The sequence below is a fragment of the Brachybacterium sp. P6-10-X1 genome (genome assembly GCF_001969445.1).
Taxonomy (GTDB): Bacteria; Actinomycetota; Actinomycetes; order Actinomycetales; family Dermabacteraceae; genus Brachybacterium.
Genome location: NZ_CP017297.1, coordinates 3,374,743 through 3,836,115, shown reverse-complemented (window position 1 = coordinate 3,836,115; position 461,373 = coordinate 3,374,743). Strand labels below are relative to the sequence as shown.

General features: G+C 70.6%; 390 protein-coding genes, 1 tRNA gene, 3 rRNA genes, 3 pseudogenes and 1 riboswitch (1 of these 398 only partly in view). Of the genes and pseudogenes, 210 read left to right on the top strand and 187 right to left on the bottom strand.

The genetic code is table 11. From position 1 onward, the window contains the following. Positions 1–12: 12 nt before the first annotated feature. The gene (locus BH708_RS17075) at positions 13–1,098 is read right to left on the bottom strand and encodes a LacI family DNA-binding transcriptional regulator (protein WP_076810190.1); all 1,086 of its coding nucleotides are present in this window, start codon (positions 1,096–1,098) and stop codon (positions 13–15) included. A gap of 65 nt (positions 1,099–1,163) precedes the next feature. Between BH708_RS17075 and BH708_RS17070 the strand changes: the two genes are divergently transcribed. The 10 genes from BH708_RS17070 to BH708_RS17025 all read left to right on the top strand — a co-directional run bounded on the left by BH708_RS17070 (position 1,164) and on the right by BH708_RS17025 (position 16,809). Beyond that, positions 1,164–2,699 carry an ABC transporter substrate-binding protein gene (locus BH708_RS17070; protein ID WP_076810189.1) on the top strand — a complete coding sequence of 512 codons (1,536 nt, stop codon included), beginning with the start codon at positions 1,164–1,166 and terminating at the stop codon, positions 2,697–2,699. 2 nt (positions 2,700–2,701) lie between these two features. Next, positions 2,702–3,697 carry a carbohydrate ABC transporter permease gene (locus tag BH708_RS17065; RefSeq protein WP_083713752.1) on the top strand — a complete coding sequence of 332 codons (996 nt, stop codon included), beginning with the start codon at positions 2,702–2,704 and terminating at the stop codon, positions 3,695–3,697. Beyond that, on the top strand, positions 3,694–4,608 hold the full coding sequence (locus tag BH708_RS17060; RefSeq protein WP_216639488.1) for a carbohydrate ABC transporter permease: 915 nt from the start codon (positions 3,694–3,696) through the stop codon (positions 4,606–4,608). The genes BH708_RS17065 and BH708_RS17060 overlap by 4 nt, the downstream gene beginning before the upstream one ends. Before the next feature lie 7 nt (positions 4,609–4,615). Then, entirely contained in the window at positions 4,616–6,103 is a 1,488-nt protein-coding gene (locus BH708_RS17055) for an arylsulfatase (RefSeq protein WP_076810188.1), read from the top strand. Between the two features lie 205 nt (positions 6,104–6,308). Then, positions 6,309–7,409, top strand: a complete 1,101-nt coding sequence (locus BH708_RS17050) for a hypothetical protein (RefSeq protein ID WP_076810187.1) — start codon at positions 6,309–6,311, stop codon at positions 7,407–7,409. A 53-nt stretch (positions 7,410–7,462) separates the two neighbouring features. After that, positions 7,463–8,479 carry a glutaminase A gene (gene glsA / locus BH708_RS17045; RefSeq protein ID WP_076810186.1) on the top strand — a complete coding sequence of 339 codons (1,017 nt, stop codon included), beginning with the start codon at positions 7,463–7,465 and terminating at the stop codon, positions 8,477–8,479. Continuing rightward, positions 8,472–10,091: an MFS transporter gene (locus BH708_RS17040; RefSeq protein ID WP_253705375.1), complete on the top strand. Its 1,620-nt coding sequence runs from the start codon at positions 8,472–8,474 to the stop codon at positions 10,089–10,091. Before glsA ends, BH708_RS17040 begins: the two co-directional genes overlap by 8 nt. A gap of 112 nt (positions 10,092–10,203) precedes the next feature. Next, entirely contained in the window at positions 10,204–12,903 is a 2,700-nt protein-coding gene (locus BH708_RS17035) for a PD-(D/E)XK nuclease family protein (RefSeq protein WP_076810185.1), read from the top strand. Further along, entirely contained in the window at positions 12,900–16,157 is a 3,258-nt protein-coding gene (locus tag BH708_RS17030; RefSeq protein WP_076810184.1) for an exodeoxyribonuclease V subunit beta, read from the top strand. Before BH708_RS17035 ends, BH708_RS17030 begins: the two co-directional genes overlap by 4 nt. Beyond that, positions 16,141–16,809 (top strand): nucleoside/nucleotide kinase family protein, encoded by a 669-nt coding sequence (locus tag BH708_RS17025; protein WP_083713749.1) that lies wholly within the window; start codon positions 16,141–16,143, stop codon positions 16,807–16,809. The genes BH708_RS17030 and BH708_RS17025 overlap by 17 nt, the downstream gene beginning before the upstream one ends. A gap of 29 nt (positions 16,810–16,838) precedes the next feature. Here the strand turns inward: BH708_RS17025 and BH708_RS17020 are convergent, their stop codons facing one another. The 5 genes from BH708_RS17020 to BH708_RS17000 form a co-directional block, all read right to left on the bottom strand. Next, positions 16,839–17,336: an FBP domain-containing protein gene (locus tag BH708_RS17020; RefSeq protein ID WP_076810183.1), complete on the bottom strand. Its 498-nt coding sequence runs from the start codon at positions 17,334–17,336 to the stop codon at positions 16,839–16,841. Between the two features lie 260 nt (positions 17,337–17,596). Beyond that, on the bottom strand, positions 17,597–18,481 hold the full coding sequence (locus BH708_RS17015; protein WP_076810182.1) for an aldo/keto reductase: 885 nt from the start codon (positions 18,479–18,481) through the stop codon (positions 17,597–17,599). A gap of 70 nt (positions 18,482–18,551) precedes the next feature. Further along, positions 18,552–19,547, bottom strand: a complete 996-nt coding sequence (locus tag BH708_RS17010; RefSeq protein ID WP_076810181.1) for a LacI family DNA-binding transcriptional regulator — start codon at positions 19,545–19,547, stop codon at positions 18,552–18,554. A 35-nt stretch (positions 19,548–19,582) separates the two neighbouring features. Beyond that, positions 19,583–21,238, bottom strand: a complete 1,656-nt coding sequence (locus tag BH708_RS17005) for a fucose isomerase (protein ID WP_076810180.1) — start codon at positions 21,236–21,238, stop codon at positions 19,583–19,585. 32 nt (positions 21,239–21,270) lie between these two features. Beyond that, positions 21,271–22,395, bottom strand: a complete 1,125-nt coding sequence (locus tag BH708_RS17000; RefSeq protein ID WP_076810179.1) for a glycoside hydrolase family 172 protein — start codon at positions 22,393–22,395, stop codon at positions 21,271–21,273. Between the two features lie 247 nt (positions 22,396–22,642). Between BH708_RS17000 and BH708_RS16995 the strand changes: the two genes are divergently transcribed. From BH708_RS16995 to BH708_RS16985, 3 genes are read left to right on the top strand one after another with little or no spacing between them, the layout of a single operon-like run. Then, the gene (locus BH708_RS16995) at positions 22,643–24,040 is read left to right on the top strand and encodes a sugar ABC transporter substrate-binding protein (protein ID WP_083713747.1); all 1,398 of its coding nucleotides are present in this window, start codon (positions 22,643–22,645) and stop codon (positions 24,038–24,040) included. Then, the gene (locus BH708_RS16990) at positions 24,037–24,987 is read left to right on the top strand and encodes a carbohydrate ABC transporter permease (protein ID WP_253705374.1); all 951 of its coding nucleotides are present in this window, start codon (positions 24,037–24,039) and stop codon (positions 24,985–24,987) included. The genes BH708_RS16995 and BH708_RS16990 overlap by 4 nt, the downstream gene beginning before the upstream one ends. Next, the gene (locus BH708_RS16985; protein ID WP_076810178.1) at positions 24,984–25,823 is read left to right on the top strand and encodes a carbohydrate ABC transporter permease; all 840 of its coding nucleotides are present in this window, start codon (positions 24,984–24,986) and stop codon (positions 25,821–25,823) included. The genes BH708_RS16990 and BH708_RS16985 overlap by 4 nt, the downstream gene beginning before the upstream one ends. A 28-nt stretch (positions 25,824–25,851) precedes the next feature. Here the strand turns inward: BH708_RS16985 and BH708_RS16980 are convergent, their stop codons facing one another. Beyond that, complete coding sequence (locus BH708_RS16980; RefSeq protein WP_076810177.1) at positions 25,852–26,610, bottom strand: SDR family oxidoreductase; 759 nt, start codon at positions 26,608–26,610, stop codon at positions 25,852–25,854. Positions 26,611–26,955: 345 nt separating this feature from the next. Between BH708_RS16980 and BH708_RS16975 the strand changes: the two genes are divergently transcribed. From BH708_RS16975 to BH708_RS16960, 4 genes are read left to right on the top strand one after another with little or no spacing between them, the layout of a single operon-like run. After that, positions 26,956–28,311 carry an extracellular solute-binding protein gene (locus BH708_RS16975; protein WP_076810176.1) on the top strand — a complete coding sequence of 452 codons (1,356 nt, stop codon included), beginning with the start codon at positions 26,956–26,958 and terminating at the stop codon, positions 28,309–28,311. A gap of 36 nt (positions 28,312–28,347) precedes the next feature. Then, on the top strand, positions 28,348–29,262 hold the full coding sequence (locus BH708_RS16970) for a carbohydrate ABC transporter permease (protein WP_076810175.1): 915 nt from the start codon (positions 28,348–28,350) through the stop codon (positions 29,260–29,262). 1 nt (position 29,263) lies between these two features. Then, positions 29,264–30,190 carry a carbohydrate ABC transporter permease gene (locus BH708_RS16965; RefSeq protein WP_253705373.1) on the top strand — a complete coding sequence of 309 codons (927 nt, stop codon included), beginning with the start codon at positions 29,264–29,266 and terminating at the stop codon, positions 30,188–30,190. Then, positions 30,190–31,476, top strand: a complete 1,287-nt coding sequence (locus BH708_RS16960; protein ID WP_076810174.1) for a sulfatase-like hydrolase/transferase — start codon at positions 30,190–30,192, stop codon at positions 31,474–31,476. Before BH708_RS16965 ends, BH708_RS16960 begins: the two co-directional genes overlap by 1 nt. Here the strand turns inward: BH708_RS16960 and BH708_RS16955 are convergent. The 4 genes from BH708_RS16955 to BH708_RS16940 are packed head-to-tail and all read right to left on the bottom strand — an operon-like array spanning position 31,422 to position 35,956. After that, positions 31,422–31,829, bottom strand: a complete 408-nt coding sequence (locus BH708_RS16955; protein WP_076810173.1) for a GNAT family N-acetyltransferase — start codon at positions 31,827–31,829, stop codon at positions 31,422–31,424. The two genes, BH708_RS16960 and BH708_RS16955, sit on opposite strands and share 55 nt — an antisense overlap. A gap of 22 nt (positions 31,830–31,851) precedes the next feature. Continuing rightward, complete coding sequence (locus BH708_RS16950) at positions 31,852–32,937, bottom strand: mandelate racemase/muconate lactonizing enzyme family protein (protein WP_076810172.1); 1,086 nt, start codon at positions 32,935–32,937, stop codon at positions 31,852–31,854. Next, on the bottom strand, positions 32,934–35,051 hold the full coding sequence (locus BH708_RS16945) for a beta-galactosidase (protein ID WP_076811515.1): 2,118 nt from the start codon (positions 35,049–35,051) through the stop codon (positions 32,934–32,936). Before BH708_RS16945 ends, BH708_RS16950 begins: the two co-directional genes overlap by 4 nt. 5 nt (positions 35,052–35,056) lie before the next feature. Continuing rightward, positions 35,057–35,956, bottom strand: a complete 900-nt coding sequence (locus BH708_RS16940; RefSeq protein WP_157236032.1) for a family 43 glycosylhydrolase — start codon at positions 35,954–35,956, stop codon at positions 35,057–35,059. Positions 35,957–36,190: 234 nt separating this feature from the next. On the opposite strand from BH708_RS16940, the gene BH708_RS16935 reads away from it, so the two are divergent. Next, positions 36,191–37,429, top strand: coding sequence for a DUF4185 domain-containing protein (locus BH708_RS16935; RefSeq protein ID WP_083713742.1), 1,239 nt, complete (start codon positions 36,191–36,193; stop codon positions 37,427–37,429). Between the two features lie 7 nt (positions 37,430–37,436). On the opposite strand, the gene BH708_RS16930 is transcribed toward BH708_RS16935, so the two are convergent. Further along, entirely contained in the window at positions 37,437–38,051 is a 615-nt protein-coding gene (locus BH708_RS16930) for a helix-turn-helix domain-containing protein (protein WP_253705372.1), read from the bottom strand. Positions 38,052–38,198: 147 nt separating this feature from the next. Here BH708_RS16930 and BH708_RS16925 point away from each other — a divergent pair, with 147 nt between their 5' ends. Then, a complete protein-coding gene (locus BH708_RS16925; RefSeq protein WP_076810171.1) occupies positions 38,199–39,452 on the top strand; it encodes an MFS transporter in 1,254 nt (417 codons plus the stop codon). A 4-nt stretch (positions 39,453–39,456) separates the two neighbouring features. Here the strand turns inward: BH708_RS16925 and BH708_RS16920 are convergent, their stop codons facing one another. From BH708_RS16920 to BH708_RS16910, 3 genes are all read right to left on the bottom strand, one after another. Then, positions 39,457–41,250, bottom strand: a complete 1,794-nt coding sequence (locus tag BH708_RS16920) for a glycoside hydrolase family 3 protein (protein ID WP_076810170.1) — start codon at positions 41,248–41,250, stop codon at positions 39,457–39,459. Between the two features lie 10 nt (positions 41,251–41,260). After that, positions 41,261–42,649: an exo-beta-N-acetylmuramidase NamZ domain-containing protein gene (locus tag BH708_RS16915; RefSeq protein ID WP_253705371.1), complete on the bottom strand. Its 1,389-nt coding sequence runs from the start codon at positions 42,647–42,649 to the stop codon at positions 41,261–41,263. A 192-nt stretch (positions 42,650–42,841) separates the two neighbouring features. After that, positions 42,842–43,264: an RbsD/FucU family protein gene (locus BH708_RS16910; protein ID WP_076810168.1), complete on the bottom strand. Its 423-nt coding sequence runs from the start codon at positions 43,262–43,264 to the stop codon at positions 42,842–42,844. A 182-nt stretch (positions 43,265–43,446) separates the two neighbouring features. Between BH708_RS16910 and BH708_RS16905 the strand changes: the two genes are divergently transcribed. Beyond that, a complete protein-coding gene (locus tag BH708_RS16905; protein WP_076811507.1) occupies positions 43,447–44,466 on the top strand; it encodes a ribokinase in 1,020 nt (339 codons plus the stop codon). On the opposite strand, the gene BH708_RS16900 is transcribed toward BH708_RS16905, so the two are convergent. From BH708_RS16900 to BH708_RS16890, 3 genes are read right to left on the bottom strand one after another with little or no spacing between them, the layout of a single operon-like run. Further along, a complete protein-coding gene (locus BH708_RS16900) occupies positions 44,463–45,419 on the bottom strand; it encodes an ABC transporter substrate-binding protein (protein ID WP_076810167.1) in 957 nt (318 codons plus the stop codon). The two genes, BH708_RS16905 and BH708_RS16900, sit on opposite strands and share 4 nt — an antisense overlap. Continuing rightward, positions 45,416–46,426, bottom strand: coding sequence for an ABC transporter permease (locus BH708_RS16895; RefSeq protein ID WP_076810166.1), 1,011 nt, complete (start codon positions 46,424–46,426; stop codon positions 45,416–45,418). Before BH708_RS16895 ends, BH708_RS16900 begins: the two co-directional genes overlap by 4 nt. Next, a complete protein-coding gene (locus BH708_RS16890) occupies positions 46,423–48,012 on the bottom strand; it encodes a sugar ABC transporter ATP-binding protein (RefSeq protein ID WP_253705370.1) in 1,590 nt (529 codons plus the stop codon). The genes BH708_RS16895 and BH708_RS16890 overlap by 4 nt, the downstream gene beginning before the upstream one ends. Positions 48,013–48,399: 387 nt before the next feature. Here BH708_RS16890 and BH708_RS16885 point away from each other — a divergent pair, with 387 nt between their 5' ends. Further along, the gene (locus tag BH708_RS16885; protein ID WP_083713740.1) at positions 48,400–49,437 is read left to right on the top strand and encodes a formylglycine-generating enzyme family protein; all 1,038 of its coding nucleotides are present in this window, start codon (positions 48,400–48,402) and stop codon (positions 49,435–49,437) included. A 46-nt stretch (positions 49,438–49,483) separates the two neighbouring features. Here BH708_RS16885 and BH708_RS16880 read toward each other — a convergent pair whose 3' ends face one another. The 6 genes from BH708_RS16880 to BH708_RS16855 form a co-directional block, all read right to left on the bottom strand. Further along, complete coding sequence (locus BH708_RS16880) at positions 49,484–49,717, bottom strand: hypothetical protein (protein ID WP_076810163.1); 234 nt, start codon at positions 49,715–49,717, stop codon at positions 49,484–49,486. A gap of 230 nt (positions 49,718–49,947) precedes the next feature. After that, positions 49,948–50,469, bottom strand: a complete 522-nt coding sequence (locus BH708_RS16875) for an endonuclease domain-containing protein (RefSeq protein ID WP_157236030.1) — start codon at positions 50,467–50,469, stop codon at positions 49,948–49,950. A gap of 789 nt (positions 50,470–51,258) precedes the next feature. Next, the gene (locus BH708_RS16870; RefSeq protein WP_083713736.1) at positions 51,259–52,554 is read right to left on the bottom strand and encodes an alpha/beta fold hydrolase; all 1,296 of its coding nucleotides are present in this window, start codon (positions 52,552–52,554) and stop codon (positions 51,259–51,261) included. Further along, complete coding sequence (locus tag BH708_RS16865; protein WP_076810160.1) at positions 52,551–53,597, bottom strand: LacI family DNA-binding transcriptional regulator; 1,047 nt, start codon at positions 53,595–53,597, stop codon at positions 52,551–52,553. Before BH708_RS16865 ends, BH708_RS16870 begins: the two co-directional genes overlap by 4 nt. Positions 53,598–53,862: 265 nt before the next feature. Next, positions 53,863–54,792: an alpha/beta hydrolase gene (locus tag BH708_RS16860; protein ID WP_076810159.1), complete on the bottom strand. Its 930-nt coding sequence runs from the start codon at positions 54,790–54,792 to the stop codon at positions 53,863–53,865. A gap of 93 nt (positions 54,793–54,885) precedes the next feature. After that, positions 54,886–55,632 (bottom strand): GAP family protein, encoded by a 747-nt coding sequence (locus BH708_RS16855; protein ID WP_076810158.1) that lies wholly within the window; start codon positions 55,630–55,632, stop codon positions 54,886–54,888. 102 nt (positions 55,633–55,734) lie between these two features. On the opposite strand from BH708_RS16855, the gene BH708_RS16850 reads away from it, so the two are divergent. Together BH708_RS16850 and BH708_RS16845 are read left to right on the top strand one after the other, a co-directional pair. Further along, complete coding sequence (locus BH708_RS16850) at positions 55,735–57,033, top strand: sensor histidine kinase (protein WP_076810157.1); 1,299 nt, start codon at positions 55,735–55,737, stop codon at positions 57,031–57,033. After that, positions 57,030–57,794, top strand: coding sequence for a response regulator transcription factor (locus BH708_RS16845; protein WP_076810156.1), 765 nt, complete (start codon positions 57,030–57,032; stop codon positions 57,792–57,794). The genes BH708_RS16850 and BH708_RS16845 overlap by 4 nt, the downstream gene beginning before the upstream one ends. A 69-nt stretch (positions 57,795–57,863) precedes the next feature. Here BH708_RS16845 and BH708_RS16840 read toward each other — a convergent pair whose 3' ends face one another. Both BH708_RS16840 and BH708_RS16835 read right to left on the bottom strand, forming a co-directional pair. Continuing rightward, a complete protein-coding gene (locus BH708_RS16840) occupies positions 57,864–58,052 on the bottom strand; it encodes a hypothetical protein (protein WP_076810155.1) in 189 nt (62 codons plus the stop codon). Positions 58,053–58,063: 11 nt separating this feature from the next. Further along, positions 58,064–58,519 carry a hypothetical protein gene (locus BH708_RS16835; protein WP_076810154.1) on the bottom strand — a complete coding sequence of 152 codons (456 nt, stop codon included), beginning with the start codon at positions 58,517–58,519 and terminating at the stop codon, positions 58,064–58,066. A gap of 154 nt (positions 58,520–58,673) precedes the next feature. Here BH708_RS16835 and BH708_RS16830 point away from each other — a divergent pair, with 154 nt between their 5' ends. The 6 genes from BH708_RS16830 (at position 58,674) to BH708_RS16805 (ending at position 65,932) form a co-directional block, all read left to right on the top strand. Next, positions 58,674–60,101, top strand: coding sequence for a sensor histidine kinase (locus BH708_RS16830; protein WP_157236028.1), 1,428 nt, complete (start codon positions 58,674–58,676; stop codon positions 60,099–60,101). Next, entirely contained in the window at positions 60,098–60,763 is a 666-nt protein-coding gene (locus BH708_RS16825; RefSeq protein WP_076810152.1) for a response regulator transcription factor, read from the top strand. The genes BH708_RS16830 and BH708_RS16825 overlap by 4 nt, the downstream gene beginning before the upstream one ends. 196 nt (positions 60,764–60,959) lie before the next feature. Beyond that, positions 60,960–62,564, top strand: coding sequence for an MDR family MFS transporter (locus BH708_RS16820; protein ID WP_076810151.1), 1,605 nt, complete (start codon positions 60,960–60,962; stop codon positions 62,562–62,564). 77 nt (positions 62,565–62,641) lie between these two features. Further along, the gene (locus tag BH708_RS16815; RefSeq protein ID WP_076810150.1) at positions 62,642–63,229 is read left to right on the top strand and encodes a TetR/AcrR family transcriptional regulator; all 588 of its coding nucleotides are present in this window, start codon (positions 62,642–62,644) and stop codon (positions 63,227–63,229) included. A gap of 59 nt (positions 63,230–63,288) precedes the next feature. Beyond that, the gene (locus tag BH708_RS16810; RefSeq protein WP_076810149.1) at positions 63,289–65,289 is read left to right on the top strand and encodes a serine hydrolase domain-containing protein; all 2,001 of its coding nucleotides are present in this window, start codon (positions 63,289–63,291) and stop codon (positions 65,287–65,289) included. 88 nt (positions 65,290–65,377) lie between these two features. Then, positions 65,378–65,932, top strand: a complete 555-nt coding sequence (locus BH708_RS16805) for a hypothetical protein (protein ID WP_076810148.1) — start codon at positions 65,378–65,380, stop codon at positions 65,930–65,932. Between the two features lie 268 nt (positions 65,933–66,200). Here BH708_RS16805 and BH708_RS16800 read toward each other — a convergent pair whose 3' ends face one another. Continuing rightward, positions 66,201–66,569: a VOC family protein gene (locus BH708_RS16800; protein WP_076810147.1), complete on the bottom strand. Its 369-nt coding sequence runs from the start codon at positions 66,567–66,569 to the stop codon at positions 66,201–66,203. Between the two features lie 123 nt (positions 66,570–66,692). On the opposite strand from BH708_RS16800, the gene BH708_RS16795 reads away from it, so the two are divergent. Then, entirely contained in the window at positions 66,693–67,394 is a 702-nt protein-coding gene (locus BH708_RS16795; RefSeq protein ID WP_076810146.1) for a YafY family protein, read from the top strand. 42 nt (positions 67,395–67,436) lie between these two features. Here the strand turns inward: BH708_RS16795 and BH708_RS16790 are convergent, their stop codons facing one another. The 6 genes from BH708_RS16790 to BH708_RS20060 form a co-directional block, all read right to left on the bottom strand. After that, a complete protein-coding gene (locus BH708_RS16790; RefSeq protein ID WP_076810145.1) occupies positions 67,437–68,468 on the bottom strand; it encodes an aldo/keto reductase in 1,032 nt (343 codons plus the stop codon). A gap of 108 nt (positions 68,469–68,576) precedes the next feature. Further along, complete coding sequence (locus tag BH708_RS16785; protein ID WP_083713731.1) at positions 68,577–69,665, bottom strand: ArsA family ATPase; 1,089 nt, start codon at positions 69,663–69,665, stop codon at positions 68,577–68,579. Then, positions 69,656–70,081 carry a cory-CC-star protein gene (locus BH708_RS20630; RefSeq protein ID WP_371329883.1) on the bottom strand — a complete coding sequence of 142 codons (426 nt, stop codon included), beginning with the start codon at positions 70,079–70,081 and terminating at the stop codon, positions 69,656–69,658. Before BH708_RS20630 ends, BH708_RS16785 begins: the two co-directional genes overlap by 10 nt. After that, a complete protein-coding gene (locus tag BH708_RS16775; protein WP_076810144.1) occupies positions 70,078–71,790 on the bottom strand; it encodes a carbon starvation protein A in 1,713 nt (570 codons plus the stop codon). Before BH708_RS16775 ends, BH708_RS20630 begins: the two co-directional genes overlap by 4 nt. A 398-nt stretch (positions 71,791–72,188) precedes the next feature. Further along, a complete protein-coding gene (locus BH708_RS16770; RefSeq protein ID WP_076810143.1) occupies positions 72,189–72,833 on the bottom strand; it encodes a DUF5701 family protein in 645 nt (214 codons plus the stop codon). Between the two features lie 93 nt (positions 72,834–72,926). After that, positions 72,927–73,073, bottom strand: coding sequence for a hypothetical protein (locus BH708_RS20060; protein WP_172805775.1), 147 nt, complete (start codon positions 73,071–73,073; stop codon positions 72,927–72,929). Between the two features lie 153 nt (positions 73,074–73,226). Here BH708_RS20060 and BH708_RS16765 point away from each other — a divergent pair, with 153 nt between their 5' ends. Then, positions 73,227–74,123 carry a phosphotransferase family protein gene (locus tag BH708_RS16765; protein ID WP_076810142.1) on the top strand — a complete coding sequence of 299 codons (897 nt, stop codon included), beginning with the start codon at positions 73,227–73,229 and terminating at the stop codon, positions 74,121–74,123. Positions 74,124–74,245: 122 nt separating this feature from the next. Here BH708_RS16765 and BH708_RS16760 read toward each other — a convergent pair whose 3' ends face one another. Then, positions 74,246–75,469 carry a 3-deoxy-7-phosphoheptulonate synthase gene (locus tag BH708_RS16760; RefSeq protein ID WP_083713728.1) on the bottom strand — a complete coding sequence of 408 codons (1,224 nt, stop codon included), beginning with the start codon at positions 75,467–75,469 and terminating at the stop codon, positions 74,246–74,248. Positions 75,470–75,812: 343 nt separating this feature from the next. Here BH708_RS16760 and BH708_RS16755 point away from each other — a divergent pair, with 343 nt between their 5' ends. The 3 genes from BH708_RS16755 (at position 75,813) to BH708_RS16745 (ending at position 78,883) form a co-directional block, all read left to right on the top strand. After that, positions 75,813–77,756: an aconitate hydratase gene (locus BH708_RS16755; RefSeq protein WP_076810141.1), complete on the top strand. Its 1,944-nt coding sequence runs from the start codon at positions 75,813–75,815 to the stop codon at positions 77,754–77,756. A gap of 149 nt (positions 77,757–77,905) precedes the next feature. Further along, complete coding sequence (locus tag BH708_RS16750) at positions 77,906–78,118, top strand: CsbD family protein (RefSeq protein WP_076810140.1); 213 nt, start codon at positions 77,906–77,908, stop codon at positions 78,116–78,118. Positions 78,119–78,505: 387 nt separating this feature from the next. Then, on the top strand, positions 78,506–78,883 hold the full coding sequence (locus tag BH708_RS16745) for a hypothetical protein (protein WP_076810139.1): 378 nt from the start codon (positions 78,506–78,508) through the stop codon (positions 78,881–78,883). Positions 78,884–79,032: 149 nt separating this feature from the next. On the opposite strand, the gene BH708_RS16740 is transcribed toward BH708_RS16745, so the two are convergent. Continuing rightward, entirely contained in the window at positions 79,033–80,106 is a 1,074-nt protein-coding gene (locus tag BH708_RS16740; RefSeq protein ID WP_157236024.1) for a sorbosone dehydrogenase family protein, read from the bottom strand. A 303-nt stretch (positions 80,107–80,409) separates the two neighbouring features. On the opposite strand from BH708_RS16740, the gene BH708_RS16735 reads away from it, so the two are divergent. From BH708_RS16735 to BH708_RS16725, 3 genes are read left to right on the top strand one after another with little or no spacing between them, the layout of a single operon-like run. Next, positions 80,410–81,171 carry an SDR family NAD(P)-dependent oxidoreductase gene (locus BH708_RS16735; RefSeq protein ID WP_076810138.1) on the top strand — a complete coding sequence of 254 codons (762 nt, stop codon included), beginning with the start codon at positions 80,410–80,412 and terminating at the stop codon, positions 81,169–81,171. A gap of 29 nt (positions 81,172–81,200) precedes the next feature. Further along, on the top strand, positions 81,201–82,118 hold the full coding sequence (bla, locus tag BH708_RS16730) for a class A beta-lactamase (RefSeq protein WP_076810137.1): 918 nt from the start codon (positions 81,201–81,203) through the stop codon (positions 82,116–82,118). A gap of 36 nt (positions 82,119–82,154) precedes the next feature. Continuing rightward, positions 82,155–82,715, top strand: coding sequence for a DUF421 domain-containing protein (locus tag BH708_RS16725; RefSeq protein WP_076810136.1), 561 nt, complete (start codon positions 82,155–82,157; stop codon positions 82,713–82,715). A 59-nt stretch (positions 82,716–82,774) separates the two neighbouring features. Here the strand turns inward: BH708_RS16725 and BH708_RS16720 are convergent, their stop codons facing one another. The 4 genes from BH708_RS16720 to BH708_RS16705 form a co-directional block, all read right to left on the bottom strand. Further along, a complete protein-coding gene (locus BH708_RS16720; RefSeq protein ID WP_076810135.1) occupies positions 82,775–83,614 on the bottom strand; it encodes an arylamine N-acetyltransferase in 840 nt (279 codons plus the stop codon). After that, complete coding sequence (locus BH708_RS16715; RefSeq protein WP_076811498.1) at positions 83,611–84,522, bottom strand: SDR family oxidoreductase; 912 nt, start codon at positions 84,520–84,522, stop codon at positions 83,611–83,613. The genes BH708_RS16720 and BH708_RS16715 overlap by 4 nt, the downstream gene beginning before the upstream one ends. Before the next feature lie 61 nt (positions 84,523–84,583). Next, positions 84,584–85,762 carry a MalY/PatB family protein gene (locus BH708_RS16710; RefSeq protein WP_076810134.1) on the bottom strand — a complete coding sequence of 393 codons (1,179 nt, stop codon included), beginning with the start codon at positions 85,760–85,762 and terminating at the stop codon, positions 84,584–84,586. 206 nt (positions 85,763–85,968) lie between these two features. Beyond that, on the bottom strand, positions 85,969–86,760 hold the full coding sequence (locus BH708_RS16705) for an alpha/beta fold hydrolase (protein ID WP_076810133.1): 792 nt from the start codon (positions 86,758–86,760) through the stop codon (positions 85,969–85,971). Positions 86,761–86,923: 163 nt separating this feature from the next. Between BH708_RS16705 and BH708_RS20625 the strand changes: the two genes are divergently transcribed. Both BH708_RS20625 and BH708_RS20620 read left to right on the top strand, forming a co-directional pair. Further along, complete coding sequence (locus tag BH708_RS20625; RefSeq protein WP_371329882.1) at positions 86,924–87,250, top strand: hypothetical protein; 327 nt, start codon at positions 86,924–86,926, stop codon at positions 87,248–87,250. Then, a complete protein-coding gene (locus BH708_RS20620) occupies positions 87,238–87,561 on the top strand; it encodes a dihydrofolate reductase family protein (RefSeq protein WP_371329881.1) in 324 nt (107 codons plus the stop codon). Before BH708_RS20625 ends, BH708_RS20620 begins: the two co-directional genes overlap by 13 nt. A gap of 213 nt (positions 87,562–87,774) precedes the next feature. Here BH708_RS20620 and thpD read toward each other — a convergent pair whose 3' ends face one another. Continuing rightward, positions 87,775–88,671: an ectoine hydroxylase gene (gene thpD / locus BH708_RS16695; protein WP_076810132.1), complete on the bottom strand. Its 897-nt coding sequence runs from the start codon at positions 88,669–88,671 to the stop codon at positions 87,775–87,777. A 229-nt stretch (positions 88,672–88,900) separates the two neighbouring features. Here thpD and BH708_RS16690 point away from each other — a divergent pair, with 229 nt between their 5' ends. Then, complete coding sequence (locus BH708_RS16690; RefSeq protein WP_076810131.1) at positions 88,901–89,650, top strand: GntR family transcriptional regulator; 750 nt, start codon at positions 88,901–88,903, stop codon at positions 89,648–89,650. On the opposite strand, the gene BH708_RS16685 is transcribed toward BH708_RS16690, so the two are convergent. The 8 genes from BH708_RS16685 to BH708_RS16650 form a co-directional block, all read right to left on the bottom strand. Next, positions 89,601–90,296 carry a sugar isomerase domain-containing protein gene (locus tag BH708_RS16685; protein ID WP_076811496.1) on the bottom strand — a complete coding sequence of 232 codons (696 nt, stop codon included), beginning with the start codon at positions 90,294–90,296 and terminating at the stop codon, positions 89,601–89,603. The genes BH708_RS16690 and BH708_RS16685 overlap by 50 nt on opposite strands. After that, positions 90,293–92,155, bottom strand: a complete 1,863-nt coding sequence (locus tag BH708_RS16680; protein ID WP_076810130.1) for a PTS transporter subunit IIC — start codon at positions 92,153–92,155, stop codon at positions 90,293–90,295. Before BH708_RS16680 ends, BH708_RS16685 begins: the two co-directional genes overlap by 4 nt. 118 nt (positions 92,156–92,273) lie before the next feature. Beyond that, a complete protein-coding gene (locus tag BH708_RS16675) occupies positions 92,274–92,867 on the bottom strand; it encodes a TIGR03086 family metal-binding protein (protein WP_076810129.1) in 594 nt (197 codons plus the stop codon). Positions 92,868–93,131: 264 nt separating this feature from the next. Next, positions 93,132–94,565, bottom strand: coding sequence for a sulfatase-like hydrolase/transferase (locus BH708_RS16670; RefSeq protein ID WP_076810128.1), 1,434 nt, complete (start codon positions 94,563–94,565; stop codon positions 93,132–93,134). A 74-nt stretch (positions 94,566–94,639) separates the two neighbouring features. Continuing rightward, on the bottom strand, positions 94,640–96,343 hold the full coding sequence (locus BH708_RS16665) for an alpha-L-arabinofuranosidase C-terminal domain-containing protein (protein WP_083713722.1): 1,704 nt from the start codon (positions 96,341–96,343) through the stop codon (positions 94,640–94,642). Positions 96,344–96,363: 20 nt separating this feature from the next. Continuing rightward, the gene (locus BH708_RS16660; RefSeq protein WP_083713720.1) at positions 96,364–97,314 is read right to left on the bottom strand and encodes a carbohydrate ABC transporter permease; all 951 of its coding nucleotides are present in this window, start codon (positions 97,312–97,314) and stop codon (positions 96,364–96,366) included. Next, on the bottom strand, positions 97,311–98,312 hold the full coding sequence (locus tag BH708_RS16655; protein WP_083713719.1) for a carbohydrate ABC transporter permease: 1,002 nt from the start codon (positions 98,310–98,312) through the stop codon (positions 97,311–97,313). Before BH708_RS16655 ends, BH708_RS16660 begins: the two co-directional genes overlap by 4 nt. Beyond that, a complete protein-coding gene (locus BH708_RS16650) occupies positions 98,299–99,795 on the bottom strand; it encodes an ABC transporter substrate-binding protein (RefSeq protein WP_076810127.1) in 1,497 nt (498 codons plus the stop codon). The genes BH708_RS16655 and BH708_RS16650 overlap by 14 nt, the downstream gene beginning before the upstream one ends. A 373-nt stretch (positions 99,796–100,168) precedes the next feature. Between BH708_RS16650 and BH708_RS16645 the strand changes: the two genes are divergently transcribed. After that, a complete protein-coding gene (locus BH708_RS16645; protein ID WP_253705369.1) occupies positions 100,169–101,233 on the top strand; it encodes a LacI family DNA-binding transcriptional regulator in 1,065 nt (354 codons plus the stop codon). A gap of 63 nt (positions 101,234–101,296) precedes the next feature. On the opposite strand, the gene BH708_RS16640 is transcribed toward BH708_RS16645, so the two are convergent. The 12 genes from BH708_RS16640 to BH708_RS16585 form a co-directional block, all read right to left on the bottom strand. Continuing rightward, a complete protein-coding gene (locus tag BH708_RS16640; protein WP_253705368.1) occupies positions 101,297–102,847 on the bottom strand; it encodes a sulfatase-like hydrolase/transferase in 1,551 nt (516 codons plus the stop codon). Next, the gene (locus BH708_RS16635) at positions 102,844–103,830 is read right to left on the bottom strand and encodes an aliphatic sulfonate ABC transporter substrate-binding protein (protein WP_076810126.1); all 987 of its coding nucleotides are present in this window, start codon (positions 103,828–103,830) and stop codon (positions 102,844–102,846) included. The genes BH708_RS16640 and BH708_RS16635 overlap by 4 nt, the downstream gene beginning before the upstream one ends. A gap of 69 nt (positions 103,831–103,899) precedes the next feature. After that, complete coding sequence (locus tag BH708_RS16630) at positions 103,900–104,679, bottom strand: ABC transporter ATP-binding protein (protein WP_076810125.1); 780 nt, start codon at positions 104,677–104,679, stop codon at positions 103,900–103,902. Positions 104,680–104,696: 17 nt separating this feature from the next. Beyond that, on the bottom strand, positions 104,697–105,503 hold the full coding sequence (locus BH708_RS16625; RefSeq protein WP_076810124.1) for an ABC transporter permease: 807 nt from the start codon (positions 105,501–105,503) through the stop codon (positions 104,697–104,699). Next, the gene (locus BH708_RS16620) at positions 105,493–106,725 is read right to left on the bottom strand and encodes an ROK family transcriptional regulator (protein WP_172805774.1); all 1,233 of its coding nucleotides are present in this window, start codon (positions 106,723–106,725) and stop codon (positions 105,493–105,495) included. The genes BH708_RS16625 and BH708_RS16620 overlap by 11 nt, the downstream gene beginning before the upstream one ends. Before the next feature lie 324 nt (positions 106,726–107,049). Further along, positions 107,050–108,474, bottom strand: a complete 1,425-nt coding sequence (locus BH708_RS16615) for an Nramp family divalent metal transporter (protein ID WP_216639487.1) — start codon at positions 108,472–108,474, stop codon at positions 107,050–107,052. A gap of 394 nt (positions 108,475–108,868) precedes the next feature. After that, the gene (locus BH708_RS16610) at positions 108,869–109,069 is read right to left on the bottom strand and encodes a hypothetical protein (protein WP_076810122.1); all 201 of its coding nucleotides are present in this window, start codon (positions 109,067–109,069) and stop codon (positions 108,869–108,871) included. Between the two features lie 92 nt (positions 109,070–109,161). Next, positions 109,162–109,998 carry an SDR family oxidoreductase gene (locus tag BH708_RS16605; RefSeq protein WP_076810121.1) on the bottom strand — a complete coding sequence of 279 codons (837 nt, stop codon included), beginning with the start codon at positions 109,996–109,998 and terminating at the stop codon, positions 109,162–109,164. Positions 109,999–110,181: 183 nt separating this feature from the next. After that, positions 110,182–111,354, bottom strand: coding sequence for a mandelate racemase/muconate lactonizing enzyme family protein (locus BH708_RS16600; protein WP_076810120.1), 1,173 nt, complete (start codon positions 111,352–111,354; stop codon positions 110,182–110,184). Between the two features lie 206 nt (positions 111,355–111,560). After that, positions 111,561–112,211: a VOC family protein gene (locus BH708_RS16595; protein WP_076810119.1), complete on the bottom strand. Its 651-nt coding sequence runs from the start codon at positions 112,209–112,211 to the stop codon at positions 111,561–111,563. Between the two features lie 207 nt (positions 112,212–112,418). Next, a complete protein-coding gene (locus BH708_RS16590) occupies positions 112,419–112,949 on the bottom strand; it encodes a Dps family protein (protein ID WP_076810118.1) in 531 nt (176 codons plus the stop codon). Between the two features lie 176 nt (positions 112,950–113,125). Next, the gene (locus BH708_RS16585) at positions 113,126–114,835 is read right to left on the bottom strand and encodes an ABC-ATPase domain-containing protein (RefSeq protein ID WP_076810117.1); all 1,710 of its coding nucleotides are present in this window, start codon (positions 114,833–114,835) and stop codon (positions 113,126–113,128) included. A 217-nt stretch (positions 114,836–115,052) separates the two neighbouring features. Between BH708_RS16585 and BH708_RS16580 the strand changes: the two genes are divergently transcribed. From BH708_RS16580 to BH708_RS16540, 9 genes are all read left to right on the top strand, one after another. Next, entirely contained in the window at positions 115,053–115,817 is a 765-nt protein-coding gene (locus BH708_RS16580) for an SDR family oxidoreductase (RefSeq protein ID WP_076810116.1), read from the top strand. A gap of 579 nt (positions 115,818–116,396) precedes the next feature. Continuing rightward, complete coding sequence (locus BH708_RS16575; protein WP_076811482.1) at positions 116,397–117,731, top strand: dicarboxylate/amino acid:cation symporter; 1,335 nt, start codon at positions 116,397–116,399, stop codon at positions 117,729–117,731. A gap of 93 nt (positions 117,732–117,824) precedes the next feature. Continuing rightward, positions 117,825–118,838 (top strand): phosphotransferase family protein, encoded by a 1,014-nt coding sequence (locus tag BH708_RS16570; protein WP_216639485.1) that lies wholly within the window; start codon positions 117,825–117,827, stop codon positions 118,836–118,838. A gap of 163 nt (positions 118,839–119,001) precedes the next feature. Then, positions 119,002–120,060: a LacI family DNA-binding transcriptional regulator gene (locus BH708_RS16565; RefSeq protein ID WP_083713715.1), complete on the top strand. Its 1,059-nt coding sequence runs from the start codon at positions 119,002–119,004 to the stop codon at positions 120,058–120,060. A 179-nt stretch (positions 120,061–120,239) separates the two neighbouring features. Continuing rightward, positions 120,240–121,586, top strand: coding sequence for an ABC transporter substrate-binding protein (locus tag BH708_RS16560; RefSeq protein ID WP_216639484.1), 1,347 nt, complete (start codon positions 120,240–120,242; stop codon positions 121,584–121,586). 4 nt (positions 121,587–121,590) lie between these two features. Then, positions 121,591–122,574 carry a carbohydrate ABC transporter permease gene (locus BH708_RS16555; RefSeq protein ID WP_076810114.1) on the top strand — a complete coding sequence of 328 codons (984 nt, stop codon included), beginning with the start codon at positions 121,591–121,593 and terminating at the stop codon, positions 122,572–122,574. Then, positions 122,571–123,479, top strand: a complete 909-nt coding sequence (locus BH708_RS16550; protein WP_083713713.1) for a carbohydrate ABC transporter permease — start codon at positions 122,571–122,573, stop codon at positions 123,477–123,479. Before BH708_RS16555 ends, BH708_RS16550 begins: the two co-directional genes overlap by 4 nt. Before the next feature lie 127 nt (positions 123,480–123,606). Continuing rightward, positions 123,607–125,712: a beta-galactosidase gene (locus BH708_RS16545; RefSeq protein WP_076810113.1), complete on the top strand. Its 2,106-nt coding sequence runs from the start codon at positions 123,607–123,609 to the stop codon at positions 125,710–125,712. A gap of 126 nt (positions 125,713–125,838) precedes the next feature. After that, complete coding sequence (locus BH708_RS16540; protein WP_083713712.1) at positions 125,839–126,285, top strand: PD-(D/E)XK nuclease family protein; 447 nt, start codon at positions 125,839–125,841, stop codon at positions 126,283–126,285. On the opposite strand, the gene BH708_RS16535 is transcribed toward BH708_RS16540, so the two are convergent. Beyond that, entirely contained in the window at positions 126,254–127,564 is a 1,311-nt protein-coding gene (locus BH708_RS16535; RefSeq protein ID WP_076806357.1) for an ISL3 family transposase, read from the bottom strand. The genes BH708_RS16540 and BH708_RS16535 overlap by 32 nt on opposite strands. 222 nt (positions 127,565–127,786) lie before the next feature. On the opposite strand from BH708_RS16535, the gene BH708_RS19920 reads away from it, so the two are divergent. The 3 genes from BH708_RS19920 (at position 127,787) to BH708_RS19625 (ending at position 132,128) form a co-directional block, all read left to right on the top strand. Continuing rightward, on the top strand, positions 127,787–128,470 hold the full coding sequence (locus BH708_RS19920) for a hypothetical protein (protein WP_157236014.1): 684 nt from the start codon (positions 127,787–127,789) through the stop codon (positions 128,468–128,470). An 890-nt stretch (positions 128,471–129,360) separates the two neighbouring features. Next, positions 129,361–130,701: a M20/M25/M40 family metallo-hydrolase gene (locus tag BH708_RS16520; protein ID WP_076810110.1), complete on the top strand. Its 1,341-nt coding sequence runs from the start codon at positions 129,361–129,363 to the stop codon at positions 130,699–130,701. Then, complete coding sequence (locus tag BH708_RS19625; RefSeq protein ID WP_216639483.1) at positions 130,701–132,128, top strand: DUF3100 domain-containing protein; 1,428 nt, start codon at positions 130,701–130,703, stop codon at positions 132,126–132,128. Before BH708_RS16520 ends, BH708_RS19625 begins: the two co-directional genes overlap by 1 nt. A gap of 81 nt (positions 132,129–132,209) precedes the next feature. Here BH708_RS19625 and BH708_RS19910 read toward each other — a convergent pair whose 3' ends face one another. Further along, positions 132,210–132,374 carry a hypothetical protein gene (locus tag BH708_RS19910; protein WP_157236012.1) on the bottom strand — a complete coding sequence of 55 codons (165 nt, stop codon included), beginning with the start codon at positions 132,372–132,374 and terminating at the stop codon, positions 132,210–132,212. Between the two features lie 648 nt (positions 132,375–133,022). On the opposite strand from BH708_RS19910, the gene BH708_RS16510 reads away from it, so the two are divergent. From BH708_RS16510 to BH708_RS16495, 4 genes are read left to right on the top strand one after another with little or no spacing between them, the layout of a single operon-like run. After that, on the top strand, positions 133,023–134,312 hold the full coding sequence (locus tag BH708_RS16510) for an alpha-L-fucosidase (RefSeq protein WP_076810109.1): 1,290 nt from the start codon (positions 133,023–133,025) through the stop codon (positions 134,310–134,312). Positions 134,313–134,349: 37 nt separating this feature from the next. After that, positions 134,350–135,600, top strand: coding sequence for an ABC transporter substrate-binding protein (locus BH708_RS16505; RefSeq protein ID WP_076810108.1), 1,251 nt, complete (start codon positions 134,350–134,352; stop codon positions 135,598–135,600). Positions 135,601–135,654: 54 nt separating this feature from the next. Continuing rightward, positions 135,655–136,581 carry a carbohydrate ABC transporter permease gene (locus tag BH708_RS16500; RefSeq protein WP_076811474.1) on the top strand — a complete coding sequence of 309 codons (927 nt, stop codon included), beginning with the start codon at positions 135,655–135,657 and terminating at the stop codon, positions 136,579–136,581. Then, positions 136,571–137,482 carry a carbohydrate ABC transporter permease gene (locus BH708_RS16495; protein WP_076810107.1) on the top strand — a complete coding sequence of 304 codons (912 nt, stop codon included), beginning with the start codon at positions 136,571–136,573 and terminating at the stop codon, positions 137,480–137,482. The genes BH708_RS16500 and BH708_RS16495 overlap by 11 nt, the downstream gene beginning before the upstream one ends. Before the next feature lie 92 nt (positions 137,483–137,574). Here the strand turns inward: BH708_RS16495 and BH708_RS16490 are convergent, their stop codons facing one another. The 7 genes from BH708_RS16490 to BH708_RS16455 all read right to left on the bottom strand — a co-directional run bounded on the left by BH708_RS16490 (position 137,575) and on the right by BH708_RS16455 (position 157,344). After that, complete coding sequence (locus BH708_RS16490) at positions 137,575–137,940, bottom strand: DUF86 domain-containing protein (protein ID WP_076810106.1); 366 nt, start codon at positions 137,938–137,940, stop codon at positions 137,575–137,577. Beyond that, positions 137,940–138,383 carry a helix-turn-helix domain-containing protein gene (locus BH708_RS16485; RefSeq protein WP_076810105.1) on the bottom strand — a complete coding sequence of 148 codons (444 nt, stop codon included), beginning with the start codon at positions 138,381–138,383 and terminating at the stop codon, positions 137,940–137,942. Before BH708_RS16485 ends, BH708_RS16490 begins: the two co-directional genes overlap by 1 nt. 127 nt (positions 138,384–138,510) lie before the next feature. Further along, positions 138,511–141,066 (bottom strand): UvrD-helicase domain-containing protein, encoded by a 2,556-nt coding sequence (locus BH708_RS16480; RefSeq protein WP_076810104.1) that lies wholly within the window; start codon positions 141,064–141,066, stop codon positions 138,511–138,513. Continuing rightward, on the bottom strand, positions 141,063–147,701 hold the full coding sequence (locus tag BH708_RS16475; RefSeq protein WP_076810103.1) for a DEAD/DEAH box helicase: 6,639 nt from the start codon (positions 147,699–147,701) through the stop codon (positions 141,063–141,065). The genes BH708_RS16480 and BH708_RS16475 overlap by 4 nt, the downstream gene beginning before the upstream one ends. Further along, complete coding sequence (locus BH708_RS16470) at positions 147,698–152,644, bottom strand: restriction endonuclease (protein WP_076810102.1); 4,947 nt, start codon at positions 152,642–152,644, stop codon at positions 147,698–147,700. The genes BH708_RS16475 and BH708_RS16470 overlap by 4 nt, the downstream gene beginning before the upstream one ends. An 11-nt stretch (positions 152,645–152,655) precedes the next feature. Next, the gene (locus BH708_RS16465) at positions 152,656–155,568 is read right to left on the bottom strand and encodes a DEAD/DEAH box helicase (RefSeq protein WP_253705367.1); all 2,913 of its coding nucleotides are present in this window, start codon (positions 155,566–155,568) and stop codon (positions 152,656–152,658) included. Positions 155,569–156,729: 1,161 nt separating this feature from the next. Next, complete coding sequence (locus BH708_RS16455; protein ID WP_076810099.1) at positions 156,730–157,344, bottom strand: DUF6642 family protein; 615 nt, start codon at positions 157,342–157,344, stop codon at positions 156,730–156,732. A 216-nt stretch (positions 157,345–157,560) separates the two neighbouring features. Between BH708_RS16455 and BH708_RS16450 the strand changes: the two genes are divergently transcribed. From BH708_RS16450 to BH708_RS16435, 4 genes are read left to right on the top strand one after another with little or no spacing between them, the layout of a single operon-like run. Continuing rightward, on the top strand, positions 157,561–158,550 hold the full coding sequence (locus tag BH708_RS16450; protein ID WP_076811472.1) for an IS481 family transposase: 990 nt from the start codon (positions 157,561–157,563) through the stop codon (positions 158,548–158,550). 10 nt (positions 158,551–158,560) lie between these two features. Next, positions 158,561–159,889, top strand: coding sequence for a DUF262 domain-containing protein (locus BH708_RS16445; protein WP_076810098.1), 1,329 nt, complete (start codon positions 158,561–158,563; stop codon positions 159,887–159,889). A 1-nt stretch (position 159,890) separates the two neighbouring features. After that, the gene (locus BH708_RS16440) at positions 159,891–161,960 is read left to right on the top strand and encodes a DUF262 domain-containing protein (RefSeq protein ID WP_076810097.1); all 2,070 of its coding nucleotides are present in this window, start codon (positions 159,891–159,893) and stop codon (positions 161,958–161,960) included. 9 nt (positions 161,961–161,969) lie between these two features. After that, entirely contained in the window at positions 161,970–164,105 is a 2,136-nt protein-coding gene (locus BH708_RS16435) for a DUF262 domain-containing protein (RefSeq protein WP_076810096.1), read from the top strand. A 39-nt stretch (positions 164,106–164,144) separates the two neighbouring features. Here BH708_RS16435 and BH708_RS16430 read toward each other — a convergent pair whose 3' ends face one another. Next, entirely contained in the window at positions 164,145–165,173 is a 1,029-nt protein-coding gene (locus BH708_RS16430; RefSeq protein ID WP_076810095.1) for a hypothetical protein, read from the bottom strand. Positions 165,174–165,308: 135 nt separating this feature from the next. Here BH708_RS16430 and BH708_RS16425 point away from each other — a divergent pair, with 135 nt between their 5' ends. The 12 genes from BH708_RS16425 to BH708_RS16370 all read left to right on the top strand — a co-directional run bounded on the left by BH708_RS16425 (position 165,309) and on the right by BH708_RS16370 (position 179,146). Continuing rightward, complete coding sequence (locus BH708_RS16425) at positions 165,309–166,247, top strand: LysR family transcriptional regulator (protein WP_076810094.1); 939 nt, start codon at positions 165,309–165,311, stop codon at positions 166,245–166,247. Between the two features lie 138 nt (positions 166,248–166,385). Continuing rightward, complete coding sequence (locus tag BH708_RS16420) at positions 166,386–167,279, top strand: ribokinase (RefSeq protein ID WP_076810093.1); 894 nt, start codon at positions 166,386–166,388, stop codon at positions 167,277–167,279. Between the two features lie 27 nt (positions 167,280–167,306). Beyond that, on the top strand, positions 167,307–168,293 hold the full coding sequence (locus BH708_RS16415) for a nucleoside hydrolase (protein WP_076810092.1): 987 nt from the start codon (positions 167,307–167,309) through the stop codon (positions 168,291–168,293). Beyond that, on the top strand, positions 168,290–169,114 hold the full coding sequence (locus BH708_RS20050) for an ECF transporter S component (RefSeq protein ID WP_076810091.1): 825 nt from the start codon (positions 168,290–168,292) through the stop codon (positions 169,112–169,114). The genes BH708_RS16415 and BH708_RS20050 overlap by 4 nt, the downstream gene beginning before the upstream one ends. Further along, a complete protein-coding gene (locus BH708_RS20045; RefSeq protein WP_076810090.1) occupies positions 169,111–169,902 on the top strand; it encodes an energy-coupling factor transporter transmembrane component T in 792 nt (263 codons plus the stop codon). Before BH708_RS20050 ends, BH708_RS20045 begins: the two co-directional genes overlap by 4 nt. Continuing rightward, positions 169,890–170,768, top strand: coding sequence for an energy-coupling factor ABC transporter ATP-binding protein (locus BH708_RS20040; RefSeq protein ID WP_076810089.1), 879 nt, complete (start codon positions 169,890–169,892; stop codon positions 170,766–170,768). The genes BH708_RS20045 and BH708_RS20040 overlap by 13 nt, the downstream gene beginning before the upstream one ends. 1 nt (position 170,769) lies before the next feature. Further along, positions 170,770–171,591: an energy-coupling factor ABC transporter ATP-binding protein gene (locus BH708_RS16395; RefSeq protein ID WP_076810088.1), complete on the top strand. Its 822-nt coding sequence runs from the start codon at positions 170,770–170,772 to the stop codon at positions 171,589–171,591. Between the two features lie 29 nt (positions 171,592–171,620). Beyond that, positions 171,621–172,934 (top strand): NAD(P)/FAD-dependent oxidoreductase, encoded by a 1,314-nt coding sequence (locus BH708_RS16390; RefSeq protein WP_076810087.1) that lies wholly within the window; start codon positions 171,621–171,623, stop codon positions 172,932–172,934. After that, complete coding sequence (locus tag BH708_RS16385; protein ID WP_076810086.1) at positions 172,931–173,374, top strand: RidA family protein; 444 nt, start codon at positions 172,931–172,933, stop codon at positions 173,372–173,374. Before BH708_RS16390 ends, BH708_RS16385 begins: the two co-directional genes overlap by 4 nt. Next, positions 173,371–174,045 carry a DUF1028 domain-containing protein gene (locus tag BH708_RS16380; protein ID WP_076810085.1) on the top strand — a complete coding sequence of 225 codons (675 nt, stop codon included), beginning with the start codon at positions 173,371–173,373 and terminating at the stop codon, positions 174,043–174,045. Before BH708_RS16385 ends, BH708_RS16380 begins: the two co-directional genes overlap by 4 nt. Then, the gene (locus BH708_RS16375; protein WP_076810084.1) at positions 174,042–175,193 is read left to right on the top strand and encodes an amidohydrolase; all 1,152 of its coding nucleotides are present in this window, start codon (positions 174,042–174,044) and stop codon (positions 175,191–175,193) included. Before BH708_RS16380 ends, BH708_RS16375 begins: the two co-directional genes overlap by 4 nt. A 158-nt stretch (positions 175,194–175,351) precedes the next feature. Next, positions 175,352–179,146, top strand: a complete 3,795-nt coding sequence (locus BH708_RS16370) for a hypothetical protein (protein ID WP_157236008.1) — start codon at positions 175,352–175,354, stop codon at positions 179,144–179,146. 18 nt (positions 179,147–179,164) lie between these two features. On the opposite strand, the pseudogene BH708_RS16365 reads toward BH708_RS16370, so the two are convergent. From BH708_RS16365 to BH708_RS16360, 3 genes and pseudogenes are all read right to left on the bottom strand, one after another. Then, positions 179,165–179,932 (bottom strand): annotated as a pseudogene (locus tag BH708_RS16365) (SMP-30/gluconolactonase/LRE family protein); the annotation flags it as partial. A 24-nt stretch (positions 179,933–179,956) separates the two neighbouring features. Beyond that, entirely contained in the window at positions 179,957–180,097 is a 141-nt protein-coding gene (locus BH708_RS20615) for a hypothetical protein (protein ID WP_371329876.1), read from the bottom strand. 43 nt (positions 180,098–180,140) lie between these two features. Further along, entirely contained in the window at positions 180,141–180,698 is a 558-nt protein-coding gene (locus BH708_RS16360; protein WP_076810082.1) for an MFS transporter, read from the bottom strand. 173 nt (positions 180,699–180,871) lie between these two features. Here BH708_RS16360 and BH708_RS16355 point away from each other — a divergent pair, with 173 nt between their 5' ends. From BH708_RS16355 to BH708_RS16345, 3 genes are all read left to right on the top strand, one after another. Next, positions 180,872–183,367 carry an ATP-binding protein gene (locus tag BH708_RS16355; protein WP_076810081.1) on the top strand — a complete coding sequence of 832 codons (2,496 nt, stop codon included), beginning with the start codon at positions 180,872–180,874 and terminating at the stop codon, positions 183,365–183,367. A 120-nt stretch (positions 183,368–183,487) separates the two neighbouring features. After that, the gene (locus BH708_RS16350; protein WP_083713705.1) at positions 183,488–185,128 is read left to right on the top strand and encodes a hypothetical protein; all 1,641 of its coding nucleotides are present in this window, start codon (positions 183,488–183,490) and stop codon (positions 185,126–185,128) included. 232 nt (positions 185,129–185,360) lie between these two features. Then, complete coding sequence (locus BH708_RS16345; RefSeq protein ID WP_076810080.1) at positions 185,361–185,657, top strand: hypothetical protein; 297 nt, start codon at positions 185,361–185,363, stop codon at positions 185,655–185,657. A gap of 449 nt (positions 185,658–186,106) precedes the next feature. Here the strand turns inward: BH708_RS16345 and BH708_RS16340 are convergent, their stop codons facing one another. After that, positions 186,107–186,847, bottom strand: a complete 741-nt coding sequence (locus BH708_RS16340) for a GIY-YIG nuclease family protein (protein ID WP_076810079.1) — start codon at positions 186,845–186,847, stop codon at positions 186,107–186,109. Positions 186,848–187,484: 637 nt separating this feature from the next. Between BH708_RS16340 and BH708_RS16335 the strand changes: the two genes are divergently transcribed. Further along, on the top strand, positions 187,485–187,775 hold the full coding sequence (locus BH708_RS16335) for a hypothetical protein (protein WP_157236006.1): 291 nt from the start codon (positions 187,485–187,487) through the stop codon (positions 187,773–187,775). A gap of 377 nt (positions 187,776–188,152) precedes the next feature. Here the strand turns inward: BH708_RS16335 and BH708_RS16330 are convergent, their stop codons facing one another. The 6 genes from BH708_RS16330 to BH708_RS16305 are packed head-to-tail and all read right to left on the bottom strand — an operon-like array spanning position 188,153 to position 193,300. After that, a complete protein-coding gene (locus BH708_RS16330) occupies positions 188,153–188,995 on the bottom strand; it encodes an NAD(P)-dependent oxidoreductase (protein ID WP_083713704.1) in 843 nt (280 codons plus the stop codon). Between the two features lie 36 nt (positions 188,996–189,031). Next, positions 189,032–189,427 carry a universal stress protein gene (locus BH708_RS16325; RefSeq protein WP_076810077.1) on the bottom strand — a complete coding sequence of 132 codons (396 nt, stop codon included), beginning with the start codon at positions 189,425–189,427 and terminating at the stop codon, positions 189,032–189,034. Further along, positions 189,424–190,131: an RraA family protein gene (locus BH708_RS16320; RefSeq protein WP_076810076.1), complete on the bottom strand. Its 708-nt coding sequence runs from the start codon at positions 190,129–190,131 to the stop codon at positions 189,424–189,426. The genes BH708_RS16325 and BH708_RS16320 overlap by 4 nt, the downstream gene beginning before the upstream one ends. Further along, positions 190,131–191,177: a tripartite tricarboxylate transporter substrate binding protein gene (locus tag BH708_RS16315; RefSeq protein ID WP_076810075.1), complete on the bottom strand. Its 1,047-nt coding sequence runs from the start codon at positions 191,175–191,177 to the stop codon at positions 190,131–190,133. The genes BH708_RS16320 and BH708_RS16315 overlap by 1 nt, the downstream gene beginning before the upstream one ends. Before the next feature lie 43 nt (positions 191,178–191,220). Continuing rightward, positions 191,221–192,726, bottom strand: coding sequence for a tripartite tricarboxylate transporter permease (locus BH708_RS16310; RefSeq protein ID WP_076810074.1), 1,506 nt, complete (start codon positions 192,724–192,726; stop codon positions 191,221–191,223). 1 nt (position 192,727) lies between these two features. Then, positions 192,728–193,300: a tripartite tricarboxylate transporter TctB family protein gene (locus BH708_RS16305; RefSeq protein ID WP_256386317.1), complete on the bottom strand. Its 573-nt coding sequence runs from the start codon at positions 193,298–193,300 to the stop codon at positions 192,728–192,730. Positions 193,301–193,431: 131 nt separating this feature from the next. Here BH708_RS16305 and BH708_RS16300 point away from each other — a divergent pair, with 131 nt between their 5' ends. Next, positions 193,432–194,208, top strand: coding sequence for an IclR family transcriptional regulator (locus tag BH708_RS16300; RefSeq protein WP_076810072.1), 777 nt, complete (start codon positions 193,432–193,434; stop codon positions 194,206–194,208). 346 nt (positions 194,209–194,554) lie between these two features. After that, positions 194,555–195,553: a M20/M25/M40 family metallo-hydrolase gene (locus tag BH708_RS16295; protein ID WP_157236004.1), complete on the top strand. Its 999-nt coding sequence runs from the start codon at positions 194,555–194,557 to the stop codon at positions 195,551–195,553. Here the strand turns inward: BH708_RS16295 and BH708_RS16290 are convergent. Further along, positions 195,542–196,540, bottom strand: coding sequence for a LacI family DNA-binding transcriptional regulator (locus BH708_RS16290; protein ID WP_076810071.1), 999 nt, complete (start codon positions 196,538–196,540; stop codon positions 195,542–195,544). The two genes, BH708_RS16295 and BH708_RS16290, sit on opposite strands and share 12 nt — an antisense overlap. A gap of 143 nt (positions 196,541–196,683) precedes the next feature. Here BH708_RS16290 and BH708_RS16285 point away from each other — a divergent pair, with 143 nt between their 5' ends. The 5 genes from BH708_RS16285 (at position 196,684) to BH708_RS16265 (ending at position 202,359) form a co-directional block, all read left to right on the top strand. Further along, positions 196,684–197,448: a glutamine amidotransferase gene (locus tag BH708_RS16285; protein WP_076810070.1), complete on the top strand. Its 765-nt coding sequence runs from the start codon at positions 196,684–196,686 to the stop codon at positions 197,446–197,448. A gap of 1 nt (position 197,449) precedes the next feature. After that, positions 197,450–198,496, top strand: coding sequence for a DMT family transporter (locus BH708_RS16280; RefSeq protein ID WP_076810069.1), 1,047 nt, complete (start codon positions 197,450–197,452; stop codon positions 198,494–198,496). Further along, the gene (locus tag BH708_RS16275) at positions 198,493–199,545 is read left to right on the top strand and encodes a phosphotriesterase (RefSeq protein ID WP_076810068.1); all 1,053 of its coding nucleotides are present in this window, start codon (positions 198,493–198,495) and stop codon (positions 199,543–199,545) included. Before BH708_RS16280 ends, BH708_RS16275 begins: the two co-directional genes overlap by 4 nt. Beyond that, positions 199,542–200,483, top strand: a complete 942-nt coding sequence (locus BH708_RS16270) for a ribokinase (protein ID WP_076810067.1) — start codon at positions 199,542–199,544, stop codon at positions 200,481–200,483. Before BH708_RS16275 ends, BH708_RS16270 begins: the two co-directional genes overlap by 4 nt. 142 nt (positions 200,484–200,625) lie before the next feature. Continuing rightward, entirely contained in the window at positions 200,626–202,359 is a 1,734-nt protein-coding gene (locus BH708_RS16265; RefSeq protein ID WP_076810066.1) for a helicase, read from the top strand. 132 nt (positions 202,360–202,491) lie between these two features. Here BH708_RS16265 and BH708_RS16260 read toward each other — a convergent pair whose 3' ends face one another. Further along, positions 202,492–203,454, bottom strand: a complete 963-nt coding sequence (locus BH708_RS16260; RefSeq protein WP_083713699.1) for a sugar-binding transcriptional regulator — start codon at positions 203,452–203,454, stop codon at positions 202,492–202,494. A gap of 136 nt (positions 203,455–203,590) precedes the next feature. On the opposite strand from BH708_RS16260, the gene BH708_RS16255 reads away from it, so the two are divergent. Further along, complete coding sequence (locus BH708_RS16255) at positions 203,591–204,925, top strand: MFS transporter (protein WP_076810064.1); 1,335 nt, start codon at positions 203,591–203,593, stop codon at positions 204,923–204,925. Between the two features lies 1 nt (position 204,926). Continuing rightward, a complete protein-coding gene (locus BH708_RS16250; protein WP_076810063.1) occupies positions 204,927–206,372 on the top strand; it encodes a sulfatase in 1,446 nt (481 codons plus the stop codon). Between the two features lie 32 nt (positions 206,373–206,404). On the opposite strand, the gene BH708_RS16245 is transcribed toward BH708_RS16250, so the two are convergent. Continuing rightward, the gene (locus BH708_RS16245; RefSeq protein WP_076810062.1) at positions 206,405–207,565 is read right to left on the bottom strand and encodes an FAD-binding oxidoreductase; all 1,161 of its coding nucleotides are present in this window, start codon (positions 207,563–207,565) and stop codon (positions 206,405–206,407) included. Continuing rightward, complete coding sequence (locus tag BH708_RS16240; protein WP_076810061.1) at positions 207,562–208,422, bottom strand: MurR/RpiR family transcriptional regulator; 861 nt, start codon at positions 208,420–208,422, stop codon at positions 207,562–207,564. The genes BH708_RS16245 and BH708_RS16240 overlap by 4 nt, the downstream gene beginning before the upstream one ends. A 93-nt stretch (positions 208,423–208,515) precedes the next feature. On the opposite strand from BH708_RS16240, the gene BH708_RS16235 reads away from it, so the two are divergent. Both BH708_RS16235 and BH708_RS16230 read left to right on the top strand, forming a co-directional pair. Then, complete coding sequence (locus tag BH708_RS16235) at positions 208,516–209,643, top strand: FAD-binding oxidoreductase (protein WP_076810060.1); 1,128 nt, start codon at positions 208,516–208,518, stop codon at positions 209,641–209,643. A 29-nt stretch (positions 209,644–209,672) separates the two neighbouring features. After that, complete coding sequence (locus BH708_RS16230) at positions 209,673–211,061, top strand: sodium/glutamate symporter (RefSeq protein ID WP_076810059.1); 1,389 nt, start codon at positions 209,673–209,675, stop codon at positions 211,059–211,061. Positions 211,062–211,125: 64 nt separating this feature from the next. On the opposite strand, the gene BH708_RS16225 is transcribed toward BH708_RS16230, so the two are convergent. Genes BH708_RS16225 through BH708_RS16215 form a run of 3 tightly spaced genes read right to left on the bottom strand, consistent with a single transcriptional unit; the run spans position 211,126 to position 213,484 of the window. After that, positions 211,126–212,151 carry a LacI family DNA-binding transcriptional regulator gene (locus BH708_RS16225; protein WP_076810058.1) on the bottom strand — a complete coding sequence of 342 codons (1,026 nt, stop codon included), beginning with the start codon at positions 212,149–212,151 and terminating at the stop codon, positions 211,126–211,128. A 45-nt stretch (positions 212,152–212,196) separates the two neighbouring features. After that, positions 212,197–212,523 (bottom strand): hypothetical protein, encoded by a 327-nt coding sequence (locus BH708_RS16220; protein WP_076810057.1) that lies wholly within the window; start codon positions 212,521–212,523, stop codon positions 212,197–212,199. A 31-nt stretch (positions 212,524–212,554) separates the two neighbouring features. Continuing rightward, positions 212,555–213,484 carry a DUF6772 family protein gene (locus tag BH708_RS16215; protein ID WP_076810056.1) on the bottom strand — a complete coding sequence of 310 codons (930 nt, stop codon included), beginning with the start codon at positions 213,482–213,484 and terminating at the stop codon, positions 212,555–212,557. 164 nt (positions 213,485–213,648) lie between these two features. On the opposite strand from BH708_RS16215, the gene BH708_RS16210 reads away from it, so the two are divergent. The 6 genes from BH708_RS16210 to BH708_RS16185 all read left to right on the top strand — a co-directional run bounded on the left by BH708_RS16210 (position 213,649) and on the right by BH708_RS16185 (position 219,381). Further along, complete coding sequence (locus tag BH708_RS16210; protein WP_076810055.1) at positions 213,649–214,938, top strand: ABC transporter substrate-binding protein; 1,290 nt, start codon at positions 213,649–213,651, stop codon at positions 214,936–214,938. Further along, the gene (locus tag BH708_RS16205) at positions 214,935–215,876 is read left to right on the top strand and encodes a carbohydrate ABC transporter permease (RefSeq protein ID WP_076810054.1); all 942 of its coding nucleotides are present in this window, start codon (positions 214,935–214,937) and stop codon (positions 215,874–215,876) included. Before BH708_RS16210 ends, BH708_RS16205 begins: the two co-directional genes overlap by 4 nt. Next, entirely contained in the window at positions 215,863–216,711 is an 849-nt protein-coding gene (locus tag BH708_RS16200) for a carbohydrate ABC transporter permease (protein WP_076810053.1), read from the top strand. The genes BH708_RS16205 and BH708_RS16200 overlap by 14 nt, the downstream gene beginning before the upstream one ends. 33 nt (positions 216,712–216,744) lie before the next feature. After that, positions 216,745–217,527 (top strand): alpha/beta hydrolase, encoded by a 783-nt coding sequence (locus BH708_RS16195; protein WP_076810052.1) that lies wholly within the window; start codon positions 216,745–216,747, stop codon positions 217,525–217,527. A gap of 111 nt (positions 217,528–217,638) precedes the next feature. After that, positions 217,639–218,559, top strand: coding sequence for a phosphotransferase enzyme family protein (locus BH708_RS16190; RefSeq protein WP_253705581.1), 921 nt, complete (start codon positions 217,639–217,641; stop codon positions 218,557–218,559). A gap of 402 nt (positions 218,560–218,961) precedes the next feature. Continuing rightward, the gene (locus tag BH708_RS16185) at positions 218,962–219,381 is read left to right on the top strand and encodes a hypothetical protein (RefSeq protein ID WP_076810050.1); all 420 of its coding nucleotides are present in this window, start codon (positions 218,962–218,964) and stop codon (positions 219,379–219,381) included. A 246-nt stretch (positions 219,382–219,627) separates the two neighbouring features. Here the strand turns inward: BH708_RS16185 and BH708_RS16180 are convergent, their stop codons facing one another. Next, the gene (locus tag BH708_RS16180) at positions 219,628–221,109 is read right to left on the bottom strand and encodes an SPFH domain-containing protein (RefSeq protein WP_076810049.1); all 1,482 of its coding nucleotides are present in this window, start codon (positions 221,107–221,109) and stop codon (positions 219,628–219,630) included. Between the two features lie 193 nt (positions 221,110–221,302). Further along, positions 221,303–222,568 carry an ROK family transcriptional regulator gene (locus BH708_RS16175; RefSeq protein WP_172805772.1) on the bottom strand — a complete coding sequence of 422 codons (1,266 nt, stop codon included), beginning with the start codon at positions 222,566–222,568 and terminating at the stop codon, positions 221,303–221,305. A gap of 207 nt (positions 222,569–222,775) precedes the next feature. Between BH708_RS16175 and BH708_RS16170 the strand changes: the two genes are divergently transcribed. The 6 genes from BH708_RS16170 (at position 222,776) to BH708_RS16145 (ending at position 230,597) form a co-directional block, all read left to right on the top strand. Next, positions 222,776–224,803, top strand: a complete 2,028-nt coding sequence (locus BH708_RS16170) for a GxGYxYP domain-containing protein (protein WP_076810048.1) — start codon at positions 222,776–222,778, stop codon at positions 224,801–224,803. A 149-nt stretch (positions 224,804–224,952) separates the two neighbouring features. Beyond that, positions 224,953–226,290 carry an extracellular solute-binding protein gene (locus BH708_RS16165; protein ID WP_076810047.1) on the top strand — a complete coding sequence of 446 codons (1,338 nt, stop codon included), beginning with the start codon at positions 224,953–224,955 and terminating at the stop codon, positions 226,288–226,290. A gap of 66 nt (positions 226,291–226,356) precedes the next feature. Next, positions 226,357–227,325, top strand: a complete 969-nt coding sequence (locus BH708_RS16160) for a carbohydrate ABC transporter permease (protein ID WP_076810046.1) — start codon at positions 226,357–226,359, stop codon at positions 227,323–227,325. Then, positions 227,322–228,239: a carbohydrate ABC transporter permease gene (locus tag BH708_RS16155; protein WP_083713694.1), complete on the top strand. Its 918-nt coding sequence runs from the start codon at positions 227,322–227,324 to the stop codon at positions 228,237–228,239. Before BH708_RS16160 ends, BH708_RS16155 begins: the two co-directional genes overlap by 4 nt. Before the next feature lie 162 nt (positions 228,240–228,401). After that, on the top strand, positions 228,402–229,985 hold the full coding sequence (locus tag BH708_RS16150; protein ID WP_076810045.1) for a C69 family dipeptidase: 1,584 nt from the start codon (positions 228,402–228,404) through the stop codon (positions 229,983–229,985). Between the two features lie 156 nt (positions 229,986–230,141). Beyond that, on the top strand, positions 230,142–230,597 hold the full coding sequence (locus BH708_RS16145; protein ID WP_076810044.1) for a hypothetical protein: 456 nt from the start codon (positions 230,142–230,144) through the stop codon (positions 230,595–230,597). 25 nt (positions 230,598–230,622) lie between these two features. Here BH708_RS16145 and BH708_RS16140 read toward each other — a convergent pair whose 3' ends face one another. Next, positions 230,623–231,771, bottom strand: a complete 1,149-nt coding sequence (locus tag BH708_RS16140) for a Gfo/Idh/MocA family protein (protein WP_076810043.1) — start codon at positions 231,769–231,771, stop codon at positions 230,623–230,625. A 46-nt stretch (positions 231,772–231,817) separates the two neighbouring features. After that, positions 231,818–233,119 (bottom strand): ABC transporter substrate-binding protein, encoded by a 1,302-nt coding sequence (locus BH708_RS16135; RefSeq protein WP_076810042.1) that lies wholly within the window; start codon positions 233,117–233,119, stop codon positions 231,818–231,820. Positions 233,120–233,382: 263 nt separating this feature from the next. Between BH708_RS16135 and BH708_RS16130 the strand changes: the two genes are divergently transcribed. Further along, complete coding sequence (locus tag BH708_RS16130) at positions 233,383–234,393, top strand: LacI family DNA-binding transcriptional regulator (protein WP_076810041.1); 1,011 nt, start codon at positions 233,383–233,385, stop codon at positions 234,391–234,393. A gap of 271 nt (positions 234,394–234,664) precedes the next feature. Here BH708_RS16130 and BH708_RS16125 read toward each other — a convergent pair whose 3' ends face one another. The 5 genes from BH708_RS16125 to BH708_RS16105 form a co-directional block, all read right to left on the bottom strand. Further along, positions 234,665–235,945 carry a M24 family metallopeptidase gene (locus BH708_RS16125; RefSeq protein WP_076810040.1) on the bottom strand — a complete coding sequence of 427 codons (1,281 nt, stop codon included), beginning with the start codon at positions 235,943–235,945 and terminating at the stop codon, positions 234,665–234,667. 35 nt (positions 235,946–235,980) lie between these two features. Next, complete coding sequence (locus tag BH708_RS16120; RefSeq protein ID WP_076810039.1) at positions 235,981–236,739, bottom strand: SDR family NAD(P)-dependent oxidoreductase; 759 nt, start codon at positions 236,737–236,739, stop codon at positions 235,981–235,983. A gap of 254 nt (positions 236,740–236,993) precedes the next feature. Further along, a complete protein-coding gene (locus tag BH708_RS16115; protein WP_076811460.1) occupies positions 236,994–237,311 on the bottom strand; it encodes a hypothetical protein in 318 nt (105 codons plus the stop codon). A 138-nt stretch (positions 237,312–237,449) separates the two neighbouring features. Continuing rightward, positions 237,450–238,481, bottom strand: coding sequence for a serine hydrolase (locus BH708_RS16110; protein WP_216639482.1), 1,032 nt, complete (start codon positions 238,479–238,481; stop codon positions 237,450–237,452). Continuing rightward, positions 238,471–239,187 carry a helix-turn-helix domain-containing protein gene (locus BH708_RS16105; RefSeq protein ID WP_076810038.1) on the bottom strand — a complete coding sequence of 239 codons (717 nt, stop codon included), beginning with the start codon at positions 239,185–239,187 and terminating at the stop codon, positions 238,471–238,473. Before BH708_RS16105 ends, BH708_RS16110 begins: the two co-directional genes overlap by 11 nt. A 92-nt stretch (positions 239,188–239,279) precedes the next feature. Here BH708_RS16105 and BH708_RS16100 point away from each other — a divergent pair, with 92 nt between their 5' ends. From BH708_RS16100 to BH708_RS20440, 5 genes are read left to right on the top strand one after another with little or no spacing between them, the layout of a single operon-like run. Next, positions 239,280–240,815 carry an ABC transporter substrate-binding protein gene (locus BH708_RS16100; RefSeq protein ID WP_076810037.1) on the top strand — a complete coding sequence of 512 codons (1,536 nt, stop codon included), beginning with the start codon at positions 239,280–239,282 and terminating at the stop codon, positions 240,813–240,815. Further along, positions 240,812–241,882 (top strand): ABC transporter permease, encoded by a 1,071-nt coding sequence (locus tag BH708_RS16095; protein ID WP_083713691.1) that lies wholly within the window; start codon positions 240,812–240,814, stop codon positions 241,880–241,882. Before BH708_RS16100 ends, BH708_RS16095 begins: the two co-directional genes overlap by 4 nt. Continuing rightward, positions 241,879–242,790: an ABC transporter permease gene (locus BH708_RS16090; RefSeq protein ID WP_076810036.1), complete on the top strand. Its 912-nt coding sequence runs from the start codon at positions 241,879–241,881 to the stop codon at positions 242,788–242,790. The genes BH708_RS16095 and BH708_RS16090 overlap by 4 nt, the downstream gene beginning before the upstream one ends. Beyond that, positions 242,787–243,599, top strand: coding sequence for an ABC transporter ATP-binding protein (locus BH708_RS20445; RefSeq protein ID WP_076810035.1), 813 nt, complete (start codon positions 242,787–242,789; stop codon positions 243,597–243,599). The genes BH708_RS16090 and BH708_RS20445 overlap by 4 nt, the downstream gene beginning before the upstream one ends. Further along, positions 243,596–244,432 (top strand): ABC transporter ATP-binding protein, encoded by an 837-nt coding sequence (locus BH708_RS20440; RefSeq protein ID WP_076810034.1) that lies wholly within the window; start codon positions 243,596–243,598, stop codon positions 244,430–244,432. The genes BH708_RS20445 and BH708_RS20440 overlap by 4 nt, the downstream gene beginning before the upstream one ends. Before the next feature lie 80 nt (positions 244,433–244,512). Here BH708_RS20440 and BH708_RS16075 read toward each other — a convergent pair whose 3' ends face one another. Next, entirely contained in the window at positions 244,513–245,463 is a 951-nt protein-coding gene (locus BH708_RS16075; protein ID WP_076810033.1) for an ROK family protein, read from the bottom strand. 49 nt (positions 245,464–245,512) lie between these two features. On the opposite strand from BH708_RS16075, the gene BH708_RS16070 reads away from it, so the two are divergent. From BH708_RS16070 to BH708_RS16060, 3 genes are all read left to right on the top strand, one after another. Continuing rightward, positions 245,513–246,346 (top strand): creatininase family protein, encoded by an 834-nt coding sequence (locus tag BH708_RS16070; RefSeq protein WP_076810032.1) that lies wholly within the window; start codon positions 245,513–245,515, stop codon positions 246,344–246,346. Continuing rightward, positions 246,343–247,461 (top strand): mandelate racemase/muconate lactonizing enzyme family protein, encoded by a 1,119-nt coding sequence (locus BH708_RS16065; RefSeq protein ID WP_076810031.1) that lies wholly within the window; start codon positions 246,343–246,345, stop codon positions 247,459–247,461. Before BH708_RS16070 ends, BH708_RS16065 begins: the two co-directional genes overlap by 4 nt. Before the next feature lie 152 nt (positions 247,462–247,613). Next, positions 247,614–248,087, top strand: coding sequence for a CvpA family protein (locus BH708_RS16060; protein ID WP_076810030.1), 474 nt, complete (start codon positions 247,614–247,616; stop codon positions 248,085–248,087). Positions 248,088–248,096: 9 nt separating this feature from the next. Here BH708_RS16060 and BH708_RS16055 read toward each other — a convergent pair whose 3' ends face one another. Then, complete coding sequence (locus BH708_RS16055; protein ID WP_076810029.1) at positions 248,097–248,720, bottom strand: TetR/AcrR family transcriptional regulator; 624 nt, start codon at positions 248,718–248,720, stop codon at positions 248,097–248,099. A gap of 224 nt (positions 248,721–248,944) precedes the next feature. Here BH708_RS16055 and BH708_RS16050 point away from each other — a divergent pair, with 224 nt between their 5' ends. The 8 genes and pseudogenes from BH708_RS16050 to BH708_RS16020 all read left to right on the top strand — a co-directional run bounded on the left by BH708_RS16050 (position 248,945) and on the right by BH708_RS16020 (position 257,817). Then, a complete protein-coding gene (locus BH708_RS16050; RefSeq protein ID WP_076810028.1) occupies positions 248,945–250,255 on the top strand; it encodes an MFS transporter in 1,311 nt (436 codons plus the stop codon). Between the two features lie 177 nt (positions 250,256–250,432). Then, positions 250,433–251,692: an MFS transporter gene (locus BH708_RS16045; RefSeq protein WP_076810027.1), complete on the top strand. Its 1,260-nt coding sequence runs from the start codon at positions 250,433–250,435 to the stop codon at positions 251,690–251,692. Positions 251,693–251,845: 153 nt separating this feature from the next. Next, positions 251,846–254,086 carry a phosphatase PAP2 family protein gene (locus BH708_RS16040; RefSeq protein WP_076810026.1) on the top strand — a complete coding sequence of 747 codons (2,241 nt, stop codon included), beginning with the start codon at positions 251,846–251,848 and terminating at the stop codon, positions 254,084–254,086. 144 nt (positions 254,087–254,230) lie between these two features. Next, positions 254,231–254,941: a TetR/AcrR family transcriptional regulator gene (locus BH708_RS16035; RefSeq protein WP_076810025.1), complete on the top strand. Its 711-nt coding sequence runs from the start codon at positions 254,231–254,233 to the stop codon at positions 254,939–254,941. 33 nt (positions 254,942–254,974) lie between these two features. Next, positions 254,975–255,550, top strand: a pseudogene (locus BH708_RS20435) (acyl-CoA dehydrogenase family protein); the annotation flags it as partial. Positions 255,551–255,668: 118 nt separating this feature from the next. Continuing rightward, positions 255,669–256,118 (top strand): acyl-CoA dehydrogenase family protein, encoded by a 450-nt coding sequence (locus BH708_RS20430; protein ID WP_253705580.1) that lies wholly within the window; start codon positions 255,669–255,671, stop codon positions 256,116–256,118. 41 nt (positions 256,119–256,159) lie between these two features. After that, entirely contained in the window at positions 256,160–256,936 is a 777-nt protein-coding gene (locus BH708_RS16025; protein ID WP_076810024.1) for a glucose 1-dehydrogenase, read from the top strand. A gap of 83 nt (positions 256,937–257,019) precedes the next feature. Then, on the top strand, positions 257,020–257,817 hold the full coding sequence (locus tag BH708_RS16020) for an enoyl-CoA hydratase/isomerase family protein (protein ID WP_076810023.1): 798 nt from the start codon (positions 257,020–257,022) through the stop codon (positions 257,815–257,817). A 151-nt stretch (positions 257,818–257,968) separates the two neighbouring features. On the opposite strand, the gene BH708_RS16015 is transcribed toward BH708_RS16020, so the two are convergent. Further along, the gene (locus BH708_RS16015; protein WP_076810022.1) at positions 257,969–258,250 is read right to left on the bottom strand and encodes a DUF2277 domain-containing protein; all 282 of its coding nucleotides are present in this window, start codon (positions 258,248–258,250) and stop codon (positions 257,969–257,971) included. Positions 258,251–258,461: 211 nt separating this feature from the next. Between BH708_RS16015 and BH708_RS16010 the strand changes: the two genes are divergently transcribed. After that, positions 258,462–259,766: an ABC transporter substrate-binding protein gene (locus tag BH708_RS16010; protein ID WP_076810021.1), complete on the top strand. Its 1,305-nt coding sequence runs from the start codon at positions 258,462–258,464 to the stop codon at positions 259,764–259,766. After that, positions 259,763–261,037 (top strand): sulfatase, encoded by a 1,275-nt coding sequence (locus BH708_RS16005; RefSeq protein ID WP_076810020.1) that lies wholly within the window; start codon positions 259,763–259,765, stop codon positions 261,035–261,037. Before BH708_RS16010 ends, BH708_RS16005 begins: the two co-directional genes overlap by 4 nt. A 39-nt stretch (positions 261,038–261,076) precedes the next feature. Here BH708_RS16005 and BH708_RS16000 read toward each other — a convergent pair whose 3' ends face one another. From BH708_RS16000 to BH708_RS15955, 10 genes are all read right to left on the bottom strand, one after another. Further along, positions 261,077–262,279 carry an ROK family transcriptional regulator gene (locus tag BH708_RS16000; protein ID WP_157236002.1) on the bottom strand — a complete coding sequence of 401 codons (1,203 nt, stop codon included), beginning with the start codon at positions 262,277–262,279 and terminating at the stop codon, positions 261,077–261,079. A gap of 144 nt (positions 262,280–262,423) precedes the next feature. After that, positions 262,424–263,578, bottom strand: coding sequence for a serine hydrolase (locus tag BH708_RS15995; protein ID WP_083713687.1), 1,155 nt, complete (start codon positions 263,576–263,578; stop codon positions 262,424–262,426). 65 nt (positions 263,579–263,643) lie between these two features. Beyond that, a complete protein-coding gene (locus tag BH708_RS20555) occupies positions 263,644–264,180 on the bottom strand; it encodes a thioesterase family protein (protein ID WP_076810018.1) in 537 nt (178 codons plus the stop codon). Continuing rightward, complete coding sequence (locus BH708_RS15985) at positions 264,177–265,157, bottom strand: 3-hydroxyacyl-CoA dehydrogenase NAD-binding domain-containing protein (protein ID WP_076810017.1); 981 nt, start codon at positions 265,155–265,157, stop codon at positions 264,177–264,179. The genes BH708_RS20555 and BH708_RS15985 overlap by 4 nt, the downstream gene beginning before the upstream one ends. Beyond that, positions 265,154–266,050, bottom strand: a complete 897-nt coding sequence (locus BH708_RS15980) for a 3-keto-5-aminohexanoate cleavage protein (protein ID WP_076810016.1) — start codon at positions 266,048–266,050, stop codon at positions 265,154–265,156. Before BH708_RS15980 ends, BH708_RS15985 begins: the two co-directional genes overlap by 4 nt. An 81-nt stretch (positions 266,051–266,131) precedes the next feature. Continuing rightward, positions 266,132–267,247, bottom strand: a complete 1,116-nt coding sequence (locus BH708_RS15975; protein ID WP_253705366.1) for a TetR family transcriptional regulator C-terminal domain-containing protein — start codon at positions 267,245–267,247, stop codon at positions 266,132–266,134. Between the two features lie 71 nt (positions 267,248–267,318). Beyond that, a complete protein-coding gene (locus BH708_RS15970) occupies positions 267,319–269,211 on the bottom strand; it encodes an ABC transporter ATP-binding protein (protein WP_253705365.1) in 1,893 nt (630 codons plus the stop codon). Beyond that, positions 269,211–270,116 (bottom strand): ABC transporter permease, encoded by a 906-nt coding sequence (locus BH708_RS15965; RefSeq protein WP_083713685.1) that lies wholly within the window; start codon positions 270,114–270,116, stop codon positions 269,211–269,213. The genes BH708_RS15970 and BH708_RS15965 overlap by 1 nt, the downstream gene beginning before the upstream one ends. Then, positions 270,116–271,072, bottom strand: coding sequence for an ABC transporter permease (locus tag BH708_RS15960; protein WP_076811446.1), 957 nt, complete (start codon positions 271,070–271,072; stop codon positions 270,116–270,118). The genes BH708_RS15965 and BH708_RS15960 overlap by 1 nt, the downstream gene beginning before the upstream one ends. Beyond that, the gene (locus tag BH708_RS15955; RefSeq protein WP_083713973.1) at positions 271,072–272,694 is read right to left on the bottom strand and encodes an ABC transporter substrate-binding protein; all 1,623 of its coding nucleotides are present in this window, start codon (positions 272,692–272,694) and stop codon (positions 271,072–271,074) included. The genes BH708_RS15960 and BH708_RS15955 overlap by 1 nt, the downstream gene beginning before the upstream one ends. 178 nt (positions 272,695–272,872) lie before the next feature. Between BH708_RS15955 and BH708_RS15950 the strand changes: the two genes are divergently transcribed. Continuing rightward, a complete protein-coding gene (locus tag BH708_RS15950) occupies positions 272,873–273,109 on the top strand; it encodes a zinc ribbon domain-containing protein (RefSeq protein WP_216639481.1) in 237 nt (78 codons plus the stop codon). A 773-nt stretch (positions 273,110–273,882) separates the two neighbouring features. Here BH708_RS15950 and BH708_RS15945 read toward each other — a convergent pair. From BH708_RS15945 to BH708_RS15935, 3 genes are all read right to left on the bottom strand, one after another. Next, on the bottom strand, positions 273,883–274,914 hold the full coding sequence (locus BH708_RS15945; protein WP_076810015.1) for a proline racemase family protein: 1,032 nt from the start codon (positions 274,912–274,914) through the stop codon (positions 273,883–273,885). Then, positions 274,904–275,992, bottom strand: coding sequence for an alcohol dehydrogenase family protein (locus BH708_RS15940; protein ID WP_216639480.1), 1,089 nt, complete (start codon positions 275,990–275,992; stop codon positions 274,904–274,906). Before BH708_RS15940 ends, BH708_RS15945 begins: the two co-directional genes overlap by 11 nt. A gap of 177 nt (positions 275,993–276,169) precedes the next feature. After that, entirely contained in the window at positions 276,170–277,009 is an 840-nt protein-coding gene (locus tag BH708_RS15935) for a hypothetical protein (RefSeq protein WP_076810014.1), read from the bottom strand. A gap of 275 nt (positions 277,010–277,284) precedes the next feature. Here BH708_RS15935 and BH708_RS15930 point away from each other — a divergent pair, with 275 nt between their 5' ends. The 12 genes from BH708_RS15930 (at position 277,285) to BH708_RS15875 (ending at position 292,121) form a co-directional block, all read left to right on the top strand. Next, positions 277,285–278,685: an APC family permease gene (locus BH708_RS15930; protein ID WP_076810013.1), complete on the top strand. Its 1,401-nt coding sequence runs from the start codon at positions 277,285–277,287 to the stop codon at positions 278,683–278,685. After that, complete coding sequence (locus BH708_RS15925; RefSeq protein ID WP_076810012.1) at positions 278,678–278,914, top strand: hypothetical protein; 237 nt, start codon at positions 278,678–278,680, stop codon at positions 278,912–278,914. Before BH708_RS15930 ends, BH708_RS15925 begins: the two co-directional genes overlap by 8 nt. Beyond that, positions 278,911–280,377, top strand: a complete 1,467-nt coding sequence (locus BH708_RS15920) for an amidase (RefSeq protein ID WP_076810011.1) — start codon at positions 278,911–278,913, stop codon at positions 280,375–280,377. The genes BH708_RS15925 and BH708_RS15920 overlap by 4 nt, the downstream gene beginning before the upstream one ends. A gap of 193 nt (positions 280,378–280,570) precedes the next feature. Beyond that, on the top strand, positions 280,571–281,848 hold the full coding sequence (locus BH708_RS15915) for a type III polyketide synthase (RefSeq protein ID WP_083713684.1): 1,278 nt from the start codon (positions 280,571–280,573) through the stop codon (positions 281,846–281,848). Next, on the top strand, positions 281,845–282,549 hold the full coding sequence (locus BH708_RS15910; RefSeq protein WP_076810010.1) for a class I SAM-dependent methyltransferase: 705 nt from the start codon (positions 281,845–281,847) through the stop codon (positions 282,547–282,549). Before BH708_RS15915 ends, BH708_RS15910 begins: the two co-directional genes overlap by 4 nt. Then, positions 282,546–283,823: an FAD-dependent monooxygenase gene (locus BH708_RS15905; RefSeq protein ID WP_216639479.1), complete on the top strand. Its 1,278-nt coding sequence runs from the start codon at positions 282,546–282,548 to the stop codon at positions 283,821–283,823. Before BH708_RS15910 ends, BH708_RS15905 begins: the two co-directional genes overlap by 4 nt. A gap of 117 nt (positions 283,824–283,940) precedes the next feature. Then, positions 283,941–285,188 (top strand): ATP-binding protein, encoded by a 1,248-nt coding sequence (locus tag BH708_RS15900; protein WP_076810009.1) that lies wholly within the window; start codon positions 283,941–283,943, stop codon positions 285,186–285,188. 306 nt (positions 285,189–285,494) lie between these two features. Further along, entirely contained in the window at positions 285,495–285,914 is a 420-nt protein-coding gene (locus BH708_RS15895) for a Wadjet anti-phage system protein JetD domain-containing protein (RefSeq protein WP_253705364.1), read from the top strand. 223 nt (positions 285,915–286,137) lie between these two features. Continuing rightward, on the top strand, positions 286,138–288,450 hold the full coding sequence (locus BH708_RS15890) for an AAA family ATPase (protein WP_076811437.1): 2,313 nt from the start codon (positions 286,138–286,140) through the stop codon (positions 288,448–288,450). 409 nt (positions 288,451–288,859) lie between these two features. Continuing rightward, positions 288,860–289,522 carry a carbonic anhydrase gene (locus BH708_RS15885; RefSeq protein WP_076810007.1) on the top strand — a complete coding sequence of 221 codons (663 nt, stop codon included), beginning with the start codon at positions 288,860–288,862 and terminating at the stop codon, positions 289,520–289,522. Positions 289,523–289,626: 104 nt separating this feature from the next. Further along, positions 289,627–290,856, top strand: a complete 1,230-nt coding sequence (locus tag BH708_RS15880) for an alanine racemase (protein ID WP_076810006.1) — start codon at positions 289,627–289,629, stop codon at positions 290,854–290,856. Positions 290,857–290,927: 71 nt separating this feature from the next. Beyond that, on the top strand, positions 290,928–292,121 hold the full coding sequence (locus BH708_RS15875) for a phosphotransferase (RefSeq protein WP_157236000.1): 1,194 nt from the start codon (positions 290,928–290,930) through the stop codon (positions 292,119–292,121). Positions 292,122–292,235: 114 nt separating this feature from the next. Here the strand turns inward: BH708_RS15875 and BH708_RS15870 are convergent, their stop codons facing one another. Beyond that, positions 292,236–293,051, bottom strand: coding sequence for a transcriptional regulator (locus tag BH708_RS15870; RefSeq protein WP_172805771.1), 816 nt, complete (start codon positions 293,049–293,051; stop codon positions 292,236–292,238). A gap of 85 nt (positions 293,052–293,136) precedes the next feature. Here BH708_RS15870 and BH708_RS15865 point away from each other — a divergent pair, with 85 nt between their 5' ends. From BH708_RS15865 to BH708_RS15855, 3 genes are read left to right on the top strand one after another with little or no spacing between them, the layout of a single operon-like run. Then, positions 293,137–294,480 carry an MFS transporter gene (locus BH708_RS15865; RefSeq protein WP_076810004.1) on the top strand — a complete coding sequence of 448 codons (1,344 nt, stop codon included), beginning with the start codon at positions 293,137–293,139 and terminating at the stop codon, positions 294,478–294,480. 2 nt (positions 294,481–294,482) lie between these two features. Further along, positions 294,483–296,099, top strand: coding sequence for an amidohydrolase family protein (locus BH708_RS15860; protein WP_076810003.1), 1,617 nt, complete (start codon positions 294,483–294,485; stop codon positions 296,097–296,099). Next, on the top strand, positions 296,096–296,479 hold the full coding sequence (locus BH708_RS15855; RefSeq protein ID WP_076810002.1) for a RidA family protein: 384 nt from the start codon (positions 296,096–296,098) through the stop codon (positions 296,477–296,479). The genes BH708_RS15860 and BH708_RS15855 overlap by 4 nt, the downstream gene beginning before the upstream one ends. 146 nt (positions 296,480–296,625) lie before the next feature. Here the strand turns inward: BH708_RS15855 and BH708_RS15850 are convergent, their stop codons facing one another. Then, a complete protein-coding gene (locus tag BH708_RS15850; RefSeq protein ID WP_076810001.1) occupies positions 296,626–297,465 on the bottom strand; it encodes an SDR family oxidoreductase in 840 nt (279 codons plus the stop codon). 26 nt (positions 297,466–297,491) lie between these two features. Beyond that, positions 297,492–297,965: a MarR family winged helix-turn-helix transcriptional regulator gene (locus tag BH708_RS15845; protein WP_076810000.1), complete on the bottom strand. Its 474-nt coding sequence runs from the start codon at positions 297,963–297,965 to the stop codon at positions 297,492–297,494. 451 nt (positions 297,966–298,416) lie between these two features. On the opposite strand from BH708_RS15845, the gene BH708_RS15840 reads away from it, so the two are divergent. Further along, the gene (locus BH708_RS15840) at positions 298,417–299,859 is read left to right on the top strand and encodes an MFS transporter (protein ID WP_083713679.1); all 1,443 of its coding nucleotides are present in this window, start codon (positions 298,417–298,419) and stop codon (positions 299,857–299,859) included. Positions 299,860–299,990: 131 nt separating this feature from the next. Here BH708_RS15840 and BH708_RS15835 read toward each other — a convergent pair whose 3' ends face one another. Further along, positions 299,991–301,127, bottom strand: a complete 1,137-nt coding sequence (locus BH708_RS15835; RefSeq protein WP_076809998.1) for an aromatic acid exporter family protein — start codon at positions 301,125–301,127, stop codon at positions 299,991–299,993. A gap of 393 nt (positions 301,128–301,520) precedes the next feature. Between BH708_RS15835 and BH708_RS15830 the strand changes: the two genes are divergently transcribed. The 9 genes from BH708_RS15830 (at position 301,521) to BH708_RS15790 (ending at position 311,051) form a co-directional block, all read left to right on the top strand. Next, the gene (locus BH708_RS15830; protein WP_076809997.1) at positions 301,521–302,549 is read left to right on the top strand and encodes a LacI family DNA-binding transcriptional regulator; all 1,029 of its coding nucleotides are present in this window, start codon (positions 301,521–301,523) and stop codon (positions 302,547–302,549) included. A 376-nt stretch (positions 302,550–302,925) separates the two neighbouring features. Next, positions 302,926–304,227 (top strand): sugar ABC transporter substrate-binding protein, encoded by a 1,302-nt coding sequence (locus BH708_RS15825; protein ID WP_076809996.1) that lies wholly within the window; start codon positions 302,926–302,928, stop codon positions 304,225–304,227. Between the two features lie 100 nt (positions 304,228–304,327). Further along, positions 304,328–305,305 carry a carbohydrate ABC transporter permease gene (locus BH708_RS15820; RefSeq protein WP_083713676.1) on the top strand — a complete coding sequence of 326 codons (978 nt, stop codon included), beginning with the start codon at positions 304,328–304,330 and terminating at the stop codon, positions 305,303–305,305. Beyond that, on the top strand, positions 305,298–306,137 hold the full coding sequence (locus BH708_RS15815; RefSeq protein ID WP_076809995.1) for a carbohydrate ABC transporter permease: 840 nt from the start codon (positions 305,298–305,300) through the stop codon (positions 306,135–306,137). The genes BH708_RS15820 and BH708_RS15815 overlap by 8 nt, the downstream gene beginning before the upstream one ends. A gap of 122 nt (positions 306,138–306,259) precedes the next feature. Then, positions 306,260–307,003, top strand: coding sequence for a sugar phosphate isomerase/epimerase (locus tag BH708_RS15810; protein WP_076809994.1), 744 nt, complete (start codon positions 306,260–306,262; stop codon positions 307,001–307,003). Positions 307,004–307,089: 86 nt separating this feature from the next. Further along, positions 307,090–308,226: a Gfo/Idh/MocA family protein gene (locus tag BH708_RS15805; RefSeq protein ID WP_076809993.1), complete on the top strand. Its 1,137-nt coding sequence runs from the start codon at positions 307,090–307,092 to the stop codon at positions 308,224–308,226. A gap of 129 nt (positions 308,227–308,355) precedes the next feature. Continuing rightward, positions 308,356–309,402, top strand: a complete 1,047-nt coding sequence (locus BH708_RS15800; protein WP_076809992.1) for a homocysteine S-methyltransferase family protein — start codon at positions 308,356–308,358, stop codon at positions 309,400–309,402. A 56-nt stretch (positions 309,403–309,458) separates the two neighbouring features. Next, positions 309,459–309,551: riboswitch (TPP riboswitch) on the top strand. 133 nt (positions 309,552–309,684) lie between these two features. Then, on the top strand, positions 309,685–310,392 hold the full coding sequence (locus BH708_RS15795) for a TenA family protein (protein ID WP_076809991.1): 708 nt from the start codon (positions 309,685–309,687) through the stop codon (positions 310,390–310,392). Next, positions 310,389–311,051 carry a TenA family protein gene (locus BH708_RS15790; protein ID WP_076809990.1) on the top strand — a complete coding sequence of 221 codons (663 nt, stop codon included), beginning with the start codon at positions 310,389–310,391 and terminating at the stop codon, positions 311,049–311,051. Before BH708_RS15795 ends, BH708_RS15790 begins: the two co-directional genes overlap by 4 nt. Positions 311,052–311,062: 11 nt before the next feature. Here the strand turns inward: BH708_RS15790 and BH708_RS15785 are convergent, their stop codons facing one another. After that, positions 311,063–312,421: a NupC/NupG family nucleoside CNT transporter gene (locus BH708_RS15785; protein WP_076809989.1), complete on the bottom strand. Its 1,359-nt coding sequence runs from the start codon at positions 312,419–312,421 to the stop codon at positions 311,063–311,065. 168 nt (positions 312,422–312,589) lie between these two features. Here BH708_RS15785 and BH708_RS15780 point away from each other — a divergent pair, with 168 nt between their 5' ends. Continuing rightward, positions 312,590–312,994, top strand: a complete 405-nt coding sequence (locus BH708_RS15780; RefSeq protein ID WP_076809988.1) for a helix-turn-helix transcriptional regulator — start codon at positions 312,590–312,592, stop codon at positions 312,992–312,994. Here BH708_RS15780 and BH708_RS15775 read toward each other — a convergent pair. Next, the gene (locus BH708_RS15775; protein ID WP_076809987.1) at positions 312,979–313,701 is read right to left on the bottom strand and encodes a sulfite exporter TauE/SafE family protein; all 723 of its coding nucleotides are present in this window, start codon (positions 313,699–313,701) and stop codon (positions 312,979–312,981) included. The genes BH708_RS15780 and BH708_RS15775 overlap by 16 nt on opposite strands. A gap of 370 nt (positions 313,702–314,071) precedes the next feature. Here BH708_RS15775 and BH708_RS15770 point away from each other — a divergent pair, with 370 nt between their 5' ends. From BH708_RS15770 to BH708_RS15750, 5 genes are all read left to right on the top strand, one after another. Next, on the top strand, positions 314,072–315,076 hold the full coding sequence (locus BH708_RS15770; protein WP_253705363.1) for an iron ABC transporter permease: 1,005 nt from the start codon (positions 314,072–314,074) through the stop codon (positions 315,074–315,076). 32 nt (positions 315,077–315,108) lie between these two features. Beyond that, entirely contained in the window at positions 315,109–316,146 is a 1,038-nt protein-coding gene (locus BH708_RS15765; RefSeq protein WP_076809986.1) for an ABC transporter substrate-binding protein, read from the top strand. Next, positions 316,143–317,012 carry an ABC transporter ATP-binding protein gene (locus BH708_RS15760; protein WP_083713673.1) on the top strand — a complete coding sequence of 290 codons (870 nt, stop codon included), beginning with the start codon at positions 316,143–316,145 and terminating at the stop codon, positions 317,010–317,012. Before BH708_RS15765 ends, BH708_RS15760 begins: the two co-directional genes overlap by 4 nt. A 225-nt stretch (positions 317,013–317,237) precedes the next feature. Next, positions 317,238–317,606, top strand: coding sequence for a PadR family transcriptional regulator (locus tag BH708_RS15755; protein ID WP_076809985.1), 369 nt, complete (start codon positions 317,238–317,240; stop codon positions 317,604–317,606). Between the two features lies 1 nt (position 317,607). Beyond that, positions 317,608–318,561 carry a permease prefix domain 1-containing protein gene (locus BH708_RS15750; protein ID WP_076809984.1) on the top strand — a complete coding sequence of 318 codons (954 nt, stop codon included), beginning with the start codon at positions 317,608–317,610 and terminating at the stop codon, positions 318,559–318,561. A 23-nt stretch (positions 318,562–318,584) separates the two neighbouring features. Here the strand turns inward: BH708_RS15750 and BH708_RS15745 are convergent, their stop codons facing one another. Then, a complete protein-coding gene (locus tag BH708_RS15745; protein ID WP_076809983.1) occupies positions 318,585–319,541 on the bottom strand; it encodes an AraC family transcriptional regulator in 957 nt (318 codons plus the stop codon). Between the two features lie 153 nt (positions 319,542–319,694). Between BH708_RS15745 and BH708_RS15740 the strand changes: the two genes are divergently transcribed. Beyond that, positions 319,695–320,522: an NAD(P)H-dependent oxidoreductase gene (locus BH708_RS15740; protein WP_076809982.1), complete on the top strand. Its 828-nt coding sequence runs from the start codon at positions 319,695–319,697 to the stop codon at positions 320,520–320,522. A 135-nt stretch (positions 320,523–320,657) separates the two neighbouring features. Here BH708_RS15740 and BH708_RS15735 read toward each other — a convergent pair whose 3' ends face one another. After that, positions 320,658–321,590, bottom strand: a complete 933-nt coding sequence (locus BH708_RS15735; protein WP_076809981.1) for a helix-turn-helix domain-containing protein — start codon at positions 321,588–321,590, stop codon at positions 320,658–320,660. A 136-nt stretch (positions 321,591–321,726) separates the two neighbouring features. On the opposite strand from BH708_RS15735, the gene BH708_RS15730 reads away from it, so the two are divergent. Then, a complete protein-coding gene (locus BH708_RS15730) occupies positions 321,727–322,749 on the top strand; it encodes a zinc-dependent alcohol dehydrogenase family protein (protein ID WP_076809980.1) in 1,023 nt (340 codons plus the stop codon). A gap of 623 nt (positions 322,750–323,372) precedes the next feature. Beyond that, the gene (locus BH708_RS15720) at positions 323,373–323,624 is read left to right on the top strand and encodes a 50S ribosomal protein L31 (RefSeq protein WP_253705362.1); all 252 of its coding nucleotides are present in this window, start codon (positions 323,373–323,375) and stop codon (positions 323,622–323,624) included. Positions 323,625–323,798: 174 nt separating this feature from the next. On the opposite strand, the gene BH708_RS15715 is transcribed toward BH708_RS15720, so the two are convergent. After that, a complete protein-coding gene (locus tag BH708_RS15715) occupies positions 323,799–324,875 on the bottom strand; it encodes an NAD(P)/FAD-dependent oxidoreductase (RefSeq protein WP_083713670.1) in 1,077 nt (358 codons plus the stop codon). A gap of 87 nt (positions 324,876–324,962) precedes the next feature. Between BH708_RS15715 and BH708_RS15710 the strand changes: the two genes are divergently transcribed. After that, positions 324,963–325,538, top strand: a complete 576-nt coding sequence (locus BH708_RS15710) for a helix-turn-helix domain-containing protein (RefSeq protein WP_076809978.1) — start codon at positions 324,963–324,965, stop codon at positions 325,536–325,538. A gap of 127 nt (positions 325,539–325,665) precedes the next feature. Here the strand turns inward: BH708_RS15710 and BH708_RS15705 are convergent, their stop codons facing one another. Next, positions 325,666–326,325 carry a TetR/AcrR family transcriptional regulator gene (locus BH708_RS15705; protein WP_076809977.1) on the bottom strand — a complete coding sequence of 220 codons (660 nt, stop codon included), beginning with the start codon at positions 326,323–326,325 and terminating at the stop codon, positions 325,666–325,668. Positions 326,326–326,411: 86 nt separating this feature from the next. Here BH708_RS15705 and BH708_RS15700 point away from each other — a divergent pair, with 86 nt between their 5' ends. After that, complete coding sequence (locus BH708_RS15700) at positions 326,412–327,629, top strand: NAD(P)/FAD-dependent oxidoreductase (protein WP_076809976.1); 1,218 nt, start codon at positions 326,412–326,414, stop codon at positions 327,627–327,629. 31 nt (positions 327,630–327,660) lie between these two features. On the opposite strand, the gene BH708_RS15695 is transcribed toward BH708_RS15700, so the two are convergent. Further along, positions 327,661–328,725: a GTP-binding protein gene (locus tag BH708_RS15695; protein ID WP_157235998.1), complete on the bottom strand. Its 1,065-nt coding sequence runs from the start codon at positions 328,723–328,725 to the stop codon at positions 327,661–327,663. A gap of 207 nt (positions 328,726–328,932) precedes the next feature. Here BH708_RS15695 and rpmG point away from each other — a divergent pair, with 207 nt between their 5' ends. From rpmG to BH708_RS15680, 3 genes are read left to right on the top strand one after another with little or no spacing between them, the layout of a single operon-like run. After that, on the top strand, positions 328,933–329,100 hold the full coding sequence (gene rpmG / locus BH708_RS15690; RefSeq protein WP_076809974.1) for a 50S ribosomal protein L33: 168 nt from the start codon (positions 328,933–328,935) through the stop codon (positions 329,098–329,100). Next, positions 329,100–329,405, top strand: a complete 306-nt coding sequence (gene rpsN, locus BH708_RS15685; protein ID WP_076809973.1) for a 30S ribosomal protein S14 — start codon at positions 329,100–329,102, stop codon at positions 329,403–329,405. The genes rpmG and rpsN overlap by 1 nt, the downstream gene beginning before the upstream one ends. 44 nt (positions 329,406–329,449) lie before the next feature. After that, positions 329,450–329,707 carry a type B 50S ribosomal protein L31 gene (locus BH708_RS15680; protein WP_076809972.1) on the top strand — a complete coding sequence of 86 codons (258 nt, stop codon included), beginning with the start codon at positions 329,450–329,452 and terminating at the stop codon, positions 329,705–329,707. 115 nt (positions 329,708–329,822) lie between these two features. Here BH708_RS15680 and BH708_RS15675 read toward each other — a convergent pair whose 3' ends face one another. Further along, positions 329,823–330,890: a GDSL-type esterase/lipase family protein gene (locus BH708_RS15675; RefSeq protein ID WP_076809971.1), complete on the bottom strand. Its 1,068-nt coding sequence runs from the start codon at positions 330,888–330,890 to the stop codon at positions 329,823–329,825. Between the two features lie 181 nt (positions 330,891–331,071). Here BH708_RS15675 and BH708_RS15670 point away from each other — a divergent pair, with 181 nt between their 5' ends. Continuing rightward, the gene (locus BH708_RS15670) at positions 331,072–332,613 is read left to right on the top strand and encodes an FAD-dependent monooxygenase (RefSeq protein WP_076809970.1); all 1,542 of its coding nucleotides are present in this window, start codon (positions 331,072–331,074) and stop codon (positions 332,611–332,613) included. Here the strand turns inward: BH708_RS15670 and BH708_RS15665 are convergent. After that, a complete protein-coding gene (locus BH708_RS15665; RefSeq protein ID WP_076809969.1) occupies positions 332,589–332,771 on the bottom strand; it encodes a hypothetical protein in 183 nt (60 codons plus the stop codon). The two genes, BH708_RS15670 and BH708_RS15665, sit on opposite strands and share 25 nt — an antisense overlap. A 245-nt stretch (positions 332,772–333,016) precedes the next feature. Between BH708_RS15665 and BH708_RS15660 the strand changes: the two genes are divergently transcribed. Both BH708_RS15660 and BH708_RS15655 read left to right on the top strand, forming a co-directional pair. Then, entirely contained in the window at positions 333,017–333,397 is a 381-nt protein-coding gene (locus tag BH708_RS15660) for a MazG nucleotide pyrophosphohydrolase domain-containing protein (protein WP_076809968.1), read from the top strand. Positions 333,398–333,403: 6 nt separating this feature from the next. Beyond that, positions 333,404–333,781, top strand: a complete 378-nt coding sequence (locus BH708_RS15655) for an NUDIX domain-containing protein (RefSeq protein WP_076809967.1) — start codon at positions 333,404–333,406, stop codon at positions 333,779–333,781. Between the two features lie 317 nt (positions 333,782–334,098). On the opposite strand, the gene BH708_RS15650 is transcribed toward BH708_RS15655, so the two are convergent. Beyond that, a complete protein-coding gene (locus BH708_RS15650; RefSeq protein ID WP_076809966.1) occupies positions 334,099–335,517 on the bottom strand; it encodes a phosphoglucomutase/phosphomannomutase family protein in 1,419 nt (472 codons plus the stop codon). Between the two features lie 73 nt (positions 335,518–335,590). Beyond that, positions 335,591–336,784 (bottom strand): Gfo/Idh/MocA family protein, encoded by a 1,194-nt coding sequence (locus tag BH708_RS15645; protein WP_076809965.1) that lies wholly within the window; start codon positions 336,782–336,784, stop codon positions 335,591–335,593. Positions 336,785–337,031: 247 nt separating this feature from the next. Between BH708_RS15645 and BH708_RS15640 the strand changes: the two genes are divergently transcribed. From BH708_RS15640 to BH708_RS15630, 3 genes are all read left to right on the top strand, one after another. Further along, positions 337,032–337,994: an ABC transporter permease gene (locus BH708_RS15640; RefSeq protein WP_371329862.1), complete on the top strand. Its 963-nt coding sequence runs from the start codon at positions 337,032–337,034 to the stop codon at positions 337,992–337,994. 152 nt (positions 337,995–338,146) lie between these two features. Further along, entirely contained in the window at positions 338,147–339,007 is an 861-nt protein-coding gene (locus tag BH708_RS15635; protein WP_371330011.1) for a carbohydrate ABC transporter permease, read from the top strand. A 59-nt stretch (positions 339,008–339,066) separates the two neighbouring features. Beyond that, positions 339,067–340,710 (top strand): extracellular solute-binding protein, encoded by a 1,644-nt coding sequence (locus BH708_RS15630; protein WP_076809964.1) that lies wholly within the window; start codon positions 339,067–339,069, stop codon positions 340,708–340,710. An 87-nt stretch (positions 340,711–340,797) separates the two neighbouring features. Here the strand turns inward: BH708_RS15630 and BH708_RS15625 are convergent, their stop codons facing one another. The 7 genes from BH708_RS15625 to BH708_RS15595 all read right to left on the bottom strand — a co-directional run bounded on the left by BH708_RS15625 (position 340,798) and on the right by BH708_RS15595 (position 351,637). After that, the gene (locus tag BH708_RS15625) at positions 340,798–342,744 is read right to left on the bottom strand and encodes a beta-galactosidase family protein (protein WP_076809963.1); all 1,947 of its coding nucleotides are present in this window, start codon (positions 342,742–342,744) and stop codon (positions 340,798–340,800) included. A 71-nt stretch (positions 342,745–342,815) separates the two neighbouring features. Then, positions 342,816–344,825 carry a beta-galactosidase gene (locus BH708_RS15620; RefSeq protein ID WP_076809962.1) on the bottom strand — a complete coding sequence of 670 codons (2,010 nt, stop codon included), beginning with the start codon at positions 344,823–344,825 and terminating at the stop codon, positions 342,816–342,818. Between the two features lie 90 nt (positions 344,826–344,915). After that, complete coding sequence (locus BH708_RS15615; RefSeq protein WP_076809961.1) at positions 344,916–346,646, bottom strand: ABC transporter ATP-binding protein; 1,731 nt, start codon at positions 346,644–346,646, stop codon at positions 344,916–344,918. Between the two features lie 319 nt (positions 346,647–346,965). Beyond that, positions 346,966–348,318, bottom strand: coding sequence for a serpin family protein (locus tag BH708_RS15610; protein ID WP_083713667.1), 1,353 nt, complete (start codon positions 348,316–348,318; stop codon positions 346,966–346,968). A gap of 153 nt (positions 348,319–348,471) precedes the next feature. Then, positions 348,472–349,425 (bottom strand): carbohydrate ABC transporter permease, encoded by a 954-nt coding sequence (locus BH708_RS15605; protein ID WP_076809960.1) that lies wholly within the window; start codon positions 349,423–349,425, stop codon positions 348,472–348,474. Next, the gene (locus BH708_RS15600) at positions 349,422–350,306 is read right to left on the bottom strand and encodes a carbohydrate ABC transporter permease (protein WP_076809959.1); all 885 of its coding nucleotides are present in this window, start codon (positions 350,304–350,306) and stop codon (positions 349,422–349,424) included. Before BH708_RS15600 ends, BH708_RS15605 begins: the two co-directional genes overlap by 4 nt. Then, the gene (locus tag BH708_RS15595; protein ID WP_076809958.1) at positions 350,303–351,637 is read right to left on the bottom strand and encodes an ABC transporter substrate-binding protein; all 1,335 of its coding nucleotides are present in this window, start codon (positions 351,635–351,637) and stop codon (positions 350,303–350,305) included. Before BH708_RS15595 ends, BH708_RS15600 begins: the two co-directional genes overlap by 4 nt. 613 nt (positions 351,638–352,250) lie before the next feature. Between BH708_RS15595 and BH708_RS15590 the strand changes: the two genes are divergently transcribed. From BH708_RS15590 to BH708_RS15570, 5 genes are all read left to right on the top strand, one after another. Then, positions 352,251–353,948: a sodium:solute symporter family protein gene (locus BH708_RS15590; protein ID WP_076809957.1), complete on the top strand. Its 1,698-nt coding sequence runs from the start codon at positions 352,251–352,253 to the stop codon at positions 353,946–353,948. Positions 353,949–353,958: 10 nt separating this feature from the next. Next, positions 353,959–354,294 (top strand): hypothetical protein, encoded by a 336-nt coding sequence (locus BH708_RS15585; RefSeq protein WP_076809956.1) that lies wholly within the window; start codon positions 353,959–353,961, stop codon positions 354,292–354,294. Positions 354,295–354,764: 470 nt separating this feature from the next. Then, on the top strand, positions 354,765–356,303 hold the full coding sequence (locus BH708_RS15580) for a S10 family peptidase (RefSeq protein WP_083713665.1): 1,539 nt from the start codon (positions 354,765–354,767) through the stop codon (positions 356,301–356,303). A gap of 164 nt (positions 356,304–356,467) precedes the next feature. Further along, the gene (locus BH708_RS15575; RefSeq protein ID WP_172805769.1) at positions 356,468–357,190 is read left to right on the top strand and encodes a TetR/AcrR family transcriptional regulator; all 723 of its coding nucleotides are present in this window, start codon (positions 356,468–356,470) and stop codon (positions 357,188–357,190) included. Beyond that, positions 357,187–358,707, top strand: a complete 1,521-nt coding sequence (locus BH708_RS15570) for an FAD-dependent monooxygenase (RefSeq protein ID WP_076809954.1) — start codon at positions 357,187–357,189, stop codon at positions 358,705–358,707. Before BH708_RS15575 ends, BH708_RS15570 begins: the two co-directional genes overlap by 4 nt. Here BH708_RS15570 and BH708_RS15565 read toward each other — a convergent pair. Next, positions 358,667–360,073: an NAD(P)/FAD-dependent oxidoreductase gene (locus BH708_RS15565; protein WP_172805768.1), complete on the bottom strand. Its 1,407-nt coding sequence runs from the start codon at positions 360,071–360,073 to the stop codon at positions 358,667–358,669. The genes BH708_RS15570 and BH708_RS15565 overlap by 41 nt on opposite strands. A gap of 255 nt (positions 360,074–360,328) precedes the next feature. Between BH708_RS15565 and BH708_RS15560 the strand changes: the two are divergent. The 7 genes and pseudogenes from BH708_RS15560 to BH708_RS15530 all read left to right on the top strand — a co-directional run. After that, positions 360,329–362,296, top strand: a pseudogene (locus tag BH708_RS15560) (glycoside hydrolase family 15 protein); the annotation flags it as partial. Positions 362,297–362,492: 196 nt separating this feature from the next. Next, the gene (locus BH708_RS15555; protein ID WP_076809952.1) at positions 362,493–363,980 is read left to right on the top strand and encodes an NAD-dependent succinate-semialdehyde dehydrogenase; all 1,488 of its coding nucleotides are present in this window, start codon (positions 362,493–362,495) and stop codon (positions 363,978–363,980) included. A 75-nt stretch (positions 363,981–364,055) separates the two neighbouring features. Continuing rightward, the gene (locus BH708_RS15550) at positions 364,056–364,514 is read left to right on the top strand and encodes a hypothetical protein (RefSeq protein WP_076809951.1); all 459 of its coding nucleotides are present in this window, start codon (positions 364,056–364,058) and stop codon (positions 364,512–364,514) included. 9 nt (positions 364,515–364,523) lie between these two features. Continuing rightward, positions 364,524–364,844, top strand: coding sequence for a DUF3870 domain-containing protein (locus BH708_RS15545; RefSeq protein ID WP_076809950.1), 321 nt, complete (start codon positions 364,524–364,526; stop codon positions 364,842–364,844). A 150-nt stretch (positions 364,845–364,994) separates the two neighbouring features. Continuing rightward, positions 364,995–366,146, top strand: coding sequence for a DUF819 domain-containing protein (locus BH708_RS15540; protein WP_076809949.1), 1,152 nt, complete (start codon positions 364,995–364,997; stop codon positions 366,144–366,146). After that, a complete protein-coding gene (locus tag BH708_RS15535) occupies positions 366,143–367,312 on the top strand; it encodes a dipeptide epimerase (RefSeq protein WP_253705361.1) in 1,170 nt (389 codons plus the stop codon). The genes BH708_RS15540 and BH708_RS15535 overlap by 4 nt, the downstream gene beginning before the upstream one ends. A gap of 143 nt (positions 367,313–367,455) precedes the next feature. Next, a complete protein-coding gene (locus tag BH708_RS15530; RefSeq protein WP_076809947.1) occupies positions 367,456–368,577 on the top strand; it encodes a C40 family peptidase in 1,122 nt (373 codons plus the stop codon). Between the two features lie 67 nt (positions 368,578–368,644). On the opposite strand, the gene BH708_RS15525 is transcribed toward BH708_RS15530, so the two are convergent. Continuing rightward, positions 368,645–369,439, bottom strand: a complete 795-nt coding sequence (locus BH708_RS15525; protein ID WP_076809946.1) for a serine hydrolase — start codon at positions 369,437–369,439, stop codon at positions 368,645–368,647. Positions 369,440–369,667: 228 nt separating this feature from the next. Next, complete coding sequence (locus tag BH708_RS15520; RefSeq protein ID WP_253705360.1) at positions 369,668–370,663, bottom strand: NAD(P)-dependent alcohol dehydrogenase; 996 nt, start codon at positions 370,661–370,663, stop codon at positions 369,668–369,670. A gap of 111 nt (positions 370,664–370,774) precedes the next feature. On the opposite strand from BH708_RS15520, the gene BH708_RS15515 reads away from it, so the two are divergent. Next, positions 370,775–371,428, top strand: coding sequence for a TetR/AcrR family transcriptional regulator (locus BH708_RS15515; RefSeq protein ID WP_076809945.1), 654 nt, complete (start codon positions 370,775–370,777; stop codon positions 371,426–371,428). Between the two features lie 229 nt (positions 371,429–371,657). Here BH708_RS15515 and BH708_RS15510 read toward each other — a convergent pair whose 3' ends face one another. Next, the gene (locus BH708_RS15510; protein ID WP_076809944.1) at positions 371,658–372,506 is read right to left on the bottom strand and encodes an aldo/keto reductase; all 849 of its coding nucleotides are present in this window, start codon (positions 372,504–372,506) and stop codon (positions 371,658–371,660) included. 134 nt (positions 372,507–372,640) lie between these two features. Further along, positions 372,641–374,353 (bottom strand): IlvD/Edd family dehydratase, encoded by a 1,713-nt coding sequence (locus tag BH708_RS15505; protein ID WP_076809943.1) that lies wholly within the window; start codon positions 374,351–374,353, stop codon positions 372,641–372,643. 120 nt (positions 374,354–374,473) lie between these two features. Between BH708_RS15505 and BH708_RS15500 the strand changes: the two genes are divergently transcribed. Beyond that, positions 374,474–375,490 (top strand): zinc-binding dehydrogenase, encoded by a 1,017-nt coding sequence (locus tag BH708_RS15500; RefSeq protein WP_076809942.1) that lies wholly within the window; start codon positions 374,474–374,476, stop codon positions 375,488–375,490. 102 nt (positions 375,491–375,592) lie between these two features. Here the strand turns inward: BH708_RS15500 and BH708_RS15495 are convergent, their stop codons facing one another. From BH708_RS15495 to BH708_RS15440, 12 genes are all read right to left on the bottom strand, one after another. Continuing rightward, entirely contained in the window at positions 375,593–376,060 is a 468-nt protein-coding gene (locus BH708_RS15495; RefSeq protein ID WP_076809941.1) for an NUDIX domain-containing protein, read from the bottom strand. Continuing rightward, complete coding sequence (locus tag BH708_RS15490; RefSeq protein ID WP_076809940.1) at positions 376,057–376,617, bottom strand: PTS sugar transporter subunit IIA; 561 nt, start codon at positions 376,615–376,617, stop codon at positions 376,057–376,059. Before BH708_RS15490 ends, BH708_RS15495 begins: the two co-directional genes overlap by 4 nt. A 116-nt stretch (positions 376,618–376,733) precedes the next feature. Further along, entirely contained in the window at positions 376,734–377,630 is an 897-nt protein-coding gene (locus BH708_RS15485; RefSeq protein ID WP_076809939.1) for an aminodeoxychorismate lyase, read from the bottom strand. Between the two features lie 162 nt (positions 377,631–377,792). Continuing rightward, positions 377,793–378,875, bottom strand: coding sequence for a hypothetical protein (locus BH708_RS15480; RefSeq protein ID WP_076809938.1), 1,083 nt, complete (start codon positions 378,873–378,875; stop codon positions 377,793–377,795). A 202-nt stretch (positions 378,876–379,077) separates the two neighbouring features. After that, positions 379,078–379,914 carry a hypothetical protein gene (locus BH708_RS15475; protein WP_253705359.1) on the bottom strand — a complete coding sequence of 279 codons (837 nt, stop codon included), beginning with the start codon at positions 379,912–379,914 and terminating at the stop codon, positions 379,078–379,080. A gap of 30 nt (positions 379,915–379,944) precedes the next feature. Continuing rightward, entirely contained in the window at positions 379,945–381,198 is a 1,254-nt protein-coding gene (locus BH708_RS15470; RefSeq protein WP_076809937.1) for a galactokinase family protein, read from the bottom strand. Further along, a complete protein-coding gene (locus tag BH708_RS15465; RefSeq protein WP_253705358.1) occupies positions 381,195–382,076 on the bottom strand; it encodes a nucleotidyltransferase family protein in 882 nt (293 codons plus the stop codon). Before BH708_RS15465 ends, BH708_RS15470 begins: the two co-directional genes overlap by 4 nt. 138 nt (positions 382,077–382,214) lie before the next feature. Continuing rightward, entirely contained in the window at positions 382,215–383,348 is a 1,134-nt protein-coding gene (locus BH708_RS15460) for a cysteine desulfurase family protein (protein WP_076809936.1), read from the bottom strand. Positions 383,349–383,359: 11 nt separating this feature from the next. After that, positions 383,360–384,238 carry a carboxylating nicotinate-nucleotide diphosphorylase gene (nadC, locus tag BH708_RS15455; protein ID WP_076809935.1) on the bottom strand — a complete coding sequence of 293 codons (879 nt, stop codon included), beginning with the start codon at positions 384,236–384,238 and terminating at the stop codon, positions 383,360–383,362. After that, complete coding sequence (gene nadB / locus BH708_RS15450; protein ID WP_076809934.1) at positions 384,235–385,845, bottom strand: L-aspartate oxidase; 1,611 nt, start codon at positions 385,843–385,845, stop codon at positions 384,235–384,237. The genes nadC and nadB overlap by 4 nt, the downstream gene beginning before the upstream one ends. A 2-nt stretch (positions 385,846–385,847) precedes the next feature. Beyond that, entirely contained in the window at positions 385,848–387,197 is a 1,350-nt protein-coding gene (gene nadA, locus BH708_RS15445; RefSeq protein WP_076809933.1) for a quinolinate synthase NadA, read from the bottom strand. Positions 387,198–387,223: 26 nt separating this feature from the next. Continuing rightward, on the bottom strand, positions 387,224–387,910 hold the full coding sequence (locus BH708_RS15440; protein WP_076811405.1) for an NUDIX domain-containing protein: 687 nt from the start codon (positions 387,908–387,910) through the stop codon (positions 387,224–387,226). A 301-nt stretch (positions 387,911–388,211) separates the two neighbouring features. Here BH708_RS15440 and BH708_RS15435 point away from each other — a divergent pair, with 301 nt between their 5' ends. Then, positions 388,212–389,549, top strand: coding sequence for an MFS transporter (locus tag BH708_RS15435; RefSeq protein WP_076809932.1), 1,338 nt, complete (start codon positions 388,212–388,214; stop codon positions 389,547–389,549). On the opposite strand, the gene BH708_RS15430 is transcribed toward BH708_RS15435, so the two are convergent. Beyond that, on the bottom strand, positions 389,539–390,459 hold the full coding sequence (locus tag BH708_RS15430) for a DUF817 domain-containing protein (RefSeq protein WP_076809931.1): 921 nt from the start codon (positions 390,457–390,459) through the stop codon (positions 389,539–389,541). The two genes, BH708_RS15435 and BH708_RS15430, sit on opposite strands and share 11 nt — an antisense overlap. A gap of 286 nt (positions 390,460–390,745) precedes the next feature. Here BH708_RS15430 and BH708_RS15425 point away from each other — a divergent pair, with 286 nt between their 5' ends. Both BH708_RS15425 and BH708_RS15420 read left to right on the top strand, forming a co-directional pair. Then, positions 390,746–392,242, top strand: coding sequence for a glutamate--cysteine ligase (locus BH708_RS15425; protein ID WP_076809930.1), 1,497 nt, complete (start codon positions 390,746–390,748; stop codon positions 392,240–392,242). A gap of 235 nt (positions 392,243–392,477) precedes the next feature. Further along, positions 392,478–393,473, top strand: a complete 996-nt coding sequence (locus BH708_RS15420) for a bile acid:sodium symporter family protein (RefSeq protein ID WP_076809929.1) — start codon at positions 392,478–392,480, stop codon at positions 393,471–393,473. A gap of 100 nt (positions 393,474–393,573) precedes the next feature. On the opposite strand, the gene BH708_RS15415 is transcribed toward BH708_RS15420, so the two are convergent. Further along, positions 393,574–395,373 carry a BCCT family transporter gene (locus BH708_RS15415; RefSeq protein ID WP_076809928.1) on the bottom strand — a complete coding sequence of 600 codons (1,800 nt, stop codon included), beginning with the start codon at positions 395,371–395,373 and terminating at the stop codon, positions 393,574–393,576. A 304-nt stretch (positions 395,374–395,677) separates the two neighbouring features. Beyond that, positions 395,678–396,166: a DUF2306 domain-containing protein gene (locus BH708_RS15410; protein ID WP_076809927.1), complete on the bottom strand. Its 489-nt coding sequence runs from the start codon at positions 396,164–396,166 to the stop codon at positions 395,678–395,680. A 111-nt stretch (positions 396,167–396,277) separates the two neighbouring features. On the opposite strand from BH708_RS15410, the gene BH708_RS15405 reads away from it, so the two are divergent. Then, a complete protein-coding gene (locus BH708_RS15405; protein WP_076809926.1) occupies positions 396,278–396,949 on the top strand; it encodes a MerR family transcriptional regulator in 672 nt (223 codons plus the stop codon). Between the two features lie 236 nt (positions 396,950–397,185). On the opposite strand, the gene BH708_RS20420 is transcribed toward BH708_RS15405, so the two are convergent. Then, a complete protein-coding gene (locus BH708_RS20420) occupies positions 397,186–397,725 on the bottom strand; it encodes a type II toxin-antitoxin system HicA family toxin (protein ID WP_253705357.1) in 540 nt (179 codons plus the stop codon). A 430-nt stretch (positions 397,726–398,155) separates the two neighbouring features. Here BH708_RS20420 and BH708_RS15395 point away from each other — a divergent pair, with 430 nt between their 5' ends. Together BH708_RS15395 and hrpB are read left to right on the top strand one after the other, a co-directional pair. Further along, complete coding sequence (locus BH708_RS15395; RefSeq protein WP_076809925.1) at positions 398,156–398,701, top strand: hypothetical protein; 546 nt, start codon at positions 398,156–398,158, stop codon at positions 398,699–398,701. A 34-nt stretch (positions 398,702–398,735) separates the two neighbouring features. Then, entirely contained in the window at positions 398,736–401,327 is a 2,592-nt protein-coding gene (hrpB, locus tag BH708_RS15390; RefSeq protein WP_076809924.1) for an ATP-dependent helicase HrpB, read from the top strand. A 132-nt stretch (positions 401,328–401,459) separates the two neighbouring features. On the opposite strand, the gene BH708_RS15385 is transcribed toward hrpB, so the two are convergent. Further along, complete coding sequence (locus tag BH708_RS15385; RefSeq protein WP_076809923.1) at positions 401,460–402,122, bottom strand: GPP34 family phosphoprotein; 663 nt, start codon at positions 402,120–402,122, stop codon at positions 401,460–401,462. 102 nt (positions 402,123–402,224) lie between these two features. Between BH708_RS15385 and BH708_RS15380 the strand changes: the two genes are divergently transcribed. From BH708_RS15380 to BH708_RS15365, 4 genes are all read left to right on the top strand, one after another. Then, positions 402,225–402,692, top strand: coding sequence for a DUF3817 domain-containing protein (locus BH708_RS15380; protein ID WP_076809922.1), 468 nt, complete (start codon positions 402,225–402,227; stop codon positions 402,690–402,692). A 225-nt stretch (positions 402,693–402,917) separates the two neighbouring features. Beyond that, positions 402,918–404,096: a 23S rRNA (uracil(747)-C(5))-methyltransferase RlmC gene (rlmC, locus tag BH708_RS15375; RefSeq protein WP_076809921.1), complete on the top strand. Its 1,179-nt coding sequence runs from the start codon at positions 402,918–402,920 to the stop codon at positions 404,094–404,096. Between the two features lie 111 nt (positions 404,097–404,207). Further along, entirely contained in the window at positions 404,208–404,924 is a 717-nt protein-coding gene (locus BH708_RS15370) for an SRPBCC domain-containing protein (protein ID WP_076809920.1), read from the top strand. Further along, on the top strand, positions 404,921–405,928 hold the full coding sequence (locus tag BH708_RS15365) for an asparaginase (protein WP_076809919.1): 1,008 nt from the start codon (positions 404,921–404,923) through the stop codon (positions 405,926–405,928). Before BH708_RS15370 ends, BH708_RS15365 begins: the two co-directional genes overlap by 4 nt. A gap of 232 nt (positions 405,929–406,160) precedes the next feature. Here BH708_RS15365 and BH708_RS15360 read toward each other — a convergent pair whose 3' ends face one another. Further along, a complete protein-coding gene (locus BH708_RS15360; protein WP_076811402.1) occupies positions 406,161–406,583 on the bottom strand; it encodes a VOC family protein in 423 nt (140 codons plus the stop codon). Positions 406,584–406,794: 211 nt separating this feature from the next. Here BH708_RS15360 and BH708_RS15355 point away from each other — a divergent pair, with 211 nt between their 5' ends. Together BH708_RS15355 and BH708_RS15350 are read left to right on the top strand one after the other, a co-directional pair. Next, a complete protein-coding gene (locus BH708_RS15355) occupies positions 406,795–407,700 on the top strand; it encodes a sulfurtransferase (protein ID WP_076809918.1) in 906 nt (301 codons plus the stop codon). Beyond that, positions 407,697–408,167: a SufE family protein gene (locus tag BH708_RS15350; RefSeq protein ID WP_076809917.1), complete on the top strand. Its 471-nt coding sequence runs from the start codon at positions 407,697–407,699 to the stop codon at positions 408,165–408,167. Before BH708_RS15355 ends, BH708_RS15350 begins: the two co-directional genes overlap by 4 nt. Positions 408,168–408,355: 188 nt before the next feature. Here the strand turns inward: BH708_RS15350 and BH708_RS15345 are convergent, their stop codons facing one another. Then, entirely contained in the window at positions 408,356–409,219 is an 864-nt protein-coding gene (locus BH708_RS15345; protein ID WP_076809916.1) for a hypothetical protein, read from the bottom strand. A 169-nt stretch (positions 409,220–409,388) separates the two neighbouring features. Here BH708_RS15345 and dps point away from each other — a divergent pair, with 169 nt between their 5' ends. Both dps and BH708_RS15335 read left to right on the top strand, forming a co-directional pair. Next, positions 409,389–409,880 carry a DNA starvation/stationary phase protection protein Dps gene (gene dps / locus BH708_RS15340; protein WP_076809915.1) on the top strand — a complete coding sequence of 164 codons (492 nt, stop codon included), beginning with the start codon at positions 409,389–409,391 and terminating at the stop codon, positions 409,878–409,880. A gap of 65 nt (positions 409,881–409,945) precedes the next feature. Then, complete coding sequence (locus BH708_RS15335; RefSeq protein WP_076809914.1) at positions 409,946–411,307, top strand: M20/M25/M40 family metallo-hydrolase; 1,362 nt, start codon at positions 409,946–409,948, stop codon at positions 411,305–411,307. Between the two features lie 32 nt (positions 411,308–411,339). Here BH708_RS15335 and BH708_RS15330 read toward each other — a convergent pair whose 3' ends face one another. Next, positions 411,340–412,017: a TetR/AcrR family transcriptional regulator gene (locus tag BH708_RS15330; protein ID WP_076809913.1), complete on the bottom strand. Its 678-nt coding sequence runs from the start codon at positions 412,015–412,017 to the stop codon at positions 411,340–411,342. Positions 412,018–412,082: 65 nt separating this feature from the next. On the opposite strand from BH708_RS15330, the gene BH708_RS15325 reads away from it, so the two are divergent. Continuing rightward, on the top strand, positions 412,083–412,937 hold the full coding sequence (locus BH708_RS15325) for a hypothetical protein (protein ID WP_076809912.1): 855 nt from the start codon (positions 412,083–412,085) through the stop codon (positions 412,935–412,937). 229 nt (positions 412,938–413,166) lie between these two features. Then, a complete protein-coding gene (locus tag BH708_RS15320) occupies positions 413,167–413,439 on the top strand; it encodes an HPr family phosphocarrier protein (protein ID WP_076811401.1) in 273 nt (90 codons plus the stop codon). Between the two features lie 7 nt (positions 413,440–413,446). Here the strand turns inward: BH708_RS15320 and BH708_RS15315 are convergent, their stop codons facing one another. The 13 genes from BH708_RS15315 to BH708_RS15255 form a co-directional block, all read right to left on the bottom strand. Then, positions 413,447–414,649 (bottom strand): MFS transporter, encoded by a 1,203-nt coding sequence (locus tag BH708_RS15315; RefSeq protein ID WP_083713658.1) that lies wholly within the window; start codon positions 414,647–414,649, stop codon positions 413,447–413,449. A gap of 496 nt (positions 414,650–415,145) precedes the next feature. Continuing rightward, positions 415,146–415,262, bottom strand: a 5S ribosomal RNA gene (rrf, locus tag BH708_RS15310). A 109-nt stretch (positions 415,263–415,371) separates the two neighbouring features. Then, positions 415,372–418,442, bottom strand: a 23S ribosomal RNA gene (locus BH708_RS15305). 356 nt (positions 418,443–418,798) lie between these two features. Next, positions 418,799–420,317: ribosomal RNA gene (locus tag BH708_RS15300) — 16S ribosomal RNA — on the bottom strand. The 16S, 23S and 5S rRNA genes sit together here, the layout of an rRNA operon. Before the next feature lie 902 nt (positions 420,318–421,219). Beyond that, a tRNA-Ser gene (locus BH708_RS15295) sits at positions 421,220–421,307 on the bottom strand. Between the two features lie 82 nt (positions 421,308–421,389). Next, positions 421,390–422,247 (bottom strand): universal stress protein, encoded by an 858-nt coding sequence (locus BH708_RS15290; protein ID WP_076809911.1) that lies wholly within the window; start codon positions 422,245–422,247, stop codon positions 421,390–421,392. 75 nt (positions 422,248–422,322) lie between these two features. After that, complete coding sequence (locus BH708_RS15285) at positions 422,323–423,165, bottom strand: LacI family DNA-binding transcriptional regulator (RefSeq protein WP_083713656.1); 843 nt, start codon at positions 423,163–423,165, stop codon at positions 422,323–422,325. A gap of 24 nt (positions 423,166–423,189) precedes the next feature. Next, positions 423,190–425,769 (bottom strand): hypothetical protein, encoded by a 2,580-nt coding sequence (locus BH708_RS15280; RefSeq protein WP_083713655.1) that lies wholly within the window; start codon positions 425,767–425,769, stop codon positions 423,190–423,192. Continuing rightward, the gene (locus BH708_RS15275; protein ID WP_076809909.1) at positions 425,766–426,626 is read right to left on the bottom strand and encodes an ABC transporter ATP-binding protein; all 861 of its coding nucleotides are present in this window, start codon (positions 426,624–426,626) and stop codon (positions 425,766–425,768) included. The genes BH708_RS15280 and BH708_RS15275 overlap by 4 nt, the downstream gene beginning before the upstream one ends. Next, on the bottom strand, positions 426,623–427,477 hold the full coding sequence (locus tag BH708_RS15270) for an ABC transporter ATP-binding protein (RefSeq protein WP_076811394.1): 855 nt from the start codon (positions 427,475–427,477) through the stop codon (positions 426,623–426,625). The genes BH708_RS15275 and BH708_RS15270 overlap by 4 nt, the downstream gene beginning before the upstream one ends. A gap of 170 nt (positions 427,478–427,647) precedes the next feature. Further along, positions 427,648–428,562, bottom strand: a complete 915-nt coding sequence (locus BH708_RS15265) for an ABC transporter permease (protein ID WP_076809908.1) — start codon at positions 428,560–428,562, stop codon at positions 427,648–427,650. 9 nt (positions 428,563–428,571) lie between these two features. Continuing rightward, a complete protein-coding gene (locus BH708_RS15260) occupies positions 428,572–429,558 on the bottom strand; it encodes an ABC transporter permease (protein ID WP_076809907.1) in 987 nt (328 codons plus the stop codon). A gap of 33 nt (positions 429,559–429,591) precedes the next feature. Then, positions 429,592–431,286, bottom strand: a complete 1,695-nt coding sequence (locus BH708_RS15255) for an ABC transporter substrate-binding protein (RefSeq protein ID WP_076809906.1) — start codon at positions 431,284–431,286, stop codon at positions 429,592–429,594. Between the two features lie 196 nt (positions 431,287–431,482). Between BH708_RS15255 and BH708_RS15250 the strand changes: the two genes are divergently transcribed. Continuing rightward, a complete protein-coding gene (locus BH708_RS15250) occupies positions 431,483–432,544 on the top strand; it encodes an ROK family transcriptional regulator (protein ID WP_076809905.1) in 1,062 nt (353 codons plus the stop codon). Between the two features lie 80 nt (positions 432,545–432,624). Further along, complete coding sequence (locus BH708_RS15245; protein ID WP_076809904.1) at positions 432,625–433,515, top strand: dihydrodipicolinate synthase family protein; 891 nt, start codon at positions 432,625–432,627, stop codon at positions 433,513–433,515. Positions 433,516–433,614: 99 nt separating this feature from the next. On the opposite strand, the gene BH708_RS15240 is transcribed toward BH708_RS15245, so the two are convergent. After that, a complete protein-coding gene (locus tag BH708_RS15240) occupies positions 433,615–434,640 on the bottom strand; it encodes a helix-turn-helix domain-containing protein (RefSeq protein WP_157235994.1) in 1,026 nt (341 codons plus the stop codon). 760 nt (positions 434,641–435,400) lie between these two features. Between BH708_RS15240 and BH708_RS15235 the strand changes: the two genes are divergently transcribed. From BH708_RS15235 to BH708_RS15225, 3 genes are all read left to right on the top strand, one after another. Continuing rightward, positions 435,401–437,521 (top strand): prolyl oligopeptidase family serine peptidase, encoded by a 2,121-nt coding sequence (locus BH708_RS15235; protein WP_076809903.1) that lies wholly within the window; start codon positions 435,401–435,403, stop codon positions 437,519–437,521. 94 nt (positions 437,522–437,615) lie between these two features. Further along, positions 437,616–439,736: a S9 family peptidase gene (locus BH708_RS15230; RefSeq protein WP_076809902.1), complete on the top strand. Its 2,121-nt coding sequence runs from the start codon at positions 437,616–437,618 to the stop codon at positions 439,734–439,736. Between the two features lie 194 nt (positions 439,737–439,930). Next, positions 439,931–441,106: an endo-1,4-beta-xylanase gene (locus tag BH708_RS15225; RefSeq protein WP_076809901.1), complete on the top strand. Its 1,176-nt coding sequence runs from the start codon at positions 439,931–439,933 to the stop codon at positions 441,104–441,106. Between the two features lie 21 nt (positions 441,107–441,127). On the opposite strand, the gene BH708_RS15220 is transcribed toward BH708_RS15225, so the two are convergent. From BH708_RS15220 to BH708_RS20035, 7 genes are all read right to left on the bottom strand, one after another. Then, positions 441,128–441,916, bottom strand: coding sequence for an SDR family NAD(P)-dependent oxidoreductase (locus BH708_RS15220; protein ID WP_076809900.1), 789 nt, complete (start codon positions 441,914–441,916; stop codon positions 441,128–441,130). A 13-nt stretch (positions 441,917–441,929) separates the two neighbouring features. After that, positions 441,930–442,775: a MetQ/NlpA family ABC transporter substrate-binding protein gene (locus BH708_RS15215; RefSeq protein ID WP_076809899.1), complete on the bottom strand. Its 846-nt coding sequence runs from the start codon at positions 442,773–442,775 to the stop codon at positions 441,930–441,932. A gap of 54 nt (positions 442,776–442,829) precedes the next feature. Next, positions 442,830–443,525, bottom strand: coding sequence for a methionine ABC transporter permease (locus tag BH708_RS15210; protein ID WP_076809898.1), 696 nt, complete (start codon positions 443,523–443,525; stop codon positions 442,830–442,832). Continuing rightward, a complete protein-coding gene (locus BH708_RS15205) occupies positions 443,522–444,538 on the bottom strand; it encodes a methionine ABC transporter ATP-binding protein (protein WP_076809897.1) in 1,017 nt (338 codons plus the stop codon). The genes BH708_RS15210 and BH708_RS15205 overlap by 4 nt, the downstream gene beginning before the upstream one ends. A gap of 239 nt (positions 444,539–444,777) precedes the next feature. After that, positions 444,778–446,451 carry an ABC-F family ATP-binding cassette domain-containing protein gene (locus BH708_RS15195; protein ID WP_076809895.1) on the bottom strand — a complete coding sequence of 558 codons (1,674 nt, stop codon included), beginning with the start codon at positions 446,449–446,451 and terminating at the stop codon, positions 444,778–444,780. A 58-nt stretch (positions 446,452–446,509) separates the two neighbouring features. Beyond that, positions 446,510–447,016 (bottom strand): DUF4037 domain-containing protein, encoded by a 507-nt coding sequence (locus BH708_RS15190; RefSeq protein ID WP_253705356.1) that lies wholly within the window; start codon positions 447,014–447,016, stop codon positions 446,510–446,512. Between the two features lie 8 nt (positions 447,017–447,024). Further along, positions 447,025–447,357 (bottom strand): DUF4037 domain-containing protein, encoded by a 333-nt coding sequence (locus BH708_RS20035; RefSeq protein WP_172805767.1) that lies wholly within the window; start codon positions 447,355–447,357, stop codon positions 447,025–447,027. A 352-nt stretch (positions 447,358–447,709) separates the two neighbouring features. On the opposite strand from BH708_RS20035, the gene BH708_RS15175 reads away from it, so the two are divergent. The 3 genes from BH708_RS15175 (at position 447,710) to BH708_RS15165 (ending at position 450,065) form a co-directional block, all read left to right on the top strand. Beyond that, positions 447,710–448,204, top strand: coding sequence for a hypothetical protein (locus tag BH708_RS15175; RefSeq protein ID WP_076809891.1), 495 nt, complete (start codon positions 447,710–447,712; stop codon positions 448,202–448,204). Positions 448,205–448,266: 62 nt separating this feature from the next. Beyond that, complete coding sequence (locus tag BH708_RS15170; protein WP_076809890.1) at positions 448,267–449,433, top strand: sensor histidine kinase; 1,167 nt, start codon at positions 448,267–448,269, stop codon at positions 449,431–449,433. After that, complete coding sequence (locus BH708_RS15165) at positions 449,430–450,065, top strand: response regulator transcription factor (protein WP_076809889.1); 636 nt, start codon at positions 449,430–449,432, stop codon at positions 450,063–450,065. Before BH708_RS15170 ends, BH708_RS15165 begins: the two co-directional genes overlap by 4 nt. 40 nt (positions 450,066–450,105) lie before the next feature. Here BH708_RS15165 and BH708_RS15160 read toward each other — a convergent pair whose 3' ends face one another. The 7 genes from BH708_RS15160 to BH708_RS15130 all read right to left on the bottom strand — a co-directional run bounded on the left by BH708_RS15160 (position 450,106) and on the right by BH708_RS15130 (position 455,430). Beyond that, entirely contained in the window at positions 450,106–450,456 is a 351-nt protein-coding gene (locus BH708_RS15160; RefSeq protein ID WP_076809888.1) for a hypothetical protein, read from the bottom strand. Between the two features lie 24 nt (positions 450,457–450,480). Continuing rightward, positions 450,481–451,506, bottom strand: coding sequence for an ABC transporter substrate-binding protein (locus BH708_RS15155; RefSeq protein WP_076809887.1), 1,026 nt, complete (start codon positions 451,504–451,506; stop codon positions 450,481–450,483). Positions 451,507–451,547: 41 nt separating this feature from the next. Then, positions 451,548–452,405, bottom strand: a complete 858-nt coding sequence (locus BH708_RS15150) for an ABC transporter permease (protein WP_076809886.1) — start codon at positions 452,403–452,405, stop codon at positions 451,548–451,550. Then, complete coding sequence (locus BH708_RS15145) at positions 452,402–453,187, bottom strand: ABC transporter ATP-binding protein (protein WP_076809885.1); 786 nt, start codon at positions 453,185–453,187, stop codon at positions 452,402–452,404. The genes BH708_RS15150 and BH708_RS15145 overlap by 4 nt, the downstream gene beginning before the upstream one ends. A 221-nt stretch (positions 453,188–453,408) precedes the next feature. Beyond that, the gene (gene tadA / locus BH708_RS15140) at positions 453,409–453,900 is read right to left on the bottom strand and encodes a tRNA adenosine(34) deaminase TadA (protein ID WP_076809884.1); all 492 of its coding nucleotides are present in this window, start codon (positions 453,898–453,900) and stop codon (positions 453,409–453,411) included. A gap of 34 nt (positions 453,901–453,934) precedes the next feature. Beyond that, entirely contained in the window at positions 453,935–454,489 is a 555-nt protein-coding gene (locus BH708_RS15135) for a dihydrofolate reductase family protein (RefSeq protein ID WP_076809883.1), read from the bottom strand. Next, the gene (locus BH708_RS15130; protein WP_076809882.1) at positions 454,486–455,430 is read right to left on the bottom strand and encodes a helix-turn-helix domain-containing protein; all 945 of its coding nucleotides are present in this window, start codon (positions 455,428–455,430) and stop codon (positions 454,486–454,488) included. The genes BH708_RS15135 and BH708_RS15130 overlap by 4 nt, the downstream gene beginning before the upstream one ends. A 106-nt stretch (positions 455,431–455,536) precedes the next feature. Between BH708_RS15130 and upp the strand changes: the two genes are divergently transcribed. From upp to ureG, 7 genes are all read left to right on the top strand, one after another. Continuing rightward, complete coding sequence (upp, locus tag BH708_RS15125; RefSeq protein WP_076809881.1) at positions 455,537–456,175, top strand: uracil phosphoribosyltransferase; 639 nt, start codon at positions 455,537–455,539, stop codon at positions 456,173–456,175. Between the two features lie 534 nt (positions 456,176–456,709). Continuing rightward, positions 456,710–457,012: an urease subunit gamma gene (locus BH708_RS15120; protein ID WP_076809880.1), complete on the top strand. Its 303-nt coding sequence runs from the start codon at positions 456,710–456,712 to the stop codon at positions 457,010–457,012. A 10-nt stretch (positions 457,013–457,022) separates the two neighbouring features. Further along, positions 457,023–457,595, top strand: a complete 573-nt coding sequence (locus BH708_RS20415) for an urease subunit beta (protein ID WP_253705355.1) — start codon at positions 457,023–457,025, stop codon at positions 457,593–457,595. Further along, entirely contained in the window at positions 457,588–459,297 is a 1,710-nt protein-coding gene (locus tag BH708_RS15110) for an urease subunit alpha (RefSeq protein WP_076809879.1), read from the top strand. The genes BH708_RS20415 and BH708_RS15110 overlap by 8 nt, the downstream gene beginning before the upstream one ends. Before the next feature lie 2 nt (positions 459,298–459,299). Next, entirely contained in the window at positions 459,300–460,025 is a 726-nt protein-coding gene (locus tag BH708_RS15105) for an urease accessory protein UreF (RefSeq protein ID WP_076809878.1), read from the top strand. After that, positions 460,000–460,932 carry an urease accessory protein UreD gene (locus BH708_RS15100; RefSeq protein ID WP_083713648.1) on the top strand — a complete coding sequence of 311 codons (933 nt, stop codon included), beginning with the start codon at positions 460,000–460,002 and terminating at the stop codon, positions 460,930–460,932. The genes BH708_RS15105 and BH708_RS15100 overlap by 26 nt, the downstream gene beginning before the upstream one ends. A gap of 103 nt (positions 460,933–461,035) precedes the next feature. Next, on the top strand, positions 461,036–461,373 hold the 5' end (the start) of the coding sequence (ureG, locus tag BH708_RS15095; RefSeq protein ID WP_076809877.1) for an urease accessory protein UreG. 433 nt of this gene lie beyond the right edge of the window; only the first 338 of its 771 coding nucleotides appear in the window; its start codon is at positions 461,036–461,038; the stop codon falls past the right edge of the window.

Below are 461,373 nucleotides of genomic sequence, written 5' to 3'. Positions count from 1 at the left end.
GGAGGCGGGCCCTTAGTCCGTTCTGAGCAGCCTGGCCGTCGACTCCCGCTCGATGAACCGCCACGGGAAGGCCCAACCGTCCGCGATCTTCTCCCCGCTGCGTGCCGCGTCGGCGAGCGCCGCGAACACCTCGCCGTACTCCGCGCCCGAGGTCCCCAGCGTGCTCAGCGGGACAGGTCCCGTCGCCGCTTCGGAGATGTCACCGCGGCCGACGACACCGACCGTGCGCCCCACATCGATCCCCCGTCGTGCGCACTCGGCGCAGACCTGGATCGCCAGCCGGTCGCTCGAGCACATCAGCACGACGGGGTCCGCGGGTCCCGCAGTTTCCAGGGCCGCCCAGTCCAGCGCCGAGAGGTCCGCGCTGATCCCGTAGTCGACCTCGAGCGGCCGTGACGCCACCGCTCCTCCAGCGACCGCCTCGAGCCGGCGCCGGGCCGGATCCGCGAAGTCACGGTCGAGCGTGCCGCCCTCCGGCGAGGACTCCTTGAGCAGCACGAATCGTCGCACTCCCCGGCTCTGCAGCTCCCCGACCGCCTCAGCCGCGGCCGCGCCGTACCCGTGGCGCGCCGTGGGCACGCCGGCGAACCCCTCCTCCGCGAAGGCGACGACGGGGATCGGACATTGTACGAATCGGGTGGACAGCTGCTCGTCCTCGACATGGACGGTGAAGCACGCGTCGACGGCGCGGCGGTCAAGGAGGTCGACGAAGCGCCGGAGCACCTCGGGATCCGGGGCCCCGGGGAAGACGACGAGGTCGATGTCCTGCCGCGCCAGCTCTCGCTGCGCCATGTCGATCAGACCCTCGCGCCACGGATTGCTGGGAGCGGAGACCAGGGCGCCGATCAGCCCGGTCCGCTGTCGACGCAGAGCCCGGCCCGCCCAGTTCGGGCGGTATCCGAGCTGCTCCATCGCCGCTTCCACCGTGGCACGGGTCTCGGCGTTGCCCCGCCCGCTGCGATCGGCGCGCCCGCTGAGGACATGGGAGACGGTTGCGGTCGAGACACCGGCGAGACGCGCGACGTCCGCCTGCGTCGGCCGCCTCCGGCCTGCGCCGCGCGAACCACCTTTCACCGGGCTCTTGACAGGATCGCTCACGCCCTCCATCGTAGGCCATGGTTAATCGAAATACCACGGTACTTCGGCGATGCGAGGAGGCATCCATGTCCGACAACGATCCGCGTACCACCATCCCTCGACGCTCCGTCCTCGGCGCCACGGCCCTCGTGGCCGCAGGGCTCAGCGCCTGCTCCGTGGAGACGGGAACCGATTCCGGAGCGGACGAGAAGACGTCGAGCGACTACACCTTCGACTTCGATGCCGACGCCACGGAGTCCACCCAGCTGGCCTGGATGGACTCCGGCGACCTCAAAGCGCTGTTCATCGAGCCCGTGATCACGGCGTTCGGGAAGCAGTTCCCCGAGATCAGCACCACCTACGACGGGTCGGGATGGGAGCAGGTCAACCAGGTCGTCCCGCTCGGGATCCGCAACGGCTCCGCCCCGGACGTCTTCGCGCTCCCCCAGAACGTGCCGCCGGAGACGGCGATCGGCCAGAGCTGGGTACAGCCGCTGGAGGAGGTCATCCCCGATTTCGAGCAATGGCGGACCGGGTTCCCGGAGACCGCCCTGATCAACGGCATCCATATCTTCGACAGCGCGGTCTACAGCTTCCCGCTCAACTCGACCCGCCGCCTGAACATCACCCAGTACATCTCCCACGAGGCGGCCGCCGCGGCGGGCGTCGACGTCCCCGTCGAATCGGTCGCGAGCTGGGACGACCTGAGATCCCTGGCCGCGGAGATCACGGCATCGGGGACCCCGGGGATCCTCTCCACGGCGGACCACCTGTACTACGTGGTGGCGAACCTCGCGAACACCGCCGGGTGGCTCGGCAACTCCGAAGGCATGAACATGCGGACCGGGACCTTCGAGTACTCGGCACCGGAGTATCTGCAGGCCCTCGACTTCATCCGCTCGCTGATCGACGACGGCTCCTTCGTCCCCGGCTACCTGACGCTGAAGGACGCCGACGCCCGGGCCCAGTTCCCCACCGGCCTGGCAGGGATATCCCTGAACGGCCCGTGGGACATCATCCAGTGGGACGAGGACTACCCCGACTTCGAGTACTCGATCCTGCCGCTTCCCTCGCCGGACGGCTCGGAGTACACGATCCCGTATCGCGAGACCGGCTCCAACATGACCTGGCTGTACGCGGACTCCCCGAACACCGATGCCGCGGCCGCGGTCCTGAAGTTCATGGGGACGCCGGAGGGCCAACGAGCGATGGTCGAGCTCTCCGGCGGCTTCCTCGTCTCCACGATCGAGGAGGCGAACACGTCGGCCGACCCCTCCTTGCTGCACCCCAAGGCCAAACAGGTCACCGACATGGCGACCGATCTGATGCGCGCCTGTCCCCAGTTCGAGATCCGCAATCCGGACGCCGGCGCGGTCACGCTGCGGCTGCAGGCCGCGAACCCGGGGATCTCCGCGACCATCGAAGGCATCCTGACCGGTCAGCTGCCGGATGCCGAGGCCGCTCTCAGCGATCTCGACGCGCGGCTGACCGAGGCGATGGAGAAGGCCTTCGACGAGGCCCGGACGGACGGCGCGGAGGTCGACATCAGCGAGCTCCGGTTCCCGAACTGGGATCCCACCCGGGATTACACGGCCGACGACTACGCGGCGCTCGAGAGCTGACCATGAGCACCACTGAGCTGTCCGCGTCCCCGGCGCGCTCGGGGGGACGGACACCGCCCGCTCCCGCCCAGGGGACGCGGGCCCGCCGCCGGGACCTGGTGTGGATCTACGCGTTCATCCTGCCCGGCCTGATCCTCACCGCGATGTTCGTCTTCTATCCGATGGGGGCGTCCTGGTACTTCTCCTTCACGCAGTGGAACGGGTTCAGCGACGCCAAGCGGTTCGTGGGTCTGGCCAACTATCGCGAGCTGGTCGGAGACGGTCTGTTCTGGGGCTCGTTCGGCCGCTCGATGATCTTCGTCCTGATCGGTGTCCCGCTGCGCGTCGCGCTCGCACTGATCCTGGCCATCGTGCTGAACAACGTCGTCCGCGGCCGGTTGTCCACCTTCTTCCGCACGGTCTTCTTCCTGCCGGTCATGGCCGCGGCCTCCGTGATCGGCGTCGTGCTCACGTTCGTGCTCTCCCCCAGCAACGGCCCCATCGCGCTCTTCCTCGAGACCACGGGGATCACCGACGCACCGGTCGAGTTCCTCTCGGATCCGGGTCTCGCGCTGTGGAGCGCTCTGCTCCTGCACACCTGGAAGAACTTCGGGATGACGCTGATCTATTGGCTCGCCGCGCTGCAGACGGTGCCGGCCGAGTACTACGAGGCCGCCGAGATCGATGGCGCCGGAGCGGTCCAGCGCCTGGTGAGGATCACCCTGCCGATCCTGATCCCCTTCGCGGTGATCATCATCGTCCTCACGGCGAACGAGAACCTGCACGCCTTCGCCCTGATCCAGGCCCTGACCGGTGGCGGTCCGTACTACGCCTCCGAAGTGGTCGAGGTGTACATCTTCCGCACCGCCTTCGCCCCGGACGCCGCCGGCGGCGTGCCCCGACTGGGCTACGCCTCGGCCGCCGGATGCTTCTTCGGGCTGGCGACCCTGGTCATCGCCCTCCTGCAGGCCTGGGCTCTGAAGCTCGTCGCCGACCAGAGAGCGAGGCTCACGCGATGACCATGACTCGTTCGCCCCTCGGGACCGGGACGTCCACCACCGACCCGGACGGCCGGTCGACGCCGCCTCGCCGCCGACGCCTGAAACGCTCCGAGAAGACTGCGCTGATCGTCGCGACCGTCATCCTGCTGCCGATCGCGATCGTGTGGATCTATCCGTTCGTCTGGGTGTTCTCCAGTTCGCTGCAGTCCACGGCGGAGATCTTCGGGTCCCTGAACCCGTTCACCTCGACCCTTCGGCTGGACAACTACATCCGGGCGTGGAACGAAGCGAACATGGGGCGGTACTTCCTGAACACGATCTTCGTGACCGGGACGTCGATCGTCATCTCGGTCACCGTCAACGCCCTGCTGGGCTACGTGCTCGGCCGCTACGTCTTCCCCGGCAAGAAGCTCATCTACGTGCTCCTGGCCCTGGTGGTCTTCCTCCCCGAGGGATATACCGTGATCCCGATCTTCGACCTGATCGACAACCTCGGTCTGTCGGGGAGCCTGTGGGGCATCGCCCTGGCCGAGGCCGGCGGCGTGAGCGTGATCGTGGTGCTGCTGTTCACCGGGTACTTCGCACAGCTGCCGCGGGAGCTCGAGGAGGCCGCGAAGGTGGACGGCGCCGGATTCCTGCGCATCTTCGTCCGGGTCTATCTCCCCCTGGCGAAGCCCGTCCTCGCCACCGCGATCATCCTGCAGTTCATGCATGCCTGGAACGACTTCCTGCTGCCGCTGGTGCTCACCCTGTCCCAGCCGGACCTGCGCACACTCGCGGTCGGCATCTACAGCCTGCAGAACCAGTACTTCAGCGACTGGGGAATGATGTCCGCAGCCTCGACCATCGCCCTGCTGCCGATCATCATCGTGTTCATCGTCCTGCAGAAGTACTTCATCGAATCGTTCTCCGGCGCCGTGAAAGGATGAGCCGTCCATGATCTCCCCCCGTCCCCCACGACCGAACTTCATCCTGGTCTGCGTCGACGAGATGCGCGCTGACGCGATGGGCGCCGCCGGCAACGAGCACATCGACACCCCGAACCTCGACGACCTCGCGCGGGGCGGTTACCGCTTCCCCCGCGCCTACACGGCGACCCCCACGTGCGTCCCCGCCCGGGTCGCCCTGTTCACCGGGATGTCGCAGGAGCGGCATGGCCGCTACGGGTACCGGGAGGGCATCTCCTTCCCCGACGCCCATCCGGTCACGCTCCAGTCGACCCTGGGCGAAGCCGGGTACCAGACCTACGGCGTCGGCAAGATGCACGTCTTCCCCGACCGTGCCCGCTGCGGCTTCGACGAGGTGCTGCTGCACGACGGCTTCCTGCACACCTCCCGCCGGCTGAGCCGGGGTCCGTCGGCCGCGATCGACGACTACGTCGAGTTCCTGCGCCGGGAGACGGGCGACCCCCGCGCCGACTACCAGGAGACCGGGATCGGGTGCAATGCGATGACCGCGCGGCCCTGGGAGCGGGCGGAGCGGCTGCATCCCACGCGGTGGGTGGCCGATGAGTCCTTCCGCTTCCTCGAGCGCCGAGACCCCTCGCGCCCGTTCTTCCTGTACATGTCGTTCCACCGCCCGCACGCGCCGTTCGACCCTCCGGGGTGGCTGTGGGACAAGTACCGCGGCCGGGAGTTCCCGCCCAGGCCGCTCGGGGACTGGGTCTCCGACTTCGCCGAGCACCGCCGCGACCACGGCTCCGAGGCCGAGTTCGGCGCGCAGAAGGAGTCCACGCATCAGCAGGTGCGTGCGGGGTACTACGGCTCGATCGAGTTCATCGACCTGCAGCTGAACCGGCTGCGCGAGACGCTCTCGGACCACGACCTGACCCAGGACACGGTGATCATGTTCGTCTCCGACCACGGCGACATGATGGGCGACCACGACATGTACCGGAAGTCGGTGGGCTACGAGGGGTCCGCCCGCATCCCCCTGGTGCTGCACGTGCCGCCGCGGCTGCGCGAGGGCTGGGGAGAACCCGGTGAGGTGGAGGCGATCACCGAGCTCCGCGACGTGATGCCGACGCTGCTGGACCTGGCCGGCGTCGAGGCGCCCGACGGGGTGGACGGACAGAGCCTGCGGCCGGCCACCCACGGTGCCGCAGGGCGCGAGCACCTCCACGGCGAGCACCTGATCAGCTCGCTGGGGCGCCATTCGATGCAGTGGATCCGCTCGCGGCGGCACAAGTACCTGTGGTTCTCCGGCGACGGCCATGAGCAGCTGTTCGACCTCGAGGCCGATCCGCAGGAGCTGCACGACCTCGCCGGCTCCGCCGAGCATGCCGGCGAGCTCGCCCGGCACCGCGCGATCCTGATCGACCACCTCCGCGACCGCGAGGAAGGCTTCGTCGACGGCGAGGAGCTGGTGCCGGGACGCCCCCTGGTCTCCGAGGCCGCCCGGGTGCGCGAGCACGCGACGCTCTGACCGGCGGCGCCCGAGTGCTGTGCCGGGGTCGGCCGGGGGGCGGCCGGGGGTCGGAATGCCGTGGTCGGGAACTGGCGCCCTGGCGGGCGTCCTGGCGATATCGGCAGGACATGCGCTCCTGCGCCCGTACCCGACCATCGAAAGTCGGAGGCCGTGGCGCTCCAGGGCGGATGTGCCCGTCGGCGCGGTGCGCTGAGGTGGAGGCATGACTGGTTCCGAGGCCCCTCCTGCCCCCGACGGCGCCGCCGCCGAGGCCCCCGCGGTCGACGCCCCCGAGGCCGGCTCCTACGCCGCCGAGAAGCGGATCGGCCGGATCGCCGCCGTGACGCTCGGGTGGTGGGCGCACGGGGGCGTGCGCCTGCTGCTGGCGCTGGTGCTGATGTACTACGGCGGGGCGAAGCTGGTCCTCGGTCAGTTCGGGCTCGCTGGTCCCGGGGACGCCCTGATCACCCTGGGTGAGATGAGCCCGATGGGGCTGCTGTGGCGGATGGTGGCCTTCTCCCCGCTGTTCCAGGTCCTCGCAGGCCTGGCGGAGTTCGGGGCCGGCCTGGCGCTGCTGTGGCGGCGCACGGTGCCCCTCGGCGCCGCGATCGGCGCCGCCTCCATGTCGCTCGTGCTGGTGCTGAACATCGGCTACGACGTGATGGTCAAGACCCCCTCGCTGATCTACCTGATCCTCGCGCTGATCGTGCTGATCCCGTGGATGCCGCGGCTGGCCCGGGCGTTCCTCGGCCACGGGGAGATCCGCCGCGGGCCCGTCCCCGCCCTGATCCCCTGGCGCCCCGCCGCCCGGGTCACGAACATCCTCGGCCCGATCCTCGCCGCCGTCGTGGCGGCCGTGACCCTGTGGGCCGTCACCCAGCTGTATCCCCCGCGCAGCATCGACGAGTCGGTCCCGGCCGGGGTGTGGACCGTGCAGGAGGACACCGCGGACCCGGCCGCGCAGCTCGCCGAGGACACCCGGTGGAGAGCGATCGCCTTCGGCGACACGGTCTACGGCGAGACCTCCCCGGTGCAGCTGCGCCGGGCGAACGGCGAGCTCCTGACGGGGACCTATCAACGCACCGGGGAGGGCGCCGTCCAGCTCGAGGTGCACCCGCTGCGCGAGGAGGGCCAGGACATCCAGGAGTATCTCCAGCAGGAGACGAGCTCGCTCACGCTCTCCGTCGTCGAGCGCGAGGACGGGACCCTGCACGTGACCGGTGCGGGCCAGGACCTGGTGCTCGCCCCCGACGAGTCCGGATCGATGCTGTACGAGCGGGGCTTCAGCTGGCAGGTCCGGCCGGACGACCCGTTCAACCGCTGAGGCCGGATTCCCGGGACCTGGTGCGATCACGATGATCCAGGTAACGTTCCAGAGTGTTCGAATCCGATGTCCAGGGCGTTCCTCAACAGGCGCTGACCGGCGCGCTTCCTGCCGAGTCGCGGGTCACCGAGGTGCTCCAGGAGGCCTACGCACGCAGCGCCGGAGTCGGCGATGGACTGGTCGCCGACTACATCCCCGCCCTGGCCGAGGCCGATCCTGCCGTGTTCGGCCTGGCCCTGACCGAGGTCGACGGCACCGTGCATCGGGCCGGGGACACCGCCGCCGCCTTCACGATCCAGTCGATCTCCAAGGCCTTCGCCCTCGCGCTGGTGTGCGAGGCGATCGGGCACGAGGAGGTCCACCGAATCGTCGGGGTGAACAACACCGGACTCCCGTTCAACTCCGTCATCGCCCTCGAGCTGAACGACGGCAGTCCCATGAATCCGATGGTCAACGCCGGGGCCATCGCCACCACGGCGCTGGTGCCGGGTGACACCGCCGAGGAGCAGTGGTGGACGCTGCACGAGGGGCTCAGCCGGTTCGCGGGGCGCTCCCTCGAGCTCGACACGCGGGTGCTGGAATCCGAATCCGCCTCAAACCACCGCAATCAGGGGATCGCGGACCTGCTGACCTCCTACGACCGTCTGCACAAAGGTCCTGCGGAGATGGTCGACCTCTACACGCGCCAGTGCTCGCTGCTGGTGACGGCCGACGACCTCGCCGTCATGGGTGCCACCCTCGCCGACGGGGGCATCAACCCCGTGACCGGGGAGCGGGTCGTCTCCCCAGAGGTCTGCCGCGACACCCTGTCGGTCCTCGCCGCCTGCGGCATGTACGAACTGTCCGGGGAATGGCTGTTCGAGATCGGGCTGCCCGCCAAGTCCGGGGTCTCCGGCGGCATCGTCGCGATCGCCCCCGGCAAGGGGGCGCTCGGCGCCTTCTCCCCTCCTCTGGACCGGGCCGGGAACAGCGTGCGCGGCCAGCGCGCCTGCGCCCACCTCTCCCGCGCGCTCGGGCTGAACCTCTTCGCCTCCCGCCCCCACCCCACGAAGGACGCCGAGCATGAGTGAGCCCGCCCAGACCGCCCAGACCGCCCGATCCTCCTGGACTCCGATGATCGGCCTCTTCCTGGCCCAAGTGCTGATGTCGTTCAACGTCGCGGCGCTGCCCATCTCCCTGGGCGGGATGGTCGAGGACTTCTCGGTGCCGCCGACGGTCGCCAGCTCCACGATCGTCGTCTACGGCCTCGCGGTGGCCGCCCTGGTGATGACCGGCGCGAAGCTCGGCCAGCGCATCGGCTGGGCGCTCATCTTCCGCGCCGTCCTGGTCGTCTTCGCCGCCTCGTCGCTGGCGATGATCCTCTCGCCCACCGTGGCCTGGGTGATCGTCGGCCAGCTGCTCGCCGGAGCGGCCGCCGCGATCATCGTGCCCTCCCTCGTCGCGCTCATCGCGGAGAACTACCGCGGGGCGCAGCAGGCCACCGCCGTCGGCTCCCTGGGCTCGGCCCGTGCCTTCTCCGGCATGAGCGCCTTCCTGATCGGCGGCACCCTGGGCACCTTCGTCGGCTGGCGACCGATCTTCCTCATCACTCTGGCGCTGGCGATCGCGGTGTTCGTGCTCAGCTTCAGCCTGCGCTCCGACAAGGGGGACTCCTCGGTCCGCATCGACCTGGTCGCCTCGGTGCTGATCGGCGCCGCGGTCGTCTGTCTGACCCTGGGGTTCAACAACCTCAACGGCTGGGGCCCCCTGCGGGCGCAGGACGGCGCCCCGTTCTCGGTGCTGGGCCTCTCCCCGGCGCCGGTGCTGGTGGTGCTGGGGCTCGTGCTCGGGCAGCTGTTCTTCGTGTGGACCCGCCGCCGGATGCGGCTGGGGAAGGTACCGCTGGTGGACCTCAGCGTGCTGGGCAGCGGCCGGGAGCGCTCGGCGGTGTACGCGATGTTCATCATCGTCTCCATGGAGGCGGCCGTGAACTTCACGGTGCCGATCTACATCCAGGTGGTCCAGGGCCGCACCCCGCTGGACACCTCGCTGGCGATGCTGCCGTTCAACCTCACCGTGTTCGTCACCGCGACGCTGATCATCCGGTTCTACCCGCGGTTCGCGCCCCGGACGATCGCGCTGTTCTCCTTCGCGCTGACCACGGTGGCGCTGGTGTGGCTCTCGGCCGTGGTGACCAACAACTGGGAGACGCTGCCGACGATCCTCGGTCTGATCGTGTTCGGCATCGGACAGGGCTCCCTGGTCACCCTGGTGTTCAACGTGCTGGTCACGGCGGCTCCGAAGCACCTCGCGGGCGATGTCGGCTCGATCCGCGGCACCACCCAGAACCTGGCGTCGGCCGTCGGCACCGCGGTGATGGGCGCGGTGCTGGTGATGGTGCTCGGGGCGGGCGTCGGCCGCGCCGTCGTGGAGCACCCGGAGCTTCCCGACGAGCTGGTCGCCCAGGTGGACCTCGACCAGGTGAACTTCGTCAGCAACGACGAGCTGGACGAGGTCCTCAGCGCCACCACCGCCACGGAGGAGCAGGTCGAGGCCGCCGTGGCGCTGAACGAGGAGCAGCGCCTGCGCACCCTGAAGACGGGCTTCCTGATCCTCGCCGGGATCAGCGCGGTCGCGGCGCTGCCGGCCTCGCGGCTGCCGAAGTACGTCCCCGGCGAGATCCCCGACCCCGAGGACAGCTGAGCCGCGCTGAGCCGCGCTGAGCCGTCCGGACCGTCCCCGAACCGTCGGCCCCCTCCCCTACTGTGGTCCGTGACGTGCACGCAGGTGAGGGACAGGTGAGGGAGGAGCCGGGATGCAGATCGAGTTCGGCTGGTCGCTGGACGGGACCGCCTGGGCCGACGGCGCCGGCGCGACCGGTCGGGTGCGGATGGGTCCGCGCGCGCTGGTCCAGCTGCTGCAGACGCGGCTCGCCCTGACCCGACCGTCGGTGGACCCCGCGGTGCGCATCGCGCAGTACTCCCGTGCTGTCGCCGCCGCGGACCATCCGTGGGCGCGGGACTCTTTCGAGGCCGACCCGTGGTCCACCGCGACCACCCTGCTGGGCTGGCGTGACGCCGCGGTCGCGGCGGGGGCGCGGTGGCGGAGGGACGCGGCGCTGCCCGAGCGGATCGACGCCCTGTGCGCGATCGATGAGCAGCGCACCGTCGCGGCCCCGGCGCCCGGAGCGGCCGACGACCTGCGCGAGATCGTCGACCTGCTGGCCGACGACGTCTCCTGGCCGCTCGGCATCGAGGTGCTGCAGTGCCACGAGGACCCCGGCCACCTGCCCGGGCTGTGGCCGCGCCTGCTGACGCTGCTCGAGGACGCCGGGGTCCGCATCGAGCGGCTCATCCCCACCGCCTCCGGCCGGCCGGAGCTGACGGTGATCGAGGCGGAGGACGAATGGACCGCCGCCGAGACCGCCGCCCGTGTGCTCGCCGGACGGGAGGGAGCACCGCTGCAGGTGCTCGCCGGCACGGACACCGTGATCCTCGATCAGGAGCTGCACCGGCGCGGGCTGCCGGCCCTCGGCGTCGCCGAGGCGGCCGCCGACCGCACCGCCCTGCAGATCCTGCCGCTGTTCCTGTCGATCACGGTGGGCCCGGTGGACGTGCAGCAGTTGGCCTCCTTCCTCGACCTGCGGGTGATGGACGCGCCCGAGGACGGGCGCGACCACGTCGGCCTGGTGCCGGCGCGGGTGCGCACGCGGCTGCTGGATGCCCTCGCCGACGAGCCCGGGGTCGGCGGTCCCGCCTGGCGGCGAGCCCTGGCGGCGCTCGAGGACGACGAGAAGGTCTCCGAGGGCGGATCGGCGTTCGCCCGGACGCTGTCCGATCTGGTCACCGCCCCGATCCCGCCCGCCGCGCTGACCCCGTCCCGGCTCCGCGCCGCTGTCGAGCCGCTGGGGGTGCGGCTGCGCGCCCTCGGCCAGGGCGATCCCGGACTGACCCGGGCCGCCGCACATCTGCAGGTCCTCCTCGACGTGCTGGAGACCATGGACGAGGACCGGGCCCTGTCCCCGCGCGAGCTGTCGCAGATCGTCGAGGCCTCGGGCGGACGGGCCCCCTCGCCCTTCGCCCGGCCCGAGGCGACGACCGCCTGGCGCACCTGCAGCCGCCCTGCCCAGCTGCTGCCCCGCGGCGGCGACGTGCTGTGGTGGGGCGCAGACCGCGAGGACTCCCACGCCGGCGTGGTCTGGGACGCCGTCGAGACCGAGGCGCTCACCGCGCTCGGCGCGCATCTTCTCGAGCCCGCCCGCCTCGCGGCCCTGACCACCGACGCCGGACTGCGCGGCCTGCGCGGCGCGGAGCGGATCATCGTGGTGCGCACACGCCGTCGGGCGCAGAAGGCCACCGCGCCGAACGCCCTGCTGGCGCACCTGGCCGCCGAACGCGCTGCCCCCGGGGAAGGAGTCGCCGGCGTGCTCGCCCAGCTCACCCTCTCCCCCGAGCAGACGCTGGTCGACGGACGATTCGAGCTCGCCGGGTCCCGTCGGCCGCTGCGTCGGCCCACCCCGGCACGAATCCCCCGCCCGCCCGAGGACCTCACCCGGCAGGTCGACCCCGCCCCGCACCTGGTGCCGCGCTCGCTGTCCTATTCCCAGACCGAGGACCTGCTGGGCTGCCGGCAGAAGTGGACGTACCGCAACGGACTCCAGATCCGGGCGGCCTCGGTCGCGACCGTCCCCACCGGCAACCGGATGATCGGCAGCCTCGTGCACGCCGTGGTCGAGGAGCTGGTCGACACCGCGGAGTCCGAGGGTCGCAGCGGGCCTCCGTCCGGGGAGCGGATCCGGGAGGAGATCACGGCGCAGGTGCCGCGCCTCGCCTCCGAGCTGCAGCTGCCCGGCCGCGAGGTCGAGCTGGCCACCATGCGCGAGCAGACCGTACGCTCCCTGGTCGAGTTCTTCGACCGGCTCGGCGCCGCCGGGCTCGTGATCACCTCTGTCGAGTCGGAGTTCGCAGAGCCCCTGACCCTCCGCCTCCGCCGCGGCGACGTCACCGTGCCGTTCACGGGCTACCGCGACGTGCTCGCCGAGGACGCCGCCGGCGAGCCCACGGTGATCGACCTGAAATGGACCTACGCCGCGACGAAGTACCCCGACCTGTTCGACACCGGCGAGGCGCTGCAGCTGGCCTCCTACGCCTGGTCGCTGCACGGGGACCACGCCGACGTGGGGTACTACCTGCTCTCCCAGGGGGAGTTCGTCGCCGCGAACCCGGCGCTGGACCCGCACGGTCGCCCCACCCTGGACGTCGCCGACCTCTGGTCGCGCGGGAGACGCGGGATGACCGATGCGCTGGACGCGATCGGCGAGGGGCGGGTCGATGCGCGCAGCGGGCAGATCCTGCTCGACGCCGGCCAGGACCTCAGCACCCCCCGCCGCGACGCGAAGAAGACCTACGAGGCGGCGCGCGCGAGGGCCCGCGCCGAGGGCGCTCTGGTCGTCGACGCCCGCTGCGACGTCTGCGAGTTCGCCCTGCTATGCGGGATGAGAGGCGATGCGTCATGACGTTCACCCTGATCAACGCGTCCGCCGGATCCGGCAAGACGTACACCGTGACCCGCAAGCTCGCCGAGCGGATCGAGGCGGGCCTCGACCCCGCCCAGATCATCGCGACCACCTTCACGGTCAAGGCGGCCGAGGAGCTCACCGGCCGGATCCGCTCCACGCTGCTGGATCGGGCGCAGGTCACCGAGGCGCGCGGCATCGACTCCGCCGTCATCGGGACCGTGAACTCGGTGGCCGGCCGACTGGTCACCGACTACGCGCTGGACGCCGGGATCTCCCCCACGGTCGAGGTGCTCGACGCCGCTCCCCAGAAGGCGGCGTTCGGCGCCGCGATCGCTCGCTCCGCCGCGGCCGCCGGGGTGCGCTGGGCGGATCTGCTCGCACGCACCGAGCACGACGGGGACGAGAACGACACCGGTTTCCGCCCCAAGCAGGCCTGGCGGGCTCGGGTGAAGGACGTCGCCGATGCCGCGCGGACCAATCTCCTCGGTGCCGACGAGCTCAGGGCGTCGGTCGCCGCGTCCTGGGAGGAGTACCGGCGCACCGCGGAGCTGCCGGAACCGACCGAGGACCGGCGACCGCGCTGGCTGCACCTGCTGGACCAGCGCCTCGAGGACCTCGCCGGCGACCTGGAGGCATCGCGGACGGCCGACGGGGAACCGGTCCCGGGCGGGCCCATCAGATCGACGAGTCTGAACAAGACCACGAATGATCTGGAGAGCCTGCGCCGGTTGCGGCGGACCCTCGCCGACCATGACCGCGCGCCCTGGTCGACCTGGCTGCGGATCGCGAAGGGCGGCTTCGGCGCGGCGGCGAAGAAGGCGCTCGCGCCGCTGTCGGAGGAGATCGCCGCGGACCTGCCCGCCACCATCACCTGGCAGCAGGATCTGCGGGACCTGCTCGCCCTGATCCTGGAGACCGCCGCCGACTCGCTGGACTCGTACGAGACCTACAAGCGGGACCTGGGCCTGATCGACTTCATCGACCAGGAGGTGCGGGCGCTGCACCTGCTGCAGGACTCGCCGCGGGTGCGCGCCTCGGTCGCCTCCCGCTTCCGCCTGCTCGCCGTCGACGAGTTCCAGGACACCTCCCCGGTGCAGCTGGCGCTGTTCCTCGAGCTCTCCGGGCTGATCGAGGACAAGATCTGGGTGGGCGACCCGAAGCAGGCGATCTACGGGTTCCGCGACGCGGACCCCCGGCTGATGCAGGACATCATCGCCGCGCTCGAACGCGGCGACACCGTCTTCGGCCGGGGCGACGTCGAGAACCTCTCCCACTCCTGGCGCTCCGCCGAGCGCCTGGTCGAGCTGTCCAACGCGATCTTCACCCGGGTCTTCGCCCCGCACGGCGAGGGCACGGAGCGGATCACACTGTCGATCCCCCCGCAGCGCGCCGCGCAGGCCGCCGGCGGGGCGCTCGAGGTGTGGGAGGCGACCAAGCACGATCGTCGCGCGGTCTCGGCTGAGAAGCACGCCGCGATGATCGCGGAGCAGATCCGCGCCCGGATCGAGGAGGGGGCGTTCACGCCGGGCGGGACCGCCGTGCTGGTGAGGACGAACACCCAGCGCCAGCAGATCGTCGCTGCTCTGCAGGCGCGCGGCGTGCCGACGGCCGGGGCGGCGCATGCGCTGCTGGCCTCGCGGGAGGCCCAGATCGTGCGGGCGGCGCTCGCGGTGTCCCTGGACGGCACCGACACCCTGGCGCTGACGGAGCTGGTGACCCTGCTCGAGGACCACGGCGCGCACGAGACCTGGTTCGCGCAGCTGATGGCGGCACCGGATCACGCGTCGCGCACGCAGGTGTTCGCCGCCTGGTGGGAGGACGACGTGCTGGCGGGGCTGCGCGAGGTGCGACGGGCCTGCATCGCCTTCACCCCCGAGGAGATGATCAGCGCCCTGATCGACGCCCTGGACCTGCCGCAGCGCATCAAGCGCTGGAGCGACCAGGGGTCGCGTCGGCGGTCGCTCGATGCGCTGCGCTCCCTCGCCCGCGAGACCACGCAGCGGCGGCGCGCCGAGGGCTCCCCGGTCACGCTGACCGGTCTGCGCGCGGAGCTGGACGCCTGGGAGGAGGGCCCGGACCTGTCCGGGCTCCCCGATGCCGTGTGGGTGGGGACCGTCCACGGGGCGAAGGGCCTGGAGTGGGACCACGTGGTCACCTACCTGACCGCCAGGGCCAGGGAGTACGACAAGACCTGGGGCGTGCTGGTGCGCTCTCCGGAGCGGGTGGACGTCACCGCGCCGCTGGCCGGTCGCAGCCTCGTGTTCTGGCCGCAGATGCCGGTGCCCGAGGAGATCGGCGCACGGTTGGCCCGCTCGGACTTCGCCACCCGCCGTGCCCGGGGCGAGGCCGAGGAGGCCGGGCGCCTGTACTACGTCGCGCTCACCCGCGCGGCGACCACCGGGGTGCTGGCCGTCCCGGGGCCGGCGACCGTGCTCGACGCCTTGATCGAGGGCCCCGCCGAGGAGGAGCCGGCCGCGTCGTTGCTGGCATGGTCCCAGGACGAGATCAGCGTGGACGGAACGGCGGAGCCGCTGCCTGCGAGGGTCACCCGGACCAACGTCGACGACCTGCTGGAGGAGGCGCCGACACGGCTTCCGGCCGTGACCGATCCGCTGGCGGTGACCGATGTCCCGGTGCGGCCGACGGGGGTGGATGCCGAGCGCGCCGCCGCCCGTTTCCAGGCCTCGGCGGCGGTCTCCGCGGAGTCGCTCGGCACCGTCGGGGAGCCGCGGCCGATCGGCCGGCGCCTGGTTCCGGACGGCGGACCGCGATGGAAGCGGGTCGGCGAGGCCGTGCACGCCTATCTCGCGCTGCCGCTGGAGCAGTTGGATCTCCCGCAGCAGGAGGCCGCCGCCTCCCGGCTGGTCGAGCGGTGGGCGGTGGCCCGTGCGGTGGACCCCGGAGTGCTGCGGGAGGCGGGCGAGGCCTGGAGCGCCTTCCTCGCCGCCGAGTTCCCCGGCGCCGAGCAGCTCACCGAACAGCCGGTCACCTGGTGGAACGAGGACGCGCAGGTCATGGAGGGGTGGATCGACACCCTGCTGCGCCTGCCGGACGGCTCGGTGGTGCTGGTGGACCACAAGTCCTATCCCGGCGACGAACCGGTGACGACGGTGCGGGAGAGGTACCTGGGGCAGATGTCCACCTACTCCCGCGCCCTGGCCGCCGCCGGGTCACGGCCGGACCGGATCCTGATCCACCTGCCGTTGCGCGGCGAGGTGCTCGAGGTGACGCTGCATGAGCACGCCCGCTGACGGCGCCGCCGTCCCGCTGCTCAGTGCCGAGGGGGCCGTCGACGCCGCGCGGGTGCTGCTCGATGCGGCACTGCGCTCCGGGGCGCGCCGCCTGCTCGGGATCGCCGGCGCGCCCGGGGCCGGCAAATCCACGCTGACCGAGCTGCTGGCCGAGCGACTGCCGACCGGTTCCTGCGTGGTGGTGCCGATGGACGGCTTCCACCTGGCCGACGTGGCGCTGGATCGGCTGGGCCGCCGACACCGCAAGGGCGCTCCGGACACCTTCGACGCGGCCGGGTACGTGGCCCTGCTGCAGCGGCTCCGCACCGCCCGGGCGCCCGATCCGCCGGTATGGGCACCGATGTTCGAGCGCGACCTCGAACAGCCCCTCGCCGGCGCGATCGAGGTGACCGGCGAGGTGCCGCTGGTGATCACCGAGGGCAACTACCTGCTGTCCGGCGACGCCTTCGGCCAGGTGCCGACGATGCTCGATGCCCGCTGGTTCGTCGAGGTCCCCGAGGAGCTGCGCCACGAGCGCCTCATCGCCCGCCACGAGCACTTCGGCAAGTCGCCGCGGGCCGCCCGGGAGTGGGCGCTGGGACCGGACGAGGCCAATGCCCGCCTGGTCGCCGCCACCCGCTCCCGGGCCGATGCGGTGGTGCGGCTGGGCTGAGGCGCGGGGTCGGAACAGCGCGGGCCTCGTCAGCCGGCCATCACGGCGCGGGCGAAACCGGTGGACCGCTCGCGCAGACCGTCGATCCGCTCCTGGCGGTGGTACGCGAGCAGCGCCTCGTCCTCCGTCTGCATCTCGAACGCCGTCGGCGCCCGGCGCACGTTCTTCGAGCAGCGGAAGTCGGCGCACAGCGACGTGCCGATCGTGTTGCCGCGTCGGCCCTCGGCGCCGCCGCGCGGGGCGGCGAAGGACGCTGCGTGGAGGCCGTCGATGACGTCCTCGCACCAGGCGCACATCATCTTCCGCGGCGGTGCCGCGCCGGTGCCGCGCAGCAGCAGGCAGACGAGCTCGTCGTCGACCTCGAGGGCGACGTAGTGCAGCAGCGGCTTGCGGGCGTCCTGCCACCCGAGATAGTCGATCTCCTCCCACGCCACGGCGGCGAGGTCGGGCAGCTGGGCGCGCTTCGCGTCGCCCTTGCTGGCGTTGATGAAGGACGTGCGGATCTGGTGGTCGGTCAGGGGTCTCATGGGGGTGTCCTCACGACGGGCGCGCTGCGTCGCCCCGCTCAGGGCGGGGGGGGGTGAGCGCGCGGGAGAGTTCGGTAATCAGTCGTGACGGCGTGCAGGCACGCCGGGGTCACGCCGAGCAGGCCGGGTCGGCCGCCCCATTTCCTGCATGCGTCGCGAGCATGCTGATCTCCTCTCCCGTCATGGACGCGCTCACGCTACGCCCGTCCCGGAACGGCCCGCAAGGCGATATGGGACACCGAGGACGGAGCGAGGTGCCCTCAGGCGATGATCTGGTTCAGCTGCTCGAGGTCCTCGCGGCCGAGATCGAGGGCCATGGCCCCGGCGGAGTCGACGATCGACTCGGGGCGGCTGGCGCCGGGGATCGGCACGACGCGCTCGTCGAGCGACAGCTCCCAGGCGAGGACGACAAGCTGCGGGCTGACCCCGTGGGAGTCGGCGATGCGCTGGATCTGGGGGAACCTCTCCCCCACGGCGCTCGCCCCGCCGCCGGTGCCGCCCAACGGCGACCAGGGGACGAAGGCGATGTCGTGCTCGGCGCAGTGGCGCAGCTCGCGCAGGCTGGTGTGGAAGAACGTCGGCGAGAACTCGTTCTGGACCGCCGCGAGACCGCCCTCGCCCAGCACGTCCCGGGCCACGTCGATCTCCTCGACGTTGGCGTTGGAGATGCCGACCTCGCGGATCAGACCTTCCTGCTGGAAGGCGGCGAGCGCCTCGACGCCCTCGGCGTAGCGGATGCTGCGGTCCGGACGGTGCCAGTAGTACAGGTCGATGACGTCGGTGCCCAGCTCCCGCAGCGACTTCTCCAGCGCCGAGCGCAGGTAGGCGGTGGACCCGTCGCGGCCGCCGCCCTCCGCAGTGCGGGTGATGCCGCCCTTGGAGGCGATCACGACACCGGAGCGGCCCCCTTCCCAGGTGCGCACGGCCTCGGCGACGAGCTGTTCGTTGTGACCCATGGTGTCCCAGGTGGGCGCGTAGATGTCGGCGGTGTCGAGGAAGGTGACGCCGGCGTCGAGGGCGGCGTGGATCGTGGCCATCGACCGCTCGTGCGGGGCGGGCTCCCCGCGCCCCTGCGACAGCGGCATGGCACCGAGGCCGAGGGCGGAGACGATCAGGGAGCCGATGCGGCGGGTGGGTGCAGTCATGACAGGAGACCCTATGCCGGGGCGACCGTCCGGGTCACGAGGGGTCCGGCATCGGGACATCCGCTCCCGCTCACCGCGGCGCCGTGGACTCCCGTTCGATGATCCGTGAGCGCAGCAGCGTGGTGGAGGGTTCCTCGTCGGGATTCGCCATGCGCTGGCCGAGCATGCGGGCGGCGGCGCGGCTGGTGGCCCGCACCGGCTGGTGGACCACGGAGACCGAGGGCGTGACCAGGCGGGTCCACAGGTCGTCGTCGGTGGCCAGCAGCGCGGGCGCGTCCGCGACCCCGCGCATCGCCTCGAAGGCGCCGGCGGACATACGGTTGTTGGTGACGTAGACGCAGTCCGCCTTCCCCGCATCCAGGATCCGCCGCATCATCGCCCTGCCGGATTCCACGTGCAGGTCACCGCGGAGGATCGCCGAGTCCTCGATGCTCACCCCGGCCTCCCGCCATGCGCCGAGATACCCGCGGACGCGGTCCTCGGTGGTGCGCAGCTCCGCGGGCCCGGCGAGCACCGCCGGCGCGTGGAACCCGCGCTCGTGCAGGTGCTGGGCGGCCTGCCGTCCCGCGTCGAGGTTGTCCGTGGCGACCAGGTCCGTGGCGGCCCCCTCGATCCAGCGGTCCACGAGCACCACGGGGATGCCGGCCTCGGTGAGCAGGGACAGGTCCGTGTGGATGCTGTGGACCGGGACCAGCAGCACGCCGGAGACATGGCGACCCACCAGCTGGGCGAAGCAGTCCCGCTCGATGTCGAGGTCGTCCTCCGTGTGGGCGACGGTCACCGAGTAGTGGTCCCGGCGGGCGATCCGCTCGACCTCGCCGATGATCTGCGTGAAGTACGGGTTCTCCGCGTCGGGCGCGACCACCGCGACCTGGGAGGTCCCGCCCCGCCGCAGGGAGCGGCCCATCGCGTTGGGGACGTACCCCGTGGACCGCACGGCGGCCCGCACCCGCCGTGACAGCTGCTTGTCGACGGTCGACGCGCCGTTGATGACGCGGGAGACCGTCGCCGAGGAGACCCCCGCGGTGCGCGCCACGTCCATGATCGTGGGTCTCGGCGACACCATGGGCTCTCTCCTCGCTCCAGCTCGTTCCAGCGCGCTCAGTCTTCGACGATCACGGCGTCGCCGCACAGGTGCACGGTCACGCCGAGGCGGTGGAACAGCGCGGCCTTGGCCGTCAGCGCCCGGTCGGCCGCCCCCGCGTCGTCAGCGTAGACGAGCTGGGCGTGGTTGGCCTTGTGCCGGCCCATGAACTGGTCACGGCTCACCCCGTGCAGCACGACGTTGGCGATCGGCCACTCGGGGTTGGTGGACTGCTTGCGCCGGGCGACCTCCTCGTCCGGGAGCTCCACGACGCTGCCCCGGCCGATGTCCACGTGCAGGCCGCCGCCTTCGACGTAGACGCGCGACCAGACGATCTCGCCGGGCTTGGAGACGCCGTTGATGGTGGAGCCGCCGGCCGGGAAGAACTCCGGGCCCTGCCGCCAGCCCTCGGCGTCGGCGTACCCGCGGACGAAGTGGCTGGGCGGGACGGAGCCGGAGATCTCGTAGACCCACACGTACTGCCCGTCGAACTCCTCGCCCCAGCGCACGTCGTGCAGCGTGGTGGCGGGATCCATGCCCATGGCGGTCCAGATCCGGTTGGTGACCAGGGCGTCGACCGCGACGCCCTCATCGACCTCGTTGAAGTTCGGCAGGGCCTTGCCCTCCCACAGCACTCGGGAGCCGTCCCGGCTGGTCACCGGCGGGCGCTGGACGTTGTTCAGCAGGCCCTCGACGAGGTCGGAGGCGGCGGTGACGTCCTTGAGTCCCTGCTGGTACTGGACGCCGACGGCGTCGAGGCCGAAGTCGTCGCTGAGGCGCAGCGCGGCGATGTACATCGCGTACTGGCTGCGCAGCTGGGACTCGGTGAGTTCGGTGGCCTCGTCGGTGCCGAGGCGGAAGGTCATGCCCGCGTCCTTCAGCCAGGCGCCGATCGCCTCGGCCTCCTCGTCGGTGACGGTCTGCATCTCGGCCCACAGGGCGGACTGGCTCAGGCGCTCCTTGTAGATCCCCAGCGGGTTGAGCATCTCGTCGTCGATGATGGCGTTGTACATGCCCATGCAGCCCTCGTCGAAGACCCCGATGATGGCCTTGTCGGTCAGGAGCTGGTCGGCGAGCGCGCGGCCGAGCTCGACCTCGGCGGTGCCGGGCAGGTGCGGCAGCGGCCGGACGTGGGAGTCGTCGTGCGTGATCGCGCCGGTCTCGACCCAGGTGGCGATCCCGTCCCGGAAGAAGTCGTCGCTGCCGTCGACCGTCCACAGGGTCGAGTACTCCCGGTCCATCTTCGTCAGCCCGCCGTTGAGGTTCAGCAGCCCCACCAGACCGGGCCATTCGGGGGCGAAGTTCGCCACCGTCAGGATCGGGCCGCGGTGGGTGCGCAGCCCCGCCAGGACGTGGTGGCTGTACTGCCAGTTGGCGGTCGCCACGATCAGCGGCGCCTCGGCCGGGATGTGCCGGAAGACCTCCATGCCCATGCGCTGGGAGCGGATGAAGCCGTGGCCGAGCTCCTGATCGGGCTCGAAGCCGCGCCGGACCTGCCACCCGGTGGCGTCGACGGCGTCCGCGACGATCCGTTCGAGCTCCTGCTGGAAGGGCCAGGCGGGGACGTTGGCGCTCTCGCGGAGGTCGCCGCTGGGGATGAGGTAGACGGTCTTCGCCGGGGCCGGCGCGGCCTGGCGGACCGTGGGCATCTGGTACGGGGCGGTGGTGGTCATGGGTACTCCCTGGTGGTGGCGGAGGGCGGGGCTCAGCGGCGGGCGGGGCCGACGGGGCTGTGGGGGCCGGGGCCGGTGCCGAGATGGATCTCCATGGCGTCGAAGGTCGGCGCCGCGGGCCGGGTGGTGGCGGGCCGGTCGAGGTAGAAGATCGCGGTCGAGGCGATGTCATCGCGCAGGGGCAGGTAGCGTCCGGCGCTCTTCCAGCCCAGTGCCTGGATGTCCACGCGCGGCAGGCCGGTGGAGAAGTGGATCGGGTCGGCCACGTGCCAGCGGTACATCCCGAAGCGCTGCTGGGCGACGTAGAGCCCGTCGGGCCGGATCACCTGCGGCATCCCGAGGTAGGGGGTGGAGAAGGCGGTGTAGCCCTCGCCGGGGACGTCGAAGTTCCAGGCGCCGCCGAAGTAGTCCTCGGTGCCGGTGCCGGCGATCGTGGGGAACCCGCCGTCGGGGTCGTCGTCGTCCAGGTAGAACTTGATCTCGCCCTCGCCCCACCAGCCGTTGGAGTTGACGCCCCAGGCGATATAGGTGCCGACGTACTGCCCCTGGCCCTCGATGCCCTCGAGCAGGACGTGCTCGGTGGCTTCCGGCAGCGGGTTCGAACGGCGCCACTGGGCGTGGAAGTAGGCGTCCTCGTGGTGGTCGCCGCCGAGCTCGTAGGTCACCTGGTAGTAGACGCGGGCGTCGGTGTCCGAGGTGTTCTCGAGGGTGAGGCGGGCGCCCTCCCGGAACGGCATCGGCCAGTAGGAGTTGAAGCCGCCGTGCGGATTCGCGGCGATCATCTGCGAATCGACCTGCGCGAAGACGCCCCAACCGCTGGCGAAGAAGTCGCCGTAGGGCACCTCGACCGCGGGCTCCTCGGCCCCGTCCCAGTAGGCGCGCACCACGAGCTGGCGCCAGTGGTCGGTGTGGGTGGTGATCCAGAGGTGGGTGATCACGCCGGCGGAGTCGATGTCGGCGAGGGTGAAGGTCTCCCCGGCCTTCACGTCCACGCTGGGCGAGACCTTCCAGCCCTGACCGAGATCGCGGGCGGCCTCCGCGCCGGTGCCCTCGGTGGCGCGTCCGCCGCCGCCGACGGAGCCGTCGACGTTCTCGGGGCTGATCGAGCGGGTCTGGACGGCGCGCAGGGCGGCGAGAGAGCGGGCAGGAGACGTCACGAGGTACCCCCTGGGGTGGATCGACGATGATCAGGAAACGTTTACTGGCACCTTACGGAATCAGGGGTGGGCCGTCAATGCGTGCGAAGATCCGCGTCCGACGTGGGAACTTGCGCCGCTTCTCGAGGATGGTGACGCCGCCGGGAGCGTCGGATGGCGACGAATGGTTGACGACGCTCACCCGGCCCTCGTACCGTTCTGATAAATCGATTACTGACATCTGCCCTCGACGTCGCGGGAAGTGAGCATGAGAACCCACCCCTTCAGCGGATCCCCCGGACCAGGCGGACCTGCCAGTCCAGGCGGACCACGCAGACGAGACCTGCTGCGGGCCGGCGGCGCGACCCTCGGCGGCGTCGGCGCCGCCTCCGCCCTCGCCGCCTGCTCGTCGGGCGGCGCGGGCAGCTCCGACCCGATGCAGTTCTGGCAGTTCTACGCCCCGGTCGCGCAGCAGGACCCGAACCTGCAGGCGCAGAGCGAGTGGTTCCTGTCCAGGATCAAGAGCTGGGAGGAGGCGGGCGGCCATTCCATCGCGCCGGTCTACATCCCCGGCTACACCGATCCCACCAACACCCGGCTGATCACCGCCTTCGCCTCCGGGGCGGGCCCGGACATCTTCCTCATCTCCCCCGGCGACTTCCTGCGCTACTACAACGGAGGGGTCCTGGAGGACCTCACGCCGTACATGGAGCAGGAGGCGATCGAGGACTTCTACCCCCAGGCGCTGGCCACCCGCACGGTCGACGACCGCATCTACGGACTGCCGATGGAGCAGGAGCCGCTGGCGATCTTCTACGACGTCGCCGCCTTCGAGGAGCAGGGCCTGTCCGAGGCGGACCTGCCCACCACCTGGGAGCAGATGCTCGAGCTCGGGCAGACGATGACCGGGGGCGAGCGCGCCGGGCTGGTGCTGGAGACCCTGCCCGGGTACTACCAGAACTTCACTTTCTATCCCTGGCTGTGGCAGACCGGCGCGGACGTCATCGACGCTGCCAGCCAGCGCCCCGTCTTCGACAGCGACGGTGCGGTCCAGGCCCTGCAGCTGTTCCAGGACGCCATCCGCACCGGGGCCGCACCCCGCACACGCCCCGCCAACGGCGACATCGTCAGCGCCATGACCGGCGGTTACGCCGCCATGTGGCAGGGCGGGATCTTCGACGTGGCTGCCCTGACCCAGAACGCGCCGGACTACGAATACGGCGTGTTCACCCTGCCGGCCCCCTCCGGCGCCGACTCGGTGACCTGCCTGGGCGGCTGGGCGTGGTGCGTCAACGCCCGCGGCCGAGATCCCGAGGCCGCCGCCCGGTTCACGGTCGAGGTGATGGGCTCGATGAGCCAGGAGTCGATCGACGCCGGCGTCGAGTGGAACGGGGTCGCCAAGGGGAACATCGCCGCCCGCGCCTCGGTCACCGAGGCGATCGGGAACGACGGCGCCTTCGAGAACCCCATCCTCCAGCAGTTCCGCGACGAGATCCTGCCCACCGGGCGGGCCGAGCCGCGCTTCCCGCCCGTCATCTACAAGGCGGTCTCCAACGCGATCCAGGCCACGATGCTCGGTGGCGCGGACGCCGCGGAGCAGGCCGAGATCGCCCAGGGGGCCCTCGAGAGCTACCTGGAGACCTATGAAGGAGGGCCGCTGCTGTGAAAGGCATCGAACTCGCCCGCACCGCGGGCACGGCCAGCGGCGGCGGCTCCTCGCGGCCCGCCTCCGTCGGCATCACCCGGGCGCGCCGGGAGCGGCGCGCGGCCTTCTGGTTCCTGCTGCCGGACACCGTGGGGCTGCTGGTCTTCGTCGCCGTGCCGATGGTGCTCGCGATCGTCCTGGGCTTCTTCCGGGTCGACGGATTCGGCTCCTTCGACTTCATCGGCATCGACAACTACGTGCGCATGGCCGGGGATCCGCAGTTCTGGTCCAGCGTGCGCATCACGCTGATCTACCTGGTGGCGGTGGTCCCGCTGATCTTCGTGATCGGTCTGGGCCTGGCGCTGCTGGTGCAGCAGAAGCTCCCCTTCATCGGGCTGATCCGCTCCGCGCTGTTCGTCCCCTACGTGGTCAGCCTGGTGGTGGTGGCGATGGTCTGGCAGTTCATGCTGGCAGATCGCGTCGGCGTCCTCAGCCGGGTGCTCGGTCTGTTCGGCTTCGAGAACATCTCCCCGCTGGGCGAGCCGTCCCTCGCGCTGGCCACGGTGATCCTGGTGACCGTCTGGTTCCAGATGGGCTACTACATGATCATCTTCCTGGCCGGCCTGCAGGACATCCCCGGCGAGTACTACGAGGCGGCCCGCATCGACGGTGCGAGCGCCTGGCAGCGCCTGGTACGGATCACGCTGCCGCTGCTGCGGCCGACGAGCTTCTTCGTGCTGGTCACCGCGACCGTCGCGGTGATGACCGGCGGGCTGGACCTGATCTTCGTGCTCACCGGCGGCGGCCCCGCCGGTGCCACGTCCCTGCTGATCTTCTACATCTACGAGCAGGCGTTCCTGTTCGGCGAGCTCGGGTACGCCGCCGCCGTCGGCTCCGTGCTGGTCGTCGCGATGCTCGCCTGGTCCTTGGCGATGTTCGCCCTGACCAAGGGAGGCCGATTCGAATGACGACGCCGCACACATCTCGACGCACCCGCTGGAGCCCGCAGAAGATCGCGCTGATGGTGCTCGGCATCGTCCTGGCGCTGGCGACGATCTTCCCCCTGGTGTGGATGATCACCGGCGCCTTCAAGCCCGCCTCCGAGGTGAACGGCTCCGCGATCCTCCCCTCGGATCCGACGCTGGAGAACTTCATCTACGTGTTCACGCAGGTGCCGTTCCTGCGCTACATGGCCAACAGCTTCGTGGTCTCCGCGGCGGTCACGGTGCTGGCGCTGTGGTTCCACTCGATGGCCGCCTACGCCCTGGCCCGGCTGCGGTTCCCCGGGCGAGAGACGATCTTCCTGCTGATCTTCTCGACCATGCTGGTGAGCCTGCCGGTGATCCTGATCCCCACCTTCGTGGTCGTGCGCACCCTGGGCATGGTCGACTCCTACGCGGGGCTGATCATCCCGGCGATCTTCAACGCCTTCGGCATCTTCCTGCTGCGACAGTTCTACGTCTCGCTGCCGGCCGAGCTCGAGGAGGCGGCGCTGATGGACGGTGCGAGCTACTGGCGGATCTACCGCAGCATCATCCTGCCGCTGAGCCGACCGATCCTCTCGGCCTTGACGGTGTTCTTCTTCCTGACGAACTGGAACTCCTTCGTCTGGCCGCTGACGATCACCTCGAACCCGGATCTTCGGGTGGTCCAGCTGGGCATCGCCACGTTCCAGCAGCAGTACGCCGCGGACTGGAACTACGTGCTCGCGGCGGCCACCGTCGCGGCGATGCCGACGCTGCTGATCTTCTTCTTCTTCCAACGCCAGATCGTGGAGTCGATCAAGTCCGCGGGGTTCAAGTAGGGCGCTCCAGGCTGACGATCCCGGCCGGTCAGCGGCCCCGACCGGGACCCTCGACCTCGGCGAGCCACTGGTCGTAGGTCGGTCCCGCGAGGATCGCCTCCGGGCCCGGCAGCATCCCTCCGGCGCGCATGGAATCGCTGGCCGGGACGCCGACGACCTCGATGTCGTCCCCGCGCGCGGCGAGCAGTCGGCGCGCCTGGTCCAGGGTGTTCTCCGGGCGGGGACCCGCGATCTGGACCAGCGGCGCGGGGTCCGCGGCGAGCGCCTGGGCGAGCAGCAGCTCGGCGACGGCCCGGGTGTCCACGCTCTGGGAGGGCACCTCCATCACCTCGACGTGGTCGCCCGCCGGGCGCAGCTGCGAGCCGACGAAGTCGTGGAACTGGGTGGCGCGCACCAGCACCGGGCCCGGGCAGTGGGCGCGCACGGCCTGCTCGTGGACGCGCTGGGCGCGGTAGAAGCCGTAGTCCTGCATGTGGTCGATCCCGACGATGGAGATCGCCACGGTGCGAGGCACGCCCGCGGCGACGGCATGCTCCCCCAGGGTCCGCGCCGCGCCCTCGAACCACGGCCCGGCGGTGTCGTCCAGCTGCGGGGGCTTGAGGCACTCGATGATCGCGTCCGCGCCCTCCAGCGCTGCCGCGAGCCCCTGTCCGGTCATCACGTCGACGCCGCGGGAGCGGGCGACCTCGCGGCCCTCGTGCCCGTCACGTCGTGCCGCCGCGACCACGGAGCGCCCCAGCGTCCCCGTCGCGCCGAGGACCGCCAGTGCTCTGGTCCCGTCTCCCATGGTTCCTCGCCTCCTGGGCGCTCGGCGCGCCCGCTCCCGGCCACCGTAGACCTGCTCGCCCTCGCCGTCTCCCACACCGGATCGTGACCTCGTCCGGGTGCTGAGAGCGTTGACAGCCCGGCACCCCCGGGCTACCTTTGCGCGTAATCGATTACCGGCACGGACGAGGACGTCTTCGTGTCGGCGATCGACCGTTCCCCCTCAGCACCCTCGTCGGCGACGTCGCCGGCGGGGACCGATCCCGACCCCCGCGACCGCGAGTGGGTGCCGACGCCCACTTGCTCGCGCACAGTGAACTGACCCGCACGTTCTCAGTCCGGCACGACCGATCCCAGGAGCAGCATCATGAAGCGACGCACCCTCCTCTGCGCAGCAGGAGCCTCCGCGACCGCCGCCGGCCTCGCCGCCTGCGGCAGCGGCACCCCCGGCCAGCAGGCCGACGACCCGGCCGCGAAGGGCCGCACCCAGGTCGAGTTCTGGGGAAACGTGTTCACGACGCCGGAGAACGCCTGGTACGAGAAGATCGTCAAGGATTTCAACGCCGCCCAGGACGACGTGTACATCAACTACCAGGTGGTCCCCGGGGACGCCTGGGACCAGAAGCTCAAGGCCGCACAAGCCGCCGGGACGGCCCCGGACCTCTACATCCAGCCCGGCCGCCTCGACACCGCTGCCCGCACCGGGCTGCTGATGCCGCTGGACGATCTCTTCGCGGCCGATGTCCTGGCGGGAATCACGGATGCGGCGAAGGAGGTCTCCCAGTACCAGGGGCAGTTCTACGCGTTCCCCCTGCTGGTCGAGCCGCAGATGACGCTGTACTGGAACAAGGACCTGTTCGAGCAGGCGGGCCTGGACCCCGAGACGCCGCCGACCTCGTGGGACGAGATGTACGACGCCTGCGAGGCGCTCGCCCCCGTGATGGGCAACGGCGAGTTCCCCCTGAACACCGCCGTGGACTCGGGGACCTTCGGCTGGACCACCGTCGCCGCGCAGCTGCACGTGGCCGGCCACCTGCCGATCTCCGAGGACTGGTCCACGGCGGACGCGGAGGATGCGAAGTACGAGGAGCTCATCGGCTTCTACAAGACGCTGCAGGGCGAGGGCTGGATCCCGCGTCAGCCGCTGGGCGAGGGCAACTCCGCACAGGCGTTCGGCGAGAAGAAGGTGGCGATGCAGTCGCAGGGCTCGTGGGCCATGTCTGAGCTGGCCGCCGATTATCCCGACGTGGTGTCCGCGACAGGGGTGGCCCCGTGGGTGCAGAGCGACGGGGACCTCACGCATTCGATCTCCACCATCGGCAACATGAAGTGGGTGGTCGACGCGAAGGCCAAGGAGCCCGAGGCCACGGCGAGCTTCATCGAGTGGGCGCTGGGCGGGGATCCCGAGGTGCTGAAGCCCTTCTTCGTGGACACCCAGTTCACCAAGGCACCGGCGCGCGACGAGGTCACCGAGGTCGTGAACGCCGATCCCGCCGCCGAGGACGCCCCGTGGTCCGACGTCGTGTTCGAGGACATCGTCCCCCACTGCATCCCGGAGGCGCAGTACCCCTGGGACATCAACCTGGCGATGGGCGACGCCCTCCAGGCGGGGATGCTCGGCGAGGCCTCCCCCGCCGAAGCGCTCGGGACAGCGCAGAAGGAGATCCAGAAGGTCATCGACCGCGAGGGCTTGGCCGAGATCCGCGCCGAGATGGACGCCTGAGCCGCCGCGAGGAGGGAGAACGAGGAGGGGAGAACCATGGCGATCAGTCCACCGTCGACCCGCAGGAGAATGCACCCCAGCCGCCGCCAGGACACCTCGATGGCCTACATCATGCTGGCACCGGTGCTGGTGCTGCTGGGCATCTTCGTCATCTGGCCCGCGATCCAGGCGGTCTACCTGAGCTTCTTCGACTGGAGCTTCTACACCGAGTCCGAGTTCGTGGGCTGGAAGAACTTCCACGACGTGCTCGTGGACAACACGTTCTGGGAGGCCGTGCTGCGCGGGCTGCAGTTCGTGCTGATGACGGTGCCGGTGAGCATGGTCCTCTCCTTCCTCGTCGCCTCGCTGGCCACGTCCGTCTCGCGGCGCGTCTCCACGGTGCTGAAGGTCAGCATCTACATCCCCTCGGTGATCTCCGGGGTGATCGCCTCGATCACCTTCGTGATCATCTACGACTACTCCGGCGGGCTGCTGAACGCCCTGGTCAACGTCGTCGGGGCCCCGAACCAGGCCTGGCTGGGTGATCCGCGCTGGGCTCTCGCGGCGGTCGCGGTGCCGGCGGTGTGGCTGGGGCTGGGCATCTCGACCCTGATCATGATCGCCGCGATGCTCGACATCCCCGACTCCCTCTACGAGGCGGCACAGCTCGAGGGCGCGAACTGGTGGCAGACCGCCCGGTTCATCACGATCCCGCAGATGAAGAACGTCCTGCTGTTCCTGCTGGTGACCGGGTTCGTCGGCTCCATCCAACAGTTCGAGCTGCCGCTGGTGATGACCGGCGGCGGTCCCAACGGCGCCACGGAGCTGCCGAACCTCTTCATCTTCAACCATTTCCGGGGCGACGCGTACGTCGGCTATTCGATCGCCGCCGCCCTGCTGCTGTTCGTGGTGCTGGGCACGATCTCCTCGATCATCTTCCGCATCGTCAACTCCGAGAAGCTGGTGGATTGAGATGGCCGCCCCGACCCGGTCCCCGTCGGCCGCCCCCGCCGCCCCCGCCGCCCCGACGACCCTGGCCCCCGCCGACCGCAGAGCCGCGCGTCGGCGACGGATGCTGCAGCCGCGATGGATCCTGACCTTCGCGATGAAGGCCTTCTTCTCCCTGGTCATCGTGACGCTGGCTCTGTTCCCGCTGGCCTGGATGATCATCTCCGGGTTCAAGATCCGCACCGAGGTGGTCTCCACCCCGTTCCAGTTCTTCCCCGAGGTCTGGGAGTGGCAGAACTACGTCCAGATCCTCGGCGACGCGGCGTTCCTGCGGACCCTGGCGATCACCGGCGCCGGCGCGGTCGTCTTCACCGCCGGGTCGATCGCCGTGAACTCGATGGCGGCCTACGCCTTCGCCCGGCTGGAGTTCGCCGGCAAGCGCTTCGTGTGGCCCGCAGTGCTGATGACGATGTTCATCCCGGGCATGACCATCCTGCTGACCAGCTTCATCGTGGTCACCGATCTGCACATGCTCGACACCCTGGCGGTGCTGATCATTCCGGGCATGGCCGCGGCGGCGCACATCTTCTTCGTGCGCCAGTTCTACCTGAACATCCCCTCCAGCCTGGAAGAGGCCGCCGTGATGGACGGCTGCGGGCGCTGGGGCGTCTACCTGAGGATCTTCCTGCCGCTGTCGAAGGCTCCCTTCGTGGTCGTGGGCATCACGAGCTTCATGGCCTACTGGAACAACTTCGTGTGGCCGGTCATGACGATCACCAGCCCGGATCTCTACCAGGTCCAGCAGTACCTGGCGGCATTCCGCGGCGAGCGCGCCTCGGAGCTGGGGCTGCTGATGGCCGGCTCCGCCTGCGCAGCGCTGCCGATCATCATCCTGTTCCTCATCTTCCAGCGCCAGATCATCGCGAACATCAAGATGGCGGGGTTGAAGTGATGCCCGGGACCCTCCCGACCGGCGGACGCCCCAACATCGTGCAGATCGTGATGGATGATCTGGGCTGCGGGGACCTGGGCTGCACCGGCTCTCCGCTGATCGCCACCCCGCGGATGGACGCCGCAGCGGCCGAGGGGCTCCTGATCGAGCAGGCCTATTCCGCCGCCCCCACCTGCACGCCGTCACGGGCGGCGCTGCTGACGGGCCGCTACGCCCAGCGGGTGGGACTGCACCGCGTGGTGTTCCCCGAGGAGACCGAGGGGCTCAGCTCCTTCGAGCGGACGATCGCGGACGTGCTCGGGGACGTCGGATACCGGTGCGCGGCCTTCGGCAAGTGGCACCTGGGCGACGGACCGGAGCACAATCCGCTGCGGCACGGCTTCGAGGAGTTCTTCGGTCTCCCCTACAGCAACGACATGGATCCGCTGTATCTGGTCGACGGGGAGGACCCGGTCGCGGGCGAGGTCGATCAGACCCTGCTGACCAAGCAGTACACCGACCGCGCCATGGACTTCATCTCCCGGCAGGGGGACGCGCCCTTCTTCGTGCACCTGGCGCACACGTTCCCCCATATCCCCCTGCACGTGGAAGCTCCCTTCCGCGGGGTGTCCGAGGCCGGCACCTACGGCGATACCGTCGAGTGCGTGGACCACCACATCGGCCGGCTCCTGGACCATCTCGACGGCCTCGGGCTGCGGGAATCCACCCTGGTGGTCATCACCAGTGACAACGGCCCGTGGTTCGAGGGCAGCACCGCGGGACTGCGCGGCCGCAAGATCGACTGCTACGAGGGAGGCGTCCGGGCGCCGCTGATCGTGCGCTGGCCCGGGATCGTCCCCGCCGGGGCCCGGTCCGAGGACGTGGTCAGCCTGCTGGACCTGCCGGTGACGTATGCGGCGCTGACCGGTGCGACGATGCCCGCGGACCGCCCGATCGACGGCATCGATCGCACGGCCGTGCTGCTCGGGGCCGAGGCCCCGCCGCGGCCCCCGCTGTTCTTCTGCTCGCACTGGGACCTGCATGCGGTGCGCGACGGCCGCTGGAAGCTGCATCTGCAGCGCATCGGCCGGGACCGCCGGGAGCTGCCCCAGTTGTTCGACCTCTCCCGCGACCCGCAGGAGAGCTACGACGTGCAGACGCTGTTCCCGGACGTCATGGAGCGGCTGCTGGCCCTCGCCGCGGACTTCGATGACGAGATCCGGTCGCAGAAGGACGAGGCGATCGCCCGAGCTCAGACCCGCATGAGCCCCGCCGCGGTGGGGCGGAACAGCCCGGTGGCCAAGTAGAAGGGCCCGACGTCGGCCTCGAAGTCGACGTGCAGCCACTCGACGGGGCCGGATCGGCACTCCTCGATGGCCCGGATGACCAGCTCGCGCCCGATGCCGCCGCCCTGATGCTCGGGGTGGACGACGGTGTCGACGAGGAAGGCGTGGCGGCCGCCGTCGGTGACCACGTTGCAGAAGCCGATCAGCTCACCGTCCCGGCGTGCCGTCCCCCAGCCCAGCGAATGCCGCTGCAGCCGTGCGGTCCAGTCCTCGGCCGTCTCCTCGCGGTCGAAGGCGGCGGCGTGCAACGCGGACACCTCGTCGTCGGTGATCTCCTCCCGCCAGGCGTAGGAGGGCAGGTGCGCGGGTTCCATGCGAGTCAGTGTGCCGCAGTCGTCAAGGGGGCGGTTCGAGGCCGAAGCCGGGCGCCGCGGCCAGGAGGAGCCGGCCGTCCTCGAGGACATGGCCGGAGGCGTCGACACCGTCGGTGGTGCCCGGCACCCCTTCGACGACGGGGACGTTCCCGAGCCCGACCGCGAGCTGTGCGGCGTAGAGGGTCTTCAGCGGGTGCCCCCAGGCGTGCGGCGAGGCGGCGACCCCGATCTCCTCCAGCGCGGGCATCAGCTCCCGCCAGGCGGTGATCCCGAAGGACAGCACGTCCATCAGCAGCACGTCCAGCAGGCCCTCGCCGGCGAGGTCCAGCACCTGCTGGACGTCGGGCTCGAACTCGCCGTCGGCCACCAGGACCTGCGAGCCGGTGCGGCGGCGGTGATCTCGCACGACGCGCAGCCCCTCGGCGTGCTCGGCGAAGGGCTCCTCGACCCAGAAGAGGTCGCAGTCCGCGACGGCGTCGAGGTAGCGGATCGTGCGTTCCGGGCTGTAGCCGTCGTTCATGTCCACCAGCAGGCGCGCGTCCGGATGGGCGGCGCGGACGGCGCGGGTGACCTCCACGTCCCGGGCGAAGCCCTCCTCGGGCTCCATCCACCGGTTGCCGCGGCCGATCTTGAGCTTGAACCCGCGGTGGCCGGCCGCACGGTCCGCGGCGCAGTCGGCGAGCACGGCGTCGATGCCGCGCGGGGCGTCCTCGGGGTCGAGGTCGTCGAAGTAGATCGCCCCGGAGTAGCAGGAGACCGGGGCCGCCCCGTGCCCGCCGAGCAGCTCGTGCACGGGCACGCCGAGGAGCCGGGCCGCGAGGTCGTGGAGGGCGACGTCCAGCGGGAGCGCCGCGGGATCGATGACACCGATCCCCGGGTCGAAGACCTCCTCGAGCGGGCGGCCGACCGCCCGATTCATGTCGACCTGCGGCCCCTCGTACAGTCCCCAGCCGCTCGCCCCGGCGTCGGTGCGCACGGCGACCGCGAGGGCCGAGGGGCCGTCGCCGTGGGCCCCGAGGCGGGCGTTGCGTCCGATGGTGCGGGGGTAGCGGCTGCGGATCGGCGAGGTGGTGACCTCCGTGATGCGGTGCCCGGTCAGTGCCGTCATCCGGGATCCTCCTCGAGGATGGCCAGGTCCCAGGGGTCGAGGGCCAGCGGCGCGCCGGCGGCGACCGTCTGATCCGCCAGCAGGGAGCGTCCCGCGGCGGGTGCCGGCACGGTCGCCGGCTCGTGAGACCAGTTGGTCACGAACCACAGCCGCACACCGTCGGGTCGACGGGCGCGGGTGACGCGGACGGGCTCGGGCAGTCCTGTGCCGAGCACGTCGATCCCGGCGTCGTCCAGGGCCCAGCGCGCGACGGAGCGCGCCAGCTCCGCGTTCGGCACCGTGCCGAGGTAGGTGATGCGGCCGCGGCCGCGGGCGTGGGTGACGATCGCCGGATGGCGAGTGAAGGTGTGGTGCTCGTAGTGGGCGAGCGGTTCGGCGCCTTCGAGCTCGAGCTCGTCCATCCAGCCGACCGCGGCGGCGCCCTCCTCGAGATCGAGCGTGCCGTCGGCCGTCAGCGGCAGCGGGTTCTCCAGGGTCGAGTACAGCGAGTAGCCGGCGCCGACCCCCTCGCGCAGCGGGCCCGGCCCGCGCTCGGCACGAGCCCTGCCGAACTCGTCCATGTACCCCGAGCGGGGGCCGAGGACGAGATGGCCGCCGCCGGCCGCGTACTCCAGCAGCCGCGCGGCGGTGGCGTCGTCGGCGCTGTAGAGGGTGGGGGCGACGACGAGGGCGTATTCGGAGAGGTCTGCGAGGTCGACGCGGTCTGCCGGGCCGGCGTCGACGTCGCGCACCGTCAGCTGGGCGCGGGCGTCGAAGAAGCCTCGGTAGAAGGCATCGACCACGCGCTGGTAGGAACGGCGGTCGCCCTCGGCGGTGCCCGGCACGGCCAGGAACGGCTCGAACTCGAGCAGGTAGCGGGAGTCCTGGGAGTACAGCAGGCAGACGTCCGCCTCGGCGGACAGATCGGTGAGGTCATCGCCCACGCGGGAGAGCTCCTCGCCGGTGCGGGCGATCTCGGCGAGATTCCGGTTGGGCTGCAGATCGTGTCCGAGCACCCCGTGGGAGTAGGTCTCCGAGCCGTAGTGGAGGCTGTGCCAGTGCCAGTACGAGACCGCGTTCGCCCCGCGGGAGATGCAGGTGTAGGCGGCCAGTCGCCACTGCCCGTCGTAGCCGGGGAAGTTGTGGGCGCTGCCGCCGACGCTGAGCGGATTGATCTCGGTGACCAGGAAGTTCTGGTGGCCGCCGGCGCGAGCCATGTCCGCGCGCTGGAACAGCTGGATGGCGCCGTGGACGCCGGAGGGGTCGTGGTAGGTGGGCGGATGGGTGCCCCTGGGAGGATGGGCCAGGGCGTCCTGACTGTGGTGCGGGAAGTTCTCCGCGGGCACGTCGACCACCTGTCCGATGCGGTGCCGGTCCGCGTGCGGGAGCCCGTGCCCGCCCACGCAGTCGTGGGTGACGAACTGGTCCTCGCGCAGGTACTCGCGCACGATGCCGGCCTGCCAGTCGAGGAACTCGGCGACGAGATCTGCCTGGAAGCGGCGCCATTCGAGGTCGTAGCCGGGATTGGAGTTCCCGCCCCCGCCGGAGCGGTCCCCGGGCTCCCACAGCTGGGAGAGGTCGCTCAACCGGTGGGACCAGAAGGCCAGGCCCCAGACCTCGTTCAGGCGCTCCACGCTCCCGAACTTCTCCCCCAGGCGACGGCGGAACTCGGCGGTGGCGGCCGGGGAGTGGATCGCGCGCCCGCCGGTCTCGTTGTCGACCTGCACGCCGATCACCGCGGGGTGGTCGGCCCAGCGATCCATCAGCGCCCGGATGATGCGCTCGGCGTAGAAGCGGTAGCCGGGGTGGGTGATGTCGGCGTTCTGCCGGTCTCCGTAGGGCCAGGGGGTGCCGTCGGCCCGGCGGAGCATGATCTCGGGGTGCTCGGTCGCCATCCAGGCGGGGATCGCATAGGTGGGGGTGCACAGCACCACGCGGATCCCTGCCCCGTGGAGGGCGTCGAGGGTGGGGCCGAGCATCTCGACGTCGATGCGGCCGGGTGCGGGTTCGGCGAGCGCCCAGATCGAGTCCGCCAGGCGCACGTAGGTCAGGTGTGCCCCACGCATCATCGCGACGTCCTCGGCGAGGCGGTCGTGCGGCATGTATTCGGGGTAGTAGGAGACGCCGTAGAGCATCGCGGTCACTCCGTCCCGGTCGTGGACGCGGCGCGGAGGATCTCCAGCGGCCGGATCGTCAGCCCGCCGCGGCCCCAGCCGCCGCCGGTGATCCAGGTGCGGGATCCGTCCTGGACGATCTCGGCGCAGTGCTCGTCGAGGTCCACGTCGATCCGGCCGGCGTCGACGAAGCGCAGCGGGTCGCTGGAGCAGTAGGCCAGGGTGCGGTCGTACTCGCCGGATTCGCACAGGAACAGCAGCCAGCCCCCTCCCGCCCGCACCACGAAGGGGGATTCCGTCGGTCCGCCATCGGTGCCCGCGACCGTGGACTCGTAGGCGACCTGCGGCCGTGACCAGGTCAGCAGGTCCTCCGAGGTGCGGACCGCGACCTGGTGGAACCCTCCTGCAGGGGTGGAGGTACGGGTGTAGTACAGCAACCACCGTGTGCCGTCGCGGATCACCATCGGGTCGCGGGCGTCGAAGCCGTCCTCGAACAGCACCGGCTCGTGCGGGGTCCAGGTGAACAGGTCCTCGCTGGTCGCGAGGGTCATGCGGTAGGCGGTGCGGTCCGCGGTGCCGCCGGCGTAGACCATCCGGTAGAGCCCGTCGTCCTCGATCACGTGCGGGGCCCAGACGTGGGTCTCGCCGATCTCCGTGCGCGCAGGCAGCACGGGGTCGTGGATCGTCCAGGGGGCGCCGGTGAGGTCGTCGGCCGAGGCGTGCAGGAAGCGGTCCTCACCGAGGGGGTCGGCGGGCTCGGGGTGCCAGATCCCGAACACGTGCCAGCGTCCGCCCCGGTCCTGGATCAGAGTGTGGTCGTTGATGTACCAGGGCTCCGCGGCCGACGGAGAGGCGTCCAGCAGGCGGCGCTTCGTGCCGGGGAGCAGCCTCACGCCCTCGAGCGTCGATTCGTCCTGGGCAGGCATGGTCACGTCCCGTCGGTCGCAAATCGTTTTCTCGCTGGGGTCGAGACTAGGGCAGACGGCACGACGGGTAAACCCTGCCTCGCCTCGCGTCCTGTCGGATCCCGGGTGCCTGCGATGCCCTCCTCGAGTAGCTGCGGATCGAAGGCATCTGTGAGTAAACGATTGCTCTTCACCGGGTGCACCCCTACGCTGAGCACGTCAGACCGTGACCGTCGACACACCCAGGAGCCTTCGATGAGGTCGTCGAGATCCGACCGCGGCGAGCACGCCGCCCCCGGCCCGAGCGACGCGGGGCACGTGCCCCGCTCCGCCGTCCTGCGCGGCGGGGCGTTCGCCGTCGGCGCCGGGAGCTTCGGTGCCGCGGCGCTCGCCTCGGTCGTGGGTGCGCCGCCGGCCGCGGCCCACCCCGGCGAGGGCGGGCGCGGGGGGCAGGGACACGGCGTGGACCCGAACCCGCAGTACGACCGACCCCGGATCACCCGGCTGGCCACGCTCACCGGCCCCGGGATCACCACACGCTTCCGCATGGACGCCACCGACCTCGGCGCCCCGGCGGTCACCCCGGACGGGCGGATCCTGCTGATCTTCGGCGACACCTTCGAGGGGCCGAAGGTGGGCAGCGGCTGGTGGCGCTCCCCCGTCGGCCTCTTCGCCGATCCGGATCGGGCGCTGAAGCACGGCCTGGAATGGACCTCGGCGGTGGGCGGGGAGACCGCCGAGCAGCTCGTCGAATACACGCACGACAGCGACCCGGTCTCCACCATCCTGCCGGGTGACGTCCTGACCATCGGGGACACGATGTACCTGTGGACGATGGTCAACCACGGCTTCGGCACCGTCGCCTCCACGGAGATCTGGACCTCCACCGATTCCGGGGAGACCTGGGAGCGCACCGCGGAGATGTTCGCCGGGGACCACCTGGACGGCCTCAGCCAGCAGTGCACCTGGGCGCTGAACCCCGCCGACGGCCACGTCTACCTGCTGACCACGGGCTTCCAGCGGGACAAGGGGGCGATCCTGCAGCGCGTGCCGGCCGCCTCGATCCTGGACCCGGGCGCGTACGAGACCTGGGGTGCGACCGGGGAGGGTGAGGCGCAGCAGTGGGCGTGGGGGAATCCTCCGACGCCGGTCCTCGGCGGCCGGGTCGGAGAGATGTGCCTGCGCCTCGTCGAGGACACCTGGACACTGACCTGGTTCAACGCGGGTCTGTACCGCGTCGACGTGCTCTTCGCCGACGCCCCGACGCAGCTGACCGAGCCGCTGCTGACCGAGACCCTCCTGTGGGGCTGCGAGTGGGGGCAGGAGGATGACGAGCGGGTCGCCCAGCTCTACGGGCCGTTCGTCCTGCCCGGGTCGACGCTCGATGATCTGCACCTGGTGTGCTCGCAGTGGCACACGGGGCCGGACTGGCCCTATCACGTCCAGCAGTACCGGGTCGAAGGGCTCGGGACAGCCCTGCGCGAGCGCCGCTGACGGGGCCTCAGGGCGTCGAGCGCGGCTGCAGGGCGACGCTGAGGAAGACGGTCCCGGCCTCGTGCAGCGACCGGTAGCGGTACAGCTCGTCGGTGACCACGCGCCCGGACCCTCCTGCCTCGACGACCTCGACCCCGTCGCCGGTGGTGATCTCCAGCGCCCCTTCGATCACGTGGAGCATCCGTCCTGAGGAGAGGATCCCCGCGCCGCCCTCGTAGGCATCGGTGCCCACCAGCTTCCACTTCCAGGTCTCGACGGAGAGGCCGTCGGAATCCATCGCATCGAGGATCACCGCCCAGGAGCCGCCGTCGGTCGACCAGACCTCGACGCCGTCGGGATGGGCGTGGGCACCGATCCCCATCAGGGCGGCGAAGGTGGTGCCGAGGCCGACGGCCACCCGATCCAGGATCGCCACGGACGGGTTGGCCTGGCCGAGCTCGATCTGCGTGAGCATGCGGCGGCTGACGCCGCTGAGCTCGGCGAGCGCGCCGACGCTGAGGTCCAGCTCCTGGCGGGCCGCGCGGATGCGGTCGCCGATCTGCTCGACGACGGCTTGGCGCATGCCGCCGGAGCCGGGCGCGGAGGCGTCCGGGCCAGAGGTGCGTTCGCTCGGTTCGACCATGGTGATGCGCACTATATTGCACGATCTACCGATGGGCATTATGTTGCGCAGTACGGGGCTCTCCACGCCCCGGATCACCGCTGACGACATGCCGGACCCTCCGGCTCCGCACCAGCCGACCCTGCTCTCCCTGAAGGAGGTCGTTCCATGACGCCCCAGGTCACCGCCCCCGCTCGCCCCGCGCGGCGCGCCGACGGTCCGCTGCTGCGCTGGTACGTCTCCTACGGCTCGTTCACCGTGCCGCAGGCCGCGGCACCGATCGCCTTCGCGCTGATCGCGCTGCCGCTGACCGGTGACCCCGCCAGCGGCGCCGCCATGATGATGGCGATGACGATCGCGCAGGTCGTCGGCGCCGTGCCGGTCACCCGTCTGGGCCGGCGGTTCGACCCGATCCGGTTCCTGCGGGTGCTGATCGGACTGCGCACCCTCGCCCTGGTGGCGATCGCGGTGATGGCCGGGATCGGCACGCCTTTCGGCCTGCTGGTGGCGGCCGCGGCCGTGGCGGGCGTGGTCAACGGCGCCGCGTTCGGCCATCTGCGCGCCGTGCTCAACCATCTCGTGGCCGCAGGGCGGCTGCCGCGGGCCCTGGGGATCACCGCGACGCTCAACGAGGTGGTCTTCGCCGCCGCCCCCGTGATCGCCTCGGCCTTCGGCGCGCTGTCCCCGCAGGCAGCCATCTGGGCGATGGTGCTGCTGGGAGCGGGACCGGTGCTCCTGCTGCCGCGCGTCCCGGGGACCGGACCTCAGGCCTCGGACACCTCTCCCGACGCCTCGCGCCCGAAGAACCTGCGGGTGACCCCGATGATCGCCGTGTGGCTGTTCTGCGCGGCGGCGAGCTCCGCGGCGATCGCCGCGATCGAGATCGGCGCCGTGTCGATGGCGGTCTCCTTCGGCCTGGCCCCGTCGTGGGGCGTCGCCTTCCCGCTGGCGCTGTGCGTCACCTCCATCACCGGCGGGGTGTGGGTCAGCGTGCGCAATGCGATGCCGCGGCGCCGCACCGTGCTGCTCTGGCTGATCGTCATGGCACTGGGCGTGCTGTCGGTGATGGTGGGCCACTCGATCCTCGCCACCGTGATCGGCGCTCTGCTGGTGGGCCTGGTGCTGGCGCCGCTGGCCACCTACTACCAGCTGGTGCTGGACCGCCTGGTGCTGCCCGCGCAGCGGGCCGAGGTGTTCGCCCTGCTGCGCACCGCGAACGCCCTGGGGATCATCACCTCCAGCGCGCTCATCGCGCTGGTCTCCCTGGGGACGACCTTCGCCGTCGTGCTGACGATGATGAGCGCGGCGATCGTGGTCCTCACCGCGGTGTTCACCGCCGCCCACCTGCATGCGCGGCGGCTGCGGCGGGCATCGCACGCGGCGCGGCGGGGCCCGCGGCGCGAGCAGGTCGAGGCCCGCTGACGGGTCAGCGCAGCCCGTGGCCGATCGGGAAGGCCTCCCCGGTGCCGTCGGCCGTGGGGATCGCGACCGGGAGCCTCCCGCGCAGACGCACGGCACCGGCGACCACCCCCGCCACGGCCCGCAGGCTCCAGTCGGCGTCGCCGTAGGCGGCCAGGGAGGCGGCGACCTCGCCGACATGCACCACGTCGTAAGGATTGCGCAGCGAGGCGTGCACGACCGGGGTGCCGCCCGCGACGAGGTCCGCGACCATGGCCACCTGGGCCGCGGGAGTGGTGAACCCCGAGGACGAGGTGAACACGAGCACCGCGTCGACCCCCCGGGCAGCGGTCGTGGCCTGCGCGATCGCCGCGCGGTCGAGGTCCGGCATCACCAGGGCGTTCGCCTCGAGGCCGTGCTCGCGCAGCTCCCCGACCGCGACCCTCAGCTCCTCCGCCGTGCCCACGCCGGTGACCATCACATGCGCTCCGGCGGGGAGGGGCAGGAGGCCGTCGTCGTCGGCGATCAGGGTGATCGAGTCGTCGGCGATGGATTGCGCGGCCGTCACGGAGCGGCTCGTGCCGATCGCCCCGGGCGCCGCGGCGACGTCGACCTGGGCGTCCTCGAACAGCCCGCGGCGCAGCTTCTGGGCGAGGATCCGGCGCACCGACCGATCGAGCCGGCCCTCGGTGATCTCCCCGTCGGCCACCGCGTCGCGCACCCCGCCGATCGCGACCGTCAGGTCCGGCGGCATGAGCATCTGGTCGGCGCCGGCGAGGATCGCCTCGACCGGCACCCGGTCGTCGCCGAACATGGTGCGCACACCCTCCATCGCCAGGGAGTCGGTGACGACCACCCCGTCGAAGCCGAGCTCCTCGCGCAGCAGACCGGTCAGGATCGGCTGCGAGAGGGTCGCGGGCCGACCCGAGTCGTCGAGCGCGGGGACCACGATATGGCCGGTCATGATCGCGTCGATGCCCTCCTCGATCGCGGCGCGGAACGGGGGCAGGTCGATCTCGTCGAGCTCGGCACGGGTGTGGTCGATGACCGGCAGGCCGACGTGGGAGTCGGTGGCGGTGTCGCCGTGGCCGGGGAAGTGCTTCGCGGCGGCGGAGCAGTCCGCTCCCTGCAGGCCCTTGACCTGCGCCACCACCAGGCGCGCGACGGCATCGGGATCGGCGCCGAGGGAGCGCACCCCGATCACCGGGTTGCGCGCCTCGATGTTGACGTCGGCCACCGGGGCGAAGGCCTGGGCGAGACCGGAGGCGCGCAGCTCGGCGCCGACGATCTCCCCGGCCCGTCGGGCGTGCGCCCTCGCCCCCGTCGCGCCGAGGGCCATCGCCCCCGGCAGCGCTGTCGCCGGGTCCGGCAGTCGGGTCACGACGCCGCGCTCCTCGTCGGTGCTGATCATCAGCGGGATCCCGCTGGAGTCCAGCGCCGCGGCCTGGACGTCGTTCGACAGGGTCGCGACCTGCTCGACGTCCTGGAGGTTGTCGGACCAGACGAAGTAGATCAGCCCTCCCACGTGGTGGGTGCGCACGATCTGGGCGATGGTGTCGACCCCGGTGGTCGAGGTGTTCGAGGGGTTCGGGGCATCGGCCGTGGCGCCGTAGCCGACGGCCACGAACAGCTGGCCGATCTTCTGCTCGATGCTCATGCCGGACAGCAGCTGCTCGATCCGGGCCTCCCGCCCTCCGCCGTCGGCGCGGGCCGCGGCCGGCAGGGTCAGCGCACCGCCGGCGAGAGCCGCAGCGCCGAGGGCCCGGCGGCTCAGGAGGGTGCGGGCGAGGGCATCGGGGGATTCGGGGGTCGGGGTGGTCACGTCCTGCTCCTCAGTAGCGGCGGTAGCGCTCGGCGGTCAGCTGGAAGCGTCGGGACTCCCGCTGCCAGGCGGAGACGACGGCCTCGGCGCCGTCCCCGGCCTCGAGCATCGCCCGGGTGCGTTTGGTGCCCGAGAGCTTGTCGATCCAGCACACGTCGTCCTCGCTGCGGCAGTCCTCCCCCTCCCGCCAGTCCACCTCGTCGACGTTCTCGAACAGGGCGGCCAGCACGTGGATGCCGGTGCGCACCGGCTCGTACGCCCTCGGATCGGTGACGTGCAGCTGCACCCCGCCGCAGAACTCGCCGGCGTGCTTGGAGGTGGTGGGGGTGGCGAACATGGGGCGGTACAGCACGCCCGGCAGCTCGGCGTCCTCCAGATCCGCGATGATCGCCTCGACCTGCTCGAAGGTGATGAAGGGGGCGCCGAACCACAGGAACGGGGTGGTGGTGCCGCGGCCCTCGGAGACGTTGATCGCCTCGATCAGACCGGTGCCGGCGTAGACCACGGCGGTGTCCGGGGTGGGGATGTTCGGGGAGGGCAGCACCCAGGGCAGGTCCGCGTCCCGCGGCTGGGCGGGGTCGTAGCCGCTCATCTCGATCACCTCGAGGTCCACGGCCCCGTCGAGGAACTCGCCGTTGAACAGGGAGGCGAGCTCGCCGACGGTCAGGCCGTGGGTCTGCGGGATCTCCCTCAGCCCCACGAAGGAGGACAGCTCCGGCTCGAGCACGAAGCCTTCGGTGTCCGGGCCCAGCGGGTTGGGGCGGTCCAGGACCACGAAGCGCTTGTCGTTCTCGCCGGCCGCCTCCATCGCGTAGTAGAGGGTCCAGATGTAGGTGTAGAAGCGGGCGCCGATGTCCTGGATGTCGAAGATCAGGGTGTCGACGTCGGCGATCATTTCCGGGGTCGGCTTCTGCGTCTCGCCGTACAGGGAGCGCACCGGCAGGCCGGTCTTCTCGTCGATGCCATCGCCGACCGAGCCGCCGGCCGGCTCCGCGCCCCGCACGCCGTGCTCGGGGCCGTACAGGGCCACCAGGGTGTACCCGCCGTCCCCTTCCCCCGCGATGAGCAGGTCGACCGTGGAGGTCAGGGCGCTGTCGGTGCCGGTGGGATTGGTGATGAGGCCGACGGTCGCTCCCTCGAGGGTCCTCGCCAGCGCGCCGGGGTCCAGGAGGTTCTCGACGCCGAGCGCGAACGTCCGGTCCCCTGTGCCGCGGCCGCCGTCCGTGGGGCGTTCGGCGGGTGCGGCCACGGCGGTCGTCGCCGAGCTCAGCACCGCCCCGGCGGGCAGAGCGCCGAGCGAGGCGAGGACCCGCCGACGGCCGGGCCGAGCGCCGTCGCGCTGTCCGTCGTGATCCCTCGGCGTGGCGTGATCGTGCTGCTGCAGTGCTGGGTGCGTCACGGCGCATTCCTCCGTCGTCATCGTCGGATCGGGTGTGCGCGGGTCGACGGACCGAGGACGGCCGGAGCCGGGCGACGGGTCCGAGCAGGACCGGGAGACCGGGTGCCGAATCGTTCTTCAGGCGCGCACCGGGATCCGACGCTAGCAACGGGCCGGGCGCGTGGCAAGCGTCACATGCCTGAGCTCGCGTCGTCAGCCCTCGTCGTCGCCGACCACGCCCTTGCGCAGCATGATGCAGCCGTACTTGCGGATCTCCAGGGTGCGCACGACCGCGAAGACCTGGCGGCCGCGCTCGTAGAAGTCGAAGCGGTCGATCCATTCCAGACGGTCGGCGCGGACGGCCGTCGCCTCCTGCAACTGCGGCTGGACCTCCTCGCCGGTGCCGGGCTCGGGCGTCATGAGCGTGACCGAGGGCCCGGCGTACATGTCCACGGGCAGCACGGTGCGGATCGCCCGCACCGCCTGGGGCGAGGTGGTGGCCAGGTCGACGACCGGCACGCCCATGGCGTGAGCGGGGTAGTGGGCGTCGGTGACCAGCAGGGTGTCGTTGTGGCCCATGTGGTCCAGGATGCGCAGCAGGTCGCCGCCGAGCAGGGGGTCGATGCCGGTGAGCATGAAGGGCTCCTTCCGGGAGCGTGGTGGGACGGGTCGAGGCCGACGCTGTGGGAGCGCGGGCGTCGTCGGGCGGCGCGGTGTCCTCACCGACGCGCACCCCATGATCGCCCTCGTGTCGGGCGCGGTTACCGTTATGACAGGTTGGACGGCGTGTCGAGGACGGCACCAGAATGGAGAGCACCATGAGCACACAGACCCCCGGTCCGCCCCGGGATGCCGCCGGAGTGCTGGTCATCGGCTCGGTGACGATGGACGTCACCACCTTCTCCTCGCGTCTGCCGCGGCCCGGGGAGACCTTCCTGGGCGATGCCTTCACCCTCGTCCTCGGGGGCAAGGGCGCCAACCAGGCTGTGGCCGCGGGACGGGCCGGGGCTCCGATCCGCTTCGTCGGCTGCGTGGGCGATGACCTCTTCGCTCCCCTGGTGCGCCAGGCCCTGACCGAGGCCGATGTCGACGTCTCGCACCTGCGCGAGGTGTCCGGGCAGACCGGCGTGGCCCACATCCGGGTCGACGCCTCCGGGGAGAACGACATCGTCATGGTGCCGCTGGCCAACGCCGAGATCACCTCCGAACAGATCGATGCCGCCTTCGCGGAGTTCACCCCCACCAGCCGGGTGCTGCTCACGCAGCTGGAGATCCCTTTCGCCCGGACGATGCATGCGATCCGCCGCGGCCACGACGCCGGGCTCACGGTGGTGCTGGATCCGGCCCCGGCGCATGACCTCGACGAGTCGATCTGGCCGCTGGTGGATGTGGTCACCCCCAACGAGACCGAGGCGTCGCTGCTGACCGGCATCGAGGTCGACTCCCGCGAGGCGGCGGTCCGGGCGGGACAGTGGTTCGTCGACCGCGGGGTCGGCCACGCCCTGGTGACCATGGCGGCGGCCGGCAGCGTGCTGGTCGACGCCGGCGGGGTGCGGGACATCCCGGCCCACCCGGTCCAGGTCATCGACACCACCGCGGCCGGCGACGCCTTCGCCGGGTACCTGGCCGCCTCCCTGGCCGCGGGCGACGAGCTGCCGGCGGCGATCGACCGTGCCGCGGCCGCCGGGGCGGTGGCGGTCACGCGCCGCGGGGCCTCCCCCAGCATCCCTCAGGCGGACGAGGTCGCCGCTGCGCTCGCGGCGACCGCGCCGGGAGACTCCGGCCGGCGCCGAACCGAGGCTGACACGAACGAGGCTGACACGAAGGAGCCGCGCTAGAGGTAGATCGCCTCCTGGACCTCGTCCGAGTCCAGATTGTCGGCGTCGTACCAGAGGAAGCCGGTGTCGATCACCTCCTCGACCTCCTGACCCCGGATCGCGGCGAGCACGGTCTGCACGGTGATGCGCCCCATCGCGACGGGGTTCTGGGTGACGGCTCCGGACATCTCGCCGTCGCGGATCGCCTCGACCTGGGCGCGGCCGGAGTCGAAGCCGACCACGGCGAGATCGTCGCGCCCGGACTCCTGGACGCCTCGGAGGATGCCGATCGCGGAGCCCTCGTTGGTGCCGAACATCCCGGCCAGATCCGGGTTCGCCGTGATCATCGAGCGAGCGATGTTCGCGGTCACCGCCTGGTCCCCGCCGCCGTACTGGGTGGGCAGCAGCTCGATGCCCGGGGCGAACTCCTCGATACCCGCGATGAAGCCGTCGCGCCGGTCGGTGCCGGAGAGGGAGACCTGGTCGTGGGCGATCACGGCCACCTGGCCCTCTCCCCCGAGCAGCTCGGCCATGTGCTTGCCGGCCTCGCGGGCGGCGGCCGCGTTGTCCGTGGCGACCGTGGAGACCGGCAGATCGGACTCCACCCCGGAGTCGAAGGCGACGATCGGGATCCCCTTCTGCTCGGCCTCCGCGAGCGCACGGGCGGCGGCCCGCGAGTCCAGCGCCGCCAGCGCCAGGCCGTCGGGATTTCGGGTGACGGTGTTCTGCAGCATCGTGATCTGCGCTTCGATGTCGCTCTCGGTGGGCGGCCCCTCGAAGGTGAGCACCACGCCCTGCTTCTCGGCCTCGGCATCCGCACCTCGCTTGACGGCCTGCCAGAACTGCTGCTGGAAGCCCTTGGAGACGATCGCGACGTGCAGGACGTCATCGCGCGAGCGCCCGGTGCACGCGGACGCGGGCAGCAGCAGCGCGGTGGCCGCCGCGGTCAGGACGGTACGGCGGGAGGCGATCATGAGGTCCGCTCCCGGCGCTTGCGCAGGCGGTCGATGAAGACGGCCACCAGGATCACGGCGCCCAGCAGGACGTCCTGCCACTCCTGCGGAATGGAGAGGATCTGCAGCCCGTTGGTGAGGGTGGAGATGATCAGCGCGCCGATCATCGTGCCGGCGATGGTGCCGCGCCCGCCCGAGAGCGAGGTCCCGCCGATCACCACGGCGGCGATCGCGTCCAGCTCGTAGCCCATGCCGGTGGCGGGCTGGGCGGAGCCGAGCCGGGCGGAGATCATCACCCCGGCCAGCCCGGTGAACAGGCCTCCGACGGTGTACACGATGAGCAGCCACTTCCTGACGGCGACGCCGGCGAGCCCGGCGGCCTCCTGGTTCGCGCCGATGGCCATCGTGTAGCGCCCCAGCACCGTGCGGGACATGAGCACCGCGGCGATCACCGCGGCGGCCAGCAGCACCAGCACCGCGTTGGGGACGGAGGGGATGATGCTGCCGGTGGAGAGCCCCATGTACGAGGGCTGCTCGAAGTAGATCGGGGCGGCGCCGGAGAACACCAGCGCCAGTCCCCCGGCGACCATCATCATCGCCAGGGTCGCGATGAACGGAGGCAGGTCGAGGATCGCCACGTTGATGCCGTTGACGAGCCCGATGAGCCCGCCGAAGAGGATCGCCAGCAGGATCCCGAGTGGGACGGGAAGGCCCACGTTGACGATGAACAGCCCGCTCATCACGGCGCACAGAGCCATCGCGGTACCCACGGACAGGTCGATCCCGGCGGTGGTGATGACGAAGGTGGCGCCGAGGGCGAGCAGGCCGATCACGACGGTGGAGTACAGGATCGTGACGATGTTCCCCCAGGTCGGGAAGATCTCGGGGCTCGCGATGGAGAACGCGATGAAGATCAGCACCAGGGTGCCGGCGGCCAGCATCTGCTGCATCCGGCTGCGCCAGGACGGGCCGCTGCGGGTGCCCTGCCGCTGCGGTGCGGGGGCCTTCTCGGGGGTGGTCGTGGTCATCGGTCACCTGCTTCATCGGTGGGGAGATGGTCGGAGGCGTCGGCGCCGGGATCGGCGCCCGCGCCGGTCGCGGTGTCGGCGCCGACGCCGGGCTCGGCCGAGAGGTCCGCGCCGGACTCGGCGGTGGCGAGCGCCATGATCGATTCCTGATCGGCCTCGGCGGCATCGAGCACGCCGGTGACCCGGCCCTCGCTCATCACCGCCACCCTGTGGGACATGCGCAGCACCTCGGGCAGGTCGGAGGAGATCATGATGATCGACCGGCCGGCGGCGGCGAGCTCCTCGAGGAGGTCGTAGATCTCCTCCTTCGCACCGACATCGATCCCGCGCGTCGGCTCGTCGAAGATGAGCACGTCGCAGTCCTTGAGGAGCCAGCGGCCGATCACGACCTTCTGCTGGTTGCCGCCGGAGAGGTTCTTGACCCGCTGGGCGACGTCGGGCGTCTTCACGCGCAATCGTCGGGCCTGTTCGACGGCGGCTCGGTGGGACGCGCGGTCACGGGTGAAGCCGGCCGTCTGGAAGCGGTCCGACAGCGCGGACAGCTCCATGTTGCGCTGCACCGAGTGGTCCAGCAGCAGGCCCAGCTGCTTGCGGTCCTCCGAGAGGTAGCCGAAGCCGTGCTGCGCGGCGTGGGCGGGGCTGCGGAAGGAGACGGGGTGACCGCGGTATCTCACGCTCCCGGCCTGCCGGGGCAGCGAGCCGATGAGTGCCCGGGCGGTCTCGGTGCGGCCGGCCCCCATCAGGCCTGCGAAGCCGAGGATCTCGCCCTCGCGCAGGTCGAAGGTGGCGTCGGTGACGCGGGGTGCGCTGCGCAGCCCCTCGACCTCGAGGACCACCGAGCGGTCCCGTCGGACGCCCTGCGGACCGGTGCGGGTGTCCACGGCACGGCCGACCATCTTGGTGATGACGTCTTCGAGCGTGGCCTCGGCCATCGGGGTCGCGTCGACGTATTCCCCGTCGCGGATCACCTGCACCCGGTCGGCGATCCGGCGCAGCTCCTCCATGCGGTGCGAGATGTAGATGACCCCGGTCGAGGGCGTGACGAAGCGACGGATCAGCTCGTGCAGGGCGCCCGTCTCGCGCTCGTTCAGCGCGGCGGTCGGCTCGTCCATGATGAGCACGCGCGCGTCATAGGAGAGAGCCTTGGCGATCTCGACCATCTGCTGCTGGGCCACGGGCAGGGTTCCGACCTCGGTCGACGGGTCCAGATCCATCCCGAGACGGTCGAGCAGCTCCTGCGCGCGGGCGCGCAGCTGTGCTGGGCGGGTGAGGAGGCCGCCGAAAGTGGGCTCGCGTCCGATGTAGATGTTCTCCGCGACGGTCAGCGTGGACATCAGGTTCAGCTCCTGGTGGATGATCGCCAGCCCTTGCTGCGCCGCATCGCGCGGGCCGCTCACGCGCAGAGGTCGCCCGAGGTAGTGGAAGGTTCCGGCATCCGGGGTGTGCACGCCGGCGAGCAGCTTCATCAGGGTGGACTTGCCGGCGCCGTTCTCGCCGACGAGCGCGAGGACCTCCCCCGCGCGCAGGTCGAGGCGCATATCGGACAGCGCCCGCACTCCCGGGAACTCCTTGACCGCGCCACGCACGTCCAGCAGCAGCTCAGGGCTCGTGTCCTCCCCGGGTCCGACTTCCCCGGGTCCGTCCTTCGTGTGGTTCTCGTCGCGCTCGTCCAGCGTCCTCGCCTCCGCACTCCGTCGTCGCGGCTGCCACGATCGTCGCGATCGCGTCAGTAATCGATTACACGCTACAGGCGACGGTCACGGAGATGTCAAGCCCGCGGGTCGTCGGGTTGGTGGGCAGCCGGCGGGATGGTCGGCGGCCGGCGGGATCGTCGGCGGCCGGCGGGTTGGTCGGCGGCCGACAGTCGCTCCGTCGGCGCACCGACCGGCACTGGACCATCCCGCCCCACTGCAGCGGCCCGAGCGGACGGACCCGTCCGAGCAGACATGCTCGAGCAGACATACGGTGGGGGCATGACCGATGCTGGTGCCCCCGTTCCCCTGCCCCTCTCCTCGCGCGAGGACGACACCTCGTCGGTTTCCGCGCCGGCACCGTGCTGCGCCGCCGCACGGGAAGGCCTCGACGGGACAGTGGGCCCGTCCGGCCCGTCGACGTCGGCTGCACACACGGACCGAGCCCGCCCGCTCGCCGCTTGGGCGGCACCGGTCGAGCGGGTCCGTTCCCGGGCCGACCACGCCGTCTCCATCCCCGCCGGTCCCTTCCGCATGGGCTCCGAGGACAGCGACCGGAACCCCGGCGACGGCGAGTCCCCGGTGCGGGCGGTGGAGGTGCCGGCCTTCCGCATCGACCCGGCCTGCGTGACCAATGCGGAGTTCGCCGCCTTCGTGGCCGACACGGGCTACGTCACCGAGGCAGAGGATTTCGGCTGGTCCTTCGTGTTCGGCGCCCTGCTGGACAAGGACGTGCGCCGGGCGAGCCGGAAACCTCCGGGCACCCCGTGGTGGCGGGCCGTCGAGGGGGCCCGCTGGGACCGCCCCGAGGGCCCTGACTCCTCTGCGGCCGATCGTGCGGACCATCCCGTCGTGCACGTGTCCCTACGGGACGCGGAGGCCTTCGCGGCGTGGTGCGGGATGCGACTGCCGCGGGAGGCGGAGTGGGAGAAGGCCGCCCGCGGGGGACTCGACCAGGCCCGCTACGCCTGGGGTGACGAGCTCACGCCCGACGGCGAGCACCGCTGCAACATCTGGCAGGGCGCCTTCCCAGTGCGAAATACCCTCGAGGACGGATACCTCGCCACCGCGCCGGTGCGATCGTTCCCGCCCAACGGGCTCGGGATGTACGAGGTGGCCGGCAACGTCTGGGAATGGTGCAGCGATCTCTGGACCACCGGCGAAGCGTCCTCGTTGACCGGGGACGTGCGGGTGATGCGCGGCGGCTCGTACCTCTGCCACGACTCCTACTGCAACCGCTACCGGGTCGCCGCCCGCAGCGCGACCGCCGCCGAGGACGCCAGCGGGAACAAGGGCTTCCGCCTCGCGATCGACGCATGAGGGTGCGGCGAACCCCCTGGCGCCGGCCGACCTCGGCCGGACCCGCTCAGGTCGGCACGACGCCCCAGCGCTCCTTGAGCCCGTCGACATGGAACCGCATCTCGGCCTCCATGTCGATCGAGGGGTCCAGCAGCCATTGCACGTGCAGGCCGTCCATCAGAGCCACGGTGGTGCGGGCGATGTGACCGGCCGGAGCGTCCTCTCGCGCCCACCCCTGACGACGTCCGACGACGATGTCCCCTTCGAGCATCCCCCAGGCCAGTTCGACGTGGCGGATCATCCAGGCTCCACATCTCTCACGGCGGCGGGCGCCGCTCGGGTGGCGGGCGGCTGGGGTGCTGGGCGCGGCTCAGGTGGCGAGCGCGGCTGTGGTGCTGGGCAAGGCTGGGGCGGCGGGTGCGGCTTGGTGGCGGGCACGGCTGGGGTGGCGGGCACAGCACGAAGGGGACGTCAGCAGCACGGCGCGACGCATATCGACAGCTCGTGCCACGGGCGTCCCCTTCGTGCCGATCAAGAGGGCGGAGACCCGTTCCGGCGTCCGACCCGCGGCCCCCGATGCGTCTTCTGACGGATCAGGACTGTGAGCAGCTCCTGCGTCCGCTCCCAGTGGAGCCAGATGTCCTCCCAGGTCAGACGCAGCACGAGGTAACCGCCGCTCAGGGTGATCTGGTCGCGGCTACGATCCGCGAGATAGGCCTCGCGGTCCCCGTGGTACGACCAGCTGTCGCATTCGATGATCAACCGGTCCCCCACCAGCAGGTCCACCCTCGGCGCCCCGAACGGTCTCACCTGCTCCCGCACCTTCACCCCGCGTCGCTCGAAGAAGCGGCGCACCCGCGTCTCGGATCCGGATCCCGCCAACGGGCTGATGCGGCCGATCGCGCGGCGCCGCCGAGCCGACGTCTGCTCGAGGACCACCTCGACCTGCGACCGGGTGAGCCGACGTGTCTCCAGCGCGGATTCGAGGAGCACCGCCGCCGATTCCGCGTCAAGGCAGTGCACCGCGTGGAGCAGCGCGATCTCCAGCGGCATCACGGGCTCCTCGTCGGGCCATGCACGCAGGACCGGCAGATGCCGGAGCACGACACCGCGAGGGGCGTCCCCCGCGTTACGCCGGCTCACCTCATGGATCTGCCGCGCCGCCCCGCCGACGCGAGCCGGGGTCCACAGCCCGTGGATCACCGCAGCCGAGAGACAGGTGAGCCGGTGGCCTCGTGAGAGTGCCCCCGCCACCAGTTGCGGAGTCTCCGCATCTCCGAACCACCCCGGGCCGAGCGCGCGGAGGCGCCCTGCCCGCACCAGTTGATCGCGGCGATATCGGGACACTCCGGCTGCCCGGAGATCGTTCGGGGTCCAGACATGGAGGCGGCGCCGGCGGGGTGATCGGTTCTGCATCGCCCGAGCATGCGCGGCCTACCGGCCGGGGTGGCCTTCGAGCGGCCGGATGTGGATGAGGGGATGGTGGGGAGGGACAGCAGGTAAGGGACGCCAGCGGCACGGCGCGACGCATATCGACAGCCCGTGTCGCTGGAGTCCCGTTCATGTCGAATCCGCGGTGAGAGGCCGGCGGGGAGAGAATGCGGTGGGTGGGCAGGGCCGGCGGTGGGCAGGCAGGCCGGAGGCGGGGGGGCAGGCAGGGCTGGCGGCAAGCAGGGCCGACGGGTGGGCAGGGCCGGCGGCGGGTGGGCAGGGCCGGCGGCGGGCAGGCAGGCCGGAGGCGGGTGGGCAGGCAGGGCTGGCGGCAAGCAGGGCCGGCGGGCGGGCAGGGCCGGCGGCGGGTGGGCAGGGCTGGCGGCAGACAGGGCCGGTGGCCACCGGGGCTCAGGCGGCGCGGCGTCCGGCGGCGAGGTCGAGCAGGTGGTCGATGACGCCCTGGCCGCTCGCGCGCAGGCCGTTGTGCTCGTACTCGCTGGTCACCCACGGCATCACGCCGCTGAGCAGGTCCGCCGTGGCCAGGGAGTACTCACGCGGGACGTAGGCGTCGTCGAAGTAGACCGCTGCCGCGCCGGGGACGTCGGCCGCCCGAAGCGCCTCCTCGTCGTACAGGCGCGGCCAGTCGTGCTCGGCGAGCAGGTCGGCGGCCTCGGCCCAGGGGGCGAGCTCGCGGTCCTCGGCGAACAGGTCGCGGTGGATGTGCTCGCCGGCCAGCAGCGTCGGGTCCTCACGCACGGCCTGGGGCATGGTGCGGTCTCCGGCCCAGCGGGTGGCGGTCCCGTCGGCCCAACAGCTCTCGTGGATCACGGCGTACAGCGGATTGCGGCCGCCGAAGGGCAGAGCAGCGGCGAGGTCGTGGGCGAAGGCGGGGGCGGACGGATCGAGGCCCAGCAGGTAATGGAGGCGCTCGGCTCCCTGGGAGGCGCCCAGCAGATGGCCGAGGCGGCGCAGGCGCTCCACGCCCACGCGCTGCCCGTCGGCCAGTCGCAGCCGTCCGTCGGCGGCGAGGTCGGCCAGGCGGCGCATCCGGTCCCGGTCGCCGGGGAAGCGCGCCCAGTACCGTTCGCTGCGGGAGATCATGCCGTGCCAGGTGGTGGTGTAGACGGCGTCCAGGTCGGGGCCGAGCGCCGGCAGGCCGCCGGTGAACAGAGCGGTGTCCACACTCGCGGCATGGGCGCTGAGGTAGCGCAGCGTGGTGAAGCCGCCGAAGGACTGCCCCAGCAGGGACCAGCTCGGCACCCCGAGGTGTTCGCGCAGCAGCTCGGCGTCGCGGGCGATGGCGTCGGCCCGGAAGTGCGTGAGGTAGTGCGCCTGCTGGGCGGGGGTGGCCTCGCCCAGGGTGGTGGCGCCGTCGATCGCTCCGGCGGGCAGGGGCGCGTCAAGGCCGACGGGGGTGGAGCGTCCGGTGCCGCGCTGGTCCAGCATCACCACGCGGTAATCACGCAGCACGCGCGCGAGCCATCCCGGGGAGGACGCCTCCAACGGTCGCGGCGCCTCGGAGCCGGGACCGCCCTGGAGGTAGACCAGGAACGGGCGGTCCTCCCCGCCCGGCGCGGTGACGATGCGGGCGAACAGCTCCAGGCGCGCCGAGGTGGGATCGGCGTGGTCCAGGGGGACGGGGTGGGTGATGTCCTCGAGGTGCAGGCCGGGCAGGGTCCAGGTGGTGTGGGGCATCGGGCTCATTCGTCGTCGCGGGTGGTGGCGCCGGGGAAGAACTGCCAGTCGAAGGCGTGCAGCCGGCCCGGGCGCTCCTCGCGGTCGCGAGCGGCGTCGATCACCACGGAAGAGATCCGGGCGAACACGTCGTCGACGCCGTAGTAGCTGATCGGGTCGAAGTACTCGGATTCGGCCGGGACGTCCCCGATGGAGATGATCTCGAGGTCCCCGGGGACGTCCAGGCCCAGCCGCTCGGCGGCGAACTGGAGCGCCACGGCTTGGTAGCCGGTGAAGCAGATGACGGCACGAGGGCGGTCCGATCCGGAGAGCCAGTCGAGGCTGGAGCGATAGGTGTCCCGACTGCCCTCCGGGCTCATGCGGACGAGCTCCTCGGGACGGCTCTCCCCCAGCTCGCGCGCGACCTCGAGGAACGCCTGGGTGCGGGGGTGGGTCAGCGTGGAGCACACCCGGTCCTCCAGGTGCGGGGCCAGCAGCCGGACCCTCTCATGGCGGCTGCGCAGCCGCCGGTAGGCCTGGGCGACGGCCTGGTACGGCGTCGAGGAGATGACGTCGAACCCGTCGGGCTCCATCTGGGCGGTGAAGGCGACGATCCCGGTCTGGGTGGCGGCGTTCAACCGGCGCACCCGCTCGGGGCCGTCCTCGACGAAGTCGACGCTGGTGATGAAGGCGGCGTCGGCCGAGGCGCCGGAGAGGTACTCGAGCCAGCGCTCGTCGGCGAGCACCAGGGTGGACAGCTCGTGGGGCAGGGCATCGCGGCGCACCTGATTGGCCAGCTGCACACCCCAGGGATCCTCGAGCGTGCCCAGCGCGAGCACGATGCCGCCGCCGCGGCCGGTGCGCATGGCCTGGGCGTTGCGGTTGGGGACGTAGCCCAGCTCCTCCGCGGCGGCACGCACCTTCGCCTTGGTCGCGGGCGACCCTGCCGAACGGCTGCCGCCGCGCCCGGAGAGCACGAACGAGGCGGTCGCGATCGAGACCCCTGCCTGCTCGGCGACGTCCGCGAGCGTGACCGCGGCGCGATGTGCGGGACCGGCGACCTCGCTGCTCATGACGGCTGGACCTCCTGTTTCGTCGCGCTCGGCAGGTCAGCGCGGGGCCTCGTTCCCGGCATCCTACCGCCGGGTCTCCTCACGGTGACAGGAAAGGGACGGACCGGGGGGGACGGGTCGCCGGGCGACGTCGGCGCAGCGCCGGGCATCACTCGGCCTCGGCGCGCAACAGCTGATCGAGGTGACGGCCCGGTACCGACCGTCTCGTCACTGGGCGGCCCGACGAGCGGTTCCGCGCCGCCGGGCCCCGCGCGAACACTGCGCCTCACCCCGTGGTGCGTTCCTCCGCGAAGACGGCCCGCAGTTCGGCACCCAGCAGCCGGCGAGCGGTCCGGGCGGCCCCGATGAGCGCGGCGAGGTGCAGGAATCCGTGGACATGGCCGGCGAACCGCACGGAGGTCACCGGCGTCCCGGCCGCTGCCAGTGCCTCGGCGTAGTCCTCGCCCTCGTCGCGCAGCGGGTCGCAGCCGGCCGTCAGCACGGTGGCGGGCGGCAGACCGGTCAGGTCGCGCTCCCGGGCCGGGGACAGCCGGGTGTCCCCGGGGTCGGCCTCGGCCGCGTACGCCGCGGAGTAGTAGGCGAGATCCCGGGCGGTCGGGACGTACCCCTCGGCGAACTCGTCCCTGCTTCCGCCCCGTGCGGTGATCGGCTCGAGATACGGATACACGAGACCCTGGTGCACGAGACCGGGCGTGCTTCCGCGCAGCTGCTGGGCCACCACCGCGGCCAGATTGCCCCCGGAGCTCTCCCCCAGCACGGCGACGCGATGCGGGTCGAGGTCCGGCCCGCCGCGCCCCTCGAGCACGGCGCGGGTCACCGTCAGGGCATCCTCGACCGCTCCGGGGAACGGCGTCTCGGGCGCCCGTCGGAAGTCCGCGCTGATCGCGACCGCCCCGGCCTCGACGGCGACCTCGCGCACCGTCGCATCACCCATCTGCGGGGAGCCGACCACGAAGCCGCCGGCATGGAAGTACACGAACGCCGGCGGTCGTGCACCGAGTCCGTGAGGGACGTAGATCCGCACGGGCACGCCGTCGATCTCGTCCTCGCGCACCTCGGCGAGCTCCTGGACCGCTCCGCGCAGCGCTCCCGCCCGCGCATTGTTCTCCCGGTTCTGCGCGGGGGTGAGCGTGTCCAGCGGCGGAGCGTCCGCGATGAGGTCGAGAACGGCTCGCGAGTCGGGATGCAGATCCATGGGTGTCCTCCGGAGATCGTGGCGACGGTGGCACGAGCTGGGTGATGCGGGTTCGTGCGGCGCGCGAGCAGCGGCGCCGGCTCGTTCACGGCGTCAGGTCCCGCCGCCCGTCAGCAGCTCCAGGGCGGGCCCGATCGTGTTCAGGACGATGATCGCGCCGACGATGCCGACGGCCCAGGAGAAGGCGGTGGTCGCGTTCTTCACCGCCCAGTCGTGCGCGCGATCGAGGAAGGCATCGGCCCGCTCGCCGAGCGCGGCGCGCACCCCGGCCAGGACCACGCCGGGCAGGATCATCACCGCGCAGTAGCCGACGAGCACGAGCGCGCCCCGGCCCAGTCCGATCCCCATGTCGGCGATGATCCCCATCGCCGCCAGGTACGGGATCATCGAGGCCGCCTCGATGACGCCGGCCAGCAGGGCCAGGCCCACCAGCACGCCGGGTCGCCCGCTGGCACGGCGGGCGCGCTCGGTCCACCTCCGGGCGGAGGCCTCGGGGTCCCCGCCGCGCTTGGCGACCGCCTTGGGGTCGATGCGGAAGGAGTACAGCACCAACCCCACCCCGATCACGGCGAGCACCAGCATCACCACCGGCGAGGCCAGCAGGTGCCCGAAGGACTCGATCAGCGGCAGCAGACCGGCCAGCAGCGCGATGCCGAGGACCAGGTAGAAGGCCCCGATCACGGCGAGGTAGAGCAGAGTGCGCCCGGCGATGCGCAGCGCCCCACCCTGTCCCACCACCAGCAGGATGACGGGGATGACCAGGGTGCCCATCGAGGTGGAGTCGATGAGGGCGAGCACGAGCAGACCCAGCGGACCGGCGAACTCCGGGAGCGATTCCATGTCCCCATCCTCGTTGCCGAGGCCTCCTGCGGTCCTCCTCCCAAGGTGCGAAGTGCGACCACTCGGGCAGTGGCGTGCGCCACGGCCGCGTAGCCTCGAACCATGCCCTCCGACCCGGTCGACCACCGCCGGCGCCTCGCGATCGACCGTCGCGATGCGATGGCGGCGGCCGGTTACGCGACCGTGGTCGTGCTGCTGGCGGTCTCCGGGGCCACGAACTCCGGCTTCCTCGGCGAGGCTCTCCGCTGGCCCGCCGCCGTGTCGGTGACGCTGCTGCTGGTGGCCTGCGTGAGCTTGCTGTGGCGTCGTCGCGTGCCGGTGCTGGCGCTGGTGGTGGCCGGGACGCTGTCCGCCGCGGAGATCGTCGTCGGCGGACAGATCTCCGCCTATTTCCTGCTGTTCGAGGCGCTGTTCACGCCGATCATGCACGGCAGCCGGCGCCTGGCCCGCGTCACCACCGGTGTCGCCATCGGGGTGGCGGTCCTCGCCTTCGTCGTCGCGGTCGCGCTGGGGGCGGACGGGCCGATCCTGCTGGTGGTGCTGCTGGTCGCGACGCTGGTGGTCTCGACGCCGCTGCTGTGGGGCTGGGAGGTGCGCCATCACCGCGGCGCCCGCCTGGCCGCCGAGTCCCTCGCTGACGTCGAGCACGAACTCGCCGCCACCCGCGCCGCCCATGCGGTGGAGACGGAGCGCCGCACCATCGCCCACGACCTGCACGACGTGATCGCCGGGCACCTCAGCGCGGTCTCGCTGCACACCAATCTCGCGTCCTCCCTCGAGGACCAGGCGGCTCGCGACCGTTCCCTGACCACGGCCCGGGAGTCGGCGCACGCGGCCCTGCGGGACCTGCGCTCGATGATCGGCGTGCTGTCCACGGAGGAGTCCGGCACGCTGCCCGCGGTCACCCTGGACTGGCCCTCGCTGTCGGCGCGGCTGCGGGGGCGCGATGAGGGGGCCCGGATCCGGATCGACCCCGCGGCCACCGATCCCGCGCGGGTGGAGCCGTCGGTGCAGGCCGCGCTGCTGCGCATCGCCGCCGAGGCCTCCACCAACGCCGTCCGCCACGGGCAGGCGCCGATCTCGCTGACGGTGCAGGTGGCGAACGACGTCGTGTCCCTGGATCTGCGCAACCGCCGCACGGGCACGGCGCTGCCGGGCTCGGGCGTCGGCCGCGGGGCGATCGCCCACCGGGCGACAGCCGTCGGCGGCAGCGCGACCTCCGGACCTGCCCCCCGGGACTCCCCCGAGGCCGGGACCTGGCGGGTGCTCGCCCACCTGCCCGCACGGGCCCGCAGCGTCGAGCCCTGCCCCGATTCGGATCCGTCCGATTCGGACCCCGACGGTTCCGCCCACGACGCCGACAGCACCCCCGAGACCACCGCCCAGGAGGCCCGCCCGTGACCGATGCCCCCGCGCACGACCCGATCCGTGTGCTCGTCGCCGACGATCACTCCGCCGTCCGCTCCGGCTTGGTGGCCCTGCTGGACTCCGCCGAGGACATCACCGTGGTCGCCGAGGCCGCCGACGGGGCCGGCGCGATCGACGCCGCCCGGCAGCACCGCCCCGAGGTGGTCCTCACGGATGTGCGCATGCCGGGCGCGACCGGCATCGAGATCACCCCGCAGCTGCGCGCGACCGGCGCGCACGTGCTGGTGATCTCCGGTTTCGACCTCGATGACTACGTGCTGGGCGCGCTGGCCGCCGGGGCCGACGGGTACCTGGTGAAGTCCGAGGACCCGGCGCGGATCCTCGCGGCGGTGCGGGACGTGCACCGCGGGGACGCCGTGCTGTCTGCCGCGGCGACCCGCGCCGTGGTCGGAGCGCTGCGCGGGCGGGCGGCGCCCTCGAGCGCTGGGTCGGGGGCGGGGGTGCAGCACGCATCAGCAACGGCGGGGGCGCAGGACGCGAAGGGGCCGTCCGCTCCCTCGACCGCGGGCTCCACGTCGTCCCCGGCGGGGTCGGCCGGTCCCGTCCCGGCCCTCACGCGCCGGGAGGAGGACGTGCTCGAGCTGGTCGCACAGGGCCACTCGAACCAGCAGATCGCCTCGCAGCTGTACGTCGAGATCACCACGGTCAAGTCCCATCTCTCCCATGCGTTGGCGAAGCTGCAGCTGGGCTCCCGCGTGCAGGCCGCCCTGTGGTGGCAGCAGCACCGCGGGTGAGCGAGGCCGGCGCGCCGCGCCCTGCCGGTCCCACGTGCCGGATCCGCCTCGATCGTGCGATCCCCCGCCTCACGAGGAACGGACCAGGCTGAGCACCAGCGCGATGACCGCTCCGACCAGCGCGCTGACAGGGAGCAGCAGCGGCAGGACCACCAGGCCGGCCGCGGTGACCTCTCCCCCGCGCACCAGCACCGGCGCGAGCACGTCCTGCAGCACGACGCCGGCCAGCAGTCCGCCCAGCAGCCCGAGCAGAGCCATGCCCAGATGCCTCACGGGTGCCGTTCCCTGCCCACCGGGCGCACCCGCTGCAGCAGGAGGGCGAGCGCTCCGGCGAGCGCGCCCCACGCCACGTTCGTGACCAGCATCGGCACGATGGCCAGGGGGTTCGCGAGCGGTCCGGCGAGGTGCCCCAGCAGGAGCGGGGAGAGGATCCCGCTGAGGAGGATCGCGCCCACCGCGTAGACGACGCCGGCCAGGGTGAGGGTGAGGATCGGTCGGGGCGTGCGGGTCAGGCCCACAGCGCCGATCCAGAGCAGGGAGATGATCAGGGTCCATCCCAGCGGGACGGCGGCGCCGAGGTCGAGGCCGGCCAGGTCGAGGACGATGGTGGTCACGGGGCGGACCAGTCCGGCGAGACCGAGGCCGATGATGAGCGGCCATCGCAGGTCCTGCGGAGCGTTCAGCGCGGTGGGGTCGTGGGGACGGTGGACCGGGGGAGCATTCATGCCCTCGACGCTAGAGCTGCGTCGCTGACCTGGGCATCCACCCGCTGGCTCGACGGTGATCGCGTCCCGTCGGCTGCTGGGTACGTCCGGAGGCGACATCAGTGCCCGCCCCAGGGGGCGGGCGCGCGCGATCAGCAGCTCCTACGCTGAACCTGTGACTGCCCCGGCCTCTGCCTCTCCCGAGCGGGCCGCTCCGCGCGCGGCGGACGTGGTGCTCGCGCTCGGGGTCGCCCTCGCGCTGGCGGGCGTCATCACGATCCAGCAGGCGGCCTCGGGCGCCCCACCCAGTCCGCTGGCCTACCTGTTCGCGGCCGGCTTCGGGGCCCTGCAGCTGCTGCGCCGCAGCGTGCCGGTGGCGATGCTCGTGCTCAGCGTGCTGGCCACTTTCGCCTATTACACGCTCCAGCTGCCCACGATCGGGGTCGCCCTGCCGGTGGTCGCCGCGCTGTACTCGACCGCGGAGCGGGGGCTGCTGCGGTGGGCGATCGGCGCGGGCACCGTCGTGTTCACGGTCTCGCTGCTGTTCCGGCTCCGCGACGACCCGCAGCCCCTGGGATCCCTGCTGGGCACCGATGCGGTCACCAATCTCGCGCTGATCGCGGCGGCCCTCGCGCTCGGCAGCGCGGTGCGCTCGCACCGTCGGCAGATCACCCAGCGAGAGCTGATCTCTCAGCTGCGCGAGGAGCGGGCCCGCCGGGAGGCGCAGCTGCGGATCCGGCGCGAGCGGGAGCGGATCTCTCGGGACCTGCACGACACCGTCGGCCATGCGCTGTCGGTGATCTCCCTGCACACCGGGGTCGCGCGGGATGCTGTCGGCACCGACGACGACTCCGCGGCCCGAGCCCTGGACCACGTGCGCGGGCAGACCACCGAGTCGCTGCAGGAGCTGAGGTCGATGGTGCGCCTGCTGCGCGAGGGGCGGGCCGACGGCGAACGCTCGGCCGACGGGGCCGACAGAGCCGACAGAGCCGACGGAGCCGACGGGGCCGACAGGGCCGACGGAGCCGACGAAGCGGGCGGGGACGTGAGTGCCGAGGAGGCGGATGATGCGACGGCGTCGTCCACCTCGGACGGTTCCCCCCGCGCCGTGCGATCCCTGGCCGACGTGCCCTCCCTCCTGGCGCCGGCCCGCCGCGCCGGGCTCACGGTGCGGGACCGGGTGGAGGTGCCGAGCGGGTCGCTCTCCGGGGCGGTGGACTCCGCGGGGTACCGCGTGATCCAGGAAGCCGTGACCAACGCGCTGCGTCACGCGGCGGCGTCCACGCTGTGCGTCGACGTGCGGGTCGAGGACCGGCAGCTGCGGATCACCGTCGCCGACGACGGGCGCGGGGCCGACGGGACGGACGAGGTCGGCACGTCCTCCGCCGGCGGGGTGGGACTGCTCGGCATGCGCGAGCGTGTGCATCTTCTCGGCGGTACGTTCTCGGCCCGGACCGCCCCCGGGGAAGGCTTCACCGTCCGGGCGAGCCTGCCGGTACGGCTCGGTGCGGCGGCGGCAGCGACCACGGCAGGACGCCCGGTGGCGACCGAGGGGCCGACGACGATGGACGAGCCGGAGACGAGGGAGGGGCCGACGACATGATCCGCATCGTGCTGGTGGATGACCAGGAGCTGGTCCGCACCGGGCTGAGCACTCTCGCGCAGCGCGACGGCGACATCGAGGTGGTCGGCGAAGCCCCCGACGGCGCCGCCGGGGTGCGCCGGGTGCGGGAGCTGCGCCCGGACGTCGTGCTCATGGACATCCGCATGCCGAAGCTGGACGGCATCGCCGCCACCGCCCGGATCATCGCCGATCCGGAACTGGCCGACGTGCGCGTGGTGGTGCTGACCACCTTCGACGAGGACGAGGACATCCTCGCTGCGATCCGCGCCGGGGCCGCCGGGTACCTCCTCAAGGACGTCGGCCCGGACGAGCTGCGCAGCGCGATCCGTACCGTCGCGCGCGGTGACTCGCTGCTCTCCCCGTCGGTGACGACCACCGTGCTCGGCCAGCTCGGGGACCGCCTGGGCACCTCCGTGCGGCCCGAGCTGCTGGAGGGCGTCACGGCCCGCGAGCGGGAGGTGCTGGCGCTGGTGGGCCGCGGATTCACCAACGACGAGATCGGTGCGGAGCTGTTCCTCTCCCCCGCCACCGCCCGCACCTACGTGAGCCGACTGCTGGCCAAGCTGGCAGCCCGCGACCGCTCCCGCCTGGTGGTCATCGCCTACGAGTCGGGTCTGGTCGTCCCGGGGCGGGGAGCGTAGGGCCCCGCCCGCGGTGCAGAGGCACCCGAATGCGGCACTCCTCACAGCGCAGAAACCTGCACTCCGTGAAAGAATCTCCGTGGTCCCGGGTCACGGCCCGTCGGCCGCGCCGGATGGTGACCCGTCCGCTCCGCCCGCTCGCGGAGGGAAGGGTTCCGGCCTTCCGGTCCCTCGAGGCAGAAAGCACGCCACACCCATGACCTCCCCCCGTCAGCCCACGGGCGAGTTCCCCGCCGTCGAGACCCCCGGGATCGTCGCCGGCGGAGCCGTCTCCGCCGAGGCCGAGGCCGCCACCCGCAACGGTGCCGACGACCCCGGCACCACCGTCACCGACGGTCAGGCGCCCGCCTCCCACAAGGTCACCCCGATCATCGCCGTCCTGGTGGTCTCCGCGTTCGTGATGATCCTCAACGAGACCCTGCTGTCGGTCGCTCTGCCCACCCTGATGGATGACCTGTCCATCTCCGCGGTCACCGCGCAGTGGCTCTCGACCGGCTTCATGCTCACCATGGCCGTGGTCATCCCCACCACCGGCTTCCTCATGAAGCGCCTGTCGGTGCGCGCTGTCTTCCTCACCGCCATGGGACTGTTCCTGGTCGGCACGACGATCGCGATGCTGGCCCCGACCTTCGGGGTGCTGCTGGGAGCTCGCGTGATCCAGGCGGCCGGCACCGCGATGGTGCTGCCGCTGCTGATGACCACCGTCCTGGCCCTGGTCCCCATCTCGAAGCGCGGCCTGGTGATGGGCCTGGTGGGCGTGGTCATCTCGGCGGCCCCGGCGCTCGGCCCGTCCATCTCCGGGTTCATCCTGGAGCACTGGTCCTGGCACTCGCTGTTCGTGATGATGCTGCCGATCATCGTGGTCGCCCTGGTGATCGGGCTGCTGTTCATGCGCAACTACACCGAGCCGGAGAAGGTGCGACTGGACCTCGTCTCCGTCGCCCTCTCCGCGGTGGGCTTCGGCGGCGTCATCTACGCCCTGGCATCGATCAGCCAGATCGTGGAGGGCGAGGCCCGCCTGATCCCGCTGATCGCGGCCGGCGTCGGCGTGCTCGCGCTCGCGGTGTTCTCCACCCGCCAGGTGCGCATGCGCACCCGCGGCGAGGAGCCGCTGCTGGATCTGCGCCCCCTGCAGGTGCGCACCTTCACCGTCTCCGTGGTGGTGATCCTGATGGGCTTCGCCACCATGCTCGGCACCGTCGTGGCACTGCCGCTGTACATGACCGGATCGCTGGGCATGTCCACCCTCGATGTGGGCTTGACGATGCTGCCCGGTGCGGCCGCCTCCGGTGTGCTCGGCCCGTTCGTGGGCACCCTGTACGACCGTCTGGGCCCGCGGCCGATCGTGGTCCCGGGCATGGCGCTGATGGCGATCGTGTGCTGGCTCGAGGTGTTCCTGCTGGACGCCGATGCCGGCCAGGGCATGGTCATCGCGCTGAACGTCCCGCTCGGCATCGGCATGGCCATGGTCATGACCCCGCTGATGGCGCTGTCCCTGGGTGCCCTGCCGCGCGAGCTGTACGGACACGGGTCGGCGATCCTGAACACGCTCCAGCAGCTGGCCGGAGCACTGGGCACCGCCGTGTTCATCGCCCTGCTCACGCTCGGTGCGGTCGTCGCGTCGGAGTCCGGGGCCGCGGCGCAGGTCGCCCAGGCCAGCGGCGCCGGCTGGGCGTTCGCCTTCGGCGGCGTGATGACCACGATCGCCGTGGGCCTGGCGCTCACGCTGCGGGCGAATCCCGCCGAGCAGGGCTCCGCTGAGGACGAGTCGAGGCAGGTCCCGGCCGCCGACGCCGCCTGAGCACCGGCGCGGACGACGGACCGGTCGCAGCGCACCGGGACTTTGTGGTGGCACAGCCGTGTCGCTACGGTGAGCCCATGCCGAAGCTGATCGACCACGCACGCCGTCGCGAGGAGCTCGCCGAGGCCGCATGGCGGGTCCTGCTCCGGGACGGCGTCGGACGGGTCTCGGTGCGCAGCGTCGCCGCGGAGGCGGGGCTCACCGTGAGCTCGCTGCGCCACGTCTTCTCCAGCCAGGACGAGCTGCTGGCGTTCTCGCTGCAGCTGGTGCTGGATCGGGTGGGCCGCCGCGTCGAGCCGATGCTCCCCGTGTCCGATCGCCGCGGCGTCGAGACCGTCGCCGTCCAGTTCCTGCCGCTGGATCCGGAGCGCCGCGCCGAGATGGAGATCTACCTCAGCCTGTTCATGGCGGCCCGGACGAATCCCGAGCTCATGCCGCTGCGGGAGGAGGCCCACGCCGCTCTGCGGATGAGCTGCCGGCACCTCATCGGAGCCCTGGACAACGGGACCGACCTCGCCCCGGGCGCAGATCACGAGCTCGAGACCCGACGTCTGCACGCCCTGCTCGACGGGCTCGCGATGCACCTGGTGTTCGAGGGCTCCGGCGGTGATCCGGACGGAGCTCGGCGCCTGCTGCGCGCCCATCTGGACGCCCTGGCGGGCTGACTCCTCCGTCCGGAGGATATTGCTTGCCGCGGTGTCGGGGCGTTGGTACGTTCACGATCGTGAGAACACAGTCGTACCACCAACGCCGTCCGCGTTGCCGCCCCAGCGCCCTCGTCCTCGCCCTGGCTGCGCTGGTCATGCTGTCCGCCCCGGGGGTCGCCGCCGCCGACCCCGGGCCACGAGGGCCCGAGCTGGACGGCGTGGGCCCGCTGCTCGACGAGCTGGTCCCCGCACAGTTGGCCGAGGGACGGATCCCCGGCGCCGTGGTGACCGTGGTGGCCGACGGCGAGACCGTCGTCTCGAAGGGCTACGGCGAGGCCGACCCCACCGCGCACACGGCCATGGACCCCGACCGCACAGGCGTCTACACCGGGTCGATCGCGAAGCTCTTCACCGCGACCGCGGTCCTGCAGCTCGTCGAGCAGGGCGAGCTCGACCTCCACACGGACGTGAACGAGTACCTCACCGACCTCGAGATCCCCGAGACCTACCCCGGCAGGCCCGTGACCCTGCATCATCTGCTGACCTACTCCGCGGGCTTCGACGACGACATCTACGGCTGGTCGCAGTGGGACCGCCAGGACCTGCCGAGCCTGGAGGAGTTCACCGCGGGCGAGCTGCCCTCGCGGGTGCGTCCGCCCGGCGAGCTGGTCGCCTACAACAACTTCGCCTACGTGCTGGCCGGGCGCCTGGTCGAGGTCGCCTCGGGGCAGGACTTCTCCGAGTACGTCGCCGAGCACGTGCTCGAGCCCGCCGGCATGGTCGACACCTCCGTCGGCCAGCCGCATCCGGTGGGCGACCTGGCGATCGTGCCCGGATACCGCCCGACCGAGGACGAGCAGACCCGGACCGGTGGCCAGCTCAGTCCGGCCACCCCGGCCGGTCCCGACGTGATCACCACCGGCGCGGACATGGGACGCTTCATGATCGCCCAGCTGGAGGAGGACTCCCCGCTCGGGGCCGGCGTCCCGCGCGCGATGCAGCACCAGCAGTTCTCGGCCCACCCTGATCTGCCGGGCATGGGATATGCCTGGGAGCAGCGCGCGATGCAGGGCCAGCAGGTGGTGACCAAGGACGGTGATCAGCCGGGGACCCACCACAACATGGCGCTGCTGCCTCAGCACGATCTCGGCATCCACGTCGCCTACACCGGGGACGGGACGGATCAGGCCGCGTTCTGGGGCGGCAAGGAGCTGGTCCGCGCCGTGGTGGCGGAGGCCTTCGAGAACGGCGACGGGACGTCGTCCGGTGCCTCGACCCCTCACGGCGACCCCGCCCCGGGCACGTCGGAGCAGGAGGCGGCCGACGCCGTCGCCGGCACGTACCGCTCGGCGCGCACGGCGCACGCGAACTTCACCAAGGTCGCCTCCCTGACCGCACCGGTGACGGTGGAGGCCGACGGGACGGGGCGGATCACCACCGTCGGCCTCTCCGCCGACCCTGACGTGACCGAGCAGGTCTGGGTGGCGACCGCGCCGGACCGCTTCGTCCTCGAAGGCGGAGGGGCCGAGCTGGGAGTCACCGGTGCCGGCGACCTGGTGACCACCCAGATGCCGTCGAGCTCCTTCGAGCCGCTCGCCTGGTACCAGTCCCCGACGCTGCACCTGGTGGTGCTCGCCGTGGCCGCCGCGGTCCTGCTGGCGACGTTCGTCGTCCTGCCCGTACGGCTGGTCGTCGGGCGACGGGGAGGCCGCGTCGCTGCGCCCGCCGGAGCGCGCTCGCCCGTCGTGGCGCGGATCGCGCAGGGGCTGGCCTGGATGGCCGGACTGTGCACGGTGATCTTCGCGACCGGGTTCGTGATCGTCACGGCCGACGCGAACCTGCTGGCGCAGATCCCGCTGACCGGGAGCCCGGCGCTGTCGATCGCCCTGAACACGATGTCGGTCCTGGCCCTGGTGGCGCTGGTGATGCTCGTCCTCGCCGTCCTGGCGTGGGTGCGCGGATGGTGGACCCCGCGGGGCCGGGTGCTCTACGGCGTCGTGACCGTCTCGGCCTGCGCACTCGTGGCCGTCGCCGTGTTCTACCGCCTGATCGGGGTGCCGCTGACCCTCACCGTCTGAGCCCACCGACGGCCACCGTCCGCACCGCACCGCACCGCACCGCACCGCACCGCACCGCACCGCACCGCACCGCACCGAGGAGCGCACCATGTCATCTCCTGATCTCACCCCGCCCACCGCCGGCTCCACCGTCGGCCGGCACAGCCCTCCGCTGCGTGCGCCTGCCGCGCTGCGCTGGCTGGTGGTCGGCATCGGCGCCAGCATCCTGCTGCTCGTCGGCCTGCCCGTGCTGATGGTCATCAAGCGCACCGAGCTGGTGACGGCGATCGAGCGCGAGACCCCCGGCACCCTGAGCGAGGAGTGGATGAGCTGGATCGTCGTGTTCGTGCTCGCCTACGCGATCGTGCTGCACCTGGTGGACGTGATCCTGCTGCTGTGGCTGACGCCGAAGATCCTCCGCGGCAGGCAGTGGGCGCGGATCGCCCTGACCGTGTACCTGGTGGTCGCCACTGCCGCCAGCCTCTACTCCGCGACCATGGGCGGGATGTACCTTGCCGTCGTGATCCCCACCGACGTGCTGCACGTGCTCATGGCGACGCTGCTGTGGGCGCCGCCGAGCGTGCGGCGGTTCTTCGCGGAACATCGTGCGGACCGACGGGGTGCCGCCGCACAGAAGGGAGCCCAGCCGGATCCCTCGCGCTGAGCAGCACCTGCCGTTCCGCTCGCGGGTCGTCGGGTATCGACACGTCACCGACGCGTATCTCGCGGCCCTGGCAGCGAGCCGCGGGGCGCATCTGCCGACCGTCGACAAGGCTCTTGCTGCTGCTCATCCGGAGGCGACTCGTCTGATCCCGTGACGGCGGCGCTACCCCCGCATCCTGCCCAGGATCGAGGAGCCGGTCGAACGTGATGTGCTGGCCGCCGGCCCGCCCCGCCATACCGGTCACGGCGAGGCGGACGCCCCGCGTCCTTCAGTCCACGGGCGCGATCCGGATGCGGTTCCCGTCGGGGTCGGCGACGACGGTGGTGCGGCCGAAGACGGCGTCATGCGGTGGCTCGAGCACGGTGACGCCGAGAGCGGCCCAGGTGCTCAGCTGCGCCTCGATCGCCTCGGGCCCGCCGGGCAGGCACAGGCAGATCTCGCTGGTGCGCACGACGTCGCCGGCGAGCGCGACGTCGTGGGCGGACCACAGGGCGAGGTCGACCCCGCTGCCGAGGGCGAAGGTCGCGAATCCGGGGCTCGGGAAGAACGTGGGCTCGATCCCGAAGAGCTGTCGGTAGAAGTCGACGGTGCGCGCGACGTCGCTGACGTACACGATGAACATGTTCGGGCTGGTCATGAGGTATTCCTTCGCTATGCGGGAGTGATGAGACCTCAGGATCCGTCGGGCCCGCGACAACGGTGTGTCGGGGTTTTCGGGACCGATCTTCCCCCTCGGGCGCCGACTCCCTACGCTGGGTCGATGCGACGCAGCGAACGGCACCACGCCCTGCTCGACGTGCTGCGCGCGAATGCCGAGCGCCCGGTCTCCGTGCCCCGGCTGGCCGCTCGTTTCGAGGTCAGCACGCGCACGATCGAGCGAGATGTGCACGCCCTGCAGGAAGCAGGCGTCCCGCTGTACGCCGTGGCCGGGCGCACCGGCGGATACGCGATCCGTCGGGACTACTCGCTGCCGCCGCTGGCCCTCACCCCGCCCGAGGCGATGGCCGTCACGGCCGGACTCAGCGTCATGATGGGATCACCCTTCGCCGAGGACGCGTCCCGCGCGATGGACAAGGTGCTCGGGGCGATGCCGCCCGCACGTCGCCGGCGATCCCGCGCCCTGGCCGCTCGAGTCGCGGCGATGGCGCCGGAGGGCCCGACGGATCAGCACATCGCCGAGGTGCTGCGAGCTGTGCTGGAGCGTCCCCGCGTGGTGGAGCTCGACTACGCGCGGCCCGACACCGGCGAGCGCACCCGGCGGTCCGTCGAGCCGTTGGGGCTGATCACCGTGCGCGGCGGCTGGATCCTGGTGGGCTGGTGCCGACTGCGAGGCGGCGTGCGCGGCTTCCGCACCGACTGCATCCTCGAGATCGCCCGCACGGACGAGGTGCCGCCGCAGCGCGACCCCGATCCGCTGGAGGAGGACCTCTCCCGGTGGGATTTCCGGGGCGTGGATCGATGAGCGCAGGGGCGTCGTGGCCCGAGGCGTGATCCGGCGCAGCCCCTACTCGCCCTGCACCACCGAGCGGTGACGCTGCCGGATCCCGGCGGGCCCGTACGGATAGTCGTCCATCACCGGGGCGCTCACCTCGTCGAGACGCGCGAGCTCCTCGTCGGTCAGCTCGATCTCGGCGGCGCCCATGTTGTCGTGCAGCTGCTCGACGGTGCGGGCACCGATGATCACCGAGGTCACGGCGGGCTGCGCCGTCGCCCAGGCCAGCGCGATCTGCGAGGGCGAGGCACGGTGCGCATCGGCGACCGCCCGGACGACGTCCAGGGTGTCCCAGGTCCGCTCGTCGGCGTTGCGCTTCTCCCAGGCCTCCATGCCGCGCTGGGGGTTCTCGCCCAGCCGCGTCGCGCCGGTCGGCGGCACGTCCCGCTCGTACTTCCCGCTCAGCCAGCCGCCGGCGAGCGGCGACCAGGGCAGCAGGCCCATGCCGGCGTCGAGGCCGGCGGGTACGATCTCGTGTTCGATGTCGCGCACCAGCAGGTTGTACTGCGGCTGCACCGTCACCGGCGCCGGCCACCCGTGCGCCTGCGCGAGGTGCACCGCCTTGGTGAGCTGCCAGCCCAGATAGTTCGAGAACCCGTAGTAGGAGATCTTCCCGCTCGCGATCGCCTCGGCGAGGAAGCCCAGCGTCTCCTCGAGCGGGGTCAGCGCGTCGAAGGCGTGCATCTGGTAGAGGTCGATGTGCTCCACATCCAGGCGCCGCAGGGAGGCGTCGAGGGCTCGGCGCAGGTGGCGCCGGGACTGGCCGACGTCGTTGGGCCCCTCCCCCATCGCGGCCCGACCCTTGGTGGCGAGCACGACCTGCTCGGCCTCCGTGGGGTGCGCGGCGAGCCAGCGGCCGATGATCTCCTCGGAGACGCCGCGGCTGTACACGTCGGCCGTGTCCAGCATGTTCCCGCCGCCCTCGACGTAGGCGGTGATGATCTCGTGCGAGGCGGACTCGTCGGCCTCGGCGCCGAAGGTCATCGTGCCCAGCGTCTGTACCGAGACGGAGGTTCCGCTGCGTCCCAGCAGTCGGTGTTCCATGGTTGCTCTCCCGTGAGCGGATCGGAGTCGGTGGCCCGAGTATCCGTCCCGATGCGTGCGGCGTCCAGGGTGCTGACCGGTCGGCCGCGGGCGGGGCCCGGGCCATGATCAGCCGGCGGGCGCTGTTCCCCCGTCTGAGCGCGAGGTCGCCGTCGGCCTCCCGCCGTCACCGCGCGCCCCTGCCGTCGGGACGCCGTCTGCGGTGCCCAGCAGCCCGGCGAACCGTTCCAGGGCGGCGGGGCCGACGACGTCCTCCTCCCCCAGCGGGATCTGCTGCAGCGGAACCTCGGGCAGCGCCGCGCGGAGGGTTCCCAGGTGCTCCTCCTCGAGGGCGTGGCGGCGGGCGAGGAAGTCGCCGCGGTCGGCCGGGGAGCGCTTGTTGACCACGAGGCCGCCGACGTCGACGCCGGTGCGGGTCAGCTCCTCGTGCAGGGCGATGGTCTCCAGCACCGGCAGTCGCTCGGCGGCCAGCACGATCGCGAACGACGTTCTCGCGCGGTCGGTGAGCACCTCCCGCAGCCCGGCCAGGCGGTCGCGGCGGCGCAACAGGATCGATCGGATCTCCTCGTCGCGCTCCTCGACCGGGTCGCGCGGGGCCGTGCTGCCCAGCAGCTTCTTCCCGCGGTCCCCGTCGAGCCCGCGCATCGCCGCGCCGAGCTTCTGGGACTTCTCCCGCCGGGCCAGCAGTCCGTCGGTCCAGGCGGTCATCAGCTCGGGCAGCGCCATCAGCCGTGCGGTGTGCCCGGAGGGAGCGGTGTCGAAGACGACCAGGTCGAAGCGCTCCATGCCGCTCTCGACCAGCTCCGTCATCCGCTCCAGCACCGCGGCCTCGTGGGTGCCCGGGGAGCGGCGGGAGAGCTCCATATGCTTGTCGACCTCGCCCGCGAGGTTCTCGGGCATCAGCTTGCGCAGGGTCCGGGCCACGTCCTTCAGATGCTGATCGGTGGTCGCGTCGGGGTCGATCTCGATCCCGGACAGCCGCCCTCCCGCCCCGTCGCCGAGGCGGGCGAGGCGGTCGCCGACCTTCTGGTCCCAGAGGTGGCCGAGGTTGTGGGCGGGGTCGGTGGAGACCACCAGGGCCCGTCGGCCCTCGCGGGCGGCGGCGAGGGCGAGCGCGGAGGCGACCGTGGTCTTGCCGACCCCTCCCTTGCCGCCCAGGAACAGCACGCGGCGCTCGGCGGCGAGGTTCAGCAGCATCGGTAGTTCTCCAGGGGCGAGCGCTCCATGCCCATGCGTCGGTGCCAGTCGTGGAAGCCGTCGTAGAGCACCGGCAGCAACTCGATCGTGTAGTAGGACGCGGGGTTGGGCACCCCGAGCATCTCGGACATGACCAGCATCCGGAACAGGTCGTCCTCGTCCCGCTGGGCCTTGGCGAAGGTGCGCCGGTAGGGGCCGACGTAGTACTCGTGCAGGCCCGCGCTGAACGCCCGCCAGCGGTCGCGGAGGCCGGGACCGGGAGCCTCCGCACGGGGCGCTCCCCCGGGATGAGCCGCCCCGTCGGGAGCCACCCCGTCAGGAGCCACCCCGTCAGGAGCCACCGGGCGGGGAGCCGCCCCGTCGGTCGGGTCGTCCGGGAACCCGCCGGCGGGGCGGCGCTGAGGGGCGGGGCTCACTCCTGGGAGCTCCCGCCGGCAGCCACCGAGTCGCGCTCGTCCTCGTCGTCGGGCTCGGGGTCGGCGATGCGGGCGCGGTTCAGCGCGACCGCGGACTCGACGATCACCCAGACCGCGGCGATCAGGATGATCACGTCGAGGACCAGCAGCAGCCAGTTGCCGTCGGCGAGGAATCCGCCCAGCTGGATGATCAGCGCGTACACGCTGATGAACAGCACGAACACGAGCGGGATCATGATCGGCAGCACCGGGCGGCGCTTGCGCATCAGCATCACCGCGAGGATCGCCAGGGTCAGTCCCGCCATGATCTGGTTCGTGGTGCCGAACAGCGGCCAGATGAGCATGCCGCCGGAGCCGTCGGCGCCGGCGCTGAACGTGAGCGCCAGGCACACCACCAGCACGATGGCCGTGGCCACGATGGTGCCGAGCTTCACGCCGATCACGTCGCCGATCTCCTGGACGACGAAGCGCTGCAGGCGCACGCCGGTGTCCATGGTGGTGGCCGCGAACAGCACCGCCATGGTGGCCAGGATCGTCGCCGACAGCGAGGTGGGGATCCCCAGGCCCGCGTTGAGGATGGAGCCGCCGCCGGTGACGAACGCCGCGACGCCGCCCTCGTTGAAGGCGCTGTAGACCTCCTCCCAGTCCGCCAGGGTGCGGAACCCGGCCGTGGTGGCGATGATCGCGCCGAGAGCCAGCAGCCCCTCGCCGACGGCGCCGAAGTAGCCGACGAAGCGGGCGTCGGTCTCCTTGTCCAGCTGTTTGGCGGAGGTCCCGGAGGAGACGATGCCGTGGAAGCCGGAGATGGCGCCGCAGGCCACGGTGACGAACAGCAGCGGCATGATGCCCGGCGTCCCCTCGGGGACGTTCGCATTGACCGCGGGAGCCACGATCGTGGGGCTGAAGATCAGCACCGAGCCGTACAGCAGGCCCAGACCGATGAACAGCTGCAGGCCGTTGATGTAGTCGCGGGGCTGCAGCAGCACCCACACCGGCAGCGTCGAGGCGATCGCGGCGTAGATGAACAGCACGATGATCCAGAACGCCTCCGGCGACAGGCCCAGCACCGAGTCCGGCAGCACCACCGGGAGGCGGTCGCCCAGCAGGATCAGCCCGTACAGAGCCGCCACGCCGACGATCGAGACCAGCGGCAGATTCCACTTCAGGCGATAGATCGCCTGGCCGATGAGCACCGCCACCACGAGCGCACCCCAGGTGGGGATGACCGCCGTGGGGGTGGAGACCAGCAGGCCCGCGATGACCACCGCGAAGGCGGCATTGACCATGAGCAGCAGCAGGAAGATGACCACCAGGAACAGCCGGCTGCCGCGGGCGCCGATGTAGCGGGCCGACAGCGCGCCGATGGACTGCCCGCGGTTGCGCACCGACGCCCACAAGGCGCCGAGGTCGTGCATGCCGGCGAAGAAGACCGTGCCGAGCGTGACCCAGAGGAAGGCGGGCAGCCAGCCCCAGATCACCGCGACGGCGGGGCCGACGATGGGCGCGGCGCCGGCGACCGAGGTGAAGTGGTGGCCCCAGAGGATGAACTTGTTGGTGGGGACGTAGTCGACGCCGTCGGACAGCTCGTGGGACGGGGTGCGGAAGGCGGCGTCGAGCCGGTAGACGCGCCGGGCGAGGAAGCGGCTGTACAGCAGGTAGCCGGCGATCATCATGCCGACGCCGACCACTGCGAGGATCAGGGAGTTCACGGGGCTGTCCTGTCGGGGGTGGGGAAGGGTCCACGACGGGGCCACGAGCAGGGGCCGACGGGACGTGCCCCGCTGGTCGCCTTTCGCGTCCTCGTCGCGCGCGATTGAGGTCACCGTAACCGACGAGGGCGATGCGCGGGAGAGCGGGGACGACTTACAGGCCGCCGGCCCCGTGCGGGGTCAGCCCGGAAGCACCGGGGACGACCGAGATCTGCGTTGCCGTGCGCACAACCAGCCTTGGCAACGACCCCGCAGAGCTCGAAGCGGCGCACCCGGCCCTCAACGCCCCTGGGCAGACCGAGCTCTGCGGCGGGCTGGGGCGGGGTGGCCGAGCGGCGGTGCAGGCCAGGGCGCCGCGGTCCGTCACGCGGCGGTGCAGGCCAGGGCGCCGCGGTCCGTCACGCGGCGGTGCGTCCCGCGGTCGAGGCGATGCCGAGCCAGGTGTGGCGGTTGTTCCACCAGCACCATCCGAGCTTCGGGGCGTCCTTGCGGTCCTTCCCGTCGCGCCCGGTGCCGTTGGAGATCCACAGCGCCGGGGTGCGGGAGTCGAGCTTCCCGGTCGGCTTCGTCAGCCGCGAGCCGATGGTCATGAAGCAGTGATTGCGCTCGAGGATCTCCGGCTGCTGCAGCACCCAGTGGATGCCCTCGCTCAGCAGCAGCGGGGTGCGCTTGCGGGAGGCGATCTCGACGAGCGCCTCCGCGGGCGAGGTGTTCTCGAAGTCGTCCCCGCGCTCGAGCCCTTCGACGAGATAGATCGCCTCGCCGCCCAGCTCGATGCCGGTAGGGGCGAAGCGGTCCACGTCGGTCATGTCCTCGACCACGAAACCAGGCCTGTCGCCGCGCCGCAGCAGAGGAGCCAGGGCCGACGGCGGCGCGAGCGCCGGGTCGAGCGCGAGCAGCACGTCGGTGCGCTCGCTCCCCCACTGTGCGACGGCCGCCCGCACCGTCTCCTCGAAGAGGCCGGCGAGGGAATGGACATCGAGATCTATGAGCCGCTCTGCCTGCACGGCGAGAGCCGGAAGGGCGACGGCGGACGAGCTCATGAGTGCGGTGTGCTCGGTGATGGATTCTCCTGGGAGCGGTGGCGGATCCTGCGCGGACCGCTTGTCAACGTCCCCGTGCGCTGCGTTATTCCCTCACCAGGGCTGGCCGGGCCGGCAACTGCCCACCGACCGCTGATGTCCTTCGCAGTCGAGCACCTCGACGTCGAAGGCCTCGACGAGCCAGCGCACAGCCTCCACAGGATCGCGGTACAGGGTGACGACGGACAAGGATGCGGTCACGGGGACCCGTCTCCAGAGATGTCGCGGCCCGATGCCGGGGCCGCTGTGTGCACCCACCGTAGAAAGACGCGAGGACAGATCCTGCCCGGACGAGCTCACCGAGGTCCCGGAATCCGGTTGAGCCCTTCGGACCCCTCTGACAGTCTCTGCCGCATGCCCCCGACCTCCGGTGCCTCGGACCTCGACCCTGCGCTGCGCGCCTGGCTCTCCCCGTTCGTCGGCGAGGTCACGCTGGTGCGTTCGCTGGTCGGCGGTATCACCGGGCAGATGCTGCAGGTGCGGCGCGTGGACGGTCGCGGTGACGTCGTCGTGCGGCGCTGGTCCGGGGACGGGAGCTGGCAGCACGACATGGTCCGCCGTGAGACCGCCGGGCTGGACGCCCTGGCCGATGCCGGTCTGCCGATCCCTTCCCTGATCGCCGCCGACCCCGAGGGAACCGCTTCCGGGCTGCCGACCACGCTGACCCGCTTCCTGCCCGGGCGGGTGGAGCTCGCTCCGCTCGATCTGCGGGCCTGGGTGCGACGGCTCGCCGCGATGCTGGCGCGGATCCACGCGGTGCCGGCGCCGGTGCTCGGCCCCTGCGAGCTGTGGGCGTCCTCCGAGCTGTCCTGGCTGGAGCAAGGCGGCGACCCGGGGCTCGCCCGCACCGCCCGCGAACTCGCCGCTCGGCCCGCCGATCCTGCCTGTGCCGTGCTCAGCCACGGCGACTACCAGCACTTCAACGTGCTCTGGCAGGGCGGGAGCATCTCGTCGGTGGTGGACTGGCCCACCGTCGGCCTCGCGGACCGTGGGCTGGACGTGGGCCATTGCCGGCTCAACCTCGCCGTGCTGTTCTCCGCCGACGCCGCGATGTGGTTCCTCGACGACTACGAGGATCTGGCCGGGGCGAGGGTCGACCCGGCGTGCGACCTTCAGCGCCTGCTGAACTTCGGCCCGAACTGGCCCGAGTTCATCCCGCTCCAGGTGGCCGGCCGCCCCCCCGTCGACGGCCCCGGGATGGCCGGCCGGGTGCGGGAGACGATCACGCGCACGCTGCGCCGGGCGGGCTGAAGCGGCCCGACGCGCTCTTCGGGCAGCACATCAGGGACGTCAGCGGCACGAGCCATCGCCTGGTGTCACGTCGTGCCGCTCGCGTCCCTCTTCTGCGGTGCGTACCCGCCAGGTCCCCGCGATCACCTCACCGCCGCGACCCGACGCCGCCGCGCTCCCCCGGCGAGCTCGCGCAGCACCTCGGCCGTGACCTCCCAGCCCATGCACGCATCCGTCACGGATTGACCGTGTGCGAGCCCTTCGGGACCGGCGCCCACGTCGAGCTTCTGGGCACCGGCGACGAGGTTGCTCTCGAGCATGATCCCGGCGACCGCTTCGCCGTCGACGGCGACCTGGTCGGCCAGCGAACGGGCGACCTCCGCCTGGCGGAGGTGGTCCTTGCCGCTGTTGCCGTGGCTGGCGTCGATGATCAGGCGCGGGCGGAGGCCCTGCTCGACCAGTCGCTCGGCGGCGGTGCGCACGGGTCCCGGACCCCAGTTCGCGCCGGTCGCCCCGCCGCGCAGGATGAGCGAGACGTCCGGGTTCCCGGTGGTCGCCACGAGGCTCGCTCGCCCGTCGGCCCCGATCCCGAGGAAGGCCTGCGGGGCCGAGGCCGCCGCAGCAGCATCGAGCGCCACCTGGATGCCGCCGTCGGTGCCGTTCTTGAAGCCGATCGGCATCGACAGCCCGGAGGCGAGCTGGCGGTGGATCTGGCTCTCGGTGGTCCGCGCCCCGATCGCGCCCCAGCTGATGAGGTCGGCGATGTACTGCGGGCTGATGGGCTCGAGGAACTCGGTGGCGCACGGCAGGCCGAGCGCGGTGACCTCGCGCAGGAAACCGCGGGCCCGACGCAGCCCGGTGGCGATGTCGTGGCTGCCGTTGAGGTGCGGGTCGTTGATCAGCCCCTTCCAGCCGACGGTGGTGCGCGGCTTCTCGAAGTAGGTGCGCATCACCAGCAGCAGGTCCTCGCCCAGCTCTGCCTGCGCCGCGGCCAGCAGCCGGGCGTACTCGAGGCCCGCCTCGGGATCGTGGATCGAGCAGGGCCCGACGACCACCAGCAGCCGGTCGTCCGTGCCCTCGAGGACGGCGCGGACGGCCTCGCGGCTGTCAGAGACCAGCTCGGCGAAATCCGGGTCCAGGGGCAGGTCCGCGAGGAGCTCGGCCGGGGTGGGCAGCGCGGTGAGGCTCGTGATGTGACGGTCGGACGCGGTGCCGGGCCGCTGCGGGGGCACGGCGGGTCCGTCGGAAGGCGGTGCGGTGCGGGCGCCTGCGGCGACGGTCGCGTCTGCGGCGGGGGCGGCGGTCGCGTCTGCGGCGGGGGCGGCGTCCGTGGCGCGGGCGACCACGGCGGTGTCGAGAGCTGTCATGGGTCCTGTCCTGGGATCAGGGCGGACCCGCTGCAGAGCCCGCCGGGAATGGCGAAGGGCAGAGCATCTGCTCTGCCCTGTCGGCTCTGAAGGGGTTGGTGACGCTATGGCATCGCCGGCCCCTCCAGGGCCGACCGCGCATAGCTAAACCAACGGGTGTTCATGCCGGGACCGTACACCACGGGCCGCGGCGCCGAGGCGAGCGTCCGGATGACGACGGGTGACGGCGAGCGTCCAGCGGCGGTCGGTCCGTGCACCGGTGCATCAGCGCCCGGACCGGCTACGGTGGGAGGAGGTCTGCTGCCGGGCCGGTGGCGGACACCGATGTCAGGAGGGCAGGACCGTGTCACGCAACGTCGCACAGAAGCTCATCGCCGAGCACCTCGTCGAAGGATCGCTGGAGCCCGGCTCGGAGGTCGGCCTGCGGGTCGACCAGACCCTCACCCAGGACGCCACCGGCACCATGGTGATGCTCGAGCTCGAGGCGATGGGCCTGGACCGGATCCGCACCGAGCTGTCGGTCCAGTACGTCGATCACAACCTCCTGCAGACCGACGAGAAGAACCCCGACGACCACCTGTTCCTGCAGTCCGCCGCCCAACGCTTCGGCCTGTGGTTCTCCCAGGCCGGCAACGGCGTCTCCCATCCCGTTCATCAGGCCCACTTCGGCCGTCCCGGCGCTCTGCTGATCGGCTCGGACTCCCACACCTGCGCAGCCGGTGCGCTGGGGATGCTCGCGATCGGCGTCGGCGGCCTCGAGATCGCGATGGCGATGGCCGGCCAGCCGCTGTACGTCTCGACCCCGGAGATCTGGGGCGTGGAGCTGACCGGGTCGCTGCCGGACTGGGTCAGCGCCAAGGACGTGGTGCTGGAGATGCTGCGTCGCCACGGCGTCAAGGGCGGCGTCGGCCGCATCATCGAGTACCACGGTGAGGGGCTGAAGCAGCTGACCGCGATGGACCGCCACGTCATCGCGAACATGGGCGCCGAGCTGGGTGCCACCGCGACGGTCTTCCCCGCCGACGACGCGGCCCGCACCTACCTCGAGGCCGTCGGCCGCGCCGACGAGTTCGAGCGCTGGGAGGCCGATGAGGGCGCCACCTATGACGTCACCGAGCGCATCGACCTCTCGCAGCTGGAACCGCTGATCGCAAGGCCGTCCTCCCCCGGCAACGTCGTCACCGTCGCCTCCGTGGCCGGTGAGGACGTCTCCCAGGTGGTCGTGGGCTCCTCGGCGAACCCCGGCCTGCGGGACTTCGCGGTGGTCGGAGAGATCCTCGACGGCCAGCAGACCGCCGCCGGCCTCTCCCTGGACATCAACCCCACCTCCCGCGAGGTCCTCGCCGACCTGATCTCCGGCGGCTGGCTCACCTCGCTGGTCACCGCCGGGGCCCGCATCCACCAGTCCGGCTGCATGGGCTGCATCGGCATGGGGCAGGCCCCCGCGACCGGCCGCAACTCCCTGCGCACCATGCCGCGCAACTTCCCCGGCCGCTCCGGCACGGAGGAGGACGCCGTCTGGCTGTGCTCCCCCGAGACCGCCGCGGCCGCGGCCCTGACCGGGAAGATCACCGATCCGCGCACGCTGGAGACCAGCCACGACCTCGTCTACCCGCGACCCACCATGCCCGAGTTCTACTCGACGGTGGACGACATGCTGCTGCCGCCGCTGCCGCCCGAGGAGGCCGCGAAGGTCGAGCTTGTCAAGGGGCCGAACATCTCGAAGCTCCCGGACTTCTCGCCCGTCGAGGACGATCTGAGGGTGCCGGCGCTGCTGGTGATGGGCGACAACGTCTCCACCGACGAGATCATGCCGGCCGGCTCCCGGGTGCTGCCCTTCCGCAGCAACATCCCCAAGATCGCCGAGTTCTCGTTCACCCGGCTCGATGAGACCTACCCGCAGCGGGCCCGCGAGGCGACGGACGGGCATGTGGTGATCGCCGGGGAGAACTACGGGCAGGGCTCCTCCCGCGAGCACGCCGTGATCGCCCCGCGCTACCTGGGGCTGCGCGCGGTGATCGCGACCTCCTTCGCACGGATCCACTGGCAGAACCTCGCCAACTTCGGGATCCTCGGCCTCGCGTTCGACGATCCTGCTGACCACGGCCGGTGCACGCAGGGCGACGAGGTGGTCCTCGGCGGGATCCACGAGGCGCTGCGCGCCGGGCGGCAGATCACCGCGACGATCGGCGGCCGCGAGGTGGGTCTGCATCATGATCTCTCGCCGCGGCAGGTCGACATGATCCTCGCCGGCGGCCGGATCCCGCTGGCCGCGCAGGAGATGTGAGGGGCGCGGCGGCGGCCGCAGGATCCGCGACGGCGGAGCACGCCCCGCTCCCGACCGGGAGGTCGGAGTCCGGGCCCTGGGGCGACACCGGGTCGTATGCTCGCCCCACGGGACGATTCGTGTGATCCCGTCATCGCCAGGAGACACCGATGAGCAACGAAGAGAAGTTCGAGAACGTCAAGGACACGGTGAGCGGCCAGGCCAAGGAGGGTTTCGGCAAGCTGACCGACGACAAGGAGACCCAGGCCGAGGGTCGGGCCGAGCAGGGCAAGGCCGCGCTGAAGGACAAGGCCCAGGACGCCCGCGACACCGTCAAGGGCGCGGCCGAGGGCATGTTCGGGAACAAGGACAGGACCGACTGACGCCGACACGGGGACGGCGTCCTCCGGGCCGACGTCCCCGCCGCGCAGCCGCCCTCGCCGGGCCGTCACCCTCGCCGGGCGATCGCCCCCGCAGGGCTGACGCCACGACCTGCCGGTGGTGCCGATCCCGGGCACCGGCCGGCCGGGACGGATCGATGAGAACGCCGCAGCACCCTCCCTGCCCCTCCACGCGGAGGGGACCGCGGCCTTCGATGCGATCTCGGATCACGTCGTCGGCGAGCGGACGGACAGCGCGGATCCGGCCTGGACGCGCGCCCCGTGGGAGCAGACCGTGCGAGGGCCGCGGGACGGGATCGTCCGACTGGTCGGGAGCCTTGGGCGGGATGCTGTCGCGTGCCTACCGTGGAGTCGGAGGGAGCTGAGATCATGCGCTACGGAGCCAGAGAGCACGCCGAGGCGTTCCCCCGTCGCTGCGAGGTCCGAGGGTGCGGCTCACGGCCCCAGGAGTGGTTCGAATCCAATGATCACGTCTTCGACGTGTGCTCCGCGCACGGGTTGCAGCTGCGGGCGGGAGAAGCACTCACGATCGAGGGCGATGAGATCCTGGTGGGCCCGGAGGCGGCCGCGGAGATCCTCGACGTCCGCACCGCGACGACCCCGACCGGAACCGTGCTCACCCTCCGGCTGGGTCATCACGGCGTGGTCGATCAGGAGGTCCCGCTCAAGGTCACGTCGACGTTCCGGGCCTCGATCCGCGACCTCCTGAGGACCGATGACGACCCCGGCGCGGACCCGAAGCGATAGCACCCAGTCCCTCAGCTCGGCCGCTCACGGCTGCCGGGGCGCCCCTCCCGCCCGGGTGCTGCTTCCGGCACGCCCGTCCGACGGCCGCGCAGAGAAGAACGCACACCCGCACATCCTCTCGTGCGATGTGCCCAGTATTTCTCAGCGGCTCATTCCACCGCCACCCGCAGAATCCGATCCCCCTCCTCGGCCGGGTCGCCGCGGCCGTCGGTGGTGTTGGTCAGCACCCAGAGCGAGCCGTCGGGCGCGAGGACCACGTCGCGCAGCCGCCCGTACTCCCCGACCAGCAGCTCCGACGCGGTCGACGGGTCCGGCAACGGCACCACGCGCAGGCGTCGGCCACGGAGGTTCGCGAGGTAGAGGTTTCGACCGGTGATCGCGATGCCGCTGGGACTGGCCTCGGCCGGCTCCCACTGCTGCAGCGGATCGCGGTAGCCCTCCTGCTCGGCGATGCCCTCGACATGCGGCCAGCCGTAATTGCCGCCGGGCTCGATGAGATTCAGCTCGTCCCAGGTGTCCTGTCCGAACTCGCTGGCATACATCGTGCCCTCCTCGTCCCAGGCGATCCCCTGGCAGTTGCGGTGCCCGTAGCTGTGGACCAGCGAGTCGGGGAAGGGATTGTCGGCCGGTGCCGTCCCGTCGGGCGCCATCCGCAGGATCTTCCCGCCGAGGGAGTCGAGGTCCTGGGCGCTGTCGCGATCCCCCGCGTCGCCGGTGGTCGCGTACAGCATGTCGTCCGGCCCTATCGCGAGGCGGCCACCGTTGTGGATCCGTGCCGACGGGATGCCCTCGAGCACGGTCCGGGCAGTGCCGAGCCCGAAGCCACCGGGGGATCCGGTCAGCTCGCGGCGCTCGATCCGATTGCTCTCGGCAGCCGTGAGATAGGTGAACAGCTGACCCTCGTGCACAGCCAGGCCGAGCAGGCCGCCCTCTCCCCCGGGGTCGACGCCGTCGATCACGCCGACCTCGCGGGTGGTGCCGTCGGCGGTGAGCTCGAGGATCCGGGCGGAGTCGCGTTCGCTGATCAATGCGCTCTCGCCGACGAACGCGATCGACCAGGGCGCCTGCAGGCCGGTGGTGATCACAGAGGCCAGGGCTTGAGCGCCCGACGCCTGCGAGCTCTCCTCGGGTGGCGGATCCGTGCGCGGCCGGCCGCAGGAGCCGAGGAGGGACGCGCCGGCGAGCGCGCCGGCCGAGGCGGTGAAGCGTCGTCGAGTGATCACGGCAGCGTCTCCTGTCCTGGCAGGTGCGATGCCCCGATCCTCTCAGCCAGCACCTCCTCGGCGAAGAGCTCACCGGCGGGGAGGACGCACGGAGTGCGGCCGGACGTGAGGATCGAGAGCGTCGATCCGGGCGCCTCGCGCCGCCCGGAGGCGCCAGGAATGACACTCTCGATCCCCCGTGCGTCGGACCCGACCCCTGTAGGCCACCTCGCGTTGTCCCGCTCGGCCCCTTCGGTGCGGCAAGCTGGACGATGTCCGGCATCGGATTCGCCATGGGGACTCGCCACGAAAGGACATGAACGCATGAGATGCGCACTGGTCACGGGGGCCTCCCGCGGCATCGGCCGGGCGACGGCGATCGCGCTGAGCGAGCGCGGCGAGCGCGTCGCGGTCCACTACGCCGCGAACAGGGCCGATGCCGAGGAGACCCTGGCACGGCTCTCCGGCGAGGGCCATGTGCTCGTCGGCGGGGACCTCGCCGACCCCGAGACCGCCCGGCGCGTGGTCTCCGAGGCCGAGGCGGGGCTGGGGCAGATCGACGTGCTGGTCAACAATGCCGGGATCGCACCCGGGGAGTCCACGGACCACCCCGTGGAGGCGACGGACTACGCCACCTGGCAGCAGCGCTTCACCCGGATGATCGACGTGGACCTCACCGCCCCGGCGAACGTCAGCTACCTGGTGGCCCGTTCCCTCATCGCCCGCGACGCCCCGGGGGTGATCGTGAACGTCGGATCCCGCGGAGCCTTCCGCGGAGAGCCCGGCGCGCCCGCGTATGCCGCGGCGAAGGCGGGGCTGCACGCTCTCGGCCAGTCCCTCGCCTTGTCCCTGGCCCCGCTCGGGATCGCGGTGGCGTCGGTCGCTCCCGGGTTCATCGCCACCGAGCGCCAGCAGCCGAAGCTCGACAGCGAGGCAGGCGATGACGTGCGCTCTCAGAGCCCTTTCGGGCGGGTGGGCACCGCCGAGGAGGTCGCCGCCGCGATCGTCTACCTCACCTCGCCCGGGGCGCAGTGGGCCTCGGGCGCGGTGCTGGATCTGAACGGCGCCTCGCACCTGCGCCCCTGACACTCACACCACGACCTGAGGAGGTCCCCATGACGACATCCGTCTCCCGCCGCACCGTCATCCTGTCCGCCGCACCGCTTGCGCTCACCGGCTGCGCCGCCGCCGCGGGCCGCGAGTCGGCGGACGCCGCCGCCCCTGAGCCCGCCACCGGCGGGCCGGCCTCCCCCGACGCTGCGTTCTCCGCTCTCGAGAGCCGCTTCTCCGCCACCCTCGGCCTGTTCGCTCTCGACACGGGCAGCGGTACGCGCATCGAGCACCGGGCCGACGAACGATTCGGCCACGCCTCGACCCTCAAGGCCCTGGCTGCCGCTGCAGTGCTCGACTCGGCACCTGATCTGGAGATTCCCATCCCGGTGGAGGCGGAGGACCTCGTCGAGTATTCGCCCATCCTGCAGGAGCAGGTCGGGAGCACGGTCACCCTCCGCGAGGTGGCGGACGCCGCCGTGCGCTACAGCGACAACACCGCGGGCAATCTGCTCCTCGCCCAGCTCGGCGGCCCCGCGGGACTCGAGGCCGCGCTGCGGGCGATCGGCGATCGCACCACGAGCGTGGACCGCTGGGAGCCGGAGCTCAACGAGGTCTCCCCCGGCGATGTCCGCGACACCAGCACCCCGCGTGCCCTGGCGACGTCCCTGCAGGCATTCGTGCTCGACGGCGTGCTCGACGCCGACCGGAGCGAGCTGCTGACCGAGATGCTCACCACGACGACCACGGGGGACACGCTGATCATGGCGGGGGCGCTCGACGGGTGGGAGGTCGGCAGCAAGTCCGGTGCCGCCGCCTACGGCACCCGCAATGATCTGGGCATCGCCTGGCCGTCGGGCGATCGCGCCCCGATCGTGATCGCGGTGATGTCGCATCGCGACGCTCCGGACGCCGAGTACGACGACCGGCTCGTCGCCGAGGCGGCAGAGGTCGCGTTCCGGGCGCTGATCGAGGAGGGCTGACGAGGCCGGGCACCGGCGACACGCCACAATGGAGCGATGATCGACTGGGACATCGTGTGGCGGGACTACATCGGCATCAGCTGGAGCGGAGCGCTGGGCGTGGTGGTCTCCACCATCGTGCTGTACCTGTTCTTCGCGCTGCTCATGCATCTGTCGGGCCCGCGCCTGATGGCGAACCCCACCGTCGGCAGCTTCGCGGTGCTCGCCGTGATCGGCGGGGTCACCGCGCGCGCCACCCTCGGCGAGGCGCCGACCATGCTGGGTGCGCTGATCGTGCTGAACACGCTGATGGTCATGGAGTACCTGCTGGGGACGATGCGCAAGCTGCCGCACCCGCTGCCACGTCGACGGCCGACGGTCCTGATGATCGGAGGACGGCCGATGCCCTCCGGGCTGCACCGGGTCCACCTCACGCAGCGGAATCTGTGGGAACTGTTGCGCTCCCACGGAGTGCTCGACCTGGGCGAGGCCGAGCTCGTGATCCTCGAGACGCGCGGCAACCTCACCGTCGTCCGTCGCGGGTCGACCATCGATCGGTCGTTGATCGCGGAGGTCGAGGGGCGCGAGGCCATCCCGGAGCACCTGCTCGCCGGCTGACCGGCAGCAGGCTGCGGTCTGCGGGCCAGGGGCCGCGGGCGCAGGCAGCGGGCCGCATCTCAGCCCGCTGGCTCCTGCGCCCGGAGGTTCCGCAGCGTGCGGGCGGTGCCGGCGTCCAGAGGCAGGCCGAGGTCCGCGACGGCGTCGATCACCTGCGCGGGAGTCAGTTCCTCGTGGATGGTCTCCTGCCCGGGCCGACGGATCGTGCGGGCGGCGCTGGTGACGGTCACGTGCCCGTCCTCGGTGAATCGGCTGACGATGAGCATTGTCGTGAAGGGCCCGGCACCGGGCATGGTCGAGGTGACGTGGTGGCCCGCGCGGACGTCGGCCGGCACCACGGGCAGCAGGTCGGTGACGTGCTGGAGATCCTCGCCGCGGCGCAGCTCCCACTGCTCGATGCCGCCGGCACTCTCGAGGTGATGCATCGACAGGGTGCCGAACCATTCCTCGCGTCGGGCGCCGTCCTCGCGCGGGATCGGACCGGTCAGGGAGAGGCCGAAGCCGGGATCCAGCATCCACCACCGCTCCTCGAGCTCGACGTCGACGGTCATGTGGGTGCGGGTGTTGGTCGGGGAATGGACACGGCCCAGCCGGCGCCGCACCGTCATCCCCAGCCGCTCGAGCACCCCGGCCAACAGCTGGGCGTGCTCGAAGCAGTACCCGCCGGCGCCCTCGTGCAGCATGCGCCGGGCGACGGTCTCGGGGTCGACGCCGGGGTGGCGTCCCAGCAGCACGTCGAGGTTGCTGAAGGGGAAGGTCGCCACGTGCGCACGGTGGATGCGCTCGAGGAGGTCGAGGCTCGGCGGGCCCGGCTCGACGCCGATCCGGTCGAGATAGAGGGCGGGGTCGAAGGCCTCGATGCCCCAGTCGGCCCCGTCGGCCTGGCCGACCCCGGTCATCGCCGGCCGCTGTCGTCCGCGGCGGCGAGCTGCTGGAAGTGCTCCGCCATGCGGCGGTGGCCGTAGGGCGGGGCGGCGGAGTCCGCGGCGAGCCCGGCGAGCAGGAAGGTGGCGATCCCGGCGGCCGACGGCGCGACCATGCGCACCGGGGCGAGGCCGGCGCGCGCCACCGGCAGCGGAACCGAGGCGATGCGGGGGCGCTTCCCCCTCGCCTCGAAGGCGAGCTCGGCGATCTCGTGGTGGGTGAGGGTCTGCGGCCCGCCGACGTCCAGGTCTCCCGTCGTGCCCGCCTCGAGCTGCTGACGGATCACGGCGGCGAGGTCGGCGCCGTCGATCGGCGAGAGGCGTGCCCGCCCGCCGCCGACGACGAGGGCGACGCCGCGCCGGGCCATCGAGGCATAGGCGCCGAGATCGGAGAAGTAGCCCGACGGATTCACGATCAGGTGCTGGTCGGTGGTGCGGCGCAGCGTCGCGGCGAAGGCGCTCTTGGCACGGGTGAGGTCAGCGGGGATCTGCTCGGCGTGCAGCACGTTCACGAAGACGACGCGCCGCACGCCGGCAGCGAGGGCTGCGTCGAGCAGGGCGAGGTTCCCGGCGTGGTCGACGCGCCACGGATCCCCGCCGTGGCCGGTCACTCCGATGGTCGAGATCACGGCGTCGACGCCGTCCGCGATCGAGGCGAGCGTGGAGGGGTCGGTGACATCGGCGCTGCGCACGTCGAGGTCGAGCCCGGCGAGGGAGGGGGCGCCGGATCGGCCGGGGCGGGCCAGCTCCTCGGGCCGCCGGACCAGGCAGCGCACTCTGTGGCCGCCCCTCGCCAGCTCGGTGACGAGGTGGCGGCCCAGGTAGCCGCCGGCCCCGGCGACCAGGACGTTCCGGGCTGCAGTCGGAGGAGATGTCTCGCTCATGCCTCCCAGCATGACGACAGTGCGATGCGGGCGCCAGGGGGCCTCCCCCACCGGTGTCCGGTCACCGCCCGGCGCGCTCCGGCTCCAGCACCTCCGCGATCCGGGTGATCGCCTCGACCAGCAGCGGGTGCGGCATCGCGTAGATGAAGCGGACGAAGCCCTCCCAGGACCGACCGCAGGCGGTGCCGTCGGTGCATTCGACGCGGGCATGCTCGAGCAGCTGGTCGTGCAGGGAGCCGGTGATGGAGTAGGCGCGCAGGTCGAGCCAGGCGACGTAGGTGCCCTCGAGGGTGGTGATCCGTGCCTGGGGCAGGAGCGTCGTGACCAGCTCGGTGAGGGTCTCGCGGTTGCGGCGCAGGTAGGTCACGACGTCGTCGAGCCAGGCCGCGCCCTGGTCATACGCAGCAGAGGTGGCGGCGAGGCCGAGGTTCGCGGCGCCGTGCATGGGGAAGTGCCCCACCTCGTTCCAGTGGGCGCGGTCGGCGTCGTTGCTGGTGATCATCTGGGCGCACTTGAGCCCGGGCAGGTTGAACGCCTTCGACGCGGCGACCGCGGTGAGCGCGTGTCCGGCGGCGGTCTCGCTCAGCGTGGCGTAGGGGACGTGCTCGCCCTGGAGCACCAGCGGCATCCAGATCTCGTCGGAGAACACGCGCCCGCCCTTGCGGTCCACCAGTTCCACCAGCGGCTCCATCTCCTCGCGGGAGAACACTCTCCCGGTGGGGTTGTGCGGATTGCACAGCACCAGCAGCTCGCCCCCGGCGTCGAAGGCGGCCTCGAGGGCGTCCAGGTCGTAGCGGTAGCGGCCGCCTTCGTCGGCGACCATCTCGACCTCGAGGATCTCCCGGCCGTGGAGGGCGGGGACCTGGAGGAAAGGCATGTAGGAGGGCGTGGGGACGATGATCTTCGCACCCGGCCGCAGGAAGTGGTCCAGCACCGCCTCGAACACGGAGATGACGTCGGGCATCTCGTGGATGTCGGCCGGGTTCACCGCCCATCCCGTCCGACGATGCAGGAACTCGGCGGTCGCCTGCTGCATCTCGGCCTTCATGCCTGAGGGAAGGTACCCGAAGGCGCCACGGTCCACCTCGCGGTGCAGCCGCTGGGTGATCGGCGCGGCGGTGCCGAAGTCCATCTCGGCGACGAAGGCGCCGATCACGTCCTCGCCGCGGGCCCAGCGGGTGGCCCCGGTGGCGATCAGCTCGTCCTGGGTGATCGCGTCGAGTTCGTCGATGCCGGGCACTGGAGTCTCCTTCGACGGTGGGCGGGCGCGCTCCCGCGTGGGCGGGGACGTTCCCGCGGGGACGGCGCTGCTCCCGCACGGGAGGTGTGGTCCTCCGATCCCGCGCAGGAGGTGTGGTCCTCCGAGCGTATCGATCCCGTCGTTCGAACGGTGGAACAGATGGCGGCCACCGGCCCGCCGGAGCGTCTCCGTCGTCGCGGTGTCCCTCAGATCAGCGGCAGCCCGAGCCTCTCCCCCGCTTCCCGCGCGGTGACCCAGCGCTGCAGATGGGCGGTGAAGGCCTCCGGGTTGCACAGGCTGGAGGGGTCGAAGGAGTCGGGGATGATGTGGAACTCGGAGTGCGCCAGCGCGTCGTGGGTACGGACCATCATCGACTTCGCCAGGGCGGACTGGTCGCCGACCAGGCACAGCGTGGGCGTCTCGCAGCCGCGCAGCATCTCCTCGAAACGGATCGTGTTGACCACGCGGCGCTGGGTGATCAGGTCGCCGAGATCCGCACGGAGGAACACCTGGGCCATCGCCTCGCCGGCCTCGGGCCAGCGCGGGTAGGCCGCGCGCGTGGCTTTCGCCAGCGCCCGACGGGGGACGGCGCGGAGCATCGCGGGCTGCAGATGGGCGGGCCACATCTGCACCCGTTCTGTAAGCGTGCGGGGCCCGGTGTCACACAGGCTGTCGCAGATCACCGCGGAGCGGGCCAGCTCGGGATGGCGCGCCATGACCTGCTGCACCACGACGCCGCCGTAGGAGATGCCGACGAGGTGGGCGCTCTCGATGCCGCGCTCCTGCAGAGCGTCGACGATGTCGTCGGCCTGGGTGGAGAGCACGTCGGCGAGCGGGATGCCCTCGAGGCTCGGCGAACGCCCGGTGCCGCGCAGATCTGCTGCCAGCAGTCGCATGCCCGACAGCGCGTCGAGCTGGGGCGCGTACATCGTGTGGTCGCAGCCCAGGCCGGGCACCAGCACCACGGCCGGCCCGCTGCCCTGGTCGAGGACGAACATCGCTCACCTCATCGTCGGCGGTATCGCGGCACCACGGTAGCGGGCGCGATCTGCGGTGCCCAGTGCGGAAACCCGGACGCCGGAAACACCGTGACACCGGGCGCACTGCGGGGCACGATGGGCAGGGCATCCGAGGATCCGAGGCCCGAGGAGGGCTCCCGTCATGGCTCGTGTACGTGTCCAGAACTTCACCGTCTCCCGCGACGGCATCGGCGCCGGGGCGGAGCAGAGCTACGAGCACCCCTTCGGCCACGTCGATCCGGGCGACTTGTTCGCCTGGGCCGGGGCCACGGCCAGCTGGCCGGGCCGCACCGATCCGGGCGGGTCACGAGGCTTCGAGGACCACCTCACCCGCGATTTCTCCCGCAACATCGGCGCCGAGATCATGGGGCGCAACAAGTTCGGTCCGCAGCGCGGGCCATGGGCCGACGAGACCTGGCGAGGCTGGTGGGGCGACGGCCGCCGTTCCACACGCCGGTGTTCGTGCTGACCCATCACGTGCGCCCCTCCTTCTCTCTCGGGGAGACCACCTTCCACTTCCTGGATGCGACACCTGCCGACGCTCTCGCGCAGGCGACCGCGGCGGCAGACGGTCAGGACGTGCGGATCGGCGGCGGGGTCACCACCGTGCGGGAGTTCCTCGAGGCGGACCTGATCGACGAGATGCACATCGCCGTCGCCCCGTGGGAGCTCGGCACCGGGCTGAAGCTCTGGGAGAGCCCCGAGGAGCTCGCCGATCGCTTCGAGCTGCAGCAGGTCACCGCCCCCAACGGGTACACGCACTGCTTCCTGTGGCGGTGAGGGGCTGAGCGGGCTACTCGCCGGCCACGACGGGATCCCGCCTGCCCGGTCCCGGGAGGTGGTGCATCGCCTCCCACCCCATGCGGGATCGCCGCCGGTGCGGATCTCGACCGCCATGGCGAGCCGGCGCGCAGGACGATGGGGACGGACGATCTGCTCGTCCGTCCCCGTCGCCGTCTCCCGCCACCTGTGGCGGGATCGCTTCCTCGGTCATCAGCTCAGCGGCCGAGCGTCCCGGTGCGCGATGTGGTCGGGGCGCGGAGCGGCGGCCGCATACGGCTGCACCAGGGTGTTCTCGACGCTGTTGAACACCATGAAGATGTTCGAGCGCGGGAACGGGGTGATGTTGTTGCCCGAGCCGTGCATGATGTTCGCGTCGAACCAGAGGGCCGAGCCGGCCGGGCCGGTGAACTGGTCGATGCCATGGCGGTGGGCCATATCGGTGATGACCTCCTCCGAGGGCACGCCGACCGTCTGCTCCTTGAGCGAGGAGAGGTGGTTGTTCTCGGGGGTCTCCCCCACGCTCGGCACGAAGGTGCGGTGGGAGCCGGGCATGACCATCAGCCCACCGTTGTAGGGGAAGTTCGGCGTCAGTGCGATCGAGCAGCTGACGGCGCGGGGCGCGGGCATGCCGTCCTCGGCGTGCCAGGACTCGAAGTCGGAGTGCCAGAAGAAGCCGTTGCCCCTGAAGCCGGGCATGGAGTTGATCCGGCTCTGGTGCAGGTAGACGTCCGAGCCGAGCAGCTGGCGGGCGCGCTCCAGCAGCCGCGGATCTCGGGAGAGCTGGTCGATCAGTTCGCTGAGCTGCTGGACGGCGAAGATCGAGCGGACCTCGCCGGAAGCGCGTTCGGTGATCACGCGGTCGTCCTCCCGCAGCGAGCTGTCGGCGCTGAGCCGGTCCAGCTCCTCGCGGTACGTCGCCACCTCGTCCGCGGTGACGAGGTCCTGCATGATGGTGAAGCCGCGCTGATCGTGCGCGGCGAGCGCCGCGGCGTCGAAGGGGCCGTCCTCGGCGGCGCCCCAGACGGTGGGGTGCTCGCGGGCGACGGGCTCGGCCGTCTCCGTGAGTCGGGTGCGGTAGAGATCGTCGGTCATGGTCGCCGTGGTCATGGTGTCCTCTCCTCGAGCGTTGTCACAGTGCGGGCAGGTCCCCGACCGCGGCACGACCGAGGACATGCCGACGCCGGGCGCGAAGCCCGGCGACGTCTCGGACCGTACACGGCAAGCGCGCGGGGTTCTACCTGGTCGTCGCTTCATGAGCTCCCCGACGTGGCCGTCGCGCACATCTCGACCGACAGCGGACGGGGTGCTCTCGTGCGGCCCGTGCGAAGATCGACGCATGGTCGACCGCTCCAAGTTCCGCGCACTCGTGGACGACCTGCGCCGCGAGATCGAGAAGCTCCCGGTCGGCTCGTCCGTCCCCAGCGAGCGGGCCCTGGCCGTGGATTCCGGGGTTTCGCGGATGACCGCGCGACGCGCTCTGGACGAGCTCACCCGTGAGGGTCGGATCGTGCGCGAAGTGGGCCGCGGCTCCTTCGTCGCCCGCCCGGCGGTGAATCTGCCGCTGCATCTCACGGGGTTCACGCAGGACATGGCCGCACGGGGGATCGAGGCGGGCTCGCGGGTGCTGCGGCTTCTCGAGGAGCCGGCCGATGCGTCCACGGCGGAGGCGCTCGGACTCGAGAAGGGATCGCCCGTGACCCGTCTGGATCGGGTGCGCCTCGCCGACGGCCGACCCATGGCATTGGAGCGGACTGCGCTGGATGCGCGCGTCGTCCCCGGGCTCGTCGACGTCGACTTCACCCGGCGCTCCCTCTACGGAGAGCTCGAGGCGCGCTACGGCATCGTGTTCGACGCCGGCGAGCAGATCATCCGGGCCGCGACCATCCGTCCGGAGGATGCCCAGGAGCTCGGCGTCGACCAGGGCACGGCCGTGCTCGAGTTCGTCCGCACGTCCGGCACGGGGGGCCGCTCGATCGAGCGCACGGTCTCCACCTATCCGGGTGACCGTTTCGAGCTGTCGGCTCAGATCGCGCCGGTCACAGCTCAGGAATCCGGGGGCCGAAGCGCTCTACGAGTGCGGCGTTGAGGTCGTCGGTGCCCGCGACGTTCGCGCTCTTCCAGCGCGGGGCGTCCGGGGCGATCGTGTCGATGCGCCGCAGGATCGCCGCCCACAGCGACGCCGTCAGGAGCGTCGAGGCCGGAGCTGTGACGGGTGCCTCCGGGGGCCACGTGACGTCCCCTGCGGGCACCGCGGTGTCCAGGACGATGTCGGCGACCTCGAACAGTCGGTGGTCGGCTCTCTTCGGTGCTGTCGCGCTCGCGGCGACCGAGGTCATCGCGATGACCGTGGCCCCTTGTTCCCGGGCGTGCTCCGCGATCTCCACCGGGTAGGGGTTCACCCCGGAGTTGGAGAAGATCAGCACGGTGTCGGCGTCGGTGATGGGGGCCTGCTGGGCGATGCCCGCGCCGAGGCCCACTTCGCGCTCCGCTGCTGTCGACGCCCGTGCTCCGGCCAGCGGCAGGATGCGGTCGTTCCACAGCGGCCGCACGAAGGCGAGGCCGCCGGCGCGGAAGAACGTCTCCATCACGGCAGCCAGGGAGTGTCCGGCCCCGGCCGCGTAGATCAGCCCGCCGTCGCGCCCGGAAGCCGCGATCGCCTCGGCCGAGGAATCCAGCGCGTCGTGATTGTCGTCGATCACCTGACTGATCAGGGCGGTGAGGTCGTCGATCATCGCCATCCCTCCTTCTCCAGGCCCTCACGGAGCCGCTGTTCGACGTGGTCGAGATTCACGAAGTCGGTGATCGGAACCATCACGGGGGCGATGTCCCCGAGCTCGTCGAGATAGGTCTGCTGCGCGATCACCACGTCGACGCGCTCGCCGCGGGCGGAGCCGACGTCGGTGTGACGCAGGGTCGCCGGGATGTCGAGGCGCTGCAGCGCCTTCTCGGCGGTGGTGCGCAGGATCAGGCTCGATCCCATGCCGGCGCCGCAGACGGCGAGCACGTCGAGCATCTCCGGTCGGTCCCCCGACGACGTCGACGCGGCCGGTGTCGTCGCCGCAGCCGGTCCCGGTCCTGCGTCCGAGGAAGCCCTCCCGGGCGAACTGACCGGCTCCGGCCCATTGGCCTCCTGGTCGACGGCCACGGCGCCCGCGCCGACAGCGGCGGGCACGCGGGCCTCAGCAGCCCCCTCACCGGTGCCGGTGGAGCTGCTTCGACGGCCCAGCACCACGAGAATCGCGATGGTGATCACGAGCGCGGCCCCGGCGAGCACCCAGACCGCCCAGGCGCCCAGCGGGGCGAGGAGCGAGCCGAGGCCGATGAGCGCCCAGCCGACCGCGTACCAGTCGGCGTCGGCGAGGGTCGCGAGCTCCGGGGCGGTGCCGGCATAGAGACTCCAGCCGATGGCCTGGCCGACGGAGAGCACGATGCCGTTGAGGACGCCGCCGAAGATCGCGCCGCGCCAGCCGGCCACCGCGTTGCCGAACACGCCGCCGGCGCCTCCACCGAAGAACAGCATGATCATCGGGGGGACCAGGACGAACCAGCCGGTGGCGGCGAAGACCAGCATCAGCGCCAGGAACACCACGGTCGAGGCGAGGAAGCCGATCATGACCGCGGTGGGGGCGCGGGTGAAGGTGACCGGGAGGTCGAGGGCGGGCTTCGTGCCCGGCAGCGCCTTCTCGGACAGGCCCTTGAAGGCCGGGACGATCTCCGCCAGGAACATGCGCACACCGAACAGCAGGATCGCGATGCCGGCGGCGAAGCGCAGCGCCTGGAGGATCGCCCAGACGCCGGGCAGGACCGTCGCGTCTCCCATCTGCTCGCTGACCACGCCGGAATCGGCGAACAGGATCGCGATCACCATGATCACGCTGATGACGGTGGCGGTGGAGACGTTGATGTCCTTGAAGAACGAGATCGGCTTGGGCAGGCGCACGTTCTCGGAGTCGTGCTCGACGGGGTCGCCGAGCTTCAGCGCTCGGGCGCCGTAGCCGGAGGCGACGGCGATCAGCGAGTCGGTGTGGCCGAGGCCCACCTCGTCGTCGCCCATCACCTTCCGCATCAGCGGTCGGGTCCACAGAGGCTGCAGCACCCAGTAGCAGCCGATGAGGATCGAGCCGACGGCAGCCAGCACCCATCGATTGACGTCGCCGAAGGCTTCGACCAGGGAGGCGGCGATGACGACGCTCATCCAGTACATGAGATGGCCGGTGAGGTAGACGAATCGGGCCGCCGGGAAGATCCGCACCAGGACCAGGTGGACGACGAAGCCGCCCGCGATGATCAGCGGCACCACCGATCCGGCGCCGGCGGTGAAGTCGGCGAGGGTGGAGGTGGCCTGCGGCGGCTCGAGCCCCATGGCGCTGGAGACGATCGCCTGGAAGCTGGTCAGCCCACCGGTGAAGATCTCGACGCCGATGTTCAGGATGACCACGCCGATGGTGGCGCGCAGAGCACCGGCGACGACCTCGTCGAACGGCTTGCGCTGCAGGATCAGCCCGACGAGCGCGATCAGCCCGATGAGGATGGACACCTGCGCGAACAGATTGTCCGTGATGACGCGTACGACGGCTTCGAATGTGCCCATGACCGGCCTCCTCGACAGGGTGACACCGTGCTGGGCCACCACATGACCCGAAATGGTTTAGCCCACTTGGGGTGGGCGGCAACGGTGCCGGTGGCGGATGCCTGTCGACGTCGCCTAGCTAGCGCTCTCGCGAGGCCCCCAGCCACGCGGGATCGCGGCCGGTCAACCCGATCAGGCGGTCCAGCGGCGGGGCCGCCGACGGCACCGGCTCGGGCGGGGCGAACAGCCCTTCCGATTCCGGCATCGGCGGCAGCGATTCGAGGAAGTCGATGAGGGAGAGCACGTCGTCCTCGCGCGCGTCGAACGGCTGGCCGGTGGCTCGCGCCAGCTCCCAGCCGTGGACGATCAGCTCATCGAGCACGAACATCCCCGCGGCGGAGGCCAGGATGGGGATGCCGCCCTCGATCGTCTCGCCTTGCCACGACGTGGGGTGCGCCCATGCCCGCGCGAGGTCGGCCAGCTGGACGGGGATGCGCTCGCGCCAGTCGGACCGCAGCAGGGCGGCGTCCCCGTCGCGCAGCTCCGCCTCCGGCACCGACTCCTTGCGAGCGGCCGCCTGCAGACCGGTCGAGAGTCCGTCGATGTGCTCGAGGAGATCGCCGACGCGGTAGTCCGACGACGGCGTCGGATCTGTCAGGGACTTATCGGGAACGCCCTCGACGATGGTCGCGATCGCATTGGCGGCCGGGCGGAGGTCTCGCGGTTCTGCCATGCCTCCACCGTGGCAGAACCGCGCGCTGTGCGCAGGAATCTCTCCGGATCCGGACCACGGCGGACGCGCCGGGCCCCGCACCGGCGCTTCACCACGAGGCGCCCTCTGCCACTCGCTTCCCGACTGCCGAGTTCTGCGGTGTCGGTGCCAAGGCCGCTTATGGGAACGAGTCCGCAGAGGTCGGCTGGGTCGCGGAGGGGAGCCGTGGCCACGCCGGGGTCGGCGGACCGGTCGGCGGACCGGCCGACGGACCGGCCGGGGGCCTCACCACACCGCGACCCTGGCGGCGCTGCGGTCCTCGGTCGCGACCTCGACATCGAGCAGCATCTCCTGCAGCCACCTCCGCGTCTCGCGGTGCCCCTCCTCGTCCCAGAGGTTCGTGAGCTCCTGCGGGTCGGTCTCCAGGTCGTAGAGCTCCCCGGCCCGCTCCCGGGAGCTGGCGGGGGATCCGTGGTGCACGACGAGCTTGTATCGGCCGTGGCGCAGCATCGTCACGTGCGCGGGGTCGGGATAGGGGTTGCCGCTGTTGCGGTAGTGGCACAGGGCCCACTCCCGCCAGGAGACGTCCGCTCCGCGCATCAGCGGTTCCAGGCTCTCCCCCTGGACCGCATCCGGCACCGGGAGGCCGGCCGCACCGAGGAACGTCGGCGCCAGATCCACCCACTGCACCAGCTCCTGCCGACGGGAACCAGGCTGCGAGAGGCCGGGCCAGCGCATGATCAGCGGCACCTTGATCGCGCAGTCGTACATGAACGGCCCCTTGAGCATCAGCTGGTGGTCGCCCAGCATCTCGCCGTGGTCACTGGTGAAGACCACGATCGTGGTCTCGGCGAGACCCTCCTCCTCGAGGGCGTCGAGGATGCGGCCGACTTCGTCGTCCACCAGCGAGACCATCGCGTAGTAGGCGCGGCGAGCCTCCTGCAGCTCCGCTGCGGAGTACTCGGCGTACCCTTTCGCCGCTCCGGCGTAGGACCTCTCGGACGCCTCGGTGTGGATCGGCGGCTTCGTGGCCAGCTCCCCCTCGAACGTCACCGGAGCCGGGACGTCCTGCAGCGGGTAGCGGTCCAGGTACTCCTGCGGCGCGCCGAAGCCGTGGTGGGGATCGAAGAAGTTCGCCGCGACGAAGAACGGGGCGTCGGCCTTCCGGTCGCGGCGCAGGAAGTCGATCGTCTCCTGCCCGATCCAGTGGGTGTAGTGCGCTCGGGTGGGCATGGCGTCGAAGCCGTGACCGCCCTGCTGCAGGGCCTCCTCGTACAGCTCGGGGTACCTCGCCCGCAGCCAGCGGTGATACGCGTTCTCCGACGACCCCGGGTACGGGTCGTGCGCCCACCGGAAGACGCGCAGACCGTCGTCGGTGCGGGGCTCGCTGCGGCCACCGGCGCAGGCGCCCAGGTGCAGTTTGCCGACCAGCCCGCAGTCGTAGCCGGCATCGGCCAGATCCCGGGTGAACAGCCGTTCGTGAGCGGGCAGGTCCACCCCGTTGGCGTAGAGACCGTGCGAGGGCACATAGCGTCCCGTCATCAGGCTCGCCCGGGACGGCCCGCACACCGGGGACTGCACGTAGCAGTTCTCGAACAGCACCCCGTCGGCGGCGAGCCGGTCCAGGTGCGGGGTGTCGATGTGCGGATTGCCGGAGGCGCCGACGGCGTCGAACCGCTGCTGGTCGGTGCACAGCAGGAGGATGTTCGGCTGCTCCATGAGGTCCTTCCTGTCCGGTGTCACGCCGAGGCATGGCACCTCGGCATGGTGGTGCGGATGCTTCCCAGCGTCCCTCAGGTACCGGCCCCGGCCAAGATCAGCACGCTGACGGAGTGCGGTGGCAGCACCCACGCTCCCCCGTCGGCCGCGACGTCGCCGAGGTCGCGCACGGCGACCGTCGCCGGCGCGGAGAGGCTGTTGGACGCGTTCAGATCCGTGACGTCCCCGCCGAGGGACCGGATGCGGGCCCGAGTCGGTGTGGCGTCCGCGGAGTCGTCCAGCACCGGGCGCAGCCGGATCGACTGCGAGCGGTGGCGGTTGACCACGGCCAGCCGGATCGACCCGTCGTCCGCGCGGGTGGCGACCACGTCGAGGTAGGGCACCGTCATCGGGGCGGTGGGCTGGTTCCCCTCCGGGTCCCGGCTGTCGCCCAGGCGGACGTTCGTCGACCGCGCGGGGCCGTCGACCGTCACCGGCAGCACGGTGCGGCCGGTGTGGTGCCGGTAGAGGTGCCACACGTGATAGAGCGTCGAGCCGAAGGCACCCTCCGGGCGGGCCACGACGATGCCGTTGGCGTTGAGCAGATTCACCGGGTTGGCCATGGTCACCGCCGAGGCGTCGCCGACGCTGCGATGGATGGCCTGGAAGACTCCTGCCGAGAAGACGGCGTCGCCCAGCGTGCGCGGGCTGTAGCGGCTGACCCTCGTGTGCTGCGGGAGCCCTTCGACCGCGGGGGTGTCCCGCTCCGCGATGCCGCCGTCGGCCCCCGCCCGGGGCTCGGGCCAGGAGGCCGGTTCGAGATGGCGCATGTTCCATTCGTCGATCACCAGCTGCGGCACCCGGTCCAGGCCCAGCCGGGCGGAGAGGTCGGTGATCAGCTGGGAGTAGCGGGAGATCTCCCGTTCGAAGAACAGCGACTGGGCGACGACGTCGTCGTAGTCGTCGCCGGTGATCAGGTGGTTGCTGGCCCCGTAGTGGTGCAGCGAGAGGTGGTCCAGGAAGCGGCCGGCCTTCGCCAGCAGCGGGGTGGTCCAGCGTTCCTGGTCCCACGGGATGCCCACCCCGACCAGCTCGATGCCCGGGTCGACCGCGCGCATGAAGCGGGCGTGCTCGGCGGCGTCCTCCGCGTACCGCTCGGCGCTGCGATGGCCCATCTGCCACGGCCCGTACACCTCGTTGCCGACGCCCCAGTACCGCACCCGCCAGGGGTCCTCGCGGCCGTTCGCGCGGCGGGCCCGGGCCATGGTGGTCTCCCCTGCGCCATTGGTGTAGTCGACCCAGCGCACCGCCTCGTCGATGTCGCGCGCGGAGTGGGCGAGGTAGGCGTCGGCCCCGACGGCTTCGCACCAGGCCAGGAATTCGTCGGTCCCGTAGCGGTTGGTCTCGATCTCGCCCCAGGCCAGCTCGCGCCGCGCGGGGCGCTGATCGCGCGGGCCGATGCCGTCCTCCCAGTGGTAGGCCGAGGTGAAGTTCCCGCCCGGCCAGCGGATCGCTCCCGGGCGCAGCTCCTTGACCAGGTCGAGCACGTCGGAGCGCATGCCGTCCAGGTGGCCGGGGCCGTCCAGGGAGAGCTCGGAGCCCTCGTCGAACACGCCGCCGGTGATGTTGCCGAAGAAGGCGGATTCGAGGAAGTGGCCGTAGATGTCGTCGCTGACGGTGCCCAGCGGGCGTCGGGTGTCGATCCGGACGTGGGCTTCCGGCAGGGCGCGGTCGTGACCGGCGTGGTGGTCGGTGCGCGGGGTGGACGGGCCGGTGCGCGGGGCGGACGGGTCGGTCATGGGGTGATCCTCCGATCGGGTCATTGCTTCACCGCTCCGGCGATGGAGTCGACGAACTTGTTCTGCAGGACGACGAACACGATCATCACCGGCACCAGGGAGAGCATGGCCGCTGCGGCCATGCCGGGCCAGTCGGTCCCGTACTCGCCGACGAAGGCCGTCATGCCGACGGCGAGGGTGCGCAGATCCGGCTCGCTGAGGGTGAAGACCAGCGGGAGCAGATAGTTGTTCCAGGCGAACAGGAACGTCAGGATCACCACGGTCGCGGTGATCGGCCAGGCCAGCGGCAGCATCACCTGGAAGAAGATCCGGAAGTGACCCGCGCCGTCGAGGCGGGCGCATTCCTCGAGCTCCTTGGGCAGGCCGCGGAAGTAGCCGGCGTACAGCAGGGTCGAGGCGATCTGCCCTCCGGCGCCGAGGCCCAGGATCACGCCCAGGTGCGTGTTGAGCAGACCCATCTGGTCCGTCAGCTGCACCACCGGGATGATGGTGTACCCCTCCGGCAGGAAGAAGGTGATCAGGAAGATGATGATCAGCAGCTTCTTCCCGGCGAAGGAGTAGCGGCCCAGGACGTAGCCGGCCAGCGCGCTGCGCACGACGATCAGCAGCACCGTGCCGGCGGTGATGATGATGGTGTTCAGGAAGTACTTGTCGAAGCCGACGGTGGTCCAGGCGCGGGAGTAGTTCTCCCAGATCGGCTTCTCCGGGATCAGCCCGAGGCCGGAGCCGAAGACCTCGCCGGGAGTCTTCAGCGAGGCCGAGATCAGCCAGATGAACGGGTAGATCCACAGGGCGGCCAGGATCAGCAGGCCCAGGAAGATCAGGAGGTTGCCGGGTCGGGCGCGGATCGCCTGCCAGCGCCGTGCCCGGCTCCGGCGTGCGAGGGCGCGACGCTGCGATCCGCCGCCGATGGGCCCGCGGTCGGCGTCGGCCGCCTCAGGGGCCGGGTCGAGGGAGCCGGGGGCGGTCATGACATCGCTCCTGTCGCGCGGCGGGCCCACCGGACCCCGACGGCCTGGGCCACGGCCAGACCCATCGTCAGCAGGCCGAACAGCACGGCGGCCGCGGAGGCGTAGCCGAGCTGGGGCACGGTCGCCCCGAAGGCGGTGCGGTAGATGAAGATCTCGATCACCTCGGAGGAGAACGAGGGCCCTCCGCCGGTCATGGTGTACATCAGATCGAAGACGTTCAGGGCGCCGACGGTGTCGATCAAGGTGATGATGACCAGGAACGGGATCAGCAGCGGCAGGGTGACGTGCCAGAACTCGCGCACCGGGCCGGCGCCGTCGATCATGGCGGCCTCGCGCACCTCCTCGGGAATGGTCTGCAGCGCGGCCAGCCAATAGATCATCGTGATGCCCAGCCACTTCCAGACCCACACGGCCACGCCGGCGAACAGGGACGTGCCGGTGTCGGCGACGAAGTTCGCGGGCGAATCCAGCAGCCCGGACGCCACCATCGCGAGGCTGATCGGTCCGCCGGCGTCCAGCAGCAGGGTGAACACCACGCCGATGATCGCGCCGGTGGTCACCACCGGCAGGAAGAACAGCGTCCGCAGGAAGCCCTTGAACGGGGTCGCGCGGCGGTTCAGCAGGATCGCCAGGATCAGGGCGATCCCCACCCGCAGCGGGACCGCGCAGATCAGGAAGATCAGGGAGTTGCCGAAGGCGTTCCAGAAGAGGCCATCGCCCATCAGCCGCGCGAAGTTGTCCAGTCCGGTGAAGGTGCCGACGGCGGCGAATCCCGGCCAGTCCAGCAGCGCGAACCACCAGGAGGCCACCAGCGGGTACACGGTGTACGCGCCGTAGCCGACGATGGTGGGCAGCAGGAACAGGTAGATCCACCAGTCCCGGCGCAGGCGCCGCAGCAGCGACGGACGGGACCGCGAGGTGCCGGCGATCTCGCGGCGGGAGGTGCCCGGTCCCGGGTCGCTCACCTCCCGCAGCACAGAGCTGTCAGCGTGCGTCATAGTCCGTCCGCTCGTAGTCGCTGCTGGGATCCCAGTTCTCGAAGACCCAGGCGCCGAGGTCGACATCGGTCTCGTCCTGGACGGCCTCGATCGCGCGGTCCCGCTCCTTGCTCAGCTCGTCGGTGAAGCGGGTCAGCTCCCCGGCGACGTCGACCGATTCCCCCGCCAGCATCGACTGGAGCAGGTCTCCGACGTCCGGGCGGACGTCCCGCATCTCGGCGGCCACCCGCCAGGCGCCCGGGGTGCCGGACTCCGGAACAGGGGAGATCAGGACGTCGTCCTGGAAGAAGGACACGCACCGGGCGTAGGCGGGGTGCACGTCGGCCTCCTCGATCACGTCCAGCAGCGCCGGCGGCTGATCCATCGCGGCAGCCAGTGCCATCTGGAAGTCGCGGGTGGTCAGACGATGCAGCAGCTGCCCGGCCGCTTCCGGCTCCCGGGCATCGGCGGAGACCCAGAAGGTCCCGCCGGAGGGGCCGGAGTAGATCGGGTTGCGCTCGACCTCGGGGCCGGGCAGGTGCCAGCAGGAGATGCCGCGCTCGACGGCCTCGGGCTCCTCGACCGAGAGCCCCCCGATGAACCAGGCGCCCCACGGATAGATCGCCCCCTCCCCCGCGGCCCAGCGGGCCCGGGCATCGCGAGGGTTCATCGAGGGCGAGGAGGGGTGGATCAGGCCGTCCTGGAGCAGGGACTGCAGGAACTCGAAGACGTCGAGGAACGGCTGGGAATCCTGGACGTACTCGCCCGTGGCCCAGTCGATGGTCCCGGGCGCTCCGGCGGTCTGGGCCAGGCGGGTCACGAGCTGGTTGAGATAGGCCGGGTCCTGACCGGGCACGAAGATGCCCTCGGTATCAGCCCCGTCCATCACCGTCCGGGTGACGTCGCGCAGCTCGTCCCAGGTGGCCGGCCCCTCGCCCTCAGGATCGATCCCCGCCTTCTCCATCATGGCGGTGTTGAACCAGGGGACGTTCTCGTGCCACCGGCCGGAGAACATGGGGACCGTGTACAGCTCGTCGTCGAATCGTTGGATGCCGTCGTAGAGCTGGTCGGCGATCTCGCTGGATTCGAAGTCGGCGAACTCGCCGATGGGCTGGAACCAGTCGTCGCTGACCAGCGCTGCGGGTGAGGAGTCCAGGCCGGCCAGGGAGTGGACGTCCGGCAGCTGGTCGCTGCGGCTGGCGATCTGCAGGGCCTGACCCAGGTCCGCGGCCGCGAGCTGGCGGCGCTCGACCGTGATCTCCGGGTTCTCCTCCATGAACGGCCCGAACAGATCCTGTTCGAAGGTCTCGGTCAGCGGGCGGAACTGGTCCCACCACTGGAGGGTGCCCTCTCCCCCGCCCCCGCCGCCTGCCTCCTGGGCGGACTGCCCGCCGCCGGTGCACGCGGCCAGGGCGGCGGCCACGGCGCCGGCGCCGGAGGCCCCGAGCACCGTTCGGCGGCCGATGGCGGACGGGGATGTGGTGCTGGTGCGCTGTGAACCCATGGGAATGCCCTTCGTCGTCGTCGACTCGAGGTGGTGCCCGTCCGTCTGCCATCCGTCCGGACTCCGGTATGTTAGCGCTAACGTATGGTGGTCGAGCTCACACGTCAAGGGGTTCGACGTGATGTTCTGCCGCCATGAACTCCAGTTCGCAGGGACATGGTGGGCGCACAGCTCGGAGATTCGGCTGCGGCGCGAGCTCCGCAGAGCATCCCTGATGTTTGCGCACACACCTGGGGTGGCCCCATCACCCGAGCGCGACCGACGGTCGCCTGAGGGACCATCGTCGTCGGACGGACACGGCAGGAGGCGTCGACCCCCGTCGACGCGGAATAAGGTGTGCTCGATGACCCCAGCGTCGTGAGAGGAGGCCCTGGTGGCCCGACGACCCGGCACCGGCGCCTCCAAGGGCGCCTCGATGTCCGACGTCGCCCGTCTGGCGGGAGTCTCCGGGCAGACGGTCTCGCGCGTGGTGAACGACAATCCCGGCGTCTCCTCCGAGACCCGCGAGCGCATCGAAGCGGCGATGCAGCGCTTGGGGTACCGCGCGAACGCCGCGGCCCGCGCCCTGGCGACGGGCCGCTTCCGCACCATCGGCGTGGTCACCTTCAACCTCACCGCCGTCGGCAACATCCGCATCGTCGACACCGTGATCGGGGAGGCCCAGGCCCATGGCTACGCCGTGAACATGGCGGTGGTCGAGGCCCCGACCGAGCAGGACGTCCGCGCCGCCGTGCGCACGCTGACCGACCGCGCCGTCGACGGGATCGTGGTCATCGAAGCGCGCGTGCTGGACACGCCGAATCTCCAGCTGCCCCAGGAGGTGCCCGTCGTGATCGCCGACAGCGGGGCCTCCCACGATCACCCCACCTTCGGGATGGACGAGGCCGCCGGGGCCCGCGAGGCCGTCGCCCACCTGCTCGAGCTGGGTCACCGCACGGTCCATCACCTCGCCGGCCCGGCCGGCTCCAATCCGGCCCAGCGCCGCCGCAGGGCGTGGCACCGAATGCTCACCCGCAACGCGTGCCCGGTGCCGGCCGCGGTTCCCGGCGACTGGTCCCCGACCTCCGGGTACCGTGCGGCGCTCGAGCTGCTGGGGCAAGAGGATGTCACCGCGATCTTCGCGGCCAACGACCAGATGGCCGCCGGGGCGCTGCGGGCCGCGACCGAGAAGGGGATCCGGGTCCCCGAGGACCTCAGCATCGTCGGCTACGACGATCAGGACTTCGCCCCGTTCCTCACCCCACCTCTGACTACGGTGGCCCAGGACCTCGAAGAGGTGGGCCGCCGCAGCCTCGCGCATCTCCTGGGCCTGATCGAGGCCGACGGGGCGAGGGACGCCTCCGCCGCCCGCGGGGATGCGCCCCACCGGACCCGGTCGACGGGCCGCCTGGTCACGCCCGCTCTCGTGGTCCGTGAGTCCACGGCGCCGCCGCGCTGACGACGACCCGATCCGCCGGCGCCGCGCGGTGATCCCCGCCGACAGCGCCCGATCGCCCCGGCGCTACTGTCCCGCCGCCCGGTGAGTCCCCTCGTCGAGCCCGCTCATCGAGGGGTCGTAGTCGACCTGCCCGATGTCGTACATCGAGGTCATCCAGTGATAGAAGTTGTCGCCGCGAGCGCGCAGGCGCCGGTAGAGATCGGTGACCAGCTCCTCACGCACTGCGCGCATCTCCGGGTGCTCGATGCGGTTGTGCAGCTCATCGGGGTCGAGCTCGAGGTCGTAGAGCTCGTTGACGGATTCGGGGTTCACGACCAGCTTGTACCGGTCGGTGCGCAGCATCCGCTGGGGGTAGGGGAAGTGGTGGCCGTGGAACTCGCAGACGATCGCGTCGTCCCATGCCACGTCCTCGCCGCGCACCAGCGGCAGCAGGGAGCGGGAGTCCACGGCCGGTGAGGGGTCCAGACCGCACCAGTCGAGCACGGTCGCGGTGGTGTCCAGCAGGCTCACGAACTCGTCGCGCACTTGTCCGGCGGGGGCGCCGGGGACGCGGACGATGCCGCAGGTGCGGTAGATGTCCTCGTACATCGCCGGGCCCTTGTCGTGCAGGCGGTGGGCGCCGGTGAACTCGCCGTGGTCGGAGCTGAACATCACCGCGGTGGAGTCCGTCAGGCCCAGGGCGTCCATCTCGGCGACGACCCGGCCGATCTGCTCGTCGATGAGGGTGACGTACCCCCAGTAGACGGCGATGAGCTTGCGGCTGTCGGCCTCGCTCATCGTGTCGAAGGTCCAGTGCGCGGAGTAGTTGGCCTGCACGGGCGGCTTGCCGGCGAAGGTCTCCTGGATCGAGGCGGGCAGCTGGATCTGGGCGGGGTCGTAGAGGTCGAAGTACTGATCCGGGATGACATAGGGCAGGTGGGGGCCGAAGAAGTGCAGTCCCAGGTAGAAGGGCGTCCCGTCGGCCTCCTGATCCCTCGCGTAGCGGCGCAGCTGCTCGATGGCGCGGTCGGCGAGGTAGTGCTCGAAGGTCGCCTCGACCGGCTGGTGCAGTCGGGCGGCCAGCAGGTTTCCGGGGCCGCCGTTGGGCAGGGTGCCGCGCATCTGGTCGGAGATCTCGTAGGGCGGCAGATCCCGCTCAACGAGGTAGTCGAGGTAGTCGGGATGGTCGACAGGATTGTGCCACCCCTGCAGCTCGGCGCCGTCGAAGCCGAAGTCGCCGCGCAGCTTCTCGGTGCCGACGTGCCATTTGCCCAGCAGGCCGCATTGGTAACCGGCGTCCCGCAGCGTTTCAGAGAAGGTGAACTGCCCGTCCGGCAGGTCCTCCTGGTAGCCGACATTACGCTCGTAGTTGGCCAGCAGCTTGTGGCGGAAGGGCGCGTACCCGGTGAGCACGCTGGCCCGCGCCGGGGTGCAGATCGCCGTCGGCGTGTACCACCGGTCGAAGCGGGTGCCGCTCGCGGCGAGCGCGTCCAGGTGTGGGGTGCGTACCAGGGGGTTGCCGTAGCAGCCCAGGGTGTCGGTGCGGTGCTGGTCGGTGAGGATGGACAGGACGTTGCGCGGACCGGTGGTCCCCGGTCGTGCGTCCTGCGGGGCGGCGGGCTCGTGGATGGTCACTCGCCCGCCTTCGTGAAGAGGTCGAAGGTGTAGTAGTCGGCCGGGGCCACGGTCTCCCCCTCGATCTTGTCGTTGTCCTCGAAGTATCCGTTCATGGCGGTCAGCCAGCCCTCGATGGTGCCGTCCTCGATCAGGCCGTCGAGATCCGCGGCCTTGTAGTACTCGCCGTTGGCGGCGTCTCCGGCCACGGCCTCGGCATCGGATCCCGTCATCTTCGCGACCAGCTCGATGGTCGCATCGGGTTCGTCGACGCGCACGTCCATCGCGGCGCGCAGCACCTTCAGCACCGCGATCGTGGTCTCCTCGTTCTTCTCGGGGTAGGTGGCGCCGGTGACCATGACGTTGGGGAACTGCATGACGTCGGCGAAGTCGGAGTTCTGGGCGAGCTCGACCAGATCCGGCACCTGCTCGGCGATGTTGTCGATCAGCGGATACCAGATTCCCGCGCCCTCGACCTGCCCGGAGGAGAAGGCGGAGACCACCGTGGCGGGATCCATCGCGACCTTCTCGATGTCCTCGAGGGTCATGCCGGCGGCTTCGAGGGCGAGCTGGACGATCATGTCGCCGCTGGTGCCCTCGGGGATGCCCACCTTCTTCCCGGCGAGGTCCTCGATGGACTCGATGCCGGGCTGGGCGATGAGGCGGTCGGCCTGACCCACGCCGTTGACGGTGACCACCTTGGCCTTCCCGGAGGCGGGCAGCCACATGGCGCCGGGGCCGATGTAGCCGAAGTCGAGGTCGCCGGTGCCCAGGGCCTGGATCTGCAGCGGCCCGTTGGTGAAGGTCTTCAAGGTGGCCTTCAGACCGTTCTCCTCCCACAGCCCACGGTCCTCGGCGATCGCGAGCAGGCTGGTGCCGTTGTAGTCGGGGATGTAACCGTAGGTGACCGCGGTGGTGCCGGATCCGGAGCCGCAGGCGGCCAGCGCCGAGAGGGCGGGAACCGCGGCGAGTCCACCGAGAACGGTGCGTCTGGTGAGTGTCATGACAGGTTTCCTATCGGGTGGGTTCTCCGACGGCGGCTCTGCCGTCGGGGCGTGCGGGGACGGTCCTGGTCATTGGTGGTACACGGAGGTCCAGACGTCGTTGCGGATCGTGGAGAACCGCTCGGACAGCCGCACCTCCTCGTTGCGGGGATAGGGGAGGTCGACGTCGATGACCCGGTCGATGCGGCCGGGTTTGGCGGCCATCACCACCACGCGGCCGGCGAGGAAGACGGCTTCGTCGACGTCGTGGGTGATGAACACGATCGTGCGTTTGTCCTGTTCCCAGGTCTGCAGCAGGTGCTCCTGCATGCGCACCCGGGTCAGGGCGTCCAACGCTCCGAAGGGCTCGTCCATCAGCAGGATCGAGGGGTCCATGGCGTAGGCGCGAGCGATCGCGCAGCGCTGCTTCATCCCGCCCGAGAGGGTCTTGGGCAGGGAGTCGGCGAACTCGGACAGCCCCACCATGTCGATGAAGTGCTGGGCCCGTTCGCGGCGCTCGTCAGCGGGGACCTTCGCCGTCCGCAGCCCGAACTCGACGTTGTCGCGCACGGTGAGCCAGGGGAACAGGGCGTACTGCTGGAAGATCACGCCGCGCTCGGGGCTGGGTCCGCGCACTTGAGTGCCGTCCACCCGGGCGGTGCCGGAGGTGGGCTCCTCGAGCCCGGCGAGGATGTTCATCAGGGTGGACTTGCCGCAGCCGGAGGGGCCTACGACGGTGACGAACTCGTTCTCGGTGACCTCGAGGCTCACGCCGCCGAGCGCTTCGAAGCGGTTGCCGCCCACCGTGAAATCCTTGGTGATGTCCTGGACCTGGATCGTGGGCCGGTCGAGGGTCTCGGATGCGGTCATGGGGCTCCTGTTCGTGGTCATCGGCGTTCCTGCCACTGGGTCGCACGGGCCTCGATCGCCAGCAGGGTCCGGTCCATGACGAAGCCGAAGATGCCGATGACGAGGATGCCCACGAAGATGGTGGGCAGGTCGTAGTAGATCTGCGCCTGCTGCATGCGGTATCCGAGGCCCTGCTGGGCGGCGATCAGCTCGGCCGCGACGACGGTGGCCCAGGCGGAGCCGAGCCCCACGCGCATGCCGACGAGGATGAACGGGGTGGAGGCGGGCACCACCACGCGGGCGAAGATGGTGCCGTCCTTGGCACCCAGGACGCGGGCGGCGTTCAGCAGCGTCCTGTCCACCTGCACCACGCCTTGGAAGGTGGAGATGACGCAGGCCAGGAACGAGGCCAGGAAGATCACGAAGATCTTGGGCTGCTCGCCGATGCCCATCAGCACGATGGCCAGCGGGATGATCGCCAGCGGCGGGATCGTGCGGAAGAACTGCACCCACGGCTCGAGCAGGCCGCGCGCCCAGGTGTACCAGCCCATCAGGAAGCCGACGGGGATGGCGAGCAGGGTGCCGAGCGCGAAGCCGGTGAACACCCGCATGAGCGAGGCGACGATGTCGCTGAACAGGGTGCCGGCGAGGGCCAGTTCGATCGCAGCGGCGACCACCTCCTGCGGGCCGGGTACCTGCGCGGCCACCAGGGACAGCAGCCACCACAGGCCGAGGCCCAGGAAGACGGTGGCGATGTTGAGGATCAGCAGGGTGGGGACTTTCCGGGGCTCGGGGGCGACGGCCTCGTCCCTCCTCGCCACCAGGGTGTCGGGGTCAGCGGACACGGGGGCCTCCTTCGGCCGGGTAGGTCAGGGTTCCCGCGCGGGCGGACCGAGCGCGGGCAGGGGGCAGGTCGGCGGCGCGCAGGGCGGCGATGGCGCCGCGGGCGCCCTGCTTGTCGGCGGTCTCGCCGCTGCGCACCTGCACCTCGGCGCCGGTGAGGCACTGGCGGGCCATCGCCTCGCGCAGGGTGGGCAGGACGGGCTCGAGAAGGGTGCCGACCTCGCCGGCGAGCACGATCTCGTCGGGGTCGATGATCAGCGCGGCGATGCCGAGGGCGCGACCGACGGTTCCCGCCAGCCCGGTCGCGAGCTCGAGCGCGCGCGGGTCGCCGCCCTCGAGGGCGGCGGCGAGATCGTCGAGGCCGACCTGGTCGTCCTCCATGCCGGTGATCTCCTGCCAGGTGTCCAGGACCGCGTCCTTGGACGCGACGGTCTCCAGGCATCCCCGTCGGCCGCAGCGGCACGCGCGGGCCTCCGGGGTGTCGTCGGTGATCAGGTGCCCGATCTCACCGGCCAGCAGGTGGGCGCCGCGCAGGGCGGCGCCGGCGCCGAGCACCGCTCCTCCGACGCCGGTGGACAGGCGCAGGTAGACGATGTTGCGGTCTGCCTCCCCGGCGATGGTCGCCTCGTACAGGGCGGCGAAGCGGATGTGATGGTCCACCAGCACGGGGCACCCGAACTCGTCCGCGAACAGCTCGCGGATGCGGGCCTTGACGAGCTGGAAAGGCTCCATCGGGGTGGCGGAGCGGGGGAATCCGTGCCAGCTGGCGGAGTTCGGGCCGGGCAGGCCGATGCCGATGCCGGCGAGGAATTCCAGGTGCACCTCGCCGACGGCGAGATCGCGGATGGTGCGCTGAGTCTGCGCCACCCGAGCCTCCCAGCCGGCGCCGGTGGGGTACTCGGCGATGGCCGAGGCGATCACCGTCCCGGCGGAGTTCGCCAGGCACACGGTGGCCGCGGTGTGGCTGAAGTCGAGGCCGACGAAGCGCACAGCTCCGGGGTGGATGCCGAGGACCTCGGCCGGGCGACCCCGCCCGCCCGGGGAGCGCTGCTCGGTGACGGTGATGATGCCCTGGTCCAGCAGGCTGCCGAGGATGTCCGAGACGGTGGTGCGGGTCAGCCGCAGCGCCTCGGAGATCTCGCCGCGGGTGAGCTTCCGGCCGCGATGCAGCAGCGCCAGCACGTCTGCGCGGTGCTGGTCCCTGACGCTCCATTGCCGGTCCATGAGCGGAGACGCTAGTCGGCCGGATTTATTCCGTACATAGTTCGACAGAATACGGGGGAAATCGTTGTCCCCGACCCCTGGTGCTAGCCGGGACAACCATGTCGGCAGGGACGACGTCTCGGCCCGATGACGCGGGCCTGGCCGACGACATGCGGCTCGGCGCCGCCGAATCCCCCGATCTGCACCGTTCATGGTGCGGATCGGGGGATCGGGGGCCAGTCGCCGGCGCGTCAGGCGGCCAGCGGGGCGCCGCGCATCAGCCGGCCACCGGGGGCCGCGCGTCGGCGGGCGCCGCGCGTCAGCCGGTCGGCGGGTCGCCGCGCGTCAGCCGGCCAGCGCGGTCACCGCCGAGTAGATGCCCAGCGCGATGATGGCGAGCGAGCTGACGATCAGCGCGACGTGGATGAATCGTCCGCCGCGCAGCTCGGGCTCGATGCGGCGGCGCAGGTAGAGCGCGGAGACGGCGACCGCCGCGAGGAAGATGCCCCCGGCGATGCCGCCCACCATGATCATGACCAGCGGCTGGTTGATCCACAGGAAGGTCAGCAGCCACATGATCGGCAGGAAGGCGATGAACACGCGCATCCAGAGGTTCCGCCTGCGGCCGTCGGCCCAGTCGAAGACGCCGACGATCGACAGGGCGTTCGCCCAGGACCGCGACCAGGACGGGATCGCGGCCCAGATCGTCGAGCCGAGGGCGGCGAGCGCGCCGAGCAGGAAGACGATCCGCCCCACCTCGCCGAACACTCCGGAGAAGGTCGCGGACAAGGTCAGGATCATCTCGTTGCCCTCGGGGACGAGGCCCTGCGGGTGCAGGACCGCGGCACCGAGGATGAAGAACGCCGCGGTCGAGACCGTATAGATCAACCACGAGACCAGCGCGTCCTTCTGCATCACGGCGATCCAGCCGAGGGCACGCAGACGATACTCCGGGGAGCCGTCGTTGGGGCCGGACCAGCGGGCGTACCCCTTCTCCAGGCACCAATAGGTGTAGGCCGTGATCTCCTCGGAAGCCACCCCGGTCAGACCGAACATCGTCAGGGCGATGCCGACGGCGCCGAGAGGCAGCTGGAGGCTGAGGCCGGAGGCCAGGTCTGCTCCGGTGTACGCGAAGTCGCTGGCCGGCAGCGCGATCACGACCAGCACGGTGATCACCACGAACGCCATGGTCAGGAACGTGGCGACGTTCTCGATCAGTCCGTACCGGTTGGAGATCAACGTGGCGATGGCGATCACGGTGACCACGACGGCCCAGATCGTCACGGCCACCGGGGAGAGCGGGCCGAATCCGAGCGGGGCGAGGATCGACAGGGCTGCGGCCATGCCTCCGATGAGCCCGCCGGTCTGGATCAGCTTGCTCAGCGCCATCAGCGCCCACATCAGGAACACCCAGCTGACCCGCCCCAGACGGGGCGGGACGCGGTTGTAGCCCTCCATGCCGCCCTCGCCGGTGACGATGGAGTAGCGGGCCATCTCCATCTGCACCGCCACCTTGACGATGGTGGAGACGAACACGAGCCACAGCAGCACGAAGCCGGCCTGGGCGCCGAGGGACGTGGCGGTGATCAGTTCGCCGGCCCCCACCACGGAGGCGGAGACGATCAGACCGGGTCCGAAGAACTTCGAGGAGGCCCGCCAGCCGACGGGCGGCTCCTTCACGGCCGACGGGTCGAGGCTGTACGGGTCGCCGCTGACGAACCGCTCAGAGGACTTCTCCGAGATCTCGGACGGGGAGGAGGACGCAGTCACCGGTGACTCCTGGTGGGGATGGCACGCTCCGCGCGGGAGCAGGTCGAGCGACCTTACCGAGCACCTCGCTGCCGCCGCCACACCCGTCCACGACGATTTCACCCGTCCTCCCGCAGCCCGCTGCGCTGGGACTCCGGGAGGTCATGGCGGAGCTGGATGACCAGGGTTCTGCAGCTCCTGCGGGATCGGTGTGCGTGATGTCGTGGGAGGTGGGCCCGTGCTCAGCTGGCTCTCATCCGTCAGCGGCGCGTCGCAGAGGCCGATGACGATCCAGCTCCCGAAGGCGCGACTTGACCGTTGCACATTCCCGGTACCCCGACTCTGCGCTGCACCGCGAGCAGGGAGTCACGATCAGGACGTCACGGTCAGCGTCGGCCCGCACCGGTCAATCAGCTCAGTCCCGAGGCGAGCGCCGCCCATGAGCCGTGACAAGTGCGGCGCCCGCGAACCCGATGACTCCAGCAAGGGCCGGCGGGACAGCCACGCCGTTCGACATCCAGCCCTGCGCGTGGCTGCCGTACGCGAGGAACGCCAGCAGCAGGCTGACGAGGGCCACACCGCCCCAGAGCAGCGTCGACCTGCGTGCATTGTGCATAATTCACTCTCCTTGTACCCACCCGTAGCGTGCTCGCCATCACGAAAGGTGGCCCGGACTCCCAGCGGATCCCATAGGCATGGCGTCTTCCCTCACGCCCCCGGCAACTCGATCCCTCCCGCGCGCACCGCGGCCACCACTCCCCCGTCCACCAGCAGGTCCGTCCCGGTGATGAAGCTGGCGTCGGGACCGAGCAGGAAAGCGGCGGCGCCGGCGATGTCCGCCGGGGTGCCGATGCGTCCGCTGCCGGAGCCGTCGATCATGGTGCGCATGCCGGCGCCGTTCTCGCTGGCCAGTTCGTGCTGCCCCATGGGCGTCGAGATCACGCCGGGGCTGATGGAGTTGATGCGGGCCCCACGGGCGCCCCAGTCGGCGGCCGCGGCGTGGACGCGCAGCTGGTTGGCGCGCTTGGCGAGACTGTAGGCGGCGCCGGAGTCCGGCAGCGCGCCCTCCCGCAGGAACGGCAGGGACAGCAGCTCCTCGGTGGGAGTGGACAACAGGGCAGCCTCCAGCTCCCCCGGGAAACGACCGACCGCCATGGCACCAGCCATCGACGCGATGACCACGCCCGCGCCGCCGGGGGCGATGACCTTCCCGAACTCCTCGAGGCTGACGGCCACGCCGTACAGGTCGACCGTGAGCACGGCCGCGGTCGGCGCCTGCTGGGGCGAGAGGCCCGCGGTGTGCACGACGTGCCGCACCGGCCCGAGCTCCGCGGCGGCCGCGGCGAGTGCCGCCATGGAGTCGCGGGAGGAGACGTCCACCTGCTGCGTGGTCACGGCGAAGCCGTCCCCGGCGAGCGCGGTGCCGACCCGCTCGAGGGCGGCCTCGTCGAAGTCGGCGAGCAGCACCTGCTGTCCCGCTCCGCTGCGCCGGGCGATCGCCTCCCCCATGCCGCCGGTTCCGATCACGACCAGGACGTCCTGCATCTGTCGCTCCTTCGCTCGGTTCCCGCTGGGGGAGCTCGTGAGGTGGGGTGCCCGCCCCCGAAGACCTGCGTTCGCGTCGAGCTCGCAGAGCTCCGCCCGGACTCCTCGCATCGTAAACCGAGCGGCTGGGCGTTCACCGGAGCGCTGCTGGCCGCGGCGCGCGAGAACTGCTCGAGGGACAGATCAGTGGACGGCGTACGTCTCGACGACGTCCATGTCCACCTCGACCCCGAGACCCGGCTCGGACGGCACCGCTACTCGACCGTCCTCGAGGGTGAAGGGCGTGGTGAGCAGCTCGTCGCGCAGCGGATTGCGCGTGCGGTCGAACTCGATGACCGGCTCGTTCTCCAGCGGCACCGGGCGATGGGTGTACGGCACCTGCGGCAGTGTGCTGCACACCTGCAGCGCCGCAGCCACGGCGATCCCGGAGCCCCACACGTGCGGGATGGTGCGCAGGTTGTGGGCCGAGGCGAGGGCGATGATGCGCTGGACCTCCGTGATCCCTCCGGTCACGCAGATATCGGGCTGGATGATGTCCACGCAGCCGGCACCGAGGAGGTCCCGGAAGCCGAAGCGGGTGTACTCGGCCTCTCCCCCGGCGATCGCGAGGTCCAGGCGGTCGCGCACCCGCGCGTAGCCCTCGCGGTCCTCCGGCGGCACGGGCTCCTCGAAGAAGACGAAGCCGTGCTGGTCGAGCACGCGGCCCATGGCGATCGCCGTCCGGGCGTTGTAGGCATGGTTCGCGTCGGCCGCGAGCACGAACTCGTCGCCGAGCCGCTCGCGCACGGTGGCGACGCGCTGGGCGTCCTGGGCGATGGGCAGCAGGCCGATCTTCATCTTCAGCATCGTCAGGCCCTGCTCGGCGTAGCCGGCGACGCTGTCGCCGAGCTGCTGCAGGCCCCGTTCCGGGTCGAAGCCGACGGAGGTGTAGTAGCCGCCGGTGCCGTAGGCGTGGACGCTCTCGCGGTGCCGACCTCCGATGAGCTCGCTGACCGGGGCGCCGAGGCGCGTGCCGAGCAGGTCCCACAGGGCGATGTCGATCGCGCTGAGCGCCTCGATGTAGGGGCCGCGCTGGCCGAAGTCCCGGGTGCGGGCGTACAGCAGGTCCCACACCACCCCGGGCGAGGCATCGCGCATCGCCAGCAGCTGCGGGGCGAGCACGTCCTCGAGGCAGGCGCGGACCGGCTCGGCGGGGCCGTACTGACCGCCCTCGCCCCAGCCGACCTCGCCCTCCGTGCTGGTCAGACGCACCAGCAGCGAGGTGCGCTCGGGGAACTCGGCCTGGGAGGAGTAGAAGCGGTCGGCGCCCAGAGGCGCTCGGAGGACGAAGGTGTCGACCCGGGAGATCGTGAGCATCGGTGGTCTCTCCTTCCTGTGCCGGCTGAGACCGCCGACGATAGCGGGAACGGCGCGGCCGCGCCCTCGGGGCCGACGAGGCTGTGGCACTCGGTACCTTCCACCGTTGCGCGCATTGCAGTCTGGGAGCTCGAAGGAGCCACCGACGCAACGGTCGCGCTCCCTCGACCGGGACGTGATCCGCGCCTGGTGGTCGCTGCGTCGCCTCAGATCTCGACCTCGCGGCCATCCTCGGTGCGCAGCTGCAGCACGAATCGGGACCCGCGCCCCTCACGGACCTCGGCGACGCCGTCGCCGAGGCCGAGCGCGGCGGTGGCCTTCTGCTGCGGTGCCGGGTCGACCTCGACGCGCTCGAAGCTCAGCAGCTCGATCGCGGGCAGGTCACCGAGACCGGGCTGAGTCGTCTCACCCCAGTCGATGAGGAAGGGGACGCCGTAGTTGCGCGGGGCCTGCGCCTGGGTCAGCCGCCACTGCAACAGCTCGCCGTCCGGGGTGCGGCGGGAGAGGTCCTGCACCTCGCCGGGGTCGAAGCCCTCGGCGCGGGCGTGCTCGACGACCTGGTCGATGCCCGTGGGATGCACGGCGTAGGTGATCAGGGTGGGCTTCTTGAGGCGGTTGATGCTGAAGGTCTTCGGCAGCTCCTCCTCGTCCCGGTCGGGATCGGGTCCGATCAGCTCGAGGTAGTGCGGGCGCGGCTGGCCGCCGACGGTGAGGGCGACCAGCGCGTTGGCGGTCCCGGAGGGATGGGTGCCGCCGGGCGCGGCGGTGACGCCGGTCAGCTCGCGGAACCAGTCCACGATCTCGCCCAGGTCGGGGCCGGCGATGACGACGTGGTCGAGCAGGTGGGGGACGCTCATGGCGCTCCTTCGTCCGGGGTCGGGCTCTCGGGGGTGGGGTCTCCGGAGTGAGGTCCCCGAGGGTGAGCAGGAGGCGGTGGGATCGGGTGAGGAGGGCACCGCCGTCGATGATGTCGACGGTACCTGCTCCGGGCGGTCGCCACCGGTCACAGCGGAGGGCCGGGCCGCGATCACTCGCGGCCCGGCCCTCGCCGTCGGGGAAGCGGGTCAGCGCTGCTTCGGGGTGCGGGTCTCCGCGCTGATGAACCAGGCCTGCTGCTCGAGCTTCTCGAGGACGGCGTGCAGGATGTCCGCCGAGGTGGGGTCGGCGTCGTCGACCTCGTCATGGACGGTGCGCATGGTGCCCACCGTCTTCTCGATCGCCGTGGTCATCAGGTCGATCGCGTCGTGGGTGAGCACCTCGCCCTGCGGGAACTCGGGCAGGGAGGTCTGCTCGGCGACCACGGCCGGGCGGGCGTCGGGCGTGGCGTGCAAAGCGCGCATCCGCTCGGCGATGTCATCGGCGCTCGCGCGGGCGATGTCGACGACCTCGTCGAGGTTCAGGTGCAGGTCGCGGAAGTTCGGGCCGACGATGTTCCAGTGCGCCTGCTTGCCCACCAGGTGCAGTGCGGTGAGGTCCACGAGGACGGCCTGGAGGTTCTTGGACAGCCCCGCGGGGGCGAGGAAGCCGCTCTCGGCGTTCTCCGTCGTCGTGCGCTTCGCGCCGGCGGGATCGGGAACCGTGACGGTGTCGTTCATGAGAAGTCCTCCTTGTCGATGAACTGCTCGGACGCTGTCCACGCTAACGAGCCCCGCACGCTGCGGCAATGTTCCGGGCCGAACGGTCGATGCGGGTGGCACGGGAGCGCGCAGTTCGTCGCACGGAGGTCTGCGCCGACCGGGCCCAGGGACCCTCAGGAGCAACGGCTGGTCGGTCACCCCTGGTCGAGCCGCAGCCCCCGGTAGCGGTTCACCGCGGCATGGACCTCCAGCGGCCGCGGCCGCGCGAGGTGGCCGGGGTGGCCGCGATGGGGCGAGAGCGCCTCGAGCCCCTCGGCGTCGAGATGCTCGAACAGGTCGGCGATCACCGCGTCGAGCGTGAGAGCGGAGCCCGACGGACCGGGGCGCTCGGATGCTCCCGCCTGCTCCAGCAGCTCGGCCAGACGGTCGAGAGCCTTGGCGATCGCTTCGGTCTGTGCGGCATCGACCAGCTGGGACACGGCCGCCAGGTCGATGTTCTCGCGTCCGAAGCGGATGGTCCCGCGGCCGCGTGCGGTGGCGGGCTTGGTCTTGCTCGTCGGGCGCAGGGCTCCGGAGGCCGGGGTCCGGGATCGCGAGGGCCCGAACACCGGCTGTTCAGGCCGCGGGGTGGCGTCGTCGGCGAGCGCGCGGGCTCGTTCGGTGACGTCGTGGGGCACGTACTCATCCAGGGCGATCACGTGGTCGGCGACGTCGAAGAAGGCGCCGGAGCCGCCGGCGACCAGCACGGTGGAGACCCCGCGTTCCGTGTGCAGCGGGCGGATGCGGTCGACGAACGGGGTGATGGGTTCGCGCTCGGCCGGGATCAGGGCGCGCATGCGCTCGTCGCGGATCATGAAGTTGGTGGCCGAGGTGTCCTCGTCGATCAGCAGCGCGGAGGCGCCGGCGTCGATCGCTTCGACGAGGGTGGCGGCCTGGGAGGTCGAGCCCGAGGCGTTGGTGGTCGAGAAGCTGCGGGTGTCGGTGCCCGAGGGCAGGCCGGTGATGAACGGCGAGATGTCGACCCCGGCCACGGAGCGTCCGTCCTCGGCGCGGACGGAGGCGACGTCGGCCCGGGTGATCACCCATTCGCGGCCGTCGCTGAGGCGGTGCGGGTAGACGCCGCGTTCGATGGCTCGCAGCAGGGTGGATTTGCCGTGGTACCCGCCGCCGACGATGACGGTGACCCCGTCGGGGACGCCCATCCCGCTCACGCGGGCCCCGCTGGGCAGGTCGAAGCTGACCTGCCGGGACTCGGGGCCGCGGAACGGGACGGCTCCCTGCTGCAGCGGCAGGTCGGAGTCGCCCGAGCGGCGCGGCAGGATCGCCCCGTCGCCGACGAAGGCCACCAGGCCCCGCTCGGCGAGCTGGTCGCGCAGGGCCTCCTGGTCGCGGTGGAGGGTCACGTGCGCGCGCAGGGCCGCGGCATCGAGGCTCGCGTGGACCAATGCGACCTCGGCGATCCGGGGCAGGTCCTCGGTGAGCAGCCGGGTCGCCTGGCGGCCCTTGATCCGCCGGCCGGCGGCGGGCAGCTGGACTGCGATCCGCGCCTCGAGGCCCTGCCCGGTGAGGGCGACGCTGGTGCGTTCGAGGACTTCCTGCTGCGGCGTGCCGATGCTGACGCCGTCGATCGACCGTGCGGCGGCGGCGACGGCGCGGGCCAGGTAGTCGGTGGTCGCGACGCGTCCTCGTCGGTCGCTGACGAGGTCCTCGGGGAGGTCGGCGGCGGCCCGGTCGAGGACCAGGCGCATCAGGGACGGCGGGGCGAAGGGGTCGACCTGCACGTGGTCCACGATCAGGCGGCATAGGCCGAGGTCGTAGGTGCCCTTCAGCTGCTTGTAGGAGCCGTAGCCGCGGCCGTCAATCGAGGTGAGGAGCTGTCGGAGGGAATCGGCGTCGCCGCTCATGGGCACCGGCCTTTCGCGTCGGCGGGGACACGGCGGGGCCGATCATGCGCCCTGTGGGCGCCGTGTCCGGAGATCTCGGTCGGCCACCGTATCCCCCAGCCCCCGCAGGCCAGGTGGGGAAGGCCGCTCGGTGCGGCCGACGGGGCGACGGGACACTGCAGGGGCGTCCTCTGCGCGCGAGGTGAACGGCGGTCCGGCGGTGACTAGGCTCGGCGCCATGACATCGACGTCCCTGATCACCGGCGCCAGCTCCGGCCTCGGCACCGAGTACGCCCGCCGGCTCGCCCGACGCGGAGACCGCCTCGTGCTCGTCGCCCGGGACGCCGCCCGGCTCGAACAGCTGGCCGCCGAACTGACGCGCGAGGGCGCGGTCGACGTCGAGGTGCTCAGCGCGGACCTGACCTGCTTTGAGGGCATCGCCGCGGTCACCAGCCGCCTCACCGACCCGGCACGGCCCGTCGCGACGCTGATCAACAGCGCCGGGTTCGGGCTGCCGCTGGCTTTCGAGACCAACGACATCGAGGACGAGGTGCGCCACCTGCGGCTGCACGACGAGGTGCCGATGCGGCTCATGCACGCCGTGCTGCCGAGCATGCTGGCCCGGCGTTCGGGCACGATCCTCAACATCGCCTCGGCCTCCGCCGTCATGCCGCGCTCCACCTACGCCGCCTGCAAGGCATGGCTGGTGATGTTCTCCCGCTGGGCGAACGCGCAGTACGCGTCCCGCGGGGTCATCGTGACGGCGGTGTGCCCCGGGTACACCCACACGGACTTCCACGCCCGGCTGGGGTTGCCGAAGGGCGAGGAAGGCATCCCGAACTGGCTGTGGCTCGAAGCACCGCGGGTGGTGACCGAGTCGTTGCGGGACGTCGAGCGGGGCAAGGCCGTGTCGGTGCCGAGTCGGCGGTACCGAGCGATCTGGACCCTCGCGCAGCTCGCGCCGTCCGGCCTCATGGCGAGGCTCGCCGAGCGCGGGCGGTGAGCACTCGACGACGGGACGTTCCGATGCGGGTTCTGCTGGCTGCCACCCCCTTCGCGGGACATCTGCATCCTCTGCTCGGCCTCGCCCGGGCCCTGCAGGGGCGGGGCCAGAAGGCGAGGGCACCTGCTTCGGTGCCGAGCTGCTGCACGAGCTGACCGGCCTCCCCTACGCCACCGCCTCGCTCTCCCCGCTCGCCCTGCCCAGTCGGCACCGTCCCCCACCCGGGCTGCCGCTCGCCCCCGGACGCGGTCCGCTCGGCCGAGCGCGGGACACGGCGCTGCGAGGCACCGTCGAGCACACCGTGAACCCCGCCTTCCGTCGCCTGCACGACCGTGCCCGGAACGAGATGGGGCTGGGCCCCGGGGACCCGACTCCACGAGGACCGGGTCGTGGCAACTGCACATTCGCAGTGGCGACGGCCCGATCTTCCTGCGTGGAGGCCGCGTCCTGCGTGGAGACCGCCGTCGAGGCGGTGAGACGACCGGCCTCGTGGCACACTGCCCACCACCTCATCCGAGACGCCGGCGAGAAGCACCGCAGGCGTCGTCTCCGACACATCCCATGGAGAAGGGCGATCGCATGCCACAGCAGACCGATGAACACACTGGCCGGCGGACGTGGTGGCGGCGATACCTCGCCTTCCCACTGATCTGGAAATTCGCCATCGCGCTGGCCCTGGGGCTGGCCGCGGGACTGATCGTCGGCCCGCCGATCGCAGTGCTGCAGCCGCTCGGCGACCTGTTCCTGCGGCTGCTGCAGATGCTGGTCGTCCCCCTGGTGCTGGTGACGCTGGTCTCCGGAGCCGCGTCGGTCTCGCCGGCGACCCTCGGCCGGGTCGGCGGCAAGATCTTCGGGTACTACCTCGTCACCTCGGCGTTCGCGATCGCGATCGGCCTGGGGCTCGGCTCCGTGCTGAGCCCCGGGGCGGGGCTCGAGATGCCCTCGTCGGGCGGGACGCCGGAGGAGGCCCCGGCGCTGATCGACGTCTTCTTGAACATCTTCCCCGAGAACATCTTCCAGGCCATGGCCGAGGGCAACATCCTGGCGGTCATCTTCGTCGCCGTGATCTCGGGCCTCGCGGTCGGGTCGATGGTCCACTCCGACAGCGCCCGCCTGCAGGACCTGGGCGAGACCGTCAAGAAGCTGTCGGACGCCGGCTCGGAGATCATGTTCAAGATCGTCCGCGGCGTGCTGGAGTACGGGCCGATCGGCGTCTTCGCGCTGATCGCGGTGGTGGTCGGCGAGACCGGCACCGATGCGCTGCTGCCTCTGGCGGCGCTGACCGGCACGGTCTACCTCGGCATCGCCGTGATGATCCTCGTGTACGTCATTCTGCTGCTGCTGTTCAGGGTCGACGTGCGCCAGTTCTTCAGCGCGGCGAAGGAGCCGATGCTGACCGCCTACGTGACCCGCTCCTCCAGCGGCACCCTGCCGGTGACGATGCGCGCCGCGGAGAAGCTCGGCATCCGCGAGGGCACATACGGCTTCAGCCTGCCGCTGGGGGCGACGATCAACATGGACGGCACCGCCCTCTACGTCGGCGTCTCCACCCTGTTCGTCGCCAACGTCTCCGGCGTCGACCTCAGCTTCTCCCAGATCCTCCAGGTCCTCGCCGTCGGCGTCCTGGCATCGATCGGCACGGCCGGAGTCCCCGGGGCAGGGCTGATCATGCTGTCGCTGGCGATCTCCCAGGCCGGCCTGCCCTTCGCGGCGGTGGCGCTGGTGGCCGGCATCGACGCACTGCTGGACATGGGACGGACGATGTGCAACGTGACCGGCGACCTGACCGGCACCCGGATCGTCGCCCAGTCCGAGCGACACGTGGATCCCCCGGGCGCCGCACGACGGCGGGACGGGGCCCATGGCGAGCCCGCTGCGGCGGGAGCGGCGAGGGCCGCCGACGGGGAGAGGTGAGGCTCGTCGCGACGTCGTTCAGCGGCGGCGACGTCGATGACGTCAACGGCCGAGATGACCACGGGTGTCCCCTCTCTGTGCGAGGCTCACGCCGTGTACCCATCACCGCCACCCCTCGGCGAGCCACCTGCAGACCCGGCTCTGCGGAGGATCCTGGAGGCCGCCGGACTGCCGACGACCGGGTACTACCGCGCCACCGCCGGCTGGGTCAGCCGGGCGTGGATCGGCGAGGACTACGTGGTCCGCCTGAACACCGATGAACGGTTCCGCGACGCCTATCGACATGAAGCCCACGTCGTCGCCCTGCTGACCGGGAGCGAGATCCCCCACGCCCGGCACATCGCCCATGGCGACGGCCCGGACGGGCCCTGGTACGTCTCCGAGCGCCTGCCCGGCCGGACCCTGCACGAGGCCTGGCCGGCGGCCGACGCGACGACCCGCCGCTCGCTCATCGAGAGCCTCGGCGACACCCTGCATGCCCTGCACCACGTGCCCGTCCCGGTCGGCCTGCTGCCGCCCTGGCTGGCCCGTGCGCTCTCCGGCGGACCGTGGCCCGCGTACCACCCGCCCGTGGTGAGCGCGATGCTGCAACAGGTCGACGCCGCCCGGCAGGTGTCCGGACACGACCCGTCCCTGCTCGCGGAGGTCGCCGAGTGGATCGGGTCGCGACTGCCGTTGTTCGCGGCCGACGACCCCGTGCTCGTCCACGGCGATGTGCACGGCTCCAACGTCATCGTCGAGGGCGGGCGCGTCACCGGTCTGATCAACCTCGCGGAGGCAGTGGCGCAGCCCGCCGATGCCGAGCTCGACACGATCCTGCGCTGGTGCGCGCGACCGCAGGAGTTCCCGCCCACGCCCCGGGAACGCGGGCTCGATCGAGCGGCGCTGAGTGAGGTCCCGCGGTGGCTGCGAGAGACGTACCCGGAGCTCTTCGCGCGGGAGCAGCTGCGCGAGCGGCTGGACGTCTATGACATGTCCATGGAGCTGGCGATCCATGCGCATCACCCGGAGGCCGGCGTGCGCGATGTGGCGCAGGAGCGCATCGCTCGGCTGCTCGCCGGGTGCAGCCATCTGGATGATCTGCACTGGTCGGCGGCCTCCGACTGAACGGAGCGATCCGGAGGGCGGCGAACTCCCGAGTGTCCGCAACGGCCTGTGGGGCCCATCGACCTCCACCTCTCCGGCGGGATGACATGACCCTTGACTACGCAGTCATACCCGACCTACGCTCCCACCCCAACAGCGATGCCAACCGGCGAGGGAGGGACCCATGCTGCGCAATGCTTCGCCCCGCCCCGTGCGCCGCACCGTCTCGATGACGGACGTCGCCGCGCTCGCACAGGTCTCCCAGAAGACGGTCTCGCGCGTGGTCAACGGTGAACCGTACGTCCGTGAGGAAGTGCGGCAGCGGGTGCAGGACGCCATCAAGGAGCTCGACTTCCGACCCAATGCCGCAGCGCGCTCGCTGGTCACCCGTCGCACCCGGCGGATCGGCGTCGTCGCACTGGGCACGACGTTCCACGGCCCGATGTCTGCCCTGGCGGCGCTCGAGTCGGTCGCCCGAGCGGACGGCTACTCGCTCAGCGTCCACCGCACGGAGTCGACCGATCGGGACGAGATCCAGTCCGCGGTCGACACCTTGCTGAACGAGGGCGTCGAGGGGGTCGTCCTCTCCGAGCCGAAGCAGCTCGAAGCCCCTCCCCTGCAGGTCCGCGCCGACGTCGCCGTACTGACCCTCGGCGCTCTCGGCCTCACGGCCCGTGAGGACGAGCTCGTGGTCGGCACGGACGAGGAATCCGGCGGACGTCTCGCCACCGAACACCTGCTGGCCCTCGGACACCGGACCGTGCACCACCTCGCCGGCCCCCAAGCATGGGTCTCGAGCCGGCTGCGCCAGCAGGGCTGGACGTCCGCGCTGCGCGAGCACGGCGCCGAGATCCCGGAGGCCGTCACCGGCGACTGGACCCCGCGCAGCGGCTTCGAGGCGATGACGCAACTTCTGACCACCACCACCCCCACCGCCGTCTTCGTCGCCAACGACCAGATGGCGATCGGGGCGATGTCCGCCATCGCCCGCCAGGGACTCACCGTTCCGGGCGACATCAGCATCGTCGGCTTCGACGACATCGATGTCACCGAGTTCCTCCCCACGCCGCTCACCACGCTGCGCCAGGAGTTCACCCACGCCGCCCACCGCGGCATGAACGCGCTCATCCGGACGATCGACGGCGATGCGCCGCAGGACGTCCCCGATCTGGTGCCGCTCTCGTTCGTGAACCGATCGACGACGGCATCGCCGACCCCCGCGGGCACCACCGACAACCGGTAGTCCGCCTCCTCTCGACCCGTCACCGCTCCACACCCCGGAGCAAGTGCCGCCGCAGGACCTCCGCCACCACCCCGGGCGGCTTCTTGTACCCGTTTATGACAGCGCAGTCAGGAGTGCATCACATGTCCTCTTCGCGATCTGGGTCCCGGCTCGTCCGTCGGACCTCATCCAGTCCGCCGGTGCCCCCGCCGACACCGGGGGGTCTTCGCCGCCGAGATCTGCTGCGCTCCGGTGCAGCGCTCACCGCCGGCGTCGGTCTCACCGGAGCGCTCAGCGCCTGTGGCAGCGGGAGCTCCGCCGCCCCGATCGAGTCCGGGACAGTGCCCCTCGCCCTGTGGACCCACGACGACGGCTACATCGACTTCTTCACCGAGGCGATCCCCCTGGCCGAGGAGAACTCGGACTTCACCTACGACGTCACCATCACCAAGAGCGACGCCTCGGACCTCGTCACCAAGCTGATCGCCCAGGCGGTCGCCGGAACCGGCACCCCGGATGTCGCGGGCCTCGAGATCGGGGCCTTCGCCCGCATGCTGCGCGGGGAGATCGCCCCCGAGCTCCTCGTCGATCTCACCCCTGACGTCGAACCGTTCCAGGACGACCTGATCCCGGCGCGGCTCACACCGTTCAGCAAGGACGGAGCGCTCTACGCGGTGGACTCGGACACCCCGGTCACCGTGCTCTACCACCGTGCCGACGAGTTCGAACGGCTCGGCATCGACCCGGAGTTCGGGACCTGGGAGGACTTCGCCGAGGTCGGCCGCAAGCTGGCCGAGACCGAGGAGCTCTCCCTCGGAGCCATCGCCGTGAACGACCCCGGCGGGACCGTCCAGTGCTTCCACATCCATCTGCTCCAGCGCGGAGGGGACCTCTTCGACGCCGACGGCAATCCGACCTTGCAGACCCCGGAGGCCGAGGACACCCTCGCGTTCCTGGTCGACGGCGTCCAGAGCGGCTTCCTCGCCACCGTGGCGGACATGTACGGCCCGAGCATCCAGAGCGGACTGAAGGCCGGCACGATCCTCGCCGTCAACATGCCGTCCTGGTATTCGACATACGGGATCCAGCCCAACGTCCCCGATCAGTCCGGCCGATGGCGGGTCGCCGCGCTGCCGGTCTTCGAGGGCGGCGGGCACCGGACGGGCGTCGGCGGCGGCACCGGCTTCGGAGCCCTGCGCGACAAGCCGGCCACGGACGCGGCGCGGAACCTCGTGGTGAGCGCCTATCTGGACCCTGACCAACAGGTGAAGCGCTACCAGGACATGGGATACCTCCCCACGCTCCGCTCCGTCTACGACGATCCGAGACTCCTGTCGATCGAGGACGAGTACTTCGGCGGCCAGAAGCTCTTCGAGATCTTCCGCGACGTCATCGACGACGTGCCCGAGGTTCATCAGAGCGCCGACATCTCGATCATGAACACAGTTCTGTCCGGGCAGGTGCTGCGCGCTTTCAAGGGGGACGTGAGCCCCGCCCAGGCGCTCGCCGACGCCACCGACGACTTCCGCGGCCAAGCGAAGGGCTGACGCCATGACGACTGCAGACTCCCCCACCTCACCCGCCACGATCTCGACGGCGAGATCGGCCCCCGGGCGGCCGGGCTCCATACCAGGATCGCCACGGCTCGCGGGCCGGCGCCGCCCGTCCCTGCGAGGCGGCGCGGCCCCCTACGCGTTCATCGCCCCGTTCTACGTCCTGTACGTGTTCTTCATGATCATCCCGATCGGCGCGGCGATCTATCTCAGCCTCACCGAGTGGGTCGGCCTGGGCGTGCCCGAATTCGTCGGCGTCCGCAACTACGTGAACCTCGCGTCCGACTCGAGCTTCGCGACCGCGCTGTTCAACTCGCTCATCTACACGCTGGTCGCGGTGCTCGTGGTCGTCCCGTGCGCGCTGCTCATCGCCCAGGCGCTCAACACGAAGGGTCTGCGCTTCCGGGATCTGTTCCGGGTGGCCTTCTTCGTCCCGATGGTCCTGTCCCCGATCGTCATCGCGCTGATCTACAGCCTGATCTTCGACCGTGACTACGGCCTGTTGAACGCCTCGCTCGAAGCGCTTTTCGGACTGCCGCACGTCAACTGGCTCGGGAACCCGACGATCGCGAAGGGTGCGATCGGCTTCGTGCTCCTGTGGAGGACCGTCGGCTACCTGACGATCTTCTTCCTCGCCGCGCTCCAGAACGTCCCCTCCGAGCAGTACGAGGCCGCCGCTCTGGACGGCGCCGGGCGAATCCGCACCTTCTTCGCCGTCACCGTCCCGGGGATCAAGCCGATCTCCGCCTTCGTCATCGTCACCTCGTTCATCGGCGCCGCGCAGCTGTTCGACGAGCCGTACCTGCTCACCAAGGGCGGGCCCGGCGAGGCGACCATCTCCGTCGCGATGTTCATCTACCGCGCCGCCTTCGAACGCCAGCAGTTCGGCTACGCCGCCGCGGCGGGCGTGGTCCTGTTCGCCATCGTCTTCGCAGTCAGCCAGGGCCTGAACCGGCTCCTCGGCATCGGGAGGGACTCATGAGCACCACCGGCACGACCACCACCAGTGCGCTCTCCACCGCATCGGCGCCTCCGGCCGGCCGCCGACCTCACACGGCCGACGCCCCCGCGAGGGTCCGTCGCGGACTGCTCTACCTGACCCTGACCGCCCTGCTCATCGTGTTCATCCTGCCGATGCTGTGGGCGCTGAGCGGTTCCTTCAAGCAGCGCGGAGACATCTTCGCGACCCCGCCGAGCCTGATCCCGGATCCGGCGACCCTCGAGAACTACCGGAACCTGCTCACGACCCAACCGTTCTGGTCCTGGTTCGCGATCAGCATCGGCACCGCCGGGATCTCCACCGTCGTCTCCGTCTTCGTGTGCGCGATGGCCGGCTACGGCTTCGCGAAGTTCCGCTTCCGCGGCAAGCGCGTTCTCTTCGCCGTCATGTTCAGCTCGCTCTCGATCCCCTTCGCGGTGATCCTGATCCCGCTGTTCATCCTCGTGGTGAAGAGCGGCCTGGCGAACCCGTGGTTCGCGCTCACCGTGCCGTGGGTGGCTCCGGCCTTCGGGATCTTCATGATGCAGCAGTTCATCGTGCAGGCCATTCCCGACGAGCTCCTGGAATCCGCCCGCATCGACGGCAGCAGCGAGTTCGGAACGTTCCGTCGTGTGGTGCTGCCCCTGCTGCGCCCCTCGCTCGGAGCGCTCGGCGTGTGGAGCTTCCTGCAGAGCTACAACGCGTTCATGTGGCCCCTGGTGATCATCTCCAATTCCCAGCAGTACACGCTGCCGTTGGGGCTGAACGTCCTCTACGCCTCCGAGAACCGCAGCTACGATCTCGTCCTCGCCGGTGCCGTCCTCGCCTCGATCCCCACGATCCTCGTGTTCATCCTGCTGCGGAAGCAGCTGCTCGAAGGGCTCGTGGCCGGGGCCGTGAAGGGGTGAGTTGGTGGGCCGACGGGCGGGCTCCCGCCCGTCGGCCCACCGCGTGATCGACGGGATGTGAACCCGTCCCGCCCCCCTTCCCTGCTGACCCCTCCTCTTCCCTGCCCCCATTCCGAAAGGCCCCCTGATGACCCTGCTTCCCGACCATGTGCTCTTCGGCGCCGCGTACTACCACGAGTACCAGCCCGCTCCCCGGCTCGAGACCGACATGTGCCAGATGCGCGAAGCCGGATTCACCGTGATCCGCGTGGGCGAATCCGTGTGGTCCACCTGGGAGCCGGACGATGGCGTGTTCGACCTCGAGTGGCTCGCGCCGGTGCTGGATGCCGCCCACGAGAACGGCATCGCGGTCATCCTCGGAACCCCCACCTACGCGGCCCCGATGTGGCTGGCCCGCCAGGTCCCCGAGATCAACGTCGAGCGCACGACGGGACACCGGATGGGCTGGGGCGTGCGGCAGGAGATCAACTACGCCCACCCCGCGTTCCTGTTCCACGCCGAGCGACTGATCCGGAAGATCATCGCCCGCTACGCCGACCACCCGGCCGTGATCGGCTTTCAGCTGGACAACGAACCGGGCAATGAGATCTTCGCGAACGACCAGGTGTTCCAGAAGTTCGTGGACCACCTGCGCCGCGCCTACAGCTCGGTCGAGGACCTCAACCGTGCATGGGGCCTCACCTACTGGTCGCATCGGCTCAGCGACTGGTCGGACCTGTGGCGGCCCGATGCCAACGCACAGCCGCAGTATTCGCTGGCCTGGCGCCGTTTCCAGGCGAGCATCACCACGGGCTTCATCAGCTGGCAGGCCGACGTGGTCCGCGAGTACGCCCGCGAGGACCAGTTCGTCACCACCTGCATCTCCTATGATCGGCCGACGCTCGACGAGCACGCGGTCGCGCAGAACCTCGACGTCACCGCCGGCAACCCGTACTACCGGATGCAGGATGCGCTCGCCCTGCCGACCACGAGCCAGGACGCCCAGTTCTGGACCACCACCGGCGTGTGGTCGCTGATCACGCACGCGGACCGGATGTACGGGACGAAGCAGGCTCCGTTCCTGGTCACCGAGACGAACGCGCAGGCGATCGGGATGTCCTGGTCGAACGAGCCGGCGTACGACGGCCAGTGGCGCCAGGCCGCCTGGGCGCTCATCTCCCGCGGTGCCGCGATGATCGAGTACTGGCACTGGCACACCCTGCACGCCGGCGCCGAGACCTACTGGGGCGGGGTGATCCCCCACAGTCAGGAACCGGGCCGTGTGTACCGCGAGCTCGCGCAGATCGGTGAGGAGCTGAAGGCGGCGGGCTCTGCCGTCACTGGGCTCACCCCACATGCCGATGTCGCTGTGCTGTTCGACAACGCGAGCAAGTGGTCGCTCTGCGAGCACCCTGCGCTCGCGAAGGATGGCGGCCCCGATCGGCGCTCCTTCCAGACCGTGTACGAAGCGTACTCCCGGGGCGTGTTCGAGGCCGGCCTGCAGGCGAACGCGGTGCACATGGCGCAGCTGCGGGAGCAGACGCCGTCGGAGTTCGCGGCGCGGCGTCCCGTGCTGGTGGCTGCGGCGTTCACCATCGCGGCCGATGAGGACCTGGACTGGCTCCGTCAGTACGCGGAAGCCGGCGGTCACCTGGTGGCCGGGATCCGCACCGGGTACGAGGACCAGGAGGCGCGAGCGCGGCTCGAGCGCAAGCCTGCGCTGCTCGATGAGGCGGCGGGGGTCTGGTACGACGAGTTCAGCAATCTGCAGGAGCCGCTGCCGCTCGCTCCGGGCGAGATGGTCGAGGGCTTCGAGCTGCCGGCCGGGGCGGCGGGCACGCTGTGGGCCGACGGGGTGCAGACCACCGATGACGGCACGGAGGTGCTCGCCGGCTACGAGCACCCGCATTTCGGTCGCTGGCCCGCGGTCACCACCCGTGAGGCGGGGTCCGGACGGATCACCTACGTCGGCACGGTGCCGGACCAGGTCCTTGCGGCAGCGCTGATGACCTGGGCGGTCGAGGTCGGTGCGGGAGCTCCGGCGTGGTCCCGTTCCACGGCCTCCCAGACGGTCTCGACCTCCACGAACGGTGCCGGCGAACGGATCCACGTGATCCACAACTGGTCGTGGGAGCCGAGCGTGTTCACGCTGCCCGGAGCGGTGCGGGACGTCGTGAGCGGTGACGAGCTTGCTGCGGGCACGGAACTGGAGCTCCGGGCGTGGGACGTACGGGTGGTGGTCGAGAATCGGTGACCTCGTGAGCTGGGGCCCGGGAGCTCCCAGCGCTTCCGGACCCCAGCTCGGCGCGGCTCCGAGCCATCACATGACCCGCAGGGCTTCACCTCTGGCATCGCTCGCGCACGTCGCTACTCTCATACCATGGCTGACCGTCCTGCCCCCGCGAACGGCATACTGACCACACTCCTCCCCTCGATGTCGCGGAGCCTGGCTGAGCAGTTCAACGTATTCCGCGTGATGCATCACGGGACTCATGAGAAGCAGCTCTCCAACGTCTTCGCGTGGTTGCTGAACTCCACAGCGAGCCACGAGCTGGGGGACGCTTTCCAACGCATCTTTCTCGAGCGGATCAACGACGAGCTGCCCGGCGGCAGTCGACTTCCACTGTCGAACTACCGCGTGGTGCAGGAAGTAGCGACCGAAGCCAACGAGGGGATCTCCGTCGAGGCGGCCGCTGACATAGCCGACATCGTCCTCTCCAGGCCGGACGCGGCCGTAGTCGTCGAGAATTTCGGAACGTCCGACGGGCACGGTCACGACTATCAGCGATACCGGCTCATCGCATTTGAGGGTGTAGCAGGGGTCTGAAGCCTCCTGCTTCGAGGAGGCCGCGGGCGATGTAGTGGGTGAGGTTGCGGAACCCGAGGGCGGAGCCGCGGAGGTGTTCGAGTCGGCCGTTGATGGCCTCGGTCGGGCCGTTGCTGGTGCCGGGCCGATCGAAGAACGCCAGCACGTCCGCGGCCCTTTTCGTCAGGGTTCGGCCGAGCTTGGCCAGCTCGGGCAGGGCGTCGGGGACCTTCTTGCCAAGCGCCCCGATCAACTTCTCCATCATCACTCTGGCCTTCGCTCGGTCGGGCTCTCGATAGGCGGCGACCATGGCCTGGTAGATCTCCCAGGTCACCTCGACCGCGACGTGCTTCTCGCGCTCGAACAGCGCGCTGAGGCGCTCGCATTGGCGATCGGTGAGCAGCTTGGTGCCGGTGTGGAGGGTGCGGCGGGACTTGTAGAGGGGGTCGTGCTTGCGGCCTCGGCGCTGGTGGAGCTGCTGCTGGACGCGTCGCCGGCAGTCATCCAGCGCGTCCCCGGCGAGGCGGACGACGTGGAAGGGATCCATGACCGCGACCGCGCCCGGGAGCGCCTCGCCGGTCGCGGTCTTGAAGCCGGTGAAACCGTCCATCGCGACCACCTCGATCCGGTCCTTCCACTCTTCGGGGCGCGCCTGGAGCCAGGCCTTGAACGCGGCTTTGGAGCGGCCGGGGATCATGTCCAGGAGCCTGGCCGGCCCGGTCTTGTCCCTGGCGGGGGTGAGATCGATGATCACGGTGACGTACTTGTCGCCGCGCCGGGTATGACGCCAGACGTGCTCGTCGACCCCGATCACGCGGACGGCGTCGAAGCGGGTCGGGTCATCGATCAGCAGCCGCTGGCCCTCGGCCAGGACGGCGTCGTTGGCGGTGTGCCAGGCCACCCCGAGCCCGGCGGCGATCCGCGCGATCGTGAGGTGATCGACGACCAGGGCTTCCAGCGCCCAGCGCATCCCGCCGCGAGAGAGTTTCGCCCGCTCGGGTGCCGCAGCGGTGGTGTCCTCGCGCCACCGGTTCCCGCAGTGATCACACCGGTACCGGCGGATCCGCAGCAGCAGCGTGGTGGGCCGGTGACCGAACGGCTCGTGAGCGAGGGACCGGGTGATCGAGCCCCGCGAGGTCGCTCGTGCCCCGCAGGCGCGGCACCACGGATCCTCCTCAGCGAGCCGGCACTCGAGCACCGCCCGTGAGGCCGTGATCCGCTGCCCCACGGCGACCAGGCCAAGCTCCGCCAGGCGCGTGAAGGTCGTCAGATCGGGGTCGTCAAAGGTAGCGTTGAGCATGTCGAGGTCTTCCAGATGGCGAGCGTCAGAACTTCCATCATCGGGAGACCTCGACGTCTATCCCGGCAATGACGCGCCCACCCCACGCCCCGCGACTACCCCCTCAACTGCGATGAGCCGCGATACCTTTCCCACGGCACCGCCGGCGGGCGGCCTGCGGCCGTCGTCCTGCTCTGCCAACGCCGAGAGGCGCACTTGCAGAAGGATGGGTGGGAGCAGGCGGTGGTCGTCACGTATGCAGAGCTGCTCCGCGCCCTGCTGAGCCATGTCGAGCAGAACCGGGCATGGCGCGTGAAGCATCCCGATCAGCACTTCTTCATGCGACAGATGTTTCAGCACTTCGTCGAAGGACCAGCATCAATGAATACCGAGGACACAATCTCATTCATCTCCACCATGTGCGAGACCGGAGAATCCGCACGCTATGGTCACCGCCCGCGCGACGTGGCGATTCAGGAGTTCGTCGACCTCGTCGCCGAGCATGCCCGCCGCCAGTTCGAAGACAGCCGTGCGACGCTCGCAGCCGTGAAGAATGGCCTGCGCACCTATTCACGATCGGTCTTGGCGGAACAGGTCAATGAGAGAATCGACCGAGGGCCGATCGAAAAAGTGGTCACCCGGTTCGTCGGCAAATGGGAGTGGTGCGTGGAACTGCAGCGGGTTAACCCCCATCCGACGATCTTCCTCGAGTTCGGTCCTACCGCTGCTGTCGAACAGCACAGGGCCTTGCTCCCGGTCGAGGATCCCGACTACTCGCGCGTCTTCATCAGCCTGTGGACCGCCGACGGGTCAGGCATCCAGAAGATCGTGCAGACGGACGTGGGCCTTGCCGAGGCCATCGATGGTCTGACGGCCGACGACCACCGGTTGTGCGACGGCGTGCTGAGGGTTGCCGCTGCGGCGTGAGGTGACGCCCGGGGCTACCGGGCCCACGCTCATGGGCCGGTGTCACGGCGCGATGATCTCCGCGATCCACGGCGCGCAGCGTCAGGGCGATCGCCGAGGTGGGAGCCGTCGGCCACCCGGGCCGCCCCTTACCGTCGGAGCGCGCGAAGGTCCCCTCCGGTGCCAGAGCCTGGGAGTCGACGAACTCCCGGTCGGATCCAGCCGCTCGGCGAGGTCACCCATGTAGGCGACGTGGGCCTCGATCTCCTCCGGAGCCCACTGCTCCGTCGGCGTGTCGTTCACCGACGCCGGGGCGCCGCGGTAGTGCTTCAGAAGCAGCTACTTGACCTTGACGGTGTGCCTCCTCAGGCATCGACGCAACCCGTTGTGGTCGCGTCCATCCCTGCGACGGAGCTGTTCGGCCGTTCTCGACATCGGGTGGGGACGTCCGTCGCACCGACAGGCTGGACGAAGCGCGTGCGATCCGCCGGGTGCGGGCCGAGATGAGACTCCGTCACCGCAGGACCCCGCAGCACCAGGTCAATCGCCTGGACTTGCGCGGCTGCGCCTGCTGGTGGATCGAACGGGGCGAGAGGCCGGGACGTTCTCAACTGCCGGGTGGGGCGACAGCATCTCGATCGAGGCGGTGGTAGCGCACGGCTCCAGGACATGGGCGATCAGGACACCGAAACGTCCACTGTGCAGACCGGGAAGTGGTTCCCCTCGTGGACGGCACGGACGCGAAGGACCTCACGTTCGCCGAGACTGCGGCGGATGAACCGAGCGCGACGCCGGGCAGTCGCGGGCTCGCTGACCGCCCGACGTAGAATCCTCTCGCCGCACTCGCCCCGCGGATCCGGCAGCCCGGATCACCCGCGCGAGTCCCCCGACATCCTGGAGTTCCGCCCACCATGACCTTCGACCGCCTCTTCCCCGAAGTCCGCGACCTCGTCGCCGACCTCTGGGACCACCCGGAGCTCGGCTATCACGAGCACCACACGACGGAGATCGTCGAGCAGTTCCTGCTGCGGCATGGCGACGGTGCAGGGATCGAGCATTTCTCGACCACGGGCCTGAAGGTCGCGCTGCCCTCCGCGGCTCCCGAGGATCCGCAGCGCCGCCGGATCGCCGTGGTCGCCGAGCTCGACGCCGTCATCTCCCCCGCGCATCCGGATGCTGATCCGGCCACCGGCGCGGTACACGCCTGCGGCCACCACACGCAGGTGGGCATCGCCCTGGCCGTCTTCGCACACGTGGTGGCCACGGGCGCCTGGCGGGAGGCGGACGTGGACCTCAATTTCGTGTTCGTCCCCGCGGAGGAGTTCGTGGATCTCGCCCGCCGCGCCGAGCTGCGCGACGAAGGGAGGATCACGTGGTTCGGCGGCAAGCCGGAGGCGATGATGCTCGGCGTGTTCGACGACATCGACGCGGCCGTCTGCCTGCACGCCATCGGCGGGCTGCAGAGCGAGCCGACGATCGAGATCGACTGCGATCTGGCAGGCTTCCTCTACAAGACGGTCGAGTTCGAGGGGGAAGCCTCCCATGCCGGCCTCGACCCCTTCAGCGGCACCAACGCCTACGCGATGTCGACCCTGTTCACCACGGCGCTCGGCCTGGGCCGGCAGCAGCTGCGCGAGGACGTGCTGGTGCGGATGAACCCGGTGATCCCCGCGAGCGAGATGACCACGAACGTGATCCCGCACCGCGTGAGCGTCGGTACCGATGTCCGCTCGATCGACCTCGACTATCTCGGGGAGGTCGCAGCCCGGGTGGACCGTGCCGCACACGGCTGCGCCTCCGCACTGGGCGGCACCGCGCACGTCACCACGGAGATGGGGTACCTCCCCTTCGTCCAGGACCGCACGCTCTCCGGCGCGTTCCGGGAGGCGTTCGCGCAGGATGACTCGATCACCCACCTGATCGAGGACCGCGGTGCGATCGCCGCCGCGGGAGACGCCGGCGACCTCTCCTTCATGATGCCCACCGTGCAGCTCTCCTACGGCGGGTTCGACGGCGTCATCCACGGCAAGGATTTCCGCATGGTCGATCCCGAGCACGTGCTGGTCTCGGTCCCGCACCTGCTCACCCGGGCGCTGCTGGGAATGGGACGTCATCTGCCCGAGCCGTTGTACCGCCGCTCCTTCGATGACTACGTGCGCACCCTCTCCGCGATCGCGCCGCTGCCTCGTGGCGTCCATGCCGCCTCCGACGACGCCACCACCTCCGTCTCAACTGCCGCTGGGGACCGCTGATGACGACTCCCTCGACCGCGCGGCGCCAGTCCGCCGCCCCCGGAAGCCCCTCCACGAGCACGCGCTGGGGCGTCGTGCTGGACATGACGCTGCTGGTCACCCTGGTGCTCCTCACGATCGCCGTGGCGGAGGTCATCGGCACCCGCACCGTGCAGCTCAGCAGCTCGGTCACCATCACGGTGCTGCCGCTGGTCTTCGCCGTGCTCCTCACGATGCTCCTCGGCATCCCGGCCTGGCGGCGCGGGATCCTGCGGCGCGTCTACTCCCCGCGCACCGTCGGCTTCTCCGGCGCGTTCCTGATCATCATCATGCTGCCGCTCATGGCACGGTACGGCGCGGACGTCGCCCCGCGCCTGCAGGAGATCCTCTCGATCGGCTGGGTGTTCCTGCTGCAAGAGCTCGGCAACTTGGGCACCGTCGTGCTGGGGCTACCGATCGCGCTGCTGCTCGGTCTGCGCCGACACGCCATCGGCTCCACGCTCGGCCTGGGCCGTGAGGGCGAGCTCGCCTACATCTCGGAGAAATACACCCTGAACTCCGATCCGGGCCGCGGGGTGCTCTCGATGTACCTGATGGGCACGCTGTTCGGCGCGCTGTTCTTCTCGTTCTTCGCGCCGGTGCTGCTGGCGACCGGGCTGGACGTGCGTGCCCTCGCGATCGCCTCCGGCATGGGCTCCGCCTCCATGATGACGGCGGCCTCCTCGACCCTCGCGGCGCAGGCACCCGATCTGCAGGACACGATCATCTCCTACGCCGCGGCGAGCCAGCTGCTGACCAGCTTCATCGGCACCTACACGATGGTTTTCCTCGCCGTGCCCCTGCAACGCGCGATGTTCAACCTGATGATGCGGGGGAAGGACCATCTGCCGACCGGGCATTCCGCGGCCACGCTCGGGGCGCGCAGCACCGCGACAGAGGCGAGCACCGCGCCGTCGGCCCGGCGGCTCTTCGCTGCCGGGCGCTACGCCACGTTCATCGGCGTCGTCCTGCTCTCCGTCGCGCTGGTGCTGTTCACCCAGCAGGTCAAGCTGTGGGTGGACCCGGAATCGACGCCGATCACCGCCCTGACCCTGGGCGGGCTCGCCGCGCTGTGGCTGTTCTCGTTGCTCGGCCTGGTGATCGGGGACCTCATGACCCTCAGCCGCCTTCCCCTCGTGCGTGATTTCCCGGTGCTGGGATGGGTCTCGCTGGTGTCGCTCGCCGGCTGCCTGAGCTGGAGCGGCTTCGTGGACGCGATCGGCGCTGTCGACTTCCTGTCGTTGACCACCCCGATCCTCGCCTTCGCCGGCGTGAGCGTCGCGGACCGGCTCGTGGACCTGTCCAAGACCTCGTGGAAGATCGCGATTACAGCGATCTTCGTGTTCATCGGCACGTACGCCGGGTCGGCGCTGCTCGCCCACTTCGGGCTCTCGGTGGCCGGAATGTGAGTGCGGACCACGTCATGACCGGCTGGTCGCCACAGGCGGTATGGAGCACGTGCCCGCATCGCCGCCGACCGCGCAGCGCGGTCACTGAAGCTCCGCAGCACCGATGACGTAGGCCGGAACCGTCGTGCTGCCGCCGATCTGCGTGTCGTCGCTGAGGGACCAGCCGATCGTGACCCGCAGCTTCGCCTCGTCGTCCGCGACGAAGGGGTCGAGGACGGGGCAGTCGAACTCGCCGTCACCGGCCAAACCGACCGTGTTGCGCTCGTAGTCGTACCACTGGTCCTGCGGGGACGGCCATCACGGGGGACCGCCAGCGGCGGCGCGAGATCGGCGCGCGCTCCAACTCGTTCGAACGTCGACCCATCGTCAAGCCTCCCCAGCATCTCGATCGCGGCGTGATGCGCAAGACCCTATAGACCGGCCACCAGCGCCGACGGGACGACGAATGAGCGCCGGCCCCGCCTGGACGAGCTCATGGTCGGCCCGACAGACATGTACCCCGACCGCGCCCAGCAGCGCATACGCGATGAAGATCGAGATCACCGACCAGTACGTCAGAGCGGAGCTCGGGGCTCATCCGCGGAACGCGATGGAATGAGTGCTGTCAGCGCTCCGGAGCACGACCTCGATCTGTGCACAATCGCCGGACTCGGTCGACAAGCATCCGAGGTCTACGGGCGACAAGAACGGATTCTACGGACACAGCCCGCAGTCACACGCAGTTCGACGGGCCGATGCGAGGACACCCCCTTGACATACCTCCGACCTCTCGACAGCATGTGATGCGCGTCATGGCCTTGCTCCCGAGCCACTTCGAGAGGCCCTGGGACCCATCTTGCTCGGCCACCGCGTCCCCCACGGAAACCGCAACGACACCCCTACGGGAGATCAGTGATGCCGACACCGTCGACCTCCGCAACGCCGACGCCCTCCACCGATTGGTTCGACCACGACCGCTTCGGAATGTTCATCCATTTCGGGCTCTATGCGATGCCTGCACGCCACGAATGGGTCATGTCCATCGAGGAGCGGGACGCATCCGAGTACGAACGGTACGCGCGGTACTTCGATCCCGATCTCTTCGATGCTGCGACCTTCGCGCGACTCGCCAAGGACGCGGGCATGAAGTACGTCGTCCTGACGACGAAGCACCATGAGGGCTTCTGCCTCTGGGACACGGCGCTCTCCGACTACAGCGCACCGCAGTCATGCGGGCGTGATCTGGTGCGCGAGTTCGCGGATGCCGTCCGCGCCGAGGGCCTGAAGGTGGGGCTGTACCACTCGGTCCTCGACTGGCACCACCCCGATTACACGGTCGACGAGCGGCACCCGCTGCGCAACCGCTCCGACATCGACAGCGTCGACCGGGGCAAGGACATGGCGCGGTACCGGGACTACCTGCATGGACAGGTGCGCGAGCTGCTGACGGACTACGGTCCGATCGACTACATGTTCTACGACTTCACCTTCCCCGGAGAATTCGGGAAGGGCCCCGAGGACTGGCACGCCGAGGAACTGCTGGCGATGACCCGCGAGCTCCAGCCGGGGATCATCGTGAACGACCGTCTGGGCATTCCCGGCGACCTGGTCACACCCGAGCAGTACCAGCCGGACAGCCCCATGACCGACGACGACGGACACCCCGTGCGCTGGGAAGCGTGTCAGACCCTCAACGGCTCATGGGGCTATGACCGGGACAACCTCGACTTCAAGAGCACGCACATGCTCCTGAGCATGCTGGTGGATTCCGTCGCGAAGGGAGGGAACCTGCTGCTGAACATCGGCCCGGACGGACGCGGCAACGTGCGGGACGAGGACACGCAGAGGTTGGAGGACATCGGCCGATGGATGCACCTCCACCAGCGGTCCGTCTACGGTGCCGGTCCGGCCACGTCGCTGACAGCACCCGCGGGGACCGTCATGACCCAGCGCGAGGACCGCGTGTACGTGCATTTCCTGGCGTGGCCCCTCAAGCACCTCCACCTCAAGAACGCCGGGGGCCGGATCGCCTACGCGCAGCTGCTCAACGACGCCTCCGAGGTCACCTTCCAGGAGACGGACCCGCAGGCGAGAGCGTGGAACACCAATGTCGGTGGACTCGAGCCCGGCACGGTCACCTTCCACCTGCCCGTGCAGAAGCCCGATCCGTGGATCCCCGTCCTGGAGATCTTCCTCGAGGAATGACCCGCCGGACTCCCGCCCGTCTCGACGAGGAGACAGCATGCACCCCCACACCCTGTCACGGAGGACACTGACCGCCGCGATGCTCGCCGGCCCGCTTCTGGCGTCGTGCTCGCCCGCGGTGGACCCCGGCGGGCACGTCGACTCCTCGGGCCACGCCACCGTCTCGTGGACGATGTGGTCCGGCGGCAGCGAGGAGCGGCAGTCCTGGCAGGACGCCGCCCGCACCGTCGGGCGTGAACACTCGAATCTCACGGTCGAGCTGCAGACCAGCGCATTCGAGGACTACTTCACGAATCTCGGCACCCGCATCGCCGGCGACGCCGCTCCGTGCGTCGTCAGCATGCAGAGTCTGCGGCTGGGGACGTTCGACGACGCGATGCTCCCCCTGGACGACCTGATCTCAGAGAGCGGCCTGGACCTGGCGGCCTTCGATGACAACGCCCTCGAGGCGCTGCAATCGGAGGGCAGGCAAATGGCGTTGCCGTACGACAACGGGCCGATCCTGATGCTCTACAACCGGGACATGTTCGAGGCCTCCGGCGTTCCAGCGCCCGGCGCGGGGTGGACGATCGAGGACTTCGAGGAGGCGGCACGGTCCCTGACGCAGGGCACCCAGTTCGGGTACTCCGCCTTCCCCAACAGCGAACCCATGCTCTCCATGCTGCTGTCCTACAACGGCGCCACGGCGGTGACCGACGATCGCCGGCTGACCCTCGACTCCCCGGCCATGATCGAGGCCTTCAGCTGGTACTCCGGCCTGGTGCGCGATCTCGGGGTGGCACCGGAGATCTCGGGGAACACCGACGTCGCCCTCGACCAGTTCCTGGCCGGGAACGCGGCCATGGTCCCCACCGGCCCGTGGGCGATCCTGAACGTCAACGCCCAGGCGGACTTCACCGTCGGCCTCGTCCCTCTGCCCGTCGGGTCGAACGGCCCCGCGACACTCTCCGCGGGGTCCGGCTTCGGCATCTCCACGAGCTGCCCCGTCGTCGACGAGGCGTTCCTCGCGATCACCAGCCTCACGGGACCGGACACGCTGGAAGCACTGGCCTCCGAGGGCAGAGCCTTCCCGTCACGGACCGCACCCCAGGCGTCCTGGTACGCGAACGCCCCGGCAGGTTCCGAAGAGGCTCTGACGGCGGCGCTCGACACGGCCACACCGCTGGTCACGAGCGAGAACTGGACTCAGGTCGCCGAGGGCATCGCCCAGTACGGAGGGCAGGCATTCAACGGGGAGAAGGATCCGCAGAGCGTCCTGCGCATCCTCCAGGACGAGTACGAACGCTGACCCGCAGGCCGCGCGACGACGCGCGGCGACCTCTCGGAGGAGGACCACGTGACGATGACCCGAACCGCGGCGCGGGCCACGCGCACGCCGCCGACGCCCGGAGCACGCCGGCGGCGCCGCTCCGACTCCGTGGCCGCCGCCGCCTTCACCTCCCCCGCGTTCATCGGCCTGACGGCGTTCACGCTCTTCCCCATCGTGATGTCCGTCGTGGTGAGCCTGTGGAGCTGGCCGGCCTTCGGCGACCGTGAGTTCCTCGGCCTCGCGAACTACACGGACCTGCTCACCAGCCGCCAGTTCCGCCGCGTCATCGTCAACACCGTGCTCTACACCGGGCTGTACCTGCCGCTGAACATCATCGTGTCGCTGGGACTCGCGATCTGGATCTCCACGATGAGGAGAGGGAGGCAGACGCTGCGGGTCATCTTCTTCATCCCGGTCGTCACACCCATCGTCGCGCAGGTGCTGGTCTGGCGGCTCATGTATCAGCCCGGCGGCGCGATCGCCGGAGTGCTGGCACCGCTGGGGATCGAGGCACCCAACTTCCTGGGCGACAGCTCCTGGGCGATGATCTCGATGGTCGTGATGAGCGTGTGGCAGGGATTCGGGTACAACATGCTGATCTTCTCCGCGGCGCTGGACCAGATCCCGCAGTCCGTGCAAGACGCCGCGAGCGTCGACGGGGTGACGCCGCTGCAGCGGTTCCGCTCCGTCACCCTGCCGATGATCTCCCCGATGATGTTCTTCGCGACGACGATGACGCTGATCACCTCGTTCCAGGTCTTCGCCCAGCCCTACCTGCTGACAGGCGGAGGACCCGGGAACGCGACAGAGACGCTGGTGCTCTTCATCTATCGGGAAGGGTTCAGCGCCTTCTCCCTGGGGTCGGCGGCGGCCGCGGGCTGGTTCCTGTTCGCCCTCATCCTGCTCGTGACGCTCGTGCAGTTCCTCGGACAGAAGAAGTGGGTGCACTATGACTCTTGAGACGACCCGCGGGCCGCTGGTGCCGCAGCACGATCGGTCCGGACAACCGCAGTCCCCCGCCGGCCGCAGGAGGCGTCCGCGGGCGGTGCGGCACGCGATCTCCGCCGCCCTGCTGTGGCTCACCGCCCTCGTCTTCCTGTCGCCGATCATCTATGCCGTGGCGGTCTCCCTGAAGCCCCCGGCGGACATCTTCGACATCCCGCCGACGCTGCTGGGCTCGGAGATCCGGTGGGAGAACTACCTCGAGGCGATGACGTACCTGCCGTTCCTGCGGTTCATCGCCAACAGCCTCGTGGTGGCCGGCGCCGGGACGGTGATCGTGCTCGCCGTCTCGAGCCTGGCCGCATACGCCTTCGCCCGGCTGCGGTGGCGGATGCGCGCGCTCGTCTTCCTGCTCTTCCTGTCCACGCTGATGATCCCGCAGGAGGTCCTGGTCATCCCGCTGTTCATCGAGATGCAGGTGTTCGGCTGGGTCGACTCGTACCAGGCGCTCATCCTCCCCTTCGCCTTCACGGCCTTCGGCACGTTCCTCGTCCGGCAGTTCTTCCTGGGGGTGCCGGCAGAGTTGGAGGACGCCGCCCGCATCGACGGTGCGGGGCATGCCCGCATCTTCCTCTCGGTGATGCTGCCCCTGGCACGGCCCACCCTCGCCGTCCTGGCAGTCTTCACCTTCATCACCTACTGGAACAGCTTTCTGTGGCCGCTCGTGATCACCCACAGCATCTACGAGAAGGGCGTGGTCCCCGTCGGGCTCGCGCTCTTCTTCAGCCAGCAGGGCAGCCAGTGGCACCTCGTCATGGCCGCGTCCATCGTCTCGATGGTCCCGACGGTGATCCTCGTGCTGCTGCTGCGGCGCCACCTCGTCAGCGGAATCGCCACCGCGGGTCTCGGGGGGCGGTGACGGCATCCGCGACATCTGCGCCCGGTCTCCATCACGCGCGAGGGAATGGTGTCCATGGAGCATGCTCACGGGCCTGACGGAGGTGCTGCGGGTCAGCTCCTCCCAGCCTCGCCCCGGAGCCCCGGGAGCATCACATCGGCGAGGTAGTCCCGCAGCCTGGGGATGTCGTCGGTGAGCGTCTTCCAGACACGATCCGACGTGAGATCGTCGTACTGGTGCGCGGCCATGTTCCGCATCGCGATGATGATCCGCCATGGCTGATCGGGGTAGCTCTCACGGGCATGCTCGGGGAGCCGCGAGACCTCCTCCCCCAAGCGGATGAGTCCCATCTCGATCGCCCACCGGGTACGAAGATCCTCCTCGAAGGGCTCCCGTCCAAGCGCCACAATTCTCGCGACCTGGTCGCAGGTGCGGAGCAGCCGCTCGGCCGTGTCCAGGGCTTTCGACGCCTCCCGCATCACAGGTCGACCGCCTCGGCAAGAACGCGGGCCTTGAAGGCGCCGTGGAGCGAGTCGGAGCCGACGACGTCCACCCTTGCCCCCAGCAGCTCCGTCAGGTCCAGACGGAGCGCGATCTCATCGAACAACCCTGCGTCCTCCGCAAAGTCGACGAGCAGGTCGACATCCGAGTCCAGCCCGTCCTCGCCCCGAGCGATCGATCCGAAGAGACGGGGGTTCGCTGCGCGATGCTTCTCGACGACGTCACGAAGTGACTCGCGATGGCGTGCGATGCGAGACGACGGCCGTACACGCAGTGCTTCTCGAAGGCGTTCGAGCACCTCGGCACTGGGGGTGCGACGCCCGTTCTCGTAGGCGGAGAGATTCGGCTGGGGAACGCTCGCCGCACGTGCGAGCGCCGCCTGGGTGAGCCCCGCGGCTTCTCGCTCTGCTCGGATGTCCATGGGACCAGCATAGCGAGGGTATATCTACGGCGATATAGCATGGACGGAACTACCACGGCTGCAAACTACGGCTTCCAGTCACATCTGGTGACCTCCAGAGGAGCTGAGCTGCTCATGTGCCGCCCCGTCATCGATTACCTGCCCTGTCCTCCCTCCGAGCGGGCAATGCGGCCGGTTCCTCCTGCGCCAGCAGCCCACTGGCCTCTCCCACCCACGCCACGGCAAGCCGATCCCTTGCCCGCGTCGCACCGACGTACAGCAGCGACCGTTCCTGAAGCTCTGCCGCTTCGCGGGTCTGCTCGTCATACGCGCCGCGCGCCGGGTCGATGCTCGAGGAGTCGTCCACGCCGAACAGCACCACATGCGTGAACTCCATGCCCTTCGCGCGGTGGAAGGTCATGACGAGAGGTGCCCCGCCGCGATAGCTCGAGTTGCGGTCGACGGAGACGACGCGCACCCCGCGATCGTCGAGGGCACGCACGAGGGTGTCGCGGGTCTTGTTGAAGCGGGTCAGCACTCCGATCGTGGAGGGGTCCCCGCCCTGCGCGGTGATCTTTTCGCTCCAGTCACGGACCAGGGCGGTGACTTGCTCGATCTCGTCCCGCAGGTCGGTGGCGGGCAGGAGTGTCACCTCGGGGCCGGTACGGATCGAGCGGAAGGTGCCGGTCTCCGGGCCGTGGGTGATCTCGGTGCCCGGCAGGTCGTCGTCCTCCATGGCGGCGATGTCGAAGTCACCGCCGCGCAGGATCGAGACGGCGAAGTCGAGGTTCTGCGCGGTGGTGCGGTAGTTCAGCCTCAGTCGCCGGGAGCGGCCACGGATGGAGATGCCGTACCGGCCCAGCTTCACGGGGTTGGAGTAGATGCGTTGATGGGAGTCCTCGGCGATGAACATGTCGTCCTCCCCCTCCGCGACCAAGGCGCGCAGCATCTGCCACTGGGTGGGGCGCAGGTCCTGTCCCTCGTCGACGAGGACATGGTCGGCGATCCGCGCCGCCGTCGCTTCGGCCCGGGCGTCCAGGATCGCGGCGGCGACGGCGGAGGTCTCGTCCCAGTCCAGGGCGGCGTCGCGCTGCCCACCCTCGCGGTAGGCGGCGATCACGGACCACACCTCGCGTCGCTGGGCACGGCCCAGCCGGGTGCCGCGGCCGGTGCGGGAGACGCGCAGATACTGCGACTCCTCGAGGAGTCGGTGAGGCAGCACGATCTCGCGGTACTCGTCGAGGAGGAACTCGGGGGTGACGTGCGGCTGCGTGCGGTCGCGGAGCGCACCCGCTGCGGCGGCGGCCTCCACGGCCGTCGCCCACGCGCGAGCGTAGCGGGAGAACTTCGGGCGGCGGGTCGTCCAGCCGAGCACGTCGGCCATCGGGGCGAGGTCCTGGGCGGTGGTGACGATTCCGTGCGCGATCCGGTCCACGCCGGTGACATGGATGCCGGGTGCGCCCAGCGCGTCGGGGCGCGGAATGCTCGGGGCGAGAGTGCGGACCTGCTGGGCGAGCGCATCGGCGAGCGTGCGGGTGAAGGTGGTCAGCACGATCCGGGGCATCTGGCCGGCTCCGGCCGCCGTGTGGGCGAGGCGCACGGCGCGGTGGACCAGGACCACGGTCTTGCCGGTTCCCGCGCCGCCGGTGACGCGATAGGGCCCACGGGTGTTCACCTCCACGTAGGTCTTCTGCTCGGGGTGGAGGAAGATGCGCCATTCCTCGAAGCTGCCGGAGGCGAGCACTTCGGCGAGCGCCGTGTCGTCCTCGATGAGGCGGTAGTTGGCCTGGGACTTCTCAGCGCTCAGCGATTCGAGGACGTCCTCGGTGACCGAGGGGGTTCCCACCGCGCTGCCGCCGCGCACGCCGGTGAAGTACGAGGCGCGCACGTCCTCGAGACTGGTGCCGGTGGCGAGGTCGAGCAGGGCAGTGCCCTGCCAACCCTTGGTCGACTCCGCGAGCTCGTAGAGCGTGATGTCGTCGGCGTCCGCGGCCCGCTCGGCGAGGATCGGGTCGAGGCCGAGGTCATCGATGAGCTGCTGCGCGGTCACCGCGAGCACCGGGCCCGTCGGCACCGATGGCGCCGGCCGACGAGTCTCCTCGACGTCGAGCGCGAGTTCGGGATGTGCGGCGGGACCGGTCGAAGGCTGAGCGTGCTCAGCCTGATCCTTCCCCGACGGTGCCGCCACCCCGGCATCGGTCTCGCCAGCTGCGGTCGAGGCTCGCTCGGCGTCGGTCATCTGCTCGGCCTCAGCGGCCTGCTGCTCGGCGAGTCGCTCGGCCTCCATCTGCGCGGCGAGCGCGGCGGCGCGGGAACGGACCTCCTCCTCGCTGTAGCCGCCAGCGGTCTGGACTGCGTCCTCGTCGCTGCGGATCTCGGTGGTACCGGAGACCGGGTTCATCCGCAGGTAGAGGGTACGCGCCTTGGCGTAGGCATCGTCGTGGTTGTAGATGCCCTCGACCAGCCAGACGTTCTGCCCGGAGGAGTTCAGGCGGAACACGAGGACCCGGTATTTGCGGTTCACGCGGACGGACCGGATCCGGTCGTCCTTCACGTTCTGGAGCGGCTCGACGTGCAGTCCCGGGGACTCGGGCGTGGTGCGCAGCGTGTCGAGGGTGGAGGTGACCTGGCCGGCCACCTCCCGGGGCACCTTCTGCAGGGTGGGCAGGAAGGTGTCCGAGATGGCGATGATGCCGTCGCTCATGAGTCTCCTCCGGGGGTCAGCTCCAGTGCCGCGAGAACAGTCTCGGGGTCGGGTCCGACAATCTCCCACCCGTCGTGCTCGAGGGCGGCGCGCTCACGGGCCTCGAGCTCCGAGGTGGTGACGCCGACCTTCCGCTCCGGCCAGGCGATCTCGAGCGGGACGCCGGCGCCGTACTCGTCGCCGACCACCGGCGGCTCGATGTCGTACCGTGCGAGGACGCCGATGAGCTGCCTCTCGGTCTCGTCGTACGCCTCGTCCAGCGCCTCCTGCCAGGCCGGGGACAGCGGTGCCTCCGCTCCAGCCCCGTGCTCGGGGACGACGGCGTAGTCGGCGGGGAGCGTGGTCGGTTCCGGCACGACCTGCTCGTCCGTCGGCCTCACTTCGTGGGCGCGCTCGGCCTGCGACGGCACCGCGGTGGCGGGCGCGGTCGCCGTCGACTCCTCGGCCGACGGGACGCGCGGTGCGCGGGCGTCGTCCGAGGCCACGTCGACGCCGGCCTCGACGAGGCTCTTGGTGGTCAGGCGAAGGGAGCTGCCGTGCGGCTCGCCCTGGGCGAGGTTCGCCAGATGCAGCCAGTCCCGCCACGACTCCGCGGAACTCTCGCGGCGCAGTGCCTCCTCGCGATCGTCGAGGACCAGGGTGAGGCTCCGCCGCGGCGGGCCGAGCAGTCCGACGACGGCGAGCTCGTCGCGGCCGCGCACCACGGCGAGGCGCATCGGGTCGGTGAAAGCGTCGGGTTTCGTCCCGTCGAGGAGGTTCGCGCCGAGTCGTTCGGCGGGCTCCTCCCCGGGGGTCGTCAGCGCGGAACGGTCAGTGGTGGGAACGAGCAGGTAGGGCAGCTCCTCCCCGAGGCGCCTCAGGCGGTCGGTCTTCGCTCGTCGGACGACTCGGACCAGGATCTCGAGCGGGGTCGCCCGCAGCATCGGTTCGAGCTCCCGGTACTGGACACCGCCGTCGCCCCACTGCCGGACCATGCCCTCGTCGACGAAGGGCGGCAGCGCACCGCTCGAACGCGCGCCTTCCGGGGCGATGTCGCGGGCGGCGTCCTCGTCGAGGTCCGCCTCGGTGATCGAGAGAACCATGTATCCGGCGCGGCGCACCCGCATGCGCTTGACCGCGTCGTCGGCGACACGGTTCTTCGCGGCGGTGGCATGGAAGCTGCGGCCGTCGGTGAAGATCGCGATGCCGGCGACGTCGCAGCTCGGCCAGGTGAGGACGAAGTCGGGGCGGGACCCGGCGACGTCGACCTGCGAGGCGAGGGTGAACGTCTGCCCACCGTGCCGCACGCTGATGTCAGAGCCGCGGGTGGTGACGTCGGCCCCGTCGATGCCGCGCATCGCCTGGATGAAGGCGTTGCGGAAGCGGCGCTCGAGCGGCGACTCGGTGACGGCGGTCAGCTCGACCTCCCGCTCCTCGACGGTCCACTGCATCGCTCCGGACTGGGCGTCCTCTCCCCCGAGCAAGATGTGCAGCGCCTCGATCGCGGAGGTGCGGCGCATGTGCTCGTAGGCGGTGGAGCGGACGTACGGCAGCAGGCAGCGGTGGCAGGCGGCGAGGCCCTCGTCCTGGCAGGGGCAAGTCTCCAGGGCGCGGAGCCCGGCGGTGAGCACGTCCCAGGCCGACGGGGCGGAGGCGAGCTCGAAGAGGTATCCGGTGCCGCCGACGATGGTATCGGAGAGCAGCACGGCCTGGTGTCCCGCCTGGGAGGGGTGGGCGATGATGTCCACCTCGAGGTTGCCGATGCTGCCGCCGAAGCGGGTCTCGATGCCGAGCTGCAGGGCGGCGACGAGGTTCATCAGCAGGTCGCCGGCGGCGTCGTCGAGGATCTCCGGCGGGAGGGTGATCAGCACCGTCTCGGTCTGCAGGGTGCGGGAGAGGAGGGCGGGGCGGTTGTCGCCCTCGCGGGCGTAGCGCAGCTCGCACCAGGCCTGGTGGTCCTGCGCCTTGTTCCCGGCGGTGTCGGAGTCGTGGTGTCCGCAGCGGGCGCAGAGCAGGAAGCCGGGGGCGGTGCGGTCCTCGCCGGAGATGCGGATCATCTCGGTGCCGGACTGGGGCCTGCCGAGGTTCAACCGGGTGAGGACGGTGCCGCGGTCCAGGCGCATCCCGAATCCGGTGCCGACGACGTTCCAGCGCTGGACGGTGCGGGCCTCGTGGTAGGAGACCGACAGCGCCTGCTCGAACTGCACCTTCTCGCGGTCGTCCTTGGCGTCGCCGATGCGGGTGCGGCTGCGGCTCATGGTGGAGTAGACGCGGGTGAGGTCGATGACGTCGCGGTGCTGGCCGGCGTCGGCGATCTCCGCGCTCTGGCAGCTGGGGCAGGCCTGGGGCGGCTGGTCCTTCTCGAACTGGTGAGCGAGACCGCAGCGCGGGCAGAACGCGGTGGAGCGCAGCGCCGCGCCGTCGATCCCGATGTCGACCGCGTCGACGACGAGCTCACGGCCGTGCGCGTAGAAGTGCGCGCCGGGGGCCAGCTCGGTCAGGGCCGCGGCGCCGGAGCGGGAGTAGCTGACAGGCTCGTGCTTCCAGGTCTCGTCCTCGTCCTTCCAGATGACGGTCGCCTCGAGCTGGACCGCGTCATCGACGAGGGTGAAGTTGGGCAGCAGCCCGTAGCGTTCGAGCACGCCGATCCAGTGAGCGCTGTCCAGGGCGGAGACCTCGGCGCTGAGCTGCCCGGCCCGGCCGCGCAGCCGCCGGCGCTCCTTGTCCAGCTCCTCGACGGTGAGGCTGGTGTCTGCTCCGCTCTCGGCGCCGATCTCCTCCTGCTCGGCGGAGATCAGGAGGTCCTCGGCGCGGAGGGCGACCATCGCCTCGGCGCGCTCGTCGGTGACGGGCTGGTTCTCGAGCTGCTCGATGTTGTCCTGGATCCGGGCACGGCGGCGCCGCAGCTCTTCGCGGCTGAGGTTCCATTGCTCGACGGCTCCGCGCAGCGCGGTCTCGAGCCCACTGGGGCCGTCCCCGTGCGGCAGGGCCCAGTCGCGCAGCTCGGTGCGGGCGTCGTCGGTGAGGCCGTCCCAGGAGTGGGTGCCGGTGGTGAAGCGGTCGAGGAACCGTTCGAGGTGTCGCTCGCCATTGCGCCGGGTCTCCTCGAGGAGGTGGCCGAGGAAGGTGCCGGGCTCGGCGGAGGCGAGCACGGGGGTGGTGCGGACGGGCGGTGGCACGCGGTCGTCCCCGGCGAGGGTGTCGAGGACCGAGGCGAGCAGCTGGCGGCGCAGGATCTCCTGGGCGGAGAGGTAGGCACCGGGGGCGCGGACCGTGCCGTTCAGGAGGTCGAGGGGGTCGTAGTAGAGCCCGGCGGCGCGGCCGCGTCCGGCGACGAAGGTGACGTCCAGGGCGTTGCCGGTCTGTCGGCCGGCGCGGCCCACACGCTGAAGGTAGCTGGCGACGGTGCGCGGGACGGAGGCGAGCAGCACGGTGGAGAGGTCGCCGATGTCGATGCCCATCTCGAGAGTGGGGGTGGCGACCAGGACGTTCGGGGTGCCGGGTCTCTGCTCGCTGTTCTTGAAGCTCGTCTCGTAGGTCAGGCGGTCATCGGTGGTCAGCAGCGAGGTGTGCTCGCGGGCGACGACGCGGCGCATGTCGCCCTGGTAGAGGCTGCGGTAGTAGGTCGCATTCAGCGTGCGGGGGCGGAGGGTTCCGGGGCAGCGGTGACGCAGGCACGGCCCGTCCTGCAGCGGGGAGAGGACGGCGTCGGTGCCGGTGACGGTCTCGCGGCACTCGTCGCAGAGGAGCACGGGGGTGGCGTCCTCGGCGGTGCCGGCGGGGAGGCAGGCCCCGATGCGGTCCGGGACGAGGGCGAAGCTGCGCAGGCCTCCGCTGCTCGTCTCGACGACGTCGAGCAGACCGAGCTCGGTGAGGGCATCGAGCAAGGGGCGCAGGAAGGTCGAGGCGGTGCCGCGGTCACGGGCCAGCGCCCGGGCGGTCCAATCGGCGTACCAGCCGGAGCGGGCGGTCGCGTCCTCGAACTCGCAGCGGGCGCCCTGCTTTCCGATGCTGGGCAGCTGCGGGAGGGCGCGACCGGTGGGGAAGGCGGGCATGAGCTCCGGCTCGGGGCGCCCGCCCCACAGCTTGTAGACGGGCCCTCCCTCACGGCGGAAGGGCGTGAGCCAGCCGTGGGCGATCGCGCCGTGGGTGCGGAGGCGTTCGAGGATCCCGCGCACCCAGCGGCGGCGCACCGCCGAGTCGTCCCCGTCCAGTTGACGGATGCTCGCTCCGAGGGCGCGTTCGGCGGCCTGGTCGATCTCGGTGTCGGTGGCGCGCACCTGGGCGAGGGCGGAGCCGGTGAGCAGGAGGGTGCGGCCCACCTGGCCGGTCAGCCCCAGCTCGAGGCCGACGTCGAAGGTGAGTCGCTTGATGACGCGGGCCGCGGCCCGTTCCCGGTCTCGGGTGCGATAGCCGCGGCGGCGGTCCGGGTCCTGGTGCCAGTAGGCGGTGAGCTTCTCGGAGTCGGTGATGGTGGGGTGCAGCAGCCGGTAGCGCTGCTCGTCGGTGGTGGCGTCGGCGAGCATCCGCTCGACGACGGTGCTGATCGGCGCGGGCTCGGTTCTCAGCGCGTCGTGGATCACCGAGCGCATGGTGAGGCTGTAGGAGCGGGCCTCGACGAAGCCGGCGCGGTGGGCAGCGTCCTGCACGGAGTCGGTGAAGACCAGCGCCTTCTTCTCCTGCAGGTCGAGGCCGGGGGTGCCGAAGAGGCTGGTGAGCGAGACGGAGAGCAGGGTCGCGAGGCGCGTGCCGAGGAAGCGGATGCCGTCCTTCTCGCCGCAGGCGGGGCAGGTCTGGTCGTTGGCGTACTTGTCCGCGTCGAGCCCGGCGTGCACGAGCACGCGGAGCACGGCGGCATCGAGGTCACCCTCGAGGGGACCGTACCGGTCGAGGGTGGCGGAGGCGAGGTTGAGGTAGCGGCGGCGGGACATCTCCTCGGTCGAGACCTCGGGGTCCTCGTCGGTGGTGGTGACGTCGAGGAGGAGGGCGCGGAAGCGGCCGTTCTTCTCCGCGGAGTCCTTGCGGATGGTGTCGGGGCGCAGGTCGAGGTCGTCGCCGACAGCGCGGGTGGTCGCGCCCCAACCGGAGCGGCCGCAGTGGCGGCAGTAGATGGCGGGCAGGGCGAGGTCCTCGTCCTCGTCCAGCGCGTCGGACCAGCGGAATGCGGGGGCGGTGGTCACGGCGCGGTCCACGCGGGTGATCTCGCGCAGCCACAAGTGCGCCTCGAGGTTCGGGAAGGAGTTGCGGAGTGCTCCCTTGCGGACGCGCTCATGGGAGAGCACGGCCAGCAGGGCGGTGGTGAAGCCCTCGGCGGTGCGGAGCTGGGTCACCCAGGGGAGCACGGTCGCGGCGAGCTCTCGCAGCTCAGTGGCGTGGCGGGTGGCGTCGAAGATCTGGCCGACGAGGGGGTGGGCGAGGAGGAGGTCACGTGGGGTGAGCCCGCGGCGCGCGGCAAGGGCGCTCGCGGGGTCGTCGCCGTCGGCGGACCAGAGCACATCCAGCACGTCCGCGGTAAGGGCGTCGACGTCGAGCGGGGTCCCGGGTTCGAGATGGAGGCGGACGGCGGTGGCCATCGAGTCCGCGGCGGGGTGACGCTCGAGGCGCAGCGACGCCCCCTCCCCCGCGGCACGGCTTCCGGCAGCGGCGGCCTTCTCGCGAGAGGGACGCATGAATTCCTCGAGGTCCACGCGGGTCTCGGTGATCACGGCGTCCTCGCCGATGTCGGTGCCGAAGACGGTGCGGGCGAAGTCGAGCATGGCGGTGGCGGCGTCGGCCCCGTCGCCAAGGGTGGCGGAGGTGGCGACCGGGGTGAGGTGCACGCGGCCGGGCGCGATCTGGTCCAGGACCAGGCGCAGGCGGCGCAGCAGCATACCCACGTCCGTGCCCTGCGCGCCGTCGTAGGTGTGGAACTCGTCGAGCACCAGATACCGGAGTGAGGCGGCCGAGGCTTCCCAGAGGGGCCGGTCGGCGCGGCGCAGCAGCAGCTGGTCGAGCATCTTGTAGTTCGTCAGCAGCACGTCCGGGGCGCTGCCGCGGATCATCTCGCGGTCGGTGATGAGCGTGTCCGCGGTGACCACGGTGGAGGGCTCATGCGAGGCCTCCCCGGTGTACAGCGCCGCGGAAAGGCCCTGGTAGGCGGGGTTCTCGGTGAGGATCTTCGCGAGGCGGCCTGCCTGGTCGTTCGCGAGCGCGTTCATCGGGTAGAGGATGAGCGCCTTGATCCCGCCGATCCCGGCCTTGCGAGCACGGGCGGCATGGTCGAGCACCGGGTAGAGGAAGGACTCGGTCTTGCCGGAGCCGGTGCCTGTGGTGACGATCGTGGGCTGCGGGAGGCGGAACCCGGCCTCGTCCTGCTCCCCCGGCGCCTGCGGGCTGGTGGTGAGGCGGGAGAAGGCGGCGGCCTGGTGGGCGTAGGGCTCGAACCACTCCGGCAGACTCGGCACGAGCTCGCGAGCCCTCGCGGCGTCGCTGCCGCCGGCGAAGGGCAGACGGGTGCGCAGGTAGGGGCCGAGGAAGATCCCGGACCGCTCCTCGGTGAGGAACGCGTCGAGCGCGCTCGCGACCGACGGGTCGGCGAGCGAGATCGCCGTGGTCACGTAGTCGATGACCGCGCGGCGCAGGTCTGCGGCCTGCCGGGTGGGGAGCAGTTCCGTCATGAGGGGTTCTCCTCCATCCGCCGCGTGAACTCGGCGTAGGCCTGGCGCATGTCCGCCTCCCGGTCGAGGATCCGGAATGGCTGCTCGTAGACGATGGTGCGGCCGGTGCCGGTGGCGCTCGGGTGCACAGCGGTGCGGTCCTCGAGCGGCAGGCCCGTCTCGGGCCGGCCCGCCTTGTTCCACGCGGTGCGTACGGCGCTCGGGATCTGTCGACCGTTCGCGTCGAAGATGTACGCCTTCTTGCCCTCTCCGCGGTCGTAGTCGTTCAGCACCCCGAACTGGGTGCGGTAGATCGTCACCAGGTCATCGATCGAAATCCCGGTGACGATCGCCATGATCGCGTCGATCTCCACCAGCGCCTGGCGACGGTCCTCGTCGATCCTCAGCGGCGAAGCCATCGACCACTCCGGGCCGACATCGCCGAGGGCTGGGCGATTCGGGCGGTCCAGGCCGCCGGTCCAGGCGTCCGAGGTGAAGGACGAATCGAAGGCGTCGCGCCAGAGATCCGCGTAGGCGGTGGTGAGGGAGTTGAGGCGGAGGGTGCGGAGGGCGGCGGCAGCGGTGAGCGCATGGTCATCAGGTACCGCTGCCAAGCGCTCGACGGCTGGTGCATAGATCCCTGAACCGACCGATGCGCGGACAAGGAAGTCCGAGAGCAGGGTCCCCATCGATGCGGCAACTCGCACGGTTGTCGAAGCCCCTGAAATTGGGAAACCGAACGAGAACACCGAATTAACGGAGGCGGTTCCGGGCGGAAATACCGCCGGGATTAACGTTCTCTCCCCGGTGCTCGCCGCCATCGCTCGCCACATGACCCGGTAGTGGTCGCGGACCGGGGCCTCCTCGGTGACGGTCTTGCCGTCGCGGGTGATCTGGTACGTCCACGTGCCGTAGGCCGTGTCGTAGACGGTGGTGTCCGCGACGACCTCGCCGTCGGCCGTCGTCTTCTCACCGTAATGGGGCTTGTACTCCGTCGCAGGGATCGCGGACGTCGGCAGAACCTCGAGGTCGAGTGCCGAATAGTCCAGGTTGCTGGACATCGTCTCGTTGCGCTCGGCGGCGAAAGGGATCCCCACATGGAAGTACGGCCCCTGCAGGATCACGTCCTTCCACGAGTCCGGCGCTCCCCAGCGGGATTCGAAGCGGCCCTTTGCCCGATCAATGCTCTCGTCCCAACCACGACTGAACTGAGGGTCGAGGGAGCCGACCTTCGTGGCCTTCGACAGGGTCTCGAGTACCGCTGCCGCAGCATGGTTGACGCTCGAGAGCATACGGCTCGACTCCACAACCACCTCGGCATTGCCCGACTCCATCAGCGCATGCCACAGCACGAGTTGCTCGTGTCGGTTCCGCTGCACTCGCGCCCGATGAGGGGTGATGTCCCAGTTTCCGTCCGCGTTCTTGAAACCAGGCTCCGGCCCGGAGCCGTCATGACGCAGCGACCCCTCGACCACGGCGGGGTGGAAGATCGCCACCGCGCTGAAGAAGTCGACCTCGCGGCGAGCACCGTAGACGTTTACCGAGTACACGGTGTGATGGTCCACCTCGGCGAAGAGCTGGAGCTCGTTGACGAGGCGCCAATGACGACGCAGTCGCCCATAGGTCGCCAGCCGCAGTGCATAGCCACGAGCGTCCGTGAGGTGAGTAGGCGGATGCACGAGCGTCACGATGCCTGTCGCAGCGGAATGCGACCAGGTGCGTGCCATGAAGTTTCGGTAGAGGTCAGGCTGGGTTCCCGCCATCTCCGGATACATCGCTCCCGAGCCGACGAACGCTGCGAGCGATTCGACATCACGGGATCCGAGCAGCACCGATTCTGCCGCCCCGCCTCGGGCAAGTGTCAGCTCGCGTCGCTCCTTCTTCGCCGTGTTCGAGGGCTTGTTCGTCAGCACCCACCACGGATCGAACTCTGCCAGCAACGCAGCCACATCAGGACGAGGCCGCACCCACGGCGGGTTCCCCACTTGCAGGTCGAAGCCGCCTCGGTCGAAGGCGGCGGCGAAGTCGAGCTCCCAGTGGAAGAACCGCTGCTCCATGGCGATCTCGGTGCAACGCTTCAGCCACGGCGTCTGCTCGATGAGCTGGCCGATGTTCGCGGCGCCGCCCGCGCCGAACATCAGCTCGACCATGTCGAGCTGCTCCCAAGCCTCGGCACTGCCGAGCGCGAGCTGCCCCTCGCCCGGGCCCTTGGACTTCGTCGTATGCTTCACGACCTCGAGCGAGGTGCCGAGGACCTTCTGCACCGTCTCGAGCCACTCGGGGAACGTCGGCGGGGCGATCTCGTCGCCCGGGAGAACGGGCCAGAACCACATTGCGCACCAGACATCCATCACCAGGCGCAGACGCTGGTAGGCGGAGTTCGCATCCGCGAGCGTCTCCTCGATCTGCTTTCTCGTGACCTCCCCACCCTCGCTGGTCTCCGCGCCCCAGACGGGAATGGCGCGGCGGGACTGCTCCTCCGCGACACGGATGCGGCGCAACGCGAGGCCCCACAGCTCCTCGATCCGCTGCGAGAGCGTCTGCAGCTGCGCCAGCTGAGTCTTCGTGAGCTGGCGGGTCCAACGCTTCGCGTGGTCGCGGAGCGCCTTCGCCTCATCAGGGGCGAGCCTCTTGACTTCCGCATCCGAAGCGGTGGCGAGCCACCCCTCCCCCGGCAGCAGGAAGTGGAAGATCTTGTCGGTGACACCGGCGCGGGAGCCGTCGGCGTCGGGCTGGTCGTGGACAGTAGCGACCGGCAGGTCCTCAGGGGCAGACTCGATGACGGCCTTGAGCTTAGCGTCTTTCAACGTGTCCGCGGAGTACACGGCGTGACGGGCACCGATGAGCGAATTGCCGGCGCGCAGGCGCAGCCCGAACCACGGCGCCTTCAAGCCCGGCGCCATCGTGTCCAGCCACAGCGAGACCTCGGCGAGCTCCACCGCAGTGGGGTTCAGGTCCACGCCGTACACGTTGTGCAGGGCGATAAAGGCTTTGACCCGCTGGAGCTCCTCCGCGTACTGCTCGGGGTCGATGCGCTGATCTAGCTCGTCCTGACGCCGGGCGAGGTACTCGGTGGCGAGCTGGCGCACCGCCTCGATCGCGAACGCGCCGGAGCCGAGGGCCGGCTCGCAGATCGACATGTCCAGGATCTCCGCGGCGGTGGTGCGGCGCCGTCGGATGGGCTCGTGATCGAAGTCCTCGTCGTCGAACACGACCGGGCCCTCGGAGAGCTCGGTCTCGTCGGTGACGACGGGGTCGAGCAGCTCGGCGAGGCCCTGGGAGACGGTGAAGGAGGTGATGACCTCCGGGGAGTAGTAGCTCGCGGACTGCTGACGGGCACGGCCCGAGAGACGGAACACGAACTCGCCGTGCCGGTAGGTGCGGGGCACCTTCTTCCCGCTCTCGTCCTCGACCATCACGAGGTACTGGGTCATGGAGTCGTCGATGACGTCCTCCGGGACCACCCAGGAGCCGTCCTTCGGATCGCCGCCCTTGGCGACCTCGACGAGGTCCTGCTCCGCGAAGGAACCGGTGTAGCTCATGAGGGACTCGTACACGGCGCCGAGCTGGTTGATGCCCAGGGCCACGTAGCTGATGAAGCCGCGGTTCTTGCCCTTCTTCACCCGGGAGAGGAGCAAGTTCTCGAGTACGGCCTGGAGGGCCTGGTTGCCGAGCCGGACCTCGTCGATCAAGGCGGTGCGGTCCCCCCGGAAGAGGTCCGCGTCGAGGTTCTCGAAGACGAGGGCGCCGCTGCCGTGCTCAGCGGGACCGTCGGCCTGCTCATGCTTCGGGTGGTGGCCCTGGTTGATGAGGTCGAAGAGCACCTGGAGGGAGCGATAGAGGTAGGTGCCGCTCGCGGCATCGAGCGGCACCTCGCGCTGGGTGAGGTCGCGCAGGCGGTCCACGGAGTAGCCGGCCTGGTACTCCGGCGCGCCGACGGGCAGCACGCCCAGCTCGGGGCTCGCCTCCGCGTACAGCAGGAACAGGATCCGGTAGAGGTAGCGCAGGGACTGCAGGGCCAGCGGCTGCGCCTGGTCCTGCGGCAGCGGGGGAAGGCCCTGCGCCTCGCGGCGGCGGATCACCTCGTTGGCGATGATCTCGATGCTCTCCCGCACCCCGTCGCGAAGGTCCTCGGAGACGCCCACGGCGTTGTCGATCGACTCCTGGACGGTGTCGGCCCACCAGATCTGCGAGCTCGCGTCCGGGGCGAGGGAGTCCGCACTGAGGGCGGCGAGCATCCGCTCCACCTCGCCGCCGCGCTTCAGATCGTTGCGCTCGGCGATGGTCTGGACGTCCGCGACGAGATACCGTCCCTGCGGCCACAGCTGCGAGGAGGTCAGCACCGCGAAGCGCCCGGCGATCACGAGCACGAACTCCGGGGCGTCCTTGCTGATCGAGAGGGCCGAGAGCACCTGCGGGACCGTGGTGAGGCGCTGCTCGTCGTCGGTGCCCTCGTGGAGGACCACGTCGGCCGGGAGGTGGCCGACCTGCTTGGCGAGGACGTCCTGGACGTCGTCGGCCGCGAGCGCATCCAGCATCGCGAAGGGCGCTTCCTCCACGCCACGCGTCGCGTAGCGGCGCAGCGGGCCGGTGGTGGTCACGTCCCAGCGGCCCGGGGCCCTGTCATCGGTGGCTTCTTCGGAGTATCCGAGGATCGTGCGGAGCTCGTCGGCGAGCGCCACGGACCGCTCCCCCAGCAGCTCCCGGCGCTCGATCGGGCTCGCGGTCCCGGGAAGGTCTGCGGCATCGGCCTGCAGGTCCAGCAGGCGGCTGACGAGTCCGTTGCGGGCGGCGGTGAACCGTTCGCGCGGGCTGTGCCAATCCGGATCCTCCTCCCCCGCGGCGCGCCACTGCTGGGTGAGCGCCTTCGTGCGGGCGGTGAAGGTCTTCGACGCGTCGTCGGAGGTGAAGTAGTGCTCGCTGATCCAGTCCTCGACCACGTACAGGGCATCACTGATCGCCACAGGGAAACTCCTCAGGCCTGGGGACGGGGGACGACGACGAGCAGCGGGCGCACGAAGGTGCGGTCCGGGAGCATCTCGGTGACGAGCTTCTTCTCCACCTCGAGCGCGTCACGGGTGGCGAGCAGCAGGGCGGAGGAGCCGCGGGTGCCGGCGGCGTCGGCCTCCCAGCGCAGCTGCTCGGCCTGCCAGCGCTCGACCCGCTCCTGCGCAGCGGCGGTGATGCTCGGGGCGATCTGCTGCTCCATGAACTCACGGGCAGTGGGCACGGCGGCACGCAGCAGCGCCTGGTACTGACCGGGACCCTCGACGGCAGTGCCGATCGCGTCCGGGTCCAGCCCGATCTCCTGGAACAGGGTCGAGGGGGCGACGTGCGGCAGGGCGCGCGGGGTGCCGTCGTCGTCGGCGATGCCGAGCACTGTCGAGGAGACGATCTGGCCGCGGGCGGTGGTGAGGGTGCCCTGGAAGATCACCCAGGGGCGGTCCACCTGGCCGTGGATCGCGAAGACCTCGCCGCTGGGGACGCCGGCGAGGATGCGGTCGCTCATCCAGTCCAGGACCGGGTGGAGCGGGCCCAGGAAGTGGACGTCGGGCCAGTTGGTGCCCGAGTCGTCGTCGAGCGCCGCGCGGAGACGGCTGTTGGCGACGTCGGTCCGGGAGGTCAGTCGCAGGGTCTCCTTGACCCGGCGGTCCTTCAGATAGGTCTGCGGGAGGTGGTCGAGGCGTCGGCCGAGGTCCTCGCCGGGGGTGAACTGGATCAGCCCCGTCGGCCGGTCGAGCACGAGGTCCACGCCGCCGCTGGTGACGGGTCGGCCGGGTTCGGTGTGCAGCTCGGTGAAGCCCGAGACCAGGAAGTCTGCGTCGGAGGTGAAGAGGCCGGTCTCGAAGGAGGTCTCCTGCGCGGCGCGGTGACCGTCTCGGCGTCGCGGCGTGGGGGCGGAGTCCTGGGCGAGCAGGCCCTGGAGGAAAGCGCCGAGAGGATGGACCTGCTCCACCTCCGGGAGCACCTCCCCGACGTCCTTCGCGCTGCGCAGCACGTCGATGAGAGCTCGCTCCTCCGCGGCGGCGTCGTACTTCTGCATGAGCGAGGCGGCGTCGCCGAGCTGCTCGTGCGCCTCCTTCTCGCGGTCCAGGAGGCGTCGCAGCACGTAGATGTCACCGTCGAAACCCTCGACCTCGGAGAGGTCCAGGAGCAGGGCCGTGATCTGCGGGGGCGTGCGCTGACCGTAACGATCGATGCGGCCGTTGCGCTGCTCGATCCGGATCAGGGACCAGGGGACGTCGAAGTGGATCAGCTCATGGCACTGGGCGTGCAGGTTCACGCCCTCCGAGGCGATGTCCCCGGTGATCAGCACGCGGATCGGCGAGGAGCTCTGCTTGAAGGACTCCACCACCCGCTGCTGCTCGACGTCGGTGAGGCCGCCGTGGAGCACCGCGATCTGGTCGTCCTTGAGCTTCAGATCGGCCAGCAGGTGCTCCCGCAGCCAGGACAGGGTCGCGACGCGCTCGGCGAAGACGACCACCCGCTCCGGGGAGGTGCGGGCGACACCCTTGTGCTTCAGGAGCTCGACGAGGCGCTGGTACTTGCCGGAGCGGGGCGAGCCATCGACCGGGATGCAGGCGTCGTTCAGAGCCGTGAGGCGGAGCAGGGCATCCGCCTCCGCGGCGTGGGCGCTGGTGGCCGGGACCTCGGCGAGATGATCCACCTCGACCTTCCCCAGCAGCTCCCGGGAGCGGTTGCGGAGCGTCTCGCGCAGCGCGATCGGGGAGGACAGGAACGCCTTGGCGAGCGTCCACGGGAACAGCTGCGCGCCGCGCCCGGACATCGGGCCGCGGCCGATGGGCGGGTGCGTCCAGGTCTGCGAGATCTCGTGGGCGACCGCGAGCTCCTCCGGGGAGGGTTCCACCGGCAGCATCTCGGGCGGGCGGCGCTCGGCCCAGTTCTCCCCCACCTCGTCCTTCACCGAGTCCGAGTAGCGGTGACGACGGATCATCAGACGCTGCGTCGCGCCCTCGGCGATCTCCCGCTTCGGGGACACGGCGGTGGGCTCCAAAAGGCTGATCAGCTGGGCGAAGGAATCGTTGGAGCCGTTGTGCGGGGTGGCCGAGGCGAGGACCAGCGCATCCGTGTTCGGGGCCAGCACGTGGGCGAGCTGGTTGTTCTGCGTGGACTGGTTGGTGACGTTGTGGGACTCGTCGATCACCACTGCGTCCCAGCGGTGATGGCGCAGGTCGTGGACGAAACGATCCTGCTTGAGGGTGTCCATCGAGATGATCACCTTCTCGAAGAAGGTGAACGGATTCCGGGAGGCCGGCAGCTGCTGCTTCACCTGCTGCACGCCCTCGGAGTCCAGGCGCACGAACGGGATCGCGAAGCGGGTCCACAGCTCGTGCTGCATCTGCTCGAGGACGTGACGGGGGCAGGCGATGAGGATGCGGCGGCCGCGGCCGCGCCGGATCAGTTCCGAGAGGATCATGCCGATCTCGAGGGTCTTGCCGAGGCCCACCGCGTCGGCGATCAGCAGGCGTGGACGGATCCGCTCGGGGTCCAGCGCCAGCTCCACCGCCTCGCGCTGGTAGGGCAGGTCATCGGCGAGCATCTGGGTGGAGACGGTGAGGTCCGCGTGGTCGACCGGGACCGGGGTCTTGCGGAGCGTCGACTCGATCCAGAGGCGGGTGCGGCGGTAGCGGGGCGAGGTGTCGGCGACGACGGTGGAGTCCTCGGGATGCTGGGGCGTGATCTCGTCCAGCGAGGCGTAGAACGAGGCAGTGGTGTCCTTGACGAAGTCGCTCACGCCGCGGACCGCGTAGAGGGGGCCGTCGGGGGTGTCTTCGACGGAGGTGACGAGCCAGGTCTCGTCGCGGACCTCGACCAGGGAGCCTGGGGAGATCACTCCGGTCTCTTCATTGACCAGTTGCGTGCTCACTCCGTGACCTCCCACTGATTGCATCCCTTTGTGACCTTACGGCACCCGAGCTTCGTGTGCTGATCAGCGACAAGATTCGGCTGAGCGAACTGCGCGACCCCGTCGCCGTGAGGTAGCGAGAATCGCGGGGTCATCCGTGCCCTCCCCCGAAGTTCCCCCGCCGGCGCGCGTCGTTCGCTTCGGACGCTACCCATAGTGCAGCGGCCAGCGCGACCAGCCCGCACGTGAGCACGTTTCCGACGATCCCAAAGAGCAGGAGTAGCGGCGCCAACGCCATCGAAGCGAGGACGTCGCCGACATCGCCCCGTGGCCGGGGAGCTCGCAGGAGGTACCAGCCGATGGCCAGAGCCATGCACAGTGTCGGCAGAGAGATCGCCCAGAGCGAGAGGAGCGCCGGGATCCCGTCAAGACTGGTGTCGACCCACCGGCTGACAGGGAACGAGAGCAATAGGGCCCAGAGGCCGCTGAGCACAACCCACCAGCTGAGGGGCTCGTCGGTGGATGACGGCTTGGCTGGAGCTTCCGTAGTTAAGGGCTTGCCATCAGCAGTCGCATCCAGTCGGACGGCAGAGCCGCGATTGGCATCACCGAAGCTTTGCCCCACCGTCGTCCGCGGTCGATCCCGCATCGCTCGCTGGTAGGAGAATGGCGCTTCAAGTGCGGAACGACGGTCCTCCGCGCTCCGCGACTGCTCCATACACGGATGCAGAGGCCACGGCTTGCCGATCGCGTCGAAGTAGGCGCACCCACCGCGCTTGTTGCGGAAGAACCAGACCGGTTCGAAGCAAATCGGGCATCGCGAGTTCGGATGCTCCGGATGCACGTTCTACGATACTGCGGAGCGAGTCTGGGCCGTTCGGGCGCGAACACGCGGCTGCCACTCTGTCGTCGCGGCGCTGAACGGACCGAGCCGTCCTGAACTGGACCAACTCCCCCGGTTCACCACATGGCTCGACACCCAATGGACCGCGCCGTTCCGGCCACGCCGCCAGTGCCCACTTCGCTGGTACCTGGCCACCCATTCCCCTCCAACGAGTCACACCCGCACACCGATCACTCGGCGCGGCCTGCGTCTCGGAGGAGCTTAGTTGAATCATCAGACAGTCGACGAACCTGTCGAGCTCTCAACCGTGGTCCTTCAACCATCACCGGACTGCCCGTTCATGATGACGCCCTGGTCGTGCGCAACGCCGTGCGGTACACATCGTTCTTTGTCGCGACGACGAGCCCGAGGCGCTTCGCGAGCACCGGATGGTCTTCCTGGAGCCGCTTGAAGATGCCGTTGGACTTCACGCGGGTGACGAGTTCCTGCAGGAGCAGGAGCTCGAACGACGCGGCGTCGGACCACAGAACGTTCTTGCGGTATCCGATAACAGCCCGTGCACCGGTCCTCTTGGCGAACTGCTGCAGCCGCTTCGGGTCCTCCTTGAGGGTGGAGCACGACGCGAAGTAGATGACCTTGCCGGAGCAGGCCCCCGCAAGCATGTCTTCCAGTTCGTCCATCGTGAGCGATCCGTCGTCGTCACCGCTCATGCTGATTGCCGCCGAATCTCCATGCATCGCAAGCCAGAGCACGGGAAACCGCTCGTACTCGGCAGAAGTCCACTTGGCGAGGTAGTACCCGAACTCGGAGACAGTGGCCACGTCCCGGTGGACCCACTGAGCCACACCCAAATGCTCGAGCAGCTCGAGCACCGGCCGCACGCTGAGACGACTCGTCAGGTCGTCGTCCCACTCACCCTCGAGGCAGAAGATTCCGGGCTGATCGTCGCGCATCGGTGCAGTCTCCTTCAGGGATCAGATGCAGTCACGCTATCCGCTGCTCCAGGCGCCCGAAACCCAGGACTCGAAAAGCGTCCATGCGGTAGGTCGCCTTCGTTAGCTGTTGCGGGTCATGAGGTTGTAGTCACGGGGTCGGGATGAAGGAACGGGTCCCTGACCGGCACGATGGGTGGTGCTGAAGCCGTCCATCTGCTGGAAGAGACCCGTTCCATGACCCACCGTAATTCGCCGCTGACTCCTGCAGGAAGACTCCGCCTGGTCCAATGTGTCGAAGATGATGGCCGACCCATCGCCCACGTCGCCGCCGAAGCCGGCGTCGCCCGCTCGACTCTGACGAAGTGGATCCACCGCTACCGCGACGACGGTGCCGAAGCCTTGGAAGACCGCACCAGCGCCCCAGCACGGCGACCCTCGCGGCTGCCGATCGAGGTCCTCGAGCTCATCGACACCTGGCGGCGAGACCGCAAATGGTCGGCCCGTCGCATCACCCTCGAGCTCGCCTCCCGCGGTCACCACTACTGCGTCCGGACCATCGGGCGCTGGCTGCAGCGGCTGGGGATCTCTCGCCGCCGTGACCTCGACCCGACCGGGGAGAACAACCGCGAGCCGGGAAAGATCATCGCCCGCTTCCCTGGCCACATGCTCCACCTGGACGTGAAGAAGGTCGGCCAGATCCCCGCCGGTGGCGGCTGGCGACTCCACGGCCGCGGCAGCAAACGGGCGCGCCAGAAGCGCGTGGGCTACACCTACCTGCACTCCGCGATCGACGGCTACTCCCGCCTCGCCTACACCGAAGCCCTCGGAAACGAGACCGCAGCAACCACCATCGCCTTCTTCAGCCGGGCGAGGGCGTTCTTCGCTGCGCACGGCATCACCCGTCTGGTCCGGGTGGTCACCGACAACGGCTCCAACTACCGCGCGAAGACCTTCGTCCGCACCGTGACCGCGCATGCGTCGCGGCATCAGCGGACCCGGCCCTACACGCCCAGGCACAACGGGAAAGTCGAGCGTTACCAGCGGATCCTCTCTGAGGAATGCCTCTACGCCCACGCCTTCTACTCCGAGAACGAGCGGCGCGAAGCGATCAACGTCTGGGTCCACCATTACAACTATCATCGGCCGCACACCGCCTGCGCTGATCAGCCCCCGGCCACCCGAGTCCACGAACGTGTCGACAACGTCATGACCTCATACAGTTAGCGTGAGAGACATGGCGATCAAGCGCGAGCTTCTCCAGTTCCAGACAGTCGAAGACCTCCTCGGACCGGGAAGGACCCCACTGCGGATCCCCGACTTCCAGCGCCCCTACTCATGGACACCGCAGCACGCCCGGCAGCTCGTCACCGATATCGCCGCAGCCCAGAAGCGGCGGCCCGATCAGCCGTACATCATGGGCACGATGATCCTGCTGAAGAGACCCCAGGAGGATCCCTTCGAGGTAGTCGACGGTCAGCAGCGCCTGCTCACACTGCACATGCTGCGGACCTTGCTCCGGGACGGCCGTCTGAGCGACCTCGCCATCGGATCGACCCCCATCCATCTCGTCTACCAGGAGCTCGCTCGGCTCGTCGAGGAGATGCAGGACAAGGTCGCCTACCAGGACTTCCTCGACACCCGTGCCCAAGTGCTGCGCATCGTCACCGACGACGAGGACGAGGCCTTCCAGTTCTTCGACTCGCAGAACTTCCGGGGCAAAGCGCTGCGCCCCCACGATCTGCTGAAGGCATTCCACCTGCGGGAGATGGTCGCGACCACGCCCGCCGAGCAGCGAGCCGTGGTCGAGCAGTGGGAATCGGCCGAGGAGAACGACCTGGATCGCCTCTTCGGGACTTACCTCGCACGCATCCACTGGTGGAGCCGGAACCTCCCCGCCCACGCCTTCACCGCGGAGGACATCGACCTCTTCAAAGGCGTCAGCCGATCCACACCACACCTCCCGGCCACCGAGTACCACCGTGCCGCGAAAGCTGTCCTGCCTGGAGTCCAGGAGTGGGCCCACCCGGAAGCCGACCAGCAGACCTCTCGAGATCTCCGACGCGCCCGTCATCAGCTCGACGCACCAATCTCCGCCGGCCGGTCCTTCTTCGACTTCGCCGCGTTCATGCTCGAGGAGATGAAGCGCTTCGAGAGCCTGCTGTTCCGCCGCGACACACGAACCGGCGAACCTGATGACGACCTCGCGATCTTCAGCAACGGAGCTCGGTTCCACTTCAATCGTGAGCTGTACATCGCCGCAGCGCTCTACTTCACGAACAAGTACTCCGAAGAAGACCTGCACAGCATCAGGCCACGCCTGTTCCGCTGGGCCTACGGGCCGCGCCTCGCCTATGAGCGCCTCGGCTGGAGATCCACCGACAACTACGCGCGTGGCCTTGCCGCGACCCGGGACGGACTCGCCGAGTTCAACCTCTTCGCCCGCATGCGCGACAGCCTCGATCCATCACACCTCGCACTCGAGAACCTCCCGATACCTCAGGCAGTCCGCTCCAAGAGCACCGACGACGACGCGCTCCAGACGATCCTTCAGGAGATCAGCTGACATGACGCAGACCTTCACCTCTCACGACGTCCAGGCGATCCCCGTCGGCCGACTATTCAACGATCCGGCCGATCACTATTCCGTCCCGCTGTACCAGCGGAACTACACCTGGGGTGAGGAGCAGATCCACCGACTAATCCAGGATGTGCTCGACGAGGCCCGGCAGGCCGAGCCCAAGGAGTACTTCCTCGGGAATCTCGTCGTCGCCCCGCCGAAGAACCTCGATGATCCGTTCGACGTGATCGATGGCCAACAGCGACTCACGACCCTCTACATCCTGCTGTCCGTACTGAGGCGCACGCCCGGATTCCCCGCACCGACCACCGCGCTGCAGCCGCTCACCTACGAGGCCCGCGACAAGGCGACGGCAGCGCTTCGCAGCGTAGCGCGCGGAGGCAGCACCGACAGGGACGCGGAATCCGACCTCGAGGATTCCGGGATCCGACGAGCGGAGGTGATCATCACCGAGCTGCTCTCCGATCCCGTACTGAGGCAGCAGCTGATCGACAACCGCTTCGTCGACTACCTGCTTACCGAGGTGCTCATCATCCGGATGCCCATCGACCGTTCCACTGATCTGAACCAGTACTTCGAGATCATGAACACCCGCGGCGCTCAGCTCAGCCCCGTCGACATCGCGAAGGCCCGCCTGCTGCGCTGTCTTCAGGACCCCGGTGACAGGGCGCTGCTGAACCATGTCTGGTCCGCGTGCTCGGACATGGAGCACTACGTGACCATGACCGCCACGGCCGGCGACACGTCCTGGCGCGCAGCAGTGTTCGGAGAGACCTGGGAACAGCTGCCGACCGACGACTTCGCCGAGTTGCGGGACCTGCTGGTCCTTCAGCGCCCCTCGACGTCGGCATCGGTCCCGGACACCACCAGCGCCGCGCCGTCCTCCGCGATGGAGCTGGGAGAGGCCATCACGCTCTACGCACGCACAGAGACCGTCCAAGAATTCACCGAGACGAGCGACAGCGAGCGGTTCACCTCGCAGATCACCTTCCCGACTTTCCTGCTCCACGTCCTCGCAGTGCGGCCCCCGGCCGGCGACACGACGTCTCTGGACCGGCAGCTCGACGACAAGCAGCTGGTGGAGCGCTTCACCCAGCGGCTCGAGGACCTCGACTCTGCCCAGCGCGAGGAGTGGGTCCGTAGCTTCACCACTGACTTGCTGCGCCTGCGCGTGCTCTTCGACAAGTACGTGCTCAAACGCGACGCCACCCTCACCTCCGGTCACGAGTCGACGAGCGACGAGGAGCCCGGCAGCTGGTCGCTCTACCGCGTGGTGCGCGGTGAATCCTCCAGCACCGGCACGGTGCGCTACTCTCCCCGATACCGTCCGACCCTCGCGAACGACGAAAGCGGTGCCGGACCGCGTTCGCTGCAGCGTCGAATACTCCTTCTCCAATCCGCGCTGCGCATCACCTACACCTCTCCCCGCACGATGCACTGGATCACCGAAGCGCTGCGCTTCGCACTGGACCGTGCAGATCGAGGCGAAGCCATCACGGCGGAGGGGCTGTACGGAGTTCTCCAGCGGCACGCGCTCGAGCGGCTCGACGCAGCGCTGCATCCGGATCCGGAGATGTACTCGGTCGGCCCCGACGGGCTCCCGCTCGGCTTCGGGATCCCCCGGATCGTCTTCACCTATCTCGACTACCTGCTCGTCGAGAGGGAGAACCGGTGGGACTTCACGTTCAGCTACCGCACGTCGATCGAACACTTCTCCCCCAGCTCCGAGGACGCCGAGCATGCCTCTCCCGCAGAGCACGTCGAGGACCGGAAGCTGCTCAACTACCTCGGCAATCTCGCGCTCGTCACGGTGAGCACGAACTCGAAGTTCAGCAACTACCAGCCCGTCCACAAGGCGCAGAACCAGGCCGCTCGACGACAGAGCGTGAAGCTCGATCTCATGGCACGGCGTGCCCTGCTGGGGAGTTGGACCGATGCCGACATCCTGGAGCATCACGAGGACATGTCGGCGCTGCTGTTCCAGGCGCTCGGGCAGGAGCCACCGGAGCTCAGAGCCACGAACGATCCGAGGTCCGGAGACCTCGACAACGCATAGGGTCGAAGGATGGATACACGAGTCCAGTCACCCGGCCAGCTCTTCCAGCTGACGCAGACTTTGGTGATCCCCCTGTTCCAACGTCCATATGTCTGGTCCGAGGAGCGTCAGTGGGTGCCGCTGTGGGAGGACGTCGAACGGCTCGTCGAGCTCCGGAGAGGTCAGGCACCGTCCGCTACCCACTTCCTGGGGGCCGTCGTCATACAGCAGAGTCGTGGCCAGATGGGGTTCGCCGCCGAATACTCCCTGATCGACGGCCAGCAGCGACTCACCACTATCCAGCTCCTTCTCAACTCCGCGAGCATCGCTCTACGGGACGCTGGTCAGCCGATCCCTGCGACCAACCTCCGGAAGCTCACGCTGCACGACGAGGAACTCGGCTTCAGCGGAGCAGAACGCCTCAAGGTTCGACACACCAACGGAGACGCCCAGGCATTCCGGCAGGCGATGCTCACGGACGCGCACGCCGACGTCACCGTGGAGTCACCTGTGCCTCCGATCCTGGCAGCGCATCAGTTCTTCTACGACCGCGTCACCTCATGGCTCGCCGACGGAGCGGATGACGATCTCGCCGCTCGTGCGACAGCACTCGCCATGGCACTGAGCTTCGGCTTCGAGATCGTCGTGATCAGTCTCAACACCGATGAGGACTCCCAATCGATCTTCGAGACGCTGAACGCCCGGGGCACACCGCTCACTCAGGCAGACCTGGTGAAGAACCTCGTGTTCCAAAAGCTCGATGCCGAAGGGGCGGAAATCCATCGAGCATACGAGCAGTACTGGCGACTGTTCGACGAACCGTTCTGGACCAAGGAGGTGAGACTCGGGCGGTTCACCCTCCCCCAGGTGTCATTGTTCCTGAACCACTGGCTCGTGGCAGAGACGGGCGAGGAGGTGCGCACGCCCGCGACCTTCGCCCGGTTCAAGCACTGGCTCGAGTACGAGAACTCGAGGCCGGTGCGAGAGATCGTCGAGACGCTCCACTCCCGTGCAGTGGAGTACCAGGAGTGGGTGACGTCCGCGGCAGCGAGCGAGGGCGCCATCAGCACTGTCGAGCTCTTCTTCTACCGGTCGCTCGCAGCTGGCACCCGAGCCACGACGCCCCTCGTCCTCTGGCTCTTCGACGCCGCCAACGGCGTTCCCCGAGACATCGCTGAAGAGGCGCTGACGTGGTTCGAGAGCTGGGTGGTCCGGCGTGCGATCCTCGGTCTCTCCGCCGGCGACATCTCGAGGTCGGTCGCTCAGCTTATCCGCGATCTGAAGGAGATCGCTCCCGCTGATGCCGCTTCCACGCTCCAGGAGGTGCTCATGCGGTGGTCGACCCCGGCCACCTACTGGCCCACTGATGACGAGATGGAGCGTGTTCTCCACACCGCACCTCTCTACCGCTCGGTGTCCCGCTCGCGGCTGCGCATGGTCCTGGAGGCGATCGAGGACGACGCCCGCGGATACACCACCGGTCGAGGCTCCTGGAGCGGCGGCCGGGTACCCCGGGACACGATGAACATCGAGCACATCCTCCCCCAGCAATGGCGACAGAACTGGGCCGTGGCCACTGCGCAGGAAGAGATCGATCGGGACGAGCACGTCCATCGACTCGGGAACCTCACCTTGCTCACCACCCAGTTGAACTCATCCGTCTCGAACCGTGCGTGGTCGGGGAAGCGCGAGGCGCTGACCAGGCATGACGTCCTGCTGATCAACCGTGAACTCCGCGACGCCGAGGAATGGACAGAGGCAAGCATCGAACGCCGCACTGCAGACGCCATCAGCGCGGTCCTGCGCACCTGGCCCGTGCCGGAGAACCATACGGCGACCCGGGTCATCACCAGCCGCGAGGCCGAAACCTCATGGATCGACTTCCGCCATGTTGTCGCAGTAGGACTTGTCGCCGAGGGCACGCGACTTCGTGCCCGGTCCCCGCACGACGCGAGCGCAACCGTGCTCGCCGACGGCCGTCTCCAAGTGAACGGCGAGGTATTCGACAGCCCGTCAGGGGCAGGGCAGTCCGTGCGCCACGGCGCGACGAATGGATGGCAGTTCTGGATCCTGCCCGACGGCCGCCGACTCAACTCGCTCAAGGAGCCTTACCTGCGCCTGCTGGAGAATCGTCGAACCGCAGCACGGGAAGACGTCGAAGGGTGACCTCTCGCGAGGCGACGGCCAGCGCCTGACACCCGCCGGTCAGGCGTCATCACCCGTCGGCTCCTTCTTCGCCCGGCGCGGAATCATGCCGCCGATCCGCCCTGTCACCTTGGCCGCCGTATCCTTCGCGGCCGAACCGGCGCCCTTCACCGCGTCGGCCGCATGCCGTGTCGCGATCCGTGGATCGCCCTCGTCATCGGCCACGTGCAGCAGGCGGAGGTACTCCTCGGCATCGACGTGGGGCGGCGGCAGCTCCCGCAGATGCCTGATGAGCCGTCCGGACTGCACTCGCAGCGTGGCGTAGGTGAGCCCTCCGGAGAGCACGCCGCCCGCCACCGGCACGACCTTCGTGACGGACTTGGCGAAGCTGTCCTTCGTGAGCTTGACGCCGATGACCCGCAGCACCTGCTTCATCGGCGTGTACCAGGCGGTCTTCGTGAGAGCGACCCCGGTGATCTGCTTCTGGATCGCCGGGCGGGCCACATTCGCTGCGAAGGTCGTGACCGTCGCGGAGGCCCCGCCGACCCCCATCATCACGCCGAGGAACGCGGCGAGCTTGCCCAGGGTCTCGTCGTCGATCTCGTCCGTGTCCCCGAGGAACGACGTCCACCCGTACAGGTACGCAATCTTCTGCATGATGCGGAAGGCGTGCACGTAGAACTGGGTGATGTCACCGGGGATCGTTCCGAGCATCGCGAATCCGCCGGGGAGACCTGCGGCGAACGACATCGCCGTCGATTTCCGGGTCTCGAACTCGACCACCTCTGCGGCGATGCGATCGAGCATCCGGGGCTCGATACTCGCGGCAGCAGGGTTCTCCATGATGGCCCGGGCGATCGTGGCATCGCCGATGCCACGCTTGTGCAACTCAGCACGCAGGAAGTGCTCCCGGTCGATCTTCACTCCTCGCAGTCGAAGGACCCGCGTGAGGAATTCGCGGGCGAACTCCTCCGCCTCCCCCTTCTGGGACTCAGGCAGAGAATCCACGACGGGCGTGGGGTCGTCCACGACATCGTCCTCGGCGTCGAGGATCTCCTCCACAGCCTTCTGTGCTTCATCCTCTGCCATCGCCCTGCTCTCTCGTCCTGGCCCATAGCAGGTGCCGGGGCGTCAGCCTCAGACTATCCGCGTCGGGGACAACTGGGCCGGGCTATCAACGACAACTACTTGCCTCACACCCACAGCACAGCGTTACTGGTACCCATGACCCCGACACCGCCCTCCATCACCCTTCGCCAGCTCGCCTACTTCGCCGTCGTCGCGGAGGAGGGCTCCCTGACCGCTGCCGCCGAGCGGATCCACCTGTCGCAGTCCGCGCTCTCGACCGCGGTCAGCGAGCTCGAGCGGCAGCTCGACGTGCAGCTGTTCATCCGGCATGCCCGAGGCCTGTCGCTCACGCGGGACGGCGAGCGCGTGCTCGCCGAGGCACGGGCGCTCCTCGGCGATGCCGATGCGCTGCAGCGCAATGCCGGCCGGCTCCAGCACGAGCTGACCGGCTCGATCGTGGTGGGCTGCTATCCCACGATCCTCTCCTCGCTGCTGCCCCGGGTGATCGCGGAGTTCACCACGCAGCACCCTCGCATCTCCCTGGATATCAAGGAGGGCCACCAGGACGATCTGCTCACCTGGCTCTCCACGGGCCGGCTCGACCTCGCGATCGCCTACGACTACCACCTTGACCGGGAGCTCGCGGACAGAGGGTTCTCTTCGACGGTGCTGGCGCGTATCCCTCCGTACCTCCTGCTGCCGCCGGACCACCGCTTTGCCGGGCGGGACACCGTCGGCCTCGCGGAACTGATCGACGACCCCATGATCCTGCTCGACACGCCACCCAGCGCGGACTACTTCCGCTCCCTGTTCACCCGCACGGGTACGGAGCCGAACGTTGCCTTCCGCAGTTCCAGCTACGACTCGGTGCGCGGCCTGGTCGCCCACGGGCTCGGCTACTCGATCCTCACCCAGCGGGCTCCCCACCCGGTGGCCGCCGACGGCGCGCCCTACGTCGCGCTCGATCTGGCCGACGACTTCCCCGCCCTCGAGGTCGCCGCGATCGTCCCCGCCGGGCGTCGGCTCAGCCGCCGGGTCCGCGCCTTCATCGACAGCGCCGCGCAAGACCTCACCCTCAACCCGACCAGGGACTGAGCCGACCCATCGATCCCATCGATGGCAGGCACCGATTCTCTGCGCTGGTCCCCGCCGTCGCTGCCTCTTAGGCTCCCCTGACATCACCTGGCGCTGGAGCTCGTTCCATCGCCCCGTCGGCGAAGGAGCTGAAGACCGTTGGAGAGTGCAGGAACGGTACGGGTCGTCGGCTCCCTGAACGTGGACACCACGTTCGAGGTGGAGCACCTCGTGGAGCCCGGTCAGACGATCCTCGCCCGCGCCGTCACCCGCTCCCCCGGCGGCAAGGGCCTCAACCAGGCCGTCGCCGCGGCACGGCACGGCAGTGCGACCCGCATGATCGGCGCGACCGGTGCCGACGAGAATGCCGCGCTGCTGCGTGCGGCCATGGCCGACGTCCCCGGGCTGGACGCCGCGGCGGTCGCATCGCTGGACACCGCTCCGACCGGTGAGGCGATGATCCAGCGCGACGGTGCCGGGGAGAACTCGATCATCGTCTCCTCCGGCGCCAACGCGCAGCTCACCTCCGATCAGGTCTCCCAGCAGCTCACCGCTGTCGGCCCCGGCGACGTCGTGGTCTGCCAGCTCGAGGTGCCCACCGAGACGGTCGCGACCGCGCTGCGCCTCGGTCGCGCGGCAGGAGCGCTGACCGTCCTCAACGCCGCGCCCGCCGCACCGGTCGCCCACCTCCTGGCCGACGTCGACCTGCTCGTCGTCAACGAGTCGGAGGCGAGAGAGCTGCTGGGCGGCGCCTCGGGCTCCCCCGCCCGGGACCTGTTCGAGCGCTTCGGCTGCACCGCCGTGGTCACCCGCGGGGGCGCCGGCTCGGAGCTCTGCGACGAGCACGGCTCCGCCTCAGTCCCCGCCGGCGCGGTCGACGTCGTCGACACCACCGGGGCGGGCGACGCCTTCGTCGGCACCCTCGCCGCCGCCCGGGCACGCGGCACGGCGCTGCGTGCGGCCTGCGAGGAGGCCTCGGCCGCCGCCGCACACGTCTGCACCGTCCCGGGCGCCTTCGCCGACGCGACCGGCGCCGTCCTCTCCCCCGCCTGACCCCGCCACCGACAGGAGCCTCTCCCCGTGGAACACCTGATCATCGACTGCGATCCCGGCGTCGACGATGCGCTGGCCCTCATGATGGCCCTCGCCTCCGACGAAATCGTCGTCGACCGGATCACGACCGTCGACGGCAACGTCGGCCTCGACCGCGTCGCTCACAACGCCGCGACCGTGCTCGAGCTCTGCGATCGCACCGACGTCCCCCTGCACCGCGGCGCGGACCGTCCGCTCGCACGGGGGCCGATGCCCGCCTCCCGCGCCCACGGCGGCGACGGCCTCGGCGATGCCGGCTACGCCACGGAGACTCCATGGGCGGATCCCCGTGGTGCCGTGGAGGTGCTCCTCGAGGAGTCCGCCGCGGCCCCGGACGGGATCACGATCCTGGCGCTGGGCCCGCTGACGAACCTCGCCCTGGCCGTGAAGCACGATCCGACGTTCCCGCAGCGTGTGCGCCGCCTGGTGATGATGGGCGGCGCCGAGTTCACCGGCAACGTGACCCCGTCGGCCGAGTTCAACGTCCTCCACGACCCGGAGGCGGCGGAGGTCGTCTTCGCCGCCGGCTTCCCGCCGATCGAGATGATCGGGCTGGACGCCACCCGCCAGGTGTTCATGTCCCCCGGGATCCGTGAGCTGGTCCGCCAGCTCGGCGGCACCACCGGCCGCTTCCTCCACGACGTGACCGCGACGTACGTGGACCACTACTGGCGGAAGTACCGCGAGGTGGGTGCGGAGCTGTGCGATCCGCTCGCCTTCGCCCATCTGATCGACCCGGACCTGATCGACATGGTCCCCGCCCGGGTCGAGATCGCCACTTCCGGTGTGTGCGACGGCCGGACCGTCGTCTGGCGCACCTCGCGCTACCGGGACCAGGAGCCGAACGCGCTGGTCGCGACGAGCGTGGATGCTCGCCGCTTCTTCGACGCCCTCCTGTACTCCCTCTTCCCCGAGCACACGGCGGAGATCGCCCACGTGCTCGACCGCGAACTCTCCGTTGGAGGAACACGATGACCCTCGCCCGACGCGTGAGGGAGGACTTCTCCCTCATGGCGATCCTGATCATCCCGATCGCCATCGCCATCAACTTCGTGGGCGGCTCGCTCGCCCTCGCCCTGAAGCTGCCGCTGTACCTCGACTCCATCGGCACCTTCCTCGTCGCCATGCTCGCGGGCCCCTTCGTCGGCGCCCTCACCGGCTTCCTCAGCCTGGCGTTCGTCTCCGCGACCGACCCCACCACCCTCCCCTGGACAGTGCAGGCCGCCGCGGCCGGCGCCCTGATCGGATGGCTGGCCCGGCGAGGTCTGTTCCGCCGGGCCGTCGGCGTAGCCCTCGCCATCGCACTGGTGATCGCCCTGTCGGTGGCGGGCGTGGTCCTCATCCGGATGCTGGTCTTCGGTGGCTTCAACACGACCGGCTCGTCCTTGATCGCCGCCGTCATGGTCGCTGCCGGGATTCCGATGCTTCCCGCCCAGATCGCCTCGTCGTTCGTGTCAGAACTCCCGGACAAGACGCTCTCGATCCTGCTGGCGCTGGTGGTGATCCGCTCGATGTCCGATCGCTACCTGATCAAGTTCTCCAACGGCCACCTGTTCACGGCGCATTCCCGGCGCGCCCGGCGCGGTCGGCCCGCCGCCGAGGTCACCGACGGTGTCGAGACGCTCCGGCTCGCCCCGCTCGAGAGCCCCGTCCAGTACGGCTCCTACGACCGATGGCGCGGCACCCGCCCCACCGCGAACCCCGCGACCACCGCGAGCACTGCGACGTCCGCGCCCGCCGCGACTCCCGCGAGCGCTGCGACCCCCGCCCGTCCCCACGAGGAGGTCCGACGATGACCACCACCGCCAGCCCCGCCGACGGCGTGCGCGTCGACGCCCCGAGCAATCCGATATTGCGGCTGAACCCGATCACGGTGCTCACCGTGCTGCTGGCCGCCTGCGCGATCTCGTTCTTCTACGGCTGGCAGGTCACCGTCTGCCTGATCGGCGCGTACCTGCTGACGGCGCTCGCCGCGGGGCGCCTCGGCCGCTACCTTTCCCTGTGGCTGCGCTCCGTGGTCCTGCTGTCCGTGGTGGTCTTCGCGCTGCAGGCGCTGCTCTACCCCGGCGAGACCGTGGTGTACGAGCTGCTGTTCCTGGACATCACCGCCGAAGGCATCGCCAAGGGACTGCGCATCGCCACCATGGTGATGAGCATCGGCAGCGCCCTCATCCTGGGCAGCGTCCTGATCGACATCCGCCGCATGACCCGGGCGCTCGAGCAGCGCGGCACCTCCCCGACCGCGAGCTACATTGTGCTCTCCACCATCACGATGATCCCGCAACTGCGCTCGCACATGATCACGATCATGGACGCCCAGCGGGCCCGTGGCATCGAGACCGACGCCTCCGCGCTCGTGCGGGCGAAGGCTTTCGTCCCCACCATCTCGCCGCTCATCCTCAACTCCATCGTCGGGGTCGAGGAGCGGGCGCTCACCCTCGAAGCGCGCGGGTTCTCCTCGAAGGGGCCCACGACGAGCTTGGTCCGCATCCCCGACACGGCCGTCGACCGCACCCTGCGCGCTCTCACCTACGCGGCGATCGTGATCGCCCTGGCAGTAAGGATCTGGCTGTGGATGCAGTGACCATCGAGAACCTCACCTACACGTACCCCGAGGCCCCCGGGCCCGCCCTGCAGGACATCGACCTCACCGTCGGGGCCGGCGAGCTGGTGTCCGTGGTCGGGGCCAACGGCTCCGGGAAGTCGAGCCTGTGCCAGGCGATCCGCGGATTCATCCCGCACTTCTTCGGAGGCGAGATGACCGGCCGGGTGGAGGTCGACGGTACGGACATCATCACCCAGGAGATCGGCGACCTCGCCGGGACCGTCGGCTTCGTCTTCCAGAACCCGTTCACCCAGATGAGCGGCGTCGCCCGGACCGTCTTCGGCGAGCTCGCCTTCGGTCTCGAGAACCTGGGGATCGCTCCGGCCGAGATCCACGAGCGCGTCGAACGGATCCTGGACGACGCGGGCCTACAGGGCCTGCGCGACCGGGACCCGATGCAGCTCTCCGGCGGTCAGCAGCAGCGGGTCGCCCTGGCCTCCGTGCTCGTGATGGACCAGCCCGTGCTGGTGCTCGACGAGCCGACCTCGCAACTGGACCCCGCCACGACCGACAGCGTGTTCGAGCTGATCCTGGCCGCCCGCGCGCGAGGCCGCACGATCGTGCTGGTCGAGCACAAGATGGAGCACGTGGCCGAGCACTCGGACCGCGTGATCGTCATGGACGGCGGCTCGATCGCCCTGGCCGGCACCGCGTCCGAGGTGTTCTCGGATCCTCGGTCCGAGGCCCTCGGCACCCGGCTGCCCGAGAGCATGTACCTGCGCCGCGCCCTGGAACCGTCCGGGCTGCGCCTCTCCCCCGCCCCGCTCCGGCTCGAGGACCTGCTGCACGAGGTCGCTGCCGGCCTCGGCGTCCCGCATCCCACCACCGCACCGGAGGTGCACTGACATGCCTCTCGTCTCCCTCGAGCACGTCTCGTACAGCTACCCCAACGGGTTCCAGGCCGTCGACTCCGTGAGCTTCGGCGTCGAGGCCGGCGAATCGGTGGCGATCATCGGCCAGAACGGGGCCGGCAAGACGACCACCGTGACAATGATCAACGGCCTGCTGCGCCCCACGAGCGGGACCGTGCGCATCGACGGCACCGACACGGCCCGACAGACCGCCGCCCAGACCTCCCGCCGGGTCGGGTACGTCTTCCAGAACCCCGACGACCAGATCTTCAACCCCACCGTCGCCAAAGAGGTGGGCTACGGCCTGCGCCGTCTCAAACTCTCCACCGCCGACCGGGACGAGCGGGTCACCCGCGCCTGCGAGGCCGCCGGGCTCGGCGCCGCGATGGGCACCAATCCCTACGACCTGCCCCTGTCGATCCGCAAGTTCGTCGCGATCGCCTCGGTGCTCGCGGCGGATCCGGAGGTGGTGATCCTCGACGAGCCGACGGCCGGCCAGGACCTCGCCGGGCTGCTGCGCCTGACCGCGCTCATCGACCACCTCCAGCAGCGGGGCAAGGCGATCATCACGATCTCCCACGACATGGAGTTCGTCGCCCAGAACTTCGATCGCGTGATCGTCATGGCGGACCGCGCCGTGGTCCGCGACGCCCGGGCCGACGAGATCTTCTACGACACCCGCGCCATGGACCGCGCGAGCCTGCGCCCGCCGGCCCTCGCCCAGGTCGGCGCGCTGGTGGGGCCCGAGGTCGGGCTCGACATCGACCGGCTGAACGCGGAGCTGGCCTCGCGCTCGCACGCTGCCACCTCCCGTTGATCCCCTCACCCGCCATCGAACGGAGCCCCATGACCGCCTCCCTGCCAGAGTCCACCGAGGTCGTCGTCGTCGGCGCAGGCCAGTCCGGCCTCGCCGCGAGCGCCCACCTCACCCGCCAGGGCATCCCCCACCTCGTCCTCGAGAAGGCCGACGTCGCCGATCGCTGGCGCCACGGCCGCTGGGACTCCCTCGTCGCCAACGGACCGGCCTGGCACGACCGCTTCCCCGACATGGAGATTCCCGGGGTGGGTCCGGACGAGTTCGCCACCAAGGACCAGATGGCCGACTACTTCGCCGTCTTCGCCCGCCGCATCGACTCCCCCGTCCGCACCGGCGTCGAGGTGCGCTCGGTGACGCGTCGGGACGGGGCCCCCGGCTTCCTCGTGAAGACCGACCGAGGCACGATCGCCGCCGGCAGCGTCATCGCGGCGACCGGGCCCTTCCAGGTCCCCGTCGCGCCGGGCATCATCGGCGAGGACCTGGTGCCCCACCAGATCCACTCCGCGGACTACCGCAATCCCGAGCAGCTGCCCGAAGGTGGCGTGCTCGTCGTGGGCGCCGGCTCCTCGGGCGCCCAGATCGCCGAGGAGCTCCGCGCGAACGGGCGCCGGGTGCACCTGTCCGTCGGCCCCCACGACCGGCCCCCGCGCAGCTACCGCGGCCGCGACTTCGTGTGGTGGCTCGGGGTGCTCGGCAAGTGGGACGCGACCGCCCCGGATTCCGAGCACGTCACCATCGCCGTCAGCGGCGCCCGCGGCGGGCACACCGTCGAGTTCCGGGAGCTGGCCGACGCCGGCATCACCCTGGTGGGGCGCACCGAGCCGGCCGCGGACGGCCGGCTGCGCTTCGCCGGCGACCTCGAGCGCAACATCGCCGCCGGGGACGCGAACCTGCTGGGGCTGCTGGCCGAGGCCGACGCGTACTGCGCGGCGAACGGGCTGGATCTCCCCGAGGAGCCAGGCGCTCATCTGCTCGGCCCGATGCCCGCCTGTGTCACCGACCCGGTGCGCACGCTCGATCCGCGCGCGGCCGGCATCACCTCGATCATCTGGGCGACCGGCTACCGGCAGGACTTCAGCTGGCTGCAGGTCGACGCCTTCGACGAGACCGGCCGCCCCGCCCACGAGCGCGGCGTCTCCACCGAGCCCGGCATCTACTTCCTGGGCCTGCCGTGGCTGTCCCGCCGCGGCTCGAGCTTCATCTGGGGCACCTGGCACGACGCGATGCACGTCGTCGACCACATCGAGACCCGGCGCCGGTACGCGCGGTACTCACCCGACCTGCCCGCGTCGCCGCCCCGTTCCAAGCCCGCACCGCGACTTCTGGAGGAGATCGCCCGATGACCACCCATACGCGCATCCGCCCCTTCACCACGAAGGACACCTACCCCGAGCAGAACCTCGACAACGACCTGTGCCAGGCCGTCGTCGCCGGCGGCGTCGTCTACCTGCGCGGCCAGATCGGCCAGGACCTCGACACCCGGGAGTCCGTCGGCGTCGGGGACGTGGGGGCCCAGGCGGAGAAGGCCATGGCCAACATCGACTTGCTGCTGCAGGAGTCCGGCAGCCGCCTCGCCGACATCGTGAAGGTGACCGTCTACCTCACCGACATCCGCTACCGCGAGACCGTGTACCGGGTGATGGGACGCTGGCTGCGGGGCGTGCACCCCGTGTCCACCGGTCTCGTCGTCGATGCACTCGCCCGCCCCGAATGGCTCGTGGAGATCGACGCGACCGCGGTGGTCAGCGACCCGGCAGACGATCACGAGGCGGTGACCCGGTGACCTTCTCCCTCGTCGCCCGCGACGCGCGCACCGGAGCGCTGGGCATGGTGGTGAGCTCCTCGAGTCCGGCCGTCGCCGCCCGCTGCCTGCACCTGCGCGCCGGAGTCGGCGCCGTCGCCTCCCAGAACGTCACCAACCCGGCACTCGGCGCCGCCGTCCTCGACCGGCTCGAGGCCGGGGAAGCGGCGGACGCGGCCCTCGCCGCCGTACTGGGGACGGAGCAGCACGCCGACTTCCGTCAGCTCACCGTCGTCGACGCAGGAGGCCGCACCGCGGAGCACTCCGGCGAGAACGCGCTCGGCACGCGGGCGGCTGCCGTCGGGGACCAGTGCGTCGCCGCCGGCAACCTGTTGGCCGACGAGGCGGTGATCCCCGCGATGGTCGCCGCCTTCGAGGCCGCCGACGGCGAGCAGCTCGAGCACCGGCTGCTGGCCGCGTTCCGCGCCGCCGTCGCAGCCGGCGGCGAAGCGGGAGAGATCCGCTCCGCCGGCCTCGCCGTCGTCGACGACGTGCCCTGGTGCACCACCGACCTGCGCGTCGACGACGCCGAGGACCCGCTCGGCGAGATCGAACGGCTGCTGGCGCTGTGGATGCCGCAGAAGGCGGACTACCGCCTCCGCGCGCTCGACCCGACGGCCGCACCGTCCTACGGCGTCCCGGGGGACGAATGAGCACGGAACGGCTCCTGCACGCCGTCCAGGCGGAGGTCGAGGAGCGGCGCGAGGAGCTGGTCGGGATCAGCCACCATCTCCACGCCCACCCGGAGACCGCCTGGGCCGAGCACGCCTCCGCCGCGTTCCTCGCGGAGAGCCTCGACGCGTGGGGGTTCGAGGTGACCCGGGGTGCGGCGGACCTGGCCACGGCCTTCGTGGCCGAGCACGGCACAGGGTCCAGGACCATCGGGATCGTCGCCGAGTACGACGCGCTGCCGGGCCTCGGCCACGCCTGCGGCCACAACGTCATCGCGGCCGCCGCGCTCGGCGCAGCCCGCACCCTGCAGCCCGTGTCGGGCGAGCTCGACCTGCGGATCCGCGTGCTCGGCACCCCGGCGGAGGAGGGCGGCGGCGGCAAGATCCCGATGCTCGAGGCCGGCTGCTTCGACGGCCTCGAAGCGGCGCTGATGGTCCATCCCGGCCCGGCAGACGCCGTCCTCGCCCGCCCCCGCGCTGTCGCGCACTTCGACGTCGAGTACCAGGGCACAGCCTCGCACGCCGGGGCCTACCCGCACCTCGGGGTGAACGCCGCCGACGCGTTCACCGTCGCCCAGGTCGCCATCGGGCTGCTGCGCCAGCAGCTGTCCGATTCCCTCCGCGTCCACGGCATCGTCCAGGAGGCGGGCACGGCGCCGAATGTGATCCCCGGCAGCGCCCGCGGATCCTGGTACGTGCGCGCGGACACGCTCGAGGAGCTCGACGTCGCCTTCGAGCGGGTGCGCGCCTGCTTCGAGGCCGGAGCGATCGCGACCGGGTGCTCGTGGGAGCTCACGGAGACCAGCCCCCGCTACGCCGAGTTCCGCAACGACCTCGAGCTCGCCGAGATCTTCACCCGACTCGCCGCCGCGCAGGGCCGGGACATCAATCTCGCCGAGGACGGGCCGCGCGGCATGGCGACGGCCTCGACCGACATGGGCAACGTCTCCCAGCGCGTCCGGGCGCTCCACCCCTACCTGGGCATCGATTCACTGCCCGCGGTGAACCATCAGCCCGAATTCGCCGACGCCGCCGCGACGCCGGCGGCGGACCAGGCCGTGCGGGACGGGGCGGTGCTGCTCGCGCAGACCGTGGTCGAATTGCTCGCGGGCGGGGTGCGCCGGGGCTGAACAGGCCGCTACCTGGAGCTGAGCGGCACGCCACTGCACTCCCGCACTGACACTGATCAGAGAGGGGCTGGCGGGCGACCATCTCAGCGAGCTTGTCGCGAAGGGCTCGCAACTTGTGCAGTGCGGCTAGCGTGATCCCACAGGAATGAGGAGGGTCCGTGCTGCCACAGACAGTCCACAAGGCCGAAGAAGACACCTTTGAATGGGTGTGCGGCGGGATCATCGAGAACATCGCCGAGGATCTCGGGATGGCTCCCTCGAGAAGGCCCGTGCTAATGGCCCCCAGTCGGGACGGCGGGGTCGAGGCGAAGATCTCCACGAGCTCCGGAGACCTCGCGATCCAATGCAAAGCGTTTGCATCCTTCGCCGCCGAGGTCTTGAGTGTCATGGAGTCCTTCTCTAGCTTCCTCGCCAGCCCGGAGCACGCCGCCGTGACCACCTACGTCTGGTGCTCCACCGCGCACAGGACCAGCGGCGCAGGGCGCGGCACGAAGCGCACGACGGGAAACGACTCCAAGTCAGCGAAAGCGCTGCAGGAGATGTCAGACCTCGCTGCCGCGGAGAACCGCGATGTCGACGTCATGGTGCTCTTCGCCGAAGACATCGACAGGATCATCCGCGAGCATCGCCCCGAGTACTTCCGCGTGATGGCCGCCCTGTCGCCGATCCGGCTCGAGGACATCTCGAAGTACTCACTCGCCAGAGCAGGAGAGATCCTCTCCCGTCTCGGCGACGACGACGTCCCGCAGCTCCAGTACCCGACCCACGAGACGGCAGAGGTGCTCGACCGAACTGCGGCGGCATCAGCCCTCCCTCATCACGTCGACGTCAGCGGGCTCAAAGAGGCTCTCCACGAGGTCGACTCCCGGGCGCGAGCGGTCACGCTCCCAGGACCACACCAGCCCCGCCACAGCGACGGTGCCGAACGCATCCGTGAGATCGGAGCACGACTCACCCTCGAGAACTCTGTCCCCGCGGGCGCCCTGGCACCCGAGCTCCATTCCCTGGAAGACGCTGCGGAGAGCGCAGCCGACACCGCGATCTCGTTCCTGAGGGAAACACTCAGCGCACCTCGAGACAACTCCCCCGACCGGTTCGAACTCGACATCCTGAAGGACAGGGTGCGCAGATACGTCCGAAGCCTCATCATCCTGCTCGAACGCGTCGAGCCCCTGATCGCCACCGCTGACGCGGCTGTCTCCGGCGGTCTCCTGATCTCAGGGCAGTGGGGCACCGGCAAGAGCTACCAGCTCGCTCAGTTCACCGTGCGTGCTCTCGCGGCCGGGACACCGGTCCTGCTGCTGCGAGCACGCGACTTCACGCTCTCCGACGCCCCGATCCTGGCACAGCCTTGGCGAGGGAGCTTCGAGAACGAACGGGCCGAGTCCTCGGAGATCGCCGCCATGCTCGACCACATCAGTCACCGCGCAGGACGGCCGCTCCACCTCGTGATCGATGGCCTCAACGAGGCGGCGCTGCGCGACCTCCCCTCCGCGTTGGAACGCCTCCGCGAGGTGCTCTCCAGGAACCCGAACATCCTACTGATCATCTCGAGCCGTCGAGACATGATGCCGCCCGGCGACACCCCTCTCCCGGAATGGGAGCACTCCTCGCCGGATCGCGTGACGATCTCCCGCTCGGTGGAGCGCGCACTCGGCGCACCTCCCGGCACTCGCTGGCGCACGGCGCTGTCGAACCCGCTTCTCGCCGCCGTCGCCGTCCGCGTCCTCGCCGCACGCGGCGAGGACTCGTCGCATGCAGTCGGCACCACGGCGCTCCTCGATGCCTGGGTCAACGTGCTCGCCGACGAAGGCGCACAGGCCCTGGACCTGACGGAACGTGCGATCAGGAGCGTGATCGATGCCGTCGCAGAAGCACGCGGGACCACAGCGGTCACCGATCTGGCGGCGTCGACGCACCTGGCCGCCGATCAGGTCGATGCCGTCGTCCACCGTCTCGGCGGCGAAGGGCTCCTGGAGTGCGATCCCGTGACCGGATCGGTGCGCTTCCGGTTCGAGGCGCTCCATGACATACACCGCGCTCGTCACGCGATCCGTCGCGGCGAGATCGATGCGCACGTCTCCGCCCAGGACGAGGACCGCCGGGAATGGCTGCTCGGGGTGATCGCCGAGCTCCTGCCCACAGAGGATCCCCCTCGCGAGCTCCCGGACGTGCCGCCTCGGGAGGTCGCCAGGGAAGCGATCGACATCGCCTACGCCCTGTCCTTGAGCGCACGGGACGACTCGCGATTCACCGCACGGACCGAGAAGCACGCGGAGCGACTGCTCCGTCAGGGTTCGGAGGCGAGCAAGCTCATCGTCTGGTCCGTGCTCAGCGCTCCGCGCCGCCGCACCCTCGGGATCGCATGGCTCGCCGAGCTGCTCGGTCGCCTCGACCTCCCCCAGCGATCGACGTTCTGGCCGCAGACGCTTGAGAACCTGTGCGACGGAACCCAGGACAGCCAGCAGCGGATGGAGGATCTGCTGAGCTGGTACGCCATCGAGGGATGGCCGGCGTCATCCCCTGGAGACGCCCGTACCTCCATGGAGCTTCTCGCCTGGATGGGATGTGCCGGCGTGAGGTCGGAGCTCCCCGCCTTCGCGATAAGCAGCCTGACGGAGCTCCTGCACAGCCACTCGGAGCAGCTCCGGCCCGCGGTCGACACCCTCCGCTCTGTCGATGACGACCATCCCCTCGATGCCCTGCTCACGGCCGCTGCCGGTGTAGTCGGTCGATGGCCGCACTCCCGAGCTGCGGAGATCGTGCGCGAGGTCTGCACCGGGATGCTGGAGGACGCCGACCGCCCCGCGTCGTATCGTGCTCTCGCCGCGCTCCACTCGGCGACCGGGTCCGAGTGCCCCATGCACGAGTTCCTCGCCAAGATGCTTCCGCCGACGCCGCCGATACGCCGGTTCCAACGGCGCACGTTGATCCCCGAGGACGACCGCGCGATGTTCGCGGATGGACGTTCCCCGAGTGATGCGGAGCGATTCGAGGCCGGCATCCTCCGGTCTCTCGGCGTGTCCTGGAAGTTTCGCTCCACGTCATTCCGAGACGATGCCGAGGATCCCGTGGCCGAGCACGTGCTCTCGCTCGTCCGTGGTCGGTGGCTCGCCAGGCAGTACGCCGACCACCCCACGGGGGCGCGGCTCTTCTCCTTTCAGGAGGGCGTCATCAAGGCGGGATCGCCCGAGAATCCCGCCGGCGAGCGCCTCATCGATCCGTCGGACGCCTGGGATGTCTACCCTGACCCCACCGCGCCCCTGTCGACCATGCTCTGGAACTCCGACGAGGTCCGACCTGAGACCTGGTGGGCCGTCGGCGTTCCGCACGAGACGGATCCGCAGCCAGAAGTACTCGTCGTCGATCCCGAGGGCACCGAATGGTTCGTCGTCGACGGGATGTTCCGTCACCTCGCACCGTCGAGGACCGACCCGCCGACCATGCCGACGCTCAGACTGGGCCGTCAGCGGTGGATGATGCGTGAGGACGACGGTCGACCCCTTCCAGGCCGTACTCGTCACGAAGTGGTCCACGTCGAGAAGGCAAGACTGACGCCACCGCTGGATCCCACAGGTGACGCGACACCGCGCCATGAGCGCCCTCGAACGCTCTATGCGCAGTGCTTCTCCGTGTTGTCATCGGAAGGCGAGCTCGTGCCGACCCTCCATGACGTCGATCCCGCTCCTCTGTCCGCAGACCTGCTGCAGCTGCTGGGCGCTCGGTGGACGGGGTGGCGGCTCGACTGCGTCGACGCGCAGGACGAGCTCGTGATCACGGATCCCGCGACGGGTAGGGATGCACCCCATGCTGTTCTCGTCCACGCCGATGCCCTCCGCCGAGCCCTCGAACGCACCGGACGTCAGCTCCGGGTCAGCCTCACCACCACGGACCTCCATTCCGGGCACCATCGAGGACCGACCGACCGGACGACCGACGTCACCATCAGGTAGTCGCCCGCCCATGGGGGGTCACCGCCGAGCCGCCACCGCAACCTGCGCCGTCGTCCTGATCCGGTAGATGCTCGAGGTCGCGCAGATGTAGAGCGTGCTGCCGTCGGCCCCGCCGAAGCAGCAGTTCGCGACCTTCTCCGGCACCTCGATCTCGCCGAACTTCTCCCCGGCAGGGGTGACGACCTGGACGCCGGTGAGCGAGGAGGTCCAGATGTTCCCCTCGGTGTCCACGCGGAACCCGTCGGGAAGCCCCGACCCCACTTCCACCAGCTCACGGCCGTTCTTCGCATGCCGTCCCTCGACCACGTCATAGGCGTGGATCGAGTGCCCGCCGGGCCGGTCGGGGTTGGGGTTGTCGCGGTCGGGCGGGTCGATCGAAGAGTCGGCGACGTAGAGGATCGATTCGTCGGGCGAGAACGCGAGCCCGTTGGGCGCCTCCACGTCGATCACCACGGGGCTGAGCGAGCCGTCCTCCGGATCGAAGCGGAACACGTAGCGGTCCCCGTACTCCTCCTCCCCCGCATGCTCCTCGATCGGTCGCTTGATCCCGTAGGAGAGATCGGTGAACCAGATCGTCCCGTCGGACTTCTCCACCACGTCGTTCGGCGAGTTCGGGCGGGCGCTGCTGAAGCGGTTCACGAGGACCTCCGGAGCGTAGTCGGCGCCGGACGTGGAGGCGGAGCGGTCGATCTGCACGGCGCGGCGCCCGTGGGAGCACTCGATGACCGAGCCGTCGCGGGCGAGGGTGCGACCGTTGGTGTATTCGGCCTCCACGCTGATCTCGACGGTCGTGCCGTCGGCCTCGGAGAACTACAGCACCCGGTTGCCGGGGATGTCGCTGAAGCGCAGCACGCCGCGAGCCGAGATCCAGGCCGGGCCCTCGACCCAGGTGAAGCCGCTCGCGACCTTCTCGAGTCGTGCGTCGGGGGCGAGCAGGTGGTCGATGCTCATGAAGGGTACTTCCTCGTCGTCGACGGACGACGGATGGGGTGGGTCAGGCGGCGGCGTCGCGCTGGGCGACGCGCACGGTCTCGGTGATGCGGGCCAGGGGGATGAAGCCGATTCGGCAGATCAGCGCGAGGATCACGTAGTGCCAGGTGAAGCCGAGCTGGGTGATCACGATGCCGGAGACCGCGGAGGCGAAGATCCCCGAGACCCCGAGGGCCACGCCGATCATGATCCCCAGCGCCGTGCCGGCGGCGCGGGGCACCGAGTCGACGAGCGGCGCGTAGCCCACCGGGAACGGGGCATTGCGGAACAGACCCCAGATGAGCAGGATGATCCAGGCCGTGACGAGGTCCTGGAGGACGATCATCGCCAGCAGACTCCCCACCCAGCCGACGATGAGGAAGGCGATCGAGAACTTCCGACCGAGGCAGTCCGAGAGGGTCCCCCACACCACCTGACCGATCCAGCCGGTCAGGCCCGAGGCGCCCGAGGCGCCCGAGACCAGGATCGCGTCGGAGACGCCCATGCCCATGTCCATCAGCTGGGTGGTCAGGAAGGTGACCACGCCCGCCTCACACCACAGGAACAGGAAGCACAGCACCACGGCCCAGCGGACATTCGCATGCTCTCCCCACAGGGCACAGCTGACGATCTACCCGATGCCTGTAGGTCTTCGGGCCTTGCAGGCATGCTCCTGGCAGACTGGTCCTGTCACCACCACCGGAATGTCGAGCTCGCACGCGTCCGTCGGCGACGCATGAGGCAAGGGGGATCATCATGACAGAGACCGACCGCATCGCCGAGGACGCCGCCGCCGACGTGATCTGCGACGTCCTGGATTCGCTGGTGCGCGGAGGCTTCACCCTCGACGACGAAGAGCTTGCAGAAAAGATCTCCCAGCGCCTGCCCGAACCGTCTGCCACTGACCCTCGCCCTGTGCGCGCAGAACCCGCCGCTGTGCATTCCATCGCTGTGCAGGGAATCCGCTCTTTCGGGCCCGAGCAGATCCTCCGCCTTTCCGAGGGATTGACCATCGTGTACGCCGGGAACGGCAAGGGGAAGACGAGCCTGTCGGACGCCTTCGAGCTCGTCGCCAAGGGCGCGACCACGCGGAGCAAGGGTCTCCCCCAGGCCATGTCCGAGGTGAAGGACAAGGACCACATCACCCACCGAACCTTGGAGGGAACTCCAGATCCCGAGCATCCGCCGCGCGTTACGGTCCGATACCGCCGCGGGGAGCAGCTGGTCGACTGCGAGTGGGCCGACTTCGACACCCCCGCTCCCCGCCACCCCGACCTACAGGTCCTGCCCCGTCGCCTGCTGCGCGAGCTCGTGAACGCGAAACGCACGGAGCGTATCGAGCCGCTCGGTGCAGCGCTCGGACTCGCGGAGACCAGCGCGAGCTGGACCGCGATTGCGAAGGCGCTCGGGGAGAAGGCGAAGGAGGCCAGCGAGGGCGGCGAGCCGTACCTGCAGTTGCTCGAGCGCGAGGTCGCGCTCGACGAGGAAGAGGACGCTTGCGTCCCCGCGCTCGAGCGATGGGCAAGGGAGCAGAAGATCCAGCCGGAGAACCTCCCAAACTCGCCGTCGGCCGATCCATGGCGGCAGCTCGCCTGCGAGCTCGAGGCGGCGACAGATCCGGATCCCTTGGGCGCGCCGCTCGACTCCGAGACCGCTGCGTTGCTGAATGCGTTCGTCGAGGTCGCCGAGCCCGATGAGCATTGCCCCGCCTGTGCGCAGGCACCGGTACCGCAGGCTCGCCTCGACGAGGTGAGGGCGTTACTGGACGCCTCGGAGGCGGCTGCACGGAAAGCTGCAGAGAGAACAGCGCTGGCACAGCGTCGCGATACGTTCGCCGCCCAGATCGCGGGCTGGCTCGCCGCGACCGCCCCTCCGGAGCGGCCTGACCGCCCGGAACCCGAGGACTGGCGGCAGGCGCTCACCGTGCTCCACGACGCCTTCACGCAGAGGGAGCAGCTCGACGTGGCGCCTTGGGCGCGAGGAGTGGCGGGCGCCCTTGAGCGCCTGGACGTGGCCCGTGCCCAGATCGCACAGACCGCCGTGGACGATGCAGACCCCGCTCGTCGCCGCGCCGTCGACGCGATCACGGCCGACGCCGACGGGACGCGCAAGGCCCTCGACGATCTGAAGGTCCGCCGCGTCGCCCTCGCCCCCATGCTCAAGCGCGCTCAAGCGACGACCAAAGCCCTGTTGGTCACCCGGGTCAAGGACGAGTTCGTCGAGCTCGAGGGACCGATCAACGACTGGCTCGGGATCCTCGGACCCGAGGGCACGCCGCGCATATCCCTCTCCGCGAAGGCCACCTCCGGCCGGCCATCGCTCGACCTGCTCGTGGCCGGCCTCGCGGACGGCGCCACGGCGCCGCATGCCACCGGGTATCTCTCCGACGCCCAGCTCGACATGCTCGGGATGTCCGCCCACCTCGCGCGGATCGAGCGCGATCATCCGGGCTCGACGATCGTGATCGACGACCCCAGCGACATGCTCGACTCCACGTCCCGCAAGTCCCTCGCGAGCAAGGGAATTGAGCGCCTGCTCGACGGTGGCGGCCCTCCGGCGCACCAGGTGCTCGTGCTCACCCATGACGATCAGCTGGTGCGCGATCTGTGGGACGGGCACCGCCACCGCAACCCTGCGACCGTGCAGGACACCATGGAGATCCACCGAGACCAGGATGGTACGGACAGCTACTCCGTCCTGACGTCACGCGGCACCGCACAGGCCGTGGCACGCGCGCTCAAGCTGAAGAAGGACTACTGGGATCAGCATCAGGACCGGCTGTGGTTCCGCGCCGCCTTCGCCGCGCACACCCGGCAAGCCGTCGAGATGTGTGCGAAGGACGTCGACATGCTGCTGGGGCAAGCGGGGCTTGACCTGCATCCGGAGAATCGCGCACCGGACGAGTCCAATTTGCTCGGCTCGGTCAGTGACAGCGTGCTCGCGACCCTGCGGGAGACCGTGGACCGGTGGTGCGATCACGGACGCCACATTCCCGCGCGATGCCAACTCGGCGAGTTGTCGGACCTGCTCTCCAAGAGCTCCACCAAGTTCCTGAACTCGGGCGCCCATGCCGACGTCGTCCTCCCTGAGGCCACCTCCACGTGGAACGTCCTCGAGAGAGTGGAGAAGCTCGCGGACCAGCTTGCCACCTCCGATGGTCACCCCCGGTCGAGCTGGACCACGCATTCGCCCTTGGCGAAGGCACTGCGCACTGGCCAGGACTGCCCGAGCTGCCTGACGCCGTCATCGTGAGCGTTGGAGGACGGCGTCGCCCCGCCTGTCTGCCCTGGAGAACATACTGTGACGGGAGAGACAGACCTGGTGCGGAGATCACCGTCCGTACCTGAGCAACGGCCCGTGAGCGGAGGCGACATGGCGATCCTGTACCGAGCGATCTGGAGTGACCCGGCGAGTGAGGACTCCGCCGAGCGCTTCACCCGCATGAAGGACCACGCCTGGTCCTGGGCCCATGAGGGAGAAGTGGCCCAACCCCTCCAGGATGGGCCGACGAGTCATCCACTCCGTCAGGGCGGCACCCGCGCGATCGCAGTGCGCGCCTTCACCACCCCCGAAGGAGTGGATGCTTTCGAGCTCGCCACCGAGGACGCTTCGACCACCACCACGACCATCTGGTCCACCACGGTCCGCCTCCTGCACGGGACAGACGAGCTGACGGTCCTGGTAGAGAACCGGATGGACTCTGACATCCCGACCGAGGAAATCTCCCGCGGACGACCGCGGGTGGTCCACCACCTGCTCCAGGAGTCGACCGCTCCCACCTTCGGGGGCAGCCGGGTGGCGGGAGAGGTGATGCCCTTCCCCGCAGCAGGAGTCGGCGTGCTCACCGAGGTGCTCGCCTCCGACGACCGGGAGATGCCTGTGATCGTGTGCACCGAGCCCGACGGGCAGGACGCCGACACCTGGGGGAAGACTGCGGAGGTCATCGCGAAGCGTTCCGAGGGTGTCGCGCTCGTGGTGACGCTCGACCGTGCTGCGACCGCGACGCTCGCCGAGGCTCTCGGCACGAACGCCGTCCACAGCGGCGGGATCCGGGTATACCTGCCCACTCCAGTCACACGCTGGTCCGAGGGCCGCCAGCATCGCTTCTACTCCGCCCGGCGCCTGCACGAGAGGCGCGAGATCGTGATCGACCGGGTGGTCGACACCGTCGCCGAGCTCTCGACACGGCGCCGCATGCCGCGGGCGTTCCGCGTGTTCTCGGACCCTGTGCTCGCCGCACCTGTGCTGGAGGACGGAGCCGCCAGCGCCGATGTGCTCGCCGCTCTCCGTGAGGAATGGAGCGAGCTCGTGGATCAGGCCGAGAGCGATCTCCAGGGGCTCGAGACCGAGCGCGATGCGCTGCGCAGTGAACGGGACGATGCCCAGGAGGAACTCGCCAGTTCGATCGCGCATCTGAATCGCCTGCGCGAGGTGCTGCGCGAGGACGGCAAGGAACATCTCCTCTTCGCCACCGAGCACGACACTGGAGACACCATCCCCGACACCGTGGAGGACATCGACGAGGCCATCACCGCCGCACAGGGCTATCTGCAAGAGTGGCTCGCCGTCCCCGACGGCGCGCGGCGGGACCTCGCGAAGCTGACGACCACTTCCAACGCCTCCGCCTGGGGGAACACGACGTGGCGCGGACTGCGCGCGCTCGCGGGGTACGCCCGTGACCGGAGAGAGGGCTGGGAAGGTGGCGGGTTCTGGCAGTGGTGCGAGAGCGGACGCCCCGGCACCTGGCCCGCCACCGTCAAGAAGCTGTCGATGACAGAAAGTGACTCCGTGGTGCACTCGAGCCGTCACTACGACGCACGACTGTTCCCCGTGGAAGAGACCTTGAGCAGCGATGGGCGGATCCACATGGTCGCCCATCTGAAGATCGCCGAGGGTGGCGGGAATCTCGCACCACGGGTCTACTTCCTCGACGACACCGGGGGTGCTACCGGGAAGATCCACGTCGGTTTCGTCGGCCCGCACTACCTGGTGCCGAACAAGTCGACGAACTGAGACCGCGGGCTACAGGGCGAACTCGATGGACTTCCCCCTCGGCTTGCCAGTGCTCGATCGGTTGCACATGACCAACGCGCGCGTGCCACTCTGCGTCGCACCAGCGCGTTCTGGAACCGGTCCGCTCTCCGCCTCCTGCTGAGGCTTGGTGCGGGATGTCGGTCCCCTTCGACAGACTCAGAGACATCCCGGCTGCGAGCAGAACGCGGCCACCGCACCGAAGGCAGGCATCATGTTCCCCACTCGTGAACTGAACGACGGCTTCGAGCGCCTTCTCGAGCGCGACCGCGTCCATCAGCTTCTCCTCGAGGCACACCCCGAGCTCGAGGACCGCATCGAGGTGGATAACGCGAACCCCATGCTCACGATCCCCTCCGGACGCGGCGGCGCGATCATCCTGTGGAAGGGTGACCACGCGGGCATCATCCGGTGGCGCATGGCCGCGCCGGGCAGAGAGGGCGTGGCCGTCGTGGAGCCGGATTCGATCGAGGACTTCCCGGGGTTGGTGGCGGAGGCCCTCGCCGAATAGTGGACAGGTGGCGGCCGCCCGCGGACGACGCGAGGATATCGCCCGTCCTCCCTGTCGTCGACGTCCTTCGTCAACGAATCGCCCCGGGTTCGTCAGAGGCTCGCAAGCGCCGCGTCGACGGTTGCCAGCACGGCCTGACTGCGATGGCAGGTGTCTTCGGGCTCGAAGGGCGGCATCATTCCGATCACTCCGTGCAGTCGCCGGTGATTGAACCAGTCGATGGCTTCTGCGATCGCGGCTGCGACCGGCAGCAGCCCCGTCAGGATCTCGGACCAGAATACGGCCTCGACGTGCCGCTGGAACTTCGGGTGTCCGGGAGAGCGAAGCTCGGGTCGTATCGCTCAATCCGCTGACAGTTGACCACGAACCATCACCCACCTCCGAGGTCACGGGGGTGCTGTGACGTCCAGTTGAACCCGCCGTCGCGTCAACTTGTCAAAGCGCCTGACTCACGACACGCTGTTGCCGTAGACGGGGCCGCTGTTGGCCCGCAGTCCCACGAGCCGCTTTCCCTTGATGTCCCGAAAGTTGTCCTCGCTCGGATCGACCAGCGGAATCACGACTCTCGACCGATAAGGTGAGCCGAGGCTTTCCCAGTCGGAAATCGGTTCCCACCTCTTTTCAGAGTCGACTCGCCAACTCCCGAGGACCACGTTGCCACCCCCCTTGAGCAGCGCCACCAGGTGCCGGATACCTGGTCGTTTCGCCGCGGAAATGTTCCAGTACTTCTGTGCGCGCGTTGCGAACGACGCTGCCTCCCGCCCCCCGAACGGGGTCGGCCGCACGTCCATCTCCGCAGCGGAGATCGAGACGAACACTGCGTCTCCTAGCTCCTCAGCATGCACCTCACCGTCCCTGAGGGCGATCGCCGGGCCGAGCTCTCTGGTCGACACCACTCCGGCGCGGTTGGTTACGAGGCCCGGCGACTCATCGTCGACGACAACCTCCATCCCGGCGAACGAAGCCACATGGATAGCGACCGCTTCCGCTTTCCGCGCGTCCGCGCGCGAACTGAAGGGCTCCACGGTCTGCAGGATCACCGTGGTCGACTCCTCACGCAGCGCGTCGGCGTCAGCGTTGTGCTTCCCGAAGATCCGCTCCAGGCTGTTACCTATCCCTATATACACCTTCTTCTGTTTCGCGTTCTCGAAAATGTACAGCCAACATTGCGCCATCGTGATTACTCCCATTCATCGGCTCCAGTGCAGAGCTGTGGTCACTCCCAGATGGCCATCCTTTCGCACCTCGGCTTCGGTGCGCCTCACGACCGCGACCGTCTCTACCCACGGAACAAAACCCAGGGCGTTTCATTCGAGAGTGCTGCGGAAAGTCCACTCGAAGGATCACACGATGGCCGCGTCCACGTCCGTGACGATCACGGCGACCACCGCGATACACCACTATCCGGGACTCAACTCACCGTGTTGGATCCGTTCAATGATCCTGGCACCGTCCAGTTGATCGACGACCCCCGCTTCGAACCCCACTTCTGGGCGGTGACGCTGCTGGACGGGTTTCGCCCGCCGAAGCTCGAGGGCTCCTGCGAACCCCTGGGGCCAGCCGCGATGACCTGCCTACCAGCATCCCCGACTGTGGGGGCACCTTTGACACCGTGCATGATCTGCGTCACATCCATGGAGCCGACCCAACTGTAAACACCAGCTCTACATCAGCGACGACAATATCATGCCGACTAAAACGCCTGGTCAGAGTGCCACAACTCCTCGAGCGTGAAATCCGATTGTGGGATCGTGGAGAGATCTACAAACGAAAAGGAAAGACGCCATGAGGAGTTTCAGGCACTATCGACATCGGTACACCAGCGCAGTGGTTGCAACCGTGGGACTCGCGTTCGCGCTGGCCATGGATCTGGGCATCCCGAACATGGATGGCTTCACCGCAGGTTTCGGAGTGTTCGTGGGAATCTGTGCAATCGTGTTCGCGGGCGCGATCGCCGATGAGCAGATGGCTTCCCGTCGCGGTCAGTACGTGAGCCCGGCCATTGCGGCCCCGCGAGCTTTTCCCAGGGGCGCGCATAGCGCCAAGCGTCGGTCCAGTTGGCCGCTCGCCGCTGCGAAGCCGCGTTTCAGCCCTGCGCGCTCGAGGCGGTCCCGCTGATGGGTCGATGCGCGCGCAAAAACGGACCGGAGTCGTCGAGTCGGTCGCCCGATTGAGTCCCGCATTGTGGTGCAGCGCGGTGGTTCCGTGATCGTCCCGGACATGGACGCGGCCACCGCGCTACATCCCTCCAAGGAACTCCACCCCACTCGACGCCGCAGCGGATCAGGGGCGCGTCTGCATGGCACTGATCGGCCAGATTCGGCTGCTGTTGTGGTCCACGTCGTCACCCTTGAATGTCGTGCAGTCGCCTACGTCGTCCTCGCATTCACAGCAGATTCGTGGACCGACGCAGGGAATGGGTAGAGTTCCCCACTCGGGAGGCATCACCGTGAACAGGCTGCGGGGCAGGCGTCTGCCGTCCGCGCCGGGCACGGTCACCCGGTCTGTGCGGGCGCTGACTCGTCCTGCAGTGCCCGGTGCACCTCCGCCGCTGCGCGGGACATCGTCGGGGTCACACCGAGGTCGTCGAGATAGCCGGCCACGGACTCCATCTCCTGATGGCGGCGGGCGGCGTGCAGGACGCTGCCGCGCAGGAAGCGATCGATCGTCCCCTGCCCGTCGCCGGAGAGCTCGCGGGCGATCTGCCCTCGGATCCACTCCTCGTGCCCGGCAGCACGGCCGGCGCGCACCGCCTCGGTGACAGCGGCGGCGAGGCTCTTCATGAACACGCTGCGCACCAGCTTGTGCCCCATGGCGGCACCGATCTCCCCCTCCACCACCTGCACGTCCGCGCCGAGCGTGCGCAGGATCGGCGCAAGGGCCCGTGCGCCCGGGCCGGCGGTCATCAGCGGCGTGCCCGCTCCCAGCTGCACGACGGGCCCCAGGATCGCCACGTCCGCCGGCCGCACCCCCGGTACGCACGCGAACACACCGGTCAGCTCCTGCTTCGCGGCGGGCGCGGCGGAGGTGAAGTCGGCATACAGGGTCCCGGGGCGCAGTGCCGGTGCGGCCTCCCGCGCCACAGAGAGCCCCACGGATGCCGGGGTCAGCGTGAACACCATGTCAGCGCGCTCCACCGCTGCCTCGAGATCGTCCAGGACGGTGAGTCCTTCGACCGCGCCTGTGCTGTACGGGTCGTAGCCGAGCACCTCGTGCCCGGCGGCGGCGAGCGCGGCGCCGTAGATGCGGCCCACCTCCCCGAGTCCGAGGATGGCGATGGTCGTCGGTGTGGCAGCGGCGTCGGTGTCCGGGGTGTGCGGGGTGCTGGCTGCGGGCATGAAGGGTCCTTTGCGATGCAGTGGGTGTGGGAGCGGTCAGAAAGGCAGGCGGAGGGCGAGCACGTCGCAGGGGGCGTGGAGCAGGACGTCCTGAGCCACGCTGCCCATGAGGAACTTGCCGGTGCGGGTGCGCTGGCGCAGGCCGATCACGACGATCTCCGCCGAGATCTCCTCGGCGGTGTGGATCAGTGACTCCGACGCGGTGACGGCCTGGGTGATCTGCCGGACCTCGGCGTCGATCCCGGCCTCGGCGACGTGTTCGCGCAGCCGGTGCAGGTCCGCCGCGGTCGCCAGGCCCCGGTCGGCGCAGGCGGAGCCGGTCGCGGAGTTCAGGATCAGCAGCGGACTGCGTCGTCGCTGCGCCTCCGCGCGCGCGGCGTCGACGACGAGGAGTCCGGCCTCGGTGGGCGTGAATCCGGCGAGCACCGTCATGACCGCACCTCCGCGCCGTCGGTCGCGGCAGTCAGCGACTGGTCGATCCACTCCCGAGTGGCGAGCTCCTTGGCCTGCTTGGCCTCGGCGGCCTCGGCGATGGCCTCGGCGGATTGGAGGGGGACGACGACCACGCCGTCGGGGTCCCCGACCACGATGTCGCCGGGATGGACCGCGACTCCGCCCACCGCGATGTCGATGGACAGCGCGAAGGGTCCGTCCTTGTAGGGGCCGGAGGGGGTGCGGGAGCGAGCGAAGACCGGCATGTCGTACTCGGCCAGGCCCTCCGCGTCGCGGACGGCACCGTCGATCACGAAGCCGCCGACAGCGCGGATCTTGGCGCGGCCGGCGACCAGCTCGCCGATCAGGGCGCGGGCCTGGTCCCCGCCGCCGTTGACGACGATCACGTCGCCGGGGCGCACCTGCTGCAGTGCCTCGTGGATGCCGCGATTGTCACCGGGACGGGTCCAGACGGTGAAGGCGGGGCCCACCATGGTCGCCCCCGGCCAGGCGGGCTTGATGCCGGGGTCCATGGCGCCCAGGCGGCCCATCGCGTCGGCGATGTTCGCGGACGGCAGCCGACGGAACCGCTCCACCAGGGTGGGGGCGGGCCTGTCGGGCGCTGCGCCGGCGAGCCGCCCGCCGGGGACGGGAGCAGCGGGTGCGGGGGCGTCGGTCGGAGAGGAGACTGTGGCGCCGGTCATCACTTCGCCTCACGGACCAGCGGGTACAGCTCCTCGAAGAGTGCCTGGGTCTCGGTCCAGTACTCGGCGTACTCCTCGCTGTCCTTGTACGCGGGGGCGAGGCCCTGCTGGGTCATCTTCTCCTCGAACTCGGGTGTCGCCATGACCTCTCCCATGGCGTCGGAGACCGTGGTGATGACCTCGTCGGGGGTGCCGGCAGGGAAGGCATAGCCACGCGAGGAGGACAGGGAGACATCGATCCCGGCCTCGGCGAAGGTGGGAACGTCGGGGACGAAGTCGCTGCGCTCCTCGTCCATCACGCCGATGATCCGCAGTTCGCCGGATTCCTGCAGGGACTGGAGATCGCTGATGTTGGCGAGCAGCAGTTCGGTGTTCCCGCCCAGGAAGGCGGTGGTCGCGGCGGAGGCGCCGTCGGCGAAGTGGACCGGCGCGATCTTCGCGCCCGTCGCCTTCTCCAGCATCGCGAGCGCGAAGTGCTCGTTGCTGGCCACACCGGTGGTGGTGGCGCGCAGCTCACCGGGAGCGGCCTCGGCGGCGGCGATCAGGTCCTCGGGGGTCTCGATGTCGCTGTCGGGTGCGACCGCGATGGCGGTGGGGTCGATGACCTGCAGGGCGACCGGTGCGAAGTCCTCCCGGGTGTAGGTGGCGCCGCGGCTCTCGTCGATCACGGTCATGATGGCGGAGGGGAAGTTGATCGTGCTCATGGTGTAGCCGTCGGGCTCGGACTGCGTGAGCTCGGTGTAGGCCAGCTGCGAGTTGGCCCCGGGCTTGTTGACGACGGTGAACGAGGTGCCGAGCTTCTCCTCGAGCGCGGTGGCCATCAGCCGCGCCCCGGTGTCGGTGGAGCCGCCGGCGGAGAAGCCGACCACCAGCGTGATGGGCCCCGTCGGGTAGTCGACGCTCGCGCCGCCGCCGGAATCGCTGGAGCCGCCGGAGCCGCCTGAGCCGCCGCCGACGTTGGCGCAGCCGGAGAACAGCAGGGTCGCGGTGAGACCGAGCGCCGGAGCGGCGAGGGCGCGGCGCGAGATGCGGGGTGTGGAGGACATGGAACGTTTCCTTTCAGGGTGGGTACTGCAGGGGCGAGCCGCCTCAGACCTCGGCGTCGACGGGCAGCTCTGCCCTTCTCTTCAGACCGGCGCCGAGGATCGAGGCGAGGAGGATGGCGGCGGCGATGATGAGGAAGACCAGCGACAGGGGCCGGTCCAGGAAGATCCCGAAGTCGCCCTGGGAGATCTGCAGGGATTCGCGCAGTGCGCTCTCGATGAAGGGACCCAGGATCAGGGTGAGCACCAGCGGGGCGACGGGGACGTTGACCTGGCGGAACACGAATCCGACGACGCCGAAGAACACCATGACGTAGATGTCGATGACGCTGTTGTTGACGGCGTAGGAGCCGATCACGATGAAGGCGAAGATGATCGCCCGCAGCACCGAGTACGGGATCGCGAGGATGCGGGTCCACACCCCCACCAGCGGCACGTTCAGCACCAGCAGCAGCAGATTGCCCACGAACAAGCTGGCGATCACCGTCCAGACCAGGTCCGGTGCCTCGACGAACAGGCGTGGGCCCGGGGTGAGACCGTTCTGCAAGAACGCGCCCATTAGCACGGCGATCGCCGGGGAGGCGGGGATGCCGAGGGTGAACAGCGGCACGAAGGAGGCATTGCTGTGGGCGTTGTTCGCGGTCTCCGGGGCGGCGACGCCCTCGATGGCTCCCTTGCCGAACTCCTTGCCGTGCTTGGAGATCTTCCGCTCGGCGCTGTAGGCGAGCAGGGAGGAGATCGCCGAGCTGACACCGGGGATCAGGCCGATGATGCCGCCGATCGCGGTGCCGCGGGCGATGGTGGGGGCGCTGCGGCGGAAGTCCGCGCGGGAGGGGATGAGCTCGCGCAGCGAAGGGGCCTTGGGACGGGCCGACGCACCGCCGGCGCTGGCCAGCAGCTCCCCCAGGCCGAAGATTCCGACCAGGACGGGGATGTAGCTGATGCCGTCGAAGAAGTGGGCCTGGCCGAAGGTGAATCGGGGCAGCCCCGCGACCGGGTCGATGCCCACCATGGCGATCAGCAGGCCGATGGCCGCGGAGATCATGCCCTTGAGCACGGAGCGGCCGACGAGCCCGACCAGCAGCGCCAGCCCGATCAGCACCAGGGAGAAGAACTCCGGTGGTCCTACCCGCAGACCGAGTCTGGCCAGCGGCTCGGCGGCGACGACCAAGCCGATGGTGGCGGTGGTGCCGCCGATGAAGGAGCCGATGCCGGCGGTGGTCAGGGCGACGCCGGCGCGGCCGCGCTTGGTCATCTCGCAGCCGTCGATCGCGGTGATCGCGGATTCTCCCTCGCCGGGGATGTTCAGCAGGACGCTGGTGATGGTGCCGCCGTAGGCTCCTCCGTAGAAGATGGCGGCGAGCATGATGATGGCACCAGCGGGGTCCATCGCCATGGTCAGCGGGATCAGGATCGCCATGCCGGCGGTCGAGCCGATGCCCGGCAGCAGGCCCAGGATGGTGCCGAGGATGCAGCCGATCAGGGCGAACAGCAGGTTGTGTGGGGACAGGGCCGCTGCGAACCCGTCCATGAGTGCGGGCAGAGTATCCATGTCAGAGCCCCACTCCGCGCAGCAGCGGGATCGACGACGCCGGCAGCGGCACACCGAGCAGCAGGGTGAAGACCATGAACACTCCGAAGCTGCCCGTCACGGCGATCACGGCCGAGAGCAGCAGACCGCGCTTGCCGAGCACCAGCAGGTGGAAGAGAAGGAAGAACAGCATGCTCAGCTGGTAGCCGAGCACCTCGAGGCAGGCCGCGAGGATCACCAGGCTGGCCACGATCGCGGCGGCGGTGGGCAGGGAGTACTCCGGCGGCTCCTCCTCCGCGGAGGCGGGCCGAGAGGAGACGCCGGCGCGCCAGGAGCGCACCTCGGTCACGGCCCAGGCCACGCCGAGCATGGCCAGCAGGATGCCGAGCCAGAGCGGGAAGAATCCGGGCCCGGGCCCCAGCGCGGTCCAGTAGCCGAGCGGGAGCGATCCGACGATCGTCGTCACGCCTACGCACGCGATGATCGCGGCGACGATCGCGGACAAGCGCGACCGCCCCCTCCTGCGCGCCTCCGCAGTCCGTTCCGAGCCCGGTGGCGGAGTCGACGGAGGCGACTCGTGAGTCGATGGCTGCATCATTGCGAGTCTCATTCTGTGATAAGGTCTATCAGGCTCTGAATGAGTATGGGTGGGCGCCGACACCTTGTCAACAGATCCCGCCCGCGTGGCGAGCACGGCACGACGCCGGAACGCTCCACGATGAGCAGATGCAGGGAGGCGAGAGCGTGAACGAGGAGAAGCGTCCGAGCACGATGCGTTCGCTGGAGCGCGCCATCGACGTGCTCGAGGTCCTGGAGCGCAGCGGGACGCCACTGCGCCTGAGCGAGGTCGCACGGGAAGCAGATCTGCACGTGGCGACCACGCAGCGGATCCTCACGGTCCTCGAGGGCCGCGGACGGGTCGAACACGACGCTTCGGGCTACCGCACGGGCGTGGCGATGCTCTTCGGCGCCCATGCCTATCTGACGACGAGCCGCGTGGCCCTGGCAGCTCCGGTCATCCTGCAGCAGCTCGCCGACGCCACCGGGCTGACGTCCTCCGTGTTCGTCCGCGCCGGCATCTCACGCGCTGCCGTGGCGCGGGTCGAGGGCACAGATCCGCTTCGATACGTGCTGCCGCTGGGAGAGCGCCTCCCCCTCTACCTCGGGGCCGGCAAAGCGCTTGCCGCGTACTTGGAGCCGTCGGAGCTCGACGAAGTCTTCAAGGGGAAGGATGCGTTCACGCGCGCAGATGGCACGACGGTCACCCTGGGAGACTTCCATCGCGAACTCGAGGCCGTCCGGGCGACAGGATGGACCCTCTCTCGCGACGAACGGGTCATCGGCACCACCGCGGTCGCCGCCCCGGTGCTGTCCCCGAGCGGTGCCTGCCTGGCAGCTGTCCAGGTCGCCGGTCCGTCCCACAGCCAGACCTTCGAGGACACCACGTCGCTGGGGTACGAGGTGCGGAACGCGGCCGCCGCGCTGGCGGCCCGGCTCGGATGAAGCAGACCTGCAGCAACTGTGCTTTCGACGGCGGAATCTACCGGGGTGCCGAGCGCATGATGCCGGCCCTCGCTCTCGCAGGCGCCGCATGGTCGAGGTCGTCCACGCGACCTGGTCGCTGCCACGATGAGCGGGGCCCCTGCCGCCCCCAGCTCGACCTCGAGCCCCGGCCAGTGTTCACCCGGAACGACGCCCCGGCACAGCGGTACGCTCGCTCCGTGCGACGGTCCCCACGCCGCACCGCAGAGCCCTCCATCCCTCACCCCGGGAGGCACCATTGATCGACCCCGTCGCCCTCACATCGGATCTGATCCGCCTCCCCAGCCCGTCGAACGACAGCGACGGGATGCGAGCCGTCCAGCAGCATACCGCCGGCCTGATCCGCGACCAGGTGCCCGCGGCTCGGATCAGCACCGGCGGCGAGGACCGCCCGTGGACCCTGATCTCCGTCGGCCCGGACGTCCCTGCGCCCCTGTTCGCCTGCCATACGGACACCGTTCCGGTGGGCGATGCGCAGCAGTGGTCACGGGACCCGCTCGGCGGGGAGCACGACGATGTCCACCTGCACGGGCGGGGCTCCGTGGACATGAAGGGCGGGCTCGCCGCAGCAACCGTCGCGCTGATCGGAGCAGCGACCCACGGCGCCGGCGGGCACCTGCTCCTCACCGCCGATGAGGAGATCGGATCGCTCGGCGCCCAGCGCACCGGCGACGTGATCGCGACCCTCGATCTGACCGGAATCATCATCCCGGAGGCGACGAACCTGAGCGTGCGATGCAGCCACCGCGGAGCATGCTGGCTCCGGCTGATCGCCCGAGGCCGGGCGGCGCACGGTTCCGCCCCGGAGCGCGGTCTCAACGCCGTGCTCCGACTCGCCGCAGCACTGGGCCCCGCGCTGGAGACCGCGCCCCTGCGCCACGACGAGGTGCTCGGCACGGAGACCGCCTCGATCGGCACGTTCCACGGCGGCGACGCCACGAACATCGTTCCCGCCGCAGCAACAGCGACCCTGGATCAGCGAACCGTCGCCGATTCGGCTCCCCTGCTCGAGCATTGGCGGCGGATCGACGGCATCGACGAGGTCGAGACGATCCTCGATCTCGCGGCGCTGCGCACGGATCTCGTGGATCCCTTCGTCCGCTCGCTGCCCGCGCCCCTCGATCCTGCACCGGTCACCTACTTCACCGACGGCTCCGTGCTGCAAGGGTTCCGCCCGGACGTGCCGATCGTCGTCTGGGGGCCGGGAGCTCCGAGGCAGATGCACTCCGTCGACGAGCGACTCGAACTCGCCCAGCTCACGAAGGCCGCGGACCTGTTCGAACGGGTGCTGCTCTCAGGTCGCTGACGACGGCGGCCCGGCGACCGATTCCGCGATCCTCAGCTCCATCGGCAGGACATGCGCTGCCGGCTCTGCGCGGTCGTGGGCGGCATCGAGGAGATCCAGCGCATGGCGCGCGAGCTCCCCGAGGGGCTGGACGACCGTGCTGAGGCGCGGGGTGACCCAGGAGCTCTGCTCGATGCCGTCGAAGCCGACCAGCGAGAGGTCCTCCGGTATGCGGATGCCGTGCATCGGCGCGGCCGCAGCCATCCCGACCGCGACGACATCGCTGGCCGCGAAGACGGCGGTGGGCCGATCCTCGAGGCGGAGGATCCGGGAGAGGGCATGGGCGCCGAAGGGCTCCGAGTACGTCCCCTCGAGCACCAGCTGCGGGTCGACCTCGAGCCCGGCGTCACGGACCGCACGCAGGTATCCGCGCAGCCGATCGCGCGCCGAGCCGAGGCGCCCCGGGCCGGCGACATGCGCGATGCGCCGGTGTCCCCGGCTGAGCAGGAAGGTCGTCGCCTGATAGGCGCCTTCGAAGTTGTCGGCCCCGACGAACGAGCGGTGCTCGGCGAGCTCTCCGTCCAGTCGTTCGTCCACGGTCACGAACGGGAAGTCGTCGGGGACGTCGGCCAGCAGCGCCCCGCTCCCGGTCATCGAGACGAACACGAGGGCCTCGGCCCCCAGCCCGCCGCCGCGGGCGCACTGGGAGACGATCTTGCGCTCGCGGGCCTCGAGCCCGTCGGAGACCAGGACGGAGACCTCCAGGTCACGATGGTGCGCGGCATCCGTGACGGCCTGCGTCAGCTGCGCGAAGTACGGGTTCGACAGCTCGGGGATGACCAGCGCCAGGTGCTGCACCCTGCGGCGCGGGATCGAGAACCCCGTGGCCGTCATGGCCTCGCGGATGCGCGCCTCGGTCTCCCCGCTCAGCCGGAGCTCCCCCTTCACGAAGCGGGAGACCGTCGACGTCGAGACGCCCGCTTCCCGGGCGACGGCGGAGATCGACATGGGGCCCCTTCCAGTGGCAGTGCGTCGACAGCGTACGCGGGAACGGCTTGCCTTCAGCGCGCCCCGGGCCTAAGGTCGACGACCATACGCATTGCGCAACCGTTGCGCAAAGCTCGGCATCACGAGATCGAGGAGGACCACACATGGCGAAGGTGCTGTTGGCAGGAGAGTCGTGGGTCAGCGCGACGATCGACCACAAGGGCTACGATCCCTTCCCCCACACCCAGGTGGAGATCGGGTGCGCACAGCTTCTCGAGGACCTGCGAGGGGGAGGCCACGACGTCACGCATCTGCGCTCGCACGACGTGGCCGAGTTCTTCCCGCTCACCCGTGAGGAGCTCGATGTCTACGACGTCGTCCTGCTCTCGGACATCGGCGCCAACACTCTGCTGCTCCCGCCCCAGGTCTTCGACGCCGGCAGGCCCGCCCCCAATCGGCTGCACCTGCTGCGGGACTGGGTCCATGACGGCGGCGGGCTCATGATGGCCGGTGGCTACCTCTCCTTCCAGGGCTTCGGCGCCAAGGCACACTACGCCGGCACCGCCGTCGAGGAGATCCTGCCGGTGGACATCCACCGCTGGGACGACCGGGTGGAGTCCCCGCAGGGCGTCCAGGGCCGGCTCACCGGCCCCGACCATCCCGTCGTCTCCGGGCTCGACGAGACCTGGCCGATCCTGCTCGGGTACCAGGAGCTCGTCGCCAAGCCGGACGCGACCGTCCTCGCGGAGATCGACGGTCACCCGCTGCTCGCCGTCCGGTCCGTCGGCGCCGGGCGTACCCTCGCCTTCGCCTCCGACGTCTCGCCGCACTGGGCCCCGCAGGAGTTCATGGAGTGGGACGGCTATGCGAGGCTGTTCGGCCAAGCCATGACCTGGCTGGCCGCAGACGATCCGGACGAGGTGGCATGACATGACCACACTTCAGGACAACGTCGTCCATGAACGACCGCCGGTGGCGAAGACCGCGTCCGTCGGCCTGTTCGTGCTGTTCACCGTGCTCGCCGGCACCCTCGGCCCGATGCAGTCCGCCGTCAACGGACGGCTCGGCGCCGACCTCGGCGACGGCCACCTCGCATCGATCGTCTCCTTCGGCAGCGGCCTGCTGCTGATGCTCGTGATCATCCTGCCCCGCGCCTCGACGCGCCGGGCATTCCTGGCCCTGCCCGGGCAGCTCCGCCGCGGCTCCATCCCCTGGCCGAACTTCTTCGCCGGCCTGTGCGGCGCGATGATCGTCCTGTCGGAGGGCATCTCCGTCGGCGCCCTGGGGGTCGCGACCTTCCAGACCGCCCTGATCTCCGGCATGGTCATCTCCGGCGTGGTGTGCGATCGCCTCGGCATCGGGATCCCCTTCAAGCAGGCGCTGAGCGTGTTCCGGCTCATCGGTGCGGTGCTCGCCGTCGTCGCGACCGTCCTGGTCGTCTCCCCCAACTTCGAGACCCCGCACGCGCTCGCGCTGATCGTCCTGCCGTTCGCGGGCGGTCTGCTCGCCGGCTGGCAGCCCGCCGGCAACTCGAACATCGGCAAGCTCGCCGGGTCGATGCTGGTCTCGATCACCTGGAACTTCCTCATCGGGTTCCTGTTCCTGACCATCGCCTTCGTCGTTCGGATGGGGACGGGACATGCCAGCTTCGCGCTCCCCGACACCTGGTGGATGTACCTCGGCGGACCGCTCGGCCTCGCCTCGATCGGCCTGATGGCGATCCTGGTCCGGCGCCTGGGGCTGCTGCTCCTCGCCCTGTCCTCCACCGCCGGTCAGCTCGTCGGGTCGATCCTCATCGACTCGCTGCTGCCCGGGATGGGCGTCGTCCATGTCGTGACGGTCCTCGGCGCTCTGGTGGCGCTGTGCGCCTCGGCGATCGCGATGATCCCCTCGAAGCGTGTGCGGGACCAGAGCAGCGCACGGCAGCTGACCGCGCACGACGGGATCGAACCGAGCTCGAAGGAGGTGAGCTCATGACCACGCCGGAACCGACGGTGCAGACCGTGACGGGCGCCGTGGAGGCGTCCGAGCTCGGCGTCGTCCTCCCGCACGAGCATCTGTTCAACGACCTGCGCGGGTGCCTGGTCGAGCCGACCTATCCGTTCAGCCGCATCCTGCCCGACCGCCCCGTCGACCCCTCTGTGCAATGGGCGCTCAAGCAGGATCCGTACTGCAGCCCCGACAACGTCGCCCCGAAGGACGTCGCCGGGGTGCGCGCCGAGGCCACGGCGTTCCAGGACGTCGGCGGAGGAACGATCGTCGACGCCACCGGATCCGCGGCGATCGGGCGGTCTCCGCAGGATCTCGTCCATCTCTCCCGCCAGACGGGCCTGCACGTGATCATGTCGACCGGCCCCTATCTGGAGAAGTTCGAGGGAGAGCGCCTCACGACCTCCGGCGTGGACGAACTCGCGCAGCACATCGTGGGCGAGCTCCGGGAGGGCGTCGGCGAGGATCGCGTGCGCGCCGGCATGATCGGGGAGGTCGGCGTCTCACCGGACTTCACCGCCGGCGAGCGCGCCGGACTGCGCGCCGCCGCCCTCGCCCAGCACGACAATCCCGACGTCGCGATGAACATCCACATGCCCGGCTGGCAGCGCCGCGGCGACGAGGTGCTCGACATCGCCGTGACCGAGATGGGCGCGGATCCCTCGCGGATCTCCCTCGCCCACAGCGATCCGTCCGGGGCCGACGTCGACTACCAGCGTCGGCTCCTGGATCGCGGCGTCTGGCTCGAGTTCGACATGATCGGGCTGGACATCTCCTTCCCGGGCGAAGGGGCCTCCCCCGCGATCGGCGACACCGCCGATGCCGTGGCCCACCTGGTCGAGCTCGGGTACGGCGATCAGATCCTGCTCAGCCACGACCTGTTCCTCAAGCAGATGTGGAGCAGCCTGGGCGGCAGCGGATTCGTGCTCGTGCCGACCGCCTTCCTCGAGCTGCTGGTGGCGCGGGGCGTGGACCGCACCCGGGCCGACCAGCTCATCACCACCAACCCGCAGCGGTACCTCGGAGGAACCCGATGACGACCCCGCAGAACGGCACGGGCGAGGGGCGGATCCTCGTCGTCGGCTCCGTGAACGTCGATCTCGTCCTTGCCGTGCCGCGCCATCCGGAACCGGGCGAGACCCTTCTGGGCACCGGCTCGCGCCGCTCCCCCGGCGGCAAGGGGGCCAACCAGGCCTGCGCCGCGGCCCGGCTGGGCGGCGACGTCCGTTTCGCCGGCCGCACCGGCACCGGGCCCGACGCGGATCTCGCGCTGGACCTGCTGCGGCAGGCAGGAGCGGACTTGTCGGCCACCACGGAGGTGCCGGACGTCGAGACCGGACTGGCGGTCGTCACGGTCGACGAGGCGGGCGAGAACAGCATCGTGATCCTCGCCGGGGCGAACGGCACCTGGTCGCCGGAGCACCTGGAGGACCTGCGCGGCGAGGTGGCCGCGAGCGACCTGGTCGTCTCCCAGGGGGAGATCCCCGCGCCGGCCGTGGACCAGCTGGCACGGTTCTGTGCCGAGTCCGGCACCCGGTTCCTGCTGAACCTCGCCCCGGTGATCGACGTCGACGAGCGCACGCTCGCCACGGCGGATCCGCTGGTCGTCAACGAATCGGAGGGGCGTCTCGCCCTGGCCGCTCTGACAGGCGCCGAGGCACCGGACGACGATGCGACGACGGTGCAGCAGCTGCGCCGGGCCGGGGTCTCCTCGGTCGTCATGACCCGCGGCGCACAAGGAGCGATCGTAAGCGACGAGGCGGCTACCATCGACGTCTCCTCACCGTCCGTCGTGGCCGTGGACACCACCGGCGCCGGCGATGCGTTCGTCGGCGCGCTTGCTCTGGGTCTCGCCCGCGGCGAGCGCCTCCGGCACGCGTGCCGCCGCGCCGTGCGCGTGGGCGCGTTCGCCGTGACACGGCACGGAGCGCAGCACTCCTACCCGGACGTCGGAGACGAGCTGCCGGCGTCGTAGCGTCCCTCGCGGTCCCGGAGTCCCGCGCACCCTGGTCGACGGGGACCCTGTTCCGGCCCTCTCATCACCTCGGTGCGCTCGACATCGGCGGCCATGAGCGAGCCATCCCTGCCCGGGGACGAGACCCCGGTAGCCTCGCGGAGTGGCCACCACTCGCCGATCCAGCACCCGCCGACGCCGCCGGTCCCCGCGCCGGAAGGGATCGGGGCAGTCGCAGCGGCCGCTGCCGTTCGTCGGCCCGGGCGAGCGGCTGTGGGTGCTCGACGTCCCCTACGGGACCCAGGTCGACGGCGCCGCCTGGCACCCGGCGGTGCGGATGCACCTGCACGTCGGCCGCGAGCTGCCCGCGCATCTCGCGCCCTACGCGCCCGGCCCGCACACCCTCGGGCGATTCCTCGAGAACACCCTCAACCCCGACGCTCCGACGGCCGGCCCCGCGCCGGCCGACGATCTCGAGCCCCGCCAGAACCAGTACGAGGCGGCCGACGCGATCGCCGAGCGCGCCGCAGCCGGCGGACGGCAGTTCTTGCTGGCCGACGAGCCCGGCGTCGGCAAGACGATCTCCGCCGTGCTCGGCGCCACCGCGGTGGGCGACCTGCGCGGTGCGCAGCGCGTGCTCGTCGTCGCGGACCGGCCCGCCGCGATCACCATCGGGCACTGGTGCCGCACCATCACCGCCCTGGGCGACGGCGGCCTGGAATGGGTCGTGATCACCTGGGACCGGCTGGAGAAGGTCGCCGGCCACACGTGGGACGTGATCGTCGCGGACGAGGCCCACGCGCTGCGCCGCACCACGACGAAGCGGTGGAAGCTCTGGGCCCGGATCTCGGGGCACGGGACACCGCACTCGACAGCGCCGTTCGTCATCGCGACCACCGCGACCCCCGGCCACACCCCGCTCGAGCTGCCCTACCTCGCCCCGGCCTACGCGCAGGTCCACGACGAGCCGATGACGGAGTGGACCTCCACGAAGCAGCCCGGCGCCGACTTCGCCACCGCGCTCGAACGCCACGGCGTCGGCCTCGAGCGCGGACGCTACGGCGCGACCTGGACCGCCGACGCCACCCGTCGGGCGGAGGATCTCGCGCGGGTGCGCGGCTGGCTCGAGGACGCCCAGCCCACCGCCATGCTGCACCGCGCGGCACCGTGGGGGCCGGTGCCGATCTCCGGGATGCCGGTGACTCTCACGCCGGCCGAGCGGGCCGCCTACGAGGCCGAATGGGGAGAGTTCTGCCGCGAGATGGACATCGCCCGGCGCGGCCGCAACACCGCCAAGGGCCGGGCGGCGCTGCTGCGCTTTAGGCAGAAGGCCGGACTGATCCGTGTGGATTCCACGGTCGCCTGGATCGCCCAGCAGGTCGAGGCCGAGCGACAGGTCGCGTGCTCGGTCGAGTTCGTCGGCACCGCCGCCGACCCGATCACCGAGCGGCTGCGCGAGGCCGGCCTCGAGGTCGCCACGATCTATGGGCAGGGCCGCTTCGACGTCGAGGCCGAACGGCTCCGGTTCCAGACCGGGCAGGCGAAGGTCTGCGTGTTCACCACGGTCGCCTCGATCAGCCTGCACGCCGGCGAGACCCTCGCAGACGGCCGCCAGGCGAGCACCGAGCCTCGTGTCGGCGTCTTCCACCAGGCCCGCTTCTCGGGCATCGCGGGTCGCCAGGCCACCGGTCGCACCCACCGCGACCAGCAGGTCTCGCCCTGGCACATCGCCTACGCCCAGGGCACCGTCGAGGAACAGGTCTCCAAGGTGATGGTGGAGCGGATCGCCGCAGCGTCCGACACCGTGGGCGGCGACACCGAGGGGCTCACCGACGTCGCCCAGCTGCTCGGGGCGGACTGGCTGCCGGCCGCGGCGTTGAGCGGGGACGGCGCGTGATCGGCAGGACTCACCACTCCGGGGGCGCAGCCCACCCATCACCGCCGTCAGCGACGCGCTCCCCGGTGGCAGGCCCGCCACGGCGACAGGCTCCGTCGTACGCCGCGCCGGGCGAGCGCTGGCGGGTACGCGTCAGCCGGCCTCCTCAAGCATCGCCAAGATCCTCGCGGCCTGCGGCTCGTCCAGCACCAGGGTACTGATGAATCCCGCCCGGACCGCTGCGATGGTCGCCTCGGCGCGGTATTCGCCGTAGGTCGTCGCGATGCGCTCGGGAACAGCACGGAGCTGCTCGGCGGTGATGCCGATGATCTGATCGTCCAGACGGGAGTCGATCGATGCGCCGTGACGATCAAGGAGACGGCCGCTCACCTCGCCGATGCACCCCTCGTCCCGCACCTGCTCTGCGAGCTCGCGCGGCAGCAGCGGGTACACCGCCGAGCCCCGCTCACCCCAGTGCCCCACCGAGACCACGGCGACGTCGAGATCCGCGATCAGCTCGAGGCAGCGGGCGATCTCCGGTTGAGCGCTGAGGGACGCCGCCGTGCGCGCGTCCCCCACCCATAGGGGCGCATAGAACGGGTACGCCGTGCCGCCGGACGCGCGCGCCACCTGACGGATCACCTCCACCGATCCGAGCCGATCACCGTCGAAGGACAGAGCGCCGGCGAGCTGGACCACCTCCCCCGGCGCCAGATCCTTGACGTGCTCCGGGAGCTTCTCGATGACCCTGCTCCAGGTGAGTCCGAGCCGCTGCCCCGGTCGCACGACGCGCGCGAGCTCGCGGGCGACGGCGCTCGCCACGGAGTCCAAGGTGGGCATCATCCCGAGCGCGCGCGACCGGCCCACCACGATGCATCGCGTGACCCCGAGCACCGCCGTGAGCTGTTCGGCGAGCTCATGGTTCTCGTCGGCCTCATCGTGCACCCGGACTTCGACGATGCCGCTGTCGCGCGCGAACTTCACCAGGCGAGCCACCTGGAACCGGCTGATCCCTTCGTCCTCGGAGATCTGCACCAAGGAGCGATCTGCGACGTAGTGCGCCCTGGCGACACGGAGCACGAGTTCTGGATCTGCTGGCTTCTGACGGCGGTCCATGGGTGCACCGTACCGCTCGAAAGTGCGTCCTCGACACTCTTGTGCGCCTTCGCGACCCTTGCTAGATTCTCCGGGCTCTCAAGAGCACTCCAACCGCTCTATCGAGCGACTGATCACCGGCGACCATGGAGGACGGATGAGCGACACGCGGCAGCACGAGACACATAACCCCTGGCAAGCTGTCCGAGCGGCCTTCTCGGGATCGTTCATCGAGTGGTACGACTTCTACCTCTTCGGCACCGCGGCGGGCCTGATCTTCCCCGTCCTGTTCTTCCCAGGTGACGACCCCACGGTCTCGACGATCGAATCCTTCGGCGCCTTCGCCGCCGGCTTCTTCACCAGACCCCTCGGCGCCCTCCTGTTCGGGCACTTCGGCGACCGCATCGGACGCAAACCGATGCTGCTGATCACCGTGATCCTCATCGGCGGTGCCACCGCCGTGATCGGCCTCCTGCCCACCCACGAGTCGATCGGCCCGTGGGCGGCAGGGCTGCTCATCACCCTCCGCCTCCTGCAGGGGATCGGGATCGGTGGCGAGTTCGGCGGCGGGACGCTCCTCGCCCTCGAATCGGCTCCGACCGGGCGACGGGGCTACATGGGGAGCTTCCACCAGATGGGCACGCCGGCGGGCCTGCTCGTCTCCAGCGGCATGATCGCCCTGGTCACCCTGCTCCCGGACGCGCAGCTCCACAGCTGGGGATGGCGCATCCCCTTCCTGCTCTCCGGACTCTTCGTGGTGATCGCCCTGATCATGCGCTCCCGTGTCCCGGAGACCAGCGCCTTCGAAGCCACGAGCAAAGTCGCCCGCGTTCCCCTCGTCAACCTCCTGCGCTTCGGCTGGAAGAACCTGCTGCTGGGAATCGGCGCGCGCATGGCCGACGCCGTCACGTTCAACGTCATCAACGTCTTCGCCATCTCCTTCGCGACCGTCCATCTGGGGCTCGACAAGCAGCTGATCCTCACGGGATTCGTGATCGCCGCGGCCGTCGAGTTCGCCTTGCTTCCGCTGATCGGCCTGGTCTCGGACCGGATCGGCCGCCGTCCCGTCTATCTCTTCGGCGTCATCTTCTGCGGACTCGGCGGCCTGCTCTACTTCCCGATCCTGTCCACACAGAACACCGTGCTGGTCTGGCTCGCCATCGTGCTCATGGTCGCCGTCGGCACCGGGTGCATGTTCGGGATCCAGGGCGCCTTCTTCGCCGAGATGTTCGATACCCATACCCGCTACACCGGCCTCGGCATCGTCTATCAGGGCTCGGCCCTCCTCGGCGGCGCTCCCACGCCGGCCATCGCGCTCTCCCTCGCCGCGGCCTTCGGCTTCTCCTTCTGGCCGCCCGCCCTCTACCTCATCGGCATCTGCCTGATCAGCGCGATCTGCGTGCTGCTCGCGAAGGAGACGCACCTGAGCGACCTCGTCGACACCCGCGACCACGCATCCCGCGCGACCGTCCCCGCACCGGAAGGACACTGACATGCCCTCGAAGGACACCCGCCCCAACATCGTGCTGGTCATCACCGACCAGCAGCGCTTCGACTCGATCAGAGCTCTGGGGCACGACCACGTGGACACCCCGAACCTCGACCGTCTGGTGCATGAGGGGGTCGCCGCCACCCACGCGTACGTCGCGTCTCCCTCCTGCGCACCCTCACGCGCGAGCCTGTTCACCGGCCTGTACCCGCACACCTCCGGGGTCCTGCGCAACGACGATCGCTGGTCCCACTCCTGGGTCGAGGACCTCGCCTCCAGCGGCTACCGCTGCGCCAGCGTCGGCAAGATGCACACGTTCCCGTACGAGAGCCCGGTCGGATTCCACGAGCGGCACGTCGTGGAGAACAAGGATCGCGACCACCCGAACCTCCCCTACTTCCTCGACCAGTGGGACAAGGCCCTGTGGGTGCGCGGTCTGAAGAAGCCATCACGCGTCAGCTACCGCACTCGTGGCGACTACGAGGAGCGCCTGGGCGCCTTCGAGTGGGAGCTGGAGGAGGACATGCACGCCGACAGCTTCGTGGGCAACCTCGCCCGCCATTGGCTGGCAAGCTACCCGATCGACGAGAGTCCCTTCCTGCTGCAGATCGGGTTCCCCGGCCCGCACCCGCCCTATGATCCGCCGAGCCGATTCCTCGACGCATACAGGGATCGCGAGATGCCCGCCCCGCACAACACCCGCCAGGACATCGACGCCCAGCCGCAGCCGCTGCACGCCCTGCGCCGGCAGCACTTCGACAACGACCACGACGCGATCGTCCATCTCGACGGCCCGAGCCATGAGCAGACCCAGCGCCAGCGCCGGCACTACTTCGCGAACGTGACGCTGATCGACGAGCAGATCGGAGCCCTCCTGGACACGCTCGAGCAGCGTGGCGTCCTCGACAACACGGTCATCGTGTTCACCTCGGACCACGGCGACGCGCTGAACGACCACGGACACTCCCAGAAGTGGACGATGTACGAGCCGAGCGTGCACGTCCCGCTGATCCTGTGGGCACCGGGACGGCTCCCTGCGGGCCGGCGGATCGACGAGCTGGTCAGCCTGATGGACGTGGGGCCCACGATCCTGCAGCTCGCGGGCCTCACTCCCCCGCCGTGGATGGAGGCACGTTCCTTGCTGCCGGCCGCGCGCGAGGACGCGGACCACGCGCCTCGCGAGTACGTGTTCAGCGAGCACGCTCGCGACTTCATCCTCACCGACACCGAGCTGATGACCATGGTGCGCGATGACCGCTACAAGCTCGTCGAGTTCAGCGACCACGAGCAGGGCCAGCTGTTCGATCTCGAGACCGATCCGCACGAGGAGCACGATCGCTTCGAGGATCCTGACTATGCGGAGGTGCGCGGCCGTCTCCACGACGCGATCCATCGCTGGTGGGCGCAGAGCGCGATGCACACGGCGACGTGGGCGAAGGACTTCCGGTGAGCTGACAGCTCAGGCACGGTCGGTTCCGAACGTCACTGCTCCCCAGGTCGTCGCGGAGCTGCGAATCCCCCCGCCGGTGACTCCTTCCGGGCGAAACGCTGTGGACGGAAGTCGTCGAGGACCGCGTATTGCGTGCGTTCGACGATCTCCGCCGCCACCATCGAGGCGAGAAACGGGGCCAGCGTGATTCCGCTGTGCGTCACGACCGTCCACAAACCGCTCCTCGGATCGCCGCCCACAGGCCCCACCACGCTCAGCCCATCGGCCGGGATCACACGGTGGCCGACGCGCACCGCGGTGATCTCGACGTCCCTCCTGCCCAGGAGGTCTACGACGCGTGACTCGAAGGCCTCGTGCAGCGGCTGACCGATCGCGACGTCCGGACCCGCGGCATCATCGAGCTCCAACGCCTGGACCAGCAGGAGGTCCGGATCGAGGGGCCTGACGTTGACGTGGTCGGCCGTCACCGGGTGCGGGATCCCGTGTCCGGCGACTCGTGCTTCCGCGAGGAATCCCCAGGCGGGCCCACCCGCGTCCTGGGCCACCATCGGCAGATCGAATCCCGCCGTCCGGAGGAGATCCGTACTGCCGTTCCCAGCGGCGACCACGATGCGGTCGGCCTCGATCCGCCGGCCGGTTCGAAGCGTGACCGCATGGTCGTCCACCGCGACGGCTTCACCGAGCTCCCATCGGCACCGTCCGCTGCGATCCAGCTCATCGAGGAGAGCACGGCGAATCGGGCCGGGCTCACAGTGCCCCTCCGCAGGGAAGGCCGCGGTGGCAGCGCCTTCCGGCACATGGATCGGAAGCTCTGCGGCGACGTCTGCGGCCGTCGTCCGCTCCGTCGGATACCCCAGCGACGCCAGATACTCGATACGGGCGGTGAGGACATCCACGTTCGCGCTCTCCTCGAGCACGACCGTATGTCCGCACCAGTGGACGTGCTCAGGGTGAGCGGGGCCGAACTCCTCGCGCCAGTGGCGCAATCCGCGCTCGTTCAGGCCCTGGTAGATCTCGGGCCGTTTCCGGTGACTGTTGAGCCACGCATACGTGACGGCCGACGCGTCGGAGAGCTCGCGAGTCGGCGCGATGATCGTGACGGCGCATCCTCGTTCCACCAGCGCGTCCGCGATGACGACCCCGACGAACCCGGCTCCCACGACGGCCACGTGCGGCGCGTGTCCCGGCGTCATCTCGAGAACTCGTCCCTATACGCCTGGGCACGGGTCCGCGCCTCCAGCGCTCTGCGCGGGTGACGGCGAGCGATGTCCGCCACCAGGGAATCGATGAGCGCGATCGTGCCGACCGCGTCCGTCGCGCCGCTGCCCCCGGACGGGGGCAGCCGGAGCGCGGACGCTCCGGCGCTGCTCAGTGGTGCTGGCAGCGACGCCTGCGTGATGACGTAGACGCGTTTCGTCGTCCGCAGCACCGCGGCAAGGAAGCGTTCGATGTCCGGGAAGATGGCGCGGGGAGCCACGACGAGAACGACGTCCTCGGCCGTGATCTGGAAAGCTGCCTGGGCATTCGCATGGCCTCCGCCGGTCGTCGCGCGGGCGTCGAGACCGAGGCGGGAGAACTCGATCTCGGCATACTGCGCGAGGCTGTACCCCGTGCCGAGTCCGTAGAGGATCACGCGCGGTCCGCCGCCGATATCGGCCGCCGCAGCTTCCACCGACGGCCATTCCACGCTCTGCTCGACGGCGAGCACGAGCTTCGCAGCGGACCGGAGGCCCGAGGTCACCGTCTCCCTCCCGGTGAGACCAGACGTGCTCCGGGTCGCGTCGTCCGTATCGAGCGCATCCAGACGGCCGCTCAGGACGCTCTGCAGGTTCGCGGTCTCCTGGACCCGGCTCGCACAGAACGATTTCATCTCCCGAACGTTCTCGAAGCCGAGCTTCTTCGCGGCACGAGCCACCGATGCCTCGCTGGTGTCCGTCCGTGCGGCGATCGCCGCACCGCTCGAGGTCGCGAATGCCAGGGGAACTTCCAGCGCGAAGCGTGCGATCGCTTCCTCCTGCCTGGTCAGCTCAGGCGCATCAACGGGCCACATACGACCATCTTGACACTGGAGGACTTCCTTCACTGTTGACGACGACTGAAGGAAACCTTACGCTCTGGGAGATCCACAAGGAAGGTGCACAGGGTGGAATTCGACTTCGTCATCGTGGGCGGCGGCGTGTATGGCATGGCCACCGCTTATCACCTCGCACGACTGGGCGCCGAGTCCGTCGCGGTGCTCGAGCGCGCGCAGCCGGCGGGTGGCGCCTCCGGCGGGATCGGACAGCGCGGAGTTCGCGCGAACCGTCGTGACCTGCGCGAACTGCCGCTGATACGAGAAGCCAACCAGATCTGGCCGACCCTTCATGAAGAACTCGATGGCGAGACCGGCTACATCCGCACCGGAGGCACCTATCTGATCGAGGGCCCCGCGAGCACCGGGTTCAAGGGCATCGACGCCGCCGAGACGTACGCCCGCGCACAGACGGAGCTGGGCGTCCCCACCGAGCTGTGGGGTCGAGATCGAGTCCGGAGCGAGTACCCCGGCATCTCCGAGGACATCCAGGGCGCGTCGTACGTGCCCACCGATGGGATGGCTTCGCACGAGGCGACCACGTTGGCCTACGCGGCCGCCGCCCGACGCCTGGGGGTGCAGGTCATTCACGAAACCGGTGTCGCATCAGTGCTCACGGCCGACGACGGCGGCATCACGGGGGTGGTCACCGACAAGGGCGAGACGATCCGGGCTCGCCGCGAGGTCATCCTCCTGGCCAACGGTGGCGTTCGCCGGCTCGTGGCCGACGCCACGGGCCGCGAGCTCCCCCTGTGGACCATCCATCCGCTCGCGTCGCGGCTGCGGACGTCGACATCGGCCCACATCCCCATGCTCACCGGACATGAGACGCGGCCGCTCTCGGTCAAGATGCTCGGCACGGACGTCATGCTCAGCGGCGGCTGGCGCGGACGCGAGACTGCGGGTGGATCCGAGGTGGTCACCGATCGACTCGCGGGAAACATCGAGGTCCTGCGCCACGTCTTCCCCTACCTGGCAGATCTCGAGGTCATCACCGCCGACGCCTCGCGGGCCGAGAGCGCCAGCGTCGATCAGATCCCGATCATCGGTCGCTGTGCACCGCGCCTGTTCGTCGCCGCCGGCTGGTCCGGACACGGCTGGGCGATCGCCCCGGTCGTCTCCCGACTCATCGCCGAGGACGTGCTGCTCGGCATCAGCTCACCCCTTCTGACCCCTTTCAGTCCTGAGCGATTCCGCTGAGGCCACCCGATCGACATCTGGAGGCAACGATGCCTGAACTTCACGCCATCGACGGCGACATGCTCGGTTCACTGCTCCTCGCGGCGTCGGTCCTCGGCGCACTCCTCCTGCTGGGAGTTCTCCTCCGCGCGCTGGTCCCCGTCTTCCGCACGTTCTTCATTCCCTCCGCCCTGCTCGGCGGTCTGATCGGGCTGCTGGCCGGACCGTATGCCCTCGGTCTCGTCCCCGAGAGCATCAACACGACCTGGTCGGGGATCGCCGGCGTCCTCATCACCATCGTCTTCGCTCCGATGCTGATGGGCGAGCAGCTCCCGAAGCTGAACGAGGCTGCCCGGGAAGCCGCACCGCACGTCTTCTACTCGTACTTCAGCAGCTTCGCCGTCGTCGCGGTGCCCGCCCTGCTGACGTTCTTCCTCTTCACGCCGCTGTTCGGCACCACCCCGATCTTCTCGACCATCTTCGAGGTCTCCTGGCCGGGCGGCCACGGCACCGCCGCCGGGATGGAAGGGGCCTACACGGCACTCGGCTGGGCCGACGGTTCCTCCGTGGCGCTCGGCTCCGCGACGGCCGGCCTCGTCTTCGGCATCGTCGCCGGCATGGTCATGATCAACATCGCCGCCCGCAAGGGGCAGCTCAAGAACTACAGGGCCGGGACCTCGAAGGCAGCCAGCGACATCCTTCCCGAACACGAGGCCCAGGTCGAGTCCACCGGGCGCCTCCAGAGAGCCTCACTCGACAATCTGGCCTTCCACCTCTCGCTGATCGCTATCGCCGTCCTGCTCGGATACGGCATGAAGCACGTCGTCGACATGGTCCTCACCGGCGTCCCCCTCTTCCCGCTCGCCATGATCGGCGGATTCATCGTCCATCTCGTCATCGTCCGCACCCCCGCTCAGAAGCTCGTCGACAAAGCGACGTTGAACTCGATCGCAGGAGTGGCGCTCGACTTCCTCGTCGTCTCCGCCGTCGCCTCCCTGTCCCTGCCGGTGCTCCTGGACAACTGGCAGGCCCTGGCCATCACCCTCGTCGTGATGGCGGTGATGAGCGTGGCGATCTTCTCCTGGATCGGACCGCGCATCTTCGGCGAGGACTGGGTGGAGAACAGCATCGTGAACTTCGGAGCCATGACCGGAGTCGTCTCGGTAGGCCTCGTCCTCCTGCGCGCGGCAGACCCGAACTTCAAGACCGGGGCCTTCCGAGGTTTCGCACTTCGCGCCCCCTTCGCGAGCCCGTTCGTCGGCGGCGGTCTGATCACCGCCATGTTCCCCATCGCCGTCGCCACCTGGGGAAACCTTGCAGTAGGGATCGGCTGCGCCGTGCTGTGCGCCCTCCTCATCGGCCTCGCGATCGTGACGGGGGTCTGGAAACGGCCCTCTGCTCGCAACGCTGAGCAGCGTGAATCCGCCATGATGCGGTAGCTCCGGCCCGGGGCCGCACCGAGCGCTCCAAGCTCCGCCGCAGGAGCTGTGGCCGGTATACCGCTCAGCCCCTCCGCCCACCCGGCACATCCGTCGATCCCCGCTCGATGAGCCGAGGCGCCGGCTCCTCCAGGACGACCGCACCCTCCGCCGGCGCATCGATCTGCTCGATCAGCAGGTCGACGGCCCGCCGACCGATTTCGGCCAGGGGCAGCTCCACGACCGTCAGCGGCGGGTTCAGATGCTCCGTGAACCAGGCGTCGTGGATGCTCACCACGGAGACGTCGGCCGGGAGCGAGAGGCCGGCGGCGACGACTCCCGCATGCACTCCGAGCGCGCTGGTCGAGGTCACCACCACCAGGGCCGTGGCCCTGCCGCCCGTGGCGACGTACCGCTCGATGCCGGCTCGAGCCGTGCCGGCGTCCCATCCCCCGCTGATCATCGGGAGCGGAGCGACGTCGGCCGCCTCGAGCGCGTCGAGATACCCGCGGAAGCGACGGTCCGAGGTCGCCCCTTCGGCGCCCACGAACGCGATCTGCCGGTGCCCGAGCTCCAGGAGCCGCTGCGTCGCGATCGTCGCGGCCGTGGCGTCGTCGAGGCGCACCGTCCGCAGCCCCGGCGTCTCGTCCGCGTTGAAGACGACCGAGGGGACGGACCGCGCGACGTCCTGCAGCCCGTGGCTGTCCGCCGCGAACCCGCTCTGGATGAGCAGGCCGTCCACCCGGTGCCCGCGGACGAGCGTGCGGAACGCGCCCTGGCGCTCCATGAGCTCGTCCGCGTTCAGCAGGACCACCGAGTACCCGCGCTCCGCCGCGGCGATCTGCGCCGTCTCGACGAGCTGGGCGTAGATCGGATCGTTGACGTGATGCAGGGCGAACCCCAGCAGCCCCGTGCGGGAGTTCCTCAGCGCGCGGGCCGAGGCGTGCGGCGTGTACTGCAGCAGGTCGATGGCGTTCATGACCCGCTCACGGGTCTCGGGGCGGACCTTGAGCGTGGAGTCCTCGTTCAGGATCCGGGAGACCAGGCCCGGGGAGACCTCGGCGAGCTTCGCCACCTCCGACAGCCGAGCCGTCTTCCGGGAGCCCTGCATGTCCGTCTCCCTCCGACGTGCTCAGCGATCGCGGGCCACACCCCGTCAGCCCTTCAGGTTCAGGTGCACCAGGATACGGGCCGGCCGCTCCTCGCTCGCGCCCTCGATCCGCAGTCGGAGCCAGGCGCCGAACACGGTCAGGCCGCTGTCCAGGATCGACTGGTCGGACCCGAGGGTGCGGGGCTCGCCGCGGGGGATCCAGGTGATCCCGTCCGGGGAGATCTCGGTGGTCACCCGGAGCTCCGGATGCTCGCCCTCCACCTGGGTGAAGAAGACGGCCTCCGTGGCCCAGCCGGCCTCGTAGGGAAGAGTGGTGTGCTCGGCGGTGATCCAGATCCGCCGGGCGAGGACGGAGGTGTTGGTGGTCTGCACTGCATGATCCTTTCGTCGCTGCGGGGCCGGGTCACTCGGTCGAGTACACGACGGAGTCGAGGAAGAGGTGGACGGGACGGTCGTTGTCCGTCTCCACGTAGAAGATGGGGTTGATGAGGTTGTCGATCGAGCGATACCGGTCCGCGAGCGTCGGCTGGATGCCGCGCAGGTCGAAGACCTCGTCCATGCTCTGCAGCTCGATGTACTCCCGCTTCTCCACGTCGACCAGCAGCCGGAAGTACAGCCAGTTGATCTTGTCGGGGCTCTCGTTGTAGAGCAGGTCCTGCTCCCCGCCGGGCACCCACTGATAGCCGTCGGTCGAACCGTCCTCGTACCGTCGGCCGTACCAGAGGTTGTCGATGCCGGGAGCGCACCACCCGTTCTCCACGCCGAAGTTCCAGTCGGCGTGGGTGACGCCCTCCGCGGCCTTCCAGTACTGCCATTTCTTGACGAGCTTGCCGCCCAGCGAGTTCACGTAGCGCACGCCGGGCATGTACCGATGCTCGGAGTCCTGGATGTCGAAGTAGAAGCCGAAGGCGCGGATGTCCTCCTCCCCCAGCCCGATCCGGTCCTGGGCGGGGGTGTAGGAGTACCAGGTCTCGATCTGGATCTTCGAGGGGTCGCCGAAGCGGGAGAGGCGCTTGAGGGAGATGCCCATGCTGCCGTCGGCCGGCGGCTCCGTGTGGGGCGCCGCCGCGGCGCCCGTCGTCAGCTTCAGGGAGTAGGTGCCCTCCATCGAGCCGTGCGACGCCGCGAACCGCATGGGGGCCGAGCTCAGCATGGACGGCGCCCAGCTGGTGAGGTCGACGGCGCTGTCGAAGGACTCGTAGTCGTCGTAGACGAAGTTCGGGGTGAGGTCCATCCACCCGTTGAAACCCGTGTCGAAGTCGTCGAAGGTGATCACTCGCTCGAGCGGGTCGAAGCGCTCGAGCTGCCGGTCATAGGCCAGGAACTTGTGCATGTCTGCCTCGGTAAATCGCTGTCATGGATGGATGCAGCCAGTCAGTTCGCAGAGCAAACCCACTGGCAGTCGATTCCACAGTGTCTTGCATCACTGAGTATCACGTTATACCTTAGGGCATCGGCGACGCGACGCAGCGCGCCAGGTGGACAGGAGGGCACCAGATGCGACGACGTAGTTTCCTCGCCGGGCTCGGGCTCGCTACGACGGCGGGAGGCCTGGCCGGGTGCACGACCGGATTCTCGCGGGATCGGCCGGACGGCGACGGCATCACGCTCCGGATGACGATGTGGACGTCGAACCCGAACCAGATCGCACTCTTCGACGAGATCGCCGAGGACTTCATGGCCGAGAACGAGGCGGTGACGAACATCGAGTTCGAGAGCCTCACCCTCGACCAGCTCGACATGGTGCTCACCACCGGCATCACCGCCGGCGACGCCCCGGACCTGACCTGGCTGCCGGTGGAGTCCAGCCGCGAGTACATCGACGCCGGCGCCCTGCTCGACACCCAGCCGGCCCTCGAGGCGACACCGGGATACGACCTCGACGATCTCGTCCCCCATCTCCAGGAGTCATGGCGCGACGGCGATGCCCGGTACGGCGTCCCCTTCTCCACCGGGCCGCTGATCATGTACTTCAACAAGGATCTCTACGCCGATGCAGGCGTGAAGTCCCCCGCGGACCTGCTCGCCGACGACGACTGGACCTGGGAGTCCTTCCGGGAGACCTCGAAACAGCTCACCGACGCCACCGGCGTTCCCGGGTACGTCGTGAACGATTTCGACTTCCGCAACTGGACCCGCCTGCTGCCGCTGATGTTCTCGTACGACGCCTCCCCCTGGAACGAGGACGCCACGCAGTGCACGGCCGACAGCCCCGAGATGCGCGAGGCCCTCGGGGTGTTCCTCGGGATGGTCTTCGAGGACGGATCCTCCGCGGTGCCAGGGCAGCAGATCAACTTCTGGGGCGGCCAGGCGGGCGCCACGTCGGCGTTCCTGGGATCCAGCTCGCTGCTCGCCGACGCGACCTTCGACTGGGACATCGTCCCCACCCCGAACGGCCCCGCCGGTGACGTGCAGGCCGTCGGGCAGTCCGCCATCGTGGCCCTCACGGCGGGAAAGCATCACGATGCGGCACTGAAGTTCCTGGCCTTCCTCACCAACCGCGAGAACGCCGCCCGGATCTCGACGTACTTCCCACCCGCCCGCACCAGCCTGCTCAGCGCCGAGGTGCTGGCCGAATCCTCCGGTCTCCTCACCGCCGAGGACCTCGAGCCGATCGTCGCGTCGATCACCGAGCGAGGTCGCATCTTCCCCGTCGCGCCGAACGCCGCCAGCGTCGCCAACGCGCTCAACTCCTCCTTCGACGAATTCGTCTACACACCCGATGCGGACCTCGACGAAGCGCTGCCCAAGGTGTGCACGGCGATCGAGCCGGTGTTGTCGCTATGACGGCCACGACGGAGACCTCCGTGCGGGACCGCACCACACGACGTGACCACCGCACCTCGAGACGTGACGCGGGGCGCAACCTCTTCGGATACTCGCTCCTGGCCCCGCAGATGATCGGCTTCACCGCGGTCGGCGCGGTCGCGATCCTCTGGGTGATCTGGCTCAGCCTGCACCACGTCAATTCGCTCGCCGGCACCCAGGAGTTCGCCGGACTCGACAACTACGCCCGGATCCTCACCGACCCCAGCATGATCACCGTCCTGCCCAACACCGTCTTCTTCGTGGCCGTGCTCAGCATCGCGGGGACGGTCGCCGCCCTGCTGCTCGCGGTGCTGCTGAACCAGTCGCTGCGCGGGATCACCGTCTTCCGATCCATCATCTTCATCCCGGCGCTGGTGACGATGGTGGCCTGGGCGCTCGTGTGGAGCTTCATCGTCCAGCCCGAAGGACTGCTCGACGCCCTGCTGGGCAGCGTGGGGATCGACGGGCTCCCCTGGCTGCGCGGAGGCTGGCTGACGCTCGTCGTCTTCGCCGTCATCCAGCTGACCAAGAACATCGGCATCAACATCGTGATCCTGCTCGGCGCCCTGCAGTCCGTCCCCCAGGAGCTCATCGAGGCCGGCCGCATCGACGGAGCCGGCCGTTCGCGGCTCCTGCGCAGCATCGTGATCCCCCAGATCTCCCCCGCGATCCTCATGGTCTTCATGCTGACCGTCGTCGGCTCGTTCAAGGTCTTCGAGATCGTCCTGCTGCTGACCGAGGGCGGCCCGGGCGTGCAGAGCTCGGTGCTCTCCTTCGAGGTGTACAAGCAGGGCTTCCTCCTGAACGACGTCGGCTACGCCAGTGCGCTGGCCGTGCTGCTGTTCGTGCTGATCCTTCTGCTCTCGGCCGTCATCTGGCAGGCCAGGAAGCGAGTGGTGTTCCATGAGGACGACTGAGCCCGCGAAGCACATCGGACGCACGCTGAACTATCTGCTGCTGTGCCTGGTCGCCTTCGTGGCCCTCGCACCGATCCTGTGGATGCTCAGCGCATCGCTGAAGTCCTCCAGCGAGATCCTCCGCTATCCGCCGACGATCATCCCCGAGGACGTCCAGTGGGGGAACTACGCCGACGTCTTCGCGCTGCAGCCCTTCGCGCAACAGTTCGTCAACTCGGTGGTGATCATGGCGCTGGTCGCCGTGCTCACCCTCCTGATGTCGGTCCCGGCGGGGTACGCCCTGGCGCGGATCAAGCCCCTCGCCTCCGGCGCGATCTTCCTCGTGCTGCTCAGCGCCATGTTCATCCCGCCGGAGGCGACGATCATCCCGCTGTTCCAGTACGCGGCCGAGCTCGGATGGGTCGACACGCACTATCCGCTGGTCATCTTCACCGCCGTGCTGGTCACCGCACCGATCGCGACGTTCGTGATGCGTCAGGCGTTCCTGACTCTGCCGGCCGAGTTCGAGGAGGCCGCCACCATCGACGGCTCCAGCCGGCTGCGCACCATGCTCCAGATCTACTTCCCGCTGGCGCGACCGTCGCTGGCCTCGGTGGTGGTGCTCGCCTGCTGGTACAGCTGGAACCAGTTCCTCGAACCGCTCATCTACCTGCGTTCCCCGGAGAAGCTGACGGTGCCTGTTGCTCTGACGCACTACGAGGACCCCATCGCGGGCCCGCTGTGGGGCGTGCAGATGGCGGCCACCACGCTGTCCGTGATCCCGGTGCTGCTGGTCTTCTTCGTCGCGCAGCGCCATGTGGTCTCCGGGCTCACGGCCGGCGGGCTGAAGTCCTGATCACCACTCCCGAGGACGTCTGAGAGGAAGTCCGTGCCTGCGCAGTACTCCGCCCCCTTGCATCTCGACTACGTGCAGTACACCGTTCGCTCGGATCGGCAGATGGTCGAGACGACCATCCGCGTGCTCGAGCCCGACGACCTCGAGGCGGTCGAGCACCCCCGGGTCCTCTATCTGCTGCCGTCCACCCCGGAGCTGAGCCATCGCTCGGGCGATGGTCTCGACGAGGTCCTCGCCCACGACCTGCACAACCGGCATGGCGTCGTGGCGGTCGCCCCGACGTACTCCGACTGGCCGTGGATGACGGATCTTCCGGACCAGAAGATGTTCCAGCAGGTCCTGTACTTCCTCGAGGACGTGGTGGGGTTCATCGACCGGCAGTACCCGGATCTGCCGCGCCTGCTGGTCGGGTACAGCAAGGGCGGCTCCGCCGCGCTGCAGCTGCTGCTGCGCTATCCGGAGCTGTTCCAGGCGGCCGCTGCCTTCGACTCCCCGATCATGAAGGAGCAGCCCGACCAGTGGGAGATGCCGTACTACTGGCCCGATCCGGAGCACTTCCGCGACTTCGCGATCCCGCACCTGTTGAGAACGAAGGGCCACGACCTCGGGGCCGCACCACGGATCGCGCTGTTCGGATACGGGAACTTCGGCAAGCACGCCCCGGAGTGGACCTACGATCACCTCAGCGCCGGCCACGAGCTCATGGACGAGCTCGGCATCCCCCACCTGTACGACAACGACACCCCGCGAAAGCACCGGTGGGACTCCGGGTGGCTCCCGGACGCGGTGTCCGCCCTGGATCGGATGTCGCGGTGACGGTGCCTGCTGCGATCGACGACCTCCCGCCAGAGACCCGGTCGCGTCCGAGGTCCGGGAACTCGGTTGTGCGTCTCCCGCACCTCCACGAGACTCACGCTGGTGGAATCGATGATGGTCAAGGCGGTCGAGGGCTTCGGCCTCGGGCAGGTCGAGGCAATGGTCCGCGTCGAGGGCGGATTGTCCAACGACATGTGGCGAGTGACCGCCACGAGCGGCGAGTACGCGGTCAAGGTCATGCGGGCCCATGCTGAAGCGGCTGACTTCCGCGACAACATCGAGGCGGCCTACACGATCGAGAGGAACGCGTTTCGTGAAGGCATACCCTGCCCGGAGCCCATGCCGACCGCCGAGGGACACGCACTGCTCCGAGCGGATGGTCACTGGCTGCGAGCCCATCGCTGGTGTGAGGGCAGCAGCCCCAACCCGGGCGATCATCTCGAGGACGCCGGCGACCTGTTGGCCAGGATCCACCGAGGGGGCGGACACGGTGTCCGGGCACTTGAGGACCAGCTGCGGGAGGTCGGAGCGTGGGCGGCCTTGGCCGACCAGCCTGGACTGCCGGAACGGCTCTCCGCTCAGCTGCGGTCCGCCGCCCCGGAGCTCGCCCGCCTCGAGGCTGCGACGGCGGCGAGCCCCCGCCTGGTGACGACATACGCCGACTCCCACGGCGACCTCGATCCCAAGAACACGCTCGTCGCGTCTGGCCGGCTGCTGGCCGTCGACTGGGACGCCGCCGGCCCTCGACCGATCGCTCGAGAAGCTGTCTCCCTGGCGCTGGACTGGGCAGAGAACGTCGACGACTTCCGCCGCGTACTCAGGGCCTACGCCAGCTCCTCCGGCACGACACTGCCCACGGAGGCATGGGTCTTCGGCGGATGGGTGGCGGCGCTGTGCGGGTGGCTCACCTACAACGTCCAGCAGCGAGCAGACTCCGACCTGGGACTGCGTGAGGCATCAGAGACCTGCGCCCGACTGCTCGCGCTGCATCGTGCCCTGGACGAGCATGTCTCCGCGCTCCACATCATCTGACCCTCACACGGGTCAGCGATTGCCTGCCTCACCCGGCCCGGCGCTCTCCTGCGCCGAGCAGTCACCGGCAGCTGCCGCAGCGACACCCTCACCCGACCCGACCCGAACCTCGTCGGCCGACCCAACGGGGGCTCCCGGACGCGGTCTCCGCCCTAGATCGGACGTCGCGGTGACGGCGCCTGCTGTCGGCGATCCCCTGCGCACAGGCCACCGCGCGCCACCTGCGACGTCACCGGCTTCCCCGTGCGCAGATCCGTCGAACGACCCCACCCCACCCTTGACATCAGGTCATGGCAAGGCAAAGAGTAGGTCAACGGAAGCTGTTCCGGCCTGGAGGGCGGCGGACGCGGACGTCGCGTGCGGCGATGCCCTCGGGGTCACCCGAGCAAGGAGTGATCGCTCATGATCCGCATCCGTCATCTCGCAGCCGTCGCCGCCGTCGGTCTGACAGGAGCCGTCTCTGCGCCCGCGGCGCTCGCCGCCCCGGAGAGCCTCGCTGCCCCGGCGATCCCTGAAGCGAGCCCGGCCACCGTGGAATCCGAAGCCAGCACGATCAGCCCCGTCGCCTACGCCGACCGGACCATACGCGAGTTCGGGGCCGGCGACGACGCCGATCTTCAGCGCGACACCACGGCTGATGCGCGCAGCGCCATCACCGAGCACGACGCCGCACCCACGCACTGGATGCGCACCGATGCCCAGGGCGCCGCGGGCCATGTCTACGTGACCTACGTGAACACCGAGACGCACGACCAGCTCATCCTCGGCGTGAACACCACCACGGGGATGGACGGCGACCATCTCGTGGACCAGGCGCGCTGAGCCCGGCAGGACCCCTCTCCCTGCTGCCCGGGACGCCCGGGACGCTCGCCACGCGACCACCGCCGTCACCCCCGACGCCGGCCGAGATCTGCGTTGTCGTTCGCACAACCGGCTGTGGCACCGTCAACGCAGAGATCGAAGGGCGATGGAAGGCGGGGGTTGGCGGTGGACGACGGTGTGGGGTGAGAGCTGCCCCGTGACCGGCCAGTCGGGCACCGGGACCGGTCAGTCGGGCCCCGCGACGGCTCAGTCGGTGCCGTCCTCGTCCGCTCCGCGGTTCGGGGCCGAGGGCGCGTCGCCGGCCGGGGCGGGGGTCGCGCCGTCACGCGGTGCTCCCCCGGTCGGCCGACCCGCCGACTGCTCCCGCAGCGCCTCCCCGATCGCCTCGCCCTGGGCCGTGCCGGTGGCGCGCCCCTGGATGAGGTCCGGGATGCTCAGGCCCAGCGTCGCCTGGACCGTGTCGAACACGCCGCGCAGGGCCCCGGCGGACTCGCCGGAGAACTGCTTGCCGGCCACGTCGCCGTCGTTGCCGTCGGAGCTGACCACGGTGATCTCGCCGATCTGCGCGTAGCCCTTCGCGAAGGTCTCCATGAGGGTGGGCAGCTGGTCGACGACGCGCTGGGCGAGCAGCGCCTCCTGGTTCTCGCGCAGCGCCTCGGCCTCGGCGCGCATGGCGGCGGCGCGGGCCTCGCCGGCCAGGCGCTCGGCCTCGGCATCGGCCTCCGCGCGCAGCTTCACCGCGCGGGCGTCGGCGTCGGCGACCTCGGCGCGGGCCTCGGCCTGGCGGCGCTCCTCGTAGGCGTCCGCCTCCGCGTCCTTCTGCCGGCGGTACAGCTCCGCGTCGGCCACGCGCTTGACGTCGGCGTCCAGCTGCGCCTGCTTGTTCTCCGCCTGCTGCTGGAGCACATCCTGGCGGGCCTTCTCCCCGGCCAGGGCCTCCGCCTGCTCGGCCTGCGCCCGTGCACGGCCCACCTCGGACTGCGCGTTCGCCTTGTTCGTATCGAGCGCCTGCTGCTCGACGAGGTTCTGCTCCTGGTTGCGGATGCTCTCCTTGGCGACGGCGCGCTCGGCGTTGGTCTGGCTGATCTCCGCCGCCTGGCGCTTCGCCTCGATCTCCGGCGCCCCGAGGGACTGGATGTAGCCGACATCGTCGGCGATGCCTCGGATCTGGAAGGAGTCGAGGATGAGGCCCTGCTCGCGCAGCTCGGGGATCACCGTCTCGGCGATCTGCTCGGAGAAGACCTTGCGGTCGCGCATCAGGGAGATGACCGTCTGCTGGGCGATCACGCCGCGCAGCACACCCTCGAGCTGGTCCTGCGTGAACGATTCGATGGCCTCGTCCTGGGAGGCGAACCGCTCGGCCGCCCGGCGCACCAGCGCGGAGTCCGAGCCGATCTTGACCAGCGCGACGGCGTCCACGGAGACGGTCACGTTGTCCGCCGACTGGGCGTCCGCACGCATGTTCACCTGGCGCTGACGCAGCGAGATGACCTCGTGGCGCTGGGTGACCGGATTGACGATCGCCCTGCCGTTGACCACGACCGTGGTCGCCGACGTGCTGCCGTCCTCATTCCTCTGGCTCTTGCCGGAGATCACGAGCGCCTCGTCGGCGCGGGCGACCTTGATCCAGCTGCGGATCACGAGGAAGACGATCAGCGCGACGACGATGACGACGACGAGGATCAGGGCGATGAACCCGACGATCCCGATGCCGAGGAATGTATTCATGCCACGTCCTCCGAGGGAGCTGAAAGTACGAGTTCAGTATTCCATGGGAGTGCGCCGGCCGAGGCCCCGACGGCCGATCCCGAGCTGCTCACGGATTCGCGGATCGGCGGGATCCAGGGACGCCGCACCGAGGGCTGCATCGCACGCGCGACGGCGACGTGCCGGTGATGGCGTGCGTGGGCGGCACCGGCGCTCAGGTGATGTAGAGCTGCTTGGGCGGATCGAACATGGTCTCCCACATCACCAAGGACGCGGCTCCGACAGCGCCCGCGTGCTCCCCGATGGACGTCCCGCGCACCTGAACGACGTGAGACGTGCGGCCGAGGTAATTGCGGTTCACGAGAGAAGGGATGATCCGCAGGAAGGAGGGGCGCAGAGCGGTCCACTGCGGTCCGCCCAGGACGATGGTGTCGAGATCGAGAAGATTCGCGAGCTGCGCGCAGACCCGCCCGAAGCTCCTCGCCGTGCGATCGATGATCTCAGCGGCCGGCGAATCACTGTGCTCGTCCGCCAGGCGGCAGAGCTCCGTCAGGGCATTCTCCACCGCCCCGGCATCCCCGAGGTCCACGACCGGCAGCACGCCGCGGCCGGTGGCCTCTCCGACCAGGACTGCCGGCAGGGCGGTCGCCGTGATGCAGCCGCGGCCCCCGCACTGGCAGATGGGGCCGTTGGGATCTCCGCTCATATGGCCGATGTCGCCGACATTGATCCCTGCCCCGCGCACGATGTTCCCGTCGAGCACGAGCCCCGCGGAGACGCCGGAGCCCAGGTAGATGAACGCCAGGTTCTCGTCCTCGCCCGATGACTTCCAGACCTCTCCCGCGACCGCCGCGATGTTGTCCTTCTCGACGGCGACGGGGATGGCGAATCTGAGCTCGAGCTCCTTCTTGAGCTCGACGACGTCCCATCCCGGGAGGATCGGCGCGTCGATCACCGTGCCGTGGGCGGCGTCGACCGGCCCCGGTGAGGCGACACCGATTCCCGCGATCAGCTCCACCGGCACCGAGGTGTCCTCGAGCAGGGAGCGGATGGTCGTCTCGACGAGGTCCAGCACGCTGGCGGGATCCGGGGTGCGCGGGGCGGGGCTGACGGCATCGCCGACGACGGCCCCGGCCAGATCCTGCATGACGACGGTCAGCCGTGCCGGATCGATGTGGAGCCCGACGGTGTAACGCGCGCTCGGCACCACCTCGAAGACGGCTCGGCGAGAACCGCTCCCGCCGCGCACGCGGCCGGTCTCCCGGATCATGCCCTCGTCGCCGAGGCGCCGGAAGATGTTCGACATCGTCTGCGCGGTCAGACCCGTCCGGCCCACGAGCTCTCCCCGGCTGATGCCCGCAGAACGGCGGATGAGGTCGAGAACGAGCATCTGGTTGTAGTCCGCCACGCGCGGGAGGTTGGTTCCTCGCTTCGTCCACCGCTTGATCGGGGCCGCCTCGGCCGGGTTCTGCGCTGCCATGAGCCGAACACTAGCGCCCGCGCCGACCGTTGACATCCATCAAATGGATTGCATAACGTACGTCACGTCATGGACGAGGCATCGCCGCCGAATCAGCATTGCCACCGAACCAGCGTTGCCGCGCACGGCGACGCCGCGCGGTGCGTCCTGTGGCCCGCACGCCTCTGAACCGATCCGCAAGCCACTCGCCCGATCAAGGAGTCGACGATGACGTCCGACCGGCACGGCCCGCTGCACCTGCTCCCCTCCCCTTCTCGCCGGACGCTTCTCGGGGCGGCCGCCCTCTCGCTCGGCCTCGCCGCCCCCGCAGCTGCTGACGGCCCACCACCAGGCAGGGCCGTGCGCTGGGAGAAAGGTCGCGTGTTCCCCACCTTCCACGCCTCCGGCGCGGTGCGCGTCGCCGACATGGCCGAACTCGACGGGTTCGACCGCCTCCTGCTGGTCAGCCTGCAGGGCCTGGTCAATCGCGAGCGCCCCGAGATCTACCTGATCGCCGATCCGGTCGATGAGACATGGATTCCCGACCTGCCGGTCCGCGCGCGGCGCGAGGAGGATCCGTGGAATCTGATCGAGCGCTATCGCGACAGGATCGGCGGAGCCGTGCTCTACGACATGGATTCCCCGCACACGATCAACCTCGCCACCACGATCGCGGGCCTGCGCGGTGGAGTCGTGGCGACCGCCGCGCAGGCGGAGCAGTACGGCCTCCCAGTTCTCGAGGACCTGCGCGGCCGGTTCGCCGATGATCCCGCGGCGGTCCACGAATGGGCGATGGCCCATCTCTGGCCGCAGTGCACCGACGAGATCCTGGTCGGCCTGCCGCCAACGCACAACGTCGAGGTCGACGACGTCGCGTGGACCGAGGTGCTCCGCGAGGACGAGCGCGTCACGGACTCCTCCAACCACGACATGTACTCCATCGACCTCTCCGACCAGCTCGGACCGGACGAGCTCTACGTGCGGTTCTCCGATGCCTTCACCGATGACGGCTGGGGCCCCGGCGTGTACTCCGTCGAGCTGAGGGTCGACGACGAGGTCGCCGCTTCCTTCACCCCCGGCACCGACGACGAGGCGCCGTACCTGTTCGACGGGACCACCTCCCAGACCAAGGAGGGAATGCGGTTCGCCGATGGCGGGAATTACTTCGTCTACCGCTTCGAGGTGCCCGCCGAAGCCTCGAGCCTGAACATCGCGATCGAGATGGAGAACCAGTTCGTGGTCTCCGCGACCGACCAGGCCCCCACGCGCGTGGAGCCCTTCTCCTCCTTCCGCGACTTCCCCATCGCGACCACCGCACTGGTCAGTTGGCTGCCACCGTCGGGTGAGAGCGGCTCGCAGTTCGAGGATCTGCTCACGCAGGTCGAGCCGGGCACGGTGTACGCGGGATGGTTCTCCGACGACGTCGCCGGGGAGTGGTCCGGGGTCGAGCTGTGCAGCCGAGCGGGGGTGATCGTCGTCGCCGCGGATTTCTACATGAATGCGACCATCCTCTCGGCGCTGCGAGCTTCCACCAGGGCACGTCCCGCACCGCCCGTGACCCGCACGCCCGAGAACCGCACGTATCTCACGCTGACCTTCGGCGAGGGCGACAACATCCAGTACTGCCAGCGCCACATGCGCGAGCTGTGGGACGACCCGGCCCGTGGCCAGGTGCCGATGAACTGGACCGTCTCGCCGCTGCTCGAAGACATCGGCCCCGCCGTTCTGCATCACTTCCAGCGCACCGCCGGCGAGAACGACCTGCTGATCTGCGGACCGTCGGGGGCCGGCTACACCTACGGCGATTCGTGGCCGGAGGACCGGTTCGGCGTCTATACCCAACTCTCGGGCGGCTACATGTCGCGGACCGGGCTCGATCTCATCTTCGCCTACAGCACGCCCGAGCCCGGCAGCGCCCCGCCTCCCCTGCCCACCTGGGTGCTCGAGGAATATGCCGCCGACGTCGACCTGCGCGGCATCCTCCAGACCGACGAGATGGGCGACATCTCCCAGCCCGGCGCCGCCGTGCCGCTGATCGGCAACTTCTACCCGCCCGGCGGGGTCGAGATCTATCGCGACGAGCTGCTCGCGAAGATCGAGGCGGACGACACGGACGGGCCCCTGTTCATCTCCGGATTGATCAACGCCTGGAGCTGGACTCCGAGCGATGTCGTCACCCTCGTCGAGAGCCTGCCGGAGGGCATCGAGGTCCTGCTCGCCGACGAGTTCTTCGACCTCTTCGCCCGCACCGCCTGATCCATGTTCCCGCATCACACCACAGGACGGCGCAGAGGCGGCGCGGCCCGGTGCTCGACGCCGACCCGGCATGAACGACCCCGAGACGTCGGACGGCGCTGCAACGCGGTCGCCGAGCCGATAGTCCCCGCTCCGAAGAGGTGGACCGCATGAGGCACGTACCTGCTCCCTCCCCGTCGACCGCGCTCGGCCGTCGTCGCCTGCTCCAGGGCGCCGGTGGGCTCGGCGCCCTGGCTGGTCTCGGCGCCCTGTCGAGCTGCGCCGGTGCCGACGCCCGCGCCTCCGACGACATCGCCTTCTGGCACCCGATGTCCGGACCGGACGGCGAGACCATGGGAGAACTGCTCGAGGGCTACATGGCCACCGGCGGCGCGGCCGAGGTCACACAGACCGTCCTGGCCGCCGGCGCTCCGTATTACACGAAGCTGGCCATGGCTTCGGCCGGCGGCCGCGCCCCGGACTTCGCCGTCATGCACGCCTCGCGCGTGACCGCCCACGCCCAGGGCGGATTGCTGGACCCGTGGGACCTCGACCTGCTGGCCGAACTCGGTGTGACGCAGGAGCAGTTCCCCGCTCGCATCTGGGAGAAGATGGAGGTCGGCGGTGACCTCGTGGCCGTCGCGCTGGACTCCCACCCCTTCGTCCTGTTCTACAACACCGAGATCGCGAAGGCCGCGGGCGTGCTCGATAGCAGCGGTCTGCTGATGCCGGTGAGCACCCCCGAGGAGTTCCGGGCGATGGCCTTGGAGCTCGGCGCCCAATCCTCGAGCGGGTACGGCCTGTCGTGGGGCTATCTCGGCGACGGCGTGAACCAATGGCGCATGTTCTCCACCTACTACAGCCAGATGGGCGGCACGATCGATCTGCCCGTCGGCGGGCGGATGGAGTACCAGGAGGACATCGCTGTCGCGGCGATCGAGTGGATCCTGTCCCTGATCGACGGAGAGGTCGGCAATCCCGGCCACGACGTCGGCACGGCCGTGTCCGAGTTCGGGACTGGGTCCTCCGGCGGCTACTTCGGCGGCGTGTGGGAGATCGGCAGCTTCCGCGACTCGGGGGTCCCCTTCGACATGACCATGATCCCCGGGGTGTTCGGCGAGCCGACCGCCTACGCGGATTCGCACACGTTCGTCCTGCCCCACCAGTCGAACCCGGATGAGCAGCGCCGCCGCACCGTGCACGCCGTGGTCGCCCACCTGCTGAAACATTCCATCGACTGGGCGGGGGCCGGGCACATCCCCGCCTTTACGCCGGTGATCGAGGATCCGGCGTACGCCCAGCTCGAACCGCAGTCCCATTACGCCGACGCGATCGATCACCTCGTCTACGACCCGCAGGCATGGTTCACCGGCTCGGGCGCGGACTTCCACAACTACTTCGGCGATGAGATGCAGAACGTCTGGGCACGCCGCATCGATCCTCTACAGGGGTGGAACGCCTTCGTGGCCCGCATCGACGCACTGCTCCAGAAACCGACACCGATGTGATCGGCGCCCACCCCGCTCGCCACGGGGTCCGCTCGCGCACCTCCCACCCGTCGAAGGAGACGACCGATGACCGCCACCGATGGCCTTGCCGCCCCGACGCGTGCGAGCGCTGCACCCTCCCCTCCTGACCGGCGAGAGGATCCGTCACCGGCGCGCGTGCGCCGCCACCGCGCCGAGAACATCCGCGGCTGGGCGTACATGGCGCCGTTCCTGGTCGCCTTCGGGCTGTTCCTGATCTGGCCGACGATCTACGGGCTGTGGATGAGCCTCACCGGCGTCAGCCTGGCCGGCACCAAGGACGAGTTCATCGGTCTGGACAATTGGGCGGAGGCGCTCTCGGACGGTCAGGTGTGGAGCTCGCTGGGCAACACCGCATGGTTCACGGTGCTGTCGACGATCCCGCTGGTCGTCATCGCCATGGGGCTGGCGGTGCTGGTGAACCTGGGGCTGCCCGGCCAGTGGTTCTGGCGCCTGTCGTTCTTCATGCCGTTCCTGCTGGCATCGACCGTGATCTCGCAGTTCTGGATCTGGATGTACAACCCCCAACTGGGTCTGATCAACGAGTTCCTCGGGTGGTTCGGCCTCACCGGCCCCGCCTGGCTGCAGGACCCGAACACCGCCATGATCTCGGTGGTCATCACCACCGTGTGGTGGACGATCGGTTTCAACTTCCTGCTGTACCTGGCGGCGCTGCAGAACATTCCCCAGCAGCTGTACGAGGCGGCGGCGCTGGACGGCGCCGGTGGCTGGCGCAAGTTCGCATCGATCACCCTGCCTCAGCTGGCGCCCATCACCGTGCTGGTGCTGGTGCTGCAGCTGCTCAACTCACTGAAGGTCTTCGATCAGATCTACCAGATGACCGGTGGCGGGCCTGGTGGCGCGACCCGACCGATCATGCTCTACATCTACGAGGTCGGCTTCACCGGATACCGCCTGGGCTACGCCTCGGCGATCTCCTACATCTACTTCTTCCTGATCATCACGATCTCGATCGCCTACGTGGTGATCTCGTCCCGACGGAGTGTGAAGGCATGAGCACAGCACATCCCACCACGTCCGACATGACCACGATGGTGCCTGCGGTCGGGGTGCCCGCGGCAGCCGTCCCCCGACCGCGCGGACGACGTCCCACCCCGGCCCGCATCGTCGCCTTCGTGATCCTCGCGATCCTGGCGGTGTCCTGGCTGACGCCCGTGCTGTGGGCGGTGCTGACTTCGCTCAAGCCCGAGGCCGAAGCCGCCGCACAGCCGATCACGCTGATCCCCGAGAGCGGATTCACGCTCCAGGCCTACATCAACGTGCTCAGCGAGGGCCTGGTGCCGCGATGGGCGTGGAACAGCCTTCTGACCTCGGCGCTGATCACCGTTATCACGGTCGCCATCTCGGCCCTGGCCGGATACTCGCTGTCACGCCTTCGGTTCACCGGTCGCACGATGCTGATCACCATGACCATCGCCTCGATCATGATCCCGGGGCAGATCCTGATCGTCCCGCTGTTCCAGCTGATGCTGACGCTGAACCTCGTGGACACCTATTGGGGCATCATCCTTCCGCAGGTGGTCGCGGCCCCGATGGTGTTCATCCTCAAGAAGTTCTTCGACCAGATCCCCTTCGAGCTGGAGGAGGCCGCGCTGGTGGACGGAGCGAGCCGCTTCCGGATCTTCCGCTCCATCGTGCTCCCCCTCTCCCGGCCGATCCTCGGGGCGGTGGCGATCTTCGTCTTCATCGGCGCCTGGAACAACTTCCTGTGGCCGTTCATCGTCATCAACGACTCGAACCTCATGACGCTGCCGACGGGTCTGCAGACCGTGATCAGCGCCTACGGCATCCAATATGCGCAGAGCATGGCTCAGGCCGTGCTCGCCGCGCTCCCGCTGATCGTGGTGTTCATGCTGTTCCAACGTCAGATCATCAAATCCGTCGCGACCACGGGCATCACCGGCACCTGACCTGCCGCGACCGAATCCGACGCCGGTGCCACGCGTGACCGTGTCAGCACCCCCGATCGCGGAGGCACGCCGCCCCTCCCCCGCGAGGGCTACCGTGGCAGGGCACACGATCCCCCACGCCGGGATCGCCCCGGCACGTCGAGGGACCGAGGAGGTCTTCAGGTGGGATGCACGACGCTTCTGGTGGGCAGGCGCGCGAGCGCGGACGGGTCGCCGCTGGTGGCCCGCACCGAGGACTCCTCGAACGGGTCCTTCGACCCCAAACGGGCCGTGGTCGTCCGCCCCGAGGACCAGCCGCGCGTCTACACGAGCGTGCTCGGGCGTCGGCGGATCGAGCTGCCCGGGAACCCGCTGCGGTACACCGCGGTGCCCAATGCGCTGCCCGATGAGGGGATCTGGGGCTCGGCCGGGATCAACGCCGCGAACGTCGCGATGAGCGCGACCGAGACGCTGACCAGCAACCCGCGCGTGCTCGGGGCGGATCCACTCGTCGAGCTCGTGCCCGGGCGCGGCACGCCCGGCTCGCCGGACCATCGACCGGAGCAGCCCGGAGGGATCGGCGAGGAGGACATGCTGACCCTCGTCCTGCCCTACATCCGCAGCGCGAGAGAGGGAGTCGAGCGCCTCGGGGCGCTGCTGGCCGAGCACGGCACCTACGAGATGAACGGCATCGCGTTCAGCGACGTCGAGGACATCTGGTGGCTGGAGACCGTGGGCGGGCACCACTGGATCGCCCGGCGCGTGCCCGAGGATCACTACGTGACGATGCCGAACCAGCTGGGCATCGATTCCTTCGACCTGCAGGACGCCGAGGGCGAGGGGCGCGACCACCTCGCCAGCGACGATCTGCGCGCGTTCCTCGGGACCCACCATCTGGATCTGACGGTGCACCGCCCGTCGGGGGCCGGCTTCGCCTCGGTGGGGTCCGCGGCCGACGGTCCGGGGTCGAGCCCCTTCAACCCCCGGGAGGCGTTCGGCTCCCACTCGGACCACGACCACGTCTACAACACCCCGCGCGCCTGGTTCATGCAGCGCACCCTGAACCCCACCGGCGAGGACTGGGACGGGCCGAGCCCCGAGCACCGCCCCGACTCCGACGACCTGCCCTGGAGCCGCCGGCCGGAGAGGCTGCTGACGATCGAGGACGTCAAGGACGTGCTCAGCTCGCACTATCAGGGCACGCCGTTTGACCCCTACTCCCCGCGGGGCACGGACGCCGAGCGTCGGGCCTTCCGGCCGATCGGCATCAACCGGCACAACGCGCTGGCGATCCTCCAGATCCGCCCCGACCGCCCGGAATCCTCCCGGGCGCTGCAGTGGATCGCCTTCGCCTCCAACCCGTTCAACACCCTGATCCCGATGTTCACGAACGTCGAGGAGACGCCCCACTACCTGAGCACCACGACGGGGCAGGTGAGCACGGACAGCTTCTACTGGGCCTCCCGCCTGGTCGCGACGTTGGCCGACGCGCACTTCGCCGAGACGATCCCGCTCATCGAACGCTTCCAGCAGCAGACCCTCGCCCTCGGACACGCGGCCGTGCACGCGGCCGACGAGTCCGTCGAGCATCCGTCGCAGGAGACATCGACCGACGAAGGTGCCGACGGACCCGTCTCGGAACTGCTGGCCGCAGCGAACTCGCGCATCGCCGAGCAGATCCGCGCCGAGACCGACCAGCTGCTGGCGACGGTGCTGCACACGACCAGCAACCTGATGACGAACCGGTTCTCCCGCTCCGACGGATGAGCCCGGCGTGAGCCCGCGCGCCCGGCTCCTCCCCGCATCACCGGGGCCTTCGGGGTCCGCGGAGGAGGGGCGCATACACTCGCCTCGGCCCAGCACCCATCACCCAGCAGCCCGTGCCTCGCGGCCCGTGCCCAACAGCTCCAAGGATCCTCTCTCGTGAACCGTCGTCGATTCCTGCGCGGTGCCTCCGCGCTCCCCGCCTTCGCCCTGCTCGCCAGCGGATGCGGCGCGATCCGCCGAACGGGCTCCGACGACGGCATCCCGGGCAGCGCCGAGGAGATCCTCGCCGCCGTGGACCTGCCCCGCCCTGATTTCCCGGTGCGGCTCGACGCCGGCCCGATCCGGGGTGACGAGCAATGGAGCAAGACCGTCATCTTCACCCGGGATGCGGCGAGGATCGAGGACTGGATCGACACGGCCTTCGAGGGCGGCATCACCTCCCGAGCCCAGGCCGACGACGAGGAGGAGCCCGCCACGCGCCTCGGCACGGGCGTGCAGAAGAAGGGCGATCGCGTCACCAGCGGCACCCACGGCCCTCACGCCTATGTCGTCGTCGTGGGGCAGCAGGACCGGCCCACCGTGCACGTGGGGGTGCGGCGCGAGGGTCGGTGATCGGGGCCCTCCACGACGGGCACCGTCAAGCGCCGACGGTGATCCCGCCTTCCTGGGACGCGACAGACGCGGTCTTCTCGAAGAAGTGCGGAGCTCGGGCCTCCAGCGTGCCTGCGCGGTAGTACGGGTCATCGGCCGGCAGCGGCAGGTCGATGGTGCGGCGCTCGATCGCGGCAGCGTAGATCGCGGTGACCAGCTCGATGGCCCGTCGGCCGTCCTCCCCCGTGATGAGCGGATCGCGTCCGTCCCGGATCGCGGCGATCACGTCGCGCAACTGACCGGCGTGACCGGTGTGCTCCAGAGGCGGCCGCGCCTCGGCGACGGCGTCGAGCTCTGCCATCAGGCCCGGGTCGCCGGCGGCCGTGGGGAAGCCGTTGGGCTGAGCGGTCTCCGCTCTCGCCGACCACGGCTGGGAGACCCGGGCATGTTCGCCCTGGACCACGATCTCCTGCTGCTGCCCGTGGTGGACGACCGAGCTGGTCAGCTCGGCCAGGCCGCGCCCGTACTGCAGGATCGCGACGGAGAGGTCCTCGACCTCGGCGTTGTGGTGCTGGGCGTTGGTCATCATGGCCACGACCGCCTGCGGGGAGCCCAGCAGCCACAGGGCGAGGTCGATGTGGTGGATCGCGTGGTTCAGGGTGCAGCCTCCGCCCTCGGAGGCCCACGTGCCCCGCCACCACAGGTCGTAGTAGGGCAGACCTCGCCACCACGCCGAGTCGATCCGGGTGTGGGAGATCGACCCGAGCTTGCCCGACTCCAGCACCGCCTTGAGCGTCATCATCTCGTCACGGAAGCGGTTCTGCGCGATCACCGACAGCAGCTTCCCGCTGCGCCTCTGCGCGGCGAGCATGGCATCGCAGTCCTCGAGCGAGGGCGCCATCGGCTTCTCGACGATGACGTGGACCCCGGCCTCCAGGGCCAGCACGGCGACGGGGCGGTGCGCCGACGGGGGCGTCGTGACGGAGACCAGATCGAGGTCCTCGGCCGCGAACATCTCCTCGAGATCCGCATAGGAGCGGGCCTCGGCCAGGCCGAACGCCTCCCGTTTCGCGTCGGCCTGCTCACGGGTCAGATCGGCGAGAGCCACGATGCGCACCTCGTCGGGGGCATCCAGGTAGGCGCGGAGATGGGCGTCGGAGATGTTCCCGGCGCCGATGATGCCGACGTTCAGCATGGGAGGAACCTTTCGTTCGAGGTGTGCGTCCGGAAGTGCGGGAGCGTCATGTCTCGGGCTGCATGCCCTCGAGCTGGCTGAGGATCTCGTCGGCGACGTCCGTCGGGGCACGGTTGCCGAAGAGGGACTCCTCGGCGAGCCTGCTGAACTCGTCCCCGAAGCCGACGCCGGAGGCGGGGGTGACGAGCGGGGGCTTCACGACCTCGGCCTGCATGTCCCGGGCGAAGTCGAGGGAGACCATCTCGTTCTCGTCGAGCACGGACTCGATCTCCGTCTGCAGCTCGGGGAACGCGGTGACCCCGCGTTCGATCTTGAGGATCTTCGCGGCCTCCGGGTCGCGCAGCAGGAAGTCGACGAGGGTCGCGGAGTCGTCCGGGTTCGCGGTGGCGGCGGCTATCGACCAGTACATCGAGGCCTTGTTGACCATCTGATGATCACCGCTGGTGTGGGCCGGGACCCGCAGCAGCTTCAGCGGGGAGCCCGAGGAGGCCTGGAAGGTCTGGATCTGGGTATGGAACTGGAAGTGGAAGGCAGCGCGGTTGGTGGCGAACCGACCCTGTTCGACACCGACGGCGGCGTCCTCGATCTGCACCGCCGGCTTCGGGGTCGCACCGGTCTCGGACAGCTCCCGAGCGTATTCGAGGAAGGAGACGATGGTGTCCGTGCTGATCAGCGTCTCGTCCTCGCGCGGGAAGACCTGCTGACCATGCTGGCGGGCCCACATCCCGAGCTGCGCCGCGTCCGTGCCCAGGAAGTCCAGGCCGACGATGTCCTCCCCGGCCGCCTCGGACCACTCGCTGACCTGTGCGCACACGTCACGGAACTCGTCCCACGTCCAGGTGGTGTCATCGGGCATCTCGATCCCGGCCTGTTCGAGGATCACCGGGTTCACGCCGACGGAGAAGATCCCGATCCCCAGCGGCGCGCCCACCAGGGTGCCGTCGGCCAGGCGTCCGGTCTCGAGCATGTCCTGGTCCATGCCGTCGAGGTCCAGCAGGTCCGAGACGGTCTCCAGGTCCAGCAGTGCGCTGCGGCTGCCGTAGGAGTCGATGTAGGACTCGTCCATCTGGATCACATCGGGGGAGTCTCCCCCGGCGGTCTGGGTGGCGAGTTTGTCCCAGTAGCCGGTCCACTCGCTGTACTCGGGCGAGACCGCGATGTCGGAGTGGGACTCGGAGAACAGGTCGAGCGCCTCGCGGGTCATGGTGTTGCGGAGGTCGCCGCCCCACCAATAGATCCGCACGGCCGCGGAGTCCCCGCCGCTGTCGGCATTGGGGCCGCATGCCGCCAGGGTGCCGAACGCCCCGAGCGCACCTGCTGCGGTGAGAAGTCGACGTCGACTGACCATGGGTGCTCCTTGGATCGCGGGTCGTGAGGGGAGTGGTCGACCGGCCCCGCGGACGTCGGCGTCACCAGCAGGCTGTGGACGATGGGCGAGGACGCGAGTTTCCACTCGGTCACACTCGTCGGAGCCGCAGCGACCGGAGCCGCATCGGCGCTCCGACGACGGGGCGACCGTGCCGTCCACCTCTGAAGTGATCGATCACTCGTGCGGAGTAGAATCTAGTGATCGATCACTTTCGTGTCAAGAGTCACGTCACAGGAGGGCCCATGCCGCGTGCGACCACTCCGCGTCGCGTCACGATCTACGACGTCGCCGAGCGCGCCCAGCTCTCCCACCAGACGGTCTCGCGGTACTTCCGCGCCCCCGAAGGACTCAAGCCCGCGACCCGCGAGAGGGTCTCCGCAGCCGTCACCGAGCTCGGATACAGCCCGGACCCGCTGGCCAGGTCTCTGCGCACCGGCAGGTCGAAGCGCCTGATGGTGGTCGTCCCGGAGCTCACGTCCAGTCCTGCCCGCGTGCTCGCCGGCGCGAGCGACGCCGCCCGAGGGGCCGGCTTCACGATCGACGTCGTCGGCCTCACCGGGGATGCCGAGGAGCGGACCGATCGCCTCGGAGAGCTCGCGCGCACCGGTCGTCCGGAGGCGATCCTGTCCCTGATCCCGCTGGCCGCTGATGCGCAGGAGGCCTGCGCGCCGGTTCCTCTGGTGGTCGTCGGGGAACTGGATGATGCGATGCGCGGCATCGGCGAGCTCAGCGACGCCTCCCCCGTGCTCGAGTTCCTCCGCGCGCTCTCGACGCTCGGGCACCGCCGCTTCCTGCACATCACGGGCGACCTCGATTTCGCCTCCGCGCGGGCGCGCCGGGACGCCTACCTCTCCGGCATCGAGTCGCTCGGCCTGGAGGACCTCGGCGTCATCGACGGGGACTGGAGCGCCGCCTCCGGGTATGAGGCCATCGCCGGGATCGACGCTTCCCGGGCCCCGACCGCGGTCATCGCGGCCAACGATGTGGTGGCCGGCGGGGTCGTGCAGGCGGCCCGGGAGCGCGGATGGACGGTTCCCGACGACCTGAGCGTCACGGGGTGGGACAACCTGCCGCTGTCGGGCCTGCTCAGCCCCACCCTCACCACGGTCGAGGTCGATCACGAAGGGGTCGGGGTGCGGGCCATGCAGCGACTCCTCGAGCGGCTGGCCGAGAGCGGTTCGGATCGTCCGGCGCCGAAGCCGGTGAACACGGTCATCTGGCGCGGTTCGACCGGAGCGGTCGCGGGGCACTGAGACGGATGGGTCGGAGGCCGCGGTGTCCATCAGGACTCATCGCGAAGGGCCGGGCCCCTGCACGCGCCGGGCGGGTTCTTCAAGGCGGCGTCGCGACCTGGGCCTACATCTTCGAGCCCGCTACCTCCCCGAGACCCACCGCGGTTTCGTCCTCTTCTACGCCACAGACGCCGACGACGGGGAGATCATCCGCCGACCGCAGGACTGAGGCGGGAGCAGACGGCCGCCGCCCCGCGTGATCCTATTCCGCCACGCCGTCTGGGCCGGCTCGTCACCCGCCCGCGGCACGGAGGATCCGGGCGGTGTACGGATTCAGCGCGAGCGGCTCGTCGTCCGTGATGACCACGGTGCCACCGATATAAGCCAAGTGCCGGCCGTAGGCGTAGTTCGGTTCCAGGGCGAAGGTCATCCCGGGCTCGAGCACCATGTCGGCGGCCATCGTCGGTCGGTCGGTCTCCGGCGGATAGGCCCCGGCCCCGGCCCTGCGCCGACTGGCCTCGACCGGGAAGCCGCTGGCGGCGATCATCGGGTTCAGCGTGTGGAGGGCGGGCCCGAACTCCCAGCCGTCGGCACTGCGGTACGGGGCCCGGAGATCGTCGACGACGTCGCCGAAGGTGCGGCCCGGCCGCAGCGCGGCCAGGCCGGCGTCGTACGCCGCACGGGCTACGTCCTCGGCGCGACGGAGATCCTCGTGCGGGGCGCCGATCGTGATCGTGACCTGGTGCTGGGTGTGCCGGCCGGCGACGTCGGCGAACACCTCCGCGGAGATGACGTCGCCGCCGGCCAGCGCCCGGGGAGCCTGCGGACGATAGCTCCACGGCGGCAGGCCGGAGGCGAGCGGGGCGGGCCCGCTCCAGAAGTGCATCGCCGCGGGCGTGGTGCCGCGGGCATGGCCCGCAGCCATCCCGGCCGCGTACACCTCGGCCTCCGAGACCCCGGGAGCGGCCGTCTCGACCATGGCTCGCGCCATCGCATCGCCGACTGCTGCCGAGCGGCGCACGACGGCGATCTCCTCAGCCCCCAGCGGCATGATCAGCCGCGAGATCGCCATCCCGACCGGCGTGAACTCCGCATCCGGCAGCTCGGCCAGCACGGCGCTCCACAGCCCGAAGGGCATGATCCCCTCGGGATGCCAGGGCGGATAGGGCTCCAGGCCGATGACGCCGATCGCGGCCCGCGCCAGCCCCAGCTCGCGGAGCGTGGCGATGACGACGCGGGAGTCGCGGGGCGTCCGCAGGTTCTCCGGCGCGATCCAGAGGCTCTCGCCCCGGCGGGAGGATTCGAGGTGGTCCTTGGAGAACATCTCCATGGGCAGCAGCGAGATCGGGTCGCCGTCGCGGGGAACGATCACGGTCGTCCCCGGCCTGTCGTTGGTGATCCATGCGTCGTAGGCGAAGGGGGCCGGCCCGGCGTCCTCGTGCTCGCCGAACACGAGAATCGCGTCGAGCCCCGCGCGGTGCATGAAGGAGCGCAGCAGGTCCCAGCGTCGATCGCGTTCGGCGCGCGAGTAGGTCGGCACGACGGAATCGCTGCTGTCATGCACTGCGAACATGTCGTGCTCCTCCGGATCGCTCGTCCTGGCCGCCCTCACCACGGGACCACGCCGTGACGGTCGCGGAACTGCCGGGTCGGTCCGGGCGAGGTGGTGGCCAGCTCGACAATGGCGTCGGTGCCTTCGGTGACCGTCTGGGTGCCCTGCTGGTGGTTCAGGTCCGTCTCGGTGAAGCCGGGGTCGGCCAGGTTGAACCGGACGTCCGGGATCCCGTTCGCGTACTGCACGGTCAGCATGTTCAGCGCCGTCTTGGACGTGGGATACATAAGGTGGGCCCGCTGCGCCTCGGGGCGCGACGAGTCCGTCATATGCGTCAGGGACCCGGCGCCGCTGGAGACCATGACCACGCGCGGGTCATCCGCCGCACGCAGCAGCGGCAGGCTCGCACGGGTGACGCGGAGTGGTCCCAGCACGTTGACGTCGAGGACGGGGAGGAGATGCTTCGGCAGGGTCTGCTCCGGGGTGATCAGCTCGTCCATCGGACCGACCTGCTCCCCCGTGATCCCGGCGTTGTTGATGAGGACGTCGAGCCGGTCGGTGCGCTCGGCGACGGTCTCCAGGGCGGCGGTGACCGACTCGTCGGAGACGACGTCCAGGGGCACGAAGATCACGTCCGCGCCGTCGGCGGAGAGGGCATCGGCGGCGGTCTGCCCGCGGGTCTCGTCCCGGGCGCCGAGGAAGACGCGCCAGCCCAGCGCTCCGAGGCGTCGAGCCGTCTCGTAGCCCAGGCCCTTGTTGGCGCCGGTGATCAGAACTGTGGTCGGGTGGTCGAGGGTGCTCGTGGAATTGCTCATGCGGCAATCCTGCTCCTCGACCGAGCGCGGAGCCAGGCCGAGCCGAGACCCGGAGAGCCAGTACCAGGATGAGGGCCGTCCCGCCGAGATCGTGCAGCGCAGCTGAGCGGTGCCGGCGCAGCACGGAGCCATGGGCGGATGCGTGCGCGGACGCAGCCTTCTGGGTCGGGTGCGTGCTGGTTCGGGTGCGTGGACGGAGCCCCGTTGTGGCTGCACGGAGACGGGCCCACGCAGGACCTTCTCGGCGCGAGCGTTCAGCCCCCGACGGGCCCGCCCCGCTGCGCGAGCTTCTCCCGGATCCCCCGCACCGTGCGCCCGAGGCCGGAGGCTGTGTCCTCCTCCTCGGGGGTCTCCACGAAGTCGACGATGGAGCGCATGGTCGCGAAGTCGATGCTGGGCATGCCGCCCTCGAGAAGCGTGCCGATCCGCTCGCCGACCAGCTGCTCGAGATTCTCGGCCGCCTCGTCGCCGCGCTTCTCGCGAGCCGTCCCGAGCCGCTCGTTCAGCAAACGCACCGCAACGGGCGAGGTGGGGATGGGCCCGGAGTGGCCGGCGACGGTGATCTGTTCCACGGGACGTCCCAACATGTCGAAGATCCCCGCGCGGAGAGGTCGGCGCGGAGGCCGGGCTGCTGCGACCGGCTCCTCAGCACAGTACCGGGATCTCTGCTCCCGCTGAACCGGTGCCCGCGCCGAGCGCGACGGCCCGGATCAGGGCGAGGTGCCGCCGACTGTCTCGTGGAACGCCGTGCGCACGAGGTCGAAGCCGCGCAGCTCCCGGGAGGGGTGCACGCGGTTGGCCAGCAGCACGAACCAGCGATCCGCGGCGGGATCGATCACCAGGCTGGTGCCGGTGAACCCGGTGTGCCCGAACGCCTGCGGGCCGAAATCGTCCCCGAGGTAGCTGCACTGCTCTCGCGGCCACCAGCCGAGCGGACGGCCGTCGTCGGCGCCCTGCATCGCACGATCCGTGCCCGGGCCGAACAGCTCGCCGCGCAGCAGCGCCGTGCCGAGGAGGCCCAGATCGTCGGCCGTGCCGAACAGGCCGGCGTGCCCGGCGATGCCGCCGAGCACCACGGCGTTCTCGTCGTGCACCTCGCCACGCACCACATGTCCGCGCCAGGGGCAGTCCTCGGTCGCGACGGCGCGGTCCGCGGGCACCGGGCCGTAGCCAGTGCTCGCCATACCGAGCGGCTCCGTGATCTCCCGGGCCACGAGCTGATCCAAGGACATCCCGGCGACGCGCTCCGCGACGAGTCCGAGAACGATGAATCCCATCGAGGAGTAGCGCCAGCTGCCGGGAGCGGTGAACTCCAGCTCAGCGAGCGCCTGCAGCAGCTCGGCGCGGCCCTCGTGCGCCCGCCACAGCGGGGTGGGCCCCGGGGCACCCGAGGTGTGGGTGAGCAGGGAGCGCAGATCGGCACGCGCCATCGGACCCTGGGGCCAGTCCTCGAGCACCTCCCCCACCGTCGCACCGAGGTCCAGCGCGCCGCGATCGACCAGCCGCAGCAGGGCGAGGCCCACGATCGGTTTGGTGACCGAGGCCAGGTCGAACTGGGCATCGGGACCGATCGGCCGCTGGTCGTCACGGGCGAAGGTGCCCACCTCGCCGCGGCGATGCATGCCGGCGCTCGAGCCCATGGCCCAGGCGGCGGCGCTGAACTGGCCGTCGCCCCGCGCCCGATCCAGCAGATCCTGCACCTCGCGCTCGATCACCTCGGCCGGCATCGCGTCAGCCGACATCGCGCAGACCCTCCGTGGATCCTCCGAGGGCGCGGGCGTGCCCGGCGAGCAGCTGCGCGGCGGTGTCGTCCTGCGGGCGCATGAAGGCGAGCCCCACCAGCACCAGGAAGGTGGTGCGGTCGGCGCTCGCGGGGGCGGCGAGCATCCAGGTCGACGCCGTCGGATACTCCGTGAGGGGCTCCGTCGCCGAGCCGACCCCGGCGCTGGGCCCGGCCCCGGTGTCGACCGGGCGGGCGCCGACCCGGTCGGGGCCGGCGTCGTCGGCCGGCAGCGGATCGGCCCACAGCGGATGCTCCGGCAGCTCGTCCCCCACCCGCAGCGCGATCGGCAGGCGCTGCGGGTTCTCGAGACCGAGCACCACGGCCCGGCCGTCCATGGCCCCGATGCGCGCCGCCACGTGGCCGGTCGCCCGGGCGAGAGCGCCGAGGGACTCCGAGATCACTCCGCCGAGCGGGTCGTGGCGCACCACCGCGGCGGCCAGGCCCTGCAGGCGTGGGCCGGGCAGGTACAGGCCGCGCCCGGGCGAGTGCGCATAGCCCTGCGTGCACAGGTCCAGCAGCAGCCGCCGCGCGGTGGCCTTGCTCGTGCCGCTGACCTCGGCCAACGCCCCCAGGCGCAGAGGTTCCTCGGCGGTGCCGAGAGCGTGCACCAGGGCCATGACCTTGTCCGCGACGCTGCGTGCGGAGGTGTTGACGTCGTCTCCCATGCCCACTAGCGTAAGCCACCATCGTTCCATTGACCAGAACGTACATTCCGTTCAGCAGCATTCATCATCGACGATGAGAGCGAGCACCCCGCATGACATCTCTGCCCCGTCCCACCCGCCGTGACGCGCTGCGTCTGGGAGCCTGCGGTTCCGCGCTCGGCGCTGTCGCCCTCACCACCGGCTGTGGGAGCGAGCCCGCGGCCGGGGATGCCCGCGCCCTGCGGATCGCCCAGAAGAGCGAACCCACCGGTCTCGATCCGCATCTCGAGAGCGGATTGGACGGCATGAACGTGCTCATCAACATCTTCGACACCCTCACGATGCGCGATACGGACAACGAGCTCGTCCCGCGCCTGGCGACGTCGTGGGAAGCCGTCGACGAGCACCGCTGGCGGTTCCACCTCCGTGAAGGCGTCACCTTCCACAACGGGGAGCCCTTCGACGCCGCGAGCGTGAAGTTCTCGATCGAGCGGCTCATCGACCCCGCGACCGAGTCGACCATCATCGAGCTGCGCGCCGTCGACCACGCCGAGATCGTCGATGAGCACACCGTGGACATCGTCATGGCCGTTCCGGACCCCGTGATCCCCGAGAAGGTCTCCCTGTTCGGCGGGGTCATGCTCCCGCCCGGCTACCTCGAGGACGTGGGGGCCGAGCAATTCGCCGCCCAGCCCGTGGGCACGGGCCCGTTCCGCTTCGTCTCCTGGCGCAAGGCCCAGCTGCTGCGCCTGGAGGCGAACGCCGAGCACTGGAACGGCCGTCCCGCCTTCGACGAGCTCCACTTCACCGCCATGCCCAATCCCGCCTCGGCGCTCGCCGGCATCCAGAGCGATGCCGTGGACATGGTCTCCGCCCTCGACCCCGAGGCCGCCCTCCAGCTCGAGGGCTACAAGGACGTCGCCCTGGAGAAGTACCCCGGGATCCGCATGTACTTCGTCGTGCTCGACACCGAGCACGAGATCCTCCGCGACGAGCGCGTGCGCCGAGCCCTGAACCACGCCGTGGACGTGCCGCTGCTCATCGAGGCGGTGCTCAACGACTCGGGCCGTGAGGCGGCGACCATCGTGCCCCGGGAAGCTTTCGGCTACGTGCCCGACATCCCGCCGCCCGAGCGCGATCCGGATCTCGCCCGGCGGCTGCTCGCCGAGGCCGGATACGCGGACGGCATCGAGCTGCGCTTCACCTCCTCGAACAAGGAGCAGCTGGTCTGCGAAGCCCTCGCCGGGATGCTCGGCGACGTCGGGGTGACGCTCGACCTCGAGCTGCTCGAACCGGGCACTTTCGCCGAGCGTCTCGAGTCCGACGACCCCTCCTCGCTGGGGTCGATGTACCTCACGGGCTCGACGGGATGGACCCTCGACGGCGGGGCGACGCTGCAGTCCTACATCCGCTCCGACCGTCGGCGCAGCCGCATCCGCTCGGACCACGCCGACGCGCTGATGGACACGATCGAGCAGACCATCGACCCCGATACCCGGCTCGAGGCCCTCCAGGAGATGCAGCAATGGCTGCGCGACGAGGCTCCGTTCCTGTTCCTCTACCAGGCCGACCTCGACTTCGCGACCAACGGCGAGATCACCTGGGAACCCAACGTCAACGGCACGCTCGCGATGGAGACCGCCCGATGAACAGCGCACCCGCTCCGCCCCCGTCGTCCACGCCGTCGTCCGCCCCGTCGGCAGAGACGTCGGGGGAGACGTCGACCTCGACGACGAGTCCGACGACCAGCCCGACGACGAGTCCGACGCCATCCACCCCGTCCGCCCGTCGGCACCTGCTCCGCGCCGCCCTCACCCGCCTGCTCTCCTCCCTCGGGGTCCTGTGGGCCGCCGTCACCGTCGTGTTCGTCCTCTCGCGAGCCTCCGGCGACCCCGTCGCCCAGCTGCTCCCGGAGAACGCGAACCCCGAACAGGTCGCCCAGATGCAGGCCACGCTGGGGCTGGACCGACCCCTGATCGTGCAGTACCTGGATTTCCTCGGCGGGCTGGTGCGCCTGGACCTCGGCGACTCGCTGCTGTACCGCGAACCGGTCACCTCCCTGATCGCCGAGCGCATCCCCGCGACCGCCCTGCTGGCGGCGACGGCCCTGCTGATCACCGTGGTGGTCTCCTTCCTCGCCGGCTCGATCGCCGCGATGCGTCGCGGCACCGGCGTGGACCGCACGGTGATGAGCCTGGTGCTGGTGGGCCAGTCCACCCCGGCGTTCTGGGTGGGCATCCTGCTGGTCCTCCTGTTCGGGGTCCAGCTGAGGGTGCTGCCCGCGGCGGGCTACGGCACCCTCGCCCACCTCGTCCTGCCCGCCACGACGCTGGCGATCTTCTCCGTCGCCGTCGTCGCCCGCCTGCTGCGCTCCTCCCTCATCGAGGTGATGGGACAGGACCACGTGCGCACCGCCCGTGCCAAGGGCGCCGGGGAGGTCCGCGTGCTGCTGGCCCACTCCCTGCGCAACGCCTCGATGCCCGTGATCACCGTGCTCGGCCTCGAGCTCGGGGCGCTGCTGGGCGGAGCGATCCTCACCGAGCAGATCTTCAACTGGCCCGGCATCGGCCGGCTCACGATCGACGCCATCAGCTTCCGCGACTTCCCCCTGGTCCAGGGAACCGTCGTGCTCTTCGCGGCCACATTCATCGTGGTGAACCTGCTGGTGGACCTCTCCTACGCGATCATCGACCCCCGAGTGAGGACCGAGGCATGAACGCCACCGCCCTTCCCGACCTCTCCCCCGCCCACGCCGAGTCCGGCGCCGAGCCGGGACCGGCCGACGGATCCGGCCCGTCGGCCGGCCGGCGCCGACACCTCGATGTGCCCCTGCTCGCCTCGAGCGCCTTCCTCGCCCTGGTGGTGCTGCTCGCGCTCATCGGCCCGCTGCTCGTGGACGACCCCGGGGAGCAGAACCTGCTGCAGCGCCTCTCCCCACCCGGCACCGACGGGCACGTGCTCGGCACCGACCAGCTGGGACGGGACGTGCTGGCCCGGTTGGTCATCGGCAGCCGGGTCTCTGTGCTCGTGGGGGTGACCGCCGCGCTGCTCTCCGGTGTGATCGGCTCGGCGATCGGGATCATGGCCGGGTACACGGGTGGCTGGACCGACCGCCTGCTCATGCGCCTCACCGACGTGCAGCTCGCCTTCCCCACCCTGCTGCTCGCCCTCGCCGTGATCGGCTTCGTGGGCCCGAGCCTCGCCACCGTGATCGTGGTGCTCGGCATCACCGGCTGGGTCTCCTACGCCCGGGTGCTGCGCTCGGAGGTGCTGTCCCTGCGCACTCGCGAGTTCGTCGAGGCCGCCCAGGTGATGGGCGTGCCCGCGCACCGCATCATGGCCCGGCACATGCTGCCGAACGTCACCGGCCCCCTCGCCACGATCCTCACTCTCCAGGTGGGCACCGTGATCCTCGCCGAGGCGGCGCTGAGCTTCCTCGGCCTCGGCATCCCCGCCACGATCGCCACCTGGGGCTCGATGCTCTCCGACGGCCAGCTGTACATGGGCACCGCCTGGTGGCTCGCCGTGTTCCCGGGCACGGCGCTTCTGCTGACCGTGCTGTCGATCAACATCGCCGGGGATGCCGTGCGCGACCGTTTCGACCCCAGGACGTACACCTCATGACCACTGCTCCCCTGCTCGAGATCTCCGACCTGCACATCTCCTTCTCCTCCCGTCGCTCCGAGGTGGCCGCCGTGCGCGGCATCGACCTCACCCTCGAGGCCGGCCGCACCCTGGCGATCGTCGGCGAATCGGGCTCCGGGAAGTCGAGCACCGCCCTGTCGGTGCTGCGGCTGAACCCCGAGCCGCCGGCGATCTACCCGCGCGGCGAGATCCGCTTCGAGGGCACCGATCTGCTGGGGCTTCCCCCGAAGCAGCTGCGGGCCGTGCGCGGACGCGACATCTCCATGGTGTTCCAGGACCCGATGGCCACCCTGAACCCCTTGCGCACCGTGGGCAGCCAGCTGATGGAGGTGATGAGCATCCACCGCAGCGGCGACCGCCCCGAGCGGCGACGCCGGATGCTCGAAGCGCTCGAACAGGCCCGGGTGCCGCAGCCCGAGCAGCGCTCGGCCCAGTACCCGCACCAGCTCTCCGGCGGTCTGCGCCAGCGGGTCATGATCGCCATGGCCCTGATGAGCCGGCCGCGACTGCTGATCGCCGACGAACCCACCACAGCCCTGGACGTCACCACCCAGGCGGAGATCCTCGACCTCATGCGCACCCTGCAGGCCGAGACCGGCATGGGAATCCTGCTGATCACCCACGATCTCGGGGTGGTCGCCTCGGTCGCCGACCGCGTGGCCGTCCTCCGCGACGGGGTGCTGGTCGAGCAGGGGCACGCGCTGCAGATGTTCGAACGGCCCCGGCACGAGTACACCCGCAGCCTCCTCGCCGCCACCCCGCGCCTGGAGATCGGAGCGACCGCATGAGCCCCCACGATCACGACGCCCCGCTGATCACGGTCCGCGAGGTCGGCAAGACCTTCCGACGACGCCGCCGGGAGAACACGGTCCTCACCGGCATCGACCTCGACATCCACGCCGGCGAGACCCTCGCGCTGGTCGGCGAGTCCGGCTCCGGCAAGACCACCCTCGCCCGGATCGTCGTGGGCCTCACCGAACCCACCGAAGGCCAGGTGCTCACCCTCGGGGAGGATCTGAGGACCGGCCGACGACGGGCCTCGGCGCAGCAGGCCCGCACGGTGCAGATGGTCTTCCAGGACCCGTACGCGAGCATGAACCCGCGCATGCGGATCCGGGACGTCATCGCGGAGGGCCTGATCACCCACCGCCGCGGTGAGCTCGGGGTCGCGGGCATCCGGGCCGAGGTCTCGCGCCTGCTGGAGTCGGTCGATCTCGACCCCGCTCTGGCCCGACGCTTCCCCCACGAGTGCTCGGGCGGCCAGCGCCAGCGCATCGCGATCGCCCGCGCCCTCGCCCTGGAACCGCAGCTGCTGGTGCTCGACGAGCCCACCAGCGCCCTGGACGTCTCGGTGCAGGCGACGATCCTGGACCTGCTGCGCGAGCTGCAGGAGCGCACGGGGGTCGCCTACCTGTTCGTCAGCCACGACCTCGCCGTGGTCTCGGGGATCGCCGACCGGGTCGCCGTGATGGCGGACGGCCGGATCGAGGAGATCGGCCCCTGCCGCGAGGTGCTGTCGGCGCCGTCGTCGGCCGTGACCCGGCGCCTGCTGGACTCGATCGCGCACCCCGATCCGCGCCGCGCGAACCCCGCGTTCGCCGACGCCGGGGCCGGCGCATGAGCTCGACGAGACGGCGCCCGGTCCCGCGCCTCTCAGCCGATCGCATGAGCCCGACGAGGAGGTGCTCGGTCCCGCGCCTCTCAGCCGATCGAGGTCAGCCCGCGATGCAGCAGCAGGGCCACTCCGCCCAGCAGCGTGGAGTCGTCCTCGCCGAGGGAGGTCGTCACCAGGCGGGGCTCGGTCTCCCCGCCCGTGCGCGAGAGATCCTGCAGGGTCTCCAGGATCGTGGCCCGGAAGCCGTCCGAGGCCTGCGCCGCCTCCCCGTGCAGGATGAACAGGCCGGGCATGCACAGCTGCTGGATGTTCGCGAGCCCCACGGCGATGTTCCGCGCGTACTCGGCGACCACGGCGGCCGCCCGCGGATCGGACGCGGCGCGGGCCTCCCAGCCGACGAGGTCATGGACGGGGATCTCGAGGGCCCGGCCCTGCTCCCGCAGCCAGGCGCTGGTCGCGATCGTGCGCCAGCAGCCCCGCTTTCCGCAGCTGCAGGCGATCTGACCGGAGGCCACGGTCATGTGCGCCCCGCTGCGGCCACCATCGGGCGCGAGGATCATGCCCTGGTAGAGGATCCCCACCCCGAGGGTGCTGCCGGTGGCGACGGACGCGAACGTCTCCTCTCCCTGGCCGGCCCCGAAGTAGTGGTCGCCCTGGACCTGCAGCCGCGCCCGGTGCTCCAGCAGCGTCGGCGCCCCCACCACCGCGTGCAGATGCTCCGCGATCGCGCAGCCCTCGAGGCTCGGCATGTCCACGACCTGCACCATCGTGCCGTGCGCGGTGTCCAGCACGCCGCCGGCGGAGATCACGCACCCGCCCAACCGGCTGCTGCGCGCCAGCCCCGTCGCGACCCGGTCCACCTCGGCCAGGATCTCCGAGCGCGGGGCCGACGGGTCGAATCTCGCCTCCCGCCGCGCCCGGAACCGGCCGGCGGCATCGATCAGCGCCCCCTGCACCCGTCCCGGCAGCAGTTCCAGGGCGAGGAACGAGCCGTTCCGTGAGGCGGGCGGCTCGAACGACAGGACACGACCGGACATGCGCACACAGTAGCCCCGCCGGGAGACGACCACGACACAGGAGCACCCCATGCCTTCACTGACCTCGCTGCGACGACAGGACCTCGCCGAGCTCGCCCCCCGCAGCGTCGCCGTGCTGCCGATCGGCTCCCTCGAGCAGCACGGCGAGCACCTGCCGCTGGGCACCGACTCCCTGCTCGTGGAGGCCGTGGTCGAGCGCGCCCTCGGCGAGCGCGAGGATGCGGTGCTGTGCCCCACGCTGCCCTATGGCTTCAGCGGGCACCACCAGTTCGCCGTCGCCCTCAGCCTTCCGCCGAGGACTGTGCTCGACGTGCTCTCCGCACTGCTGGACTCCCTGGTCGCCGCGGGATTCCGCCGGATCCTCGTGGTCAACGGCCACGGCGGGAACATCGAGATGATGAGCCAGGCCGTGAAGCTCGCCGCGCTCGAGCATCCGATCCTCGCCGCCTGCTGCAGCTATTGGCAGCTGGTCACGAACACCTCCGGCGGCCCGGGCCATGCGGGGCGCTTCGAGACCGATCTGATGAGCGCGGCCCACCCCGGCCTGGTCGGTCCGGAGGGGCACGGCCCGAGCGAGCTGCCGCTGTTCGACCAGGAGTTGGTGCCGGGCCTCCACCTCGAGCGCCACGGCGAGTGGCCGCGCACCGGCGGGGTGACCGACCCTCCCGGCGACGGAGACCCCGCCCGCGGCGAGGCCACGCTCACCGAGGCGGCGGCCGCGCTGGGGGCCTGCCTCGACGCGCTGCTCGCCACCGCCCTGCCTCCGGAGGCGGGTTCTCGCGAAGGAACAGCAGGCACCGCCGAGGACACAGCAGCCACCCCCTCGGGCGCCGTGCCTCCCGAGCGCACAGCAGGCGCCCCCGACGAAGGAGAGACCGCATGAAGATCGTCGACCTCGAGGTCAGCGTGGTGAACCTGCCGATGCGCAAGGGGTTCACCTCGTCGTTCGAGACCAAACAGGGAGAGACCCGCACCATCGTGCGGATACGGACCGACGACGGCCTGGTCGGCTGGGGCGAGACGATGTGGGGCGCGCCCGTGGCACGCCTGGTGCGCCAGCTGGCCGAGGACGTGATCGGCACCGACCCCCGCGCCCTGGAGTCCTTCCACGCCCGACACCGCATGCTGCCCTTCTTCCACGGCTACCTCGGGTACGCCGCCCTCGCCGCGATCGACGTGGCGTGCTGGGACCTCCTGGGCAAGGCCGCCGGGATGGGCGTGGTGGACCTGCTCGGCGGGCGGGTGCGCGAGCAGATCCCGTTGACCGCGCTGATCACCCGCTCCGACGGCGACGAGCGCGACTACCCCGGCTCCCTCGCCGACGCCACCGAGCAGATCGTGGCCGAGCACGGCTTCACCGCCGTGAAGCTCAAGGGAAGCACCGACGCCCGGGCCGACGTCGCGATCATGCAGGCCCTGCGCGAGCGACTGCCCGAGGTGGAGCTGCGGGTGGACCCCAACGCCGCCTGGAGCGTGCCCGAGTCGATCCGCGCCGGGCACGCCCTGGAGCCGCTGGGGCTCGAGTACCTCGAGGACCCCTGCCAGGGGCTGGAGCAGATGGCGCGCGTCGCCGAGGCCGTACGGATCCCGCTGTGCACCAACATGTGCGTGGTGCGCTGGGAGGACCTCGCCCCCGCCGTGCGGCTGAACGCCGTGCAGGTCATCCACGGGGACGTCTACAAGTGGGGCGGGATCGCGACCACCAAGCACCTCGCCGCCCACTGCGACGCCTTCGGGCTGGGCATGAACCTGCACAGCGGCGGCGAGCTCGGCATCGCCACCGCTGCCCACCTCGCGATCGTGGCCAGTACCCCCGTGCTCTCCAGCGCGATCGACTCCATGTACTACCTGCACGACGACGACATCATCGAGCCCCTGCCCTTCGAGGGCGGCCGCCTCCGCGTGCCCGACGGCGTGGGCCTCGGGGTCGAGGTCGACGAGGACAAGCTCGCCCACTACACGGCGCTCAACGCGCGCGAGGGGGATTACACAGGCTGAGGTGAGGGCGGTGCCGGGGAACGGTCTTGCGCGGGCGGGCGCGGCGCCGACCCCTCGCCGGCGGTGAGCAGCACCCCGGGGGCACACCGGCCACTCAGGCACCCCTGGCAGAATGACGGCCGAACGACCCGAACACTCCCGGGAGGTGGATCATGGGCTGGATCGTCGACGTGGTGATCGTGCTGATCCTGGTGGGCACCACGGCCTCCGGCCTGCGGTCGGGGTTCGCAGCGACCCTGGGGTCGCTGCTGGGTCTCGCCGCGGGAGCGGTCGCGGCCGTGTGGGCGCTGCCGCTGGTCTCCGACGCGGTCGACCCGCCCTGGCGCACTCTCGCCGTGCTCGGTTCGCTCCTGGCACTGCTGCTGATCGGCAGCGGCATAGGCGGCTGGATCGGGCACCTGGTGCGCCGCGGGGCCGACCGCTTGCACCTGGGGATCATCGACCGTCTGCTCGGGGGAGCGCTCGGGCTCGTGATCGGCCTGGTCGTCGTCTACCTGGCCGGGGCCGTGCTCACCGGGACCGACGCCGCCGCGCTCTCCTCCGCACTGGACTCCTCCCGCCTGCTGCAGATCGTGGACGACACGACGCCGGAGCTGCTGGACGGCGTGCTGGATCCGCTGCGCTGACTGCCGCCCCTACGGCCGCAGCAGCTCCTCGAACAGCTCCAGGCTCCCCTCCAGGTCCACCGTCTCCTCCAGCAGCCACTGAGTCTGCAGGCCGTCGGAGGCCGCGACCAGCAGCGCAGCGAGCTTGTCCGCGTCGAGACCGGGGCGCACCTCCCCCGCCTCCTGCTGGCGGCGCAGCCGCTCGGCGGTCTGCTCCCGCACGCGCTCGAACCGTCGGACGAAGTAGTCGCGGGTCTCCGTCCGCTCCTCCTCGAGCGAACCGGCGACGAGCGTCGAGTAGAGCTGGACGTAGCCGGGCAGATGGACGTTGACGCTCGCGGCGTCGACCAGATTCTCCACAGCTCCCCGGCGACCGTGTTCCTCGCTCTCGCGCAGCTCGTTGCGGTGCTTCTCGGTGTGCTCGTAGAGCGCCAGCAGCAGCTGCTCCCGGGAGCTGAAGTAGTGCAGGAGCGCGCCGTGGGAGACGCCGATCTCCTCGGCGACGCGGCGCAGCGAGGTCCCTTCCGGGCCGCGCTCGCGGAACACCTCGACGGCGCGGTCGAGGATCTCCTGCCGTCGGGCGACGCCCTTGGAGTAGGAGCCGCGCCGCCCGATCGGGGCGTCGTCGTCCGAGGTCTCGCTGCGTGGGGCCATGACGGGATCCTACTGATCGACACAAAACCTCCGCCAGCATGTTTTCGGTTATGCTCGCCGTCGGCCCACGGCTCGACGGGTGCTTCAGGCACCTGGTGCGCGTTGTCGGGCCCCCGCACCGACGACGCTGTCCCGCACCGGGAGGTACGCATGACCGCAATGACGCAGCACTCGCCCACGACCCCGGCACCTCGCCCTGTCACGACTCCGGCGGGAGCCGATCGATGAGCCCGCAGGACGCCGCGCTCGCTCCGGAGAAGCACGAGATCGACAGCAGCGACGCCGCCCTGTCCGAGCCGACGGCCCCCGTCGGCCGCGGGTTCATGGCCCGCTACGCCCTGGCCTACTTCGGGATGTGGGTGGCGCTGCTGACGCCGACCTCGCTCACGCTGGGCGTGCGGACCAAGCAGGTCGCCCCCGACGGCGCCGCCGAGCTGCTCTCGCTCGTGCTCGGGGTCGGCTCGGCCCTGGCGATCGTCTGCAACCCGCTGTTCGGCAAGCTCAGCGACCGCACCCGCTCCCGGTGGGGGATGCGGCGGCCGTGGATCATCGGCGGGGCGCTGGTCGGATGCGTCGGGCTCGCCCTCGTGGCGCTCGCCCCGTCCGTGCCGCTGCTGGTGCTGGGCTGGGCGATCACCCAGGGCTCCTTCAACGCCGTGCTCGGTGCTCTCACAGCGGTCCTGCCGGACCAGGTGCCCTCCGCCCAGCGCGGCCGTGTATCCGGGCTGCTGGGCCTGTGCGGCCCGCTCGGCATCGTCACCGGCACCTTCGTCGCCTCCCGGGTGGACCAGAGCATCGTGGCCATGTTCCTGGTGCCCGCAGCCATCGGTCTCGTGACGATCCTCTGCTTCGGCCTCACCCTGGATGACCGCCGGCTTCCGCGGGCTCATCCGCTGCCGGCGTACCGGATCGGGGAGTTCCTGCGCAGCTTCTGGGTCAATCCGCTGCGACACCACGACTTCGGCTGGGCCTGGTTCAGCCGGCTGTTCATGAACTGGGGCTACGCGACCGGCACCACCTACCAGGTGCTCTTCCTGACCGACGGGCTCGGGTTCGAGGTCTCCGTGGTGGCGGGTCTGACCTTCATCGCGACCTCGGCCCTGCAGGTGACGGCGGTGGTGTTCAGCGGCTTCGGCGGCTGGCTCTCCGACCGGATCGGCAGCCGCAAGAAGGTCGTCGCGATCGCCGCCGGGTTCCTCGCCGCGGGACTCGGGATCGTCGCCTTCTCCGGCTCCTTCTCAATGTTCATCGTCGGGGTCGCGATCGCCGGCGTGGGCCAGGGCCTGTACGTCTCGGTCGAGCTGGCGGTCGTCGCCGAGGTGGTCACGGACCCGAGCACCGCCGCCCGCGACTTCGGCGTCTCCAACATCGGCAACACCCTCCCCCAGACGCTCGTGCCGGCGATCGCCCCGATCGCCCTCGCCGTGCCGCTGCTGAGCGGGGGCGGCGACAACTTCACGGCCCTGTTCCTGCTCGGCTCGGTGCTCACCCTGGCGGGCGCGGTGCTGATCCTGCCCGTGAAGGCGTTCCGGTGAGGACGACAGCGGCAGCGAGGGGTCTTCGATAGCGAGCGAGGGGCCACGATCACGGGAGGCCCGGAGATCCCTCACCCTCCCTGGCCCCTCGCCCGCCCCGGCCGATAGGATCGAGCCATCCCTCACCGCTTCCAGCGTCGGCAGCGATGTCCCTGCCCGAGCCGCGCTGGAGGATCCATGACGCCGCACCCCGCGACGCCGCACGCACCGTTGTCCGCCGGCCGCCTGCGGCTGGTCATCCTGGCCATGTCGCTGGGCGCCTTCGCGATCGGCACCACCGAGTTCGCCAGCATGGGGCTGCTGCCACAGATCGCGGACGACCTCGAGGTGTCCGTCCCGCAGGCCGGCTTGCTGATCACCCTGTACGCCCTCGGCGTCGTGATCGGTGCGCCGCTGGTGACGATCGCCGCCGTGCGGATTCCGCGCGCCCGGCTGCTGGTGCTGCTGATCGCCCTGATCGGGCTGGGGAACCTGCTCTCGGCGATGGCCCCGGACTTCTCCGTGCTGGCCACCGCCCGCTTCGTCGCCGGGCTGCCCCACGGCGCCTACTTCGGTGTCGCCTCGCTGGTCGCCGCCAACCTCTCCCCCGCGGGCCGACGCGCCCGCTCCGTATCGCTGGTGATGCTGGGCCTGACCATCGCCACGATGATCGGCGTCCCCGCCTCCACCGCGCTCGGCCAGGCGATGGGCTGGCGCACCGCCTACCTGATCGTCGTGCTGGTCGCCGCGGTCTCCACCATCGCGATCTGGCGTCTGGTGCCCGAGCCCCCGAACACCGCGGGAGCCGGCGCGACCGGCTCGATCCGCGGGGAGCTGCGGGCCCTGGCCCGCGTCCAGGTGTGGTTCGCGCTCGGCATCGGCGCCATCGGCTTCGGCGGCATGTTCGCCGTGTACAGCTACATCGGCGAGATCGTGCCGGGTGTGATGGGCCTGGGCGAGCGGGCCGTGCCGCTGGCGCTGCTCGTGTTCGGCGTCGGCATGACGGTCGGCAACATCGTCGCCGGGCGCCTGGCCGACCGCAGCCTGTACGGCACCATCTTCCTCGGGATGGTGGGCATGGCGCTCAGCCTGGCCGTGTTCGCGCTCGTCGCCCAGAACGCCGTCGCCGGGATGATCCTGCTGTTCGCGATCGCCGTGACCTCCCAGCAGATGGGCCCCTCGCTCCAGCTGTTCCTGCTGGACGCCTCCCCCGACGCGCCGTCGCTGGCCGCCGCCCTGCACCACTCCGCGCTGAACATCGGCAACTCCCTGGGCGCCGCCCTCGGCGCGGCCGTGCTCGCCGCGGGCTGGGGCCTGCTCGCGCCCGCCTGGACCGGCGTCGTGCTCGCCGTGCTGGGCCTCGGGATCGCGTCCTGGTCGTTCCTGGTGCACCGTCGGCAGCAGGCCCGGACCGAGGAGATCGCTCCGTCACATCCCGAGGTGTCGGTGCCCTGCTGACCTCAGCGTGACCGTGGTGGCGTCCGCGCCACCGCGCACCTGGGCGACCGGATATCGCGTGCCGGCCGCGCCCCGTTCACACCCGGTTCATGGCGGCTCTCTACGGTGTCTGCGTCCTTCACCAGCGCTCCACCCCGCCTAGAAAGGCGCCCCATGAACGGCTCGCCGCGCCCTCTCGCCCTGTTCGCCTGCACGGCGATGATCTCCGCCCCCGCCTTCGGCATCGCTTCGCCGGCGCTGGCCGATCCAGGTACGAGCGGGCTCCTCGACGATTCCGCGATCGCTCCTCATGCAGCCCCGTACGGATACTTCGTCGAGCAGTGGGACACGAACACGAGCGAGAACCTCGACCCCTCCGAGAACGCGGCCGTCGGAGTGCTGAGCGAGATGGAGGAGATCTGGATTCCGGGGTCCGAGTGGGACAACGGCACGATCGTCGATGCCGCCGTCGCGGGCTCCAACATCGAGCAGTCGATCGCCATCTCCCAGGGGGCGAGCGATGCCGAGCAGGAACGGGCGTACATCATCGATCGTCGGCACCAGAACTACACGGCCACCGAGGGCCTGGGTCCGTACGCCGAGGCGTACCGTGAGAGCGTCGGCGTGGGGACGACGATCCCCGATGAGGTCCCTGCCGAGGCGTCCACGCAGAAGTTCAGCGACGAGGGCAACGCCCACGGGGTCTGGGCGGATGCGGACGGCGAGCTCGGTGCCACCGTCCGCCTGGTCGACGCCATCCGCGATCACTCGGCGACCTCGAACAACGCCAAGGCGTACTACCAGTACCCGCGGCCCTTCCGCTGGTCCGACGGGGTCGACGTGCCCACCTTCGCGGAGCCGCTGCAGAAGCCCGTGGAGGAGGCGGCCGACGACGCCGGATTCCCGTCCGGGCACACCAGCGCCGGCGGCATGGCCACGCTCGGCCTGGCCTATTCCTTCCCCGAGGAGTACGACGATCTGCTGCTGACCTCGAGCGAGATCGGCACCAGCCGCATCCAGCTGGGAATGCACTCCCCGCTCGACGTGATGGGCGGGCGCCTGTTGAGCACGGCCATCACCGCCGGGGCGCTCCACGACCCTGCTCTCTCAGAGGTCACGGAGGACGCCGCGGCGCAGGGCAGCGCCTGGATGGACGACCAGCAGGACGCGGGAGTCGTCGACGAGGACGACGACTACGACGCCGACCTCGCCGCCTACACCGACTTCTTGACCTTCGGGTTCGAGCCGTCCGGGAGCACCGAGGAGGCGATGCGCGTGCCCAAGGGCGCCGAGACGCTCCTCGAGACGCGCTTCCCCTACCTCGATGACGGACAGCGCCGGTGGGTGCTGCACTCGACCGGGCTCGACTCCGGGTATCCCGTGCTCGACGACGCCGAGGGATGGGGACGGCTGAACCTGTTCGCCGCCCAGGGCGGCTACGGCGCCTTCGACACGAACGTCGCCGTGACCATGGAGGCGGCAGCCGGCGGCTACTCCGCAGAGGACGACTGGAAGAACGACATCGACGGGGCCGGCTCGCTGACCAAGGACGGCTCAGGGGTGCTGACCCTGTCCGGGGACAACTCCTTCACCGGGGGCGTCGTGCTGGCAGGAGGGATGCTGCGTGCCGCGAGCTCGACCGCTCTGGGCACGGGCGACGTGGCCGTCGACGACGGCACCCTCGCCGTCGAGGAGCCCGCTCAGCTCGCCGGTGACTTCTCCCAGGGAAGCGACGGGTCTCTCTCGCTGATCGCCGCACCAGAGGCCGCGCTGCAGGTCGAGGGCTCCGCCACGCTGGCCGGCACCCTGCGCCTGGTCGTTCCCGAGGATGCGGATCTCGCCGGCGGGCTCACGCTCCTCGAGGCCTCCTCCATCACCGGCAGCTTCGACACGGTCGAGATCGATGGACTGCCCGAGGGCTCCGAGGCCGATCTGCTGGCCGTCGACGGATCGCTCGTGCTCGCCCCATCAACCGAGACCCCGGGCACCGAGGGCACCGAGGGCACCGAGGGCACCGAGGGCACCGAGGGCACCGAGGGCACCGATCAGAGTGGCACGCCGGCCGAGGAGGATGCCGACGGGGCGACCCCGGTCGATGACGCGGGCGTCGATGACCAGGACAGCACGGTCGTACCGGACGGGACGCCCGATCCCTTCCAGAGCGCGGACACCGACGTCGCGGACGAAGCCCCGGCCGAGGGCGACTCGGCCGCCGCTCCTGTCGAGGACTCCGACGGCATCACGCAGGCGGGGGCAGGTGCCACGACCGCCGAGCCCCCGACCGCCGATGCCGAGACCGGCCCCCTCGCGCAGACCGGTTTCACCGGCGGAATCCTCGCCGCCGCCGCGGCGGGCCTGCTCGCCCTCGGCGGCGGCGCGATCCTGCTCGCCCGCCGCGCCTCTCGACGGGGCTGACCCACCGGAGGCGATCTCGGCCGACGTGCTCTGACGGCTCGTCCGGGCCCGACCCTTGACCCGACTCGTGACCCGCGCCACACTCGTGGGTGAATAGTCGTTCATTTCTCATGAACGACGTTCACTCACCGGAGAGGAGCGGGCATGGCCGGCACCGACGCCGCGAACGCCCCGGCCGAGGCGGCCCGCGCGGCTCGATCCGATGCGCGCCGCCGGCAGATCCTGCTGGCGGCCGCCCCGTTGATGGAGAGGAACGGATCGCAGGCGGTCTCCATGCAGTCCGTCGCGACCGAGGCCGGAGTCTCCGTCGGCCTGATCTATCGGTACTTCTCCGGAAAGCAGGACCTGATCCAGGCCGTGACCGAGGGCGTCCTCGATGACATGGGGCGACGGATCTCCCAGGCGCTGGAACCGGAGGTGGATCCGGTCCGACAGATCGCCGGCGCCTTCGCCGCCTACTGCACCGTGGTCCGCGACCACCGCCAGGCCGTGATGCTGACGTATCGCGAGTCGAACACGCTGGACGAGGCGGGCCGTCAGGTCATCAAGGAGATGGAGATGCGCACCGTCGCGCCCCTGCGCAGCGCCGTGGACACTGCCGTCGAGCACGGGCTGCTGCGCCCGATCCACACCGAGCTCTACGCCTACGACCTCCTCACCATCGCCCATTCCTGGGCGCTGAAGCACTGGTACTTCGCCCCGCGCGTCACCTTCGAGCAGTTCGTCCGCTCCCAGACCGCCCTGATGCTCTCCACGGCGATCCCGCCGGATCACCGCAGCCGATATCCCGACCTCCTCGGGGACCTCGCCGAGGCGCATGCCCCCGGGGCCGGTCCCGCCGTGTCCCGCTCGTGACACCGCCCACCCCACGATCGCCCAGGAGGACCCATGGATTTCGCCGTCGACGACGCGATGCAGGGCTTCATCGATGCGGCGGCGGACGTCGCCTCCCGGATCGCCCCCGACTACCAGCAGCGCGAACGCGACGGGTTCATCGACCCGGAACTGCGCCGGCAGATGGGATCCCGTGGGCTGATCGCCCCGGAGCTCCCCCGTGATCTGGGCGGACGCGACGAGCGGGCGCTGACCACCGGCATGCTCACCGAACAGATCGCGCGCGGGGACATCACGGTCGCCTACGTCCAGGTGATCGGCTCTCTCGTCGGCCAGATCCTGGCGCGCACCGCCCACCCCGAGCTGGCGGCGCGCTGGGTCCCGCAGATCACCAGTGGCGCGGACATCGTGGCGATCGGGCTGTCGGAGCCGGACGCCGGGTCCGACGCCGGCAATCCGTCGATGACCGCCCGACCTCGAGACGGCGGCTGGCTGCTTCGCGGCACCAAGTCGATGTCCTTCGCCATGCATGCCGGGGCCGCCGTCGTGTTCGCCCGGACCGCCCCGGAGGGCCGCGGACGCGGCATCACCGCCTTCCTGGTGGAGCTGGACCGCGACGGGATCCAGCGACGGCCTTCCCCCGACGCGGGGACGAGGGCCGTCGGCCGCGGCGGGATCGACTTCACCGACACCTGGATCCCCCCCGGAGAACCAGCTCGGGGAGCTCGGCGCCGGGTTCACCGCGGTCATGCAGGGCTTCGACTTCTCCCGCGCCCTCATCGGTCTGCAGGTGATCGGCGCCGCGCAGGTCACGCTCGAGGAGACCTGGGAGTACACCGGCGAGCGCACGGCCTTCGACCGACCGTTGAGCTCCTTCCAGGGGGTCGCCTTCCCGCTGGCCGAGGCGGACACCCTGCTGGCCGCCGCGCGGCTGCTGTGCCAGAGGACCCTGTGGCTGAAGGACGCCGGGCTGGAGCACACGAAGGAGGCCGCGATGTGCAAGTGGTGGGCGCCGAAGACGGCCTACGACGTCATCCACCAGTGCCTGCTCAGCCACGGCCAGTGCGGCTATCTCACCGACCGGCCGATCGAGCAGCGCCTGCGCGACGTGCTCGGGCTGCAGATCGGCGACGGCACCGCCCAGATCATGAAGCTGGTCATCGCCCGTCACAGCGTGGACCGCCAGCTCGCCCCGTGATCCGTCCGCCCACCACCCCACCCGAGACCAGGAGCGAGACCATGGCCGAGAACGCGGCCCCCGCCACCAACGACCACGACCTCACCGGACGGATCTGTCTCGTCACCGGTGCCGGCAGCGGCATCGGCCGGGGCATCGCCACACGACTGGCCGCCGAGGGTGCGGTCGTGGCGGTCGCCGACATCGACGAGGACTCGGCGCGCTCCGTCGCGGCGGAGCTCGGCGGGGATGCCCTCCCCGTCGCCGTGGACATCACCGACCGCACGAGCGTGGATGCCATGACTTCGCAGGTGACGGACCGCTTCGGCCGGATCGACGTGTTGGTGAACTGCGCCGGCTGGGACAAGGTGGGGTACTTCCTGGAGCAGGACACCGCGATCTGGGACCGCATCATCGCCATCAACCTCTACGGCGCCCTGCACTGCTGCCAGTCGGTGGTGCGCGTGATGACCGAGCAGGGCCACGGCACCGTGGTCAACGTCGCCTCCGATGCCGCCCGGGTGGGATCCTCCGGTGAGGCGGTGTACTCCGCCTGCAAGGGCGGGATCGTCGCATTCACGAAGACCCTCGCGCGCGAATCCGCCCGGTCCGGCATCACCGCGAACGTGGTCTGCCCCGGCCCGGCGGACACTCCTCTGTTCGCTGAGATGTCCGAGGACAGCCCGAAGCTGCGCGCATCCCTGGAGCGCGCGATCCCGCTGCGCCGGCTCGCCCAGCCGGAGGACCTGGCCAACGCCGTCGCGTTCCTGGCCTCCCCCGCCTCGCGCTACATCACGGGCCAGACGCTGTCCGTCTCCGGCGGGCTGACCATGGCGTGAGAGCCCGGGATCCCATGCCGGCATCCGCATCGCCCCGAGCAGAGAGCAGAGAGCAGAGAGCAGAGAGCAGAGAGCAGGAGACCATGACGGACCAGCAGCAGCCCACGAACGTCGAGACGATCCGCACCGAGGTACGCGACCACGTCGGGACCATCACTCTCGACCGCCCGGCGCAGCGCAATGCCCTGACCCGCGGCGTGCTGGCCGAGATCTCGCAGATGTTGGACTCTTGGGGGGCCGAGGAGGCCGTGCGCGGGATCGTCCTCACCGGCAGCGGTCCGAAGGCCTTCGCGGCCGGGGCCGACATCTCCGAGCTGGCGGGCTGGACCCTGACCGACGGATTGGCGGCTCCCATGCAGCGCCTCTGCGACCGGATCCAGGACTTCCCGAAGCCCACCCTCGCTGCCCTGAACGGCGTGGCGATGGGCGGCGGATTGGAGCTCGCCATGAGCTGCGACATCCGGATCGCCGCCGATCACGCGACGATGGCTCTGCCCGAGGTCGGTCTGGGGGTGCTGCCCGGCGCCGGCGGCACCCAGCGGCTGTCCCGCCTGGTGGGCACCGGGAGAGCGCTCGAGATGATCCTGACCGGCAGGACCCTCACCGCTGAGCAGGCGGAGCGCTACGGCCTGGTGACGACGGTGGTGCCCGCCGCGGACCTGCTCTCCACCGCTGCGGAGATCATGGCCACCGTGCTCGGCAAGGGTCCGCTGGCGATTCGTCTGGCCAAGCTGGTCATCGGCCCGGGCAGCGACACGGACCAGCGGACGGGGCTGCTGCTGGAGCAGCTGGCGCAGACGCTGCTGTACACCACGGAGGACAAGGCCGAGGGCGCCGCGGCGTTCCTGGCCAAACGCGCGCCGGAGTTCGACGGGCGGTGAACCGTAGGGCGCTGTCGGGTCCGCGAGCGCCCGGCGGCGACGGCGTGCACCCGCGCCGGGCACCTGGCCGCTGCCGACCGCCCGACGAACGCGTCACCCGTCCGGGGCGGTCACCAGGACATGTCGGATGCGCTCGAGCGCGACCTCGGCCTCAGGACGCGGCGCTCTGCGGGAACCGCTTCGCGTTCCTCGCCCGCGCCTTCTCCCGTTCGACCTCGCGGTCCTTCGGCGGGGCGGACGTGACCAGCTCCGCCAGCAGATGCTCGGTGGTGTGGGCGATCTCGGCGACGGCCCGTTCGAACACCTCCGTGTTCGCCTGTGACGGCTTGGGCATCCCGCTGACCTTGCGCACGTACTGCAGGGCGGCGTCACGGACCTCCTGGGTGGTGGCCTCCGGCTCGAAATTGTGGAGCGGTCTGATGTTCCGGCACATGCCGCAAGGCTGGCACGCGGGGGCCTGCGCGGCAATGGTTCCGGGGCGACGGCTCTCCAGCGCGGTGGCAGTCGATGAGCACCCACGCACCGAGCGTGGGCACGGGTTGACATTAATAGCATGCAAGCGACAAACTGAATCCGGATGTCGGGCGCGATCGGAGATGCCCGCACGACCACGGAGATCACTCAGAGCTGAGGTTCGAATCCACATGTCAGCAACACATCTCTCTCGACGCGCGCTGGTGCGGAGCCTCGGCATCGGCGGTGCCCTCGCCGTGACCGCCGCGGGCTGTGGCCCCAACGCTCCGGGCCCCACGTCCTCCGACGGATCATCAACGCTGCGCTTCTCCTGGTGGGGCAACAGCGATCGGGCCGAGCTGACCTCGGCGGCACTCGATGCCTTCGAGGCCGCGCATCCCGACACCCCTGTGAGCGGGGAGTGGGGCGGATTCGACGGCTACTTCGACAAGCTGGCCACGCAGACGGCCGGCGGAGGCGCCGCCGACGTGTTCCAGCTCAATGAGTGGAACCTGCGCGAGTACGCAGACCGCGGCGCCCTGACGGACCTCGCCGAGCACGGCTTCTCGGTCGCCGCCTGGGAGGAGGGCGCCGCCGCCGGCGGTCAGGTCGACGGCACGACGATCGGTGCGACAGCCGGCATCGGGCTGCAGGCGGTGGTCGCGAATCCTCAGTTCTTCGACGAGGTGTCGGTGGAGATCCCGGACGACACTCTCTGGACCTGGGAGGAGTACCACGAGCTCGCACGCGAGCTGACGCAGAAGTCGGCCGACGGGTCGTACGGCACCAGTTTTCAAGCGTCGGACCAGATCACCTTCGGGTTCTATGCCTCCCAGCTGGGCGCCGAGCTGTTCGATCGCGGGGCCCTCGGGATCGGGACCAGCGAGGCCGAGGAATGGTTCTCGATGTGGTCGGCGATGGTGGAGGACGGGACGTCCCCGGACCCGTCGGCCGCCCTGGAGAACCTCACCGCCGAACCCGGCGAGTCGCTGCTGGGCCAGGGGCGTCTGGGCCTGCAGATCATCCCGGCGAACATCGCGATCGAGTTCGAGCGGACCCTGGGGCTGGAACTGACGCTGCTGCGGATCCCGACGCTGACCGGCAGCCCCGCCGACCTCGGCATGTGGTACCGACCGAGCATGTTCTTCTGCACGTCCGCCACCTCGGCCCACCCGGATCTGGCCACCTCCCTGATCGACTTCCTGCTCAATGACGTCGCGGCCGGGGAGATCCTGCTCGCCGATCGCGGCGTCCCACCGAACACGGAGGTGCGAGCGGCGATCGTCGATCAGTTCTCCCGGGCCGACGCACGGGTCGTCGAGTACACCGAGAGCTGCGCCCCGGACCTTCGGACAGCGCCCGAGCCGCCTCCCGCCGGCGCCGGCAGCCATCCCGGGATCCTCGGGCTCCACGCCGAGGACGTCCTGTTCGGGCGCGCCGCTCCGCACGAGGCGGCCCGAGCCCTCCTCGACGAGCTGTCGGCGGCGCTCGGATGAGCCCGGCGACGGACGCACGGCCCCATGTCGTCATTGTGCACTGGCACGACCTCGGCACCTGGCTCTCGCTGTACGGGCACCAGGTCCCCAGTCCACATCTGGCCGCCTTCGGCCGCGAGTCCTTCACCTTCACCCGCTGCTTCAGCACGAGCCCTCTGTGCAGCCCGGCGCGAGGCGCCCTGTGGACCGGCCGTTACCCCCATGCCAACGGGCTCCAGGGCCTGACGCATCGGGGCTGGGAGTACCACCCCGGGGAGCGGACCCTGCCGATGCACCTGGCGGAGGCCGGATTCCACACGGCTCTCATCGGACTCCAGCACGAGTCCCGTGACGAGGCACGTCTCGGCTTCGACGAGACGGACAGCGACGGCTCCCATCGAGCCCCGGACGTCGCCGATCGCGCCTCGCGCTGGCTGGTGGAGCACGCCGAGGACGAGCAGCCCTTCCTCCTCACCTGCGGTGTCCTCGAGGTGCACCGCGACTGGCCGGAGGAGCGCTACCCACCCCTGGATCCCGAGGCGATCGATGTGCCCTCCTACCTGCCGGACAACGCGCTGACCCGTTCCGATCTCGCGTCCTTCGCGCGCGCCATCGAGGTGGCCGACGAAGCGTTCGGACAGATCGTGGCGACGCTGCACGAGACCGGACTCGCGGAGCGGACCATCGTGGTGTTCACGACCGACCACGGCGCCCCTTTCCCCCGCGCGAAGAGCACTCTGTACGACCCCGGCGTGAACGTCGCGCTCCTGATGCGCCTGCCCCGGGGCGTCGCGTCCCAGGAGCCCGGCGAGGTCCCCCACCTCGTCAGCCACGTCGATCTGGTCCCCACGCTGCTGGACCTGTTGGAGATCGAGACGCCGTCCTCGATCCAGGGGACGAGCTTCGCGCCGACGCTCCGGGACGGGGCGCCGCCGGGACGCGAGCACGTGTTCCTGGAGAAGACGTATCACGCCGACTACGACCCGATCCGGGCTGTGCGGACCTCCCGGCACAAGTACATCGTCAACTTCGAGGACGGACCTCTGCTCGACCTGCCCCCGGATCTCGAGGACTCACCGACGCGGAGCGGCATGGGCCAGGACCATCTGCGACCACGCCCCCGGCGCGAGCTCTACGACCTGCGCGAGGATCCCGATGAGACGAGGAATCTCGCCGACGACGAGGACCATGCCGACCTGGTGCAGAGCCTGCACCGTCATCTGATCGATTTCCTCTCGGACACCGAGGACCCCCTGCTGGACGGTCCGGTGCCTCCGCCTCGCACACCCTGATCCGCACCGGGATCCGCCGCGGGGAGAGGTCCGATGCGATCAGGGGGACGGCGTCGCGGACTCGACCTCGAGGTCCTCGCCGAGCAGCGGAGCGTTCACGTAGCCGTGGACCGCGAGCGCTGCCGAGGCCCGGGCCCAGTTCCCGCCCGCCGTGGGCGCGCGATGCTCGATCCGCACATCGCGGCCGACGATCTCCCGGTACCGGCCCCGAATCAGAGCGAGACACTCCTCGATCTCCTCCGGGGTCCCGAACGTCCCGCGCAGGATCGTGAGATCGGGGTCCACGAGGTCGATGAGCGGCGGCAGGACGAGGCCGAGCTCCCGGACGCGCCCGGCACGCAGCGCCGTCAGCTGGTCCGCATCCTCCGGTGCGGTCTCGAGGAGATCCTGCTGCCGGGATCCGGGCGGGAGGGCGCCGGTGGCGATGGCCCTCTCGAGCAGCGCGTCGTCCGTGCAGGTCGCGGCGATGCACCCCACCTGGCCGCATCCGCAGCGCTGCTCGGAGCCGGGGACCTGGATGTGCGAGACGATCCCGCCTGTGCCCCGGCCGCTCCACACCAGCTCCTCCTCGCGCATCTGCGCCAGTCCGATCGAGCGTCCGACGAGGATGGTCAGCACGTTCCCCCGCATCCCTGCCCACCAGTGGTGCTCCACCGCCAGGGCCCGGACGTTGGAATCGACCCACACGGGCAAACCGGTCGTCGACCGCATCGCCTCGGTCATGACGTCGTATCCGATGTCCCAGGGTCGGGGCCCGAGCGAGGCCAGACGATCCTCCGCCCACGGAGTCGCCACGCCGATCCCCACGACTGCGGATCCCTCCAGCTCGTCGATGACCTCGCGAGTCAGGAGGGCGGCGTCGCGTGCCCTCGCCTCCGTGGAGGAGCCGCCCGCCGGTCGGGCCGCGTCATGGATCCGCTCTCCCCGCAGCGTGAAGGCCCCGACGGTCGTGCGCTGCGGGTGCAGATGCGTCCCGACGACGAGGACCTCGGGGCCGGGGAGGTCGAGGGGCAGCACCGGGCGGCCGGCAGCCGCGGGGGATCTCACCGCGTCCCGCTCGACCAGGGCGCCACGCTCCAGCAGGTCTCGCACCGATCTCGTGATCGTGGTGAAGCTGGATCCGGTGGCGGCTGCGAGCTGCTTCCTGCCGACGGGCCCGTCGCGCAGGATCGTCCGCAGGATGGCCGACGCCGTGCCGTTGCGCTGGCTCTCCATGAGCTGGGTCCGTCCGGTCCTGTTCACCTCGCCCATCCTATGGATTCACCGCGCCCGTCGCCCGCAGGCCGGATCCGAGCGAGAGAGCATGATCGATGACCTCGTCGTCGACGGCGTCGAGATCCACCCGGCGCACGTGCGCTCGGCGCGCTCTCCACCGACCCCATCGCCTCACACCTGGGCGAGCACCGTCAGCAGGTCCTTCACGCGTCGGTCCGCGTCCTCGCTGCGCATCTCGTTGGGCAGGAAGGAGAACGCCAGGTCCTGCTCGGGCCAGGCACCGTGCAGCCCGCCCCCGGCACCGGTGTGGCCGAAGGCCGGACGCACGGGGCCGTAGGTGCCGATCGGGTCGTCGAGCTCGTAGCCGAGCCCGAAGCGCACCGGACGGTCGTTGATGGCGTCCTTCCCCTGCGACCAGGTGCGCGTCGCCGTCGCCAAGGTGTCGGTGGGGATGACGGGGGCGTCCGGAGCGATGAGCAGCGAGTACAGCGTCGCCATCGCGTCGGCCGAGCCGATGCCGCCGCCGGCGGCGAGCTCGGCGGCATGGTGGGCGCGGGTGTTGAAGCTCGGGTTCTTCGCGGTGAGGGAGCTGCCGTACATGCGGTCGACGATCGCACGGCGCTCGGGATCGTCCTGCAGGTAGGTGGAGATCCGGTACCCGGAGGCGCGGAACACCGGGGCGACCCGGGCTTCCTCCGCCTCGGGCAGCCCGAGGTGGACGTCGAGGCCGAAGGGCTCGGCCAGTTCGGTGCGCAGCAGCTCCCCGACACCTCTGCCGGTCACCCGGCGCAGGATCTCCGCCATGAGATAGCCGTAGGTCATCGCGTGGTAGGCGACCTTCGTCCCCGGCTCCCACAGGGTCGGCTGCGCGGCGAGACGCCCGGCCATCAGGGCGTTGTCGAGCCGCTCACCCTCGCCGCTCGGATCGGGGTCGACGTAGGGCAGCCCGATCGAATGGTCCAGCACGTGGTGGACGCGGGCGTCGGCCTTGCCCTGGGCGGCGAACTCGGGCCAGTACTCGGCGACCGGCGCCTCGGGGTCCAGCCGGCCGCGACCGATGAGGATCGCGGCCAGCGTCGCGGTCAGCCCCTTGGTGCCGGAGAACAGCACCGCCATCGTGTCCGCGCTCCACGGGCGGTCCGGGGCGGCCCGCCCGCCGTGCAGCTGCAGCAGCGGCTGCCCTCCTCGGTGGACGGAGAAGGCCATTCCGCCCTCCCCCGCGGCGACATGTCGCTCGAAGGTCTCGGTGAGGCTCTCGATGACCTGGTCGGGAAGACCGGTGGCGGCGCGGACGGTGACGGCGGACAGCGGGGCGGACGAGGACATCGGGTATCAGCTCCAGGGACGAGATGGGTGAGGCGGGGTTCGCCCGGGCCGGGGCGCCGTGCGGGTCAGATCCGGATCGCGCGCCCGAGCCAGGCGGGCGCGGACCCGTCGGGCCCGCCAGGCCCTTCAGGTCCGTCGGACCCGGCAGGCCCTTCAGGTCCGTCGGCCCCGGCGGGCCCGTCGGCCACGTCGGTCGGCGTCACGATCTCGGCGATCCGCGCGGCGACCTCCGCCGGGAAGGCCGTGGCGCGCGCCGGCTCCCCGGCCACGTGCAGGCACAGGACCTCCTCGGTGGCGACCAGCTCGCCGCCGACGCGCATCTCGTGCGCCAGGTGCAGCTTCTTGGCCGCCCGCCCGGCGATGGTGGTGGTCACCTCGAGGTCGGCGCCGCGCGGCACCTCCTGCAGGTACCGCACGTGCGCCTCCACGGTGTACAGCGAGGCGCCCGCCTTCTCGCGTGCGACGGGGCCCAGCCCGATGCGCTCCATCACCTGGTCGGTGGCGAAGCCGAACACCAGCACGTAGTACGCCTCGGAGAGGTGGCCGTTGTAGTCGATCCACTCCTCGCGCACCGGGGTCCGGTAGGCCGGCAGCGCGCTCACGCGGCATCCGCTCGCAGCTGGTCGATCAGGGTGCGCACGGCGATGATCGCCCGGTCCCGCTCGGCGACCAGGTCGGGGACGGTGCGGCCGTCGGCCTCCTCGTCGCAGCCGGCCACCACCGCATCGCGCAGCTCCTCGGTCAGCTCAGGCGCCTCCAGCCGGGTCCACGGCGATTTCAGGGACGGCCCGAAGTGGTCGAGCATGTGGGCCATGCCGCCGGTCCCCCCGGCGAGGTGGAAGGTGAGCATCGGGCCCTGCAGGGGCCAGCGCAGACCGGGGCCGTCGGTGATCGAACGGTCGATCTGCTCGACCGTCGCCTCGCCGTTGTCCACCATGTGCAGCGCCTCCCGCCACAGCGCCTCCTGCAGACGGTTGGCGATGAAACCGGGCACCTCGCGGTCCATGGTGATCACGGACTTGCCCAGGCGCTCGTACCAGTCCGAGGCCCACGCCACGGCCCCCGGGGCGGTGGCCTCACCGCCGACCACCTCGACCAACGGGATCAGGTAGGGCGGGTTGAAGGGGTGGCCGACGACGAGCCGTTCGGGATGCGCGGCCCGGACGGCCATCTCCGTCATCGAGTAGCCGGAGGTGGAGGAGGCGATGACCACCCCGTCGGCCGCGAGCGCATCGATCTCCGCCAGCAGCTGCTGCTTCATCTCGAGCACCTCGGGGGCGCTCTCCTGGACGAACTGTGCGCCGTCGAGCGCTTCGGCGAGATCGGTGTGCACCGTGATGTTGCGCGGATCGGCGTTCTCGGCGAGCCCGAGCTCGGTCAGGGCCGGCCAGGCGGCGTCGATCAGCGCTCGGACGCGCTCGCCCGCCTCCGGGGAGGGGTCCCAGGCCTGGACCCGGTAACCGCGGGCGAGGAAGTAGGCGGCCCAGCCGCCGCCGATGGTGCCGATGCCCACGCAGGCGATGGTGGTGACGTCCTCCGGATCGGGGGCGTCCGGTGCGGGGGTGGGAACGGTGCTCATGCGGTGGGTGCCTTCCGGTCGAGGTGGAGGATGTCACGGGCCTCGTCGGGCGTGGCCACGGCGTCGCCCAGGGAATCGATGATCGAGCCGGCCTCCTCGACCAGCTGGGCGTTGGTGGCCTTGACGCCCTTGCGCAGGTACAGGTTGTCCTCCAGCCCCACGCGGACGTGCCCGCCCAGCAGCACCGACTGCGCCACCCAGCGCAGCTGGTCGCGGCCGATCGCGAAGGACGTCCACTGCGCGTCCTCGGGGAGCATGTGCACCATGGCGTCCAGCAGCCCGGGGTTCGCGGGGGCGCCGTAGGGGATGCCCATGCACAGCTGGTACAGCGGCGGCGGGGCGATCAGCCCCTCGGCGACCATGACGTTCGCGAACCAGAGCTGACCGGTGTCGAAGATCTCCATCTCCGGCTTCACGCCGAGCTCCCGGATGCGGGAGGCTCCCTCGCGGAGCATGTCCGGGGTGCTGACGTAGAGCTGGCTCCCCTCGCCGAAGTTCAGCGATCCGCAGTCGACGGTGCAGATCTCCGGGAGCAGCTGCTCGACGTGCGCCAACCGGTCCAGACCGCTGACGAGGTCCGTGCCCTCCAGCTGGCGGGTGGGGGCCGACGGGTCGACCACCAGGTCCCCGCCCATGCCGGCGGTGAGGTTCACGACCGGGTCGACGTCGCTCTGACCGATCAGGCGCACCACCTCCCGGTACAGCTCGACATCGCGAGAGCCCTGCCCGGTCTCGACATCGCGCACGTGCACATGGACGACGGAGGCGCCCGCCCGGGCGGCGGCGATGGCGTCGGCCGCGATCTGCTCGGGGGTGACCGGGACGTTCTCGCTCTTGGAGGTGGTGTCACCGGCGCCGGTGAGGGCGCAGGTGAGGATGACCTTGCGGCTCATCGTTGGTTCCTTTCCTGGGTGTGGACGATGATCGGGACGGGGGCGCGGCGCCGCCGCGCGGGGACGGCGGCGGGCGCGCCGTCACGGGTGGGTGAGGACGACGCGGTCGAGGAAGTGGTGGATCTGGGCGCGCATCTGGGTGACGTCGAGCGTGCCGAGCAGCACCTTGATGCCGAGTCCGTCGATGAGGCTGGTCACCTGGGTGGCGAGGTCCTCGAGCGGGTCCGCGACGAACACTCCCGCCTCCTGGCCCTCGCGCAGCACGTCGAAGACGGTGCGGTACCAGCGCTGATATGCGTGGGCGTGGTTCTCCTGGGAGCCCGCCCCGACAGCCACCTCGGACCACGCCTGCAGCCAGATCGAGAACTCCCGGGAGCCGGCGCCCTCGGTGGGCAGCTGCATGCCGATGAGGTGCTCGAGCCGCTCGCGCGGCCCGCTGACCAGGTGCAGGGACGCGACCTGCCGGTCGAAGGCGAGTTTGACCGAATAGCGCAGCGCCTCCTCGAACAGCTCCCGCTTGGACGCGAAGTAGTAGTACACCGCCGCCGTGCTGACGCCGGCCTCCTCGGCGATCTCGGAGATCCGCACGCCGTGCAGGCCCCGGGAGGCGAACAGGTTCCACCCCACCTCCACGATGGCCTGGCGCCGGCGCACCTGCTCGGGGGTCTCTCGGACCCTTCGCGGCAGGCTCGCCGCGGCCGGTACGGCGGCGGGGCCACGGGCGGAGTCGGAGCCGGAGACCAGCCAGTTCACGGTGACTCCGCCGACGGTCGCGATGCGCACCAGCTCGGAGGGACCGAAGCGCCGGGTGCCCCGCAGCGCCTTGGACAGCTTGGTCTCCTCCAGCTCGATCCGACGGGCGAACTCCCGCTGCGCCAGACCCGAGTCGGCGATGCAGCGGCGCACCCGCGCGCGCACCGCCTCGGCGTCGTCGGCCGAGGGCCTGTCGGAGGCGGGCTCACCGTCGGACTCGTTCCGGGCCTGGGGAGCGGTCGCAGACCCGGGCCCGGCCCCGAACGCCGACGGGGCCACGGGCAGCGGGGTCTCCACGCCCCCCTGACCCGTGCTCGGGTCGTGGCCCGTGCCGGTGCCCGGGCCCGTGCTCGGGTCCTGTCCCGTGCCCGGGGCCCAGCCCGTGCCCGGGTCGTGGCCCGTGCCCGGGTCCGGGCCCGTGCTCGGGCGATGCGATGTCGGCACGATCTCTCCCCCTGTGTCGCTGACTGCTCGGCCGGCCGTGACCGCTCGGGCCAGGTGGTCCTGTCCCGCCCCTAGAGGGTCGGAACGTTCGCCAGCAGCTCCTTGGTGTAGGCGTGGCTCGGCGCGTCCAGCACCTGGTCCGTGAGTCCCTCGTCGACGATCACGCCATGGTCCAGGACCGCGACGCGCTCCGCCACATGACGGGCCAGGGCGATGTTGTGGGTGACGAAGAGCATCGACAGCCCCCGCTCCTCGCGCAGGCGAGAGAGCAGATCGATGATGCTGGCCTGGACCGAGACGTCCAGCGCCGAGGTGATCTCGTCGCACACCAGGACCCGCGGCATGTTCACCAGCGCGCGAGCGATCGCGGCGCGCTGCCGCTCGCCGCCGGAGAGGTCCCCGGGCCGACGGTCGAAGAAGGCCCGTCCCAGACGCACCGCGTCCAGCGCTTCGCGCACCCGCTCCTTGCGTCCGGACGCGTCGAGCGTCCCGGACATCTCCAGCGGCACCGCGAGGGACTGTCCCAGCGTGCGCCGCGGGTTCAGGGAGGAGAACGGGGACTGGAAGACGTACTGGATGTCCTGGCGCTGGTCGAGGGTGCGCTGACGGGTGGACTTCGCCAGATCGTCACCGTCGTAGGTGACCTGTCCCGACCAGTGGTCCAGCAGTCCCGCGATCGCGCGCGACAGCGTGGTCTTGCCCGAGCCGGACTCCCCCAGCAGCAGCGTGCACTGCGATTCGCGCAGTGCGAGGTCCACGCTGGTGAGCACCTGCTTCTCGCCGTAGGACAGCGAGAGGTCGCGCACCTGGACCAGCGGCTCGTCGGCGGCGGGTGCGGTCTCCGCGGAGCGGGGGCCGGCCGCGGCCGAGGTGGTCCCGTCGGCCGGAGCGGGCGCGGCGGCCCGACGGCGCCCGGCGAGGCTGCCGGAGCCTGAGCGCTCCGCGGCGTCGGCCTCCCGCCGCTCGGTCGCCTCTCCGCGCTGGGTCGCCTCTCCGCGCTGGGTCGCCTCTCCGTGCTCGGCGGCCTCGACCGCCGTGCGGCGGGCCTCGAACTCGCCGATGCGGTTGGTGCCGGCGAGGTCCGGGACCGCCGCCAGCAGAGTGCGGGTGTAGCGGTGCCGGGGGTCGCCGAGCACATCGGCCGCCGGACCCTCCTCCACCAGCTCGCCCTGGAGCATGACGGCCACGCGGTCGGCGATCTCCGCGACGACGGCCAGGTCGTGGGTGATGTACAGGCCGGCGACGTTGTTCGTCAGCGTCATCTCGCGGATGGTCTCCAGCACCACCGCCTGGGTGGAGACGTCCAGGCCGGTCGTCGGCTCGTCGAGCACCAGCACGTCGGGGTACATCGCGAACGCCATCGCGATGCCGATGCGCTGCTGCTGGCCGCCGGAGAGCTGGTGGGGCCAGCGACGCCGGTAGGAGTCGTCATCGGGCAGACCCACCTCGCGCAGCACGCTGCGCACACGCTCCTCCCGCTCGCGGTCGTCGGACCCGAACTCGTGGATCTCGAGCACCTCGCTGATCTGCTCGCCGACGCGGATCGCCGGGTTCAGCGACAGCGCCGGGTCCTGCGGGATGTAGGAGATCCGCGAGCCGCGCAGACGCCGCAGCGCCTCCTCGCCCAGATCTGTCATCCGCGCCGGGACGGTCGCGTTGGACGGATGCACGGTGACGGACCCGCCGGTATGGGTCAGCCCGCGGCGGAAGTGGCCCAGCGCCGCCAGGCCCACCGTGGTCTTGCCGGAGCCGGACTCCCCCACCAGCGCGAGGATCTCGCCCTGGCGCAGGCTGAGGTCCACACCCTTGATGACCGGGCGGCCGCCCGCGGTGGCGGCGATCTGCAGGTCCTCGATCTCGAGGACGTCCGCCCCGGCCTCCACCTGAGCGTGCCAGGCGGAGCCCTCGACCATGGGGGCACCGGTGGCTGTGAGGGTCACATCGGCCCTGCGTTCTCGCGACATCACTTCTCCCCGACGTTCGTGTTCGCGGAAGCTCGGGCGATCGAGTCCGCGATGAGGTTGTTCCCGATCGTCAGCACGGCGATCGCGAAGACCGGCAGCATCACGCCCCAGGGCTGCAGCGCCAGGGCGATGCGGTTCTCGTTGATCATCAGTCCCCAGTCCGCCGCGGGCGGCTGCATGCCCAGCCCCAGGAAGGACAGCGAGGCGATCGCGGCGATCGAGTAGGTCAGGCGCAGCCCCGCCTCGACCGTCAGCGGGCCCGTGATGTTGGGCAGCACCTCACGGAACAGGATCCGCATCCGCGGCATCGCGTACATCTCCGCGGCCCGGATGTAATCCTCGCTGATCACGTCCAGCGTCGCCGACCGCGTCACGCGGGCGATGCGCGGCGCATGGGTGACGCCGATGACGGTCACCAGCACCCAGGCCTCCGGCCCCAGCACGGTGATGGCCAGCAGGGCGAACACCAGCTGCGGGATCGCCAGCAGCACGTCGTTGGCGCGCATGATCAGCGAGTCCACCCGGCCGCCGGTGTAGGCGGCGATCATCCCCACCAGCAGGCCCAGGAACAGACCCAGCGCCGTGGCGAGCACGGCGAACAGGATCAGCGAGGTGCCCCCGGCCAGGAAGCGGCTGAGCACGTCGCGACCGAGGTTGTCGGTGCCGAACAGGCCGGCGCCCTGGAAGGGGCGGGCGGCGAAGTCGGTCGCGGAATAGCCGGTCGCCCAGGGCAGCAGCAGCGGCCCGCCGAAGGCGGTGAGGACCACCAGGGCGGTGAGCACCACGCCGATCTTCGCCTGGCGCTGGGCCCAGAAGCGGGTGACGACGGTATTGCGCCGAGTCGGTGCGGGGGCCGGTGTCGTGGTCTCGGTGGGGTCGGTGACGGCCTCGGAAGTCTGGGACATCACGCAGCACCTCCGGTGCGCAGCTTCGGGTTGGCCAGGATGCCGACGATGTCGGCCAGCAGGTTCACGACCACGTAGATCACCGCGACGATCATGGTCACCGCCTGGACCACCTGCACATCGCGGTAGTTGACCGCGTCGATGAGGGCCTGTCCCAGTCCGGGGAAGCGGAACAGGAACTCGACCACGACCACGCCGCCGGCCATCCACGCCAGCTGGATCGCGACCACCTGGGCCACCGGGCCGATGGCGTGCGGCAGGGCGTGGCGCAGGATCACACGGCGCTCGGGCACGCCCTTGAGGCGGGCCATCTCCACGTACCCGGAGTCGAGCACCTCGAGCATCGTCGCGCGCATCATCCGCGCGATGTACGGGGTCACCACCAGCACCAGCACGGCGGTGGGCAGGATCATCTGGCTGGGGAAGTCCCAGACCTGCGACCCCGGCGGGGCCATGGTCACCGCCGGCAGGATGCTCAGGACGCTGGTGGCGAAGAAGGCCACCAGGGCGATGCCGACGACGAACTCCGGCAGCGCGGCCAGCACCAGCGAGACGCCGGTGATCACGGTGTCGGCGGTGCGCCCACGGCGCAGGGCGGACCAGATGCCCAGGGCGATGCCGGCCGGGATGCTGATCAGCGCCGCGGCGACCATGAGGAACACCGAGGCACGGGCGCGATCGCCCAGCAGCTCGGCGACGGGCTCCCCGGAGGCCACCGAGGTGCCCAGGTCCCCGGTGAACAGGCCGCCAAGCCAGGAGAAGTAGCGCTGCCACGCGGGCTCGTCCAGGTGCATCTGCTCGTGCAGGGCGGCGATCCGCTCGGGGGTGGCCTGCTGACCGAGGATCGCACGGGCCGGATCTCCCGGCAGCAGCAGCGTGGCGGCGAAGATCAGCAGGGAGACGGCGAAGAGGATGACGAGGCTGATGGCCAGCCGACGGACGATGAGCCTGACGATCACTCGGTCTCTCCGATCCATACACGGTCCAGACGGAACCCGGACAGCGGGATGCCCGTGCGGTTCTCCACGAAACCGCCGAGGTATCCCTGGTAGGCGTCGATCTGGTTGGCGAAGCCCCAGATCAGGTAGCCGCCGCGGTCGTACATGATCTCCTGCGCCTGAGCGATGAGCTCACCGCGGGCCTTCTCGTCGACCTCGGCACGGGCCTGCTCGACCAGCGCGATGAAGTCCTCGTCCTCCCAGTGGGTCTCGTTGAACGGGGCGCCGGGCATCGCGCCCGCGTTGGCCTGAGCGAGGAAGTTGCGGGTGTACCAGAACGACTGGGAGAACGTGTAGTTCAGGTAGTCGGTCCAGTACGCGGTGAGATCCATGCGGTTGATCGTCACCCGGATGCCGGCCTCGGAGGCCTGCTCGGCGAACACCTGCGCGGCCTCCACCACGCCGGCCTGGATGGGGGCGGTGACCAGCTCGATCTCGAGGCCGTCGGGGTACCCGGCCTCGGCCAGCAGCTTCTTCGCCTCCGCGATGTCCTGGGTTCGCTGAGGCAGATCGTCCGGATAGGCGGGATCGAACACGGCGAACATGTCGTTGCCGAGGGTGCCCTTGCCGGAGAGCACCTGCTCGATCATCCCCTCGCGGTTCGCGGCCAGACGGAACGCCTGGCGCACACGCTCGTCGTCGAACGGCGCCTGGTCCACACGCATCGTGAACGGCAGGTACATGCCGGTCTCGGAGTTGAGGATGGTGATGCGCTCGTCGGAGGCGATGACCTCCGTCAGCGCGGGCGGGATCTGGGCGACCGCGTCGACCTGGTTCGACAGCAGCGCGTTGATCAGCGCGTCGGTGTCGTTGAAGTTCAGCAGGCTGATCTCGTCGAGATAGGGGCCGTCCTCGCCCCAGTAGTGCGGGTTGCGCGTGAGCACGGTGGACTGCGCGGCGGTGAAGCTCTTGAGCATGAAGGGGCCGGTGCCCACCGGGTCCTCGACCGTGAAGTCGGCCGGGACGATGATCGAGGTGTACTGGCCGAACTGCTCGTCCAGCGCCGTGTCGGAGGACGACAGGCGGAACTCCACGGTGTGCTCGGCGGTCTTGACGATCTCCTCGAGGTGGGAGAGGGCGGCGGCGCCGTTCTTGGGGTCATCGGGGTCGACGATCCGCTCGAAACTCGCGATGACGTCCTCGGCGGTCAGCGGTCGGCCGTCCCAGAAGGTCACGTCGTCGCGCAGCTCGGCCGTCCACACGGTCGCGTCGTCGTTGGGGGTGACGGACGTGGCCAGCATGGGTCGAAGGACGTAGTCGTCGTCGAAGTACAGCAGCGTGTTGTACATGTTCACGGCGCGCGCGATGTCCCCGAGGTTCGTGGCGATCGCACCGTCGAGGGTGTCGGAGGCACCGCCGCCGACGAAGCCGATGCGCATCGAGCCGCCCTCCCGGGGTGGACCCTCAAGATCCACGCTCTGCACCGGCGCAGCACTGTCACCGCAAGCCGCCAGGACGGCGCTCAGCCCCAGGCCGAGGCCGCCGCCGAGAACTCCGCGACGCGTGGCGACGGTGGTCGCGGCACGGGTGGCTGGATCATCGGATCGCGATATACGCCCACCATCAGGCGTTTCGCTCATGTGGATCGGGGTCGTCATGGACGCCGAGTCCCCCTTTCCTAGGCAATGGTGGTCCTTCAAGCCGCGTTCGACGATAGCGAGGCCTTGCGATGATCGCAAGTTGAGCTGACTGACATGTAGGCCTATCGCAAGCCATGGTGAAGACTTGGGGCACAGGACTTGGGGCACAGGATGCTGCGTGGACCCACGACCCGCCTACCCTGGCCATGTGTTCTTCATCATCGGCATCGACACCGAGCTGCGGCACCTCGGCGACGGGGCGACCCGCGAGTGCCCGCGCTGCCACAACATCACGCAGTGGCTGCGGATGCGCTCGTTCCGCCAGCTCACCCTGTTCTTCGTGATCCCGACCATCCGCTGGCGCCGCCGTCAGTACGAGACGTGCGGGATCTGCGGCGCCGTGATCGACGCCTGACGCCTTTCCGACCCCCGAGCACCGACCTGCAGCGCCGTTGACGTGGGGCGGTGCCGCGCCGCTGACGCCGAGCGGCGCCGCGCCTCTGACGCCGAGCGACGACGCCCTGCTGACTGCGAGTGGTGGCGCGTCGCTGATGCCGAGCGGCGACGCCCTGCTGACAGCGCGTGATGGCGCGTCATGCGGACCCTTCTGAAGCAGTCGAAGACGCTGCCGACCCGAATCCCTGCCTGCACCGAGCGGTGGTGAGGGCACCACCGAACCCCTCGCTCGGAACCTGCGGGGAGACCGGCCCGCGCCCCTGTGACCGACACGCCGCCGCCATGCGGCCCGTTCCCCCGAAGCACCCCGGACACGTCACGGATCGGTGGAACGGACCGGCGCGTCGGCCGCCACTTTGCGAGAGAACAGCGCGTCGGCCCGCCGCTCTGCGAGAGGGGCCGCCGACAGGACAGGGCCGACCAGGCCAGTTCACCGCACATGCCCCTCGCCGACACGCCGCTCACGTGCCGTCCATTCCACCGTTGCGCACCGCAGACGGCACGGATCGGTGGAACGGGCCGGCGCGTCGGCCCATCACGCTGTGAGAGGGGCCAGCAATGGGAATGGCCGACGACGGGTGGGGCCGGACGCGTCGGCCCGTCGAGCTGAGCGCCCCTGGTCGGCCGGGACCGCCCGCCAAGCCACGGGGGCCCGCCAAGCCACAGGGGCCTACCAAGCCACGAGGCGCCCGCTGGCCCGCGGGCCCCTCCCCCGGCGGGCGGCACCGCCGCTCAGGGACTGAGCAGATGCTCCAGGTCCGAGGTGTCCACCAGGGGGTCATCGAGGTCCACGGTCACCCGGGAGCGGGCCATCAGCCGAGCGCTGCCGGTGATCGTGGAGTGCCAGGCGGGGTAGTCCCCCACGGTGGTGGCCCCGACCACGGTGCCGAGGAAGCGATTGCCCCGCGGGGAGATCGTCTCCAGCGTGTCCCCGGGGCCGAGGTCGCCCTGGCCGGCCATCAGCGCGAGCCGTGCGGAGGTGCCGGTCCCCGTCGGGCTCCGGCAGATCACCCCCGGGTGCACATAGGTCGCCGAGCGGGATTCGACCGCTCCGTTCTCCATCGTCCGCACCCGACCCATGTAGTGCACGAACGGGAGGGGGCCGACGTCGCCGAGGGAGGGATGCTCCTGCCGCAGTCCGGGGCGGGCCGTGCGCACGAAGGCGTCGCCGAAGGCGGTCAGAGCGATCTGCTCGTCGGCCGTGAGCTCGAAGCCGTGGTCGGCGGCGCGGATCATCGCGAAGTAGGCACCGCTCCAGACCAGGTCGAACTCGACCCGGCCGTAGTCGGGCACCTCCACGCCCAGCCCGCGCTCGGCGACGTAGGCGGGCTCACCCTGGGTGGTGATCGACTCGACGTGCCCGTCCGTGTTGCGGGCGGTGATGTGGGCCAGCCCGGCCGGGGACTCCAGGACGATCTTCTGCAGGCCCTCTGCCATCTCGATCATCCCGCTCTCCAGCAGAGCGGTCGCCACGCAGATGGTGTTGGACCCCGAGTACATCGGGTAGCCCATGGCCTCCATGATGATGTAGCCGGCCTGCGCCTCGGGATGACCCGGCTCGACGATGAGGTCCACCGACATGGCCGGGTCCCCGTAGGGCTCCGAGAGCAGCAGCCGACGCAGACCGTCGCCCTCGGCCTGGAGGTAGCGCGCCTTCTCCAGCGCAGTGCCGCCCGACAGCGGTTCGACGCCGGTGGTGACGATGCGGCTGACGTCGCCGCCGGACTGGGTGTCGATCAGCTCCAGGGCTCGTTCACGGCGCATGGGGTGCTCCCACGCTCTCCCAGTGCCGGTCGGGGACGACGACCAGCTTGCCGATATAGGACTTGGCCATGAAGGCGCGCTGGGCGTCGTGGAAGTCGGAGAGCGCGAAGGTGCGGTCCAGCAGCGGACGGATCGAGCCGTCCTCGATGTAGCCGACCAGGCGGCGGAAGGCGGTGCGGGTGCCCTGGGAGGAGCCGTGCAGCTCGAGGTGCTTGAGGTACATCGTGCGCAGGTCGAGCTGGACCACCGGGCCGCCGATGGCGCCGGCGGTGGTGTAGCGGCCCTCCGGGCGCAGGATCCGCAGCAGGTCGTTGAACATATCCCCCGCGACCAGGTCGGCGACCACATCGACCGGGGCGTCGACCACCTTCTCGACCTCGGCGACCAGATCGTCGGCATCGCGCAGGATCGTGCCCTCGGCACCGATCGCCCGCAGCGCCTGCTCCTTGCCGGCGCTGGTGACCGCGTAGGGGATCGCGCCACGCACCCGCGCGAGCTGGATGACCGCGGAGCCGACGCCGCCGGACGCCCCGGTGACCAGGATCCGCTCCCCCTGCGCGAGACGGGCACGGTCGAGCATCTGCTCCGCGGTGAGATAGGCGCAGCAGAAGGTCGCCAGTCCCGCATCGGGGATGTCGGCGGTGACCTCGTAAGCGTTCTCGGAGGGGACGGTCACGTACTCGGCGTAGCCGCCGTCGCGGCCGTGGCCGATGTAGTCGATGTCGGCCAGGGACTCATCGCCCTCGGGGCGGTGGTAGAGGCTGAAGTCGACCATCACCCGCTGGTCGATCCTGCCCGGATCCACGCTCTCGCCGACGGCGGCGATGCGGCCGACGATGTCCGCGCCCTGGATGCGGGGGAACTGCAGGGTGGAGCGGCCGCGTCGCCAGCTGGAGACCTCGCTGGGGTCGGTGTCGCTGCCGTAGGCGCCCTCGCGCACCCAGACGTCCGTGTTGTTCATCCCGCAGGCGTGGACGTCGATCAGTACCTCCCCCGCCGCGGGCCTCGGGGTGGGTACGTCGTGGGAGTGCACGAGCTGGTCCAGCCCGCCGTGCCCCACGAGCTGCACTGCGCTCATCGTCTCGGGAATCGTCTCTGGCATCGAGGTCACCGCGGTGCCTCCCCTCGTCGGGCGGGCGAGCACGCGAATCCGCGGCTCAGGGACAGCTTCTCCCCGCGGAGGGCTCCGTGTAAATGGGTGCTGCCACCGTGCCGCCTCCCTGCCGCCCCCGGGCCGGGCGCCGCACCGTCGCACTCAGCTCTGGTCGGGTCCGTGGAACAGCAGGTCCGCGGTGCTGGCCACCACGGCCATGACGGCGAGGTTCGCCCGGTAGTGGGTGTCCGGGGCGGCGCGTTCACTGTCGCGGCGGACGAGGCCGTAGGCGCTCAGGCGCGTGAGGTCGCTGATCGTGTACATCAGCCGCAGCGCCTGATCGAGGTCCGGGCCGCCGCCCGGCGCTCGGGGCACGCGGGGCATGTCGGAGCCGCCGGAGAGGATGTCCGGCACGGTCAGGCCCTCGGCGCTGGTGACGTAGAACAGCGCGGCGAAGGTGTCGGCACCGCCCTCGAAACCGCCCTGGTCGACCTCCTGCTGCGAGAGCGTGAGCAGCAGGATGCCCATCAGGGCGCGGGCGAACAGGATGAAGGCGTCCGGATCCTCCTCGGCCGGCACGTACGGGCTGGACCCCTCGCCCGGCCGGGCTCCCGTCCCCGTCAGCTCGATCCAGCCCCCGGCGGTGAGCGCGGTCCAGGGGCCGACGAGCTCCGGCACGTCCCACATCGACTCGACCGGCTCCGCGCCCGTCGGGAGCTCCCAGCGCTCGACCAGCGTGCGCACGTCGACCAGCGGCAGCGCGCTGCTCTCGGTGACCTCGTGCCGCTCCCCCACCAGCTCGAGCAGGACGACCGCTCGCACGACCAGATCGATCTCCGCATGCAGCGCTGCGAAAGCGCCCGGGTCCTCGGTCACCGCGCTGTCCGTCGCGGACCAGCCGGCTCGCTCCTCCTCGGGGGCGGGCAGGAACCAGGGCCAGTCCGGTTCCTGCCCGCCGTCCGCCGCGCGGTCCTGGTTCTCGTCGTCTCTCGTTCTCGCCATCCGCCCATGGTGACGGGTGGGACGGGCCGACGTCACCCCGGGCGGCGCGCGCGTCCTGTGCCGCCTGCTCGATCGGAGCACGAGCCCGGTCGAGCACGCCGCACGAGCACCGGAGGGGACGCGCTGCGGGAGCACCGCGAGGATGCCCCTCCCGAACCCTGCCGGACGGGGTCCCCGTCGGGCGCTTCATCCCGATATGCCCGACCGCGCTCTGGATCCTGGAAGGATTCATCACTACACTCAGAATCCGGCACTCGTGCGTCGAAGGAGACGTCATGGCTGGTCAGAATGCAGGTCTCAAACGTCAATTGTCCCTCCTCAGCCTCGTCGCCCTCGCGGCCGGGGCCGTGCTCGGCGGATGGCTCGCCGAAGCCCCCTACTGGTTCGAGCTCACCGGCGCCGGCGCCGCGATCATCTTCCCGATCCTGGCCGTGATCCTGGTGCCCATCGGGCTGGCCTTCGCCGAGCTCACCTCGGTGCTGCCGTTCTCCTCGTCCGTGGACGTGTGGTCCGGCAATGCGATGAACTCCACCACGGGCTGGGCCACCCAATGGCTGTTCTTCCTGGTGCAGGTGGTCGAGCCGCCGCTGGTCGCCTTCATCTTCGTCACCGCCGCCGGCTTCTTCGTCGAGGTCCCGGTGCCGGTCCAGCCGCTGATCGCGATCGCCATCATGGTGCTCTGGTACATCTTCTCGAACTTCTCCATCGAGCTGACCGGCGTGATGGCGATCGTCCTGTTCATCGCGATGGTGACCATCACCGTCGGCACCTCGATCTACTACTTCTCCAGCGGCCACTGGGAGTTCACCAACATCTCCGAGCACGGTGGATTCTTCCCGCACGGGATCTCCGGGGCCGTGGCCGCGGCGTCCGCCCTGGTCCTGAAGTACATCGGCTTCGCGATGACGCCGACGATGATCCAGGAGACGACGTTCGCGGCGAAGAAGATGGTCATCGTGATCCTGGCGGGGCTGTTCATCCCGGCCGTGGTGTACATGCTGGCCACCGTTGCGATCGGCGGCCTCGCCCCGCACGACGTCATCGCGGGCCTCAGCGTCCCCGAGCCCGAGCTGGTCGATCAGCTGGGCATGCCCGCGATCATCGGCCTGCTGGCGATCGCCGCCGGACTGCTGTACGCCTTCACCACGCTGATGGGGTTCTGGACCTCCTCGGCCCGGGTGCTCTTCGGTGCCTCGCAGCTGCGCCAGCTGCCGCCCTGGTTCAGCCGCACCAACCGATACGGCCAGCCCTACGTCGCCAACCTCGTCGTGCTCGCGTTCGGGATCTTCTTCGCGGCCTTCACCAGCACGAACTGGGTGCAGTACACCTACTCGCTCTCCGTCGTCGCCGCGGGGGCCGTCTACTTCCTGGGCTGCCTGTCCGCGTATCGTCTGCGGACCAAGCACCCCGAGTGGACGCGCCCCTTCCGGGCCCCGGCGGGCAAGCCGATGTTCGTCGTCGGCATGGTGATCTCGGCCGCCATCACCGTCGTCGGCGTGACGTTGCTGCCGGCGAACGCGTGGCCGCCGATCATCGCCTATCTCGTCATCGGGGCCCTGGTCCCCCTGGCCATGAGGTCCTATCGCTCCCGCGTCGATCCCGACTACACGCCGATCATCCTGGGCCCCGAGGACGTCGAGGCCGTCGAGCAGAGGCAGAGGAATCCGCATGCCTGACCCCACGCCACGCCACGGAGCGGATCGGACGCCGCAGCCACCGTCGGCGGACGCGCCCCGCCCCCTCGACGTGGTCCGTGCCCGGTTCCCGCGCACCCCGGACGAGGACGGCGCCGGGCTCGCGGCGCACGCCGAGCGTCTCGCCGCCCTGCGCGAGCGGGTCGACCTCACCGCCCTGCGGGGCCAGGATCCCGCCCTGACCTTCGATCCGCGGAACGGAGCATCATGACCGGATCGGAGTCGCTCACCCTGACCGGGACCGCGCGCAGCCTCGCCCAGGGCAGGTCCACCTCCCGCGCGGTGACCGAGAACTGCCTGGCCCGGATCGCCGCACGGGACGAGGATCTGCGTGCCTTCATCACGGTGGAGGCCGATCGTGCCCGTGCCCGGGCCGATGCGGCCGACGCCCGGGTGCGGGACGGGCGCCGGCTCGGCACGCTCGACGGGCTGCCGATCGCCGTCAAGGACAACCTCTGCACGGAGGGCGTGGTGAGCACGGTCGGGTCCGCGATCTTCCGCGACCACGTCGCCGCGGAGAACGCCGGGGTCGTCGACCGTCTCGAGGGGCAGGGCGCCGTGCGGGTCGGGAAGACGAACCTGCACGAGTTCGCGCTCGGGGTGACCACGGAGAACCCGCATTTCGGGATCTGCCGCAACCCGTGGGACCGCGAACGGACCCCCGGCGGATCCAGTGGCGGTTCGGCCGTCGCGGTCGCCACCGGCATGGCGCTGGCTGCGATCGGTTCGGACACCTCCGGGTCGATCCGTATCCCCGCCGCCGCCTGCGGGATCCTGGGGTTGAAACCCACCTACGGGCTGGTCAGCAGCTACGGCTGCTACCCCGAGGCGTGGAGCCTGGACCACGTCGGCGTGATGACCCGCACCGCGGAGGACGCCGCGGTGCTGCTCGATGCGATCAGCGGTCACGATCCCCGGGTGCCCTCCTCGCTGCGGGTCATCTCCTCGCAGGCGGTCCGCGAGGTCGAGGAGACCGGCGAGCACGGGCGGACGCGCCCGCTGCGCATCGGGGTCGAGGAGAGCTTCTTCTTCGCCTCGATCGACCGCGATATCGAGGTCGTGGTGCGAGGGATGCTCGATTCGCTCGCGAGCACCGGCACGGACGCCGGTGCGCATGGGGGTGCGGACACCGGTGCGAAGGCGGGCGCGGGGGTCGAGCTCGTGCCCGTCTCCCTCCCCTCCCTGGCGGACGCCGTCTACGCGCTGACGGTGATCGACACCGCCGAGACCACCGCCTTCCACGCCGAACAGTTCCGCGAGCGCCCGCACGACTACGGACCGGACGTGCGAGCGCTCATCGAGTGCGGTGCGCTGCCCACGGCCGTGGACTACCTCCAGGCCCAGCAGATCCGTTCCCGGGTCCGCGAGGACTTCGCCCGCGTCTTCGAGCAGGTCGACGTGCTCGCCTCGCCGACCCTCCCGATCCGCACCCCGCAGATCGAAGAAGCGGTGGTCACGGTCGACGGGCAGGAACGGGACCGGGACGATGAGCTGATGCGCCTGGTGGGCCCCGCGAACCTGGCCGGCCTCCCCTCCGTCTCCGTGCCCTGCGCGATGCTGGACGGCATGCCGGTGGGGATGCAGTTCCTCGGCCCCCCGCTGGGCGAGGGCGCGGTGCTGAGCGCAGCCGCTGCGGTGGAGGAGCTGTTCACGCCGCCGGCGAGCGAGGGTTGAGCGTCGGCGGATGTCGATGTCGGGCCCGACGTCGGCGTGCCGCCAACCGCCCGGTCCATGCCCGTCCCCCACGACCCGCCGTCGCCCGGAACGCTCCCTCACCGCCGGGTCCGCCGCCCGCAGCCGTCCACGCGCCCGACAGCCCCGCTGTGCAGGGGTTGTCCCCACCCCGCGCTGCTCCCGACAATGAACCATGACGGTCACTCTTCGGTCCCTGGAAGTCGCAGTCCCCGCCACGGAGCTCGCGCAGGAGGACGTCCGCGATGTCTTCGCCGCCCAGCCCGACCTCACCCGCCTGGGCCAGCGCCTGGTCTCCACCTCGTTCAACTCCTCCGGCATCGAGCGTCGCTACAGCGCGCTGAAAGAATGGGATGGGCCGCCCGACGAGGGCGAACCGGTGTTCTTCGAGTCCGGGACCGGGCGCTTCCTCAACCCCACCACCGGGGCCCGCAACGAGGTCTTCGCCCGCGAAGCGTCGGAGCTGTACACCCGGGTCACCGACCAGGCGCTGACGGCCGCCGAAGGGATCGAGGCCGCGGACGTCACCCACGTCATCACTGTCTCCTGCACCGGTTTCTTCGCCCCCGGCCCGGACTACCGGATCGTCCGCGCGCTCGGCCTGGACCCCTCGGTGCAGCGCTACCACCTGGGGTTCATGGGCTGCTACGCCGCTCTGCCCGCCCTGCGCCAGGCCCAGACCATCTGCCGGGCCGATCCCGAGGCCGTGGTGCTGGTGGCCACCGTCGAGCTGTGCACCCTGCACGTGCGCACCTCCGACGACCCCGACACCATCGTGGGCTCCTCGCTGTTCGCCGACGGCGCCGCCGCCGCGATCGTCACCGGGCGCGATCTGCCCGCGAGCACCCCGCTGCTGCGGCTGGACCACTTCGAGACCGTGCTGACGCCGGTGGGTGAGGAGGCGATGGCCTGGAACATCGGGGACCACGGCTTCGAGATGGTGCTGGGCACCTACGTCCCCCACATCATCGATGAGCACATCACCGGTGCCCTGGTCCCGCTGCTCGCCCACGACCCGTCGCTCGAAGCGCTCCCCTATCGCGACATCGAGCACTGGGCGATCCACCCGGGCGGTCGCAGCATCCTCGACAAGGTCGAGGCGAAGCTGGAGCTGACCGAGGCCCAGCTCGTCCCCGCCCGCGAGACGCTGCGCGACTACGGCAACATGTCCAGCGCGACCGTGATGTTCGTGCTGGACAAGATCCTGCACGATGCGACTCCCGGCTCGGAGGAGCGCGTGTGCTCGATGGCCTTCGGCCCCGGCCTGACGGTGGAGACCGCACTCATGACCACGATCGGCGCCCCCGTCGACGGCGGGGGATCGGCGGCCGACGGCGGGTCCGCCGTCGACGCCGGATCCGCGGCGGACGATGTCTCCGCGACGGACGGTGTATCCGCAGCCGAGGCCGGCCCGTCGGTCACCCCGGTCGGTGAACCCGCGGGGCGCTCGTGATCCTGCCGCCCCTGGTCTCGCGGGACGAGCGCGCCACGGAGCGGATGGACGATCCCGACTGCGACCCGACGCGGCTCGCACGCACGTACGCCCAGTTCCGCCTGGTCAACGCCGTGGTCGCCGGCTGGCGGGCCGCCTACCGTCACCAGTTGCGTCCGCATCTGCGCCGCGACGGGCCGACCACGCTGCTGGACGTCGGCAGCGGCGGCGGGGACCTCGCCCGGGCGCTGGCCCGCTGGGCCCATCGCGACGGCCTCGACCTGCGCGTGACGGGCATCGATCCGGATCTGCGGGCACATGCCTGGGCGCGACGGCAGCCGCCCGTCGCGGGGGTGCAGTTCCGTCGGGCGCTCTCCCGCGAGCTGGTGGCGGCGGGCGAGCGCTTCGATCTGGTCGTCTCCAACCACCTGCTCCATCACCTCGCGGCCGACGAGCTGCAGGCCCTGCTGGCCGATTCCCGGCGCCTCGCCCGCACCGCCGCGATCCACAGCGACATCCAGCGCGGCCGCCTCGGCTACGCCCTGTTCTCCGTCGCCACCTGGCCGTTCTTTCCCGGATCCTTCATCCGCGAGGACGGGCTCACGTCGATCCGCCGCAGCTATACGGCCGAGGAGCTGCGAGCGCTCGCGCCGGAGCGCTGGGAGGTGACGGCGACCGGTCCCTGGCGGCTCCTGCTCACCCACGGCGCCGGGACGCCGTGACCGTGCCGTCTGCGAGTCCTGAGGGCGACGTCTGCTGCGAGGTGCTGATCGTCGGCGGCGGGCCGACGGGGCTGTTCCTCGCCGCCCTGCTGGCGCGACGCGGCGTCGGGGTCATCGTGCTGGAGCGTCGGGCCGCCCCCGCCGAGCACTCGCGTGCGATCGGGCTGCACCCGCCGGCGCTCCGGGCCCTGCGCGAGGTGGGCCTCGAGCGCACCGCCGCCCGGGTCGGGGCGCGGATCCGCTGCGGTCGGGCGCGCAGCCGGGGCCGGGAGCTGGGCCGGCTGCGCTTCGCGCGGGCCTGGCCGGGTCGGCCCTATGTGCTGTCGCTGCCGCAGAGCCGCACCGAGGAGCTGCTCGCGGATCGCCTGGCCGAGTCGGCACCGGGAGCGCTGCGGCGCGGCCGGGAGGTGACGGCGCTGCGGGAGAGGGCCGACGGGGTCGAGGTGACCGCGAGACGGATGGGAGAGGCCGGCGAGACGGGATCCACGGCGGAGCCCCTCCGTCTCCGTGCCCGCGTGGTCGTCGCCGCCGACGGATCCCGCTCCACCGTCCGGGAGCTGCTCGGCATCGGCACCACCGGGACCGAGCACCGCGACGCCTACCTCATGGGCGACCTCGCCGACCCGGACAGCGCGGGCGCCGAAGGCACCGGCTCCCACGGCGTCGGCACGGACCGCGACGCTCTCATCCATCTCGAGCCGGGCGGCGTCGTGGAGTCCTTCCCCCTGCCGGGCGCTCGACGACGCTGGGTGGTCCACACCGGCCGCGGCGACCTCGCGGAGCCCCGTTCCGAGGTGCTGACCCGGGCGATCCGCGAGCGCACCGGGATGCGGCTCGATCCGGGAACGACCAGCATGATCAGCGCGTTCTCGGTGCGGCGCCGCACGGCGCAGCGTCTGGTCACGACTCGGTGCGCACTGTTGGGCGATGCCGCCCACGAGATCAGCCCCATCGGCGGCCAGGGCATCACCCTGGGCTGGCTGGACGCCCTGGACGCGGCACCGCTGCTGGCGCGCACGGTGCGGGCCACGGCGGGCGGACGATCGTCACGCGGCCCGCTGGACGCCGACCCGGCATGGCAGCGCCTCGAGCGGGTCTGCCGACGCCGCGCTCGGGTGGCGGGCCTGATCGCCCACGCGAACACCGCCCTCGGACGTCCGCTGCCCGGGCCGTTCGCCGCCGCGCGGACGCTCGGCGTGAGCATCGCCCTGCGCACGCCGCTGCGGCACGTGATGGCGTGGACGTACTCGATGGGGTGGGCGCGGCGGCGGTGAGCAGGCCAGATCACCTGCGTACCCCGCCTCCTCGCCGATGAAGGGGCCATGCCTTACACTCTTTACCATCCTTTATTCGATCGCGATAAAGATGACAAAAACTTGTAAGGACCTTCCATGGACCCAGTTTCCAACCCCTACACTCCCAACGCCGGCGCGCGACCAGACGTACTCGCCGGACGCGATGATCAGCTCTCGAACTTCTCAGTGCTCCTCCAGCGCGTCGCGCGGGGCAGAGCGGCCAGGTCGATGATCGTCACAGGGCTGCGCGGGGTCGGGAAGACAGTGCTTCTGGGCCAGTTCCGAGACAGGGCGCTCGAGGAGGGGTGGAGCGTTCTGGACCACGAGGTGGCGAAGCACGATGATGCTGCATTTCGCCATCAGTTCGCGCTCAAGCTGCGTACCGCCCTGCTGGACCTCGCGCCTCGTGCACGCTGGACGAAACGGTTTCACAAGGCTGCTGCAGCCCTCTCCTCGTTCACTCTCACCATCGACCAGGCGGGCCAGTTCCAGGCCGGCCTGAACGTCGACGCCATCGAAGGACTCGCCGACCATGGCGACCTATCGATGGATCTGACTGACGTCTTCGTCTCGCTCGGCGAGGCTGCCCACGAGAAAGACCGCGGCGTCGTCATCCTGCTCGATGAGGTCCAGTTCCTCAGCCGCTCCCAGCTGGAAGCGGTCATCCTCGCGCTGCACAAGACCGTGCAGCGAAATTTGCCGATAGTGCTGGTGGGGGCTGGACTGCCTCAGGTCCCGGAGCTCGCCGGAGACGCGAAGTCCTATGCCGAACGGTTGTTCACCTTCCCTGGCATCGGGAATCTCGACGCGGTCGATGCCCGGCGTGCGCTCCAAGAGCCCGCCCAGCTCGAGGACGCCGATCTCACCGACGATGCGCTGGATCTCGCCTTCGAGGTGACCGGCGGCTACCCGTACTTCATCCAGGAACTGGGTTGGGCGGCCTGGGGTGCCGCGGAATCCAGCCCCATCAGGCGGAGCGACGTCGAGGATGCCGTCGATCACTACCTCGCGAAGCTCGACTCCTCGTTCTTCCGAGTACGCCTGGATCGCGCGACCGACCTGCAAACTGCCTATCTGCGCGCCATGGCGGAGCTCGGACCCGAGCCCCAGAAAGCGGCGGATGTGGCGGCCGTCCTCCATCGGGAATCCACCCAGCTGGGTCCGACTCGCGCCGAGCTCATCGACATGGGGCTCCTCTACACCCCCTCACACGGCTACGCCGCGTTCACGGTGCCGCATTTCGACATGTTCATGCGGCGGGCACTTCCCGAGCTGATCATCCCGGAGGTCCGGCGTCGACACGGTGGCCATCGCGCCACGAAGCGCGGCGACGCGCCCCAGTGAGCGCGCGCTCGGATCCACACGGCAAGTGAGAGCAGAGCTCGTTCGTCGGCCGCCTCGTCGCGGCCGCGCGCGCTGACCGGACCGCCAGTGGCATCCGCTTCGACGAGTCCGGACGGGACGGAGCCGGAAGGCCCCGAGAGGCTGGAGGGGCCGACGATCTGGGGCTCGCGGCGGCCCCCACGTTCCACGACGTCCTCGCCCTCGACCCCCGGCTGCGGGGCACGAGCGCGCCCCGGGCCGGCCTTCCCTCGCGCCTCGAGGATCGATCTCGCCGAGCTGCCGTCCCTCGGCCTGTCCCCGGATGTCGTGATCGTCTGCGAGAACGCCGAGACCGTGCAGGTCCTCCTGGACCTGCCCGGGGTCATGGCGCTCAGCGGGTCCGGCTACGCGATCTCGGGACTGCTCGAGGTCTCCTGGGTGCAGGCGGTCCCGATCCTGTACTGGGGCGATCTGGACGCCGATGGTTTCCGCATTCTCGACCGCGCCCGGCACCACCATCCTCGGGTGCGCAGCGTCCTGATGGATCGGAGGACGTTTGCCGCGCATCGTGAGCTCTCGGTGCATGTCGAGCCCCGCACCCCCGTCACGACGACCCAGCTCACCGACGCCGAGCAGTCCCTGCACGCGGACCTCGCCACCACCGGCGAACGTCTCGAGCAGGAACGGATCGAGATCGGATTCGCCGTCGCGGCGCTGCGCACCGCCGTCGACGACGCGTCGGCGTGATGCGTCGAGTTCAGCGACCACGCCTGTCGGGCCGATCTCAGCCACGTCCATTCGCCGTGCTGTCCGTCTCGCCGACCAGCGATGCGGTGTATCCACATCACACCGAGAATGTCTCGCCGCCGGCTGGGGGTTCCCCACCCGGATGGGATCGTCAGACTCTCTGGTCGACGCCCTGCCTCGGCTGACCTCCCCGAAGCCGGCTCCCGTGCGGGACAATCGCCCCATGCCCGCCCCGATCACGATCACCGAAAACTTCGCCCGCGCCCTGGATGCGCTCCGAGCCGGTGACCACCTCTTCCTCACCGGTCGCGCCGGCACCGGCAAGTCGACCTTGATCCGCCACTTCCTGGCGACGACGGATCGCACCGCGCTGACGGTGGCCCCCACCGGCATCGCCGCGCTGAACGTGGACGGGTACACCATCCACCGCCTGTTCTCCTTCCCCGTCGGCATCACCGAGGAGCAGGTGCGTTCCTCCGGCTACTACCCGGGGCGCTTCGCCGCGGCGCTGGCGGAGCTGGAGGTGCTGATCATCGACGAGGCCTCGATGATGCGGGCCGACCTGTTCGACGCCCTGGCCGCGGCGCTGGAGCGCTTCGGCCCTCGACCCGGCGAGGCCTTCGGCGGGGTGCAGCTGGTGCTGGTCGGCGACCTGTATCAGCTGCCGCCGGTGGTCCACGACAGCGAGGCCGCCCACCTCGAGCAGCGCTACGGCACCCCGTTCTTCTTCTCCGCCCGCTCGTTCACCCGGGACGATTTCGAGGTCGTCGAGCTGTCCACCGTGTTCCGCCAGATCGGCGATGACCGCTTGGTGCACCTGTTGAACGCCGTGCGCGAGGGCACGCTGCTGGAGGACGCCCGCGCCGAGCTCAACGCCCGCACCGACCGGGACTTCGAGCCGCCGATGGACGAGTTCTGGCTGACGCTGGCGACCACCAACCGCATCGTCACCTCGCGCAACCGCCAGATGCTCGAGCGCCTGCCCGGCCCGCCGCAGACCTTCACCGCGCAGATCAGCGGGGAGCTGGACGGCTTCGAGCGACCCACCGACACCCAGCTGGGCCTCGCCGTCGGCGCGCAGGTGATGATGCTCAACAACGACCCCCTGGACCGCTGGGTCAACGGCACCCTGGGGCGCGTCACCGCGATCGGCCACGACGCCGACGGGCCCGTCGTCCAGGTGCAGCTGCGCGACGGGCGGCTCGAGCAGGTGCGCGAGCACACCTGGGACATCACCCGCCCGGAGGCCCGGGGCGGGGAGCTCGTCCACCAGGTGATCGGCACCTTCACCCAGCTGCCGATGAAGCTGGCCTGGGCGATCACCATCCACAAGTCGCAGGGCCAGACCCTCGACCGCGTCGTCGTGGACCTCACCGGCGGCACCTTCGCCAACGGCCAGCTGTACGTCGCGCTCTCGCGCTGCACGAGCCTGGAGGGGCTGGTGCTGCGGCGCGACGTGCTGCCGCGGGATCTGAAGTCCGACGTACGGGTACGACGCTTCCTGGCGGCCTCGGCCGAGCCCTCCGAGGCCCTCGGCGAGGTGTACCTCGCGGCGCTGACCGTCGGCAACGTCGGCGACAAGTACCGGCCTCGTCCGGTGGAGATCGCCGTGGTCACCGACGACGGCGACGAGGCCAGCACGGTCGTGAACCCCACCAGCGACCTCTTCGCCGCCCGCACCGAGTACGCCCTGACCACCCGCGACGTGCAGCTGGCTCCCCTGCTGGGGGAGGCCTGGGCAGCGCTCGCGCCCCTGCTCGCCGGGCGCCTCCCGGTCGGCGCGCGCATCGACGAACAGCTGGCCTGGATCGATTTCGAGCTCAAGCGGGGCGGGACGGTCGAACCGATGCCGCTCGGGGTCGAGCTTCCCTCCCGGTCCCTCACGGTCGAGGACCGCGCGGGGCTGCGGGCGTCCACGGCGCTCGAGCGCGCCCACACCACCGCGGCGATCGTGCACCGGCTGCGGGATGAGGATGCCTGGACCGGCCACGGTGGGACGAGCTTCCCGCAGCTGACCCGCGGGACCGGCTACCTCCTGGCCCGCACCAGCGGCGAGGCCGGGACCGCAGGCCCTGAAGGTTTCGTCGTCGGCGGGAACCTCTCGGCCGAGGACGACCCGGCCCAGGTGCTGGCCGACTCGCTCGGGGCGGCCTGGGAGCGGGTGCTGGCCCCGGACCAGGAGGTCGTCGACCGCCTGCGTGCGGCCGAAGCGCACTTCGGGGTGCAGGTGCTGCCCGCGGACCTCGAGCTCGACGGTCCGCTCACGGCGGCCGACGTCCTCACCCCCGGTGCGCGGGTCTGCTTCACCGGCGAGGTGGTCCACCCCGAGCACGGCGTCCTCGACCGCGAGCGCATGCAGCGCCTGGCCACGACGCACGGCCTGGCCCCGGTCCAGAACGTCACCAAGACCCGGACCGACGTGCTCGTGGTCGCCGAGCGCGGCACCCAGTCCCGCAAGGCCAAGAACGCCGCTGCCTGGGGCAAGCCCGTGCTGGACGCCGAGGATTTCCTGGCCTGGGTGGACGGCAGGAGCTGAGGCGGTGACGCGAGGGCTTGAGGTCTGACGCGTCGGATAGCGCCCCTCCATCCGATGCGTCAGACCTCACGCTCCGGTGCGCAGCGCTCCGTGGCCCCGCGAGACGGGACGACGTGAGCTCCGGTCGAGCCCGAGTCCGGCTCGCCTGGCCGGGACGACTCTGCGTGGAATGACGGCAACGCTGAATCTGCCCACGTCCCGCGCGTCTGGCCGGGACCCTCGTCCCGCGGATCCGCTCCGGGCCTGATCCTTTCGTCTCGTCCGTGCCCGCCGCGTCGGCCGCCGCGACGTACGAGGAGTAGTCTGCCGTCGGCCGCCGGCCGGAACGGGCATCGCCCTGACCGGCCACGGGCCCGGTGCGGCACGCTGCCGACCCGCCCTCGAACGAGACCCCGGAAGGACGTCGACGATGAGCTCACCCCGCGTCACAGTGCAGGAGGCGTGGGATGCTCTCGCGCAGGGCAACGAGCGGTTCATGCGGGGCGAGCTGCGCCATCCCGAGCAGGATGCGGCGCGCCGCCACGAGCTGACCGGCTACCAGGCGCCCGACGCCGCCTTCCTGGGCTGCTCGGATTCCCGCGTCGCCGCGGAGATCCTGTTCGACTGCGGTCTCGGCGACCTGTTCGTGGTGCGCAACATCGGTCAGATCGCCAACGAGAACACGACCGCGACCATGGAGTTCGCCGTCGCCGAGCTCGGCGTCGCCGTGATCGTGGTGCTCGCCCACGGCTCCTGCGGGGCGGTGAAGGCGGCCATCGATCAGACCACCGCCGAGCCCAGCGAGGTCACCCCGGCGATCCAGCGCGAGCTCGAGCTCATCCAGCCCGCCGTCCAGCGCGAATGGTTGGCCTCCCACAAGGACACCCCGTACGTCGATCCGACGCTGATCGACGCGGACGCCGTCGGACGGCGCCACCTGGACGAGACCATCCACGCCCTCATGCGCTCCTCCCGGGTGATCAGCGACGCCGTCGCCCAGGGGAAGCTCGGCATCGTCGGCTGCCAGTACCAGCTCGAGAAGGGCCGGGTCGCCCCGATCACCTCGGTGGGACGGCTGAGCATCGGGGCCTGACCGGCCTCGCCTTGCACATTCCCGGCCCACCCCGGAGACTCGCAGGTCCGTCGTGCGATATCCGCACAGCCGTTCCACTCCATCGAGCCGAGCGAGGTCACCCCATGCTCCAGCACGCCCAGCGCACCGTCGAAGCGGTCGACAAGTCCTTCCCGCTCGGTCTCGTCGGTCGCGAGATCGCCGCGCTGGACACGCCCCTGGCGGAGTTCTCCACTCCCCTGCTGGTGCTCGATCAGCAGGCGATGACGCACAACCTCCAGGTGATGGCGGACTGGACGGCCGAGCGCGGGCTCGAGCTGATGCCGCACGGGAAGACCACGATGGCGCCGGTGCTGTGGCAGCGCCAGCTCGACGCGGGCTGCACGGGGATCACGGTCGCCACCGGGTGGCAGGCGGACGTCGCGCTGCTGGCCGGCGTGCCCACCGTGCAGCTGGCCAACACCTGCACGGATCCCGCGCTGCTGCGGCGCCTGGCCGCGCATCTGCTCGAGCACCCTGATCAGGAGCTGGTGTGCTGGGCCGATTCCCTGGCGACGATCGACCTGCTCGAGCGCGAGCTTCCGGCGGCATCGCGCCTGGGTGTGCTGGTCGAGCTCGGGGCCGACGGGGGCCGCACCGGCGCCCGGGACGAGGACACCGCCGTCGCCATCGCGGAACGGGTCGCCGCCTCGAGCACGCTCACGCTGTACGGCGCCGCCGGCTACGAAGGCGCGCTGGCCCATGACCGCACCGAGGGGTCCCTCGCGACCGTCGGCGCCTACTGCGAGCGCCTGGCCGCGCTGGTCGGCCGGCTGCGCCCGCTGATCGAGGGCACCCCGTGGGTGAGCGCGGGCGGCAGCGCCTATTTCGACCTGGTCGCCGACGCCTTCGCCCCGCTGAGCGAGGTGCGGGCGATCCTGCGCTCGGGCGCGTACATCGTCCACGACTCCGGCTTCTACCGGGGCATCTCCCCGCTGGATACGACGCGGGACGTCGCCGAGGAGCAGGCGCTGCTGCCGGCGATGCGCGCCTATGCCCGCGTGGTCTCGATGCCGGAGCCGGGCCTGGCCCTGCTCGATGCCGGCAAGCGCGACGTCCCCTTCGACGAAGGCCTGCCCGTCCCGCTGGCCGTCGCCCCGCAGATCGGCGAAGCGGAGCGACCGCTCGACGCGGAGATCACGGCGCTGAACGATCAGCACGCCTTCCTGCGCTACCGCGGCGAGGCTCCCCTGGCGCTCGGCGACGTGGTCACGCTCGGGCTCTCCCACCCGTGCACGGCCTTCGACAAGTGGCGGCTGATCCCGATCGTGGACGACGCGAACATCGTCAGCGAGGCCGTCGAGACGTTCTTCTAGGACAAGCCTCTTCCTCATGTCGGCCTCGATCGTCCTTCACCATCGCAGGACCTGCCCGTACTCTGATGCGGGTGCCCGCCCACCCGCTGACCGCCGCCCATCGTCACCGGATACTTTCCGTTCTATCTCGCCTCGCAGGCGGACCCGTTCAGCTCACCTCTGAACATCACGTCGGCCACGAGTGGGCCCCGGTCACCCGTCTGGTGCTGGATCGGGACATTCCCGGAATCGGGTCGACGATCCTGGCCAAGGCTCGCCGGGTCGATGGCGAAGGGCACGGAGGCCCGGCTTTCCTGCGCCGTGAGGTCGCGGCACTGAGAACGGCCGCACCCAGTGGAGTCACTGCCCACTCGATGCACGTCGACGACGACGCGGGGATCATGCTCCAGACCGATCTGGGCGAGTGGCCCACGCTGCAGGATCGTCTGCTGGATGACGACCCGGCGGCGGCTGCTCGGGGCGTGGTGGAGATGGCGACTGCCGTCGGACGGTTGCACGCTTCCACCGTCGACCGGCGTGCTGATCATCAGCGAAATCTTGCCGCCTTCGCCGCCGATGTGGAGACCGGCCTGAACTACGCGCACGGGATGGAGCGCTGGGACGAGATCGAGCAGGCGTGCGCCGAGCTGGGCCTGCCGTCGGGGCGGCAGGCACGTGACGAGGTGGTCAGCCTTCTCCGACGAGCAGCCAGCCCTGGGCCCTCCGCAGCGCTCACCCATCTGGACCTGAATCCGACCAACGTGCTGCTGACAGACGCCGGAGCACGCCTGGTCGACTTCGAGGGCAGCCGTTTCGGTCACCTCGGGATCGATGCCAGCTTCCTGGACTACCCGTTTCCGCATCACAGCAGACCCTGGGGGATACTGCCCGATGGCGTCGTTCGTTCCGCCGATGCGGCGTACCGCTCTGCTCTGGCCGACGGCGGCGCCCACCAGGTGCTCGCGGGATACGACCAGATGCTCGCGGACGGGGCAGCCATCGTGCTCCTCGGACGGCTCGGTCGAATGCGACTGATCGCCCGTCCGGACCAGACGCCGCATGACAGCTGGCGTCGCCGCGGACAGACCGTGCAGCAGATCCAGACCTTCACACAGCTCGCGGAGCGGGCCGACGATCTGGCGGCCTTCAGTGCTTGGCTCGGCGCGCTCACGGACGCCATGATCGCCCGGTGGCCGGATGCCACCCACCCGCCGGCGCCGCTGTTCCCGGCGTTCGCCCACGATGGAACAGGTCACGAGGCAGCTCTGGGCTTCCCCTGGGCGTGAGGACAGGCGGTGGAGTCCCATCCCCTCTGGACGCGTCGCCTTCCCGCGGTGCTGAGGCGGAGCTGCCCACGACGCACGGAGAACGACGTCGCGTCGACGGTGCCCCCGTCGGCATCAGCCCCGCCGCACCTCGTCGAGGTAGCCGTAGACCGTCACCCGGGAGACGCCTAGCCGGGCGGAGACCGTGTCGGCCGCCCGCTTGATGCGGAAGGCCCCGCGCTCCTCGAGCAGTCGCAGGATCCGGATCCGCTCGGGCTTGGTCAGCGAGGGCACCGGCTTGCCGACCGCGGCGATCGCCTCCTCGACCAAGTCGTCGAGCACCGTGGAGATGTCCGGCCCCACCAGCTCCTTCGGCCGCTCCACCACGTCCTGGCGCACCTCGGGCACCAGGGCGCCGAGGGCGTTCATGGCGGTCTGGACCGGGGTGAGGTCGACGTTGAGGCAGAAGGCCGCGATCACGTTCCCCTCCAGGTCGCGGTAGTAGACCGAGGAGCTGGTCAGCTCGCGCCCGTCGGCCGTCCGACCGCGATAGCCGTGGGCGTCGTGGTCGGTGCTGGGGTCGCGCAGCACCTCGACGCCGAGGTTGGTCGACGGGCCGCCGACGGTGCGCCCGCTGAGGTGCCCGTTCACGATCGCGGCGACGGAGCTGTCGAGGTCCCCGCGGCTGAGATCGTGCAGCACCACCTCGCAGTGCGGGCCGACCACGGCGGCGATCGCCTCCATCAGCGGGGTGAGCGCCCGGTAGGCCTCCTCGAAGCTCGCGAACCTCGCACCCTGCTCAGGGGCCGACGGGATCGCGCCGGTCGCGGACGCTGACAGGTCCGACGGGCTCACCCCCGGCGGCGGCGCCGAGGGGCTCGACGGCGCGCCGGAGAATGCTCCCTCGGGCGACGACTCCGGCCGATCCGGGACTCTCTCCGCTGCGCTCATGGCACCCATCATGACACCACGATGGACGTAACCTCTGTCAATCATGTATAAATTCCGTCAAGCTCGGCTCGTCGAGGAGGACAGCATGCAGTCGACCACCCGGTCCGCACCACCACCCGCGAAGCTCACCCCCGGGCAGCGGCGCACCATCGCCGGCGGCACCATCGGCACGCTGATGGAGTACTTCGACTATTACTTGTACGGCCTCGCCTCCGCCGCGGTCTTCCCCGCCGTGTTCTTCTCGTCCGACTCGGCCTTCGTCGCCCAGCTCTCCAGCTTCGCGACCTTCGCCGTGGGCTTCCTGCTGCGGCCCGTCGGCGGGCTCGTGTTCGGCTACATCGGGGACCGCTTCGGCCGCAAGCTCACCCTCATGATCACCGTGATCGGCATGGGGCTGACCACGGCCGCGATCGGCCTGATCCCCTCGGACGCCAGCATCGGGCTGGCCGCTCCGATCCTGCTGGTGACCGCCCGCATGTTCCAGGGCCTGTTCGTCGGCGGCGAGATGGGCGGGGCGGCGACCATGGTCGTCGAGCACGCGCCCGTCGGCCGACGGGGACTGTTCGGCGCACTCCTGATCAGCGGCGCCGGCATCGCCAACGTCGCCTCGGCGGGCATGATGGCCGGCCTCGGCGCGGGCCCGGAATCCTTCTTCATGACCTGGGGCTGGCGCATCCCCTTCCTGTTCGCCCTGGTCCTGGCGATCATCGCGGTCATCCTGCGCCGCCACCTCGAGGAGTCCGAGGAGTTCACCCAGCACCGCAGCGACGTCTCCGAGAAGAAGGTCGCCGCGCCCTCGCCGCTCCGGGAGGTGCTGCGCCACCCCAAGAACGCGATCCTCGGCATCCTCATCGGCCTGCCGCAGTCGATCGCCGGCTACGTGGTGCTCACCTTCGGCCTGGCGTTCATGGTCTCCGACGGGGTGCCCGCGCAGGTCGGCTTCATCGGCACCATGATCGTCGGCGCCCTGCAGATCGTCCTGGCCCCCACCTACGGCGCCCTCTCGGACCGCCTCGGCCGCCAGAGGGTCTACATCGCCGGCTGCCTCGGCTTCGCCGTGCTGGTGTGGCCCGCCTTCGCCCTCTACGGCACGCATGAACCGGTGCTGATCTGGCTGGGCATGATCGTGGGCTTCGCGATCCCGGGCATCGCCATGCAGGGCACGCTGCAGACCATGCTCACCGAGATGTTCGACGTCGAGCAGCGCACCACCGGAGTGAACATCGGCTATCAGCTGTCCAACACCTTCGGCGGCGGCCTCGCCCCGCTGATCGCCACCGCCCTGGTGGGCTGGGCCGGAGGCTCGATCTGGCCGGTGGTCGTCTACGTCGTGGTGATCAGTGCCGTCGGCGCGATCGCCACCGCCACCGCGTCCATGCGGCCCGACACCGCGGACGCCGGACGCCTGCACGCTCTGCGAGGATCGTGAGCATGTCGCACACAGAATCGCTGCTGATCCGGGGCGGGCGCGTCGTCGACGACGACGGCGTGCGCGCGGCCGACGTGCTGATCGTCGGCGAGCGCATCGCCGCCGTCGGACCCGGAGCTGCCGCCGATGCCGCGCACGCGCAGGTCCTCGAGGCCGACGGGCGCCTGGTGCTGCCCGGATTCGTCGACGCCCACTCCCACGCCGAGGGCGCGGTGTTCGATCCGGACGTGCAGCAGGCCCTGCTGCGCCAGGGGGTCACGACGATCATCGGCGGGCAGGACGGCGTCTCCTACGCCCCCGGCGACGGCGCCTGGGCGAGGACGTACTTCGCGGCGATCAACGCCCCTCACCCCACCTACCGAGGACCGGGCCTCGCGCAGCTGCTGGCGAGCTACGACGGGACGGTGCCGATCAACGTCGCCTCCCTGGTGCCCGCCGGCACCGTGCGCCACCAGGTGATCGGCGGCGAGGACCGCCCCGCCACCGCCGAGGAGATCGCCGAGATGACGGCGCTGGTCGCCCGCGGGGTGGCCGACGGGGCCGTCGGGCTCTCCACCGGACTCGACTACACCCCGGGGCTCTACGCCGACGCCGAGGAGATCGCCGCCCTGTGCCGTCCGCTCGCCGCGTCCGGACTCCCCTACGTCACCCATATGCGCGGCGGCTACGAGGACAACTCGCAGGAGGGCGTCGACGAGGTGGCCCGCATCGGGCTCGACGCGGGCGTGCCGGTGCACATCTCGCACTTCCACACCCGGGCCGACGAGGCCTGGCGCCTGATGAGCTGGCTCGACGAGCGCGGCGTGGACGCCGGCTTCGACGCCTATCCCTACACCCGCGGCTGCTCGATCCTGGGGATGACGCTGCTGCCGCCGACGCTGAACGCCATGGATCCGGACGAGGCCGCTGTCCTACTGCGCGATCCGGACCGGCGCGAGCAGCTGCGCCGGGACTGGTTCCCCGGCGTGGACCACAACCCCAGCCTCGGCCCCGAATGGCCGGAGCTGATCACCATCGCGCACACGGTCGCCGAGGAATTCTCCTGGGCTCCGGGGCTGAGCCTCGCGCAGGTCGCCGCACGACGCGGCACCGACGCGATCGACGCGGCGCTGGATCTGCTGGCCGCCTCCCACCTGGAGGTGAACGTGGTGATGGCGGTGCGCGACCAGCGCCCGGTCTCGGACCTCGGCCGTTTGATCGCCCATCCCCGACACCTGGGCGGGTCCGACGGGATCTTCCTCGGCGCCCATCCGCATCCCCGTGCCCGCGGGGCATTCGCCTCCTACCTCGCGACCTACGTGCGCGAGCACGGCTTCCTGACCTGGCCCGAGGCGGTCCGGCACCTGGCGACCGGAGCTGCCGAGCGCTTCCACCTCGGCGACCGCGGTCGAGTGCGCCCCGGGTTCCGCGCCGACGTGGCTCTGGTGGACCTCGACACCGTGCGCCCCGGCGCGACCTACGACCGGCCGCTCGCCCTCGCCGAGGGCATCGACGACGTGATCGTCGGCGGCCGCCCCGTTCTGGCCGGTGGGAACCTCACCGGCGAGCACCCGGGCAGCGGCCTCCGGGCCGCCGCGCCGGGAACCGATGACCGCTCACCACGACGAGGAGACCCATGAGCACCCCCAAGCACGCCCTCCACACCACCAACGCCCCGCAGCCCGCCGGGCCCTACAGCCAGGCGATCGTCAGCGGCGACCTGCTGTTCACCGCCGGGTTCGGGCCCCAGGACCCGGCCACCGGCGAGGTCTCCGACTCCGTCGCGGAGCAGACCCGGCAGGTGCTGCGCAACATCGCGTCGGTCCTCGCCGAACGGGGGGCGAGCCTCGACGACGCGCTGAAGACGACCGTTCATCTCGCGGACCTCGCGGACTTCCAGGAGTTCAACGAGGCCTACCGCGAGTTCTTCTCCGAGCCGTTCCCGGTGCGCACCACCGTCGGCTCGCAGCTGGCGAACATCAAGGTGGAGATCGACGTGGTGGCGCGGATCAGCGCCTGACCCTCCCGCAGGTGCCGAGGCCCGCCCGGCAGGAGCACCGCGTCGTGCGCCCCGCCGACGACACCCTCCCCGGGCGGCGCCTCGCACACGCGATGCCCCGGCGCTGGACGGCACCGCCCCTCCGCCCAGGGGCGCAGGCGGCGCGCTCAGCCCGCGAGTCCGGCCGTGATCTCGGCGAAGGTCTCGCGCATCGCCGCGTCGTTCCAGGACCACACGTCCTCGCCGCGCAGCACCACGTCGGTGCCGCCGTCGCAGTAGATGGTCTGACCGGCGCAGTGGGAGTTCTCCACCGACGTGAGCCAGATCAGCAGATGCGCGATGGTCTCCGGGCCCTGGTGCGAGTTCAGCGGCATCGGCACGTAGGCGTCGGTCATCGCCCGTCCCTGCTCGCTGGCCAGCAGCTCCTTCGTCATCGGGGTGACCACGGTCCCGGGCGCCACCGCGTTCAGCGGGATGCCGGCGCCGGCCCAGCGCTCGGTGGGGGCCTCGCGGCGCACCCAGCGGGAGATGGCGCGCTTGGAGGACGGGTAGATGACGTTCGCGGTCCGGGGATCCTCGGCCATCCGGGTGGCGATCTCGAGCGCGGCGGCCTCGTCCCCCGCCAGCAGTGCATCCACCAGAGCAGGGACCACGGGCTGCAGCGTCGCCATCGAGGAGACCAGCGCGACGCGCGGCGCCTCGGAGCGGGCCAGCGCAGGCTGCAGGGCCTCGAGGAACTCCGTCATGCCGAAGTAGTTCACCGACGCGGTGAGCGGCTTCGGGATCGACAGGCCGGCGCAGGCGATCACGGCATCGACCGTGCCGTCGGCGAGCCGGGCGGCCCCCTCGGCAGCGCCGGCGCGACCCTCGCGGGTGGAGAGGTCGCCGGAGACGTCGGTGCCCTGGAGGTCGACGCCGATCACCCGCTCGCCGCGGTCGGAGAGGATCTGGGCGGTGGTGCGGCCGATGCCGGAGGCGGCGCCGGTGACGACGTAGGTGCGGGACATGGGGTGGTGACCTTTCGATGCGGTTCTCAGGTGGTGGTCGTGGTGGAGTCGGTCGCGAGCCCGGCGGTGAAGCGGGTCAGCAGCTGGGACAGGGCACGCACGTCGGCGTCGTCCCAGTCCTCGGTGGCCTCGGCGAGCAGGGTGAGGCCCGCCTCGAAGAGCTGCTCGTAGGCGTGCCGGCCCGCAGCGGTCAGGGCGACGTGCGCGGACCGTCCGTCGGTGAGGTCCGGGCGGCGCTCGACGAGATCCGCCGCCGTCAGCCGGGCGATGAGCTTCGAGGTCGACGGGCGCGTCAGGTGCAGGTCGTCGGCCAGGTCGCTGGGGCGCGCGGCACCGCCGGTGATGCCGAGGCCGTACAGCGCGCGGACCGCGACCGGATCGAGGGAGAGCCCGCACTGCGCCGTGATCCGACGCTGGAACTCCAGCGAGCTCCACTGCGACATGAGGCGGGTCAGGGCACGCAGGGTGGCACGGTGCAGGTCGAGGGTCTCGCGATCCATGGCACACATCGTACGCCGATCTAGTTGCGTGAGGCAACCACATGGTCGAGTGCGACACGCAGGGACGCGCACGTGGACCGAAGGGACGTGCGCGGATCGAGCCACCTCCCCGCGTGAGCGCCGGGACACCCCGCGGGCGAGCCCCCCGACGATCACGCCGAGTCGATACCGACCCGTGACCATTCCGGCATTCCTACGTCCGGACTGGCCTTACCGGAAAGTAATATTCCGTGTTCGCATTTTGAAACGCTCCACAGAGTCGCGACCCACTGCAACACATGGCAACCGATGTGCGAGCCGCGGCAGCGAATCCACACTGTGACGACCCCGACGCACCATCCGAGCGGGGAAATGCACCGCCACCAATGACGCACTGCGCGGAAAAACCGCTTCGAAGTCTTCGAACAATGCTGTTCACCGCTGCCTTCCGGCAGCTTTCGAGAGGAATCAGATGGGAAATACCCCGATGGGCGACGACGACACCCGCCCCGACCCGATCTCCGGCACGGTCTCCACCGAGACCGGCACGCTCTTCGCGCGCTCCGAGGGCAGCGCCCCCGGCGTGGCCGTCATCGACAGCGACTCCCGCCGCCCTGACGCCACGGGCGAGGAACCCACCAAGGGCAATGGCAAGGCGATGGCCGCCATGGGATTCTCGCAAGCGGTCGACAATTCCGAGGGCGGCCTGATCAACACGTTCTTTCCGCTCATCGGCGTCGCCTTCGGCGTCGGCGAGGGAATGCTCGGCCTGCTCAGCGCGATCAGCAAATTCGCACGCATGGCGTTCGGCCCGTTCTGGGCGATGCTGGCGGACAAATACGGCCGCAAGAAGGTCCTGATCCTGGTCACGGGGGTCTGGGGACTGTGGACCGTGGCCTCCGGCTTCGCCCCGACCTTCACCTGGCTGCTGATCCTGTACACGATCAGCGTCGTCGGCACCGTCGCCTCCGAACCGATCATCAACGGTCTGCTGCCGGACCTGTTCAAGCAGTCCCAGCGCGGCAAGGCCTACGGCACGATCCGCTCCATCGGCTCCGCCGTCGGCATCCTCATGGGCCCGGCCATCGGTCTCTTCGCCATGGGCGAGAACCCTGACGGCAACGCCTGGCGCTACGCCATGTGGACCATGGGCGGCATCTCCATCCTCTCCGGCGTCCTCATCGCGGTCTGGGTGACGGACCCGCGCCAGAACACCTCTCGCGAGGACATGATGGCCGAGGCCGGGCGGTTCAAGATCGCCGATGGCATCAAGCTGTTCAAGATCCCCACCGTCTCCCTCATGGCCGGCATGGTCGTGCTGGTCACCAGCCTCGTGCTGCTGGCCTTCTATCCGAACTTCCTCGTCGTCGAGCGCGGCCTGACGGTCTTCCAGTCCACGGTGGCGATGTCCGCCTTCTCCGTCGGAGCCGTGCTCTCCGCCTTCCTCGGCGGACGCCTGGCCGACCTGTTCGTGCGGAGGTTCGGCGAGAAGGGCCGGATCATGCTCATGCAGATCTACCTGGTGTCCTTCGCCGCCACCGTCGCCCTCGCCACCCAGACCTCCTACGAGGGCTTCCTGCCCGGAGTCGGCCTCTCCTTCGTGCTGGGCCTGGTCTTCTCGATCGGCTTCTCCGGTTGTGTGCTGCCGATGGTCTCCAACGTGGTGCCCACGCAGCTCAACGCCACCGCCTTCGCGATGCTCTTCTCCCTCATCCAGGGCGGCCTGACCGCCCTGATGGCGCTGGGCGTCGGCTTCATCGCCGAGGCCTTCAGCAACCAGACGATGTTCCTGTTCTTCGTGGTCGTCCCCTACCTGCTCAACGCCGGCTACTGGTTCCTGTTCTACCGGGTCTACCCCCAGGACGTGGAGCGTCAGAAGGAGCGCACCGAGCAGGTGGGCGCCGGCACCTTCTGAGCGCCCGGTCGCGCCGGCTGCCCATCGGGCCCCGTGCTGCGGCGCGGGGCCCGACCTGCCTCGGGACGCCCACGCTGCGCCTGCGACACAGATCGGAAGCGCGACCTGCGATGGCGAGATGGGGCCCGTGCCTATGCCTCGGGGTTCTCGCGCGAGCCCTCCCGCGCCGCACGAGCCGAGGCGACGTCGTCGACGATGGTGGCGATGAGCTGCATGCTCGTGATCAGCGACCCGTAGATCGGCCAGTTCTCCCGCGGCAGCTCCTGGTGGTCGGACAGCTGCACGGCGAGAGCGTCGAGGCGCCGCTGGACCGGCTCGACGTCGGCATCGGGATCGGCGATCGACCGACCCGCATCCCGCACGGTGGCCGTCCACCGCCGGCGGAACTGCTCGTCCCACGCCCCCTCGACGTAGCTCGCCTCCCGCAGCGTGCGGGCGAGGTGCAACAGGTGGAGGATGCCCTCGTCGACCCGGAGCAGGATCTCCTCGTAGCCGACCTCCGAATCCGCTCCGTGGCCGCGCCGTCCGCCACGTCCTCGACCGCGTCGTCCGAGCGGGGTCGGCAGGCGACGGCGCGGGTTCGCCCGCCCGCTCTCCCGGGCCAGCCGTACGGTCTCCCACACCGCATCGAGCTCCTGGCGCATCGCGGTGGCCTCCCGGGACCACTCCTCCGCCCGATCGGTCTCCCAGGAGACGGAGAACGACTCCGCCATGTCCTCCAGCACGGCCCCCATGCGTCGATTGATGTGGTCGACGTACGCCGCGGCCTGCTTGTCCCTCAGCGGAGGCACGACCAGGAGATTGATCGCCGCGCCGACGCCGACGCCGAGGGCGACCTCGACCAGGCGGGACAGGAGCAGCGCTTGCTGCGCCTCGAAACCGCTGCCGAGCACGAAGATGGCGGTGGTGGCGATCGCCACGCCCTCCATCCGGATCCCGGGCAGTCGCGAGCCGAGCATGCCCAGGAGCAGGGCGAGGGCGAAGGTCCACAGATGCACCCCGAGGAAGCTGCCGACGAGGAAGGAGACCAGGACGCCGAGCGCCGAGGCCACCAGGGTCTGCGCCCCGCGGGAGAGCGACCGGAACACGGTGGCGTGCACCGTCAGCAGGGCGGTCCAGGGCGCGAGGAAGGGCTGCGCCGATTCCAGCACCGAGATCGCGAGCCACCAGGCGATGGACGCCGCGACGACCGCCTTGGCGATCTGCACGAGATCGGTCTCCACCTCGGGGCGCCGCAGCGCTGCTGCCGCACGAGAACCGAGCGACATGCTCCCCTCCTCGCCTTCGCGGTCCGATGGATTCGGCCCGCACCGTCGGGCGATCCTACGGTCGCTTCCGGCGACCACCGCGCGGCGCGACCGGTCGGTCGCCGGCGGGCTCTCCCGGAGCGCGGCTCGCCCGCTCCCAAACCCCGCTCCCCGGATCGCGGCCCGCCCGCCCCCCGGGGTTCGACCCGCCCCGCTCCGCAGCGCGCGGCGGCCCGGTGCCCCACTCGCTCCGCCGTCGGCGAGCCGATGTCGCGACGCCGGGGACCTATCATGTGCGCAACCCGCACCACCGTCCCGCTCCGACCTGCGTGTGGGCGCCCGCCGCAGGGAATCCGAGGAGCCGACGCCGGGGCCGGATCCCTCCTCCCTCGACCCGAAAGAGCGCCTGTGCCCATGCCGCGAAAGCCCTCCCGCCCGACGGTCGCCACGATCGCCCACGACCTCGGCATCTCCCCTGCCACCGTGAGCTATGCGCTGAACGACAAGCCGGGCGTGAGCGCGGCGATGCGCGAGCGCGTGCTCGAGCACGCCCGGGCGACGGGCTGGACCCCGCACTCGGGCGCCCAGGCGCTGCGCCGCGGCCGCAGCGGCAACATCGGTCTGGTGCTGGTCCGGGACCCCGAGGAGGTCTCCCGCGAGCCGTTCTACTCCGCGGTGACGGCCGGCATCGAGTCGGCGACCAGCGCCCACGGCTTCGAGCTGCTGCTGCGCTTCGTCCGGGGCGGGCCCGACGAGGAGGTCGAGGTGTTCCGCACCTGGGCCCACCAGCGCCGGGTCGACGGGGTGGTGCTGCTCGACCTGGCCGATCAGGACCACCGCCCCGCGACCCTGGAATCGCTGTCCCTGGACTTCGCGGTGATCGGCCACTACGTCGGCCCCGAGGACTTCGTGAAGGTCATGACCGCGGAGGCCGACGACGCGCGCACCGTGGTGGACCACGTCGTCGACCGTGGCTACGACGGCTGCATCCAGCTCACCGGCCCCTCCGAGTTCGCCCACGAGCGGCGGCGCCTCGAACTGCTGCAGGAGCTGTGCGCGGGCCACGGCATCCCCCACACGCACTCCTCCGGCACGTACACGATCGAGGCCGGATCCCACGCCTTCGACGCCGCCGACCGGACCCTCAGCGCGCGCCCGGCCGTGATCGCCTCGAGCGACCTGATCGCCCTGGGCGCCCTGCGCGCCGCGGTCGCCCGCGGGGTCGACATCCCCTCCGAGCTGGGCGTGGTCAGCTGGGACGACTCCCTCATCGCGGAGGTCACGGCACCCGCGATCACGGCCCTGTCCCGCCGGCCCTTCGAGATGGGACGCACCGCCGGTGACCTGCTCGTCCGTCGGCTCGACGGGCAGGTCGCCGCCGGCACCGCCCTGCAGAATCCCCCGGCGACGCTGGTGCCGCGCCACTCCACCGACGCCGATTGACGGGCGGGGCTCCTCCGCCCGGCGCACGGGGCCCGTCGGCCCGAGCGCCCTCCGGGGCCCCGCCCGGCACACCGAGGCCCATCGGCTCGAGCGCCCTCCGGGGCCCCGCCCGGCGTGCGGATCGGCGGTCGACCCGACCGTCATCCGGCGCCCCCGCTCGATCGCGCACGTCGGCGAACCCGCCACAGACCGTGACCGCGCTGTGACACCCATCTGTTGACACCCGCCTCGCCGGCGGGCCATACTCGCCGAATCGATTAAGTTCGAATCGATTAAGCACTTTGGCCTCCGGCCTGCCGCGCACCGCTTCCCGAGCCGAGCGCGCTCTTCGCTACCGCAACCGATCACCGATGACGGTGCACCAAGGAGAACCCCGATGCGACGCCGCACCCTTCTGACCGCTGCCCCTCTCGCCGCCGCCGGCGCCGCCGGCCTCGCCGCCTGCGGCTCGAGCTCCGGCTCCGGCTCGAACTCCGACACGCTGACCTATTGGGCCTCCAATCAGGGCACCAGCCTCGAGAACGACAAGGAGGTGCTCACCCCGGTCCTGGAGAAGTTCACCGAGGAGACCGGCATCGACGTGTCCCTCGAGGTCATCGGCTGGGGAGACCTGCAGACCCGCATCCAGACCGCGATCACCTCCGGGCAGGGCCCTGACGTCGTCAACATCGGCAACACCTGGGGCGTGAGCCTCCAGGCCACCGGTGGGCTGCTCGAGCTGGGCGATGAGCAGTTCGAGGCCCTCGGCGGCCGCGACCGCTACGTCCCGGCGGCCCTGGCCACCGGCGGCGCCGAGGGCACCGACCCGACCTCCATCCCGCTGTACGGGCTGGCCTACGGCATGTACTACAACGTGAAGATGTTCGAGGACGCCGGCGTCGAGCCGCCCACCACCTGGGAGGAGATGGTCGAGGCCGCCAAGGCCCTGACCGATCCCGAGGGCGATGTCTGGGGCATGTCGCTGGCCGCGGGCTCGTACACGGAGAACAACCACTTCGCCTTCATCAACGCCACCCAGAACGGCGCCGCGCTGAACACGAAGGACGGCAAGCCCTCGTTCACCGAGGACGGCGTCATCGACGGCATCCTGCGCTACCTCGACCTGATGCAGACCGACAAGGTCGTCGATCCGTCGAACGCCCAGTTCGACAACGGCACCAAGTCCGTCACCGCCTTCGCGAACGGCAAGGCCGCGATGATCATCAACCAGAACAACGCCAACGCCACCATCGAGTCGCAGGGCATGACCCCGGACCAGTTCAAGGCCATCCCCTTCCCCGCTCCGGCCGATGCCGTCAGCGACTGCGCCTCGCACCTGGCGGGGATCAACCTCGCCGCCATGAGGGACACCGAGAACGAAGAGGGCGCTCTGCAGTTCATGAAGTTCATGACCTCCCCGGAGACGCAGGAGGAGCTCGGCGAGCCCTTCGCCTCGCTGCCGGTGCTGGTCGACGGCGAGCCCACCTTCACCGAGGACGCCGAGCAGGCCGAGATGTTCATGGAGATCTATTCCGAGCGCGCCGAGCCGCTGCCGCTGGTGCCCTGGGAGGACCAGTACGAGACCACCGTCGGCCAGGCGATGAACGAGATGTTCGCGACCATCGCCACCGGCGGCACCGTCACCCGGGAGGACGTCATGACCGCCATGCAGACCGCGCAGGACTCGATCCGCGTCTGAGGGACCTCCGGCCGACGGGGTGATGCCCCGTCGGCCGCCGAGCGGGGTGATTCCCCGTCGGCCGCCGTGCGCCCGCCACCCCCTCCCGAGAAGAGACCCCATGTCCAGTCTGACCGCGCCGGAGGACACCACGACGCCTCCCAAGGTGCCCGACGCCAGGCCGCCGCGCCGGTCCCGGCGTCACCTGTTCCCGTACCTGATCATCGCGCCCGCGGTGCTGCTCGAGCTGCTGATCCACATCATCCCGATGGCCACCGGGTTCTGGATGAGCTTCGTGGAGCTGACGAAGTTCTTCATCCGCCGTTGGCTGGAGGCCCCCTTCGTGGGCCTGGAGAACTACTCCATCGCGATCGATCTGAACACCCCCGTCGGCCAGGAGCTGCTGAACTCCTTCCTGGTCACGGTGGCGTTCACCGCACTCGTGGTGGGGCTGAGCTGGGGGCTGGGGATGGCGGCCGCGGTCGCCCTGCAACGGCCCTTCCGCGGCCGCGGCGTGTTCCGCACCCTGTTCCTGATCCCCTACGCCCTGCCGCTGTACGCCTCGGTGATCACCTGGAACTTCATGCTCCAGCGGGACACCGGCGTGATCAATCACGTGCTGGTCGACCAGCTGGGCATCCTCGACGGCGCTCCGTTCTGGCTGATCGGCGACAACGCCTTCGTCTCCGTCGTGGTGGTCGCGATCTGGCGGATGTGGCCCTTCGCCTTCCTCATGTTCATGGCCGGGCTGCAGTCGATCCCCGGCGAGCTCTACGAGGCCTCCGCGATCGACGGGGCCGGCCCGATGCGTCAGTGGCGCTCGGTCACCCTGCCGATGCTCGCCCCGGTCAACCAGACCATGCTGCTGGTGATGTTCCTGTGGGTGTTCAACGACTTCAACACCCCCTACGTGCTGTTCGGCAGCGCCCAGCCCCCGGCCGGTGATCTCATCAGCTTCCACATCTACAACGCCTCGTTCCTGTCCTGGGACTTCGGGGTGGGCAGCGCGATGAGCGTCCTGCTGCTGCTGTTCCTGCTGGCGGTGTCGCTGGTGTACCTCTACTTCACCCAGTGGAAGAAGGAGAAGCGCAATGCGTGAGACCACCGGCGAGAAGATCTTCCGCACCCTCGTGCTGATCGGCCTGACCCTGTTCGTGGCACTGCCGCTGTACGTCATGATCACCACCTCGATGAAGCCGCTGGGCGACGTGCAGGCCGGGTTCTCCTGGTTCCCCAGCACCATCACGTTCCAGCCCTTCATCGAGATGTGGTCGACGGTGCCGCTGGCGCGGTACTTCATGAACTCGCTGATCGTGACGCTGGCGGCGACGCTGCTGAGCGTGGCGGTGGCGACGCTGGCCGCCTACGCCGTCTCGCGCTGGCGCTTCCACGGCCGCGGCCCGTTCATGACCACGGTGCTGTCCACCCAGATGTTCCCCGGGGTGCTGTTCCTGCTGCCGCTGTACCTGATCTTCGTCAACATCGACACGATGTTCGGGGTGCCGCTGGTGGGCACGCGCATCGGGCTGATCATCACCTACCTGACGTTCTCGCTGCCGTTCGCGATCTGGATGCTGGTGGGCTACTTCGACGGCATCCCGCGGGAGCTCGACCAGGCCGGCAAGGTCGACGGCGCCGGGAACCTCACCATCCTGCTGCGCATCATCCTGCCGGCCGCCCGCCCGGGCATCGTCGCCGTCGCCATCTACGCGTTCATGACCGCTTGGGGTGAGGTGCTGTTCGCCTCCGTGCTGACCACGGAGGACACCCGCACCCTGGCGGTGGGCCTGCAGCAGTACTCCACGCAGACCAACGTGTACTGGAACCAGGTGCTGGCCGCTTCTCTGGCGGTGAGCATCCCGGTGGTCGCCGGCTTCCTGATGATGCAGAAGAACTTCGTCGCGGGCCTGACCGCCGGCGCCGTGAAGTGAGATCAGCAGATGCGGGACGTGAGCGGCACGGCGCGGCCCATGGCGACAGCACGTGCCGCTCACGTCCCGTGAGTGCGAGCTCCCTCGCATCCCGACCCACCGGTCCCCCCGAAAGGACACCCATGCAGTTCTCCGTCCAGCTGTACAGCGTCCGCGACGCCCTCGCGGCCGATCTCCCGGGCACCGTGGCCCGCCTGGCCGAGCTCGGCTTCCACCACGCCGAGCCGTACCGCCTCGTCGAGTTCCGGGACGAGCTGGTCGCCGCCCGGGCGCAGTTCCCGATCGCCTTCCCCAGCGCCCATCAGTCCTTCCTCGGTGAGGACACGGACTTCGAGACGGTGCTCGAGGCCGCTCGCGCCGTGGGCGTGCAGTACCTCATCGACCCCTCCTGGAACGCCGAGGACTGGTCCGACGCCGGAAAGGTCCGTGCCCTGGCGGCGCGGCTGAACGAGCGCGCCGCGGCGGCCGCCTCCTCCGGCATCCGCGTCGGCTACCACAACCACCACGTCGAGCTGGCCTCGCAGCTCGAGGGTCGCAGCGCGCTCGAGCTCTTCGCCGCCGAGCTGGATCCACAGGTCGTCCTCGAGATCGACACCTACTGGGCCGCCGTGGGAGGAGCCGACGTCCCGGCCCTGCTGAGCACGCTCGGTGACCGCGTGCAGCTGGTCCACCTCAAGGACGGCGACCTCTCCGAGGACCCCGCCGCGCAGCTGCCGCTGGGCACCGGGGCGATGCCGCTGGCCGCGACCCTGGACGCCGCTGCGGGCGCCGCCTACGGCGTGATCGAATTCGACGACTACGCCGGGGACATGTTCGAGGGCATCGGCGCCTCGCTCACCCACCTGCGAAGCACCGTCGCCGCCTGACCCGGCGTGGGCGGCCCGACGATCCGCCCGACCACCGCGCGTCCCGCTCCCGGGACCGCTCCCCCGCACCACGAAGGAGACCCCGCATGACCTCCCAGACCCAGGCCGGCCCCGTCGGCGTCGGCATCATCGGCGCCGGCACCATCTCCGGCCAGTACCTCGAGAACCTCACCTCCTTCCCGGACGTGACCGTGCACATCATCGGCGACCTGCTCCCCGAGGCCGCGGCGCAGCGCGCCGAGGAGTACGGCATCGCGGCCTCCGGCACCACGCAGGACGTGCTGGACCATCCCGAGGTCGAGATCGTCATCAACCTGACGATCCCCACCGCCCACGCCGAGGTCTCCCGGCAGATCGTCGCCGCCGGCAAGCACGTGTGGACCGAGAAGCCGATCACCACCGCCCCGGCCGACGCGACGGCCCTGCTCGAGGCGGCCGACGCCGCGGGCGTGCGCGTGGGCGGCGCCCCCGACACCGTGCTCGGCGCCGGCATCCAGACCGGTCTGCGCACCCTGCGCGACGGCACGATCGGCACCCCCGCCAGCGCGCTGACCCTGTTCCAGTCCCCCGGCCCCGAGTCCTGGCACCCCAACCCCGCCTTCCTGTTCCAGGAGGGCGCGGGCCCGCTGTACGACATCGCCCCGTACTACGCGACGACCCTGGTGCTCGCCCTCGGCCCGGTCGTCTCGGTCAGCGCCGTCGGCTCGCGCGCCCAGGAGCAGCGCACCATCGGCTCGGGCCCCAAGGCCGGCGAGGTCTTCGACGTCACGGTGCCCACGCAGGTCTCGGCGCTGCTGCGCTTCGCCTCCGGCCAGAACGCGACGGTGCTGCTGAGCTTCGACTCCCCGCACACCCGCACCGGCTTCGTCGAGGTCTACGGCACCGAGGCCACCCTCGCCTTCCCGGACCCCAACGTCTTCGACGGCGACTCGGCGCTGACCGCGTACCGCGGGGAGGCTCCGACGGACGTGCCCGCGACCGGCGCCACCACCGGGCGCGGCCTGGGCGTGCTGGAGATGGCGCGGGCGATCCGCGCCGGCGTCCCCCACCGCGCCCAGGGCGAGATCGCCGCGCACGTCCTGGACATCATGGTGGGCATCGAGACCGCCATCGCGGAGGGGTCGATCGTCGAGATCGACTCCACCTTCGCCGAGGTCGAGCCGATGCCGGCCGACTTCGACCCCTTCGCCGCGACGCTGGAGAGCGTGCCGGCGGCGATCTGAGGATCCTGGGGCGCGAGCGGCACTCCGCTCGCGCCCCGTTCACGCTCGGTCACAACCGCTGACGCCTGCGGGCGCCGCGATTACGCTCACGATCGTCCCGCCTCCCCCGTCGACCGAGAGCAGACGACCATGACCCAGAACCTCCTGACCGACCGCCTCGATGCCGGCCCCGTGATCTGCGCCGAAGGCTTCCTCTTCGAGCTCGAGCGCCGCGGATACCTCACCGCCGGGGAGTTCGTCCCCGAGGTCGCCCTCGAGTTCCCCGAGGCCCTGCGCTCCCTGCACCTCGACTTCCAGCGCGCCGGCTCCGACGTCGTCGAGGCGTTCACCTACAACGGCCACCGCGAGAAGATGCGCGTGATCGGCAAGGAGGACCTGCTCGAGCCGCTGAACCGCTCGGCGCTGCAGATCGCCCGAGAGGTCGCCGACCGGGTGCCGGGCAACCTGATGGCCGGCAACATCTCGAACTCGAACATCTGGGACCCGGAGGATCCGGCCCGCCAGGCCGAGGTGCGGTCCATGTTCGAGGAGATGGTCGGCTGGGCCGTCGAGGAGGGCGCGGACCTCATCATCGGCGAGACCTTCTACTACGCCGGCGAGGCGCTGACGGCGCTCGAGGTCGCGAAGGCCTCCGGACTGCCGGTGGTGCTGACGCTCGCTCCGATGGCGTTCCAGGAGATGGCCGACGGGGTGGGGATCGTCGAGACCGCCCGGCGTCTCGAGCAGGGCGGGGCGGACGTGGTGGGACTGAACTGCTTCCGCGGACCGGCCACGATGCTGCCGTGGCTGCAGCAGATCCGCGAGGCGGTCTCCTGCCACGTGGGGGCGCTGCCGATCCCGTACCGGACCACGGCCGAGGAGCCCACCTTCTTCAACCTCTCCGACGTCCGCGCCTCCGTCCCCTCCCCGCACGGGCGGACGTTCCCCACCGCGCTGGATCCGCTGCTGACGAACCGCTACGAGATCGGGGCCTTCGCCCGCGAGGCGTTCGACCTGGGCGTGAACTATCTGGGCGTGTGCTGCGGCGCCGCCCCCATCCACATCCGGGAGGTCGCCGAGGCCGTGGGGCGGACCACCGAGGCGAGCCGCTTCTCCGAGCGCATGGAGAACCACTTCATGTACGGCAGCAACGAGCGACTGCCCGAGCACATCGTGGGCCTGGGCGACCGCGCCTGAGGCAAGCCCGACGGGCTGACGCGCCGACGGGCCGACGGGCCGACGGGCTATGGTGGCTGGACGACACGGGGTGCCCCGCCGGGGCTGAGATCACACCCGCCGAACCTGAACGAGTTCGCACTCGCGGAGGGATGTCATGGATGAGCGTCATCGCATCGGACGCCGCTGCTCCGCACCGCACCGCACCGGGTCGACGGCTCGGTCCGCGGGCGACTCCTCGGCGTGCCCCGGTCGTCCCGGCTGCGAGAGCCGCACCGGGAACCCCACCCCGAGGAGACTCTGTTGAGCACGAGCTTCACCCGCGCCCTGCGTGAGGGCAGCGAACCCACCTGGTCCCGCGCCGTCGGCCATCGCTTCGTCCGCGAACTGCACACCGGCGAGATCCCGGACCACGTCATGGCGGGATACCTGGTCCAGGACCATCGCTTCCTCGACCGCTTCCTGGCCCTGCTGGGAGCGGCCGTGGCCACGGCCGACACCCTCGACGCCCGTCTTCGCCTCGCCCGCTTCGCCGGCGAGGTCGCCGGGGACGAGAACACCTTCTTCCTGCGGGCCTTCGAGTCGCTCGGCGTGACGGAGCAGCAGCGCGCACGGATCCCCGACACCCCGGCCACCGCAGGGTTCCTCGCTCTGTTCGACGAGGCGGCCGCGAGCCGGGACTACGCGGAGATCCTGGCCGTGCTGCTGGTGACGGAGTGGCTGTACCTCGACTGGGCGCAGGCGGCGCCACGCCCCCGGCCGGAGAGCTTCGTGCACGCCGAATGGATCGCTCTGCACGACAACCCCGCCTTCGTGGAGCTCGTCTCCCTGCTGCGCGGCGAGCTGGACCGCGTCGGCCCCGGCCGCGCCGACGCCGCGCGGGCACGCTTCGAACGCGCCGTGCAGCTCGAGCTGGACTTCTTCGACCAAGCCTACGCGCGGCCTCTCGGGGCGGTCGGTGCTCCCGCCGCGTCGGCCGCTCCCGACGCCTCGACGGGAGGCGCCCGATGACCCTGTTCGACGCGTTGAAGAACGACGTCACCGCGGAGTGGCGCCGCTACACGCTCCATCCGTTCGTCGAGCAGCTCGGGGACGGCACCCTGCCGCTGGAGGCCTTCCGGGACTACCTCGTCCAGGACTACCTCTTCTTGGTCCAGTTCGCCCGCGCCAACGCGCTGGCCGCCTACAAGTCGCGCACCCTGGCAGACATCCAGCGCTCGGCCGACGCGCTCGGGGCGGTCCTCGACGAGACCGCCCTGCACGTGCGGCTCACGGAGTCCTGGGGCATCGATCGCGAGAGCCTCGAGGCAGCGCCGGAGAAGCAGGCCACCGTGGCCTACACCCGCTACGTGCTGGACTGCGGGAACTCCGGCGGACCGCTCGACCTCGAGGTGGCCCTGGCTCCGTGCACCATCGGCTACGCGGAGATCGGCACACGGCTCGCCCCGCGCCTGCACGGGGCGCGCGATCATCCCTACCGCGACTGGATCGGCGAGTACGCCGGGGCCGACTTCCAGGGCGCGGCCCGGGCAGCGCGCGAGCACCTCGATGCGCAGGCTGACGGGCCGCTCTTGGCACGACGGTTCCAGGAGCTCGTGGACATCTTCCGCACAGCGACCCGCCTGGAGACCGCATTCTGGCAACAGGCGCTGGACAGCCACGAGAGCTGACTCCCCCACGGTCACGCCAGCATGACACCGGCGATCGTGGCGCTCATGAGATTGGCGAGGGTGCCGCCGAGAATCGCCTTCAGCCCGAGCTGCGCGATCTCGGAGCGGCGCTCCGGGGCCAGGCCGCCGAGGCCGCCCAGCAGGATGCCCAGCGAGGAGAGGTTCGCGAATCCGGTCAGGGCGAAGCTGATGATCGCGGCGGTCTTGGGGCTGAAGGAGTCGATCTGCGGACCGAAGTCGGCGAAGGCCACGAACTCGTTGACCACGATCTTCTGGCCGACGAAGCTGCCGGAGGCCACGGCCTCGTCCCAGGGGACGCCGATCATCGCCATGACCGGGGCGAACAGCCACCCCAGGATCTGCTCGAAGGTCAGGTCCCCGGCGCCGAACCAGCCGCCGACCACACCGATCAGCAGATTGATCAGCGCGATGAGCGAGATGAAGGCCAGCAGCATGGCGCCCACGTTCAGCGCCAGCTTCAGGCCGTCCGCCGCCCCGCCCGCGGCGGCATCGATGACGTTGCTGTAGGAGAGCTCCTCGAGGTCGTCCTCGTCGTCGGAGCTGTCGTCCTCGTCGCGCTCCTCGCCGTCGACGACGGTCCCGGCGTCCGCCCCGGTCCCGGCGCCGGCCGCGCTCCCGGCGGCCATCGTCCTCTTCGTCCGGTGGCTGCTGCTCGCGACCAACGCGGCTTCGCGGGCGACGGCCTCGGGATCGTCCTCCGGCATCAGGATCTTCGCCATCAGCAGCGCGCCGGGCGCGGCCATGAAGCTGGCGGCGATGAGGTATTCCAGCGGAGCGCCGAGCAGCGAGTAGCCCACCAGCACGGAGCCGGCGACGGTCGAGAGGCCGCCGACCATCACCGCGAACAGCCCCGATCGCGAGAGCCGCTTGATGTATGGGCGGATGACCAGCGGCGCCTCGGTCTGGCCGACGAAGATGTTCGCTGCGGTGTTGACCGACTCGGCGTAACTGGTGCCCAGGATCTTGCCGAGCCCGCCGCCGAGCCATTCGACGATCTTCGGCAGGATCTTCCAGTGGTAGAGCACCGCGGTCAGCGACGCGAAGAAGACGATCACCGGCAGCACCTGGAGGGCGAAGATGCTTCCCTCGCCCTCGGCCGGCAGCAGCGGCCCGAACAGGAAGGCGATGCCCTCGCCGGAGGTGTCGATGACGGCCTGGAACCCGGCCGAGACCTTCCCCAGCGCCCATTGGCCGGGACCCCAGTACAGGACGATCACCCCCAGCCCGAGCTGGAGCGCAAAGGCTCCGATCACGGTGCGCAGCCGGATCGCCCGGCGATTGCTGGACAGGGCGACGGCGATGAGCAGGAGGCCTGCCATCCCTCCGATCCCCCAGAGCAGGTCGATCATCGCGCTCACCTCGCAGAGACAGATAGGGGACACGGGCGCGGTCGTCCGCGACAGTGTAGAGGGCACGCGCCCGGGTAGGGTCCACAGGCCCGTGGGCACCGGTCGCCGACTCCAGCAGATGCGCCGGTCCCCGACCGGTTCGCCGCCGACGCCGGGTAGGTTGGCCCCATGGACGCCGCCCATCCTGTGCACGTGCGGGCCGACGACGACGGTCTCCCCGACGAGCAGCTCGTCGGCGAGCTCAGGTCCCTGCTGGCCGCGGTCGACGGCTTCGAGCAGCTGGCCGAGCGGATGATGCTGCTGTCGGACCCGCGGCGCCTGCGGATCCTGTTCTGCATCCATGCCCACCCCGGCGTGCGCAGCTCGGACATCGCCCGCGCCATCGGAGCGAGCGACTCGACCACCTCCCACGCGCTGGCGCTGCTGCGCGATGCCGGATGGGTGCGGGCGGAGCGCTCAGGGCGCGAGGTGCGCTACGACCTGACCGACAGCTTCGCCCATGACCTGCTGCACGAGCTCGGCTCGGACCACCTTCCCGGCGTCCATCACCACGGTCCTCACACCAGCGCCTGAACGATCGTCATCACCGCGCCGGCGGTCGCCAGGATGATCACCAGGCGCATCAGGGTGCGCTCCGCGAAGCGTCCGGCGAGCCGCTCCCCGACCCCGATCCCGATCAGGATGGCCAGGATGGTCACCGTCCAGCCGGCACCGGGCATCGAGGGCAGGGACCCCTTGGCGGCCAGCGAGAGGATGCTGATCAGGGCGAAGTGCGCCTGCGCCGAGGCCGCGAAGTGCCGGTGGCTCCATCCGGTGGCCACGGCGTAGAGGGCCAGCGCCGGTCCGCCCACCCCGGCGGTGACGTTCATGAACCCGGAGGCGGCGCCGAACCCGGAGCTGACCGGCAGCGAGTCCCTCACGTCCCCGGACCGGAAGAGCACCGTCACCCCGATCGCGAGCAGGATCAGCACTCCCACCAGGATCGCCAGCGGGTCGGTGGGCAGCACCAGCAGCACGACGGCTCCCCCGGCGATCCCCACCAGCGAGAACGGGGTGAAGCGGGCCAGGCGTCGCCACTGGACGTCCCGGTGGACGAGGGCGAGGTTCAGCAGGGCGGAGACGATGCCGCACAGGTTCGTCACCAGCACCCCCTCGAGCGGCCCCAGGGTGAGCACCAGGAAGGGCGTGGCGACCAGGGCGAATCCCATACCGGTCAGGCGCTGGAATCCGGCGCCCACCCCGATGATCACGGCCAGCAGGGCGAGGTCGAGGACGGGCATCACTGAAGCCTACGGGCCCGACACGATGGAGCCTGCGGGCTCTTCACGGTGGAGCCTACGGGCCCGACACGGTGGAGCCAGCGGGCCCGGCGAGCGCGAGCCCGTGGATCCGAGGACCCCTGTCCCGCGTGCCCGTCGACGCGGAGCAGCCGAGGCAGCCGGCCGGCTCGCATTCTTGTAGGATCCTTCAAGTATCACCGTCGGAAGGACCCCCGTGTCGACACCGACCACCAGAGCGCGGACGTCGGGCCCGCAGCCTCCGACCCCTGCCGGGCCGGCAGGCCGCACCCCTCCGGGCTCCCGCGGCCCTCGCAGCGATCGCGACCCCCTCGGCGTCCGTGCCCGCACCCGACGCTCGACGATCCTGCTCGTGCTGCTCGCCGTCGCGACGGCGGTCAGCCTGGTGCTGTGCGTGGGCATCGGCCCAGTGCCCATCCCGCCGGGTACGACCGCGCAGGTCATCGCCGGACACCTCGGGGTGACCGGCGCTCCCGCGGCGGATCCCGCGACCGACGCGATCATCCGGGCCGTGCGCCTGCCGCGGGTGCTGATGGGCGCAGCCGTCGGCGCGTGCCTGGCGATCTGCGGGGCGGCGCTGCAGGCCATGGTGCGCAACATGCTCGCCGATCCGTACATCCTGGGCGTCTCCGGCGGCGCCTCGACCGGCGCGGCGGCGGCGATCCTGTTCGGCGCCGGCGCGGCCCTGGGGCAGTACGCCCAGTCCGTCCTGGCCTTCGTCGGCGCCCTGGGTGCGGCCCTGCTGGTGTTCGCCATCGCCCGGGCCGGCGGTCGCGTGAGCTCGCTGCGGCTGCTGCTGTCCGGGGTCGCCGTCGGCTACGCGCTGACGGCCGTGACCAACCTGTTGATCTTCTCCTCGGACTCCGCCGAGGGCTCGCGCTCGGTGATGTTCTGGATGCTGGGGTCGCTCGCCCTGGCCCAGTGGAATGCGTTCCTGCTGATCGCCGGGCTCGCCGCCGCGCTCGGGATCGCCGCGATGACGCTCGGCGCGCGCGTCCTGGACGCCCTCAGCGCCGGCGACGAGATCGCCCACGGCCTGGGCATCTCCCCCGATCGCGCCCGCATCGCCTTCCTGGTGATGGTCTCGCTGTGCACCGCCGCGGCCGTCGCGGGCGCCGGGTCGATCGGCTTCGTCGGCCTGGTGATCCCCCATCTCGCGCGCCGCCTGGTCGGAGCCCGCCACCGGGTGCTGATCCCCGCCAGTGCCCTGCTCGGCTCGCTGTTCCTGCTGTGGGCCGACGCCCTCGCCCGCGTGGTGATGGCACCGCGCGAGCTGCCCATCGGGGTGATCACCGCCGCCGTGGGCGCCCCGTTCCTGCTGATCCTCGTGCGCCGCCTGTACGCCCGTCGGTCCTGACACCTCCCGCTCACCCCCAGAACGAAGGCACCATGAGTCACCGCTCCCTCGCCGCCGCTCGCGTCGGCCGCCGCACCGCCCTCGCCGGGCTCATCGCTCTGACCGCAGCAGCCTGCGGCCCCGGCTCGGCCGACGGAGGCGGGCCCGACGGAGGCGGCGCCGACGCCGGCGCGACGAACGGCTTCCCGCTCGAGCTGACCAACTGCGAGGCGACGCTGCGCTTCGAGGCCCCGCCGGAGCGGATCGTGCTGCTGGAGTCCGCGCCGGTGACCACCCTGGACGGCATCGGCGTGCTGGACCGGGTCGTCTCCCGCGCCGGAGCCTTCCCGCCCGGCTACTACGACGAGGACCTGACCGCCCGGATCGAGGCGATCCCGGCCCTCAGCGAGGACATCGACGCGGCCGGGCATCTGCAGATCAACCAGGAGGTGGTGATCGCCCAGCGGCCCGACATCGTCTTCGGCCTGCCGGACGGGATCACCCGCGAGGCGATGCGCGGGGCCGGCGCGGAGGTCGTCGTCCAGGACGTCTTCTGCGGGACCGACGGCGAGCGGGCGAGCTTCGAGACCCTGTACGAGGAGATCGACACCTACGGACGGATCTTCGGCCGTGCCGGCGCCGCCGAGGAGCTCACCGGCGCGCTGCAGGAGCGGGTCGCCGCCGTCTCCGAGTCCGCGAAGGATCTGCGCACCGCCACCGCGGCAGCGCTGTACCCCTCGCTCGGCGGCGGGCCGCTGTACACCTACGGCGCCGCCAGCATGGTCACCGCACAGCTGGATGCCCTCGGGCTTCAGAACGCCTTCGCGGACACGGCCGAGCGGGTGTTCGAGATCAGCTCCGAGCCGCTGCTGGCCGCCGACCCGGACGTGCTCATCGTGCTCTACCAGGGCGAGGGGGACGGCAGTGACGTCGTCGAGGAGATGATCGCCAAGGACCAGCTCTCCGCCCTGCGTGCCGTCCAGGGCCAGCAGGTGCTGCCGCTGCTGTTCAACTTCTCCGAGCCCGCATCCCCGCTGGTCGTCGACGGGCTGGAAAGGATCCACGAGTGGCTGCACGAGATCGAGGCGTGAGCTCCGCGGACGCGGTCGTCCCGGGCCACCGCGCCTCGGGCGTCCCCTCCGCGTCCGTCGACCGCGCCGACCCCGGGGCCGCTCCGGTTCTCGCAGCCCATGGGCTCCATCATTCCTTCGGGGCCACGCGGGTGCTGCAGGGGGTCGATGTCACCGTGGCGGCCGGCGAGGTCGTCGGTCTCGTCGGCCCCAACGGCAGCGGCAAGACCACCGCCCTGCGGATCCTGCACCGCGCCCTCACTCCCGATGCCGGGCAGGTGCTGCTGGAGGGTCGGGACCTGCGCGCGTTCACGAGCCGGGAGCGGGCCCGACGGATCGCGGTGATGGCGCAGGAGCTCACCGGCGAAGTGCCGCTGAGCGTCGCCGACGTGGTGCTGCTGGGCCGCGTCCCGCACGCCGGCCCCTTCGGATCCACGACCGACGAGGACCTGCACATCGCGACCGAGGCGCTGGAGAGCGCCGGCGCCCGCCACCTGGCGCGCCGCGAGTTCGGCCTGCTCTCCGGCGGCGAACGCCAACGGGTGCTGATCGCCCGCGCCCTCGCCCAGCAGCCCCGGCTGCTGCTGATGGACGAGCCGACGAACCATCTCGACATCGGCTCCCAGCACCACGTGCTCCAGATCGTGCGCGAACGCGGCCTGGCCACCGTCGTCGTGCTGCACGACCTGAACCTCGCCGCCCGCTACTGCGACCGCGTGATCCTGCTCGACGGCGGGATCGTGCAGGCCGACGGACCGCCTCGCGACGCCCTCGCCCCCGAGCTGATCAGCACCACCTACGGCGTGGCGACGGAGCGTGCGTGGGCCGACGACGGCACCACCCAGTTCCTGTTCCACAGCCGGCCCATCAGCCGACGCGCGATCTGATCCGGTCGACCGGTCGGTCGGGGCGGGACCTGAGCCGGCGAACCCGCAGCCCGGATCTCTGTCGTCATGCCGAGCGTCTCCCGGGAAGCCGAGGCGCTTGGAACAGCACTCCCGATCCACAGCGCCTGCCCGCGCGCCCGTCGTCGTGCCCGCATCGTTCGCGTCACGGGAGAACCGGACGCACCCCGTAGACAACACTGTGTCTCACACAGTATGGTGTCAGGCATGAGCGAGCACCTCGACACCCACCTGCAGGAGCTGCGGCGCGGCACCGTCGTGCTCGCCTGCCTGCAGCTGCTGCGCACGCCCGGGTACGGCTACAGCCTGCTCGAGCAGCTCGAGCGGCGCGGCTTCGCGACGGATGCGAACACGCTCTATCCCCTGCTGCGGCGCCTGGAGAAGCAGGGCTTCCTCACCAGCGAGTGGAACACCGAGGACACGCGGCCGCGGAAGTTCTACGCCACCTCGACCGACGGCATCCGCCTGGCCGAGTCCCTCGCGCAGGAGTGGACCGTGCTGACCGCCTCGATCACCTCCCTGCCCGACGACGCCCCGGAACGTCCCGACGACACCCGCTTCTCCGAGGAGCACTGACATGGCCACCACCCTGACCGAGCGCTACATCGGCGCCACCATCGCCTCGCTGCCTCCCGAGACCCAGGACGACGTGCGCGCCGAGCTCGAGACCTCGATCGCCGACGCCGTCGAAGCCCGCGTGGAACACGGCGAGGACTCCGCCGCGGCCGAGCGTGCCGCGCTCACCGAGCTGGGCGACCCCGCAGCACTGGCCGCCGGCTACGCCGACCGTCCGCTGCACCTGCTCGGTCCCCGCTACTACCTCGCGTGGCTGCGGCTGCTGAAGCTCCTGCTGGCGATCGTCCCCGCCTGCACCGCAGGCGGCGTGGCTCTCGCCCAGGTCATCGCCGGCGCCGACGTCGGCGAGGTCATCGGGCAGACCATCGCCGTGACCATCACCGTCACGCTCCATGTCGTCTTCTGGGTGACGCTGGTGTTCGTGGTCCTGGAGCGCACCGGGGCCGACACCGGCCAGCGGTGGGACGTCGACCAGTTGCCCGAGAAGCGATCGACGGGCACCGGACGCGCCGACCTGATCGCCTCGGTGATCTTCGGCGGACTCGGGGTCGGGGCGCTGCTGTGGGACCGATTCCGCAGCTTCGTGTGGATCGACGGGGAGTCGATCTCGATCCTGAACCCTGACCTGTGGCCGTGGGCCGTGCTGGGACTGTTCGTGCTGATCGCGGCGGAGGTGGGGCTCGCAGCCCTGCTCTGCGTGCGCGGCCGCTGGTCCGTGCCGTTCGCGATCCTCAACACCGCCCTGGCGGTGCTGTTCGTCAGCTGGGCCCTGACCCTGTGGGGAAACGGCCTGCTGGTGAACCCGGAATTCCTGGACGTCGTGCTCCGGGACAACGGGGTCGCGCCGGGCACGATGCGGATCCTGGGGATCCTCCTGGTGTTCTCGATCGTGGGGATCTCGGCCTGGGACGTCATCGACGGGTGGACGAAGGCGCGGCGGGACGCCCGGCGCTGAGCGCCCGCTCCGGACTCACGGGCTCACGGACTCACGGACTCACGGGCTCGCCGACGGTACCGGCTCGGCGCCATCCCGTACTCGCGGGTGAAGGCCGCGCTGAGCGAGTAGGCGCTCGAGTAGCCGACCTGGCGGGCGATGGCGTCGAGGGTGTGGTCCCCGTCCTGGAGGAGGTCCGCCGCCAGGCACAGGCGCCATCCGGCGAGGTAGGAGATGGGCGGCTCCCCCATCGCCTCGGCGAAGCGGCGCGCGAAGGTCGCCCGGGAGACCTTCGCGCGTCGGGCCAGCTCCTCGACGGTCCACTCCCTCGCCGGGTCCGCGTGCAGCGCGCCGAGCGCGGGGCCGACGACCGGATCGCCCGCGGCACCGAACCAGGCGGGGGCCGAGGCCTCGGGAAGGGCGAACCAGTCGCGCAGCGCTCCGATCAGCACGACGTCGAGAAGCCGGTCGAGCACGGCCTGCTGGCCGGGCTCACACCCCTCGAGCTCGACCTCGAGGAGGTCCAGGGCCCGAGATCTCTGCTGATCCCGGGGCACGACGAGGACGGGCGGCAGCGCCCCGAGCAGACGGTCGGCGATGCGCCCGGAGGTGGGGAAGGCGCCGGCGAGCAGCGCGTGCTCGGCCGTCAGGAGCGAGGCGCCCACCTCTGCCCCGAGGCCCACCTGGCACTCGTCCAGGAAGCAGCCGGTTCCGCCGCGGGCCCCGTCGATCGTCAGGACGCGGGCGGGGTCTCCGCGCCCATCGGGCTCGCTGGCCAGGAGCGTGCTCCCCCGCCCGGTGAGCACCACCAGGTCCCGGGTGCCCAGTCGGCGCGGCTGCGCGTCCTCGCGCAGCAGCCAGCCGTCCCCGCGCAGCATCACCGCGATCGTGAGGGTGGCGCCGGCCTCGACACGGACCGACCAGGGCGCGGGGAGCAGGCTCTGGCCGATCAGCGCGCCCGAGGCGCGGATGTTGTCGAGCACTTCGGTCAGCGTGTCCACACCACCAGAGTAGACGCTGACACATCAGTTCCGGCGTTTCGAGCATTCTCCGTCTCACGCCCACGGTGTGAACTGGTCTCCGTCCCGCACCGTCAGGCGCTCGAGCGTCGACCGCGCATCGTGCACGTCCCGCATCCTCCGAGGAGATCTCCCATGTCCGTCGATCACCCGCCCACCCCGGGCTCCGCCCTGTGGGTCCTCGCCCACCCCCGCCACGACTCGCTGAACGGGCATCTCTTCCGCGCCGGCGTCGAGGCGCTCGCCCGCGACCACGAGGTGGTCACCTCGGACCTGTACGCGCAGGGCTTCGACCCCGTGCTCGATGCGCAGGACCTCGGTGACGCGGCCGATCGTCCCGGCAACCTGGCGGTCCAGGCCGGGGAGGCCTATCTCAGCGGCCGGACCGCGCCGGAGGTGCGGGCCGAGCACGAGAAACTCGCCCGCGCGGAGCTGCTCGTCCTGCAGTTCCCGTTGTGGTGGTACGGCACGCCCGCGATCCTCAAGGGCTGGCTGGACCGCGTCCTGACCGACAGTTTCGCCTACGACGACGAGCTCGACCCCGTGCACGGAACTCCCCGGCGCTACGGCGACGGTGGTCTGACCCGGCGCCGCGCGCTGCTGATCGTGACCGTCGGCGAGGACGAGCGCACGCTCGGCCCGCGCGGCGTCAGCGGGGACCTCGACTCGTTGCTGTTCCCGCTCACCCACGGTGCGCTCTGGTACGTCGGCATCGAGGCTCTGGACCTGCACGTCATCCACGATGCCGATTCGCTGGGCGCCGCCGGCGTGATCCGGGAGAAGCGGCGTCTGCGTTCGCGGCTCGAAGGGCTCGGCACGGAGCCGTCGCGGCCCTTCCGGCGCCTGCGCGACGGGGACTACCCCTCGGACCTGCGGGCGCTGGACCCGGATCTGCTGCCGGGCCGCACCGACCTCGACATCCACCGCGCGGGGTCCGCGCAGCCACGGACGAGGTCGGCATGAGCCGCGGCGAGCGAGCGCCCGCCCCCGCCACGAGCGCTGCGCTCGCGGCGGTTCGGACACCTCGTTCCGCCGACTTCGCCACGCCTGCGGGGGCGGAGAGGTCAGCGCCCCCGAGATGCAGATGCGCTCCGGCCCCTACTCCGCCACCGCCCCGTGCGCCTGCTCACCCTCCTGCGCCCGCTCGGCCCTCCGCGTCTGCTCGATCCGCGGGGACGCGGCCCAGCTCGCGAGCAACCGCATCCGCTGCTGGGACTGCGATCCTGGCTCCGCGGTGTACACGATCACGGCGCGGCCCGGTTCCGCCGTCAGGGCCAGCTCCTCGTAGGCGACGGTGAGCTCGCCGACCACCGGGTGGCAGAACCGCTTCGTGCCGGAGCCGTGGGTGTGCACGTCATGGGCACCCCACAGCCGGCGGAAGGTGTCGCTGCAGGTGGACAGCTCTCCGACCAGGTCCTGAAGGGTCGCGTCGTGCGGGTCCTTGCCTGCCTCGACCCGCATGCTGCCCACGCACATCTGCGCGAACCGCTCCCAGTCGGGGTAGAAGTCCTGCGAGGCCGGATCGAGGAACTGGAAGCGGGCGAGGTTCGGCGTCCGGCCGCCGGTGCCGTCGCCGATCAGCGGGGAGTAGAAGGCCCGACCCAGCTCATTGGTCGCGAGCAGATTCTGGTACTGGTCCCATACGAAGGCGACGCCGTCGGTCAACGAATCGAGCGTCCACTGCAGGGCGGGCCGCACCGGGGCGGGCGAGGACGCGCTGCGCCGCCGGGGCCGACCCGAGGTGGGGATGCCGTCGGCCGCCCGCGCGAGGTCCAACAGGTGGATGCGCTCCGTCTCATCCAGCTGCAGGGCCGCGGCGAGCGCATCCAGCACGGAGGCCGACGCCCCGGCGATCGCCCCGCGCTCGAGCTTCGCGTAGTACTCCACGCTGACCCCGGCGAGCATCGCGGCCTCGCTCCGGCGCAGACCGGGCACGCGGCGCCCACCGCCACCCGGCAGCCCCGCGTCCTGCGGGGTCACCTTCGCCCGGCGCGACATGAGGAACTGACGCACCTCTGCTCTGTTGTCCATGGGGCCACGATAGGTCCGCGCGCGAGGGGTCCCGGGGCCTGGGAGGTCCTCTGCCGGTACACCCCTCACCGGAGACTCCCCCACACCCGTCCTGAGACGTGGAATGGTGCCATCACCCGATCGAAGGAGCTTCATCATGCGCGCAGTCATCATGCATGCCCCCGGCGACGTCCGCGTCGAGGAGCGCGAGGACCCGCAGATCATCGACCCGACCGACGCGGTCATCCGGATCACCGCCACCTGCATCTGCGGCTCCGACCTGTGGCCCTACCGGGGCTACGACCAGCCCGACCACCAGCACATGGGCCATGAGTACGTGGGCGTGGTCGAGGAGATCGGTTCCGCCGTCGAGACGGTGACGGTCGGCGACTTCGTCGTCGGATCCTTCGTGATCTCCTGCGGAGTCTGCGAGATCTGCCGCGAGGGCCACCCCTCCCGGTGCGTGCACGCGGTCATGGTCGACGGCGAGATCGGCACCCAGGCCGAGAGGGCTCGCATCCCCTACGCCGACGGCACCCTGGTCGCCACGCCCGGCCCGCCCGCCGAGGACCTCGTCCCCTCGCTGCTGGCCGCCTCCGACGTGCTGGGCACCGGCTGGTTCGCGGCCGATGCCGCCCAGGCCGGACCGGGCAGGATCGTCGCGGTGGTCGGCGACGGCGCCGTGGGCCTGATGGGCGTGCTCGCCGCGAAGCAGATGGGAGCCGAGCGCATCATCGCCATGAGCCGCCACACGGATCGACAGGCCCTGGCCCGCGAGTACGGCGCCACCGACATCGTCACCGAGCGCGGCGACGAGGGCGTGGCCCGGATCAGGGAGCTCACCGGCGGGCTCGGCGCGCACAGCGTGATCGAGGCCGTCGGCACCCAGGAGTCGATGATGCAGGCGATCCGCGCCACCCGTCCCGGCGGGTCGGTCGGTTTCGTGGGCGTCTCCCACGACGTCCAGCTGCCCGGCGACGAGCTCTTCTTCTCCGCCGTCCACCTCCACGGCGGCCCCGCTCCGGTGCGCCGCTACCTGCCCGAGCTGATCCGGCTGATCTGGGACCGCACGATCGATCCCGGGAAGGTCTTCGACCTGACCCTGCCGCTGGCCGAGGCGGCCGAGGGCTACCGGGCGATGGACGAGCGCCGCGCCACCAAGGTGCTGCTGACGCTCTGAGCGGGCCGCCCGGACAGATCGCCCCTGACGAGCCCGGCCGCGCGCTGACAGAACACGATCGTGCGCTGTGATTCCCCGCATGGAAGCGCAGCGCACGATCGTGTCAGGCACCCGCACCCGGCGCCGCGACGTCGCGTCAGGACCCCGCACCCGGCGCCACCGCATCACGCCGGGCACCCACACCCGGCGCCACCGCTTCACGCCGGGCACCCACACCCGGTGCCACCGCATCACGGACGAGTCCGCCGAGGTCGGGAATAAACCCGTGACCCGGGCCGTTGACCTCTGATAGCGTCTGACGCTGTCATCGAGGGCGGGAATCCGCGCCGCGGACGGACCGAGCACCCGCCTCCCGGCGGGCCGCGAGTCCTCCGGGCGGATCATCCACTCTTCCGCCCCATGACAGCTCGGCCCGGCGTGCCGCCACGGTGGCAGCGCGATACGGACCTGAGATGCACGGCCTGCGCCCCGCGCCGCGTGACCGCCGACAGGCGGAACACCGCGGCCCTCCCACTCGGGACGCACCGGTCGCCTCCCGCTGGGGACGCCCCCAGCACCCGAACATCCGCACCGACCTCGTGTCGGGCACAGACACCGTCGGCCCCGGCCGACGAAGGAGAACGATGAAGACCATGACGCACGCCAAGAACACCACCCATCCCGAGTCCCGCACGGTCGTCTTCCGCGATCAGAGCGCGGACCTGCGGTACCTGACCCATTCCACCCGCACCTCGGAGCACACCACGACCTGGAAGGACGGGAACATCTACCCCGTCATCGACGTGGACCTCTCCTCCGCCGCGCACCTGTCGCGGGCGCGGAGCGCCGAGGGCACCAGGCGGCGCCGCGAGGCGGTCGCCGCCGGCCGTCGCTGAGCGGAGGAACCAGCTGCTCCCGGTGGTCACCCCACCTGGCGGTGACCACCACTGCAACAGGCCGCCCCATCCTCCGATGGGGCGGCCTGTTGCTGTGCGACGCCGACGCCGACGGGCCTACCCGTCCGACGTACCGACGAGCCGACGGCCGGCGACTCAGACGACTCAGACGACTCAGACTCCGACGGAGGCACCCTGCTTCTGCGCGGCGACCGCCGCGTCGGCGTCCGCCATCACCAGCATTCCGTTGATGTGGCCTCCGGCGAGCGCGCCTCCGGCGGCCGCCGGCCCCACCTGGAGGCTGGGCTCCGCGGCATTGCCGGCGATCCACACGCCGGGGACCTCGGAGACGCCGGCGAATCCGGCGGCGATCTTCTGGCCCATGCCGCCGCCGGCGTCCTCGAGGCGGAGACCGAGGCTCTCCAGGCCCTCCATCCGCGGGGACAGTTCGGTCGCGACCGCGAGCGCGGTGCGCGCCACGACCTCCCCGCCGGCCAGGCGCACTCCGGCGAGCGCTCCGCCGGGTCCGTCGACGACCTCCTCGACCGGGTCCTCGACGATGCGGATGCCGCGCGCGGCGCAGCGCTCGCGGGTCTCCTCGTCGATCTCGAGACCGGCGGCGAAGACGATGATGTCGTCGCTGAGCTGGCGGAACATCAGCGCCTGGTGCAAGGAGGCGGGGCGGGTCGCGATCACGCCGATCGGCTGGTCGCGCACCTCCCAGCCGTGGCAGTAGGGGCAGTGGACGACGCTGCGGCCCCAGTGCGCGGCCAGGCCCGGGATCGCGGGCAGTTCGTCGCGGACGCCGGTGGCGAGCAGGAGTCGGCGCGCCGTGAGGTGGCGGCCGTCGACGAGCTCGACGGAGAAGCGCAGGTCCCCGTCGGCCGCGGGGTTCGCGGCGCGTGCCCCGGCGACCTCGCCGGTCAGGACCCTGGCACCGTACTGGCGCACCTCGGCGCGGCCGCGCTCGAGGTACTCGGCGGGCGCCGTCCCCTCGTGGCCGAGCAGTCCGTGGATCCCCTCGGCCGGGGCGTTGCGGGGCGTGCCGGCGTCGATCACGACGACGCTGCGGCGGGAGCGGGCGAGCATCAGGGCGCCGCTGAGCCCGGCGGCGCCCCCGCCGATGACCGCGACGTCGACGACGGTCGTGGGCAGCTCGTCCTCGGTCGCCCGGTCGGACCGGGGATGGACAGGAGGAGTACCGGGCGTGTCGGGACGGGGGTCGGCGGTGGGCGTGAGCGGGGTGGTCATCAAGAGTCCTCTCGGGGCGGGGCACCTCCGTCGGGAGGCATGCTCCGACCGTAGACAGATTTACCAGCAACGCATAGGCTCTTGCTCATGACGCAAGAAAGCTCGATCGCACACGGCGTGGACGGCCTCGTACGTCGCCGCATCCGTGCCCTGCGTCTCGCGCAGGGGCTGTCGCTGGGGGATCTCGCCGGTCGCGCCCATCTCAGCCAGTCCACGCTCTCGCGGATCGAGAACGGTCAGCGCCGCCTCGCGCTGGATCAGCTGGTCACGCTGGCCCGCGCCCTGGACACCAGCCTCGACGAGCTGGTGGAGATCGCCACCGAGGAGGTCGTCTCCCATCCCGTCCGCGATCACGGTCTGGACTCCCTGCGCTGGAGGATCCGCCACTCTCCCGACACGTCGATCCTGCGCCGCCGCATGACCGAGCCCGCCCCGGATTCCTCGCGGATGCGGGCCCACCCCGGCCACGAGTGGCTGGTGGTCCTCTCCGGCACGCTCACGCTGCTGCTGGGCGAGCAGCGCCACCGGGTCCGCACGAATCAGAGCGCCGAGTTCGACACCATGCTCCCCCACGCCTTCGGGGCCGAGGGCGGGCCGACCGACGTGCTGATGATCGTGGACCCCGCGGCCCGGCGCGGGCACCGGGAGGATGCCGCGGACTGAGGGCGGGGTCCGAGCGGCAGGCGCCTGTGGGGATCGGCGCCGCCGTTCGACGACACCTCACCCCGGGCGGACGGGCACGGCGGCACGACCGTCGGGCCCGGCGATCAGACCTGCACGTCGTGCCGGCTCAGTCCCGAGCTTCGGGTCGGCGCGGCTCGAGCAGACCGCGCAGCGCCTCGGACTGCGCCACCGCCAGCTCCCGCACGGCCTGCGGGCAGAGCTCCGTCAGATGCGCGACGCTCCACTCGTCCATCGCCCGCACCACGGCGAAGATCAGGTGCCGCTGCAGGTCCAGAGGCAGCGCCTCCGCGATGTGCCCGCCGCGCCGGCCCACGGCGAGGACCGCGCCCACCCAGTCCCGCACGTCGGCCAGCAGCGCGGGGCGGGCCCCCGCGGCGCCGGAGGTCGGATCGTCCGCCTCCGGCGCGTCCGAGAGGTAGAACATCCTCCCGAGGGCCGCGAGATCGGCATCGGTGGCGGCCAGCTCCGCGAAGCGTGCGAGGAAGCCGTCGACCCCGTCCCAGAAGGCGTGGCCCGCGAAGTCCTCGGGAGCCGGCGGGCGCAGGCGCTCCGCGACCCGCTCGGCGAGGCTCGCGACGACCTGCTCGAACAGATCAGCCTTCGAGTCGATGACGTGGTAGAAGGAGCTCTTGCTCATCCCGACGGACTGGATGATCGCGTTCAGCGAGGCCGCGCGGAACCCCGCGGCGGAGAACTCCGCCACCGCCGCGCCCTCCAGCGCAGCACGTCGCGCCATCGGCATCCTCGAGAGCCCGCTCTTCGCCATGACCCCACCCTAAAGGCACTGGACCGGGTGGTCCACACCGGGGTACCGTGAGTGGACCACCCGGTCCACAGCTCTTGGAGGTCCCGATGACCATCCGCACCGTCCCCCTCGACGAGCAGGACGACGCCTCCCGGCACGACGACCTGACGATCCTCGTCGTCGGCGCCGGGGTGGCAGGCCTCGCCGCGGCCCAGCTGCTCCGTGCCGACGGCCACCATCCGATCCTGGTCGAGCGCCGGGACCCCGAGGCGGACGCCGGCTACATGGTGGCGCTCATGCCCCTGGCCGACGGACCGATCGCGGACCTCGGCGTCCGCCAGGAGTACCTCGCGCGCAGCGTCCCCCTGGACCGCTTCCGGTTCCGGGCGCACTCCGGCCGCTCCCTGCGCACCGACGGTCTCGAGGACGTCGTCGGCCGCTATGGGGACTATCGCGGGCTGACGCGCGGCGCCCTGCTGGACGTCATCGCGGGCGAGGACGCGGCGGTCACCCATCGCACCACCGTCACCGGCCTCGACGAGGATCCCGAGGGAGTCGGCGTCACGGTCGAGACCGAGGGGACCGTGCGGACGCTCCGCGTCGACGCCGTGGTGATCGCCGACGGGATCGGCTCGCGAACCCGCAGCCTCCTCCCCGGGGCAGCACCGCTGCACCGGGTCGAGACCGGCTGGGGCGGCTGGGTGGCCTGGACCCCTCTCGACGCGGACGTCGACCTCGGCGAGGAGCTCTGGGGCGACGGCTTCTTCATCGGCACGTACCCGGTGCCCGGCGCACTGGGTGCCTTCGTCGGCGGTCCCGAGCAGGAGACCCGGCAGGGACCCGCCGCCTTCGCCGACGTCGTGCGCCGGAAGCTCGGGACCGCACCGCCGCGGATCGAGGACGCGCTACGGGCCGTCGCGGCGGCCGAGGCCCCGTTCTTCTGGCCGCTCGCCGACGTCCGCGCCGCCCGCTGGACCACGCGGCGCACCGTCCTGCTCGGGGACGCGGCGGCCGGCTTCCTGCCGACCGCCGGGATCGGCGCCGGCATGGCGCTGGAATCGGCCTGGGTGCTGGCCTCGCACCTGCGCGGCGCCACGACCGAGACGATCGGCGAGGCGCTGGCGGCCTACGAGAGCGCCCAACGCCCCCGGGTCGAGACCGCACAGAACACCTCGCGCAGCCTGGCGCGGTTGATGTTCCGGCGCGGCCGCGCACTGGCTTCCGCGCGCGACCTGTTGCTGCGCGTGCTCAGCATCGGGACGGCGCTGCGCCCCATCGTGCGCCTCCTCGCCGATCGACCCGCTCTGCCGGCCCGGCAGCGGTGACGCACGGCCCGACCCCGCCGTCCACGGACCATCAGACCCGGGCGTCGCGCTCCCCGAGCCACGGCGCCAGGTGATCCTCGGCCCCGAGCCACGGCTGAAGCCCCTCGGCCCACTCCCGGGCGGTGAGCAGACTGCGTCCGAACGCGGCGCGGACGCGTGCCGCATCGGGAGCGTCGACGCCCGTGACCACGAGGCGGGTGGTGGGCAGTTCGCGGCCCGCTCGCCAGACGGCGCCGATCGAGACCTGCCCACCGGCCCCGTCCCACTGGCAGATGCTGTCGGGACGATCGGGGACCCAGAAGCGGCCGCGCTCGCGCAGGCGCCCGGCCCCGAGGTCCTCGATGTTCTCGAGCAGGCGCCGGGGATGGAACGGTCGCTCGGAGCACAGGTCGAGGGTCCAGGTGCCGTGCTCCGTCGGCCCGCCGTACGGCTCGACGTACCGGGCATCCCGCCGCCGCAGAGCGATCAGATGATCCAGCCGACCTCCCAGCACCTCGTCCGCCCCGAGAGCATAGGGGCCCCGGACCAGTCGCTGCTCGGGAGCGCGAAGATGCTCGACCAGCTCCGCCCCGGGGCCCGCGGGGTCCCCGTCGATCACCAAGTGCTCCGCGTACTCGATCTGCGCGGCGAGGGCCTCCCCGACGCTGCGAGCGTCCCCGGCGGCCCACTGCAGACCCCGCTCGGCCAGGGTGTCCTCGCCGAGCAGGTCCTCGACGGCGTCGCCGACATCGACCGCGCTCACCGAGCCGGCCAGGTGCCATGCCTCCTGGTGCGGGCGGAGCGTGCCGACGACCACCGACGGGTCCGCGCAGAGCGGCGGAGCGAGCACGATCGCGGAGATGCTCGGGATCTGCGCGAGGCGGATGAGCGCCGGCACCGCATCCTCGCGCATGGCGCAGGAAATGCAGGGATGATCGAGCTCGACCTTCTCATCCTCGAGGACCCCCTCGGCCGTCAGGACGAGCCGGCGCAGCGAGGAGGTGCTCGTCTCGACCTCGTAGCGCAGGCTGACCGCCCCGGCGGCGTCGAGCAGCAGGCTTGCGACCAGCGCGTCCCGCAGCACGGCATCGACGGCGGTCACCACGGCGACAGGCACGGAATAACCGCCTCCCCCACGTCGTTGAAAGTGATCGGAACCCGGGGCGCCGAGCATGACGCCACCACCTCTCCTGCTTGACGATAATGATTCTCAACAAGTAGTATCGTCGACCATCACGCGGTGCTGTCAAACCGACGGGGCCCTCCCGAATCGACAGGGCCCTCCCGGGCCCCACCGCACCAGCCCTCCCCGGAAGGAGCAGCCATGGCCAGGAAGACCGATGTGCGCGGCGCCGTCACGCTGCGTTCGAGCGCCGGTACCGGCGTCACCTACAGGACCACGAAGAACCGCCGGAACACCCCGGACCGCCTGGTCATGCGCAAGTACGACCCGACGATCCGCGGTGTGGTCGAGTTCCGCGAGACCCGCTGATGGCCAAGACCTCGAAGATCGCGGCCGAGACCCGACGACGCGGGATCGTCGCGCGGCACGCCGCGGAGCGCGCCGCGCTGAAGGACGCGATCAAGGATCCCGCGACCCCGACGGCGCAGCGGATCCAGGCGCAGCGCGCTCTGCAGAGCCTGCCGCGCGATGCGAGCCCGACCCGTCTGCGCAACCGCGACGCCGTCGACGGCCGGCCGCGCGGACACCTGCGGAGATTCGGGCTCTCGCGGGTCCGCTTCCGCGAGGCGGCCCACCGCGGTGAGCTGCCCGGCATCACGAAATCCAGTTGGTGAGCGCGCGATCGACCGCGCCGGCTCACCCCCAGAAGGAGAGCATCATGAAACAGTCCATCCACCCCGAGTACCGGCCCGTCGTCTTCCGTGACAGGGCTGCCGACTTCGCGTTCCTGACCCGCTCCACCCGCACTGCGGAGAACACCGTGACGTGGGAGGACGGGCAGCAGTACCCCGTCATCGACGTCGAGGTCTCCTCGGCCTCGCACCCGTTCTACACGGGCAGGGCGACGGTGCTGGACACCGCCGGCCGCGTGGAGAAGTTCCGTCGGCGGTACGGCCGGACCGGCGCGACCGCCTGAGTCGCCGCCGTCCGGGCGACCGTGTTCTGTCGGCGCCCGCCCCGCGAGCCGCCCCTTTCTCACAAGGGGCGGCTCGCGTCCTGTCGGCCCGTCGACCGTGCGGTCCCGCCTGCCGTCAGGCCGTGCCGGCGGCGCTGCTCGGCACGCCCTCGGTCCGCGCGCCCCTGTCCCGGGCGACCTCGGCCAGCCGCGGCGCGAGGCGCTCGGCCATCACCCGGTACCCCTCTGCCGTGGGGTGGAGCAGGTCCCCGAGCAGGTCCATCTCGCCGGTCGAGACGATCTCGGTGCCATCGATCAGAGAAAGCAGCGGATCGCGGCGCTGCAGGCTGCGCACGCAGCGATGGACGATCTCGCGGACGTCCCGCTGGTCGAGGCCGGCGGCATTGGGCTGCTCCTCGCGGTGGGCGCCGGCAGCGGTCGGGCTCATCACCACGATCGGGCCGTCGACGAGTCGGCGCACGTGGGTGAGGAAGCCGATCACCGTCGGCGGCAGGCTGCGGGCGGTGAAGGTCGCCGCGCCGTAGATGTTCGCGCCCAGGCACACCGTGACCAGGTCGGGACGGGCCGCGCCGATCGTCTCGGCCAGCGGCGGGTCGAGATGGCACTGCCCGGACATGCCCAGCGCCGTCAGCTCCCAGGAGTTCTGCGCGGCGACCAGCGCGGGCCAGGTCCCCGTCGGACTCGCGGCCTGGTTGCACTGGGTGATGGAACTGCCGTAGACCGCCCACCGCGGGCCGCGGGGGCCGGCCGGCGCGAGGTGGGAGGCGCCGCGGAAGCCCACCTCCGTCACGCTGGTCGGTGCCGCGTGCGGCAACCACAGCTCCACGCGGGAGAGCGTCCCGGGCAGCTCGATGCGGGCCGAGGTGCGGCCCTCGATCGGCACCGTGTCCGCGAGCGACCCGTCGACGACCACGTCGGCGCAGGGGACGGGATCCTCCGGGGCGGGCTCGCTGGTCAGCGCGATCTCCAGGACGCTCGCGTCGGTCTCGACCTCCAGACGCACGCCGTTCGGGATCCGGGACAGCTCCTCCATCTCGGCCGACATGATCTGTTCGAGATGCTCCGGCCGCACCCGCCAGGGCTGCTGTCCGTCGGGAGAGCTGGTCCAGGTGGCGGCGCCGTGCCATCCCGCCGGGAGGTCCGTGGGGAGGGCGGGGATTCGGCGGTCGACGGTGCGGGGCATCGGGTCTCCTGTCGCGGCAGCGGTGCCGCGGGCGCGCGGATGGGGACGGAACAGGACGGGGACGGAGCGTCGTGGGGACGACGCAGATCGTACAAGCGCCTGCGGCGCGACGTATCGGGGCTCGCAGGACTACCGTTGAGCCAGTGCTCGGCGCGACGACGTGCCGAGGGGAAGGATCGCCATGGCCCGCACCACGAATCCACCGCTGCTGCAGACCGACGTGCTGGTCGTCGGCGCGGGACCGACGGGCCTGATGGCCGGTCTGGTCCTGGCCCGTCGCGGCGTGGACGCCCTGGTGATCGACGGGAAGGCCGGGCCGACGCAGGAATCACGGGCTCTCGTGGTCCAGGCCCGCAGCATGGAGATCTACGACCAGCTGGGCCTCGCCGAGCAGGTGCTCGCCGGCGCCAATCCCGCACGGCGCTTCCAGATCGGGGCCGAGGCCGACCCCGGGGGCGTCGACATCCTCGCGGCGCAGACCGACTGGACGCCGTATCCCGGAATCCAGGTCTTCGAGCAGTCCCGGAACGAGGAGCTGCTGGCGGCGACGCTCGAGGCCGAGGGGCACCCGGTCCGCTGGGGCCACCGTCTGGTGGACCTCGAGTCCGGAGCGTCCGCCGGCGACGAGCACGTCGAGGTGCAGGCCGAGGGGCCCGACGGTCCGGTGCGGATCCGCGCCCGCTGGGCGATCGGGGCCGACGGCGCGAGTTCCCCGGTGCGCCACGACCTGGACCTGCCCTTCGAGGGCGTCACCGATGATGCGACCTTCTGCGTGGCCGATCTGTGGGGCGTGGCCGGTGTCCCCGAGGAGTCGCTCGCGGCCCGCTTCGGGCAGCAGCGGTTCGCGGTCACCTTCCCGCTGGGTCCGGCGGGTCACGTGCGCGTGATCTGGCTGCAGGGCGGGGAGGACCCGGATCCGGACGAGGCGCTCGCGGCGGTGCGGGAGGACCTCGGGATCAGCTACGAGACCATCGACTGGTTCTCCGCCTACCGCGTCCACCACCGGGTGGCCACGCATTTCCGCTGCGGAGCGGTGTTCCTCGCCGGGGACGCCGCCCACGTGCACTCCCCCGTCGGCGGGCAGGGGATGAACACCGGGTTGCAGGACGCCCATCACCTCGCGAACCTGCTGGCCGACGTCACCGCCGGTCATCTCGATGCTGTCGCGCTGGAGCGGTACGAGGCCGAGCGTCGGCCGGTGGCGATGTCCCTGATCAACGCCACCGACCGAGCCTTCGGGGTGATCGCCCGGCCGGGACGCGGAACGGCGTTCCTGCGCCGGCGCGCCCGCGATGTGCTCGCCACGCTCGCCCCACGGGTGCTCGCCTCCGCGCTCGGCCCGCGTCTGGGCGGTCTGCTCGGGCAGTACCGCATCAGGTACCACGCCGTGGCCGACGGCGAGCCGGTGCCGCGGTGGGCCCGCGATCGCGCCGTCGGCCTCCGCCTGCCGCCGACCGCGGCGAACCGGGACGTGCTGCGATCGATGAGCTGGCAGCTGCACACCTACGGCATCGAGGCGGACCGGCCCCCCGCCGCCCCCGACTGGATCGAGGGGCCCTATGCCTTCACCCCGGACTGGAACGGCAGGCTCCGCGATGACCGGCTGTACCTCATGCGGCCCGACGGCTTCGTCGCCGCGTCCTTCCCCGTGCACGCCGGCGCGAGCGCCACCGCCGATGTGCGCGAGGCCCTCGAGACCTACGGGGTGGTCGACGACGGCTGATCGGCCGCGGAGCCGACTCCATCGCGCACGGCGTCGAAGAGGGCGTTCGCCTCCCTGAGGTACCGCGCGACCAGCGCAGGATCGGCGTCGAGGACCTGGCGTCCGATCCGATCGGCCACCTCCCCCAGACGCGACATCGCCTCGGGATCGTCGTGCACGAAGCTCGGCCCGATGGCGGGATACGCGGCCTGGGTCGCGGTGTGCCCGTCCCACGAGGAGACAGAGAGCCCGAGGCATCGTCCCCGAACTCCCGGTGCCGAGCTCTGCGTTGACGGCGGCATACCGCGCTATGGGAACAAGACCGCAGAGCTCGCCGTCCGGAACCGGGTGGGGGGGCTGGGGTCGGCCGGGCGGATGCGAAGGGAGGGCCGCGGCGGGTGGGAGGAGCCGGTAGGTTGCTCGGATGGAGCTGAACCACATCGCCGACCGCATCGAGAAGCTCTCTGCGCAGTATGCGGAGGTCTACAGCATCGAGAGGTCCGGGCAGTGGGCGCTGCTGAAGCTCACCGAGGAGGTCGGGGAGCTCGCGCAGGCGCATCTGACCGCGTCCGGGCAGAGCCGTGACCGCGGCAGGTCCCCCGAGGAGCAGCAGCGCGTGGTGGCCGAGGAGCTGGGCGACGTGCTCGGGATGTGCCTGGTCTACGCACGGCAGATGGACATCGACCCCGAACAGGCGGTCGCCGACAAGTGGTTCCGGTACGAGCGCGCCGGGTCCGTCGACGTCGGCGCTGCGGGCGGCGCAGGCGGTTCACCCCTGCGCGCCTCCGGTGCGAGCGACAGCTGACCTGCCATGGCGCTGAACGTCTCGATCAAGGCGGTCGTGCTGGATGACCAGGACCGCGTGCTACTGGGGCGCAATCCCCGCGAGGAGTGGGAGCTGTTGGGCGGCCGCCCCGATCCGGAGGACGCCTCGCCGCAGGAGACGCTTCGGCGCGAGCTGCGCGAAGAGGCGGGGATCACCGTCGACGTCGGCCCGATCCTCGACTCGTGGATCTACGACCTCGGCGAGCTCGGCCGGGTCTGCGTCGTGACCTACTGCGCGTCGATCAGCGACACATCTGCTCCCCAGGTGAGCGAGGAGCACTCCGACCTGCGCTGGTTCACGGTCGACGAGGCACTCGCGACCCCGATGCCGCAGGGGTACAAGAACAGCATCCTCTCCCGGTAGAAGGTGCGGACCGAAGAACCGGGCAGGGTTCCAGCCACGGCGGTGCCGGTCGAGCAATAGGTTCTCCGTGCCGGGCGAGCTCTACGTTCTCGGTGCCACACGAGCCTTTGGGAACGAGAGCGCAGAACTCGCCGGGCAGGAAGGGAGCTCGCCGAGCAGGAAAGGAGCTCGCCGGGCAGGAAGGGAACTCGCCGGGCAGGAAAGGAACTCGCCGGGCAGGACCGCCGAGCAGGAAGGGAGCTCGCCGGGCAGGACCGCCGAGGAGCTGAACGCCGCGCGGGCTCCGCCGTGCGCGCGGAGGCCGGGACGGCCCGGCGTCAGGCCTTCAGCGCGTAGTGGTCGGCGACGGTACGGGACAGCTCCTTGGCCTCCTCGGCGGTGCCCGCCTCGGAGAACACCCGGATGACCGGTTCCGTGCCGGAGAAGCGGATGGTCAGCCAGGAGTCGTCGGCGAAGTACACCTTGCAGCCGTCCTCCCAGGAGGTCCGATCGATCTCCCGGTCGAAGGCGGGCAGGTCGTGCTCCTCGAAGATCCGTCGCTGCAGTTCCTCGCGGCGCGCGGGCGTGTATCCGTAGGAGGACTCCTCCATCACCAGCTCACCGTAGCGCTCGACGAGGTCGGCGTAGATCTCCGAGAGCTTCTTCTCGGAGCGGGCGACCATCTCCACCAGCAGGCTCCCGGCGTGGATGCCGTCCTTGCCGGGGATGTGCCCGCGCACGGTGAGGCCGCCGGAGGACTCCCCGCCGATCACGGCGTCGGTCTCCGCCATCTTCGAGCTGATCCATTTGAAGCCCACGGGGACCTCGTAGCAGGTCTCGCCGTGCGCGGCGGCGACCCGGTCCAGCAGGTGGGTGGTCGAGAGGTTGCGCACCACCGGCCCACTCCACCCCTTGCCGTTGAGCAGGTACTCGTACAGCAGCACGAGCACCTGGTTGGGGCTGAGGTAGTTCCCGCGGTCGTCGATGATGCCGAGCCGGTCGGCGTCGCCGTCGGTCGCGATGCCGAGGTCCGCGCCCTGGTCCAGGACCGCCTGGCGCAGCGGCGCGAGGCTGCCCTCCGCGGGGGACGGCATGCGACCGCCGAACAGCGGGTCGTGGCGGGCGTTGATGACGGAGACCTCGCAGCGGGCGCTGACGAGGATCGTCTGCAGGCTGGTCTGGGCCACGCCGAACATGGGGTCCAGCACCACGGACAGGTGGGCGTGGCGGATGGTCTCCAGGTCCAGCTGCTCGATGATCGCGTCGAGGTACCAGTTGATGGAGCTCTGCTGGGTGACCAGGGGGCTGTCTCGCACCTCGTGCGGGGCGAGGGAGCGCACCGCAGAGGCGTCCAGCGTGGCGACGTGCGCGGCGATCTCGTCGGTGACCTCCAGTTCGGCATCACGGCCGCCTTCGGTGAACACCTTGATGCCGTTGTACAGCGCCGGGTTGTGGGAGGCGGTGACCGTGATCCCGTAGGCGCTGCCCTGCTGCTTCACGGTCCACATGCACATCGGGGTGGGAACGGGGCGGGTGATGACGGTGACCGGCACATCATTCGCCGCGAGCACCTCGATCGCCCACCAGGCGGCGACATCGGAGAGGAAGCGACGGTCATAGCTGAGGACGACTCCGCGTGCGACCACGTCCTCGTCGTGCATCCTGTCGGCGAGACCCTGCGCGAGCAGACGCACGTTCTCGCGGGTGAACTCGTCTCCGATGATGGCTCGCCAGCCGCCGGTGCCGAATCTGATCATGGGATCTCCTCCTGGGGTGGGGGTCGTTTCCAGGGTCGTCTCGATGCCCTCAGGTCCTCAGGTTCTCAGGCCCTCAGGCCCCGACGGTCTGCGACGCCTGCTGCCCGCCGTCGAAGTACCGGACGATCTCGTCGGGGACCGCCGGGATGTCGTACGGCACGCCGCCGTGACGGATGGACTCCGCGCCGTAGACGCCGGTGGCGACCGCCTCGCGGGCTGCGATGACGGAGACATCGGTGGTGCCGCCGTCGCGGGCGAAGCGCAGGAACTCCGCCACCAGGTTCGGGTCGGCGCCGCCGTGGCCGCCATCGCCCCGCGAGATCACCTCGACCGCGTCCGGGGCGCCCGGGCCGGAGCGGCGGGACTCCCAGATGTGGATCTGGTCGCCCCCGCCGTCGCCCATGTTCTCGATCCGTCCGGCGTCACCGATGACCGTGTAGTTGCGGAAGTAGTCCGGCGTGAAGTGGCACTGCTCGTAGGAGGCCAGCACGCCGTTGTCCAAGGTCATGTTCAGCATCGAGATGTCCTCGACGTCGATGACGGGGTTCAGCTCCTTCTGCGCCGTCGGCGGCCAGATGTCGGCGTCGAACCAGTCCCACATGCGCCGGTCGGAGTTGTCGCGCCGATCGGTGATGTCCCCGTAGACGGCCAGGTCACCGATCCCGGAGACGCGCCGGGTGTACCCGCCGGCCAGCCAGTGGATGACGTCGATGTCGTGGGCGCCCTTCTGCAGCAGCAGGCTGGTGGCCTTGGACCGCTCGGCGTGCCAGTCCTTGAAGTAGAAGTCGCCGCCGGTGCCCACGAAGTGCCGGCACCAGATGGCGCGCACCCGGCCGATGCGGCCGGAGTCGACGATCTCCTTCATCTGCCGCACCACCGGCATGTGCCGCATGTTGTGGCCGACGTAGAGGCGGGTGCGCTTCCGGTGCGCCAGCGCCAGCATCGCGTCGGTGTCCTCGACCCGGATCGCCATCGGTTTCTCGCAGAAGGTGGGGATGCCGGCATCGAGCGTCTGCAGCGCCACCTCGGCGTGGGCGAAGTCGGGCGCCAGGATCATCACCGCATCGACCTCGTGCTCGGCGAGGAGCTGCTCGACCGAGTCGACGGTCGCCACCTCGCCCCCGAACTCTTCCCGGGCCGAGTCCCGCCCCCGCTCGGTCGGATCGGCCACCACCGTGACGCGCGACCCCTCCCCGGGGCGGTGGGCATGGCGGGCGAGGCCGCCACGGGCTCCGAAGCCGGTCACGCCGATACGGAGGTCAGTCATGGAGAAGCACCACTTTCACAAACACACGTCGCACGCCGGCGCCGTCGCGCGCCAGGTCTGGGGTCCGAGGGAACGCTATGTCACCGAACCGATTTACATCCTGCGTTAAAGCATTTACCCTCAGTCTCACCCTGTCAAGCACCGATGCTTTCTCCGGCGGGAGACCCTCCGCAGGGCAGTCACCGAGAGGACATGTCTCGTGAGTACGTCACCCATCGCGCAGCCACCTGCGCCGCGAGGAGCGGCGGTGGACGCGCCGGCACCGGAACCCCTCGATGCCCGACGCCGACCCCGCGCCTCCTTGCGGTCTCGCCTGCGCCGGGACTGGCAGATGCTGGTCCTGATGATCCCCGGTGCGCTGGCACTGCTCCTGTTCTTCTACATCCCGATCCTCGGCAACGTCATCGCGTTCCAGGACTACTACCCCTACTACTCGATCTGGGAGGCGCCGTTCGTCGGGCTCGAGAAGTTCGTCGAGCTCGTCCAGGACGATCGTTTCCTCCTCTCCCTGCGCAACACCCTGGTCTATGCCGCCTTCCAGCTGGTGCTGTTCTTCCCGCTCCCGATCCTGTTGGCTCTGATCGTCGACTCGATGGTCAGCCCGCGCCTGCGCAAGGCCTTCCAGTCGATCGTCTATCTGCCGCATTTCCTCTCGTGGGTGCTGGTGATCGCGTTGTTCCAGCAGATGCTCGGGGGCGCCGGTTTCATCAACCAGTTCCTGGTGAGCCATGGCTGGGACCCCATCCCCTTCATGACCAATTCGGACACCTTCGCCCTGCTGATCGTCGGGGAGATCGCCTGGAAGGACACGGGCTGGGGAATGATCATCTTCCTCGCAGCGCTGGCCTCCATCGATCCATCGCTGTACGAGTCCGCCGCGGCCGACGGGGCGGGGCGCTTCCGCCGCGCCTGGCACATCACGCTGCCGGGGATGCGCCCGGTGATCGTGCTGCTGCTCATCCTCAACCTCGGGAACATCCTCACCGTCGGATTCGAGCAGTTCATCCTGCAGCGCGACGCCGTCGGGGCGGACACCGCCGAAGTGCTGGACACCTACTCCTATTACACGGGAGTGATCGGGGGTGACTGGTCGATGGGTGCTGCGGCCGGACTCGCCAAGGGAATCGTCGGCACCGTCCTCGTCCTCATCGCCAACAAGATCGCTCACATGCTCGGCGAGGACGGCATCTACCGCGGGAGGCCCCAATGACCACACGCCCCGTCACCCTCCACCACGAGTCCGACGCCGTCGAGGACGGTCCGCGCCGTGCGTCACGCTCGGCGACGCGGAGGCCCGGCTCCCCCGGCCTGCATCAGCGGATCTGGAGATTCGCCTTCGGGCAGTCCCAGCGGCCGGCCTGGATGGAGAAGCCGAGCGTCCCCCTGACGTTCGCGAAAGCCTTCGTCATCACCGCGATCAGCATCTCGATCGTCGTCCCGCTGCTCGTGGTGGTCTCCACCTCGCTCGCATCGGCCGAGCAGATCCGGGATGCCGGCGGCTACGTGCTGTTCCCGACGGATCCGACGCTCGAGGCCTACCGGACGATCTTCTCCAGTCCCCTCGTGTTCCGTTCTCTCGGCGTGAGCGCTTTCGTCACCGTGGTCGGAACGCTGCTCGCCCTGTTCGTCACCATCTGCATGGCCTACGCGCTCAGTCGCCCCGTCCTCGGCGGAAAGTTCATGCTGATGGCGGTCATCCTCACGCTGTTCTTCAGCCCTGGCCTGATCCCCATGTTCCTCATGGTCAAACAGCTCGGACTGCTGAACTCGATCTGGTCGTTGATCCTGCCGACCGTCTTCGTCGGCTTCAACTTCATCGTCATGCGGTCCTTCTTCATGGGCATCCCCTCCGAGCTCATCGAGGCAGCCCGCATCGATGGGGCGAGCGACTTCCGGATCCTGCGCACCGTGGTCCTGCCGCTGTCGAAGGCCGTGATCGCCGTGATCGGCCTGTTCTACGCGGTCGGTTTCTGGAACGCGTTCTTCAACGCGATGCTCTACATCAGCGATCAGTCGCTGTGGCCGATCCAGATGATCCTGCGCAGCTACGTCATCCAGGGCAGCTCCCTGACAGCGGACCAGCTCGGCGTCCAGCAGGCGCCCCCGCCGCAGTCGATCAAGATGGCCGTCGTCGTCGTGGCCCTCGCCCCGATCATCACGGTCTACCCCTTCCTGCAGAAGTACTTCTCCAAGGGCGTCATCACCGGCGCCATCAAGGGCTGACGCGCCCACCTCCCTATCCCGGTGCGCATCGCCGCGCACCCTCACGAAAGGAACCACGGATGCGATTCCAGGTCCGTCGACGTGATCTGTTCACCCTCACCGGGGCTGCCGCCGTCGCCCTCGGTGCTTCGTCCTGCGGAAGCGGAGGTGGGCGCCATGACGGCGGCGCGGAGGCCTCCGCCTCGGTCACACTGCCCACGTACCAGCCGATCGAGGGGCTCACGCCCGATCTCCCGGGCAACGAGGACGGACTCCACAACGTCTTCCTCAGGGCTCCGGAGTCCCTCATCACGACCACCGACGCGAAGCCGATCACCTCCGGCACGGTCACCGCGCTCACGCAGACCTTCGCGACTCCCCCGACCCCGATGCCCGACAACCCGTTCTGGCAGCGGCTCAACGAGGCACTCGGCGGCACGCTCGATCTCGACATCGCCATCGATTCGTACCCGGAGAAGTTCGCGACCATCCTCGCCTCCGGCGATCTTCCGGATCTCATGTGGGTGCCGCCGAACCAGGGCATCCCGAACGTCGGCCCCATGCTCGACGCGCAGTTCACCGACCTGACCGACCACCTGGCCGGCGATGCCGTGCTGGACTACCCGAACCTCGCGGCACTGACCCCGGGATCCTGGCGCACGGCGGTGGTCAACGGCAGGATCTGGGGCGCCCCGATCCCGTCGACGCCGTTCGGGCAGGTCTACCTCGGCAATCCCCGCGTGTGGGAGGAGGTGGACGGCTTCCAGTCCTCCAGCGCCGAGGAGTTCCTCGACAAATGCAAGGAGATCCTGGTCCCCGGGGAACGATGGGCGCTCGAACCGTTCCTGCCCAATGCGTTCCACATGTTCGGAGAGTGGTTCGGCGTTCCCAATCAGTATCGCGTCAACGAGGACCGCACGCTCGCCGCCGCCCACCAGACGGACGAGTACCTCGAGGCCCTCGAGTACGCCCAGAAGGTGTTCCGGGCCGGGGCGTTCTTCCCGGACCTCAACCACACCGAGACCGCCCAGGACTTCTCCCGAGGACGGATCGCGGCGTTGGTCTCCGTCGGCCCCCGTGGTGCGAGCCAGTACCGACAGTACGACCCCGACCTGTTCGCGGACATCATGGTGCCGTTCTCCGCGGTCGACGGCCGTCGGCCCGTGTACGACATGGGATACGGGACGGTCGGCTTCACCCCGTTCACGAAGACCGACGACGAGGCGAAGATCCGAGAGCTTCTGGACCTGGTCAACTGGCTCTCCGCACCCTTCGGCACCGTGGAGTACATGCAGAAGAACTGGGGCACGGAGGGCAAGGACTACGAGCTCGAGGACGGCAACTACGTCCCGATCGGCACCGCCGATGCCGACGTGCCGGGCCTTCGCTCCGCGCTGGAGATCATGACCGCTGGCGAAGGCGTGATCTACAACCCGCACCCGTCGGACTCCGAGTACATGTACGAGAAGGAGAAGGAGCTGCTGGAGCTGATGATGCGCCGGCCCACCAACGGCCTGTACTCGGATACCAACTCGAAGAAGGGCACCGAGATCGACGCACGGCTCAGCGATGTGCGCAGTTCGGTGATCCAGGGGCGCAAGACCATCGATGATTTCCTGGCCGCGGTGAAGGAATGGGAGGAGGACGGCGGGAAGAAGATCCTCGAGGAGTACGCGGAGGTACTGCCCGAGGACGTCCCGGTCACGCCCAGCACCTCGCTGTGAGCGATGCGGTGTGAGCACCCACGGGCGATCACCGGCCCGTCAGCACTCGCCGGTGATCGCCTGGCCGTCGGGTCGGGTCGCTCGCGCTCAGCCGTCCGTCCGCCCGAACACGTGCTGCTCGGCGAGCGCGAGGTGCGTCGGGCGCTTCTCGAGGTCCAGCAGCAGCACCTCATTGCGGCCTGCACGCACCACCGGTGCCGGCACGTAGAGGGTCTGCTGCGGACCGATGTTCCAGTAGCGGCCCACGCAGAAGCCGTTCACGTAGGCGACGCCGTGGCCGGCCCCGGAGACGTCGAGGAAGGCGTCCGCCTGCTCGCCCGCTGTGAAGGAGGCGCTGACCAGGACGGGCAACGCGTCATCGAGGACGGCCTCTCCCCGGTCATCGGCGCTCGCGACATCGTCAGCGCGCGCCCCGGTCCCGGCACGCGCTCCGGCGTGCTCCCGGTCCTCCAGCTCCGGCCCGGCCTCGACCAGGGCGGCGAGCTCGTCGGCCATGTCCTCCAGCGGCCAGGGATCGGCCTCCCAGTCGTTGAGGAAGCGGACCGACTGCCACACGCCGCCCAGGATCCCCTTGCGCTCACCCAGATAGGGCCCGAAGTTCACGCGCCCCAGGTTCTCGACCAGGATCTCCACCCGCACGATGCGGTGCCCGCCGCGCGGCAGCAGGCGGCCCGCGAACGGGCTGAGCTCGACGAGGGCGGGATCGATGTCCCGCTGTTCGTCGCCCACCACGCCGGTCGCACCGACGTAGATCCCGTCGATGTAGACCCAGGCTCGATCATGCAGGTCATACAGCTGCAGCGCGGAGATCTCGAGGTGGCCGTCCCGCTCGACGGCGGCGATCTCGATGTCGCGGCTCAGGCGCAGCAGGCCGCGCTCGAGGCCGATGTCCTCGAAGGAGGGCGGGGTCGGGTGCACGGTGGCGGGCCGGGCGAAGCGCTCGGTGCCGCGCAGCGCGATGGTCTTCTCCATCCTCACCTCGGACGCGGGCAGTCGAGCGGGCACGGCGGCGAGACCGAGCTGCTGCAGATGTTCCGGGAGCGGGGGCAGCTCGCGGTGGCGGGAGACCACCTCGCGGAAGGCACGGAACTTCTCCGTGAGCTCACCGTTCTCCGCGATCGGGGCGTCGTAGTCGTAGCTGGTGGTGGTCGGCTGCAGGGCGCCGTCGTGGTTGGCGCCGGCGCGCAGGCCGAAGTTGGTGCCGCCGTGGGCCATGTAGACGTTCACGCTCATGCCGGCTGCGAGCATGTCGGCCAGCTCCCCGGCGGCGTCACCCCCGGTGCGCTCGTGATGCTCCTCGCCCCAGTGGTCGAACCAGCCGTTCCAGAACTCCATGCACATCTGCGGCTGAGCGGGCAGTTCTCGCTCGGCCATCTCGAGCACCTGCAGAGCGCGGGATCCGAAGTTCACGGTGGCCAGCGCCCCGTCGACCGTGCCACCGGTCAGCCACGTGCGCGCGGGACCGTCGGAGGTCACCAGCAGTTCGTCGACGCCGCGCGCGATCAGGCCGTCGCGCAGGTGCGCGAGGTAGGCGGTGTCGTCGCCGAAGCTGCCGTACTCGTTCTCGACCTGGACCATCACGACGGGGCCGCCGCGGCTCGCCTGCCGCGCGGCGATCACCGGGATCAGCTGGTCGAACCAGGCGTCGACCTGCGCCAGGTAGGGCGCATTGCGGTTGCGCAGTCGTAGATTGCGGTCGGCGAGGAGCCAGCCGGGGAAACCGCCATTCTCCCATTCGGCGCAGATGTAGGGCCCCGGGCGCACGATCGCCTCGAGACCCTCCTCCGCCGCGATGTCGAGGAAGCGGCCCAGGTCCGCGAGGCCGTCGAAGTCGACGACATCCGCAGAGGGCTGGTGGACGTTCCAGGCCACGTAGGTCTCCACGGTGTTGCACCCCATCGCGACCAGGCGGCGCAGGCGATCGCGCCACTGCTCGGGGTGGACGCGGAAGTAGTGGATCGCCCCGGAGATCACGAGGTGGGGTTCCCCCGCGCGGAGGAATCCGTCCGGGGTGGGCTGCAGCAGGGCGGTCATCGTCGGTCGTCCTCTCGGTGAAACGTCTTACACCAGTCTGTCAGGAATCTGGCCGACAGGTGGGGCGACCCTCAGCTCTCCTGGATCACGGCGGCCGAGCCGGCAGGCACCGTCAGCGCGCCCTCCGCATCGGCACCGCTGAGCATCTCGTACCCGCTGACCTGCACCACCTGGTCGCCCTCGGAGTGGTTCAGGACGAACAAGTAGGTGATGCCGTCCTCGGCGAAGCGGCGCACCGCCTCGACGTCGCGGTGCAGTCCCGGCACCGTCGGCTCCACACCGGCGGCCGCGACGATCTCGCCCAGCAGCGTCTCCAACCCGTCGGCCGACGGGCGAGCGGCCACGTACCAGCCCGCACCGTCACCCACCACCTGGCGGGTGACCGCGGGCCAGCCGTGCAGCGGCCCGTCGGCCCAGGTGCGCACGGCCTCGGCACCCTCGAGGTGCGTCTTCTCGCTCCACAGATCCGCGGCCGTGCCGTCGTCGAGATGACGGATCTCGCCCTCGACCAGCGGATGGAACTCCTCGCTGCGCACGCCGAGCAACTCGCGGAACGCACCCGGGTAGCCGCCCAGGCGCACGTGGTCGTTCTCATCGACGATCCCGGAGAAGAAGGTGATCACGACCTGCGTCCCGGCGCGGGCGGCCTCCGCCAGGCGCTCGGCGTCCTCGTCGCTCACCGTGTACAGCGTGGGGGCGACCACCAGGTCGTAGCCGGTCAGATCGGTTCCCGTCGGCACCAGATCGACCCCGACGCCGAGGTCCCACAGCGCCGTGTACCAGCGCAGCAGCTCCTCGCTGTAGCGCAGCGCCTGGGTGGGGTGGGAGTCCAGCTCGCTGCCCCACCAGGAGGGATAGTCCATGACGATCGCGACCCGGTTCAGCACCCGGCTGCCGTGGACGGGGGCGAGAGCCTCCAGCGCCCGACCCAGCGCGACCGTGCTGCGCCAGACCTCGGACTCCTGGCCGGCGTGGGGAAGCATCGCCGAGTGGAACTTCTCGGCGCCGGCGCGGGACTGGCGCCACTGGAAGAACATGATCCCGTCGGCTCCGCGCGCGACGTGCGAGAGCGAATTGCGCAGCATCTCCGCGGGACCCTTGGCACGGTTGCGGGCCTGCCAGTTCACGGCGGAGGTGGAGTGCTCCATGAGGATCCAGGGGTCCCCGCCCGCGACGCCGCGGGAGAGGTCCGCCGCCAGGGCCAGCTCGATCTGTCCGCGCGGGTCGGCGGCGATCAGGTAATGGTCGTTGGCGACCACGTCGACGTCGCCCGCCCAGGAGAAGTAGTCCATCCACTTGGTCGCCGAGGAGAGCATGACGTTCGTCGTCGCAGGGATCTGCGGGGTGACCTCCCGCAGCACCCCGCGCAGGGCGCGGTAGTGGGCCAGCAGCTCGTCGCTGGAGTAGCGGGCGAAGTCCAGCTGCTGGGTGGGGTTGGGATCGGTGGGTGCCGCGCGCGGCGGCAGGATCTCGTGGAAGGAGTCGTAGCGCTGCGACCAGAAGGCAGTGCCCCACGCCTCGTTGAGCCGCTCGACGGTGCCGTAGCGGCGCTCGAGCCAGCCGCGGAAGGCGACGGCGGCGTGCTCGGAGTAGTCGTGCGGGACGTGGCAGCCCAGCTCGTTGTCCACGTGCCACAGCGCGAGCGCAGGATGGTCGCCGTAGCGCTCGGCCATCATGCGGGTCATCCGCAGCGCGTACTCGCGGAACAGCGGCGAGGAGACGGCGTAGGCCTGCCGCCCGCCCGGGCCGAGCGTGGTGCCGTCCTCGGTGACGGGGAGGATCTCCGGGTGGTGGCGGGTCAGCCACGGCGGCGGAGAGGCGGTCGCGGTGGCCAGGGCCACCTTGATGCCCGCCTCGCCGAGGGAATCCATGACCTCGTCGAGCCAGGCGAGGTCGTACTCGCCTTCGCGCGGCTCGAGCGTCGCCCAGGCGAAGATCGCGACGCTGACCAGGGTGACCCCGGCCTCGCGCATCAGCTCGACGTCCTCCAGCCGCACCTCGCGGGGCCACTGCTCCGGGTTGTAGTCACCGCCGTAGGCGATTCCGTCGACTCCGAGGGGCCAGGGGCGTGCAGCAGGCATGTCTCCTCCATCGCGAGATCCGTCGAGCGCTCTGCCACCAGGGTAGTCGGCGGCGCAGCGGCGGGGCCGGCGGATCCTGCCCCTCCGCGCTCAGGCCGCCTGCTCCGCGAAGATCTCCGTGAAGCGCCCGCCCCGGCCGAGCAGCTCGTCGTAACGGCCGCGCTCGATCACTCGGCCCTCGTCGACCACCAGGATCTCGTCCATCCCGCGCAGGGTCCACGCGCGGTGGGAGACGACGATGGTGATGCGATCCGCCTTCGAACGCTGCAGCTCGCGGAAGATGTCCTGCTCGGCCTCGGCGTCGATCGCGCTGGTGGGCTCGTCGAGGATCCAGATCGGTGCTGCGCGCAGGTGGATGCGCGCGAGGGAGATGCGCTGCCACTGTCCGCCGGAGAGCCCCACGCCCCCGTCCCACTGGGAACCGAGCTGCTGGTCCAGCCCGTCCGCGAACTCGCGCACCATGCGCGCGGCGTTCGCCGCCTCCAGCGCCGCCCACATCTCCGCGTCGGTGACGTCGCGGCGCGGGGTGCCCAGCTGCAGCGATTCCCGTACGGTCAGCTCGTAGCGGCCGAACTCCTGGGTGAGGGCGCCGAAGTGGCCCACCCATTCCTGGAAGGGCATGTCCGCGCGGGTGCGGCCATCGATCGAGATGGCCCCGAGCTGCGGGTCCAAGGTGCCCACGATGGAGTTCACCGCGGTGGTCTTGCCCGCGCCGTTGACGCCCACCAGCGCGACGATGCGGCCCTTGTCGATGCGCAGGTCGAGGCCGACGAGCGAGGGGGTCTCCTGCCCTTCGTAGGTATGGGAGACGTCCGTGACCACGAGGGAGTGCGCATCCAGGGCGAGCGAGGGGTCGCGTGCCTCGCGCCGCATGCCCAGCAGCTTCTGGTAGCGCTCGTAGGGAGCGCTGCCCTCGACGATGTTCCCGAGGTTCGAGCCCAGGGAGCCCACCGCCCCCATCGCGGCCATCACCCCGTAGACGCCGCCGGCGGCGGCCGGTCCGTAGTGCACGCCCACCACGAGCGCGGCGAGCGCACCGGCCAGCAGGAGCGAGGTCGCCGCCCCCGCGAGCAGTCGCCAGGAGAGCATGGGGAGGTAGGTCTGCGCCTTGCGTGCGGTGATCTGCCCGATCGTCCCGGCGACCTTCGAGGAGATCTGGCCATTGGCGCCGAGGGAGGTCAGCTCGATCGACGACGCCGTCGTGACCAGATGCTGGTGGAGATACCGCGATCGCCAGTAGAGCTTGCCGACGTCATCCCACATCCTCGAGCTGATGCGGGAGATCCGCTGCGAGGCCAGCAGCATCGGGAGCAGGGAGACCAGGACGAACACCGCGGCCAGCGGGCTCATCGTGGCCAGGGTGAGGAACACCCCGACCACCGACAGGATGTCGCGCAGCAGGCTCAGCACGAAGGGGTAGAGGAAGGCGATCTCCTCCTCGGCGGCCTTGTTGCCGGCTTCGATGTCGGCCGCGGCGACCGGGTCCGCCAGCACCGTCGGGGGCAGCGTCGCCAGGGTGTCGGCGATCTCCCGCTTGGAGCGCAGGCCGATGAGGTCCACGACGCGCCACTGCATGGTGCCGGCGATCGCCTCGACGGGCCCGGTGAAGGCGATCAGCAGCACGAGTCCCGCGAACGGCATGGCGACGTCGTCGAAGCTGTCCGCTCCGGTGAGGGCGCCGACGAACTGCGCCATGAGCACGACCTGCAGCGAGGGGACGGCCGCGACGAGGAGGCCCAGGACCACGGCGGCCGCGACCATGCGGGGCGCCGCCGCCCATGCCTGCCTGATGCACCACGCCCCGACCGCGAAGATCCCCATCGGACAAACCTTTCACGGGGGCCCGACGATCGCACCTGGTTTCCCGGATCTCGCGTCCTCCGGCGGTCGCGGGCGGCCCGCGCAGGGCCGACGGGTGGGACGCCGGGCCGCGGAACGGGACGCCGGGCCGACGGGCGGGACGCCGGGCCGTGGAGCGGGACACCGGGCTGCAGGGCGGGACACCCGGCTGCGGGGCGGGACACCGGGGCCGGGACGGGACGCCGGGCTGCGGGGCGGGACGCCGGGGCCGGGACGGGACGCAGGACTGCGGGGCGGGACGACGGGGCCGGGGCCTGGGCCGGCCGACGGGCGAGCCGGCTCAGCGAGTCCGCGTCGGATCCCCGATCCAGCCGAGTACCAGCGGCGCCCGGGTGCACGTCTCGTAGGCGACATAGAGGAACGGCACGTCCAGGGCCAGTTCGTGCTCTTCCACCGGTGCCGATACGGCCCCCGCCGCCGCAGCAGTCGCGGCGGCGGCTTCCATGCCCTCCTCGTCGACGGTGATCACGGCCTTCTGGACCACGTGGGTGAGCATCAGCTCCTCCTCGGTGGTGATGCCGGAGAAGTCGGCGGCGTCGGTGAAGGCATCGGCCATCCCGAGCTCCGAGAGCGGGCCCTTGAGCTGGTCCTGCCACTGGATGTCGAACCCGGGCAGCGTCACCTCGGTGCTCGCGGTCGAGGTCGTCAGACCTTCGAGCACGGCCGCGAGACCGACCCCTCCCCCGGTCGCACCCTCGTCGGCCGCCTCGGACCAGGCATCGAGCACGGCGGCGAGGTCCGCGGTGGGCCGGATCACAGCGAGGGCGAGCTGGCCGCCGTACGTCGCCAATGCGGTGGCGCTGCACAGCTCGTCCTCGTACCAGCTGTCCGTGGTGCCGGAGAGCATCTCGACAGCGAGCTCCTCCCCGTCGGCCGTGGTGAATGTGCCGTCGGCCGTGGTGAGCGGCTGTGGCCACGCGGCCTTCAGGTGCAGGGCGTTGACGAGCACCAGACGGGTGTCGGCGTCGAGCATGTCCTCCGGGACGAGCTCTTCGATCAGGTCGTCCGTCGCGTCCTCGACCCAGCCGTTCATCCGATCGCGGGCCTTCTCGCGCCCTCCGGCGTCGGCGAAGTCGGCCTGGTAGACGCCGCTGCCGAACCAGCGGCCGAGCCCCTCGACGAAGGCGTCCTCGAGGGCGAGGCCCTCCTGCACCCAGGTGCCGTTGACGAGCGTCGCGACAGCCGCCTCGGGATCGCCCTTCTCGGCCTCCTCCCGCTCCTCGTCGCCGACGCCCGCCAGCAGCTGGGTCAGCGTGTTCGCCGCCGCGGCCTGCTCGTCGACGGCGCCGCCGAGCACCTGCTCCATCTGCTCGCGCGTGGCCCCGGCGGCGCCGAGCGCGGCCATGGTCAGCGCCACCTGGGCCGACAGCGGGGAGCACACGAGGTTCACAGCCTCGCGATCGAGCGCGCCGAGCAGCCGGGCGGTGAACGGGGACGCGATCGCGGCGACGTCCTCCACGGGACCGGGGGCCTCGCGGTCGACCTCGGCGACCACGTCGGGCGCGCCGACCTCGCCGGGATCGCCTCCTCCGCCGCCGTCGCAGGCGGCCAGTCCCGTGAGCGCGGGCAGGGTCGCCCCGGCGGCCAGCAGGGAACGTCGGCGGACTCCGGGGCGGCGAGCGGCGGCGATCATGTCCTCATGGAACGGCAGGACACTCGCGGAAGCAAGCGCGCCGACCGTCCAGGCCCGTCGCGACACGCATGCCGAATCCACCGATCCGTGCCGGACGTGACATGGATCGGTGGATTCGGTGAGTGGTCCCGCGCGTCGCGGGCGGTCCGGGGATCAGCCCTTGATGGAGCCCTCGGTGAGGCCGCCGCGCCAGAAGCGCTGCAGCACCAGGATGAGGATCGCCAGCGGGATCACCGACAGCAGCGCGCCGGTGGTGGTCAGCTGGTAGAACTCCGGCAGCCGGTCGGTCTGCGCCCTCCAGTTGTCCAGTCCCAGGGTGATCGGGTAGAGCCTCTCGTCGGCCAGCATCACCAGCGGGAGCATGTAGTTGTTCCAGATCGCGACGAACTGGAACAGCACGATGGTCACGATGGCCGGGGTCAGCTGCGGCAGCGCGAGGCGGTGGAACAGCCCGATCTCTCCCACGCCGTCGATCCGGCCGGCCTCGAGCAGCTCGTCGGGCACCGCGGCGCTGGCGTAGATCGAGGCCAGGAACAACCCGAACGGACTGACCAGCGACGGGATCAGCACCGCCCAGTAGGTGTTGGTGATCCCGATCGAGCTGAACAGGAAGAACAGCGGCAGCGCGACGGCGGTGCCGGGCACCAGCACGCCACCCAGGACCAGCACGTACACGAAGCGGCGTCCCGGGAAGCGGTACTTGGCCAGGGCGTACCCCGCGGCGGTCGCGAAGTAGGTGGCCAGCACGGAGCCGACCCCGGCGTAGAGCACGGAGTTCAGCGCCCAGCGCGGGAAGATGCCGCCGTTGGCCGCGAACACGGCCTTGACGTTCTCCCACAGCTGGAAGCCGTTCCCGAACCAGAATCCGCTGGTGCCGAACAGGTCCTCGGTCGACTTCGTGGCGTTGATGACCACCCAGTAGACGGGGATCAGGAAGTAGAACGCCACGAGCACGAGGATCGTGGTGATCAGGATGGTCGTCGTGGGCTTGCGCCCCGCGTCACGGGCCCCGGCGCGGGTCTCGCGCCCGGCCCGCTTGGCGGCGGAGGCCTGACGGCGCTCGGCAGCGGCGGTCTCGCTGTCGCGTGTGGTGTTCGAGGTGGTCATCGACGCTTCTCCGTCCAGGAGGAGACTCCCAGCGCGACCGCCGAGAGGAGGAACGCGGAGACCGCGATGATCACGGCCTGCGCGGCCGCCATGCCGATGTCGTTGTACTGGAACGCGAAGGCGTAGGCGGACATGTTCGGGGTGTACTCCGAGGTGATCCCGGCGCTCATGGTCTGCATCAGTCGCGGCTCGGCGAACAGCTGCAGGGTGCCGATGATCGAGAAGATGACCGTCAGCAGCAGGGCGGGCCGGATCAGCGGCAACTGGATCGCCATCGCCACCCGGAAGCCGCTGGCGCCGTCGATCTTCGCGGCCTCGTAGAGCTCACCGGGGATCGCCTTGAGCTGCGCGATGATGATGAGCATGTTGTAGCCGGTGTACGTCCAGGTCACGATGTTCGCGATCGACCACAGCACCATGTTGGGGCCGAGGAAGTCGATCTCCAGACCCACCCAGCCCAGCACGTCCACGATCGGGCTCAGCCCCGGGATGTACAGGAACGACCACAGGATCGTGGCGATCACGCCGGGGATCCCGTAGGGCAGGAAGTAGGTGGCCCGGAAGAAGCCCGGCCACTTGGCGCTGGCGCTCTCCAGCAGCAGCGCGAGGATCGTGGCGGCCACGATCATCACGGTCACCTGCACGGCGCCGAACAGGACCATGCGGCCGATCGACTCGACGAAGTTCGCGTTCGACAGGGCCTTGATGTAGTTCTCGAATCCGGCGAAGCTGTTGGTGACACCGCCCTCGCCGAGCAGGCCGGAGCGCTCCACGGAGCTGAATGAGTACCCGATCGCCATGATGATCGGCACGATCATGGTGCCGATGAAGATCACCAGGAACGGGGCGAGCAGGATCCAGGGTGCTGTCTTGGACCTCATCGTGCCTCCTCCGCGTTCAGTCCCATGTCCCGCATGATCTTCACGATCTCCGTCTGGGTCTGCGGGAGCATGTCCACCAGCGGGACCTCCCCGCTGACGGCCGTCGTCATGCCGTCACCGACGATGGCAGAGACGCGCTGCATCATGGGCGCCCAGGTCCAGTCGAGGTTCTGGCCCTCCGCCATGGGCAGGATGACCTCCTCGTTGTAGTTCTGGCCCGAGAAGAACTCCGACGGCTCCTGGCGGGTCTTGCCGATGTAGTCCTTGGCCGGCGACCAGCCGATGCCGGAGTACTTGATCATCGCGTCGATCCCCTCGGGGTCGGTGCACATCCAGGTGAGGAACTCCAGCGCCTCGACGGGATGCTCGCTGGTCGACAGCACGGCCCCCGAGGAGCCGCCGTGCGCCCCGGAGGCGTACCCGTCGGGCCAGGTCGGCATGGGGGACACGGCCCACTTGCCCTCCCCGTTGGGCACCGACTGGATGAGCGCGTCGGACCACGAGCCGCCGATGGTGGCGAGCACGTTGCCCTCGCCGGCGGCAGCCATCCACGGGGTGGAGAACGCGCCATAGCCGGTGCCGATGATCTTCGCGGCCAGGATCTCGTCCCAGAACTCCGCGACCCGCATCGAGGCGTCGCCGGTCATGTCCACGATCCAGGCATCACCTTCGGGCCGGAACCACAGGGCGCCGGACTGCATCATCCAGGAGATGAGGTAGGAGCCGTCCGACGGATCGAGGGTGATCAGGTTCTTGCCGGCCTCGGAGACGATTCCCGCGAGCTCGCGGAACTCCTCCCAGGTGGCCGGGGGCTCGAGCCCCATCTCCTCCTCCAGCACCTCACGGTTGTAGAACGTGGCCACGGGCCCGGAGTCCTGCGGAACGGCCCAGTAGGTGTCGCCGACCTTGACCTGGCTGAGGGCACCGGGGTCGAAGGCGTCGGCCTGGTCGGCGAAGCCATAGCGGGTCAGCTCCGTCAGCGCGCCCGCGAGGGCGAACTCCGGGACCTGACGCAGCTCGATCTGGGCGATGTCCGGGCCGCCGCCCGCGGAGACCGCGGACAGGATCTTGGCGTAGCCGCCGGAGTTGCCGCCCGGGATCCAGGTGGTCTCCACCTTGATCCGGTCCTGCTTCTCATTGAAGATGTCGGCGACCTTCTGCAGATCCTTCAGCCAGGCCCAGTAGCTCAGGGTCACCGGACCGTCGCTGGCCGGGATGGTCGGTTCGTTATTGACGGTGCCGGGGCTCGGCGGTGCGCAGGCGGCCAGGCCGGCCACCATCGCCGCCCCGGACCCCGCCAGCGCAGTGCGCCGGGTCAGACGTGGCTTCATCGCTCTCCTTATCCTTCCTCGTCCTCGAGTTCCTCGTGAGCGTAGCCGCATCGTCGTGGCTGGGCGCCGCTGGAGGCGTGAACGTTCACGGATCGTGATGGTACGCGAAGATCCCGAGCAGTCCCACCCCGCCCGCGCCGAGCTCTGCATCGCCGGCGCCACCCACCCCCGCCACGCGCCGAACTCTGCATTGTCGGTGCCACCCGCACCCGCCACGCACCGAGCTCTGCATTGTCGGTGCCACCCGCACCCGCCACGCACCGAACTCTGCATTGTCGGTGCCACCCGACGTTTTGGCAACAACTGCGCAGATCTCGACCTGATGCCCGGGGATCGGCGCCGGGCGGAAGGACGCCGAGGCCGACGGCCGCGCGACCTGGGCCGAGGAAGACCTGGGTCCGAGGAAGACGTGACGGCGGCGAGCGGACCGTGTCCGTATATCATGGACACACCGCGCCTGTCGCGCGATTGCCACAGGTCTCCGTCGCGAGGGGTCCCTTCCGGTGGTAGCGTATCCGCCCGGCGGTCAGGATCCGCCGCCCCGAGGCCCGCGCAACAGGGCGCCGCACCTCGAGGCGCCCTTCCCTCTTCCTCCTCCGGAAAGCTGGTCCCCATGGTCGACATCCGCCTGGATGCTCAGTGGATCGACTACGCGATCATCGCGTTGTACTTCGTGTTCGTGCTCGGCGTCGGCTGGTACGCCAAACGCGGGGTCTCCAACTCCATCGAGTTCTTCCTCTCCGGCCGCTCCCTGCCCGCCTGGGTCACCGGCCTCGCCTTCATCTCCGCCAACCTCGGTGCCGTCGAGATCATGGGCATGTCCGCCACCGGCGCGGAGTTCGGCATGCCGACGATGCACTACTTCTGGGTCGGAGCGATCCCCGCGATGCTGTTCCTCGGCGTCGTGATGATGCCGTTCTACTACGGCTCCAAGGTGAGATCCGTCCCGGAGTTCATGCGCATGCGCTTCGGCACCGGTGCGCACCTGGTCAACGCGATCAGCTTCGCGATCGCCCAGCTGCTGATCGCCGGCGTGAACCTGTACCTGCTGGCCATGATCGTCCACCGCCTGCTGGGCTGGCCCCAGTGGGTCGGCCTCATCGTCGCCGCCGCGTTCGTGCTGTTCTACATCACCGTCGGCGGCCTCTCCGCCGCGATCTACAACGAAGTGCTGCAGTTCTTCGTGATCGTCGCGGCCCTGCTGCCGCTGACCCTCGTCGGCCTGCACCGCGTGGGCGGCTGGAGCGGCATGAAGGAGCGCGTCGCCGGGGACGGGATGCTCGGGGCCGAGCAGCTGCACAGCTGGCCCGGTCAGGCACTGTCCGGCTTCGACAGCCCTGTGCTGTCCGTCGTCGGCATCGTGTTCGGCCTCGGCTTCGTCCTCTCCTTCGGGTACTGGACGACGAACTTCGTCGAGGTCCAGCGCGCGATGGCCAGCAAGTCGATCACCGCCGCTCGGATGACGCCGATCATCGGCGCCTTCCCGAAGATGTTCATCCCCTTCATCGTGATCATCCCCGGCATGATCGCCGCGGTGCTGGTGGGCCAGCTGACGGAGTTCAAGCAGCTCGACCATGCCGGCAATTCCGCCGAGGCCGCCGCCACCGGCGTCACCTACAACGACGCCCTGCTGCTGCTGATGCGCGAGGTGCTGCCCAACGGCCTGCTGGGCGTCGCGATCGCCGGCCTGCTGGCGGCGTTCATGGCCGGCATGGCCGCGAACATCTCCGCCTTCAACACCGTGGTCAGCTACGACCTGTACCAGCAGTACGTGAAGAAGGACGAGCCCGACGGCCACTACATCACGGTGGGGCGCATCGCGACGGCCGCGGCCTGCGTGATCGCGATCTTCACCGCGCTCATCGCCGGGCAGTTCTCCAACCTGATGGACTACCTCCAGACGCTGTTCGGCTTCTTCAACGCACCGCTGTTCGCGACGTTCATCCTGGGCATGTTCTGGAAGCGGATGACCGCGACCGCGGGCTGGACCGGCCTGGTGGCGGGCACCCTCTCGGCCGTCGCTCTGTGGTCCTCCTCGACGTTCTTCGAGGTGTTCACGCTGCCGGGCCAGGGACTCGCCTTCATGAGCGCGGCGACCGCGTTCGTCGTCGACATCGTGGTCTCCGTAGTGGTCACACAGTTCACGGCACCGAAGCCCGTCCTCGAGCTGAAGGGCCTGGTCTACTCCGAGACCCCGAAGGCCGACCTGGTCGATCCGGAGGAGAAGGGCATGCCGTTCTGGCGTCGCCCCGTCCCCATGGCAGGCATTGCCCTGGGCTTCGTCATCATCCTCAACGTCCTGTTCGCCTAAGGAGCCAGACATGACCCCCACTCCCCAGGAAGCCCCCGGCGGCGCGAGCGACGTTCCCGATTCCGGACACGTCGAGACCGCCGGCGCCTTCGACATCCGCAACTTCATCGGCGTCCTGCTGGGCCTGTTCGGCCTCATCCTGCTGGCGATGGGCATCTTCGCCTTCGACGAGGGCGCCGCCGAGAAGACCGACGGTCTCAACGCCAACCTCTGGGCGGGCCTGGCCATGGTCATCGTGGCCATCGCCTTCGTGGTCTGGACCAAGGTGGACCCGATCCGCATGGTCGTCCGCGACAACGAGGAGGGCGCGGAGGAGCCTCGCGACATCTCCCCGCTGGACGACTGACACACGAGGTCCCGCTGGGCGACTGACACCTGAGGCTCCGCTCGACGACCGACACAAGGTCATGCTCGGCGGATGACACGCCGGCGACCGGATCTCGAATCCCCCGATCCGCACCATGAACGATGCGGATCGGGGGATTCGGCGTTTCCGGGCCGCATGTCGCGGGCCGAGCCGCATGTCGCAGACCGAGCCACACGTCGCCGACCGAGCCACATGTCGCAGGCCGAGCCGCATGTCGCAGGCCGAGCCACATGTCGCCGACCGAGCCACATGTCGTCGCCCCACCCCGGGGCCAGGCCTGGCCCCGAACCGCAGGCACCGGCGCCCGGCACCGGCGCGCGACACCCGTGCCCGGCACCCGGCGCCCGGCACCCGTGCCCAACACCCGGCACCGGCACCCGGACCTCGGCCCCTGGACACGCCGCTCGCATAGCATCGACGTCGACGCCGGATCCGACGAAGGAGCACGAGTGAACGCCGAGCCCACCACCCCTTCCCCCGACACCGCGAAGAACGCCCCCGGCCCCGACGCCGGCACCGACGCCGAGAAGCGCGAGGACCATCTGGTCACCACGCTGCACTCCCTGGCGCTGCCCGACGGCGCACTGGACTACACGGCGACCACCGGCACCGTGGTGCTGAAGGAGGAGCCCGAGGGCGAGGAGTACGGGCGCGGCACCGCCTACGCCGAGCTGTTCTCCGTCTCCTACGTCGCTCAGGGCCACGCCGCCCACGGCACGGGCGAGCAGGAGCGCCCGGTGGTCTTCGCCTTCAACGGCGGCCCGGGCGCCTCGACGGTGTGGCTGCACCTGGGACTGCTCGGCCCGCGTCGGGTGGACTCGGGCGATGCCGGAGCTCCCGCGGCGCCACCGCACCGCCTGCTCGACAACCACGAGACGATCCTGCGCCAGGCGGACCTGGTGGTGGTCGATGCGATGACCACCGGCTATTCACGTCCCGTGCCGGGAGCGAAGAGCGACCGCCACCACGGGCTGGCCGCGGATCGTGATCTGATGGCATCGTTCGTGATCGACTGGCTGACCCGGAACCAGCGCTGGACCTCGCCGCTGTTCCTGGCGGGAGAGTCCTACGGCACCACCCGCGCTTCCGCGGTCGCCGCACGCCTCATGGACCGCTATTACGTCGCGGTCGCGGGGATCGCCCTGATCTCGCCGGTGCTGGACTTCGGCACCATCCGCTTCGCCGAGGGCAACGACCGCCCCTACGTCCACTACCTGCCCACCTATGCGGCGATCGCGCATGCGCACGGCAAGCACGAGGGCCGTCTGCTGCAGGACGTGGTCGACGAGGCGGAGGCCTTCGCGGAGCAGGAGTACCCGGCGCTGCTGGCGGCCGGAGCACGCTTGGCGCCCGAGCAGAAGCAAGAGGCCGCCGCGCGGATCGGCGCCCTGATCGGCGTGGATCCCGACTGGGTCCAGCGGGCGAACCTGCGCGTCGAGCATCAGGCGTTCCTCGCCGAGCTCCTGCGTGAGCAGGGCCTGCTGACCGGGCGCATCGACGGGCGATTCACCGCTCCTGCAGGCGATGGCAACACCGCCACGATGGAGACGGATCCGTCGATCGACCAGCTCGCCCCGTCGTACACCGCGACCATCAACCAGTACCTGCGCCGCGAGCTCGACTTCACCAGCGACGTGGTCTACGAGATCATGTCGGGCCGTGTGCACCCGTGGAGCTACCAGGACTTCGAGAACCGCTCCGTCGAGGTCGCCTCGGACCTGGCGCGGCTGCTGCGCAAGTCCCCGCACACGAGGGTGCTGGTCTCCCACGGTTACCACGATGCCGCGACCCCGTTCCACGCCAGTGAGCACGTGCTGGCGCAGTTGGCGATCCCGCGGGAGGACTACACCGAGCGGATCCGCATCGAGTACTACGAGGCAGGGCACATGATGTATTGCCACGAGCCGAGCCGCCGGGCCCTGTCGCAGCACCTGGCCGAGTTCGTGACCGGTGAGGAGTCGTCCGCAGCAGACGCCGACCAGGAGTGACCGCGCCTCGCCTCGGCGGGCCGCCCCATGTCACCACCCCATGCCACCGCGCAACCCGCCGCCCGGAGGACGGCCCGGACCACCGCGCATGCCCCACCCCTTGCTCCCGCTCACGCGGAGTGCTTCAATAAACCGACCATGAGTCTGTTTATGTGGAGGTGTCCGTGGCCCGCACCGTCGACCCCGTCCGCCACGAGGAGCGTCGACGCTCGATCCTCGACGCCGCCACCCGCCTGCTGCGCGAGCGCGGCGTCCAGGGGCTGACCATCCACGACGTGCTCGGCGAGGCCGGCATCTCCAAAGGAGCGCTCTACCACTACTTCTCCGGGAAGGACGAGCTGCTGGCGGCGCTGATCGCGCGACGGCTCGACGCCTGGAGCGATGCGGTCACCGACACCATCGCCGCCGTGGCGAGCCCCTCGGAACGACTGGTCGTGCTGGTCCGCACGCTGACCTCCGCGAAGTCGCAGGACCTCGCCCTGCTGGTCTCCGCACTGCCGACCCTGCACTCCGACGACGGGGCGGCTCTGCAGGCTCGGCTGCGGATCGCAGGACGGGAGCGCTTCGTCCCGCTGCTGACCCAGGTGATCACCGACGGGGCGCAGACCGGTGTGTTCGCGGCCCCGTCCCCGGCGAGCGCGGCCCGGGTGGTCATGTCCCTGCTGCAGGAGATGGCGGAGGCCGTCGCCCGTGGTCTGCGGGAGATCCGCGACGGCCGCGGCGACGCCGACGTGCTGCACGCCGATGCGCTCGCCTATGCGGCGGCCGTTCCCGCCGTCCTCGACGCTCCTGCCACGGGTGAGGACTTCCTGCGCCCGGGAGACCTCGATGCCTGGATCCGGGCCGCGCATCAGCTGGGCACCATCTCGTCGAAGGAGCAGGGATGAGCGACCCCGACCGCACGCCGGTCCTCATCGTCGGCGCAGGCCCGACCGGGATGACCGCCGCCCTGACGCTGATCCGTTCCGGAGTGCCGTGCCGCATCATCGACCGGCGCAGCGCCCCCGGGAACAGCTCCCGGGCGCTGGGCCTGCAGGCCCGCTCGATGGAGCTGCTCGCGGGCTTCGGCGTCGCCGAGGAGATCGAGCAGGTCTCGTACCGGCTGCGCGGGTCCAGCATCATGCGCGGTCATCGCTCTCTCGTCGACATGGCCTGGGAGCCGCCCGAGAGCCCATTCCCCCACACCTATGTCCTCCCGCAGGCGGGCCTCGAGGCGATCCTGCGCCGGCACCTCACCGAGGCAGGCGTGCAGATCGAGCGCGGCGTCGAGGCCACCGACGTCCGCAGCGGCCCGGACGGCGCGAGAGTCCGGACCACCGATGGCCATGAGCTCTCCGCGGACTGGGTCCTCGGGGCCGACGGGGCCCGCAGCAGCATCCGGGAGAGCGTCGGGATCCCCTTCCCCGATCGGGACACCGGGGAGACCTATTACCTGGCCGACGCGACCCTCGACCTTCCTCGTCGTCTCGGCGACGGGGCGATGTGGCTGGGGCCGCAGGGGCCGCTCATGCTGATGCGGCTGCCGGGTGATGATCGGCTGTGGCGGTTGTTCATCGACGTCAGCGACAGGGCGCGCGAGATCGCGCTGCCCGAGCCGGACGCCGACCTGCTCGGCCGGGAGCTCGAGCAGCGCGCCATGGCCGGGATCGTGGTGGACTCGGTGCAGTGGACGTCGATCTTCCGCACCCGGATCGGCCTGGCGGACTCCTACCGGTCGGGCCGGGCGCTTCTGGCCGGCGATGCCGCGCACGTGTTCCCCCCGTTCGGCGGGCAGGGCATGAATCTCGGCATCCAGGACGCCGTCGGCGCCGCATGGCGGCTGGCCAGCATCGTCCACGGTGCCGACGAGCAGCTGCTGGACGCCTACGAGCACGAGCGCAGACCGGTGGCGGCATCGGTGATCCGCGACGTGGAGTCACGGCGCCGGCTGTATGCGCTGCGCCACCCCGTGGCCCGGGCGGGACGGGATCTGCTGCTCGCGGCGGCGGGCCGCAGCCGGTCGGCGGCGCGCGCCGCCAGTGTGCAGAACGCGCAGCTGGCCATCAGCTACCGCGATCGCACCCCGGGCGGGGACCGGGGTCCGTCCCCGCGCCCCGGCGACCGGGCGCCGCACGCGATGCTCGGCGACGTCTCCCTGCATGAGCTGTTCGGGCCGGATCACGCCACCCTGCTGCTGTTCGGCGAGCACGCTGCCCCGCCGCGTCCTGACGGGCTGCGGATGCGGACGCTCGCCGTGGACGCGGGCACCGATCCGGACGGAATCGCCGCGCGCCGCTACGGTGTCGACCCCGGCGAGCGCGCGTGGGTGCTGGTGCGGCCCGACGGGCACGTCGAGGCCCGCGGCACCGGAACGCCGACCACTCTCACCGCTGGACGGGCACCAGCTTCCCCAGGGTCTCGTTGAGGGACTCCGCCGAGGACGGGTGGGTCCAGATCCCGCTGCTGAGCTGCGTCGCCGTGGTGCCGGTGCGCATCGCGAGCGCCACCAGGTTGATGACCTCCTGGGCGTCGACGTGCAGCAGCCGCGCCCCGAGGATCTGATCGGACCGCGCATCGACCACGAACATCACCAGGCCGCGGGGGTCGCCGACGGTCTTCGGGCGCGGCATCGCCTTGATCGAGGCGACCTTCTGCGTCGCGACCAGCACCTCGTGCCCGGCGGCGAGCGCCTCGTCGAGGGTGAGGCCGACGGCCGCCAGCGGCGGGGACAGGAAGGTCGTGGTGGGCACGGCGACGCGGTCGGTGGTGGTGCGCCGCCCGTCCCCCTGCAGCTGGGAGAGCACGATGCGGAAGTCGTCCAGGGACAGGTAGGTCTGCTGCGCCCCGCCGTGGACGTCGCCGATCGCATACACCCCCGGGGCGCTGGTGCGCAGGTGCTCGTCGACCACGATCGCCCCGCGGGCATCGACGTCGATCCCCGCTGTCTCGAGCCCGAGGTCCTCGGTGGCGGGGCGGCGACCGGTCGCCAGCAGCACCGCCTCGGCCTCCAGGCGCTGCTCGTCACCGTCGTGGCGCACCACGACGGTGGCGGCGTCGGGTCCGTCCTCGATCCGCTCGGCCGACGCCCCGTGCAGGATCTGCACACCGGCGTCCTCGAGCACGTCGGTCACCTCGGCGGCGACCTCCTCGTCCTCGCCGGGCAGCAGCCGCTCCCGGCGGTTCGCCACGGTCACCTCGGCCCCGAAGCCCGCGAACATCGAGGCGAACTCCAGGCCGACGGGCCCTGCGCCGATCACCACCAGGCGACCCGGCAGCGGGTCGACGTGCTGCAGCGAGGTGGAGTCGTGCACCCGTGGTGAGTCGATCCCCGCCAGCTCGGGACGGACCGGGGTGGCGCCGGTGTTCACCACGACCACGGGCGCGGTCACCGTGAGCGCGTCCTCGCCGCCGGTGACCTCGACGGTGCGCTCACCGGTGAAGCGGGCGCGGCCATCGATCAGGGTGACGGCGTCGAGGTCGGCAAGCATCGCGTGGTTGACCTCGCGCATCGATCTGACGACGGTGTCGCGGCGGCCGACGGAGCGGGCCCAGAACTGCTGGGCGTCGTCCTCCTCGCGGCGCTGTTCGGCGTCGTGGACGAGAGTCTTGGTGGGCACGCAGCCGATGTTGATGCAGGTGCCGCCGTGCATCTGGTCGAACTGCTCGACCATGGCCACGCGGGTGCCGGCGGCGCCGAGCGTGGCGGCGAGGGTCTTGCCGCCCTTGCCCCAGCCGATCACCAGGACGTCGACGGACAGCTCGGAGAGCGCGGACGAGGTCTGTGCAGTCATGCCTGCCACCGTAGCCTCGCGCCATGAACCGCCGACCCGCTGCAGGACCGGTCGAGCCGCGCCGCCGGACGCCGACCCGCAGCAGGACCGGTCGAGCCGCACCGGCGGACGCCGACCCGCAGCAGGACCGGTCGAGCCGCACCGGCGGACGCCGACCCGCAGCAGGACGGGTCGAGCTGCACCGGCGGACGTCGACCCGCGCCCGAGGAGGGCAGATCCCGGCGTTCCTTCCCGTCGACCGGCCGTACGTGGTGGACTGGGCCCATGACCAGTCCGCTCATCGAAGATCATGCCCTGCTCTCGGACCAGCGCGCCGCGGCTCTCGTGACCCGGGAGGGGGACATCGACTGGCTGTGCCTGCCGCGCTTCGACTCCGATGCGCTGTTCTGCTCGCTGCTCGGCGACGAGGAGAACGGGCACTGGTCGCTGCGGATCACGGACGGGGAGGTGGTCTCGCGCCGCTACCTGCCCGGCACGATGGTGGTGAGGACCGTGTGGCGCTCCCCGACCGGCATGGCGACGGTCACCGAGCTGATGCCGATCGCCGACGGGGACACCGAGATCACCGGGTCCCCCGATGCGACGCCCGTTCCCGTCCCGCCGGCGGACGGCACGTCGGCCGCCGGGGTCGGGCCCGAGGGATCCGGTACGCCTGGTGGTCCCCCCGGTTCAGCTCCCCATCCCGCACCCGGCAGCGCGTCCTCGCTCGCCGGGGACGTCGACGACCACGCCGATCTGATGCGCTCCGTGACCTGCACCGAGGGCGAGGTCGAGGTGGTCCAGGAGCTGAAGATCCGCTTCGAGTACGGCCAGGCCGTGCCGTGGGTCCGCCGCGGCGAGGACGCCTCCGGGGACCCGGTGCTGATCGCCGTCGCCGGCGGTGACGGACTCGCCCTGCACGGTCCCGCCCTCACCCCGAACGGCCGCTCCCATGAGGGGCGTCACCGGCTCTCGGCCGACAAGACGGCCACCTGGGTGCTCACCTGGTTCCCCTCCTGGCAGCAGCCTCCCGCCGCGCCCGACCCGGGCACCGCGCTCGATCGGACCGTCAACGAATGGGCCTCCTGGCTGGGGAACGTGCAGGTCGGTGCGGAGTACGCCGACCCCGTCTCGCGCTCCCTGCTGGTACTGCGGGCCCTCACCCATCGCCGCACCGGCGGCATCATCGCCGCCGCGACCACCAGCCTCCCGGAGGACTTCGGCGGGGTGCGCAACTGGGACTACCGCTTCTGCTGGCTGCGCGATGCGGCCCTCTCCCTGGAGGCCCTGCTCGCCCACGGCCATGTCGCCGCCGCCGACTCGTGGCGCCGCTGGCTGCTGCGCGCCATCGCCGGGGATCCCGAACGGCTGCAGATCATGTACTCGATCACCGGGGACCGGAACCTCCTGGAGCGCGAGCTCGAGCACCTCTCCGGCTACGAGGACTCGGTACCGGTGCGGATCGGCAACGGAGCCGCCGACCAGTACCAGGCCGACGTCGTCGGCGAAGTGATGATCGCGCTCGCGGCCATGCGCGAGGCCGGATTGGAGGAGACCGTCTGGTCCTGGCCGCTGCAGAAGGCGCTGGTGCGCTACACCGTGGACCGCATCGACGAGCCCGACCAGGGCATCTGGGAGATGCGCGGCGATCCCGCCTTCTTCACCCACGGCCGGGTGATGGTCTGGGCGACCTTCGACCGCGCGATCAGCGGCGTCGAGGACCACGACCTGCCCGCCTCCTCCGAGGACCTCGCTCTCTGGAAACGCCTGCGGGACCAGGTGCGCGAGGAGGTCATGACGCGCGGCGTCAGCGAGGAGGGTGCGTTCACCCAGACCTACGGCAGCACCGAGGTCGACGCCTCCCTCCTGCAGATCCCGCACACCGGATTCCTCCCGGCCGACGACCCGCACATGCTCGCCACGGTCGCGCGGATCGAACAGGAGCTGAGCACCCAGGACGGTCTGATCCTGCGCTACCGCACCCAGGGCCAGGACGGGCTGCCGGGCGATGAGCACCCCTTCCTGGTGTGCTGCTTCTGGCTGGTCGAGCAGTACGCCGCCTCCGGGCGCCGCGACGAGGCCGAGGCGCTGATGGACCAGCTGCTGAACTGCGCGAACGACCTGGGCCTGCTGGCCGAGGAGTTCGACAGCGGCGCCGGGCGGATGGCCGGGAACTTCCCGCAGGCCTTCAGCCACCTGGGCCTGATCCGCGCCGTCGACTCCCTCGCCGCCGTGACGGCCTGAGGAGGAGCGGCCGCGCCCGATCGGCCCGAGCGGCCGAGCCCGGTCGGACCGAGCGGCCGCGCCCAGTCAGATCGAGCGGCGGCGCCCGGTCAGATCGAGCGGCCGCACTCGGTCGGACCGAGCGGTCGCGGTCCTCTCGTCGGATCCGGCCCCCAGGTGCAGACTGGGAGGGACCCCGTCACCGCAGGAGGAACCCATGGCCGGCCCGTCCGCTCTCCCCGAGATCACCGATCAGCGCATCTCCGACCTGCTGGAGCGCGTGCCGCGCAGCTCCTTCGTCGACGGTGCCTTTCTGGGTGGGAACCCGTCGCTCCCGGTGCTCGATCCCGCGGCTGGCACCGCGCTGACCACCGTGGTCGACGCGGACGCCACCACCGTCGGCGCCCGGGCGCTGGACGCCGCCGTCGCCGCGCAGGACGACTGGGCGGCGACCCTCCCCCGCGAGCGCTCGGACATCCTGCGCCGCGCCTACGAGCTGTGCCACGAGCGGGCCGACGATCTCGCCCTGGCCATGACCCTCGAGATGGGCAAGCCGTTGGCAGAGGCCTACGGCGAGGTCACCTACGGTGCGGAGTTCCTGCGCTGGTTCAGCGAGGAGGCGGTGCGCCAGCCCGGGCGCTTCCGCCATGCCCCGTCGGCCGAGGCCGCCGTCCTCACCGTGCCCCACCCTGTCGGCCCGACACTGCTGATCACGCCGTGGAACTTCCCGCTGTCGATGGGCACGCGCAAGATCGGCCCAGCCCTCGCGGCCGGCTGCACCGTCGTGCTCAAGCCCGCCCAGAAGACCCCGCTGACCTCCCTGCTGCTGATGGAGATCCTGGCCGAGGCCGGGGTGCCCGCCGGGGTGGTCAACTGCGTGGTGACCTCCGATTCGAAGGCCCTGAGCTCCACGCTGATGGCCGATCCGCGGCTGCGGAAGGTCTCCTTCACCGGCTCCACCGGCGTGGGCAGGACCCTGCTGTCGCAGGCCTCCGAGCACGTGCTGAAGTCCTCGATGGAGCTGGGCGGCAACGCCCCCTTCCTGGTGCTGCCCTCGGCGGACGTCGAGGTCGCCGTGACCGCGGCGATGCTCGGGAAGTACCGCAACAACGGCGAGGCGTGCACCGCCGCGAACCGCTTCTACGTCCACGCCTCCGTCGCCGAGGACTTCACGCGGCGCCTGGTGGAGGAGACCGAGAAGCTCGTGGTCGGCCCCGGCACCGAGGCGGACACCACCCTCGGACCGCTGATCGACGAGGCCGGCCTCGCCAAGGTCGAGGACCTCGTCGCGGACGCCCTCGAGCGGGGCGCGAGGGTCCTCACCGGTGGGAAGCGCCTGGACCGGGAGGGCTTCTTCTACGCCCCGACGGTCCTGGCCGATGTGCCGCGCGAGGCCCGCGTGAACCGCGAGGAGATCTTCGGACCGGTCGCGCCGATCATCGTGCTCGACGACGTCGACGAGATGGTCGCCGCCGCCAACGACACGGAGTTCGGGCTGATGGCCTACGCGATGGGCGAGAACCTCACCGAGACCGCGGACGTCGCCGGCCGGATCGAGTCCGGCATGGTCGCGGTGAACGTGGGCGTCGCCTCGGACCCGTCGGCCCCCTTCGGCGGCGTCAAGGAATCGGGCCTGGGCCGCGAGGGCTCCCACGAAGGGCTCGCCGAGTTCCTCGAGACCACCTACGTGCGCCTGCCGCTGTGAGCGTCGACGCAGGGAGGCTGGCGCGCTGCATGCCCGTCGACGTGCCGCATCTGGCGAGGATCCGCTCCGCGAGAGATGTGGATGCTCGAACGCGGCATCGAGCAATGGGCGCCCGGCTCCCAGACCCGGATGGAAATCCTCGCGCAGGTCGACCGAGGCGAATGGTTCCGCCTGGTCGGGAACGGATCACGGGCCGACGGCGGTGAGTCCTCGAGCGGCGACGAGCTGCTCGCCGCCGTCCGGCTGCTCGATACGGACCCCGACTTCTGGGACGACGACGTCGCCTCGGCGCTGTACGTGCATGGGCTGATGGTCGATCTCCCCGCCGCCGGACGTCGGCTCGGGGAGCAGGTGCTCGAACTGGCCGCTGCGGAGGGCCGCCGACGCGGCCGTGACCTGCTGCGTCTGGACTGCGCTCCCCACCTGGTGGCGTACTACTGCCGACTCGGCTTCACCTCGATGCGGCGCAAGGAGTTCCCGGACTTCACCACCGTGCTCCTGGAGCGTCCGCTGCGCCCCACGACCACCGCATAGGCTCACGGCATGGCACGCACCATCTACCTCACCGGCGAGTCCAAGGCGCCCAGCAACAATCCGATCACGGAGCAATGGGGGCTGTTCTTCATCGGCCTCATCGTCGATACTGAGACCCACGTCATCGAGAAGGTGGACTGCACCGCCACTCTGACGCTCACCGTCGAGTTCGTCCGCGAGCTGCTGGTGGGGCGTTCCCTCCTCGAGGACGACTCCCTGGTGGAGTCGATCACCGACAGGTACCACGGGTCCTCGCAGAGGGCGCTCGCCACGGCAGTGCGCAACGCCGCTGCGAAGTACCGCGACTTGTCGGCCGGCCCCACCGCATAACGTCATCCCCGCGCCGTCTGCCCGGAACCTCACCGAACCGGATCCCGTCGGAAGCACCACAGCACGCCTCGACCGAGGCGCCGCTGGTGAGTGCTTCCGATTTTTTTGTGTCCGGCGGCGCGTCCGTCCCCTCCTCGAGGAGCTCTTCCCGTGATCACCAACGGCCTGCTCATGCTCGGCGTCCTGCTGGGACTGTCGTGCGTGCTGATCGTGCTCGAGCGCACGACCGGCTGGAAACTGTTCAAGTTCGTGCCCGGCATGGTGCTGATGTACCTGGCGTGCGCGGCCCTCAACTCGCTCGGCGTGTTCGGCGAGGACGACTCCACCCGTGCGCCCGTGGCCGCCGTCAAGGACGTCCTGCTGCCGGCGATGATCCTGCTGTTCCTGTTCGGCTGCGACGTCCGCAAGATCATCCGCCTCGGCCCCAAGCTGCTGCTGACCTACTGCGTCGCCGCGGGTTCGCTGTTCATCGGCATGATCGTGGTGGTGACGATCTTCCAGGCGGCGCTGCACGACGAGGCCTGGAAGGTGTTCGGCGCCCTGCTGGCCTCCTGGACCGGCGGCAGCGCCAACATGGTCGCCGTGCAGGACATCCTGCAGGCGCCGGAGTCGATCTTCGGCTACGCCCTGATCACCGACACGATCATGTACTCGGTGTGGCTGATGGCGATGTTCGCCGCCGTCGCCTCCTCGCCCCGCTTCAACCGGTGGACCAAGGCGGACACGTCCTACCTCGACGCCCATGTCGGCGCCTTCGACGAGGAGGAGCGGCCGATCACGATCGCCTCGCTCGCGATCGTCGTGTTCGGCTCGCTGTTCGCCTCGACCGTCGCCGGGTGGGTGGGCACCCTGCTCCCCGAGTGGGGCACCGTCGTCAATGCCACGACCTGGACGATCCTCATCGTCTCCGTGCTGGGCCTGATCGTCGCCGTCACCCCGCTGGGGAAGACCGCCGGCTCCGTCGAGGTGGCCACCCTGATGCTGTTCGTGGTGATCGGGCAGATCGCCTCGGGCTCTGACTTCTCCGCGCTCACCCAGGCCCCGCTGTACCTGCTGATCGGCGTGCTGGTGCTGCTGGTCCACATCATCATCATGCTCATCTACGCGAAGATCGCGAAGGTCGAGCTGTTCTCGCTGGCCGTCGCCTCCACCGCGAACATCGGCGGTGTCGCCTCGGCGCCCGTGGTCGCCGCCGCCTACAACCGCCAGCTGGTGCCCGTCGGGGTGCTGATGGCGCTGATCGGGTCCTTCGCCGGCACCTTCCTCGGGCTCGCCGCCGCGAAGATCATGTCGGTCCTGTGAGCGAGCGCGTCACGAAGCCGGAGACCTCCGCCCTGCGAGAGGCGGCACGAGAACCGATGACCGTGGTGGCGGTGCGCGCGCACCGGCACCGGGCGCCGCTGCTGAGGCCGTTCGTCACCGCCGCCCGGCGCACCGAGGCGGTGGAGTACGTGGTGGCCGAGGTGGAGCTCGCCGACGGCACCGTCGGTCAGGGCAGCGCGGCGGAGACCGTCGCGGTCACCGGCGAATCGGCCGGGACGATCGCGGCCGCGCTGACCGGTCCGCTGCGCCGGGCGGTCGACGGGACCGACGGAACGGTCCTCGAGCTCTCCGCGCGGATCGCCGGGGCGCTCGACGGCGCGACCAGCGCGCAGGCCGCGCTCGAGGTCGCCGTGCACGACGCCTGGGCCCGCCGTCTCGACGCTCCCCTGGTGGAGCTCCTGGGCGGCCGGGTCGGCGACGGGCTGATGAACGACATGACCATCTCGCTGGAGGATCCGGAGGTGATGGCGGCGCACGCCCGCGATGCCGTCGCCGGTGGCGAGCAGATCCTGAAGATCAAGCTCGGCCGCGACATCGACGAGGACCGCCGACGCCTGGCCGCCGTGGTCGAGGCCGCCCCCGACGCCCGGCTGCGACTGGATGCCAACCAGGGCTGGGAGCCGGAGCAGGCGATCGACATCATCACCGGCTTCATCGCCGACGGCCTGCCGCTGGACCTGGTCGAGCAGCCGGTCGCCGCGGCGAACATCGAGGGCCTGGCCCGGGTCTCCGCCGCGGTGGAGGTGCCGATCATGGCCGACGAATCCGTCTGGGACACCGCCGATGCCCGGCGCCTGGTCGAGGCCGACGCGGTGGATCTGCTGAACATCAAGCTCGCCAAGACCGGCGGGCTGCGCGGGGCCCTGGCCATCGCGGACGTGGCCCTGGAGGCGGGGGTGGAGTGCATGGTCGGCGCCATGATGGAGCCGCGCATCTCGATCACCGCCGCAGCGCATCTGGCGATCGCCCATCCCGCGATCACGATGATCGATCTGGATCCGCCGGCCTGGTTCGCCTCCGACGTGCCCGCCGGCGGGTACGGGCAGGACAGCGGCTGGTTGAGCCTGACCGGCGGGCCGGGTCTCGGGCTCGATCGACTCGAGGCCGACGTCGACCCGTCCGACCCGATCGGAGATGATCGATGACACCTCCCGCACCCGTCGGCCGGTCCCGACCGACGGGTCCGCACTCGAACGGATCCGCGCTCGATCGCCGCCGTGCAGGTCAACGCCTCGCACTCCGGCTCACCACTGACCCGCTCCGGCGGGAACCCGTCGAAGGAGACAAAATGTCCACGCACTCCCCCCCCCCCCGACCGACCCGCCGCGACGGGCTGCGCCTCGCCGCCGCCGGCACTGCCGGCCTCGCCGTCGCGGGCCTGGCCTCGCTCGCCCCGGCGAGCGCCGTCGGACCTGCCGATCTGCCCGCCGACCGCCCCGGTCCCCGGCCCGAGCCGGGCGTCGGCCTCACGCCGGGCGGCGTCGCCCACGTCGCCGTCACGGCCACCACCTTGTGGGTGGACCCGCGCACGAACCGTCCCGGGATCGACGACCCCTCGCTGACCAATCCCGTCGACCTCGACGCGTGGAACGCGAACATGGAAGACACCGAGACCCGGCGCTGGCTGACCGGCGAGCTCGAGTCGCAGGCCGTCCTCGGCAGCGAGGTGATCGTCGACGAGATCGACGGCGACTGGGCGCACATCGTCGTCACCGCGCAGGGCACCCCGCGCGACCCGCGCGGCTACCCCGGCTGGGTGCCGACGATCCATCTGGTGGTCGACGACGGCTTCGCCGACCACGTCGCCTCGGCCCCGACCGCGACGGTCACCGCGCTGACCAGCACGCTGACCGGCACCCCGTCGGGCAACCATCCCGGGATCGACGTCTCCTTCGACACGATCCTGCCGGTCCTCGGCCGCACCGCGCAGGCCGTGCAGGTGGCCGTGCCCGGCGGCGATCGCGCCTACCTGCCGGCCCCCGACGTGGTGGTGCGCGAGCACGGTGAGCGGCCTCCGCTGCCCACGGTCGAGGACATCGTCGCCACCGGCGAGCGGTTCCTGGGCCTGCGGTACCTGTGGGCCGGGGTGAGCGCCTACGGCTTCGACTGCTCCGGGTACACCTACACGCTGTTCCACCACCACGGCATCGCCATCGACCGCGATGCCGGGGACCAGATGAACCACTCGGGTCTGCAGCCGGTGGAGCGGGAGGACATCCAGCGCGGCGACCTGGTGTTCTTCGCGACCGAGCCGGGCGGGGACTCCATCCGCCACGTCGCGCTCTACCTCGGCGACGACCAGATCATGCAGGCGCCGAACGCGGCCCGCAGCGTCGAGATCATGTCGCTGACCGAGTACGACCCGACCGGCGAGTACGCCGGGGCGCGCCGGGTGCAGCTGGCCGGCTGAGCAGGGTCCGGACCGGACGGGGCGACAGCGGCCTGGCCGGCCGGGCGCGGTCGTGCAAGGCCCGACGTCAGCGGCTCAGATCGGGACACAGCTCGCGCACCACCCGGAGGATCCGCACGTCGGCATCCTCCGGGTCGAGCCCTGCCGTCATCACGGCCAGGAATCGCACGTCCGGGGAGTCCGGGTCGTCGAGGAAGGCGACGTCGTGCCGGTAGCCGTCGACCCAGCCCGACTTCGACCCCCAAGGGACGCCCTCGCGCAGGGCTCGGGCGATCACCGGGATCTGCTGGGCCCGCAGCGCGGTGCGGGCCAGGCCGCGGGACGAGGGCGAGAGCTCGGCCGTCGGCCGCACGAGCGCACGCATCGTGCGGGCGAGATCGGCGGCGCTGGTCTCGTTGGTCGCCCCGGCCGCGAGCGCGCTCGCGTCCCCGATCATCCGTTCCACCCGCGTCGACGTGAGGCCCAGCTCCGTGATCGCATCGGCCACCGCGTCCAGGCCGATCAGCTCGATCACGTGGTCGGTGGCCTCGTTGCTGGAGCGGTCGATCATGCGCGTCAGCAGCTCCCGGACACGGACCGAGTCCCCGTCGGCCGGATGCGTGGGGTCGAGGTGGTCGCCGCCGAGGGTGAACGGAGCACTGCCGGCACCGAGGAAGGTGCGGGTGGCCGGGACGCTCTCGTCGAGGTCGAGGGAGCCGGCGTCGGCGGCCCGCAGCGCCGCCAGCAGCACGTGGAGCTTGATGGTGCTGGCGGCGTAGTACGGGCGGTCCGCGTCGTCGGCGGCCAGCACCGCGCCCTCCGCATCGAGCAGGCAGGCGGAGACGGCGACGTGATCGGGCGCGGCAGCGGTGGGGATCGGCATGTCTCGACCCTACGGCGCGAGCCGAGGCGCGGCGCCGCTCCCGAGCAGGTGCCGGGCCCTGTCCTCGACGCGATGGTGCGCTGTGCTCCCGTTCCTGGAAGCACAGCGCACAAGAGGATGCGTCAGACCATGGCCTGAGCGTCGAGGACGGAGAGCCCTCCCGGTCGCCGTTCTCTCACCTCGCGGTGGCCGGGTCGCCACCTGGCCGGGTCGCGACGAGGCCGTCGCTCACCCGATGTCCACCACGTGCTTGCCGCGTGCCCCGCCGGCCGCCAGGGCATGATGGGCGACGGCGATGTCCTCCAGGGGATGGACCGTATCGACCACTGGGCGCAGGTCCCAGCTGTCGACGAGGCGGGTCAGCTCCGCGAGCAGGTCGCTGCGGGGATCGCCGCGGAAGAACCGCACGCGGCGTGCGCCGTGGCGGACCGATGTCGCGAGGTAGGCGATGCTCGGCGCGAGGCGTGCGACGTCGAGGCCGACGGCGACCATCCGTCCCCCCGGGGCGAGCAGGCGCCGGTAGCGGCGGTGCTCGGTCCCGGCGGTGTCGAGGACGACGTCGAAGCGCCCCAGCTCCTCGGGCTGCGTCGTGCGGTAGTCGAAGACCTCGTCGGCCCCGAGGGATCGCACGAAGTCGAGGTTCTTCGCCCCGGCGAGCCCGGTGACGTGCGCGCCGAACAGGTGTCCGATCTGCACGGCGAGGCTCCCGACCCCGCCGCTCGCGCCTCGTACCAGCAGCCGCTCCCCCGGCTTGAGGCCGGCATGGTCACGCAGCGCGGTGATCGCCGTCGTGCCGCCGGCGATGAGGGACACGGACTCGACGGCGCTGAGGCCGCTCGGTGCGTGCGCGATCTTGTCGGGACGCACGAGGGCGTACTGCGCCGTCGCCCCCGACTCGATCTCCTCGACGGTTCCCCACACCCGGTCCCCCACCGTCACCGTCGTGACGTCGGCGCCGAGGGCGGCGACCTCTCCGACGAGGTCGATGCCGAGCTTCCTCGGGAATCTGCGGCCTGTGAGCAGGCGCAGCGTCCCGGCACGGACGGCGAGCTCGCCGCCGTTGATGCTCGAGGCGCGGACCCGCACGAGCACCTCCCCGGCGGAGGGCTCCGGCACCGGGACCTCTCCGACGTAGAGCACCTCCGGCCCTCCGTAGCTGTCGTACAGCGCGGCCCGCATGGTCTGTGTGGTCTGTGTGGTCTGTGTGGTCTGCGTGGTCTGCATGGGTGTCCTCGTCCTTCGTGAGCAGCTCTCGTGACGGCACCCGGCGCGCCGCCTCATCGCCACAACCCCGGAAGTGAACGCGCTCTTCCACTTCCGTCTAGAGTGAGAGTCATGCAGGAGGATCACTCGCAGATCGTCGAGGCGCCCGCGCTGCGCTCCGATGCCCGTGAGAACCGGGATCTCCTGATCATCGCTGCCCGAGAGCTGTTCACGATCCGCGGCATCGACGTGCCGCTCGGCGCGATCGCCCGACGGGCCGGGGTGAGCCCGGCGACGCTGTACCGTCGCTTCCCCACCCGCCACGAGCTCGTCGCGGATGTCTTCGCCGAACAGCTCGCCGAGTGCGATGCGGTCCTCGCCCGCGCCGTGGCCGACGAGGATCCCTGGCGGGGGCTGGTGCGGCTGCTGAGCACCGTGACCGAGATGCAGGCCCGCAGCCGGGGCTTCAGCGCCGCGTTCCTGGCGCGCTACCCGGGCGCAGTGGACGTGGAGGGGGCGCGCACCCGCGCCGAAGAGGGACTGGCCGAGCTGGTGCAGCGGGCGAAGGATGTCGGCACCCTGCGGCCGGACTTCGACCCCAGCGACGTCTATCTGCTGCTGCTCGCCGTGGATCCTCTCGCAGCGCAGCCGGCATCGACGGCGGTGGCGGCTGCGCGACGCCTGGTGGCCTACGTGCTCCAGGCCGCGCGCGCCGGGCACACCGCTCCGCTGCCCCCGCCTGCGCCCCTGGAGCTGTCGGTGCTGCACGGGGACCCGAGTCGGTGAATCCTGGGCGGCGGACCTCGGGCGATGAGACCTGGGCGGTGGATCACGGCCGGTGAGGCGAACTCGCGCGACACCACCTCACGAACGCGATTGCGCGCTGTACTTCCACGAACGGAAGCACAGCGCGCAATCGCATGTGTCGGATGCCCGCAGTGCGGTGGCGAGCGAGGCCCTCGCGCGGCAGGTCCGCCACGCGCCGCCGAGGCCCTGTCGCAGGGCCCGACGGGGATCAGGCGCCCTGGTGGGCGATCATGTCGTCGGGGTTGCCGCCGCGACGCCCCTCGGCGCCCTTGTGCAGGGCGGTGATCTGGGCGACCTCGTCGTCGGTGAGCTCGACCTCGAGGGAGGCGAGGTTGGAGGCGATGCGCTTCGGGGTCACGGACTTCGGGATCACCACGTTGCCCAGCGCCAGGTTCCAGGCGATGACGACCTGGGCGATGTCGGCACCATGGGCATCGGCGATCTTCTTGATGACCGGGTCCTCGAGCTCGCCGCCACCCTGGCCGAGCGGGGACCAGGACTCGGTGACGATGTTCTTCGAGGCATGGAACTCGCGCAGCTCGGGCTGGTTGAAGTAGGGGTGCAGCTCGATCTGGTTGAGCACGGGCAGCACACCGGTCTCGGCCTCGAGCTTCTCGAGGTCCTCGATGCGGAAGTTCGAGACGCCGATGGACCGGATGCGGCCCTGCTCCTGCAGCTCGATGAGGGTCTTCCAGGTCTCCACGGCGAGGCCCTTCGAGGGTGCCGGCCAGTGGATCAGGTAGAGGTCGAGCTGCTCGAGGCCGAGGTCGGCCATGGTGCCGTCGAAGGACGCGAGGGTCTTGTCGCGGCCCTGGTCCTGGTTGGGGACCTTGGAGGTCACGAACACGTCGTCGCGGGTCAGGCCCGCTGTCTTCAGGGCGGTGCCGACGCCGGCCTCGTTGTTGTAGCCCCGTGCGGTGTCGATGTGGCGGTAGCCGGCCTCGAGGGCCTGGACGACCACATCGGCGGCGACCTCGTTCTCGACCTGCCACACGCCGTAGCCGAGCTGCGGGATGGAACGACCGTCGTGGAAGGTGATGGACGGAGAGGCGGGCATGATGCTCCTCGGGATCGGGGTGCGGCGGGACGCCGCGAACGGGCTCCCCCAGGGTAACGCTTTCCTCCTCGGCGCGACCAGGGCGTTCACCCAGAGCTGGAGACCACGTGGCCACGGCCGGGCCGCGGACGCTGTCAGTGCGACTCGCGCCCCACCTCGGAGCCGCTCGCGCCGACGAGGAAGTCGAGGTCGGCGCCGGTGTCGGCCTGCTGGACATGGTCGACGTACAGCCGCTCCCACCCCCGCGCCGGCGCGGCGAACGCCTCGGTCATCGCGGAGGACGGCTCGCGCGCCGCCAGCTCCTGGTCGCCGAGCTCCACGTCCAGACGCCGCCCGGCAACGTCCAGCACGATCCAGTCGCCCGTGCGCACCAGACCGAGCGGTCCGCCCGCAGCGGCTTCCGGCGCGACGTGGAGGATCACGGTGCCGTAGGCGGTGCCGGACATGCGACCGTCGCAGATGCGCACCATGTCCCGCACGCCCTGCTCGAGCAGCTTGGTGGGCAGCGGCATGTTGGCGACCTCGGGCATGCCCGGATAGCCCTTGGGGCCGCAGCCTCGCAGGATCATGACGGAGTCTGCGTCGACCTCGAGCTCGGGATCGTCGATCCGAGCACGGAAGTCCTCGATGCTGTCGAAGACGAGCGCCCTGCCGCGGTGCTGGAGCAGCTCACCGGTGGCGGCGGCGGGTTTGATGATGGCGCCGTCGGGCGCGAGGTTGCCGCGCAGCAGGGCGATGCCGGCGTCGTCCTGGACCGGGCGCTCCCGCACGGAGATCACCTCAGGATCGAAGATCTCCGCATCCTCGAGGTGGTCCACGAGCGGCTTCCCCGTGATGGTCAGCGCCTCCGGGTCCAGCAGGTCCTCGACCTGCCGCAGCACGGCCAGCAGGCCACCGGCGCGGAAGAGGTCCTCCATGAGGTGGCGACCGGCGGGCTGGAGGTCCACCAGCAGTGGCACATGGGAGCCGATGCGGTCGAAATCCTCCACCGTGAGGTCGATGCCGAGGCGACCGGCGATCGCGAGCAGGTGCACCACGGCGTTGGTCGACCCGCCGATCGCGCCGAGCGCGACGATCGCGTTGTGGAAGGAGCCCTTGGTGAGGAAGGCCGAGGGGGTGCGGCCGTCCTTCACCAGGTCCACGGCGAGACGACCGGTGAGCTGGGCGGCCTCGCTGAGGCGGGCATCGGAGGCGGGGGTGCCCGCGATCCCGGGCACGATGGTCCCGAGCGCCTCGGCGACCAGCGCCATCGTCGACGCGGTGCCCATGGTGTTGCAGTGGCCCGCACTGCGGACCATCGCGGACTCGGAGCGGGTGAAGTCCTCCTGCGAGAGCGTCCCGGCGCGCACCTCCTCGCTGAGCTTCCACACGCCGGTGCCGCAGCCCAGCGGGGCGCCGCGGAAGGTGCCGCTCTGCATCGGTCCGCCCGGGACGACGACGGCGGGGATGTCGACGCTGGCGGCGGCCATGAGCAGGGAGGGGATGGTCTTGTCGCAGCCGCCGAGGAGCACCACGCCGTCGACGGGGTTGGCGCGCAGCATCTCCTCGGTGCTCATCGCTGCCATGTTCCGCCAGAGCATCGCGGTGGGGCGCACATTGGTCTCGCCGAGGGAGACCACCGGCAGCTCCTGCGGCACGCCGCCGGCCTCGAGGATCCCGTTCTTCACGAACTGGGCGATGCCGGTCAGATGCGCATTGCAGGGGGTGAGGTCGCTGGCGGTGTTGGCGATCGCGATCTGGGGTCGGCCGCGGAAGGCGTCGTCGGGCACCCCGCGACGCATCCAGGCGCGGTGGATGTAGGCGTTGCGGTCCTCGCCCGCGTACCACTGGCTGCTGCGGAGCTCCATTGCTGATTCCATTTCCCGTCGCGGCGGTCTACTGTGTGGACCGCTCGCATGCTACGTCACCTCGAGCGCTCTGGATCGAAGAGTCCGCAGGTGAGACCCACCCCGACAGGAGCTGCCCCGATGCGTGCCCTGGTGATCACCGGCCCCGGAGAGGCCGCTGTGGAAGACGTCGCCGCGCCGGTCGCCGCGCCCGGTGAGGTGGTGGTCGACGTCCAGCGCGCGGGGGTCTGCGGCACCGATCTCGAGTTCCTCACCGGGAACATGGCCTACCTCCACTCCGGCCACGCCCGCTACCCGATGCGCATCGGGCACGAGTGGATGGGCACGGTCTCCCAGGTCGGCGCGGGCGTGGATCGGCGATGGATCGGACGACGGGTCATGGGCGACACCATGCTGGGCTGCGGGCACTGCCGACGCTGCCTGCGCGGCCACCAGCACGTGTGCGAGGACCGCCAGGAGGTGGGGATCCGCGGCGGTCGCCACGGGGCACTGGCCGAGCAGCTCACCGTGCCCGCCGCCTCGCTGCACGTCCTGCCCGATCGGCTCGACCCGACTCTCGGCGCCCTCGTCGAGCCGGGCGGCAACGCGCTGCGCGCGGTCCAGGCCGCTGCCCTCTCCCCCGGGGACCGTGTGCTGATCCTGGGGCCGGGCACGATCGGCCTGCTGTGCGCGCTGTTCGCCCGCGCGGCCGGCGCGGAGGTGCATCTGCTGGGACTGCCCGGGCCGGCCCTGGAGTTCGCCCGCTCTCAGGGATTCGAGCACGTGTGGGACGAGACCACGCTGCCCGAGGCGCCGCTGGATGAGATCATCGACGCCGCGACGTCCGCGGAGCTGCCGCCCTGGGCGCTCTCCCGCGTCGAGCCGGGCGGGCGCGTGGTGCTGATCGGACTGGCCGACGACCCCAGTCGCATCGACACCCGCGACCTCGTGCTCGGTGATCTCACCGTCACCGGGGTGCTCAGCGCCTCCCCCGCGCTCGAGGAGACCATCGCCGCCTACGCCGACGGTTCCGTCGACCCCCGCGCGCTGGTCGCGGCCACCATCGGGCTGGACGAGGTGGCGGCCGTGCTCGCGGGGACGCGTCCGTACGGTGCCGGCGAAGGGCCCAAGATCCACATCGACCCCAGGTCGGCCTGATCCGCGACCTGGCAAGGGCTCCGCACACGCATCGTCCGGTGACCAGATCGCCCGTTCCGCACCGGGCGTCCGTGATCGCTGACCAACCCCGGGCGCGGCGGCTCAGTCCGCGCCGGTCCCCAGCGAGAACGGGCGGCTGCTGGGGTCGGATTCCAGCCAGCGGGCGATCCGCATCGGCCGGACGTCGTAGGCGTCCAGGGCCGCCAGCGACAACCAGGCCGTGCCCGCCTGGCCCGGATCGGGTTCGGTGCCCCTCCCGGGCTCCTCCCCCTCCGCGAGGCCGCACCAGTAGGCGACGTTGACCTGGTGGAAGGGCGGGATCGGAGCATCGTCCACCATGCGCGTATCCATCATGGTCTCGAACAGGCACGCCGCCTGGTGCACCTCGATCTGCGCACCGATCTCCTCGCGGCATTCGCGGATCAGGGCCGCGACCTGGTCCTCGCCGTGCTCCTGGCCGCCGCCGGGCAGGGCGAACAGCGTGCTGCCGTCGGGGCCGATGTAGCGGTTCATGAGCACGTGGCCGTCGCGGACGATCAGTGCCTTCACCGCCAGCCGCGGCGTGTTCATGCGCGCTTCTCCTCGGTGTCGTCGGCGTCCGGCCCGGGAGCGGCCGGGCCGCGGCGGAGCTGGGCCTCGGCGCGCTCGCGCAGGTCGGCCTCGTCGGCCGCCTCCAGCAGATCGGCGACCGCCGCCCCGTCGCGCAGCAGACCCATCAGGCGCTGCAGGGCGGCGAGGTGCTCGCGGGCGTTGCTGAGCAGAGGCATCGCCACCAGGCGGGCGTCGACGGTGTCGCCGGTCCCGCCCATCTCCCCGAAAGGGACCGGGTGGGCGAGGCTCGCGAGCGCCAGGCCCGGGATGAGCACGTGCTCGGGGTCGGCGTGCGGGATCGCGGTGGGGACGGGGGTGGGCAGACCTGTGGGATAACGCTGCTCGCGCGCCTGCAGGGCCTCGGGGAAGTCGAGGGTGACGGCGCCGGCATCGAGCAGGTGGCCGGACAGCGCGCGGAGCACATCAGCGGAGTCGGTGACGTCCAGGCGGGCGACGACGACGGTCAGCGCGAGGGGGACGGGTTCTCCCGCGCCCTCACGGTGGTCGTCATCGTGCTCTCGCTCATCTGAGCTCATGGGGCCTCCTGGTCGCTGCCACATTCTGGCACTGCGGCCGTCCGAGACCTCGCACCCCGCGCCGAGTCCGCGACGGAGCGGCGGCAGGCCGCCCGAACGGCGTCGCGCCCGTGCGGTCACGCCCTCCCGGACAGCAGCGCCTCGAAACGCCCGGTGAGCTCGAGGTCCAGCGGCAGCTCGGCGTCGTCGAGGTGGGTGATCGGGGCGGCCAGACGGGTCGAGGACAGCAGCCAGGCCCCGTCGGATCCGGTGACGTCCGCCACCGTCATGAGCTGCTCGCGCACCTCGTGGCCCTCGTCCTGCAGTGCGGTGAACAGGGTGGTCACGCAGGTGCCGGGCAGCACCCCGGCGCTGACGGGGGTGGTGAGGAAGGTGTCACCACGGCGCACCAGCAGCGTCGACGTCGGCCCTTCGAGCGCATAGCCGTCGCTCGCGACGAACAGGGCGTCCTGGGCGCCGCGGCGCTTCGCCTCGCGAACGGCGGCCATGTTCACGGCATAGCTGAGGGTCTTCGCGCCGGGCAGCAGCCAGGGGCTGGTCTCCGGGGTGGTCGTGGACAGGCCGCGGTCCAGGGCGGCCACGCGGATCCCGCGGCGGTACGGGGCCCAGTCGTCGGAGACGTGGGCATCGATCCAGCAGGTGGGGGTGCCGGCGCCCTCGACGCCCCGGGTGTACATCACGCGGACGGTCAGCTCCGGGACGTCGGCATGGGCCTCGATCGCGGCGTCGATCGCGGCGAGGAGCGTCTCCTGGTGGGGTGCGGGCAGCTGGAGCAGGGAGGCGCTGCGGGCGAGCCGCGCCAGGTGGGGGCCGACGTTGATGGGCGTGCCGTCGAAGACGCCGACGGTCTCGAAGATGCCGTCGCCGCGGGTGGCGACCAGGTCGGTGATCGACAGCTGCGGCACAGCGGGATCGGCGAGGCGGAAGGGGGCGCTGCCGTCGCTCGGGGCGCCGGCCGCCCCGGGGACGAGGACGAGAACCGGTGCGGGGGTGTCCGTGCTGGACGAGGTCATGGCGCGCCTCCTGGTCGTGGCCTCTCCGGGTCGAGGTGGCCGGGTGTCCAGGGTAGACCCGACGCCACGGCGCCCGATGACGCGGTGGCCCGATGACGCGGTGGCGCGGGGACGCTCCGGCACGACGCACCTCCGGACGCTGCGGCGCCGAGGCGGCGCACCTCAGGAACGACCGATGTCCTGACCGATCGTGGCGGCGCTGGTGACGGGGCCGGTCCCGGCCGCGGGGGACACCTCCTCGAGCATCGCCAGGAGCTGATCGAGCAGGCTCGGGTCGCCCTCGTCACCGCTGCCTTCGATGCGTTCCGACGGGGCGAAGCCCTCGCCGAGGGTCTCCGCGTCGGCCGTGCCCAGCATCCCGGTCGGGCCACCGGTCGCGGGGGACGCGCCTGCCGTCACCTCGGATCCCGCGCCGGTCTCAACTCCCGCATCGGCGCCGCCGCCGGACGCGGACCCGCCGTCCGAACCCGCACCGGAGCCACCGCTCGCACCCCCGCCGGATCCGCCGCCGTCCTGAGTCGCCCCCTCGGATGCTGCGGCCTCGCCGTCCGCGCCGGTGGACCCGGAGCCGTCTGCGGCCTCACTCGCTCCGGTCGGCTCCCCCGCCGCCCGGCCGTCGCCTGCTGCGGCGAGCTCCGGCGGGAGCTGGCCGAGGAGGGCACCGAGGTCCGTGCCCGCACCGAGCCCCGTGAGCAAGTTCTCCGGCGCCAGACCTCCCTCCAGAGCGCGGCCGATCATGTCGGCAAGGAGGCCGCCGAAAGCTGTGCCCAGCAGCGAGCCCAGGAACGCCGCACGTCCGTCCTCGGTGCCGAGAATCTCGCGGAGCAGCTGCGCGAGCTCTCCGTCAGGACTGTCGCGCAGCCCGGGTGCAGTCTCGCCTCCGACGAGACCCGGCAGCGACGATTCGGTCCCGTTCGACGGGCCGCGCCGGAACGCCCCCGATCCGCCGGAACCGCCACCGGTGCCCCCACTGCCGTCCGGACTGGAGGCGTGCTCCTGCTCCTCGGCATGACTGACCAGACGCCGCGCCCCCTGACGCAGCTCCACGAAACAGTCCTGCAGGCCGGGCCGGACCCTGCCGGCCCACTCCGCGCGGAACGTCTCCGCGTCCTCCCCCGTCCATTCCATGGACTCGATGCCCGAGGCGAGCATCGACTCGAGATCAGCGAGCATCTCCGCACGACGCACACAGGCAGACCCCAGCGAACGCAGCGCCTCCGAGTCGGCACCCCAGAATCCGCTCATCGACCGCCGCGCTCCCCTCGCCTCGCACCCGTTCCCCGGTGAGGTTCTCACCGTAAGCGGGCGGGCCTGGACTCGCCATGGGGAGGACTCCCCATCCGTGCGCTGGGACGCCGCCGACATGGCGACGGAATTGCGGCGGGGCCCGACGTGTGTTCGCGGACCGGGGCGGCGGTCGCGGCCCGAGCGGCCCGGCGGGCCGGCGTCAGGCGGACAGCAGCGCGACCACGCGACCGCGCTCGCGCCAGGCGACGTGGAGGTCGAGCGGGTCGCCCGGCACGTCGGCGTCGATCAGCTCGACGCGAGCACCGAGCGGGGCCGCGCGCAGGTCGGCCACGGCGAGCGTCCCCTCGGGCAGATCGATCAGTCCTGCGGTCGACGGGTCCTGCACCGGCACCGCCGTCGTCCCTGCTGCGGCGACGGCGCCCCCGGTATCGGGGCCCGCCGCAGCATCGTCGTCCCCGGCCTCCTCGGCGTCGCCGAGGAAGGCGGCGAACAGATGCTCGTCCATCAACTGCTCGGCGAGCTCGGTGCGGGCCTCCCCCTCCTCGGGGGCCTCGCCGAGCGTCGCCAGGCTCACCTCGAGGGCGTCGGCGAAGCGCTCGAGGTAGGAGGGCAGATCTGCGGCGGCCAGCTGCAGGGCGAGGTCCTCGCCGATGCCGTAGATCGCACCCGGGGCGCCGTCGTCATCGATCGTGAGGACCACGGCGGCTTCCGGGGTCTCGTACAGCGGGTAGAAGGTCGTGGCCGGGCCGAGCAGGGTGTAGGGCCCGACGTCGGTGCGGTCCTCGACCAACAGGTTCAGCACGGGGTGGCCGCACAGCTCGATGCCGCCGAGCTCGTCGAGGACCTGCTCGAGGGCGGGCGGCGGATCCGCCGCGAGCTCCTCCTCATGCGTGGCGAAGCCCGGGACGAACGTGACGTCCTGCTCGTGGGTGCGGGCCAGCGAGGAGATCCGATCCAGCACCGGCCGCACGGACAGCAGCGGGATCGCGGGGGCCTCGGTCGGCCAGGGCAGGGAGGAGTTCATCGGCGTGGTCACCCCGCCAGTTTGTCACGCGCCCGATCCGGCTCAGCGCACGCGCCGGGCAGCTCCGCCGGGACGGGTGATCGCCGTCGTGGCGTCGCGGCGATCGGGATGGGCGGCGCGGAAGGCGGCCGACCAGTCGGCGGCGAACTGCTCGGCCCCGTCGGCCGGCACCAGGGCCCAGACGCTGCCGCCGAAACCGGCTCCGAAGGCGCTGGCAGCATGAGCACCGTTGTCCCGGGCGAGGCGCTGCAGGGCGATCGTCTCGGGGACCTGATTGCGCAGCCCGGACTCGGCGCCGGCCTGGGAGAGGTCGACCAGGCGGCCGAACTCCGCCAGATCGCCTTCCTCCAGCGCGTCCGACGCGGCGGGGACGATCTGCTCCGATTCGGTGAGGAACTGCTCGAGACGTCCGACGAGGTACTCGTCGTCGGCCGCGAGCTCGCGCAGGCGCGCCGCGGCGTCGGGCGCGCTGGCGACCGCGTCGGCGAGGGTCGCCTCCCGGCCGCCGGTGGCCTCCTGCCACCGCAGCACCAGCTCGCTGACCGCGCGGGAGACGCGGTTGTAGGCCTCGCGGGCGGCGCCGGTCTTGGCGGCCTCGACCCCGCTGACGGCGACCACGAGGGCGAGCTCGGTGCCGAGGCCGACGGTGCGCTCGTGACGGACGGGGCAGAAGGAGTACTGCACGAGGGCGTCGGGCACGCCGCACAGCACCGCGGTGTGGTCCTGGCTGCCGCCGAAGGTGCCCACCCCGCGCTCGCCCGCCAGGGTGCCGAAACTCTGCCCGTTCTCGATGCTGCCGCAGTACTCGCCGAACTGTTCGACGGTGGTGATCTCGCGGGTGAAGGCGGGATCGGCGGCGAGGTCGGAGAGGTCGATCAGCGCCAGGGCGAGGCCGACGACGAGCGCCGAGGAGCTGGACATCCCGGCCGCCAGCGGCAGCGTGGAGGTGACGGTGACGTCGGCGCCGCGGACCTGCCCGGGGAAGTTCTTCTCCAGCCGGGCGGCGACGGCGGCCACGTACCCGCCCCAGTGCCCCTCGGTCTCGTCGGCGGCGGACTCCTCGGGACGGTCCAGGTCGATCGCGACCGTCCCGTCGGCCCCCTCGGAGCGGGCGCGGAGCACGCGGTCCTGACGGGCGCGGGCGGTGATCGTGTGGCCGGTGTCGACGGCGGCGAGCAGGGAGCGTCCGCCCGCATAGTCGGTGTGCTTGCCCAGGACCTCGATACGTCCGGGCACGAACCAGCTGGTGGTGTCACCCGACGCTCCGGCGGCGAGCTCCTCGAGGACGCCGCTCACAGGCGCACCTCGATCCCGGACAGGGCCTCCTGCACGCCGGCGACGTCGCCGCGGGAGGACATGTCCAGCACCCCGACGGCGGCGGGGACGACGGTGACGGGCTCACCCTCGGAGACCAGGAGCCGCACGGCGTCGATGATCTCGAGCTCGCCGCGCACCGAGGGATCGATGCGGGCGCAGGCGTCGAAGATCGCGGGGGTGAACAGCCAGGCGTTCATGGAGATGGGAGCCTGCTCGCCGTAGGCCGCGACGGTGGCTTCATCCGGCTTCTCCACGATGTCCTCGAGGTGGCCCTTCTGGTCGGCCGCGACCAGGGCGAAGGCGCGGATCCGCTCGGCCGGGATGTTGGAGCCGGTCACCATCGCCTCGCGGTCGAAGCCGACCAGGGCGCTGCCCGGCGCGGCGGCGAGCGCGGCGAGGGCCTCGCGCGGGTAGTAGTTGTCCGAGTTCAGCACGATCACCCGCTGGGCGCGGGCGAAGTCCCGGGCCGCGGCGACGGCATCCGCGGTGCCGAGCGGTTCGACCTGCACGGCGGTGGTGACGGTGACGCGACCGCCGCTGACGCGGGCGGCATAATCGCGCAGCACCTCGTGCTCGGGGCCGATGACCAGGCAGATCTCGGTGACGCCGACGTCGGCGAGCACGGAGATGACGTAGTCGAGGAAGGGACGGCCGACATCGATGAGAGCTTTGACGCCGCTGGCCGCGACGGCGGCCTGCTTCGGATCCAGCGCGGCGCTCTCGTCGGCGGTGCGCATGCGGGTGCCGAGCCCGCGGGCGAGGATCACGGCGCGCGTGACGGCAGGGCTCTCGGCAGCGGTGTCGGCGGAGGCGTCGGCGGGCACGTCGGCTGGGGGCGGGGAGTTCTGGTCGGTCACACGGGGAGTCTACGGGGCAGGACGACTCTCGGGCAAAACGATTCACATGTAGTGTCGGGCAGCCGCCGGACTCCCCCGTCCCGCACAGGCGCGGGCGGCTGGGCCGCCGCACGCCGTCGCCGGGCGGAGGAGGACCTCTCACGCACGGGCGAGGACCTCCTCGAGCGCGCCGGCGGCCGCCGCGAGCTGCTCGGCGGTGACGTCGGCGGGCAGCGTGACGCGCACCGCGGTCTGGGCGATCTCGCGGGGGATGCCCAGGGCGGTGAGCACGTGGGAGGGCTCATCGCTGCCCGCGGCGCAGGCCGAGCCGCTGGAGGCGATCACGCCGCGCTCGGCGAGGTCCAGCAGGATCGACTCCCCGCTGCGGCCGGGCACGCAGAAGGAGGCATGCCCCGGCAGCCGGGCTCCCCCATCGCGAGGGTCCGCTCCGGTCAGCAGCACACCCTCCCGGGCGCCGAGCACGGTCTCGAGGAACCGGTCGCGCACGGGGACCAGCCGCGCCGCCTTCTGCTCCCGCTCGGTCTCGGCGAGCTCGAGCGCGGTCGCGAGGGCCACGGCGAAGGCGACGTTCTCGGTGCCGGAGCGGCGGCCGTTCTCCTGCCCGCCGCCGTGGACCAGCGGCTCCACCGGCAGCCGGCCGCGGATCATGGCGAGGCCGATCCCCTTGGGGGCGCCGAGCTTGTGACCCGAGAGGGTCAGCGCGTCGACGCCCAGCCCGCGCAGGTCCAGCCATCCGGCGGCCTGGACGGCGTCGGTGTGGAAGACGGCACCGACCTCGTGGGCGATCTCGACCAGCGTCCGCACGTCGGTGATGGTGCCGATCTCGTTGTTCGCCAGGGCGAGGGAGACCAGGGTGGTGTCCTTGCGCAGGACGGCGCGCAGGGCCTCGGGGGTGATGGTTCCGTCCGCGGCGACCTCGGCGAAGGAGACCTCGAAGCCGTGGGCGCGGCGGAGGAAGTCGACGGTCTCCAGCACGGCCTCGTGCTCGGTGGCGGCGGTGACCAGGTGCTTGCCGCGCGGGGTCGCGAGCGCCAGGCCCTTGATCGCCAGGTTCGCGGCCTCCGTGCCGCCGGCGGTGAACACGATGTCGGTGCGGCGCGCTCCGAGCACGGCGGCGGCCCGGCGACGGGCGTCCTCCAGCCCGGCGGCGGCGGCCTCCCCCACCGCGTGGTGGCTGGAGGGGTTGCCGAAGGTCCCGGTGAGGTAGGGCCAGGCGGCCTCGAGCGCTTCGCGACGCACCGGGGTGGTGGCGGCGGTGTCGAGGTAGAGCATCGGCGTCTCCTTCAGACTGCGGCGGTGACGGTCATGTCGAGGCCGAGGTCGAGGTGCCGGGCGCTGTGGGTCAGAGCGCCGGAGGAGATCACGTCCACGCCGGTGCGGGCGATGTCGGAGACGGTCTCGAGGGTGACCGTGCCGCTGGCCTCGACGATCGCGCGGCCGGCGACGAGATCGACCCCGCGGGCGAGGTCCGGCAGGGAGAAGTTGTCGAGCATGATGACGTCGACGCCGCCGGCGATCACCGGCTCGATCTGCTCGATCCGATCCACCTCGACCTCGAGGGACGTGGTGTGGCCGAGCTGGGCGCGGGCGCGGCGGATCGCGGCGGTCAGGTCGAGACCCTGCTGCTGCAGGACCGCGAGGTGGTTGTCCTTGGCCATCACCGCGTCCGAGAGGGAGAAGCGATGGTTCACCCCGCCGCCGCAGCGGACGGCATGCCGTTCGAGGGCGCGCAGGCCGGGGGTGGTCTTGCGGGTGTCGGTGATCGCCGCGCCGGTGCCCTCGACGGCGTCGACGAAGGCCTGCGTGAGCGTCGCGATGCCGGACAGGCGCTGGGTGAAGTTCAGCGCGATCCGCTCGGCCTGGACGACGGCGCGCGCCGGGCCGGTCACGGTGGCCAGCACGTCGCCGGCGGCGAAGCGGTCCCCGTCGGCGACGCCGGAGGTCACCCGGACGGCCCGGTCGGTGAGGCGGAAGGCGGCAGCGAACACCGCGAGACCGGAGGCCACGCCGTCCTCGCGGGCCACGAGCTGCGCGCTCGCGGTGGCGTCGACGGGCAGGAACACCTGACCGGTGAGATCACCCCAGGGGGCGTCCTCGGCGAGCGCGGCGGCGACGACGGGGTCGATCTGGGCCGTCGGCAGGGCGGGCGGACTGGTCATCATGCGAGGGCCTCCTGGGAGGGCGCGGGGGCGGGGGTCCGATCGTCCGGAGCGACGGACGGATCGTCGAGACGGTGGTGGGCGCCGACGGATGTGGTCCGCGCCAGAGCGTGGGCGGTGAGCAGGCGGGCGAGGTCGAGGAGGTTGCGATCCTCGAGCTCGCCGACCGTGGTGAGGGTGGCAGGATCCGGGCCGTGCCACACGGCGAGCTGGGCGGCGGCCGCGTCGAGCTGCTCGCCCGTGCGCAGCAGCCCGACGTGGGACCACAGCAGCTCCTGCAGCACGGACCGGGTCCAGCGCACGGGCGAGGCGCCATCCGGCCGGGCCTCGGTCGGTGAGGCGTCGGGTCGAGGGATCACCGAGGAAGGCCTCGTATCCACGGGCGCTCGGTGAGCGGCCTCGCGGGCCGCCGCGTCCCCGGCCCGGGCGCCGAACACCGCGCCCTCGAGCAGGGAGTTCGAGGCCAGGCGGTTGGCGCCATGGACGCCGGTGCGAGCGCACTCCCCCGCCGCGTAGAGCCCGGGCAGGCTGGTGCGCCCCTCGAGATCGGCGCGGACGCCGCCCATCCAGTAGTGCGCGGCGGGTGTGACGGGCACCGGCTCACGGCTCCAGTCGGACCCGGCGGCGCGCACGGCGGCATCGATCGTGGGGAACCGCTCCCGGAGTCGCCCCGCGCCGATCCCGGTGGCGTCCAGGAACACGGGTCGTCCGTCCTGGGCGGCCATGACCTGGGCGATCGCCCGAGCGACCACATCGCGCGGGGCGAGCTCGGCACGCGGGTCGAGGCCGGTCAGGAAGCGTCGGCCGTGTTCGTCGCGCAGCAGCGCCCCCTCCCCGCGCACCGCCTCGGAGAGCAGGAAGGAGCCGGGCACGGCGAGCGCGGTGGGATGGAACTGGTAGAACTCGAGGTCCTCGAGCGCGGCCCCTCCGCGCCAGGCGGCAGCGATCCCGTCACCGGTGGCGACGGCGGGGTTGGTGGTGTGGGAGAAGAGCTGACCGGCGCCGCCGGTGGCGAGGATCGTCGCCGCGGCGCGCACCCTCAGACGCCGCCCGCCGGTCGCCAGCAGCTCGGCGCCGACCACGCGGCCGTCCTCGATCAGCAGGTCCACCAGGGCGGTGTGCTCGTCCACGGTGAGCGACCGGGGCGATTCGCCCGTCGCCCGCGCACGCACCGCCGCGACCAGAGCGTTCTCGATCGCGCTCCCGGTCGCGTCGCCGCCGGCGTGGAGGATGCGCGGCCGGCCGTGGGCGCCCTCCAGGCCCAGGGCGTGGGAGCCGTCGTCGGCGCGGTCGAAGGCGACGCCGTGGGCGATGAGGTCCGTGATCGCCGCGGGCCCCTCCTCGCACAGCACGCGCACCGCCTCGGTCTCGCCCAGCCCGGCGCCCGCGGCGAGGGTGTCGCGGGCGTGCGCGGCCGGGCTGTCGGCAGGCTCGAGCGCCCCGGCGATGCCGCCCTGGGCATGGCGGGTCGATCCCTCCGCCAGCCCGGTCTTGGTCACCAGCAGCACGTCGGCCTTCCGGCCGGCGCGCAGCGCCGCCGTCAGCCCCGCGATCCCGGAGCCGACCACCAGTACATCGGTGCGCAGGTCAGCGCGTCTCTGCCGTGCCATGCTCAGCGCTCCGGGGTGGCGCTCGGCCGGGGCACGACGCTCGGCGTCGGGGCGGTGCCGCCCGACGCAGGCCTCGCCGCGAGCATCCGTTCCAGGGCCACCCGGGCGGGCTCGGCGACGTCCTCGCCGACGCCGATGCGGTTGATGACCTCGCCGTCCAGCAGCGATTCGAGCGCCCAGGCGAGGTAGCCGGGGTGGATGCGGTACATGGTCGAGCAGGGGCACACGACCGGATCCAGGCAGAAGATCGTGTGCTGGGGATGCTGGGCCGCCAGGCGCTGGACCAGGTTGATCTCGGTGCCGATGGCGAAGGTGGTGGGTTCGGTGGCACCGTCGATGGCGCGGCGGATGTAGTCGGTGGAGCCGGATTCGTCGGCCGCGTCGACCACGGGCATGGGGCATTCGGGGTGGACGATGACGCGCACGCCGGGGTGCTCGGCGCGGGCCGTGTCGATCTGGGCGGTGGTGAAGCGCTTGTGGACCGAGCAGAAGCCGTGCCAGAGCACCACCTTGGCGTCGTGCAGGGTCTGTTCGTCGTTGCCGCCGAGGGGTCGGCCGGGGTTCCACATCGGCATCTCGTCCAGGGAGATCCCCATGGCCTTGGCGGTGTTGCGGCCCAGGTGCTGGTCGGGGAAGAACAGCACCCGCTGCCCGCGCTCGAAGGCCCACTCCAGCACCGTCGAAGCGTTCGAGGAGGTGCACACGATGCCGCCGTGGCGGCCGACGAAGCCCTTGATGTCCGCGGAGGAGTTCATGTAGGTCACGGGGATGACCGGCATCCGGCCGTCGACCCCCGGCGTCTCGCCGCCGTAGACCTCCATGAGCTGCTCCCAGCACTCCTCGACCTGGTCGATGTCCGCCATGTCCGCCATCGAGCAGCCGGCGGCGACGTTGGGCAGGATCACGGCCTGGTCGGGCCCGGAGAGCAGATCGGCGGTCTCGGCCATGAAGTGCACCCCGCAGAAGATGATCGCCTCGGCCTCGGTGCGGGCCGTCGCGGCGGTGGCGAGCTGGAAGGAGTCGCCCACGTGGTCGGCGTACTGGATGACCTCGTCGCGCTGGTAGAAGTGCCCGAGCACCACCGCACGGTCCCCGAGCTCCGCCTTCGCGGCGCGGATCCGGCGGTCCAGCTCCTCGGCGCTCGCGTCGCGGTACTCCTGGGGGATCTCTCCCTGGCGCGGGGCGGCGGCCGGGATCGGGTCTGCCATCGAGGCGCCGGGGCCGTAGCCGGGGTCGCGGGCGTCGACGTCCCAAGGGGCATCGAGCAGCTCGGTGGAGCAGCTGCTGCCGGTGGTGGTGCCGGCCGAGATGTCGCGGAGGGTCAGGTCGACGGAGCTGTGGGTGGTGGTCATGGCGTGCTCTCCGGTGGGTTGTGGGGTCACTGGCCCGTGAGGGGGCCGTTGTCGGCGAGGTGGATGGATCGGTCGTGGCGGTAGAGGCGGGCCGGGCGGTGGCGTCCGCCGGTGCGGAAGGCGTCGGTCGCGACGAGGCGGCCCGAGGCCTCCATCTGGCGGCGGAAGTTGGCGGGGTCGAGGGTGCGCTGCAGGACCGCCTCATGGACGCCGCGCAGCTCCGCGAGGGTGAAGGACTCCCCCAGGAAGGCGGCGGCGATGCGGGAGTACTCGACCTTGTTGCGCAGGCGCCACAGGGCGTACTGAACGATCAGCGAGTGGTCGAAGGCCAGCTCGGGCACCTCGTCGGCGACGAACCACTGCACGTTCACGCCGGCCGCGCCGGCGTCGGCCTCCTCGGGGCGCACCAGCGCCCAGTAGACGACCGAGACGGTGCGCTCGGCGGCCGTGGGCGCCCGGTCCAGACCGCCGAAGGCGTAGAGCTGCTCGAGGTACTGCGGGGTCAGCTGCGTGGTCTCGCGCAGGTTCCGCGCGGCCGACGCGGCCAGCCCTTCGTCGGGGGTCAGCGGACCGCCCGGCAGCGCCCATCGTCCCTGGTGGGGAGCACGGATGCGACGCACCAGCGGGACCCACAGCGCCAGCCGACGGGTGGTCGGATGAGGGCGCAGGGCGAAGATGACCGTCGAGACGGCCAGGGAGATCGGATCGTTCATCATCGGCGACACCTCCTGTTAAAGTCCCGAGGACCTTTACTGGTGACGAGGACATTAGACTCACCGTGACCAGAAGAGGATGCTGTGACGCATTCGTGTGAGCGGCGTCACGAGATCGGTGACTTTAACTCGACCCGGGCCCGTGACGGGCCCGCGCCGACCCGCCGCCGCCGTCCCGGCTCCTGTGACGCCCCTCGCCCGCAGCCGCCGGGGCGGGAATGTTCCCGCGCCGAGCCGCGCTATGCCGACGGATGCGTGCACGGCGCATCCCGGTGCCCGCCGCGGCAGGAAGCGAGAGATCATGACGACCACTGCCGCACCGAAGGCCGCCGGCTCCCGCTCACCCTGGCGCATCGCCTGGGCGTCCATGGTCGGCACCTCGCTGGAGCAGTTCGACTTCTACCTCTACGCGTACTTCGCCGCGTTCTTCGTCGGCCCGCTGTTCTTCGAACCCCTGGGGGCGGCCGGTGCGACGCTGGCCTCCTTCAGCACGATCGCGGTCTCCTTCGTGATCCGCCCCGTCGGCGCAATCATCTTCGGACACATGGGCGACCGCCTGGGGCGGCGCACCACGCTGCTGTGGACCGTGACGCTGATGGGCGTGGCCACCGGGCTGATCGGGCTGCTGCCCACCCACGCGCAGGCCGGATGGCTGGGCGCCGTCGGACTGGTCGTGCTGCGCCTGCTCCAGGGCATCTCACTCGGCGGCGAGTGGGGCGGCTCCGTGCTGCTGGCCACCGAGCACGCCCACCCGCTCAAGCGCGCGTTCTACGCCGCGATCCCCCAGCTCGGCTCACCGATCGGCTCGATCCTCTCCGCCGCGGTGTTCATCGTCCTGTCGCTGACGCTGCCCGAGCAGGCCATGCAGGCGTGGGGCTGGCGAGTGCCCTTCTTCCTCGCCGTGCCGCTGCTGCTGGTCTCGCTGTACCTGCGCCGCCGGGTCGAGGAGACCCCGGTGTTCTCGCGCCTGGCCCGCACGGACAGCCGCGCCCGCCGGCCCGTGCTCGCCCTGCTGCGCACCCGTCCCCTGGCGCTGGTCATCGCGGTCGCGGTGGCCCAGCTGGGCATCGGCTCCTACGCGCTGATGAACACCTACACGATGAACTACGGCGCGGCGGTGCTGGGCTACCCCTTCCTGCAGCTGCTGACCGCCGCGACGATCGGCTCGCTGCTGCAGCTGATCACCGTGCCCGCCTTCGGAGCACTGGCCGCCCGCACCAGCTCGACGCTGGTGGTCGGCATCGGCGCCGCCGGCACCGCGCTGATCGCCTTCCCGATGTACTTCCTGCTGCAGTCGGCCGGATTCGGGGTGCTGGTGGCGATGATGGTGATCGGCGGCATCCTGCCCACCATGTCCTGGGCCGCGCTCGGCGGACTGATGAGCGACCTCTTCCCGGGCCGGCTGCGCTACTCGGCGCTCTCGCTCGCCTACGCGGTGGCGGCGACCGTGGGCGGCTTCGTCCCGCTGCTGACCTCGGCGCTGGGAACCTGGACGTCCCAGGCGTGGTGGCACCCCGGCCTGGTGCTGGTCGCGCTGTCGGCGGTGACGCTGGTGGCCGCGATCGCCGCGGCGCGGGAGGGCCGACGGCGCGCAGGCGCGGAGGCCGGGCCCGAGGCGGAGGACACGATCAGCGCCTGACGCGGTCGCGCTCTCCCTCCTCGTTCCGGGCGCTTGCCGCGTCCGGCTCCCGCGGCCGGTGCACGAGGGTCACCAGCACCACGGAGATCATCATCAGCAGCAGCCAGGAGATGAACTTCGTCAGCGGCACGAGCTGCCAGCCGGCCGCCTGGTGCGGGTAGATCCAGGCCCCCGCCCAGGTCCCCACGTTCTCGGCGATCCAGAGGAAGAAGGCGACGCCGACGAAGGCGAGCAGGATCGGCATCCGGAACCGGGCGCCGCCGCGACGGTTGCGAAAGGTCATCACGCACGGCGCGTACAGCCACGCCACCAGCAGGAGCAGCACCCAGCGGGCGTCGGGCAGATAGTGGTGGGTGAAGAAGTTCGCGTAGATCGCCGCGGCCAGCAGGGCCGTCGCCCAGATCGGGGGGTAGCGCAGGAACCGCAGGTCGAACAGGCGCATCACCCGGACCATGTAGGAACCGACGGCGGCGTACATGAACCCGGAGTACAGCGGGACACCCCCGATCCGCAGCAGGCCGTCGGTCTCGTAGGACCAGGAGCCGACGTGGGTCTTGAACACCTCCATCGCGGTGCCGACGACGTGGAAGAGCATGATCACCCACAGCTCGCGGCCTCCTTCGAGGCGCAGCACGAGCATCGCCGCCTGCACGGCGACGGCCGCGATCACCAGGGCATCGCTGCGCCTCAGGAGCGCGTCGTCGGGGTAGACGAGACGGGCGAGGACCAGCAGCACGAGCATCGCGGCCCCGAAGACGCATGCCCAGGCCTGCTTCGCGGTGAACACGCCGAGCTCCAGGAGACCTCGACGCAGTGGCCCGGCCTCGGCCGGGACCGCGTTCGAGCGCCGGTGCGCCCAGGTGTCGAGGCGCTCCTCGAGCGGGGTGAATCCGCGGTGGTCATGGCCCATGGCCGAGAGCCTAGGGAGGCCTGAGAGGCATTCGGCGGGGACACGGGTCGGGCCCTGGGCAGGAGTTGTCAGGATTCCGTGGAGACCGCTCGCAGCTCCGCGGGGACGGGTCGGTGACGCGGATGGTGTCCCCGGCGCCTTCTCGTGCAGGGCACGGGTGGCAGGTCGACGGCCGGCACGGCAGCACCGGCCGACCGACTGTTCCGTCCTGCGGCGCCGGCTTCGCCGTCCGGGCCCGTCGTGCTTGGATGAACCACACCCGCCCCGCCACGCTCCGGAGGTCCCCATGGGACGTGAGATCGGCACCACCGAGTACACCCGTTCGCAGCGCACCCGCTATCGCCACGAGCTGCGACGCAACCTCGACCTGTTCGAGTCGTTCCTGGACACCGCCGAGTTCATCGACGAGGGGACCGTCGGCATCGAGCTGGAGATGAACCTCGCCGAGATCGCTGACATGTCCCCGGCGCTGCTGGTCGACACGCTCCTGCAGGATCTGGACGACGCGCAGTACGTCCACGAGATCGGCCGCTTCAACCTCGAGGTGAACCTTCCGGTCACCCACCCCACCGGCAGCGGGCTGCGCGATCTCGAGCTGGAACTGGCGGAGAAGATCGACCGGGCGGACCTCGCCGCCCGCCGCCGCGGCGCCCGGGTGATCCCCATCGGCCATCTGCCCACCGTCACCGAGGAGCTGTTCACGGGCGACGCCTGGCGGGCGCCCGGACCTCGCTACGAGGCGCTGGAGAACAGCGTCATGGAGGCCCGCGGCGAGGAGATCACCCTGCGCATCGAGGGCGAGGGCAAGGGAGTGGAGGCCACCTTCGACTCGATCGCCCCGGAATCGGCCTGCACCTCGATGCAGCTGCACCTGCAGGTTCCCCCGGAGCAGTTCGCCCCGGCCTGGAACGCGGCCCAGGCGATCGCGGGCCCTCAGGTCGCCCTCGCGGCGAACTCGCCGTTCCTGCTGGGCAAGCGACTGTGGCACGAGAACCGGATCCCCACCTTCGTCCAGGCCCTGGACACCCGGCCACCCGAGCTCGCCACCCAGGGGGTGCGCCCCCGGGTGTGGTTCGGCGAGCGTTGGATCACCTCGATGTTCGACCTGTTCGAGGAGAACGTGCGGCTGTTCCCGGCACTGATCCCCGAATCCCGCGACATGGCCGAGGAGCCGCTGCTGACCGAGGGCGCCGCTCCGCGGCTGCACGAGCTGCGGCTGCACAACGGCACGGTGTGGCGGTGGAACCGCCCGATCTACGATCCCGGGACCGACGTGCCGCACCTGCGCCTGGAGAACCGGCTGCTGCCGGCCGGGCCGTCCCCCGCGGACATGGCCGCCAATGCCGCCTTCTTCTACGGGCTCGTCCATGCGCTCGTGCACGAGCGGCGGCCGCTGTGGTCGCGGATGAGCTTCGAGCAGGCCGACGAGGCGTTCCAGCAATGCGCCCGCTGGGGCCTGGAGGCGCGGGTGAGCTGGCCGCGGGTGGGCCGGGTGCGGGTCGCGGACCTGCTGATCGAGCAGCTGATCCCGCTGGCCGTGGACGGGCTGCGCGACCTGGGGGCCGACGCGGAGGTCGCCGAGCACTACGGCGAGATCCTCACCGGGCGGGCCCGCACCGGTCGCAACGGCGCCCGCTGGCAGATCGACACGGTCACCTCGCTCGAGGTGCGCGGGGCGAGCCGCGCGGAGGCTCTGGAGGAGATGACCCGGCTGTACCGCTCGGGAGTGGACTCCGGGGACCCCGTGCACGACTGGCCGGTGCCGGCGCGCCGACGGACCTGAGGCGAGGCCCGCCCCCGGGGCGACGGCACCTCACGCCCGAAGCGCCGAGCATCTCTGGTCTCGCATCCGGTGGCGGTGTACGAGCACCCTGAGGCCTATGCGGGGCAGGCTGCTCGGATACCGCCCCTGAACGCAATCTGGCCGGCGAGGGGCCGTGGGCCGTGGGCGCTCGACCGGAGGGTCTGCACGCTGAGACGCTGTTCTCGCATCTCGGACACGGTCGTACCCTTCCGCCATGACCTCCTCAGCTCCTTCCCCCACCACCGAGAAGAGCGCCCGCACGCTCACTCAGGAGGACCGGTCCGCGCGCATCGCCGTGACCGTCTTCCCCGCCCTGATCCTCGCCTCGGCCGCCTTCGCCTTCTTCGTGCCGGCGGCCGGCCAGGCGATCGCGCCGCTGACGAGCGTCTTCCTCGGCGTCATCATGTTCGCGATGGGGCTGACGCTGACGATTCCCGACTTCGCACTGGTCGCGCGCCGGCCGCTGCCCGTGCTGATCGGCGTGGTCGCCCAGTACGTGATCATGCCGCTGGTGGGCCTGGGGGTCTCCGTGCTGCTGCAGCTGCCGCCGGAGCTCGCCGTCGGCGTGATCCTGGTCGGCTGTGCCCCCGGCGGCACCAGCTCGAATGTCATCTCCTACCTCTCCAAGGCCGATACCGCCCTGTCGGTCACGATGACCTCGATCTCCACCCTGCTCGCCCCGATCTTCACCCCGTTGCTGACCCTGTGGCTGGCAGGCTCCTACCTGCCGATCGCCGCGGGAGACATGGCGCTGTCCATCGTGCAGATGGTGCTGATCCCGGTCATCGGCGGCATCGTGGTGCGCCTGCTGCTGAGCCGGCTCGTCGACCGCGTGCTGCCCGCCCTGCCGTGGGTCAGCGTGGTCGGCATCTCCCTGGTGGTGATCGCCGTGGTCAGCGGCTCCACCGAAGCGATCGTCTCGGCCGGCGCCCTGGTGCTGCTGGCCGTCGTCCTGCACAACGGCATCGGGTACCTCGCCGGCTACTGGCTGGCCCGGTTGCTGCGGCAGGGCGAGCGCGCCTCGCGGACCACCTCGATCGAGGTCGGCATGCAGAACTCGGGCCTCGCGGCGACGCTGGCCGCGACGGCCTTCAGCCCGGCCGCGGCGCTGCCCGGGGCGATCTTCTCGATCTGGCACAACCTCTCCGGCGCGGTGCTGGCGATGTACTACCGCCGCAGCACCGACACGCATCAGGGAGATCCGGCCTGATCGGTCCGGCGACGACCTGACGAGGGCCGACGATCCCCAGCTCGGATCGTCGGCCCTCGGTCGGTCTCGGTCGGTCTCGGCGCCGCCGCCTGCCTCCGGATCAGCGGGACTCCGGGCGTCCTCCCTCCGGCAGATCCGCCCGGCCGCTGCCGGTGCGGGCGGGAAGGGTGGCGTGGCTGGAGACGCCGTTCTCCTCAACCTCCTCGACGTCTTCGTACGGGTCGCGCAGGACGGGGATCTCGGTGGTGTAGGTGGGCTCGACGACGTAGTCCTCGGTGTCGTACTCCTCGTCCTCCTCGCGGCGCTCGTACTCCTCCGGCGGCAGCACCTGCGCCCACTCGCGGGTCTTCACCTGCGGCAGCTCGCCCGCATCCTCCTGCAGCGCCCTGTACAGGGCGTACATCTGGAAGAAGCCCATGATGAAGAACGGCAGGCCGACCAGGATGATCGTCGACTGCAGCGCTTCGAGGCCGTTGGCCCCGGAGAACACCAGCAGCGTCGCCGTGATCACCCCGATCGCCACGCCCCAGAAGATGCGCTGGCCGAGGGGGTTGTAGTCCTCGTGCCCGTTGGCCATCGAGTCGGTGACCAGGGCGGCGGAGTCCACCGAGGTCACGAAGAAGATGATCACCAGGATGATCGCCACCGCGGAGACGAAGAACGCCGCGGGATAGTGGCTGAGGAAGGCGAACAGGGCCCCGGGGATGTCCCCCTCGCCGACCACCCGGTCGACCAGTCCCCTCTCCCCGTTGAGCTCGATGTTGAAGGAGGAGAAGCCGAAGATCCCGAACCAGACCACGGAGAACGCGGACGGCACGGCGAGCACGCCGGCGACGAACTGGCGGATGGTGCGGCCCTTGGAGATGCGGGCGATGAAGATCCCGACGAAGGGGGACCAGGTGATGGTCCAGGCCCAGTAGAAGACCGTCCAGGTGTTCTGCCATCCGGTGTTCGCGAAGGTGTCGTTCCACAGGGCGAGCTCGGGCAGGGCCACCAGGTAGCTGCCGAAGGACTCGATGGTGCCCTTGAGGACGAACAGCGTGGACCCACCGGCGAACAGCACGAAGATCAGCAGCAGGACCGCCGTGACGATGTTGATGTTCGAGAGGACCTTGATGCCCTTGTCGAGGCCGAGCGAGACCGAGATCAGGGCCAGGCCGCACACCACGCCGATGATGATCAGCTGCCAGCCCGCGTTCTCCGGCATGCCGAACAGCTGATTGAGGCCGCCGTTGATCTGCAGGGTGCCCAGGCCGATGGAGACGGCGATGCCGAAGACGGTGCCCACGATCGCAACCACGTCGATGAGCTTGCCGATGGGGCCGTGGATGCCCTCGCCGAGGATGGGCTGGAAGATGGAGCTGACCCGCGGCGGCAGGTTGCGCTTGTGGATGAAGTACGCGAAGCACAGCGCCGGCAGCGTGAAGATGGTCCAGGTGTGCAGCGTGAAGTGGTAGTACGTGAAGTTCATGGCGTCCTTGGCGGCACCCCAGGTGCCCGCCTCGATGCCCAACGATTCGCCGCGCGGGGGATCACCGAAGTGGCTGACCGGCTCGGCGACGCCCCAGAACATGAGGATCGAGCCGATGCCGGCGGCGAACAGCATGGCGAACCAGGCGCCGCCCGAATGCTCCGGGGGTTCCTCGTCCGGGCCCAGCTTCACACGCCCGAAGCGCCCCACGGCGATCATGATGAGGAACGCCAGGAAGACCGTCACGCCCAGGATGTAGAACCATCCCAGGTTCGTCAGCAGCCAGTCCGAGGCAGCGGAGACCGCCGTGTTCAACGGGTCGGTGAAGGCGATCGTGCCGACCACGAAGGCGATGATGATCGCCGCCGAACTGAAGAAGATCGCCGGCGAGGTGCGCAGGCGCAGGGCGTCGTGCAATCGGGTCAGCATGGTCGTGACTCCTCGTCGTCCCGGCCGCGCGGAGAGTCCTGCGGATCATCACTCCGGCGGCGAGCGTCGTGTGGGTTCCTGGTCAGTCCGGCGAGTATCGCACGTCACATCCGGGGCACGGGAACCGGCGCGCAGCTGCCGAGCGGACGCGGGGCGGGCCAGGGCCCGGGCTCGGGCTCGGGCTCGGGCTCGGGCCCGGGCTCGGGCGAGGCTCCCGGGGAGTCCGCCACCGCCGATGTCCCGGCGGACGTCGAGATCGCCGAGGTCGGCTGCACGGATCCCGGCGTCGCCGGCGGAGACGAGGTCACGGTCCCGGTCGACTGACCGCCGCCCGCTGCCGGATCGGCCCCGGGCGGATCGTGACCAGCGCGAAGGCGGCGACCGTCGCGGCCACCGCGAGAAGGGTCACCAGGACCACCAGCGGTTCGCTGCGCAGCAGCTGCGGGATCAGTCGCGTGGGCACCAGCGCCGCGAAGGCGAAGGCGGTGAGGGTGCCGAGGTAGGAGCCGACCATGAATCCGCGGTGCATGGGGACGTTTCCGCGGCGGATCGAGACGATCGCGATCACCAGGCACACGAGGGTCCAGATCGACAGGCCGTGCAGCCAGGAGAAGCCGCCGGGCATGATGCCGAAGCTCGAGGAGCACACCACCAGCATCGCCGCGGCCCAGCTCGCCCCGAGCAGGCGGTGGGCCCCGTCCCGGCGGCGCCGCAGGATCTGCAGCGGGCCCAGCAGCAGGACGTACAGCGCGGCGACCGCATGTACGACGACGACCGGGGTGACGGCTTCCATGGGACGCACGATAGTGTGGCTATCCACGACGCGCCATCAAGATAGTCACTGGTCGTCGCACTATCCGCGCCCCGTGTCACGGGACCGGGTAAGCGGAGGACGGAGAACCGGATGCTGCTGCACGAGCTGTCGGCCACGAGCGGCTGCTCCGCCGCGTCGATCAAGTACTACCGGCGCGAAGGGCTGCTGCCCGCCGGCGAGCGCCTCACCGCCACGCGCCAGGAGTACGGGCCCCACCACCTGGAGCGCCTGCAGCTGATCCAGGTGCTGCGCGAGATGGCCGACGCCCCGATCGCGCGGATCCGAAGCCTCACCCGACGGCTCGATGACCCCGAGGTCCCGCTGCTGCGCTGCCTCGAGGAGGCGCAGGCCATCGCGCTGGGTGCGGACACCGTGGGCGGCGCACCCGCGGCCGGGCGCCCCGAGCACCCTTCGGTCGCCGCGCTGCTGGCACGGATGGACTGGCCCGACGTCGACTCCGTCCCCCGTCGGGCGCTCGATGACGTGCTGCACACCCTGTCCGGCTGGGAGATGCCCGACGGGATCGAGACGGTGATGCGCTACGCGGAGCCGATGGCCCGGATCGCCCGCGGCGACGTCGAGCTCCTCCAGGGTGACCCAGGCGACATCGACGATCCGAGCGAGCCCGGAGTGCCCGGCGATGACCTGGTCATCCTGCGCGCGGTGGCCGGGACGATCGCTTTCGACCGCATGATCCAGGTGCTGCGCGCGCTCGGACATGTCTCGCTGAGTGTGCAGGCCAGCGCGACTCCCAGGGAATGAACAGCGCTGTCGCAGACCTTTTTGGGGGACGGGGTGTGTACTCGTTCCCAACGCGTCACCGGAGGAACCGCTGACTGAGGAGGAGGCGGATTCCGCTGTTCCGGGACGCGGGGGAAAGGGATGGCCCCGGCCCGTGGGGACGGGCCGGGGCACTTTCTCGTCCGGGGGCCGACGTGGGGACGGACCGGGGTCGGCATCCGGCTGAGCCGTGAGGCAGAGCGCTCCGGACTCTGCCGTCAGCGCCGCAGATCGATCCCGAACACGCGCCGGATCTGGGCGACGGCGTGGCGGGTGAAGCGCCGGTCCGACGGGGTGGAGGCGAACGGCACCGCCAGCCCGGGATGCTCAGGATGGGTGACGCGGCCATGGGTCGAGCCCGGCGAGATCACGAAGCCGGCGCTCTCCAGGCGTGCCACCAGCTCCCGTCGGCTGGTGGGATGGCGGGTTCCCTTCCCGCCCCGTGCGCTCGGCCCGGCGGCGTCCTCGGCGGCATCGAGCGCGCTCTCGTACTCCTCGGGCCGGACCGAGAGCGCGTACCGGGTCGAGAACGCCCCGATCACGACGTTGTCCGCCCGGCGCACCTGCACCACGAGATCCTCCCGCAGGAAGTGGTCGCTGGTCCCGGCGTCCGCCGTCCAGGCGTCCTGCGGATCGGCGACCGTCTCCACGACCCGGGCCGTGGTCAGCCCGCTCACGCCGACGGTGCGGATCGTCTCCTCGTCCACCCGCAGGGGGCGCGGCAGCGGCCGGGGGTCCTCAGGGGCGAGGGTGTGCACGGCGTCGGACGGCGGCGTCGACAGCGACCGGGGTGGTTCCAGGCCCCGGGTCCGGCGGCGCGGGAGCACATCGGAGGGCTGCGCGGCCGGGTCCGTGGTCCCGGGGGCGGCAGGGCCCGCCGCCGTCGATCCGGACGCCGCGGATCCGGACGCTGCGGAACCGGACGCTGCGGATGCGGACGCGGCGGAACCAGTCGCCGTGGATCCGCTCTCCGAGCGACCGGTCGCGGAGTAGTCCACCGGGCGCACCCGTCGCGCGGGATCCGTGCGCCCGCCCAGAACCTTCGGGGTGGGTCGGGCCGACCTGCGCCTGTTCGTCGCCATGGCCTCCCCGTCCTCGCTGCGTCGTGCCGGTGCCCTCCGATGGTGGCATGCCCCGGCACCTGACGTACCGTGGGTCGTCCCCGTCGTCCGACCTGTGAGGTTCCGCGTGACCGCCAGCGCCCCGTCCCATCGCTCCGCCCGCGCCCGGCTCACCGGTGCCCTGTTCGCTCTCGCGGTGCTCGCCGCCGGATGCACCGGGGGCGAGGAGCCCGCCCCGGAGGGCGCCCCGGCGGTCTCGGACGGCGGTGGTGCCTCCGACGGGGGCACGGGTGGGGGTGGATCCGATGATTCCGGTGCGTCCGACGGCGGCGGGCAGACCGCGGCCGCTCTCCCCCGGGATCCGTACCCCGTGACCCCGGCCCCGGACGACTTCGAACCGCCCGAGCCCTGTTCCGGGGAAGGTGCCTACTACGCGGAGGTGGGCGGGACCGGCACCCCGGACCTGCCCGAGCGCGCCGGGGAATCGCTCACCATCGAGGCGACCGGCATCGAGGGGGCCGACGCCCAGCTCACGGCCACTCTCGGCGAGGGCGATCCCCGGGAGATCGAGGACATCACCCTCGGCGAGACGGTCAGCATCGACCTGTGGACCCTGTCGGTGACCAGCGTCTGCGAGGAGACCGAGCAGGTCGAGTTCGACCTCATCAACTGAGGGGACCCGGCCGGTGAGGCGGCATGATGGGTGGATGCCCGCCGCACCGTCGTCCCCGCACCGCTTCGACCTCGACGCCATCGGTGCGGACCTCCCGGTGGCCGCGGCGCGCGCCGAGCTCGAGGCCGCCGCGAACAGCGGCGCGATGGTGGTCACCGCCTCACCCGGCACCGGCAAGACGACACTGGTCCCGCCTCTGGTCGCGAACCTCTCCGGCGGTCTCACCCTGGTCACCCAGCCCCGTCGGGTGGCGGTGCGGGCCGCCGCCCGGCGCGTCGCCCAGATGGACGGCTCGGCCCTCGGCGGCCCGGTGGGGTTCACGGTGCGCGGGCAGCGGAAGGTCGGCGCGGACACACGGCTGGAGATGCTCACTCCGGGCGTCCTGCTGCGCCGCCTGCTCGCCGACCCGGAGCTGCCCGGGGTCGCCGCGGTGCTGCTCGACGAGGTCCATGAGCGGTCCCTGGAGACGGATCTGCTGCTGGGCATGCTCGCCGAGGCCCGACAGCTGCGGGGTGACCTGCTGGTCGGCGCGATGTCCGCGACGCTCGATGCCGCGGCGGTGGCGGACGTGCTCGACGGTGCCTCGATCGTCGAGGTGCCCAGCGCTCTGCATCCGCTCACCCTCTCCTACGCCCCCTCCGCCGCCCCGCGGCTCGACGCTCGCGGCATCACCCGCGACTATCTCGACCACCTCGCCCGCACGACCGCCCGGGCCCAGCGGGAGCAGGACACCGATGCACTGGTCTTCGTCCCGGGTGCCCGGGAGGTCGACGAAGTGGTCTCCCGCCTGCAGGGCCTGGTCGGCGAGGAGATCGAGGTGCTCGCCCTCCACGGCCGCCTCCCGGCAGCCCAGCAGGACCGCGCCACCGGGGGCCGCCGCCCGGGGGATCCACCGAGGATCGTGGTCTCGACCGCGCTCGCGGAGAGCTCCCTGACCGTGCCCGGCGTGCACCTGGTGGTCGATGCGGGGCTCTCCCGCGAGGTGCGGCGGGACCGGGGCCGGGACATGTCCGGCCTGGTCACGGTCAGCGCCTCGCGCGCCGCGGCCGAGCAGCGGGCCGGGCGCGCCGCCCGTCAGGGCCCGGGCGTCGCGGTGCGGGTCTTCGCGCAGTCCGATCTGGCCGGGATGCCGGCGCAGTCCCCGCCGGCGATCACGGCCACGGATCTCACCGATGCGGCCCTGTGGCTCGCCTGCTGGGGCACGCCTCGCGGGGACGGCCTGCCCCTGCTCACTCCCCCCCCGGCCGGCGAGATCGCCGCCGCTGAGCGGACCCTGCAGGCCCTCGGCCTGGTGGACGACGAGGGCAGGCCGACGCCCTCCGGCACCCGCGTGGCCCGGATGCCCGTCGGGGTGCGGGAGGCCCGTGCGCTGGTCGACGGTGCGCAGCGCCTGCCCGCGAAGGACGCCGCCCGCACCGCCGCAGAGGTCGTCGCGGCCGTGTCCGACGACCACCGGCCGGCGGGCGCGGATCTCCCCCGGCTCCTCGCGGACCTGCGCGCGGGCCGTGCTCCGGGCGCCGAGAGATGGCGACGCGAACGCGACCGCCTCGCCCGCATCGCGGCCGACGCCGTCCGCGACGGACGACGCGGGGACCCCGCCGCGGCCCTCACCGCGACGGACGCCTCCGAGCAGGCCGGGGCGATCCTGGCCCTGGCCCGGCCCGAGCGCATCGCCGTCCGCACGGCCGACGGGTCCCGCTCCTACCTGCTGGCCTCGGGCACCCGGGCCGCGCTTCCCGAGGGCAGCGGCCTGCTGGGACAGCAGTGGCTGGCCGTGTGGGAGGTGCAGCGCGCCGACGGCCGGGCCGCCGATGGCACCGGCGCCGTGATCCGTGCCGCCGCGCCGCTGGCCGAGGAGGACGCCTTCCTCGCCGGGGCGGAGCTGCTGGCCTCGGAGCGCACCGCGCACCTGGAGGGCGCCGCGGTACGGGCGCGGGAACGACGGACGCTCGGCGCCATCGAGCTCGTCTCGACGCCGGTGGCCGCGACCGCGCAGGACACCGTGCCCGCGGTGCTCGCGCAGGTGCGGTCCCGGGGCCTCGCGGCACTGGGGATGACCGGCCCGGCGCGGGCGCTGCGCGCCCGGCTGGCCCTGCTGCACCGGGAGCTCGGCGCGCCGTGGCCCGCGATGGACGAGGACCGTCTGCTCGCGGACCTGGAGGCGTGGCTCGCCCCGCAGCTGTCGGCCCGTACCACGCGGATGAGCTCGATCGACGTGACCAGCGCGCTGCGGTCCCTGCTGCCGTGGCCGGAGGCCGCCGAGCTGGCCGCGCTGGCACCGGAGCGGCTCGCGGTCCCCTCGGGCTCCAGCGTGCGCATCGACTACCCCGAGCCCGATGCCGAGGACGGCCGTCCCGTCGTCGCGGTGAAGCTGCAGGAGGTCTTCGGTCTGGCCGAGACCCCGCGCCTGGTGCGGGGCCGGGTCCCGGTGCTGTTCCACCTGCTGTCCCCGGCGCGTCGGCCGCTCGCGGTCACCGACGACCTGCGCTCGTTCTGGGACGGGCCGTACCGGCAGGTACGCAAGGAGATGCGCGGCCGCTATCCCAAGCATCCCTGGCCGGAGGATCCGTGGACGGCTCCGGCGACCGCGCGCACGAAGCAGGGCCGGAGCCGCAAGGGTCCCTGACCAGCCTGCACGAAGCAGGTGCGGTGCCGCCGGAGCCGCCGGGGCCGGCGCTCAGTCCGCGGATCCGGCGGATCCGCGGGGATGCGTCGGCTCAGCCTGAGGGACTCGGCGGCTCCACGCGGATGCGTCGGCTCAGCCTGCGGATGCGCCGGCGCCGGCGCCGGCGGCGACCGCGATCATCGCCGCGCTCATGTCGTCCATGACCCTCCGGACCGCCGTCGCGGCGGGGGCGTCGATCTCGAGTGCGGCGATGGCGGCATCGATCTCGCGGCGCGACATCCCCTCGAGATCCTCGCGCAGGATCCGATGGGCGATCCGCAGGGAGCGGAGCATCTCCAGCAGGATCCCGTCCTGCAGACTGGCGCGGCCCGGCTCCCGGATGGCTGTCGCGAGGCGCGCACGCAGCGTGGATTCGAGGGAGGCGTCCTGCGCGGGCCAGGAGGTCACGAACCAGCCGTCCTTGCGGGTCACGGCGCCGACGGCGGCCATGGATTCGCCGATGACCTCGGTGAGGTCCAGGCTGCGATGGGAGATGGCGGAGCGCAGACGGCGACCGTCCAGCTCGGTGAGGGCGCCGAGGGCCTGGTCCAGGACGGGGATCCCCAGCGAGGAGGGGTCGGCGACCTGCACCCGGGGGCTGCGGTCCTCGGACAGATCGACCTTCTCGCGCAGCACCAGCTCGGCGACGGCGGCTCCGGCCAGGGCCTGCCGGCGGTACTGGGTGGCTTCCTGGCGGCCGGCGTCATTGGTCAGCAGCAGGAAGAGCTCTGCGGGGATCGTGGTCGTGGTCGTCATCCCTCCAGTGTGGTCGGCGGCATCACCCCGTGTGCATCCACCGATCGTCGGAGGAGGATCGGTCCTCGGTCGAGGTTCAGGTGTGCCTGGCACGATGGCCGCATGCATCTGATCTCGACGCCGTCGCGCCTGTACCGGGTCCTCGCCCTCGCCGAGATGGTCACCTGGACCCTGTTGCTGGCCGGCATGTTCGTGAAGTACGTGCTGCAGTCCACCGAGCTCCTCGTCCGCATCGGCGGGGGCCTGCACGGCTTCACCTTCCTCGCCTACATCGTCGTGACGGTGCTGGTCGCGGTGGATCAGCACTGGAGGCTCCGCGATCTCGCGCTGGGCCTCGGCTCGGCGATCATCCCGTACATGACGGTGCCCTTCGAGCACTCGGCGCGGCGCCGCGGAATGCTTCAGGAGAGCTGGAGGCTGCGCACGCAGCCGGGCCGGAACGCTCCGGAGAAGGTCGCCGCCCTGGCACTGCGCCATCCGCTGCCGGCGGCCGTGATCGCGATCATCGTGGTGGCCGTCGTGTTCTCGGTGCTGCTGTCTCTGGGCCCTCCCACGCAGTGGTTCTCCTGAGCGGCGCCGCCCACCGCCGGTCAGCGGTCGTGACCCGTCGTGACCCGACGAGACCCGTCGAGGCCCGATGCTCCGCTGCCAGCTCGGGCGCCGCCGATCGCATCCGGCGCCCGTGAGCACGAGATCCCCCTGGCGCCCGTGAATACGAGATGCCCTCGACGCCCCGGGATGCGTGGCGGCGGCGTGACCCCCGCCGGCCTCGCCGTGGGCTCGTAGACTGCCCCCGTGCGGTGCCACCATTTCGAGTCCGGTCAGTGCAGGTCATGCACCCTGCTGGACCTCCCCCGGCCGCGTCAGGTCGCGAGGGCCCGCGAGCGTGTGGAAGAGCTGCTGGCCCCGTACCTCGCCGTCGGTGCCGCGTGGGGAGCGCCGATCCTCGGTCCCGACGGCGGCTTCCGCGCCCGCGGCAAGATGGCCGTCGGCGGGACCGCCCAGGATCCGATCCTGGGCCTGCCCGGCCAGAAGCTCGGCGCCGACCTGTGCGACTGCCCTCTGTACCCCGACGGTGTCGAGGAGGTCCTCGAGGGGGCCAAAGCCCTGATCCGTCGGGCGCAGGTGCCGCCGTACGATGTGGCGCGACGCCGTGGCGAGCTGAAGAACGTCCTGGTCACCGCGTCTCCCCACGGGGAGCATCTGCTGCGTCTGGTGCTGCGCAGCGAGAACGCGCTGGGTCGGATCCGCGAGCACCTGCCCACCCTCCTGGCGGCGCACCCGTCGGTGATCGGGGTCAGCGCGAACATCCACCCCGAGCACACCACCCGGGTCGAGGGCGAGCAGGAGATCCGCCTGGCCGGTGCCCCGTCGATCGCAGTGCGCACCGGGGACGTGACCCTGTTCGCCCGAGCGCAGTCCTTCCTGCAGACCAACACTGCGGTCGCCGGCGATCTGTACCGCCAGGCGGCGACCTGGATCCGCGAGATCGCCGAGGAGCGCGCCGTCACCGGCGCCCCGGCCCCACGTCTCTGGGACCTCTACTGCGGCCTCGGCGGCTTCGCGCTGCATGCCGCCCGGACCGTCCCCGCGGCGCACGTCACCGGTGTCGAGGTGTCCTCCGAGGCGATCGAGGGCGCTCGCGAGGCCGCCGACGCCGAGGGGGTCCGGGCCACCTTCCTGGCCGCGGACGCCACCGCCTGGGCGATCCGCGAGGCCACCGGACCGGAGGGCCCACCGGACGTGGTGGTCGTGAACCCGCCCCGCCGGGGCATCGGCGGCGAGCTGGCCGAGTGGCTCGAATCCTCCGGGATCCGCGACGTCGTCTACTCCAGCTGCAACCCCGAGACCCTGGCCACCGACCTCGCGGCGATGCCCTCGCTCCGCATCGTCGCCGGGCGCTTCGTGGACATGTTCCCCCACACGGCGCATGCGGAGGTCGTCGTGCGTCTGCGCCGCACCGCCGGACCCTGACACAGTGGGACCCGCAACCCGCCTCCCCGCACCGCACCCAGCCGACCCATCGCGCCGCCCCGACCTGCCGACACCCGTCGGCGCCCTGCATCCCGCCGACCGAGGAGCCTCATGACACCCTCCCCCGTGACCCCCGATTCCCAGCTCCACGACGTCACCCGCGCCGTCTCCCCCGCGAAGGACGGCAACACCGTCTCCCTCGCCCAGAGCTTCGCCGTCGCTCCCGAGGAGCTGTGGTCGGCGCTCACCAGCGGGGACCGCCTCGCCGCATGGTTCGGTCGCGCCGACGGCGAGATCGTCGAGGGCGGACGCTTCGAGCTGCCGGACATGGAGACCAGCGGCCGCGTCCTGACCGTCGAGGCTCCGAGGCGTCTCCTGCTGACCTGGGAGTTCGCCAAGAGTGTGAGCGAGATGGAGCTGCTGGTGACCCCCGAAGGGCCCACGACCCCCGAGGAGGCCGCGGCCCATGGGCGGCCCGCGACCCCGGAGGACGCCGACGAGAGCGATGCTGAGCAGCGCACCCGCTTCGAGCTGCGCCACACCGTCCCGGCCGACGCGCACTGGGCGACCTTCGGGCCGGCCGCGACCGGCTGCGGCTGGGACGGGGCGCTGTACGGCCTCGCCCTGCACCTCGAAGACCCGTCGGCCGCGCTGCTGCCCCGGCTGGGCGCCTTCGCCTCCTCTCCCGAGGGCGCTGCGTTCACCCGCGCCACGGCCGACGCCTGGTACGCAGCGCACGTCGCCTCCGGCGCGGACCGCAAGCCCGCCCGCAAGGCATCGGTCCGCACCGCCGCGTTCTACCTCGGCGAGGAGCCCGAGCTCTCGTGACGACACCCTCCGCCCCGTCGGCCGCCGTCACCCTGCTGACCCTCGGCGGCACCATCTTCATGACCCAGGACGCCTCCGGCGGGCACGCCGCTCCGGACGACGACGCCGCAGCGCGCCTGGCGGGCACCCTGGTCGACGGGGTCGCGCTCACGCCGCACCAGATCGCCAACGTCTCCTCCTCCGACGTGCGCCCGCGTCACCTGCGGGCGGTGCTCGAGCGCGCGCGACGGGCGGTCGACGGCGGGGTCGACGGCGTGGTCCTCACTCATGGCACCGATACCCTCGAGGAGTCCGCATTCCTGCTGCACCGCTTCTGGGACCGTGAGGCACCGCTGGTGGTCACCGGGGCGATGCGTCCGGCGAGCGCCCCGGGGGCCGACGGGCCGGCGAACCTGCGCGATGCGGTGGCCGCTGCGGCCTCGCCCACGACCCGAGGGCTCGGCGTGCTGGTGGTCTTCGACGGCCAGGTGCATCTGGCGGACCAGGTCACCAAGACCTCCTCCCGCGCGCTCTCGGCCTTCGCCTCGGAGCCGTCGGGCCCGGTGGGGATGGTCGACGGGGCCGACGTGCGCCTGCTGCACCGGGGTCCCGGTCGCGCCGCGCTCCGTTCCGGCACGCTGCCCGAGAGCCTCCCCCGGGTCCCGACGGTGATGGCCGGTCTCGACGACGACCTGGACCTGCTCGAGCACGTGCCGGCCGGCGCGATCGCCGGCCTGGTGATCGCCGGGGTGGGGATGGGGCACGTCTCCCCCGCCGCGATGCCGCGCCTGCGCGACCTGATCTCGGCCGGGGTCCCGGTGGTGGTCGCGACCCGCATCGCCTCCGGCGGCACCTCCACCCACCATTACGCCTACCCCGGCAGCGAGGTCGACCTGCTGGACGCCGGTGCGGTGATGGCCGGCTTCCTGCCGCCCGCGAAGGCTCGACTGCTGCTGCAGGTGCTGCTGACCGAGGGGGCGAGCGCCGAGGAGATCCGCGCGTCCTTCGCGGCCCACGCCTCGTGACCCGACGCGGCGCCCGCAGACCCGGGCGGGGCACCCGCACAGGACCCGGACGCGGTCCGCGCGCCCGGGTGGATCACCCCGCGGTGCGGCAGGTGCGGGCGACGGGGACGTCGACCACGCTCATGGCGTCGTCCGGGATCACCACCAGGCGGCCGTGCTCACTCCGGCTCCCGGGCGACGGGTGCGGCGGCGGCGTCGCTCGGGGCAGAGCCGGCGGTCGCGGCACCTGTGGTCACGAGCCCCGGATCAGGCAGAACGGGTGCCCGGCCGGGTCGAGGAACACCCGGAAGCTGCCGGAGGTGGAGGGCTGGTGCTCGTGCACCGTGGCGCCGAGCGCGAGCACCTGGGGTTCGGCCGCATCGATGTCCGGCACGGACAGATCCAGGTGGACCTGCTGGGGGTGGGCGCCGCCCGGCCAGGTGGGGCGCTGGTAGTCGTCGATGCGCTGGAAGGCGAGGGTCGCCTCCCCGTCGGGATTCTCCGGGGTGATGCCGCCGCGCGGCGGATCGAGGGTCGCCCAATCCCGGTCCGAACCGTCCTCGAGCGGCCACCTCATCAGTCCCGAGTAGAAGGTCGCCAGCTCCATCGCGTCAGGGCAGTCGAGGATGATCAGGTCGAGACGGGGGGTGATGGGTTCCTGCTCCAGGTTCTCCATGAGGCCACCGTAGGAGTCGGAGGCCGCCAGGGGAAGGACCACGCGCCCGGCGATCCGGCCCCGCACGACTCGGGGCCGACGATCCGCCCCGCACGCGTCGGGCCGGGCACCTCGATCCCGTGTCCGCTCGCGGCGCAGGGCCCGCTTGCCCACTGCCCAGGCTGTGGTGACAGACTGGACCCGGTCCACCCAGCGTCCGAAAGGTGCCCCCATGACCGTTGCTGCTGACCAGACTCCCGCCCTGCAGGAGTACGCCCACCCCGAGAAGCTCGTGACCACCCAGTGGTTGGCGGACCAGCTCGGCGCCGAGGGGCTGGTCGTCGTCGAGTCCGACGAGGACGTGCTGCTGTACGAGACCGGGCACATCCCCGGTGCGGTGAAGGTCGACTGGCACCTGGACCTCAACGACCCGGTCACCCGCGACTACGTCGACGGCGAGGGCTTCGCGGCGCTGATGGACGCCTCCGGCATCACCCGCGAGACCACCGTGGTGATCTACGGGGACAAGTCGAACTGGTGGGCGGCCTACGCCCTGTGGGTCTTCGAGCTGTTCGGCCACCCGGACGTGCGCCTGCTGGACGGCGGCCGCGCCGCCTGGGAGGCCGAGGGGCGCGAGATGACGACCTCGACCGCCGCCGCGCCGGCGGCCACGTCGGGCTACCCCGTCGTCGCCCGCGAGGATGCCCCGATCCGCGCCTACCGCGAGGACGTGCTGGACTTCCTGGGCGGCCAGCTGGTCGACGTGCGCTCCCCGCAGGAGTTCTCCGGCGAGCGCACCCATATGCCCGACTACCCGCAGGAGGGCACCGTGCGCGGCGGCCACATCCCCTCGGCCCGTTCGGTGCCGTGGGCCCGCGCCGCCGCCGAGGACGGACGCTTCAAGCCCCGCGCGGACCTCGAGGCCATCTACCTCGGAGAGCTGGGCTTCGACACCTCCGCGCCCGTGATCGCGTACTGCCGCATCGGTGAGCGCTCCGCCCACACCTGGTTCGCCCTGACGTACCTGCTCGGCTTCGAGGACGTCCGCAACTACGACGGCTCCTGGACCGAGTGGGGCAATGCCGTGCGCCTGCCCATCGCCGTCGGCCCCGAACCGGGCGAGGTCCCGGCCCGATGAGCACCGGATCGACCCCCGCCGACGGCGCCGAGCTGCCCGCGGCCTTCGCCGAGATCGCCGACGACTTCCACGCCCTCGGCGGGAAGGACCGCCTGCAGCTGCTGCTGGAGTTCTCGAACAGCCTGCCGCCGCTGCCGGACCGCTATGCGGACCATCCCGAACTGCTCGAACCGGTCCCGGAATGCCAGTCGCCGATCTTCCTGGCCACCGAGGTGGACGGCACCGGTCGGGAGGCGACGGCGCACCTGTTCTTCTCCGCTCCGCCGGAGGCGCCGACCACCCGCGGATTCGCCTCGATCCTCGCCGAGGCGCTCGACGGCCGCTCCGTCGGAGACGTGCTGGACACGCCCGAGGCGGTGACCGGGCAGCTGGGCCTCGCGGAGGTGGTCAGCCCGCTGCGACTGAACGGCATGTCCGGGATGCTCGCCCGCATCAAGCGCCAGCTGCACGAGAAGGCCGGCCTTTGAACGGTTGATCCGCTGAGCATCGCGGCGCCGGGCCCCGATCGGGCCCCGGCGCCGCTCACTCGCGTGACGCACCCCCTTGCTCTGCGATACAGAGCGTCAGGTCGCCACGCTGCTCGAGGAGACCCGCCACGGCATCTCCACGATCCTCGCCGGCCCGGCCCCGTCGTCGCCCGGACAGGACTGAGCGCTCAGCGCTTCGCGCCGGAGCCGGAATCGGTCCCGCCCGACCTCCCCTCGCCCTTGCCGTACTTCTCGTAGGCCTTCTCGGCTCCGGTGCGCAGGACGCCGAAGGCGGTCCGACCGGCTTCGGACTGCGCGAAGTCGTACGCGGCCCGCGCCCGCCGCGCGAAGCCCTGCCGCTCCTCATCGGTCGCGCCCGCGGCCCCCGGGCCGCGGACGGGAGAGGTGAAGCGCTCGGCGTCCGGCTCGCCGGTCTCGATCCGCTCGTGCCGTTCGAGGGCGACCTTCAGCTCGAGCGGCACCGTCACCTGACGCACGAGCACCGCGCGCACGTCCTCGCGGATCCGGGTCGCCTGCACGGTAAAGAATTGCTCGACATCTTCCACCTCGCCGTCCTCCAGCTCTCCGTCGAGCTCGACGGCCCGCTGCAGCACGTAGGACGCGAGATCGGCGGCGACCTCCGGGGAGAGCCCGTAGCGGTCCGCGGAGGTGGGCGCCCTGCGCAGGTCGACCGCGTCCTCGCGCTCCAGCGGGCTGGGGACGATGTCGAGCGCTGACAGGACGTCCTCGACGACGGCGTGGAAGCTCGCATCCCCGGCCACATCGGCCCGTCGCAGCTCCGCGCGAGAGATCTCCTCGGGCAGCCGCACCCGGGTGACGCCCTCTCGGGCGAACTCGTCCTGGGCGGCACGGCGCACGAGCCGGCGGGCGGCGCGGATCAGATCGTCGGGATCGGCGTCGCGCGGGATCTCCGGGCCGATCGCCCGGGCATCGGCGAGGATCCTCGCGCGCGTCGCGGCATCCCGGGACCGGCGGCGCACAGCGGTCGGGACGGCGGAGAGCCGTCCTCTCAGGGCGCTGATCGGCTTCACGGGATCCTCCTGCGGGTCGGCGAGGCTGCACAGGGGTCCATCGTACGGACGGGCGGTCGTACCGATCGGTCCAGGGGCGCCGCGCCCGCCGGGAACAAAGGCCCTTCCCCGACGCGTTGATCCGAGTGACGACCCGATCACCACAGCACGCCCTCAGACAGGAGATGACATGGCTGACCTCTCGTACACGGTTCCCGGACTCGGCACGGACGACTCCGTGCGGCTGGTCGAGACGCTGCAGGACCGCCTGCACGCGATGAACGACCTGCAGCTCACGCTCAAGCATGCGCACTGGAACGTCACCGGCCCCCGCTTCATCGCGGTCCACGAGATGATCGACCCCCAGGTCGAGGACGTCCGCGGGTACGCCGACGACCTCGCCGAGCGCATCGCCCAGCTGGGCGCCTCGCCCGTCGGCACCCCCGGCCGCCTGGTCTCCGAGCGCAGCTGGAGCGACTACACCGTCGGCAAGGCCGACACCCAGGAGCATCTGCGCGCCCTCGACGCGGTCTACGACGGGATCATCGCCTCGAACCGCAAGTCCATCACCCTGGCCGGCGAGCTCGACCCGATGACGGAGGACCTCCTGATCGAGCAGACCCGAGGCATGGAGAAGTTCCAGTGGTTCATGCGGGCCCACCTGGAGGGCTCTGAGGGCTGAGACCCTCACCGGGTCCTCCGCCCCGCCGAGTACGGTGAGGGCCCCGACCCCGAGGAGGACCCGGTATGCCCATCGCCGACCCGACCGCCGACGAGCTCGTCCAGCTGCAGGACGAGGCGGTGGAGTTCACCCGCGACCTGATCCGGATCGACACCAGCAACTTCGGTGGGGACGACCCCGCGAGCTGGGGCCCGGGTGAGGCGGAAGCGGCGGACTACGTGGTCGCGAAACTGCGCGAGGTGGGACTCGCGCCCGAGGTGCACGAATCCGCGCCGGGTCGGCCCAGCGTCTTCGCGCGGCTGCCCGGCCGGGATCGCGAGCGCGGCGGCCTGATCCTGCACGGCCACCTGGACGTGGTGCCGGCGCGCGCCGAGGACTGGTCGGCCGACCCCTTCGGCGCCGAGATCCGCGACGGGATGATCTACGGCCGCGGCGCCGTGGACATGAAGGACATGGTCGGGATGATCCTGGCCCTGGCGCGGCACCTCGCCCGCACCGGGCAGACGCCGCCGCGTGACCTGCTGTTCGCGTTCTTCGCCGACGAGGAGAACCGCGGCATCTGGGGCTCGGAGTGGATCGTCGAGCACCGGCCTCACCTGTTCGACGGCATGACCGAGGCGATCAGCGAGGTCGGCGGCTATTCGATCACCCTGCCCGAGCAGGACACCGGCGAGCAGGTGCGCGCCTACCTCCTGCAGACCGCGGAGAAGGGACTGGTGTGGGGCCGGTTGCGGGCGGCGGGCCGCGCCGGGCACGGCTCGGTCCCCAACCACGAGAACGCCATCGTGCGTCTGTCCCGCGCGATCGCCGCGATCGACGAGCACGTCTTCCCCACCGAGTTCATCGCGAGCGTCCGCGCCCTGTTCGACGGGGTCACCGAGATCACCGGCATCGGCTGGGACGAGGACGACGTCGACGCGTTCCTGCCGCTGATGGGCGGGGCACGCCAGTTCGTCTCCGGCACGCTCAGCGACTCGACGAACCTGACGATGCTCAGCGCGGGATACAAGGGCAACGTCATCCCGCAGACCGCCGAGGCGACCTTCGACGCCCGCTTCCTGCCCGGCCATCAGGAGCAGCTGCTCACGCTGCTGGACGAGCTGACCGGCGAGCACGTCGAGGTGATCGTCGACGACGTCGGCAACTCGGTGGACTCCCCGCGCGAGGGCGCCCTGGTGGACGTGATGACCCGGTCGATCCAGGCAGAGGACCCCGGATCCCGGGTGCTGCCCTACTGCCTCAGCGGCGGGACCGACAACAAGCCGCTCTCGCGGGAACTGGGCATCATCGGCTACGGCTTCGCGCCGCTGCGGCTGCCTGCCGATCTGGACTTCGCCCCGCTGTTCCACGGCGTCGACGAGCGGGTTCCGATCGAGGCGGTCCGGTTCGGGGCGCGGGTGCTGCTGCGCCTGGCACGCGACTGCTGAGAGGGCGACTGCTGGGAAGCGGCCGCGAGGGATCAGGCGGCGCTGTCGTCGGGGTCGGCGACCAGCCACTCCAGGACCAGGTCCTCGGGGATCGGGACCTCCGGCCCCAGGCCCGTGTACCAGCTCGGCAGCATGCGCAGCACGCCGGCGAGAAGCGGCTCCCGGTCGAGCTCCTGGCCGGCGCGCGCGTCCTGCTCCGTGTCGACCAGCCACTGGATGAGCAGGTCCAGGGAGCCACCCGCGAAATAGCGCGCCATCTGCGGGATCGGCGGGGACAGCGGCACCTGGTCACCGAGCCGGTCCAGCGCCACGGCGTGGAGATCGGCCAGGGTGCCGACCAGGATGAGGTACGTGCGATGGGAGAACTTCCAGTCCAACGCGCCCCGGAGGAATGCGTGGTGGTGGGCGACGTAGGCGACCATCGTCGCCGCCGAGACCCGCACCATCTCCTGGATGCTGCGCCCCTGCGCCGCCAGTTCGATGCTGCGTTCCTGCTGGCGGTCGAACATCGTCGCGAGCATCGCGCCCATCAGATCGTCCAGACCCGAGAAATGGCTGTAGAACGCGGCGCGGCTGACGCCTGCCCGCTGCGCGAGCGCGTTGACCGTGACGTCACCGTCGCGGGCGCTGAGGTCCCGTGCCGCAGCGAAGATCGCCGCCTTCGTCCGCGCAGGTCTGGGGTCCGGCGCACGGCCTGCTGTACTGGGCATCGCCCCATATTAGGCCCGACCTCCGGGAAGGCCCAGATCGTCCCGTCATGCGGCACGATGGGTTCATGGCCAGCTTCCTGCCCGGCTTCTCCGGTCGCCACCAGGTCCGCAGCCACCCCCTGCTCGAGGAGCTCGTCGGGCAGTCGATCATCCACACCCGGGTCGCCTCCCGCGGCACCTGGACCGTCACCGCGCGGGGCTGGGTGCTCCACTCCCGCATCCAGCAGCTGGCAGGCGCCACGCTCGGGTCCGACGAGGGCGGCGTGGTCGGGCTGCGCGACCCGCACCTGCTCGGCGGCGTGATCACGAGCGCCGAGATCCTGGGCGATGGTTCCCTCTCGCTCACGCTGAGTGCACCCGCCGGCCCGCTGCGGCTGACGAGCCCGCCGCGCTGGCGACTGCAGGGACCCCGGCGCGCGCAGCTGGAGGCGGAGAAGAAGGGACAGGTCGACGCGCGCCCCGCCGGGGAGGCGGTGTACGCGACCCCGGAGACGCTGGCTCTCTACGCCGCCTCCCGCCCCAGCGCCCTCGAGGAGCGCCTGCGCGAGACGGGACGGGATGCGTGGATCCACCCGGGACACGTGGTCGACCTGCTCGCCCGCTCCGGCGCACTGGAGGACACGGAGTTCGAACGCCGAGGGCCGGACCTGCTCGGGCGACTGCTCGGACGGGGTGAGATCCGTGCGGGATTCGTCAGCGGCGGGCGCTTCACACCCTGGGACCTCCCGCTCGCCGAGGTCGTCGAGCACATCGGGACGACGTGGGACGCGATCGGCGGGCGCACGCCCGGGCCGGGAATGATCGCCTGGTTCGAGCTCACCGACGCCGGTCGTGACGCCCTCGGACCGACGAGCCTGCAGGCCATGCCCCCAGGAATGTCCGGATACGACAGCCCGGGCGTCGTCGGCGGATTCCGCTGAGCGCTTCCCCGAGCGCGTGCCGCCACCCCTGACGGTGCATCTCGTACGCTACCTGCCCGGACCGCCCCGCACGGCACTCTTCTGCGCAGATGTCCGATAACTCTTCGGTCACATCAGGCCACGGTGAACGACCGGTGACCACGATCCGACCCCGTTCCGCCGCCGGCGTCCCGGCGAGCACCGATCCCCCGTTACGCTGGGGATCGACTCGTCGAGAAAGGCCGTGCAGATGCCAGAACGTACCGTGAAGATCGCCAGCACCAGCGGGCTCCATGCGCGCCCCGCGGCGATCTTCTCCCAGGCGGCCAGCGAGCAGATGGTCGAGGTCACCATCGAGACGGACGGTGCCGGTCCGGTCAAGGCCTCCAGCATCCTGAAGCTGCTGACCTTGAACGCGGACCACGGCGACGAGGTGACGCTGCGCTCCGAGGGCGAGGGCGCCGAGGACGCTCTCGACGCTCTCGCCGACCTGCTGGAGAAGAACCTCGACGAGAACCTCTGAGGCGAGGTCAGGCGGCCCGCGGCCGCACCGCGATCGACGCGAAACCGATGGCGGCCAGACCCCCGACGCCGGCCCCGAGCAGCATCGCTGCCGACGGACCCTGATGATCCACCAGCAGGCCGCCGACGACGGCACCGCTCATGATCGCCACCTGGAACGCGGTCACCTGGAGCGCCACGGCTGATTCGACTCGGCGCGGCTCGATCGCCGAGACCCACAGCTGCGTCGTCACAGGCACCATGTTGAAGCCGATCCCCCACAGCACCACCGAGACGGCGAGGACCGCCGTCTGCTCGGTGGTGCCCAGGAGGATGAGCGCAGCCGCCATGATCACCGGTCCGGCGGTGGCCGCCCAGCGCAGCCACCGCGACAGCGCCCCGCCCGCGAGATTGCCGAGGAGCCCGCCCAGACCCCACGCCAGCAGCAGCACCGAGACCATCGAGACGTCGATCGCCTCGATCGCGACCCGGATGTACGGATAGGCGGCGAAGTTCGCGAAGGCGGCCGCGAAGATCACCGCCACCCCGGCGACCAGGCGACGATTGCCCAGGACCACGCGCATCATCGCCAGCCCGGCTCCGGGCTGGGCCGGGACCGGCGGCAGCAGGCGCCACAGGACCCCTCCCGCCACGAGCGTCACCGCGGAGATCAGCACGAACACCGCCCGCCAGCCGATGACGTCCCCGAGCACGGAGGAGACCGGCACTCCGATGATGGTCGCGGTGCTGGTGCCGAGGGCGACGGTGGTGGAGACCAGCGCCGCGCGCCCCGTCACGTGGACCCCGACGGAGAGCGCGAAGGACCAGAAGCCCGCGATCGCCACGCCCAGCAGCACCCGGGCGGCAAGCACGACCGAGAGGCTCGGCGCGACGGCGACGACGAGGTTCGACACGATCGCGAGGCCGAGCAGGGACAGCAGCACGGCGCGGCGATCGGCACGCGGCAGGACGGAGGCGATCGTCGGCGCCGTGAGCGCTCCGGCCAGGGCGGTGGCAGCGACCGTGAGCCCGGCCCTGCCCTCGGAGACCTCGAGATCCGCGGCCATGCCGGGCAGGACGCCCGCCGGAATGAATTCTGCTCCCACGAGCGCGGCGGTGCCTGCCGAGAGCGCGAGCGAGGTGACCACGGGATGCCGACCGGGGCCCGACGCGTCCTGCGGTGCAGCGGGATGCTGGTCGATCGTGACGGTCTCGGGGGTGCAACTCGACATGGTTCCAGGATCTCGCTGATCGGGGGCGGAGGACAATGCTGCCCACATGGCGTACGGACACCTCGAGGGCAGCCAGGATCCACGGTGTGGCACAGCCGAGACAGCAGCCCCGGCACGCGCGCCGGGTGGCAGGCCGGCACCGGGACGCGCACAAAGCGGGAAGCCGGCTCCCGCCGCGCTCCGTGCGGCAGGCTGGCCCATTCCGCCAGCGCGGGTGCCCGACCATTCACACCCTGAGGCCCAACACGCGGACACCGCTGCCCGACGGACCGGGACGGGCACCGACAATCAGGGCACCGGCCACCAGGCACCGAGCACCGAGCACCGAGCACCAAGCACCAAGCACCAAGCACCGGACACCGGGCGCAGGGCGCAGGGCGCTGGGCGCAGGGCGCAGGGCGCAGGGCATCAGAGCACAAAAAAGGGGAGTGGGAGGCGCGAGACCAGCCTCTCAAACCGAAGGGGTCTCCAACAGCCTCCCACTCCCATGGAAGATGTCCGGCGGCGTCCTACTCTCCCACACCCTCCCGAGTGCAGTACCATCGGCGCAATCGAGCTTAGCTTCCGGGTTCGGAATGGAACCGGGCGTTTCCTCGATGCTATGACCGCCGTAACACGACGAGACAACCAGCCCACAAACACCACAACATAAGCGGTGCCCTGGGATTGTTTCTCCAGAACCACACAGTGGACGCGAACACACAACAATAAACAATAAACGTGTTGTTAAGTCATCAGCCATTAGTACCAGTCAGCTCCACACATTACTGCGCTTCCACATCTGGCCTATCAACCCAGTCATCTACTGGGGGCCTCTCACACCACAAGGGTGCATGGATATCTCATCTTGAAGCAGGCTTCCCGCTTAGATGCTTTCAGCGGTTATCCCTTCCCAACGTAGCCAACCAGCCATGCTCTTGGCAGAACAACTGGCACACCAGAGGTCAGTCCATCCCGGTCCTCTCGTACTAGGGACAGGACTTCTCAAATATCCAACGCGCGCAGCGGATAGGGACCGAACTGTCTCACGACGTTCTAAACCCAGCTCGCGTACCGCTTTAATAGGCGAACAGCCTAACCCTTGGGACCAACTCCAGCCCCAGGATGCGACGAGCCGACATCGAGGTGCCAAACCATGCCGTCGATATGAGCTCTTGGGCAAGATCAGCCTGTTATCCCCGGGGTACCTTTTATCCGTTGAGCGACACCCATTCCACAATGGAGTGCCGGATCACTAGTTCCTGCTTTCGCACCTGCCCGACATGTCTGTCTCGCAGTCAAGCTCCCTTGTGCACTTACACTCAACACCTGATTGCCAACCAGGCTGAGGGAACCTTTGAGCGCCTCCGTTACTCTTTAGGAGGCAACCGCCCCAGTTAAACTACCCATCAGACACTGTCCCTGATCCGGATCACGGACCGAGGTTAGGAATCCAGAACGACCAGAGTGGTATTTCAACAATGACTCCACACTCACTGGCGTGAATGCTTCCCAGTCTCCCACCTATCCTACACAAGCCGTCCCAAACACCAATATCAAACTATAGTAAAGGTCCCGGGGTCTTTCCGTCCTGCTGCGCGTAACGAGCATCTTTACTCGTAATGCAATTTCGCCGAGTTCGCGGTTGAGACAGTGGAGAAGTCGTTACGCCATTCGTGCAGGTCGGAACTTACCCGACAAGGAATTTCGCTACCTTAGGATGGTTATAGTTACCACCGCCGTTTACTGGGGCTTAAATTCTCAGCGTCGACCCCCAAAAGGGTCTAACCGGTCCTCTTAACCTTCCAGCACCGGGCAGGCGTCAGTCCGTATACAGCGTCTTACGACTTCGCACGGACCTGTGTTTTTAGTAAACAGTCGCTTCTCCCTGGTCTCTGCGGCCCTCACCGCTCTCACGGTTCGGGCCCCCCTTCTCCCGAAGTTACGGGGGCATTTTGCCGAGTTCCTTAACCACGATTCTCTCGAACGCCTCGGTATTCTCTACCTGATCACCTGAGTCGGTTTAGGGTACGGGCGACCGTATTCGTCACGCCGGAACTTTTCTAGGCAGTACAGGATCACTCACCTTCGCCCCTACGGGATCCCCATCACGTCTGACCCTCATGGCCCCAGCATTACCCGGGGCCGGGCTGCACGCTTAGACGGACTATTCCATTAAGTCCGCGGAAGCTACCTCACTGCGTCATCCCACGCGCTGACCTACTACAACCTTGGTTCCCAGCCTCACCAACCTCCACACCCCGAAGGGTATGGGGCCAGCTCGGGTGGTTAGCATCGGAAGCCTCGGTATGGGTCCTCCTACGATCGGTTCGGGAATATCAACCCGATGTCCATCGACTACGCCTGTCGGCCTCGCCTTAGGTCCCGACTAACCCAGGGCGGATTAACCTGGCCCTGGAACCCTTGATCAATCGGCGGACGGGTTTCTCACCCGTCTATCGCTACTCATGCCTGCATTCTCACTCGTACAGCCTCCACCACTGGGTTCCCCCGCGGCTTCACCGGCTGCACGACGCTCCCCTACCCACCCCAGCACATACGTCTGGAGTGACACAGCTTCGGCGGTGTACTTGAGCCCCGCTAAATTGTCGGCGCAGAATCACTTGACCAGTGAGCTATTACGCACTCTTTCAAGGGTGGCTGCTTCTAAGCCAACCTCCTGGTTATCTCAGCAACTCCACATCCTTTTCCACTTAGCACACGCTTAGGGGCCTTAGCTGATGTTCTGGGCTGTTTCCCTCTCGACCATGAAGCTTATCCCCCACAGTCTCACTGCTGCGCTCTCACGTATCGGCATTCGGAGTTTGGCTAAGGTCAGTAACCCGGTGGGGCCCATCGCCTATCCAGTGCTCTACCTCCGACACGAAACACGCAACGCTGCACCTAAATGCATTTCGGGGAGAACCAGCTATCACGAAGTTTGATTGGCCTTTCACCCCTATCCACAGGTCATCCCCTCCATTTTCAACTGAAGTGGGTTCGCGCCTCCACGCGGTCTTACCCGCGCTTCACACTGCCCATGGATAGATCACTTCGCTTCGGGTCTAGAGCCGGCGACTGAACGCCCCGTTCAGACTCGCTTTCGCTACGGCTACCCCACACGGGTTAACCTCGCCACCGACCACTAACTCGCAGGCTCATTCTTCAAAAGGCACGCCGTCACCCCTCAAGGCTCCGACGGATTGTAAGCACACGGTTTCAGGTACTATTTCACTCCCCTCCCGGGGTGCTTTTCACCTTTCCCTCACGGTACTTGTCCGCTATCGGTCAAGAAGTAGTATTCAGGCTTACCAGGTGGTCCTGGCAGATTCACACCGGATTTCACGGGCCCGGTGCTACTCGGGAACAGCATCACGCCGCACACCAGTTTCGTCTACGGGGGTCACACCCTCTACGCCGTCGCACTCACCACGACTTCGACTACCACTATGCGTCCACGTCGATCCGCCGGCAGACAGACCAGAAACGTCCCACAACCCCCAACCTGCAACCCCTGCCGGGTATCACACAGACCAGGTTTAGCCACCTCCGCTTTCGCTCGCCACTACTCACGGAATCACTCTTTGTTTTCTCTTCCTGCGGGTACTGAGATGTTTCACTTCCCCGCGTTCCCTCCACACCACCTATACATTCAATGGCGGGTACCGCGACATGACTCGCGGTGGGTTTCCCCATTCGGACATCCTCGGATCACAGCTCTGTTGTCAACTCCCCGAGGCTTAACGCAGACTCACACGTCCTTCGTCGGCTCTTCTTGCCAAGGCATCCACCGTGCGCTCTAAAAAACTTAGCAACACAAAGACACAAAATCATAAAAATTGCTTACAAGATGCTCGCGTCCACTATGTAGTTCTCAAGAAACAACCCCACACCCACCACGACCACCACAACAGTGACTCATGACGAGGGAGGACCAGCCACACACCCCGACACCCACAGGCACCAGGGACGCGTGCAGCCTCACAACCCAATAGCGTGTCTCCACCTCGAACCAGCCCCACCCCACTCGTTCCACACCCCGCAACACGGAGTCGTACTAGAGCCAGCAAGAACCAGCGAAGTGCCCATTCATCGATGTTCCACCCGTGAGCAACCACCCCCACCACACTCGGGCAGGACGATGGCCACCATAATGGTGATGCTCCTTAGAAAGGAGGTGATCCAGCCGCACCTTCCGGTACGGCTACCTTGTTACGACTTAGTCCCAATCACCGATCCCACCTTCGACAGCTCCCTCACGAGGATGGGCCACTGGCTTCGGGTGTTACCGACTTTCGTGACTTGACGGGCGGTGTGTACAAGGCCCGGGAACGTATTCACCGCAGCGTTGCTGATCTGCGATTACTAGCGACTCCGACTTCATGGGGTCGAGTTGCAGACCCCAATCCGAACTGAGGCCGGCTTTTTGGGATTCGCTCCACCTCACAGCTTCGCAACCCATTGTACCGACCATTGTAGCATGCTTGAAGCCCAAGACATAAGGGGCATGATGATTTGACGTCGTCCCCACCTTCCTCCGAGTTGACCCCGGCAGTCTCCCATGAGTCCCCGCCACGACGCGCTGGCAACATGGAACGAGGGTTGCGCTCGTTGCGGGACTTAACCCAACATCTCACGACACGAGCTGACGACAACCATGCACCACCTGTGAACCAGTCCAAAGAAAGCCACATCTCTGCAGCCGTCCGGTCCATGTCAAGCCTTGGTAAGGTTCTTCGCGTTGCATCGAATTAATCAGCATGCTCCGCCGCTTGTGCGGGCCCCCGTCAATTCCTTTGAGTTTTAGCCTTGCGGCCGTACTCCCCAGGCGGGGCACTTAATGCGTTAGCTACGGCGCGGAAAACGTGGAATGTCCCCCACACCTAGTGCCCAACGTTTACGGCATGGACTACCAGGGTATCTAATCCTGTTCGCTACCCATGCTTTCGCTTCTCAGTGTCAGTAATGGCCCAGAGACCTGCCTTCGCCATCGGTGTTCTTCCTGATATCTGCGCATTTCACCGCTACACCAGGAGTTCCAGTCTCCCCTACCACACTCTAGCCTGCCCGTACCCACCGCACGCCCGAGGTTGAGCCTCGGGTTTTCACGGCAGACGCGACAAGCCACCTACAAGCTCTTTACGCCCAATAATTCCGGACAACGCTTGCGCCCTACGTATTACCGCGGCTGCTGGCACGTAGTTAGCCGGCGCTTCTTCTGCAGGTACCGTCACTCTCGCTTCTTCCCTACTGAAAGAGGTTTACAACCCGAAGGCCGTCATCCCTCACGCGGCGTCGCTGCATCAGGCTTTCGCCCATTGTGCAATATTCCCCACTGCTGCCTCCCGTAGGAGTCTGGGCCGTGTCTCAGTCCCAGTGTGGCCGGTCGCCCTCTCAGGCCGGCTACCCGTCATCGCCTTGGTGAGCCATTACCTCACCAACAAACTGATAGGCCGCGAGTCCATCCCCCACCGAAAAACTTTCCAGCAACCACCATGCGGTGGAAACTCATATCCGGTATTAGCCTCGATTTCTCGAGGTTATCCCGAAGAGGGGGGCAGGTTACTCACGTGTTACTCACCCGTTCGCCACTAATCAGGCAGTGCAAGCACCACCGTCATCGTTCGACTTGCATGTGTTAAGCACGCCGCCAGCGTTCGTCCTGAGCCAGGATCAAACTCTCCATGAAAACATAGAAAAATCCCAGCAAACAACAAACAACTAGCATAAACTGCTAATCATCCGTTAAAATTTGCCATTCAAAATAATGGCATCAATAAACAGACACGCTATTGAGATATCAAGCAACACGCGCACTCAGAGATCCGAACCTTTCGGCTCTTCAGCTCCGGGGCAACCCTTATAACTTAGGGGCACCGGTCCCCCATGTCAACTCGGTGGGATGTGATCCCCGCCGCGCCAACTCCTTCCGGAGAGACCTGTCGTACCCGCTAGTCCGAGATTCACGGTCAAACCTTCCGGCCTTTCCGCTGTCCCGTTCTGCTGGGCACGAGGAAGAACATTACGCAGGTCCCGACCACCCGTCAAGCCAGAATGGGGCCCCTGAGGGGTGACCGTTCCGACACCCTCCTGATGACGGTTGGCCGGACTTCTTGTGCTATTGACGCGTGATGGCGGCGGCGTGGAGCGCGTGAGTGCTGGACGTGTCCAGCCCCGCCGTGGACAATCCGCGCGTCGCGCGGTCGTGCGGGTCGCGGCATGGCGCGCTGCGCGGCACGGTGCGGGGCGCGGCATGGTGCGCGGCGGCACGATGCGAGCAGTGCGGATGGGCAGGAGGTGGTTCGCGCCAGCCTGCGGCGTCCTGGTTACCGATGCCCCGCGGCTCAGATGCCGGCGTTGAATGCGGGTCCTCCCGTCGTGGAGGTGGGCAGGACCCCGGGCATGGCCGGGATCGTTCAGCCCGACCGCACCACTCCCGCTGAGCGCCCGGCCCGCCCGTCGTCTTTGCCGTCCCCGAGCATCTGCGCCGTCTCCGCGCGTCCGTGCGAGGTGATGATCTCGGGAACGACGAAGGCCCCCGCCACGAGCTGGCGGGGGCCTTCGGTGATCGGGGAACTCCCTGATCAGAAGCGGTAGCGGCGGGATTTGAACCCGCGGTGCGGGGTTACCGCACACTTCATTTCGAGTGAAGCACCTTCGGCCGCTCGGACACGCTACCGTCGCACAGCTTAACGGGGCCGCGGGCCGGCGTTCAAACCGGAGAGCCGCCGACGCGAGTCAGGTCACGTCGCTGCGCGGGCTCACTCCGCTGCCGGACGGCGGACGACGAGGACGTTCCCCGTCGCGTGCAGGACGGTGGCATGGGCGGTCGAGCCGAACGGCCCCCGGCTCAATCCGCGATGGCCCATCACCAGGATGCGGGCGCCAGCAGCGGCGGAGAGCAGGCCCGCTGCCGCCGATCCCCCCTCGAGCATCCGTGTCTCCACGGTGAGCTCCTGGTGCCGGGACCCGGCGCGCTCGGCCGCCTGGTCGAGCAGGGACCGCGAACGACTCCCCCCGCTCCAGGCCTCGAGGCTGTTGGAGTACGGAGCATGGCCGTCGTCCTGGACATGCACGACCCGGAGCACGCTCCCCCACGTGGTGGCGAGATCCGCGGCGACGTCGACGGCCTCCCCACCGGCGTCGGACCCGTCGTAGGCGGCCAGCACCGGGCCGGCGTGGTGGTGCTCGGAGCGGATGATGGCGACCGGGCTGCCCGCGTCGTGCAGCAGTCCGCGGCTGACCGATCCCAGCAGTGTGCCCAGCACTGCACCGAGGCCGCGAGTGCCGACCACGAGCAGGTCAGCGCTCTGCGAGACCTCGTCGAGGACATCCCGGGGACTGCCGGGTATCAGGTCGGTGTGCACCGTGACCTCCGGAGCCTTCGCGGCGACGTCCTCGGCGACGTCGTCCAGCAGCCGCAGCGCCTGGTTGCGGGGGCCGGCCGAATCGATGACCGGGACACCGGCCATGCCGCTGCCCAGCAGGGGCCAGGTCCAGGCGTGCACGATCCGCAGCCCGACGTCCGTGCTGCGGGCGAGATCCGCAGCCCAGCGCACGGCGGCCGTCGATGCCGTGGTGTCGTCGTAGCCCACCACGATGCTTCTCGTGACATTCATGGTCCACACCTCCCCGTGCGGCGTTGCCCCAGGATACGCCGTGTCGCTCCGCGGGACGAGGAGCTCGGGCCCGCCTCAGGCGGTGACGCGAGCGAGCGAACCCCTCGGGGTGATGTCCGGCAGCTCCTGGACCAGACGCATCCCGTCGGCCGTCCCGGCGAGCACGGCTGCGGCCGCCCTGCCCAGGTCCATCCCGAGCTGGTGTGCGCGATGGCCGAGCACGGCGAGCGGGGGTTCGCAGACCTGGCAGGCCAGCGAGTCGTCCCAGGACACCAGGGAAACGTCCCCCGGGACGTCCAAGCCCAGCCCGCGCACTCGGGCGGCCCCGCCGATGGCCATGGCATCGTTGTCGAAGACCAGCGCCGTCGGTGGCTGGTCCCGGTCCAGCAGCGCGGCGGCGGCCCGGGATCCGCTCTCTGCGCTGTAGTCGCCCTCGTGGCGCAGCGAGGGCAGGTCGTGCTCGGCGACGAAGGCGTCGTAGGCCTCCTGTCGCCACTGGGTGTGCAGCAGGCCGCCCGGGCCCTCGACATGGCCGATGCGGCGATGGCCCCAGGCGACCAGGTCGGTCAGCAGCTTGCGCGTCGCCCCGGAATTATCGGTCAGCACCGCCGCGTCGGCCCCGCTCTGGCGGACGTCGCCGGCCAGCACGAACGGCACGCCCGCGGCCCGCAGCACGGCGGGGCGCGGATCGTCGCGCCGCAGGTCCTTGAGCACCACCACGTCGACACGGTGCTCTTCGGCCCAGCGGCGGATCACCGCGAGCTCCGCCTGCGGGGTGTCGACCACCTCGCTGAGCACTCCGTGGCCGGCGGCGATCGCCGTCTCCTCGAGTCCGCGCAGCACCAGCGTGTGGAACTGCTCGGAGCCCGCGGACCACATCGACCGCGGCGCCGGCACCCCGATCCGCCCTGTCCTCATCGCCCCGTCCTCATCGCCCCGTCCTCATCGCTTCATCCTCATAGCGTCGCCCTCATCGCCCGCCCCGCCCCGTCGCCCGCGCGCGCGGGCCACCAGATCGTTCGCACTGGTCAGTACGGTCGGGGCCAGGTACTGATGCGGGACGGCGGTCCCGGCGGTGCGCACCCGGAAGGTGGCGCTCTCGCCCGGCAGCAGGGTCAGCATCTGCCGCTCGACGACGGCATCGGGATCGACCTTGTCGGCGAGGACGCAGAGGTCGCGCACCGTGCCGGTGGCTCGCACACTGATCTCGACCCCGTGCTCGACCGCGGCCGCGGTGGCCTCATAGGCGGCGCCGAGCAGCTCGGCCTCACGGTCCTCGACGGGGAAGTGCACCGTCCGCCCGCGCAGCTCCCGTCCCCCGTCGGCCCGCAGCTCCACGACGAGGACCTCGTCCCTGATCCCCGACGGCGTCCGCAGCTCGGCGGGCACCGGCACCGTCGCCGCAGAGCGCGGCGCGACCTCCAGCTGCGATGTGGCCTCGGCGATCACCTCGCCGGCGAGCGTCTGTCGACGCAGGACCAGTGGCCCGTCGAGAGCCGCGGCGCTGTCGTTGACCACGCTGACCACCTCGTCACCTCCGCGTGGCTGCACGGTGATCAGCAGCGGGGCGTACAGGTCCCGCAGGGCGTACCAGAGCAGCTTGCGCCGGCCGTCCCCGTCGACCGCCGCCCAGGAGGTGACGGGCCAGCAGTCGTTCAGCTGCCACACGATGGTGCCGGCACAGCGAGGCCAGTAGGAGAGGTAGTGCCCGATTCCGCAGATCAGGGCGCGGGCCTGGTTGAGCTGGGTCGCGAAGTGGACATCGTCGAAGCCTTCGACCTCGGGCAGATGCGGGGCCATCCCGCGGCGCAGCTTGTCCTGCCCGCCGACGGCCTTCTGGTGGGAGAGCATCGCCGGGGAGTCGGCATCCAGCGGACGCTCGGTGACGGCACGGGTGATCGTCGCCCAGTTCGCCGGGCCCTGGTAGCCGAACTCGGCCGAGAACCGCGGGATCGTGTCGCGGTAGCGGCGGTAGTCGTTGTCCTCCTCGGAGGCCCACGCCACCCAGTTGTGGATGGTGCCGTGGTCGGGGTGGCGGGGCTGGTCGATCAGCGGCCGGGAGAAGGGGCTGGAGGGGGTGTAGCTGCGAGTGGGGTCCAGCTCCGCCAGCAGCGTCGGGAAGATCTCGGTGTAATAGCCGTACCCCCAGGTGGCGGTCTCGGGCAGGGTCTCCTTCCATCCCCAGTGGTAGTAGCCCTCGACGTTCTCGTTGCTGCCGTTCCAGTGCACGAGCGCGGGATGCCAGGCGAGGCGCACGATGTGCTCCCGGGCCTCGGCGATCACCTCGGAGCGCAGCGGCTCGCTCTCGGAGTAGGCGGCGCAGGCCATCGCGAAGTCCTGCCACACCATGATCCCGAACTCGTCGCACAGCGCGTACAGCTCCTCGGACGCGTACAGTCCCCCGCCCCAGATGCGCAGCACGTTCATGCCCGCATCGACCGCGTCGGTGATCGCCCTGCGGTAGTCGCGGGTGGTCAGTCGCGAGGGGAAGCAGTCCTCGGGGATCCAGTTGGCGCCCTTGGCGAGGATCGCCGTCCCGTTCACCGTGAGGGTGAAGGAGGTGCCGATCTCGTCGGGCTCCTCGACCGCGCCGGCGGTGCGGAAGCCGATCCGGTGGGTCCGGGTCCCCCGCAGCACGCCGTCGGCGTCCCGCAGCTCCACGGCCACTGCGTACAGGGGCTGGTCGCCGTATCCCCGCGGCCACCACAGCTGCGGGGCCTCGGCCGACAGCCGCAGGGCGATCTCGTCCCCCTGCGAACTCCGGACGGCCTCATCGATCTGGGTGCCGGAAGGATCCAGGAGGCGGGCGGAGACGCTCACGGCCTCGTCCCCGGGGCTGCCGGAGCGCTCGATCGGGACCTGCAGCGCCACCACGCCGTGCCCCTGATCGACGGTGACCTGCGGGCGGATCGGCGCCAGGCGCGCCGTCGACCATTCCTCGAGACCGATCGGTCCGGAGATCCCGCTGGTGACCAGCACGGGACCCCAGTCCCAGCCGAAGTTGCTGGCCATCTTGCGGATCGCGTTGTACGGCAGGTCGTTGCCGACGGCCGGCAGGTCCCCGAGCAGCTCGATGTTCTCCCGGGCTGTGGCCAAGGGGGAGGCGAAACGGATCTCCAGCGTGTTCTCACCCTCGTGCAGCGCGGAGGTGACGTCGAAGCGCCAGGAGCGGTGCTGGTTCTGGACGCTCGCGATGACCCGGCCGTTCAGCACCACGGTCGCGGCGGTGTCGAGCTCGGCCGCCACCAGGTCCACCCGGTCGGCGCCGCTCGGTGTCCACTCGAAGACGGTCGCGTAGGAGAGGTCCACCTCCCCGGACCAGGAGATCTCGTGCTCGTTCCGGTCGAGGTAGGGGTCCGGGATCAGCCCGGCCTCCAGCAGGTCCGTGAGGAAGGTGCCGGGGACGGTGGCGGGGACGTCCGCGATCGGGAAGGGTGCCGGACCGTCGGTGACGGTGAGGGCCCAGCCCTCGTGCAGGTCACGACGGGAGACGGGGCGCGTCGCAGGGGTCACAGTGGTCACGGGGCCTCTTCCAGGGCGGCGAGATGATCGGGCATGGGCACCCCGCGACGCTTCGCTTCGGCGAGGAAGCGCGGGTTGGCGCCGGGTTCGGGGGCGGCCACCAGCAGCTGCCGGGTGAATTCTGCCTGCGGATTCAGGATCACGTCGTCGGCCTCCCCCTGTTCGACCACATCGCCGTGGTACATCACCAGGATCTCATCGGAGAAATGGCGGGCGGTGGCCAGGTCGTGCGTGATGTACAGCAGAGCCAGGTTCTCCTCGCGCTGCAGGCGGGCCAGGAGGTTCAGCACCCCGAGCCGGATCGACACGTCGAGCATCGAGACGGGCTCGTCGGCCACCAGGATGCCGGGCTCCGGGGCGAGGGCGCGGGCGATCGCCACCCGCTGGCGCTGCCCGCCGGAGAGCTCGTGCGGCTTGCGGTCGATGAACGCGGAGGCGGGGGACAGATTCACCCGATCGAGCAGGGCCAGGGCCTTCTCTCGGGCGGTCTGCTTCGTGGCCTTGCCGTGCAGCAGCAGGGGCCGTTCGAGGTGGTGGCCGATGCTGTGGAACGGGTTCAACGAGGCGAAGGGGTCCTGGAACACCATCTGCACCTGGTCGCGATAGGCCGCCAGTGCCCTGCCCCGTCGGCCGACGGGCCGGCCGTCCAGGGCGAGGGTTCCCGAGGTCGGCGTCTCCAGCTGGGCGATCAGCTTGGCGATCGTCGACTTCCCCGAACCCGACTGCCCCACCAGGGCGACGGTGCGCCCCGGGGTCAGCTCGAAGCTCACCGCCTTGACGGCCTCGAGGCGGCTGAAGCGCAGACCGTCGCGCAGCAGGTAGGTCTTGGACAGGTCGGTGGCCGTCAGGGTGCTCATCGCGTCTCCTCCGCGTCGAAGCCGGCTCGCACGAAGTCGCCCGCGTCCCCCGTGAGCGAGGGGAAGGAGCCCAGCAGCCGGCGGGTATAGGGGTCGCGGGGTGCGAAGTAGAGGTTCTCGGCGGTGTCCAGCTCGACGATCCGTCCGCCGCGCATGATCGCGATCCGGTCGGAGATCTCCAACAGCATCGGCAGGTCATGGGTGATGAAGACGACCGCGAAGCCGAGCTCGTGGCGCAGCCGCAGGATCTCCTGGAGGATCTCCCGCTGGACAACCACGTCCAGTGCCGTCGTCGGCTCGTCCATGATCATCAGCTGCGGATCCAGCGCGAGGGCCATGGCGATCATGACGCGCTGGCGCATCCCGCCGGAGAGCTCGTGGGGGAAGGCCCCGAGGCGCGCGGGGTCCACGCCGACCAGCTCGAGCAGCTCGCGCGAGCGGCTCAGCCGCTCAGCGGCCTCCAGGTGGGGGCGGTGGGTGGTGAACACGTCGGCCAGCTGGGCACGGATGCTCAACACCGGGTTCAGCGAGTTCATCGCCCCCTGGAACACCATCGCGATCTTCGACCAGCGGAAGGCGCGCAGTTCCTCCCCGGACAGCGAGAGCACGTCGACGTCGCCGCCGTCGTTGTCGTGGAAGGTGACCGCCCCGGACGAGACGCGCGCCGGCGGGCGGTGCAGCTGGTTCAGGCCGTACGCCAAGGTCGTCTTGCCGCAGCCGGACTCCCCGGCCAGGCCCAGGATCTCCCCGCGACGCAGCGTGAACGATGCGCCCTGGACGGCGTGGACGGGAGGATCGACCTCGTAGACCACCGACAGCTCCTCGACGCTCAGCACGGGCTCCTCGAGCACGGGCGAGCCGATGCCGGAGCGCGCCTCCTCCAGACTGGCCAACCGGTCGCGCGAGGCCCCGGCGTCGGAACCGGCGGTGACGGCCTCGGCCTCCGCGGAGACGCCGCGGGTGCCGGCGGCGGTGGCGCTGTCCGGGGACGCGGATCCTCGGGTGGTGGTGTCGGGGAAACTCATGCCATCGCCTCCTTCTTCTGCGCTTTGGTCGCCTTCTTGGCCTGCTTGACCTGCTTCGGTGCGCTGCGCAGGCGCGGGTTGATGATGCCGTCGATCGAGAAGTTGATCAGCGACAGCCCGCAGCCCAGCACCGCGATCAGCAGCCCCGGCGGCACGAACCACCACCAGGCGCCGAGGGTGAGGGCCTGCCCGTTCTGGGCGTAGAAGAGCATCGAGCCCCAGGTCTGCGTGCCCACCACGCCGAGACCGATGAAGCTCAGACCGGCCTCCCCCAGGATCGCGGTGATCAGCGCGAACACGAAGCCGCTGGACATCACGGGCAGCAGGTTCGGCAGGATCTCCACGGCGATGATCCGGTGCGGCTTCTCGCCGGCGATCTTCGCGGCCTGGACGTAGTCGCGCGTCCGGATCGACAGGGTCTGCGAGCGCAGCACCCGCGCTGCGGCGGCCCAGGAGGTGATCGCCAGGATGATCGCGATCAGCAGCAGACCGCGCTGCTGGACGTAGGAGCCGATCACGATCATCAGCGGCAGTCCGGGCAGGATCAGCACCACGTTGGTGAACAGGGAGAACACCTCGTCGAGCCACCCTCCCAGGTAGCCGCCGAGGATCCCGAAGAACCCGGAGAGGAACAGGGCGAGCACGGCGACGATCACCCCCACCAGGAGGGATCCGCGGGTGGCCCAGGCCAGCTGGGCCAGGACGTCCTGCCCGGTCTGGGTGGTGCCCAGCAAATGGTCGGCCGACGGCCCCTGCATGCCGTAGTTGTGCACGACCAGAGGGTCGTCCGTGAAGAAGGGGGCGATGAGACCGAACAGGACGATCATCACCACCAGGCCGACGCCGATGGCCAGGGACGGGGTGAGATTGCGGCGCACGGCGGCGCCGAATCGCGCGGGTGTGGAGGTCATGTCAGCTCCTCAGCCCCGCGCCCGGGTGCGGGGGTCGATGATGCCGTACAGCAGGTCCACCACGAGGTTCGCGGCGAGCACGGCGACGGTGATGATCAGGAACAGGCCCTGCATGAGCGAGTAGTCGTTGTTGTTGACCGCCTGGAGCATCGTGAAGCCGATGCCGGGGTAGGAGAACACCGTCTCGACGACGATGGAGCCGGAGACCACGAACCCCAGGGAGATCGCGAACCCGGACACGCTGGGGAGCATCGCGTTGCGCGCCGCGTACATGAGCATGATCCGGCGCGGGCTGAGCCCCTTCGCCTCGGCCGTGAGGATGTAGTCCTCGCTGAGGGTGGAGACCATCATGTTGCGCATTCCCAGCAGCCAGCCTCCGAGCGAGGACAGCACGATCGTCAGCGCGGGCAGGAAGCCGTAGTAGACGGCGTTGGACAGGAACGGGTAGTCGAGAGCGGGCCGCACCAGGGAGGCGTCGTAGCCGCCCGCGATCGGGAAGATGTCGAGGTTGACCGACAGCACATAGATGAACAGCAGCGCGAGCCAGAAATAGGGAACCGCCTGCAGGATCGTGGTCGCGGGGATCAGTGAGTCCAGCCAGCTCCCACGCTTCCAGCCGGCCACGGTGCCCAGCGCCATCCCCAGGATGAAGGTGAGGATGGTGGCCATCCCGACCAGCATCAGCGTCCACGGCAGGGCCTGCGCGATGATCTCGGTGACAGGGGTCGGGAAGTAGGTCACCGAGACCCCGAGGTCGCCGGAGAACAATCCGCCGAGGTAGGCGACGTACTCCTGGATCAGCGACGTGTCGTCGTCGGCCCCCAGCATGATCTCGATCGACCGCCGGGTGCCCGGGGAGACCGGGCCGCGGAGGGCGAGCTTGGCCAGCACGGCGTCCACCGGGCTGCCCGGCAGCAGACGGGGGATGAAGAAGTTCAGGGTCACCGCGGCCCACAGGGCCACCAGGTAGAACCCGAGCTTACGCAGCAGATGCACAGCGGCTGCTCCTCTCGTCGTCTCCCGTCGCGGTCACTGGACGGGCGTGACCGTCTTGAGGACGACGGCGTTGTCGGGCGCGGACCAGGACATCGGATAGGCGTACATGTCCTCCTCGGTCGGCCAGCCGGTGGCGCGCGAGGTGTTGTACTCCGTCAGGCTCGATCCGATGAGCACGGGGACGGCCGGCATCACCTCGACCAGCTTCTGCTGGATCAGGAAGTACTGCTCCTTCTTGGCCTCGGGGTCGTCGGTCGCGGAGGCGGCGTCCAGCGCCGCGTCCACGTCGGGTTCCGAGAAGCGGGTGACGTTCTCGTACGGATTCCCGTTCTCGCCCACGGGCACCGTGTTCTCGGTCGAGAAGTGATTGCGGTAGGGGTAGTACGGGTCGGGGGCGGGCCCCTGGCCGACGGAGTCGATGACCAGCTGGAAGGTTCCCTTGGCCTTGGAGTCGTTCCACTCGTTGACGCTGACCTGCTGCGGGATCAGCTCGATGCCGATCTTCGTGTACTGCTGGGCGAGGGTGTCCAGGGCGGTGACGTAATCGGACCAGCCGGTGGGGCACGAGACCGTCATCGAGACCCGCACTCCGTCCTTGGCGTACACGCCGTCCTCGCCGAGCTCGTAGCCCGCGTCCTCGAGCACCCTGGTCGCCTCGTCGGGCCGGGCGTTCCAGGGCGCGATCTCGATCGACGGATCGATGAAGTCGGCATCGCGCTCGGGCAGGGCGAACGACGGGGAGATGTCGGAGCCGAGTTCGAAGAACGCCAGCTTGGACAGCTGCTCGCGGTCCATCCCGTAGTAGAGCGCCTTGCGCACGGCGACGTCGGTCTGCGGGCCCTCGCACCCCAGCTCCGGGTTGGAGGCGGCCATCAGGGCCATCTGCGAGATCCCGGTGTTGGTGTAGGTCAGGTCGGGATTGGACTCGACGTGGTCCTTCAGGCTCGGGATCGCGGCGGACATGTAATCGATGTTCCCGGCGAGCCACTGATCGGTCGCGGACTGGTTGCCGGAGGTGGTGATCGCCCGGACACCCCCGATCGCGGGCTTTCCCTCCTCCCAGTACTCCTCGTTCGCCGCCAGCAGGTAGGACTCCGGGGAGAAGTCCTCCAGGCGGAAGGGCCCGGTGCCGACGGGATCCTCGTTGGGATAGGTCGCGAGGTCGTCGACGTCCGTGAAGAGGTGCTCGGGCAGGATCCAGGTCCGGCCCAGGGCATTGGGGCCTTCGGTGAACGAGGGCTCGGCGTAGGTGATCACGACGGTGGTGTCATCGCTCGCTTCGGCGGTCGGCGCGGTGCCCCCGGCGTTCAGCGCCTCGGTCTCGCTGATCCTGGTGAAGGTGAAGGCGACGTCGCCGGCGGTGAACGGCTCCCCGTCGGTCCAGGTCACGCCCTGGCGCACGGTGACGGTGAGGGCGGTGCCGTCCTCGTTCCACGAGAAGGTCTCCCCCAGCTGCGGCTGCGGCTCCTGATCGATGGGCTGGAGCGGGTTGAAGTAGAACAGCGTCTCGTAGATCGACCCCTGCACGAAGGGGATCACGGACGGCGAGTGGGGATTGAGGTTCCGTGTGAGCGTGGCCTCTGTCGCATTCACGGTGAGGATCGGCTTCTCCTCGCCCCCACCACCGCCGCCCGTCTCCAGGTTGGACGCCTGCCCACAGGAGGCCAGCGCCAGCGGCGCGGCTCCGACGGCGGCGAGTTTGTACAGGTCACGGCGCTTCAGGTGCATCGTTGCTCTCCTTGTCCACGCGTCGTCGCGTGCCGGTGGCCGGCGCTGGATCGATCGCACGCGCCCGTCCACGGATCTTCCTTCATTTAGTTAATGAAGTAGCCTCATTCTGCAAAGGACGTCAGGGTCCGTCAAGGGCGAGCGCCCCTCGGGGCAGGTCCCGGAATGGTCACGATCGGTGCAGGGAGGGCGAGAGATGAATCGCAGCGGCGACGGCCGAACCCCGGCCATGGACACCGCCGTCCTCGAGATCGTCCGTCGCCGCACCGAGAGCACCCGCGTCGAGATCGCCCGCGAACTGGGGGTCACCGCGGCCACCGTCACCAACTCGGTCAAGCGCCTGCTGGCTGCCGGACTGCTGTGGGAGAGCGGGCACGCCCGCTCCACCGGCGGCAAGCGGGCGACGCTGCTGCGCGTCAACGATGCGGCCCGACGGGCGCTGGGGTGCACGATCGACCACGATCGCCTCTCGATGGTCGCTGTGGACACCACCGGCGCGCTGCAGTCGAGGGTGGTGCTGCCGCTGGTCGATGCCGCCGACCCCGGGGAGGTCTCCGACTCGGTCCGCGAAGGGCTCGCCGCCCTGATCCCTGACGACGAGCTGGGCGCGATGACCGGCATCGGCTTCGCCATGGGGGCGCATCTGCCCGATGAGGTCGACCAGGCGCTCCGCGCGCTCACCGCCGAACTGGACGTGCGCGCCACCCGGGGTCGGGAGGGGACCTGCGCCGCCCTGGGCAGCTTCTGGAGCGGCGAGCAGACGGGAACCGGGCTGTCCGGGACCGTGCACCTGGGGTCGACGACGACCCTCGCGCTGCTGCTGGACGGCGTCCCGTTCCGCCCCGACAGCGGCCAGAGCCTGGACCACCTCCGGGTGGACCCCGAGGGCCCGGTCTGCGCGTGCGGACGACGCGGCTGCCTGCACCTCTACGTCGCCCCCGACGGGGTGGACGAACTGTCCCGCACCGCGCTGGAGGCCACTCAGGGCTCCGCGACGGCCCAGGTCGATGTCCTCGCCGCCGCCCTGCCGCTGACCCGCGTCGCCGCGAATCTCGCGATCGCGCTGGGCCTGGACACCATGGTGCTGGCCGGGACCCCGGTCCAGGCCGCCCCGGCGATCTACCTGGAGGCCGCCCAGGAGCACTTCGGCGACGAGTCCACGACCCGGGTGGTGGTCTCCCAGGTCCAGCCCCACCCGTGCGCGGTCGGGGCCGCGGTCCTGGCGCTGCAGGCCTTCCTGGACACCGGAGGGCGGTGAGCCTGGGCGCCGGCGACACACCCGACTCCTATAGGATCCGCGACAGCTGCGCCCGACCCCGAAGCACCCGGAGGGACACTGTGACCATCGACGGCATCCTGCCCGCCCTGCTCACCGCCTATGCGCAGGACGGGCGAATCTCGCCCCAGCGCACCCGCACGCTCGTCTCCCGGCTGGGTGACGCGGGCGTCGACGGCTACTTCGTCTCCGGGACGTCGGGCGAGTACTACCTGCTCAGCACCGAAGAGCGTCTCCGAGTCCTCGAGACCGTCGCCGAGGAGGCGTCCGGACGCGAGGTCATCTTCCAGGTCGCCGCCGCCGACCAGCGCGCGGTGCGAGAGCTGTCGCTGCGAGCCGTCGACCACGGGGCCACCGCCCTGTCGGCCTCGATCCCCCTCTACTACGGCTACGACGACGAGTCCCTGGCGCGATACTTCCGGGACGTCCGCGAACACAGCGACCTCCCCCTGCTGGCCTACACGATTCCCGGCTTCACGGGTCGCCCCCTGAGCGCCGATCTGCTCGCCGGGCTCGCCGCGGAAGGAGTGATCCAGGGCCTGAAGTACACCTCGAGCGACCTGGCGATCCTGGCCCGGCTGCGTGCCCGCCTGGGCGAGGACTTCACGATCCTGCTCGGCTCCGACGACCTCCTGCTCGCCGCCATGGCCCAGGGGGCGGACGGAGGCATCGGCGCCACCTTCAACCTGGCGCCGGCCCTGTACGTCGCCCTGTACCGCGCCGTCCGGGCCGGGGACCTGGCCGAGGCCCGACGCCTGCAGCAGATCGCCGTGCGTCTGCTCGATGCCCTCGCGGACGGCGAGGTGTATCCGGTCCTGAAGTCCGCGATGCGGGTCCGCGGACTCGACGTCGGCCAGGCCCGCTTCCCGATGGCTCAGCACGATCCGGCGACCGACGCCCGCGTGGCCGAAGCGCTCGGGCGCATCGACGGCCTCGCCGACTTCCTCATCTGAGCCCATCCTCCCGGGCATCCCGATCCCGCCCGATCCCGCCTGATCCAGGCCGGCCCGAACCCGGCCCCCCGGTCCCCCGCCCCGGGCCGGTCGCCGTCCTCATCGTCGGCCCACGTCGCCCCCGGGGGCGTCGCCGAGGTCGTCGAGAACGTCCAGATCGTCGAGCTCGTCCAGGTCATCCAGGTCGTCCAGGTCATCCGGGTCGGCATCGACGTCATCGACCTCGTCGGCCTCGCCCCAGACCCAGCGCAGCCCGAAGGAACCCGGCCCGAAGCGGGACTCCGCCAACTGGATCCGGTCACGGCGGTCCATCCGCACCGGGGTGACCGATTCGGCCGTGTCGCTGCGTCGATACCGTTCGCAGCGCAGCGGCCGGCGGGGGCCGCGGAACTCGGCCTCGAGCAGCACGTCGTGCGCTCGTCGAGCCAGGGAGTAGAAGGTCCCGGTCACGTCGGTCGCCGCCGCGTGCATGTCGACCCGGTAGGCGAAGGTCGCCACCTGGCCGGCGTTCAGATGGCCATCGAGCGTCAGCTCGACGCCGTAGGTACGACGGTCCGGCCAGAACACCTCCCGTCCCACCGTGCACCCTTCGAGGGGGATGTACTGCGGGGCGACGTTCGGCTCCGAGGGCTCCAGGACGTGGACCGCCGGGAGCCGACAAGTGCCCGACTCCAGCGCCCTGACGGTGACCCGCGAGGTGAACTGCTGGACATCGCGGCCCGAGTCGATGATCGCGTGCTGCTGGAAGACCCGCTCGTGGGCATACCGCTCGGGAGATTCGAAACCCAGCTCGAGCAGCGCGTCGCGGAAGACGTCCTTGCTCGACCGGCGCCCGATGAATCGGGTGTCCGGGACCCCCCTGCCCTGCAGGCGGGGCGCTCCGACGAGGTCCACGAGCGAGTCCGGCGGCCGCCCCAGGAGGTCCTCCAGGGCGGCGACCACACCGAGCGAGGGTCCGCGACCGGGAAGGCTGCGTCCCGACTGCCAGTTGCTGAGGGTCGCCACGCTCACCGGACGACTGCGGGCCCGCAGGCGTTGGGAGATCTGCGTCAGGGACAGGCCGCTGCGCCGGATCGAGGACCGCAGCGTGCGCGCGAAGGGCTCACCGTCGTCCGTCTCCCTCACCTCCCCACCCTCTGCACGACCTTGTGCACTGCATCACGCCAGCTCATCCGGGACCTCCGGTGCCTCCGAGCCGCCGTACCCGCCGAAGCGTTCAGTATTTTCGACATACCTGTAAAAAGGCCAGGGTAGCGTCCCCGACAATCATCGGACGCTCGCGACTCCCTCGGATCGGAGCGTCGCCCGCACCTCCTCGTCACCGGGGAGGTCACGCAGGACAGGGAGGACCGATCCGCATGGCGACACAGCGAAGCACCGCAGCCCGTTCCCCTCGCCCCTCGCATGACGCCCCCTCGACTGCTCGGACGGCCCGAACCGTCGAACACGGAACCACGAGGGATGGTCCCCGACTGGCCACACCATACCGGACATGTCGGACGATCGAATCGACATACGGAGGTGTCGCGATGCTCTGCTCCGACCGCAGGAGCCACCCGCGCCGGCCACCACGCGCGCCGATGACCACCCTGCACCCGCCCGTGAACGGGTGGGGTCGTCACAGCGGTGGGATCCACGCTCCGCCGGGCCCGGATCCCACCGCACCTCCCGGCAAGGGCGCCTGAGAGACCATCGGCCCCCTCGGCCCGCTCCGCATCCTCACGCACGTCGTGACCCCCACTCGTCACCGGCGACGACGATGTCGCCCGGCACGGGAATCCTCCCGCACCCGCAGCACAGCTCTTCACTGCCCTGCCCCTGACGGCCCTCGACCTCCTCGCGCCCCGCGCGGCGTCGTCCCGTCATCGACGCGAAAGCCGGAACCATGACTCAAGAAGCCCTCGCGAGCATCGACGCGTCACAGCATCGTGCCCCGCGCCCCGCCCAGGATCCGCAGACCCGCACCGTGCACGGCGACACCGTCGTCACCGAGCACAGCTGGTTGCGTGACCGTCGCTCCCCGGACGTCGCCGAACATCTCGTGGCGGAGAACGCCTACACCGACGCCCGCACCGCCCACCTGGCTCCTCTGGTCTCGGCGCTCACCCAGGAGCTCGCGGCCCCGCGCCCCACCGAGGAACTCGGGGTGCCCGTGCGCTCCGGCTCCTGGTGGTACATCGACCGGCCGCGCCAGGACGAGCACGGCACGGACCTCGCGCTGTCCCGGATCGCCGACCAGGACGTCCGGATCGGCTCCGGCGGCGTCCCGATCCTCCCCACGGGTGAGCCGGGCGAGCACGAGGAGCTCCTGATCGCCGGTCGCCGCCGTGTGCCCGGCTTCGCGCTCAGCACCGAGCAGGACCTCCTGGCCCGGGCCGAGATCTCCACGGGCGGCTGCGCCGTCAGCATCACGGACCTGTTCAGCGGCGAGGTCATCGATCGGGCCGTCCGTGACGCCGGAGCGGACCTCGCCTTCTCCCATGACGGGCAGTGGCTGCTGTACACCCGGCTCGACGATCTCGGCCGCAGCCACCAGGTCCGCCGCCACCGGATCGGCACCGCCGCGGACGCGGACGAGGTGCTGCTGGAGGAGCCGGACCCGTGGGGCGAGCTCCGGATCGCTCGGTCCCGGGACGGCTCGAGCCTGCTGGTCCGCTCGCAGTCCATCGAGACCACCGAGACGTGGCTGCTGGACCTGGCCGACCCCACCGGCCCCCTGAGCAGCATCACGGGCCGCCGCGACGGCGGACGCCCGGCCCTCGAACACGCCGGCGACCGGCTCCTCGTGATCGACCAGGACGACAGCGGCCGCGATGTGCTCGCCGAGACCTCCCTGCCGGGACGTGACGGCTCCCCCGCCGCACAGACCCTGCTCACCGCCGGTGACGGGGAGGAGTTCGGATCCGTCGAGGCCTTCGCGGGTTTCGCCGCCCTCCAGGTCCGCGCCGATGGTCTGCCCGGGGTGCGGATCATCCGGCGACGGGCCGACGGCAGCTTCGACGCCCTCTCCGTGCGAGCCCTCGGCCACGGCGGGCAGCTCGACGCGGTGCGTCTGGACGCCAATCCCTCCTGGGGCCAGAGCACGGTCCGCTACCGGGTGGACTCTCTGCTGACGCCGACCACTCTCGCCGAGGCCGACGTGGCCACCGGCGAGGTCACCGTGCTGCACCAGGTCCCCGTCCCCGGGTTCGACGCGGCCCATTACCTCGAACGAAGGCTCTGGGCCACCGCAGCCGACGGGACCGCGGTGCCGATCTCCGTTCTCGCACGACGGGACGTGCTCGCCGCCGGACCGGCCCCCGGCCTGCTGTACGGGGACGGAGCCTTCGGGACCTGCCTCGACCCGGCTCTGAGCCCGGGCGCCCTCGCCCTGGCGGATCGCGGACTCGTGGTCGCGATCGCGCACGTGCGCGGCGGCGGCGAGATGGGCGACGGCTGGCACCGCGCCGGCCGGCAGCTCGCCAAGGACGCCTCCTTCGACGACTTCGTCTCCTGCGCCGAGCACCTGACCGCCTCCGGCTGGGTGGCCGAGGGACGGCTCGGCGCCGTCGGCATGGGCGCCGGCGGCCTGCTGGTCGCCGCGAGCGCCAACCGGGCACCCACCGCCTTCCGCGCGATCGTCGCCGGGGCTCCTCTGGTGGACCCGCTGACCACCCTCCTGGATCCGGAGGTGATGCTCACGCTCGAGGAATGGATGGAGTGGGGCGATCCGGTCGAGGACGAGGCGGTCTACCGCCACCTGCGCCGGTACAGCCCCTCCGAGAACGTCCCGGAGACCGAGTTCCCCGCCGTCTTCGCCTGGACCGCTCTCGAGGGGACGGGCGTCCCGCCCTCCGAGGCGGCCGTCTGGGTCGCCCAGCTGCGCTCCCGGACCACGTCGGATCCCGCGCAGCGCCCCGTCCTGCTGCGGTGCCTGCCGGCCGTGCACGATGCGGCCGTCGCGGTGCACGCCGAATCGCTGGCGTGGCTGCTGGACCAGCTCGACGTGCCCGGCATCCGGGCCTGACCGGGCCACGGGTGGCGACCTCGACGACGCCGTCGACGCCGTCGCCGCCCGTGGGCCATCCGCGCGGCCTCGTGCGCGCAGCTACGCTCGGATCATGACCGAGCAGATCACCGCCGCCCCCGTCCCGCCGCGCCGTCCGAGCGAGCGGACCTTCCATGGCGACACCGTCGTCGACCCCTACGAGTGGTTGCGGGACGGGAAGGATCCTGAGGTCGTCATGCACCTGGAGGCGGAGAACGCCTATGCCGACGCCCGCACCGCCCACCTCGCGGACCTCCGCGGGACGCTGGTCGCGGAGTTCATCGGCCACACCCAGGAGACCGATCTCAGCGTCCCCGTGCGCCGCGACGACTGGTGGTACATCACCCGCACCACCGCCGGGAACGACTACCCCGCCTTCACCCGCGTGCGCGCCGCCCGCGATACCGGCAGCATGCCCGAGGTGGTCCCCGGCGAGCTGCTCGAGGGCGAGGAGGTGCTGCTGGACGCGCAGGCGGAGGCCGCCGGATCCGAGTTCTACTCCCTGGGCGGGCTGGCCCCGTCCCCCGAGCACGACCTGCTGGCCTATGCGGTGGACACGGCGGGCGACGAGCGCTTCACGATCCGGATCAAGGACCTGGCCTCCGGGGAGGTCGTGGACGAGTCCGTGACCGGGGCCGGCTACGGGCTCGCCTTCTCCACCGATCAGCAGTGGTTGTTCTACGCGCGGGTCGACGACGCCTGGCGCCAGCACCAGATCTGGCGCCACCGCATCGGTGCCCCCGCCGCGGCCGACGAGCTGGTCCTCGAGGAGCCCGACGAGCGCTTCATGGTCGGCTTCGACCGGTCCAGGGACGGCTCCACGCTGGTGATCCAGGCCGGCTCCACCTCGACCACCGAGGCCTGGATGCTGGATCTGGCCGATCCGACGTCGGCCCCGGTTCCGGCCGGTGGCCGCCGCGACGGCGTGGACTACACCCTGGAGCACGCCGGGGACCGTCTACTGATCGTCCACAACGCCTCCGCGGAGGGCTTCGCCCTGGCCGGGGCGAGCATCGAGGACCCGTCGGCCTGGACGGACCTGCTGGTCGCCGGCGAGGGCGAACGGCTTCTCGCCGTCGAGGCCTTCGCCTCCTTCGTAGCGCTCGAACTGCGCAGCGCCGGGCTGGCGAGCGTGCGGATCATCCCTCGCGCGGCCGACGGGTCGCTGCTGCTGGAACAGGCCGCCGACCTCGACCACGGCGGGGCGCTGGACACCGTGGAGCTGGATGCGAATCCCGGCTGGGAGCGCACCACCGTGCGCTACCAGCTGACCAGTCTGCTCACCCCGCCCACCATCGCCGAGCGCGACGTGGTCGGCGGCGGGACCACCATCTTGCGCGTCACCCCGGTGCCGGGCTTCGACCCCGAGCTGTACGTCGAGCGACGCGAGTGGGCCACGGCCGAGGACGGCACCGCGATCCCGTTGTCCGTGGTGGCGCGGCGAGAGGTCGCGGCCGACGGCACGGCCCCGGGCTACCTGTACGGCTACGGCTCCTACGAGATGTCGATCGATCCCGCGTTCGGGCCCACGCGCCTGTCTCTGCTGGACCGCGGGGTGGTGATCGCGATCGCGCACGTGCGCGGCGGAGGCGAGATGGGCCGGGCCTGGTACGAGCACGGGAAGCTGCTCGAGAAGAAGAACTCCTTCACGGACTTCGTGGCCGCCGCGAAGCACCTGACGGACTCGCACCTGGTGGCCCCGGACCGGCTGGCTGCGGAGGGCCGCAGCGCGGGCGGCCTGCTGATGGGCGCCGTCGCGAACCTGGCGCCGGAGCGCTTCCGGGCGATCATCGCCGGGGTCCCCTTCGTCGACACGCTGACCACGATCCTCGATCCCTCCCTGCCGCTGACCGTCGGCGAGTGGGAGGAGTGGGGCGACCCGCTGCACGATCCGGAGGTGTACGAGTACATGAAGGAGTACACCCCCTACGAGAACGTGCGGGCCGTGGAGTACCCGGCGATCTTCGCCGCCACCTCGCTGCACGACACCCGCGTGTTCTTCGTCGAGCCGACCAAGTGGGTCGCCCGCCTGCGCGAGACCGTGACCAGCGACCAGGAGCAGCGGCCGATCCTCTTCCGCTGCGAGATGGCCGCGGGCCACGGCGGGCGCTCCGGGCGCTATCACGCGTGGGAGCAGCGGGCCGACGAGCTCGCCTGGCTCCTGGACCAGATCGGGGCGGTCGAGCGGATCTGAGATCCGGGGACGATACCCGCTCTCGACCGAAAGTTTTCTGTCTCCGCCGCGATGATGCGGGGGCGACACCGTCCTTGGACGGTGCTGCGCCCTTCTTGCTGTGCCCTCCTTGACGGTGCTGCGATGCGCGCCATACGCTCATCGCACATCGAAACGGAACGAAATATTTCGTTCGTGAAGTCGAAGGAGACGTCATGAAGCGCCGCCAGATCCTCACCGTCGGAGCAGTCACCGCCGCCACCTCCCTCGCCGCCGGGGGCGCCGCCTCGGCGGCCCCGCCCGGGAACGCAGGCCCGCCCGGGAACGGGGAGCGGACCCCTCCGGGCCTCGCGACGAAGGACGTCCTGGCGTGGGCGGCCGGCCGCGAGATCGAGATCGGTTCGGCCGTGGCGGGCGGCGGGCACCACACCAGCCAGCCCTATCCCCCGCCGTTCACGGAGGACGAGACCTATCGCGAGCTGCTCGGTCGGGAGTTCACCTCGCTGTCGGCGGAGAACCAGATGAAGTGGAGCTACCTGCGCCCCGACCGCGACACCTACGCCTTCGCCGCCGCGGACTCGATCATGGAGTTCGCCCGCCGGCACGGGCAGGTGGTGCGCGGCCACACCCTGCTGTGGCACAGCCAGAACCCCGCCTGGCTCGAGGAGGGCGGGTTCGGCCCGGAGGAGCTGCGCACGATCCTCAAGGACCACATCGACACCGTCGTCGGCCGCTATGCGGGCCACATCCAGCAGTGGGACGTGGTCAACGAGATCTTCACCGAGGACGGCGCCCTGCGGGAGAGCGAGAACATCTGGATCCGCGAGCTGGGGCCCGGCATCATCGCCGACGCCTTCCGCTGGGCCCACGCGGCCGATCCGCAGGCGAGGCTGTACGTCAACGACTACAACGTCGAAGGCGTCAATGCGAAGTCCGACGCCTACCACGCCCTGGTCCAGGATCTGCTGGCCGACGGCGTTCCGGTGCACGGCTTCTCGACCCAGGGACACCTGTCGATCCGCTACGGCTTCCCCGGTGGGCTGGTCGAGAACCTGGAGCGCTTCGCCGACCTGGGGCTGGAAACCGCGATCACCGAGCTCGACGTGCGTATGGACCTCCCCGACGGCGCCGAACCCACCCAGGAGCAGCTGGACGAGCAGGCCGAGTACTACCGGCGCATGACCGAGGGGGCGCTGGCGGCCGACGGGTGCACGTCCCTGACGCTCTGGGGTTTCGTGGACACCTACTCGTGGGTGCCGGCGACCTTCGAGGGCCAGGGTGCAGCGACCGTCATGTGGGCGGACTACACCCGCAAGCCGGCCTACTTCGCGGTCCAGGACGCGCTCGCGCGGGCCAGCAGGCGGGCAGGGCATCCGGCGCTGCGGGATTGACGTCCGCGACCCCGCAGATGCTCAGCTGACCAGGTACCCGCCGTCGACCGGGATCTCCGCGCCGTTGACCATGGAGGCGGCATCGGAGGCGAGCCAGACGGCGACGTCGGAGACCTCGCTCGGCCGGGCGAAGCGGTCCTGCGGGATCCGGGCCAGCATCGGCGCGGCCTTGTCGGGGTGATCGCCCCAGACCTGCTGGCCCATGTCCGTGAGCACGATGGTGGGGCAGATCGAGTTGGCCCGCACGCCGCGGTCCCCGAGCTCGAGGGCGAGGGTGCGGGTGGCCATCACCAGGCCGGCCTTGGCGACGGAGTAGGAGTAGTGCTCCGCGAGGGGACGCAACGCCGCGGCGGAGGCGATGGTGACGACGGCGCCGCCGCCGGCACGCGCCATGGCCGTGCCGGCGCGGGCGGCGAGCAGCGCCGGGGCCCGCAGGTTCACCTGGAGGGTCTCGTCGAAGTGTGCGGCCTCGAGCTGGTCGACCGTCTCCGGATGCGAGAGACCGGCGTTGTTGACCAGCACGTCCAGCCCGTCGGGGCCGTCGAGCGCCTCCGAGGCCTCCTGCCAGAGGGTCTCGGGCACCAGGGGATCGGCGAGATCCGCCGTCAGCACGGCGACGCGCACGGGGTGCTCCGCGCCGAGCTGGTCGGCGGTCTCCTCGAGCGCGGTGGCATCGCGGGCGGTCAGCACCAGGTCGGCCCCGGCCGCGGCGTACGCCCGGGCGATGTCGGCCCCGATCCCGCGGCTGGCCCCGGTGATCAGGGCACGGCGTCCCGCGAGCGGGCGGGCGGGATCCTTCGGGCGCGACATGGACCCAGGGTACTCAGAAGGCGGGCAGGACGGATCCGTCGGTGTAGGTCTCCTCGATGAACGCCTTGACCTCGTCGCTGTGCAGCAGCTCGTCGAGGGCCACGATGCCGGCGTTGTCCTTGTCCGCCTCGCGGCATACCAGCATGTTCGAGTAGGGGCTGTCCTCGCCGCCGGCTTCGAGCACGATGGCCTCCTCGGAGGGCTTCAGCCCTGCTTCGAGGGCGTAGTTGCCGTTGACGACGCCCGCGGCGAAATCGGAGAGCGTGCGGGGGATCTGCGCGGCTTCGATCTCCGTGAACTGCAGGTTCTTGGGATTGTCCTCGATGTCCGCTGTGGTCGCCTCGACGGACTCGACCCCTTCGGCGAGGGTGATCACGTCGTTGTCGGCCAGCAGGCTGAGGCCGCGGCCACGGTTGGCGGGGTCGCTCGCGATGGCGATCTCGTCGCCGTCGGCGAGCTCGTCCAGGCTGGTGATGGTCGCGGAGTACAGGCCCATCGGCTCGATGTGCACGCCGTCGAAGCCGTGGAAGTCGTAGCCCTTCTCCTCCTCCTGGGACTGCAGGAAGTTGGGCGTCTGGTAGTAGTTGGCGTCGATGTCGCCGTCGTTCAGCGCCTGGTTGGGGATCTGGTAGTCCGTGTAGGTGGTGATCGTCAGCTCAAGACCGGCGTCGGCGGCGAGGTTGTCCTGGATGAACTGGAGGATCTCCCCATGGGGTGCGGGCGTGGCCCCGACGTCGAGCTTGGTGACGCCGTCCACTTCCTCGGGCGCCTCGGGTTCACCGGCGCCGCAGGCGGCCAGGGCGAGGGTGCCGAGGCCGGCGCCGGCGGCGAACAGGGTGCGGCGGGGGAATGCGTTCATGAGTATCTCCTGGGATGCAGAGGGATCGAGGGGCGGGGTACGGGGCCCTGGCGGTCAGGACTGGCGGGCGCGATGGTCGACGGCCTTCGCCAACGTCGAGCCGAGCGATTGGACGGCGATGACCATGACGATCAGCAGCACCACGGTCGCGACCATCACGACGTTGTCGTAGCTCTGATAGCCCATCCGGGTGGCGAGATCCCCGAGCCCCTTGCCGCCGATGACTCCCGCCATGGCGGTGTAGCCGATCACGGTGATCGTGGTGGTGGTCAGGGTGCCGATGATGCCGGGGAGCGCTTCGGGCAGCAGGACCTGACGGATCACCTGCCAGCGCGAGGCGCCCATCATCTGGGTCGCCTCGATCTTCCCGGCGGAAATCTCGCGGAGGTTGATCTCGATCAGCCGGGCCAGGAACGGGATCGCCGAGATCGTCAGGGCGAACATCGCCGCGTTCGGCCCGGTCACCCTCCCGACCACGAAGCGCGTCACGGGGATCAGCGCGATGATCAGGATGATGAACGGGAAGGAGCGCCCGACGTTCACCACGAACCCGACGATGCGGTTCACCCACCGGGCCAGCGAGCCGCGGGCCTTCTCGGTCTCGAACAGGAGGATCCCCAGCGGCAGCCCCACCAGGGTCGCGAAGACCATGGTGCCGGCGGTCATGTAGAGCGTGATCAGCGCGTTCGACCACAGGCTCGTGTTGGGGTCCCAGGTGGTGAACACCGGGTTCGACAGCCACTCCATCATGCGGTCACCTCCTTGGTCACGACGCCTTCGCCCTCGAGCTCGCGCAGGAAGGCATCCAGGCCCTCCCGGCTGATGGGCGCGCCGGAGTAGTTGCGCAGGGCCAGCTGGACGCGGCCGACCTGGCGGCCGCTGATGGTCTCGATGGTCCCGGCGACGATGGTGGCGGCGGCCTCGTAGGCCTCGGCCCGGCGCACGAGGTCGTCGCTGGTGCGGATGGTCGGGGAATCGCCGTAGTCGCAGTTGACGACGAGGGCGTCGATGCCGGTGGGGGCGGGCGGCAGCGGGATCAGCTCGGCCGAGAGCGCGCCGTGCGGGTCCGCGGCCACGTCCAGCAGGTCCCCGGTCTGGGTGACCCGGCCGTCCTGCAGCAGGGTCACGGTGTCGCAGACCTCGCGCACCACGGCCATCTCATGGGTGATGACCACGACGGTGATCCCGAGCCGCTCGCGCAGGTCGCTGATCAGCGACAGGATCTGGTGGGTGGTGGAGCCGTCGAGCGCGCTGGTGGGCTCGTCGCACAGCAGCACCTTCGGTTCGGCCGCCAGGCCGCGGGCGATGCCCACGCGCTGGATCTGGCCGCCGGAGAGCTGGGCGGGGTAGTTGTGCTCGCGTCCGGACAGGCCCACGATCTCGACCAGTTCGGCGACGCGGCGCTGCCGCTCGGCGCGGGGCACCCCGGCGATCTCGAGCGGATGGGAGATGTTCTGGGCGGCGGTGCGGGAATCCAGCAGGTTCGCGTGCTGGAAGACCATGCCGATGTTGCGGCGGGCGGCGCGCAGGGCGCCGCCCTCGAGCGCGGCCACATCGGTGCCGTCGACCTCGACCCGTCCGGAGGTGGGCTTCTCCAGCCCGGTCAGGCAGCGGATGAGGGTGGATTTGCCGGCGCCCGAGCGGCCGACGATGCCGTGGACGCGGCCGGCGTCGAGATGAAGGTCGATCCCGTCGAGCGCGACGACGGAGTCTCCCCCGCCGGGTGCGGGAAAGACCTTCGTGAGGCCATCGAGAGTGATCACCTCAGGATTCAAGCATCGCGGGGCGCCCGTGCTGAAGCATGGGTTCATCTGCCGCAACAAACCTCACAGACCTGCGGGAACAGGTGTGCACAGCATCACGCCGAGGCGCGTCGCCGGAGGACGAGGAGAGCGAGCACCAGGAGGCCGTCGCCTGGGCCGAGGGCCTCATCGCTCGGCTGGAGGCGGGCGAATACGAGATGGCCGACGACCCTCGCTAGTCCCTCGACGCCGTACGGCAGCTATCCCCGCTGCCGTGCGACCCGACCCTCCTCCCAGACGGGCACGTCGGACTCGTAGACCTCTCCGTCCCCGCCGAAGATCAGGAACCGGTCGACGTCCCGGACGAACCAGCGATCGTGGGTGACCGAGACGACGGTCCCCTCGAAGGTGGCGAGGGCCTGCTGGAGCGCCTCGGCGGATTCGAGATCGAGGTTGTCGGTGGGCTCGTCGAGCAGCAGCAGGGTCGCCCCGCCCAGTTCGAGCAGGAGGATCTGGAACCGCGCCTGCTGGCCACCGGAGAGCGAGTCGAAGGTCTGCTCGGCGGCGCGGGCGAGCTCGTAGCGGGCCAGCACCCGGGCGGCTTCCTCCCGGGGCCTGCCCGCGCGGTGCTCGTCCCCGCGGTGCAGGATCGACAGCAGGGTCCGTCCCGAGAGGTCGGCCCGCCCGTGGGTCTGTGCGAACCAGCCGGGGCGCACCCGGGCCCCGAGCCGGGCCGTGCCCGTGTGCTGCACGGGTTCGATCGGCACGTCGGAGACCGGCAGGTGCTCGGGCTCGGGATCGCTGCCCCCCGCGGCGAGCAGCCGCAGGAAGTGGGACTTGCCCGAGCCGTTGGACCCGAGCACGGCGACCCGGTCGCCGAAGCGGACCTCGAGGTCGAAGGGGAGCATCAGGTCCGTCAGCTCGAGGTCCTCGCACACGATCACGCGCTTGCCCGTGCGGCCACCGCGCAGCCGCATGCCGAGCTTCTGCTCGCGCGGGATCGCCTGCGGCGGCCCGGCCTCCTCGAAACGGGCGAGCCGGGTCTGCGCGGCGCGATAGCGGGAGGTCATGTCGGAGTTGTAGGCGGCTTTCTGCTTGTACATCTGCACCAGGTCGCGCAGCTTCGTCTGCTCCTCGTCCCAGCGCCGACGCAGCTCCTCGAGCCGCTCGAATCGCTTCTCTCGCGCCTCCTGGTAGGTCGTGAAGCGTCCCGGGTGCGTCCACGCCGTGTTCCCTGCCGCGCCGAGCTCGAGGGTGGCGATGGCCGTCGCGGTGTTGGCGAGCAGCTCGCGGTCGTGGCTGACGTACAGCACGCTCTTGCCGGAGGCGACCAGGCGCTCCTCGAGCCAGCGCTTGCCGGGCACGTCCAGGAAGTTGTCCGGCTCGTCCAGCAGCAGCATCTCGTCGGGCCCGCGCAGCAGAGCCTCCAGGGCGAGCCGCTTCTGCTCCCCGCCGGAGAGCGACGGGACGGGCCGGTCCTGGCAGCCCTCGAACGTCGCACCGAGGGCCGCCACCGTGCAGACGTCCCACAGGACCTCGGCCTCGTACCCGCCGGCCTCGCCCCAGGCGGTGATGGCATTCGCGTACTCCATCTGAGACTCGGTCGAGGCGGTCCGCTCCATCGCCCGCTCCGCCCGGTCCACGGCGGCCCCGGCCCGCCGCAGGGCCGGCGGAGCCACCGACAGCAGCAGCTCGCGCACGGTGCCGCCGGCGAGGAACTGGCGCATGACTCCCAGGGTCCCGTCCTGGGTGATGGCCCCGGCATCCGGGGCCAGATCGCCGGTGATGAGGCGCAGCAGGGTGGTCTTGCCGGCGCCGTTGGCACCGATGAGGGCGACTCGCGCGCCCTCGCCCACCCGGAAGGAGACATCGCGCAGCAAGGGTCTGCCGTCGGCCAGCGTGTAGTCGATGCCCGCGAGGTCGAGGTATGCCATGACCCATGTGTATCGCGTCCTGGCCAGGACGTCAGGTGAATTTCCCGCGCCCTCACGGTCAGTGACCGAGCTGATCACGGAACCGTTCCGCGAGCGCGGCGGGCCAATCGGTGAAGGTGATGAGCGTGTCGTCGGCGTGGGTGAGCTGATCGAGCGAGCCCACCCGCGGAAGGTCGCGCAGCGAGCGGTCGCCGATCGCCTCGACGGTCGCATCGACGTACTCGCCCGTATTGAGCACGGAGTACGGCCGCACGGCGTCGGCGATCCCGACGGAGAACTGCTCGATCCGCGGGCCCACGCGCTCTGTGATGCCGAGCTGGTCGTGGCACCGCCCCAGGAGGACCAGCGCCTCGAGCCGCCCCTCGGCGCCCGCGTCCAGGAGCGGGCCGAGCTCGCGAGCGACGGCGAGCTGCTCGAAGGCGCGGCCGAACCACTTCGCGTACGGCCGGTACCGCCGTTCCTGGAGGAAGGCCAGCTCCATCATGAGCTCGGCCAGCCGCGCGGAGAGCAGACGTGCGCCGCGCTGGTCGCCGGTCTCGACGGTGCGGGCGAGAAGCGGGTGCACCTGCCCGATCAGGTGCCACTGGCACGCCAGCATCCACCGCCAGACATCGGGGGATACCACTCGAAGGCCTCACGCCAGGCCGTGATCTCCCCGATGTCGTCGTGGAAGACCTCGCCGGCCGTGAGCTGGAGGAGGTGCTGCTGCGGGATCGCCAGCCAAGCCGCCGCGTCCGCGGGCTCGGCAGGGATCGTCGGCAATCGGCTGGCCATCCACAGCGCGGCGCTCGTGACGTCCAGGTGGTCGGTGCTCTTCCCCGCGTCGAGGGAGAACCAGCTCGTGGGGTGCCCCCGGGTACGTCGGGGGCACAGCGGCCCGCACCGTGCGGGAGACGTGGTCGACATCGGCGACGGCGACGAACAGCTGCAGTCGCGGCCCCCACTCGTGGTCGCGCGAGCGTGCGTCGTCGAAGCCCAGGACCTCCGAGCCCTCCCCGAGCAGACAGGCGGCGTACGGGACGTCGAGCACCGGGGCGACGACCTCGTCGTGGAGGCCTCGAGCCAGGTCCAATCCAGGCAGGAAGTCAGCCATGTCGGGAGCGTAGGCCCATGGCGACCTCGGGTCACGGGAAATACGGTCCCTGACATTTCTCATGGGTGAGGCGTGAACGAGCCACCGGCGCCAATGATCCCTCGCCCTACCCACCTGCATGCGTTCTCGGAACACTGGGGGCATCATCCACCGAAAGGGCCCGCCATGATCCAGGACCTCCTCGCTCAGCTCACCACCTTTGTCGACGGCCTCGAGCCGTGGCAGCAGGTCCTCGCCCTCGTCCCCGTCGGAGCGATCCCCTTCATCGAGTCGTACTTCGGCAGCTTGCTCGGCACCGTCGTCGGCATCTCGCCGCTGATCGCCGTGCCCGCCGCGGTGCTCGGCAACCTGCTGTGCACCTTCGGGATCGTGGCGCTGACCGGTCGGGCACGGGACGCCGTCGCCCAGGGCCGTTCGAGGGGCGCGGGCACCGAGCCCTCCGGATTCCGCCGGAAGGTCGCGAACGCGCTGGACAAGTACGGGGTGCCCGGGGTGTGCCTGTTGGGGCCGCTGCTGGTGGCCTCCCAGATCACGGCCCCCGCCCTGGTGGCTCTGGGCGCCACCCGGCGGCAGGTCTACGTGTGGATGGCCGTCTCGATCACCGCCTGGGGGGTCCTGTTCGGGGCCTTCGGCAACCTGGTCGGCGCCGCCATCTCCTGACCCGTCCTGAGTAGGCTCCTGATCATGCTCTGCGCACCGTCGACGTCCCGGGAAGGCCAGCAGTGACCACGACCGCTCGCCAGTGGAGCATCTTCTTCGCCTACACCGCGTACTCCGTGGTGACCGTGCTGGTGCTGCTCCCGCTGGGCGTGCTGCAGTTCCTGGGCGTCAGGCTCCCGGAATCGATGGGCGCCCATCCCGTCGCCACGACCCTGCTGCTCGTACAGATGGCCGTGGGCGGCTGGTCCTCCTGGCGCACCATGCACGCCTGGTCGAGGTCCGAGGCGCCGACCGTGCACGGACGCTGGGACCTGCCGCGGCTGGGGTTCCTCCGCAGTGATCGGAGCCTGTACGCCGTCGCCGTGCTGAGCGGCGTGATCGCCGTGGCCATGCTGCTGGCGGGCACGGACTCTCGTCTCCTGATCGCCTCCCTGACCCTGCTGATCGGGGTCGCCGGGTTGTGCGTCCCGTGGTGGATCGGCGCCCTCGCGGCCTTCGCCCTAGGTGTCGGTGCCGTCACCCTGGGCGCTCCCTTGCCGGCGATCGCGATCGGCTTCTCCTTCGGCCTCGCCTCCGTGACCACCGTCCGCGGCACCCTCTGGCTCGCGGCCGTGGTGCGCGAGCTCGAGGACGCCCGCCAGGCCCAGGCCCAGCTCGCGGTCGCCGAGGAACGCCTGCGCTTCGCTCGTGACCTGCACGATGTGACGGGACGCGACCTATCCGTGATCGCCGTGAAGTCTGAGCTGGTCGCCCAGCTGGCCGAGCGCGGCGATGCCCGCGCCGTCGAGCACGGGCGGGAGGCCGCGCAGATCGCCCGAGCCTCCCTCGCGGAGATCCGGGCCCTGGTGCGCGGCTACCGGGAGGCGGATCTGGCCACCGAGCTGCGCGGCACCGCGTCCCTGCTGCGCTCGGCGCACGTGGAGGTCACGATCAACGGCTCCGCGGAGGTCGTCCCCGCGGCGCGGGCGGGCACCGCCGCCTGGGTGCTGCGCGAGGGCGGCACGAACATCCTGCGTCATGCCGATCCGACCGGCGTGACGATCACCCTCACCGACCGAGGCGTGACACTGGTCAACGACGGCGCCACCGGCGACGGGGACGTCCGGGAGGGCAGCGGGCTGACCGGCATGCGGGAGCGCCTCGGCCCGCACGCGGCCCTGCGCACCCACCGCGAGGACGGCACCTTCACCCTCGACGTCCGCTTCGATGCCCAGGAAGGGACCTCATGACCACCCCATCCCCCACCGGCCCCGCCCCGCTGCGCGTGATCCTCGTCGACGACGAGCACCTGATCCGCTCGGCGCTGGCCACCATGCTGTCCCTCGAGGAGGACCTCGAGGTCCTCGGTGAGGCCGCGACGGTCGCGGAAGGCCTGCGGCTGGCCCGCACCGAACAGCCCGAGGTGGCGGTGCTCGACCTGCAGCTGCCCGACGGCGACGGCCTCGACCTGTGCGCACGGATCGCGGAGGCCTCCCCCGCCACCCGCTGTCTGGTCCTCACCTCGCATGCCCGGCCCGGCTATCTCAAGCGGGCCCTCGCCCAGGGTGTGCTGGGCTTCCTGCCCAAGACCACCTCGGCCGATCAGCTGGCGCGAGCGGTGCGATCGGTCGCCGCCGGGCGCCGGGTGATCGATCCGGAGCTGGCCGCGGAGACCATCTCCTCCGGCGATTCCCCGCTGACCCCGCGAGAGTCCGACGTGCTCGAGTACGCGGCCGACGGGGCCGCCGTGGAGCAGATCGCCCGACGCGCGCACCTGGCCGAAGGCACGGTGCGCAACTATCTCTCCAGCGCGCAGGCGAAGCTGCAGGCCGCGAACCGGCACGAGGCCGTGGCGATCGCGCGCCGGCAGGGCTGGATCTGAGCGCAGCACGACCCGTCGTCCGCCGCTCCCCTCCGGCTGCTCAGATCAGCGTCAGGAACCCCAAGGTCACCGCCGCGGCGACCAATCCGCCGCCGATCGTGCCGATCAGGCCGACGACGACCCCCGGCAGGCGGGTGTGGCGCAGCAGCACCAGGATGGCCACGGGGCAGGTGACGGCCGTGCACACCATCACCGGGAGCACGACGAAGAACGCGGAGAGGACGAGCATGTCCCGGGGCGCGGGTGAGCACCCGAAACCGATCCCCGCGCACGTGCCGTCGGAGCGCTCCGTCGGCGCCACCAGGATCGCCACGGCGTACAGGAGCATCCCGACGAGCACCACCACGAGGGCGGTGATCACCGCGGATCGTTCTCGCGCGGAGGTCGCCATGCCCCCAGTGTGCTCCGCCCGGGCTCAGCCCGCGGCGCCCTCGGCGAAGCTCGCGTCGACGACGGTCGCCACGTCGATCGGCTCGGAGTACGTGATCTGCTCGGCGTCGATCCACACCGTCTGCATGTTCTCCAGCTGCTCCGGCTGCGGGGCGAGGTCGGGAAGGTAGCTGTACATCGGTGACGTCGTGAGGACGTCGATCTTCTGGCCCAGGGTGTCGGCGAGGATCTGGTAGACCTCGTCGCTCTGCTTCCCGTCGGCCGCGAGGTCCTGGGATCCCCTGGCCAGGGCCGAGAAGAAGCCCTGGGCGAGATCCGCGCCGAGGAACGTCTCCGAGTAGAGGACTCCGGTCCCGGTGGTACCCTTCTTCGGCACCGCCAGCGGGGAGGCGACGCCGGCCTCCTCCATCGCCGTGGAGAAGGGGGCCGACGGGGTCGCGGCCTCGACGGAGCCGTTGGTGATCGCGGGCTCCTGATCCGGGGTCGAGAGGTTGGAGACCTCGACGTCGTTCAGCGTCAGCCCGCCCTCCTCGAGCATCGCGGCGAGCAGATAGCCGCCGGTCGCGCCGGGGCCGCCGGCGACGGCGATCTTGCGCCCGGCGAGATCGGCGACCGAGGAGACGGAGCCGTCGTCGATGAGCTCCTGAGCGACCTCGAGCGCCGTCGGGGAGTTCTCGGGGTCTCCCGGAGAGATCCCCATGGAGCCGACGACCTTGAAGGCCAGACCCTGGTCCAAGGCGTTGAACATCCCGGCGCTGAAGCCCGCAATCATCACGTCGAGCTGGTCGTTCGAGAGCATCGGGATGCCGTCCTGACCGGATTTCAGCGGCGTCAGCTCGAGGGTGATCCCCTCGTCCTCGAAATAGCCGTTCGCGTCGGCGACATACAGCGGGGCGAAGAGCGAGGAGGGCACATGGCCCACCCGGACGATGCCGTCGCCGGCTCCCGAGCCGGATCCGGAGTCCTCGCCGGTGACGGCGGGACCACAGGCGGCGAGGGCTCCGCCGAGGGTGGTGGCGGAGGCGAGGGACAGGAGGGTGCGTCGTCGCATGGGGATTCCTCGGGTTCACTGGGTTTCGGGGTGGGGGCGGATCAGCTGTCGCGGCGCCAGGGCAGCAGCAGCTTCTCCGATCGGCTGAGCAGGGTGGTCAAGGTGGCGCCGATGATGCCGATCACCAGCAGACCCACGTAGAGCTTCTCGGGGATGAACAGCTGCCAGGAGTTCCAGATCAGGTAGCCGAGCCCTGTCGTGGAGGCGCCGGTGAACTCGACCGCGGTGACCACCACGACGGCGGTCCCGGTGGCGGTCCGCAGACCGGAGAACACGAAGGGCATCGCCCCGGGCAGGACGACGAAGCGGAACCGGGCGAAGCCGGTCGCGCCGTAGGCGGTCCCCGCCTCGAGGAGCTTGCGGTCGATCGCCCACACTCCCGAGACGGTGTTGATCTGCATGATGAAGAACGTCGTGATGAACACGGCGATGATCTTGGGCAGTTCAGTGGGCCCGAAGATCATCAGCAGGATCGGGAAGATCGCGATCTTCGGCAGGGGGTACAGCGCGGAGAACAGCGGGCCCAATGCCGCGTTCACGGCACGCGAGGAGCCCATCAGCAGGCCCGTCACGATGCCGACGAGCGCGCCGAGGCCGCCGCCCACCAGCAGGCGCATGAGTGTGGGCCCTGTGTGCTGCCACAGCTCCCCGCTGCCGATCATCTCCACACCGGCGGCGAGGATGCGCGTGGGTGGGGGGAAGAACCGCGGGTCGATGATCAGCGCCCGGGCGCACACCTCCCACAGCACCACCAGCAGGATGGGGGCCACGATCGAGAGGGCGAGGTCGCGTCGGCGCAGTCGGCTCTCGCGGGCGCGATGGGACCGCGCCGCGTCCAGGGTGCGCTGCTCGCGGTCGGCGGTGGCAGCGGGCGCGGAGGCGGAGGTGTCGGTGCTCATGCGGTCTCCTCAGCGGTGCGGACGTCGTCGCGCAGCAGGTTCCAGATGCGTGAGCGCAGCTCCCCGAACCCGGCGGTGCGCTCGATGTCGACGGAGCGGGGCCGCTCGAAGGGCACGGTGATGTCCTCGCGGAGTGTCCCGGGACGCCCCGACATGACGATGATGCGGTCGCCCAGGATGATCGCCTCATCGATGTCGTGCGTGACCATGAGGACGGTCTTGCGCTCGGCCTCCCAGAGGGCGACCAGCTCCTCCTGCATGAGCATGCGCGTCTGGGCGTCGAGCGCCCCGAGCGGCTCGTCCATCAGCAGCACGGGCGACCCGGTCGCGAAGGCGCGGGCGATCGCGAGCCGCTGGCGCATGCCGCCGGAGAGCTGATGGGGGTAGGAGTCGGCGAAGGATCCCAGGCGCACCCGGTCCAGCCAGTCACGGGAGATGCGTGTGCGCTCCCGAGTCCCGACACCGGTCATGCGCAGTCCGAAGGCGACGTTGTCCAGGACGGTCATCCATGGGAAGACCCCGTGCTCCTGGAACACGAAGGCGGCCGGCACGGCGTGGTCGGCACCGGTCATGGTGACCTCCCCGACGGTGCGCTCCTCGAGCCCGCCGAGGATGCGCAGGAAGGTCGATTTCCCGCAGCCGGACGGACCGACGATGCAGGTGAAGGAACCCGGCCGGAGGGTCAGGGAGAAGTCCTCGAGGGCCCAGACGGGATCGGTCCCGGCGAAGAAGACCTTAGAGACGTCCTCTGCGACGACGGTCGCATGATCGGCTGATGACATGGGTGCTCTCCTCCACCGTCCAGCGGCGGAGTCGACGGCCGGCGGTGCGGTCTCAAGGGCAGGGACGGACCAGCACCACTGTAGGGTCCGGGACCCTCGCTCCCGGGCGCGTCTCAGAGAACGGACGCGATGAGATGGAGGGCGTCACGCGGGGTCGGCGGCAGGGCCCGGACGCCCGGTGCGGTCGGTTCCCGAGAACCGCTCGCTCCTCCTCGACGGGATCACGAGGTGCCCTCCCCCTCCGTCCCCACGACCCGCTGCCGCCGCGCCCGGAAGAACTCCCGCAGCAGATCGCCGCACTCCTGCTCGCGCACCCCGCTGGTCAGCTCCACGCGGTGGTTCAGCCGCGGCTCGCGCACCAGGTCGTAGAGGGATCCGGCGGCGCCGGCCTTCGGGTCGGGCGCGCCGACGACCACGCGCTGCGTGCGGGCCAGGACGATCGCGCCGGCGCACATGGTGCACGGCTCGAGGGTGACCACGAGCGTGCACCCGGTCAGGTTCCAGCGGCCCGTGACCCTCGCGGCCTCCCGCAGGGCGAGGATCTCGGCGTGCGCGGTGGGGTCCTCGTCGGCCTCACGTCGGTTCCCGGCGGTGGCGAGCACCGTCCCGTCGGGGCCGACGACGGCCGCGCCGATGGGCACGTCGGCCACGTCGCGCGCGGCGGCCGCGCGGGCCTCGTCGATCGCCAGGCCCATCAGCTCGTCATCGGTCATGGGGCCATTGTCGCGTGCTGATGGTCGGGTCGCGTCAGGACCGCTCCCCCAGCACGCGGTATCGCGCCTCCAGCAGCGCCCCATTGGTCCCGTGATCGAGCAGCTCGAGGTCGAAGCGCCCACCGAGCAGCGGCTTGCCGGCCCCGAGCGTCACGGGGGCGATCGACACGAAGATCTCGTCGAGCATCCCCGCGCGGGCGAACTCGGCAGCCAGATCACCGCCCCCGACGATCCAGACGTCCTTCCCGTCGGCCGCGGCCTCGAGGGCGGCGCGGTGCTGCGCGGGCGGTCCGGAGACGCTCCGGACGAACTCACCGGCGGGCTCGAGGCGGCGATGGGTGAACACGACGGTGGGCTGTTCGTATGCCCAGGGGGAATCCTCGGCGCGATCACCCTCCGAGACATGTCGCAGGACCCAGTCATAGGTGGTGCGCCCGGTCACGATGGCACCGATGTCGGCGATGAAGGTGTCGTACGGGAGGATGCTCTCCGTCCCCGTGGGCTGGGACAGCAGCCAGTCCAGGCTGTCGTGCTCATCGGCGAGGAACCCGTCGAGGCTGGTCGCGGTGAAGTAGCGGTAGGTGGTCATGACAGCTCTCCGTTCAGTCGTCGGTGCCAGAGGATGGGGTCGGGGTCGAGGTCGGCGGCGGACAGGTCGGCGCCGGCGTCGGCGAGCATCCATCGGGCCAGCAGCCGTCGGTGCGCCGAGAAGGTGAGCTCGTGGGCGACGATCTGGGAGAGCTGGAAGCTCTCCGGCGGGGTGCACAGCGCATCGACGATCCGGTCCGACCAGGCGCCGCGCGCCTCGACATCCCGGACCATGGCCAGCCAGCGCGGACCGATCACCTGGTGCCGTGCGGCGAGATCGACCGGAGAGCCCGCGACGCCGAGATCGGGAGCCTCGTCCCCGGAGATGCTCGCCAGCCAGGGACTCTTGCTCAGGGCCAGGTGACGCAGCACCTGGATCAGCGAGGCGTCCGGTCCGTCCCAGGCGCGCGGCGCACTGCCCGGCAGTCGTTCGAGCGCGAGCTCCGACGAGGACAGCTCCGACGCCACCGCCAGGATCAGGTCGATGTCATCAACGTCATGGGCCACCATCAGAGCGAGGACGTCCCCCGAGGGATGCTCGCGCAGCTGCCCGGCATCGACGTACAGGGCGGTCGGCGAGTGGAAATGGAGACCGTTCGGTGCCGTGAGCCAGTGCCCGCGCTCGGACAGCGGCGGCATCGCGCTCGGGGCGTGTCCGTACGCGCGGCGGAAGGCCCGCGAGAAGCCCTCCATGGACTCGTAGTCCGCGGCGAAAGCGGCCTCGGTGACGCTCTCACCCTGCTGGATGCTCCAGGCCGCTCGCTCGAGGAGGATCCGTCGACGCATCGCCGCCGGGGACTCCCCGCTGCGGGAGACGACGGTGCGCGCGAGATGGAACGGCGAGATGTGGGCGCCCCGGGCCATGTCAGCGAGGGTCCGGTTGCCCTCGTCGAGAACGGAATCGAGCAATCGTCGAAGCGGATCGGTCCCATGGTCTGCCATGACCGAGAGTCTTGCGCAGCCGACGTGCCGGGCGCTTGATCGTTCTTGCTCTGATCGACGCTTCGTCGCACGGTGACAGCGGCCCACGTCCGGTAGATTCACCCCTATGCGCGTCCTGGAGATCGACCACCCCCTCGTTGCCCACAAGCTGTCGGTGCTGCGCAATCGCGCCACCCATTCCTCGGTGTTCCGCCAGCTCGCCGATGAGCTCGTGACCCTGCTGGCCTACGAGGCGACCCGCAACGTCGCCGTCGCTCCGGTGCAGATCGAGACGCCGGTCACCACGATGACCGGCACCCGGCTGACCAACCCCAAGCCGATGGTGGTGCCGATCCTGCGTGCCGGGCTCGGCATGCTCGACGGGCTCACCCGGCTGCTGCCGACCGCGGAGGTCGGCTTCCTGGGCATGGTCCGCAATGACGAGACCCTCGAGGTCACCACCTATGCGAACCGTCTGCCGGACGACCTCTCCGGCCGCCAGTGCTTCGTGCTGGACCCGATGCTCGCCACCGGGCACACCCTCATCGCCTCCTGCGAATACCTCCACGAGCGCGGCGCCCGCGACATCACCTGCGTGACCCTGCTGGCCGCCCCGGAGGGCCTGAAGGCCCTGGACGAGCAGCTCGATCCGGCGGTCGACCTCACCGTCGTCACCGCCTCCATCGACGAGAAGCTCGACGAGAACGGCTACATCGTGCCCGGACTCGGCGACGCCGGGGACCGGCTGTTCGGGGTCGTCGACTGATCCACCCCTGATCGACCTGCGGTGAGCTCGTGTGCGGCAGGCAGCAGCTCGAGGCCATGAAGAGACCGCTGCGGCCTCCCACCCCCGACCGATCACCGGCCGCGAGGACGCCCGGTGGCGGCGGCCCCCCGATCACCGGCCGCGAGGACACCCGGTGGCGGCGGGCCCCCGATCACCGGCCGCGAAGACGCCCGGTGGCGGCGGGCCATCGTCGGGTACGGGCGCCATGGCGTGCGCGGTGCCCATATGGGCAGGACGCCCGCCATGGCGCCCGTACCCGACCAGACCCCCCGCCCTGTCCTCGTCACTGGCCCGCCGTCCCCGTTCCTCGTTCCCCGTTCCTCGTTCCCCGTTCCTCGTTCCCCGTTCCTCGTGACGAGCGCACGTACCTCACCCCCGCTGGCGATCGCACGCGCCCCACCCCCGGTGACGGTCGCACCAGCCCGTCCTCGACCCACGACGGCACCCCGGATTGACCAAGACGCGGCGACGGGAGACTATGAGGTCCTGGTCACCGAGAAGGTGGAGGGTCGGATGTTTCTGAGCATGCACGAGCAGGAACGGCTCATGGTCCACATGGCCGGCAAGCTGGCGCTCGAGCGCAAGGAGCGCGGCCTCAAGCTCAACCTCCCCGAGGCCACGGCCCTGATCACGTCCTACCTGCTCGAAGGTGCCCGCGACGGACAGTCGGTGGCAGACCTGATGGAGGGCGGCCGCTACGTGCTGGGCCGTGACGACGTCATGGAAGGCGTCCCCGAGATGCTCGCCCAGGTGCAGGTCGAAGCGACCTTCCCCGATGGGACGAAGCTCGTCACCGTCACCCATCCGCTGCAGTGAAGGACGTGCGATGAGCAAGGACAAGCCCCCGCAGGATCCGGCCGATGCCCCCGGCATGGAGGACAACCCTTTCGACAACCCGGCGCTGACCGCGGAAGGCTCCCCCGAGCCCGTCGTCCACCCGTCCGACGACCCCGGCCGCACCTATGAGGATGACGACACCCCGGGCCACTCCGGCGTCGGCGCCCCGAGCGAGCCGCGCCGCGCGGGCACGAGCACCAGGCAGGGGCCGCGCCGTCTCACCGGCGATCAGGAGGACGATCGCCTGCCGGTGCTGCCCGGGGAGATCCTCCTGGCCGATGGTCCCGTGGTCATCAACGAGGGCAGCACGCCCATCACGCTGCGGGTGGTCAACTCGGCGGATCGCCCGATCCAGGTCGGCTCGCACTACCACTTCGCGGAGGCGAATCCCGGCCTGGAGTTCGACCGCTCCGCCGCCTGGGGCAAGCGGCTGAACATCGTCTCCGGCGGCTCCGTGCGCTTCGAGCCCGGGGCCGACGAGGACGTGCAACTGATCGACATCCGCGGCGGGCGCATCGCGCTGGGATTCCGCGGGGAATGCGGAGGTCCGCTCGATGACTGAGGTCAGCCGTTCCGAGTACGTCGCCAGCTACGGTCCCACGGTCGGCGACCGCATCCGTCTCGCCGACACCGATCTGGTCATCGAGGTGGAGCAGGACCACTACGTCGGGGGCGACGAAGCGGTCTTCGGCGGCGGGAAATCCATCCGCGAGTCGATGCTGCAGTCCGCCCGCGCCCGCACCGAGGACACCCCGGACCTCGTGATCACGGGTGTGGTGATCCTCGACCACTGGGGCATCGTCAAGGCCGACGTCGGCGTCCGCGACGGAAAGTTCTGCGGGATCGGCAAGGCCGGCAACCCCGACGTGATGGACGGGGTCGACGAGTCCCTCGTCATCGGTCCGTCCACCGAGGTGATGGCGGGCAACGGGATGATCATGACCGCCGGCGCGGTGGACACCCACGTCCACTACGTCACCCCCGACCAGCTGAAGGTCGGGCTGAACGCCGGCGTGACCACCGTGATCGGCGGCGGCACCGGCCCGGCCGAGGGATCCAAGGCTGCCCTGGCCACTCCCGGCGCCTGGTGGCTGCAGAAGATGTTCCAGGGGCTGGACCCCTGGCCGGTGAACTTCATGTTCCTGGGCCGTGGCAACGCCATGAACGACGAGGCGCTGCTGGAGCAGGTCCGGGCCGGGATGGGCGGTTTCAAGATCCACGAGGACTGGGGTGCGACCCCGGCCGTGATCGACAAGACGCTGCAGATCGCCGACGCCACCGGCGTGCAGGTCGCCATCCACTCCGACACCCTCAACGAGGCCGGCTTCGTCGAGGACATGCTGAAGGCGGTCGACGGGCGGACCTTCCACGCCTTCCACACCGAGGGCGCCGGCGGCGGCCACGCCCCGGACATCATCAAGGTCGCTTCCGAGCGCAACGTGCTGCCGGCCTCGACCAACCCCACCCGCCCGTACACGGTCAACACCGTCGACGAGCACCTGGACATGGTGATGGGCGCCCACCACCTGAACCCTGAGGTCCCCAACGACCTCTCCTTCGCCCAGTCCCGGGTGCGCGCCGGCACGATCGCCGCGGAGGACGTGCTGCAGGACTTGGGTGCCCTGTCGATCATGAGCTCGGACTCGCTCGCGATGGGCCGCATCGGCGAGACGATCATGCGCACCTGGCAGACCGCCCATCGGATGAAGCGGGTGCGGGGGCCGCTCGACGGGGACTCGGCGGCCGACAACCATCGCGCGCGCCGCTACGTCGCCAAGTACACGATCGCCCCGGCGGTCGCGCACGGGATCGACCGACACGTCGGCTCGATCGAGGTGGGCAAGCTCGCGGACTTCGTGCTGTGGCAGCCCTCGCTGTTCGGAGTGCGGACCTCGGCCGTGTTCAAGGGCGGGATGGCGGCGGTCGCCGCCATCGGCGACCCGAACGCCTCGATCCCCACCCCGCAGCCGGTGTACGGACGGCTCGGCTTCAACGCCCACACCAAGGCGGCCGGGGCCACGAGCTATGCCTTCGTCTCCGAGCTGGCGATGGACAGCGGCGTGGTCGAACGGATGGGCGTGGACCACGAGATCGTGCCGATCTCCTCGACGCGGAAGATCACCAAGGACGATCTGCCGCTGAACACCGCCCGGCCGACGATCGAGGTGGACCCCGACACCTACGCGGTGCGGGTCGACGGGGAGCTGATCGAGCACGAACCGGCCGAGTTCGTGCCCATGGCGCAGCGGTACTTCCTGTTCTGACGATGCCCGCACCCCTGCCCTCGGCGCCGTCGCGCTCCGCCGCCCTGCTGCTGCTGAGCGACGGCCGCCTGCCCGCCGGCGGCTATGCGCACTCCGCGGGCCTCGAGCAGGCGATCGCCCGCGGCTGGGTCCGCTCCGCGGAGGACCTCGCCGCGTACCTGCGCGGCCGCATCCACACCACGGGCCTGGTCAGCGCCTCCTTCGCCGCGGCGGCCCAGCACCGCACCCGCTCGGCGATGGACCGCGGCGACCTGACCACCCTCGGTCCCGCGCTGGCGGAGCTGGACCGGGAGCTGGTGGCCCGCACCCCCTCGCCCGCCCTGCGCCGGATCGCCCGGGACCTGGGCAGGATGCTGCTGAGGGCGATGCGCTCGATCACCCCGGGCCGGCAGGAGATCCTCGAGGCCGCCGGCCCCGTGCTCCAGCAGCCGATCGCCTACGGCGTCGTGGCCGCCGCCCTCGGGCTCGACGCCCGCGACGCCGCCGGGCTCGTGCTGTACGAGACCGCGGCCACCCCCGCGGTCGCCGCCGTGAAGCTCATGAGCATCGACCCGTTCGCCACCCACCGCTGCCTGGCGGAGCTGGCCGGGGAGCTCGACGAGCTGGCCGCGACGGCCACGTCCTTCGCGCCCCGGGACGCCCGTGAGCTGCCCGCGCACACCGCGCCCCTGTCCGATATCGCCGCCGAGCTGCATGTAGACCATGACCAGCGCCTCTTCGCCTCCTGACGCGCTGTCGGGAGCGCCGGGGCTGTCGGGACCGTCGGAGCTTCCCGAGTTCGCGCAGACCGAGCCCTCCCGGCAGCGACGGCGCATCCGGCGCGGCGCGTTCCTGTGCCACGCGGTGATCTCCACCGAGCTGCGGCGCGGGCGGACGGCGGTCTCCCGGCTGCGCGCCGACACCCCGCTGTCGCCCCGCCCCACGATCGCCAGCGGCGAGGAACCCTTCGTCCGAGGGGGCGATGCCGCCCGCATCCGGATGTCGGCGAGCGCCGCCGGTCCCGTCGGCGGCGATACCTATCTGCTGGACATCCACGTCCGCGAGGGGTCCACCCTGGTGCTGCGCGACGTCGGCGCGACCTTGGTGCTGCCCGGCCCGCACGGGGAGCAATCGCGGTGGGTGACGCGGGTGCGGGTGGAGGACGGTGCCACCTGCATCTGGCTGCCCGAGCCGGTGATCGCCGCCGCGAACTGTCATCACCACCACGTGATCGACGCCCAGCTCGCCCCGCGCGCCCGGCTGTTGTACCGCGAGGAGCTCGTGCTGGGACGCCACCGGGAGGCCCCCGGTTCGCTGTCCGCCCATCTCTCCGTGCGGCGCGAGGGGGCGCCGATCCTCCTCCAGCAGCTCGACCTGGGCCCCGACGCCCGCGGCGCCGGGGCCGCCAGCGTGTTCGGGCCCCATCGGGCGCTCGGCAACATCGTCGTGGTCGACCCCGACGGCGCCCCGGGGCCCGAGGCCGCCGCGCCGGATGCCGCCAGCGCCGTGATGCGCCAGGACCCATCGACCGTGCAGGTCACCGCCGTCGGCGAGGACGCCCCCGCGCTGCGCGGCCGGCTCGACGCCGCGATGAGCCTGTTCGGCGAGCCCTGGGCCGCCGCCGGCCCCCGGGAGTGGTCCGCCGTCCCCCGATGATCTTCCCGCCCCGTCCCGGATCCGGTCCTCTCTCGTATCCGCCCCGCCCCGTCCCGCACCCGTTCCACCCCGTCCCCGTCCATCCGTTCCACCAGGAGGAATCATGACCGCACAGACCACCTCGCAGCCCCGTCGCGCCCTGCGCCTGGGGGTGGCCGGCCCCGTCGGCACCGGGAAGAGCTCGACCATCGCCAACCTCTGCCGGGCCCTGTCCGAGGAGTTCCGGATCGGCGTGATCACCAATGACATCTACACCGACGAGGACGCCCGCTTCCTCCGCTCCGAGGGCGTGCTGCCCGGCGAGCGGATCCGTGCGGTCGAGACCGGGGCCTGCCCGCACACCGCGATCCGGGACGACGTCACCATGAACCTGCTGGCCGTCGAGGATCTCGAGCGCGACTTCGACCCGCTCGACATCGTGCTGGTCGAGTCCGGCGGCGA

Bases quoted from the DNA above. Each gene is read 5' to 3' on its own strand.
- BH708_RS16885 (WP_083713740.1), top strand. From the start codon at position 48,400: ATGACCGATGCTGGTGCCCCCGTTCCCCTGCCCCTCTCCTCGCGCGAG.
- BH708_RS16940 (WP_157236032.1), bottom strand. From the start codon at position 35,956: ATGCCTGCCCAGGACGAATCGACGCTCGAGGGCGTGAGGCTGCTCCCC.
- BH708_RS15330 (WP_076809913.1), bottom strand. From the start codon at position 412,017: ATGCCCAGTACAGCAGGCCGTGCGCCGGACCCCAGACCTGCGCGGACG.
- BH708_RS16395 (WP_076810088.1), top strand. From the start codon at position 170,770: ATGCCTCTCGTCTCCCTCGAGCACGTCTCGTACAGCTACCCCAACGGG.
- BH708_RS15385 (WP_076809923.1), bottom strand. From the start codon at position 402,122: ATGACGACCACGACCACGATCCCCGCAGAGCTCTTCCTGCTGCTGACC.
- BH708_RS16825 (WP_076810152.1), top strand. From the start codon at position 60,098: ATGATCCGCATCGTGCTGGTGGATGACCAGGAGCTGGTCCGCACCGGG.
- BH708_RS16860 (WP_076810159.1), bottom strand. From the start codon at position 54,792: ATGGATCTGCATCCCGACTCGCGAGCCGTTCTCGACCTCATCGCGGAC.
- BH708_RS16790 (WP_076810145.1), bottom strand. From the start codon at position 68,468: ATGGAACACCGACTGCTGGGACGCAGCGGAACCTCCGTCTCGGTACAG.
- BH708_RS15815 (WP_076809995.1), top strand. From the start codon at position 305,298: ATGCGTGAGACCACCGGCGAGAAGATCTTCCGCACCCTCGTGCTGATC.
- BH708_RS15195 (WP_076809895.1), bottom strand. From the start codon at position 446,451: ATGGCATACCTCGACCTCGCGGGCATCGACTACACGCTGGCCGACGGC.
- BH708_RS15930 (WP_076810013.1), top strand. From the start codon at position 277,285: ATGGCTGGTCAGAATGCAGGTCTCAAACGTCAATTGTCCCTCCTCAGC.
- BH708_RS16955 (WP_076810173.1), bottom strand. From the start codon at position 31,829: ATGGAACCCGCGCACCTGCCCTCCTACGCCTGGCGGGAGGAGATCACC.
- BH708_RS15825 (WP_076809996.1), top strand. From the start codon at position 302,926: ATGCGACGCCGCACCCTTCTGACCGCTGCCCCTCTCGCCGCCGCCGGC.
- BH708_RS16045 (WP_076810027.1), top strand. From the start codon at position 250,433: ATGACGCCGCACCCCGCGACGCCGCACGCACCGTTGTCCGCCGGCCGC.
- BH708_RS15830 (WP_076809997.1), top strand. From the start codon at position 301,521: ATGCCGCGAAAGCCCTCCCGCCCGACGGTCGCCACGATCGCCCACGAC.
- BH708_RS15810 (WP_076809994.1), top strand. From the start codon at position 306,260: ATGCAGTTCTCCGTCCAGCTGTACAGCGTCCGCGACGCCCTCGCGGCC.
- BH708_RS15720 (WP_253705362.1), top strand. From the start codon at position 323,373: ATGAAGACCATGACGCACGCCAAGAACACCACCCATCCCGAGTCCCGC.
- BH708_RS15430 (WP_076809931.1), bottom strand. From the start codon at position 390,459: ATGGGCCATGACCACCGCGGATTCACCCCGCTCGAGGAGCGCCTCGAC.
- BH708_RS16630 (WP_076810125.1), bottom strand. From the start codon at position 104,679: ATGACCGCATCCGAGACCCTCGACCGGCCCACGATCCAGGTCCAGGAC.
- BH708_RS16545 (WP_076810113.1), top strand. From the start codon at position 123,607: ATGACCCTGCTTCCCGACCATGTGCTCTTCGGCGCCGCGTACTACCAC.
- BH708_RS16100 (WP_076810037.1), top strand. From the start codon at position 239,280: ATGACATCTCTGCCCCGTCCCACCCGCCGTGACGCGCTGCGTCTGGGA.
- BH708_RS15650 (WP_076809966.1), bottom strand. From the start codon at position 335,517: ATGATCAGATTCGGCACCGGCGGCTGGCGAGCCATCATCGGAGACGAG.
- BH708_RS16155 (WP_083713694.1), top strand. From the start codon at position 227,322: ATGAGCACAGCACATCCCACCACGTCCGACATGACCACGATGGTGCCT.
- BH708_RS15145 (WP_076809885.1), bottom strand. From the start codon at position 453,187: ATGTCATCAGCCGATCATGCGACCGTCGTCGCAGAGGACGTCTCTAAG.
- BH708_RS16130 (WP_076810041.1), top strand. From the start codon at position 233,383: ATGCCGCGTGCGACCACTCCGCGTCGCGTCACGATCTACGACGTCGCC.
- BH708_RS15880 (WP_076810006.1), top strand. From the start codon at position 289,627: ATGCTCCAGCACGCCCAGCGCACCGTCGAAGCGGTCGACAAGTCCTTC.
- BH708_RS15570 (WP_076809954.1), top strand. From the start codon at position 357,187: ATGAGCGACCCCGACCGCACGCCGGTCCTCATCGTCGGCGCAGGCCCG.
- BH708_RS15565 (WP_172805768.1), bottom strand. From the start codon at position 360,073: ATGACTGCACAGACCTCGTCCGCGCTCTCCGAGCTGTCCGTCGACGTC.
- BH708_RS16175 (WP_172805772.1), bottom strand. From the start codon at position 222,568: ATGGCAGCGCAGAACCCGGCCGAGGCGGCCCCGATCAAGCGGTGGACG.
- BH708_RS16925 (WP_076810171.1), top strand. From the start codon at position 38,199: ATGACGCCCCAGGTCACCGCCCCCGCTCGCCCCGCGCGGCGCGCCGAC.
- BH708_RS15645 (WP_076809965.1), bottom strand. From the start codon at position 336,784: ATGACTGACCTCCGTATCGGCGTGACCGGCTTCGGAGCCCGTGGCGGC.
- BH708_RS16795 (WP_076810146.1), top strand. From the start codon at position 66,693: ATGCGACGCAGCGAACGGCACCACGCCCTGCTCGACGTGCTGCGCGCG.
- BH708_RS16250 (WP_076810063.1), top strand. From the start codon at position 204,927: ATGCCCTCGAAGGACACCCGCCCCAACATCGTGCTGGTCATCACCGAC.
- nadB (WP_076809934.1), bottom strand. From the start codon at position 385,845: ATGGCACGGCAGAGACGCGCTGACCTGCGCACCGATGTACTGGTGGTC.
- BH708_RS15435 (WP_076809932.1), top strand. From the start codon at position 388,212: ATGACGACCACTGCCGCACCGAAGGCCGCCGGCTCCCGCTCACCCTGG.
- BH708_RS16105 (WP_076810038.1), bottom strand. From the start codon at position 239,187: ATGGGAGACGACGTCAACACCTCCGCACGCAGCGTCGCGGACAAGGTC.
- BH708_RS15420 (WP_076809929.1), top strand. From the start codon at position 392,478: ATGACCTCCTCAGCTCCTTCCCCCACCACCGAGAAGAGCGCCCGCACG.
- BH708_RS16095 (WP_083713691.1), top strand. From the start codon at position 240,812: ATGAACAGCGCACCCGCTCCGCCCCCGTCGTCCACGCCGTCGTCCGCC.
- BH708_RS16070 (WP_076810032.1), top strand. From the start codon at position 245,513: ATGCCTTCACTGACCTCGCTGCGACGACAGGACCTCGCCGAGCTCGCC.
- BH708_RS17035 (WP_076810185.1), top strand. From the start codon at position 10,204: ATGCAGATCGAGTTCGGCTGGTCGCTGGACGGGACCGCCTGGGCCGAC.
- BH708_RS16970 (WP_076810175.1), top strand. From the start codon at position 28,348: ATGGCGATCAGTCCACCGTCGACCCGCAGGAGAATGCACCCCAGCCGC.
- BH708_RS16210 (WP_076810055.1), top strand. From the start codon at position 213,649: ATGCGACGACGTAGTTTCCTCGCCGGGCTCGGGCTCGCTACGACGGCG.
- BH708_RS16005 (WP_076810020.1), top strand. From the start codon at position 259,763: ATGAGCCCGGCGACGGACGCACGGCCCCATGTCGTCATTGTGCACTGG.
- BH708_RS15525 (WP_076809946.1), bottom strand. From the start codon at position 369,439: ATGCCGATCCCCACCGCTGCCGCGCCCGATCACGTCGCCGTCTCCGCC.
- BH708_RS16375 (WP_076810084.1), top strand. From the start codon at position 174,042: ATGAGCACGGAACGGCTCCTGCACGCCGTCCAGGCGGAGGTCGAGGAG.
- BH708_RS16090 (WP_076810036.1), top strand. From the start codon at position 241,879: ATGAACGCCACCGCCCTTCCCGACCTCTCCCCCGCCCACGCCGAGTCC.
- BH708_RS16275 (WP_076810068.1), top strand. From the start codon at position 198,493: ATGACCACGCCGGAACCGACGGTGCAGACCGTGACGGGCGCCGTGGAG.
- BH708_RS15265 (WP_076809908.1), bottom strand. From the start codon at position 428,562: ATGACCTCCACACCCGCGCGATTCGGCGCCGCCGTGCGCCGCAATCTC.
- BH708_RS16665 (WP_083713722.1), bottom strand. From the start codon at position 96,343: ATGACCGACCCGTCCGCCCCGCGCACCGGCCCGTCCACCCCGCGCACC.
- BH708_RS20050 (WP_076810091.1), top strand. From the start codon at position 168,290: ATGACCCTCGCCCGACGCGTGAGGGAGGACTTCTCCCTCATGGCGATC.
- BH708_RS16745 (WP_076810139.1), top strand. From the start codon at position 78,506: ATGCGCTACGGAGCCAGAGAGCACGCCGAGGCGTTCCCCCGTCGCTGC.
- BH708_RS16965 (WP_253705373.1), top strand. From the start codon at position 29,264: ATGGCCGCCCCGACCCGGTCCCCGTCGGCCGCCCCCGCCGCCCCCGCC.
- BH708_RS15160 (WP_076809888.1), bottom strand. From the start codon at position 450,456: ATGGCGACCTCCGCGCGAGAACGATCCGCGGTGATCACCGCCCTCGTG.
- BH708_RS16440 (WP_076810097.1), top strand. From the start codon at position 159,891: ATGACGCAGACCTTCACCTCTCACGACGTCCAGGCGATCCCCGTCGGC.
- BH708_RS15835 (WP_076809998.1), bottom strand. From the start codon at position 301,127: ATGTCGCTCGGTTCTCGTGCGGCAGCAGCGCTGCGGCGCCCCGAGGTG.
- BH708_RS15925 (WP_076810012.1), top strand. From the start codon at position 278,678: ATGCCTGACCCCACGCCACGCCACGGAGCGGATCGGACGCCGCAGCCA.
- BH708_RS15890 (WP_076811437.1), top strand. From the start codon at position 286,138: ATGCCCGCCCCGATCACGATCACCGAAAACTTCGCCCGCGCCCTGGAT.
- BH708_RS16325 (WP_076810077.1), bottom strand. From the start codon at position 189,427: ATGACGGTGCTCGCCGGATTCACGCCCACCGAGGCCGGACTCCTCGTC.
- BH708_RS16865 (WP_076810160.1), bottom strand. From the start codon at position 53,597: ATGAGCAGCGAGGTCGCCGGTCCCGCACATCGCGCCGCGGTCACGCTC.
- BH708_RS15235 (WP_076809903.1), top strand. From the start codon at position 435,401: ATGACTCAAGAAGCCCTCGCGAGCATCGACGCGTCACAGCATCGTGCC.
- BH708_RS16290 (WP_076810071.1), bottom strand. From the start codon at position 196,540: ATGTCGATCTCCGCCGTCGCCCGGGAAGCGGGCGTCTCGACGTCGACG.
- BH708_RS15600 (WP_076809959.1), bottom strand. From the start codon at position 350,306: ATGAGGTCCAAGACAGCACCCTGGATCCTGCTCGCCCCGTTCCTGGTG.
- BH708_RS16425 (WP_076810094.1), top strand. From the start codon at position 165,309: ATGACCCCGACACCGCCCTCCATCACCCTTCGCCAGCTCGCCTACTTC.
- BH708_RS15315 (WP_083713658.1), bottom strand. From the start codon at position 414,649: ATGTCGAGTTGCACCCCCGAGACCGTCACGATCGACCAGCATCCCGCT.
- BH708_RS16785 (WP_083713731.1), bottom strand. From the start codon at position 69,665: ATGCTGCTGAACCTCGCCGCCGAGCGCCGCGTGCTGTTCCTGGGCGGC.
- BH708_RS15285 (WP_083713656.1), bottom strand. From the start codon at position 423,165: ATGAGGACAGGGCGGATCGGGGTGCCGGCGCCGCGGTCGATGTGGTCC.
- hrpB (WP_076809924.1), top strand. From the start codon at position 398,736: ATGCCCGCCGCACCGTCGTCCCCGCACCGCTTCGACCTCGACGCCATC.
- BH708_RS15290 (WP_076809911.1), bottom strand. From the start codon at position 422,247: ATGAATGTCACGAGAAGCATCGTGGTGGGCTACGACGACACCACGGCA.
- BH708_RS19625 (WP_216639483.1), top strand. From the start codon at position 130,701: ATGACGACTCCCTCGACCGCGCGGCGCCAGTCCGCCGCCCCCGGAAGC.
- BH708_RS16500 (WP_076811474.1), top strand. From the start codon at position 135,655: ATGACCCGAACCGCGGCGCGGGCCACGCGCACGCCGCCGACGCCCGGA.
- BH708_RS17025 (WP_083713749.1), top strand. From the start codon at position 16,141: ATGAGCACGCCCGCTGACGGCGCCGCCGTCCCGCTGCTCAGTGCCGAG.
- BH708_RS16930 (WP_253705372.1), bottom strand. From the start codon at position 38,051: ATGGTCGAACCGAGCGAACGCACCTCTGGCCCGGACGCCTCCGCGCCC.
- BH708_RS15965 (WP_083713685.1), bottom strand. From the start codon at position 270,116: ATGTCCCAGACTTCCGAGGCCGTCACCGACCCCACCGAGACCACGACA.
- BH708_RS15620 (WP_076809962.1), bottom strand. From the start codon at position 344,825: ATGCCTGCTGCACGCCCCTGGCCCCTCGGAGTCGACGGAATCGCCTAC.
- BH708_RS15710 (WP_076809978.1), top strand. From the start codon at position 324,963: ATGACGCAAGAAAGCTCGATCGCACACGGCGTGGACGGCCTCGTACGT.
- BH708_RS16880 (WP_076810163.1), bottom strand. From the start codon at position 49,717: ATGATCCGCCACGTCGAACTGGCCTGGGGGATGCTCGAAGGGGACATC.
- BH708_RS16065 (WP_076810031.1), top strand. From the start codon at position 246,343: ATGAAGATCGTCGACCTCGAGGTCAGCGTGGTGAACCTGCCGATGCGC.
- bla (WP_076810137.1), top strand. From the start codon at position 81,201: ATGACGACATCCGTCTCCCGCCGCACCGTCATCCTGTCCGCCGCACCG.
- BH708_RS15785 (WP_076809989.1), bottom strand. From the start codon at position 312,421: ATGATCGACCTGCTCTGGGGGATCGGAGGGATGGCAGGCCTCCTGCTC.
- BH708_RS16935 (WP_083713742.1), top strand. From the start codon at position 36,191: ATGAGGTCGTCGAGATCCGACCGCGGCGAGCACGCCGCCCCCGGCCCG.
- BH708_RS17010 (WP_076810181.1), bottom strand. From the start codon at position 19,547: ATGGTGTCGCCGAGACCCACGATCATGGACGTGGCGCGCACCGCGGGG.
- BH708_RS15545 (WP_076809950.1), top strand. From the start codon at position 364,524: ATGGCACGCACCATCTACCTCACCGGCGAGTCCAAGGCGCCCAGCAAC.
- BH708_RS16120 (WP_076810039.1), bottom strand. From the start codon at position 236,739: ATGAGCAATTCCACGAGCACCCTCGACCACCCGACCACAGTTCTGATC.
- upp (WP_076809881.1), top strand. From the start codon at position 455,537: ATGCGCGTCCTGGAGATCGACCACCCCCTCGTTGCCCACAAGCTGTCG.
- BH708_RS16315 (WP_076810075.1), bottom strand. From the start codon at position 191,177: ATGTCCTCCACACCCCGCATCTCGCGCCGCGCCCTCGCCGCTCCGGCG.
- BH708_RS15605 (WP_076809960.1), bottom strand. From the start codon at position 349,425: ATGACCACCTCGAACACCACACGCGACAGCGAGACCGCCGCTGCCGAG.
- BH708_RS16575 (WP_076811482.1), top strand. From the start codon at position 116,397: ATGCCACAGCAGACCGATGAACACACTGGCCGGCGGACGTGGTGGCGG.
- BH708_RS16555 (WP_076810114.1), top strand. From the start codon at position 121,591: ATGACGACTGCAGACTCCCCCACCTCACCCGCCACGATCTCGACGGCG.
- BH708_RS15440 (WP_076811405.1), bottom strand. From the start codon at position 387,910: ATGAACGATCCGATCTCCCTGGCCGTCTCGACGGTCATCTTCGCCCTG.
- BH708_RS15995 (WP_083713687.1), bottom strand. From the start codon at position 263,578: ATGTCCTCGTCCGCCCCGCTGTCCGCCGTCACCGTCCGCGCCGCCACC.
- BH708_RS15980 (WP_076810016.1), bottom strand. From the start codon at position 266,050: ATGAGCCGCAAGGTCATCCTCACCTGCGCCCTCACCGGCGCCGGTGAC.
- BH708_RS16320 (WP_076810076.1), bottom strand. From the start codon at position 190,131: ATGACCGGCGCCACAGTCTCCTCTCCGACCGACGCCCCCGCACCCGCT.
- BH708_RS16040 (WP_076810026.1), top strand. From the start codon at position 251,846: ATGAACGGCTCGCCGCGCCCTCTCGCCCTGTTCGCCTGCACGGCGATG.
- BH708_RS17055 (WP_076810188.1), top strand. From the start codon at position 4,616: ATGATCTCCCCCCGTCCCCCACGACCGAACTTCATCCTGGTCTGCGTC.
- BH708_RS15920 (WP_076810011.1), top strand. From the start codon at position 278,911: ATGACCGGATCGGAGTCGCTCACCCTGACCGGGACCGCGCGCAGCCTC.
- BH708_RS16540 (WP_083713712.1), top strand. From the start codon at position 125,839: ATGGCTGACCGTCCTGCCCCCGCGAACGGCATACTGACCACACTCCTC.
- BH708_RS15255 (WP_076809906.1), bottom strand. From the start codon at position 431,286: ATGCACCTGAAGCGCCGTGACCTGTACAAACTCGCCGCCGTCGGAGCC.
- BH708_RS16945 (WP_076811515.1), bottom strand. From the start codon at position 35,051: ATGCTCTACGGCGTCTCCTACTACCCCGAATACATGCCGCACGACCGC.
- BH708_RS15320 (WP_076811401.1), top strand. From the start codon at position 413,167: ATGCCAGAACGTACCGTGAAGATCGCCAGCACCAGCGGGCTCCATGCG.
- BH708_RS15775 (WP_076809987.1), bottom strand. From the start codon at position 313,701: ATGCCCGTCCTCGACCTCGCCCTGCTGGCCGTGATCATCGGGGTGGGC.
- BH708_RS15735 (WP_076809981.1), bottom strand. From the start codon at position 321,590: ATGGACAACAGAGCAGAGGTGCGTCAGTTCCTCATGTCGCGCCGGGCG.
- BH708_RS16520 (WP_076810110.1), top strand. From the start codon at position 129,361: ATGACCTTCGACCGCCTCTTCCCCGAAGTCCGCGACCTCGTCGCCGAC.
- BH708_RS15860 (WP_076810003.1), top strand. From the start codon at position 294,483: ATGTCGCACACAGAATCGCTGCTGATCCGGGGCGGGCGCGTCGTCGAC.
- BH708_RS16635 (WP_076810126.1), bottom strand. From the start codon at position 103,830: ATGACACTCACCAGACGCACCGTTCTCGGTGGACTCGCCGCGGTTCCC.
- BH708_RS16020 (WP_076810023.1), top strand. From the start codon at position 257,020: ATGACGGACCAGCAGCAGCCCACGAACGTCGAGACGATCCGCACCGAG.
- BH708_RS15755 (WP_076809985.1), top strand. From the start codon at position 317,238: ATGAGCGAGCACCTCGACACCCACCTGCAGGAGCTGCGGCGCGGCACC.
- BH708_RS16585 (WP_076810117.1), bottom strand. From the start codon at position 114,835: ATGAGCGGCGACGCCGATTCCCTCCGACAGCTCCTCACCTCGATTGAC.
- BH708_RS16805 (WP_076810148.1), top strand. From the start codon at position 65,378: ATGTCATCTCCTGATCTCACCCCGCCCACCGCCGGCTCCACCGTCGGC.
- BH708_RS15845 (WP_076810000.1), bottom strand. From the start codon at position 297,965: ATGGATCGCGAGACCCTCGACCTGCACCGTGCCACCCTGCGTGCCCTG.
- BH708_RS15840 (WP_083713679.1), top strand. From the start codon at position 298,417: ATGGGAAATACCCCGATGGGCGACGACGACACCCGCCCCGACCCGATC.
- BH708_RS16330 (WP_083713704.1), bottom strand. From the start codon at position 188,995: ATGCCCGCAGCCAGCACCCCGCACACCCCGGACACCGACGCCGCTGCC.
- BH708_RS16310 (WP_076810074.1), bottom strand. From the start codon at position 192,726: ATGGATACTCTGCCCGCACTCATGGACGGGTTCGCAGCGGCCCTGTCC.
- BH708_RS16680 (WP_076810130.1), bottom strand. From the start codon at position 92,155: ATGGGCACATTCGAAGCCGTCGTACGCGTCATCACGGACAATCTGTTC.
- thpD (WP_076810132.1), bottom strand. From the start codon at position 88,671: ATGACCACGGCGACCATGACCGACGATCTCTACCGCACCCGACTCACG.
- BH708_RS15870 (WP_172805771.1), bottom strand. From the start codon at position 293,051: ATGAGCGCAGCGGAGAGAGTCCCGGATCGGCCGGAGTCGTCGCCCGAG.
- BH708_RS15250 (WP_076809905.1), top strand. From the start codon at position 431,483: ATGAATCGCAGCGGCGACGGCCGAACCCCGGCCATGGACACCGCCGTC.
- BH708_RS16660 (WP_083713720.1), bottom strand. From the start codon at position 97,314: ATGACCGCCCCCGGCTCCCTCGACCCGGCCCCTGAGGCGGCCGACGCC.
- BH708_RS15750 (WP_076809984.1), top strand. From the start codon at position 317,608: ATGGCCACCACCCTGACCGAGCGCTACATCGGCGCCACCATCGCCTCG.
- nadA (WP_076809933.1), bottom strand. From the start codon at position 387,197: ATGACCACCACCCACAGCTCCGTCGACCTGACCCTCCGCGACATCTCG.
- BH708_RS15865 (WP_076810004.1), top strand. From the start codon at position 293,137: ATGCAGTCGACCACCCGGTCCGCACCACCACCCGCGAAGCTCACCCCC.
- BH708_RS16670 (WP_076810128.1), bottom strand. From the start codon at position 94,565: ATGGAGCAGCCGAACATCCTCCTGCTGTGCACCGACCAGCAGCGGTTC.
- BH708_RS16590 (WP_076810118.1), bottom strand. From the start codon at position 112,949: ATGAACGACACCGTCACGGTTCCCGATCCCGCCGGCGCGAAGCGCACG.
- BH708_RS16225 (WP_076810058.1), bottom strand. From the start codon at position 212,151: ATGCAGGGCTCCCGGAAGACGGCTCGGCTGTCGGAGGTGGCGAAGCTC.
- BH708_RS16975 (WP_076810176.1), top strand. From the start codon at position 26,956: ATGAAGCGACGCACCCTCCTCTGCGCAGCAGGAGCCTCCGCGACCGCC.
- BH708_RS16475 (WP_076810103.1), bottom strand. From the start codon at position 147,701: ATGACGGAACTGCTCCCCACCCGGCAGGCCGCAGACCTGCGCCGCGCG.
- BH708_RS15460 (WP_076809936.1), bottom strand. From the start codon at position 383,348: ATGCTCTACCTCGACACCGCCGCCACCACCCCGGTGCGTCGCGAAGCG.
- BH708_RS16480 (WP_076810104.1), bottom strand. From the start codon at position 141,066: ATGAGCGACGGCATCATCGCCATCTCGGACACCTTCCTGCCCACCCTG.
- BH708_RS15900 (WP_076810009.1), top strand. From the start codon at position 283,941: ATGGACCCAGTTTCCAACCCCTACACTCCCAACGCCGGCGCGCGACCA.
- BH708_RS15675 (WP_076809971.1), bottom strand. From the start codon at position 330,890: ATGCCCCGCACCGTCGACCGCCGAATCCCCGCCCTCCCCACGGACCTC.
- BH708_RS15885 (WP_076810007.1), top strand. From the start codon at position 288,860: ATGAGCTCACCCCGCGTCACAGTGCAGGAGGCGTGGGATGCTCTCGCG.
- BH708_RS16800 (WP_076810147.1), bottom strand. From the start codon at position 66,569: ATGACCAGCCCGAACATGTTCATCGTGTACGTCAGCGACGTCGCGCGC.
- BH708_RS16510 (WP_076810109.1), top strand. From the start codon at position 133,023: ATGCCGACACCGTCGACCTCCGCAACGCCGACGCCCTCCACCGATTGG.
- BH708_RS15955 (WP_083713973.1), bottom strand. From the start codon at position 272,694: ATGAGCGAAACGCCTGATGGTGGGCGTATATCGCGATCCGATGATCCA.
- BH708_RS15515 (WP_076809945.1), top strand. From the start codon at position 370,775: ATGCAGGAGGATCACTCGCAGATCGTCGAGGCGCCCGCGCTGCGCTCC.
- BH708_RS15715 (WP_083713670.1), bottom strand. From the start codon at position 324,875: ATGACCACCCCGCTCACGCCCACCGCCGACCCCCGTCCCGACACGCCC.
- BH708_RS16895 (WP_076810166.1), bottom strand. From the start codon at position 46,426: ATGACCACGACCACCCCCGAGAAGGCCCCCGCACCGCAGCGGCAGGGC.
- BH708_RS15230 (WP_076809902.1), top strand. From the start codon at position 437,616: ATGACCGAGCAGATCACCGCCGCCCCCGTCCCGCCGCGCCGTCCGAGC.
- BH708_RS17050 (WP_076810187.1), top strand. From the start codon at position 6,309: ATGACTGGTTCCGAGGCCCCTCCTGCCCCCGACGGCGCCGCCGCCGAG.
- BH708_RS16650 (WP_076810127.1), bottom strand. From the start codon at position 99,795: ATGGGTTCACAGCGCACCAGCACCACATCCCCGTCCGCCATCGGCCGC.
- BH708_RS15585 (WP_076809956.1), top strand. From the start codon at position 353,959: ATGACCCCCACTCCCCAGGAAGCCCCCGGCGGCGCGAGCGACGTTCCC.
- BH708_RS16870 (WP_083713736.1), bottom strand. From the start codon at position 52,554: ATGAGCCCGATGCCCCACACCACCTGGACCCTGCCCGGCCTGCACCTC.
- BH708_RS15855 (WP_076810002.1), top strand. From the start codon at position 296,096: ATGAGCACCCCCAAGCACGCCCTCCACACCACCAACGCCCCGCAGCCC.
- BH708_RS16605 (WP_076810121.1), bottom strand. From the start codon at position 109,998: ATGCAGGACGTCCTGGTCGTGATCGGAACCGGCGGCATGGGGGAGGCG.
- BH708_RS15915 (WP_083713684.1), top strand. From the start codon at position 280,571: ATGACGGTCACTCTTCGGTCCCTGGAAGTCGCAGTCCCCGCCACGGAG.
- BH708_RS16550 (WP_083713713.1), top strand. From the start codon at position 122,571: ATGAGCACCACCGGCACGACCACCACCAGTGCGCTCTCCACCGCATCG.
- BH708_RS16655 (WP_083713719.1), bottom strand. From the start codon at position 98,312: ATGACGCACGCTGACAGCTCTGTGCTGCGGGAGGTGAGCGACCCGGGA.
- BH708_RS15500 (WP_076809942.1), top strand. From the start codon at position 374,474: ATGCGTGCCCTGGTGATCACCGGCCCCGGAGAGGCCGCTGTGGAAGAC.
- BH708_RS20430 (WP_253705580.1), top strand. From the start codon at position 255,669: ATGCAGGGCTTCGACTTCTCCCGCGCCCTCATCGGTCTGCAGGTGATC.
- BH708_RS15105 (WP_076809878.1), top strand. From the start codon at position 459,300: ATGCCCGCACCCCTGCCCTCGGCGCCGTCGCGCTCCGCCGCCCTGCTG.
- BH708_RS15335 (WP_076809914.1), top strand. From the start codon at position 409,946: ATGCCCATCGCCGACCCGACCGCCGACGAGCTCGTCCAGCTGCAGGAC.
- BH708_RS16135 (WP_076810042.1), bottom strand. From the start codon at position 233,119: ATGGTCAGTCGACGTCGACTTCTCACCGCAGCAGGTGCGCTCGGGGCG.
- BH708_RS16230 (WP_076810059.1), top strand. From the start codon at position 209,673: ATGCCTGAACTTCACGCCATCGACGGCGACATGCTCGGTTCACTGCTC.
- BH708_RS15590 (WP_076809957.1), top strand. From the start codon at position 352,251: ATGGTCGACATCCGCCTGGATGCTCAGTGGATCGACTACGCGATCATC.
- BH708_RS16600 (WP_076810120.1), bottom strand. From the start codon at position 111,354: ATGCTCACGATCTCCCGGGTCGACACCTTCGTCCTCCGAGCGCCTCTG.
- BH708_RS17065 (WP_083713752.1), top strand. From the start codon at position 2,702: ATGAGCACCACTGAGCTGTCCGCGTCCCCGGCGCGCTCGGGGGGACGG.
- BH708_RS15130 (WP_076809882.1), bottom strand. From the start codon at position 455,430: ATGGCAGACCATGGGACCGATCCGCTTCGACGATTGCTCGATTCCGTT.
- BH708_RS16725 (WP_076810136.1), top strand. From the start codon at position 82,155: ATGATCGACTGGGACATCGTGTGGCGGGACTACATCGGCATCAGCTGG.
- BH708_RS16490 (WP_076810106.1), bottom strand. From the start codon at position 137,940: ATGCGGGAGGCGTCGAAAGCCCTGGACACGGCCGAGCGGCTGCTCCGC.
- BH708_RS15615 (WP_076809961.1), bottom strand. From the start codon at position 346,646: ATGGGGATCTTCGCGGTCGGGGCGTGGTGCATCAGGCAGGCATGGGCG.
- BH708_RS15510 (WP_076809944.1), bottom strand. From the start codon at position 372,506: ATGCCCGCCTCTCCGTCCATCACCTTCCACGACGGTCGTTCCATCCCG.
- BH708_RS15490 (WP_076809940.1), bottom strand. From the start codon at position 376,617: ATGAGCTCAGATGAGCGAGAGCACGATGACGACCACCGTGAGGGCGCG.
- BH708_RS17005 (WP_076810180.1), bottom strand. From the start codon at position 21,238: ATGACCACCACCGCCCCGTACCAGATGCCCACGGTCCGCCAGGCCGCG.
- BH708_RS16160 (WP_076810046.1), top strand. From the start codon at position 226,357: ATGACCGCCACCGATGGCCTTGCCGCCCCGACGCGTGCGAGCGCTGCA.
- BH708_RS16495 (WP_076810107.1), top strand. From the start codon at position 136,571: ATGACTCTTGAGACGACCCGCGGGCCGCTGGTGCCGCAGCACGATCGG.
- BH708_RS16910 (WP_076810168.1), bottom strand. From the start codon at position 43,264: ATGCTCACCGGCATCGACCCCCTGCTCGGCGGCGACCTGCTGCGCATC.
- BH708_RS15730 (WP_076809980.1), top strand. From the start codon at position 321,727: ATGCGCGCAGTCATCATGCATGCCCCCGGCGACGTCCGCGTCGAGGAG.
- BH708_RS15415 (WP_076809928.1), bottom strand. From the start codon at position 395,373: ATGCTGACCCGATTGCACGACGCCCTGCGCCTGCGCACCTCGCCGGCG.
- BH708_RS15970 (WP_253705365.1), bottom strand. From the start codon at position 269,211: ATGTCGCGAGAACGCAGGGCCGATGTGACCCTCACAGCCACCGGTGCC.
- BH708_RS16485 (WP_076810105.1), bottom strand. From the start codon at position 138,383: ATGGACATCCGAGCAGAGCGAGAAGCCGCGGGGCTCACCCAGGCGGCG.
- BH708_RS15410 (WP_076809927.1), bottom strand. From the start codon at position 396,166: ATGGAAGCCGTCACCCCGGTCGTCGTCGTACATGCGGTCGCCGCGCTG.
- BH708_RS16280 (WP_076810069.1), top strand. From the start codon at position 197,450: ATGACCACACTTCAGGACAACGTCGTCCATGAACGACCGCCGGTGGCG.
- BH708_RS15555 (WP_076809952.1), top strand. From the start codon at position 362,493: ATGGCCGGCCCGTCCGCTCTCCCCGAGATCACCGATCAGCGCATCTCC.
- BH708_RS16010 (WP_076810021.1), top strand. From the start codon at position 258,462: ATGTCAGCAACACATCTCTCTCGACGCGCGCTGGTGCGGAGCCTCGGC.
- BH708_RS15325 (WP_076809912.1), top strand. From the start codon at position 412,083: ATGGCCAGCTTCCTGCCCGGCTTCTCCGGTCGCCACCAGGTCCGCAGC.
- BH708_RS16345 (WP_076810080.1), top strand. From the start codon at position 185,361: ATGTTCCCCACTCGTGAACTGAACGACGGCTTCGAGCGCCTTCTCGAG.
- BH708_RS15175 (WP_076809891.1), top strand. From the start codon at position 447,710: ATGATCCAGGACCTCCTCGCTCAGCTCACCACCTTTGTCGACGGCCTC.
- BH708_RS16835 (WP_076810154.1), bottom strand. From the start codon at position 58,519: ATGAATGCTCCCCCGGTCCACCGTCCCCACGACCCCACCGCGCTGAAC.
- BH708_RS15850 (WP_076810001.1), bottom strand. From the start codon at position 297,465: ATGTCCCGCACCTACGTCGTCACCGGCGCCGCCTCCGGCATCGGCCGC.
- BH708_RS16300 (WP_076810072.1), top strand. From the start codon at position 193,432: ATGCAGGGAGGCGAGAGCGTGAACGAGGAGAAGCGTCCGAGCACGATG.
- BH708_RS15530 (WP_076809947.1), top strand. From the start codon at position 367,456: ATGTCCACGCACTCCCCCCCCCCCCGACCGACCCGCCGCGACGGGCTG.
- BH708_RS16190 (WP_253705581.1), top strand. From the start codon at position 217,639: ATGATGGTCAAGGCGGTCGAGGGCTTCGGCCTCGGGCAGGTCGAGGCA.
- BH708_RS16715 (WP_076811498.1), bottom strand. From the start codon at position 84,522: ATGAGCGAGACATCTCCTCCGACTGCAGCCCGGAACGTCCTGGTCGCC.
- BH708_RS15985 (WP_076810017.1), bottom strand. From the start codon at position 265,157: ATGAGCACCGTTCCCACCCCCGCACCGGACGCCCCCGATCCGGAGGAC.
- BH708_RS20045 (WP_076810090.1), top strand. From the start codon at position 169,111: ATGACCACCACCGCCAGCCCCGCCGACGGCGTGCGCGTCGACGCCCCG.
- BH708_RS16840 (WP_076810155.1), bottom strand. From the start codon at position 58,052: ATGGCTCTGCTCGGGCTGCTGGGCGGACTGCTGGCCGGCGTCGTGCTG.
- BH708_RS20445 (WP_076810035.1), top strand. From the start codon at position 242,787: ATGACCACTGCTCCCCTGCTCGAGATCTCCGACCTGCACATCTCCTTC.
- BH708_RS15355 (WP_076809918.1), top strand. From the start codon at position 406,795: ATGACCGTTGCTGCTGACCAGACTCCCGCCCTGCAGGAGTACGCCCAC.
- BH708_RS15425 (WP_076809930.1), top strand. From the start codon at position 390,746: ATGGGACGTGAGATCGGCACCACCGAGTACACCCGTTCGCAGCGCACC.
- BH708_RS16505 (WP_076810108.1), top strand. From the start codon at position 134,350: ATGCACCCCCACACCCTGTCACGGAGGACACTGACCGCCGCGATGCTC.
- BH708_RS17070 (WP_076810189.1), top strand. From the start codon at position 1,164: ATGTCCGACAACGATCCGCGTACCACCATCCCTCGACGCTCCGTCCTC.
- BH708_RS17030 (WP_076810184.1), top strand. From the start codon at position 12,900: ATGACGTTCACCCTGATCAACGCGTCCGCCGGATCCGGCAAGACGTAC.
- BH708_RS16305 (WP_256386317.1), bottom strand. From the start codon at position 193,300: ATGCAGCCATCGACTCACGAGTCGCCTCCGTCGACTCCGCCACCGGGC.
- BH708_RS20415 (WP_253705355.1), top strand. From the start codon at position 457,023: ATGAGCAAGGACAAGCCCCCGCAGGATCCGGCCGATGCCCCCGGCATG.
- BH708_RS16720 (WP_076810135.1), bottom strand. From the start codon at position 83,614: ATGACCGGGGTCGGCCAGGCCGACGGGGCCGACTGGGGCATCGAGGCC.
- BH708_RS15780 (WP_076809988.1), top strand. From the start codon at position 312,590: ATGGACGCCGCCCATCCTGTGCACGTGCGGGCCGACGACGACGGTCTC.
- BH708_RS16450 (WP_076811472.1), top strand. From the start codon at position 157,561: ATGACCCACCGTAATTCGCCGCTGACTCCTGCAGGAAGACTCCGCCTG.
- BH708_RS16215 (WP_076810056.1), bottom strand. From the start codon at position 213,484: ATGCACAAGTTCCTGGCCTATGACCGGCAGCTCGAGCGCTTCGACCCG.
- BH708_RS17060 (WP_216639488.1), top strand. From the start codon at position 3,694: ATGACCATGACTCGTTCGCCCCTCGGGACCGGGACGTCCACCACCGAC.
- BH708_RS16685 (WP_076811496.1), bottom strand. From the start codon at position 90,296: ATGATCGACGACCTCACCGCCCTGATCAGTCAGGTGATCGACGACAAT.
- BH708_RS15215 (WP_076809899.1), bottom strand. From the start codon at position 442,775: ATGAACGCATTCCCCCGCCGCACCCTGTTCGCCGCCGGCGCCGGCCTC.
- BH708_RS16905 (WP_076811507.1), top strand. From the start codon at position 43,447: ATGAGCACACAGACCCCCGGTCCGCCCCGGGATGCCGCCGGAGTGCTG.
- BH708_RS15630 (WP_076809964.1), top strand. From the start codon at position 339,067: ATGCGATTCCAGGTCCGTCGACGTGATCTGTTCACCCTCACCGGGGCT.
- BH708_RS15110 (WP_076809879.1), top strand. From the start codon at position 457,588: ATGACTGAGGTCAGCCGTTCCGAGTACGTCGCCAGCTACGGTCCCACG.
- BH708_RS16170 (WP_076810048.1), top strand. From the start codon at position 222,776: ATGACGTCCGACCGGCACGGCCCGCTGCACCTGCTCCCCTCCCCTTCT.
- BH708_RS15595 (WP_076809958.1), bottom strand. From the start codon at position 351,637: ATGAAGCCACGTCTGACCCGGCGCACTGCGCTGGCGGGGTCCGGGGCG.
- BH708_RS16015 (WP_076810022.1), bottom strand. From the start codon at position 258,250: ATGTGCCGGAACATCAGACCGCTCCACAATTTCGAGCCGGAGGCCACC.
- BH708_RS16815 (WP_076810150.1), top strand. From the start codon at position 62,642: ATGCCGAAGCTGATCGACCACGCACGCCGTCGCGAGGAGCTCGCCGAG.
- BH708_RS16770 (WP_076810143.1), bottom strand. From the start codon at position 72,833: ATGAGCTCGTCCGCCGTCGCCCTTCCGGCTCTCGCCGTGCAGGCAGAG.
- rpsN (WP_076809973.1), top strand. From the start codon at position 329,100: ATGGCCAAGACCTCGAAGATCGCGGCCGAGACCCGACGACGCGGGATC.
- dps (WP_076809915.1), top strand. From the start codon at position 409,389: ATGGCTGACCTCTCGTACACGGTTCCCGGACTCGGCACGGACGACTCC.
- BH708_RS15800 (WP_076809992.1), top strand. From the start codon at position 308,356: ATGACCCAGAACCTCCTGACCGACCGCCTCGATGCCGGCCCCGTGATC.
- BH708_RS16240 (WP_076810061.1), bottom strand. From the start codon at position 208,422: ATGTGGCCCGTTGATGCGCCTGAGCTGACCAGGCAGGAGGAAGCGATC.
- BH708_RS16025 (WP_076810024.1), top strand. From the start codon at position 256,160: ATGGCCGAGAACGCGGCCCCCGCCACCAACGACCACGACCTCACCGGA.
- BH708_RS16995 (WP_083713747.1), top strand. From the start codon at position 22,643: ATGAGAACCCACCCCTTCAGCGGATCCCCCGGACCAGGCGGACCTGCC.
- BH708_RS15480 (WP_076809938.1), bottom strand. From the start codon at position 378,875: ATGAGCGGATTCTGGGGTGCCGACTCGGAGGCGCTGCGTTCGCTGGGG.
- BH708_RS16285 (WP_076810070.1), top strand. From the start codon at position 196,684: ATGGCGAAGGTGCTGTTGGCAGGAGAGTCGTGGGTCAGCGCGACGATC.
- BH708_RS16690 (WP_076810131.1), top strand. From the start codon at position 88,901: ATGGTCGACCGCTCCAAGTTCCGCGCACTCGTGGACGACCTGCGCCGC.
- BH708_RS16900 (WP_076810167.1), bottom strand. From the start codon at position 45,419: ATGATCGCCTCCCGCCGTACCGTCCTGACCGCGGCGGCCACCGCGCTG.
- BH708_RS15350 (WP_076809917.1), top strand. From the start codon at position 407,697: ATGAGCACCGGATCGACCCCCGCCGACGGCGCCGAGCTGCCCGCGGCC.
- BH708_RS16535 (WP_076806357.1), bottom strand. From the start codon at position 127,564: ATGCTCAACGCTACCTTTGACGACCCCGATCTGACGACCTTCACGCGC.
- BH708_RS16620 (WP_172805774.1), bottom strand. From the start codon at position 106,725: ATGGACCGGCAATGGAGCGTCAGGGACCAGCACCGCGCAGACGTGCTG.
- BH708_RS16180 (WP_076810049.1), bottom strand. From the start codon at position 221,109: ATGAATACATTCCTCGGCATCGGGATCGTCGGGTTCATCGCCCTGATC.
- BH708_RS15485 (WP_076809939.1), bottom strand. From the start codon at position 377,630: ATGACCTCGTCCAGCACGGACACCCCCGCACCGGTTCTCGTCCTCGTC.
- BH708_RS16385 (WP_076810086.1), top strand. From the start codon at position 172,931: ATGACCACCCATACGCGCATCCGCCCCTTCACCACGAAGGACACCTAC.
- BH708_RS15370 (WP_076809920.1), top strand. From the start codon at position 404,208: ATGACACCCTCCCCCGTGACCCCCGATTCCCAGCTCCACGACGTCACC.
- BH708_RS16705 (WP_076810133.1), bottom strand. From the start codon at position 86,760: ATGTTCGTCCTCGACCAGGGCAGCGGGCCGGCCGTGGTGCTGGTGCCC.
- BH708_RS15700 (WP_076809976.1), top strand. From the start codon at position 326,412: ATGACCATCCGCACCGTCCCCCTCGACGAGCAGGACGACGCCTCCCGG.
- BH708_RS17020 (WP_076810183.1), bottom strand. From the start codon at position 17,336: ATGAGACCCCTGACCGACCACCAGATCCGCACGTCCTTCATCAACGCC.
- BH708_RS15655 (WP_076809967.1), top strand. From the start codon at position 333,404: ATGGCGCTGAACGTCTCGATCAAGGCGGTCGTGCTGGATGACCAGGAC.
- BH708_RS15805 (WP_076809993.1), top strand. From the start codon at position 307,090: ATGACCTCCCAGACCCAGGCCGGCCCCGTCGGCGTCGGCATCATCGGC.
- BH708_RS17015 (WP_076810182.1), bottom strand. From the start codon at position 18,481: ATGACTGCACCCACCCGCCGCATCGGCTCCCTGATCGTCTCCGCCCTC.
- BH708_RS16255 (WP_076810064.1), top strand. From the start codon at position 203,591: ATGAGCGACACGCGGCAGCACGAGACACATAACCCCTGGCAAGCTGTC.
- BH708_RS16355 (WP_076810081.1), top strand. From the start codon at position 180,872: ATGACAGAGACCGACCGCATCGCCGAGGACGCCGCCGCCGACGTGATC.
- BH708_RS20035 (WP_172805767.1), bottom strand. From the start codon at position 447,357: ATGTCGACCACGTCTCCCGCACGGTGCGGGCCGCTGTGCCCCCGACGT.
- BH708_RS16735 (WP_076810138.1), top strand. From the start codon at position 80,410: ATGAGATGCGCACTGGTCACGGGGGCCTCCCGCGGCATCGGCCGGGCG.
- BH708_RS16430 (WP_076810095.1), bottom strand. From the start codon at position 165,173: ATGGCAGAGGATGAAGCACAGAAGGCTGTGGAGGAGATCCTCGACGCC.
- BH708_RS15275 (WP_076809909.1), bottom strand. From the start codon at position 426,626: ATGAGCACCCTGACGGCCACCGACCTGTCCAAGACCTACCTGCTGCGC.
- BH708_RS16260 (WP_083713699.1), bottom strand. From the start codon at position 203,454: ATGGACCGCCGTCAGAAGCCAGCAGATCCAGAACTCGTGCTCCGTGTC.
- BH708_RS15940 (WP_216639480.1), bottom strand. From the start codon at position 275,992: ATGAGCGCAGTGCAGCTCGTGGGGCACGGCGGGCTGGACCAGCTCGTG.
- BH708_RS16950 (WP_076810172.1), bottom strand. From the start codon at position 32,937: ATGACGGCACTGACCGGGCACCGCATCACGGAGGTCACCACCTCGCCG.
- BH708_RS16245 (WP_076810062.1), bottom strand. From the start codon at position 207,565: ATGACGCCGGGACACGCGCCGCACGTGGCCGTCGTGGGAGCCGGGTTC.
- BH708_RS15765 (WP_076809986.1), top strand. From the start codon at position 315,109: ATGAGTCACCGCTCCCTCGCCGCCGCTCGCGTCGGCCGCCGCACCGCC.
- BH708_RS16580 (WP_076810116.1), top strand. From the start codon at position 115,053: ATGACATCGACGTCCCTGATCACCGGCGCCAGCTCCGGCCTCGGCACC.
- BH708_RS16200 (WP_076810053.1), top strand. From the start codon at position 215,863: ATGAGGACGACTGAGCCCGCGAAGCACATCGGACGCACGCTGAACTAT.
- BH708_RS16110 (WP_216639482.1), bottom strand. From the start codon at position 238,481: ATGTCGGCTGACGCGATGCCGGCCGAGGTGATCGAGCGCGAGGTGCAG.
- BH708_RS15945 (WP_076810015.1), bottom strand. From the start codon at position 274,914: ATGCGCCGTGAACGAGCCCTGGAGCTGATCGACACCCAGTCCGGCGGC.
- BH708_RS16985 (WP_076810178.1), top strand. From the start codon at position 24,984: ATGACGACGCCGCACACATCTCGACGCACCCGCTGGAGCCCGCAGAAG.
- tadA (WP_076809884.1), bottom strand. From the start codon at position 453,900: ATGACCGATGACGAGCTGATGGGCCTGGCGATCGACGAGGCCCGCGCG.
- BH708_RS16820 (WP_076810151.1), top strand. From the start codon at position 60,960: ATGACCTCCCCCCGTCAGCCCACGGGCGAGTTCCCCGCCGTCGAGACC.
- BH708_RS16165 (WP_076810047.1), top strand. From the start codon at position 224,953: ATGAGGCACGTACCTGCTCCCTCCCCGTCGACCGCGCTCGGCCGTCGT.
- BH708_RS16875 (WP_157236030.1), bottom strand. From the start codon at position 50,469: ATGCCGCTGGAGATCGCGCTGCTCCACGCGGTGCACTGCCTTGACGCG.
- BH708_RS16125 (WP_076810040.1), bottom strand. From the start codon at position 235,945: ATGTTCGCAGTGCATGACAGCAGCGATTCCGTCGTGCCGACCTACTCG.
- BH708_RS16850 (WP_076810157.1), top strand. From the start codon at position 55,735: ATGCCCTCCGACCCGGTCGACCACCGCCGGCGCCTCGCGATCGACCGT.
- BH708_RS15120 (WP_076809880.1), top strand. From the start codon at position 456,710: ATGTTTCTGAGCATGCACGAGCAGGAACGGCTCATGGTCCACATGGCC.
- BH708_RS15135 (WP_076809883.1), bottom strand. From the start codon at position 454,489: ATGACCACCTACCGCTACTTCACCGCGACCAGCCTCGACGGGTTCCTC.
- BH708_RS15680 (WP_076809972.1), top strand. From the start codon at position 329,450: ATGAAACAGTCCATCCACCCCGAGTACCGGCCCGTCGTCTTCCGTGAC.
- BH708_RS15150 (WP_076809886.1), bottom strand. From the start codon at position 452,405: ATGAGCACCGACACCTCCGCCTCCGCGCCCGCTGCCACCGCCGACCGC.
- BH708_RS16980 (WP_076810177.1), bottom strand. From the start codon at position 26,610: ATGGGAGACGGGACCAGAGCACTGGCGGTCCTCGGCGCGACGGGGACG.
- BH708_RS16390 (WP_076810087.1), top strand. From the start codon at position 171,621: ATGACCGCCTCCCTGCCAGAGTCCACCGAGGTCGTCGTCGTCGGCGCA.
- BH708_RS20440 (WP_076810034.1), top strand. From the start codon at position 243,596: ATGAGCCCCCACGATCACGACGCCCCGCTGATCACGGTCCGCGAGGTC.
- BH708_RS15670 (WP_076809970.1), top strand. From the start codon at position 331,072: ATGGCCCGCACCACGAATCCACCGCTGCTGCAGACCGACGTGCTGGTC.
- BH708_RS16140 (WP_076810043.1), bottom strand. From the start codon at position 231,771: ATGCTGAACGTCGGCATCATCGGCGCCGGGAACATCTCCGACGCCCAT.
- BH708_RS16760 (WP_083713728.1), bottom strand. From the start codon at position 75,469: ATGACAGCTCTCGACACCGCCGTGGTCGCCCGCGCCACGGACGCCGCC.
- BH708_RS16060 (WP_076810030.1), top strand. From the start codon at position 247,614: ATGGGCTGGATCGTCGACGTGGTGATCGTGCTGATCCTGGTGGGCACC.
- BH708_RS17040 (WP_253705375.1), top strand. From the start codon at position 8,472: ATGAGTGAGCCCGCCCAGACCGCCCAGACCGCCCGATCCTCCTGGACT.
- BH708_RS16435 (WP_076810096.1), top strand. From the start codon at position 161,970: ATGGATACACGAGTCCAGTCACCCGGCCAGCTCTTCCAGCTGACGCAG.
- BH708_RS15360 (WP_076811402.1), bottom strand. From the start codon at position 406,583: ATGGAGAACCTGGAGCAGGAACCCATCACCCCCCGTCTCGACCTGATC.
- BH708_RS15220 (WP_076809900.1), bottom strand. From the start codon at position 441,916: ATGTCGCGCCCGAAGGATCCCGCCCGCCCGCTCGCGGGACGCCGTGCC.
- BH708_RS15550 (WP_076809951.1), top strand. From the start codon at position 364,056: ATGTGGATGCTCGAACGCGGCATCGAGCAATGGGCGCCCGGCTCCCAG.
- rpmG (WP_076809974.1), top strand. From the start codon at position 328,933: ATGGCCAGGAAGACCGATGTGCGCGGCGCCGTCACGCTGCGTTCGAGC.
- BH708_RS16350 (WP_083713705.1), top strand. From the start codon at position 183,488: ATGGCGATCCTGTACCGAGCGATCTGGAGTGACCCGGCGAGTGAGGAC.
- BH708_RS16595 (WP_076810119.1), bottom strand. From the start codon at position 112,211: ATGAGCGTCCCCCACCTGCTCGACCACGTCGTCATCGCCGGCCCCGAC.
- BH708_RS15660 (WP_076809968.1), top strand. From the start codon at position 333,017: ATGGAGCTGAACCACATCGCCGACCGCATCGAGAAGCTCTCTGCGCAG.
- BH708_RS20625 (WP_371329882.1), top strand. From the start codon at position 86,924: ATGGCTCGTGTACGTGTCCAGAACTTCACCGTCTCCCGCGACGGCATC.
- BH708_RS15505 (WP_076809943.1), bottom strand. From the start codon at position 374,353: ATGGAGCTCCGCAGCAGCCAGTGGTACGCGGGCGAGGACCGCAACGCC.
- BH708_RS16185 (WP_076810050.1), top strand. From the start codon at position 218,962: ATGATCCGCATCCGTCATCTCGCAGCCGTCGCCGCCGTCGGTCTGACA.
- BH708_RS16610 (WP_076810122.1), bottom strand. From the start codon at position 109,069: ATGCACAATGCACGCAGGTCGACGCTGCTCTGGGGCGGTGTGGCCCTC.
- BH708_RS16765 (WP_076810142.1), top strand. From the start codon at position 73,227: ATGCCCCCGACCTCCGGTGCCTCGGACCTCGACCCTGCGCTGCGCGCC.
- BH708_RS15705 (WP_076809977.1), bottom strand. From the start codon at position 326,325: ATGGCGAAGAGCGGGCTCTCGAGGATGCCGATGGCGCGACGTGCTGCG.
- BH708_RS16455 (WP_076810099.1), bottom strand. From the start codon at position 157,344: ATGCGCGACGATCAGCCCGGAATCTTCTGCCTCGAGGGTGAGTGGGAC.
- BH708_RS16750 (WP_076810140.1), top strand. From the start codon at position 77,906: ATGAGCAACGAAGAGAAGTTCGAGAACGTCAAGGACACGGTGAGCGGC.
- BH708_RS15225 (WP_076809901.1), top strand. From the start codon at position 439,931: ATGAAGCGCCGCCAGATCCTCACCGTCGGAGCAGTCACCGCCGCCACC.
- BH708_RS16205 (WP_076810054.1), top strand. From the start codon at position 214,935: ATGACGGCCACGACGGAGACCTCCGTGCGGGACCGCACCACACGACGT.
- BH708_RS16340 (WP_076810079.1), bottom strand. From the start codon at position 186,847: ATGGGAGTAATCACGATGGCGCAATGTTGGCTGTACATTTTCGAGAAC.
- BH708_RS15495 (WP_076809941.1), bottom strand. From the start codon at position 376,060: ATGAACACGCCGCGGCTGGCGGTGAAGGCACTGATCGTCCGCGACGGC.
- BH708_RS15210 (WP_076809898.1), bottom strand. From the start codon at position 443,525: ATGATGGAGTGGCTGTCGAACCCGGTGTTCACCACCTGGGACCCCAAC.
- BH708_RS15820 (WP_083713676.1), top strand. From the start codon at position 304,328: ATGTCCAGTCTGACCGCGCCGGAGGACACCACGACGCCTCCCAAGGTG.
- BH708_RS16295 (WP_157236004.1), top strand. From the start codon at position 194,555: ATGCGAGCCGTCCAGCAGCATACCGCCGGCCTGATCCGCGACCAGGTG.
- BH708_RS16960 (WP_076810174.1), top strand. From the start codon at position 30,190: ATGCCCGGGACCCTCCCGACCGGCGGACGCCCCAACATCGTGCAGATC.
- BH708_RS15100 (WP_083713648.1), top strand. From the start codon at position 460,000: ATGACCAGCGCCTCTTCGCCTCCTGACGCGCTGTCGGGAGCGCCGGGG.
- BH708_RS15610 (WP_083713667.1), bottom strand. From the start codon at position 348,318: ATGATCGCCGCCGCTCGCCGCCCCGGAGTCCGCCGACGTTCCCTGCTG.
- BH708_RS15790 (WP_076809990.1), top strand. From the start codon at position 310,389: ATGACCCTGTTCGACGCGTTGAAGAACGACGTCACCGCGGAGTGGCGC.
- BH708_RS16050 (WP_076810028.1), top strand. From the start codon at position 248,945: ATGAGCCCGCAGGACGCCGCGCTCGCTCCGGAGAAGCACGAGATCGAC.
- BH708_RS16565 (WP_083713715.1), top strand. From the start codon at position 119,002: ATGCTGCGCAATGCTTCGCCCCGCCCCGTGCGCCGCACCGTCTCGATG.
- BH708_RS15155 (WP_076809887.1), bottom strand. From the start codon at position 451,506: ATGCGACGACGCACCCTCCTGTCCCTCGCCTCCGCCACCACCCTCGGC.
- BH708_RS16055 (WP_076810029.1), bottom strand. From the start codon at position 248,720: ATGGCCCCACGCAGCGAGACCTCGGACGACGACGCCCCGATCGGGCGG.
- BH708_RS20615 (WP_371329876.1), bottom strand. From the start codon at position 180,097: ATGAGCATCGACCACCTGCTCGCCCCCGACGCACGACTCGAGAAGGTC.
- BH708_RS15935 (WP_076810014.1), bottom strand. From the start codon at position 277,009: ATGGCGAGAACGAGAGACGACGAGAACCAGGACCGCGCGGCGGACGGC.
- nadC (WP_076809935.1), bottom strand. From the start codon at position 384,238: ATGATGACCAGTCCGCCCGCCCTGCCGACGGCCCAGATCGACCCCGTC.
- BH708_RS15165 (WP_076809889.1), top strand. From the start codon at position 449,430: ATGACCACCCCATCCCCCACCGGCCCCGCCCCGCTGCGCGTGATCCTC.
- BH708_RS15405 (WP_076809926.1), top strand. From the start codon at position 396,278: ATGCTGCTGCACGAGCTGTCGGCCACGAGCGGCTGCTCCGCCGCGTCG.
- BH708_RS16035 (WP_076810025.1), top strand. From the start codon at position 254,231: ATGGCCGGCACCGACGCCGCGAACGCCCCGGCCGAGGCGGCCCGCGCG.
- BH708_RS16855 (WP_076810158.1), bottom strand. From the start codon at position 55,632: ATGGAATCGCTCCCGGAGTTCGCCGGTCCGCTGGGTCTGCTCGTGCTC.
- BH708_RS16270 (WP_076810067.1), top strand. From the start codon at position 199,542: ATGACGACCCCGCAGAACGGCACGGGCGAGGGGCGGATCCTCGTCGTC.
- BH708_RS16075 (WP_076810033.1), bottom strand. From the start codon at position 245,463: ATGTCCGGTCGTGTCCTGTCGTTCGAGCCGCCCGCCTCACGGAACGGC.
- BH708_RS15380 (WP_076809922.1), top strand. From the start codon at position 402,225: ATGCATCTGATCTCGACGCCGTCGCGCCTGTACCGGGTCCTCGCCCTC.
- BH708_RS15635 (WP_371330011.1), top strand. From the start codon at position 338,147: ATGGAGAAGCCGAGCGTCCCCCTGACGTTCGCGAAAGCCTTCGTCATC.
- BH708_RS16675 (WP_076810129.1), bottom strand. From the start codon at position 92,867: ATGGCAGAACCGCGAGACCTCCGCCCGGCCGCCAATGCGATCGCGACC.
- BH708_RS15625 (WP_076809963.1), bottom strand. From the start codon at position 342,744: ATGACCGCCCTGCTGCAGCCCACCCCGGACGGATTCCTCCGCGCGGGG.
- BH708_RS15520 (WP_253705360.1), bottom strand. From the start codon at position 370,663: ATGCAGACCACGCAGACCACACAGACCACACAGACCACACAGACCATG.
- BH708_RS15740 (WP_076809982.1), top strand. From the start codon at position 319,695: ATGTCCGTCGATCACCCGCCCACCCCGGGCTCCGCCCTGTGGGTCCTC.
- BH708_RS16445 (WP_076810098.1), top strand. From the start codon at position 158,561: ATGGCGATCAAGCGCGAGCTTCTCCAGTTCCAGACAGTCGAAGACCTC.